Origin of the sequence: Bradyrhizobium sp. CB3481, assembly GCF_029714305.1 — a bacterium.
Taxonomy (GTDB): Bacteria; Pseudomonadota; Alphaproteobacteria; order Rhizobiales; family Xanthobacteraceae; genus Bradyrhizobium.
Map to the genome: position 1 here is coordinate 5,485,276 of NZ_CP121647.1, position 458,824 is coordinate 5,944,099.

A 458,824-nucleotide genomic window follows, 5' to 3' on the forward strand; every position below is an offset into this window, starting at 1 on the left:
GGCCGAAGCCAGTCTCCTAAGCCGAACTCCCTGTTCACGGGGAAATTTGCGGGGATGCTCGGAATTCCGGACCGAACTAACCCGCCGATTCGGTTGCGCGCTTCAGACAGCGCAATTCACAAAAAATCCGCCGGAGGAGGCCCCGGCGGATCGTCCCTGTTAGGTGCTTGTGACCGGGGCTTACGCCTTCATCGCGCCCTTCACGGCTTCCGCCGTGATCGGCAACGAGCGGATGCGCGCGCCGCAGGCGTTGAAGATGGCGTTGCCGATTGCGGGCGCGATGACGGTCACCGCCGGCTCGCCGACGCCGGTCGGCTTCTCGCCATTGGCGATGACGTTGACGGCGACTTCCGGCGTCTGGCTCATCCGCAGCGGCGTATAGGTATCGAAATTGGTCTGTTCGATACCGCCATCCTTCAGCGTCGCCTTCTCATGCATGGCGAGCGAAAGGCCCCACAGCGCCGCGCCTTCGACTTGGGCGCGGATGTTATCGGGATGCACCTGCATGCCGACGTCGGTGGCCAAGGTCAATTTCTTGACCTTGACCTCACCGGATGGCGACACCGCGACATGGGCCACGCACGCGGTCCAGCTTGCGGTGGCCCGTTCCTGCGACGAGACACAGGCGATGCCCATGCCCTCGCCCTTCGGCAACTTGGTGGTGCCGTAGCCAGCCATGCCCATTGCCGCCAGCAGCGTGTTGCGCAGCCGCTGCGCGCCACCATCGTTCTTGCCCTTGCCGTCGAGCAAGGCGATGCGGTACTGCGCGGGATCCTGGCCGGCCGCATGCGCGAGCTCGTCGATCATGCTTTCGACCGCCCAGAACGTCCAGCCCGGCGCCACCGAGCGCAATGGACCTGATGGCGTCGCGTTGTGCGCCAGCTCGTTCTTGATCGCGCGGACATTGTGATTGGGTACGGAATAGAAGAAGTCCGCACCGTTCACCGTGAACGCATCGAGCGGTCCTTTCTTGTCGACCGAGGACGACAGGAAATCGGGGATTCCCCACCGTGCGGTCGGCCAGGCTGACACCACGTCGTGATTGAGCGCGATCAGCTTGCCGTCGCCATCCAGGCCCGCCTTGACCTTCTGGAAGGTCAGCGGACGCGAATAATCCATGGTCATGTCGTTTTCGCGCGAATAGATCACCTTGACCGGCTTGCCGACGGCCTTCGCCGCCTGCACCGCGGGCACCATCATGTCGGCATCGAGCCGCCGGCCGAAGCCGCCGCCGAGCCACATCTGATGCATCACGACGAATATTGGATCGATCCCGGCCGCGCCCGCTGCGATCGCCCCGGTGCGCGTCGCGAACTGGTTGCCGGAATAGACGTGCAGGATGTCGCCCTTGAACTCGGCGGTCGCGTTCATCGGCTCCAGCGGCGCATGGATGTTGATGCTGGTGGTGTATTCGGCCTCCAGCACCTTGGCCGCGGTCCCGAAGGCCGCCGCCGTGTCGCCGTCCTTGACGAAGAACTGCCCGGAATCGCCCTGCGCCTGCAGCCGCTTGGCTTCGTCGAGCAACGATTGGCTCGACAGCTTGGCGTTCGGGCCGTTGTCATAGGTGATCTTCAGCGCGTCGGCCGCCTTGCGGGCGTTGGCATAGGTATTGGCGATTGCCACCACCCAGCCGGTCGTGCTGCCGGTCTGGTCGTCGAGCGTCAGCGCCTTGATGAAGCCCGGCACTTTCTTTGCCGCGGTATCATCGACCGATTTTACCGTGGCGCCATAGCGCACCGGTGGGGTGACGACCTTGCCGTAGACCATGCCCGGCAGCATGACGTCGATGCCGTATTTGGCCGTGCCGTTGACCTTCGGCGGAATATCGAGCTGCGGCACCGAGACACCGATCATGGCGTACTGGTCGGGCGTCTTCAGCGTGATCGCCTTGAGCTCGTCCGGCGTGAAGGTCTTGGTGATTTTCCCGCTCTTGACGATATCGGCAAACGTAATCGACTTCTTCGACTTCGGATGCGAGACGGTCGAGCCGCGCACCACTAGTTCGCCGGCCGGCACGCCCATGATGCTGCTTGCCGCTTCCGTCAATGCGATCCGCCCCGCGGCGCCCGCGCGGCTCATCGCATCGAAGTTCATCATCGTGCTCCAGCTTCCGCCGGTAATCTGCGCGCCCAGCACGGGGTCGTTGAACTTCGGATCGTTGGAGGCGAGTTGAACCCGCATGTCCTTCCAGTTCGAGCCGAGCTCCTCGGCCACGATCTGCGCCATGGTGGATGCGATGTGCTGGCCCATGTCGGCCTTGCCGCAGGTGACGGTCACGATGCCGTCAGGCGCGATCGAATACCAAACCGATGGCTCGAAATTGGAGGGCGCGGCCAATGCCTGTTCGAGGCCAGGGACCGCGGCATAGCCGAGCACGAGGCCGGTGGCGGCCGAGCCGACCAGGAACGAGCGGCGGCTGAGATCGGTAGATGCGCGTTCGGTGGGGTTCACGTGCTTATTCATGTGGCCCTCCGCTCGGTGCTGGCGTTGGAGGCAGTGCGCATTTCGGATGCGGCGCGCATGATCGCCTTCTGAATGCGCGAATAGGTCATGCAACGGCACAGATTGCCGTCCATATGCGCGATCACTTCGTCCCTGGTCGGATTGGAATTCTTGGAGAGCAGCGCTGCCGCCTGCATGATCTGGCCGGACTGGCAGTAGCCGCATTGCGGCACCTGCTCGGCGATCCACGCCTTCTGCAGCGGATGATCGCCCTTGGCGGAGAGCCCTTCGATAGTTGTGATCTTCTTGCCGACGGCGTCGCTGACCATGGTCTGGCAGGAACGGACGGCTTCACCGTTGACGTGAACCGTGCAGGCGCCGCAGAGACCTGCGCCGCAACCGAACTTCGTACCGGTCATCTGCAATTGCTCGCGGATGACCCAGAGCAGCGGCGTATCGTGTGCCGCATCCACGGAGAGATCTCTGCCGTTGATGTTTAACTTTGCCATTTGCCAAAAACCTCCTTGCGGGACGAATTCGAGGCGATTGAACTGACTACATTCCAGTGAAAACGAGCTGACAGCGTCGCAAAGCTGCTCCAACTCGCAAGGTTACGGTACCCGTCCGCCGCTGACCTGCACCGGGCCGATCAGGCAACAGGCGAAATACCTCAAACGAAGTTTACCGTCGGGAATACCGAGCGCGGCTGGCACAGGCGTACATATTGATTTCCATGCCGACCGGCAGTTCTACGATCTTTGGCGCGTTCCACTTCATCTCTTTTTCCTGGAGAGGCTGAGCTTGGCCTGCGCATCGAGCACACGCCCTCTTGCATCCTCGGCAACTCTCCAAGCCCGAATGACGCAAGTTGAAGATCTGGGAAACCACAATGTACCGGCTCGGCAGAGGAGCCCTATTGCACCTTACGGGTAATCCGAACATAGGTCCGATCAATGAAGTCCCTGACGTCCCGGCCGGCTCGCCTGAACAAGTTGCGCTCGACGGTGAGCAACCGCTCGGGCAGCGCCTTTCTGCATGTCTCGTTGATGAAAACACCGCCGACCGGTTGCTCGTCGGCTTGCGCCTTCCCTTCGGTACATGTCCACCCTTCGCTGCCGTAACGAGACCTGACCTGCGCGGCGAGTAGAAAGGCCTTCTTCCGAGCATACAGTCTTGCATTCGGATCGGTTTCGATATCGAGGCCCGACACGACGCCCTTATTGTCAATGAAGACGGTCAAAAGCACGGGATGACCCGCAATTATCGTGCCTTCCCGGCTGGTCTCACGATCGAACTCGAAGCGAATTGCTCGTACCGCATCGGGCTCGGCCGCGCACTCATGCCACGCGGACCAAGCTGGCAGCTTGGCCTTATCCCTGGCGCAACTCAGATTCGCGTAGCCGGCGTCCGATGCTATGCTAATGGGTCTGCCAACGGTGATATCGCGAACATCATATTCGGGCTTGACCTGCGCGACAGCTGCTTGCATCCCAATGACAAGAAAGATTCCAACCGACATCAGGGTGCGACGTGCCGATTTCATTTCGAGCCCTCAATCACGGTCTTGCTGGATGATGCGGCACCCGCCTTGTAAATGTCACATACGCGCGAGGTGTTTCCAAAGAAGGTCGTACATTGCCCGTAGGTCGGCTCACCCGCGCCCTTAACGTGGGCGATCACATAGTCAGCAACCGCTGCGATGTCGTTCGGTCGCAGAAACGTGCTGCCCTCGGGCGGCATGCGTTCACCGAGATCCTGCCGCGTCATGCCGTAGCACTTAGTGGTGTCATAGGCGCCTCGCACGAAGAACGGCATGCCGGTCCCGGGTCGGCCGCAGGTCACGGTCTCGATGATCTGCTCCTTGGTGAGCTCGGTCTTGCGCAGCGACAGCGCATCACCGCCATAGCCGCCACCGCCATCGCCGTGCCATTTGTGGCAGCCCATGCAATTGGCCTTGCTGAATACCGCCTTACCGGCACTGGTCGGGTCCAACACTGGTGCTTGCGTCGACTGACCATGGGCGAGGTCTGGCATCAGAAGATTCAGCGCGACGACGCTCACGAGCAGGATACTCGCCGCCGCCGGAGATGCCTTGAAAGCCATCATCACGTCTCTTTTCGAAAGTGGTAGAGGGTCCCCGTTACGGACCCTCCTTTGCGGGCGCGTCAGAGCGCGAACACATAGAGCATCGATCCCGGCTGTATCTTCTTCAGCTCGCGCGTCGAATCGATGAACCATTTGTCCCAGGCGCCGCCCAGGCCGACCAGAATGGCGATGTACTGCTTGCCATCGACCGTAAAGGTCATTGGCGGTGCGTTGACGCCGCCGCCCGTGTTGAACTCCCAAAGTTTCTTCAAGGACTTTGCGTCAAGCGCCATCACCTCGCCGGACGGCTGACCACTGAAGACGAGGTCGGGAGTCGCAAGGATACCGCCCAAATTGGGGAACGGCGTTTCCATCTTTCCGGCGATCTTGCCGGTAGTCACATCGATCGCAGTCACGCTGCCGGTGATCCTGAACGGCTGGCTCGTGCCGCCGCCGGTCCAGAACTCGCGCGGCTTCAGTTTTTCCGGCGTCGTCACCTCGACCTTGACGCGATTGCAGCTCTCGATCACCGGGATGTACCAAAGCTTCAGGTCGGGATTATAGGCCGTCGGCGGCCAATTCTTGCCGCCCATGTTGCCGGGGCAGATGTCGGTCTCCATGTTGGTGCGGCTCGGCGTTACGGATGCGACGTAGGTCTGCACGGGCTTGTTCGGATCATACTCAATCGGCTTGCCGGTCTCCGGGTCGAGTCCCTTGGTCCAAGTGACCTTTTTGACGAACGGCAGACCCCACACGAACTTGCCGGTGGTGCGATCGATGGCGTAGGCGAAGCCGTTGCGGTCCGCTTCGAGCGCGAGCTTCCGCGGGCCACTCGGTCCGGGGATGTCGACTAGCACGTTCTCTGCCACGCTGTCGTAGTCATACGGATCGTTCGGCGTGTGCTGGTAATGCCATTTGATCTTGCCGGTCGAGGCATCAAGGGCCAACGAGCTGTCGGTGTAGAGGTTGTCGCCGGGCCGATAGGCGCTGTCCCAGTCAGGCCCGGGATTACCGACGCCCCAGATGATAGTGTCGGTGGCGGGATCGTAGCTGCCGGTAACCCAGGTCGAACCGCCGCCGGAGGCGGCCGCGTTGTTGCTGTCCTTCCAGGTGTCGCTGCCCGGCTCGCCCTTGCCCGAAATTGTGTGGGTGCGCCAAACCTCCTTCTCGGTGGTGAGGTCGGTCGCGGCGATCCAGCCACGGATGCCGTACTCCGCGCCGGCAACGCCGGTGATCGCCATGTTCTTGACGATCAACGGCGCGCCGGTGATCACTTCGCCCTTGTCCGGATCGGCGACAGTACGCTGCCAGGCGACCTGGCCGGTTTCCTTGTTGGTCGCGATCAGCCGGCCGTCAAGCGTGTGGGAAATGACAAGATCACCCCATAGCGCGACGCCCCGATTGTCGACGCCGCAGCAGGCCACGGCACCAGCCCAGTCACGGTCTGTCTTCGGATCCATCTTCCAGACCAGCACGCCACGGCCATCATGGGCATCGATCTTGTAGACCGAACCCCATCCATCGGTGACGTAGAGAAAGCCGTTCTCGGCAATGGGCGTGCCTTCCAGCCCGCCATGGCTCCAGATGCCGCCACCCTCGATGCCACCGAGGTGCATGGTCCAGGCGACCTTTAGCTTGTTCACGTTATCGCGGTTGATCTCCTTCAGACTGGAGAACCGGTGAGCCGAGTAATTCTGATGATGGTGAAGCCAGTTGCCTGGCTCCTTGTGAACGTTCAGCAGCCGTTCCTGACTGACTTCATCCGCGGAGACCGGCGCTGCCGCCATGATGCCTCCCGCGGCGATTGCAACCGCAAGCAGCCGCGCTCGCGTCGATGTTCTTGCGTGATCTGACAATCGCTCCATGAGTAGTCCCCTCCTTGGTATGTTTATGGGTGATCGAACGTCCGGCAAGCGTCCGCGCGTTCGGCTAAAGAAGCCTTAGCAAGCGGGCTCACCGGTCCGCTGTCTGAGATCAGGGCGTTCGTGAAATATGCACCTCCGTTTCTTTTGTTCCGGCTTTCTGGAAAACGACGGCGCATGTGAACGTCTCGCCGTGGACAAGTTTCTGCCGAGTCTGTAGCAGCATGACGTGGTATCCATCCCGCCGGAGCTCGAGCGTCTCGTTCTCCGGGATCGGAATGGACTTAATCGTACGCATGGCGGGCGCGCCTTCGCCGCGATCGACCGTGTGCTTTTCCGAAAAATTCGCGAAAGGACAGCGGATGCGCAGGATGGCGTCAGCTTCGGCTGCATCGTTTCTGATTGTCATCAAAAGCGGCAGATCAATACCGATCTGATCGGATGCGGCAACCCGGGCATTCGTCACCTTCAGCGCGTCGCCTGCCGCAGCAAACCCCGGCGTCAGCGTCAGCCCAACTCCGACAATCAGCCGGATCGCAAAGAGCCGTAATCCGCCACCACCGCGCACAATCCGCTTGCCGCGATCGATGTCGGCGCGGGCGCGAAGTTCGTAGCGATTGGTGTCCATGAAAGACGGAATCGCCAGCAGGCCGACATTATCCAGCTTGGCAAAGAGCTGCTGTGGAACGACCAGCAGCGGCGTGCCGGCCGATGCGACGGCAAGCGCGCTCGCAATTCCAACGCAGATCGCAATCGGCGCACTGGGCCCAAGAAGGACGACGCCAATACGAAGACCCCACACAATCGTTCTTCCCAAATGTTAGATGTGATATCGCCAAACGAGGCACATTGATCACGCCGAAACACGTTGATCACGCCGAATATGCGTTTTACGCCTTGGAGGGCTTTTTTGATACACAACGACTGCCGCCGATTGACCGAAAGTATTGGCGAACAGATCACAACGCGTTAGGACGCATTTCCGATTTTCTTGTACTTTTTTACCTGACATCGCCATCTGGATAGTGCGCCGATCCATTCGCTGCGGCGTGCAATCGCTTTTGGCGTGACAATGCTCGCCCTTCTGCGAAGCCCCCTGCGCGCGATTGCCGAAAAGTCCAAGCATTCGCCCAAGCCGTCCTAACGCTGCCACGCCGTCGCTTCTACCATTTGGAACAGTAAGCCCACACGTTCGCGGCGACCGAAGCTTGCTTGAAGGTTCGCGGATGCCGAGACGATCAGGAAGCGGCAGCTCGAAAGATCAATCCAACATCATGGTCGGCAGCACCCACCTGAAGGTTCTTTGATGCAAACAGCTGACGGTTACAGCCTGGTGCTGACGGAGCAGCTTGGCACCGTGCGCCTGCTCACCATCAATCGTCCCGACAAGCTGAATGCGTTCACGCCAGCGCTGATGCGTGAGTTGGACGACGTGCTTGAAGAGATTGCGCGGGATAGCGCGACCCGGGTCGTCATGATCACCGGCGCGGGTCAAAAGGCCTTTGTGGCCGGCAACGACATCGACGGCCTAATCGAGATGGATAGCGTCGAAGCCTATCGCGACATGCAAAGGGGGCAGCGCGTCCTGTTCAGGCTATATGAATTCGCAAAGCCGACTATCGCCATGGTGAATGGCTATGCATTGGGCGGCGGCTTTGAGCTCGCGCTGGCGTGCGACTTCATCGTCGCCTCCGATACGGCGCGGTTCGGCTTTCCGGAGATTACACTCAATACCATTCCTGGCTGGGGAGGAACGCAGCTCGCGGTGAAAAAGATGGGGTTGGCACGCGCCAAGCAAATGGTGCTGACCGGGCGCCACTATACGAGCGCGGAATGCCGGGCGTTTGGTTTCATTCATGTTCTCGCTTCCGCGCCGGAGCTGAAGTCGGCAGCGCTGGCCTTTGCCGAACAGCTGTCGATGCACGATCCGTTCGCCATGGAAATCGCCAAGCGGACCGTCAACCGCGCCGGCGAAATCCCGCTGAATGCGGGACTGGATCTGGAGGCCGCGAACTACGCCGTCAACTTCGGCACCACAGCCGCCCGGGCGGGTTTGCGCGCCTTTGCCACGCGTCGCAAGCCTAACAATGCGCTCACCGACAATCCGACTTCCTCGAAATCCAAGTGATCTCATGAGCATGCCCCATGGGCTGAACAATGACCCGCGATTCCATTCGGCGTTTCGCGGAAAACCAGATCGCACCGCGATCGGAGCAGCATCCCAAGCTGCTGGAAAGCGCGGAAGGAAGACCTGCGCATGATCATCTCGTCGAACTATTCGCGCAAAGAAAGCAAAGCTGTAGGCGTCCAAATTTAGAAATAACTTCGGATCAAGAGGTTTCCATGCTCAAGGGCATCAAGGTTTTGAGTTTCACGCACTTTCTGCAGGGGCCTGCGGCTGTGCAGATGCTCGCGGACGCCGGCGCGGACGTAATTAAGATTGAGCCTCCTGGAGGCGCATTTGAACGCGGCTGGTCTGGCTTAGATGCTTTCAAGGAAGGCGTGAGTATTTTCTTTTTGCTCGGCAATCGCAACCAGCGGAGCCTGTCGCTAGATCTTCGTAACGAAAAGGCGAAGAAGATCGTATTGCACATGGTGCGCGAAGCCGACGTGCTGGTTGAGAACTACCGACCGGGCGTCCTGGAGCGGCTTGGCTTCGGCTATGCAGATATGAAGGCGGTCAACCCCCGCCTCGTTTATTGCTCCTGCTCGGGCTATGGATCGTCCGGCCCCTACTTGAAACGGCCTGGCCAGGACATGTTGCTGCAGGCGATGAGCGGGATGACCATGCTCACGGGCGGGGCCGACGCGCCGCCAACCCCGGTTGGCTCCGCAATTGTCGATCAGCACGCCGCCGCGCTGGCAGCGTTCGGCGTCGTTTCGGCGCTGCTTTCGCGTCAGCTCACCGGACGCGGCGCGCTGGTGGAGAGCAATCTTCTCAATGCCGCCCTCGATCTGCAGATTGAGCCATTTACCTATTATCTCAACAAGGGCCGGCTCTGGGCTCGCACGGATCCGCCACTGGGCAGCCGCTTCCACCCCGCTCCGTACGGGATCTATCGCACGGCGGACGGCTGGATAGCGATTTCGCTGACCCCGATATCGCAGATGGCAGCGGCACTCGACTATCCGCCGCTGGCAGCTTTCAACGACCTTAAGGATCCGATGCGTCGGCGCGACGAGATCCATCACATTATCTATGAGCGCGTGCAGACCCGTAAAACGGCGGAGTGGATACAGATCTTCGATGCCCACAACATCTGGCACGCGCCCGTGAATGACTATGAGGAGGTCGAAACCGATCCGCAGGTCGCACATAACAAGATGATCATGACGGTCGAGCACCCTCAAGCGGGCGAGGTGCGGCTCCTAGCGCACCCGGTCCGCTACGACGGCGAGGCGCCGCCGCTACGGCGATTGCCGCCGCGACAAGGCGAACATACCAGGGAAATCCTATCCGAGCTCGGCTATGCAGCGGACGAGATCGACGCATTGCGTGACGGCGGAATAGCCATCACCGAGAAGGCCGTGCCGTGATCATCGCAAAGAAGCCGGCATTCTGGCAGGTACCGAGCTTCAGCAAGTTCGACATTGGCCGAACGCACACCGTGACGCGCACGTTCAGCGAAACGGAAGTTGACGCATTCGGCTGCCTCTCAGGAGACCTCAACCCATTGCACATGAATGACGAATTCGCCTCGCATTCCCCGTTCGGCAGGCGGGTCGTGCACGGTCTGCTCACGGCGGCCCTGGTGTCGCGGACGCATAGCGGACTGACCGGACCCGGATTTGCCTATGTCGGACAGGAACTGCCATTCCTGAAATCCGGGGTTCATCGACAAGATCACGATGGAGGTCACTACTGTCTGCAAGAAGGAAGCCAAGCGATTCTGATCTTGGATACGATGGTCCGCAAACACACGGGCGAGGCGGTCCTCAGCGGACTTTCGGCTTACAGGTGTCTGAGCTTCAGATAGGTTTGGTTGCACTGCAGCAGAAATTCATCAGATGCTGGATGCTCAAAACACGGGCTGGCTTATTGCCGTCAGCGAGGCTATAAAGAATGTCTGAAATCGTTTTCAGAACTCAACGATCACTAGCCATGGCGTCCGCAGAGCCGATGGATGACGCAGAAGGACCAATTCCGGCGAGGCTAAGTCAACGACCGGCGGCAGTCCGTTCCTTCTTTTCACGGGGCCAGCCAGCGCACCGGCAACCATGTTGTTCACTGCCGGTCGTGAAGATCGAGCATTATGATTACGGCTCCGAGATCAAGTCGCTCAACATCCATTTTGCTCCCCTGGAGAAGATGAAATCGACGCTGCCCTACCCGCATCGGCACGACTTCTATCACATCGTATGGGTGACCCGCGGCACCGGCTGCCATATCATCGACTCCGTCAAATATGAGGTCCGGCCGAACAGCCTGTTCTTCATGGCCCCAGGGCAGATCCACGATTTCACGCTCTCAGAAGACGCGATCGGTCACACCATCAGCTTCAGCCCGGAATTCTTCGCTCTCAGAGTCCACAACAGGCATTCGCTCATCGACATTCCGATCTACAGTATCGAAAATTTCAACAATGCCCTTTATCTGGACGATATGCAGGCCGAGAGTCTCCGCCAGATCACGGACGCCATGATCGAAGAATACACGGCGGAGAAGACCGGGCATGAGGATGTGATCTGGTCCTATTTGCGGATCTTCCTCACGAAGACGTCGCGTATAGCCGTACCTTGCGCCATCGCCGACCTGTCGTCCCGAAACCTGCTCCTGTCACGCCGCTTCAAGAGCGCGCTAGAGAAGAATTTCGGCACCATAAACGAGACGGCGGAATATGCCAGGCTTCTGAAGGTGACCGAGCGCGCGCTGAACGAAGCCACTCGCCAAGCCCTTGGTTCAACCGCCGCCCAGCTCATTCGCGAGCGGATCATGCTGGAAGCCAAGCGACTGCTGCTGCACTCCGATATCAGCGTGGCCGAGATCGCCGATCGTCTCGGCTTCGAGGACCCGGCCTACTTCAGCCGCTGTTTCAAGAAGCACACCACCCGCTCGCCGATCGAATTCCGCCAGAGCCTCGCCACGCTAAACCTCTGATCCGATCGCTGAATAAACCAAAATGGTTGCCCTCCAACCGATCGGGCGGTCGCTACGAAGATCTCACCTAGCCTTTTGTTCTCTCGGAAAGAAGCATGCTGGACCCCACCAATAATTCGATCGAGCTCACTGCCGCGCAGCGGCGACTGTTCACCGAGATCTTGGACGTCATGGCTCGCAAAGTGGCCGAAGACGAGCCGACATTGGGCGTCGAATTTCCGCATGTCACGGCACCAGACGGCTCCTGGATTAAGCTGCCAGCTTCGCTGTCGGCTGGCTATGACGGCGAAGCCTGGAGCCACGGCAACTGGCTGTGCGGCTTCTGGGTGGGCCTGCTGTTGACTTCTTATCTGCATACCAATGAGACGAAATACCTGATCTGGGCGCGCGAACGCATGCGGCTCGTGGCTCAGCGCGCCGACGACCCCAACACCCATGATATCGGCTTCATATTTGACAGCAGCGCTATTCCCGCGCACGTGATCACCGGCGATCGCTGGTATGCAGATATCGCGATGAAGGCGGCCGGCAAGCTGCGGGCGCGGATTATCACAACGCGAAGCGGCGCGTATCTCGCCTCCTGGGGGCCGCTGGAGGACCCCCGCGGCCAATGCAGTTCAGCGATCGACACCATGGCTAATCTCTCGCTGTTGTATTGGGCTACCAATTATAGCGGCGATCGCAGCTATCGCCTGGCCGCCGAAGCGCATGCCGACATGACCGCAAAGGCTTTCATTCGCCCTGATCATTCCACCTATCATGCGATTGAGTACGACGTGGTGAGCGGCGCGCGGAAGCGCGGCTATACGTTCCAGGGAGCAGGCAACGAATCCGCCTGGGCCCGCGGTCAGAGCTGGGCGATCTACGGGTATGTCAACTCCGCGCGGGAGACCGGGCAGCGCCGATATCTGGACCTCGCCGAACAGCTTGCAAATTACCATATGAAGCGGCTCGCTGGACGCCAGATCCCGCCGTGGGACTTCGATGCGGCGGAGGCCGACGCGGAAATTAAGGACACGGCAGCAGCGGCCGTGATCTCATCCGCGTTGCTCGAACTGGGGCGGCTGCATCCCGATCGTACCGCAGCTGCAGCGTGGATTAACAAGGGATTGGCGATGCTGGAAGCGCTATGCCGCAATGAGTTTGCGCGAGAGGGGTCGCATCGCGGCTTATTGAAGAATTCCTGCTACTCGAAGCCTCACAATGAGGGTGTGCGCAGCGCGACCATGTTCGGCGACTTCTTCTTCGCCGAGGCGTTGTGCCGCGTCATGCTGCCCGGTCAGTTCCGACCTCTGAAGGCGGTGCCGACACTCGCGTGAGGTGAACTGGCGTTGCCGACGTGATCTGCCCGGCAGGTGCGACTTCCGGTTCCGAACCCGCTCGCAATCCGTCAACGACACTTTCTCGATAGTCGCACATTCAGCCGGCTTTCCACAATTAAGGCCTTTTATAACAGCCACACGGCCTGAGCTCGGCCGCCGAGTGTTCTCCAGCGGGAGCTTAAACCGCTGGCCGCCCCTAAGCCGTGCTGGTCACCAGCATGCGATAGAAGCCATTGGTAAAGTGAAGCCGGCTTTGACCCTGTCCAAAACGACCATACTTTCAACGCGCTTTATGTCTGGGTTTTCGTGTACTAGACACCGAGTGAAGTGCTCGTACTCTTCCAAATTATTTGCTGTTACTAGGAGAACGAAGTCGGTCGGTCCGGTAACATAGAATCCGCTCATCACTTCAGGCATTTTGCGGATTGCCCGCTTAAAGCTATCGATTATGTCGGTCCGATCACGCTCAAACGAAATGAGAACCAACAAGCTCAGGTTCCGTCCGATTGCTTTTGGGGAGACGATTGAAACGTCGCCTTCTATGATGCGGCCCGATCGTAGGCGTTTCAGTCGGCGCTGAACTCCGGATGCAGACAAACCGACCTTCGCGCCGAGTTCTTCACTGCTCAGGCGATTGTTGCGCTGCACGAGGTCAAGAAGACGAGCATCGATTTTGTCGAGTTGCATGGCTGGGACCATGTTTAAGAGATCGAAATCGGGAAACCTGATGAGCAGTTCGCGATCGGACGAGTTAGCAGAGTAAACGTCGGAAGCGCCTATGCGCACTCTCGCTGCGGGATCAGCTTAAAGATGTCTCGGCGCAGCCAAATTGTTTATCGATGCCGTCAAACCGAAACTCCAGTGCTCGCGGCCGGCGACGTGCGAGGGCAGACATCGACCACTGTGTCGCGCTTCTTGACCGACCACAGCAACTGCTCGGAACAATTGACCAGAATCTGCCGTCGACACGCTGGTCGATCGTGCAGTCAAGAACACGGTTCTGGCCTCCGAGGTCGAGGTCACCGCTTTCCGTGAACTGGGTGGAAGCGACCGAGAATCGGCCGCTGTAGACCGGAGACGCTGCTCTTGTCATGACATGCTTCCCACGTATCGGGAGAGGTGAGTTCGATCGATACGTCTAGATCTTTTCCGCTTCGATCAAACCATCGAGAATGTTCAGCGACTCCAGCAGATAATAGGAGCCGAAGATCGTCTCAGCATTGGTCGCGGAGTCCCGCGCGCGGGCGTCGCGTCGTTTGTTGAAGCAGGCGCCGACCAGCATGCCCTGCGGACGATCCTCCCCTGCCCCGACTGGCGTAAGATAGCCGTCAATCAGAGCTCGTGCCGTGCGCTCGCCTGCGTCCTGATATTTCGCGCGGAGATCAGCGGAGGGCGCAAGCCGCCCAAGCTTGAGCAGCGCCGAGCAAGCGATTGCCGTAGCCGCCGTATCGGTTTCGGTATTGGGAATCGCGGGATCATCGAAATCCCAGAACGCTACAAGGCCGGGCGGCACATGCGACAGCCACCAGTCGGCGCCCGCGATCAACTGCTGCATCCAGCGCTTTTCCTGCGGACAATGAGCAAGCGCGATTGCGACATAGACAAGACCCCAGGCCTGCGCCCGCCCCCAAATGCTGCCTTCGCTAAAGCCCTTGTGAGTAAAATGGCGAACGACCTCGCCGTTCGCCGAATTGAGCTCGCTCGACTGTAGGATCGAGCCATCGGTCCGCATGTGAATGTCCAGCACTCGCGTCGTATGTCGCGCGGCGATGTCGGCGAATGAAGCTTCTCCTGTCCTGTTCGCTGCCCAGAACAGAAGTGGAACCGCCTGCATAGAATCGATACTGCTGAAGGAATTGCCTACGTCCTGCGACTCCTCGGCGTCACCCCCGAGCGGAATGAGGTCTAGCCTCGTGTCGAATTGGCTTTTCAGCGATTGCGCAGCATCGAGCGCCAACGCCGCGGCATCCTTGTCCGCGCACAGGAGGTCGCCTAGTGCAACGCCGTAGTAGAACCCAAAACCCTTGAATGCAGTTTGCAGATGCGCCCGCGGCTTGAGCCGGCTGCTCCACAGCGCTGCAGCATCCAGGTATCTGGAGTTCCCCGTTCGTCGCGCAAACCACCACAACATGCCCGGCCACGCGCCGCCGGTCCAGTCGCCGTCGACCGTCGTCGTCCACTTTCCCGTCGCGGCATCGGCCCAATGCGGAAAATCAGATTGTAGGCTATCGAGCGTCTGATCGACCCGGCAGCGCATCCGCTCGATCGCCTCTCCCCATCGCGGCTTTGCTGTGCTCACCATTTCCCTCCAGTTCTCGTTCCAACCGCCTTTTCCATCTACAAACATCTGCGATCGCCCTCTGCACGGGATCGCCTAGGACGCCGCCCTGTTCGTCGCGTTACGCGTCCATCTGAGGTGATGCTTGGCTACGGCGACGAGTTCGCCAAGTTGATTGGTGACGTCCACATTGGCGAGCGTGCGGCGGCGCTCCTCGTCGATTCCGCTGATGGTACAGGTCACCGTCACTGTGTCGTTGATGTAAACGGGTTTTAGAAACCGCACGCCATCGTAGCCGAGCGATACAGGCGTTGAATCGGCGCCCGTCCGCAGGCTTTCTTCAATCATTCGGGTCGAGGCTGCTGATATGAATCCGACCATCAACGCGCCATGGGCAATACGCTTGCCGTAAATCGAATGGCTCATGAATTCGTCGTCGATGTGGTTTTGCGCGAGATCTCCGGTCAGACCCGCAAAGAGATAGATGTCGGACTCTCCGACTGTTTTCGAAAATCGAACGCAATCGCCGACCTTCGCCCGCATCGCAGTCATTGTTCTTGCCTAACCGCCGTTCGCTATTTTCAAAGTGCAGGACGCGCACATTCTAATCGCCGTTCCGTTTTATGATCGAAACACTGCAGCGCCTTGCCATCCACCCAGAACTGCACCTTGGCATGAGGGCTGACCTCGGTCTCTGGCGAAATACGCGACGCCATGATCGTGCTGTCCGCAACCTTGAGAGCGATCACCAGTTCCGAGCCAAGCTGCTCGGTAACGGTGACGACACCGCTGAAGGATGAACCCGCCTTGTCGGATGGAATGCCAAGACGGATATGCTCGGGCCGGATACCCAGAGTAACCGTTTTGGCGCCATGCTTGCGCAGGACGGCCGCCTGTTCAAGCGGCAACTCGACTTTGAAATCCTTCGCCTGCGCCGATATGACGCCGCGTTCTTCGACAAGCTCGACTTCCATAAAGTTCATGGCAGGCGCCCCAATGAAGCTCGCAACAAACCGGTTGGCGGGCCGATTGTAGATCTCCAGCGGCGTGCCGATCTGCTGAATCCAGCCGTCCTTCATGACTACAACTCGGTCGCCAAGAGTCATCGCCTCGACCTGATCATGGGTGACATAGACCGATGTGGTAGGCACGCGCTCGCGCAGCGCCTTGATCTCGATCCGCATCTGCGCACGGAGCTTGGCATCTAGGTTCGAGAGCGGTTCGTCGAATAGGAAAACTTGTGGGCGTCGAACGATACAGCGTCCAAGAGCCACACGCTGCTGCTGGCCGCCGGAAAGTTGAAATGGCTTGCGAGCCAGGAGCGGCTCCAGACCAAGCATTTGCGTCGCGCGGGTGACTTCGCTCCTGATTTCCACCTCCGGGACTTTGCGATTTCGCAACCCGAATGCCAGATTATCAAACACCGTCATGTGCTGATAAAGTGCATAGTTCTGGAACACCATCGCGATGTCACGATCCTTTGGCGGCACGTCATTGACGACTTTGTCGCCGATTCGGATAGTCCCTGCGCTGATGCTCTCCAGACCCGCGATCATGCGAAGCGTCGTCGACTTGCCACATCCGGATGGACCAACAAGCACCACGAATTCACCGTCCGCGATACTGATGTTGACCTCGTGGACAACCTGAAATGTGCCGTACTTTTTTACGATATCATGTAGAGCGATCTGCACCATAACCTTCCTCTGAGCCGCGCCTGCTACATCTGTAGCCCGCGAATGACGTATTTCTGACCAAAGCTGGTCACCAGCAGCGCTGGCATCATCGCAAGCACGGCCGTCGCGCTCATCAAATTCCATTCCGTTCCGGTCTCGGTGACGAATTGCGCCATAGTCGATGTGATGAGGGGCGTGCGTTTGCCTGAAAGGATCAGGACGAACAAAAACTCATTCCACGTCGAGAGCCAGCAAAGGATCGCCAGCGCGGCTATCCCGGGCATTGCAGCGGGTAGCGCGACGCGACAGAATGCACCCCATCGTGTGCAGCCGTCGATCAGAGCCGCATACTCCATCGACGGGTTGATGCCGTCAAAAAACCCCTTCATCAGCCATGAGAAGAAGCAGACGTGCACCGCGATGTGCGGCAGTAACAGACCGAGATACGTATCATAGATCCCAAGGCGGGTATTGACCAGATACAGCGGCAGCACCCAGGAGATGTAGGGAACGGTACGGAAGAGATAGATGGTCGCAAACCAGCTGCGCTGGATCCAGCCGCCGAAGCGCGACAGCTCCGTAATGCCAAGCGATAGAATGGTCGCTAATGTTGAAAGCACGAAGCTGTTCCAGACCGCTTCCAACATCTGGGACTGATGAAGCACTTCGACGAAATTGTTGAGCGTGAAATTGGTGCCGCGCCAGATGTAGAATACGCCCGACGCGGGACGGAGCGACGTAACGCCCAAGATCACGATCGGCCCGACGAACAGAACGAATATCGCGGCGACGCTGATCGCAAAGATAGCACGCCGCAGACTACCAAGTGCGAGCGCAATCATCGCGACACTTCCACGCTTCGGTTGACGAGCTTATAGAGGACGCCCCCAACAAATAGCATGATGATCGCGCCGACCCCGGCGGCGGCCGCGCCGCGACCGATGTCCAGATCAACAAAAGCCAGAACATAGGTGTAGACGCTGAATACTTCGGTTGATCGAGCAGGTCCGCCACCCGTCAAGATCCAGACCTGGTCGAAAGTGCGAAACGCGTCAATTGCGCGAATCAGGACACAAACAATGATCACCGGACGCAGCATTGGCAGCGTGAGGCGCCTGAAGATGCACCACGGCGTTGCGGCATCGATCCGGGCGGCCTCGAACGGTTCGGGCGGCAAGCCCTGCAATGCGGCCAACAGGATGATGGTGAACCACGGCGTCCAGATCCAGATGTCAGTCATGATGACTAGCGCAAAGCTCGGCCAGCGGTCGGAGAGCCAGGCGATATCGGGAGCGCCGACATACGAGAGGAAGGTAGTAATTACACCGAACTGATCGTTGAAAGACCACCTCATCATGGTCGCGGTGATAACAGGCGCGATCGTCAGCGGCAGCAAGATGATGGTCCGCACAACCGCACGGCCCAAGAACGAACGGTTGAGCAATGATGCCAGCGCCAGGCCGAGTGCAAGGGACACGCCAACCGAGGCGACCATCAGGAGAAACGTATTGGGCAACACGATCTTCAAGAAGACAGGATCGGTAAAGACGGCGACGTACTGCTTCAGGCCGACCCAGGTCCTTTGCGGGTTGACGAGCGACCAGTCGCGGAAGCTCGCATTCATTCCGATCAAAATCGGAATGATTTCGAAACAAGCGAGAACAATCCCAGCCGGCGCGATGAGGAAGAGCATGAAACGCTCTTTCTCATCGAATCCAAATTTCGTGGAACGAGCACTCATCAGTCGTTAGCCGCAGCGCCGGCACGAATAGCATCGGAACCGGCCTTAAGGGTAGCAGCAATGTCCTCACGCTTGCCCTTCATTGCGCGGATCAGCGTGTCCGAATAGACCTTGTGCACGGTTGCCCAATTGCGGAAATAGTAGGCAGCATGGACATGATCAGGCGTGAACAGGATCATGTGGAGCCTGCGCCAGGTCGGGTCGTTCTTTTCGAGCGTGGGCCAGACGTCGGTATTTGGCGGCGGCGCTCCGGTCTGATTCCATTGCTCGATCTGACCGTCAGAATCGCCGAGCATCGCGCCAAGCAGCTTTTTGGCCACGGCCTTGCGATCATTTTGGAGGGTTTTTGGGATTGACCAGCCCCAGACGTCGATCCAGGTGCGCAGGCCGTCGCTCATCGGGCCGACGGGAAACGGCGCAATGCCGACCCTTCCTGCTACGGATGATTTCTCGGGGTTATTGAAGGCGCCGAGGAACGTGGTGTCCGCCACCGTAAAGGCGGCATCACCAGCCTGAAAGATCGCATTTGCCTCATCGCGCGAATAGGTCGTCATGCCCGATGGGCTTATTTTCTTGCTGTTGAGAGCATCCCACCAAAATTCCGCGGTCTGCACCTGGCACGGAGAGTAAATCATCGGCTTCCAACCGTCGGCCGCAAGCTTCTTGTTGTCGCGCTCATACGCGGGCGCATAGATGTCGCAATTGTTGTTCCAGAGCGTCCACCAAAAGCTGAAGAACGTGTTGGTGTAACTCATGCCGCCGACATAGCCCCACTTTACTTTCTTTTCGGACTGCAAAGTCTGACTGATCTTGACGAGATCATCCCATGTCTTAGGCAGCTCCGCCTCGGGAACGAGGTCGGTGCGATAGAACAGAATGCCGGCCGTAGTCGTCATCGACACCGCCGTCGTCTTTCCGTCGGCAGTATGGAACGGCTCAAGCTGCCCCACCTCGACCTTGCGGGCATTGAGAACGTCGTCGAGCGGTTCAAGATACTGGGCGAGATCCTGTCCCCAGTCGTCATTATTCCAAATGATGTCGCATTGGTCGCTCGCCCCCGAGGTCAGCATCTGAGTGATCTTCGGCAAATAGACGGTATAGGAAGTTACCGTCTTCTTCAGCTTGACACCTTGCTTGTTTGCCCATTTCTCCAGGATCGCGACGTTTGCGACTTGCACTGGATGATTGATGTAACAGATGCTCAGCGCTGTTTCAGATTGCGCGGCTGTTGAAGCGAAGGCACTAAACGCGCCGCCGACAAGAAGCGCACGCGCGAGCTTATTTTCTCTTCGCATGGTTTTCCTCCTCTAGGCAAAGCGTGCTTCTGCAGAAGCTTGTTCTTGTTCACTTGAGAATGTCACAGAGCCGACGGGCCCCTGTTGTAGAGAACTAACGTTCCGTTGAATGAAAGTATTGGCGGACAGAGCGCCCCGCGTTAGGACGCCTTTCCGAATTTCTTGTACTTTCTTGCGCTACATCGGCATCGGGATGGTATGATCCGTTCGCTGCGACGCACAATCGCTGACAAGTGCGCGCATTCTGCCAGCCTCTTGCGTGCGGTTGCCGAAAGCTAAAAGTGTTCGCACAGCTGTACTAAGGTTGGCGTGCCGTCGCTTGAATTTTTGAAAGAGTAAGCCCAGACCTCCCGGCAGCCGAAGCCTGCTTCCAGTTCGCGTGGCAAGGCCATCAGGAAACCGGCAGCTCGAAAATCAAATCCAACATCATTGCTAAACGACCTGAACTACGATTGGCGATGCCGCCAACGTCACAAAGATTGTGACTGATATGATGTATATGCATCCGCCGGCATCGTTGGTCTATGACGTCCACTCGACGATCGATACGCCAAGACCACGCGTTTTGAGAAATGGATCTGCAGGAAACACTCTTGGTCGCGTTTCTGTCCACTGAAGAATACATCGCAGAAGGCTCGCGCCTGTTCATCATCAATCCTCCTGGCAAGCTGAACGCCGGCGCTGATGTGCGAGCTGGACGATACCCGACACCATATTGAGGGGTATCGTCGTAAAGCCGAACCGCGTCGTCTGCGAGGTGACGATAACGTCCCAATTTGAGCAAGACCTGCAGACGATTGCAGTGGCCGCCGTATTCGTCTCTTTATCGGAGATTGCCGGATCCTAGAAATCCAGAACGGTTACCAGGCGGGCCGGCACATGCGACAGCCACCAGTCGGTCGAAACGCAATGCCGCCTCGCCCGCAAGCGTAAGGATCAGCTGACTTCGAAAGGTCCACCACTCCGATACAGGGGCTGAAGGCCATGAGCCGTGCGAGCCATATCGCCAGATCCGAGCGCGCTGCAACGAGCGTTCACTTGCTCGTAGCGAATGTTCATCGCGCGACAAGCAGCAAGCCCCGCATCGCCCTCCGCTGGTTTCTGGCCGTAGTCGATCGTACGATACAGCGCCGAAACAAATTTCCCACGGCGTAGCCGACGTCGAATATCGTCCCCCCTCAAGCCCATTCAGGATGGCGAAGACCGCGTCGGAACGTTCGAGCCCAGCGATCTCCGCCGGTCCGACGATCGACGCTGGCCCAGGACTAACTTCGTGAAGTGGTGAAAAAACAAAAGCGCCCCAGGCGCGAAGTTGATCGCTCGGTGCAGCCAGGTAGACCGTGCCCTTCGTTGGCACGACGGGCTCGTAAATCAGAGCTCTGTAGATCGGCGATACGCGGACTAGGCAGCGTTCGCGTATCGCAGTAGACGTCGACGGCGCGCGAGGCGAGATCGGCCGCCCTGCGGTGCATCCATGCCGTGACATCCCCGCAGCGCGGCAAATGTCGCGGAAAAGACATCGCCAGATCCTATCTTCCAAATGTGCGTGGAGCGGTAGGCTGGGATCACGGACGCCCGCTGCAAGTGGTCACGGTTGCCCCACTGCCCACCATCTTCACGATACCGACTTCTGCCAAGCCACTGGTGGCGGTGGCGCAGGCGTGCGGGTTGTCGCAACCGAGACCTTAGCAAGGCATTGAATCGAAACATAAAGCTCGCGAAGAAGACGGCGGCAATACTGTAATTTTGGCTTACCGCGCCCACCGAGACGGCGTTAATTCGAGCGGGATGGAGCCCAACGATTATGATCGAGCCGCTTGCCGAGATCGCGCTCAAGAAATGTACGGCCGAAAAGGCCGGCTCAATTAGTTGGCGAAGCGGTGGTCTCGCGCGCGCTGGAGGTGACCTGCGGCAGGGCAAGCATGAAGGCATCGACCAGCCGACGCCGCCATGGCTGCGTCATCATCGAGAACTTGCCTTCGAGCAACGCCGCCTTTTCGCGGGCTCCCATGGTCTCAGTGGTTGCTTTAAGCAGCTCGGCCAGCAGCTTGTTGGTGCGCTCGCTTTCGCGCTCGAAATCGCCGCGGTAACCGCTGGCAATCATCTTCATCTCCGCGAGCTCGGCCTCCAGAGTATCGATCTGCTGCTTGAGGGCGGTGACCAGCTGCTGACCGGTCTGCGCTTGCGGCGGACGGGATATGGGGGAATGGTTGATTTCGGTGAGATCGACTTGGACGAGCGCCTTCCCATCATTGGCGCGGATACGAGGCCAGCGATGTCGCTTCACCAGGGCACGCGCAGCCTCCGGAGAAACCTTGAGCCTTTCGCCCAACTCGGCATACGACAACATCTCGACGGGCATCAGATCCGCTCCGTTTGGCCCCCGGATATGGCAGATCGTAACGATCCATGGTTAACCGGGGGTTTATTGCGGGACAGAGCTGGGCGCTTGCGCGCAACAAGAAAAAGGCGCCTATTGCGTCCTTCTGCATTCTTCGTTGGCTTTAAAGGTTTGATAGTCGGAGCGAGAGGATTGAACCTCCGCCCCCTAGTCTCCCAGGCGGGCTAAAGATTGAATTTGCTAGAGAAGTTGTGGAAACCGCTGGTACTGAGTCCCATTGTAGTCCATTGCTTTTCGTTTTAGTTGTAAACGAATTTCGATATGCCAGCACCGGGGTGCCCGCGGAGTTGTAGTGATGGTGAAGGACCTTGACGACCTCTCGCGTGTAGCAGTGATCGAAATCGACGAGTCGGCCGCAATCATAATTGAGCAGATCGATGACGAGATCACACTCTCTATCGCTAGCGTTGTGGGCGTTCATTTTCAGGTGACGGCCGAACAGGCGCTCAAGCTCTCCGAGGCCCTGGTTATTGCCGCTGAGAATGCGGCAAAATCCCGTGCATCAACCTAGGCGTAGTTCGCGCAACAAAAAAGGCGCGGAGTGATCCGCGCCCGATGTTACTTTCGATGCTGCGTCGCGATCAAAAGCTACAGAGCGTCGATTATTCTCGCCGGATAATGTGCAGGCGATCGGGAATGTCGTTCGCATCCCCTTCCGCTTTGATTATGTGGACATGCTCGGCGCGGACGTCCCGCTCATCAAGTGGCTCGATCTTGGCCAGTTCAAAATCCTGCATCCACTCTTCGTAGGATTGCCCCACGTCTGACTTGCGCCATTCCTCCGATTTTTGAAGTCGCCGCAGGTCTCCTGCTCAACGGCATCAAAGATAACGTTGTGCTCTTCGGCCGTCCCGTTATAGCAACCTAGAGCTTGTAGCAGCCGGTGCGGAAAAATGCCTTGCGCTGCATTTCGAGCGCCTGGCCAGCAGTGCAAATGCTTTCGCGAGCGGCTTGGATTTGGGCGAGATAGGCCGGATCGATTTCAGTTTGCATTAGCGCAATACCTCTCATCGGTTGATTGCAAGGCGTCCCACCTAGAAGCAAGAAAATAGGAATGCGATAGGAAGAAATAGGAAACATATATGCACTGCAACAAAAGGGCCGCGGGCGAGCCAGTGGTCGGTGAGACTGTTTGCAGTATAGGCCGGATCGGCGTCACGGGTGACATGTTCCGCCTCGTGACGATTCATCACCGCAAGGCGGCGAGCGCAAGATCCAATGGGCATCGAACAATGGCGCACTGAACGCGATTGGGAGTTGTAGACAGCTACATCGGCGCCACGACCGCATCGCCCTCAAGCATTCCCCTATCGCGGCCAAAATGCGCGAGACTGGAACAACCCAGTCAATCCTGGCGAGCGCGTGCGAATTGTCGCAGCCGCATCTCAGCAAGGTACTGAATAGAAAAGTAAAATTGGCGAAGAAGACAGCAGCAAAGCTCGAATTTTGGCTCACCGCGCCCACCCATGAGCCCGCCGCACCCCTCGCCTAATCGCGACGAAACTGGAGAGCTCGCGCCAAAGCGCAGAATGCAATTATGCAATTGCTGGCGGCGGTCGAGGACCGGCTAAAGCCGTGAATTCAACAGCAAACTGCAGAATTGACGGCTTGTTAAGGGATCTTCCAGATATTACATTTGCTTCACTTATTGCAGATGGAGGCTATCATGGCCGAAGATCTGATCCGCCTGAAGATTGAAAGTAACGATCGTGACGAGGCGCGTAAGGGAGCCGACTTCCTGGATCGCGCCGCGATACTCGAACACGGCGGTCTTTTCGTCACCCAGGCTGATGGCGAGATACTCGCGGCAGAAATGCCGCCATCCCTGCTACGTGCGATGAAAAGCACTCTCACGGCGCTGGCTGAAACAGGTGAGGTTCTCCTTCTCAGGTCAGACCCCGAAATCTCACCCGAGAAGGCGGCCGAAATCCTAGGCATCTCACGGCCATTGGTCTATCAGCGGATGGATTCGGGCAAGCTTCCTTTCCGGTTGGTCGGAAGGCACCGACGTGTTCTCGTCAATGACGTCATGATCCTGAAGCGGCTTGAGGATCGCCGGCGCGGCTTGGCGGATGCGCTTGATTTCGATCCAGACGAAGCGACAAGTCCCGCGACAAAACCGGTGACGACCAGCCATCCCTTTTCCAATCGCGCCTTCAGACCACATGATATTGATGAACTCGTTCTCGGCACCACGAACGCTCCGTACCGCCGAACTATGAGTGCGACCGATCTGGTGGCTAGCATCTCCTCGACGGATTGGCGGAATTGGATCGCACATGCCGCAACGTTCTTCACGGAAGTACGACCCGAGCTTGTTCTGGAGTTTGCTCGGCGCCACGCTATTCCCATTCAAGACCTGGCGGCTTCCTATGAATCGATGAAGTCCACAACCGGCGAAAGCAGCCCAGCATTGGAGAGCGCACTTGAGCGGGTGGCGTAAACTCCTTGGTCGAACGCTCGACGGGCTCTCGGCCCTCAAACAGCAGGGGCAGCCGGTCCCCAATTGGGTGCTGGGCGGCGGCACAGCCCTGATGCTCTACACTGACCATCGGCTGAGCCGGGACATCGATGCGTTCATCGATGACCCGCAATATCTTGCCTTGTTGTCCCCAGACACCACCGACGTATGGAGCTGCACAGATTGGGACACGACCGCCCACTATATCAAACTCAGATATCCCGAGGGAGAGATCGACTTCATCGTCAGCGGGACTCTCTCGGACCTTGACCCGGTTGAAAAAGAAATTGACCTGACGTCAATTCGAGCGGGATGGAAGCCAACGATTATGATCGAGCCACCGGCCGAGATCGCGCTCAAGAAAATGTACCATCGCTCAACGATTCTGAAGCCGCGCGACATCTTTGATATCGCCGTCGTCAAGAAGAATTATGGCGACACCCTCACCGCAAACCTGGGCGCAGTTACTTTGAAGAAGAAAGACCTTCTTCAGCGCGTCAATGGCATCCGTGTCGACTACCTCAAGGCCGACCTTGCAGAGCTCGACATCCAGCCTGGGTGGGAGCATGAGCAGGAGACTTGCCTCGAAACCGTTCGCACACTCCTGGCGCTGATTCCGGAAGCTGGCTAAGTGTCAAATCGTTCGCGCTGGCGGGGGGATTCTTGGCAGCACCTAAAATTGCGATTGTTTCGACACCTAAAGGGAAGTCGATACAGCAATCCGAAAACTTTCTCGCAGCAAAACATAATCAACTGAGTTGTCTGGAGTCCGTCGAGGACCTTGTCCTCGATGAGACCAAGCTCAGCGAAGGCGATCGGCAGGCAATCGAGCACCACATCTTGAACATTCGCGCTGCTACCGCGCGGGCGCTGTGGTCGAAAGAAATATACGTCGGCCCTTCTCTCCTGGATGAGTTCGTATTCAGCACCGCCAAACAAGGGGGCCCTGGCGTCGCGGCCCGCGTGCTGACTAACCTCGCAACCGCAGGAGCGGAAACGCCCGGATTCGTCCTTTACCCCTTGACGAGCTTCGGCATGAAAATGTCCGGCCGGTTCCAGCCCGATCCAGCTCTGAAAGACTACATCGTCTTCCGAGCCGCGGGGTTCGCCGCGAGTACACAGGTCAATTCAGTCAAGGCTGGCTATGAGCGCCTCGCCGAGATGGCACGCGCACTCGGCGTCCGAGGAAAAATAGACCGGTGGGACATCGAGCACTTTGCTCATAGCGCGACCTGGATCCGCAGCAATCCCCTTCTGCTGGTACGACTTACGTCGCATACCGGCGACATGTACGAAAACCAGTTCGTCTATAAGCTCAAAATCCGATCGGCTGCTTCAGCACTACTGATGCTTCACGCACTTTCGCTCGAAAGCCATGGCTCGATCGACAAATTTCGTTCGACCTTGCACGTCAACAATTTTCAGACTCTCGATATTCGCCATTACCTGATCGGTGAGGGATTGCCGAATGGGAAGATCTCGACCCGACGAGTCCCCATGAATGTCTCCCCTCTCGATCTCGTTAGGCTGTCAGACGTCGCAGCTACGATCTCGAGTGAGGCAATGGCGACCTCGCGGATGAAGCGTTTCGAAACTCAGATTGTGGCCGCACTGAAGACCGTCGAGCGCGGCTATTTTCAACACGTCAACCTGACAAGCAAGTCCAAAGCCCAGGCGCGCTTTTACAAGCGCCTCGTCACGGCCCTCGATTGGTTCCGACAGTCGTTCGGCTCACATGCAAACGAGTCCGAAGCCGTCGTCGCGCTCGCCGTCGCGTTCGAGACGCTGCTCACGGACAGCTATCAGCCTGGCGTTGCGGACCGCATGATCCGACGCGTAGGCATTTGCCTGAAGGGCTTTCCTAGAATAGCACAATATAAGCAGAGTGTGCGTGACGTCTATTATGCCCGAGGTAGCATCGTTCACACCGGAGAGCTCGGGCAGACTGCCAATGTCGCCAACGCGCAAGCGGCATTTACGCGCTGTTTCTGCAGCATCGCCTCGCGTATTGCTTCATGGACACCCACAGCGAACGACCCGATGAGGAACCTGTTGGGCGACACGTGAAGGAACCCACCCTGTCACCGGGGCCGGGACAGATCAAGGACGACAACGTCGACGAAATCACGCAACTCGGCTGGCATCCTTTCGCGTATCTCATCGCGCAACATTTCCGGTGTTGTTATTGACGCCTCCCGTCGGCTGGCGACCGTCTCACCCGTCCCAAACCAAAGGACCAAGTAGATGCCTTGCATCGCCGCATCGGGATGGACGCTGTAGCGCTCATGAAGCTGAGCTGACGCCGCGGTGAATAGCTCGGCATGCCACTGCCCCTTCACCTCGATCACCAGCAGCCGCCGTTGGCCCTCGACCATGGCCGCGGCAGTAATGTCGCAGCGATTGGCGTTCGCCATATGGTGCTCGATCGTTACCGACAAATTGCGGCTGGCCAGTCTACTGTGAAGATGCTCGACGATACGGTTCCGCGAATCGTTCTCATTGAGCCGCACGCCGTTTTGATAAAACACGTCGAGCGGGTTGGTCTCCGCGTTTCTTAGCCAGATCTGATAGGTTTCCAACTCCTCCAGGAGGAATGCGCGCAAATCCTCCACCGTTGCAATCCGGTTTTTGTCGAGCATGTTCACGACCGCCTCCGGCGAGGGCGGATTGAAATCCCGGAGCGCCAGCTTACGGAGCGCTGACGCTTTCAAGCTTCTCGCGTCCGTATGGAAGTCGGCGAGACGCACGTTGGACAGGATTCTGTCGAGGACCGCGACCGCTCGACTAGGCTCGTCACGGTTGATCGAGAAAATCACGTCCCGAAGAAAGCGATAAGCCGTTTCAGGACGCGGAGAACCCGTGCCCCATGAGCTGGGCAGGAAGACCTTCGGCCACACATCTACATAGATGTCCAGGATCCTGTATACTTTCTCGGCTGATAGCGTCGGCCAGCCGGCGCTTCCACCACGGTTGAGACGACCTGCGCGATGCTCGATGCCAAAAATCGTATCGCCACTGCTCTTAAGATGATCCCAGACCGCCAAAGGTGGATCGCTCAGGAAAAAGAGCGCTCTCAGGAGCCAGAACTCTCGGTCCTCAGGCCGACCGCCGCCAGCTGCTTGCACCACTTCATCGCAACGCGCTACGATCAGCTTGATGAGCTCGTCGCGGTCCGCGTGCTCGGCGCACATGTCAAAAAGACTGTCCCGAGCCTGCCGCGGCATGTTCGGATAGCGCTCGAGCCATTGGAGCGCCAATGTTCTTCGAAGCGGCTTGAATGCTGTCTTGTACCGGAGCCAGCCAACGTTCGTTCCGAGATCCGTCTGGGCGGTCAGGCTAGGCTCTATGAATTCGCGAGCAAATGCCTCGGCGTCCGCAACCGATGGCAAGATTTGCCTATCGATTTCGGCTTCAAACGCCTCTGCCTGCTCGTTGGAAACCCCGGAGTAGCCGCCGACGTCGCTCTTCACCGCCCGTAAAATATTCCGGTCTACGCCGTCTAGATTTCCCCGCCTTCGGTAGATCACCATGCAGGCAGCATGAAGAACCCGAACGATGTCAGGCCGCTCGCTTCCCGACCTCGCTGAGAGGGTCGGCACGTAGGCCTCAAGCAGCGGAAAGCAATTGAGCAACGCCCGCTCGGCCATCTGCGGGTCGTCCGGCACCTCCTCACGATCGGCCGGCTTGAGCAGATAATAATCTGCCAGCTCGCAAAGCGCGCCAAAGTGCTGACCGGCTTCAATCTGCGCTTTGTTGTCGCGATAGAACTGCCGCCGTTCCTTCTTTTGCGCTTGTTCGCGAAGCTGCCAGCGGCTCTGACGACGCAGTCTCAGTCGGCGCTCCTTCCGCAGGTTCTCGCGGTTTCCTCGCTCAAGCTTCGACCACACTGCCAACAGCAGCCGACTACTTCGCGCTTGCCGCTTCAGAATGGCGCGGCGCGCGTCAGGACCTCTCTGCTGTGCGTAGAAATTATGTGCAAGATAGAAGCCTTGCCAAAGCGCGGCACTGCCGGTTGAAAGGGCGTGCTCGCTCAGCGCGAGGAAGTCCATGAGCTTCATGCCGAGTCCCGCGTGACCGAACCCGCTCATCAGTTTGATACGGGTTTCCCACACTTGGTCGAGGTCAGCGCACTCCGAAAACGCCAAGCGATGAATGCTCTGGCGTAGCTCGTCCTCTTTCATCAGCGCCTGCACGGCAGCGCTTTCCCGCGGCGGAGGGTGGCCAGAAAAGATCAAATGCCGTGTCCACGCCCATATCCGTGCCGGATCGTACGGACCAGCCTCGATCTCGAAATAACGATCTAGAAGCCAACCGATCGTCTTGCTCGGTCCGGGCAGGCACTCGCATTCGTATGGCTGCGATTTCCCGCAAGTGCAGCGCAAATTCCGGGTCAGTTCGTTCAGCAGCCAAACGACGGAGCTGGAGCCGAGCGAAGCTACGACCTGCTTGGACAGATATGGCAGATTGAGATTGCCATCTCGATCTCTGGTACGCGGAACTCGACCACGGTTCTCGCTCTTCCCGACGCGCTCCAGAAGGTCACGGAGCGCCTCCATCCCAATTGCATCTGATCCGTGCTCGCCAGCGATCTCCAGAAGAATTCGCAGGGAGCCAGCATCGCCTATGGTGAGCAGCGCGTTGATGGTTGCGGGACGCGTCGCGATGTTTAGGCCCGAAAGAACCTGCTGAGCGCGGAGCCGGGTGTAAATGTCAACGTCGCTGTCGAGTACGAGAGCTTCCAGCTGCTCAGTCACCAGCGAAGCAACCTCCGAGTCCTGCAGTAGCTCGAGAATCAGATTGCGCAGTTCTGGATTGACGTCCCTGTCGGTGAGGACCTCCTGCACTTCACAGACCATGGCACGGTCGAAGAACCCGGCTGCGCTGAAACGCCGCCAATCATCGCTTCGTCGGAAATATGGGTCGAACTCTGAGAGCTTCTTCAACTCGGTAAGCAGCAAGCGCTTGGAGGACGCCGCAAGCTGCGATGGATCTCCGTTTGACAGAACCGCATACGGGTCGGTCCGGATACACGTCTCCTGAACGGCAAGATTACCAAGCGCGGCTATCCAGCCTACGAGCCCGCGCAGCTCGTCGCGAACCACGGAATTTGGAGCAATGATTGACATGAGGCGCCTCACTGACAGCTGCGCTGCCGGATCACCTGCTTGGGTTGCAAGATGCCTGGCCGCGCAATACTCGGCGACGATGCGATGCACCGGTTCATGGCGATCGGGCTCGGTTGCGGGTTTGAAGAGACGAGTGTTGGGAATGAAACTCAATGCAGGAGCGGGCTCACTCAAGGATTGAAGATATGGGAAATCGACGTCGCCTTCGTCGGCAACCGCGATCCCGCTCCCACCACTGAGCAACAGCTTCGCAAAAATATCGCTCGCCGCCGAGACAATAGCCCTCGTTGAGGGGCGATCCCGTTGCCACGGCGATGTATTGAGTTCGGAAGCCAACCTCTCAATCGCATTGACGAAGATCTGGTTCTTGGATGTAAAGCGTCTGCCGCCTTGCACATAGGCATCTGCAAAGAGTCTTAGGAACTGCGGATTTCCCAGTAGAGGGCTCAATTCAAACCGTGCCGCTTCACATTCAAATCGAGAAAAGTCCTCATCAGGACGATAGGATTCGAACAGCAGCCGCTGCTCCTCGGTGGAAAACGGCTTCAGGCGCACTACGGCGGGGTTCTGTCCGAAGCAGTCCTTGACGAGTTTCGTTCTCGCCCTGTCCCATTCGCTTGAGCGCGACGAGAACACAACCGTGGTCGCTTGCGTCTCTCTTGCCTTCTCGATGACGAGATCAATGGCGGCAATGTCAATCCTAGCGACCTCGTCCAGCGCATCTACTACCACCGCGGCTGCCGGCGTTTGGGGATTCCAGTGGCGAAAAAGGCTGGCCCGGTACGATCGAACTCCGAGCGTTTCTGCAAGGCTCTGCAAGAGCTCTGTCTTTCCCGCCCCTGGCTCGGCGAGAACGATGATGACCTGGTGCTGAGCAAGCAGCTCAACTTCGGACCGCGGTTTCGAGATGAAGACTGCGGGGTATGTAGTCGGGCCTCATTCAGCGACCATACAATTGCGTTACACAGCATCGTCCTTGACCGAGGTGCTCGTGCCTGGCACGGGCCGGCGGAAAACCGGCTGGTGGGTTGCCGCTTCCGCAATCGGCCCCGCGCCGGATCGCCCTCGAATCTTGCCTTTCTCCTTTAATCGAGTCCTTGCGCTGAGAATAGCGGGCAGCTGCAGGGTGGCGAGCAAACATGATCGCGCGTGCGCCAATCAGAGCTTCCCGGTCAGACGACCCGGTATGAGCTAGCGAAGAGCGTCGGTATCCCGGTTGTTGCCGTGCTCGTAGGTAAACCCGAGTGCGATGTTTCCAGACGGAACAAGGTTGTAGGTGAGATCCGACTGGAATCAAGACAGGCCGCGACCGGTGTAGTTTCCGTCGCCCAAGCGCAGCTCAAGTCGCTCGGAATGGATTGCTTTCCTTCTTGCCGAGCCCGGGCAGAAGTCGCAGGACCACCTGCGATCCAATTCGCAGTGCCTCGGTCGAGCTATTAAAGGCAAGGAACTCTCCCGTGCCCGTCACAGCCGCGATCAACTGCTGCTCCAGCGCGTTTCCTACGGATGAAGGGCGAGTGCGATGGTGGTATAGAGCAGGCCGAAAGCCTGCGCGCGCTCGAAGCCACCGCTGTCGCTAAAGCCCTTTTGAGTGAAGGGATGTCGCTGAGCCGACGGCGCCTTTGTCGCAGAGGTCCTTCAATTGCTGGGCGTCGTAGCCGAGCTCCTTCAGGATTTCTTCCGTCTGTGCCCCGAGCGGCTGCGGCGGCAAACGTATTTCCGGCACCTCGCCGTCATAACACACGGGATGGCTGACGAGGGTAATCGGCGCCCCCATCGCCCCTTTCACAACCTGGAAGCTCTTGTTGTGAATCACCTGCGGGTCGACGACGACGTCGGAATAGTCGTTGATGCGGGCATGCCAGATTCCGCCAGCCTCAAGCAGCGCAAGGCACTCCGATGTCGTGCGTTTGGCGATGTTGGCCGCAATTGCTGCCGATGCGTGGTCGCGCCGCCGATAAGCTTCGGTGTCGGGAACGCGCTGATCGGCGGGGATTGAAAGCGCATCTGCCAGCACGTCAAGCGATGCGAGCGAGATCGCGATGTGCCCGTCACTCGTAGCATAGATGCCGTAAGGTGCGCCATAATACCATCCTGCGATCGGTCCCGGCTGGCGCACGTCGTTGGGTCTTTGCCCGTTGAGATAGCAGGTGAACGACTCCATTTGGAGGTCGAGCGCTGCAGACAGTAGGCTGACATCGACCCGACACCCCTGCCCCGTGCGCGCTTTTCTCACCAATGCGCCAGGATGCCAGCCGCAAAGAGAACGGCGCCGTGATGATCAACTGCCGAAACACCCACCGCGCGGGGGCCGTGATCGCGGCTTCCCGTGATCGTAGCAAGCCCCGCCAACGCTTGAACCAAGAGGTCCTGGCCGGGTCGGTTCACGTACGGGCCGTCCGGGCCATATCCGGACGCTGCGGCATAGATGATGTCGGATTTAATATTCCTGGCGTCCTCATATCCAAGCCCAAGCTTGTCGAGCACGCCAGGCCGGAAGTTCTCGGCGATGACGTCCGATGTTGCGATCAGTTTCTTCGCAACCGGAACCGCGTCCGGCTTCTTGAGATCGAGCGTCAGACTCCGCTTGTTGCGATTGCCGGTCAGAAGCAGCATGGATTGACCATCTACCTGCTTGTCTGCCCCACCCCATTTCCGCTGGAAGGCGCCGTCTGGCGGCTCCACAGCGATCACGTCCGCGCCGAGGTCGGCGAGAAATTGCACACCCATAGGCCCCATCAGGAAGTGATTGAAGCTCAGGATTCGAACGCCCTTGAGAAGATCGACCATAACTGTTCTTGCTGCACTCCCTTTTAAATATCTCGCGTCAATGTCGGCGACATTCCGCCATCTCCGCTTTTCTGAAATCGTTTTCAGGTTAGTCACCCCGGTCGGCGGCGTCAAGCGGGTTAAGCGCTGCACATTCGGAGCATGGCCGCCGGCGCGCTCTGCTTGATGTGGCTTGGACGCGCAAATAATGTTCAATGAGAACCACGGATCTCCTGCCCACTAGCCTGAGATAGCAATCCTCCAGGTGGTTCACCTCCAATGGATGTTAACAGCCCGTTATGGGCCAATCCGAGCAGATCAGATGGACAAGAAATCGATCGGCGATCCCAAAGGCCGGTCGCAGCCCAGGGTGAAGATCGAAGATGTCGCAAGAGAGGCGAACGTGTCGCCGGCGACGGTGTCGCGGGTTCTAAATCATCCAGAAATTGTCAGGCCCGAACTGCGCGACAAAGTGATGCGCTACATCGCCAATCTCTCCTATACGCCGGACAGCGCGGCCCGGGCACTAAAATCGGGACGCATGCGGACGATCGGCGCGATTGTTCCGACGCTAGGCCTTGGAATCTTTGCTGAAGGCGTGGAGGCCCTGCAGAACCGCCTAAGCGAAAGCGGCTACACATTATTCATCGCCAATTCGCAGTATGATCAGCGCCGCGAGTTGCAGGAGATGCAGAGCCTCATCGAGCGTGGCATCGATGGCATTGTGCTGGTGGGGGGCTCGCATGGTCGAGAATTGAGAACTCTGGTAGAGCAAACTGGTGTCCCCGTCATTACGACTTACGTTTCTAAGGCGGGCGGCGGCATTCCCGCCATTGGCATCGACAACGAACGTGCCACTCGCGAAATGACTGAATTTCTTCTCAGCCTCGGACACGTTCGTTTCGGCGCAATTGCCAACATTCCGCCGTCGAATGATCGTTCGCGCGCGCGACTCGATGGCATTCAGCGGGCTCTCGCTGAAGCCGGTATCCGGCTGCAGCCAACGCAAGTCATCAGGGCCGACTACTCGCTCGCGCAAGGACGAAGCGCCCTCCGCCAACTGCTCACTGACAATCCCGACACGACCGCCGTGATCTGCACGACCGACACGCTGGCCATCGGCGCGATGTCGGAAGCCCGCAAGATGGGTTTCAGCGTGCCACAGGCGCTTTCAATTACCGGCTTTGACGACGTAGAATTGTCCGCACAGGTGGATCCGCCGCTTACGACAATTAGTGTTCCCGCCGCTGAAATTGGCCGGGGCGCAGCCGACTATCTCATCAATGCGATCGCAGGCAGGCCCGTCCCCAAGAGCGTCCTGTTGCCCTACCGGTTGGTGATGCGGTCGTCCACCGCGCCACCACGGACAGCCGGCCGCCTGCCGAGGCGACCACGATGAAGCCTCGCAAGCTAGCTGGCACGCAGGACGGCTGTTCGCGAAGACGCTTTCAATGTAAATGGCCTGATCGGTAACTTGCAAGGTGCCACCCTTGAACCCCCCAAGCCTGACCTCATTCTTTGCTCGTCTCCTCTGCCGCATGTGGTGCTCTTGGCTTTGAATAGGGCATCCAAACGAAACGCGCTGAGCAATGATTTGATCGCGGAGCTCGCGGTCTCCTTTCGCAAGACCGCGCTGGATGATGACGTCCGTTGCGTCGTTCTTACTGGGAGCGGTGCATTCTTTTCCGCCGGCGCCAATATCAAGGAAATGCAGCAACGGGGGTTCGAAGCGATCGACAATTCCGCGCGACGTTCTGGCTGGCGGGATATCGCCAATTTCCCCAAGCCACTCATAGCCGCGGTTGAGGGGATTTGCTTTGGGGGTGGTCACGAGCTCGCGCTGCTGGCCGATATCGTGATCGCCGGTGAAGGCGCCACCTTCGGGCAGCCGGAGATCAATGTTGGGATGTTGCCAGGGGATGGAGCAACCCCGCGATTGACCCGCGTGGCTGGCAAATCACTTGCGATGCTCATGATCCTGACTGGAGAACCCATCTCCGCGCGCGCAGCCCTTCAGGCTGGGGTTGTTGCCGAGGTCACGGCGGGCGGCAAGGCGCAGAGCCGCGCCCTCGAAATTGCCGAAGTTATCGCGCACAAGCCGCCGCGTTCTACGGAACTGGCTAAAGCAGCTGTACTCGCCGCCTACCAAACTACGCTTGATGTCGGTCTAGAGTTTGAACGACAAGCCATCCGGCACGCATTCACCACGGCCGATCAGCAAGAGGGAATGAACGCCCTTTTGAGAAGCGGTCGCCTAGCTATCGAGGGACCTAGAACACACAAGATCATCAGAGCTCTGCGCCGGCAAAAGCGTTCAATCTATCGCGGCCCGATACATGGCTTTTAACCAGCGGAAACAACAATTCGACTCTCTTATCCCAAAACGCGCTCCGGAGAATTTCCATCAACTCGTCGAAGATACCAGCGGAAAGCTCCGCCTAGCTTTCCCGCCGATGTTCGAGGTTGTAAGCCCGTGCCGTCTCGAGCGAGACCCCACAGTCGATGAGAGCTACATCGCAGTCCTCTTTATGGAATAGATCCAGTCTATTCTTTGACAATAGCTGATGTTCTTCAGTTAGGGGCGCGGATTTCGTTCACAGACAGACGGTTATGAACGCGGTATTAGTTGGTCGGTGCGAGATATCGGCGGGATCGACGCCGAGCGCTTCAACGGCATCGATCATCTGCAGCTGGCCTGCCCCCCTTCCCACGATCCCATCGCCTCGAAACCGGAGCGCGCGTTCCGCCTAAGATGAGAGTCGGCCGATCCTGCGGCCTGTCATCGCCCAAGCCGCCAAGCTTTCGGGACGGTCAGGTGCGTGGTCTCCTTGCAGTTGATCGGGCCATCCGCACTCACGCGCACCGCATATGGTGCACCGAAGCCAATGATCTTGTAACCATTGCCGCGACACCGCAGGCGGGTGACTCTCGCCTAGCGCCGCGCCGGCTACGGACGTTCAATTCGTGACGCGTATTTCCTTAAAGCGTGTCGCGTCTCAGCTACCGTGTCGCAGATCCAACAGCTCGGACCGCAGCCGATTGTCAAAACACTCGCATATTTCCAAACCCCTAGCGATCTGCCGGCACGAGCACGCGGCCTAAGACGGTGGCACAAACCTTGCTCAAACGGGAGAACGACGTGCTTCGCGCCGCGCCGGCGGAATACATCTGCCTTAGTGTCGGACTTAGGAAGCGGATTCTTGGTTGAACACGACACACGCAGTGTCGAATGACAACAACGATGTCGTCTTTAAGGATAAATAGCATGTCCGGTGTTGCTGGCGCTGTTCTGTTGCCTTCAAGTCATTCACAGGAGACGGTTTATGATCGGCTCAAGCACATGCTTCCGAAGCTTGCACTTCGCGGACAGGCGGGGTTTGGTCTTGCCGCCTTCATGCATGAAAAACGCGTTCAATATACAAAATCGTCTCGGCCGCCACGCGAATTTACAACGATCGACTATCATGAACAGGATGCCGATTTCAGGCCTCGCGCAGCGATTGCACACATTCGTAGTCCGTCTAGCAGAGAACACGACGAGAGCGACGTTCAGCCTGTTCACAACGATCAAGCCGGTCGCCGCCATTTGGCGATTTCTCTAGACGGGGCTTTGCTCAACGCTGATGAACTTAGGAAAGAATTGCTCGGTCAAGGGTATAGCTTCGACGGCGAAACGGATGCCGAGCTCTTGCTCAAGCTGATTGAGCGCACTTGTCAAAATGATTATTGGTGCCATGCTCTGCCGGTGAATCACGAAAGACTGTTTCGAGAGATAGATAACTGCATCGATGGCGCCGTCAGCGCACTCTTGTTGGATGGTGAAGGAAATCTCATTGCTTTCCGCAATCGATATGGTTTGCGACCTTTGGAATTCATGCAAACCAACGATGGCTTTCTGCTTTTTGCTTCGGAAAACTGTGCCTTTTCCGGCCTCCAAGGCAACGCGGAGGAAATTTTACCAGGCCACATCAAGTATGTGAACGGAAGAACAGGAGAATGGCTTGATCGCTCTGTGTGCGATGCTCGATATAACGCAAGGCTGTGCGCCTACGAAACGCTTTACCTGGGAAACCCCGAGACGTCGAGACGGCAAACTTATCTCGAAACCCGTTACAATATCGGAGCGGCTCTTGGTAAACTTATCGCGCGGAGACTGACAGCTGAAATGGGGTCCGCCCCTATCATCATTTCTTCCATGCCGCGAACCGGAGGGCCGTATGCTGACGGTCTGTTTGCATCATTAGCGGAGGAAGGCGCCGTCATCCGACGTCAGGAAGTCATCGCAACGCAATGTTCTCAACGGACGCTTTTAGGTGTCGTTGATGAGCGCATATCTCTTATTTCCCAAAAATATCGTGTCGCAGAGAAGGACGTTGCTGGCAGCACCATAATCATGGTCGATGAAGCTCTCATCCGCGGCGATACAAGTCGGGCCGTCACGAACATGCTCCTCTCCGCTGGAGCCAAGGCTGTGCATTGGGCAATCGGTTCACCGCCTATAGTGGCGCCAAATTACTACGGCATGGGTATCGATACGATAGATGAGTTGGCGTTCTGGCAAATATGGAAAACTCTGGCACCCGAACAGCGGAAGCAAAGCCTGCGTTTTCATAATATTGAACCGCAAATGCTTAGGCTCATTGAAAGCACAATTGCGGTCTCCATCAACGCTGCGGCCATCACTTATCTCCCCTTCCAAGTGCTCGTATCCTTCCTTCCGCAAGGGCATGATGGAAACGATTTGTCGCCGTTTACGTTCGAGATGCCAACTCCGGCGGGGCAAAAACGCGCGAACAGGAACTTGAACAAGTTGATCGCCGACCTTCCCTCCCAGAATCAGCCGTCGCCTGAGGTCACATGATGAAACCGACTCTAGTATTCGACTGGAACGGCACGCTGCTCGACGATGCTGAGGCGATGCTGAAAACGATCAATGCCGTTCTAGGCCGCTTCGGCCGCGCTGATATCGATATGCCAACTTTTCGGGAACGGTGCGAGCTCCCGCTTTCTGCCCTTTACCGCAGCGTCGGAATGTCGGAAAGTGAAGCCGCAATCGTGAATAGCGACGGCAGCGCTATTTTTCACGATATCTACGAACCCTTGGCAAGCAAGGCCGATCTGCGAAAAGGAGCGCGCAGCATTTTGGAAGCGGCACGTCAACAGGCGGTCTCAACGATCGTTCTCAGCAGCTATATAGTCGACCCTCTTCGCTCCCAAATCCGCAGGCTTGGAATCGACGATTGCGTCAACGAGGTTCTAGCCTTCGAAAGCCGCGCCACTCAATTCAAAAGCACGAGCAAAGGCGAACGGCTTCGCCTGTATATGCAAGCCAACAATCTCACGCCCGAGTCAACCTTCATCATCGGGGATATGCCGGTTGAAACGGATATTGCGCGCGACCTTGGCCTTATCAGCATATCCATTACCGGCGGATTTGTTTCCGAGTCGCGTTTGCAGGCTGCGCAGCCCGATTACATCATTCATGACCATCATCAGCTGCCACCGATTTTTCAAACGCACGGCTTTTTTCGGAATGCGTGATCATGAGTGAAACGTCACCTACAATCACCCCGTGCACGGCAAGGGACCGGCGGCAGGGCTCCCGAAGCGGTAGATCTTTGAAACAAAGATTCTGGCTGGAGCGCGCGAGCGCGACGCCCTAGTTTGAAGCGAGGCCTTCCATTATTGATCAGATCGAAGTTCACGAGCTGTGCAGCCCGGGTACTTCCGCCGGTATGCGGCTAAAAAGTCTTCGTCAACGCAGATACACCGTCCCGACGTATCCTTCGCTTTGGGATCGTAAAGTTGCCACGCGAGTGGACGAAGCAGGTTAATCTGCATGTTTGTGGCCCGGTGTTCAGAAGCCCGGACTGCCGAATTCGAGGTGATGGTGCGCACCGTACCGACTTGATGGCGCGCAGGGTTCCGAAATGATCGCGCGCAGCATTCCGAGCATTGTCCGCGCAGCATTCCGATTTGATCGCGCGCAGTTTCGGATGGTGTGAGGCCCGATCGTTGGGCCATTTCTCCGGCTGGAAGCAGCTGGGAGGATTGGATGCCGACGAGGAGGGTTATCATGCGCCAGGTGCGCGAGATTGTGAGGTTGAGCCTTGAGGCTGGGCTCTCGACGCGCGTGGTTGGCGAGCGCGTCGGCATCGGGCCGACGACGGTACGTGACACGCTGAAGCGGTTTGCGCGCGCGGGTCTGGCATGGCCAGTCCCGGAAGCGATAAGCGACGCCGAGTTGGAGCAACGGCTGTACGGGTTGCCTGGCGTGAAGCCGGGTCGCCGCGCAAGGTGGCCGAACCGGACTGGTCCTATTGCCCGCGAGCTCAAGCGCAAGCATGTGACCTTGCAGGTGCTGTGGGACGAGTACATTGCAGAGCATCCGGACGGGTACCGGTACAGCCGTTTCTGTGACTTGTTCCGCAACTGGGAAGGCCGGCTGCCGCTGGTGATGCGCCAGCACCACGGCGGCGGCGAGAAATTGTTTGTCGACTATGCCGGCGACACGGTGCCGGTGGTTGACCGTAAGACTGGCGAGGTGCGCGACGCGCACATCTTCGTGGCGGTCATGGGCGCATCCAGCTTGTCGTTCGCGCTGGCGACGTGGACCGAGCAGCTCGGCGACTGGATCGCGGGACATAACGCGGCCTTCAGCTTTTTTGGCGGCGCGACGCAACTGCTGGTGCCCGACAACGCCAAGGTCGCGGTGATCAAGGCCTGCCTCTATGACCCTATGGTCAACCGCAGCTACAGCGATATGGCGCAGCATTACGGCACGGCGATTTTGCCGGCACGGCCGCGTCGCGAGGCCTGCGTCGGAATCATCGAGCGCTGGCTACTGGGACGGCTGCGCAACCGAACCTTTTACAGCCTGGCCGAGCTCAACGGTGCGATTGCCGAGTGGCTGGCCAAGCTCAATGACGGGCGGGTGCTACGCCAGTATGGCCGCACACGGCGCCAGCTGTTCGAGGAAATTGACGCGCCGAATCTTAAACCGCTCCCCGGCGAGCCGTGGGTCCATGCCGAATGGCGCCGATGCCGGGTTGGGCTCGACTATCACGTCGACATCGAACGACACTACTACTCGGTGCCCTACCGCTTCGCCCGTCGCGAGGTAGAAGCGCGGATCTGTGCGCGAACGATTGAAATCTTCCTGGGGGGCGAGCGTATCGCCGTGCACATGCGCGGCAGCGGCAACGGGCGTCACACGACGATCAGCGCCCACATGCCTTCCAGCCACCGGCGCTATGGCGAGTGGACGCCGGCAAAGATCCGCAGCGAGGCAAGCCGGATCGGCCCGATGCTGCGCCTGCTGGTCGACCGGATCATCGAGGATCGGCCGCATCCCGAACAGGGCTATCGTTCGTGCCTGGGGATCATCCGACTTGAGAAGCGCTTTGGCGCCGAACGCCTCGAGGCGGCCGCGCTGCGCGCGATTGAAATCCAGGCTCGCAACTCGGGCGGCGTCGGGAAAAGCTGGCTGGGCTGTGCGCTTGGTCACAAGACCTGCCGGGACAACCATTCTGTACTTTACACCCGGCTGCCGCGGTTGTTCGAAGAACTGGACTTTGCCCGGGGCGACGGCCGACTCACTTCGCGGATGAAGAGCATCGCCTCCGTCAAGCTCCTAATTTTGGACGATTGGGGCCTCCAAGCCATCGACGCCAATGCCCGGCATCATCTGCTCGAAATCCTCGAAGACCGCTACGGCCGTCGATCAACACTCGGCACCAGCCAGCTTCCAATTGCCAAATGGCATGAGCTCATAAATGACCCAACTTACGCTGATGCAATACTTGATCGGTTGCTTCACAACGCTCACAGGCTCGAACTAAACGGTGACTCCATGCGTCGCACGCCGGTTCTTCCTCGGGCTTGATTATGTCGGCCCGATGAAGACCGGGCCTACAGCCCGCGAAGCTGACCGGCCGCTACGGCACTGTTGGGGTGCGCGTCCAGTCAGCTTCGCTCCATCGAGCGACACCAGACGTGATCTCTTCGGCGGCCGCTTGACCACGGGCGACCGATAGTGCCAATTGCCTTTAACGATCGGGGGCTTCACATGCGCGCGATCAGATTGGAATGCTGCGCGGCATCAGATTGGAATAGCTGCGCGCGATCATCGGAATCCGCAGCCCGGACGCGTGCTTCACGAGATCCCCCGCCAACATTATGCCAGCAAGAGCCGACCGAAACGACATTGGTCGACCGCTCTCACGGGCTGCGCTCAGCCGTCAGGCGCATGACAATTCCGCCGCAGATGGCCCGCTGGTGAAAGGATCGGACGGAATGTCCGATGAATTCTTTAAGTGCTTCGGACGGATGTCGAAGGTCTTAGCGACGCGCTCGACAAACCGGTACCCAGCGGCCTGTTCGTCTGAAGGATATTCCGGATCTCCTGGCTGGCCTCGGGCATGTTCAGCTCCTCAGCCAGCAGCTCGCCCGCTTCGTTTTTGATCCCCAATTCTCAGGCGGCTGAGCCAGGTTCTTGGTTTCCTCCATCCCCTTTTGGCGGGCCACACGCAGCGGCTGCTGCTCTATCGTCTTAATCACGATAGGCTGACCGTTCACAATCATTGTGATTTCGACGAGGTGGGCGCCATGATCACCTCCCGACTTCTTCTCGCTTTTCATTATTTTCGGTCCATTTGTGTGCGGGGATCCGTGCTGCCGAGTGTACGCCAGAATGACGCGCCAAAAAACGAGAGGTGCCACAACACGCAATCGAAAAGGCCTTCATTTTGCGTGTGCTTACGCAGTTTTCAGGTGGGCTCCGGTTGCAGATGTCTAGAACTCTCTCATTCACATCTCTGAACTAGCGGCTTGAGATGCGCGCGGCGCCGGCACATCATCGCGGGAGGAGCCCAAATGGGCCAAAGCGAACGCCGACCGACCGCGCCATCTCCACCAGCCCAGAAGGCCTACCCGGAAGCGCCGCACACCCTTGTTGCAACAGCACGTTTTGTATCGCTTGACAGTTGAAACCCCCGAGTCTCTTTTCCCTAAGAGAGCTGTTCGACTTGATCTGCGAGTTACAAGACAAATGGAAACGCGTTGAGTGGAGTCGTTTCTCCAAAAAAAGGGCCACTCCGAAGGAGTGGCCCAAGTAAGGGAGGAACGCCCTTTAGGGCCTCTGGGATCAGGCCGCAGCCTGTTCGATCGGTGAGAATGGCAAGCCCAGACTCTCGGCCACCGCCTTATAAGTCAGCCGACCCCGATAGACATTGAGGCCTGCGCGCAGATGCGGATTTTCGAGGACGGCTGCAAATCCCTTGTTAGCGAGAGCCAAACCAAATGGCAGAGTGGCGTTATTCAGTGCTTGGCTCGAGGTCAGCGGGACAGCTCCCGGCATATTGGCCACACAGTAATGAACGACCCCGTCTACCTCGTAAGTCGGGTCAGCGTGCGTCGTCGGACGCGATGTCTCGAAGCATCCGCCCTGATCAATAGCTACATCCACAATGACGGAGCCTTTGCGCATCGAGCTCAACATGCTCCGGCTGACAAGTTTCGGCGCACTCGCGCCCGGAACCAGTACGGCACCAATCACAACATCCGCCGCAAATACTTCCTCTTCAACAGCTTCTATCGTTGAGAACCTAGTACGAACACGCCCTTCGAACAGTTCATCCAGTTCGCGAAGCCGGGGGATCGAACGGTCGAGGACTGTGACCTCGGCACCCAAGCCCGCCGCCATTCGTGCAGCGTGCGTGCCGACAACGCCACCTCCGATTACGACGATACGAGCCGGTTGGACACCCGGCACGCCGCCGATCAGCAGCCCGCGCCCGCCCCTATACCGCTTCAGGGCCGCACCGGCCGCTTCGATCGCAAGCCTACCCGCAACCTCGCTCATCGGCGCAAGCAGCGGAAGCCCGCCATGCGCGTCAGTCACAGTTTCGTAGGCGATTGCTGTACAGCCAGACTTCATGAGGCCCTTGGCCTGCTCCGGGTCCGGGGCCAGATGCAGATAAGTGAAGAGGATCTGATTCTCCCGCAGCTGCGTCCATTCGGACGGCTGCGGCTCCTTGACCTTTACGATCATCTCGCTCGACGCGAACACCTCACGAGCAGAGTCCAGAATGGTTGCGCCCGCCTTGCGGTAATTCTCATCTGTAGCGCCTATGCCAGCACCGGCATTGGTCTCGAGCAATACGTTGTGGCCTGCGGCCACATATTCGCGGACCGCTCCAGGGGTCAGGCCCACCCGGTATTCGTGCGTCTTGATTTCCTTGGGAACGCCGACCTTCAATTGCAATCTCCTGATTTGGACGACCGCTGTTATAATCGAAAGAGCGGTGCAAACCCGCGACGCCGGTGGCCAAGTAGCGCCGAAATTCAGCGATTGTTAGTAGCATCACGCAGAATTCCATCGGAATGCCGCTCCAGCGCCGACCTCAGCACCAACGCACGGATCTTATCGAATGGGATCATCCAGCATCGCGATCGCGGCCGGCAGCGCGTGCCGCTAGAAGGATGTATCACCGTCAGGACAAGCTTTAACCTGAACCGATACTGAATTGTTCAAAACCGGCATCATCAAATGAATGCCTTCGGGAGAATTCAATAGAGGGGCCAACCAAGAAATCCCTGTAACCTACCACTGCATACTTCCTCCAGATGGATTTCATATTTCGTCGAGATGGATTAGAGGCCGCGGCGAGCTGCGCTTAGCGCTGCAGCCCCTCGGGGTGAGACGCTCTCCTGATTTCGGGTTAAAATGCTCGTCGCTTGGGTGTTTGGGTAGGGCGAACGCAAGGCGCGTCGCGCTCGCGCTGCCCACGGGAAAGCCATGCGCTCACGGCATAAAGTGTGCCGAGCACACCGAAGAAGATCGACAGCAAAATCAACAGTATCATCGGCTGCACACTTACTTTCGTTGGGAACGCGGGTCTCGCCAGATTTCCTGTCGGACACCACAAGCCCATGATTCGTTACCTGTTGAGACTCTCTACACTCTGACGCTACGTAAGGTTCAAGCCAGTCGAACAGATTCATGCAAGGGACTGCAGAAGCTGATGTTTTTCATTTCGACACGCTGTTTGCTCATTCGGGCAGCATAACCAACGAGCCCGGGATGCAGCGGTGACCTCCGCACGTTCGGGCAGCTGCGGTCGTGTTGGTCTCATAGTCTCGGTCGTCTTATCGCCGGAGTGTATGAACTCGAAAGGTGTCGTATTACGGATCGGCTAGTTCCGCGGCGTAGTTAGCGACACCACTATTTCAGCCACTGTTCCGTCGCTGGCGAGTTATGTACGACCACCAAGACAAGCCGCACTAAAACTCAACTCGAATGGCTTGAGAGGGCACCAGGGACTTCGACACGACACGCCATCCTATTTCTCAGTGAAAGACACGAAGTGAAGCCCACATTACCGTATAGTTTGATCGTGGATTGCACTTGGCCTGCCGTCTTCCTACGTGAGTGGCTATATATTGAAGTTTACAAGCATCCGGCATCTGATGACAATCTCCCAAACATGCGCCCTGATAGCTCGCTCCATCAACTGGCGAGTAGTCTTGCGGATCACAGCGACCTCGGCTTTCGCATGGCTCTTCGTGCAGCTATCCCCGGTCTCGAGGGCCCCTCGATCGGCACAAGCCGGCGCACCGCCAAGAGGAGCTCCTGTCACTCCGGCCGAGCCTGATGACCTGGATGCGGATTACAAGTTAGTTGACGCTCGCTCACCCCCTGCCGGGCATTGTCGCGTCAAGGATTCGGAACTCAGCAGTGTTCAGTTGGGTTCAAACTACGCAGATGTTGTTTACGTGTTCGGCTGCGCCGGCACCATCACTTCACGTGAGATCGTCGACGGGATCAAGTTTCACGTGCTTGCTTGGAATGATGGGCAGATCTTAGCGCTATTCGTAAACGGAAAACTTTCGATCACATCGCAGTCAGGCCTTCGGTAAACGATTCGAAGCTCTTGCAGGCTTGGCCAGCGAAATGGGGCACGATACTGAAGGCGATTTGCTAGTTTTTAGACAATTCCAACAATTCACGTCGCGAGCGTCGCTGTCGTCGAGGTGGGGACCCCAATCGGAACGTCCCTACCGCACGCGGATTGTCAGACGCTCGCAAGTGCTGAGGACGCCTTCTGCTGAGCAGAGGTGAAGAAAACGACATCCATGCGATCTCCTGATCCGCAAACGAAGCCTACGACCACCCCCAGCACTTAGCGGGCTCGAAAACGAAACTGGTCATCGCAGCTTCACCAAACGTCTCTATTAATTTCGTTGGTGGTCGAGAGTGGTTTCAGCAGACTAAAGCACTTCAGCGCGCATACTGACCCGTTAGAAAGGACAACACGTTGCATCTGTCTGGCAGGAGTACTTGTATGGTGGATTCAATGAAGCTGGGCTTTGGCCTTTGCCAAAACGCAGGGCCGGCCGGTCGACATAAGCGCTTTCGATCGGGCGACTTCGGCATCCATTCTATGAGGATGTCCCGCTGGAGTTTTTAATCATGGACAAGACTTCACCCGAGCGGCACCAGGCCTCTAACAGCCTCGTAAGCGCCGCATTTGAAAAGTCATGGCGCTTTGTCGAGACGGATCCATTGCTGGTGCATAATGCTAAGGAATTGCTGCGCGATCGACTACGAGCTAATCTGGAACTCTCACTGAGAAACGGCGAGCGAGACATATTGCATCTTGCAAATCGCGCGATTTGGAAGCTACGCACCGAATTAGGAAGATCCTAGTCTAGGACCTATACTATCGGCCTGCTCGGCCGAGCGAAGGGGAGACTTCATGCCACGCACTTCTCTCCGCGCGCTTTGGTTCCTTGGTTCCGTGTACGCCGAACTGAGCACGAAATAACTAATCATGAGGAGAAAACAGCATCGTTCTTTCATGGGCGGTGCCTTCCTCAGGTAGAGGGACCCGGAATTCGTATCATGCGGACAGCCGCAACGAAATCTCAGTGCTCGCGAAGGTCCTGCCAGGCGTTTTTATCTCCATATCCACGACGCGCATCGATGCACATCGATCTTCATAAATGTACCGCACACGCCAGAGTGGCCCTATGTCCGGTGTGAAGCGGAAATCGCCAGAGTCAAGCGCCCTCGCGATCATTCGGACAGCGTCACTGTTGCTAATTGGCAAGGCGAACGCCGCATCGACAAGTACCGCCAAGCTCATCCCATCTGCGATTAACGTACGTGCAATGTTATCTCCGTGAACACGCCGTAAGGTTGAGACGATCGCCGCTACGGCTTCTGGATCTTTCAAGGGCACGCTGCGCTAGCCTGGTTTGAGTACCGCACATGCTCCGGGTCCGGACGCCAGAGAAAGATAACTGAAGAGGATCTGGCTCTCTCGCAGCTGCGCCCCTTCCGGCCCTGCGATATTTGCGCATTACGCCAACTCCTGGTACAGGCATCTATCTCGACTATCACCCTGTGGCCAACCACCGCGCATTCGAGGACGGCTCCCGGCGAAAGGCTAACGAGGTACTCGTGCGCCTTGATTTCCTCGGGAACGCCGACCTTCATTCGCATCTCCTCACAAGACCTTGTATAATCGTAAGAGCAGTACACACTTACGAAGCAGGCGGCGAAAAGCGCGCAGGGATTTCACGAAGGAGAGCATTCGCGCGGTCTTGCGTGTCTGAACGCACTCAGCCTCACTCAGTGTTGCTGCCTCTCAAGCAACTCCTGTGCCACCCGCGTTCAAACGGAGCACTATTACCAGCGGTGATGTTTCTGGCACGACAAGTAAAGGGACCTGGGCTCTTTTCAAGAACGCTCCAGGTCTCGTCTCGGACTGACTGTCAGCGCGGACCATTTCCCTTTGGTATGTCTCCCCCGCATCAATCAATGTCTCGGCATCTGTCAGCGGCTTCGCGCTCACGTCACTCGCCGTGAGCCGCTTAGTAGAGCTGCGTGTTGCGCAGTCCGGCTGAAGCGGCGGGATCCTACGCGGCGGCCGTCCTCAAGAACACCGCATGGTGGAAAATTGTAGCGCACCGTCGGATTCTGTTTAGCTAGAAGAATCGAGATCCCCCTGCTCCGGTTGAGTAGCTCCCCGGGCTCAGTCCTCAGAAAACGCTCATTGTCGTGTTAGCTACAAGCCAAGCGCCTATGGATTGGAACGCGTGACTTTGGTATTCTTCAGCGCGTCACTGCGTGTGGCAGGTTGGGCTTAGCGGAGTCGATCATGGCACAAATCCCCCGGCGTCCTTCCGGAACTGGATTCTCAAGAATTGTTATTTTTTTCTACCGATCTGTCGCGGACATCGCTTTCATCATCGCAATCCTGTTTGCTGTCGGTTTCGCGAGCGGCCTGATCATGCCGAAGACGATTGACGTGGTTCCACACACGTGCACGGAAGCGCTTGCCGTAGACGGCCATGATGGTTCTGTTTGCCATTCAACACAGCGCCATGGCGCGCAAGCGCTTCAAAGATTGTTGGAGACAATATGTGCCGAAGCGCATTGAACGAAGTACTTATGCGCTGCTTGCGATTCTCTGCCTCAAGCTGCTGACCTGGCAGTAGCAGGCGTAGCTGCCAATTGCTGGCAGGTCGAGCAGCCCTATTTCGCGGTGACGACTGCGATAGTGTGATTCATCCGAAAGATCGTGCTCAAGGGTACGCTTTCTGATCGATCATCTCGAATTGTTGGGATCGCGAGGGCTCGACTTGCCGCCCTCGCAATTCCGCACTCGACTGTATATGCGGCATCCCATCTATCTCGACGTATTATCGTGTTCTGGTCGCACCGCCAGGACGATCGGGCATCTATTGTTTGCAACTTGGGCTTCTCAATCGCGCCCGCGAGACACTTAAACGGGTCCCCAAAGGGAGCCTGCATCAGTGCAAGTCCTATTCAAGCGCGCCAACCGGGCCTGGAGGACACTCAGACCAATCTCGGTCACATCATCCGCGGCATTGCGAGGGACGAAGGCAACGCCGTCTTGCTCGGTGAAAGTGCGCTTCTGCGCATGCTGGCAATTGGCACCGCGAGGGCGATGCCACCGGTGCGGTCGTCCGCGTCCGCCCGCCTCATTCGCTACGTCTCAGCCAATTGTTGTCCACATGCGGCCCAGTCTCTTCGGCAGACAGTTGATCAGTCTAGCTCGAAATCAGGTATTTCACGGACGACCCCTTGCGAGTGGGCCCCCAGAGAAAGCCTAAATGGCCGGTCTACAAAACCGATCGCCACCTCTTTTTTTTCATTCTTCGTCCTCCCGCGCCTGCGCTTTGGCACTTCAGGAGACTTGGCTTGCGGAGCCGAAAAAGGACCCCGGCAACGAACTTTCTCGCTCTTGCAATTGACCCAGGGCCTGCAGCAACGGCGACAAGACAGGCTGTTTCAGTTCGTCTTGGATAGGCTCCGGACCGTCTAGCGACTTCAGTGTCAGCTCGATCAACTCGATCGCGCGATGCTTGTTGTCGCTCTCGTAATAATATGAGCTACCGCCCCATAGGACAGGAACTTGGGCCCGTCGTCGCGTTGCGGCGTAGTGCCATTCTGCTCTCCAAAGCTATTGCCAAGAGTTGCCCAACCTTATGCGCGCGCTTGTCTCTGCAGGCAACGGGGCCCACGGATTTAAAGAAAGGGTGCATCGCTTGTCTTGTGCGTCTGCGTGCCTTCAGCCTTTGTTCGCGTTACTGCATCTCAACAGCAACGGCCGCGCCAGTGCCGTCAGCGCGCACTAAGCGCCTGATTGCGCTTTCAAACGCTCGACGGCGCCGCAAGGCGGTGGTGTTCTGAACCTGACGTGCTCCTGTGTCCTTGTCAGAGATTAGACACGAGTTGCGCGGTTGGGGCTGGCAGGGGAGCGCGGTTGGATTGTAAGCCGTCGAACGTAACTTACTGCCGCTTATCCCCGTCAGCGTGGATTAACGAGAGCGACGACGATCAACGAGTCGAACGTTGGCCATCACTGTTAATCACTCCGAATGAATAGGGTGCCCAATATTGCACAGGCGTTCGCATTGCCAGGCTGATGCGCGCGCCAGTGACGCCTGGTGCGTGGAGGACGACAATGAAATCAACCGCGAAAGATGCGCCCGTGCTGGATGAGCCAAAATTGATAGCCATAGGCCGTGGACGCCGAACGCGCCTATCATAATCAACCGCGATCCTTAACGCGCACTCGTACATACTGATCATTGACGATTAGCCCAGTACTGCCTACATCATCTTCTCTCAGTCCAAGCTCGGACCGAGAGGCGATCGGCATTACGTCAGCCCCCTCTGTAACCAGGCGTGTCCGGTTTAAGACGGCGATGTCAGACCCCCGACAATGCCACCCGCCATTTCAGTGGGCAGGCTGACATATAAGCGGACTTCACTCTTCTCGAGCAAGGCGCGCAACAGGTTCCGCGAGCGGCACGCCGATTGCTAGAATGAGCAGCGAAGAGCCGCCGCGGCCAGAGCAGTGGCAGCGCTGCCGTCCCAAGAGCTGTCCGATGAGACTTGCCCGATTAATCCTGATCCATGCACCCTTCATTCCGCTTATGCTCGGAAATGCAATGGCGGCGAACATCAATGTGGCGCTCGCCGCGAACTTCGCCGAAAGCGCGAAGGAGATTGCAGCGTCGTTCAAGCAGAAGACCTGGGAGGACCCCATGGTGAGTTTCCGCGCGAGTGGAGGTTTGTGCAGCCAATTCACCCAAGGCGCGTCATTTCAGATGTTCCCATCGGCCAACGGCCCCAGTGGTTCTCGTTTTCTGGTGCCAAAGAAGCTTTACATCCCGACCCCGCAGGGCCCCGTGCTGGTCAAGATTTGCGCCAACAGCAACGTGACACGCGGCTTAGTAAATTTCTTCAAAACGCCGGAAACGCACTCGCTCGTCGGGCGCAATGGCTAAGCGTTCGACGAGCGGAGTTGACGTCCATGGAGAGCTTTTCGTCAGAGATCTGGCAGTCGCTCCGGCTTACGATCGAGCTCGCGAGCTTGACGAGCCTGATCCTGCTGATCTGTGGTACGCCCCTCGCGTGGTGGCTAGCACGCTCGAAGAGCGTTTGGGCTGAGGCGGTGGCCGCGATCATCGCGCTGCCGCTGGTGCTGCCGCCGACTGTACTCGGTTTTTATCTGCTGCTCCTGTTCGGTCCGAACGGCCCGGGCGGCCTTCTCGCCTCTCTCTGGGGCCGACGCGCGCTTGCTTTCACTTTTGCGGGGATCGTGGTTGGATCGGTTTTGTGGGCGCTGCCTTTCGTGGTCCAGCCCATCCGCAACGCCTTCGTTACCATCGGCAACCGGCCACTGGAAGTTGCGGCCACTCTGCGTGCCTCTCCATTGTATGCCTTCTTTACGATCGCCCTGCCCCTCGCGCGGCCGGCTTTTCTCGCAGCCGCTGTGCTTAGCTTTGCGCATACAATCGGGGCATTCGGCCTCGTGCTGATTATAGGCGGCAACATTCCTGGACGCACCAAAGTGCTCTCGGCCTTTCTTTTCGACTATGTCCAAGCGTCGCGCTGGCGCGAAGCAAACTGGCTTGCCGGCGGCATGGTGATGTTCGCCTTTGCGGTAATCATCACCTTAACCTTTATCGAAAAATACAGCGGAAGGAGATGCACGTGAGGACAGCCACACCAGGCCGGATCGAAATTGGCTTCAAGTGTACGTCGGGTCGCTTTCCGCTCGACGCGCAGTTCAGCGTACCGGCAAAAGGTGTCATCGCGATTTTCGGACCGCAAGGATCCGGCAAAACCAGGATCGCGGGCTGTATCGCCGGCCTCGAGCGTTTGCCCGACGGTTTCTGCCAAGTCGATGGTGAGATGTGGCAGGATGAGACCTTGTTCCGGCCACCGCATCTGCGTCCCATTGGCTATGTGTTCCAAGAGGATCATCTTTTTCCGCATTTGACGGTCAAGCGCAACCTGCTTTACGGCGCGCCCAAAGCCGAACCGATGCCCATCGCCTTTGCGGATGTGCTCGAGTTGCTGGGTATCGCGCCGCTGCTGGACTGCTCGCCAGCGCATCTCTCCCGCGGTGAACGGCAGCGCGTTGCCATCGGCCGGGCGTTGCTGTCCCAGCCCAGATTGCTTGTGATGGACGAACCGGTTGCCGCGCTCGACCGCTGCGCCAAGAGCGCGGTTCTGTCATTGCTCGAGCGGCTGCATCAGAAGTTCGCGCTGCCGATGATCTATATCAGCCATGACATGGCTGATATAGAACGCCTTGCCGACCATCTCGTCATCTTGGAGCGTGGTACGGTGACCGCGGCCGGGCCGTTACATGTCTTGCAGACTGATCCTGCGCTGCCGCTTGCAGCAAGCCGCGACGCCGCTGTAAGCCTTGATGCCAAGGTCGGCGGCTATGACGGACGCTATGGCCTACTGATCCTCCACGTCACAGGTGCGCGCTTGCTGGTGCCGGCAGCCCCGCTCCCGCGCGGCGTGCACCAGCGGCTGCGCATCGCAGCCAACCACGTCAGCGTTGCACGGAAAGCGCCGCTCGCAAACTCCACCGTCAATGTCTTCCCGGCGCGGATCAAGGCGTCTTTTCCGCTCGGCCCGAGTGAAATCACGCTGCTGCTTGCGCTCGGCAGCGGGGGCTCCGGCACGGAGATTTTGGCGCGTGTTACGCGTTTCTCCTTTGATTCGCTGGGGCTTAAGAATGGAATGGACGTATTCGCGCAGGTCGACAGCGTCTCACTGCTTACGGCATCTGAACCGCCACTGCGGGCCACAACCGCTTCTACGCAGGCAGAAGATGCTGAACACGCAAGCGCCGCGGTCTGACACCAGAAGGAGGATCAAGCCCGCGATCACTAAGTTTTGGAGATTGATCTAAATCATATCGCGGCAATACTTTAACGGTCCAGACAGGACGTCGATATGCTTCCCGACCAAACCCAGGATCTTGCGGGGCAAGGCGTGCGAGTCGGCCGAATTATCCAGCGATGCTGCTGTGCCAGGTCGTGGACGAATGATGGCGCGAGCTAGCTGACGACTGCCGCGCGTCGACATTCGAGTGCGGCTACGTCTACTTTCTGATCATCACATCCGGCGACTTGATCACGGGCGACCTGGAATCGCCAAGCTTGAGCCAGTTATCGTCCATCGCCTGATTGCAATCGGCGAAAATACCGGCAGTCCCGGTACGCGCGCGATCTTGTGGGCGGTCGTGGTACTAAGTACGGCGATCACGTATTTTGTCAGATATTGCGAGCGCTGGGCTTCATCTTGTCAGTCCCCGGATTGCTTTTGCCGTCGTAACTTGACCGAAGAGGCAGCTCGGACAAATCGTTCAAGGAGTTCAACCTGCCGCCTGCAACCGGTATGACTTATTGAGCGAAAGCGTGGAGCATTCAGTCGGAACGATGGCCTTCAGATATTGTATGCTATGGATCGACTGTTGGATTCCGACAATAGAAGATCTCGAGAACGATTGGCATATGGCTTGCTTGTCTGATGGCAGAATCATCACTCCGCGCGAAGTAATCTTACGAGGACAATATGCTTGGAATTGGAAATAAGTTGCCGTCGTTCGAAATCATAGGCGTGAAGCCCGGCTTTCACGTGCAGGAAGAGGATGGGCAGAGCGCATTCGAGAGGTTGACTGAAGATAGCTTCGCCGGACAATGGAAAATCATCTTCTTTTACCCCAAAGATTTCACGTTCGTCTGCCCGACCGAGATCGCCGAGTTCGCGCGCCTGTCCAAGGATTTCGCCGATCGTGATGCGGTCGTGCTGGGTGGCTCGACCGACAACGAATTCTGCAAGCTCGCCTGGCGGCGCGAGCACAAGGATCTTCACCATCTGCCGATCTGGCAATTTTCCGATACCAATGGCACACTGATCGATGGCCTTGGGGTGCGCTCCCCTGACGGAGTCGCCTATCGCTATACATTTATCGTCGATCCCGACAATATCATCCAGCATGTCTATGCGACCAATCTGGATGTCGGCCGCAGCCCGAAGGACACACTGCGCGTGTTGGACGCGCTGCAGACCTACGAGCTATGCCCCTGTAATCGCGAGATCGGCGGCGAAACTTTGAAGGTCGCCTGAAGTATCATGTTTATCGAGCAATTAAAGGCTCAGATTCCGGATTTCGCCAAGGACGTCAGACTCAATCTGGCATCGATCGTGTCGGATGAGACTTTCTCACCGCAGAGCAAATATGGGCTGTTGCTTGCTACCGCGATCGCGACCCGCAACCCGGCCGTTATCGCCGCAATGGAGTCCGCTGCGGCCGAGGTTCTGTCGCCCGCGGCGCTTACGGCGTCGAAATCTGCAGCCTCGATAATGGCGATGAACAACGTCTACTACCGCTTCGTTCACCTCGCTTCCAATCCGGAATACAAGAGGATGCCGGCGCGGCTGCGCATGAACGTGATCGTCAACCCTGGGGTTGATAAGGCCGATTTCGAGCTATGGTCGCTTGCGATTTCCGCCATCAACGGCTGTGGTGCCTGCATGGATGCCCATGAGAAGGCACTGCAGGAAGCCGGCCTCGGCTCGGCTGCGATCCAGACCGCGGTGCGCTTTGCCGCGATCGTGCAGTCGGTTGCGGTTGCGATCGATGCGGCCGGACACGGCGTGGTCCAGGCAGCGGAGTGATCCGTCCTCTCCCCGCTCTCGGCAGGAAGGGGATGCCGGCGGGATCAAAAATCAGCTTGGTCTTGCGTGATCTGGCGCGAATCGCGGCACACCCGTCCCGCTATCAGGGATCGCGCATGATGCCATCTATACGCGCCCTCCGGATCTCTGGCAGCGCGACAACTCATCGATGCGCTTGAGCAAGATGGCATCGTACCACACTTTCGTTTGATCTCGTCGCCAGTGTTCGCGCCCTTCACAGCACGCAGCGCCCACCCGCAGCTTGACCAATCGTGACACTGAAGCGCTGAAGCGACGAGCCCTATAAAAGTCGATAGCGGAGATCCAGGCGAAAGATCGTCCGGTCACCTTGCAGACAGATCCTGCTGTCCGCTGACAAGCATGGACGCATTGCTTACTTCGTCGGCGAAGGGCCACGTAGTGCGTACCTTTTTGGTTTGCGGCACTGGTTCCTTCGCGCAAGGAATAAGACGACGGAAATATGACCCCGAGCCTCTCACCCGCTGGTTCTTGGCGCGCCTGTCAAGATTCTTCCGCCCCAGGTCAATGTTGAAATCGACGCATCGTCGCTGGACTCCTTCATTGCTGAGACAAACTGATGTGATCATGGCTAATCACGACATAACCAACATTGGAGGAGACGTTTCGGAGGAGGCCGATAACCGCCTCACCGCATTCGCGGCCGAGATCGATCGGCTGCTCGGCGCAATTCAATTCTCTTCGTCGGCCAGCTCGCCAATCAACTACATCAGTGGCTTCATTGCGCTCTACGCCACACACTTGCGGTTCCCGACTTCAGGTTGGCTTTTCACGACTTATTGGATCGTCGTGTGCGGAGCAACGCCAAAGTCTATGAATGCGATGTATCCACCGGCTTACAATTTACTCCGCCATCTTCGTGAACGGACTGGCGATCGGACCACCTATCGGCAACGCTTCGGATCGACCTGAGTAGCAACGCAGGCGGTGGCGGTGACGTAGAACATCGCCTCGCCAAGCATGGAGTGGGGTCAGTCCTGATAGCTCGATTACGGACAGCTTCAACTATCGGCTGGCTTTTGCGTTCGCTGGAGCCATTGACGTCATCGCGCTGGCGCCTTTTGGTTTTATTCGTTCGACAGACCACGCCATGCCGGTGAGCGCTTCCCATCTAATCATGTCGCCATAGAGCGATCTGGTGTCTCGTAATTGAAATTTATTACGACCGCGTCGCCATCAATATGGGACGATCCAACGCCAGCCACGAGCATCGATTTCGTCGCTCGGAATGCCGACCTGACGAGACTGCTCAAACTGCCACGAAGTCGTATTTCGGTCCTGGCGACCGTCTATTGTCACGTCGACGGCCGGCGTGCTTCTTAGATTGACGACAAGCGCCTGCGCATCGTCAGCCAAATCCAGTTCAACAAAGTCCTTTGCCGCTCGCGATACAAGGTTGGTTGGTCGGTTTCGCCACAGAGCAATGGTCCGTTTGTTTCCTCCGAACGTGGCGTTGGACCGTTTAATGAGTGCGAAAGAAGTGAGCGTCAGAACTGAAGAACCGGGATCGTCAGCCAAGTTGGTGGCGTAAAGACCCGGCCAGCGCTCCTTCATTTGCGGTCCATCCATCAGGAGCGCGAATATCAAATTCGGTCCAAGCGACCTGATCTCGGATACGACCGGATCTGCTCGTGCGAGATCCTCGCAGATAACCGCCGTGAATGCCGATTGAGACCTAAACACGTCTATGTGGAGGACGCGCTCTTCAATTTCGAGATATTCCCACCAAATGCAGTCCGTGCTGAGATCGGCCTGCAAACCGTAGGTGCGGATCTGTGTGTCGTCGAGCCTCCAACGGTGGTGCTTTCTTCTGGAATGGGTTTCGGCGATCCGGCTTCCCAACTCTTGATGCATGACGGAGAATACGACCTGATTGCCTCTGCGTCTGTTGCAATCCTCTGAAACCCCAGCAATCAAGAATTCGATGGTGGGCCATCTATCCCGAAGGTGTCGGACCAGCTCGTCGTATGTAGCCCAGTCGAGCGAATATTCGGGCAGCACCACGCCGTGCACGTCTCCGTTAGCCCGCAAAAGGAGCTCATTGACAAAGTCGATGAACGAACCGCGAGCGGCGCGATCGCTGCAATGACCGTCGCCGACCAGCTTGTCCCTTTTTGGGTAAAGCCATTTTTGCTCCACCCGAAATCTTCCCCACTTCATGTCAGCAGGGCCGTTGTGGACATCGCCTTTGAAACAACCGTCTGGTATATCGTAGGGGAACGGAATAAGCAGCACGGTCAGGCTGTCATGTCGGTCGGACGTGCTCGACCATAGCTGCTGATGCCAATAAACGTTCGGATGGCCGTGCGGGCGCAGCATAGTAAGGTTGTGACTTAGCGTTCTCATAGTACAGCCCACGTCGGTGGTGCGTCCCTTTGGAAGAACGCGAACAACGTCACGAGACGCATGGACAGCGAGGCTGTCGAACGCTACGTGGCGGCTGAGATGTCTGTCGTCGGAGCGAGAGCGGCTCGATGGGATCACGAGCTTTCTGGTTCGGTTGATAAGCAAGTACGAAGCGAGCTTATTTGCCCAGTTTGGATCAGCACCATCATCGCCGAATTTCTCGTAGCCGCAGTTAGTGCTGGCTTCATCGGCAATCACCAGCAATGCGTGAGCCGATTTCCACCATGAGAGACGTGGTCCCGTACTTTGTCCAGAAACAAGCACGTCATTTCGGCAGGCCCACAGTTCAGCCCAGAGTTCGACGATTTCCGGTTGCTTCTTGAACACATTGGAAGCCCACCGCTTACCGATTCTGCGCCAAGCGACCAGCTGCGTCTCCCTCGGCGCCTGGGTTGCGCCGGAGTAGCTTACCTTAGGCACGCCCCTTGTAGAGGCGAATGGAGCAACGATGTAGGTGTAAGCTCCCGAAGCCTCAAGCAGATGGGCAACGGCACCGAACAGCTCGGCAGGTAACGCGGGAGGATACGACCAACGCCCCATATCGGGGTTGGTGCCGTTCGGAAATAGCCTCCTCAGTTCGCTGCCAACAGTCGCTGACGCGAGGGAGTTCCTCGCGCGCGACCGGCGTCGTCCCTTCATCCCCCTGCCCCCGCGATGAGGGGCGATTGTACTAGGAGCTCTTAAGTCCCAAGATGCGGTTCAATCCCGCGATGCCCGTGTAGCCCGCTTGTTCCCAATCGCCGTTGCTGATCGTCTTTTCCCGCGTCTGCCCCGGGTACGCTGCAGCAAAGGACGAGCCCGCCCGCTCTGCGTACTTGCCGATAAGCTTAGCCGCTTCTGGATCAGACTCCAGCAACTTCAATATGTCCGGGGCGCCCTGGCCTGCGCCGAGCGCGAGAGCGAGCGATCGCATCTCGTTGCTCTTCGGGAGCGGCTTCAAACGGCGCTTCATGTTATCGTTGGAGCTACCCATGGGGAACGGCTGGACCGGAGTGTGGCGGGAAAGTGTTCACGTGACGTTAATAACAAGCCTGGATTGGCGAGGTCAACCAGGATCTCTCCGTATAGTTGCACTATCCCACAGGATCGTGACGTGGTCGTGGCGCTTGTTAGCGCCTTTTTCCCAGATGTAGGCCTAGTCGCCGTCGTTCAATGCGCGGATCACAGCATTGCTGCAGCCCAGCACGCACAATTTGGGTAATACCCATAGTCGGATTTTCCTAGAAAAACGTATTACCTATAATGTGGAGATTCTTTAAAGGTAATACCCGAATCATTTGACCTGTTTGGCGGACCGGCCCTTCGGGTACTACCTAAATCTGTTATATATTAAGGCTGGAGTTTGCGTATGAAGACTAGATCTAGAGCCGGAAGGCGGACGGAACGGAAGCCGGAGGCCAGAGTGGGTCGGCCCGCCACCGGTAAGGATCCTATGCTGTCATTCCGTGCGCCAGGAGAGCTCATTCAACAGATCGAGCGCTGGTCAAGATCCCGCGGCATGAGCAGATCGGAAGGTGTGAGAAAGTTGATTGAGCAAGCACTTGAAAACTCGTTTGCGCCGTTCTGGAGGACTCCTCCGTACGGCTAGTTCATTGGCCAAAGTTGGTGGCTCGCGCTCTGTCCGCCTAGCTCGTTTTCGGCTGGGCGTCCGAGAGACTGGGTCGTGGTCGAGTAGCTCGGCCATTTGGCTTTGCCCTCACAGATCCGGGCGAGCGGATTTCCCGCGCCCGGCTCTCCCCGAGGATAACCCGCGTCATATCCGTGCTTGCGCCCAAGTGCGAGTGATGCGTGGAGTTGGCAGACGGAAGCGTGCCGTCAGGGTCTCGAACTCCGGCCAGCCCATGCGCCGACTTTTCTGGCTGCGCCCTCTCAGACAGCGCATCCACGTCCGACGCACTTCGCGGTAGAAGCCGTTGAGCGCTGGATAATTGTACGGCCTGCCGTAGTAGCCGTAGTGTCCACGCAGAACGGCGGCGAACCACTCGCGCTGCGTGGCCAGTGACTCGTGCATGAGCCGCCAGGCGTCCTGGCGCAATGCCGTCAGCTTGCGCGTCAGGCGTTTCCCTTCCGTCTTGTGCTTCACGATGAACCGGCCGTCCCGGGTCCGCCCGCAGTAGTGGGTGAAGCCGAGGAAGGCGAAGGTTTCGGGTCGCCGCTCGCCGCGCCGCTGACGCGAGAGGGCCGCGAACCGGCCAAACTCGATCAGCCGCGTCTTGGCCTCATGGAGCGTCAGGCCGAAGCTGACCAGCCGCGCCTTGAGGGCCAATAGCATCTCCTGCGCATCTGCCTTGCTCTCGAAGCCCATGACGAGTCGAGTCGCCCGGGGGAATTTCACCCCAGGCGCTCACGGATCCGTACGTGAGCTCGCGGCTCATACGGCTCTTATCGTCCAGCCGTTGCGCCGCGTAGCACAGGCCAATGGGCGAAGAGCGTTGGATCGCGCAAAAAGGTCCTGCGGATCCAATCCTCTGCCCGCCCGCGATGTCGCTTGAGGCGCTTGTATTTAGCCATCGCCCAACGCGCGAGGCGTCGGTTCAGATAGCGCAGCGTCGGGTAAAGTGCCGACTTATAGTAACGGCCGTAGTACGTAATCCAGCCCCGAATGATGGGGTTGAACATACGCGCCAGGTCGTCGATCCACCTGTCAACTCGGCAACGAAGTTGCCACTTGCGGATTTCCTCTCGGATCGCCTTGGTCGCCGCGTTGCTTACACCGGGACTTAAGTTGACGAAGAACTTTCCCCACCGATTTTTCGATGGTCGGGCTCTGAAGGTGTAGCCCAGATAATCGAACTTCTCGTCGGGATAGTTTCCTCGTCGATCATCATCCTTGCAGTAGACAATCTTCGTCTTGGTCGGATGAAGCTCCAACCCGCATTCGGCAAAACGTCGCTCAAGCGCGCTCTTCAAGGTTTGCGCCTGGCTCTCGCTGCCACAGTGGCAGAGGATATCATCGGCAAAACGCTCGAACGGGATTTCTGGATATGTGTGACCATCCAGTGATCGAACGCATAATTCAGAAACGCCTTGCGGCGTGCCCCTGTCCGTTTCTTGCTTCTCGCCGCTCTCCAGAACACCGGCCCGCAGCCACAGCCCGATGAGCCGTAGAATGCGAGGATCGGCGATCCTGTGCGCCACCATCCGCAACAGCCACTCGTGGTCCACCGAGTCGACCGTTTGGATGCAAGTAGCGAGTTCAGAAAGTAGTAATGCGCCGGCTCGGCAGCACCATCCCGTGTAGATATCAACGGCCTCGTAGCAAAAGCCAAAAAGGGCAAAGCGTGGCGAACGAAACTATCGTGCTCCTGGATGGCAACGAAGTTGGTCTGATTGCGAGATCGCCGTAAGTCCATTCTTTTGTTCGGTCGCGCTGCGGGCCATTCTTCCGTCCGCCAGCCGATCAAACGGTCCCTTCTTCAATAATGCAGCGGTGGCTGGTACGCCCTCCTCGGAAGGTCGCGAGCTTAAGCCAGACAAAGATCGTTTGCGGTTTCCTGTATGGTGATGTCCATGAGAAGCGCCGGGCTACGTCGCTGACTCCCCGGATGCCCCTCACCCAGAGTTCGAGCTTTGCTCGTTAGATCTCCGACCACGCGATCCGTGGGTGTATCTGCCGTGAAGCAATCACACAGGCCTCGTTCAGGCCTTCACCCAAACTTGAATAGCACCCCATATCCCCCGCGCGGATAGCTCCATTCAATGTCGCCGGTGGGCTCTCCGATGACGCGGCAGGTGCCGCACTCGATGCAGCCGTCGACGGTGATCTCGACCTTGCCCTTGTCGTTAAGCTCATAGCAGCGCGCGGGGCACGCTTTCAAAAGTGCAAGTAGCTGCGGCGATGGCTCGGTGTGCGCGCGTACCTTGATGTGGGGACGACCTACGTCGACGAGATAGCGATTGTAGTACAGCTTGTCCTCGATGCGCATTGAGGGATCGACGCTCATGTTTCAACTCCTTAGGTTCGGCTTCGAGTTTAGCTGATCAGCGCCAGGCGCGGGCGAAGCGGACTGCATCGCCGAACAGACCTATCCATGACCGCGCATTCACGAAAGATTTCAACGTCACCTTTTCTTTCTCAGTCCTTGGTGTGCCGTCGACGCGCACAAAATTCTGCATTGCCCTGGAGACGAGCTGCGGATAGGTAACAAAAAAGTTTTGCGAATTGGTGTGCATCAGTCTCGGCATATCCTTGTATTTCTTCAGGTCTTTAATCACGAAGGAGTCGTCCAGCATCTTCTTGTAGAGCGCTAGATTCTCAGCGCTCATGGGAGCCCGGCGCGACCTCACCTGCGCGATTGCTTCGGCCGCGATGCGGCCCGAGGTCATCGCGAGGTTAGAGCCCTCGCGATGAATGGCGTTGTTGAGCTGCGCCGCATCGCCCACGACTATCCAGCCCTCACCATAAAGCTGCGGGATCGCCTTGTAGCCGCCCTCAGGAATCAGATGGGCGGAATATTCCTTCACCTCGGAGCCCTTGATCAGCCGCGCCACAGACGGATGTCGCTTGAAGCCATCGAGCAGCCCATAGGGCGTCTCCCCCGTACGCTGGAAGTCGGCGACGAGACAGCCGATGCCGAGCGAGATGCACTCCTTATTAGCATAGATGAAGCCCATCCCTGTCATGCCCCGGGAAATGGTGCCGGCCGCCTCGATCACGACGCCCTCGTCGCCTTCGAGATTAAAGCGTGCCTCGATGGTCTCGCGCGGCAAGAAGTGCATTTCCTTCACCGCGAGTGCCACCTTATCAGGCTTAGGCCGCTCGCGCAGACCCGCACGTGTGCCGAGCAGGCCGTTGACGCCCTCAGCCAACACTACGATATCCGCATGGACTTCGCCGTCGCCGCGATCCGTGTGCACCCCGACGACCTTGCCATTGGCATCCCGCGCGAGTCCGGTCACTGTGGTCTCGCACAGCACCGTCGCGCCGGCCTCTCGTACCTTCGAGGAGAACCATCTGTCGAACTGCGCGCGGATGATGGTGTAGCGGTTCGGCCGCTGCTCATTGAACTCGTCGGAGCAGTAGTGCAGACCGACATGGGAGCGATCGTCCATCATCCAGAACCGCTGCTCGACCAGATGACGTTCGAGTGGCGCGTCCTCACGAAAGTCCGGGATCAGCTTTTCTAGCATATCAGCATAGAGGATCGCGCCCTGCACGTTCTTCGATCCTGAATATTCGCCGCGCTCGAGCTGCAGCACTTTCATGCCGCGCTTGGCCATGGTCAGCGCCGCGGCATTGCCCGCCATGCCAGCGCCAACCACGATGGCGTCGAATCGATCTTCGATCATGGATCTCTCCTTCTGCTGCGCTAGCTCGCAATGCGGTCGCGCGAATGCGGCGACAGCCGCGCACGAAATGCGGCCGTCAGAGCGGGCAGCAAATGGATTGCATCGGCCACGATGCCAATATGGGCGAAGTCAAAAATCGGCGCCTTCTTGTCGGTGTTGATGGCGACAATCAGGTCCGCGCCTTCGACGCCGACCCGATGCTGGATCGCACCGGAAATGCCCGCGGCGATGTAGAGCTTTGGCCGTATGGTCTTGCCGGTCTGTCCGATCTGCCGGTCGGAGGTTACCCAGCCCTTCTGTACTAGTGGCCGCGAGCAGCCAAATTCGGCTCCAATCATGGCGGCGAGCTGCCGCACTAGCTGAAAATTCTCTAGCGACCCCAGACCCAAGCCGCCAGCGACAACGACATCGGCATAAGCAAGGTTGGATTTTGTCGAATCCCGGTCTGGGATGAATGACAGGACCTTGGTGACGATATCGTCTTCGACGAGAGCAAGCGGATGGATGGTGATACGAGCGGCATCGCGTGCGACGCGCTCGGGCATCGGCATGACGCGTGGGCGGACGGTTGCCATTTGTGGCCGGTAATTCAAAGTATAGATCGTGCAAAGTAGCGTGCCACCAAAGGTCGGACGCGTGGCCGCGAGCGAACCATCCGCATCAACGTCGAGCCCGGTGCAGTCGGCGGTGAGACCCGTCAGTAGCGTTGTCGCGACTGAGCCCGCGAGATCGCGACCGAGCGTGGTGGCGCCCAACAGTAGGATCTCCGGCTTATAGTTGTTGACAAGATCGGTCAGCGCCTTCGTGTAGGACTCGTTGCGATACTCCGATAGCACATTGTCGGCCACGAGATACACAACGTCAGCGCCATAGCAGAATGATTCGAGGGCGGCGCTGCGCGTCGCCTCGCCCTCCGGGCCGATTACAACTGCGGCGAGATCTACCTTCAACTTGTCGGCGAGCTTGCGGCCCGCACCCATGAGCTCCCAGGAGACGGGATGCACCTGGCCGCGCTCCTGCTCGATGAAGACCCAGACATGTTTGTAGGCCTTGAACTGCTCAGGCAATTGTTTCTTGGCTGCTGCGCGACCGCCGGCGGCAGCCGGGGGACCTTTGATGATGTTTGTCATGAGCAAAATTCCCTCAGAATCAGCGCCATCGCCTCAAGATCGGCTTCGGATTTCGCTTTGCGCTTTAAGACGATTTCGATCAGCACCTTTGCCCGGCCACTCGGGCGCTTCTACCAGCGCCGTCTTGGCAGCCGCGGCGACAGCGCAAAGATCCCTTTGACGCTCGCCCGTGATCCGCGCAGGCTGCTGCTTTTCGAGAGGTCCTCGAACGCTGGCTTCCTGGCCGCTCGATCTCACCACCGGCGCCCCTGCCGAGTCCGCGATCGACCGCCGACGACGCCGCGAATCTGGTTCGCCGATTCCAGGCTGGGTGATCACGCAGGGCAGCTCTAAGCGCAACAACTGCACGGCGAGAACGGCGCCGCGGTCCGCCTCGATGGTGCGAGGTGAGATCGAACCCAACGATTTTCAGGAGACAGGTAAGCTCCAACAGGCTGAGTTGCCTGGCTGTCTCAGACCCCACCTGAACGGTCTCGCCGTCGATGGTCTGCTTGCCGCTCAGGATCATATCGGACGTGGCAAACGCATTACCGAGTGCAGGGATTGCGGTTGCGAACGCGTATGAGCACGGTGATCTCGCCGCCAAACCTGTCACGCAATTGGAGCGCGGCTTCCATCGCGAACAGGTCATAGCGGTTGATGATGATTGGCACACCTGCCGCATTCTAGTATTGGTCACGGGGTGCACGCGGATCTGCGCGGGGTGCTTGATGCAAAAGACGCTGTGCATGCCTTCTCCAGAGGTACCGTGGACGCGCGGGTTAGCCATTGGTGGCGAGCTCTCGGTCAATCCCGGCCTCAATGGCGTCCAAGGCAATTTCGAGCGGCATTATCGCCAACGTGACCCACAAAATGATTCCGGCGCGAGCTGCGAGCAGTAGCGACAACGTCATTGGTCTTGCTCCAAATTTCATCTCGGACAGCGACATTCGGTCGATTCGGCATAAACGACGGATTTGGCCGGAGAACAGCAAGTGTTGTACCAGTTGCGGCGCCATCGAAAAGGCATGCAAAACCAAAGCTTTGAGAGAAGTTGATAAACTGACAATCAACATCGCCGACAGTTCAAGTTCGACATACGTCGGGAGCGCGATAGCGTCGCTTCTCGCGTTGCTGCATGCAGTTGATCTCGATCATGAGCAAGGCGACGCAACGCGCTGATCCGACATGGTTTGGGGCAAACCGCACTGACGTGATGCGCGAGGTTACTTTAGCGTATTCAATGGCACGAAGCCCCTGTGCTTCTTGGGCTCCGCGACCGCATCCTGCAAAACCTTGAACACCCGCTGTTCGATCGGTGACGACGCCACGAAATCGGCATAGGCCTGCTGCAGTACCGCCTTGCACCTCGCCCTCACCTCCGCTTCTGCGGCACCGGTGAATTGCTCCTTGGCGAGATATTGTCCCATGCGCTTTAAGATATGCAGGCGCGCGACGTTGACGATCTGGGGGTCGTAGTCGACACCGAGGAGAGCAAAAAATTCCTCCGCCGAGCAAGCCTTGTTGAGTCGATATAGGATGCCGGCAGCCGGTTGTGTGTCGCTCATCGAAAATCTCCTTGGGTTAGGCCCTCGGCCCGGTCGGGACCCGGGATAGGCTGGTCGGCAGGCGGCTCCCCGCCTCGCGCAGGCGGCGCTGCATATACCCAAACGCCGCCAGAAGTTCGACCGTGGAGCAAACGCCGATCGCCCGCCGAGCGGAAAAGCATCGATGGAGAATGGCCGATAAAGCGGCGATGGCTCCGGAGCGACCGCACGCGCGCGCCGGGATGCCCACGACGGTGGCGTTCGACGGGGTGCTCTCGATAGAAACTGAATGTCGCGCCACGTGCGCGTGGTATGCGAGGGTGATCCGAACTAAGATCTTTGCTCCGTCGCCGACCAACACCCAGTCCTCCGCGGTAGAGTGGCGCTTGCCTGTGCGACAATGATACTCGCTAAGCGGGATGCCGCATCCCTACCCACTTCGGCAGTCTCGCCGATCACGACACAGGCGCCACGATCGATGACCAAGCGACCGCTGGTCGCGCCGGGATGGATGTCGGTATGAGCCAGGAAGCGGCCGAACCAGGACAACAGCCGCACCGTTACTGCCAGCCGCTTCTCCAGAGGCGGCTCGCGAGCCAGTAGAAGATCACTGCATGGATGCTGCGCACGGTTCTTCACGCACACTGGGTCAGAGCACGATCGGCATGGTCCGAGCGGTGCCGGACGATGGTTTCGCAGCGGCGGCGGTCATGGGGACTCCTTGTTGGTCTTGGCCAGGAAGGCCTTAGCAACCCATATGCCACGCCACCATTCGACCTAACTCATTGAGCAGACGGCACTTTTTCACTAACCCGTTGTCGCAAACGTGACAGCGTCGCAAATTCGACGGGCCGGCTTACCTTTAGGCGCGATAGGTTCAGATCAACTCGGCTTGCGGCGCAGATGAATGATCAGATCGACACGGGAGACTTCGTGGCCCGACAGCGCCGCAGGCGCATTCGCAAGCAGCAGCTCGGCTTCGGGAATATTGAGCAGGATATCTTCTCCGTGAAGATAGTAATGCGGATGCGGTGTGGTGTTGGTGTCGAAAAACGATTGCAACCCGTCGAAAGCAATCCGGCGCAACAGGCCCGCTTGCGTTAATCGGTTCAAAATTTTGTAGACGGTAGACTGCGAGACCGGAAAGCCGGTATCGCGCGCCTCGGCAAACAGCATCTCTGCGGTGACATGCCGGATGCCCTGGCAGATAGCAACTCGCCTAAGATCACCCGCTTCGGGTCGGGCGCAGACCGGCATTGAGCAACAGATCCTTGCAGCCGACCTCGGGATCTAGCCTGCCAAAACTGGCCTTAGCCGCGTCTACTTGAACCTCGTCGAAGCCCGCCAGACCCCCGCGGTTATCATCCGGAAGGCGCACCAACAGACGATCCACGGCGCGCTCAGCTAGTCCAGCCGCCGGCAGTGACCGGGGCAGGCGCTTGCAACAGAGCGTCGCGCCGGCGCTCAGCCATCCGGCTCTGCCCGCTCTCATCGCCAAAGCAGAGGTTGAAGTCAGTACATTGCGTGCAGACCGGCATCGTGCAAATCACAAGTCCATCGTCCTCGCACAGGATGCGATAGAAGAAGCGCTTCCAGCGCATATTGTTGATGTTACGGGCAGCGAGCGGCGCGAAATGACGCCTCAACAGGCGGGCGAGTTCGCCACGATCGCGCAATCCTAGATCTTCCCACAAGTGATTTGGCTCGATGGCGCGACGCGCGATCATTGCAGCCAACCAGCGGCCGGTGTCCCCTTCGGTCGATCGTTGCGCGAACAGGAGATCACGCACCATTGCGACCTCGTCGCTCTCATCGCGTTTGCAATGCAAAAGCAGCTTCTCGTCTTCGATCCGAATCGAGGGGAAGTTCTGCTCGAGCAATGCCGCCAGCTCATCGCTGGAGAGGCCTACCTTGTCGAAAATCGGCTCCGCCTCCATCGCTGCGGCAGCCACAATGGACGCCAACACGTGGCGATCGAAATCGCTGTCGCTACTGATGTCGGCCTTTGCGGGATGGCAGCCAGTGAGCAGGTGATAAGTCGCAATTCCTGTATGCGCCCCATCGCTCGCGTCAGCCACTCTGGTGATATTCATCGGAAAGATTGTACTTCGAACATGAATTCACGACTCCATTACGGTCAAGCTGTTTTATCGGATCCCGTGCTGGAGCCAAGTCTTCGCCAGAACGCCGGCCTCCATGGAGAGGATCGGGGAGGCCGGCATTCATTCGCGCGCTCTTACGAGCCAGCGAGTTCGGCGGCGGTCTTGCCGACGATGGACTCATCGACCGGCTTCATGATGCCGTGCTCCATCAACATGTCCTCGAGTTCGTCCATGGAGATCGGGGTTGGAATGATGCCCTTGCCGCCATTGTTGTGGATCCTGGTCGCGAGATTGCGATAATGATCCGCCTGCTTAGAGTTCGACGCATATTCCAGCACGGTCATGCGGCGCAGCTCCGCGTGCTGCACGACATTGTCGCGCGGAACGAAATAGATCAGCTGGGTGCCGAGCTTCTTAGCCAGCGCCTCCGCCAGCTCCAGTTCCTTGTCGGTCTGCCGCTCGTTGCAGATCAGTCCACCGAGCCGCACGCCGCCGGAGTTGGCATATTTCAGAATGCCCTTTGAGATGTTGTTGGCGGCATACATTGCCATCATCTCCCCGGACATTACGATGTAGATTTCCTGCGCCTTGTTTTCGCGGATCGGCATCGCAAAGCCGCCGCAGACGACATCGCCGAGCACGTCATAAGAGACGTAGTCGATGTCCTCATAGGCGCCATTCTCTTCCAGGAAGTTGATCGAGGTGATGACGCCGCGACCGGCGCACCCCACACCCGGCTCCGGCCCCCCCGATTCAACGCAGCGGATGTCCTTGTAGCCGATCTTCATCACGTCCTCGATTTCGAGGTCTTCGACGCTGCCGGCGTTCGCCGCCAGGCTCAGAATCGTGTCCTGGGCTTTCGCGTGCAGGATGAGGCGGGTCGAGTCTGCTTTGGGATCGCAGCCGACGATCAAGATCTTGTGGCCCATCTCGGCTAGCGCCGCCAGCGTGTTCTGCGAGGTGGTCGACTTGCCGATGCCACCCTTGCCGTAGAATGCGATTTGTCTCAGTGAAGCCATGTTGCTCTCCATCAACCGATTGGCAAAGATTGCGCGATTTGCGCGCGAGGTTGTTTCTTTTTTCAGAAACAGGGCACACGGGTTCAAGGGGAGTGCGCGTCGGCGTGCACTCAGCCCTCACTCAGTGTTGCGGTGAGCTCATAGCAACCACCATGCCAGCGCTGCCTCTGGTGTTTAAGCTTCTGATTACGCTTTGAAATACACGACCCAACGCCAGGTGGAAGCTGTTTTGAAAGTGACAGCCGCTCGGGCGTTGTTAGAAAGCGAACAACAATCACAGCTCTCCGGCCTGCTAGGAGAGCCGCACCGTGGGCCATCTAAATACGCCCATGCGCACAACGGAAGTTGCTACGGAATGTTTGAAGGACGTCACTCGGCCGTGATTTTCAGGAGGACGAAATACAGATCGTTGATCTTTGCTTCTAAGATACGCGCCGGGTGCAGGGTTGCCTTCGCGGTCGGCACCTGTCGAGGCATGATGGAGTTTGCGGGAGAGATTTTTAATTTGGACGACGCAATTTGCTGAGTCTGCGGCTTCGAGATGGAATTGGCCACGCCGCTCCGAAAAGCCGCCCGTCTCAACCTCTACCGCAAAGATCGCGTGGTCGCAGTAAGCGTCGGCCAATTCCCCGAGAGCGTCCCGGGTGTACCTCCAGCAATTCCATTCTAGTCTGGTTGCCCGAACACTGCGCCGGCAGCCTGTCGGGCGACGTGGAAAATTGACCCCCGCATTGCCTCACTAAAAATGTTACCGGACAACTTCCCTGTCGAGTCTGGGGCGGAGCTGCCGAATCAGTTCGGTGGCGGCTATGGCAGGAAAGATCAGCATGCGCGGAAAGCGCGAGATCACATCAGCGCTGGCCGAGCGTTATCGGGCGGGCGGGCGGCCCGAGAAGGGACGGATCCTAGACGAGCTTTGCGCCGTCACGGGATGGCATCGCAAGCACGCGATCCGAGCACTGTCAGTGGACGGCGCATCGGGATCGGCCATGCCGCGGCGGCGGGGCCGGACCTACGGGGCTTCCATTCGCGTTGCACTGATTGTGCTATGGGACGCCTCTGACCGGCTCTGCAGTAAGCGGCTCGTCTCGATGATCCCGTTCTTGCTTCCGGCACTTGAACAGCACGGCAGATTGCAGCTTTCTGCCGAGGAGCGGTCGCTGGTTTTGAAGGTGAGCGCGGCGACGATCGATCGCCTGCTGAGCGATGTAAAGATCGCCGCAGCCGGAGGACGCCGACGGCGGGCGGGCTTTTCCAGTGCCGTACGGCGGCAAGTCCCGGTGCGCACATTCAATGACTGGGGATCACCTCCGCCGGGTTACTGCGAAGCGGATCTGGTCGCGCACGGCGGTATGTCCGTATCCGGCGCGTTCATTCAGACGCTAACAATGGTGGATATCGCAACGGGGTGGACCGAATGCTTTCCGCTCGTCGTGCGTGAAGCAGCTCTTGTGGTCGAGGCTCTCGAGCGCGCGCAGAACCTATTTCCCTGGCCCGTTCGCGGGCTCGATTTTGACAACGACAGCGCCTTCATGAACGACACGGTCGTATCGTGGTGCCGCTCTCACGATGTCGAAGTCACTCGTTCCAGGGCCTACAAGAAGAACGATCAGGCGTTCGTTGAACAAAAGAACGGAGCTATCGTTCGCCGCCTGGTGGGCTACGGGCGGTTTGAAGGCATTGGTGCCGCTCGCTCATTAGCTCGCCTGTTTGCGGCGGCACGGCTGCACATCAATTTCTTCCAGCCCTCATTTAAGCTGAAGGAAAAGCACCGCGAAGGTGCCAAGGTGATCAAGCGCTATCTTCCTCCCGCTACGCCGTACGAAAGAGCATTGGTCCACCCGAGGCTCAATGAGGCCTTCAAACGTCGGCTGCGGGAGATTTACCGCACGCTTGATCCGGTGGCATTGCTGGCACAGATGCGGGACGCTCAAAATGAGCTGGGCAAGCGCGTTGATCAGCGGGCTAAAGCGGGATGGGGTTAGGTTGAATCGATTTGGGATTCCCAAATCAGTGGATTTCTGATTCAGCATGCTGGCTGGATTGGAGGCCAGCATGGATGGGCAAGCCTTATTCTCTGGATCTCCGCAAGCGTGTCGTGGCCGCGATCGAGGGCGGGATGTCGCGCAATCGGGCGGCCAAACAGTTTGGGGTGGCGATCAGCACTGCCATCGGCTGGATGCAGCGGGTCGAGGAGACCGGCAGCGTTGAGCCCGGCCAGATGGGTGGGCACAAGCCGAAGGCGGTTTCGGGAGACCACGCGGTCTGGCTGTCGCGACGGATCAAGGACGGCGATTTTACCATACGCGGGCTCGTTGCCGAGCTTGCCGAGCGCGGTCTGAAGGTCGACTACCACTCGGTGTGGGACTTCGTTCATGCCGAGAAGCTCAGCTTCAAAAAAAAGCGTGGCGGCTGGCGAACGCGATCGTCCCGAGGTCGCGCGGCGGCGAGCCCAGTGGACAAAATATCAAGGTCGCGTCGAAGCTGAACGGCTGGTCTTCATCGACGAGACCTGGACCAGGACCGACATGGCGCCTCTGCGGGGATGGGCGCCGCGCGGGCGCAGACTTCACGCCAAGGTTCCCCATGGCCGCTGGAAAACCATGACCTTCCTGGCGGCCCTGCGCCATGACCGGATCGATGCGCCATGGTTCATCGAGGGGCCGATCGACGGCGGGAGCTTTCGGACCTATGTCGAGAAGGTTCTGCTGCCCGTCCTTCGACCCGGCGATATCGTCGTCTTGGACAACCTCGGCAGCCACAGGAGCAAAGCAGTTCGCCAGCTTATCCGTTCGGTCGGCGCCAAACTCTTCTTCCTGCCAAAATACTCGCCCGACCTGAACCCGATCGAACAGGTCTTTGCCAAGCTCAAGCACCTGCTCCGCAAAGCTGCCGCCCGAACCGTCGATGCGGTCTGCACCGCAATCGGCCACGCACTCGATGCCTTCACCTCCGAGGAGTGCGCCAACTACCTCAAAAATTCGGGCTATCGAACTTAATGCCATCACGCTTTAGAAAGCCAGCGATGACTGTCGCGCCGGTGCAAAGCGACTTGGCGGCCTTTGCCCGAGAGCTCGGCGATGGTTGGAAACAGGGTGAGCAGCGGGGCATTCATCGGCGCCGTTATGTTCGGCGCAAGCCTGTGCCACGTCGGCCATCGATGCTCGACCCCTACATTCCTATCATCGAGGAATGGCTCGCCGCGGCTCCGCACCTGTCCGCAGTCGATCTTCTCTCTCGGCTGGAAGCGCATGCGCCCGGTCGGTTCGGCGGCCAGCAGCGGCGTACGGTGCAGCGATTGCTGAAGAATTGGCGATCAAAGGCCGCTCGACAGCTCATCAGCAGCACAGAGATCACATTATCGGTCCAAGCTTCGTGTCTGAGTATCTAATCCCAACAGGTTCTTTCGCCGAATCACCGCAAGCCGCTCGCTCGCTACGGCGCGCTGGAGGGCGCGCTTCGCGAGCGGCTTGCTCGGACTCGCGGCAGCTGATTCAGGAGACACCAGGGTGCGCTTCGGTAACATTGTCATCTGAGGCAATATGCGGGGTCAAATCCGGACGTCGCTTGACAGGCAGCCTCGCGGTTAGTACGTAGCTCAGGCTCTCGCAGCCATGCGTCGGCCCAGGTTCGCACAGCAATCGATCGTAGCGAGACCCCGGCCGCGCGCCGTCGACAAAGCCCCTACCGCTGGCTCGGCTGCGCCCATCGACTGCTGGAGAACACCGGTCCGTCAGCTCGTCGTCAGCTTGCCTGAGTATCATTCGCAGCAGGGCCTTGGCAGCCCGAACGCTGCGACGGGACGTGAGAAAGGAAACGCGAATTATGATGTACAATCGAATCGGTAGCTCATGCACACGCGCTAGCGAAGCTGACGAACTCAGTCAGGCAGTGGATGCCGACAGCTTTGTGGAAACACTTAAGGATCTCGCGCTGCGGAGGAATCTGCCATCTGGGGAGTTGCCCGACAGAATGGGGCTCTGCTGCAGTAAGCCACATACCTCGGATGCACATTTTCAGCGTTCACACTCCTCCGACCTCAGTACATCCTCTCTCTCATCAAATCCCCGTTCGTCTTCTCCAGCGAGACCGAGCACCTCCGTCTTCCAATACAGGACGGCCGAATTGCCGGAGGCGAATGTAGACGGCATCTGCGTTGGGCTTACTGCGGAGTGGTTCACCAATCTCCACAACAGCCCGAGATCCCGAATGACTGCGCTGTTACCCGGATCGGACGGGCACGACTCGGCGGCTGAGCGGCAGCAGCGGTTTCTAGACCTCAATCGTTTTTTACGAAGCGAGGGAACAGGATCTTCTCAGGCGAACGTTGAGGCAAAAACCACCATCTTCCGTGAAGCGGGCTTGCATCCCTCCGAAAGAGACAAGGTATACAGGTTCGACGAGCCGGCGAGCTTCTCGCGCATCATGACCAAAATCACCGCCGACGGGTCGAAGTATTTGCTCAGCTTGGGTTTCGCCGAAGGTGACAGACACACAATTGCGACGTCGGCATCGAATGGAATGACCACGCTCTTCGATCCTAACTACGGAGAATTTACTGTTGAACCAGGCCAGATGGATAGGTTTTTCCAAAGCCTCACCAATCGTTACGCCAACCCCAACGGCCTGCATTTGTCGACAATCACTGCACAAAAGATGTACTGAGACGGGCCTTCAGCCCCGCGGCGATTACTGGCTTCTGTGACGGCGACGATGCGTCCTCGACACGATAGTTTATCAAGCCGCGGGCGAAAGATTCTGTGAGGCGGCATGTGGCACCGGCATCGAATCCATAGAATCGCCTCGTGTCGCCTAGAACGCGACGTCAGTTGCCGATTGCGGAGGGCGGAAACCCGACAGTCAGGTGAGATGTGGCGCTGGTGTGGGAGCCTGAGCATGCGATGGTTCGAACAAATCGCAGACTCGCAGATCCGCTAGGTCATCCAGCAGATGGCCGCTGAACAGCACTTTCTATTGCTTGAGTGTCATGCCAGAATATTGCTTTAAATAAGCGATTGGTTTTGTTCATGGAGGAGCGCGCCAGCGCCCCTCCCTCACACCTCACCATTCAAGACTAGCTCGCTAAAGCGATCGGCCACCGGCGAGTTCGATTGGCTGCCGACACCCTTTCAACCTTGACGCTGGTGCCTTGCCGCAGGCTCAATGCAGTTTGAAGCTTGCTCCGGCCGGCGACAACGATCAGCCCATGAAGCCCCCTGTTTCAAAAAGACAGATCATCTGTAGTCGGCATTGGAATGGCTCCCTCATCAGCATCCAGGTCCTTTTGATCGAGATGCTCTGCTATGAGCGCTCGCGCTGCGGGGTTGCGGAGACGCCCCGAGCGCGCATTCATCCGTAGCCACCAGCGTAACCCACGCCGCAAAGCTCTTCGAGTAACCCGATCAGCCTCGGCGCTCCGCGACGCCTTCCTCTCCTCGCGACTAGCAACCGATCAGGTTCGGCACTTCAGGCGGCCCATCTCTGGTACGGCTGCTCTCTCGCTCCTACCGGAACTTTGTCGTCTTCAGAACGGATGACCTTTGCGAACCAGCTTCTGCGATAAGCCATGTTCTCGTCAGATCGCCTTGGTCCGATGATCATCAACAAAACGGCGCGACGGATCTTGGCAATCGTCTCCACAACCAGCATCCGAACCTCGGCTTACATAACCTGATGTAAGCCACTGTGCACTCGTGTCCTGGTCGTGTCCCCAGCAGTGGTGTAGCTCGGTAGAGCAAAGCCGTCCGCACGCGCGCCCTCAAATAGCGCCGTAGCGGGCGGACGGCTTTGCGGTGGTCACCGGCAATTCGCCGGTAGGGTCGGGTTGCTGACACCAACCTGATTCGAGGAACCACCGATGACCGACGAGATGATGAACCTTCGCGCGCTCGTGGAGAAGGCCCCAGACGCTGACCTTTTGCGCGAGATGATCGGCTTTGCCGCCCAGCGGCTGATGGAGCTGGAAGTAGCCGGACTGACCGGAGCGGCCTACGGCGAGAAGAACACCGAGCGTCTGGCCCAGCGCAATGGCTACCGTGACCGGACCTGGGAGACGCGTGCCGGCGCGGTCGAGCTACGCATTCCCAAGCTGCGCAAAGGAAGCTACTTCCCGGGTTTCCTGGAGCCGCGCCGGATGGCCGAGAAGGCGCTGACCGCCGTAATCCAGGAAGCCTACGTGCAGGGCGTCTCGACCCGTTCGGTGGACGACCTCGTGCAGGCCATGGGCATGAGCGGAATCTCCAAGAGCCAGGTGAGCCGGCTCTGCGGTGAGATCGACGAGAAGGTGAAGGCCTTCCTCGCCCGCCCGATCGAGGGCGACTGGCCGTATTTGTGGATCGATGCCACCTACGTGAAGGTGCGCCAGAATGGCCGCATTGTCTCGGTGGCCGTGATCATCGCGGTGGGCGTCAACAGCGACGGGCGGCGCGAGATTCTCGGCATGGACATCGGCCCGTCCGAGGCCGAGACGTTCTGGACCGCGTTCTTGCGCAAGCTCGCGCGCCGCGGCCTGCGTGGCGTCAAGCTGGTGATCTCGGATGCCCACGAAGGCATCAAGGCTACCGTCGCCAAGGTGCTCAATGCCACCTGGCAGCGCTGCCGCGTCCACTTCATGCGGAATGTCCTGGCGCATGCCGGCAAGAGCGGAAGGCGCGTCGTCTCCGCCTTCATCGCCACCGCTTTCGCCCAGGATGACGCCGAAGCGGCCAGGATGCAGTGGCGCAAGGTCGCCGACCAGCTCCGTCCCAAGCTGCCCAAGCTCGCCGCCTTCATGGATGAAGCCGAGCCCGACGTACTCGCCTATATGAGCTTCCCGGCTCCGCACCGCGCCAAGCTGCACTCGACGGATGAGATGGACAAGCGATTTCTTCATGGCCGAAGCAACGATTGCGGAGATCGCGGTAAGTCCATTCTTTTGTTCGGTCGCGCTGCTGGCCATTCTTCCGTCCCGGCCACCGATCTCGCAGCCGACGCGCGCAGGGGCGGTCAAGGCTGGCCGCATTTGCGGCCACCGTATGGCTTGGCCTTGACCGGCCCGAGCACGACGGCACGCTGGCGTGGAACGGGACTGCGTTCCTGGCCTGGCTAGATCTTGCCGTCAGCCGCGGTTATGGTTGTCAGGCGCGGGCGACCTCGTGGCGAAGCGTGGCGCATCGGCTGCAAGCGCCACCAGGCTGCCCTATTTTGTCCTGCCGAGCTGAGGCGCCCGCGCGCCGGTTTTTGGCCGCCGTGGTTTCCATTGCGTCACCAAGCGCTCGTAGCTTTGCTCTGCCCGGGCGGCAATCAACATCTCGCGGTCGCGCAGCGCCTTGATGTTGTAGGCATAGGCTGGCCCGCGCCGGCTGCCTTTCTGTTGTGGATGCCCGGCTTGAAGCTGCATCGCGCGGGTCTTGTTGGCGACCAGCAATGGGCGCGCCCACAGGTAATCCTCGCCCTTCGTCAACAAATGCCAGCAGAGCACCGTGAGCTTGCGAGCCACAGCCACCGCGGCAATCTGATGGCCGCGCCGGGCGCGGATGCGAACGAAAAACGCATGCAGTGGACCGGGCGCCTTGGCCGCGGCCCAAGCCGCCTCAACCAGCATGGCACGCGCATGACTGCGGCCGATCTTGCTGATGCGGCCGTGGTGGGCGGCTCCCAGCCCGGACTGCCGCACCCGCGGATTCAGCCCGAAATAGCTCACCAGCTTCTGCGGGCTGTTGAACCGGCTGATGTCGCCGATCGCCGCCACGATGCCGGCGGCGACCGCCAGATTCACGCCGGTGATCGTCATCAATCGGTTGACCGCGGAATCGTCGATGGCGTTCTGCGCGATCTCGCGGTCGAGCAGGGCCAGGTCTTCCGCCAGCCGGTCAAGCTCACGGACGTGCCGATCGATCGCCGCGCGCTCATCGTCTGGCAGCTGTTGAGCGGCCAACCACGCCCGGCCGCGAGCGTTGAACAAATCGGCGTGCGGGCACTTCGGGAGCAGGTGCGCGTGCAGGATCGAATGCACCTCGTTCTTGAGCCGCGTACGGTGCCGCACGACCTGGTAGCGCCGCGCCACCAGCCTACGCTTGCGTTCAGTCTCCGCATCAGGTGTCCAGATCTGCGGCAGGTACCCGGCCGCCTGCAGACTGGCGAGCGTGCCGGCATCGATCTTGTCGGTCTTGACGTGAGCCTGGGCGATCGCCTTCACCTGCAGCGGATTAGCGATAATCACCCGTGCCACGAACGGCGCCAGCACTCGCGAGGCCGCCATGCTGTTGGCGGTCGCTTCGACCACCACCTCATCACTGGCCAGCAGGGTCTTGCCAAATCCCTCCAACGCAGTCCGCGTCATATCAATGCGGCCCGCATGTCGGAGCCTGCCGTCTTCCCAAAACACCACCTCCCCGAAGGTTCGGTGGACATCAATGCCAATTACCCGTCGCATTCGCACCTCCTCCTGCCAGATACATGACGGGAGCTGTCGGGCGACACGACAACTACGGATTCGCGCTCTCGGCGCAACCGGGCGAGTCGCAGAGGCGGCCAGCTACTAACTCGAGCTCTCGGCTCATCGTGTGTATCGGCCTGCCCGCACATCGTGCTCCCGGTGCCTCTGTTCCGATGGTCGCACCATACGCTACGATGTAGAATACCGCAGCGGAACGTTGGCACCGAGACATCTCATACCGGTTACCAATCCGATCGAGCGCCTCAACGGCGAGATCAAGCGGCGGACCGAGGTCGTCGGCATCTTCCCCAATGAAGATGCCATCGTCCGCCTGGTCGGTGCGATCCTCCTCGAGCAGAACGACGAATGGGCGGTCCAGCGCGCCCGCTACATGACACTGGAAACCATCGCGCCCTTGAGCGATGATCCCATCGTTGGCTTGCCCGCCGTGGCAGGCTGATGCCTTCCGACCCGCCGGAGTATTGGCGGTGACCTGCCGTCAGTTACACCACGCCACGGGGCACGATCCGTGTCCTGGAGCCTGATTGATGCCGATCACCCCGGAAACGGAGGGCTTATTTTATGCCGAAAACACATATCGGGCGAACGAAGTCGCAGCGAGGCTCCGACCATGTCGGGCGTCGCACCGCCCCGCAGCATCTCGGCCTCCGCCGAGCGCCGGAGCAGATTGGCCCAGCCCCATACTACAATGCGCATCACAGGAGGACACCTGTCTGGGGTGTACAGCCAGCTCAGAGCTATACGAGGCCAAACCATTGAACAATGTACGAAGTTCGACAGACAGGTGAGCTGGTTCTCATCGATCTGCCGCGCGGCAATTTGGGTGGAAGCGCGCATTGCGTCGCCTGAAATGTTCCTGAATGCTGGGCCATTGCCTCACGTAATTTGCTCCCCAGTGGATGGGACTGCGGGGGCGACAATGAGGCAACTGAGCATGGCGACTCCAAGAGAGCTGACGGCCGCTGTGGGGCAGCGCTACAGAGAGGCGAGCCGCGCGGAGAAGGCGCGAATTCTCGACGAGTGTGTGGTTGTGACCGGCTTCCATCGAAAGCATGCGATGCGCCTGCTCCGAGGCGATATCGGGCAATCCTCGGTTCGGCGCACGCGTCGCCGGATTTACGAGGAAGCTGAACGAAATGCGCTGGTTGTTCTTTGGGAGGCATCGGACCGGATTTGCGGCAAGAGACTGAAAGCGCTGCTGCCGCTCCTGATCGAATCGATGGAACGGAACGGCCACATGGGCCTGGCGCCTGAAATCCGCGCGAAGCTGCTGGCGGTGAGCGCGTCGACGATCGATCGGGCGCTGGGCAAGATCCGACAGGAGGGTGGACGCCAACGCCGGCGGCCGGTGGCGAGCGCATTGCGACGGAGCATCCCGGTACGGACGTCCGCCGACTGGAAGGATCCGGCGCCGGGCTTTGTCGACGCCGATCTGGCCGCCCACAGCGGGCCCTCGGCGCGCGGCAGTTTTATCCAGACGCTGGTGCTCACCGATATTGCGACCGGTTGGACGGAGTGTGCGCCGTTGCTGGTGCGCGAGCAAACGCTCCTGAGCACCGTGTTGACAGAACTTCGCCGACAGCTGCCGTTCTCGCTGCAGGGCATCGATACCGACAATGATACCGTGTTCATAAACGAAACGCTGAAAGCGTATTGTGAGCAGGCGAACATTGTGTTCACGCGGTGCCGACCCTACCGCAAGAACGACCAGGCGTTTGTCGAACAGAAGAACGGAGCCGTGGTCCGACGGATGGTTGGTTATCGGCGGTTTGAAGGGCTCGAGGCGGCTGCGTTGCTCGCAGAACTCTATCGCTCAGTGCGCCTGTTCGTGAACTTCTTCCAGCCGTCGTTCAAGCTGATCGCAAAACAGCGCGATGGCGCGCACGTCCGTAAATCTTATAGTGCGCCGACGACGCCGCATCAGCGGCTGGCAGCCGACCCACATACCTCCGATGCGGTTCGGGCCCGACTGCAGGAAATCTGCGTCAGCTTGGACGCGGTCGCGTTGCTGCGTGACATTCGGTCTGCGCAGCAACGTCTGGCCGACCTTGCCGACGTGAGGTCGGCGGGCGATTCGACTACTGCGGCCCCGCCAATCGACTTGTTCCTCGCCAGCTTGCGAACGGCTTGGAAAGAGGGCGCATCTCGACCGACGGACCGGCCGATCCTCAAAGCGAAGCGAGGTCGTCGTCGCCCTGATCCGCTCGTTCAGGCGACCCCACAGCTGCAGGAGTGGTTCAAGGCCGAGCCGTGCGAACCGGCGCCGAGCTCCTGACAAGGCTACAAGCGGAATATCCGGGCGCGTACCCGGATAAGCTGCTGCGAACGCTTCAGCGCCGCCTCAAATCCTGGCGCAGCGAGCAGGCAAGCGCGCCGCTGTTTGGATCGGCAGATCATGCGGAGCGGTTCGACGAGACACCGGTTGCGCGGTAACAGCGCCCGCTTCCGGTACGGGGGAGGCCGGTCGTTGCGCAACCCCGGCCAGCTCCACGACCGGCCTCCCCCGTACCGACCGTCCGTCTTCTTGGGAGCAAAATAAATGAGGCAACGATCGCGTCTTCGGGAACATTCCTCCATGAGGCAATACGCGCTTCCACCAGATTGTCGCGCTATATCGATCCTTCTCTGCAGCTACTTCAGCAGCTGGATTCATGCGATCGGCCTGCGAAGCGACTTGCATCGCACGCTGCGTCAGGTTGTAGTCTTTGTGACAAAATGTCACTTAATCGCCGTGGCACGAAGCCTTTCTGACAAGTAAACAAGGATTGGGAATGTTGCAATCGGTTATGATCATGCCGATCGAGTTCGTCACGCTGCTCGAAGACGCAGTCCGAACGGCTGCTGTCATCGCAGGCTATGGCCACGGCGAGATTCTAGTACCGCCTAATTTGCGCCCATTGCTGCGAGAATGGCTCGAGAACGAAGCTGGGTGTGTTCGGGTTGCCCGTTCAGAGCGGGACGAGAAGTTTAATCCCAGCCGGACATCGGCCCGCTGCAATACGACACGAAAGGCGGAGTGCGGACAGGAACTCTGCCTAAATAATGCGCGTGACAACGCCGCTGCTGGACGGAGTCCCGTTTTTTCACTGTACCGCGCCAGCCGGTGGGCAGGGTGCAGGTCACCGAACGTCGCGATTGTTGAAATTCCTTATGTCTTTCACCGCTTCTCGACACCTCTTTTCCTACCGCGGGGCGGAGGGATTGTTTCCCGTTGGCGGCTTCTGGCCATCGACGGGAACGGGCAATCTTCTATACGCGCTCAAAGTTGTTTCTGCCGTGATTAGCTCGCTTCGCAAGTCGACAGCAGAGTAAGAGCCACGGCGGACTTAAGGCTAGCATGGGGAGCTCCAAGTGTGGATTTCTCACGTCAGTTCAGCTGAAGTTCCAGCTATTCTGTATTGCGTGTTGTCTTCGAAGGCCTGTTCTGACGACGTTCATAGTGCCCTCGCCCAACTGACGATCGGTTCGGCAGTTCTGGGCGACTGCTGTAGACCGCACTTGATAACGAGGTTTACGCTGGAGCAGGAGCGCTCGATGCCGCTCGGCTTCATGAGCAATCGTGATGTGTTCAGTGGCGTTGGCATCGGGAGGCGATGAATGCGAACGCTAATCATTGATCATGAGGCGGGCCTTGCGCGCGCTGTACAAGAAGCGCTCTCGGACTACGGTTTCGCCGTTGATGTGACATGCACGTTAGATGAGGCCGGGGCGGCTCTTGATTGTGCCAGCTATGACATGCTCCTGCTCGAGTTGCTTTTGCCGGACGGCGACGGCCTGGATTGGCTGAAGCAGTTGAGGCGGGACGGACATTCGATGCCCACCATAATCATAAGCCGCCTCAATGATCTCAGCAGGCGGATAGCCATTTTCAATAGTGGTGCGGACCATTTCCTGCCCAAGCCCTTGTCTACTGATGAGCTGATCGCCCGCATGCGATCCGTTCTGAGGCGATCAAACCAAACGACCGCCCCGGTCATCACATTTGGAAATCTAAGTTTCGATCCGATCACCCGAGAAGTGTCAGTTGATGGTCGGCCGCTTAGGATCGCGCGCCGCGAACTGTGCATTCTTGAGCATCTGCTCAGCCGCGCCGGCCGCACTGTGCTACGCGTCTCCCTGGAGGATGGCCTCTATGCGTTTGACCACGAGGTCTCAACCAATGCCCTTGAAGTTGGGATCTACCGCTTACGCTGTCATTTGACCCAGTCGGGAGCAACAGTACGGATCAAGACAGCGCGCGGAATCGGCTACATCCTTGAACTGAATGACGCGTCATCCAGCTGATGATCGCCGACTGCAAAGCCCCGGAGAGACCCTCGGCTGGATTGGGAGAAAGAGGCGCAGCGCCGAACAGAATGGACGGATTAATTGGTCTCGCGTTAATTAGACTAACCGTTTGTTACCGATTAGCCAGTCAACACTGTGGAGAGGCGACCTGACGACAAACTGACGAACACAGAGCGCGAGCAGCGACGGAGTTTTCGTTTGTAGCGGAATGGCCGAGGCGTTCGGCGCTCCGCTGTTTCTGCCTTCCACGCCCTATAGCTATACGGTTCGGGATCAGGGCCTCTCTGCCGCACTCCAAGAATTCGGGAACAACCTCAACATCAGAGTCAATATCAGCTCCGAGGTGAAGGGCCGGATTCGGGGGCGAATGCCGGATCTGCCACCGCGCCAGTTCCTTGAACGTTTTTCCTACCTCTATAATCTTCAATGGTACTACGATGGACTTGTGCTGTACGTATCTGCTGCAAACAAGGCGCAAAGTCGTTTCCTTGTACTGAATCCGATCAGCTTCGATGCATTCAAATCGGCTCTCAATGCACTCAACATTTCCGACGAGCGCTACATCGTGAAGCCGGCACCTGGAGAAGGCCTCGTCTTCGTTTCTCGTTCAACGCGCTTTATCGCGCTCGTGGATCAAACGCTAAGCGGCCTTGTGGCGGAGGCACAGGCGCGGCCAAGCGGTGCCGTCAAAGGGACTGTTTGGATCGGCGTCTCATGCGACCCGGATCGACACACCGGTTGCGCCATAACAGCGCCGGCTTTCGGCACGGGGAAGGCCGGTCGTTGCGCAACCCCGACCAGCTCCACGACCGGCCTTCCCCACATCGACCGTCCGTCTTCTTGGGAGCAAAATAAATGAGGCAACGATCGTGTCCTCGGGAGCATTCGTCCATAAGGCAATACGCGCTTCCACCCAAATTGCCGCGCGGCAGGCACCATGACACGACCGTGTCGTTCATGAAAAAGCTGTCGTTGTCAAACTCGAGGCCACGAACGGGCTAGGGAAATAGGTTCTGCGCGCGGTCGAGAGCCTCGACCACAAGAGCTGCTTCACGCACGACGAGCGGAAGGCATTCGGTCCACCCCGTTGCGACATCCACCATTGTTAGCGTTTGAATGAACGCGCCGGATACGGACATGCCGCCATGCGCAACCAGATCCGCTTCGCAGTAACCCGGTGGAGATGTTCCCCAGTCATTGAACGTGCGCACTCGATCGTCGCCGCGCTCACCTTCAAAACCAGCGACCGCTCCTCGGCAGAAAGATTCAATCTGCCGTGCTGTTCAAGTGCCGGAAGCGAAAAACGGGATCATCGCGACGAGCCGCTTACTGCAGAGCCGGTCAGAGGCATCCCATAGCGCAATCAGTGCATCGCGAATGGAAGACCCGTAAGTCCGGCGCCGCCACCGCAGCACGGCCGATACCGATGACCCGTCCACTGACAGTGCCCAGATCGCTTGCTTGCGATGCCATCCCGTGATGGCGCAAAGCTTGTCAAGGATCCGTCCCTTCTCGCGCCGACCGCCCGCTCGATAACGCTCGGCCAGCGCTGATGTGATCTCGCGCTTTGCGCGCATGCTGATCTTCCCTGCCATAGCAGCCACCGAACGATTCGGCAGCTCCGCCCCAGACACGACAGGGAAGTTGTCCGGAAACATTTTTAGTGAGGCAATGGGCCTGGGAAGAGGACGAGTTTGGAACCTTGGTCAAGCCGCCGCAGATCCATGCTGGCCCGCCGAAGCGAGGCCAGCTATACGCCCGGGCGAAGCGGGCGAAGTGAGTAGAGCACGCTCATCCGCGTGCGCCCCCGCTTTAGGGCTACTCGCGCGGGTGCGCGATGGTCACAGCTAACTACTTGCAGGTCTGGTCTCGTCTACCATGAGTCAGTCAGCAGCCGATCCTGAGCCGAGATTAAGGCGCTCGAAGTACCAAGAAGGGTCATCGTCAGACGAGTCGGTCTCGACTCTTGCTTCACCCGAATCTGTTTCGACACTTGCTTCACTATCGGTGCCACGACTCTCAGCCTTGACAAGGTACAGCGGACCTTTGTCTGCCCGCTGCCATTCACCCCCAGCATTCCTCGTCCACTTTTCGGGATGCTGAGTAGGGTCAAGCACCCAGCGATTATCACCCATGTGGATAAAACCCATCTCCATTAGACGGGACTCCATATCTGGCAAAGCAGGACGTGACATGAGCAACGGTCGTTCGCCGTCAACGCGAAGTTGATGCTCCAGCAGAATATCGCCTGCGTTCTCAACAAGAGGATGAGTAACCCGTAGATCTACAACGGATGTGATCCTGTCCCGCCCGGGGAACTGTTGCTGGAAACGCTCTCCTCTGACTCGGCGTCCGCCTTCTGTTCTTAGAAGCCCAACAACTTTGTCGCCTAGCTGATAGCTGAAATATCGCGCCTTGTCCGTATCTTCGTCGGTGTGGCCGTAGACTCTGGCAACTTGTGCTGTGCGCTCAGCTTTTGATGACACGAATTCCGAGTAGTCCTGCGGGTTATCGGCAATGTGCTTGATATCATCACCATAAAAAGCCCTCATCTCTCTCCTGAAGGAAGACCGATCGATCTCCTCGATGGGAGGTCGGGATCGAAGGGAGTACGGCCCTGAAATTGAACCAGAATTCGACGTCGTTTCTGCAAGCCTTTCCGCAAAGCTGTCGCTATCTGCCGACTGTCTCGAATCATCAACTTGGCTAGCGCTGGTGGATTGGCTGGATGAGCCAACGATTCGGCCATACATAAATTCGCTCTCCTCTCGGCAAAGGTCGGGCACTGCTGAGCTCGTGCCGCTCAAGTCCTAGGGACCATACTAAGCGGCGTAGCTGACCGTAAGCTGACGCGCAGCTGTCGACGATCTGAGGCGCGGGTTTTGTCCCCGCCGGAGCGATACACCGAACAGCCGCACGCAACGAGCTTATTTTTCGGCGGTATCGATCGCGGCCCGGAACAGCCGAGACACGCCGTGGCCAGCAGATAGCGGCCGGTAGGCTTTCGCGGAGAAAATCAAACCCATGTTAGGGCAATAGCTTTGCCGGGCACCGTCCCGTTCGAGGAACAATGATCCGTTGCGGAGCCTTCCGCCTTCCACCCTGGCCAAGCCTAAAGAAACTCGAGCCGCAGCCCCAAGAGCCCGATATGATGCTTCCGGTTCCGAGCACCTCGGTCGACCGGCGTGCCGTGGCCTGGAGCCGACACCCACGACCATTGGGCTTTCTCATTCCCTTTGCGCTGGAGTCACTTGCGGGCTTGCTGGACGTTGAGTGCAGGCATCCGAATTTGGCCTGCTCTTGCATTTCTGTGGAATGGCGATTTCGGCGCCCAGCCCCGCCATCAAGAGTGAGTGACGTGCCCTCAGAGACCTCAATCATTTTGCTACGCGGCAAGGCCGGGACTTTCGACATTAGATCCTCCTTTTGCCGGTTGATGGCGTCCCAGGGCACTAATAGATGCCTGCGCCCCCCATTCTGATGGACCCGTCCTTCATCGCGTTCACGATGAACTCGATGTGATTGGCGGTGAGATGGCGCTGAAACGGCAGCGCCACCGAGAGATGGCGATCTTCTCCGTGACGAGAAAAACGCCATGCCTATAGCCTAGGTGAAAATATTGACGCGGCAAATGCATCAGATAACAATAGGCGGCGGCCTCGACCTGTTCGATGCGCAGATCATCGAAAATGGCGTTGCGGCTAGAGCGCGTGAAGCGCGTCGCGCGATGGACGAAATAGAGAAACCAGGTCACCTCGGTCCTATCGCGCGCGACATAGGGCGGCTTGATGCCCTCGAATGATTCCCTATGGCCATTGTAGAGCTGCTTGATGAGCCGGCGCCACTTCCAGGATTTCAAGGCGCTTCAGCTGCGCAAAGCTCAACGCGTCTGAGAACTCGCTCATGCCGGCCTAATAAGGCGCTGCGCTGCTGACGGTAACGCAGGAGCATTTATCCAGATGCGCACGATCGCGAGCACGCCATCGGCATGTCGATATCATCGGCACCACTATGCTGCCCCGGCCAGAGGTTAGGACCAGAGGCTGGGCAAAGTCGAACACACCGATATCGCCAAAATGACCGACGAGTTGGCCGTTTTTTTCGATCCGATCGCCGTGATGAAATCCTCCAGTAGCATCAGCTGGTGGCGCTCGATCGCCCGCAGCTCCGAGCATGGCGCCAGATGGCTGTTGGGATTGCCGGCAACAATCGCCCGTGTGTTGGCCGTGCTACGCTCTTCGAGCTTCGCCGGAACCGATGCTCCCGGCAATAGTCGACGTCCGCAAATACCGCTTGCGCTCGCGAGACCAATGGCATGGCCATCTCGCAAAACGAATAGCTGAGGCGATCACCTCTCGCGCCGGATCCGCGGCGAACACTGCAGCCTTTCCCGGTGGAGAGCTCGGCGAAGGTAACATCGGGAGTGGAGATCGGAATGAATACGTCCGCGTCGAGATGCTTTGCGAGTGAGGGGGGTCATCGCGGAGTACTCCTTTCCGCCAGCACGATACCCGTCGCGCGCGCCGGATCGGCCGTGATCTGGACGCAATGAGCAGAGCCATCGATCAGATACAGGTCGAAGAGTGGATAACTCCGGAACGGCGGCTCGGTCATATCGGACGCGTCACAGCACGTGCAGGCGAGCTGAGGAAAGCGGCGCCGCAACTCGGCGAACCGGCTTGCATCGGCGTCCACTGTGGCAAGCATCCGTTCGATTTTCGATAAGTTCGTCGGTGCAGAGCTCCCATAATTAGTTCCAAAGCGGCGTTATTGCCAGAACACCTGCTCGGGATCTGTGTTCAACTCGTCGATCGCTGCGGTCAGCCGCCGGTGGATGCTGTGAAATTTCCAGAGCCCCAGCGCGTGATCTTTATGAAACAGCCTCCATGTCGCGCTCATCGTGTCATGATGGATCACCGCGACATCAATCAAGCCGCCGTCTCTATCGATATTACCTGAGCAGCAGAGACTCTCGATGAGATAGCCACTCCTTACCGGCTTCACATTCGGCGAGACATAACGATAGCGTTTGCGCGAGCTCAAGGCACGCTCGATCCGCTTGCGATCGAGCTCGTTGGGATGAGCGATCAAACCGCTTACTACCTTTCCCATCACCGCGGCGTTCATCGCGAAAAGTCCCCTCAAAGCAATGGCGATTTCTTCTTCAAGGCAACCGACGACCAGCCGCTCACCGCACTCTACAACATAGATCGGCAAGTTCGCTTCGGTTTGCATGCCGACCTTCACGATCTCGCCGATCCCCCCGGCGCCGACCAAGAGCCCTTTCAGCCGGCGCATCGGGAAAGAACCATCGTTAACGAGGTCAACCGCGGCTTTGACCCGCTGCCCCTATTGGTATTTCGGAAGACGCGACGCAATCATCGCGCGATCTCTTCCGGCAACGGCAGGTCGTCGGGGTCCTTGCGCGCGTCCAGCAGATCGAGCTCCTTGCGTTTCATGCCGACGCGATTGCCGCTTTCAAGAAACTCGACGCCATAGATGTAGAATTGCTGCAGGAATGTCCCGATGGAGACGACGTAACCCACCTCGCCTTTCTTGGCCAGGATGTCGCCGATCTCTTTGCCGAAATAGGTGCCATCGTTGCGAATGGTTCGATTGGCCCGCACCTTTTCGCCAAGGCTGAAGAACGGTGGGCCTCTTAGCTCGAGCACATCATTGTCGCGGACGATGTTGCTCATGAATCACTCCCTCGCGGACTTGCAGGCCAGACCGCCGCGCGCGCCTTCTACAGCATTAGTGTTTTCATCTTTGAGACCTGCCAACTCGATACTCGCCATGCGGGTCGCCGATTCCTGGCGGACCCGCCAATCAGAGTCGCACTGCAGATCGGTTAGGGATCCGCCTATGGCCGCTGCGCGATCTCGAGCCGCGCGGAGGGGTCGGGCGTTGTTCGCCATGGTGAGCATAGTCATAGGAGGCAACCGGGTGCCGGCGCCGGCTCAAAACTGATATCGGCGGACAATCCCGAACAAACCGGCGGCTTTAACGGGGCAGGTAGAAATTGACTCAGTGCGCAGCCCACAATTCATGAACTTTTCCTCAGGCGGCGTCAGCGTGGAATTCACGAGCCTTTCTCCCTTATGCCCGCACCTGATAGCGCGGCAATGAAGGATCGAGCACACAGGTATTCTCGACCGGACAGACCGCCACGCATTGCGGCTCGTCGAAATGGCCGATGCATTCGGTGCATTTCTTAGGGTCAATCACGAACGTTCCGCCCTTTTCTGAGATTGCAACATTCGGGCATTCGAGCTCGCAAGCCGAGCAGCTCGTGCATTGCGACGCGACAATTTTGAACGGCATCGATATCTCCCTTACGCGGCCGAAATCAGCGCGCCCTGGCGGATTGACGCGTTGCCTCGTTCGAGATGCTGGATCTCACCGCTTTGCACCTTCTCGAGATATGACTTGAACCAAGCGATCGCTGATTTCTCGATGAACTCGTGCGCGTATTGATCAATCGGCTCGATGCCGACCTTGATCAGCTCGCTCTTTGGGCACCCGCCGATCTTGGCCACGAACACAGCGTGGCAGTCATTGATGGCGCGGATGATAGTCGCAAGGCTGCCCTCCTCGCTATAACCACCCTGGCAATAGGGATCGGCGCGACGGTGGCCGACGAATTTGGCACCCGATGTCGAGAGTTCGTACACCTGGAACTCCTTGGCGTGCCCAAAATGCTCGTTGATCAGGCCCGAGCCCTTGCTTGCAACGGCAACCAGAAGACGGACGTCGCTCGTCGCGCCCGCTAGGTCAGCCAGTTTCTCCTGCTTGGCCGCGACCTTCGCCATGCGTTCCTCCTCGACCTTAGCCTGATAGGCTTTGCGCCTCTCGAGATCGTAACTGACATCCATCGCCATGATCTTCTCCGTACTGAACTCTGCGCCGCGATTATCCCCAAGCAGGCCGACAGCGTCGGCACGACACTGGCGGCAATGGCGCATCATGTTCATCTCGCCTTCGCAAGCGTCCTGCAGCGCCTTCAATTCATGCGCTGTCGGGGCCCGCTGGCCCTTGAGACCGAACGCGGTGCCGTGCGCGGGCGCGGAGATCAGCGGCAAGATGTTGTGCAGGAACGCGCCGCGCGACTTCACGGCCCTGTTAACACCGACCAGGTGCTGGTCGTTGATGCCCGGAATCATGACCGAATTGATCTTGCACAGGATGCCCCGCTCCGTGAGCATCTCGAGGCTTTGCAGCTGTCGATCGTTCAGAATCTTTGCGCCTTCGATACCGGTGTGGCGCTTGTGGCTATAGAAAATCCACGGATAAATCTTGGCGCCTATTTCGGGATCGATCATGTTGATAGTTATGGTCACGTGGTCGATGTTCAAGCGGGCGATGGTGTCAATGTGATCGGGCAAGGCCAGCCCGTTGGTCGACAGACACAGCTTGATGTCCGGCGCGGCTTTGGCGACCAGCTCGAACGTCCTGAATGTTTTTTCCGGATTGGCCAGTGGATCGCCGGGGCCGGCAATGCCAAGCACGGTCATCTGCGGAATGGTGGAAGCAACGGCGAGCACTTTCTTCGCCGCCTGCTCAGGGGTGAGCTTCTCGCTCACGACGCCCGGGCGCGATTCGTTGGCGCAGTCATATTTACGATTGCAGTAATTGCACTGGATATTGCACGCCGGCGCGACCGCGACATGCATGCGGGCATAATGGTGGTGAGCCTCTTCGCTGTAACACGGATGGTTCTTCACCTTTTCCCAGATCGAGATCGGCAGGTCGCCTTGGCGGTGCTGTGATCCACAGCTCGTCTTGCCCTTGCCGCCCGAGCTGCAGCAGCCCTTGTGCTCGGTATGGGCTTGCATGATCGCGCCGACGTCAGCGCCGCCGCCCAACGAGCTTGCTTTATTACATTCAGACACATTCATTTGCCATTCTCAGTGCAGGCGGAAACTTCGAGTAAGACTTAGCAACTCGCGTGCCATTAACGATGCCTCGGGGATTTCTGCCCGATATCAGCATCTTAGCGATCCTGTTGCATGCGAGAGGACTCTTCTAGTTTGTTGCGAACGTGACAGAAGGGGCGGCGCCGACACGGGTATATGATCAGGGGCGTCAAACGACCTCGCGTCTTACAGCGCGCAAGCTCCGCTGAAAGGAGGCAAGGTCCCCTCAGGCAGAGATCAAGATTTCGACCGCGCGTGGAAGCGAAATTCCGAGCGGCGTCATGCGCTGCTCGGCCAGGAAGCGCAGCTCGTTGCGCGAGAGCGCGTCCGGCTCCACGATTGCGTAATGGCCATTGGCTGAGCGCTTGCTGATCTGCCGCGCATAGATGCGTAACAGCTGGTCGTTGAACTGACAGCCGATAAAAAGAAAGCTCCGTCCGGTCCGCCGCTGCTTGACGATTTCGGGAATTGGCGTCTGGATGTCGATCTCGGTCAGCACTTCGACATAATCTGCGTCAGAGACCAGGAAGTTCTCTGCGGGCAGCGCCCCGCCGTGCGGCTTGTAGAGGACTGTCCTCCAACTGCCAGCCGCTGCGCGATCGACCTCTTTGCCTTCTGCATCATAGAAGCGATACCAGCGGTCTTCGCCGAGGCGTGCGCGGGTGATGCCCTGCACCTCGCCCCAACCCCCATGTTTTTGAAGGGCCGCGCGCATCGCGCCGTCATACCAAGCATCGACGACGACAGGCAGGGACAGTGAGGCGAGATGATAGTGCAGCGGCGTCGGCTCGACCGGTGCGGCAAAGGCCTGCGCCATCAATGCCGTCACGGTGGATCGATGCTTATTGCTCTCGATGTACTGTGCGGACGCCCAGGGATTGCCCTTGGCCCGGCGCGGCAGCGCGACCTTACTGGCGAAAAAGGCAGCCAGTGCCTCAGGTGTCATCGGCACATCCGGCTTGGACAACTCGGCGACGCCAGGTCCGAGATAGGGAACGATGCCGCCGGCGCGCAGCCTGGCAGCGACGTCAGTGAGAATAGCCTCAGCATCGGCCGCGTTTACAAAATCGATTTGCCGGATCGCGCTCATCGCTCATCCGCGTTGTCGCCACGCTTCCTGGCATTGATGGTGATCGGCAACGGCGTGTCGCTCGCCATGTTGGGCAGATCGAGCACCCAGCCATTGGCTATTCTGATCCAACCACCCCACAGCGTCTCATGCTCGGATTCCACGATCGGCTCTTCAAGATCCTTTTTCGGCATGTAAATCGACAGGCCAGCCTCCGGAGAGCGGCGGATCATGACCTTCATGAAATCAACTCCGTGAATCGGATGGATCGCCGGTGGGATTGGCATGCTCCCGCGACATGGCGCGCAGGCGAGCTACGATGTCGGACAGAGTGCGGACGACCAGATCTATCTCTTCGACAGTAGTTTCATGCGACAGCGAAAAGCGCACCGCGCCGCGTAGGCTTCTCGCCGGCACGTTCATGGCGCGCAACACACGAGATGGCTGCATTGAGCCGGAGCTGCACGCTGATCCGAGCGAAACGGCAATGCCAGCGCGATTAAGATGATGGAGGATCGCTTCGCCTTCGAGATGCTCGAAGGCAATATTGGTTGTGTTCGGCAGCCGGCTGCTGACATCGCCGAGGACTATGCAGTGGCCGTTCTGCAACATCGCTTGCTCCAAGCGATCGCGCAACGCACCAATGCGAACGCGCCCCGACTCCAGGCGCTCTGCCGCAAGCTTCGCAGCCTTACCAAAACCGACGATGCCGGGAACGTTCTCGGTTCCGCCGCGGCGCTGTCGTTCCTGTGCTCCGCCCCAGATCAACGGCCTGAATTTTGTGCCTTTGCGCAAATACAGCGCGCCAATTCCCTTGGGTCCGTGCAGCTTGTGCGCGGACAGCGACAGCATGTCGATATCACTGATCTTCAAGTCGATCGGCACCCTGCCTACGGCCTGCACCGCATCGGTGTGAAATAGCGCGCCGGACGCGTGCGCCATCCTGGCGAGAGCTTCTACCGGAAAAATGGTTCCGGTCTCGTTGTTAGCCCACATGACCGACGCTACCGCCGTGCGTGGTCCAAGCGCCCAGCGAAAAGCCTCAACATCAAGCCGGCCACGCGAATCCACTGGGACCAGATGGGTTTTGACACGCCTGGTCGCCAACTGTTCGACCAACGCCAGGATCGCCTGGTGCTCGACGGAGGTGGTGACGATCTCGTCCCGTCCCTTTTGGGTCACAAGCGCGGAGAGAATGGCGGCGTTATTGGATTCGGTTCCGCCAGAGGTGAAGACGATCTCATGATCGTAGGCAACCCCTAACAAGGCCTTCAGGCTGCGGCGCGCCTCAATCACAGCGTCCGCGACCTTGTTCCCGAAGGCATGAGTGGAGGAGGCATTGCCGAACTGCTCGCTGAAGAACGGCAACATGGCTTCGACAACGCATGGATCTGTCCGTGTTGTCGCATTGTTGTCGAGATAAACCGACACAAGCGCCTCGTTCAATGCCGCGCTTTGGTGGCGCCAGCGATGGGGATCAGGCGAACGAATTCGCCGAGCCTTTCGACAAGCTGCGCCTGAATACGTTCCAGCGTAAAGTTTGAAAGCTTGCAGAACACACAGGCACCGGTCAGCTTGACTATGATTTTGCTTCCGGCGATCTCGACCAGCTGACAATCGCCGCCGTCGCGCTGCAGATTGGGGCGGATCTCCTCGATCGCAGCGTGAATGATTTGCTCCCGATCGCTCTCAGTCTCCGGGCGTTGCTTCCGTTGTTTGGGCTCGTCCAACATGCTTCGAGCTCTCTCTTCATCAGCCGAAGGATTTGCCGCAGGAGCAGCTCGACCTTGAGTTCGGATTTTCGAAGGTGAAGCCAGAGCCCTCCAGCGCCACCACAAAATCGACGGTCGTGCCGGCGAGTTGCTCGTGGCTGTTGTTGTCGACGAACAGTTTGACCCCGTCGTGCTCGATCACGGTGTCGTCAGGCTTCGGCTCGTCGGCCAAGCCCATCATGTATTTAAATCCGGCGCAGCCGCCGGCCTCAACCGTGATGCGCAGGCCGCTCGCCGGCTGTGCCGACGTTGAAATCGCGTGCTTGACCGCATTCACTGCGTTATTCGTCATCTTAATCATAACTCACACTTGCTTTGCCCACGTCGGTTGCATTCGAATTGGCAAGTTGCATGCCAGCGCTCACGCGGTTGAAAACGCTCATCTTTTCGAGTCGCGCCTGTTGGCTTTGTGACGCGTGTCGGGTTTCTGACATGGGTCTTTGCGGATTGCCGCGCGCTTGCGCGTTTTTTCTCATGGTTTCCGCCAATGATGCGTAGCGCACGCAGCGGCAAACAACTTGCATTGCGTGTCTCGCCGGCCGAGGTGTCCGGCGATTGTCTTAGATCGAGGAACTATTTTGCATGGCTGCAATTGAGAACACCGCGCTCGGCCGGTTGGAGAAGGAGGCGCGCTTACTCAACGCCGTATTCAAGGGCGCGACCACCAGACCGGGCCGGTTCGGCTTTCGCGGCGATATCGCACTTAAATTTCACGCCCAGGTCGCGGACGAGAAACGGCCGCCCGACTATTCGATCGAGCAGGTACTGACGATCGCCCAGGAAGGTGCAAACACCATTCCAGCCTTAGTAGGCTACCTGCACTCCTTCGCCTATCTCGCCGATGTTGCTAGGGTTTTTGACGGCGCGCTAAGTCCTGATGGCAGCTACTTCATTTTCTGCAACAACATAGACCTGTTGGCGAAATACCGAATTAAGCTCGGCGATATCACCTTCCACGTGCTGCCGTGTGATCAATCCACCGTCTGGAAGGAGATGATGTACTTGGTCGGCCTCGACAAGAACGATATCAAGAGGCTCGATGCAGGTGGCAGGCTCGATTGCCTGCTCGAGGCTGCCCAGAATGTCGGCGCGTCGTTTGACGATATCTCTTACGAAGACGGGCTGAAGAGGATGGAGCCCGTGAAGAACCGCAACGCGAACCGGCCGGTCTGAGCGCGGCTTCAGCTTTGGCCCGACGCATCGTCCTCGAGGAGCCGCACGCCGGTGAAAGCAGATGTCCCCGTCCAACACGTCAATGCATGCGCGGAAGCCCACGACCCTTGCTCAGGGCCCCCTCAGACTATCTTTTCGTATCTTGCAGCCGACGGACCGCTGCCTGCTACACGGCCTTGCGCCGGCAAGCTTCCGTCTTTGCGTGCTGACCAGGCACTGTTGCGGGCTCTTGGATCAGTGCGCTAAGGGTAGTATGCGCACCATATGGGGGTTAACCGCGTGCGACGGTGGTCAAGACACACTGGTCTGCGAAGAAGGCGCGCGAACATTGGATTGAGTGATCCTCCCTCCCTTCGTGGAGGGTGGGGCGCGGGGCCTCATCCGTAAGCGCAGCACATGGAAAGTCCCCTCCCCGGTGTTGGGTGTCGATCTCGCTTCCCTCCGTGGAGAGGTAGATAAAAGCCTCGCTAAGCCGCTTCCGCCGAGGCGGGCGCGTGAGTTTGGCAGTCGGTCGGACAGACTCGGGCACAGGCACCACAGCCGACGCAGGCGCCCTGGTCATCCATCACCATAACCTTCTTCTCGATCTCATCGTCGTCATCATCGAAATCGACAAGATCGCCCTCCTCGGTGATCCCTTTCAATGTCATTACGTTCCGACCGCAGACTTTGAAGCAGCGGCCACAGCCGATGCAGTGGTTGGCATCGATCGAGATCAGGTAATCCGGCGTCCAGTTGCGACCATCGCGCGTTTCAAATGACATTCTTGGTTCCCTTCTTTTTCCAGCGCCTTCAGATCCTCGCGCTTCCGCTCGAGTTCGGCAAAGGCATCGTGCGCCTTCTGCGCCACCGCCATAATCGAAGTCCAGTTGACGGGCAATTCCTCGGAAAGGTCGTGCAGATCCATCTTGGCCTGCGTGGCCTTAGCCGACAGCTTTTTCATTTCTGCTTTCAGCGTCTCAAGATCGCTCATGAGCTGCTCCTCAATAGTTTGCCAGGGAGGGAAATTTCCGGATCATGTTGATGCCGCTTCTGACATATTTGCCACCCGCGGCAGCCAGCTTTGACAGATCGTCGAAGCCGAAGCGATGCACATCGCGCAGCTGCTTGTTTATTACGATCAGCCGGCCTCCGATCAGTACCATGCGGCCAAAGCCTTCATGGTGCATCTTCAGCATCGGCTGAATCATGACACCCGTCGCCTTCTCGATCGACAGCGCAACTGCATCGAAGAACAGCTCCAGTCGCCAGATCGTATCCGGATCGGGATCGCCGACGACCGGCAACGCGCGCCGCTTCTCTTTGTCGAGTATGTAGGGATCGAGCAGATCGAGATCGCTCTTGCCATCCCAGGTGCCATACATATCCTGAGCGCGCCAGATCTTGACCAGCTCTTTGACGAACGGCGCATCGAGAGCGACGCTCTTTGCTTGCAGTATTTCTACTGTCGCGGTCATGTCGTCCTCATTTTTCGAAATCGAACGTGCGCTCCTGGCCCTTTGCCAGCGCCTTGCGCAGCCAGGGAGGCGGCGTACCCTTCAGCACGCTCTGCAGTTTTTCGAGTAGCGCCAGGATGTTCTCGGGCTTATTCACCTTGATCGGATGTACTTTGTTTGCCACCACCCGCGCAGCGGCGGATCCGCCGATGGCAACGACGTAGAGGATGGCGCAATCCTTGATCGCCTCGAGCTTGGGCGCAAGCTTGTCCTCGTTGCCGTCTTCCTTGAGATCTCCGTCGAATTGGAACGCTTTCAGAAATACGTGCCCATCTGGCCCAACGTCATAGATGGCAATGTTCTTGGCCCAGCCGAAATGCGCATCGACGCGCTTGAAGTCCTGGGTAGCGAATGCGACTTTCATGCGATGACCTCTCTGTTGGGCCAATAAAGCTGCGGAGGCCAGACCTGCAGGCTGGCGTCGGTGATCGCCAGGTATCCGGCGTCGGCTGGTGATTTTCCTCGCGGTCAGCGACGATGAGATTGGCGATATCGAAGATCAGATCTCGCGTGCCGCGATAACCGACGCATAGCTGGTGCCCAGCGCCTATTCGATCGAACATCGGAAATCCCGCGCGATAGAACGGAATGTTTAGCCGTGCGGCGGCCTGTCGGCCATGCGAATGGGTGATCAGAAGATCGCATGCGCACGCCTTGGCGAGTTCCTCCAGATCTTCGAGATCGCCGATCAGCACCTCCTTCGCCTTAACGCGCTGCAGTACCGGCGACTGCGTCGTCGTCACGGCCGCGGTGACCTGCGCGCCCATCTCGTGCAGCATGCTGGAGATATCGAACAACAGATCGGGCTCCGCCCCGATCGCGAGCCTCCGGCCGGCAATGTGGAAATGCGCATCCAGCATGGCGTCGGCGAGTTGGCCCCGCTGCCGGCGGTATTTTGATGGTATTGGGCGCCCGCTGATGTCGCTCAGGAACGCCATGAATTGATCGTTGGGGATAAGTCCACATAGCCGCTCGAACAGACGGAACGGCACTCCGGCCTTAGCCTTCATGGTTTCCGCAGCCCGTCGCATCTGCGCACCGATGGCAATGGTCCAGCCGGCCAGGCCCATGCTCGCCACTTCATCCACCCCGATGCCGCCGATGGTCATTGGTGTGAACTCGTTGGGGATATGCCCGTCCAGCGATCCCGCTAGATCAGGCAGGAAGGATGGCTTCAGGCCAAAATCCTCCAGAATGGTCCTGAGTTCGTCTAGATCTCCCGGCGTCAAGTGACATCCGGGTAGGACATTCACCCGCGCGCGATCGCGCTTAGCCTCGGCCGGCGGCGCCTCCACTAGCACCTCGACCATGCGCGCTACCGTCTTTTCCCAGCCGTCCTGGAATGCATCCTTGAAATCCGGCGTCGAGACATAGACCAGAGGAAACTTGGCGAGCTGAGGATGTCTCTCGCGGACCAGCTTGATGTAGGCGTCAACATCATCGCCGTTGGTTTCGGTCACCCCGGTCGAGCAGATTCCGATAATCTCCGGGTTCGTCCGATTGTAGATGTTGAGTATAGACTGCTCGACATTTTCATAGCCGCCGAGCACGATTGCCACCTCACTCATCGCAGTGCTCTGCAGCGGCACCGCCTCTTTGAAATGCCGGACGAACAGCGTCAGCCCGAAGGATGTGCAGCCTTGAGCGCCGTGCAGAATCGGCATCGCACCACGGAGCCCTAAGAAGGCGAATGCGCCGCCGATCGGCTGACTCATCTTCAGCGGATTGACCGCACAGGCCTTCTTCGGCGTGGTGACGATGGCCATGACGCCGTCCTATTCCGCGGCCTGCTGCATGGCAGGCGGCAAAGAGAGCGGCATGGCCACCAGGATGTCTTCGATCCGCCTCTTGCAGCAGCCACCGACCGCGTCGGTGTGCTGTCTGACCGCCTCGACGCTGGTCAGGCCATGCGAACGGATCGCATCCTCGATCGTCCCGAGATCGACTGCCTTGCACAGGCAGATCTTCTTCGCCCGGCGTGTCGTCTCGGCGAGTGCGTGATCGGCAGCGATCTCGCCGGCTTGTGTGTGCGTCTGCGCAATGGCCTTGAGCTGCCAATGATTGGCTGTATCGTCCCACGGCGCCGAGCGGCGCAGTTGCTCCCACATCGGATTGAACAGCGCTTTATCGATCTCCTCGACCAGTTTCACCATCCCGACGTAGCCCAGGTAGGCGTGATAGCGCTCCTGGTTGATGTCGAGCCAAGGCATCGCCGCCTTGAGCGCGACAAATTGCGACTTTCCACCCGAGAGCATGATATCCGCTTTCGCGTCCTTCATTATCTTGTACATTTCACGCGGCCTCATGTCCTCGATTATGTGGGCGTCCTGGCCCATCAGCTCCTTGATCCGTTCCTTATCCTCCTTGGTGGATTTCTTGACGCTGGTGCCGATCAGCTTGAGCCCCGCCTCCTGCAGCGCCGCCACAACGGACCAGGATTTGACACCGCCGGTGATCAGCAACGCCCGCTTCCCCGCAAGGCGAAGCTTATAGGGTTCGATCGCGCCCCAGGCCCGCGCCTCCTCGCGCGCGATCACCGCCTCCGTGCGCTCGATCAAATCTTCCGGAGCGCCGCGTTCGACCAAAAGTCGCGCAATCTCGCGCAGTGAACCGCTAGAGTCCTGGATTCCGTAAAACGAGCCTTCGAAGAACGGGATGCCGTAACGCTCCTCCATCTTGCGCGCAACATTGATCATCGCTTTCGAACACACCATCATGGCAGCGCGTGCCCGGTGCGACGAGGCGACTTCGCGATATTTGCCGTCCCCCGAGATGCAGGAGAGGATGCGGATGCCAAGCTCGTCGAACAGAGGCTTGATCTGCCAAAGCTCGCCCGACAGATTGTATTCACCGATCAGGTTGATGTCGTAAGGCGTGGTGTAGTCCGGCTCTTCGGTGCCGATGACGTGCTCAAGCAAGGCTTCGCCGGCAAGCTTGCAGCCCAGGTTTTTCGGACCTACGAAGCCGGGCGAATTGACCGGAATAACCGGCTTGCCGAACTCCTGCGAAGCCGCCTTGCAGACCACGTTGATATCGTCGCCGATCATGGCCGGAATGCAGGTCTGATAGACGAAGATCGCCGGCGGATTGTACTTCTCTAAGATCTCCCTGATTGCCTTGTAAAGCCGCTTCTCGCCGCCAAACACGATATCAGTTTCGTTCATGTCAGTGGTGAATCCCGTGCGCCAGATGCTCGCACCGGATGAAGCTGCGCCGCGGTTGTCCCAAGAATTACCCTCACAGGCGATCGGGCCGTGCACCAGATGGGCAACATCGGTAAAAGGCTGCAGCGCGATCTTGGCACCGTCGAAGGCGCAGCCGCCCGCGGCAGCGCCCGGCTGCAGCTGCTTTGTGCAGCCCTTCTTGCGCTCGGCCTCCAGCTTGTTGGCGTTCTTTGCGCAGCCCGGCTCGTTGAAGACATCCTGAATGGTAGCCGAAAGCGAACTCATGTCTATTCCCAGAATGGAGGTTTTCGTGCGCAGCTACGCCCTTCATTCGCCGGGCCCCATCGCCTGGTGAGGGTTTCGTTCTACGGCGACGGGGGTGCCGCCGTTATCAACGAATGATGTCGAAGCTGTAGTCGGTCTTGCCGGCAACGTTGGTCTTCTTGTCCATCTCGTCGAAAATCTTATCGAGAATCTTCACCAGCACGTTCATGCCGCCCTGATAGCCCCATACTGGATAGCGGTGATGGTGATGCCGGTCAAAAATCGGGAAGCCGATTCGGATCAGCGGCGTGCCAGTATCGCGCTCCAGATACTTGCCGTAGGTGTTTCCGATCAGGAAATCGACCGGTTCAGTGAACAGCAACGAGCGCATGTGCCAGAGGTCTCGCCCCGGATAGGCATGGCAGTTCTGCCCAAACGACGAGCCCGCAAACAGCGCCTGGATTTTCTCCTCCCAGGCCTTGTTGCCGTTGGTGGCGAGCACATGGGTCGGTTCCGCGCCGAGTTCGAGCAGGAAGCCAGCTAGCCCATAGCAGAGATCTGGATCGCCATAGATTGCGAATTTCTTGCCATGGATATGCGTGCTCGAATCAGCCATTGCGTCGACCAGGCGGCCGCGCTCTCGCGCCAGTTGCTCCGGGATATCCTTGCCGCTGATGCGCGACAACGCCATCAGGAACTCATCTGTTGCGGACACGCCAACCGGATGGTTGAAAGCCACGACCTCGTGGCCATGATCGGCGATGAACGGGAGTGTCTTTTCCGTGCACCACTGCTGCATCGAGATTGTCGCCTTGGCGTGAACCGCGTTCGCGGCGTCTTCCAGCGTAGTGCCGCCGTCATACATCCGGAACTCGCCGTCGTTCGGCGTATCGAAGACATCGGAATTGTCCGCGAGAATGGTGTAATGGATGCCCATCAGTTCGAAGATGCGCTTGATTTCGCGGAGATTGCCGACGGTATAGCCGTCAAAGCCGCCGATGAAGTTGATCTTCTCGTTGGGTGCACGCTCAACTTTGGGCACTGTTCCGGCCTTGCCGTCCCAGAAATGCTCCAGGATACCCTTGAGCGCATTGTCATAACCGGTAACGTGGCTGCCCACAAAGGCTGGCGTGTGCGCGAACGGCACGTCGAACTCCGCCGGAACCGAGCCTTTTTCCTTGGATGTTTTGATGAAGGCGTTGAGGTCGTCACCGATCACCTCTGCCATGCAGGTGGTGGAGACGGCGATCATCCTGGGCTTGTACATGTTGTAGCTGTTGGCGAGGCCGTCGATCATGTTGTTCAGGCCGCCGAATACCGCAGCATCTTCCGTCATCGACGAAGAGACGCAGGAGCTCGGCTCCTTGAAGTGCCGCGACAGATGGCTGCGGTAATAGGCCACGCAGCCCTGCGAGCCGTGTACGAAGGGCAGCGTGCCCTCGAAGCCAACGGAGGCGAACACCGCGCCGAGCGGCTGGCAGGCCTTGGCCGGGTTCACAGTCAGCGATTCGCGCGCAAAGTTCTTTTCGCGATATTCGGGCGTCTTCGCCCATTCGCGGATGCGTTCGACCTCCGCAGGATCGCGGGCGTTTTCGAACATCTTTTTCTTATTGACCAGCATCTGCTGGTATTCCGAACCGCGGAAAAGCTCGAAGTGATCGAGCACGTGTTCTGCATTCTGCGCCATGGAGTCCCTTTCGAAAAATTAGTGATCAATGTCAGGTCCGGCTATCACGCGGAGAGCCGGACAGGCAGGTCATTCCGCAGCCAGAAGCTTCGGCTTGGCTACGTCCTTCCAAGGCGCCTTGGTGTTCTTCCAGATCGGTGAGTTGATGGCCATGTCCATGTCGCGCGCGAAGATCGCAAACCCATCATAGCCGTGATACGGACCCGAATAGTCCCAGGAGTGCATCTGCCGGAACGGCACACCCATCTTCTGGAACACGTATTTTTCCTTGATGCCGGAGCCGACCAGGTCGGGCTGCATCTTCTCGACGAACTGCTCGAATTCATATCCGGTGACGTCGTCATAGATCAGCGTGCCGTCTTTCACATAATGCTGGGCGGTGCGCTGATAGTCGTCATTGTGGCCGAACTCGTAGCCGGTGCCCACCACCTCCATGCCGAGGTCCTCATAAGCACCGATCACATGACGCGGACGAAGACCACCGACGAACAGCATGACGGTCTTGCCTTCCAAGCGCGGGCGATATTTTGCGATGACCGCGTCTACCAGCGGCTGATATTTTGCAATCACCCGCTCGGCGCCCTCCTTGATGTTGTCATCGAAATAGCCGGCGATTTTGCGCAGCGATTCCGCGATCTTAGAGGGCCCGAAGAAGTTATATTCGCACCACGGAATGCCATACTTCTCCTCCATGTGGCGCGAGATGTAGTTCATCGACCGATAGCAGTGCAGCACATTGAGCTTCGCCTTCGGCGTTGCCTCGAGCTCGGCCAGAGAGCCGTCGCCGGACCACTGCGCGATCACGCGCAGGCCCATTTCCTCGAGTAGGATCCGGGACGACCAGGCGTCACCGCCAATATTATAGTCCCCGATGATCGCGACATCGTAGGGCGTCGACTCAAATTTCGACTTGCCGTCGGGCGTGCTCTTGTCGAATACCCAGTCCCGCACAGCGTCGTTCGCAATGTGATGCCCGAGCGATTGCGACACACCACGAAACCCCTCACATCGGACCGGTACGATAGTCTTACCGCCATATTCCTTTGACTTCACCCTGGACACCGCCTCGATATCGTCGCCGATCAGACCGATCGGGCACTCCGATTGGATGGTGATGCCGTTGTTGAGCGGGAACAGCTCCTGGATCTCGTCGATGATCTTGGCTAGCTTCTTGTCGCCCCCGAACACGATGTCCTTTTCCTGGAAATCGGAGGTGAACTGCAGCGTCACGAAGGTATCGATGCCCGTTGTGCCGACGTAATAGTTGCGCCGCGAGCCCCACGAGTACTGGCCGCAGCCGACCGGACCATGGCTGATGTGGATCATGTCTTTGATCGGTCCCCAGACCACGCCCTTCGAGCCCGCATAAGCGCAGCCACGGATCGTCATCACGCCGGGGATGGATTTTAGGTTGGACTTGACCCCACAATCGGACCTGCCTTCCTCATGCACATTGAGGTGCTTGGCGCGCCTCTTCGCGGTCTTCTCGGGATAGACCTTCAGCACTTCCTCAATAAGCTTCTTATTGCGGGCTTTGACACTCTCCGTCCTGGCGAGACTCATGCTGATATCCTTCGAAGGTTTCCTGTTGCGATGACGGCTCTAGGGCAAGGGTTTTGCAACGAACGTGCCACCAGGCCTGAGCGCAAAAATCAGCACATTTGGAAGTAGATAGCGCTTGCGCGCGGCGATATGGCTGTTGTCCCAAACCCGACATCTGAGATGTCTAAAGACGTTCTCGTTTGTTCCTGTTCAAAACAAAACATCGGCGCAGCCCACATGTGGCTTTGCACGCGCCTTTTCCGACGCAGTGCCGCGGAACAGTGCGGTACGCGCCGGGTCTGCCCGAAGCAGCACTCGACCGGACGACCAGTCCCAGGGCTGCGTGAGTCAGGTCCGGCTCACCACCACAATTTCGTGGCATGATGGCCGATTGGTGCTCACCTTTATCGGCGACGGCGATGCGCACATTGTGCGTGCCCTCGTCGCCATCCTGATCAATTCCTTCTGTAAGGTGGTGGTTAACGGAGACCGAATCGACACGGCGGCGACGATGATCTTGCGCTGCTCTGATGGCTCTCCGCCGACTCGTCCCCCTTTCGTACGCCCCCTCACGCAAGGGGCTTTCTCTTAGGCCTTGAGAACTTCCCGATCGATCTCATCGAGTCCGAAGATAGGGTCTTCTTCGGCTTCCGCGCCGAGTGCGAAGAGAGGTCCTGGCAGTCGATCTCTGGTAGTTGACGCGCGCAGCGGTCGGCTCGGGTCATGGCCAGCCCGCAAAGGCCTCCAGACAGCACTCGAGAATCCAGGAGGGCTCGTTCTTCTTTGCCAGATGATGCGGACGGTGTTTCCGATGGCCCCTTGGACGGCTTGTCAGACTCGATAAGCGTCTCGAATCCATATCGATATTCGTAGACGGTCGATCGGACGACGCTGGCCCACCGTCTCGCGTAAAGCCGGCGTTCAATCCTCCGCCCGAAGGAATACAGTAAGGATTTCCAATACGGCTACTGCGTGCCAGCTTTGCCGCATAGCCCCTCCACTTACCCTACCGACGCTCGGGGCCCGGCCACTAGGCCAATCGGGCCCCCGATCAGGAAGGCTGAAGTGTCAATCGTGGCGCGAACTCATCCGATGCCGCCTCTATGCCGGCACGCAGGTGTCGGATATCGGACAGACGGCAGCGCATTGCGGCGTGTCGAAATGCTCATCGCATTCGGTGCACTTCTTCGCATCGATCATGTACGTGTCGTTCATGAGCGTGATTGCGGCATTGGGACATTCGAACTCACATGCGCCACAGACGGTGCACTGGGAGGCGATAATCTTGTAAGCCATCACTGCATTCCTTATACAGGCGAACCGGACGGCTTCTTCCCTTTCAAGTCGCGTGCCAAGCCGCCGGATGCTGATCTATCTTGAAGATTTTCCGTTTCGCGATGTTGCCGGTACGGCGGCATGTCGCGACTCTGACAGTCAGCGTCTCAGCACGAAGCGCAGCGCCCTTCGGAAAGCATCATCCTTCACCGTCACTCACAGGATCTTTGGCGGCCTGTTCAGCATGGGCGCGACTAAGGTCGTGTTCACGACCAATTTCGACACCGTCATCGAGCGCGCCGTGGCGGGAGGTTACCGGCAACAGCCTTGCCGCGTTTAATCTGGAAGGCAGCTACGCCGCAAAGCGGGCGCTGAATAGAGGCCTTCCCAATTTCAAGCTGCCCGGTGACGTTCGCTACACGAGCATCAAAAATCTCACGGACGACCTGAAAACACAGAATGCCGAAATGGGCGATTGCCTTGTAACCGCCTGCAATCGGTTCGGCATAATCGTGGCAGGCCACAGCGGTCGGGATGAATGCGTGATGCAGCTCCTTCACCTTTTTCTCGAGGACCACAATCCATTTCCTACATGGCCTTTACTGGAGGATGCTTAAGGGACGAACGCCGCTTCGAGCCGTAACGGCGTTTGGAAGTGGCTCGCGCCAAGAGCGTCCGCGCCGAACTCATTGAGATCGACACCTTCGATGCGCTGATCACGGATCTGGAAGCAATTCCTCGACAGGAAAAAAGAGCTAATCGAGAAGATCGACCGGACCGGCTCTCAAGCCATTTCCATTCCGGGCAAGCGAGCGGGCACTAGTACCCGCTTTTCTTGGAACGTGAGTCGTGATTCAAGGTCGGGATGATACCCGAAGCAAGAGAAGTCCACCTTTCGAGGAAAGATCGCAAGGTGCTTGAGGCGTGTTGTCGCTCACCGATGACATTGCAGCGCGATTTGAAGCGGGCGCGGATAGTCCTGTTGGCGGCGGACGGGCGCAGCACCCGGTCGATCGCCAAGGAAGTTGGGGTCCAGCCGCGGATTGTCAGCCTTTGGCGGCATCGCTATGCCGACCAAGGCCTTGAAGGGCTGCCGGCAAGCAGCCTATCTATACGAAGACGACCGACAAGCGGATTCTGAAGCTGCTGGATAAGCCGCCCCCGCAAGGATTTGCGCGCTGGACCGGCCCTCTGCTGGCCGAAGCGCTCGGCGATGTTGACGTCCAATATGTCTGGCGGTTCCTGCGCAGCCACAAGATTGACCTCGCGGCTCGCAAGTCCTGGTGTGAGAGCAATGACCCGAACTTTACGGCCAAAGCCGCCGATGTCGTTGGTCTTTACGTCGCCCCGCCGGCGAAGGCGATTGTGCTCTGCGTGGACGAGAAGCCCTCGATCCAGGCTTTGGAGCGAGCGCAGGGCTATCTGAAGTTGCCCAATGGCCGCGCCTTGACCGGCCAGAGCCACGATTACAAGCGGCATGGCACCACAACATTGTTTGCCGCGCTCGAAGTCGCCACCGGAAAGATCATCGCTACGCATTCCAAACGCCGTCGCCGTGTCGAGTTTCTCGATTTCATGAACAGCCTCACCGCGGCCTTTCCGGGCCGAAAGCTTCACGTCATCCTCGACAACCTCAACACCCACAAGAAGAATGAGAACTGGCTCAAGGCCCACCCCAACGTGCAATTCCATTTCACGCCGACAAGTGCGTCCTGGCTCAACCAAGTCGAGGTATGGTTCTCAATCTTGCAGGGGCAATCGCTCAGCGGCACCTCCTTCACAAGCCTCAAGCAGCTTCAGGAACACATCGATGCCTACGTCAACGCCTACAACGACAAAGCCGAGCCCTTCGTCTGGACCAAGCAAAAGGTCCGTCAACGCCGTTTCAAAGGCCGCCGTATCACTCAGCTCTGATTCCGGGTACTAGCGATCCCATTCTCCGCTCAAATGCGCTTCCGTTGATAGAACTGCCTGACACCTGTTTTGAGCTCAAATTTACCGCTCAAGGACTGGGATGATATTCATGCCGCGGAAAAGTTGGCCCGCAATCAGAGTATCGCGACAAAAGCCCCCTCGATTTTGGCCTAGGGCGGCGAGCAGGCCCTGCGGCGAGGAAATGATCTCACCTCGCTGTCGCCATACTCTATCATGGACCGCCTCCGCGCGAACAATCTGCCCCTCAAAGGCTTGATCGAGCGAGCGATAGGCCTTTAGGTAAACGACTGTTGAGGCGGGATTGGCGCGGCGGATCGGTTCTCATTCTCGATCGGGAACATCGCAATCCGGAGCTGGCACGCGGCATTTCTCAATGTGTCGGCGGAAGTCTGCACGGCCGGATCGAGTACTGATCTCCCCGGTGAGCGCGGAACGATCCCAAACCGAACAAGTGTGGTGGGCTGAGGCGGTCAACTCGCGCGTCAGATTTTCTTCAGGTCCATCTTCCGACTACACGCTTGCCCTTCACTCACCCTTCTCACCATCAGTCTTGGTAGAGGGACTTCCTCCTCCAAGCTGTCGTATGCTCGGCACGCGAAAAAAAGGCCGCTTGAATGAACAAGCGGCCCAAGTCTAGGGAGGAAACGCCCAAGGAGGGCAGCGATAGCGCATGGCGCCACCGCACTGCAACAATATGCATTGGCAGTGCACAAAGCAAGAGGCTGACTTACAAGTCGACGTCGGAGTACACCTCTTCCTAGCTGTGCTCACAACCATTCGGGCAATTCCGAGCAGATTCGAGGCCCGGAGCCTGCGTTGAGCAAGCGCTTGGCATTGATGTTGGAAAAAGTGGCTCCTTTAGTCTGGTTGCGAAACGGCGCCTGTGAGCGCTGGTTAAAAGCACTACAAACCTTATGCCTGCCGTCACGCTGACAATGACATCTCACAAGAGATAATTCGCGCACTTGATCGAAAAAGCAAAAATCCAGCCGATGTGAGAAAGCGCTTCCTTAACCCGAAAGTTGGGACATGTTTATGCGGAATCCTTAGAGGGGCTTGAATCGCACGTAACGTCAGGCTGTACGATCTTCCTAGCAAGATCGGCGCTCCCGAGCGTTTGGCAAGACGCAAGCGGCTCGCAAATCGAGATATCCAGATGACGCTATTCCTCATCCTGCTTTCAAACTGCTTGTTTGCTTTGTGGCGTGTCGCGCCGCGCTCGCAGGGCGTTCTCGTAGGCAGCGTGAACGCTATCGTCCGCACACGCCTTATGTTCAGACAGGTTCCTGCCCCGAAGGACGCCCCATTCAGTTCCCCCGGCGGCGGTCATTCTATGAACCTTGGGAATAGGAGCTGCTGTTTTCCCGTTGAGGCACGTTACCGGCGCGGCTCTATAGAGTCTATCTATGCTTGAACTATCGAACCGGCGCGGTCTTGAATGTCCGTAATCACAACGACGAGACGGGGCTCAGCCAGGACTGGCGGACAGGCTGTTCTGCTCTGGTCCAAAGTGCCTCGTGCCGTGCGACTCTCGCCAGCAAAATCGACTGCATTCGAAAATCTCGCAACGGCGAGCGACCCGCGCCGCTGATAAGACTCATCATTGATGAAAGCGGGGCCTCCGATCATCGAGCCGTTGCGGCATGCTGTTTGCCTTCCATGGCGCGCCGAACACGGCCCGATTGCATCCAGGGCTTCGAACCAGTCCGATCGCCGCAGTTTGGGTCCTCACTTGTGGAGCGATTGAGCGAATTGGGCGAGATTGCTACACCCCGTTGCGCTCATTCGGCGTTGGTCCGCTGCTTGCAAGGGGACTATCGGTCGCGACTTCTCATGCGCCGAGACCGTAATTCAGGAGTTTAACGCGCTCGCAATTGCGTGCTTGGCTAACGCAGGGGCTGCAAGTGACGCTTAAGTCTTTGGCGCTCAATGAGCGTTACGTTAGCCCGAAAGCGGATCGAGGAGCCGTTCGGCTGGATCAAGACGATCAGCGGGCTGCGCAAGACCCGTCATCGAGGCCGAGGCTTGGTGGAGTGGTTCTTTGTATTGACCGCGACCGCCTATAACCTCGTTCGCATCCCCAAAATTCTTGCAGCGACGGGATGAATCCGTCTGGAGCATCGAAAATGACGAAAAACGGCAATCCGGCGTGCGACGCCGTTACTCATCAACCGTTGCCTCGTCGAGCACATGGAGAAATTCGCTCCCTTAATCAGCTTTTTCAGCAGCCTGCTCTCATGTTTGCTGTCAAGCGACTCGATCAAGCGGAGCCGCTTCCGGCTGAGCGCCCGGACGCTGGACTTCGAAGTGCCCACGGTAGGAGGCAGGGCCAAAGACGACGGTTGATCAAGCTCTCATGCGCGGGTTGGCTACCGCATGACCGTGGTTTCGTCTTGGGGCTGCCTCGGTCTAGGGGGCGAGCGTCGGCAATGCCGGCTCATAACAGGCCACGAGGATTCCCCACCGCGCCCTACCCCTGCCCTGGGCACCGATATGGTCGAGCAGCGCTCTTCAGGCGGCCGGCCCGGTTTGTACTTGACGGGTGATCGCCCACAGGAAGCCGACCATCTCGCGTGCAATGGCGGTGGTGACGATCACCTTGGGTTTGCCGGCCGCCGACAAGCGGCGATAGCGGGCGCACAGCCTGACCTGGGCCTTCCAGGCGATATCGCGGATAGCTTGAGGCAGGCGCTCGTTACGGTCATGGAGCTTGCGACTGACGCGGGCTTGCATGCGATAGGTCCATGCCCCTCGATCAGAGCGCGCCTGGCCAGAGCGTTGCCAGCCTTGGTGATACCGCCGCGTCGGATGTGGCGCCACTCGAATGCTCCGACGGCACGCGGCCGAGAAAGGCCATCAACTGGCGGGGATTGTCGAAGCGGGAGAAGTCGCCGACTGCCGCGCGGCAATCAGGATGACAGTGCTTCCCACCCAGATTGTCGCGCTATACGCCGACCTCGGCAACCACGGTCACGCAACGATGAAGGCGACGCCGCGCATCGCCTGCACGGCCTCAACGAATGGCGTCATCGACCATTGTGGCGCCAGCTCTTCGATCCGCTTGGTCAAGCAGTCCACACGGGCCTCCGCGTCGGTCACGGCATGAATGTAGTCCTGCAGAACGATTTGGCTCGCCGGGTGATCGAAGCGCACCGTGGTGAGCCAGCGACGATAAGCCAGAGTCCACCCCTTCTTCCCGGCATAGATGCGCCCATGCCGCAGCAGGAAGCCTTGGAGATGTTGCCGCGCCTTGCCGAGCACACGCATCGCGGTGGCGCGGGCTCTCACCAAGTCGCGCATGGCCTCATGCGCCGCATCCGGAACCCACACTGCTGTCAGCTCGCCGCTCCGGTGCAGCTTAGCCAGCATCGCCGCATCGCGCCGGTCGGTTTTTACCCGATCCCCAGCCTTCATCGGGATCAGCGAGGGGGCCACCACGATGCAATTGTGCCCAGGCCCGTCAGTTGTCGATGCAGGCCATATCCGCAGGGGCCGGCTTCGTAGCAAAAACTTACCTGCCGGTCACCCTTGCCAAGCTTCTTCGCCAGTTTGGCGATTTGGTCAGCGCGATTAGGGATGATCCCCAAGTTACGAACTTCCCCGCCGCGCATCCCTTCGGCCACCGCAACCGAAATCGTCGCCTGTGCACATCCAGCCCCACGAAAATGCTATCGTTCATCAGGCCCGCTCCCCATGCTTGAGGCTCGGCGCCGGACCATCCGGCGCAACCCTCGATAGGAGCTTGCCGCGGGACGGGCCGCCCGTCACCTCAGAGGGCGAACATAGGGTCTAGCTCTTTCGCAAAAGCGCGTGGAATAATCTTAGCCGCCGATTCCGGCTCACGTTCGACTCTCGATTGGCGTTCCGGCAGGCCGGAGCCCCCCTGACCCCCATGGAGACGTTTTTGGCAAACACTCGCCCGCCGGTACTTCTACTATCCGCAATCGATGTATCCCGCGGTATGAGTCTGTCCTGCGTGGGGACCACAGTGGACCAACGTGCGGAGCGTTCTCAGTGCAGACGCAGGATGTGCGGCCACCAGACGCCGAGCGCCGTCACCCCGATTCCGACAAGCGTCAGCAGGCCGCTCACATAAAAGAGCGCAAGCATGCCAGTTATGATGGTCGTCGAGGCCAGCACGATTCCGATCTGGAACGCCGCCGAGGCCAGCTCGAAATGGTAATACTTTGCCGCAGCCTTGTCGCGCTCGTGCTCGGCATGTTTGGCTCTTGCGGAGAGCTGCGCGGTGCCTTCGCCGGTTTCCGGCTCCGAGGCATAGCGTGCGGCGCTCTTCTCCCAGTCCTCGATCTGCTTCTGCATGGCAGCCTTGATCGCCACATCCGTTTCCGAGCGCTGGATGAGCTTGGTCAGCTCGGCCGCGGTCTGCACCACGGTGCCTCGGATCTTCTTGGCCTGGAAGAACTCCCAGTCACTGGCAGCATTGATGTGCTCATGGTTCGCTTCGGTGTGCGCGCTCTTGCCGAGTGTCTCCGAGATTGCAAGGAACAGCGCCAGCACGGCGATCAGCAGTGCGATCTTCTTGTTCTCGCCAGCAGCGTGCTCGGCATGCTCCGCATGCTTCATGCTTTCATGTGCGCTCATGATTCCCTCTTTCCTCGAGACACCGCGACTAGCCGAAACCGCTGAGTGTGCGCAAGGCAACAGTTTGTGACGGGAATGAAATTGCGCGCTCGATCGCTGGGTCCTGGGGCCGCCCGACCGTCTGCTCGGGCGAGTTTCGGTATTTCATCTTCTTTCATAAATCCGCACGGACAACTTGCTAGTTGCCATAGCTCTCCAACGTAAGAACCAAAATCGGAAAGCCAATCGGCGTGAACGTCAGAGGAGCCGTTGAGCTTGCCCCTGACTTTTTTCGATTATCGTGAGTTTGCTCTGATCATTTGATTGCGGGGTAAACCGACTCAGTCCTTCGTCAGCGCGGTTCTCGAGATCGGTCGGATTGATTTGCTTGTTGAGATTGGCCGTGAGCTTCTCGCGATCGAGCTCTCCTTCCCACCAGGCGACGATCACGCAGGCGACGCCATTGCCGCAGAGATTGGTGAGCGCCCGGCATTCGCTCATGAACTTGTCGATGCCGAGCACGATCGCCATGCCCGGCACCAACCGCGGATCAACCACGGCGAGGGTTGCAGCAAGTGTGATGAAACCAGCTCCAGTTATGCCCGAGGCGCCCTTTGACGTCAGCATGGCTACGATCAGTATGGTCAGCTGCTGGCCGAACGAAAGATTGACGCCGAGCGCCTGCGCAATGAACAGCGTCGCCAGAGTCATGTAGATGTTGGTTCCGTCGAGATTGAACGAATATCCCGTCGGCACGACGAGCCCGACCACCGATTTGGAGCAGCCAAGACGCTCGAGCTTTTCCATCAACGATGGCAGCGCGCTTTCCGAGGAGGAGGTGCCGAGCACGATCAGCAGCTCGTCTTTGATATAGGCTAGGAACTTGAAGATTGAGAAGCCCGATATCCGCGCGATAATGCCGAGCACAACGAGCACGAACAGGGCAGCCGTGACATAGAACGTCGCGATTAGCCCAATGAGGTTGAGGATCGCACCGGACCCGAATTTGCCGATGGTGTAGGCCATCGCGCCGAAAGCGCCGACCGGCGCAGCCTGCATCACGATCGAGATCACGCCGAACACGCCATGCGCGGCGTGATCGATGAAGGAGCGAATGGCTTCACCGCGTTCACCGAGGCCCATGAGCGCGAATCCGAACAGGATCGAGAACAACAGCACTTGCAGGATCTCGCCCTGAGCAAACGCGCCGACCACGGTGTCGGGAATGATGTGCAGGATGAAATCGACGGTCTTGTGCGCCTCTGCCTGCTTCGCGTAGTTGGCCACAGCTTGTGCGTTCGCCGCGGCGCTGCCAAATCCTGCGCCGGGCCGCACAAGATTGCCGACGATGAGGCCGATCACCAGAGCGAAAGTGGAGACAATCTCGAAATAAAGCAGCGCCTTGATGCCGATGCGTCCGACTTTTTTGGCGTCCTGGATGTGGGCGATGCCCGAAACCACCGTGCAGAAGATGATCGGCGCGATCACCATCTTGATCAGCTTGATGAAGCCGTCGCCGAGCGCCTTGATCCAGTCATTGGTAGCCAGATTTGGCCAGAGCCAGCCAACCAGGGCGCCGAGCACGATCGCAATCAGCACTTGAACGTAGAGGATCCGGTACCACGTTTTCGATGCGGTGGGTGCAGTCGGCGCTGTCGTTATCGCAATCGTTGCCACGTTTACTCCCCTCTTCTTTTTCTTTCTTGCATTGCCGCTTAGACCTTGCGCCGCGCATTGGTGATATGGATCTTCCAAAGATCGCGTCCTTGCGCCTTCATCAGCGATAGAGTCGCTTCAAACACCCTTCACCCGAGCCGATTCACCATCGACACGTACGCGGTATAGGTTTGGTCATCATGCATGATACAACCTGACGCTACGTGAGGTTCAAGCGATTTCAGTACTCAAGCTGAACGAGATTCTATTTAGCCCACTGCTTGGCTCTGCGCCGTTGTTGCCAATCGCGCCACAGTTCGAGCTTAGGTTGGTCGGGATAAAGATGCCGTGCGCCGGCCGCAGCATGCACAGGAAATCAGCCCAGACAACAGCGCCCGGCCGCCGCGCCCGGATTTAAGGCCGCCTAGTTTGCCGTAGGCGTTGATGGCGAGCTGCGTCTGATTGAGCTCGAACTCCGCCCAATCTATGTAGCCTTTGTGGTGGTCTTTGAGCTTCACTTCCCATTCTTCGAACGGTTTGCCATGGCCGTAGCTCTTCCTGGCCCGCCCGTCGACGATCTCCACTCTCTTCTCGCTTTTGCCGTAGACGTACACGCCGGCATAGAATGGATTCTTCAACACCGAGATCACATTGCGATACCGGATCGGCGTCCAATCGAAGCTGACCAGCTGCTTACCGTCCGACGGACGCGGGAAATGAACCTGATCGGCCCTCATCGACAGAAGCACCTGTCGCGCGCCGCCCAGTCTGCGGAATCGGGCAAAGATCTGGTGGATCGCCTCTTGAAGCCGCAGATCCGGATCGAAATTGAGCCCCATCTCGCGGTGCCAGATGTAACCGATCGGAACGCTGATGCGCAGTTCGCCACGGCGAGCCTTGGCGCGAGCCGCATCCAGCATGCGGGCCTGGATGATGCCGAGTTCAAACGCGCTGATGCTACCCTTCATCCCAAAAAGCAATCGGTCGTTGGGACGACAGGGGTCGTATATGCCGTCCAGGTCGATGACGCGGGCGTCGACCAGTCCGCAGAGCTCAAGAAGGTGGTGCCAGTCGCGGCCATTGCGGGCAAGCCGGGAAGCGTCGAACCAGAGCTCGGCCCCGACTTCCCCGGCGCAAGCCATGCCACGAGCTTCTCGAAACCTGGGGGGCCACCATGCCGCTGGCGGCGCGGCCGAGATCATCGTCGATGATCTCGATATCTCGAAATCCTCGCCCCCGCGCTTCCTCGACCAGGTCATATTGTCGGCGCTGGCTCTCGAGATGTTTTGAACCTAGGATTGGCTTGACTGCCGAACATAGACGACCGCTTTGCGCTTCAGCAAGGTGGCTGGCAGAAGGTCAGTGTTCGTCATCGTTGCCATCCCCCGTCGCGGTGCTCGCGGCCTGCAGCAGAATGTTGGCCAGATGCGCGATGATCTTGGCCCGCTCGGTCGGGGCTATCCCCCGCGTCGGAATGGTCTCGAACGCAATGCTGAGCTGGCGCGACGCGGTGGGGGACACGAGCCGGGTCGCGATCGGTCTTGGCAGATTGGTCATCTCGCTTCTCCTCGCCGATACTGGAATCGGTCGAAGAGTCTCGCCGGAAACCTCGCTCAGTGAGAAGCCAGTGCAAATCGATCAAAGCGGCCAAGGGTAACGCGCGGGGTGCCAAGCACCATCCCGGCGCAGGCTGATCGATCCAGCATCAAGGCCGGCACCGTAATCACCTCACCTGGCAGGATCGACGTGAACCAGGTCATCAGCAGCGCGCTGCTCGCGGTAATACCAACGAACGCGATGCCCAAACAACGGATGCCATCGGTAATGGATCTCGACTTCCTGCTCGATATGGGCAGAATGTTCGGGTGATGGCTGTAGGAAGAAGAAACTGGACCTTCGCTGGCTCCGATGAGGGCGGCCGGCGTGCCGCTGCCATTTACACCCTTATTGCCAGCGCCAAGCTCAACGACATTGATCCGCAAGCTTGGCTCGCCGACATACTCGCCCGCCTGCCTGATCACCCTGCCAAGCGAATTCACGAACTGCTGACCTGGAATTGGCAGCCTCGGAGCGTTGCACACGCCGCCTGAGCGCAGTCAGCCATTCGCGCCAAACAGGCTTAACCAGGGTCTTCACCGGATCCGTACAATTCGGATGTTTGCAAGGCTTGTCCTATGCTCGACGCGGGTCGCCTACATGTGCCGATCGACCACTACACTGAATTCGTTATCGGATCGAGAAAGTGGCCGTGTCAGGCCGTCGCGGACTGCATCAGGTGGGCGAGTGAATTCCGCGGAGCCTTCGCTTTGGCACGGGTTTTGGCGGGAGCATCGCGCGGCTGCCTAGCAACTTAAGAGCCGATCAAGCCGAAGCGAATACTGAAGCCATCAGGTATTGACAGAAACCGTGGACAGTTTTCCAGGCGAAGTTGCCGACATAACCGTTCTTTGAATCCGTCATCCGCAGTTCGATGCCATCCAGCACGCCGTGGTACGAAGGTCGAGGCGTTCCGGATGGGGGACTTCAATGGTGAACGTCTTCAACTCTTCTTTGCAGCCGAGGCCCTTGACGTGCTGACTGCTCGCAATCGTCTTCTGTGGAGGCAGTTCTTCCTCAGCGTGACCGAGGCTCACGCCGCTACCCACGATCGCCGCCGAAGCGAACAACACCTTCCAATAGTCGCACATTGTTTTATGCCTCCCCACCGCGAGATTGTGGTGCTTAGCTGTTTGAACCCGCCCTTTGTTGCTGGGCCAGATCGCGAACTCGCCTACCCAATGACCCTGGTCCAAGTGATCTCCTCCATTCGGCTTCAATATGAGTCCCGTTGAGCGGCGAACTGTGGTGCAACCCAGAAAGACACGGATCCGAGTTCCTTGCCAAGGCGCTCGTTCGGCCACGCGGACGCGGTCGAGCACCACAGTCGGTGGTATGATGGTCGGATGACGCTTAGTTTGCGTCGTCAGGTTTGGACGGTGCGTCTACTGTCGGAGCGCTCTCCCGCACAAGGTGATCGAGCGTTTTGTGCTTATACGTGGCGGAGCCATCGGTGAACTGAACCTCCGTCGTTACGTCCAGTTCACCATCTTCATCGAGCTTCCACGTCATCTGTGTCGTACAGTAAACATGATCCCATTTAACCTTCCAACCTCCATCATCAGCATCGCCTCCGTCATCAGCATCGGAAGGCTGCGCCTCGGCGATGCCTAAATCGCACTCCTTCGTAGGACAGTTGATCCATGCGCGAACAGAGGGGTGGTCGAGCTGCGGGCCAATATCCAGGCGGCTGATCGCTCCCTCTGGATTCGGGTTGACCCACTTACCTGCCTGATCTGGAATGGCGAAGGTGTATGGCACCGAACTTGCAGAGTTAGTCTGATCGGCAAATGCTGCCCCGACCAGCGAGAGCGTGGCAATTGCGGACAAGAGAAGCCGGCGCTTGCGCCAAGTAGTCATTTGTGTCTCCATGTGACCCGTTCTATCGGGCCAGTAAGGATTTGCACGCACTAGGCCAAATGAGCTTGAACAGAAAAATGAGCGTTTAGAAGTAGATAGAAGATGCATTGCTCACTGCTGTGCCGCAAACCCGACAGTCCCGCGTCGCCAACCCGACAATCCAGCGTCGCCAACCGCACGCGTCGGGCTACCTACGCACCGTCTTCTGATCGGAGCGCGGCTTCGTACTTTCGCAGGTGATCGCTTATTGCACCACCGACCTTAGGCCCACCAGCTTGTTAATTGGCGAGCACTGGTATCGACGACCAAGGATACCGACGTCGAGATTGGGTCGACCCGAAGACTTCCGCAATGCGCCGAGACAAGGTCGAGCTGTTGCGCTATCTGCCGCTGGCAGAAAGTGACGGGGATCTTCGGCGCAGCCTGAGGCAAGCAGCAGCCCGTCCAATTGAGGTGGGCCCTGCAAGAACGCGTTGCTTGCCCGGTCAGCAGTGGCGCTGAACGTTGCATGCTCCGCAGCGTACGACTTCCAAGATCTACCCAAGATGGTTCTGGAACGGCTAGTCTTACTGAGTCAGAGTGTCGCGGCCTTTGTCGACAGGAATCATGAGAAGACTCACTTTTCAGCATGCGGGGGCTGAGATGGGTCTGATAAATCGCTGGACGTAGCGTCGCGGATTTCGGCATAAATTGAGGGCCTTGCGAGCGTGATCGGACATGCGGGGAGCCAAACCGCTTCGCGACTACTGTACCGGGCTGATGATGCCGTGCGATCGCAAGAGCGTCGAGCCGATGGCGGCTATGACGGCTCCTGAGCGGACAGCAGCGCAACATCAGGCGTTGTTGCATTTCGTCGGTCAAGGCGACTGGTCGGACCGGCAAGTGTCGGCCAAGGTCCGTGAGTTAGTGCTGCCGGGATCGAACGCCACCGAGAGATCGAAGCTTGGATCATCGATGATACGGGCTTTCCTAAGAAGGGGCGGCATTCGGTCGGGGTTGCGCGGCAATATTGCAGTCAGTTCGGCAAGCAAGACAATTGTCAGGTTGCCGTGACGCTTTCGCTAGCGAACCATCATGCGAGCTTGCCGGTCGCCTATCGGCTATATCTACCACGGGAGTGGGTGACAGACCGTGCACATCGGCGCAAAGCTGGAGGCCCCCAAGGAAATCACCTTCAAAACGAAGCGGAGCGAGAGACGATTCCCCCCTCAGAAGCAGCCTCCACCAAATCTTCAAGGAAGCTACTATTCCCGAAAATCATCGGCCGAGGGGATCCGCCCTTGCTGAACGGCACGTTCCACATTCGATTGCGACCGTTCGGAGAAAATTGAATGCCGCTCTCGTCTCTATACTATCTCGATGCCCTTGTTGCATCAGAGCCATCTCAACTCAGGTAGCCATCGAAATTTATGACGCAGTAAGACTAGCAGTCTGCTGAAGAACTCGCTCGCCACAGAGTGGGCTTGATGATTCACTTTATCATCTCGATTCGGTGGAGGCGATCATGCGCGGCAGGTTTACGGATCAGGGCGGCCTGTTTTCGTACATCGCGCCGGGCGGCGGGCGCAATGCCGAGGCGCACTTCCACGGCCAGAAACGCTCGAACGATACCCGTGCTTCGACCACCGATCCCGATGCCAGGCTCTATCGCAAGGGTAAAGGCAAGGAGACGAAGCTGTGCTTCATCGGGCATGGGCTGATGGAGACCTCCTGCCGGTCGACGCCTGCCTGACGCAGGCCGATGGTCATGCCGAACGGGTGGCCGCGCTGCACATGATCGAGCCCTATGCCGACCGGCCGACAGACTTCGTCAACGAGCTGCGCTCGATGAATGTGACGCCACATGTTGCGCAGAACGTCAGCGGCCGCAGCTCTGCGATTGACGGGCGAACGACCCGGCACGGCGGCTACGCCGTCAGCCAACGCATCCGCAAGCGCATCGAGGAGGCATTCGGCTGGATCAAGACGGTCGCCGGGCAAGAGAAGACCAGGTTCCGTGGTCGTGAGCGCGTCGGATGGGCCTTTACCTTCGCTGCCACCGCCTACAATCTGGTGCGGCTGCCCAAGCTGATCGCGGAGACCGGCTGATGGCCAAGGTGCCCGGCTTCGCCAAGGCCTTTGCCGGCCGCTGGCGCATCGTCGAGATGGACGTCTGGGACAGCGACTTCCTCGATCTCGTCGAAGAGGCGCATCTCACCTTCCAGGGTAAATCCGATGGCGAAATCGCCTTTGGGGCCCTGAAGGGCTTCCTGGACGTGCGCTACGGCACCCGCGACGGTTCGGCGTGCGCGGAGTTCTCGTGGGAAGGGCACGACGAAAATGACCCCGCCTGCGGTCGCGGATGGGTTATGATCGGCACTGCGGACAGGCTCGTCGGCCACTTCTATATCCACAATGGCAACGATTCAGCCTTCGTTTGCGAACGCGGCTGAGTTCTTCAACAGCCTGCTCTCATGTTTGCTGTCAAGCGACTCGATCAAGCGGAGCCGCTCCCGGCTGAGCGCCCGGACGCTAGACTTCGAAGGTGCCCACGGTAGGAGGCAGGGCCAAAGACGACGGTTGATCAAGCTCGCATGCGCGGGTTGGCTACCGCATGACCGTGGTTTCGTCTTGGGGCTGCCTCGGTCTAGGGGGCGAGCGTCGACAATGCCGGCTCATAGCAGGCCACGAGGATTCCCCACCGCGCCCTGCCTCCTGCCCTCGGCACCGATATGGTCGAGCAGCGCTCTTCAGGCGGCCGGCCCGAGTTGTACTTGACGAGTGATCGCCCACAGGAAGCCGACCATCTCGCGTGCAATGGCGGTGGTGACGATCACCTTGGGTTTGCCGGCCGCCGACAAGCGGCGATAGCGGGCGCACAGCCTGACCTGGGCCTTCCAGGCCATATCGCGGATAGCATGTGGCAGGCGCTCGTTACGGTCATGGAGCTTGCGATTGACGCGGGCTTGCATGCGATAGCTCCATGCCCCCTCGATCAGAGCCCGCCTGGCCAGAGCGTTGCCGGCCTTGGTGATACCGCCGCGTCGGATGGTGGCGCCACTCGAATGCTCCGACGGCACGAGGCCGAGAAAGGCCATCAACTGGCGGGGATTGTCGAAGCGGGAGAACTCGCCGACCTCGGCAACCACGGTCACGGCAACGATGAAGGCGGCGCCGCGCATGGCCTGTACGGCCTCAACGAATGGCGTCATCGACCATTGTGGCGCCAGCTCTTCCATCCGCTTGGTCAAGCAGTCCACACGGGCCTCCGCGTCGGTCACGGCATGAATGTAGTCCTGCAGAACGATTTGGCTCGCCGGGTGATCGAAGCGCACCGTGGTGAGCCAGCGACGATAAGCCAGAGTCCCCCCTTCTTCCCGGCATAGATGCGCCCATGCCGCAGCAGGAAGCCTTGGAGATGTTGCCGCGCCTTGCCGAGCACACGCATCGCGGTGGCGCGGGCTCTCACCAAGTCGCGCATGGCCTCATGCGCCGCATCCGGAACCCACACCGCTGTCAGTTCGCCGCTCCGGTGCAGCTTGGCCAGCATCGCCGCATCGCGCCGGTCGGTTTTTACCCGATCCCCGGCCTTCATCGGGATCAGCGAGGGGGCCACCACGATGCAATTGTGCCCCAGGCCCCTCAGTTGTCGATGCACGCCATATCCGCAAGGACCGGCTTCGTAGCAAAAACTTACCTGCCGGTCACCCTTGCCAAGCTTCTTCGCCAGTTTGGCGATTTGGTCAGCGCGATTAGGGATGATCCCCAAGTTACGAACTTCCCCGCCGCGCATCCCTTCGGCCACCGCAACCGAAATCGTCGCCTGTGCACATCCAGCCCCACGAAAATGCTATCGTTCATCAGGCCCGCTCCCCATGCTTGAGGCTCGGCGCCGGACCATCCGGCGCAACCCTCGATAGGAGCTTGCCGCGGGGCGGGCCGCCCGTCACCTCAGAGGGCGAACATAGGGTCTAGACGTTCATCTCGACGATAGTGGCGTGGTGAACGATGAGCTCGAACAGCACGCTGGTCTCGGCCTCGTCCTTGGTGACGTAGGCAAAAAACGACTTCCCTGGATCATGCCGGACCACCGACGGGAGTGTTGCAGACATCCTTCGCAGGTCGGCGCCCTGATCTTTGCCCAAGTGGGTATCGCATTTCGGGTACGCGAGAAATGCATTCCCACTCTAGATTGACGTATTTGAGGCGCCTCTCTAGCGTGGTGAGTGGAATGTTGCGGGCCGTTGTCACTTGTAGAACCAGCGATTGTTCGCCTGCAAATCACCCTTCCGGAACTCGGTGCACGGCCGAAACGGCATCCCAGCGATCGCCCGATCTGGATCAAAGGTGTCGGATCGAAGCTATCGTAGCCAAGCTCGGACGTCCGTGCCGAAAACCTCGCGCTCTCGATGGGGCCGGAAAAGCCATCTTCGCTGGCAGATCTCACGAAGGGAGCAGCGACGCAAGAGTTTGAAAACCGAGGGCGCAACCAGCGCCTCAGTGCGGTGGGGTCGCCTTCACATGCGGGAACGCCTCCCGCATAGCCAATTCGCACATTGGATATTTTCAATCGCCCCAGCCGTGATGTCGCTGACCACATCGGCCCGACGCCGCTCCTCGCGAGCCTGAGCTTCTTCCTGCTCGAGCGGGCCCGATCCTGTGCGTGATCTCGAACACGACGCTGCGGCAATCGGCGACGCCGCCCTCACTGCTCGGCCGCGTCTCTGCCATCAGCATCATGAGCTACGGCACCCGCCCCGCTCGGCTCGGCGCCTTCGTCGGCGGGTTCTTTGGCGCGGAGACTTGCCTCTGGTGGCCGCGATCTCCGCCGCGCGGTCGTTGATCCTGCTGTCGCCCGCGGCCTCGCTGGCGCGGCAGCCGGAAACGATGGGTGAGACTGCGGGTTGCTATTTAGAGGGCTCGTCCGCCAAACCCCATCGTCGTCGCGAGTCAACAGGTCGAAGTGACGGGGTGAGCGCGACGCGTTAGAGCGATAGCTCGCTACGGCCGCATGAACATGAAATCCGTGGCGGGGTCGCAATTTTCGGCGACAAAGCGCAGCTCCGACTGAACGTCGGCGACGGGCCGGCTCTCGAGATATTTCGTCACCAGGAGACCGAGCAGCGCTCGGCAGACGCTGTCAGTCGTGTGGCCCGCGCCTGCCGCTTCAGCAATTGCGGCGGAGAAATGACGCGCTGCGATTTCGGTTGCTGACATCCCGTGACTCCAAATGACCCGTGGCTCCAAATGACCAGATCACGTATTGTACCCAGAAATACTTGCAGCGCATTGACCTTGGTCAAATGGATGGCCCGTTCGTCCGTCGTGGTACTGACGTCGGTCTACTGTTGGCCGTCGCGTTTTACGCCCGGCGGCCAAAACCAAAGCAGGTCGGGACTGTTGGTGCGCAGCCGCAACATCATCGCTAGACGTCTGATGCGCGCGAGAACCAGACGTCGGTCACGAAACTTTCGCAGAAGACACGGAAGTCAGCACAAGTTATCATCGATACCACGCAGGCGCCACGATGAGCGAAGCGCATTGGCAGCTTGGGGATCTGCAGCGAGGCTTTATCAGCGCTGGAGGATGGCGCCTAGATTCGGTCCAGTCCTTGGCCGGCAGCCTCGGCCTGCCTCCCGGATAGTTGGGGCTCGGCTGCTCGGCCAAACCGGCAAGCTCAGGATTGACTTCCTGATGCGATCTTTGCTTGGCGAAACTATATCCCAAGCGCCGAATGAATAGCGCAAGCGGCGCCAGCAAGTAATTTATGTCGGTTATGGAGAACAATAATCGGCAGACGCAGAGACCGACGATCAGGGTGCTTAGCTCATGAGGATCGGGAAATCCAAGGTGTGGAGGGCGGTATAGAGCCAGAGGTGATGGTTGATTTCGCCTTCATGAATCTGTGCCTGAAAGAGCGGACGAAATTTTACACGGAGTACGACCTGAAGAATAAGACGCTCGGCGCCCTTGGAAATCCGGCAATATGCCGCTATTTATACGGCATGTTGCGGTTCTCTTAAAGGAGGCTCCTGTGTCCATTGTCGAAATCCAGCAAGGAAGCTCGGCGGGCGCTCGGTCCTTGCAGGGGTCATACGCTCCCAGGCGGACCTCGCCCTAGCGGTGCGAGAGCGGCTTCCCCTGACCGCGCTGCATGGGTTGGCAAAGGGGGGACTTACCGATCAGAAAATCTAGTTGTTCATCATTCCGCAACGCACGCGCCGGCATCGCGCAGAGAAAAATCAACCGCTCACCGTGGAAGAATCCGATCGGGCAGTGCGATTGGTGCGCGTGCAGACGCTTGCCGGGGACACCTTCGACGTCGACAAGGCGAATATATGGCTCCGGCGTTCGCTAGCAGAACTTCATGGCGAGACGCCGTTGGCGGTAGCACAAACCGAAACTGGCGGACGTGTCGTCGAGACCATACTGGGCAAGATCGCGTGTGGCGCCGCCGCCTGATGCTGCTTTGGCGTTTGTCAGGTGTGCAGCATGCCAAGACTTTCGATGGTGGCTATGGCCTGCATTTTGATGGGCGCTGGAATACGGTTGGCCGGCCTATCACCTACTGCAGCACGTCCCCTGCTCTGTGCGTGCTGGAAAAGCTGATCCACATCGAGGATCCGGCCCTCATGCCCGCGCTTGTGATGGTGCGCTATGATGCGCCAAATGACCTTGGCTTCGAGACGCTCGGCGTAAGTGATTTGCCTGGCGATTGGCGATGCCAGGAAGTTTGAACCCAGCAAAGGGGCGATCAATGGCACGCCGCGGTCGCGGGGCCCCTGCTCCGCGTTCCCTCTGCCATCGTCCCTCGTGATCAGTCTCCCGACGTCAACATCTTGATCAATCACACTCACAAGGACGCGGCGCGCATCTCTGTCATCTCTGTCGAACCATTCGTTCTTGATCCGCGTCTGTTCTGAGCCGGATAGCGCTACCGACGCCAAGCTAGCTTGAATTCCTGATCAAACCACATCTCGACATCGAATCTGACGGATGTAGTGGTTCCGTAATATAATTCGAGTAATTTTGCTCCGTCCAGGACTCTAGAATTTCGAAAAGCTCGGGTTAGCCTTGGGCCTCATCGAACCAACAGTCCGTGATGCGCCACTTGTGAAGCAGAAGGCGAATGACTTGCTCACATTCGCTCTTCTTCATCTGGCGCGCTCGAGGTTTCCGTCCAGTATCGCGAACCGAGGAAGGGTGGATTTCAGACGGTGGTATGCCCCCAAGACCCAGACGCCGCTGTCCGTTCCAACCACGACAATATTGATGTGAGACTGCTCGACGAGCTTCCGCATCATCGGGCAACGCCGCACCAAAGATGCACAGAACGATGACCACGTTCGGCAAGGCCACGTTTGCGAAACTCCTCGACTTCCATCCAATTGTCTCCGATCTTGGCGAACTGCCGACGGACGACGTCCAGTTTCACATCATTTCCACTGGCCTGGCTTGCAGCCGGGATCTTCATGAACCCGGCGCTGAGCCATGTCTTGGGTGACGAGGTGCGGTCAACATCAAGTAAAAGCGTCAGCGAGATTGTTGGCGGCATTGGGCGGCAGATTTTCAACAGAGCCTACGAAAGACGAGCCCATATCTTCGCCCTGGACTATCCGGCCAGCGACTGGGATGTTGCAAACATCCTTCGCACAATAGCTGATCTTCACCCAGCTGGGTATCGCATTTGGGATCGCGAGATTGCAATCAGTTCAGATTGACGTATTTGAGGCGCGTCTCAAGCGTGATGAGTGGAATGTTGCGGCGTCGGCACTCATAGCACCAGCGATTGTTCGCCTGCAAATCACCCTTCCGGAATTCGGTCCACGGCGGCATCGCCGGCGATCGCCCTCCGGGGCGAGCGGCGATATTGACTTACGGGCCATAGGTGGCAGCGCGTCCCAGGCTGGTGTGGATACGGTGGTCAACTGCCCCCTGAAAACAGCCTTCCATGGTCCATCGATAGCCAACCACTGAATATGCACGTGAGGACGAAAAAATCGAAATCAAGCCGAGCACGTGATGGCAGGCATGCCAGCCTCGATACAAGGAAACCGCCCCGTTATGTCTAAGCTTGATCGACCTTATTCCAACCGCGGCGCCCAGCATCGCCGTGATCGCGGCAAACAGTGACAGCGACCAAACCACATTGTCGCCCTGCCCCTGCTCTTCTGCTGATCGACGACTTCGACAGGGAACCATCGTGAACATCTAGAATTAAGCCCGGCGTAGAGTCAATGTCAGCCTGGTCGAAGACTCCATTGATGGGTGAAGTTACGTGCCCTATCGGAGCGGTGTTCGCGTAGACCTTCTCGCATTGACAACGCGGAAATGGAAGTGCCCTATCTTACTTGCAACAACATCGCATGGCCGTCACATCTTTGGAGGTATTGAATGGAAGGAGAGACCTTCCTTTGGCTGATCCGGCATGCGGTTGTTGACTGCCCGGGAGGTATAATTCATCCTCCCGATGCTCCGGCCGAGCTTGGTGACTTGACGCATTTGGAAGCCGTGCGAAGGTGCTTGCCGCAGAACGATCTAAGTTATGCTAGTCCGTCTCAACGAACTCTCGATACAGCGCGTGCCCTTCGGCTTAACCCAATCCCGGTGCCTGAGTTCATGGAGCAGAACTTCGGAGATTGGACGGGCCGACGTCACGACGATCTCGCCGCTTTCGGAGGAGAAAGCTATGCGCAGTTCTGGAAGGATGCAGCTCGCTCAAGCCCACCCGGCGGCGAAAGCTTCGAAGATCAAATCGCCAGGGTCCGGCACGGGCTTGGCAAGATAACTCCCGGTTTGGCAACGCTCGTCGTCCACTCTGGCACCATTCGCGCTGCGCTCTGCGTCGCGCTCGACATCGCACCACAAGCAGCCTTGCGCTTTGTTATCCATCCGCTATCCATAACGCGAATTGATCGGCTGCGGAACGATTGGCGGGTTGTGTCCGTAAATCAGAATGTCACCTTATGAGCGATTCGGAACCTTGGCTTGCGCGAAAGTCGCCATGCCGTTGTGCAGGGCGCATGCAAGCCGCAGGATCGGCAATGCGAGTGCGGCGCCCGATCCCTCGCCGAGCCGAAGACCTAGATCGAATAGGGGCTGAACATTCAAGGCCTGGAGAACCAGGCGGTGGCCCTGCTCTGCCGATTGATGCGAGGACAAAAGAAATCGCCGACACGAAGGATTGAGACGCACCGCTGCCAATGCCGCGACGGAAACGATGAAGCCGTCGATCAGAAGCGGAAGGCGACGCTGTGCGGCGGCGATGATCGCGCCACAAATCGCCGCAATTTCCAGACCGCCGACCGCGCAAAGGATCCGCTCGGCCGCAATACTTGGCGTTGCGAGCCCATGACGAGCCAACGCGACGTCTATCAGGTGCGCCTTACGTGCGCGACCGGCAGCATCCACACCCGTTCCGCTGCCGGCCATTTGCTCGGCGCTCATGCCAAGCAGGGCCGCGGCGATTGCCGCCGAAGTCGTGGTATTGCCGATGCCCATGTCGCCAAGGATCAAAAGATCGGGTTCCGTCGTCGCAGCCCGCATAACCGCGCGCTTGCCGCAGTCAAGGGCTGAAGCCAACTCCGCGGGCTCAAGTGCCGGTTCCTCGCTAAAGTCGCGGCTCCCCCGGCGTGGCTTGTCGGTCACGACACCCTTGATCGGAACTTCCGCGAGCGTGCCCGCATCGACGATCTCGAGACTCAAGCCCAGCTCGCGTGCCAGTACCGAAATAGCGGCGCCGCCCGAGGCGAAGCTGGACATCATCGCGATCGTGACTTCCTGCGGATAGGCCGATACGCCCTGGGCGACGATCCCGTGATCGCCGGCGAAGACGATGATCGGCACGCGTTGGGCTCGCGGCTGCTCCGTTCGTTGCAGACAGGCGAGTTCGATCGCGAGATGCTCGAGCCGGCCGAGTGCGCCGTTCGGTTTGGTAAGTTCAGCCTGGCGGGCCAGCGCTGCATCGCGATGGATCGGCGAAACGTCGGGGCACTCCTGATAGACCCACTCCGGTAGCATGTTGTCCTGCCGTTGAATGTTGTCGTTACCGAGCGAGCCCGTTCGCGGGGAGCGCTACGATCCGCGCTTGAGAATGTAGCTGTCCATGATCCAGCCATGCCTTTCGCGCGCTTGTTGTCGCACGGCGACGATGCTTGGACCCACATCGGCCAGCGCACCCGACATCGTGATCTCCTCACGCATGCCGATATAGGCGCCCCACCAGATGTATAGCCCTGCCGGATCGAGCGACTGAAACGCTGCGCTGCGATCGAGCATCACGACCACCGTGTTCGTGCCGTACGGCCAACCGCCTTCGCGCAGCCGCCGTCCCGTTGTCACCAGGAAAGGCTCCCCGATGTCGTTCAGCGGCAGCGAATGTGCCGCGCAAAGCGCCTGGATTGACGTGATGCCGGGGACGACCTCGATGGCTGGCAACGGATCGAGCCTTCGCGCGATCCGCAGGCTCGAGTCATATAGCGAAGGATCTCCCCAGATCAGGAGGGCAACGCGCCCCTCACTTCCGAGATGCTGTGCAAATTCCTGCGACCAGGTCGCGGCCAGCGCAGCGTGCCATTCGTCCACGCTCTTGCGGTAATCCTCCTGGCCGGCGTCACGCACGGGCATGACGAACTCGGCGATCCGCGTCCGGTCGTTGTTAAGCACCTGTGCGCAAATCGTCCGCCGCAATTCAGCGAGATCGGATTTCGCGGCGCCCTTGCGCGGGATGAGGACGAGATCGGCGGCGTTGATCACACGCACCGCAGCAAACGTTAGCTGCTCGGGATCGCCGCAACCGATGCCTATCAGTGAGAGCGTCAGCATAACTTATGCGAAGGGCGGCCGCTGCCTGCGACCGCCCTCACTTAAACTTATGCAGCGTTGTGCAAGCGGTAGGTGACGAAGCCGTCCCCGGTCACGGTACGCATCGATTTCGCCACTGCCAGCACGGCCAGATCAGCCAGCGGCTCGATGACAACGACGACCGCGTAGGACGCGGCGAAAGACGCGATGGAAGTGAGATTCTCGGCCGCAAAGCCCGCACCATACAACGCCCAGAAAGCGACCCACATCACGATGCCAGATTGATAGGCGGTCGAAAGCGCAAGCGCCTGGCGATATTGCAGATCAACATAGGCGGTGTTGCGGGGAATAATCCGCCCGGCCAGCGCCCGGATCGCAATAAGCGGCACCAGCAGCGTGGTCACGTTCATGCCGTATTGCGGCAGATCGGCCGGTGCGAAGAACAGCCCCTGAAGCAGAAGACCAAGCGCTATCCCAAACGCGGCTGGCGCTGCGCCGAACAAGAGGAATAGCGTCGAGCCGAGAATGAAATGCACCTCCGAGACCCCGACCCGGAAATGCGGCAGGAGTTCGAAGAACGAGAAGACCAGGACCGTTGTGGCGACGGTGCGCACCGCGAATGAAACGATCCCCTGCTCGCGCACGGTTTCTGCCGCCAGCTTCAAGGCGCAGCCTCCGGCAACAGCGGCTGTCGCGTATCCCAGCACGAGTTTGGCGCCCGTAACGATACCTGGTTCGATATGCATGATCTACGTCCTTCCTTCTGCCGTCCCACCCGACGGCGTTCGTGTCAAAAACTGCAGGGCCGGTCTCCTGGCTCGCGGTTCGAAACGGGTCTCCGGCCTTCCCGAGCCTGACGGCCCAGTGGCGGATCGGAGCTCCTCACCGCTTACAGTCGCGGGAGCGGCCGGGGCTTCGGGCGCCGCAATTGGGTCCGCCCTTCCCCGTTCCCGATTATGCTCCGGAGCTTTGCGCCGCTTGGAGCACCATGCTTGTACTGTGTGCTCCTTCCGACGAGGACGCGTCAAGGGGCTCGCGAGATCGGGCGGCGGCGTCATCAAGCTCTCTCTCCCGCCAGCGCGCCGAAAAGAATCCTCGTGAAGGCTGATTGAGCACGGCATGGCCCCCGACGCCATCGCAGTTTGCCGCGTCTGTCGGCGCTGGAAATGTCCGCTTGCCAATATAGACCACGGTTGTCGATTCCTGATGGGCCAGCGGCACGCAATTGAAATTCCGCGACGCTCAGACGCCCGGCCGGCTTGAGCGTTAGGAGCTCCGCATCGCCTGGACCAGCCGAGACAAACGAAACAAAGCCGCTCACCTGTCCTCCGCAATGAGATGGAAGAACGTGCCGGTGGCGTAGCCGCGTCGCGAGCCGGTCTCCACAACGACCGCGCCGGTCGCGTCACGCACGATAGCCAGGGGTGTATCGGGCTGAGAGACAATCGTGGAGTAATGGAACTCGTGGCCGCGCAGACGCGTACCAGCCTGATGCCCAGGCATTGGCATCGCAAGCTCCGCAAGCCGATAGCCCAGATGCATGCGACGTTGGGCAAAACTCGTTTCCAGGCCGAGCAATCCCGTCATCTCGTGATGTACGTCGTTGGCGTCGGTCAGGGCGGAGCCCAGCACCATGTAGCCCCCGCATTCGCCATGCACCGGCCGCGTCTTCGCAAAGGATGTTAGCGCGCGGCGAAATCGGCGATTTGTTGCGAGTCGGCCAGCGTGCAATTCCGGATAGCCGCCCGGCAGCCAGCAGACATCGGCGCTGTCATCAGGGCCTTCATCGGCGAGCGGCGAGAAGGTCACAATCTCGGCTCCGGCTGCGCGCCAGCCCTCCAGTATGTGCGTATAGACGAACGAGAATGCGGCGTCGCGTGCGAGAGCGATGCGCTGGCCGGGCGGCCTGACGTCTAGACCGTGCGCGTCGCTTGGCGCCTTCCAGGCGCACGCCGATTGCAGCACCGCATCCAGATCGACATGCTCGGCAACGACGCGCGCGGCCTCTGCAATGAGGCCGTTGATCTCAGCCTGCTCCTCGGCCTGCACGAGACCCAAGTGCCGCTTCGGCAAGGTGATGGCGGCATGGCGGGGCAAGCCCCCGAATACCGCAATGCCGGCGCCTGACAGGGCGCGGCGCACCAGGTCTTCGTGCCGCGCGCTGGCGACGCGGTTGAGAACGACGCCGGCAAGACCCACGCCCGCGCGGAAATCGCGCAGTCCCGCAGCCATCGCCGCGGCGGTTTGCGCCTGTCCGGAGGGATCGATCACGAGTAGGACCGGCCAGTCCATCATCTCGGCGATATCGGCAGTCGCGCCGGTACCCGAGACGCCCGGTGCGGCAACGCCATCAAACAGGCCCATCGAACCTTCGGCCAGAACGAGGTCCGCATCGGCGCCGCGCGATGCGACCGATTCAATCGCCTCACGACGCATGGCCCAGCTATCGATGTTCAGCGAGGAGCGCCCCGTGGCGGCCGCGTGAAACGCCGGATCGATATAATCGGGCCCGCTCTTGAAGCACTGCACCTTTAGCCCGCGATCGCGATAGGCGCGTGCCAGTGCCAGCGTCAGCGTCGTCTTGCCGACACCGGATGCAGGCGCGGAGATGACGAGGCTCGCCGCCATCACGAGCCTTCCGGAAAGCGCGGCGTCGGCCCGAGCGGCCGATAGCGGCGGTCATAGTCGGCAGCATACAGGCGGCTTTCTGCGAAATCTTCCGAACCCAGTGTGCGACCGACCAGAATGACGGCCGTACGCTCGAGCTCGCTGCTGACAGCAGAATCCAGCGTGCCGAGCGTGGCGCGAATAATGCGCTGGTCCGGCCAGCTCGCGCGCCAAACGATCGCGACCGGGCAGTCTGCTCCATAGTACGGGGTCAGCTCATCAATCACCTTGGTAAGCAGATGGATCGAGAGATGGATTGCGAGCACCGCACCGGTCGTGGCAAAGGCGGCGAGTTTTTCGGCCTCCGGTATCGCGCTCGCCCTGCCCGGCATTCGCGTCAGCACGACGGATTGCGCGCGACCCGGCAGCGTGAGCTCGGCCGCGAGCGCCGCCGCGGCGGCGGAAAAGGCCGGCACCCCTGGCGTGATTGAATAGGGAATTTGCAGCGCAGTCAGCCGGCGCAATTGCTCGCCCATCGCCGACCAGATCGACAGATCTCCAGAATGCAGCCGTGCCACGTCCTTGCCCTCACGATGCGCGGTGACAAGCTCCGATATGATGTCGTCGAGCGATAGTGGGGCAGTGTTGACGATGCGCGCATCCGTTGGGCAATACGCGAGGACTCCCTCCGGCACGAGCGAGCCGGCATAGAGGCAGACCGGACAGGCGGCGATGAGATCGCGTCCACGCAAGGTGAGCAGATCGGCTGCGCCCGGTCCGGCGCCGATGAAGTGCACAGTCATTCGCCGTCCCCTTCCGCGATTGCTGCGCTCGCCATTCGATCTTGAGAAACGGTCCGCGTCGAAACAAGGCGCGCGCCACGGCCTGCCACGGCTAGCGCCGCGGCTTCGGCGACGGAGCCCGTGCCGAACTTCGCCCTGATGAATTCGGACTGTGTGGGCGTGATCACGCCAGCCAGGACATCGGCAGGAACGGGTCTGACCGGGACATTGAGTTCACACGCCAGCGCTTGGAGCGCAGCGGTTTCGGCCTTCTCGCTGACGGTGGCGACTGCAGCGAGACCGTCAGAACCTCCCGCAGCGTCGAGCGCTTCACGAAGCGAAGCAACCATCACGTCTCGCTTAAATCCTAAACCTGCGACCTTCACTTCACCGCACTCCATTGCACGACCGGCCGCGCCGCCTCCCAGGAGCGATAACGTCCGAGGTGACCGGCATGCGCGATCTCGACCCGCATCAGTTCGCCGCCGTGGCGTTGATGCAGGTCACAAAGCAGCGCCTCTGTCTCCAGCGTAACTGCGTGGGCAACCATCCGCGTTCCTGCCTCGATGCGCGACCAGACGGCATCGAACATCGCTGCGTCGGCCCCACCGCCGATGAAGACGGCTTGCGGCGTCTCAAGGCCTGAAAGGATCTGAGGTGCCGCTCCCTCGATCACGCTGATCCGATGCGTCAGGCCGAAGGCCGCGGCGTTGCTGCGGATGTTCGCTGCACGATCGCCCCGCGCTTCAATTGCGATCGCCGTGCCACCGCAGAGAGCCCATTCTATGGATATCGAACCGGAGCCCGCGCCGATGTCCCACAACCTTTCACCGGGCCTCGGCGCCAACGCCGAGAGCGCGAGCGCGCGCATCGGCCGTTTGGTGATCTGGCAGTCATGCACGAAGAGCGCGTCTGAAAGGCCGGAGGCGCGCGGAACTCCGTCCGGTCCAGTGGCTTCGAGCGCAATTGCCAGCGGACCGACGCCCGCATCGGCCGCGTAGCTGTCAGCTCGATACAGTATCACAAGTTCGCGCGGCCCACCGAGCGCGGCGAGACTCCACAGCGGTGACGCGCCCCAGCCGCGCGCCGTCAGCCAGCTGGCAAGATCGCCGGCTGCCCTGCCGTCGCGCACGAGACAGATGATGCGAGCTCCGCGTGCGAGATGCGGCACTAGGCGTTCGAAGGGCGCGGCATGAAGTCCGAGACAAATGACAGATTCGAGCCGCCAGCCCAGCCGCGCCGCGGCAAGAGAGAATGTCGAGGGAGCAGGATGCGCGATCCATTCGCTCCTGCTCAGCCGCCCCGCAAGGTTGCTACCGATACCGTGCCAGAACGGATCGCCCGAGGCGAGCACCGCTGTTGGACGCCCACGGCACGCCAGCACGCAGTCCGCATCGAAGGGCACCGGCCAGCGATGACCGCGGCCGTTAATGCCGGCGAGGACGAGATGCCGTTCGCTGCCGAACACGGTCTCGGCTTCCCCAAGCGCCTTTCGGCTTGCTTCCGAGAGGCCGACAAGGCCATCTTCGCCAATGCCGATAATTGTCAGCCAGGGATTATCCATGATGCGCGTCCTCATTCTGGGCGGAACGAGCGATGCTAATCTGCTTGCGGCTGCCGCCGCGCGCGCGGGGCTCGACGCGATCTATTCGTATGCCGGACGGACGCGAGCTCCGAGCGGCCAGTCGCTGCCAACCCGCATCGGCGGGTTTGGCGGCGCGAGTGGTCTTGCCGAATACATTCGTCGGGAAGGAATTACGCATCTCATCGATGCGACCCATCCCTTCGCCGCCGATATGAGCCGCAACGCGGTTGCGGCGTGCGAGGCGACCAGGACGCCCCTGATCGCGCTCGAGCGCGAGCCCTGGGCGAAAATGCCCGGAGACAATTGGATCGAGGTCTCGGATATCACTTCCGCTGTCGCGGCGTTGCCGGAGAATCCCGCGCGAGTGTTTCTTGCGATCGGTCGGCAGCATATTGAACGCTTCAGCACCAAGCCTCAGCACGTCTACACTTTGAGGTTTGTCGATCCTCCCGATAGATCGCTGCCGTTTCCGGACGCCGATCTCATCGTGTCGCGCGGACCATTCACCCTTACCGGCGAATTGGAGATGATGCGCTCGCGCGGCATCGAATGGATCGTTGCCCGTAATGCCGGGGGAACCGGCGCACGTGCCAAGATCGACGCCGCGCGCGAGTTTGGCCTTCCCGTTGTCATGCTCACGCGGCCCGAATTGCCCGTTAGGCTGCGAGTGGAAAGCGTAGCCGAAGTCATGCAATGGCTCAGTCATCGGGCGTGCCTCGGGGCATAGACCCAGGGACCGACGCGACGTGTCGCCGAATTACCGAGGATGACAAGGGTTCTCATGTCGGCCATCTCCGGCCGCGCCTCGTGCAGCATCACTGTTTCAATTCGCTCCTTAGGCGTACTGATAGCGTGCGCGAAGATCACCAGGCGTTCGCCGCAGCTCGCCTCCTTCAGAACTGAGAGCGCGCGTCCAAAGCCCTCGGGCCGGCTCACTGAGCGCGGATTGTACATCGCGATCGCGAAGTCGGCCTCTGCGGCAAGCCGCAGACGCTTCTCGATCGTCGACCACGGCTTCAGATTGTCGGAGAGATTGATCGCGCAAAAATCGTGGCCGAGCGGCGCGCCGGCGCGCGCAGCCGCAGCCAGCATCGCGGTCACGCCGGGCAATACGCGAATAGCAAGCCCCTGCCATTGCGGTGCCGCTTCGAGCGCTTCGAACACGGCGGAAGCCATCGCGAATACTCCCGGATCGCCGGAGGAAACCATAATGACGCGGCCTCCTCCCGATGCCAGCCGCAAGGCGTCCTTTGCGCGCTGCAACTCCATGCGATTGTCTGATGGATGCAGCGTCAGCCCTTCACGCGGCTCCACGCGCGCGACATAGGGTGCATAGCCCACCACGTCGGTTGCAACGGCGAGCGCGGCGGAAACTTCCGGCGTGACCAGCGCTTTATCGCCCGGCCCAAGTCCCGCGATTGTTAACGTACCAGTCATTCGGCGGCCTCCATTCGCCGCCCATGCCCATGCACTAGCACGATCGCGAAATAGGGACACTCGGTCTCATCCACATCCTTTAGCCGCACGACGCGCTCGCCCGGCATAGTGCCGCGTTCGATCAACCATGCATCGCCAAGTCGGTCAGCGGCTTGGAGGGCACGGCGCACCTTATTCAGATTGCGCCCGGTCTTCATAATGACGAGCGCATCGGAATTGCGCACGCGCCGCTCGAGCTTGTCCTCCGCCAGCGTGCCCATTAGCACCGTCATCACATCGTCGCCGAGTGCGATTGGCCGTCCGACCGAATTCCAGCAACCGGCCATGCCGGGAATGCCCGCGATCACCTCGATCTCGACTCGTCCCTGCAGACGGGCGTGGAGGTGCATGAAGGAACCATAGAAGTAAGGATCGCCCTCGCAGAGCACGACGATGTCGATGGCGCGGGCGAGCCGCGCAAGACGCTCCGCCCATTCGTCGTAAAAGGCAGCGAGGAGGCGTACATATTCCGGACTATCGAAGGCAATCTCCGTAGTGACTGGATATTCCATCGGATATTCGCAGACGTCATTTGCCAGCAGCCCATCGACAATGCGTCGAGCCTGTCCGCGGCGTCCCTTCTTGCGGAAATAAGCAATGTGCTTGGCGGCGCGGACCTCGCGATCGGCACGCACGCTCATCAACTCCGGATTGCCTGGCCCGAGGCCGCAACAGATGATGCGCCCCATGGCTATTCGCTCCGGCTTGCCAGCGCATTCACGGCGGCAACCGCTATAGCGGAGCCGCCAAGACGTCCCTCGATGGTCAGCGCCGGTGCGGGCGGGTCGGCCATCAGCGCGGCCTTTGCTTCAGCGGCGCCGATAAAGCCGACCGGACAACCAATGATCGCTGCCGGCCTTGGACAGTTGCGATCCTCCAGCATGTTGAGGAGGTGAAACAATGCGGTCGGTGCATTCCCGATGCTGACGATCGCGCCATCCAGACGCGCTCGCCACAGCTCCAGCGCTGCAGCCGAGCGGGTGTTGCACATAGATTTTGCGAGCGACGGCACCGCGGGATCGTCGAGTGTGCAGATGATGGCGTTGTCGGCCGGCAGGCGCGCGCGCGTGATTCCCTCCGCCACCATGCGCGTGTCGCAGAGGATAGGCGCGCCATTCAACAGTGCGGACCGCGCGATGCGCGCCATGCCGGGCGTGAAACGGATGTAGGATTCGAGACCCACCATGCCCGCAGCATGGATCATGCGCACGGCCACCGACTCCTCGTCGGCCGAAAAGCGCTCAAGGTCCGCCTCGGCACGGATGGTGGCGAAGGACTGACGGTAGATCGCTGCGCCATTGGTCTCATAGACGTGTGGCATCAGCGCTCTCCCGTAAGAACGGAAGGATCTGCGATCATGCGGCCGGGGCTCAGTCCACGTAAGACCGGCGCCTCTCTTGTCGAGCCGCCGCGGACGAGATCGAACCCATTTCTGGTTGCGATAAGAGTGATCGAAGCCGCGCCGGAATGGGCACAGCCTTTGGTGCAACCGGAGACGTGGAGCTGGTAATCGGCGGCAATGTGAGGCGCAAGCGCCGCCGCAAATGCGCGGGTATCGGCATGCGCATCACAGCAGGCGGGCGCACCGCTGCAGGCGACAGCGCGCAGAATCGGATCGTCGGCTTGGGTGATGAGGCCCTCGCAGCCGGGCATTTCACGCAACTCTTCCGCCAGGATCATGCGCCACGGCGTCATTCGTAATCCTGGCGCGCATCCAGCCAGATCGGAGAGCGCCGCATGTGTCACTTGCCCAAATGCGGCGCCGACCATCGCGCCTTGCGGATAGATTCGCGGACGCGGCTCGGCGATCATTCGAGCCGGCTCAACGTGGCCACGAAGCGCGTCTGGCAATTTTTCGCCAGCGCGGATGTACGCTGCCATTCGCCCTCGCCCGTCTCTGGCACCGCCGGAGGTGACGAACCATTCGGCAAGCGCGAGCGCGAACTTTATGGCGTCTCTTCGCGTGACAGGGTGACCATGCTCAGCGCCGTCGGCACGCACGATCAGCTCTCCCGCCAGGCTACGCTCGATGCGGATATCGGCGGAGGCGTTGGCAAGCGCGCGCTCCATACTGCAATCGACAGCGAAGCCGAATTTGGTCGGCAGGCCGGGCGGTCCCATCGCAAGCTCTTGCTCAAGTTCTGCTGCGAGCAAACAGGTGTCGTCACTTGCGCTCCAGAAAGGCGTGACCAGGATGTTGCGCCGCGCCTCCGACTCGGGATCCGGATCGACCAGGTGCAGCCAAGAGAGTTCCTCGATCAGCGGCCGGTGACCTTTATCGCTGATGCCCCTGATTTGCAGATTGCCCCGGCTGGTCAGATCGATCAGGCCATTGCCGTAGCGCTTGGCCAGCGCTGCAATTCCTGCCGCCTGCTTCGCATCAAGCCGGCTACGACGTGGCCGGATACGAACCAGGAGCCCATCTCCCGACCGCATCGGCCGTAAGGCACCGGGACACCAGCCCTTGATCGCAACCGCGCTCATGAGGCCTCCCGCAGCGCGGCCGCAATCGAATTGCGCCGGGTACGCCAAAGCGCAGCTTCATGCAATCGAGTGAAGCATGATTCGATCGCCACGAGCGCCGCCGGATTCTCGCGTGCCATGAAAGTGCGAACGTCCTCGCTACCAAGCGTCGCGTTATAATAGAGATCGAACAGTTGCGACGGCACGGCCTGCGCGAGATGGGCGAAGGCTGCCATGTGCTCAAGTGTCGCCGCGATCTCGGCCGCCCCTCGAAAGCCGTGGCGCATCATCCCGGCAATCCATTTCGGATTGGCGGCGCGCGAACGTACGACGCGCGATATCTCCTCGGTCAACGAGCGTGCATGCGGCTGATCTGGGCGCGTGGCATCGAGGTGATAAAGTGAAGGGGCGGCGATGCCCAGGCGCGCCGCGGCCGCCGCAGCGCCCGCCTGGTGTACGGCATAGTCTGAGGCTAATAGCAGGTCAGTTTCTGGCAGGTCTTGCGCGTGGACGAAGGCATCGGTGGAAACGAGCCTTGCCTCGATACCTGAGCGATCAGGGCGCATCGTGCCGTCGGGCGCGAACGTCCACGATGAAGCTGAAAGCCAAGCTTCGCCGGCGGCATTTTGCGAACCTTGGGTGAATACATCCGGTATCGATGCCATACCGACACCGTACTGCCCCGGCCGAGGCCCGAACACGCGCGCGGCGCGATGGCGATAGGGATTCTCGTCGCCTTCCTCGCCGCGTTCAGAAAGCGCTACGGCCGCCGCCTCGAATAGTTGCGCAAGAGATGGAAAGACATCGCGAAACAGTCCTGAAACGCGCAGCGTCACATCGATGCGCGGCCGGCCAAGCGCGGCTGGCGCGATGATCTCATAACCCGAGACCCGACCTGACCCGTGATCCCAGCGCGGCGCGATGCCTGCAAGGTGCAGGGCCATCGCAAAATCCTCGCCTGCGGTGCGCATGGTGGATGAACCCCAGAGATCAACCAGCAGCCCCTTTGGCCAATCGCCGTGATCCTGCAGGTGACGGCGCAGCAATTCCTCGGCAAGCTTGATTCCTTGCGCATGCGCCGAGGGCGTAGGCACCGCGCGGGGATCGACGGTGAACAGATTGCGCCCCGTTGGCAGCACATCGCCCCGCCCACGATGCGGCGAGCCTGCCGGGCCCGGAGCAACGCGTCGACCAAAGAGCGCGTCAAGCAGCGCACCCTTTTCCGCATCGCCGCACCCCCCGCGACCGAACACATGCAGGCCATCACCGAACTGGCTCTCCTTGAGATCGCACACGAAGCGATCGATCCGGGGAATGGCCTCCGCCGGAGCGGCCGAGGCGCCAAGGCCGAGATCCTCTTCCAGGCCCGCGGCACGCGCTTCATCGCGGATCGCTATAATCAGGCGGTGGCGGCGCGCGGGATCGAGACCATCAGCCGTAGAATACTCATCGAGGAGTTGCTCGAGCGGACGCAACCCTTTAGGCAACGCGGCCTGGGCCAGCGGCGGCGGCAAATGGCCGATCGTGACCGCACCGATGCGCCGCTTGGCCTGGGCTGCCTCACCGGGATCGTTGACGATAAAGGGATAGACCACCGGCACGTCGCCAATCAGTGCTTCCGGCCAGCAGGTAGCCGACAGCGCGACCGACTTGCCGGGCAGCCACTCCAGAGTTCCATGCGTGCCCATGTGGACGACCGCGTCGACCTCTTGCTGCCTCAGCCAGAGATAGAACGCGATATAGGCGTGGCGAGGCGTGTGCGAGAGATCGTGATACTCGGTGTCACGATTGGTGACATCCCCGCGTTCCGGCTGAACGGTGATAATCGCCTTCCCACGCTCGATCGCTGAGAAATGAAATTCGCCGTCACTGCAGGCGGGATCGTTCTCCGGCGCACCCCAGGCGCGCGCGAGATCATCCTGCAGCTGGTGCGGAAGTCTCGCCAGCTCCTCACCGTAATCAGCAACGCTAAAGGTCAATTTCTCCTGCAGGAGAGCGGCACTAAGCGCTTCTGTTGCCTTCACGTCAAAACCGGCATCGCCGAGATCGGACAATAGCGTTTCCACCGAACCAAGCGCGTCGAGCCCGACCGCATGCGCGATCTGGTGCGGACGACCCGGATAGTTCGAGAGCACAATCGCCAACCGCTTCGTGCATGCCGGCTTGTTCGCGAGCCTGTGCCAGGCCGCCACCCGATCTACCACAGCCCCGACACGTTCGTCGTCGGGCATGTGCACCAGGTGCGCGAATTGCAGATCAGGATCGCGTGCGCTCGGCGACTTGAAGCTGACCACGCCTGCCAGCAGCCGGCCGTCAACCTCCGGCAACACCACGTGCATCGCCAGATCGCCCGGCGAGAGACCGCGAAGCGATTGCGACCACTCATCGCGCCGGGCCGTCGACAATGCGACCTGGAACACCGGACAGGATGCTGCATCGAAAGGCGTCGTGCCGTCGTCGGTGACCGCAGAGAAGGCGGTTGCATTGACGATCACAGCAGGCGGGCATTGCTCGAATTGTCGTTTAAGCCAATTCGCCACACCGGCCGTTTTTAGAGAGGTGACGAACACGCCATACGCATCAAAACCCTTCTTCCGCAGGGCTGTGATCAGCGCGTCGACCGGAGCGGTATCGACTGCGGTGAGATAGGATCGATAGAAGGTGACGAGCGCACGCCGCCCCCGATCGGGGTTGTTTGGCAGCGCCACGATTGCACCACGATACGGATCGTAGAAACCGATCTCGGGAATTTCAACTTCGCCGGCGACAGGTCCCGCGTAGAGACCCGAGGCCAGCGCGAGTTGGGCGATTGCTGCCTGCGCCGCAACCGTTCCGCCCTTGTCGCACAACGCCTTCAGCCGTCCGAGCGTCGAGACGGGTAATGTCGAAAGCGCATCCAGCCGCGGATCGTGACGACCGTCCGCTGGGAGCACCGCAAGCGCGATGTCGTGGTCCTTCGCAAGTTGATGCAGGGCAGCCAGCCCATATGACCAGTAGGACTCGCCGCCGATCAAGCGCACCAAAATGCCGCGCGCATGCGACAGCGTCCGGTCGATATAGGTGTCGACCGACAGCGGATGAAGCAGCTCGGCAAGATTCGCGAGCCTCAACGGCGGCAGGCTACCACGGCCGCGACGCCAACCGGCGGCAAACGCGGCGAGATCGCTGTCTGAGAACGAGAGCACGACGAGGTCGGCCGGATCCTGCCCGAGATCCTTAGGGATCGCGGTCTCCGCAAGACCGCGGCTCTCGCGAAAGACGATGTGCATCAGATACCGAGTCCCGCCTTGATGGCCGCCTCATCGATATCGTCGCGTTCGCCGATCACAACCAGCTTCGACCGCCTTGGCCGCGTGCCCCAGGGCACGTCGAACTGATGCCCCACCCGCTCGCCGACCGATTGCAGCAGCAACCGCATCGGCTTGCCCGCGACCGCGATATATCCCTTGGCACGCAGGACGTTGTGCTCACGCGCAAGCCGCCGGATCGATTCGACCAGCGCATCCACGTCAGCAACTTCCGGGAGCTCGATGACTATCGAAGCAAAATCGTCGTGTTCGTGCTCTTCTTCGCCATCGTGATGAGAAGGTCGCGCAGCGAGATCGTCCTCAGCCGCCGCTTCGAGACCAAGGATCACACGCGTATCGACGGCACCGTTGACGACAGGCAGCATCGGCGCGCGACGCGGCGTTTCGGCAGCGATCGCCGCCCTGGCCGCTTCAAGTCCTTCCGCGCCGGCAAGGTCCGCCTTCGTGAGCAGAACGATATCCGCGCACGCGATCTGATCCTCGAACACTTCCGATAGCGGCGTCTCGTGATCGAGGTTTTGATCGGCCGAACGCTGCGCTTCCACTGCGGCAGGGTCGGGCGCAAAGCGGCCGGCCGCTACGGCCTCGGTATCCGCGAGCGCAATCACGCCGTCGACTGTGATTCGCGAGCGGATCTGCGGCCAGTCGAACGCCTTGAGCAGCGGCTTCGGCAAAGCCAGGCCCGATGTCTCGATCAGGATATGGTCAGGCCTCACGCGGCGCGAGAGTAGCTGTTCCATGGCCGGGATGAAGTCGTCGGCAACCGTGCAGCAGATGCAGCCATTGGCGAGCTCGACGATGTTTTCGGCAGGACAGCTGATCTCGGCGCAGGATTTCAGGATCTCACCGTCGACGCCCTCGCTGCCGAACTCGTTTACGAGCACCGCAAGCTTCTTGCCATTCGCATTGGTGATCAGGTGTTGGATCAGCGTCGTCTTGCCTGACCCGAGAAAGCCAGTGATGATGGTCACCGGAACCTTGGTGAGCGTATTCATTCGGCGGACTCCGGCAGGACGGCAATAGGTGGAATACGGGCAAGCGATTGCGTGCGGAAAATCTCCGGTCGGCTGCGCCATGGCACAATACCATCTGGCGCCGCCGCATAGGCCGCAGCCCCGGCGACCACATCGGGTGCGTTTGCATCGGACAAGCGACCGTACACATAGGACCAGCGCCGAAACCCGGAGAGTGCAATCGAGCAGCCTTGGCTGCAGGCCGATAGGCATTCGACCGGAGCGACGCTGACGCCCTCCGGCACGCCAGCCTCGAGGATGGCGCTGTGCAGACGCGCGCCCGGTGTGATTTCGCCTTTCCTTACGGCCTCGCCGGCACGGCAGGTGATGCAGACGTGAAGTGTGACGGTCATCGCCTCTTCTCAAGTATCTCTGGCGGAGGCGATGAGGTACGCGAACCAACGACGCACGGGTTCGCTCCCCGTCGCGGAACACCCCGTCCGCCGGTGGTCAATCGGTGCGCTGGCAGGTCTCCCGGCTTGCGGAGCAGGTTTTTCCTTCGATCTCCACCTTCCCAACCTTTAAAGGTCAGTGGCTATTGGAGATCTCTCCGGTCACGGTCGCGGGGGCGGCTGCGCTTCAGGCTCAAGCTTTGAGGCTGGAGCCCTATCGCATTCCCTCTTCGCCTGTCGTAGGACAGGAACCAACGCTACCCCACCATTTGCCCAAGCGTGCAACTTGTCAAGCCAAAGGGACGTGCAGATGACTTCCAGACCTGATGCTGCCGAGGACGAGACCGCGATCTCCGAATTCGCATTGGATGCACGCCATTCGGCGAAAATGGCGAAGAAGAAGGCCGCGCGCGACCGGATGATGGCCACCAAGAGTGGAGAGAAAGGACTCATCATCGTCCACACCGGGCCTGGCAAGGGAAAATCTTCCTCAGCTTACGGCATGATCTTGCGGTGCGTCGCGCATGGCTTTCCCTGCGCCATTGTGCAGTTCATCAAGGGTGCATGGGATACTGGCGAGCGCCGCCTGCTCACCGGGCATTTTGGCGAATTGTGCCAATTCCATGCAATGGGGGAAGGCTTTACCTGGGAAACGCAGGATCGCGCCCGCGACATTGCCGCTTCCCGCACCGCATGGGAAAAAGCCAAGCAGCTGATCGCTGATGAAAGCTTGCGCATGGTAGTTCTCGACGAGATCAACATTGCGCTTCGCTACGACTATCTGGAGATTGGGGAGATCGTTGAGTTCCTGAAGAATTCAAAGCCGCCAATGACGCATGTCGTCCTCACTGGACGCAATGCCAAGCAGGACTTGATCGACGTCGCCGACCTCGTCACGGAGATGACGCTCGTGAAGCATCCCTTCCGATCGGGCATCAAGGCCCAGCCTGGCGTTGAGTTCTGACCAGCAATCGGGATCCGATTCGATGGCGCGCGCATTGATGATCCAGGGAGCCGGTTCGGACGTGGGCAAGTCGCTCATCGTGGCCGGCCTTGCGCGCGCTGCGACCCGGCGCGGCAATCGGGTGCTGCCTTTCAAGCCGCAGAACATGTCGAACAATGCCGCGGTGACGATCGATGGCGGCGAGATTGGGCGCGCGCAGGCATTGCAGGCGCAAGCCGCAGGTGTCGAGCCGCATACAGATATGAATCCGGTCTTGCTGAAGCCGGAAACCGATGTCGGCGCCCAGATTATCGTGCACGGACGCCGCGTTGCGACGCTGCGCGCGCGTGCATACGCGGCGATGAAGCCATCGCTGATGGCGCCGGTTCTCGAGAGTTTCGCCCGTCTCAAGCATCGTGCCGATCTTGTTCTCGTCGAGGGCGCCGGCAGCCCCGCTGAAGTCAATCTGAGGAGCGCCGATATTGCCAATATGGGCTTTGCCCGCAAGGCCGACGTTCCCGTCGTCTTGGTCGGCGACATTGACCGCGGCGGTGTCATTGCGCAGCTCATCGGAATCAAGGCCGTGCTTGATTCCGAAGATGCGGCCATGATCCGCGGCTTCCTCATCAACAAGTTCCGCGGCGATCGATCACTTTTTGACGACGGCTACCGGCTGATCGAAGCCCGCACAACATGGCGGGGATGTGGGATCCTTCCCTACTTCGCCCGCGCGAGCGAACTTCCGGCCGAAGACGCGCTCGGCCTTACCGGCGCACGCAAGGTAGGCAAGTGCAAAATTGTCTTTCTCGCGCTGTCCCGGATCGCGAATTTTGACGACCTCGATCCACTGAAGCTGGAAACTGATGTCGATCTTGTGATGGTCCGGCCTGGAGAGGCAATCCCTGGCGATGCAAAGCTCGTGATCCTGCCGGGCTCGAAGTCGACACGCGGCGATCTCGCCTTCCTGCGAGCCCAAGGCTGGGACATCGATCTTCTTGCGCATCATCGTCGCGGCGGGCATGTGCTCGGCATTTGCGGCGGTTACCAGATGCTTGGACGCAGTGTGGCAGATCCGGAGGGAATCGAGGGACCTGCGGGAGAAACTCCCGGCCTCGGACTCCTCGACGTAAAAACGGTGATGACTGCACAAAAGACTCTAGCCCGGGTCACGGCAGTCCACATGGCGACGAACCGGCCGATCGAGGCTTACGAGATTCACATTGGGGATACCGACGGGCCGGATCGTGCACGGCCATTTGCTTTGATTGGCGGAGCGCCGGAAGGCGCGGTATCCAGCGACGGCCGCGTGCACGGCAGCTATCTGCACGGCCTGTTTGCCTCCGACAGTTTCCGCAAGGCGTTTCTCGCGCAACTGGACATTCCGGCCGCGGACCATCAGTACCGCGCCAGGGTGGAGAGCGCGCTCGACACGCTTGCCGACTACATCGATACCCATCTCGATGTCGAAGGCCTACTTGCGCTTGCCCGCTGAGGAGCAGCGATCAAGGCGAGACTGTGACAGAAAACCGCGCCCATTCCGTCTCGTCGCCCGGCAAGCCAAGCCGCAGCCACCCGGGCCTCTTCCCAAATATGCGCGACCATATCTGGCAACGCGCGAGCTTCTGCTGCGCGGCGCGTGCGTCGCCGGTTTCATACAGTCGGAACAGCGGCGTGCCGCCGACCAATCTCCAGCCCTGTGATTGCACTTCAGCATCGAGGCGGAGGCAATCGCGTGCCAGACGCATCGAGGTCGCGTTTGCCCAATCACGATCAAGCAAGGCGCGCCGTCCGATCACAATCGCTGCACCCGAAATCGGCCACGGGCCCACCATCGCGGCCAGCGCAGCGGCATCGGCCTCGCTGCCGAGCGCGAAACCGAGGCGCAGTCCCGCCAGTCCGTAAAATTTTCCGAACGATCGCAGGACTAACAGCCCAGGCCGTCCCGCTTCAGATGCCAGCGACAAGCCGTAAACGGCATCAGCGAAGCTCTCATCGACGACGAGGCGACCGACGCGCGGCAAGAGCGCCAGCAGTTCGCTTGGAGCAAAGCATCGGCCGTCGGGATTGTTTGGGTTGACGACCACGGCAATATCTGCTCCCGGCAGCCCTTCGAGATCAAAAACTTCGGCCACGTCCCAGGCTGCAGCGGAAAGAACCGCCGCGTATTCGTTATAGGTCGGCGCAAGAATCCGCGCCCGACCGCGCGATGAAAGACTCGGCAACAACTGGATGGCCGCTTGTACGCCACCAAGCGCCACGATTGGCGCCTTAGTAGCGTAGGCCTCTCGCGCGGCCTGATGAAGGGAATCGATATCGGATCGCGAAGGCAGCGCACTCCAGGACCTGGGTTCGACCTCACCCACCGGATAAGGCTGCCGGTTGATCCCGGTTGAGAGGTCGATCCAGTCCTGTGCGCGCCCGCCGAAGCGGTGCGCGGCAAGATCTAGATTTCCGCCATGCTCGAGCATTGCCCTCTCCGTCACGCGAAAGCCAAAATCGTAAGGGCACCGGCCAACAGAACCATGGCGCGGACGTAAAGTGTCAGTCCGCGCCGGATGTCAACGGCGCGCGGATCGCGTGCGCCTTCGTTGAGCCAGGGTTCATCGGAGATGCTTCCGTGATAGATGCGCGGCCCGCTGAGCCGCACGCCCAGCGCGCCCGCCATCGCTGCTTCCGGCCAGCCGGCATTGATTGATCGGTGGCGGTTCGCGTCACGCGCCATGCAAGACAACGAGTTCGAGGGCCACCTCGCCAGCAGCAAAAACAACAGGCCGGTGAGACGCGCCGGTATGAAATTTGCAAGATCGTCGATGCGCGCGGCAGCCCAACCGAAAGCTTCGTGACGCATCGTGCGATGGCCGATCATGGAGTCGAGCGTATTGATCGCCTTGTAACCGACGATGCCTGGCAGGCCGAACAACGCCCCCCAGAACACGGGCGCCACAATCCCGTCGGAAGCGTTCTCGGCCAAGCTCTCGATGGCCGCGCGCGCAATGCCCGCTTCATCGAGTGCTGCGGGATCGCGTCCAACGATCTGCGCGACAGCCGCGCGTGCGGCTGCGATATCGCCGGATTGCAAGGGGCGAGCAACCGCAGCCACATGATCATAGAGCGAACGCAGCGCAACCAGGGGCCACGCCAGAATTCCCAGGATCACGATGCGGTTCCATTCAAAGGCAAGCGCGACTTGGATTGCCCATCCGATGCCGGCCGAAAGACCAATCACGAAAAGAGCCCCGGCTGCGCCAGCAATCCGCCGGACTCCAGGCCGGTCGATGGTCCTGTTGAAGCTGATATCAAGGATATTGATCAGCCTGCCAAGCCAGGTGACGGGATGACCGACACGGGCGAACAGTCCATTGGGCCAGCCCATTAAGGCGTCCACCGTCATCGCCACCGCCATCGCTCCCGCAAAGCCCATGCATCGTCTCCCAAGGTGGGTCTTGATGCACAAGAATTCTGGATCAAGGCAAGCCCATTTCGCCTAATTCGCCTTTGTCTTTGCCGGAGATTGGTGATTAGTGCTGGCCCTAAGCGGAGAACGTCATGGCCATCATACTCATTACGGGCGGCGCCCGATCGGGCAAAAGCCGGCGCGCAGAAGTCCGTGCCCGCGCCTTTCCGGGGCAACCCGTCTATATTGCCACGGCAGAGGCGCTCGATGAAGAAATGAGCGAGCGAATAGCAACGCATCGGGCGCGACGAGGAAAGGAATGGATCGAGCGCGAGGTCCCCCTTGATCTCGTGCAGGCGCTCGTCGAAACCGACGGCGGCGGTGCAAGGCTGGTCGATTGTCTCACGCTCTGGCTGTCGAACCTGCTCCATGCGGAGCGCAATTGGTCGCATGAGGGTTCGCGGCTCGCCGACGTGCTCGCCCGCCAGCGCAGCCCCGTCATCATGGTCACGAACGAGGTTGGGCTCTGTATCGTGCCGGACAATGCGCTGGCGCGCGCATTTCGGGACGCGGCAGGTATCCTGAACCAGACGATTGCCTCCATTGCGGACGAGGTCGAATTCGTCGTCGCAGGATTGCCGATCAATCTGAAGTAGCACCGCGCTTGCTGGAATCGCAACGCATCGTCCAGTGCACGAGCTGACGATCCGAGGGCTGAAGACATATGTATCATTTCGAGCTCCTCAGGGGCATCGTCACTGACCTGAGAACCGCCGTTTCGTTCTCCACGATTCTGCCTTTCGGGCCAGCGAAGCCGGTCAGCGACGGCGATGTTGCCCGCGCGGGCTGGGCGTTGCCGATGGCCGGATTGCTGGTGGGCCTTGCCGGAGCGGCGGTCTATTCGATCGCGAGCGAGGTCGGATTGACGCCTGGCCCCACCGCCATGCTGGCACTGGCGGCCACGGTGCTTGTCAGCGGCGCGATGCACGAGGACGGTCTTGCCGATACCGCCGATGGGCTCGGCGGGGGGCGGACGCGCGAGCGGAAGCTCGAGATCATGCGCGACAGCCGGATTGGCACTTACGGCGCCTGCGCGCTGATTGGATCGTTTACCTTGCGATGGAGCGCGCTCGAAACGATTGCCGAGCCAAAGTCGATTGCGGCTGCTCTTTTTGTTGCACATGCGGCGGCACGCGCCGGCTTGCCTGTCTTCATGTGGCTGATCCCGCCGGCCCGATCGGATGGGCTTTCGGCCGGAGCTGGACGTCCGCCGGGACGAAGCGCGGCCGTTGCATTTGCTCTTGGGGCTCTTTCTCTGGTCTTCGGCTTCGGGGCGAGCCAGGCGATGATCGGAGTTATTTTGCTGTCACTGGCCGGGCTGATACTGGCGTGGCTTGCCGCAAGCCAGGTTGGAGGACAGACAGGTGATATATTGGGCGCATTTGAGCAGATTGGCGAGATCGCGATTTTGCTGATGGCGGCCGCCCTGCTCCATACGGAACTGCGGCTCTGATGGTCTCATTCGATGAAACCTTTCGCCGGCAACTGCGCGAGCTGTTCGTGTGGCGCCGCGACGTGCGGCGCTTTCGTACCGATCCTCTGCCGAATGATGCCATGGAGCGGCTCATTGAGATCGCGTGCCTTTCTCCTTCAGTTGGCCTTAGTCAGCCCTGGCGATTCATCATCATCGAAGACAAGGCGAAGCGCAGCGCCGTGGTGGAGGACTTCAAGACCTGCAATGCCGATGCGCTGCGTTCTTATTCAAGCGAACGTGCCGCGCGGTACGCGAGCCTGAAGCTCGCCGGCCTCGAAGAGGCGCCCGGTCATCTTGCCGTGTTCGCGGACAAAGCAACCGATCTCGGCTATGGCCTCGGGCTCGCAACGATGCCGGAGACGATCGAATATTCCGTGGCCGCGGCCATCTGCTGCATGTGGCTCGCCGCACGCGCAGAGGGCATCGGACTTGGCTGGGTATCGATCCTGAACCCGGATCGCATTCACGAGATTCTTGAAGTGCCGGAGTCCTGGAAATTCATCGGCTATCTCTGCGTGGGCTATCCTCAGGTAGAGTTTGATCGCCCCGAACTAGAACGCGCCAACTGGGAATATCGGCGAACGTCCAAGGAATTTACGATTCGACGCTAACCCATTGCGCGGCAGCAATCGGTCGAGGACAGCATCGAAGTGCTCGTCCCTCTGACCAGTTACCTGTCTTGGAAATCCCAAATCAGTAAGTCAAAACCGCCGCGCCGCGATACTAGAGCCTCCAGGTCAGGGCGTCTGGAACAACAAAGTTGAGGTGGAGCGTTTCCGAATCCTCTCAATAAGCCATCCGCAACATTGGCGTGAGCGGCGGCGAAGAACCGTGTTGTATCTCACCAATAACCTTGAAGCCGTGACGTTGGTAAAAGTGGATGTTTTCTGGATTCGAACTTTCGAGGTAGGCGGCGCTGCCCTCCTCATCACATCGTTGAAGAGCGTATTTCATCAGCAATGTGCCAAGCCCTTGTCCGACCCAAATCGGATCGGCGGCAATGAGAGGCAGATACCAATGTGGCTCAGGGGGATGATGTTCGGCCATTCCCTGCCGCAGGTCTGCCATATCTTCGGTGATCTCTGGGCGCAGGGACTCCGCCATGATTGCATCCAGAGCCTTCTCATCTTGCTGCACGCTGGGAGGCAGCCCCAGGGCCGCGGCGCGAATCCCTCGTATGCTGTGCCATGCTCGAATGCTCGTCCGTCACAGGCGTTAATGAACTGAGGCATGCTCCTAAGATATTGACTTGGATCAGGCCAACTCCAACGCATCAGTGGATCGGCGACAAAGCGCATCGTCGAGCCCGCGGTCAACTCGGGGTTGCCAATTCGATCTGCGATTGATGGCCTCCAGTTCTCGCTCAGGCGGGCGTTCGAAAAACGCAGATCGGCCACCGCATTTCTTAGGGCACCATCGCTCAAGGTACCAGTGTCCCTTCTTGCGAAGTCCTGAATGAGCGCCTCATCCTCCTCGCGGACCCCTTGCGTTCGGGCCGGCTGCTTGGCGGGATCCGCGCGAAAAGTCGTTGAATCGAACTCTTGCTGCGCAGTGGAGCCGGACGACTTTCCGCCGCTGTTTACCCCGAACGCTTTTCCCACCCCTGACTTGATGCCCGACCATAATCCGCCGCTTTTGCTGCTCTTCGCCGCAATCGTGGGCTGTGCCTCTGGCAAGCCGTAGCGCGCGCTGCCGAAAAGATCTTCGCGCAAATTGGACTGCGGCGGTACTTGGGCCGAACCTCCAAGGTAGGCGCGGGGGACATCTACGCTGTGGCGCGAGCTGCTGAACGAATCGTCTCTTATCCGAGAATATGGCGGCAACCGCATCGAACCGCCGAGGTCGGCGTGCCGGATCTGTCCAGTCTGTTCCGCAGGACTCTCACCAGGCGAACTCGAGCTTGCGCAACTCTCATCAGATGAATTGAGTTGCAAAGCCTCGATCTGCTGCTCAAAGCTTCCTTGCTGAGTAAGACCCGCCCGCTGCCGCATAGCAGCGTATTGCCATCCAATCTCCTGCATTGAATGGGTTCATTGGATCCATCATGCACTCCTTTTCAGTACAGACCCTGCGCATTTGCGGACTTACGCTGCACCTTGCGGACGCAGGTGGGCAACGACTCCTAGCGAGAGCGAGATCCGACCTTTACAGGAGCCAGCTTTCGAAAAGCTGACGAGTGCGAGGAGTTCGAGGTCGCAATGGCGATCGGACCCACTTCTTCGAAGATGCGGCCGATAGTTCGAGCGCACTGGAAAGAACGTTCCGGACAAGCCCACCGTCCGAGGCATCTGCTCGGCCGGAATCCTATAAAGGCCATTACCGCCAGAAACGTTGCCCTCAACCCGACCGGCGGTCGCGTACAGCAGCGAGGCAAAGCCTATCGACGAGGTGACGAAAAGGGTCAATTCGATCGTCCTTAGGCGGCAGGACTCCAACAGTGCTAAAGAGTTGTGTTGGTCGTGTCCCCAGCAGTGGTGTAGCTCGGTAGAGCAAAGCCGTCCGCACGCGCGCCCTCAAATAGCGCCGTAGCGGGCGGACGGCTTTGCGGTGGTCACCGGCAATTCGCCGGTAGGGTCGGGTTGCTGACACCAACCTGATTCGAGGAACCACCGATGACCGACGAGATGATGAACCTTCGCGCGCTCGTGGAGAAGGCCCCAGACGCTGACCTTTTGCGCGAGATGATCGGCTTTGCCGCCCAGCGGCTGATGGAGCTGGAAGTAGCCGGACTGACCGGAGCGGCCTACGGCGAGAAGAACACCGAGCGTCTGGCCCAGCGCAATGGCTACCGTGACCGGACCTGGGAGACGCGTGCCGGCGCGGTCGAGCTACGCATTCCCAAGCTGCGCAAAGGAAGCTACTTCCCGGGTTTCCTGGAGCCGCGCCGGATGGCCGAGAAGGCGCTGACCGCCGTAATCCAGGAAGCCTACGTGCAGGGCGTCTCGACCCGTTCGGTGGACGACCTCGTGCAGGCCATGGGCATGAGCGGAATCTCCAAGAGCCAGGTGAGCCGGCTCTGCGGTGAGATCGACGAGAAGGTGAAGGCCTTCCTCGCCCGCCCGATCGAGGGCGACTGGCCGTATTTGTGGATCGATGCCACCTACGTGAAGGTGCGCCAGAATGGCCGCATTGTCTCGGTGGCCGTGATCATCGCGGTGGGCGTCAACAGCGACGGGCGGCGCGAGATTCTCGGCATGGACATCGGCCCGTCCGAGGCCGAGACGTTCTGGACCGCGTTCTTGCGCAAGCTCGCGCGCCGCGGCCTGCGTGGCGTCAAGCTGGTGATCTCGGATGCCCACGAAGGCATCAAGGCTACCGTCGCCAAGGTGCTCAATGCCACCTGGCAGCGCTGCCGCGTCCACTTCATGCGGAATGTCCTGGCGCATGCCGGCAAGAGCGGAAGGCGCGTCGTCTCCGCCTTCATCGCCACCGCTTTCGCCCAGGATGACGCCGAAGCGGCCAGGATGCAGTGGCGCAAGGTCGCCGACCAGCTCCGTCCCAAGCTGCCCAAGCTCGCCGCCTTCATGGATGAAGCCGAGCCCGACGTACTCGCCTATATGAGCTTCCCGGCTCCGCACCGCGCCAAGCTGCACTCGACGGATGAGATGGACAAGCGATTTCTTCATGGCCGAAGCAACGATTGCGGAGATCGCGGCAAGTCCATTCTTTTGTTCGGTCGCGCCGCGGGTCCATTCTTCCGTCCCGGCCACCGATCTCGCAGCCGACGCGCGCAGGGGCGGTCAAGGCTGGCCGCACTTGCGGCCACCGTATGGCTTGGCCTTGACCGGCCCGAGCACGACGGCACACTGGCGTGGAACGGGACTGCGTTCCTGGCCTGGCTAGACCTTGCCGTCAGCCGCGATTATGGTTGTCAGGCGCGGGCGACCTCGTGGCGAAGCGTGGCGCATCGGCTGCAAGCGCCACCAGGCTGCCCTATTTTGTCCTGCCAAGCTGAGGCGCCCGCGCGCCGGTTTTTGGCCGCCGTGGCTTCCATTGCGTCACCAAGCGCTCGTAGCTTTGCTCGGCCCGGGCGGCAATCAACATCTCGCGGTCGCGCAGCGCCTTGATGTTGTAGGCATAGGCTGGCCCGCGCCGGCTGCCTTTCTGTTGTGGATGCCCGGCTTGAAGCTGCATCGCGCGGGTCTTGTTGGCGACCAGCGATGGGCCCGCCCACAGGTAATCCTCGCCCTTCGTATGCCAGCAGAGCACCGTGAGCTTGCGAGCCACGGCCACCGCGGCAATCTGATGGCCGCGTCGGGCGCGGATGCGAACGAAAAACGCATGCAGTGGACCGGGCGCCTTGGCCGCGGCCCAAGCCGCCTCAACCAGCATGGCACGCGCATGACTGCGGCCGATCTTGCTGATGCGGCCGTGGTGGGCGGCTCCCAGCCCGGACTGCCGCACCCGCGGATTCAGCCCGAAATAGCTCACCAGCTTCTGCGGGCTGTTGAACCGGCTGATGTCGCCGATCGCCGCCACGATGCCGGCGGCGACCGCCAGATTCACGCCGGTGATAGTCATCAATCGGTTGACCGCGGAATCGTCGATGGCGTCCTGCGCGATCTCGCGGTCGAGCAGGGCCAGGTCTTCCGCCAGCCGGTCAAGCTCACGGACGTGCCGATCGATCGCCGCGCGCTCATCGTCTGGCAGCTGCTGAGCGGCCAACCACGCCCGGCCGCGAGCATTGAACAGATCGGCGTGCGGGCACTTCGGGATCAGGTGTGCGTGCAGGATCGAATGCACCTCGTTCTTGAGCCGCGTACGGTGCCGCACGACCTGGTAGCGCCGCGCCACCAGCCGACGCTTGCGTTCGGTCTCCGCATCAGGCGTCCAGATCTGCGGCAGGTACCCGGCCGCCTGCAGACTGGCGAGCGTGCCGGCATCGATCTTGTCGGTCTTGACGTGAGCCTGGGCGATCGCCTTCACCTGCAGCGGATTGGCGATAATCACCCGTGCCACGAACGGCGCCAGCACTCGCGAGGCCGCCATGCTGTTGGCGGTCGCTTCGACCACCACCTCATCACTGGCCAGCAGGGTCTTGCCAAATCCCTCCAACGCAGTCCGCGTCATATCAATGCGGCCCGCATGTCGGAGCCTGCCGTCCTCCCAAAACACCACCTCCCCGAAGGTTCGGTGGACATCAATGCCAATTATCCGTCGCATTCGCACCTCCTGCCAGATACATGACGGGAGCTGCGGGCGACACGACAACTACGGATTCGCGCTCTCGGCGCAACCGGGCGAGTCGCAGAGGCGGCCAGCTACTAACTCGAGCTCTCGGCTCATCGTATGTATCGGCCTGCCCGCACATCGTGCTCCCGGTGCCTCTGTCCCGATGGTCGCACCATACGCTACGATGTAGAATACCGCAGCGGAACGTTGGCACCGAGACATCTCATACCGGTTACCAATCCGATCGAGCGCCTCAACGGCGAAATCAAGCGGCGGACCGAAGTGGTCGGCATCTTCCCCAATGAAGATGCCATCGTCCGCCTGGTCGGTGCGATCCTCCTCGAGCAGAACGACGAATGGGCGGTCCAGCGCGCCCGCTACATGACACTGGAAACCATCGCGCCCTTGAGCGATGATCCCATCGTTGGCTTGCCCGCCGTGGCAGGCTGATGCCTTCCGACCCGCCGGAGTATTGGCGGTGACCTGCCGTCAGTTACACCACGCCACGGGGCACGATCGTTGTGTTCGTCCGTTTACTCGCAATTGGCTCATTTCGCTTTGGCGAACAGGAGCACGTGACTAGCATCACCGTGATGTCGGCGGTGCAAGGCACAGCATTGCGACAGATTCGAAGCGGCGGACCGGCATCTCGCACTTTTAAGCAGCTCACAAGAGGCGACGTCGTCCGGACTTCAGTTCGAGCGATGTCTGCGGAGCAGATCGAACGGCGGCCGCTAAGTCAGCCGCCTCATCGATCTGGTTTGTCAAATTAGTGGTGATCCCGCTGATCCCTACCCGTCAATGCACCCGGATATCCACAGCCGTCGCCCGCGAGCTTTCAGGTCGAGCTCTGTCGGGAGCCTATGACGATAGCGGCGTGCTGCAGATCACGAAGGCTGGCATCACTTGGACCTAAAGGACTTCGATAGCTGCAGCTTTGGACGCCGATCACATCCGCGATGCTGCAGCCGACAAAACGGGACAAGCTGTCCACCCCCTCCCGATCACTCAAATATCCGCTCGACCAACACCTCTCCGCTCAACGTCATCTCATCTAGTGCTCGTTTGCGCAAACTGAAGCAATTTGCGCGACTTGGCGACGCGCTACGAAAAGGCGGCCAGAAACTACCTGGCCGTCGTCACAATCGAGCCTGTCATGGCTCCGACAAACACCCAGGAGCGTAGCTAAACCGCACCCTCGCTCCTGCGCAGTATCTTTTTTGCGATTACCAGACGAACTTCGCGCCGTCCGGCAGTTCGCAGACGAATTCGCCCTGGTTCACGACTTCGGTCGCCCCGGCAGCCAGCTTTGACGCCCGCACCGTGAGCTTGCCTTCGCGGCTGAGGCTGTGGCGAATGTATTCCGTCACTGCGTGTCCCGAGCTATCGACGGTTTGATGCGCATTGGCGAAGCTGATGCCGTTCTGGGCAGTCACCCTGAAGGCGCTGATAACCAGCCCCCCCTGCGTGGCTGGCCCGGGCTTGCCGCCATCGGCCGTGGTACAGCGGGTCAGGTCCAGTAGGAGCTTCACATTCTTGCCGGTCTGCAGCGCATTGAGCACCGCGGCGTATCTCGGCGAGGGCTCATCGGCCTCGGCGATCGTGCTCACGCTTGTAGCCGAAAACAAGGACAACAGGATCGACAGGGCTCTGCCACTGAACTTCATACACTCTTCTCCTCCACAAGAACCACAGATCGCGTAGGCGTCAACTTGCCCAGTGTCGCGTTTGCAAACAGCCTGGCGGATTCCGGATATCAGGCGCTTTCGCCGGGCGACACAACAACCTGTTGCAACCGAAGGCAAGTGGTTGTGAAGCCTAATCCAACGTCACAATCTCGTAGGTAAGATTTGCTGAGTGGCCTCACCACTTCTCACATCGTCGGAACAACTTGATCCAGCGGAGGCAGCTCCGAAGGGATAAACGGCAATAGTTCCCCAACCGCAAACGGGGCCGATATGATTGAGAAGGTCACAAGTTACCAGTCGCATGTGAGCGCAAGCGGAAGGTTTCGGGCGATTCTTCGATGATCGGGCATCTCGCCCGAGCTTGACCATGTGGACGCCCGGCATGGAATCTCTGCCGCTTAAAAATAGTTCGGGAAATGGGCGGGCCACGAAACTGAGCAGGACGAACAAGTCTTCCTCGGTCGAGGAACTTGCTCTCGGTCTAGTGGAAGCGAGCTTGGCGGTGCGAGATGGGTAAAGCTGCGTAAACTCCTTGAACCCGAGCTTTCCGCGGCTCCCGGTCCGCCCGACCGCTCGCCTCACTAAAAGAATCTAGCCGACATCCCTCAAGCGATTTAACTGGTTCTTCCCCACTCGTCCGCTTCTCGACACCTGCCCTTGCGAAAAAATGTACACGGAAATGACCTGTACTCGAGGGAACCGAATGAATATCGATCCAAGGAAAGCCGCAGAAGCCCACATTGAAGCTCACGATTCTTGCGGCAGCAGCACCGGGCCGACCAGCCGGACGACCTGAGCGCGCAAACCAGTACTCCCGTCGAGAATTTACCGCCCGATCAGGCGAGATGGGCAACTTTTTCAAATGCCTCCCGGATCGTTACAGGAACCTTAATGGGCATGATAAATAGCGACGGTCGTCACGGTGAGCTGAATAGGCAATGCAGGCTGCTGGCGGAGAGCGCCTTCTGTGAAGGCGCGGATACGTGCTGGATCCGACACCTTGTCACACAGCTGGCAAAGCATGCTTTCCAAGATACGAGACTTCAATACTCCCCTCTGAGAGCGCCTCCGAAATGGCATGCTCCTACCCGAAGCGGCGAGCGTCGCAGTTGAATTGAATTCCTGGAGCCACCCTCGTGCCGCCTAGGATGCACTTTACATTCTACCAAGTGCGGCGCTGTTACTGTGCGGATTGCAAAGGAGTGACTCGACGGCCACGTGGCTCGATTTCGTGAGATCACTCATATCCGTGCGAAGTTCCTCCTTCACTTTGACTGCAATCGAGTTTCGCTGAAGGACCGAGCGGAGTCTTCTCTGATCCCGAGGCAGCCTATTTGGTCAGTTGGGAGCACTCTCGGTATCGACTCGGGCCGACCACCCTCCGAACAGCCGCAGCCACTTGCGCCGCAAACCGTTCATCGTATCTTTCCATCAATCCTTTCCCGGCCTGCCAATCAGCATCGCTCAATTGTCGGCGGGCCGACTTTCCAGGACTCCTTGTTTGGTCAGGAACAATCGCGATCTGCCCGAGCCTGTATTTGGCTTTTCCGAGCGTGCATCTGACCTCGATGCCCGGTACCGCAATGACGTCATGGCAGCAAGGCGCATTCCCGCGCCTGGTTTCCGGCTGGACCCTTCGCCTCGAACAAGAAGAAATCAGTGGCCAGTTCAGGTTTCTGATGGACCAGTTCCGGCCGGCTTTCGATGGAGATAGGGCGAGCGGCGCAAGTCCTGGTCAGCATGCAGGCCAACAGTTATTGGCACGGTGAAAAGAACGCTGAAGGAAGGAAGCGGCGGAGCCGCCTTGTCGTCGCGAGCAACGTCGATCGAACCAGCCGAACCAGTATGGGCCCGGCAATTCGGGCGCGGCCGGCAGCACCGGTGGCACGCCGCCCACCTTTCCACGTGGATGCAAAGCGCGGCCAATATAGAATGGAAGCCGGCACGGCCCTCGGGGCGAATTGCTTGACAGCCTATGCGCGCCACCGGTCTGGTATCGGCGGCCGCAGTCTAGGCAAATGAAGCTGCACTACGCTCTGGCGCCAGCTTCGCGCCCGCGGCACGTCTTTCGCCAGACGTCGCTCACGCGCTCCGCGCCCGTCGTGCGGCGCGGCGGGATAAATCCGTTCCGCGCCTTGTTAGGCCAGGCGGCCTCGATCTGTGCGTTATCCAGATGAACAGTCGATCCGCAATCGCTCGATCTTCTGCGTTCCGAGCCTTCACAATGCACGTCAGAGTGCCGTTCCGCTCCTACCTTCTCTTGACGTTTGTGATGGGTGAGGTTCGCGATCTCGTCGAAGACCAGCTTGTGTCTTGGTTGACTTCGCTCGTGACGAAGACCATGCGCGCGAGACCCCGTACGTCGTCCTTTCGTCCATTCGCCGCTTGGATACGTTCCATCACATTAATCGATTTTGCCGATCTTACCTGAAGGCCCTATAACCAATCACCGACCTTGGAAGCAGCATTCAGGACTCTCGTGTGACAATCGATTCTCTCTTCAGTCACTTGCTGGCCCATTCGACCTGGGCGACCACGTGCCTTCACCAACATGGATTCCCATGGTTCCGATCGGGCCAGACGGCTCAATAGAGTCCGATTGCGAATGACAACGTCTGATTCGGATCGACCGATCGCGCTGTCGATGACATCACCCATCGCCTGAAAGCACGCCAAGAATGACCGACTCATTCCGCATTTCGGGATCGTTGGCGTTTTGCATGTCTATCACCCGCTAGCGAGAGGAGTTCTCTCTAGCCGCAAGGCGCACCGGTCGTTTCGTCTCGCATAGCGGCCCCTGGGGTGATTGGCTAGCCGCGGGGCGTGATCTGCCTTCAAACGTGAAACACTTGCATTTGTCGTGACTTGGCGAGGCCACAAGATCCACGGCATAGCAAGACCGGCCACGGATTAAGGTCAGTTGGGGAGCTTCAAATGTCGATCTCGCAAGTCTATTCAGCTACAAATCCAGCCATTCTCTCCTACGCTCTGGTTCCGATTCCGTGTTCTGGCGATGTCGGTACGGCCCTCGTCGGGTCGGTGACTGCAAGCATCGCTACGAGTGGCGGGCAGTTGGACCGTGGGTGCTGCGATGCCCTTCGATCCAATGAACGATTTCGGCCTTTCCCCGGACGCGGCATGTCGAGCTTCGCTGAAGACGCGCGCGGCGCCTATCCGCCGCTCACAGTCGCCAATCGGTTGATGATGGATCCGCTGGGATTGATCGTCGGCCGCCGTGCTCTCCTTCGTCCGTCGCGGCCTGGGACATTTGTGCCGAACCGGGCGCTTCTCGGTTTCGTCGGCCCTTGTGGTCGACCGTCAAGCGCTCAGGTTTTGACGTGGATTGACGAGAGGCAATGAAATGCGAACGCTACTGGTTGATCATGACGCGGACCTTGCGCGCGCTGCGCAAGGAGCGCTCTCGGATTGCGGTTTCGCCGTTGATGTGGCACGCACTCTGGATGAGGCGGCGACCGCTCTGGGCTACGCCAACTATGATATTCTCCTGCTTGAGTTGGCCCTACCGGATGGAAACGGCTTGGACTGGCTGAAGCGGTTGAGACGCGACGGACATTTGATGCCTGCCATCATGATGAGCAGCCTCAATGATCTCGGTAGGCGGATCGCCATTTTCGACGGTGGCGCAGACGATTTTCTGCCTAAGCCCGTGTCTACTGATGAACTCATCGCTCGGATGCGAGCCATTCTGAGGCGATCAACGCAAATGACAGCCCCCCTCGTTGCGTTTGGTAATCTAAAGTTCGATCCGATCGCCCGCCAAGTTTCAGTTGGTGGTCGGCCGCTAAGGATTGCGCGCCGCGAAGTGTGCATTCTTGAGCATCTGCTCAGACGCGCAGGCCGCGCCGTGCCACGCGCGTCGCTGGAGGATAGCCTGTATGCGTTTGACAATGAGGTCTCTACCAATGCGCTTGAAGTCGCAATCTATCGCCTGCGCGGTCATTTGAATCAGTCGGGTGCAACGCTACGGATCAAGACCGCACGCGGTATCGGCTATATCCTTGAATTGAATAGCGCGGCATCGGCCGCTTAGTCGATCAAACTTGAAAGCAATGACTACCTTGAAGATCGCTCTTGATAGTGAGGGTGGCAGCGATCGACGCTCGATTGTCGCTAGCGCCCTGTGGTCTGCCATCTATCCTTCCCTCTCCCACCTCCTATGCGCGCTTGCTTTGCTATCACCACTGACTGCCGCAGCTCAGACGACGCGGGATGCTAAAGAGGGGCCACCGCGTGCGGCTCCTAGCAGCATCAATGGGACGCTGGAGCTTTCCTCCTCGCGCGGCCAGACAATTCATCTGCCCGCGCCGGCCGCGAGCATCTTTGTTGCCGACCCAACGATCGCGGATTATCAGGCGCCGTCAAACACGACCATCTTCGTCTTTGGCAAGAAGTCCGGACGGACCAGCCTGTTCGCTTTGAACGACAATGGGGAAGCTCTGGCCGAGTTGCGTGTTGTCGTCACGCAACCGCTCGAGGATCTGCGTGCCATGCTGAAGGCCCAGGTCGGCGACTATCCCATCCAAGTCAGCTATACCCCCCGCGGCGCGATCCTTAGCGGTACGGCTCCCAATGCCGATATCGTCGCCACTGCTGTGAGGGTCACAGAGCAGTTTCTCGGTCCGGGTGCGCTGGTCGTGAATAAAATTCAGGTCGCCGGGTCGTTACAGGTCAATCTGAGCGTGCGTGTAGCGGAGGTCTCCCGCAGCGCCATGAAGGAGCTCGGCATCAACCTCTCCGCTTTGGGCCAGAATGGCACTTTCTTTTTTAGCAGCGGCAAAGGTGCTGGTTCCGGCACGGCTAGCGGTGGCGGGAGGGCAGGTATCGGCTTCAGCGCTGGCAATATCAACGTGGGCGCTGTTCTCGACGCGCTCGCCAGCGAGCACCTCGCTTCCGTACTGGCTGAACCGAACCTCACCGCAATGTCCGGTGAGTCCGCGAGCTTCCTGGCCGGCGGCGAGTTTCCAATTCCGGTCACGCAGGACAACCGACAGGTTTCAATCCAATTTCGTCATTTTGGAGTGAGCCTCGAGTTCGTCCCGACCGTTCTTAACAACAATCAAATCAATGTTCGCGTGAAGCCTGAGGTCAGCGAGATTTCGAAGGAAGGTGAGGTCAGGATGAACGGTATGGCCGTGCCTGCCCTCTCTACGAGGCGTGCGGAGACTGTTATCGAGCTTGGGAGCGGACAAAGCTTTGCAATAGGCGGGCTAATCAGGCGTAACTTCAACACGGACGTCAGTACCTTTCCTTGGTTAGGCGACGTGCCCATTCTTGGCGCGCTGTTTCGCTCTTCGTCCTTTCAAAAGCAGGAGACGGAGCTCGTTATTATTGTCACGCCTTACATCGTCCGGCCAGCATCGAACCCGAACCGAATGAGCGTCCCCACCGGCCGCATCGGACCGCCCTCAGATATGGGGCGCACTTTGACGAACACATTGGCAAGTCCGCCACGAGGCCGCGCTGCTCCGCGCACCAGTGTACCAGGTGTGACAGGCGGCGCCGGTTTCATTATGGAATGAGGATCGTCGAATGATTTTACGAGCCCTGCCCCATCTGTTCGTTCTGATGGCGAGCCTAGGCGGCTGCACAAGCACTGCTCCGATCAACACGGGGCCGGCTGAGCAAGCAACCATAGTGCAGCAGCAGAACAGTGTATTCGTGCTGCAGAGCCTTCGTGGCCTCGAGCGGGATCGACTGAGGGATTTCATTGCCGGCGCCAGTCGCGGTCGGTTTGATGCGCTCCATGTCGATATCACCGGCTCGCCCCGGCTCGCCGCGCAGGTAGCCAGCGAGGCACGCGCAATGGGCGTCGCCCCTTACAACATCCGCCTGTTCGGCCCCCACATCCACCCGCCTGTCGGCTTCGCGGTGCGAATCGAGGCCATTGTCTATGAAGCACGTCCTGCTATCTGTCCATCGCTTTCTATCATTGGTCCTTCAGTTAACGATAATTCGTTTGACCAGACGCTTGGCTGCTCAATCCGCAACAATCTGGCAGTCATGGTCAACGATCCAGGCGACCTGCTGGACAATAGAGCTGTCATGGCAACAAAAGGTGATCGTGCCGCTATTCCTGTTGCTACGTATGGGTCCATGGGGCGGCGCAACAAGAGCGATTTGGAAGATGGAATTGGCAACAGGGCGTCGCCAGAAGCCGGGTCAACGGCGGCGAGGAATATGCAGTCACCTCGATAGTGCGCGTCGGATGGCACATCATTGCTGCCATAAGCAATCCTAGACCAGGCCGGCGGAATAGAGTGCTCTCGCAACCCCTTCAAAGCACTTCGCAGGAACGGCGTTGCCCATGATGGCATTGCGGATGAGCTGACGCGCCAGGACTGGGTCCTGGACAATGCTGAGGCGCAGCAACTGCGCCTCAGCAAGCAGTCGTGAGGCCAGCTCGCCCTCACCACGGCAAACCACGATCGGCACGCCGGTTTCGGCACGAACGTAGCGCAGGCCAATCAAGATCGCCTGTCCTGTCACTATCAATGTGGCGCGGTGCACGCCAAGCGGAGGCTCGTTCGCCGTCTGCTGACGAAGGCGCCGGTGTTCTCGTTTGACCTGCGGATTGCCCTGCTGTTCCTTGGACTCGCGCTTGGCCTCGGTCTCTGTCATGCGCATGTCCTGCAAAAATAACCAGCGCTGGATAAGGAGATCGATCAATCCGGCGATCAGAAAAGCACCGGCAGCAATTTCTGTCAGCAATTTGATCTCAGTGAACACTGAACTGAGACACCCCATACCGCAGGCTGGCAAGTACACCAGCCCCTTCCAACTCGCGATAACCGTGAGTAGAAAGCTTGCGCCGAGAAAGCACACCTTAAGAAGCGACTTCGAGAGTTCAATGAGCGACCGTTTAGACGCAATTCGCTTGAGCCCCTTCATCGGATCCAAGTTCTCGAATTTCGGCCTTAAGGGCTCGAAAGAGACGGTTAATCCACCATTTGCCAGGACTCCCGCTAGAATACCAGCGGCAACACCGGCCCCGAGGAATGGACCAACGGAGGCAAAAAACAGTTCGGTCAAGCCGCCCAGCGCCTGCTGAACCGCGCTAGTGAACGGCTGATCCTGCAGTTTGTCGATTAGCCGTACCGTTTCATGCCACTTGGTCTCAATGACGCCCGCTCTTAACCACAGGCAGCCGAAACCGGCGCAAACGCTGGCTGCGCTGACCAAATCGGCGCTGCGCGGACTCTGTCCTTTCTTACGCGCATCTTTTAGCTTCTTGGGAGTGGGAGGGAGCTTCTTCTCTTCGCTCGAGCCACTCATTTAAGGAGTTTCTCGAATAACTGGAGCACGGTGTTGGACTGACTGATCTCCGATCCCATATATTCGACAAGGAAGGTGGCGTAACTTACCATGATGATGCCATACGCCAGATTCTTAATAGTGGGAGAGACATCGTTCAGTTTGATTTTCGGCGCAAACCGCCCGAGTATTATGACCGATACATCGAGCAGCAGCAGGAATGCTAACACGGGGCCAGAGACCAGTAGCGTCGTATGCATGATTTGACCGAGGAGCCCCAGAACTGCCATTGCGCCTTGCATCGTCAAACTGGGCATCAGCCGATACACGGGCCAGATCAGATAGCTGCCATAAAGGCCCGTGATCACACTCTCCAATCCCCCGGCTAGAACGAAAACCGCAATCGCAGTGATACCGAGTAAAACCGCTGTCGCCGAAGCTTGGCCGCGCGTGGCGGGATCATCGGAAGCAACAGGGTTCGTAATCCCCCGTTGGGTATCGATGATCTCACCCACTGCCTGAATGCTCCATAGCGGAATACTGAGTAAAAACCCGATGAGCAGGCCGACGAACACCTCCTTCAAACCGAGGAGCGTGATACTGATCAGCCGTGAGCCCTGATCCAGCAACTGCAAGCCGTGCCTGATCTGCAACAGGCATGGCAGCCCCATCGCAAAAGTCACGCAGCCGCGGATCAGTCCGCTAATGCGCGGCCGCGTAAATACAGGAAGGACCAGCATAATGCCAAGGGCGCGGGCTGCCGCGAGCCCGGCTGCAAGCACGAGTTCGATCGCCTCCTGGATCAGCGTTTGGATCTCGGTGGGTGACGCGAGGTTCATCTAACGTCGGCTAATACTTGCAGTCATTGCGGGAAAGTCGGTAAACGCCTGCTCTGCTTCCTTGATCAGCGCGGCGCTGAGCACAGGAGAGAATAGAGCGATCACCGCGACAACGACCAGAAGCTTCACAGTAAGTGGCAAGGTTTGATCCTGAAGCTGCGTCGCCGCCTGGATGATGCCGACGACCAAGCCAACAACGACCGCCGCGATGAGCGGTGGCAGAACCCAGATCATGAAGAGCATAAGCGACCGGCTCATGTGAGTGAGAATGCTCGCCTCATCCATACTCAGCCTCCCGGCGGTGTTGTGTAACTGAGCACCAGCCCGTGCATGAGCCGCGACCAGCCGTCGATTGAGACGAATAGAAATAGCTTAAAAGGCACTGATATCACCGTTGGCGAAACCATGGACATACCCATGGCCATCAAGATGGTCGTTACAATCAAATCGATGGTTATAAAGGGCAGATAGAGAAGAAAACCAATTTCGAAGCCACGCTTGAGTTCTGAAATCAGAAAAGATGGCACCAGGATGACCAGGTCATCCGCGGTCACGTTGCCGCGCATGTCCTCGGGCCAGACCTGTTCGGTTGAAGCCAAGAAGAACCGGCGCTGCTCGTCAACGGTGAACTTCTTGAGATACTCGCGCAGTGGCTCCTGCCCCTCCTTTGCGACGCTCACCCAATCATCGACCGTTTGGTAACGGAGGTGTGGCGCGGAAATGCGATTATAGGTCTGTTCAATCAGCGGCGCGCTAATGAAAACCGTCAGGATCAGTGCCGCGCCATATAAAACCAGGTTCGGCGGAATAGATTGAGTCCCGAGCGCGTTGCGAACGAGGAAGAGCACGACGGATACCTTTATGAACGCTGTGCTTGTTACGACAAAGAACGCCAGCAGGCCAAGGCCAGCTGTGAGCGCAAGGAGTCCAAGAATTCCCGGTTGAATGTCAGTCATTGACCGCCAACTTGCCCCGCAACCGGATGCCGAGCTCCTCGCCGATGCGTACGATGTCCCCCCGGCCGATACGGCGGCCATTGGCAAGGATATCAACCGTTCCGTCGAATGGCCGGCCAAGTTCGAATACATGTCCTTCGTTGATATTTCTCAAGGCTCCGAGTGCGACAGTCCAGCGGCCGCATTCGAAAATAACTGTGATCTCGATGTTGTCGAGATCGCTTTCAGAGGGCGGCCGGGGTTTTTCGGATTGGGTCATCATATGTACACACTCCAGGGGATGTGGTTGGTGGCGGAATGCCCCCCGCACAATCAAGCGATCCTCTGCAACATGTGCCGGGGCGCATAAAGGTCCCGCGTTGAGGATGGCTTGGCCGCGGGCGAAGTGTATTACGTCCGGCAATAGAGCGTCTCCTGCATTTGCCTTCCTTAGCAGCGCGACCGTAGCGCAGAGCGAGCCGATCTCTCCCTTAATGATGACAGGCAATTCTGGGGGAAGCTGGCGTTCCTCTCGCGGCAGCTGACTGACCAGTCCGAGTAATGCTCGAAAAGCGGATGGAACTGCACCATCGAGAGGTAAGAACAGGAACAGGCGCGCTTTACCCTTGAACGGGCCGTAGGTGATTTCGAGCTCCAGATAAGGACCCCGAGCCCTTGCTTCGCTCAAACAGATCAGCTGCAAGCTTTGTTGTGTCAGACTCTCTAGCTGATCGAGCAGCGGATCGAGTGCAAATTCGACGAGTAGCGAACGAGTTGGTTCGGAAGGTAGGCCAAGTCCGCTCTGCACCGTCGCGATCAGCCCTTGTACAAACGGATCTGGCAACGACAAAATGATCGTTTCATTTCCGATGGCCCAAACGCAGTCGAACATCGGTACGGCACACGGCTCCGGGTCCCAGACAAGCCGTTCCATCCGCACGAATAGGGACTTGTTGCTGAGACGGCTTTGCAGAGGCTTACGGGCAGCAGCGATCTCGTTGACCCAGGAGACGACAGCACGGGACAGGGTCAGCGCCGGTTTAAATCCCGATTGTTCGCCCGCCGGCATGGTCACAGGCCCATCTACAAGATGAGGCGCTTTCGCTAGCATAGGAGAGGAAGCCATCGGGTTCAGTCGCTAGCCGTGTGGGTACGCGAACCACTGCGATACCTAAGCAAAACCTCATCATCGGCCTCTATCTCGGCTTCCGCCTCCGATTGGGCATCACTCGCGCGCTGAACGTCGCCTTCAATTTGCTGCCATTTGTGACTAGCCGCCGAACACTTGGTCAAAATGGTCCGCGCCTCGAAGACCGCCGTCTCGGCCTGCTCTTGAGCGGCGCACGCTTCCTCAAGCGTTCGGCGTGCTCCTGCGAGCTCAGCCTTGAGACGTTCAGTGACGATGTGACAGCGACGATCGAGCTCTTCGACAGATAGCGAATCAAACAATGCCAGCTCTCGGTAAAGCTCCACTTCGAGCGCTGCTCGATTTTTCTCGGCCGTTGCAAGATGCTGGACAGCTTGTTCCACCGCTTGGACCGCGATGCGGCGCTTGACCTCCATGTTGGATACCTCACGAAGGGCGCTCCGCTGTCTCGTATCCTTCACTAGCCGTAATTTAGAGGCATGGACGCGATTCACGCGGTCAGACCTGACATCCATGTGACCGTCTCCTCAAAGCCTGACACCTCGTCTCCGCTCTGACGCAGGAATTTCCGCAACTCCTCGATCGAATTGATCGCCCGGTCTGTCAGAGGATCACTGCCTTGCTTATATTCGCCAACCTTCACCAAGAACTCGGCCTCGGTGTAGCGCGAGAGCAGATCACGGAAGAAGGAAGCCGCCTTGCGATGCGACGCAGAGACGACCGCGTTCATCACTCGGCTGCGGCTTGACAACACGTCAATGGCGGGAAAATGCTCGCGCGCTGCCAAAAGGCGTGAGAGAACAACGTGACCATCAAGAATGCCTCGCGACTCTTCGGCAATTGGATCACCCGAGCCGTCGCCTTCGACAAGCACGGTATAGAAGGCCGTGATTGAGCCCCGCTCTCCCATGCCGGCACGCTCCAACAGGCCAGGAAGCATCGCAAAAACGGACGGCGGAAAGCCGCGCCGCGTCGGCGGCTCTCCTGCCGCAAGGCCGATTTCGCGCATGGCGCGGCTAAAGCGGGTTAACGAGTCCATCATCAGGACAACGCGAAGTCCTTCATCACGAAAATATTCGGCGAGTGATGTGGCCATGTGAGCACATTGCGCTCGTTCCATTGCCGAGCGGTCGGAGGTCTCAACGACAACGACGGTGCGGCGAAGCGCTGCCTCACCAAGGTGCTGCTCGATGAATTCCCGCACTTCACGACCGCGCTCGCCGATCAACGCGACCACGGTGGCATCGGCAGCCGCGCCTTTTACGATCTGCGACAGGAGCGTCGACTTACCGCACCCTGGGTCTCCGTAGATGCCGATGCGCTGCCCCTCGCCACATGTCAGAAGCCCATCCAAGACACGGACGCCGAGTGGGAATGGTCGCTCGATACCGCGCCTTGTCATTGGGTTGGGAGCCTTACCGCGCAGCGGACGAGTTTGAACGGCGTTGATTGGACCCTTTCCATCGATCGGACGGCCGAAGCTGTCGATCACTCGGCCAAGCAAATCGGGGCCGACCGAAACTTCATGCATTCGCCCGGTCGCGACCACTTCTGCTCGGCTGGATAAGCCCGCCATGTCACCAATAGGAGTGAGCAATACTCCATCTTGCAATAGGCCGATCACCTCGGCCTCGAGCGCCCATCCGGTGCGGGGATCCTGCAACCGGCAAAGCTCCCCTATACGCGCCTCTGGCAGGACGGCATGGAGCAAGGTGCCTACCGCCCGTGTGATCCGCCCTCGTACAGCACGCGTGTCTATCTGCTTTGCTGTAGATTTCAGAGACGATAGCGCGGCGTGCAGATTCCTCTCTCCGGCCCTATTGATCGCTGATGTGGTCATGGTTCCTCTTTCTAAGGCAAACCCAGGCCAAGGCGCAGAGCCCGGAGCTGCGCGGCAACTCCAAGGTCGACATTGCCAAATTCGCTCCACAACACGCACTGCTCCGTCGTTAGAGCCGGATCCGGATCAATCCGCACCTTCGGCCGGCCCTCCTGTCCATCGCAGGCGGCGAACTCGCGCGCCAGCGCATCGGCTTTCAGAGGAGAGACGTGAAGGCACACTTCCGCGCTACCATATTTTTGCTCGACCGCATGACGAACGGTCCACACCAACATATCGCCAGGATCAAATGCGCCCAGCAGATCGCTCACGATCTCCATGACGAGGTGCGGCAACTCCTGTTCCAGAATGGCTTTTCGCTGCGCGATTTCGGAAGCGGCCTGCGCAATCAGCCGAGACATTTCCTCGGCGCCGCTCTTGAAGCCATCCGCACGGCCGCGCGCTCGCTCCCGCTCATAAGCTGTTCGTCCCCAGCGGCGAACGCGTTGCAGATGCCGCTCGGCAGCCGCGCGCGCTTCTACGGCATCGCACCAGATCCCGAGCTCGGCAGCCGGTATGACTGGCCCGAGCGGACGCATCTGGGGGGCCACCGGCAGCGCTGGGTCATCAGCCGTCATGCCGTGGCGCCTCCCTGGACAGATGGGCTATTATCAGGGAAAGCAATGGCCTCGCGGCATTGCGGTGTTCGGCCGCTGGATTCTCGGCAGCAGTGCCCATGGGCAAGCGTAGCAGCACGCGCGCGCGGTCAAGTGCCGGGGCTTCGTCGAGCCAGGCACCCAGGCAAGCATGGCCATCGTGTTCAATCTTTTGCGAAAGTTGCTCCGGATCAGCAGTAGCGGTGATTGCGACCGCGCTCGCCAAATTCCGGATACCGAAAGCGTGCGCTTCTGCCCCGATGCGTCCGAGCAGAATTGCGAGATGTTGCTTTGAAACGAGCTTTAGGAGCGAGCGAGCATGCCAGATACTGCCGGCAAGCAAAGCAGCCCTACTCGGATCATGGCCGAGCAGAAGATCGTTTCCCCAGTTACTGCTGTCGGAGTCCATTTCATTACCGAGCAGCATTTCGGCTAGTCTTACCTGCAGCCTCGGGCTCTTCTGTAGCCGGACCAAAGTCTGAGCGGACAACCGCGCGTCAAGATAAGCAGCAAATCGGGTCAGATGGGTCGAGGCAGCAAGCTCGCGCAGGCCCTCAAAGGAGGATTCGGACCAAGTATGAGATTTGACGGATGGTAGCGATATGGGCATTTGCACACCCCTATGCCTTCTCGGAGGCTATCTTTTTACCGGGAGCTTGGATAGCGGACGTGTTCGAACGGATGCCCAGCCTGGCTAGCGCGTGCGACGGCTGGGCGTGCTGACGCATACGAGAGCCCAGGAATAAGTAACATAGAAGGCCCAGCGCCGCGCCGGCCACACCGATACCGGCCGCAAGTAGCGGGGCTGAAGTGGATTTGGTCGACTGAGCGGACGCGGCTGGCGGGACCGGCTGTTCAAGCGGAGCCCGCTCAACCGGTACAAAGACCACCGACACCTTGTCATAGGACAGACCCTCGATGCTGTTGGCGACCAGCAGCTTGATCTGCGGTAGCAGGACCGAGAGCTTTGCGTTGGAGTTATGTCGAATGAACACCGACGCTGAGGACGGCGTTGTGTCCTTGCGCAAAAGATCATTTTTCGGCAAAACGACGTGGACACGCGCAGATATGACGCCATCGATATCGCTAATCGTGCGCGACAATTCTTCGCTCAGGGCGTAAACGTAGCGGGCCCGCTCCTCAGTCGGCGAAGCAACCAGGCCCGATCCTTTGAACACCTCGCCTAGGTTCTTGAAAGGCGGGCGGGGCAGCCCTTCCAGATTTAGCAGCTCGATCGAAAAGGCTAGCTGCCTCTCCTCGACTTGGATCGTGCTTGTCCCGTCCTTGGCAGTAACACGGATCGCATCGACGCCCCTGCTAAGCAGGAGCGCGAGCATCTCATTGGCCTCGCGCTCCTGCACTTTCGTGTAAAGATCGGCCTTGCAGCCAATCAGGAGGAGGAGAAGCGGCAGCACGGCAATAACACACAACCACTGACCTGATAGGCGGGCATGGCCGCTTTGTCCGTAGATAGAACCAGTCATCAACGAACTCAGCCGGCCGATAGCAATTTGTTCAAAGATGAGCTGACGGCGCTGGTACTCTTCGATACGAGCGAAACCTCGACGACACCTTTGTAAACGTCCTGCAGACTCGCAACCAGCGTGTCGAAGTCGAGCACCCCTTCCGGCTTGCCCGCGGGGCTCGTCCCGACTAGCTGCGACCGCGAAAGCGGCTGAGCGGCCGGCCTAGGTTGAGCGGTCTTCGAAATAGCGGCCACACCACCGCCCGTTGCCGAAGGAACGGGATTGCTCCGATGCATCGAAGAGAGCGCCTGGAGCACGCGCTCGCCAGGCGGGATCGCCTGCACCGTTGCACGCTGAACCTCCGACACCGCAGGAACGGACGCTGCCCTATCTGCGACTGAGGAGGCAGCGTCTAATGTCGAAGCGACATGCAGAAGAGTTTGCTGAAACTGGCTCTGCTCGCCGATGGCCGCTGGCTGGTACAGCCCGGACAGACCTTCGGCAGGGTTCAGAGAGATCTTTGTAGCGCCTAGCATGATCGAAGCTGTCATTGGTTTGGCGCCGATGAGACACGCCGTCGTTAAGAATTGAATTGATCGGTCCACACCGTAGAGAGGCGAGCTGACCGCAAGCTGACGAACACGAGAGCCATAAGCCCTTTTAAAGATCACGTTTTGGCTTCCAATTTGGGGCGAAGTGTTAATAGTTGTGCTCAGGCCGAAGGGACTTGGGAATGCTAAGCCGACGCACGATCGTGAAGATTTTAAACCGAGTTGCGGGCGCAGGAGTTTTCCTTTCAACCGGGATCGTCACGGCGTTTGGTGCTCCGCTCGCGCTGCCTTCGGCACCTTATAGCTACACGGTTCTGGATCAGGACCTGTCGGCCGCACTGCTGGAATTCGGCAACAACCTCAATATCAGGGTGAACGTCAGCACCGAGGTGAAGGGCCGGATTCGCGGGCGCATGCCAGATCTGCCACCGCGCGAGTTCCTCGACCGTTTGACCAGTCTCTACAATCTTCAATGGTACTACGACGGGCTCGTGCTGTATGTATCTGCTGCAAACGAGGCGCAAAGTCGTCTGCTTTTGTTGAAGCCGATCAGCTTCGATGCATTCAAAGCGGCCCTCGACGCGCTCAACATCTCCGACGAGCGCTATGTTGTGAGACCGGCACCGGGAGATGGCCTCGTCCTTGTTTCTGGTCCACCACGCTTCATCGCGCTCGTGGACCAAACGCTCAACGGCCTGGTGGCGGAGGCGCAGGCGCGGCCACACACCACCGCCGAGAAGCAGCCGCGGGAATCGGTACTGAAGTTGTTTCGTGGCTCCTCGGCCACGGTCATTCGTGATGGACGACCGGAAGGCTCCTATTCTTCCGACGTGCCGCAACGGGACAGCGTCGTGCGCGAGCCGGGGCAAGGCGAGAGATGACACTGAAAATGCGCGGCAGCTTCCGGCGACAATTCGGCTAATTGTAATCCTTCTGACGCTCGTCAGCTCCTCGAAAGCTAACTCTCCTGCCGCCTACGGCTGAGCTGGTGCCGAATCTAGATGTCCGCTCGGCGGATTAAGAGGCTATATTCTCAAAAGGAGAGGAGAGCTGTATGGATTTCAACCCAATCGACGGAGTCGGGTCGCCCTGGTCCCCAGGGTCCAACGCCTCGACTTAAGCGGATCATGATCTATTTAGTCGATTCATGAATGAAGCCGAGCCATCATCGTCTGCCCGCCTGAGGAGACGGTACATGATTTCTTATGGGCCGTACCGAGTTGTTCAGCTATGAGGATAGAGACGAACGCGCGGTCCTCTGCCGGTTGCTTGCCGGCCCTATAGGGACACCTCCGATGAGAATATGCATTGGGCGGTCCGCGGATGGCCAGGCTTCATCCATGTGCCCAACATGGGAGTGATAGTTGAACGAACGTCGCGAGGCCCGGCCCCAGCTCGGCCGTGTAGGGCTCACGTTGAGTGAGAAACGTGTGATTGGGACGAAGTGGGTCGGCAGAAGCCCTATCTTATCAAGTATGTCGATCAAGACGTCCGAGGCCCGTCGGGAGTGTTTCCAGTCCGAGTCGACAAGAGCCCCGATGCCGTACCTCGTGATGGATCGGCAATAATGGGTCGACACTGCTCTCCTCTTGACGATACAGGCCCTGCGCAAGTCTGTGGAGTTACGCTCCAGGGTATGGGCGGCGGAGGTTTCAGCGAGAACGAACCAAGCCTGATTCTGTAAGGCTCGCTATCGAAGCTGACGAGTGTCACAAGGAGCTAATGGCGACCGTATTGGTTTCCTCCGGAGGGTGCGGCGCCGGTCGTCTGCTGAAGAAAAGCTGGTGATGGTCGAAGACAAGGAGCCGCTCTGACCTGGAAAACCGCTTTGGAGTGAAACGGCACCGCTTCCGTGATACTTGGCTTTCATCTTCCGTGCCACCGATGCAAGCTTTCGGACTTTGCAGCTGAAAAGCTTGCAATTTTGATCGCGGCCTCGACCTGAGCGTAGACCTTTTTCCAATCGTTCGTTTCGATGTGCGGGTAGTCTGTGTATATCGACGCGCGCCGTTTCCATGCTTAGCCTTCGGCGCGGATCGCGCGAGCCTCCCTTTGATTGAGGCGGCGGACGCGGCGGCCGGGAGCTCGCTCCTTCCAGCTATCAGGCGGGTTCCGCGCTTCAGCATCTTCCGAGCGCCTCAGCCCAGGCCGACGCTCCCTCTTGGCGGCCACTGCCGAGAGCTGCCGTCCTGCAGGAGCTATTCTGATCAAACAGGCTTTTCGGTGGCGCCCTACTAGCGTCCACCGAGACCGCCTTGCCCGCCTGCACACTCTTCTCGACCAGCATTTAGCTTTTCTTCTGCAGACCACCGACGCCGCACCTGACGGAAGCATCGAGGCGGTCTCCAATGGCCCATCATCAAGCGCTCTGAGCCTCGTCAGCTTCTCGAAAGCTAACGTTGCTAGCATGAGAAGAGTGGATTATCTACAGGCCGGTTACGAACATGAACGCAGGTGCACCCGATATCGGAGCAACGGGAAGCAATAACGGGGCGAATTTTGACGGAACCGAGGGGGCCGATGACGCCAACTCGCAGGTCGCGCAACAGCGCAAAGCTTTCGAAACGGCGCTTGGCATGATCGCAATGCGAATTTTGAACGATGCGCAGGCCGATCTAGACTCTGTCATGGACGACACAGAAGAGGATGTTTGAATCGGGTCATTGAGTCGGGAACAACGAGCGGAAAACGGCATATCCAACAACGGTGAGACGAGAGGAAGGAGGGCGCTTGTCCGCAGCTGGAGAATCCGTAGCTCAATGGTGCGTGGTCGTTCAGATTAAGAGGGTCCTTACGGTTCTTGTCGCTCCTCCGGGCCAGGGAATGTCAGATATTTTGTGTAAGAGGCCTCTGTGAAGGTTGAATCGCAGTCGTTTCTTGCATCAGCCGGACATTGCCATCGATCTGATGGTGGCTAACAATGGCCGGGCAGCAAGCTCTGTCAAGGCCGCAGCCGCCGCAGGCGGGGGCCGCAGGTCCGCCTTTACAGAGCTTGCTGATCGGCCAAACTCGTGCCGCCGGATGAGACGGCTGATCGACACTTTGGTCATCGCGCTGATCCCGGAAAACGCGAGCCGAACTGAATGGCGAACTGACCCATGGCGGCAGTCCACTCGACGCCTCGCCGCCACCTCAATCCGGCGTTCTTGATGGCGAGATAAAGCAGCTTCAACGCCGCGTCGTCGTTGGGAAAGCTGCCGCGGGTCTTGATGATCTTGCGCAAGCTACGGTGCAGCGCCTCGACCGCGTTGGTGGTGTAGATCATCTTGCGGACGCCAGGAGCGAACGCGAAGAACGGCACGACCTGTTCCCAGGCGCGGCGCCAAGCCTGGCCGATCGCCGGATAGCGCTTGCCCCATTCGTCCTCGAACTCCTCGAGCCGGACCAGCGCCATGTCGGCATTCTCGGCCCGGTAGATTGCCTTGATGGCAGGCAGGATCGCCTTGCGATCCTTCCAGGCTACAAACGCCAGGCTGTTGCGGATCAGGTGCACGATGGGGTTGTTGAAGAAGTCTGCAGACGTTGATTCACTGGTCCCGCCGGTTCTCTTTGATTCGCGAGGTGGGCAGGATGCTCGGCCGGAAAGAGCGCGATCAGCTGGAGCTGTTCATCACTGGTTCGTTGCGACAGCTCGTTCCAGACGACCACATCCTCGCTCGTGTCGATCGCGTGTTGGACCTCTCGTGGCTACGTGACGATGTCACCGATCTCTACTGCACAGATATCGGACGCCCGGGGGATCGACCCCGAAGTGGCTGTTCGGCTCATGGTTGCCGGCTTTCTGCTGGGAATCATCCATGATCGACGGCTGCTACGCGAGGCGCAGGTCAATCTCGCGATCCGTTGGTTCGTCGGCTACGGTTTGCACGAGGTGCTACCCGACCACTCGTCGCTGACGCGCATTCGCCAGCGCTGGGGTGCCGAGCGCTTTCGCAACATCTTCAAACGCACCGTGACGGCGTGCATAGCAGCCAAGATTGTGGCCGGCGAGATCATCCATATCGATGCATCGCTGATCCGTGTATAGCGCGACAATCTGGGTGGGGAGCGCTTCCACCCAAATTGCCGCGCGGCATCCGTGCGAATGTGAGCTGGGACGCTTTGGCCGTACGCCATGTTGCCGACGTAGATGCGGCGAATCCATCCGAGTTCGGATGGGAAGACCGTCAGAGCGGCAAATACAAAAAGATCTGCACGACCGACCCCGATGCGACTATGGCGACGAACGGTCGTAACCGTCATCTCGAACTCTCCTATAAACAACATACGGCTGTCGATGATCTGAAGGGCGTCGTTGTCGACGTCGAGGTGACGACCGGCGAACAGAACGAAGGCATGGCCCTAGAAGCTCAGCTCGATGCCATCGCCTTGACAACCGGTGTCGCTATTAAGACGGCGACCATGGATGCAGGCTACGCCTATGCTAAGGTTTTTCGGGCGTTGGAGGACCGCCAGATCGATGCCGTTGTACCAGCCAAGGCCGAACGGCAACCTAGCAAGGTCATACCGACGCGGCGCTTTAGGCTCGATGCCAAGCACAACCTGGTGCGCTGTCCAACCGGCAAGATCCTGCGGCCCAAAGGCAAGCTGCAACGGGACTCTTTCCAACACTTCCATGCGAGTGGCAAAGACTGTTCGGCCTGTTCCCTGCGGCCGCATTGCGTGAGCCCCTCCCGCCACGCTCGTGTGGTCGTGTTCAATGTCAACCACCCGTCGTTACTGAGAGCGCTGCGCAAGAGGCTCAGATGGGGGGAGCATGAACGCCATCTCTATCGGCGTCATCGTTGGCGGGTCGAGGGCGTCCATGGCGAAGCCAAGACTTGGCACGGTCTCCGTCGCGCCATACGCCGTGGCAGAGACAACATGCGTATCCAGGCTTTCCTGACCGCCGCTGCTATCAATCTGAAGCGGTTGGCCGCAGCCGCTTTAGCCATTTTGCTCGTGTTCGCTCCTCACGCTAACGATCGGCCGTTTAAGGATCGCCTCGACCTGAGGCCTCCCAACGGCGCGACTGTCATCTTGCAAGAACGCGAGTCAATCGAAGATACGGGCTTCTTCAACGACCCCACGATGCAGGTCTGTACCACGGTCTGCGGATAGACCGAGGCGATTGCCTCGGGAAAGCCCTTGAGTCCATCGACCACCGCGATCAGGATATCGTTGACGCCGCGCGTCTTCAGGTCGTTGATGACCTTGAGCCAGAATTTGGCGCCTTCGGTCTGCTCGATCCACAGGCCCAGAACCTCCTTCTCGCCGTCCGGATTGAGCGCCAGCGCGACATAGACGGCCTTGTTCTTGACCATGCCTTCATCGCGAATCTTGACCCGCAGCGCGTCGAAAAACACCACCGGATAGACCGGGTCGAGCGGACGGGTTTGCCATTCCCGGACTTCGTCGAGAACCGCGTCGGTCACCCGGCTGATCAAATCCGGCGAGACCTCGGCCCCATAAAGTTCGGATAGATGCCCCTGGATCTCGCGCACCGTCATGCCGCGCGCGTAGAGGCTCAGGATTTTGTCGTCGAAGCCGTCGAAACGGGTCTGGCCCTTGGCGATCAATAGCGGCTCAAAGCTGCCGGCCCGGTCGCGTGGCACGGCTATGTCGATCTCGCCGTCCTCGGTCAGGATTGTCTTCGCGCTGGTCCCGTTACGGCTGTTGCCGCTGCCGCGGCCGGCCGGGTCCCCCTTCTCGTAGCCAAGATGATCGCTCAGCTCCGCACCAAGCGCCCGTTCAATCAGCGCCTTCTTCAGCTGCTTGAAAAGCCCGTCCGCACCTGTGAGATCTTCAGGCTTCTCATAGTTAGCAAGCAGTTGATCCAGTAGTTCAGGTGTAATCGTCGTGTCGATCGCCATGTGAGTCTCCTCGGTAAGGTAAACTCACAGAAACCTGCTTACACATTCTTTCTGACACCCTCCCGGGCCACTCCGGTCAGCCGTATCTCGGTAGCCCAGTCTGGCTCACATATGACCGAATTCGCCTCGCTTCACGCAATCGCGCATTTACAAACTTGGGTGTCTTATACGGGTAGAGACCGAACAGGGTCTTCCCATCCTCTCTTGACCGTAACACCATGGATCGCGCGTTCGTGCCGCGTGGTGTTCGCCGCCACGGCCCACCGGCCGCGAAAACGCGTCCCTCTTGTCAATCGACTTTACAACGGAACTTCTGGCAGAAGTCTAGTGCAACTCGATTTGAAGTTGGACCAGCTCTCGCTGTGGAGACGCCCCCACTCATCCAGTTGTGCCTTCGTTGCAGACCGGCAGAGATAGACAGCCAAATCATCGAAAACATGAGAGCGCCCATAATGCACGGATACCCTCAAGCGAGGCGCTCGTTGAGGAGCATGGGAAAGCGGGCGACAGCACCCGCTCCCGTTCTTGTGAACCGTGCTCAGGTCGGCCTCATGCGGCGGCCCGCTCATTGACGTCAATGCTCGCCTGGTTGACCTGTGATCCGGATCTATCGACCCACCCTTGACCTTGCTCATATATCGTCTGTGCACCATCCGACGTCAGCTGATCGAGGGTTCGGCCAGCATTCGACTGCGTCACCTTCAGATTGTTCGCACCGTCCTTCTTGTCACCGAGCCCCTCGACAACCATGGCGTTGTCGCCATTCGTGATGGTGAGCTTGGACGAAATGGTTTTGCCCTTGCCGTAGTCGACCGTATCCACAGTGATCTTCGTGCCATCATCGAGTTGCAGGGTCATGCCTTTTTTGAAATCAAAATCGTCCTTGCCGTCTCCATTAGCATCGACATGAGGATCGCCATGGATCTTCGTGACATGACCGGTTTCATTGTTGCGGGCAGCCCAGGTGCCGTCCTTCTCGTCCGCCGTGATTGTATACTTATCGCCAAGGTTTATCGTTGCCTCGCCGTCGTGGACCTCATGCGACCAGACCGGATTGGTTTTCGGTGGCGGGCTCTGGTTCACCGCAACTGGGGTCATCGACGCAGGCGGGGGAGGAGGAACGAAAACTGGAGTGTAGTAGTAGTAGTACGATGGAGTAGCGAGCGGCGGAGGAGTGTACTGGGACTGCGAGCCGTTGCCCGGCGCGCGCCCCTCTTCACCAGCATCGATACTCGCCTGGTCCACCTCGCGCCCGGCGCCGTCGACCCAACCCTGACCTTGCTCATAGATCGTTTGTGAACCATCGGGTGTCAGCTCATCGAGAGCGAGACCAGCGTTGGACTGCGTCACCTTCAGATTGTTGGCACCATCCTTGTCGTCACCGAGTCCCTCGACAACCATGGCGTTGCTGCCATTCGTGATGGTGAGCTTCGACGAAATGCTCTTGCCGTTGCCGTAATCGGCCGTATCGACGGTGATCTTCGTGCCATCGTCGAGTTGCAGGGTCATTCCTTTCTTGAAATCGAAGTCGTCCTTGCCGTCTCCATTAGCATCGACATGAGGATCGCCGTGGATCTTCGTGACATGGCCGGTCTGGTTCTCGCGGACAGTCCAGGTGCCGTCCTTCTCGTCCGCCGTGATTGTATACTTATCGCCGAGATTGATCGTGGCCTTGCCATCATGGACCTCATGTGTCCACACCGGATCAATTGAGGACGACGAGCTCTGTTTCTGGGCGACAGACGCGAACTGGGGAGGCGGCGGCGGGGCGAGAAGGGTCGGAGCAACGTAGGCCGGACTGAGTACGGCGGGAGCGACGACGGCCGGACTATTTACTGGCAGGTACTGGTAGGGCCCTACCGGGACGCCGGGCGCCCCAGCGTACTGCCCTAATACCACGTTGAACATTGGAACGGCGGGCGCGCGTTCAGGCACTGGCCCGACCGTCTGATTGAAACCGTCCACCACGGGAAGATACGGCATTTTCATTCACTCCTATTGCATTGATGGGAAGCGACAGACTGCGAGGACCACCTGCACAATCAACTGGGCACGTTGCGCCGAGGCCCTTAAAGCCAATCCCATGTCACGACGAGCAGCAGGCTTGTTGCATGTGACAACAGCCTTGATCGGCGGACCACTTCTCTTACCCCTTGGCCCATGGCAATTCGGGCCTCTCACGTCGAGCGTATCCCAGTCGCAGGAAGTGTATCCGGAGTACCTGTCGAAAAGCTGACGATAGGATAATCGCCCACCAGCACATCAGCTTACGTATGTGGCGTGAATGTTGGGAGCATGCTATCGCGACGAACCGCTCCTCATGATGGGCCTCGGAAAATCGGCCGAGCCTCTTGCGTGAATGCTCGAGGCGGTCTTTAGGTGCCTTGGCCGGCCTATTCGGAACAAACACCTCTTCGAGAGTAGTTTCGCTCGAATGTTGCGATGAGACCTGCCCGATTAATCCTGATCACGCCGGGCACTTGCACACGAACGCCACACCCTCGTCTATCCGCTTGATTGCTCGATGGCTAATAGGCGCTACACCGTCCGCTTGCGTATTTTGACCGACAAATATTGACATACGCCGCGGCGGCGAAATCTCAACGACAGTTGGGACGGCGTTACGACGCACTAGGCAATCGAGCTTGCAGCCAAGCTGCTCGGAGGCATGTTCGTTTGGGCTGACAGCTGGCGGAGCGCTCCAGCAACCACTCGCAGCACTTGACCTTTGCACTGCAACACCTGCGGTGTCGCGCGCGCCAAAATTGGTCAAAAATGGACGGAGAGTACGGAGTACCGACACATTCTCCGCGAGAGAACAATCGGGGTCACCTCGACTCACCCGCGGCGTTTGTGAGACTCGTCAGCTTCTCGAAAGGTAATCCTCCTATGATGAGAGCGCTGACCTCTAGGCGACGAGTCGTCTATTGAGCCTAGCAGATGAACACAGGAGAATGCGATGATTGGAGAAATGATCGGAAGCGCGGCTGGTGGATGGCTAGGTGGACCACCGGGAGCGGCGATTGGTGCCGCTGCCGGTGGGGTGCTCGACCACGCCTTCGAGACGGTTATTCACAAATTGCAACATGAGAAGGCTGATTCTGACAACGTCGCCAAGGACAATGGCCCTGCTGCAGGCAGCAACCCGCAATGCAAACACGGCAATGGCGAGTTGTCGCTCTCGAATGGCGCACCAGGCGCGCATGTCATGATTTCATTTCCTGCCGTCGTCGCGCCAGCTGGTTAGGCGTGAGGCAGGTGATCAGTAGCAGTAACTTCCAAACTGAAAGGTGACTCGAAATGGTTTTTCCCATTGGCGGTTCCCCCGCTGGACCTGAAGGCGCGGCGAATCCGCAAACCGGTGCTATAGGGGCTGGCGATTTCGCAGCGCAGCTCGCCGAGCTGGAGCGTGTCAGCAAAGAAGCTCAGGCCAACAGCATCGTGATGCGCAGAATTACGACCGAGCTCTCGTCCGAAAAGAAGGTTGCCGACGAGCGCGTTAGTTAGCGCTGCAAGAGAGGGCTCACGGCCGCTCTTTTGGCGTGCTGGACGCTCTCTAAAGACCGACGAACTCGGAGCCAGCCGTACGGCAATGCCGTACGGCTTCTCTCGTTGCTCAGGAGAATCTCCGTGAATGAACCAGCCTCCGTTCATTTCGAAGTGCTATCAGGGCAGTATTCTGGGCTGACCGGTGAAGCGCCCGTCGGAACGAGCCTTATCGGAAGCAGCCTCGATGCCGATATCGTCTTCGTCGAGCAGGGGCTCGAACCCAATCACTTCCGCCTCACCCCCTTGCACGATTCGATGGAGATCGAGGTCCTTGCAGCCGGAGTTAGCATAGAGGGAAACGGGGATATTGCCGTAGGCAAGCGGGTCGTTATTTCCCTTCCTGCCGTTGTTCATGCGGGCACAATGTCCATTCGCTGCACACAGGATTCGGCCAAGGGATCAATCGGCCTGTGGCGTGTCTCGATAAGGGCAGTCGCCTTAGTCTTGTTGAGCTCTGTCGGGATCGCGACGCTTGCAATCAGCTTCACCTTTGGCGGGAGTATCGGTGCACTGAGCCCCGATGCGCTTCCTAGCGCCGTACTTCCACCCAAGTTGACGCTCAACGGTCCTGATGATCGCCCCCTCCATGCAGCTGCCGAACTGCTGCAAGAGGAGCTTAATAAAGCGGGAATTCTCACTATCAAAATCAGTCCTGGGCCAGGTGTGGTCAGCGCCGAGGGCACCGTTACACCTGCGTTAGTCAGTAGATGGCAGGAGGTTCAGCAATGGTTCGATCAGCATACGAAAGGGTCGCTGACACTCGTAAACGGTGTGATTGTGAAGGAGGATAAGCTGCCCTCCTCAATTGCTGTCCAGGCGGTGTGGCGCGGAGCCGACCCCTATCTTCTTATTGGTGGCCAAAAGTACTTCGTGGGCGCGCTGTTGAATGATGGATGGACGGTCGATCGAATCGAGGCGAGACGCGTACTGCTCAGTCGGAATGGGCGGCTTGCTGCTCTCCCCTATTAGAGCTCCAGCGCCGCATGAAAGGAGAACGTCATGACCAAGCTGCCCCAGCATCCTGTCGGAGTTGGCACCTCTTCGCAAAGGCTCAACACCCACGACCATGAGCCAACGAACAAGCCGGCCCTCCCTCAAGTCCACAATTTAGAAATCGATGGCACTGATGGCGGTCGCGAGAAGTGGTACGGGTCGATTTGGCCTGATACCGAGACGCCTGATCTGCCAATCGAAGCCGCACTTGAGGTCAACGATGTCGATGCCGTCTCGCGTGTCAGTCTCAACGAGGGGCGCGTTCGAATAGCCGAGATCGACCCCCGCGCGGCACTCGCTTCATTTTATGGCCGCAATCTCGCAACCGGCCTGCTCTCCTTCGTGACACCACGCCTGCGTGATCCGGACGTGCTGCGAGCAGAGAAACATGGTGTTCTTCTGGAGCGCTTGGCCGATAGGCTATGGGCCGGACCGGAGGATCCGGTGGCGCGTGAGGGGATCGACGCCCTGCGGCAGGAGCTCCGGCGGCTCATCCTGCTCCGGCAGAACCAAAACAGTTTGATCAAGGGCTAGCATGGTCGACCCGGGCGGAGCGCAGTTCGCCAGTCCACCCCCGCCCGCCGATCTCTCCAAAACGGGCGATGTCTTGCCAATCTCCGGGCAGGAGCGCGATTTGGTCTGCGCAATATCCTTCGTCCACCTTGCGTGTGGACAGAGCGCACGAGCTCTCGCTCTGTTGCGGCTCATTGCCCATGACGATTCGCAAGACGTCGACCTGCTTCGCATCCTCACCTATGCTCTCATCTCGGCCGGCTTTGGCAATGAAGCACTTACGGTGCTAGATAGACTCGACACCCTTGATGACGACCCCTCTTCGCGTCTGCCTTTGACGCTTCTGCGCAGTCACGCACTACGACGGGCCGGCCGTATGGACGAGGCGCGGGCAGTCTTCCAATACTATGTGTCCATGCGTGGCAGGACAGCCCTAACGCAACAACAGTAAGAAGGGTCTCCATGGCAAACCTTCTTCGTAAGCTTATCGTGCGCGCGCCATTCCACCCGGATTTCATGGTCGCGTTCATGTTGATTCTGGCAATCGGAATGATGATCATGCCGATCCCTATCGTCATGATCGATATGCTAATCGGCTTCAATCTGGGTTTTGCCGTATTGTTGCTGATGGTTGCACTCTATCTCAGTACGCCACTGGATTTCTCGTCCTTGCCCGGTGTCATCCTGATCTCTACCGTCTTTCGTCTGGCGCTGACCATCGCGACAACGCGGCTGATCCTCGCTGAAGCAGACGCCGGCAGCATCATTCACACGTTCGGTGAGTTCGTGATCTCAGGGAACATCGCAGTCGGCGTAGTTATATTTCTGATCGTGACCATGGTGCAGTTCATGGTTCTCGCGAAGGGCGCCGAGCGCGTTGCTGAAGTCTCGGCACGATTCACTCTTGACGCTCTGCCGGGCAAGCAGATGGCTATCGACGCGGAACTACGCAACGGTCATATCGATCAGCACGAAGCACGCAGCCGGCGAGCCTCACTGGAGCGAGAAAGCCAACTTCATGGTGCGATGGATGGCGCTATGAAGTTCGTGAAAGGCGATGCCATTGCCGGACTCATAGTCATCTGCATCAACATGCTAGGAGGAATCAGCATCGGACTGCTCTCCAAGGGCATGTCCGTCGATGAGGCGTTGCATCAATATACGCTGCTCACCATCGGCGATGCGTTGATTTCTCAGATTCCGGCGCTCCTGCTGTCGGTTACGGCCGCAACCATCGTCACACGTGTAAATGGGTCCTCCAAGCTCAAGCTTGGTGGCGATATCATCAATCAACTCACGGCCAGTACCCAGGCATTGCGGCTGGCAGCCGGTGTCTTACTTCTCATGGGGCTTATACCTGGTTTCCCCTTGCCCCCGTTTCTGATGCTGGCCGCACTTTTTGCCGGGGCAAGCTATGTCAAAGGCGGTGTGCAAGGCGCGAACACGGGCTCCAAGGCGGGCACCAACGTCAGTGCTCCGATCCCAAATCCAGCGCAAGCTCAAAAGCAAACCATACCTGCGGAGGCGCTTCCGGTCGCGCTATTCTTTGCACCGAACCTGGTAAATGCGATTGACAGAGAGGAAGTTGAGCAGCACATCGCTCGCATTTCGGCACTGGTCGCAGCCGATCTTGGCATCACGATTCCCCGCATTCCAGTCCAGGTCGATCAACTTTTGGCCCAGTCCGAGTTCAGGCTTGATGTGGAAGGGGTACCGGTTGAACGGGATCGCGTCGACCCGACGCAGCTCGCGCTCACCGACGACCGAGCGAACATTGAATTGAGCGGCATACCGTATCGGCAGGATCCAAACACCAACCGGATCTGGATCGAACTGAGCCATGCACCGGCTCTCAAAGCGGCCGGCATCGGGCATCACCGTCCGAGCGAAATCATCGCCCTGCGCGTCAGTTCCGTACTGACGCGCTATGCGCAGCGCTTGGTGGGCATTCAAGAGACGCGACAATTGCTCGCCCGGATGGAGCAGGAATATGCTGATCTGGTGAAGGAAGTGCTACGCACGACTCCAGTTCCCCGGATCGCCGATGTCCTGCGTCGCCTTCTCGACGAGGGCATCCCGATTCGTAACACCCGACTGGTCTTGGAAGCGTTCGCCGAATGGAGCGAACGCGAGCAAAACGCTGTCCTGCTCACCGAACATGTCCGCTCCGGCCTAAGACGGCAAATCTGCTATCGCTATGCCAACGCTCACCGTGTTCTGCCCGCCTTCATCATCGAACGTGAAACTGAGGATGTGATTCGCAGTGCGGTGCGAGAGACCGCCGTCGGGCCGTACCTCGTGCTGGAGGACCGGCATAGCGAGATATTGCTGTCGCAACTGCGTCAGATTCATTCAGGCATCCCACCAGGTCAGAGCCAGCCCGTCATCCTGAGTTCGCTAGATATCCGGCGCTTTGTCCGCGGGTTTCTCACCCGCAACGGGATCGATCTTCCTGTTCTGTCCTATCAGGATCTCGCCTCCGATTTCACGGTCCAGCCGGTGGGGTCGCTCAAGCTTACAGGCCCCAAGGAAAAACCTCCGGCAGGAGAACAACGCAACCTGCTTGCCGCAGCCGGCTAACAGAGCACAGCAGTCGATCGTGAGATGGACGGCATGAATTCACCTGCAACAACATTCGCTGCTCGATTGTATGCGTTCCATCTGACCTCGGGGTTAACTCTCCTCGCTTTATTCGCCATTCTTGTGGTTGGAGGTTGCGCCAGCTTGGATCACCAAGCCATCTCAGTACAAGAGACGCCGCGGCGAGAGTTGCTGGGCGCCAAGGACATCGATCCTGCTATGCGCGAGCGCCTTGCGCACGCACTCCTCCGGGCTGCTGACGAGGAAAGTTTGCGCGAGGCTCTGAAGCAAAAGCCAGACAATGTAGATGCGGCAATCTCGCTTGCGCAGGCCCTTCTGGCACAGAAACGCGCGGGTGAGGCACTTGAGGTAGCCGACAAGATCTTGCTTATAGTTCCTGGTGATTTGCGTGCCCTGAACGCAAAAGGGGTGGTCCTCGACGCCGAGGGGCGTCATGACGAGGCACAAGCGTTATATCGGGAGGCTCTCGCAGCGGCCCCTGGCAATCAGATGTTGCGCAACAATCTCGGCCTATCGCTCGCCCTTGCTGGGAAAGCCGAGAGGGGGAATTCCAGCCTCCAACAGCTTTCGCGCGAATGACGTGCGCTGGCAGGACTAGCATAGGCTTACCTCGTGCAGTTTTCGCACACGTAGCAGCTTGCGCTCATGCTCTGGTGGGATCAGGTGATACGCTTGCAAGGCCTGCTTAGCCTAAGTATCAAGGATGGCTGCCATTTCTTCGACATGTGCATCGATTCGCTTGAGGACTTGCTCGGGCACGACATCGCGTTCTGGAAGAATCGACCACTTTTCACGCACGGTCGCCGCCGTCTCGGCGACGGCTGTCAGAACGGCCCCTTCCGGAAGACGGCTGCGGTTTGCGAAATTGCGCCAGCGTTCTGGAGTTAACGCCTTGAACGACTTTTCGCCGGCGAGGCTAAGGGCCAGCCCGTCTTTCGGGATGTAGGGAATTGTTGAAAGCACATCGTAGACTGGCGACAGCGTTGGTGTCCGACCGTCTCCAGGATAGAGCAGCGACCAATTCTTGAGATGCATATCGCCATTTCCGGTGATCGCGGTAAGTGCGAGACGCCGAACAAACTCGATTGCTGAATCGAAGGAGACGCCGCTGGTCAGCGCGGCGGCGATATTGTGATACGCCGCGCCGGTGTATTTCTCGGACGGATAGCGGCCGAAGACCTGCGCGAAATCCTCCATATGCACGCGCACGCCGTCAGCAATGCGGTCAAAGCGGCGGACAAGCAGCACCTTGCCCATGGACGTGGTCTTGAATTCTTCCGGAATGCCGGCGAACTCTGTCTTGTCGACAAGTTCACGTGCCGGCACTTCCATCCCCAACGCCTCTGCCAAGGCTAGAATGGCGAATTCGTTTTCCGAGAGCCCGATATGCGTGAGGGAGGGAAATTTCGCGATATACTGCCCTTGCTCATCGTCGACGGCGAGCGAGATCCCCCCTTCCTTTCTGGTATTTTTCATAACGGAGAGCTTCATTTGGACGCCGGCGAGCGAAAAGCGCGCCTTCTTACCCTCGGCCTCTGGGTTGGCTGGAACGTGGATGTCGTCAGTTGGTACAGCGCGTACGGCCCCCCGGCAGGTTGGTCCCTAGCGCGGCCAAAAGATCGAAGTCGTTTCCAGGTCTTACCGACGCCGCGTGGTGCTTTTCCATCGCCTCGCGCAGCTTCTCTTCGGGCAGCAGGTTCGCAAAGAACGGCGGCAGCGCGCCGCGGATCGGTTTGGGATCCCTGCGGAGGCTGCCATCCGCTGAGCGAAGTGATAGACTGAAGATCGGCGGGTTATTCAGGGTCCGGTAAGCGGGCGAAAGGTTGAATGCGTTATAGTCACCCGGCGTTCGGACGAGGGTGCCGATGGCAAGGCCATTCAATGAGATATCAAGGGATTGAATACGTTCAGCTGCGAGGACAGCGCGATTCATGATCCTTCCTCCTCTTGGGCGTCTGACGTGAACGCGGGACGATCATCATCCTCGGCAGCGGGTTGCAGCATCGACTGAATGGCGGGCACCATCGCCTGCGGGATCAACATCATTTCCATGCCGAGGGCGCGGGCGACGTTAACGAGTGTGGTTGCACGGGCGGCGGCGGTGCCTGTTTCAATGTCGCGATAGCGGGGTCTGCTAATGTTCGCCCGATGGGCGATCTGCTCCTGGGACAGTCCGGCGGCTAGGCGTGCTTTTCGAAAGTGCAGACCGAGCTCCTTGAGCAGCGGATCAGGGGCGGAGGTCATGATATGTACTCAGATCATTGTTCGTTTATACGATACGTAAACAGATCATCGCCTCAGGCCGAGAAGAATCGTAGTCAGCTCGTTTTTATAAAAAATGATACGTAAACGTATCCATGCCGTCGGAATTTAGAAAGGTGGCTTGGGTAGTACTACCCGAGCTCGGATCTCGGATAGCGCTTTCGCGCCAGCGCGCCGGTATTCCTGCCGAGGCATGAGTCGGCTGGAACATGGGCAGCTGCTGCATGAAGGGTCCAAAAAGGTCGCATATCCAAGCTGGGCGGAGGCGGCGAAATGCGTTTCGCAGTGACCTAATCGTGCCAGAGCCCGACTTGTCCCCCCGCCGCGCGACAGGATTCGGCGTCATTCCGCCAAGCGCCACGCCAAACACGCGAGCGGGAGAGCCCTTCAGTCGCATGCCTCGCCACTTCTTCTACGCTAAGAATGGCCTCACGCGAGATCAAAGAGATCGGAGAGGAGTTAGCGCTACTGCGCGGGAGATCGAGAACGCCCGACGCTGAACGCAAGAATGCGCAGCAAAGTTTCCGCGGAAACTAAGGAAGGGCCAGAAGCTTACCGCTAACGCCACATGGTCGGAGTGCTGATCAATGCCGTCCTGCCAACCTGTTTGAGGGCATCGACGCACGTCTTTCCTCCAGTGGCGACTTCCAGTACTTTGGAGGCGACGTGTGTACGGGCGCCGGCCTCATGAAGCGAAACGTCCTTGCAAACTTCATTCAGAACCGCCTGCAGAAGTGCGGTGGATTCGGAGTCGAACATTCGGCGATCTCCCCCAACTCAATCGAAAAACGATAACGGAACACGCGTGTTCCGGGATTTAAGCACGTTACGCTCGGCCCAGAAATGCCCTTGCGATTCAGCTTCCTTTAGGACTGCAAAAAAAGATTATTCTCGAAGTTGTACTTGGGTGCCTCCCCCGGCGAATAACGCACAGCGCGAACGCGCGTCCCGGGTTAGCCCGTGAGCATATCGCAGTAGGGGCCGACCAGGGACCCACCCTATAGATATCGATCTACTCTCCGCTTCGCAAAACAGCTGAACGGCAGCGGACCAGCGACTTGCAGATCCAGTCCGCCGCATCACATTCGAAGGCCCCACTGCGCGGGCGCCGCGGAAGAAACGCGGTAATAGCCGTAATCGCCCGTCACGCTAAGTGCCGCTGCCGCGATCTCGTGCGCGACCTCGGCGGCAGGATCTTGAACTCGGCCAGCCGAAAAGGCTTCGCGCGTCGGCAAGCCCTGAGATTTGCGGTATTCGGTTTTCAGCTGATGTCTTGCAAAAGCGGCCTTGAGATTAGTTCGTAACTGGCCTTCGTACCTTCGCTTGATACCGTTGTATGCACGGTGGCGTAAACGCCGAAATGATTTCACTTTCGCTATAACTATACCCCCGGAAGGCGCCAATACTTAATCAAACGGCAGAGGCAATGGCGATTATAAATCTCACGAGTGGACCGAGTTCGATCTCACTTATGGCTGCACGTCCAAAAATGAGTTTGGCGACGTCTGTTCGGTTCTTAGGAGTTCGTAGATCTGCCGGTAGTCCAGCGACTGCTTCATCAAAAATTGCTCCCAAAACCGAGAGCTGTTCTGAATCGTATACGCAGCCGTGTTGCCCTATGACTCGCGCCACTCCATCCCCTGTGATCTCGCTGTCCGATAGCTCCTCGCGCTCCGGGAACCCAAGTCTTGCCGCTATCAACTCACTTGTAAATTCGCTGAGCGCTTGCGCCTCCTTAAGCGCGTTTCTGCCTTCGCAGATCAGTCTGATAACCTCTTCGACTTGCAGCTCGATGCAATGCTTGAGGTGCTGGATACGCGCCTTGCAGCGATGAGAATGCGTAGCAGGTTCTAGAGGCTGCGGTCCAGTGAAGTTCGGATGTGGGCCAGTTTTAACCTGGATTAAAAAGAAAAAATTGATGAGAGTCTGTAGAGGAACGGCGAGAAATCGAAGTGGGAGTGCATAAAAAGCGTTCCTCCAATACCCTCGTTTCAGGCGCTCTATTCGCCCTTGTTTTCTAGAATCGTACACTGTCATAGTCATGGCTACCTCATGCATTCTGGCATACGAATTTCGGAGTCGATGCACGCCAGCTGCTCGCTGCCGTGCATCATCAGCTTCTGTGTTGAGACATGCCGGGCCGTCTAGCGCGCAGGTCTGACGGGAGAGCCTTCAGCACTCGACAATCAATTCCCATGATCTGCTATTTCTCAGTTGTCTGTCGGCCCGCGCTTTGATTACCAGCACTCGATATGATCGGTAAAATCGATTGTTCTGATAGAATTCATTTACGTTTTGGATACAGATCCGTTTGCTGGGACTCTGGGTCGATAACATGGAAGCACTCGCACGAACCCACGAAGGGTCGAAGCATCTAGTTGGCGTATCGAGCACCACAGCCTCAACAACTCGCAGCTAGTACCCTCTCTGCCGGTCGTAATTCCTAAGCGACCTGCACGCTGCATCGCGTTCCGAAGGAATGCGAAGAAGCAGAGTGCTGCCTGCGCGCTCAGCAGATCCGAGGCAATTGTTCGCCCGACAGCCAATCGAGGATTCGTCCTCCGCCAAAGCTGGTCGATATCTGTACAAACTGATGATCGTCTGCCACAGCAAGGCCGATGTCCGCGGCATCGCACCCGAGCGGATGCGCTTTCATCGCCGCAAGCACGGCATCGGCCATATCGGTCGCGACGATAGCAACGAGTTTGCCCTCATTTGCGACATGAAGCGGATCAAGCCCAAGAAGCTCGCAGGCGGCGGCCACACCTGGCTTCACCGGAATGGCTTCTTCCTGCAGACGAAAACCGAGCCCCGATTGATGCGCAATTTCGTTAAGTGTCGCAGCAAGACCGCCACGGGTAGGATCGCGCATCGCACGGATACCGCCGCCGCCTGCCGCGACCATTTCGGCCACGAGATCATGCAGCGCTGCGGAGTCCGAAACGATGTTAGTCTCGAAAGCGAGATTCTGACGCTGCGACATGATCGCCACACCATGATCGCCGAGGCTACCGGACACCAGCACACGGTCGCCGACCCTCGCCTTCTCGGCGGAGAGATCGAGCCCATCAGGTAAAACCCCGACCCCACTTGTGCAGATGAACAGACCATCCGCTTTGCCGCTTTCGACAACTTTGGTATCGCCGGTGATGATGTACACGCCGGCCGCGCGTGCCGCCTCCCCCATCGAATCCGCGATCATCTTCAGATCCGAAAAGCGAAACCCCTCCTCGATGATGAAACTTGCCGACAGATAGAGCGGCCGCGCGCCCGCCATCGCGACATCGTTGACGGTTCCGTGTACTGCGAGTGAGCCGATATTGCCGCCGGGAAAAAACAACGGTGAAACCACATAGCCGTCGGTCGTCATCACCATCCTGCCGGCGCTAACATCGAAGGCCGACTGGTCGTTGCCGCGGGCGAGCCATTCATTGCCGAATGCTTCGTGGAACAGCCTAGAGATTAGCTGCGCCATGGCGCGCCCGCCGGAGCCGTGGGACAGATCGACGCATCCGTTCCTGATGTCGAGCTTGCGCTGATAGGTTTTCACTCTCATGATCTCCGCCTCAACTGAGGACCGCGAAAGCGGCCATAACTCCAATGCGCCGCGCAGGCGCCTTCCGCCGAGACCATACAGGATCCCACCGGGCTTTCGGGCGTGCAGACGGTTCCGAATAGCTTGCAGTCGGCCGGCTTCTTCACGCCACGTAGAATCGCGCCGCACTCGCACGCGGGATTATCGGCGACGCGTAGTTCGCGCATAGCGAAATGCACTTCGGCGTCAAAATTAGCGTAAGCCTGCTTCAGCTTCAGCCCGCCATAAGGTACTAACCCGAGCCCTCGCCATTCGAACTGATCACGCAGTTCGAATACATCCGACACCGCTTTCTTGGCGAGCAGATTGCCTTCCCGCATCACCGCACGACCGTACTGGTTCTCCACCTCGTGACGGCGTTGGTTCACCTGCCGCACCAGCATCAGGATCGCCTGCATCACATCGAGCACTTCAAATCCCGCGATCACGACGGGCTTGCCGAATTGTTCCGCGAAGGACTCGTAAGCCTCTGTGCCAATGATGGTGCTGACGTGCCCCGGCCCGACGAAGCCGTCGATTTCGATCCGCCCGATATTGCGGATATCAGGGCTCTCAAGAAGGTTGTGCATCGCCGATGGCGTCAGCACGTGATTGCAGAACACGCTGAAATTTTGAAGATGTTTCTTCTCAGCATCCTGAATCGATACGGCCGTCGGGGGTGTCGTGGCCTCAAATCCGATAGCAAAGAAGACGGCTTTGCGGTCGGGCGTCTGTTCGGCGATTCGGATCGCATCGGTCGTAGAATAGACGATGCGAATGTCCGCGCCCCGCGCCTTAGCACGCAGCAAGGATTGTCCTTGCGAGCCTGGCACACGCATCAAGTCCCCATAGACGCAGAGAATGACCTCATCCCGCTCGGCAAGCATGATCGCCATATCGATTCGTCCTGGAGGCAGAACACAGATCGGACAACCCGGGCCATGAATCATGCGTAGGTTATCCGGCAGCATGCCTTCCAAGCCATAACGGGAGATAGCATGCGTATGTCCACCGCAGAACTCCATAAAGCGGTAGGTTCGTTGCGGATCAGTCTCCGCGGCAATCGCGCGCGCGAGTCCCTCGGCGATGATCTTGTTGCGAAATTCGTCGGCATACTTCATGACTGCAGCTCCTGTCGCTCACCGCTCAGCTCCTGCAGCAGCTCCAGCGTGCGTCTGGCTTCTGCGGAATCGATTTTGGTAAGGGCATGGCCGACATGGATAAGGACGTAATCCCCTACGGCGAGATCTTCGATGAGTGCTGTCGATATTTCCTTGCCGACTCCATCGATAGATACGATGGCCATGTGATCGGGAAGAATTTTTTTGACCTCAGCTGGTATCGAGAGACACATATCAGGCTGTTCCTTTCAAGTCGGCCGGCCGTTCAGCAATCTGCAGGGCGGCGATCCAGGCTTGTCCGAGGCTCAAGCCACCATCATTGGTCGGGGTCTGCCGCGGTAGCAACGGAGTAAGGCCGGCCGCGATGCAGCCCTGCTGGATTTCATCCGCAAGCACCGCATTCAGGAAGCAGCCGCCGCTTAAGCTGACGGCGGTAATTCCGGTCGCGCGTGCAGCACGCATAATCCAATCCACGCAAGCAGCCGAGAACGTGCCATGAAACAGCTCGGCTCCCGCGGTGGCACCGACCTTGTCTGCTAGCAAATGCTCGAATAGCGGACGAAACGACAGCACGCTTCCATCGATCATCCAGCCCTCTTTGAGCACCGCGGTCCGGCGGACACGCGCCTCGAGCTTCATCGCGGCTTCGCCCTCGTAGCTCTGCAACGTCGCGACCCCAAGCAGCGCCGCCGCTGCGTCGAAATGGCGGCCAGCGCTGGTCGATCTCGGCACGTCGGGTTGATGGAGCAACGCTATCAGACGCTCCGCCTGCGGCTGCGCTCCGAAGCGCTCTCTAATTTCGCCTTCCCGTCCCAACGAATGCAATATTGCGCTGGCAATGCGCCAAGGCTCGCGGGCTGCACGATCTCCGCCTGGCATCTGAAGGGGCGCGAGATGCCCGATGCGCTTAAACGCATCGTGTTCGCACAGTAGCAGCTCTCCACCCCAGTTGCCGCCATCGGAGCCATAGCCGTAGCCATCGAGCACAATTGCCAAGGCGGGTCCTTCAACGCCATGCTCCGCCATCACGGCGGCAGCATGCGCATGGTGGTGCTGGACAGCAATCCGCTCACGGCCGCTTGCTTCGGCAAAGCGTGTCGACGCCATATTCGGATGAAGATCATGGGCAATGACGACTGGTTCGACGTCGAGAATCGATGTGAGATGCCGAATCGTCTCCTCGAAGAAGCGGATTCCCTCAACCGTATCAAGATCCCCGATGTGCTGCGAAACGAACGCTTCGTTGCCCCGCGTGATCGTAATAGTCGATTTCAGCGCGCCGCCCAGGGCAAGCACAGGCGGCACGGCCCTCGCAAGGCTGATTGGTTCGGGAACATAGCCGCGGGCGCGACGGATCAATTGTCGCCGTCCCGCTACCACCGACACGACGGAATCGTCGGCACGCGTGATGATATTGCGGTCATGGATCACGATCAGGTCGGCGATACCGGCGAGGCGCTTCGTCGCCTGCGCGTTGTCGATCAGGAGCGGTTCGCCGCCGGCATTGGCACTTGTGGCGACGGTGACCGGACCTTCACCATCAAGCAATGCCCCCGTAGAACGAAGCGCATGGAAGACGAGGTGATGCAGCGGTGCCACCGGCAGCATTATCCCGATGCGCGTCAGGCCCGGCGCAATTGAAGGAGCCAACTTGTTGTGCGACTTCAGCAGAACGATCGGCCGGGCTGCGGATTCGAGCAGCGCAAGCTCCGCGGCGTTCGCCTCCGCGATCTCGCTGACCTGCTCCACGCAACCGACCATGACCGCGAACGGCTTCTGGTCACGCTGCTTTCTACTGCGCAAGCGTTGTACAGCGTCATGGTCGCGGGCATTGCAGAGCAGCTGGTAACCGCCGAGCCCTTTAATCGCGACGATTTTACCGCCGGCTATCGCCGCGGCGATGTCGTTAATCCGGTGATTCAACTGAGGTCCGCATGTCGGGCACGCAATCGCCTCGGCATGAAACCTGCGGCTGGCCGGATCGGCATATTCGGCTGCGCAAGTCTCACACATCGCAAACGCCTTCATCGCGGTATTGCGGCGATCGTAGGGAAGCCGCTCGACGATGGTATAGCGCGGGCCGCAATGGGTGCAGTTGATAAAGGGATAGAGGTAATAGCGGCTACTCGGGTCGAACAACTCATCAAGGCATTGCGGGCATGTCGCGGCATCGGCGACGATTCGTGTCGAGATCTTGCCTTGTTCGCTGGCGCAGATCGAAAAGTCTTTCTCCGCAAGCGCACGAACTTCCTGGACGCAGATATAGTCAATCCGCGCCAATGGAAGTTTTTCGAGCGGCAACGCGGTGACAAAATCGGACGTCCGGTCGCCCTCGACCTCGATGATCACGCCGTCGGGATCGTTGGCGACGAAGCCAGCCAAGCGATAGCGGGTGGCGAGACCATACACATATGGACGAAAGCCGACACCCTGCACGGCGCCACTGACGCGCAAGCGCAGCCTCGTTCCATAGCGGGTAATGGCCTCGTCGCTCTGGCTCATCGCGTTGCCGCCTCGACAATGGGACGCCTTTGATGTGCTGCCTGCTTGCCGCCAATCCAGGCGTAGAACGCGGCAAACCCTTCGCCGGTACGCGCCGAAACCGTAAGTACCTCGATCTTCGGGTTCACGCGCCTTGCATACGCGACGGTCTGGGCCAGGTCGAATTCGAGCACCGGCGCCAAGTCGATCTTGTTGATGAGCATCAGCGCGGATGCCGCAAACATGTCAGGATATTTGAGCGGCTTGTCTTCACCTTCTGTGGTCGAGAATACCACGATCTTGCAGGCCTCGCCGAGATCGAACGTCGCGGGGCATACCAGATTGCCGACATTTTCGATGAATAGAATGCCACCTTTGAGCGGCGGCAAGCGGCGATAGGCCTCTTCGACCATCGTGGCGTCAAGATGGCAACCGTTGCCTGTATTGATCTGGATCGCGGTAACGCCGGTCGCGCGAATGCGGTCAGCATCATTCGATGTCTGTTGGTCACCCACCACGACTCCGACCGGGCGGTTCTCCTTGAGCTCGGAGACGGTGCGAACGAGCAGCGAGGTCTTGCCCGCGCCGGGACTGGAGACGAGATTGAACACAAGCAGCTCGTCGGCAAGGAAGCGTGTGCGGTTGTCGGCTGCGATCGTGTTGTTCTTGGCGAGGATGTCACGCTCGATCCGAATGATGCGGTCGCTGTTCTTAGCCATGATATTCAATCCAGCGGGGTCGAAGCCGCAATTCACAAGCCCGTCTCGGGCATGCGCATGATCATGGCTACGGCCAAGACGGTGGTGATGGTCATGGTGATGGTGATGATGTGCGCCGTGTCCGCCATGCCCATGATCATGGTGGTGATCGCAACGATCATGCGGATGATCATGATGATAGTCCTGAGCTTGTCCGCCCTGCGCATTAGCGGAAGGCAGCCCTTTGCTGCAGCCACATACGATACACATCAGTCGACCTCCAGCTCCTTCACGCGCATCTCTTCGCCTGCGGTCACATGAAGCTGATAGCTGCCGCAGCAGGGACACGGCTCATAGCGTTGCGCGATCTCAACACTCCTTGAACAGCCCATGCACCAGGCGATACCCGGCAATTTCTCGACCTTGAGGACCGCGCCATTGGCGACGGTCCGCGCCGCAACGGCCTCGAAGCAGAATCTCATCGCTTCGGGAGCGGCATGGCTCAACGCGCCGATCTCCAGACAAACGGTCCTCACCTTGGAGAACGACCGCCGACGGGCCTCCTGCTCGACGATCTCGATGATTCCCTCACAAAGCGCCATTTCGTGCATCGGCAACCTCGCGAAAATTTAGCCGGAACCCGACACACGGATCGAACGATCCGACTATGGCTCGCACCGCATCTTGTCCCTCTCTGCTCGTCAGCGCCGCCCCCAGCAGGCTGCGGATAACCGGTCCGCGCGCGTGAAAATTCCACTCGGTCGGCGCAAGGAACTCGAAACGCGAAATCTCCCCTTCACGATCAAGCTCAACCGCGTGATAGAGTCGTCCCCTGGCACATTCAACCGCGGCCGCACCTCGGCACGCCGCCAGCGTGTAGCTTTCGAGGATCCCAACCTCCGCTGTCTCGGCAGTTGCACTGGCCTGCAGCCACGCGGATAACCGGGCGACTTCCGCGGTTCTCGCCTTGAGCCGCTCGGCCGCACTCGACCGGCTTGGCGGGAGCTGATCGCGCACCACCCGGCGCGCCCACACGCCTGTCTCGGGAATACGGCCGTCCAGCTCGGGGGCATTAGAGAATCCCGCATCATCCGCAAGCAACCGTTCAGTCACCTTGTGGTCGTCAGCAACGGACAAGAACGAATGCTCCGCCGCGTTTGGCTTCAGTACGTCTTTATCGAGAGTCGCCAAGCGAAGCGCGAGCGGGCTACCCGGCGTCGGGGCACCATCTTCGTCCGCTATTCCGAGAGCAGCCAGCGCAGGCCTCATCCGCGCCATCGCCTCACATCGAACCTGGTCGCAGCCGCTCTCCGCGATGCCGATAAGCACAGATGCCCCCTGCACCGCAGCGCGGATGGCCCCGGCGCTGGCGATATCGCCCGCGAGGTGCCCGAAAAACAGCCCCCGCAGCAATTCCGTCAGCCGCTCTATAACGACCAGGATGATTCGATGTCGCCTCGTGGCAAGGCTGACGTCGCCCCGGCGCGCCGCCGCAACGGCGGACAGGAATGCGACTTGGTGCGCAGTCGCGCACAACGAGAAGAGCTTCGGCAATACGTTGAGCAGCGAAGTGGCCGGCTTGCCCGCAAACAGTCGAGCCAGTGGCGGCCGGGCCCGCGGCTGGATCTCGATGCCGGCAATTTTTCCGCCCGCGAGCAATACCGTGATATCGATCTCGTTGGGTAAGGCGAGGCTCATGCGCGCCCCTCCGTCAGTAAACCCCGCAAGAAATGCCGGCGATCGATCGAACTGATATGTGACGTATCGGGCCCATGTGAAGCCGCTCTGTCGGCCGAAGACAAAAGCGCCGCGAGTGCTGCTCCGGCCGTGGCGCGCACGGTCGCCATGTCCTCGAACTCAAACATCGGCGAGAACAGTGAGCAGCTCGCAATTGGCCCCACGAGCGCAATCTCGCTGACGGCGAATTCGATGTCGCCAGCCGGAAATCGGACGCTTAGGTGGGGGTCCCTTGCCGGAGACGCTTGCGAAGCGTCGCCGGGCGCCAGCATGACCACGTTCATGAACCAGGGCGTCACCATGATACCAACGACCCTCCCTCATGCGCACGAAAGCCGATGGCTTCGACGCTCAGGGTCTTATTGAAGGTCGGCAGGTCGCGCACGGCGCGATTGGCGATATCTCGATAGACTGCGGCGAGCATCTTGCCCCACGCTGACGGATCGGCGTGCACGCTCGTGTGGGGATGCTGATCGCGGTCAGACGTCATCTTCAACCGCCATGAACTTCGATTTGGGCGCATCGCAATTCGGACAACGCCAATCGTTGGGCAAAGCGGCGAAGGGCGTTCCTGGGGCAATCTGCGCCGCCTCATCGCCATCAGCCGGGTCATACACGATCCAGCAGATGCCGCACTCCAGGCGCACGCCATCTGCAAGATCCTGCCGGATGCCAAGGTTCTCGAACTTCGTCATTTGAAGTAGGCCTCGATGATTTCCTGCAGGCGTTCGACGGAATCTTCGAAATCCTCGTCGGCAGCCATCGCAACCGTCGGCACGCCGCCGACCTCCAGCGTATCCAGGATGATGGTGTCAGTGGCACTGAAGAACTGCACCGACCAGACGTTTCGGATGCCAGTCGCCATCACCCGGCAAGTGCCGTAGCCGCGCGAGGTGAGCTGGATCGGCCCGTTGCCGACGCTTTGCTGCAGAAACGCCATGTCGACCGGGCTCATCGGCAGCAGGGTGAAATTGATGATCTGAGAGCGCAGTCCCGGCCGCCAGGCCAGCGCACGTTCGCGGATTTCCGCGAGCACCGGCAGCACGTTCATGACACCGTCCGGTGCCGCGCCAATCGTGAGAGCGCTCGACGTCAGATCGCTTGCGGCGCGCTTCACAACTTCCGGGATCGCGCCGACCTCGATATAGTCGTGAGCGGCGTCGGTCTCGAGGCGGATTCGCCAGATTCCGGCGAGCACCGATTCCTGGATTTGCGCCAGCGAGCCACCCGGCAGGGCAATGACGCCGGCGACTTCGCCCTCGCCCAGCATGTCGTCGATCAGCTTGCGCTCGAGATCATTGAGGTTGCCCAGCCGGAACAGTTGCGTGGGCTCGTCGCTCTTCTGGCTGGCGATGGCGCTAGCGATGTTCGACAAGAGCTCAATAGCGTTCGGACAGTTCTTCGCTAGTTCGGCGCTATCGAGCGAGGCCAGTTTGGCGAGCGGAACGGCGGCCGTCAGGCCGCCATGCGCTGGGGCGAGGCTTCCTGCGCCGACTGGAAATCTATGGTTCTGCTGCATTGCCACACCCGTCAGCGCAGATGCTCGGGCAATTGCGATTCGCGGTCGACCAGGTCCGCAAAGAAGCGGACGTAATCCTGGCCATTAAGGGCCGCGCCAAGGCCTTCGAGGGCATCTGCGATCAGGCGCGCCTCGTCATCGTCCAACAGCCGTATCGCCGTATCGATATAGACAAGCACCTTGGCACCGACCGGCGGCTCCGAGAGCAGCAGCACGGAGACGCGCCGCCGCTCATTGCCATATTCGCAGAGCGCGGAGACGCCGTCGGTTTCGACAATTGTCATCGGTAGACCAAGGCACATGTCAATCCAGCGGCGGCTAGGCCGGCCGCGCCCTCATTTCGTAGCTCAGATGATCGATGTCATTGGCGAGCAAGCGTTCCGACGCCGGCAGGGGTGTGGTGCGCAATTGTGGCGGCGATCCCCACTCTGTGAGAAGCTCGCATGCCAACTCGATTGCAGATGCAATCTGAGTACGCACAGGATCAGTCAGCGGTCCACCCCAATCCTCTAGGTTCAGCGGCTGACAGCCGATTAGCGCGAGCTGGCCAGGACAGCGGCCGAGCAGGTCTGCGGCACTCAAGACCTCCTGGAATCCCGTCTGATGCAGGCTCATCTTCTTGGCACCGGTGAATTTCGGTACCTCCTCGTCGCGGACGAGCTTCAATTCCCCGGGATCAAGGTCATAGTCGATTGCGTCAAACACAATCAGGCAATCGGCGTCCTCGAGATAGTTCACAAGGTAGAGCCCCCGTGTGCCGCCATCCAGAATGGTGACGTTGTCGGAAACGGCGTAGCGGCGATGGAATTCCTCCACCACCCGCACCCCAAAACCCTCATCGGCCCACAGAATGTTGCCGATGCCAAGCACCAGGATACGCTTGATCGTCTCCTCCACGGTCGGCATCGGCACTCCTCCATCAATCACGGAATTCACGCCCGCCCGAGATCATCGAGGAGATACTGCCCTGGCGCGACATGATATCCTCACGGATGGCTGAATAGATGTGAACGAGCACAAACGTCACGATCATCCAAAGCCCGAGGTGATGCCAGGTGTGAACGTCCTGGCTGTTCGGCCAGATCGAAAATACCCAACCAAACAGCTTATATTGCCAGCTGTTGTTGCCGGCTCCTTGCGCATACAGTGCAAAGCCGGTGCCGATCATGAAGGCGATCGTGAGGGTGAACATGGAAAACATCGCGAGCTGGGCGAGCGGATTGTGCCCGACATATTTCTTGGGCTTGGCCTTCACGAAAGCGTACCAGCACATCTCGTGCCATAAGTCGGCCCAGAAGTTCTTGCGCCAGAACGGCACGTAAAAGATCTGCCTGGCATGGGGGCTGCCCATGAACATCCAATAGATGCGCAAGAGGAAGCCGATCGTGAGCACGTAACCTACGGAGAAATGCGCAAAGCGGACGTAGCCGAACAGGTAATTATCGGTGGCCTCTCCCGACATGGTCGGTGTCCCAGCGCCGATAAAGTACCCTGTTACGCCTAGCACCAGAATTGCTGCCGCATTGACCCAATGCCACAGCCGCACCGGCGCTTCGTAGACGTAGACATCACTCTCGACGCTGAAATCGCTCCTCGCCGCATCGACGACGACGGTGAGTACGGGCTGGTTCTTGTCCAGCATGGCCACCTCGCTACCGAACTTTGGCCGAAGCCATTTCCTGACCGTCCGAACTCATCACATGGGTCGCGCACGCCAGGCATGGATCGAAGGAATGAATGGTGCGCAGAATCTCCAACGGCTTCTCCGGGTCGGCCATCGGCGTATCCAACAGGGAGGCCTCGAAGGCGCCTATATTGCCCTTGGGATCGCGCGGCGAGCCATTCCAGGTGGTCGGTACGACACACTGGTAGTTTTCGATCTTGGCGTCCTTTATCTTGATCCAGTGCGCGAGCGCGCCGCGCGGTGCCTCGGTGAAGCCGTAGCCCTTGGCTTCCTTCGGCCAGTTCTCCGGCTTCCACTTGTCGACATTGGCGGTCGAGGTTTCGCCGGACTTGATGCGTGCCACCAGCTTGTCCTGGAAATAGCGCATCTGGCGCGCGGCCCACTCGCATTCCAGCGCGCGCGCCGCGGTGCGGCCGAGTGTCGAGAACAGCGCGGTGATCGGAAGTCCCAGCGTCTTGAGCAGCTTCTCGGTCGGCTCCTTGAACTCCGGCTTTTTCTGGGCATAGCCGACGATGTAGCGGGCCAGCGGCCCGACCTCGACGGCATTGCCACGCCAGCGCGGCGCCTTGATCCAAGAATATTTGCCGCCTTCGTCGAACTCCTTGACGTCGGTCTTGGTGCCCTTGGCCTTGGGGCCAAGCACGTAATTCGGCTCGGTGACGCCGTCCCAAGGATGCAATCCCTTGGACTCGTCGGCATATTTGTACCAGGAGTGGGTGACGAATTCTTGGATCTGCTCGGGATCGCCATGATCAATCGGCAGCACCTCATTGAGGTTGCCATTGATGATCACGCCGCGCGGCAGCTTCAGGCTTTTCGCCGAATAATTGTTGGCGTTCTCGGGGATATCGCCATAGGACATCACGCTCTTGCCGGACAGGCCGCCGCCATAGAGCCACTCCTTATAGAACGAGCCGATCGCAACGATATCGGGTAGATAGACCTGCTCGGTGAACTCGATGCAGCGATCGACAATCGAGGAAACGAGGTTCAGCCGCTCCATGTTGATGGCGCCGACCGCACCGGTGCCGTCGACATTGATGGCGCAGGGCACGCCCCCGACCAGCCAGTTCGGATGCGGGTTCTTGCCGCCATAAATGGTGTGGATCTTGACGATCTCCTTCTGGAAGTCGAGCGCTTCCAGATAATGGGCGACGGCCATCAGGTTCGCTTCCGGCGGCAGCTTATACGCGGCGTGTCCCCAATAGCCGTTCTTGAAAGGACCGAGCTGGCCGGACTCGACGAATTTCGTGAGCCGTACCTGCAGGTTCTTGAAATAGCCGGGCGACGACAGCGGCCAGGACGAGACCGATTGTGCCAGCGTCGCGGTCGCCTTGGGATCGGCCTTGAGCGCCGAGAACACGTCGACCCAATCCAACGCGTGCAGGTGATAGAAGTGCACGAGGTGGTCGTGCACCTGCAGGCAGAGCTGCATAATGTTGCGGATCGAGTTGGCGTTCTCGGGGATAGTGATGCCGAGCGCATTCTCAACCGCGCGTACCGAGGTGAGCGCGTGCGTGCCAGTGCAGACGCCACAGATTCGTTCGGTGAACGCTCAGGCGTCGCGCGGATCGCGGCCCTTCAAGATTGTCTCGATGCCGCGCCACATCGTGCCCGTGGAAACTGCATTACGGATCACATTGTCGGAGTCGACATTGACCTCGACGCGCATGTGACCTTCGATCCGGGTCAGCGGATCGACGACGATGCGCTTGCCGGAATTGTCGAGCTTGAACCCGTTGGGTGTCTGGAGGCCCATCGTCATCTTCCCCAGAATTTGACTAGTGGTCTTCGCGGCATCTTACCGCTTGCTGGCGAGGCGCTTCACCGCGGTCAGGGCCGCATGCGCGGCCACCGCCGCGCCAACGGCGCCGGCCGCCGCCATGCCGATCTGGTCGGCATTCTTCTCAATGCCGAACTGCTTGACGTTGGTGAGACGGTCGTAGAACGAGCCCTTGTCCCAGAAACCGTCCTCAGAGCAGCCGATGCAGCCATGGCCTGATTGGATCGGGAAAGACACCCCATCGTTCCAGCGCACCGTCGAGCAAGCATTGTAGGTGGTTGGGCCTTTGCACCCCATCTTGTAGAGGCAATAGCCTTTCCGCGCGGCTTCATCGTCCCATTTTTCAACGAACTGGCCAGCGTCGAAATGCGGCCGCCGGTAGCATTTGTCGTGGATGCGCTGCGAGTAGAACATTTTCGGCCGACCCTGGCTGTCGAGTTCGGGCAGCTTGCCGAAAGTAGTGATGAAGGTGACGACGGCGGTCATGACTTCCGCAATCGGCGGACAGCCCGGCACCTTGATGATCGGCTTATTGGTGATCACCTTGTCGATGGGCGTCGCCTGCGTAGGATTGGGTTTCGCGGCCTGCACGCAGCCCCAGGAAGCGCAGGCGCCCCAAGCAATGATCGCCATCGCGTTCTCGGCCATCATCTTCAGCTTGTCGAGGAACGGCTTGCCGCCGTCGATGCAGAACATTCCACCTTCGTTGAGTGGCGGATTGCCTTCAACCGCGAGCACATACTTGCCCTTGTGCTTGGCGCGGGTTTCTTCGAGAATAGCCTCCGCCTGGTGCCCGGCGGCAGCCATGATAGTGTCGTCATAGTCAAGCGAGATCATAGATAGCACGGTATCCTTCACCAAAGGATGCGCGGAGCGGATGAAGCTTTCCGAGCAGCAGGTGCATTCAAGGCCGTGCATCCAGATGACCGGCACGCGTGGCTTGGTCTCGAGCGCATCGGCAATGCGGCTCGCCGCGAGCGAGCCGAGCCCAAGACTCGCGGCGGTCAGGCTGCAGAATTTTTGAAAGCTCCGACGCGTGATGCCCTGCCGCCTGATCACGCTGTAATACGTTTCCGTCGCCGCGCCCATGACGCCTCCCGTGCGATCCGTTTGGCTGTGACGAATTGCTGACGTCCTTTAGCAAAAAGCAGGCCAGCACCACACGTGCAAAAGTCACCTTGATGGATTCCAAGCCGTTGCGGAGTGGTGGCAGCGCCAATCTTGCCGTTCACAGCGCCACGTCAGCAAAGGCCCTGCTGAATGTGAGATCTATCGGCGTGAAGCGGGCAGCCGGCCTCTATTGCCGACGCTGGACCAACAACCGCATCGTCGCTTGGCAGATAGAGTCCTGAACCTCCCATTCTGTCGCCGCAGCCCACCTTCCCTCGCGCGTAAGCCGCCCACAATTTGGGCCAGTAGTGCAGCAGAACGCCCGCGATTTTTAGGGCCCAATGTCGCGTTCGCGAACAGCTTGGCGGGTTCCAGACATGAGGCGCGTTTGCTTTGCGACAGAGGCAGATTGATCGAGGTTCTGGCTAATGCCGAAGTCGCCAATAGCCGATACAGTTAGAGCCAAGTTTGATCGACGCTCGCCACATACAAGATGGTAGCCAAGATGGTAGCGATCACGTGCTGCTCCCGCGCCACGCAGCATCAATACGCTCATTGCAACCGTACTTGGATCGGCGCGATATTTCTGGTGTTTCGAGAGCATTCCAGTTACCTAACCGCGTTAGACGAAGAGACGGACGATACTGTCGATCGCGGCGTGCCACAGCGATCCGACACGCCCGAATGCGCGCGAACTACTACCCTTAACGGGCAAGACCTTAGCAGCCGAAGGAATGGTATGCGCAATTGGCTGGGTCGAGTTTGGCCGCGCCACTTTTCGACACCGGGAGAGCGCTGGCCACCGTTCCAGGCGGCCTTGAGCACTGCAGCTATGTGGAGGACGTGTTTCTTTAAATTTCCAGCGTGGCCGTATTGTTCGTCGGCTTCCTCGCTAAAGCTCGACCAAACGGCCTCCAACCTCGCTTGACACGATCGAGGCGATGTCAGAATCGCCACGTGACATAGCCTTTACCCCAAACGGTCGTCGCTGGCATGGGATCTTGGTCGGGTTTCCAAGCAAGGTAAGCAAGACTTTATTGTCCTTTTGGTGCTTGGGTTTAGCTTAGGGTTTTGTCTGGCCTATCCGCGTCGGAATCAAAGATTACATAGATATAGGCCCTCCGATTTCAATCATCTGCGATCGCCCGCCAGGCTGCCCCGTCCAGGTCTTCGTACTGACCGTTGTTGAGCGACCAGAGAAAGCCAAACAGGCCGACAAGCCCTAGCGCCAGCGCCAGTGGAACGAGAATGACCAGTACTTCCACTACAGTGTCCTGGAGGCGTTGCGCGCACGGAGCGCATTGAACATAACCAACGTCGAGGAGCCTAACATTGCTGCGGCCGCGATCAGCGGCGTGACAAGTCCAGCGATCGCAATCGGGACGGCAACGAGGTTGTAGCCGACGGCAAGCCAGAGGTTCTGCCGCATCAAGTGCAAGGATTTGCGCGCAAAATCCACTGCGACCAGCACCGGAATCAGCGGTTTGCCGAGGAACACCAGATCGGCCGCAGACCGGTTCAAATGCGCGGCACTGACCGGCGACATGGACACATCTGCGGCGGCGAGCGAGGGCGCATCGTTCATTCCGTCCCCGACCATCAGGACGTTGAGACCTCTCTGTTTCAGTTCCTCGATCCGCGCGACTTTGTCAGCCGGCGCGCCACGCGTTGATCTTAAGCGTGCTGGCAGCGGCGTGGACGGCCGCTTCACGGTCGCCCGAGAGGATTTCGACTTCTATGCCGCGCTCTTGGAGTCCGGCGACGACTGCTAGTGCATCCGGACGCAGGGCCTGCCGAACAAGTATTTTTCCTCGCCTCGGCTAAAAGCGACGATCGAAGCTTCAGGATCGACCCGCTCCTTTACCAAGCATTCTGCGCCGCAGAATGATGGTTTGCCCAGCCTGATCTCAACATCCCCGATCTTTCTGCGCACCCCCCGTCCTGGCTCTTCGATCGCGCCGACCAGCGGCGATTTTGCGCGCGCCGTTTGCGCGACGACCGCGGCGACGGGATGATGGCTCGATAAAGCAAGCTGGCCGGCGAGCGCTAACATATCCGCTGGGATGTCAGCTATGTTGGTCATCTCGGGTTCTGGCAGCGTGAGCGTGCCTGTCTTATCGAAGATGACATGGTCGATCTCCGCCAGCCGCTCAATCGCGTCGCCCGCGTTGAGCAGGACACCTGCCTTGAATAAGGCGCCCGACGCTACCGTCTGAACCGTTGGGATTGCCAGCCCCAATGCGCAAGGGCAGGTAATGATGAGAACGGCGACGCCGGTGACGGTGGCATCATGCCAGCTGGCGCCTGACAAAACCCAGCCCAGGACTGTCAGAAGCGCTGTCGCATGGACCACCGGTGCATAGAGCCGGGAGGCGCGATCCGCGAGCCGCGTATAGCGCTACCGCGCGGCAAGTGCGTTGTCGAGCAGCCGGGTAATCTCCGAAAGCAGCGTGGCCTCGGAAGCCGCTGACACCCGCACCCGCAGGGTTCCGGAAATATTCAGCGACCCGGCGTAGATCAAGTTGCCTTCGCCGATCGTCACGTGCATCGTTTCGCCAGTGATCAGGCTCTGGTCGAGTTCGGACTGCCCCTCTACGACCGTGCCGTCGACTGCGCAGCGCTCGCCTGCCCGCAACAGCACGATGTCGCCGGGTGCAATCGCGGCGGCCGGCACCTTACGAACTTCATCGGTTCCAACGAACTTGTTGGCAGTTTCCGCCTTTAATGCGGCGAGATTGGTGACGACAGCCCGAGTCCTCCGCCTCATGTTCTGGTCGAGATAGCGCCCGACCAGCAGGAAGGTGAGCAGCATGATTGCCGCATCGAAATAGGCGTGTTCGGCATGATTGATGGTCTCGATCACGCTCATGCCCAGCGCAAGGATGACACCGATCGAAATCGGGACATCCATGTTCACACTGCCCACCTTCAGTGCGCGAAAAGCGGAGCGGAAAAATGGCTGACCCGCATAGGCGGCGGCCGGCAGTACGATGAGCGCGGAGAGCCAGTGAAAGAAATCGCGCTGTTCGGACAGCATGTCGCTGACATTGCCCGACCAGACCGGGATCGACAGCATCATCACGTTCATAGCGGCGAACGCCGCGACCCCGAGACAACGCAATAGGAAGCGCGTCTGCTCGGCCTCCGCATTCTCGGCGCTCGCCTTCTCGAATGGATAGGCCTTGTAGCCGAGCTCGGCCAAGCAATCGATAAAGCGGGACGGATCAAGCCGGCCGTCTTTCCACTCCAGCGCCACGCGGCTGTCGGTCAGGTTAACACGGGCGTGCGTAACGTCGGGCAGCGCCGATAGCCCGCGCTCTATTTTCGCGACGTAGCCCGCGCAATTGGCCCCCTCGACCGCGAGGTCAATATGCGCGAGCCCCGAAACAGGGTGCTTGATATAATGCGAGAGGTCCCGTGTCCCCTTCATGATGCAGCCTCAATTCAACAGAACGCGGTTCTTCGACAGGAACATGCGCTGCCCGGTCTGACCGCCTTCCAGCACTAGATCCCATTGCCCGGGGGCGATCCCATCAAAACGGGCGCGATAGATGCCATTACCGATTTCTTTAAGTGTCACCGCGAGATCGGCGCGCTTGTCGGTCGGCCGTTCGAGACGGGCTGCGAATGTCAGGCCGGTTATCGGCCGATCCGCCTTGCCGCGCGCCTCGACCTGCAACACGGCCGCCCCCTCGGCATCGCGCTGAATTTGAGCGTCGACCTTCCATTTTCGCGCGTCCTGGTCGCGCGCGGCTAAGATCTCCTTCTCATAACCGAGGCTCGCTCTGTATGCGCTGTCCACCTCCGTGCCGGGAATCGTTGCGATTGCAAGCTGCATCATGGTAACGTTGACGCCGATTACGACGCCGAAGAATGCGACCAGCATGAGAAGCACGACACCCCCGGTGAGCGGTCGTTGCGAAATGCGCGCCGGCATTGGTTACTCCCGACAACTTTAGGGCGCGACAAAATTGTCGGTGGCCGACGCAACCGCGCCGAGCCCGACGTCGGTGACATGGAAGTGAACCGGAATCGATCCCTCTCGGGTGTTCACTTCAGGCGCGGTAACGAGCAGGCGTAATTCGGTTGTCTGGTCGCGTCCGATCACGACCTCGGGGCGGTCCGGCGTCACCGAATCCGCACCCACCAAATGCACAGCCGCATTGACGGGACCATCGACATCGATCGCTACGACGCGATCGAAGCCACTCTTGTTGAGCAGGCGCATGGTGTAGGCGTTGCGGATCGAGCCGTCGCTGAGCTTCACCGCAACCGGGTTCCGGTCGTGCAGCACATTGATCTCTAGTAATGAGCGTGTGGTCAGTGTGTACAACATGATGCCTCCGATCAAGGCGATGAATAGGCCGTAGATGATTGTGCGCGGCCGGACGATTCGGCTGATCGGTAGGCGACCTTGCTGGCGGCGCAGGATGTTGATTTCGTTATCGTAGCCGATCAGGCGCGTTGGCCGGCCAATCTTCTTCATCACCGCGTCGCAGGCATCGATGCACAGGCCGCACTGTATGCACTCCAGCTGCGGGCCTTTGCGGATATCCACCCCAGTCGGACAGACGGCGACGCATTGATAACAGTCGACGCAATCGCCAACATGTTCGCCGAGGGCGCGCAATTCGGCTGCCTTCTTCAGCGAAGTGCGCTTCTCGCCGCGGTCGTAGCGATAGGCGACGTTGAGCGCCCATTCGTCGGTGAGCGAGGCCTGGATGCGCGGCCAGGGACACATATAGGTGCAGACCTGCTCGCGCATGTGGCCGGCCAGGAGATAGGTCGTGGCGGTCAGAATTCCGATCCAGAGGTACGCGACCATCGCCCCCTGGAAGGCTGCGAGATCCCTCACAAGATTCGGCGCATCGCTGAAATAAAGCACCCAGGCGCCGCCGGTCCAGCAGGCGATCATGAGCCACATCGCGTACTTCAGAATAACTTCGCAAATGCGCCCGAGAGTCCACGGATGAGCCGCCGAGTCCTTCTTCATGCGCGCGCGGCGGTCGCCTTCGATCCAACGCTCGACGGCATAGAACAGATCGGTCCACATCGTTTGCGGGCAGAGATAGCCGCACCAGATGCGGCCGCCAATGGAATTCATCAGGAACAGGGTCACCGCCGCGAGGATCAGTAGGCCGGTGAAGTAGTACACCTCCTGTGGCCAGAGCTCGATGGAGAAGAAATAGAATCGCCCGTTCGAGAAATCGATCAGCGCCGCTTGGTCGGGCGCACCCGGACCTCGATTCCAGCGCACGAATGGGAGGAAGTAATAGACGCCGAGGCACACGGCCATCAGCGCCCATTTGATCCGGCGGAAAGTCCCCGAAACACTTTGTGGATAAACCTTCTTACGGGCAGCATAGAGCGGCCCGCGGTCGTATTGCAGCTCTTCGGGTGTCACGGGCTTATTCATGCTGTTTCGCGATGTCGAACGTAGCAATTGAGCCTGCGGCGCGATCGTTTCAGTTCAATGGATCCCTGCTTTTGTCGCGCCGAGTAACATTATTTGCCTCCACCAAGCGAGTGCACGTAGGCCGCCATCGCCTTCAACGTGAGTGGATCGAGCCGGCCATCCCACGCAGGCATCACGCCGGCGCGACCGTTGGTGATGGTCTCGACGAGAGTAGCCTCCTCCGAACCGTACAACCATATCTTGTCAGTGAGATCAGGCGCGCCGACCTCTTGGTTGCCTTTGGCATTCTCGCCGTGACAGGCCACGCAATTTTCCGCGAAGATCTTAGCGCCCTCAGCCGCACTATAGTCCGCCCGCGTCGGCAGGCCCGAGAGCGAGCGCACGTAGTTGGCAACTGTGACGATCTGTTCGGGGTTCAACATGCCGTCCTTCCCGAAGGCAACCATTTCTCCCTGATGGCCATTGTCGTTGCCGGAGCGTGCGCCGAAACGGATCGTTTGCATGATTTGTTCGAGGCTGCCGCCCCACAGCCAGTCGTCGTCGTTCAAGTTCGGGTAGCCCTTCGAGCCGGTCGCACCCGTGCCGTGGCACGGCGCGCAATTATCGCCGAAGGCCGTCTTGCCGCGGGCCCGCGCTAACGCAAGCAGGGCCCGGTCCTTTTCGATGTCGCTAAGGGAAGCTGCGGCCATGGCGGCCATCTTCTCGCCGCGCATCTTTTTGAGCTTGGCAAGCTCCACTGCGACATCGGCGCGGGATGAGTAATGGAGGATACCAGTCGTGTTCCCAGTGAGTAGCGGCCAGGCCGGATAGACGATCCAATAGCCGATCGCCCAGATTATCGTGAGATAGAAAGTCACAACCCACCAGCGCGGCAGCGGTGTGTTCAATTCCTTAATGCCGTCCCACTGATGGCCCGTGGTCGCAGTTCCCGAGACGCTATCGATTTTGATGTGATCGGTCATGGTTCAATCCCGCCGCAGCGGCATGCGCGCTGCCTTATCAAAGGCAGCCTTGTTGCGAGGCCAAAGAGCGTAGGTCACGATAAAAGCGAAGATCGTGACGAAGATCGGGGTCCAGAACGTTGTCACGAGATCAGATGCAACGTTCTGGATCGTGATGATGGCTCTCATCATCTAACCTCAACGGAGGTTGGCTTTTTCGTTGTAGAGCTTGAAGTCTACAAGCGTGCCGAGCATCTGCAGGTAAGCGATTAACGCGTCCATCTCCGTCGGTGCGCCCCCATTGCCATCGAAATTGCGCGCGATCGCCTTTGGATAGCGCGCGGCAAAGGCGTCAGCCTCCGGGCTGTCCGGGTCGGCTTGAGCCTTCAGGTCGGCAGCCGCTTTCGCAATCTGCTCATCGGTGTAGGGCACGCCCACAGCGCGCAGCGTACGCAGGTTATCGGCAGTCGTCATGGTATCGATTTCGGTTTTAGCCAGGAATGCATAGCCCGGCATCACTGATTGCGGGACGATCGAGCGGGGATCAGTAAGATGGCGCACGTGCCATTCGTCGGAATACTTTGCACCGGCCCGAGCGAGGTCAGGCCCGGTGCGCTTCGATCCCCACTGGAACGGATGGTCGTACATGCTCTCGGCCGCGAGCGAGAAGTGACCATAGCGCTCTACCTCGTCACGTAATGGGCGGATCATCTGAGAGTGGCAGAGGTAACAGCCCTCGCGCACGTAGATGTTGCGTCCCGTAAGTTCGAGCGGCGTGTAGGGTCGCACCCCATCGACCGCCTCGATCGTGCTCTTCAAGTAGAATAGCGGAGTGATCTCGACCAGGCCGCCGATCGCGATCATCGCGAGAATGCCACCGATCAAGATGATCGAGTTCTTCTCGAAAACATGATGTCGCGCCCAGAAAGACATTGACGAGCTCCTCATTCGGCCGCCTGAAGAGCGACTGACGACTGCACGTCGGCCTCAGGGACCCGCACCGTCATCCAGAGATTATAAGCCATAATCAGTGAGCCGATCAGGAAGAGCGCTCCGCCAGCGGCGCGGATGATGTAGAAGGGGTGCATCGCTTCGACGCTCTCGATGAAGGAATATTCGAGGAAGCCGAGCGATGTGTAGGACCGCCACATCAGCCCCTGCAGGATTCCGGACACCCACATCGCTGAGATGTAAAGCACGATGCCTAGCGTCGCGATCCAGAAGTGCCAGTTGACGAGCCTTAGGCTGTACAGGCCCTTGCGATTCCAGATCCAGGGCACGAGGCAATACAGCGCGCCGAAGGAGATGAAGCCGACCCAGCCCAACGCGCCAGAGTGGACGTGCCCGATGGTCCAGTCGGTGTAGTGGTTGAGCGAGTTGACCACTTTGACCGACATCATCGGCCCTTCGAAGGTCGACATGCCGTAGAAAGCGACCGATACGACGAGCATGCGCAGCACGGGATCGGTGCGGAGCTTGTCCCAGGCGCCCGACAGCGTCATCAGGCCGTTGATCATGCCGCCCCAGGAGGGCATCCACAGCATGATCGAGAACGTCATGCCGAGCGTCTGCGCCCAGTCCGGCAGCGCCGTGTAGTGCAGATGGTGCGGACCGGCCCAGATGTAGAGGAAGATCAGCGCCCAAAAGTGAATGATCGACAGCCGATAGGAATAGACCGGCCGCTCAGCGCGTTTCGGAATGAAGTAGTACATGATCGCGAGAAAGCCGGCGGTTAGCAAGAAGCCGACCGCGTTGTGGCCGTACCACCACTGGAACATCGCGTCCTGAACGCCGCCCCAAACGATGTAGGATTTTGAGCCGAACACCGACACCGGCAGCGCGGCATTATTGCCGAGATGCAGTACCGCGATGGTGACGATGAAAGCTAGATAGAACCAGTTGGCGACGAAGATGTGCGGCTCCTTGCGCTTGATGATCGTCACCAGAAAAACAAGGAAATAGGTTACCCAGACGATGGTCAACCAAAGATCCGAGTACCACTCGGGCTCCGCATACTCCTTGCTCTGCGTAACTCCGTGTAGGTAACCAGTGCCGGCGATGAGAATGAAAAAATTGTAGCCGAGCACCACGAACCAGGGTGCAAGATCGCCGGCGAGTCGCGTGCGGCAGGTCTTCTGCACCACATAGAAGGAGGAAGCGATCAGCACGTTGCCGCCAAACGCGAAGATCACGGCCGAAGTGTGCAGTGGCCGCAAACGACCAAAGCTCGTCCAGGGCAGATCAAAATTGAGTGCGGGCCAGGCAAGCTGTGAAGCGATCAGAAGGCCGACCGCGAAACCCGTAATTCCCCAAAACATGGCCATTGTAGCTGCAAACTTTACTGGGCCTAGATTGTAGTTGGGCCATCCATCAACCTCCTGCGCCGGCAGCGCCGCTGGACGATCGAAGTAGCGGTTGAGGATAGCGAATGCGGCGCCGGCGCTTGCGATAAGACCAAGCGATGCGTGGAAGGCGAAGGGCCCATCCAACGCTTTGGCCGCGGCAAGAAGGCACAGATAGGCAATCACCACGAAAAACAACGTTAACCCGGCTTCGCCATGGGTCATCGATTTGGTCATTTGAGATGGCATTGTCGCATTCTCTTTGCGGAGGCATCTGCCCGGCAACCCGGCTTCGGCTTTGGTTCGGTGCGGGCCCGAGCCCAGACCAAGTGCTTCAGCGAGCGATTTCAGATGGCGTGTCGCCTTCGGGCATTCGACGTTGGCTGTTGGGATGTCGCCCCGTGAAAGTCGACCCAGGCCAGGGCAGTGGCGAAAATCACGAAAACTGACACCACTCATAGGGAAACAAGTCTCGAATCGACAGGCATAGCGACCTCCTGTTGCAGCTGTTAGGCGCCGTGGGAGCACCGTTGCAAAGCGCGCAGCACGTCGCTGCGCGAAATGATCCCGGCAAGACGTTGACCCGTCTCGATCACTGGCATGCTTCTGATCCGATGATTGACTATGAGCTCAAGCACCCTCGTCAATTTCGTCTCTCTTCCAACATAAATGAACTCCGGCGTCATCACGTCTATAGCCGTCAAGTTCATCAGATCATCATGGCGCGGCATGATGCGAGCGGGGGTGAAGACAAAGCGCGACAGGACATCCAACTTTGAAACCACGCCGATGACTTGCGAGCGATCTTCAACGGGATAGGTGTTGAAATCATCCCTTTGGAAGAGATCACAAAGCTCACGCAAAGTGAGGTCGCGCGTGACGACTTTCGGCGTGCTGGTCATGTGATCTGCAACAATTTGTTCGAGGAAGCTGTGCAAGGCTCGTCCTCTCTCCCAGCTGCACCAATTCAATTACGCTCCCCTGGAGAGCTGCCGCCATAAGTAAGATTTCGGCGTGATTGATGCGGCAGCTATGGCGCGGGGAAGCGCGCGATGATCGCTCAAATCGATCTGAACATGTTCATAGCTCTCGCACAGGCAACGCATCCCGTAAGAACGCTGACGCACGTAGGTGACAATGCGGCAGCTCACATCCGAGAACAGCTTTCCGGTGGCGTATACGATCACGTGCGCAAGGTCAGCCATCGAGGACGTGACGGAGAACTCATCATAAATTGGCAGGTCGATACTCAAAGATACCCCTGATCCCTTGCGGCGCGCTTTCCACGCGGTTCATCGCGTTGCAGGATTTGGACCACCGCAGCGATACGGGTTTTCATCGGGGATTTTTTTTCTGCGCAATGTCTCGTTCGCAACAAGTTGACGGATTTGAGACAAGCAGGGTGTTTGCTTTCGGACAGAAAGCCCGTGCTGCACGTTTCGGCTAACGCAATATGAGCTGAACGGCCTGGCAATTGGTCCAGCTCCTGCTCCAGTCAGTTCTGGCGCACGGTTGCATCCATCGGCAGGATCTTCGGCGAACTATGACATCCAATCGGCGACCTGACGTGCCGCAGGGCCGTCGGTTGTCTAATTGAGCTGGAGCAATGTGTTCTGCTTCCGTCTCGCTAGCCTGATACGGCTGACTCGAACGAAAACGGCATGCGAAGTGAGCTTGCGAACCGCTATGGACAGGAGCGCCTACCGAGCTACACGAGCTATCCGAGCACGCCACACTTTTCTCCTGCCGTCGATCGCAAGACCTATGTCGATTGGCTGCGTGCCATCCCCGCCTTCCCTGCGGCATCCCTCTATCTGCACGTTCCGTTCTGCCAGTCGATGTGCTGGTACTGCGGCTGTCATACCTAGGCGTCAACGCGTTCCGAGTCCATCGCCGATTATCTGGCGGCGGTTCGTTGCGAGATTCAACTTGTGACCAACATGCTTCAGGATCGCTTGCGCTTGGCGCACATCCACTTCGGTGGTGGGACGCCAACAATCATGTCGCCCGAGCTCTTTGCCTATCTCGTCGGTGCGATGCGCAGCTTCTTTCTCGTGCTTCCGGATGTCGAGATTGCCGTTGAGGTCGATCCGCGCACTTTGACGGAGCCGATGACAAAAACGATGGCTCATTACGGAGTCACGCGCGCCAGCCTAGGTGTCCAGAGCTTCGATCCGTTGGTGCAAAGTTCGATCAATCGAATTCAAACATTTGAACAGACCGCAGCCGCGGTGCGCCGCCTCCGGCAGGCCGGCTTTATCGGCATCAATTTTGTCTGGTCTATGGCCTGCCGCACCAGAGCATCGATTCCTGTCTCGAGACGGTCGAGAAGTGCGTTGAACTCCGGCCTGATCGCCTCGCAGCCTTCGGTTATGCTCACGTGCCGACCTTCAAAAGGCATCAGCGCAGGATTACCGAGAACACGCTGCCCGACAGCGTCGAACGTCAATCGCAGTCGGAAGCGATTTCGGATGCGCTGCAGTGCGCGGGCTACGTTCGGATCGGCTTGGACCATTTCGCGCTTCGCAGCGACCCGCTCGCGGTCGCCCAGCGCGAAGGACGGTTGCGTAGGAATTTCCAAGGATATACTGATCATCAGGAGAACGTGATGAACGGCCTTGGCGCAAGCGCGATCGAACGGCTGCCGCAAGGTTTTGTTCAGAACGCCGTGCCGACCCGCGACTATCTTCAGTGCGTCGCCGCAGGACATTTCGCAACCGTCAAGGGCTACGCCTTCGACGCCGACGACCGCTTTCGCGCAGAGATTATCGAACGCATCATGTGCGATCTCGCCGTCGATCTATCGCTAGTCTCCCATGATCATGGCAAGACTCTTGAGGAGGTAATCATCGACCGCGAACGATTCGCACGATCGCGGGCCAACGGAGTGATCATGGTCGAGGCGAACCGGCTGCGTATAGCTGAGCAATGCCGATTCCTGATGCGGAGCGTGGCCTCCACGTTCGATGCGCATTTGGCGAATCGGGTCGGGATATATAGCCGAGCTCTTTAGGTAGACACCAAAATCGCGGCGCGTAGCAGCTGGGGGGCGCTGCGCTGCGACCCCACCCGTTCAAAGCCTATCTTTTCAAAGACTTTGCGGGTGGCCTGATCGCCCCCCGGTCAGCGTCATGAACTCGATCAGTTTCCGTGCATAGAGGAAGGAGGCTTCCCGTGAGATGGCGAGCGCTATCAGGATATAGCCTGACAGGGGCCCCGGCGTGTGGGCACGAAAGAAGGTATCCAGCGCCCGGCTATCTCCGTTAGAGGTGAATGCAGGAAGGCGCAAAAAAGCAGAAGCCTGAATACCTGCGGCAAGAGCAGCAGCCATTGCAGCCGCTGCGTTGTACCATCCCTCCTTCCTTAGCGCCCCAGCCATCCCATCGCGCGCTTGATAGCTGATCGGAGGAGCCGGTATTTTAAGAGCGACGCCGGAATCCCGGTAATCGCGCTCAGAACGGCGAAAACTCCTGCGATCCACTGCCAGATACCAGCCACCTCGCAGGTCATCCGCCCTCCTCGCTTACGGCTTCTCAATGCCCTTTCGCGCTTGGTGATCGTTTGCCTGAATGTGAATGTTAACCCCGCCATCGCCCGTAAACGCCTCAACTCGATCCTCGCATTTGGGATATCGATACCCGGCGACATGCTCTTGCCTGCGTGCTCCGCGTAACGACCTGTCCTGCCGTGTTCGCCCTTTTGAGTATTTAGGCCAATCGAGCGCGAGCCCGCGCATACTAGCCAATGCACCAAATCAATTCCATTCACTGAGCACGTTGCGACTGTGCACCCATAGATCATCCAGGCTGATAGCCACACAGAGAACCGACCGACGCGCTATGAAGACGTCCAGTTCGTTCGCTACTTTAGCTCCGCTAGCGATACGGCAAGATGTCGTCGCCGCGACAGAGCTGCGTACTTTCGAAGCATCAATGTCCCACAGGCGCATGCGCGTGCCGTGAATTTCGAGCGTGTGCACTCGATGACCTTAGCGCGCCCGGTGAGATTATCGGCATTCGCAGGCCGCGCTCGACGTTTATTCGCTCTATCGCGCTCATCACCTGTTGTTGCTTACCGAGTTGCAGAAGCGCGCTGCCGCCACCGATTGACCTGAAAGTGCTCCCCGTTATCCGGCGGGCTCACGGTCGCAAGCATGTTGATACCTGCGTTGGTAGCAGTAAGCGAAGCGTATGGGTTCACCCGGGTGGTTCTCTGACTTTATCCACCGCTTTTCGATGCGCGCTCTGGTTGCCCCGATGTCTCTCGCGATTGTATCGAGAGCAAAGCGGCGTGCGGCTGTGGCAGATTGGTCGACGGCTCGCCTTATCGCGTTGCGCATACCACGCGTAGAAAGCTCGGATGTACACCTTTCGAGCTGGATGTTGTCTAGATTGACGTTAAGTATCGCCATTGGCGTTATCCCCAACAGCATATTGTTAGTTGCGAAAGCTACGCACGGTTGCTAACGGCAGCGGCTCTAACACTGTGGAGCATGGAAATTGAAGCCAGCGAAGAAAAAGAAGACGACGCCCCAACGCCGTGAATGGACTGCGGCAGACGTACGGAGCTTGAAGAAGCATTCGAAGACTCGCACGCCAGTCGCGAGGGTCTCTAAGGAACTCAAGCGCACTATCGGTGCGGTGCGCGTCAAAGCCTCTCAACTCGGAATCGGGGTGGGCCATCAGCGGTGATCGCCAACGCGCGGATAGCGCGGCGCGTCGTTAGCCTTCATGATTTTCGATGCGGTGTTGTCCCGCCGACGTGCGGTCCGCGCAAGCACGAACTCGCCTAACCTGGGTTGTTCTCGCGCGTTGCGCATGGCATCAAACCGATAACGGCGAACACGAGGATGCGATCAAGGCTGCGCACCGTCGACAGCCGGTGTGCGATCACGATGAGCCGATATTTCTGAAAAGATTTCTCCTTTCTGATCTAGTCGCGGTAGGGACGAGGATTGCTCCTCGCCCCCCGCACAGATCCCGGCGTGCGCTGCTAACGCACCGGGCTCCTCCCTCGGGTCAGACGCCGTGCGATGAGCGATTTGGTCACGCTCGTTGCCCGACGCGCAGCCATCATTCGGATCGACGCGGCATGTCGGCTCAGTGTCCGAACCGCGGCCGCCTAACGGCTGTTCCCCTTGGGTGAGTTTGAGGTGCGCCCCCGCATCAGCCGCTCCATCGCCTGCTGGATCAGCGCTTCCGATTCCGAATCGAGGCTCGAAGTTGCCTCATCCAGGATCAGCACCGGTGCATCTGTTAGGAAAGCGCGCGCCAGGGCCACGCGCTGCCGCTCGCCGCCGGACAGCTTAACGCCACGCTCGCCAACGAGCGTGGCGTACCCCTTCGGAAGCCGCAGGATGAAGTCGTGCGCATTGGCAAGCCGCGCCGCCTGCTCGATCGCCGCCATGCTGGCGCCGGGCCGGCCGTAGGCGATGTTCTCGGCGAGCGAGCGGTGAAACAGGATCGGCTCCAGCTGCACGATTGCGATCTGGCTCCGCAGCGATTGCTGTGTCGCCTGCGCAATATCCTGGCCGTCGATCACGATCCGGCCATCGGAGATATCGTAGAGCCGCTGCACCAGTTTGACGAACGTGGTCCTGCCCGAGCCGGACCGGCCGACCAGGCCGACGCGCTCGCCCGCGAGAATGTCGACCGACAGCCCGTCATAGAGCGGCATGCGGTGACCGCCGTAGAGAAACGTCACGTTCTCGGAGGTGATGCGACCGCCCTCGATATTGATCGGCTTCGCGTCAGGCACGTCAACGATGCCGAGCGGCTCGCCATGAATGGTGACCAGTTCCTGCATCTCGTTCACTGTACGCTGCAGGTTGTTGATGTGCATGCCGAGGTCACGCAAATAGGCGTGGATGACGTAGTAGCTCGTCAGCACATACGTAACGTCGCCCGGCGAGGCGCGCCCGGCAATCCACAACAGGATCGCGCAGCCGATCACCGATCCACGGAAGGGCAGGAGCATCACGAGCTGCGCCATGCTGGTTGCGTTGTAGCGCAGCCACGTGCGCCGCACCCGCGTCCCCAGCGGTTCACGACACCGAGCGTCCTCGCGCGCTGCGGCGCCGAACGATTTTACCACCGCGTTGCAGGTGAGCGCGTTAGCCAGCGTGCCGCCAACCTTGGTGTCCCAGGCGTTGGAGCCTTGTGCGGCGGGCGCGACATAGCGGATCGAGAGTCCGATGATTAGCGCGACATAGACCATCGCGCCGACTGCGATCACGCCACCCAACGCGGGCCAATTTAGTCCGAGCAGGATCATCGAGCCGACCAGCACCGCCAGCGACGGCAACAGGGCCATCAGGATGGTATCATTGAGCAGGTCGAGCGCCCACATGCCACGCGTGATCTTGCGCACGGTCGAACCGGCGAAGGAGTTGGCGTGCCAATCGGTTGAGAAGCGCTGCACGCGCACGAACGCCTCGCGTGCGACATCCGACATCATCTTGAGATTGAACGGCACGACGGCCTGCAGACCTACAAGACGCAGGATGATTGATCAGGCCGAGCGCGATGGTGCCGACGAAGGCAACCAGCGCCGCATGGTCGGAAGGGCCTGACGTCAGCGCGCCGACCAGATCGCCCGGGTACACCGGCATGAACAAGTCGGCCAGAGTTGCGTCGAGAAAACCGACGATCACGATGGCCGCGCGGAAGGGCTGCTGCAACCAGTGGCGGAAGAAGAATGGGATCACCACGCGGATCGCGGTGGGACGTTTGTCATCTAGAGCAGTCATCGCGCAATCCGGTCGCGCTCACAGCGCAAGCCGACTCCATCTGCGTTGACGCGCGGCGTCGCAAAGGCGCGACGGAGCGCCGGTATTCGACCAGTGCCCTTCGCCCGACGAAGCGCTCGATGCCAGGAGTCCAAGTCGCCTAGGCTTGATCGATAGCTTCCTGCCGAAGCCTGGCATTCTCAAGCAAGGTGAGCAGCTCACCCCTTCTATCACCGGGCTCATTCCGCTGCTCGTGCGATGGCGTTGAGCTATCAACTTGGCCGACGGTTCTCGCTGTCTGCGGTCTTGAGCGGCCTGGCGACATTTCTCAGGATCTTGTCGCGGCACTTGGCGAGCATCTCCTTCGTGTACGCATCGCCAAAGCGATCCAGAATGAATGTGCCGCCATAGCCCCACTCATCGGCAACGCCGCTGGTGAGGCCGTCTAGGATTGCGCCGATCTCGGAGAGGCGATCGGAATAGCGGGCGCGGATAACGTTGACCGCGTTTGTCGAGTGAGCTGCCTCGTCGGCGATCAGCTCCCCCAGGCAACGATGGAATCTGTTGTCCCCAAGTCCACGATAAAAATCCTTGTCCGCAGCATAGGCGTGGCAAGTACATGTTTCGTCAAACGCCAGCACAACGATCAGAGAAAATTCGTCTCGTAGGCACTCATTGACCGCGCTAAAATCATGTAGCCGACCGTCCAACCTCTCCCAAAGATCCTTTTCGGATCCATCAGCTACGAGCTCCATGATTTGGATCAAACCATTTGGTGTGACGCTCCTCGTCCGCGGCGCAAGCATTAAAGAGCGCCGCACTTTCCTCGGTGGCGATCAAGTTACGGATGGACGACTCCTTTTCCAATTGCCTTGCGTCATATTCGGTATACAAATCTATCCACAATTTATTCCAACGTGCGCGCAGAGTTGATGGCTCAGCGGCGAACATAGCCGGCGTCAGACGATCGAACAATTCAGTGGGGCTCCATTTGCGTCGAATTAGCGTGATCATCCCGCTCCCCTAGACAAGCCCACAGAAAGGCCGGATATTGGTATTGATCGCGGTCAACACGCTCACAACTAGTCTCGGCGTCTCCGAGTTGGCTGTGCCAGCCGAACAACTGCTAGAGCGATGATCAATGAGGCCGGGCCACGGCACATACTGAATCGCCACTCGCAAAGATGTCGGCAATCCGCGCTTGGTTGCTCCGCCTTCGGCGCTGTTCGGAAGCCATGACATTTCAAGGCGCGTCACCCCGGCTCTGTGATAGAATTACGCACTGTGTCCATTCTAAGCCTAACGGTGAAAAACCAAACGCAGACTCGCAAACATTCCGTGGAGAAAAGTGAGTGAACAACGACGATTACGATTAAAGCTGAGCCGGAATTGTGGCCCGCTTATGAGGACACGCCTCTAGCCGTTCGGGAGTTAGAAGAATATCGACGTAGACACCAACAATTTCAGAGCATGTGGCCAATGCAGCGTCCACTGCAAAGTTGCTCCACGCTGTGTTGGTGGCAACAATAGCAATCTGATCACCGGGCCGGCTGTCAAATAGTCCCTTCGCATAAAGACGAAGCTCAAAATACTGACTGACTTTATTCAGGTCAGGGGGAGCGTACATCGCAGAGAATCCACGATAGATACCACAAGATGCCGAGCCCTCGACATCAGATTGCCAGAGCTGCCTGTCCGCAGCGACGTAGAAGACACTGTTCGCGTTGGCTCTCGGTTGGTTCGGATACTGCAGGTTCGTGTAGCTGCTGTTGTTGAAACCGGCGCCTGCCCGCAACCAGGTCTCGGGCACACCCGGAGCAGCTTTGTTCTGATAGCCAGTTTCATCAAGCAGAAGAATGCCCGCGTTGGACGTGCTCCAGTTTAAAACCGGTCGGATTTTCAGTTATTTGCGCAGATTGACCGTCCGGACTGAGTGAGCGCTGGATTGAAACTTTGTTATAGAAGCGATCATCAAAATCGTACTTCAGGTTGAGAGCTGGCGTTGGCGCCGGATTGTTGCTCATACCCGCTTGGTATAGGATGTTCGACGAGGGCCCAAAACGTTTGCTCCCGCGTTCCCTCCGACCACTGTACCTGCAAACTCATTTTGATTTCTGAGATAACCCATTTTGAGTTCGAGTTTTTTGCCGAAAAACGTCTGATAGTAGGCAATTGTATTGATTCCCACTCTATCGGGTCCTCCGGCCTTCCACGTCCAGTATTGCTGCTCGGCTCCCAAGATGATCTGACCATCGGGAATTCCAAAGCGGCTGAGGTGCTGAGGTCGTAGGTCACAACCATGAAATTTGTGGTATTAAATGTCGTATCCTGGCCAATATATAGCTGATTGGCGATGGTGCTTCTGGCTGCACTCGGCAGTTGATTGTGTACGAAGGTATTTTGTGTCCAGCCAATATAACCAATCCCGACGTCTGCCAGCGCAGATCTAATGATCTATCGTGTCGGCAGAACCAGGTATATTGAGCCACATGCCTTTTCGCGAAGGTTCTCGAATTTCGCAAATGGGTCGGTCCTCTTTTGAGTTCTGTTCTTAGCAACTTCATCACTTCATCCGCAGTGTCGTATGCTGCAGCAGGTGAATCGGTAGTTTGCGTTAGCGCCGAGCTACCGACGTGATGCGCGGCTCGTCTGACCAGGCGGCGTCGAAGTTTCGTGGCCTGATCGGTCTTCTTTTGAATTCTTCGTTCAGCGATCTCATCTGGAGTTTCGCTTTTTGCAGTAGGCACGTTGGCAGCTTGTGACAGCGCCGAACCGCCCACGAGACTCGCTGCTAGGGACAGTATGATAGCAAGCACTCTTTGCTTCGGAGCTGGTTGAAAACTGAACACTGGTGCAGCAGCCGAGGATATCCGAATCGATATCGCCGCGACAACCCGACCACGCATAGCGAGCCCCGCTTCCCTATTGCTAAGTTTGAGGATTGCGGTCCGGCCTGATTGGCACGGACTGACGCACAAGCTTTGGCGACTGAAGCGGCCCGCGTGAGACTTACAGCCACCAGCTCCGTCTGTCCGAGCGACACCCGCTCAGGCGATTCCGAGCCTCGTCTCCGGCGCGATTACCGGACGCCATGGCATAGCCGGTAGCGTATAGGTCGAGCGCCCTATAGGAGCCATGCTATATCGGCAGTTCCAACGCAGTTCTGCTGCCCCGCGTCGACGTCGATAGCGGCGGCCGGCCTTATTCGGCGCGTTCGCTCGGCGAGACACTGGCGACGGGCGGGCGGAGCTTCGCTGTCCTTGCCACCAATACACCAGTAACGACCCGCCAATTCCACAATAGGGCTTAGGATTTCGCTCATAGAGGGCGCCCTCGTCGAAGAAGATATCTCCTTCGAGAAGATAGCAGTCGCCGGAAAGCAAGGCGTCGCGTGTCCGCCACGACGCGTTGGCTCCCCGAAGCTTCGTCGGCATCGACGCTAACCGAGAGGCGAGGCAATTTACAGGACCGATGACCAGAGACTTTTGAAGCCTGCACGCTCGGCGATCGCGCCAGAAGGTCCATTATGGGCTTCCATGAGATTGGAGAGATCGCTGTTGGAGTAGACGTAAGCGCTTAGCCGGAACCCTTGCTTCGGGATCGGTATCGTTGTGCGAAAGAAGCCTCCGGGCTTGGACGGAGGTTTGGGATGGGATTGGACAGCAAAAAGGACGTCCATTTGGACGGCTCAACGACGGGGTCGGTGAGCCGGCTGGAGGTTCTTGAAGGACCATCGGGGCGCCGCGTACGTTCGGAAGCTGAGAGAGCTCGGATCGTCGCCGAGAGTTTGTTACCCGGTGCCCAGGTGTCCGAGGTGGCGCGCAAGCACGGAGCGACGCGCTGGCAGATCTACGATTGGCGACGGCGGTTTCGACAGCGAGGCATGTTGCCGCCGTGCGAGGCATCGGAGCCGACATTCGCGCCGCTGGTCGTGGAAGGTGCGTTGGAGGAGCGTCAGGTTCCGGCGATCAAGCTTGAGATCGCGATCGGCGATGTCGTGCTGCGGACGGATATGGCCATTGATGCCGAGCAGTTGTCCCGAGTGATCCGCGCGGTGCGAGCGTCACGATGATCGCGGCTGGTGCGGATCTGAAGATTTACGTTGCAACGCGGCCGATCGATTTCCGCTGTGGCCATGATGGGCTTGCGACGAAGGTGCAGGAGATGCTTCGTCTCGACCCGTTCAGCGGCGCGGCCTTCGTGTTCCGATCGAAACGAGCTGACCGGATCAAGATTTTGGTCTGGGATCGAACGGGCCTGGTGTTGGTGCACAAACGTCTCGAAGGTTGCAAGTTCGTTTGGCCAACGATCGCAGACGGCGTGATGCGGATGTCGCCGGCGATGTTCGCGGCCTTGTTCGAGGGGCTGGATTGGAGGTTGGTCCGTCCGGAAGAAGCACGCCGCCCGCAGGCGGCGGGATAACTGCGGCAGAATGACTCGGAAGCTATTTTGAACGTGGCACGCGCGGCGGCGATATGCTCGAAATAGCGCATGAGCATCGCAGCGCTGCGCGACGAAAACGAACGCCTGAAGGCGCTTTTGGCGCAAACGCAGGCGGCCTTGAGCGAGCATCAGGGCGCGCTGGCGGCGTCGGAGGAAGCCCGACGTCGGCTGGAGGTCATTCTCGGCGAATTGCGACGCGACAGGTTCGGCGCGAAATCCGAGAAGCTGCGACCAGATCAATATCACTTGCCGCTCGAAGACGTGGAGATCGCGCAAGGCATCCTGGATGCCGCACAGGAGAAAGCCGAGAAGGTCATCCAGGGCCGATCGCGAAACGCGACGGATCAAAGCTCTCATCGCAATCGCGGCTGCTTGCCTGCCCATTTGCCGCGGGTGGAGCGGATCATCGAGCCTGCGAGCACGCTCTGCCCGTGCGGTTGCGGCGCCATGACGAAGATCGGCGAGGACGTCAGCAAACGGCTCGACGTGATCCCGGCGCAATGGCGCGTGCTGGTCACACGCCGCCCGAAATACATCTGCCGCCGCTGCTCGGGCCCTGTCGTGCAGGCGCACGCACCGGAGCATGTCGTGCCGGGTGGACTACCGACCGAAGCGGCGATTGCGCACGTGATCGTCTCCAAGTTTGGCGACCATACGCCGTTTTACCGTCAGGCCGAGATCTATGCGCGCCAGGGGATCCGGCTTGATCGGGCGACCCTGGGCAATTGGTCCGGCCGCGCCTGCTTCCATCTCCAACCCGTTGCCGACCACATGCGCCGCCATCTGGCAGCGGCGGATCGTCTGTTCATGGACGAAACCACGGCGCCGGTGCTCGATCCCGGGCGTGGTCAAACGAAGAAGGGCTACTTCTGGGCGATCGTCTCCGACGACCGCGGTCACAGCGGCCCAAGTCCGCCGATCGTGCTGTTCCGATATGCCCCCGGTCGCAGCGGCGCCTTCGCTGAGCAGTTCCTGGACGGCTTTGACGGACGCTTCCTGCAATGCGATGCCTATGACGGTTATGACCGGCTCAGCGAAGTCGCTCGACCGCAAGGGCCGTGGACGCTCGTGCATTGCTGGAGCCATTTGCGCCGGCGCTTCGTCAAATTGGCCCGCAACAGCAAATCGCCGATCGCCGAGGCCGCCGTTCGGCACATCGCACAGCTTTACGCCATCGAAGCCATGGTACGCGTTCATCGCCGGACATCAGGCTGGCCGCGCGTAAGGAGCACTCGCTGCCCATCGTCGAGGCGTTGAAGCCGTGGTTCGAGAAGCAGCTGTCGATGATCTCCAGCGGCTCGACGCTCGCCGAGGACATCCGTTACGCGCTCAATCATTGGCAAGGGCTGACCCGCTTCCTCGAAGACGGCCGCCTCGAGCTCGACACCAACCCGGTCGAGAACGCCATCCGGCCAGTTTGCCTGACCAGGAAAAATGCGCTCTTCGCCGGTCATGAAATCGGGGCAGAAAACTGGGCCTTGCTCGCGTCGATCGTCGCCACCTGCAAGCTCAACGACGTCAACCCGGCTGCCTACATCGCCGAAACACTCGAGGCGATCATCGACGGCCATCCTCATAGCAGGATCGAAGACCTCATGCCGTGGCGATTCCGCAAATCGTCAAGCAGCCCCAATAATGGTCCCGGCTAAGCGCTTACGAGTAGACTTGAAGCTGCAGGCGACGAGTCAGCACATCCATGAGGTCCGTTGGATCTATATTGCGTCCCGACTTCCTTCGTGTGACCCGCGCGGCGTTCATTGACCCACGATTGCCATGTATCCGTTATCTCCATCAATTACGAAGGTTGGTAGTTGACTGTGGCGCAAGCCGTTGCGATGCAGGGATCGCGGTTGCTACGTGCGCACAGGGCAAGTACGTCCCAGCATCTAGACGAGCTCTCGCCGGCCCGCCCGGTGCAAACCGGGCGAGAATGTCAGTCGCTGGTGAGCGTTGCAGCCGCTCAGCTTGGTTAACGTTCCCACCTCTTGCCGAAATCCAGTCGGACCGCGACCTTGCTGATCTCTATCAGCGAATGTCGCCGCTTTTCCAAACGGCGCTGTCGCATCTCCGACGTATGTCGCAATTCGTCAATGCGCTCAACACGCTGGAAGCCGGCTGCAATTCTCTCAAGCCCTTGGCTCAACGCCGGGATTTTGTGAACGCCAGGAGTGGTACGGCAATTGCTGTTCTCATCTCAATTACCCGCAACTTCAGGAGTAGCGCATGTATAATGTCCTCTGCGCCAAGCAGGTTCGCGACTCCGTGCAAATCCGCCTGCAGCCCATCAGCAATAGCCTCAAGCCTCAGAACTCCGATGATCATCACTCCATTCGATTGGGAGCTCACCCTAGGGCGCTGAAGCTGGGAGACGTTCGTTGGCAAGATCACCGTGCTCCCCATACGGTCTCCAGACGCCGGGGACTTCTTACGCTGGGCGCAGACCTTCCGAGCCGATCGCGCTGTGCTGCTCGACGATCTCTCTTTGCCGTCGGCTCGCTGGCGACCAGCAATGCGCTGGCGAGCGCGATGCGCAAGAATCAGCAGAGAACGTTGTCGGTCTGATCCCATCTTCGCTGACAACCTGACCATCGATCGCAAGCTGAGGGGGCCCTCGGACCTTGAGCAGTGCGTGGAGACAGTCGATCGCTCTTCGTGTTGCTTATGTCTATCGGAGAGCCTCGTGCATGCTCTCGTCTCATCTACGCGCACTTAAAGTGAAGGCTATGACACCGCCATGGATGCAATCTTCGATTCCAGACCAACGCTCGACCAGCCAGATGATGACCCACACCTTTGGCTTGAGGCGATCGATAGTCCTGAGGTTCTGGCTTGGGTCGACGCTCGCAATGCCGAGACGCTGTCCCGATATGGGGGTGCAGCTTTTATGCGCGACCGGGACATCGTGCTCGACTTGCTTGATCGACCAGACCGCATCCCAACAGTCCAACGTTACGGCGACCTTGTCTACAACTATTGGACGGATGCGGAACACCCCCGTGGGTTGTGGCGCCGGACAACAGAGGCCGGGTACCGCACGGGTACACCGACGTGGCAGGTGCTCCTGGACCTGGATGCTCTGGCTTGGACGGAAGGTGAGGACTGGGTATGGGCGGGAGCCACGATCCTCCCGCGAACTCATGATCGTGCGCTCCTGCGCTTGAGCCGGGGCGGAAGCGACGCCAGCGTCTTGCGCGAGTTCGATCTGTGCAATGTTGCCTTTGTTGAGGACGGTTTCACCTTACCCGAAGCCAAAGGCGAAGCGGTCTGGCTCGACCGTGACACGCTGCTGCTATCGAGCGCGTTCGGACCGAATATGGCAACGCGCTCCGGCTATGCACGCACCGTGCGGCTATGGCCGCGCGGGTGTAACCCACTGGATGCGGCCGTGCTGTTCGAAACCGAACCTGCAAACTTGAGCGTCGGGGGATGGGCCGACCATCAGACAGGGACAGAGCGACTGACGTTCGTGGAGTGCACGAGTTTCTTTGATGCGACGATCCACCTCGGCGATCGTTCGGGCCCGCGCGCGCGCCTCGACCTACCCTCGCATGTTAATGTGAACCTCCATCAGAACTGGCTCTCCCTGCGTCTGCGGCAGCCCTGGACAATTGACGCGAGCAGATACCAACCCGATACGGTCCTCGTCATCGCTTTGACGGACTTTCTCGCGGGCGGGCGTAACTTCACCGTCCTGTGGAAACCGGGCGAACGACAAGCGCTCCAATATGTATTTTGGTCGGCTGGCCGGCTGATACTCTACATTCTGAACGATTTACGCCCGATGCACCTGGTTTGCGAGTTGCAGGAAGACGGCTGGGCGCAGTGGACCTTGCCTGGCCTGCCCGCACTTGGCAGCGTCGATATCTGGCCTCTCGATGGCTACTCGGAGGAAGCTGACGGGACGCTGCTCGCGACGGCACATGATCCCTTGACCCCGCCGACGCTCTTTAAATTCCCTCCCGCGCTCAGCGCACCGTGCGTGCTACGTCAGTCGCCCACCCTCTTTGACGTGCGGGGTTTGCGCGTCTCTCGTCATGAGGCAATCTCGGCGGATGGGACCCGCGTGCCCTACGTCCAAGTCGGGCCAGCGACCCTCGCCGGCGACGCTCCCGTCCATCTCACCGCGTATGGCGGTTTCCGTCACACACTGCTGCCCACTTATCAGCCAGTGCTCGGTAGACTTTGGTTGGAGCGAGGCGGCACCTGCGTGACCGCCAACATTAGAGGCGGCGGTGAATTCGGCACCAGCTGGCATGACGCCGGGCGCCGAGAGGGCAAGGCACGTGCGCATGATGATTTGGCGGCGGTCGCTGCCGACTTGGTGGCACGCGGGGTAACACGGCCTGACAGGATTGCGGCCCAAGGCGGGTCGAACGGGGGCCTGCTCATCGCCAACATGCTAACGCGCCATCCGGAGCACTTCGGTGCGTTATTCTGCACGGTTCCGCTGATCGATATGCGACGCTACGCCAAACTCCTGGCCGGGGCGAGTTGGATCGCGGAATTTGGCGATCCAGACAATGTTGAAGATTGGTCGTTCCTCAGTGAAATCTCCGCCTATCATACGGTGCAAGCAGGTCGCCCGTACCCGCCGATCCTACTTGCCACAACACGTCGAGACGACCGCGTGCATCCCGGGCACGCGCGCAAAATGGCTGAAAAGCTACGTAGGCTTGGCTGCGATGTCTCCTTTTATGAGTCAGACGCCGGCGGACACGGCTACGGCAAGGACAACGAGCAGAACGCCTCTTTCATAGCACTCGGATTAACCTTTCTACGTCGCGCCATCGGATGGGACAGCCTGTAGCCTACGCTGGTTGATTGTCCATGATTGAGAACACCTGATGAGTTTCGGAGCAAATACAAACGCCGACCCGAGAGGCTTCTGAGCAGGCCCAAGCTGCGGCCTTGGCTAGTTAGTTGCTAACCGGTACAAGGCCCCATCTCGCCATCCCTCGGGCTCACCTGCCATACAAGCTGGGCTGAGCTGATCCGAGGTGGAGCGATGGCGATGCCATGCTTGATGCCAAGCCCGTCGTCGCGTCAAGGTGCTCACCGGGAGCGTGAGCGGGCGAGGATGGACTTACCGGAGAGCCTTGAGAAGGGTGTGAACATCCGCAACGTGGCGCGGCGCAGTGGCGCTGCCCGCTGGCTGCTTACGGTGTATCGACACTATAATTCCAGCGGCCGTCGGGGCTGTGCCCCAGTACTGGATACCAACCGCTACGCACGCGCCCGCTGATCACTGCAGAGTGGGAGCTCATATCGGTACCTAATATCGTTCGCCATAGAAGCAAGGAGTACCCGAATGTCCGATAGACCCAATATCGATCCGTATCCGCTCAGCCCTTATGTCGCCTGGGCGGGCAACCGCAATAAGGATGCGATTCTAAAAACGTTCGAAGAACTCTTTCCTACTAAGGGCGCCGCTCTTGAAGTAGCGACTGGTGCCGGATTGCATATCAATTACTTCGCACCATGTTTTCCGGAACGTTCGGTTTCAGCCTTCCGATTACGATCAAAGCGTTTTCGAGACCATCAAAAGGAACCGCATCGAAGACGATAACAATAACGTTGCTGATCCCGTTCTGATCGATCTCACCGCGCCGGCGACCTGGCCGGATTCCGATGAGCGGCTCTACGACGTCATCTTCGTTATCAACATCTTCCATGTTGCCCCCGTCTCGATCGCGACGGCATCGCTGCGCTTGGCGCAAAGCTCCTGAAACCATGTGGCTTCATCACAATCTATGGTCCCTTTAAAGTTGACGGGAAATACACCACGCCATCGAACGAGGCATTCGACAGAGAGATCCGGGCGGCCGCCGTGCCCGAATGGGGTCTCAAAGACGTGCGGGATCTTGAAAGAGAGACCGGGAAGCATGGGCTGGCGCTCAAACGGCAATTGGATTTGCCGGCCAGTAACCTCATTCTGATTTTTGGTAGATCCTGAACGGCGGCTCAGCCTCTCCAGTGTTGTGGCGCGGCGAGTCCCGCCACTTCGTACTGGTGGCGCCTTCTAGACCTACCGAGCGCCAGACGCTTGGCGATGAATGACTACCGCCGAGAGTTCGCGACGAACATGGGGCGCGCCAGGTCCAGACTTCGGCCGTCAGATTCGGTGTTGGTGCTTCAACCGAACTGGGAGCGGCGCCAGCTCGCCGCTTAGCGCGGTGATCAGCGGGCGCGCGTAGCGGATCCAATATTGGCGCAAGGCTTCGACGGTCGCCGGGATATCGAGGTTGGGCGTCACGCAGAAAGTCCTTAGTTTCGCGACGCTCGTGGCGGTTCGAGCAGCGGACGGGCCTGATCGTCGCGACAGTGCAGCAGGATCACCGGATGGCCAGCAGCAGGCCGTTTTTGACGTTGTTGACTGCCGCGCGACAATCAAAGTGACAGTGGAGCGTCAATCAGGATGAGAGAGCTTCGCCGGGCTCGTGACGCAGGGAGGGCGTAGCCCGACCGGAGTTACGAGCCCGGCGACGGCGCGATCCACAGAGGACCGCGCCGTCTGGTGATCGCGGCTGGCTGGTTATGCAAGTGGTTCTTCCGCCAAGAGGAATCACTCGTTTGCCAGGCCAACACGTCACAGATCACCAGATGAGGCTCTACATGAAGTACCGTCAGACCGATACCCCGCCCGTGGCCGCCGCCAAGGCCTCGTTCAGCACCTCGACCGCTTATCGGATCGAGAAGGATATTCGCCTTCCATCGCAGAAGAAGGACGCCCGCAGTCGTCGCCGGCCGGACCCGTTGGCCGGTGTGTTTGAGACAGAAGTGGTGCCAATGCTCAAGGCCGCCCCCGGCGTGCGGCCGGTAGCGATCTTCGAGGAGATGTTACGGCGCCATCCTGAGCTCGGAGCTGGAATCCGCCGCACGCTGGAGCGCCGGGTCCGCGCCTGGCGGGCGATCCACGGCGAGGAGCAAGAGGTCATCTTCCGCCAGACCCACGAAGTGGGTCAGGTCGGCCTATCCGACTTCACCGACGTGGGCGAGCTTGGGGTCACCATCGCGGGCATGCCGCTCGATCATCGCCTCTATCACTTCCGGTTGGCCTATTGCGGATTTGAGCACGCCCATGTCGTGCTCGGTGGCGAGAGCTTCGTCGCTTTGGCCGAAGGGCTGCAGAATGCCCTGTGGTCGCTCGGTGGGGCACCGCGGGAGCATCGGACCGACAGCCTGTCGGCCGCCTTCTGCAATCTCGATCGTAATGCGAGGGACGATCTGACCCGGCGGTACGAGGACCTCTGCGCCCATTACGGCATGCGGCCTTCCCGCAACAATCGCGGCATCGCCCACGAGAACGGGGCGATCGAGAGCTCGCATGGCCATCTCAAACGGACGATCGCCGATGCGCTGCTGTTGCGCGGCACTGCCGACTTCGACGATCTCGCCGCCTATCGCGGCTTCATCGACGAGATCGTTAGCCGCCGCAATGCCCGCAACGCCAAGCGGATCGACCACGAGCGCGCCACCCTGCAGGCGTTGCCAGATCGCCGTACCTCGGACTACGAGGAGGTGATTGTCCGCGTGACGTCAAGTGGCGGCTTCACCTTGCGCAAGGTATTCTATACCGTGCCGTCACGCCTGATCGGTCACCAGCTGCGGGTGCGCCTTTACGACGATCGTCTCGACGTATTCGTCGGCGGCACCCATCTCGTCACCCTGCCGCGTGGGCGGCCGCATCCCAACGGCAAGCACGACCAGGTCGTCGATTATCGGCACGTGATCCATTCCTTGCGGCGCAAGCCAATGGCGCTGCTCAATCTCGTCTACCGTGATCGGCTGTTCCCGCGCGATGCCTATCGCCGAACCTTCGATCGCTTGCGCGAACGATTGCCGGACAGGAAAGCTTGCCGGCTCATGGTCGAACTGCTCGCGCTGGCGCACGAGCGCGGCTGCGAGGCCGAACTCGCCGGTCAGCTCGCCGCCGACCTCGACGCCGGCCAACTGCCCGACCTCGGACGGCTGCGCGCCCACTTCGCGCCCGATCCTGCCTGCGTGCCGCAGGTCATGGTGCAGCTTGCCCCGCCTGCCAGCTATGAGTGCCTCATCGGCGCCGGCCAGATCGGAGACGCCGCATGAACACGGCCAACACCGTCGACACCGCCCGCCTCAATCTGTTGCTCAACGAGCTGCGGCTACCCGCCATCAAGGTGCTATGGCCACAGTTCGCCGAACAGTCCGACAAGGAGGGTTGGCCGGCGGCCCGCTTCCTCGCCGCCATCGCCGAGCACGAGATCGCCGAACGCGGCCGCCGTCGCGTCGAGCGCCATCTCGTCGAGGCGCGGCTGCCCGCCGGAAAGACCTTCGACAACTTCGACTTCGAGGCTGTGCCGATGATCTCCAAGGCGCAGGTGAGCGCGCTCGCCGCTGGCGATGGTTGGCTCGGCAAGGGCGCCAATCTGCTGCTGTTCGGTCCGCCCGGCGGCGGCAAGAGTCACTTGGCAGCAGCCATCGGCTTGGCCCTCATAGAGAACGGATGGCGCGTCCTCTTCACCCGCACCACCGATCTCGTCCAGAAGCTCCAGGTGGCGCGGCGCGAGCTCAACCTCGAGGCCGCCATCAACCGCCTCGATCGCTTCGATCTCTTGATCCTCGATGACCTTGCCTACGTCACCAAGGACCAGGCCGAGACCAGCGTGCTGTTCGAACTCATCAGCGCGCGCTACGAGCGGCGCTCGATGCTGATCACCGCCAATCAGCCCTTCGGCGAATGGAATAGGGTCTTCCCGGATCCCGCCATGACGCTCGCCGCCATCGATCGTCTCGTTCACCACGCCACCATCGTCGAGATGAACGTCGAGAGCTATCGCAGGCGCACCGCGCTCGAACGAAAACGCGGTCCAGGACGACCGCCCTCGCACGCGACACCAAAAACACTCGCTGATTGACGCTCCGCGACAATCAGAGCCAACAAAACTCTTGCGCGCGACAATCATCGCGGCAATCATCACCTCGCCGCGACACCGACTCGCCATCCTGATTGTCGCGCGCTTCCCACCCAGATTGTCGCGCTATAGTTGACGTTCAGCAACGGCGCCCACGCCGATATCCTGAGCCGCATCGTGGTGTAGAAACCTGGTCATCAGGGTCGCGCATCGATATTGCCACTGGGTTTGCGCCGGTGCATCGGCGCGAACTGGCTAGGCGTGGTACGATCTTGCTGATGACCAGCGCCATACCGCTGCCGTCCCACGCCAGAACCTTCACTCCGTCTATGCGCTTGCTGCGGAAGACGAAGAGGTCGCCGCAATTCGGGTTTGCGCGCAGCGCTTCGCTCACTACAGACGGCGGTATGCGCCTACTGGCGAAAGTCGACCGGCTGTGCCGGCAGCACCAACTTGAGGTCGGAGTGCAATCACTGGGTGCCCCGAAGCGGCGACAGCACCGTCGAAAGCGTCGCCAGCTCCACTCCCGGTTCGCCCCGGATGCGCGCCCCATTCGGCTGGATCTCGTTCACCCCGCATGCTTCGCCGGCGGCGCGGCGATCTCCAAAGGCCTCGTCTGTGCTGACGAAATCTGTTGTCGCTAGCTCTCCTGCCACCGCCCTCGGCACCAATTTGGATCGGCAAGAAGCTCGGCGCTTTGCCGGCTACCGCCACCGCAACCGGCCGTCGCCACATCGTAAGCAGCCGCGGGCAACGCCATTGCGCAGCGCCACCTCGGAACTGTGTTCGTAGCCTCCCCAAAGCTCTCTCGGCCACTCTGGCCTTCTCGGTCGTCCACCGTCGTCGCCGGCATTGCCCGTGATCACCTCGATACGACGATAGGAATTCACCTTCCTGCCTGGCATCAAGCATGGCATTGCCATCGCTGCACCGCCACTGACTGCTCATGCTAGGCTGTATCACAAGCGATACTGGCCGTGGCGAGGTGGCGACCTCATGCCCTTACGAAAGGCCAATCGTACGGCTTTGGAGGTTGCCTCGACCGCGAACTGAGGCAGCGATGAAGCTACTCGTCTTTAGTTAGTCCGGTCGGACCCTAACGCGAGGCGACGAGGCGGTGTTAGCGCTGATTTTCATGTCGGCGGTAGCAACTCGCACCAAGGTGCCTTTTGGGCGTCATGGCAGTTCGATTCCGCTCAGCTTTCGATGCAACGGGCGCTCAGTAAACCGATGCTTCTTCTGATTTGAGAGCTGGCACTACACCGTGGTAAGCCGAGGGCAAACCAATCTGGCGGATACTGCAAAAGCAGCGAACGGGCGGACAAGAGCAGTGTCGCATCGGCCGGATCTTGGTTAAATTGCGAACGCGCTAGGCGGCTTTCGCGGGCGGCTGCTTCGTAGCCTTTATGCGCATTACGCTGCATCGACCGTCGATGCTGACGGGCACCTCGCCATCGACGGTGGCTCGACGAACGACGCGATGCTGGTCGCCGTAATCATTGACCGCATAATGCTGCGTGGCGCGGTTGTCCCAGATTGCGACATCGCCCTCCTTCCAACTCCAGCGCACCGTGTTTTCGGGCGCTGTGATATGAGACTGGAACAGATCGAACAACCTCTGGCCGTCATATTTTGAGATACCAACAAAGCGCTGCACCACATCGCCGAGCACCAGCGTGCGTTCTCCAGTTTCCGGGTGAACACGCACGACGGGATGCTCGGTCTCATAGATCGTTCTGGTGAAGACCTCTTCAAAATGCTTCTTGTCGGCCTCGCTGGCGCGGGCCATTACGGCATAGTCGAAGGCATTGCTGTGAACGGCCCAGAGCTCGTCGGCAAGCCGTTGCAGCGGCCCCGGCAGGTCGAGATAAGCGGCCGCCGTGTTTGCCCAAACCGTGTCGCCACCAGATAATGGCATCACAACGCCTCGCAGCACTGCGAGCTTGGGATAGGCATCGACAAAGGTTCCATCGCTGTGCCACAGGTCGGCCCGGCTAGCGGCGCGGGCGGAATCAAGCTCGATGACCGACGCCGTTCCCTTCATGGCACCGAGCGTCGGATGCGGCACAAGCTTTCCGAAATGAAGAGCAAAGCGCTCCCGCTCGGCGTCGTCGAGATGGCCCTGGTCCCGAAAGAAGATGACCTTGTGCTTGAGCAGCAGTCGGTTGATCTCGGCAATGGTCTGACCCGGCAAATCCCCCGATAGCTTGATATTCTTTATTTGAGCGCCGATGCGCGCTGCGCATTCGACGATGTCGGCACACGGAACGACACTATCGATCAAGGCCGTTTTGCTCATGGTGGTATTCTCCAAATTGTCGTTTTGTTCGTAGACCAATCTATTCAGCTGCAACACGAATTGGTGAACGCCAGAGGTCGACCGCACAATGGGTTTCAACAAAATCCACGACGATTGGCCCGTGCGCTCTTCACGCGATATCGGCCAGGGGACGTGTGAGACGTGCGCGACGGTCATTAACCTGTGATTGCCATGGGTCTGTCATCTCCATCAATTGCTAACGTTGGTAGTTGACGGAATGCAGACTTTTACTTGCCACTACGGGAGTGATGCAGGAATTGCAGCCAAGAACACATGGTCGGCGGCGGTTAGCCGGCCAACACATCGGCGGTAAAAGAAACCTTCGCAGACCTCCGAAACACGGTCTAAGTTTCTGCGTGCTCTTAAGTTTAGCTATGAATTTTTCCAAGACAAAAGACGAGCGCCTATTGGCGTTTTACGAAAATGTTCGCCAGCAAGCAATCTTAGATGCCGGAGAAGCCGCTATCGCTTCGCTGGCGAAAACGTCCGCGCCTATCGGAACGGCTGCGCGAAAAAATGGATAGCCGGCGGCTCAAATTCACACCGGTAGATTGGCCAGAAGGCCTCGTCGATGATCGACGTGGGTTTATGTGTTTCCTGAGGATTTTCAGCCCGGACTCGCCCAGCAGTGACGGTCAGTATGTAAAATTGGCGAATGCCCGACAACATCTACAAATTGGTCGAACAAAATGGGCCCGAGCGGTTCAAAGTGATTGCCGACGCGAAACCGCAACGGCATTGCTCGCGTCACTTTTTTGGCCTCGTCGTAAGCGGCAAGCTGAGGCCGTCAGGCGGCGTGGTTCCATGGCATAAGCGCGTGTCTGCAGCAATGTTGCGATGGTCGCCCAAGTTCGTCCGCCGCCGTCGCTGCCCGCGAAGAGGCTATTCTTTGTCGTAATTGTTTGTGGTCTGATGGCGCGTTCGACGATGTTGGAGTCGAGCTCGATGCGACCATCGGCCAGGAAGCGTTCGAAGATGGCACGGCGCGAGACGGCGTAGCGGATCGCCTCGGCCAGTTTTGATTTGCCGGAGATCCGTCGCAAGATCTGCTGCCAGAGATCGAAGAGATCTGCGACGACTGCCGCAGAGGCTTGCTGGCGCGCGGCAACGGCGTGCGTCGGGGGCTTTGACGCGCACCGTCTTCTCGATCTGCCAGAGCTTTGCCATCCGCTCGACCGTCGTCGTTGTCACGCTCGAGCTCCCTGCAACATGCAGCCGTAGAACTTGCGTCTGCTGTGTGACCAGCAGCCAGCCAATGTGATGCCATCAGCTCTTCCGGCTCAATGAGCCTTGGTGATACCGCCGCGTCGGATGGTGGCGCCACTCGAGTGCTCCGACGGCACGAGGCCGAGAACCCTCAACGAATGGCGTCATCGACCATTGTGGCGCCAGCTCTTCCATCCGCTTGGTCAAGCAGTCCACACCGGCCTCCGCGTCGGTCACGGCATGAATGTAGTCCTGCAGAACGATGTGGCTCGCCGGGTGATCGAAGCGCACCGTGGTGAGCCAGCGACGATAAGCCAGAGTCCACCCCTTCTTCCCGGCATAGATGCGCCCATGCCGCAGCAGGAAGCCTTGGAGATGTCGCCGCGCCTTGCCGAGCACACGCATCGCGGTGGCGCGGGCTCTCACCAAGTCGCGCATGGCCTCATGCGCCGCATCCGGAACCCACACTGCTGTCAGCTCGCCGCTCCGGTGCAGCTTGGCCAGCATTGCCGCATCGCGCTGGTCGGTTTTTACCCAGCGTTCATCGGGATCAGCGAGGGGGCCACCACGATGCAATTGTGCCCCAGGCCCGTCAGTTGTCGATGCAGGCCATATCCGCAGGGTCCGGCTTCGTAACAAAAAACTTACCTGCCGGTCATTCTTGCCAAGCTTCTTCGCCAGCTTGGCGATTTGGTCAGCGCGATTATGGATGATCCCCAAGTTACGAACTTCCCCGCCGCGCATCCCTTCGGCCACCGCAACCGAAATCGTCGCCTTGTGCACATCCAGCCCCACGAAAATGCTATCGTTCATCAGGCCCGCTCCCCATGCTCTGAGGCTCGGCGCCGGACCATCCGGCGCAACCCTCGATAGGAGCTTGCCGCCGGGCGGGCCGCCCGTCACCTCAGAGGGCGAACATAGGGTGTAGGGCCGACGACTCTGCATGAAGCGGTGGGCTCTGCCAGGCGTTCGCAGTACACAGGTCTAATCGATCCGGTCACGTGTCAAGGTTTTTCGCGATTGCAAGGGATCATGGCGTAGGTATGGGCATGATCGGCACATGCCTGCCTCGCACGCGCCAAGTGGGCGACTGAGCAAGAGCGTCTGCTTTCGTTGCGGCGGCTCTAAATAGAACAAATGGTCGAACAAAGCTTGAGCTAACAAAGAAGCTTCTCCCCGCACGCGCGTGGGCACGTTCGAGCACCACGTGGTGCCAAATTAGAAGAGTACTGGCCCCCTGGACTTTATCGGCGGCGGGGCTTTATACCTTCTTGGCGCCCCATCTAGCCATCACGGTAGGTGGATCACCCTCAAGATGTCAGGTCTAGATTAGCGCGCATGTTCCCAGCCTTTGGAATCTTCCAAAGGCAGCTTGCCACTGCGCCGGGAGCACCCACCAAAGAGCTTAGCCGTAGACCCACGCCGCTGGGGCCATCCGGCAACCCAGTCACGATCCGGCCCGTTGTGCGACGCCATGAAGAACAAAGGCCATCATATGACTCGATCTTTCCGGGATATCGTTGTGACGACAATTACCACCATCTCGCTAGTGGCTCTCCTGCTGTACATCGCGTTCGGCCCACCAGTCTGAACGACGCAGGCCCATTCAGAAAGGTCCCGGCGCGAGGCTTGGGGGCTGGTTGCGCCAGAGCCGCTACACAGAGCGCCTTCCGAACGCCGAATCAATTTACCGGAATAAATGGTGCGAGGTCCCTAGCGCTCACGATTGCCCTACAATTTTGATCTCCCGCACAACGAGCGTCTCGATCTGTTCGTAATCTGTTCTTGAATTGGCTTGTCTAATTCACGATCAGATGGACTCGGAGGGTCTGGTGCAACGACAACCGTTATGGATCGCAACCATCCGGTCATCGCTTCCTTGCAATCCGTCCCCGCCAGCGGTTGCCGCCATTCGGCCATCGCTGCCCTGCAAACCTCTTCCTTGAGGAATCGCGATCATAGCCATTGTTCACGCACCGACCGCAGCCCCGGTCAGAATCAAGATCCTGCCCGACATCAGGCCCTTCATCGCCAGTGCGCAGGTTGAGGCCGATCGGCTGCAGGATGAGTTCAACGAGTTGATCCAGCCAAATATTTGTTGACCAGCTGCGCATCATGATCGGACGCGATCTCTCCCGTTTCGATCATGGGCCCCGTCATCTGATCGACACCCATAGCACGGCGGCTCGCCAGCCGTTTCAAATTGGTGATCGATATTATTGATCGCGAGAAGCCGACCTTTCATCAGCTCGTGCAACGCCTGGCGCACGCGGCCACTGAGTGATTGCCAGTCCGCCGGAGAAGATCGCCGACAACGTCCAAACCTGGTTCGAGAACGGCGCAGCCGACGGCTTCAAGGCCATGTCGCCTTGGCTGCCCGGCGGCCTCGATATCTTTGCCGAGTCGATGAGAAACACGCTGAGGATCCCCCTGCTCCATCGCCCTCTTGTCGAAGCGGCGATGGTTGGATCGCAAGGTGTCGAGTCCTGCGCAGTGCCGCCGAGCGAGCGAGCACATAGACGAACCAGACCGTGAAGTTCGTGTAAAATCGGTACATTCAGCTCGCTCATGAGCCGAAGAGCTTCGTTCGAAACGGACGCGGCATGCACCGGATCGAGGTCGCCCAAGGTACCCGCCTGCAAGAACCCGCAATATCTTTTGTGCAATATCGATCAATATAACGCATGGGCGAGCATCGGAATATGAACTGCGCGAGCATGTTGCAATAGCAAATGCGAGCGGGCGTGCTGAACTCCTGACGGGAGCACGCGAAGATCGTACGTGCGCAGCTGCGGATAAGCTGCGCACCAGAAGCTGCGCTTCCCTAGGACGACGACCTGTGATTCACGTACCTCCGCGACCAAAGCGTCATCATCCACAGCAGGATGGACGGGCGCGAGAAATACGACACAGGCGAAAGAAAGACCTCTTGAACGACAATCCGCGTGGTGAAATCCGTCGAAAGAGGACGCTTCAAGGCTGGATTTAGGCATCAGCCTGGGGCCAATTGCATCAAAATGTTAGGATCGTTGAAGATAATGATGCGATTAAACGCATTAAGCGGCAAAACGGCACCCTCTACAAGGAGAAGACCGAGGATTGGCAGCCAAAGATGCCTGAGGACGACGTTACTCCGGCCCATGCACCCCAGCATTCTTATCTATCCCCTTCACCTCATCGATCTGAGGAACCTGCGGTAGTTTTGTCGAAGATCTGTTGCTGGGCTCACGTACGAAATCCAACTTGTCAAGCTGGCCGGTCGACAAGTTAGGTGAAGGCGATGAACTGCAATCAAGGTTGTGGTTTGTGCGAAGACCAGTCAGCGCAACGACAAGAGGAAGGGAGATCACCACCGCAATCAGGCCGTACTCGATGGAGGTCGCACCACTCTTGTCCAGCCGAAAACGCAGAAAAGGAAATGATTTCATTTCAATGCCATTTTCCCGCGAGTCTCGGTCCGGCTTGTCATTCTGGCTCTTCTAATTCGGTCCACGCTCAGCCCTTTCCACTATGCTGCGTAAAGTTATGAGAGCTGCACAACCAGCGCTTTGAGGCGTTCAACGTCTTGCTTGCAGCGCCTCAATTCGCGCTGCTCATGTGCGTCTTCGATGCTTCGGGGCTGGCGTCTGTCATGACGCGGCAAGTATACCCGATTCTGGTCGGCCACACTCCGATGAACATAGTACGAAACGGACGAAAATTCTCGTTTCTCGCCTGAGTGTGTCAGCTCGGCTGCTCGTGAGCATTGACCAACCCAAATGTTGGTTTTGGCATAATGACTGGGCCAAAAGCCGATTCCGTTTGTCCGCGCCAGCCCCTCATTGTGAGCTTATGCTCTAGCCAACCTAAGACGCGATCGTCGAAAGACACGAAATCTTCAATCTCCCCAGCGACGGTCCGGATCATAGGCGGTATAGCCAATTCCATGTCGATGCGCGCTTCCAGGCAGTCAGATTGAAGTTTGATCGCCTCCGACACGCTGGTGATGGCGCGCCCTCCGGCGACCACGAGAACTGGGCATGTCAACCGTCGCACCAATCGGGAGCGACGCGCTGACATTTCGTCGTCGTCCACCATATCTGCGGTCCTCGTCATCCAGCGGACAGATGCCATAGTCCTCGCCCAGTTCCAAATGCCGCCGTCGCAAACCGCCGCAGCAACGCGGCTATCAGACGCAGCGAAGTCGGTCGCGAGAGCGGCCGATAATCCTTCTCCGTAGACGCCGATCCGGCCGGCATCAATCTCAGCCCGAACTGACAAGTAATCCAAACAGCAAGACAGCAATGTTTCCGATGGGATATCCGAGCTATTTGAGACGTCGTCGTAAGAGACGATCAGAACCGCCATGCCGCGACCAATCACCGCGGGCAACAGTCTCCCGAGCAGCGTCGCTCCTGCTTCTTGTTCTCTGGCGATACAAATGATCGCCGGCGCGGATAATTCGGGATTTCCGGCGGGCAAATAGTGGGCTAGAAGTTCAGCTTGATCGCAGCACGCAATTCGCACCCGCTCAAGCTTCTGCTGCAGAGACAATCCTAACTTCTGTATAGTGACGTCGACTTTCGCCGAAATGTCTCCACTTTTTGGATCGTCTTCATCAACTAGGTGCTTGGCAACTTCAAAGGCCGTTAGCGCACAAAGCCAGGCCTCGGTCGCCTCTTCGAAGGCCTTTTTCTTGATATTTAGCTCAGCAAGAAGGCACCGAGCATCTCCAATCTCTGTCCATGTTGCGGCCCAGTTCTGCCGACCTATCGCGCCGCTGATGAGGTCAGCCGATAGATTGCCCAAGAACGTCGCGGCGCTTTGCCGTACGGACACAAGATCGCTCCTCACCTGAGGCCAAGCAGCGCTCTCCATTTTCATGAATATCCTCCCCAAACTGTTTCAGCTCGAAAGTGATCGCTTAAACATTACGGAAGAGATCACCGCCTCGCTCCCGATGACTGCCGACCTCGGAGGCCTGTCTCGGAGGCCGGTTGATGAATTGCCCCAGAGAACCAACTCGTCTCAAGACAATGAGCTTAAGAGGTGAACGTCTTAGCTCATTGGCTCTTTACGGACCGAGACGAGGCGTAAGCACCTGAGACAAGCTTGTAACAACAGCATGCCTTTTGCTCGAGGGACTTGCGTTCATCGATCTGCAAAACGCCGCGCATCTTGCGGATCAGCCCCTGTTCTTCGAATCGGATTAGCGTCTCCGTTACGCCGGCGCGGCGCAGTCCTAAGACGGACGAAAGGTAGTCATGAGTAACTGGCAGCACACGAGCTTCAACAGCATCACTCGCCAAACAAAGCCAGCTCGCGAGCCTCTGCTCGAGATCGTGCCGAACCCCGCACAATCCTGTCTGAACGCACTGAAATGTCAGCGCTTGAACGTACTCGAAGAGATGCTCTCGGATCTTGGGACGCTCCTTTATCACCCGACGCAAATCCTCGACGCGGATCCTGTGCGCGCTTCCGGGAAAGATCACCACAGATTCATGCGTCGAAAGGTGTCCTCCCCACAAAAACGAAGCGCCGACCACACCTCGATATCCTATGACTGCCATTTCAAGCATGCTTCCCGCCGCGACGACCCTGAGCGAGACGAGGCCCGACTCTATGAAATAGACGTGCTCGACATGCCTTTTCGGCTCTTGCAGAACCATACGTCCCTTCAGGACGATCGGCTCAAGGCACTCCCCTATTGCCGCGACGTCTTGCAGAGAAAGACTCGCCAGAATAGCATTTTTGACAAAGGATCCTTCCTTAGGACGCCCCGCAAAAGGCCGGTGAAGCACCGGATGTGTGCCGGACACTCGCTTGAGAGCTGCATCGGTGGAGCAATCAAACGCTTCTAGGACTGCGGGCAGGTGGTCAGCCATGGCCCCTCTCCTGGCATGCCGTTTGGTGACCCGCCCGGCGATTGTCACAAAAAATTGACTGCTACTTTAACAGCAATGTCATCTTGATTACTGCGTTAAGCCCTGTGCTGACGCTCGAATCCCGCGCCCGTGCGCTTTTTGTCGGCGCATTTCACTGGACGCTGGGATACAGCAGCACTCGCCTATCAGCGTCAGGTCACCGCGCCGCGGCACGACTAGGGCCTCCAGCTGTTCCATCTGCATGTGCTTGCTCACACTCAAGGATGACTAGAAATCAGTAGCCCCGCCCCCGTCTCTGCCGCCTAAGACGAGGGCGGGGTCCGCCCCCCTGCTCTGAAAGCGTAGCTACGCTGCGCCTGAGACTCACGGGATGTCCGAGTGTTTGGCCCTCGTCGCGCTTTACCACGTCGCGTAAGGCGAGTTCAGATAGCCGCACAACCAGCTCTTTGAGGCGCGCATTCTCTTGCTTGTAGCGCTCCAGCTCGCGTTCGTTTGTCATTGCCGATGCTTCATAGAGATTCGTACTTGCCGTCATTGCTCATGTAGAACCTGTCCGATTGATAACGCTCCGAGAAACAGTGTACGCAGCGAACGAACACATCGCTTCTCGCCTGGGTGTGCCATCTCGGCTTCAGGTTTGAGCGTTTCGTACAATAGATCTTGCGCGCCTCCTCACACTTCGGCTGCAAGGATTGAGACACCTGCATCAATAATTGGTCAGCTCTCGGAAGGAGTCTAACCCGAACAGCAAGCCAACTTTAAGCGATCCAGTACGAGCCGACTTTCTTCTGTGGTTTCAGTTAAATTGGTGAAGGTGAGCCGTTCCAACAGATTGACAACAGGTTTGCGTGGCAGCGCGGCGACTTCTGGTTGAAGGAAAAAGGACCTGCAGCGCTTCATACGGCGGCATTGGCCAAGGTCCGTGAGTTAGTGCTGCCGGGCATCGAACGCTGCGGGCCGATCGAAGCGTGGATCATCGATGATACGGGCTTTCCCAAGAAGGGGCGGCATTCGGTCGGCGTTGCGCGGCAATATTGCGGCCAGTTGGGCAAGCAAGACAATTGTCAGGTGGCCGTATCTCTTTCGCTTGCGAACCATCATGCGAGCTTGCCGGTGGCCTATCGGCTCTATCTCCCGAAGGAGTGGGTGACGGACCGTGCACGTCGGCGCAAAGCCGGAGTTCCGAAGGAAATCACCTTCAGGACCAAGCCGGAAATTGCACTTGATCACTTGCGCTGCGCCTGTGCGGTGGGCATGCCGCGCGGTGTGGTACTGATGGACGCCGGCTACGGCACCGACACCGCTCTGCGTGGGAGTATTACCGAATTGGGCCTGAGCTATGTGGCCGGCATCTTGCCACAAACCTCGGTATGGGCGCCCGGAACTGGACCGCGGCCAGCAAAGAAATGGTCGGGGAACGGACGACCTCGAAAGCTGCTACGGCGGAATAGCAAACACCGACCGATTTCGGTCAAGGAGCTTGCGATTGTTCTGCCAACGCATGCTTGGCACAAGATCACGTGGCGTGAGGGTACGGCAGAACCGTTGTCTTCGCGTTTTGCCCGTGTGCGCGTCCGTCCGGCACATCGAGATTACTGGCTCGCCGAAAGCCGGCCCGAGGAATGGCTGCTGATCGAGTGGCCAGAGGGCGAGACAGCACCAACCAAATATTGGTTTTCAACGCTTGCGGCCAACATTGGATTTCGTCAGCTGGTCGATATTGCCAAGCTGCGCTGGCGCATCGAGCGCGACTACCACGAACTCAAACAGTTGGCCTTGGTCACTTCGAGGGGCGAAGCTGGCGTGGCTTCCACGACCACGCAACGTTGTGCATCTACGGATTTCTAGTCTCCGAGCGAGAGACGATTCCCCCCTCAGAAACAGCCGCCACCAAGCTCTTCAAGGAAGCTGCTATTCCCGAAACCTATCGGCCGAGGGGATCCGCCATTGCGGCCTGAACGGCACGTTCCGAATTCGATTGCGACCGTCCGACGAAGATTGAGCCGCTGCGCTCGTCGTCACACTATCTCGATGCCCTTATTGCATCAGGGTAATCTCAAGTCAAAGTGGCTATCGAAATTTATGACGCAGTAAGACTAGTACGCGCTCAACGAAATTCGTCACGCCGAAAGGTGCGGCGAAAAAGCGTGTTAACGGAAAATGATTACTATGTTCTTGTCCGATCTCACTAGCTCACAAGGATGCTCGGCTCTTTCAGTTCTCCCATAATAGTCGAAGCTTCCTTTGCTTTCACTAGCGTAACGAGCGAAGACCGTGATTGAATGAATTGACGCAGAGCTTTCTTCCGCCTGGTCAAGATGTCAAAGCCGCCGCATTGCCGTGGGGATCGGAACCTTAGACCGGATGTTCGCCGGTTGGTCTCAAAGCACGCCAAGCGGACCAACTTGCGACGGCGGGACAGGATGAATAGCGAGCGGGCATGGCGATGATGGATGAGCCTCGCCAGAAACGTAACTTGATTCCGTTGAAAAAGGCGTTGGAGCGGGGCGGCTTCGGCCGAACCAAGGCTTACAAGCTGATCAAGAAGGGGAAGATTATCGCCTACAAAATGGAGGGCCAGACCATGGTCGATGCCGATTCCATCGACGCTTATCACATGTCCCTTCCGCGCATTAAGCCGAGCACATGACGGAAGGCGCAAACTAGGCTAGTTTGCGCAGTTTTCAAGGATTGCCGTGATCGGCACAATCTTTCTTGGATCTGCAAAGCTATCGATCCGGTCAGCCCGATGCTGCATCAGCTTCGTGCGCGAGCCGATCAGGGCAAGCGGTCCGTGGCGTTTATAAATCGCCTTCACCGAATCACTTTCGAGATGCGCCAGCTACAGTTCAATGACATCGCCTTCCCACACCTTGGCGTCCTTGATCTCCTCGTGGTGGCAAAGGGTCGAAAACGTCAGGCGGAAACCATGAGCGCAATGTTCGGTCTTGGTGTCGATGCCGAGAGCGCGCAGCCGACTACAGAGCGTTCTGTTGGACAGCGGTGCATCTTCGGCGCAAGCGAAAACATAGCGTCGATTGCCGGTGACCTTCTGCACGCCTCGCAGGATAGTAATGGCTTTTCCACAATGATTTGGGCCAATCACTCCATGCGAACTGCAATAGCGGAAATGCGGCACGTCTGCGGCCGCATTATCGCCGAGGAAGGCATCGCGGGCATTAGCCGCATATCGAAGGAGACGATCGCAGACTAATTCGCGATTCAAGAGGCGCAAGCGATAAGCATCCTTGTCAAGGTTCCAGGCAGGGATGAGGAGAGCTATTCGCAAAGAATCGTATGATGCCATCCCCGCAGCACTCTCAGGATATTTGAGGACGTCCGGAACGTTCGGATCGTGGTAGTGCTGAGCCTCGCACGAATGCTGCTCGCTCCGAACACGTTGCATAACTTAGCATCGGAGCTGGCACCGCAGACATGCCAAGAGCTCAAATCAGATTGAGGCGAATTGCTTTCAGGACGGCCACGGTCCTGCTCGTCGTCTCGAGCTTTCGCATAGCGTTCTTAATGTGAAAATTGATCGTATTCTCGCTGATCTCCAGTATCTGTGCGATTGCCCATGACGATTTTCCTTTTGCCGCCCAACGCAGGCACTCTTTTTCGCGATCGGACAGCTTAACTTCGCTGTCGCCGCTGCTATTATCTAACATGCGGTGCTCCATGAGTTCCGACAACATAGGATAAGACAGCAAGCCTTGTGCCATTTGCGTCGCTCGCGAGATTCAGGCGTGAGGACACGCGCTTGGGAGAATTGGCAATCGATTGTGTCGCGTAGCGAGTCAAGCAATTGCGACACACGTCGGAAACGCGACATCGTCGTTTCAGTAACTGCTGCAGATCAAGAAGAGCGCAAGCTTAAAGCGGAATGCGTTTTGTTCCCCTCAACTGCGGCGAGGACAAGAAGGTGAGCGGCCGCATCGTCATGAGGACCGAAGCTCCGTAGCGAAATCGCGCTGACAATAGTTCGCTCCGTCATGAGTAAGTCTATATCACTTGTCATCTCGATCAGAGCAATGAAGTGCTACGTCGACGAGACCTTAACAACTGTCGAACAGTGCTTCTTTGCATTTTCGGCACCAGCGATCGAGCATCTTGTTGTTGTCAGGGCTCTGTCCGGAGTCCCGCGGCGCGGCTGGTCCACTACCAACGCCTATCGCTAATGGACGTCCAGATGAAAGACGCAGGCCACCTATCGGTCGTTCCGTAGAACACCTGCAGCAGCAAGGCGCTCAGCAACTGCTCCGGCGGTATCGGAGGCGTCCCTTGCCGGCGTAGAGTCTCCCAAGGCTGCGGTTACAAATCACTTAAAACATCCTGGACAAGTTCCCGGACGTTCCGCAGCGGATGGTTTGCTGGCACCCCCTTATCCGGCGCGATGTACGAAAACAGGCCGCCCTGATCCGTAAACCTGCCGCGCATGATCGCCTCCACCGAATCGAGATGATAAAGTGAATCATCAAGCCCACTCTGTGGCGAGCGAGTTCTTCAGCAGACTGCTCTCATGTTTGCTGTCAAGCGACTCGATCAAGCGGAGCCGCTCCCGGTTCAGCGCCCGGGCGCTAGACTTCGAAGGTGCCCACGGTAGGAGGCAGGGCCAAAGACGACGGTTGATCAAGCTCGCATGCGCGGGTTGGCTACCGCATGACCGTGGTTTCGTCTTGGGGCTGCCTCGGTCTAGGGGGCGAGCGTCGGCAATGCCGGCTCATAACAGGCCACGAGGATTCCCCACCGCGCCCTACCTCCTGCCCTCGGCACCGATATGGTCCAGCAGCGCTCTTCAGGCGGCCGGCCCGGTTTGTACTTGACGGGTGATCGCCCACAGGAAGCCGACTATCTCGCGTGCAATGGCGGTGGTGACGATCACCTTGGGTTTGCCGGCCGCCGACAAGCGGCGATAGCGGGCGCACAGCCTGACCTGGGCCTTCCAGGCGATATCGCGGATAGCTTGAGGCAGGCGCTCGTTACGGTCATGGAGCTTGCGACTGACGCGGGCTTGCATGCGATAGGTCCATGCCCCCTCGATCAGAGCGCGCCTGGCCAGAGCGTTGCCGGCCTTGGTGATACCGCCGCGTCGGATGGTGGCGCCGCTCGAATGCTCCGACGGCACGAGGCCGAGAAAGGCCATCAACTGGCGGGGATTGTCGAAGCGGGAGAAGTCGCCGACCTCGGCAACCACCATCACGGCGACGATGAAGGCGACGCCGCGCATGGCCTGCACGGCCTCAACGAATGGCGTCATCGACCATTGTGGCGCCAGCTCTTCGATCCGCTTGGTCAAGCAGTCCACACGGGCCTCCGCGTCGGTCACGGCATGAATGTAGTCCTGCAGAACGATTTGGCTCGCCGAGTGATCGAAGCGCACCGTGGTGAGCCAGCGACGATAAGCCAGAGTCCACCCCTTCTTCCCGGCATAGATGCGCCCATGCCGCAGCAGGAAGCCTTGGAGATGTTGCCGCGCCTTGCCGAGCACACGCATCGCGGTGGCGCGGGCTCTCACCAAGTCGCGCATGGCCTCATGCGCCGCATCCGGAACCCACACTCCTGTCAGCTCGCCGCTCCGGTGCAGCTTGGCCAGCATCGCCGCATCGCGCCGGTCGGTTTTAACCCGATCCCCGGCCTTCATCGGGATCAGCGAGGGGGCCACCACGATGCAATTGTGCCCCAGGCCCGTCAGTTGTCGATGCAGGCCATATCCGCAGGGGCCGGCTTCGTAGCAAAAACTTACCTGCCGGTCACCCTTGCCAAGCTTCTTCGCCAGCTTGGCGATTTGGTCAGCGCGATTAGGGATGATCCCCAAGTTACGAACTTCCCCGCCGCGCATCCCTTCGGCCACCGCAACCGAAATCGTCGCCTTGTGCACATCCAGCCCCACGAAAATGCTATCGTTCATCAGGCCCGCTCCCCATGCTTGAGGCTCGGCGCCGGCCCATCCGGCGCAACCCTCGATAGGAGCTTGCCGCGGGGCGGGCCGCCCGTCACCTCAGAGGGCGAACATAGGGTCTAGTACCCGCTTTTCTTGGAACGCGAGTCGTGATTCAAGGTCGGGATGATACCCGAAGCAAGAGAAGTCCACCTTTCGAGGAAAGATCGCAAGGTGCTTGAGGCGTGTTGTCGCTCACCGATAACATTGCAGCGCGATTTGAAGCGGGCGCGGATAGTCCTGTTGGCGGCGGACGGGCGCAGCACCCGGTCGATCGCCAAGGAAGTTGGGGTCAAGCCGCGGATTGTCAGCCTTTGGCAGCATCGCTATGCCGACCAAGGCCTTGAAGGGCTGCAAAGACAAGCCGCGGCCCGGCAAGCCGCCTATCTATACGAAGACGACCGACAAGCGGATTCTGAAGCTGCTGGATAAGCCGCCCCCGCAAGGATTTGCGCGCTGGACCGGCCCTCTGCTGGCCGAAGCGCTCGGCGATGTTGACGTCGAATATGTCTGGCGGTTCCTGCGCAGCCACAAGATTGACCTCGCGGCTCGCAAGTCCTGGTGTGAGAGCAATGACCCGAACTTTACGGCCAAAGCCGCCGATGTCGTTGGCCTTTACGTCGCCCCGCCGGCGAAGGCGATTGTGCTCTGCGTGGACGAGAAGCCCTCGATCCAGGCTTTGGAGCGAGCGCAGGGCTATCTGAAGGTGCCCAATGGCCGCGCCTTGACCGGCCAGAGCCACGATTACAAGCGGCATGGCACCACAACATTGTTTGCCGCGCTCGAAGTCGCCACCGGAAAGATCATCGCTACGCATTCCAAACGCCGTCGCCGTGTCGAGTTTCTCGATTTCATGAACAGCCTCTCCGCGGCCTTTCCGGGCCGAAAGCTTCACGTCATCCTCGACAACCTCAACCACCCACAAGAAGAACGAGAACTGGCTCAAGGCCCACCCTAACGTGCAATTCCATTTCACGCCGACAAGTGCGTCCTGGCTCAACCAGGTCGAGGTATGGTTCTCAATCTTGCAGGGGCATTCGCTCAGCGGCACCTCCTTCACAAGCCTCAAGCAGCTTCAGGAACACATCGATGCCTACGTCAACGCCTACAACGACAAAGCCGAGCCCTTCGTCTGGACCAAGCAAAAGGTCCGTCAACGCCGTTTCAAAGGCCGCCGTATCACTCAGCTCTGATTCCGGGTACTAGCTAGGGCAACAGCCGCGCCGCGCTCGCGCTCATCCCTATCGGAAGAGCAATCAAAATGTGATGGCAAATGGGGTAAGCAAACCGGCAGTGGCCGCTTCTCGAGGCCGTATACATGACCGCTCCCCGATCCATTCGCCGAAACACAAAAGCCCTTGCCGAGAAGGGGCCGTCCATATCATGGACATCCCGCGTTCGGTTTGATGATGAGGATAAATCGGCTGGCCTGCAATAGCGTCCAGAGGTCGGATGTATCGATGAGCCGACATGCGCCGCAAAGGGGAATGTCAGATGAAGCCGCGAGTGGAGGGAGAGATAGTCGTCCGACTGCGGCTTCTCGAGCAAAGGCGGCCTCATTCGCGGGAAATCATCGTTGAAAAGCGACAATCCGGAGATAAACATCGAACAATATGATGGAGTATCCCTATTTGGCGATGGAACGCAGCGAGAACTGGACGGCGTCCCCGAAGTTGCCGGAGTAGAAAATGGCTACCGAAGACAATGAAGTTCCCATCAACGCGATCCGGGTGTTCGTGACAATCGCCCGCGAAGGAAGCGTAACGCGCGCGGCTGGCGCATTGGGAGCGACACAGAGCTCGGTCAGCCGCTACCTCGCCGTGCTCGAAGACTATCTAGGTGCTGACCTGATGGAGCGACGCGGGAGGAGGAGCGAATTGACGGAGTTCGGAAGACTTTTTGCGAACACAGTCGCCGAACCTATAGATACAGTATACTTCACCGCCAAGAGAATGCGCCGGCGGAATCGTCCGGACGCCAACCGGATCGTGGTCCGCACGTCGCTTTCGACATTCGCGTACTCCCTTCTGATTCCGAATCTTCAAGCATTTTCCGCTGAGATGGGCGGTGTAACCGTAGATGTGATTAGTTCGCTGTCCCTGCCGACGTCCTCCGAGAATTTCGACGTCTTGATTACACGCGACCTTTCCGTCATCGAACCGGCCGACAATTGGGAAATCTACAACGAGCAACTCGTCTGTGTAGGCTCTCCAAATCACGTAGATGGCAAAGGCCTCTCTATTATTCGTTCGATGCCAATTCTGAACGTTACATCGCGGCCCGACGTACTGCCCACATGGCTGAGGGCGATGAACCTGACCTCAAAGGACATAAAGTCGGGGGCGCGATATGATCACAATTACCTTGCTCTGCCGGCGGTCATGACAGGAAAATGGCTTCTGGTGGCGCCCGAAATTATTGTGAGCGATCTAGTCCGTGGGGGCGTTCTGCATGTGATACCAGGATCGCGTACTCCCAGCGGCATGCAATATCGGGCTTATGCGGTCGACCGCAGTGACAATCCCGAAATCGCTCGTGCTTTTTGCCGGTGGCTAGCTCGACTCTGCAAAAAGGCGGCGATTCCGGAAGCCGCCTAACATCGCATTAGGCTATCTAAATGCACAAGAAATTCGATCTGTACATTTGATTTTGCACGCAATGGGTGAAATACTGCGGCAGCGATTGCCATTCGAATTGGGCAGCAAAGAATGCTGCAACTAGCCTCAATGCCAACCTCTTGTTCTTATATATTCATCCGTCGACCTACCATTTCTTACCAAAGCAGCACCGTATTCGGGACTGACCGGCGTCTTGGTGGCAGTTTCGGCTACTGAAAGAGGCCCCCCACTTACCATACCCATCAGCCTGAACACTCTGGCTCCTACAGCGCCGGGAGATCTGATTCACACGAAAGAAACGGTTATCTTCGTTATATCAGGCGCGCGGCGGCGGGCAGAGTACGTCCCCCACAAGTACGTCCCCCAATCGGGGCAAAGTAGGCCCCTCCTCGGCGCCGCTGGCGCCGAGCCAAAACAAAAGGATCGCGGCCAGTTCGGCCGCTCCTCCGCCAACATAGCACAACGAATGAATCATAAATCAAGTCCGAGACGTACAGTGACGGGCGTGGGTGCAGAGACCGATAAGGATGAGCCGGCGCCGAGCGATGTAAGATCCTACCGGGTGCTCAGCGTGGACGGCGGCGGGATGCGCGGCATCTATACCGCGGCTTTCCTGGACCGCCTCGTCACCCAGTTCGCCCGCACGCGCGGCGCGGAATGTCTCGATCTGGGCAAAGGGTTCGATCTCATTACCGGGACGAGCACCGGGGCGATCGTCGCGAGTGCGCTCGCGGTCGGGCTCCCTATGGCAGAGATCGTCAACCTGTACCGCTGCCACGGGCGCCAGATCTTTTCCCACCGGATCAAGGGCACGCTCAGCGCGATCTGGCGCATGTTCGTCGGAGGCCGCTACGTGCGTCGGGGCGACGCCGTGTTGCACGCGGCGCTAACCGAGGTGCTCAAGGAGACGACAATGCTCGACGTCTTCAACAAGCGAGGCATCTCGCTTTCCATTCCAGCCGTCTTAATGAGCAGCCATCGCTCGTGGGTCTTCAAGAAGACGCCCGCGAGCGGAGTGCGTGACGATCACTACAAGCTGGTCGACGTGTGCATGGCTTCCAGCGCCGCTCCAATCTTCCGATCTCTGGCGGCTGTCAAAGATCCCAACGGGGATCACGGCATCATGCAGGTTTTTGCGGACGGCGGCCTGTGGGCGAACAATCCCATCATGGTCGGGCTGGTCGACGCTCTGCAATGCGCTCCGAAGGACGCGCCGATCGAGATCTTCTCGCTGGGTACCTGCTCGCGTCCAGAAGGCGAACTCATTCAGCCCTGGAAGGTGCATCGCTCGATCCTGGGCTGGAAGATGGGCCGAAGCCGCGGGTCTCAGCATCACAGCCCAGGAATTCGCGTTCGACAACATGGCCCGCTTTCTCGGCAACCAGCTCACCGAACTAGGACGTCCGGTCCGGAGGTTGCGCTTTCCTAACAAGGACGTACCTGCGGAGATGATGAAGTTCCTAGCGCTGGATGACGCCCGTCCAGAAGCTATGAACCGGTTGATCCAGCAGGCGAGCAATGATGCGGACCTCGCAAAGAGTGCCTGCGATGACCCCAACAACCCGGAAGGACAGATGGTGAAAACCATGATGATGGGCCTTCCCGAAATGCCGAAGACCGGCGTGAAGATGGAGACGATGACGTGAAGGACTGCAACGAACAGGTGACCAGCTTCGAGCGCGCGGAAGTACGGATGTCCGAGGACGACCGCGCCGACATCTACGGCAAGGCCAAAACCAACCGCAACCGGCTCAAGTCGGGCCTGGAGCGCAACGACAGTCCGAAGGCGATCGGGTCGCGCACGCAAGGCTCCTACGCGATGCGGACCATGATCCAGAACGACCGCGGCGACTACGACGTCGACGACGGCGTCTATTTCAAGCGCGACAGGTTGAAGAACGAGAACGGCGAGGACAAGTCCGCGCCGGACGCGAGGAAGATGGTAAGCGACGCGCTTCAGGACGACCGCTTCGCCGATCAACCCGAACCCCGGGACAACTGCGTGCGGGTCTACTACAAAAAAGAGGGCTATCACGTCGACGTGCCCGTCTACCGCGAGAACCGCATCAAGGATCCCTTCACCGGCGAAGAGAAAAAATCCTACGAGATCGCCGCTGGCGAGAAGTGGAGGACGTCAGACCCTCTCGCCAATACGAAATGGTTCAAGGACGAGAACAAGAATAGGTCGCCGGACGCCACGGCCAACGGCAACGACGGACAGTTCGTGCGGATCGTCCGCCTCGTCAAGGCGTTCGCCCGCAGTCGTTCCGGCTGGTCGAGCAAGATCTCGAGCGGGTTCGCGATTTCAAAGCTCGTCTCGGACCACTTCGTCCAGTCCGACGGACGCGACGACTACGCGTTCCGGCAAACGATGAAGAACATCAGCGCCAGGTTGGCCTGGAACGATGCCATCCGGCATCCCGTCTTGAACGAAAATATCGCGGGATCCGGCGAGAGAAGACGAAATTCCTCAAGGAGAAGATCGACGAGAACCTGAAGCATCTCGACGTGCTCGACAAATCGGACTGCACGCACGAAAAGGCGATGAAGGCGTGGGACAATCTGTTCTGCACCGACTGGTTCTCCAAGCAGCCCGACCCTTCCAAGAAAGCGCAGGTCGAGAAGGCCAGCGGACCTGCGGTGATCAAGCAGGGCGAGAGCCGTTACGCGTCGAACGAGAACCGCCACGCGTGAGCCTCCCTCTGACGTTCGATACGCATCGGCAACGACGGTTCTTTCATCGGGAGGCCGGTGGTCAGCTTTTCGCGCGAGTTCGGGGACGCCACTGGGAGATCACCACCGCGACCGGGCCGCGCACGAGAGATCGGCGAAGCCGGTTTTCCTTTTGGCCGCATCGCGCTTCCGAACAGAACGAAATATTCGAGCACCATGCCTTGGGTCTGGACTTCGTCGGCGACTGGCACACCCATCCGGAGGACACGCCAAATCCTTCTCCCCACGACTTAACGAGCATAGCCGAGGTGGTCCGCCGATCCACTCATCATCTGCCAGGATTTCTGCTCTTGGTTGTGGGTCGCAGACCGTTCCCTGACGGGCTCTGGGCCTCATTCCATTCCGTAGACGGCACTTGGTCCGAAGCTAAGACCTGGCACGCCTTGCCGGTACCTCACGCGAAGCAATGAAGGCTCGGAGTAGTCATGCCGGCCTCGGCGTTGGACTCTGAACGGACTTTTCGTTTCCTGCGCCAGTCAAAATTGCTGCACGTCGACTCTTCATTCGTCACGACTCAATCAGCTACTAGAGAAAAAGGCTTCCTGCAGCGCAAACCCTCCACAAGCGATGCCCGGGTTTACATATGTCGCTGACGGACAAGACTTATAAATATCTGCGATCCTCACAGCAGAGCAGGAGACACTCAATAAGTTTCGTTTTTGGTCAATTCGGAGTTCTCGAATCGACCGAGTTCGCTAGCGGCAGGACGACTGGAAAAAAATGTCAGGCCACGGGAACGAAAGCGGTGCGCGTGAGCACGACCATCATGACGAACCACACCACGAGCGAGGGGCATCGTCACGCGCACGATAAACATCAGCATCATCGGTGCCCTCCCGAGCCATGCAAGTGGTTACTGGATAACCGCCTACAGTTAAGCCTCACTCAACCCAAACTCAGGGGAGCGAGAACCTTGGCCAACTGTTTTGAGATCGATTTTCTGGACATTGAAGCGAAAAGCAGCAGCGACGCTATTTTGCGTCAGCTATGAGTTGAACGGTCAGACCTAAATCGAAGTCGTTAATGGCGACTATCAGTCAACCGGAGAGAAGGTCGTCAACTTCATAAAGAAGTACTATGGTAATCCGAAACGGATCGACCACGTGGTCGCAACACAACGATGGCGATCACGCCGGAGGTTTGCAACAAGTTCTGGACGATTTTGCGGTCGGCGCGCTTTGGATGGTGCGACCTTTGGACCTATGCAGCAGAGCTTCTACCCCGGTTCAAGCGCTTCACAACAGTCGATGGATTGGAGAAAACCCTTAAGGAAGTTTACTCAAATCTCGCAAGCCTTGAAGACATTGCTATTCGCAAGAAGAGTCCAAGAACTACGAATGGAACGTGAACAAGGATCAGAAGATGGTCGGCATCGAAGACCTGAAACCTGGCCGCAATGCAGGTCTTAGTTACCCGGCAGAAGCAAGAAAGGACGCAACTCAGTTAGCTACCATACCCGTGTGAAGGTATCGGCACCCTTCAGTTTTTGCGGTTGGCCATTTCCGTCGACATAAAACAATGTCCAGGACGTGGGCATTTGAGAACCCTTGGTCCTCCCGACCCAGCGCGTGAAGGAATTGCATTGAGCAAATGTTACAACGAAATACAATCCGTTTGGTTTAACGGCGCCGGATGCAGGATATGGAATGCCCTGGCATTGGAAGCCCTGAGCATGATTCGTAAAAGTGCCTTTTATGCTCCGGTTGTTGGAGGACCATATAAACAACTCCGAGCCACGCTCATTCTTCCAATACGACGGAGCCGGTAGCCCCTGTGCCAAGACCTCGCCGGAGAGCGACAAGAGCTGAGCGATCAGGAAAAGTCCTAGAAAATTTTTCATGATGAGAACCCAAACAACAAGTTTCGCTAAAAGTAGTAGCAGATCTTTTACAGTGAGTCTCGTTCAGCTTGGTTATGCTAGACCTTTCGAACAGACTACAACACACAATGAGCGGCGCGACAAGCGCCAGGTCTCTTCCGCATCTCGCGCGAATTCGGAGGGTGTGAATCGTTAGAACAACAAACCGCGTCGCAAAGCCTCGGCGACGCAGTGGGCGATAGATGCTGCGCCGAGCTTGCGGCGGGCGTTCTCAAGATGAAACACGACAGTGCGCGGCCCAATCTGGACCAGCACCGCGATATCCGCGACCGTTTTTCCCTGCGCGGTCCATGCAAGGCATTGACGCTCGCGCTGAGTGAGTTCGCTTCCGGCAAGTTTACCGATAGAGGGTACGTCAGGTCTGACGGCGACATGAAAATGCAGCCCGGCGATCTGTACGAGGTCCTTCCAGTCGGCCCCGAGCCGCTCCGGGCGAACATCGCGGTCGTCCGTCGCCAGCGTGAAGGCAGCCATCCGTCCAAATCCGCCCCTGATCGGCACAGTGATGCCTGATTTAATGCCGAAGGTCGCCGCTTCATCGAAGAACAGGCGCTGCTCTCGGTTTCCGACTGGAGCTGAGCCCTCGCCTCCCCAACTGAACAAGGCGTGCTCGGCACGCGCGCGGCGCACCACAGGATCGAGTTGCTGGTATCCAAGCTGGAAGTACCGGCTGGTCCAGGATTTGGGATAGGACGAGATCAAGGTCGGCGTGTCGCCGGTCAGCCGCAGATAGGCAAAGCGCTGGAAGCCGAGGCTCTGCGTTAGCCGCGTTGCGACGCGCTCGAATTCAACCGCATTGCTTGCGGTTTGGATTGCATCGATGAATTCCTGAAAAATGCTTTCGACCGGGCTCATTTCGATTTCTACCCTCTTGAACGAAATATCCGTGCTTTCCAATGACGTCACCGCGCATTTGGCGAACAACCTGTCCGGCCTCGCGCGACCTCCCGACCTACAGATACGCCCGCGCGGCCGCGCAGGACGCGCACAGGAAGACCCTGCCCGTCCGCCAACGCACCTAGTTGGAAATGCCGTGCCCCCTATCCTTAAGCCGAACTCGTAATGTGCCGCCCCAGTATCGTTGGGAAGCAATAGGCCGGTGACAAACTTCAATTAATGTGATGGACCGTTCTGATTTAGCGATGGATTTATTCGCTCTGCAGGCCGTTGGGTGCCACTTACCGGCCATTACCTGATCAAGACGCGCGAAATCTTAAGCCCCCGATACGATATTGGCCGAGCCTGGAGCCAAAGGAATATGTCTGCACGCAACGTACAGAACGCGTCTTTATGCCGTCGCTGTATTCGTGACGGCTCGCTTTTGTCCGAATCGTACTAACCAATTTGATCTGCATTCTCAGAGGGCATTGTCCTATTTTTGATTCGCGCTAAGGGGAAATAGGAAAATGATGGAAACCCTGACATACGATGCTGCCGGATGTGCTTAGCTTAGCAACAGCGGTCAACAGTCGCTCAACCGAGAGCCATGCTTCCAGCGATTCATGTGGAAGATGACTTTCATCAATGGACAGCTTTCGGCAATTCCAGGCCAATGTACTTGGCATCACGGGGCCACAGTGGACGATCTTGATGGCCTTGGCACACACGGACAGAGAAAACGGTGTCCCGCCCCACGTGGTGTCAAAAATGATGGGCGTCGAACTCTTCATTCGTTACGACCCAATCAAAGATACTGGAGAAAAAGGCTTCCTGCGGCGCAACCCCTCCATAAGCGATGCTCCGGTCGTACAGATGTCGCTGACGGACAAGACTTACAAGCATCTCGCGATGCCTCGCAGCACAACAGGAAGCATTCAATGAATTCGTTTTTGTTGAATTCGGTGTTCGCGAATTGACCGAGTTCGCTAGCGGCAGGACCACTGGAGGAAAAATGTCAGGCCACGGGAAGGAAAGCGGTGAGCGTGAGCACCACCATCATGACGAACCGCACCACGAGCACGAGCGGCAGCCACCACGCAGGTACAAACTGCGGATCGTCAGCCATCGGCGGCGGCTGCCGGCGCGCTTGCCGGCGCCAAGTGAACACTTGTTGTGGGGTCAGCCCATGTCCCCGGGCAATCTCGGAAACGACCGCGCCCGGGACCAGCGTCTCCTCCACAATCCGTCGTCCTTGGAGAACCAACGACGGCGTCCCGTCTCCGTGATCACATCCAGCCGGCGCGCCGTCACGTCTGACTTAAGCGTATGGTCAAGCATAGACACAAGCCGATCCCTTCAAAGAGATCGTGAAACTCGCCTATCCCATGTGCCGCGAAAAGGTGGGAGCGGAACGACGCTTACGATTGAAGACCGATAGCGCGCGTTAAGCGCATCGGGCAATTACGACATAGGTCGGATATGCGGCAAGGCCGATAGCACCAACCGCGGCATTAGTTGATTTTAGATCAAAAAGACCGCGATCTAAAACGAGATCCGCTTTACTTGGCTTATCTGCGGCGAGAGCGGGACGCTTCTGCCATTGTGGGCGGCCACAGCATTCACGAGCGACCGAACCACTCACCCGGATTTGCACCGGTCGATGCTTCGCATCGCCAGGAGCGAGTCGAGATGTCGGGATGGTACTCGATGCCGAGCAGAGCAAAGAAGCCCTGAGTTTGCCGACTATCGAACGGGTGCTTTATTGATTTCCGTCAGCAGCTATGGAAGCTCTTGTGACTGTCCGCGCCTACCCCCCCAAAATCCGCACGGTGCTATCCCGACCTGCTCAATATGCGCCCTGGTCACCTATCAACCGTAACAATTGATCTAGCAGGCTGTTGAAAAAGGCGCTCGCCGCCGACCGGCGACCGTGATTCATTGGCTCCGACGAGATTCGGAGATGGTGCGTGCGCGGCGGCGACAATCGAACGGGCGAGCTGTTCAGCTACGTTGACCTGGAGGCGCGGGTGCGGCGTGATCATCCGCTACGAGCGATCCGGACGATTGTGAACGAGGCACTGTCGGCGCTGGAGCTCGAGTTTGCCCCGCTCTATTCGCCGATTGGGCGGCCGTCGATCCCGCCGGAGAAGCTGCTGCGGGCGATGCTGTTGCAGGCGTTTTATTCGATCCGCTCGGAGCGGCTTTTGATGGAGCGGCTGGAATACGACCTGTTGTTCCGCTGGTTCGTCGGAATCGGCGTCGACGACACGGTGTGGGACCATTCGGTGTTCTCGAAGAACCGCGACCGGCTGCTGGAAGGCGACATCGCGGCCAAGTTCCTGGCGGCGGTGCTGGCGCAGCCCAAGGTGAAGAGGCTTCTGTCGAGCGATCACTTCTCCGTCGACGGCACGCTGATCGAAGCCTGGGCCTCGATGAAGAGCGTCAAACCCAAGGACGGCTCGGGCGAGCCGCCAGCGCCGGGCGGCGGGCGCAATGCCGAGGCGGACTTCCACGGCCAGACACGCTCGAACGACACCCATGCTTCGACCACAGATCCGGACGCCAGGCTCTACCGCAAGGGCAAAGGCAAGGAGACGAAGCTGTGCTTCATCGGGCACGGGCTGATGGAGAACCGCCACGGCCTGCTGGTCGACGCCTGCCTGACGCAGGCCGACGGGCATGCCGAACGGGTGGCCGCGCTGCACATGATCGAGCCCTATGCCGACCGACCGACAGCGATCACGCTTGGCGCCGACAAAGCCTACGACGCAGAAGACTTCGTCAACGAGCTGCGCTCGATGAACGTGACGCCGCATGTTGCGCAGAACATCAGCGGCCGTAGCTCTACGATTGACGGACGGACGACCCGGCACGGCGGCTATGCCGTCAGCCAGCGCATCCGCAAGCGCATCGAGGAGGCATTCGGCTGGATCAAGACGGTCGCCGGGCAAGAGAAGACCAGGTTCCGTGGTCGTGAGCGCGTCGGATGGGCCTTTACCTTCGCTGCCACCGCCTACAATCTGGTGCGGCTGCCCAAGCTGATCGCGGAGACCGGCTGATGGCCAAGGTGCCCGGCTTCGCCAAGGCCTTTGCCGGCCGCTGGCGCATCGTCGAGATGGACGTCTGGGACAGCGACTTCCTCGATCTCGTCGAAGAGGCGCATCTCACCTTCCAGGGTAAATCCGATGGCGAAATCGCCTTTGGGGCTCTCAAGGGCTTCCTGGACGTGCGCTACGACACCCGCGACGGATCGGCCTGCGCCGAGTTCTCATGGGAAGGGCACGACGAGAATGATCCGTCCTGCGGTCGCGGATGGGCTATGATCGGCACTGCGGGCAGGCTCGTCGGCCACTTCTACATACACGATGGCGACGATTCAGCCTTCGTTTGCGAACGCGACTGAGTTCTTCAACAGCCTGCTAGATGACGACGGATGTCACATGTCGATTGAGCCGCGCAATTGCCCCGATCGACTTGCCTCGATCAAAGAACTGGCGGAGCCTCTTGAACGTCCGACCGGTCAAACGCACCTACACGGAATCGGCATGCAACCACAGTCTGTTCTCGCCAAACGCCCCGACCGATGCGCTGGCTCATCGCTTGCAGAAATGCTGCGCGATGGGATCTGCTCCAATCGCTGCGTCTCCTTCCTCATGGATGCTCACGATGCGCTCTCCGGCGCGATAGGCAGACGTGCGGAAAAGGGACGTCGGCGTCAGGCCTAGCAATTGCCTGCTGTCTTGGCTACCGAGATGCCAACCAAGCCTCATGGAGCCAACTCGCGCGGTCGTCGAGCGGTTCGTGGCCTCGAGCGAACGCCTGCTCGCGTCGACGGTGATGCCGCCTCGGCAATTCCACAATGTACCCTGCTGGCACGAGAACGCCAGTGCGACGCTGCTGGCGTCGCGCACGAAGGCGGTTGTCGGCCATGGTCGAGCGAGCTAGTCGTCAAGACTCGTATGATGCGATCCCCACAGCACTCCCAGGACTTGAGGTCGCCTCGCGAAAGCTCCAGTCGTGGTACCCGAGCTCACCTCGGTGCGAATGCTGCTCGCTCCGAACATGTTCCACTACTTTTGCGGATCTGGAACGAGACCGAGACGGCCTTGAGGATACCCTGGACGCGGGTCCTCACGCCGATCTTTTGCCGGGCATTCTTAATATGAAAATTGATCGTATGCTCACTGATGCGCAGTTCCTTCCCGATCGACCAAGACGATCTCCCCTCTGCCGCAAACCGCAAGCATTCCGTTTCGCGCTCGGATAACTTAACGTCATCTTCGGGGCACAGCGATGGATCGGCACTCATGTTTTGAGGACAAATGCTTGATAGAGGGCGGCCGATCGATTTGTGTCCCCTTAGCGTCGACGCATTGCGACATACGTCGGAAACGCAACGTCCCGTTTGCTGCATCTGGTACATTGGTTGATATCGATCAAGAAAGGCGCGGCCTAGAACGGACTCCGTTTTGCTCTCTTCATCTGCGGCGACAGCGCGGTAGGTAACTGAACAGCATCCGCAGCGCTCACGGGGAGATCAAAGCCCCTTATCGCGATACGTCCTGGAAGATGCGTCGCACAGTCATGAGCAACTCGCGAACTCGAATTGTCTGTACTCGTCCGGTGACGTCTTCAGCGGGCGGATACGATCGTCTCGACGCTGACCAGAGCAAAGGCTGCTGGTTCGTAGGATTTCCGGTTGCCGAATGGATGCGCCTCTTTGATTTTCTGCCATCCAGATCCACCGTCCTATGATTGTTAGGCTTAACCCCGCAGCATAGCTGCTAGCCAACAATTTGCGGCTCGGTCAACTGCCAAGTCTAGTCATTGATCTAAATGGCAGACGCATGTCACCTATCGATTGAGCCGAGCGAATGCCCGGTCGACTTGCCTCGATCAAGAACTGGCGGAGCAAGCCCTGAATGTCCGGCCGGTCAAACGCACCTACAAGGAAGCGCCATGCAATCACAGTCTGTTCTCGCCAACCGCCGCGATCGATGTGCTGGCTCGTCATCGGCAGAAATGCTGCGCGGTGAGATCTGCTCCAATCGCGACCTCGCCTTCCTCATGGAAGCTCACGATGCGCTCTCCGGCGCGATCGCCAAGCGCGCAGGATTTAAAGGTCTATGGGCATCGGGTCTATCAATCGCCTGCTCTCTTGGGTACCGAGATGCCAACGAAGCATCATGGACCCAACTCGTCGACGCGGTCGAGCGGATCGTCGACTCGACCAAACTGCCCGTGCTCGTTGACGGTGATGGCGGCTTCGGAAATTTCAACAATGCACGCCTGCTGGCACGGAAACTCCGCGAGCGCGGCGCTGCCGGCCTCGCGCTTGAGGACAGCTGTTTTCCGAAGATGAACTCGCTCGTTGGGGATCGGCATCCGCTCGCCGATATAGATGAATTCTCCGGACGTCTGCAGGCAGTGAAGGATACAGTGGCGGAAGACTTGGTCCTCGTGGCTCGGATCGAAGCCCTGATCGCCGGCCATGGAATGGACGAAGCATTGTTACGCGCTAGCGCTTACGCCGCGGCGGGAGCCGACGCGATCCTCATTCACTCGCGTAAGAGCACGGCGGATGAGATACTCTCGTTCGCGAGTTCCTGGCAGAATCGTCTACCGGTCGTGATCGTTCCAACGAAATACTACCGAACGCCGGCCTCGGAATACCGTAACGCTGGCATCTCCACCGTGATCTGGGCCAATCACTCCATGCGAGCTGCGATCGCGGCAATGCGGCACGTCTGCGGCCGCATTATCGCTGAGGAAGGCATTGCCGGCATTGAGCCAGATGTCGCCACGCTCGACGAGGTCTTCGATTTGTTGAGATACGACGAACTCGCCAGCGCGGAAGCGCGATACCTGCACTCTCCTCACCTACGGCAATAGGTTCTCATCCACACAACTCAATACTCAGTCTGACTGGCTTACCATGCGCGGTCGTTCCCTGTTGTCAGGCTCTCCACTGCAAGCTCGAAAGGAGCATTCGTGTGCCCTCGTTACATGGAGGTATCGTCAAAACACGCAACAGCCCCTACGCAGCCGCACTGTGCAACCCTGCCGGAACTTGGCTCGCGGACCGACGAACAGCCACGAGCTCATTCTCGTTCGGAGAACGACTGGCGAGGACCATCATTGGTCTCCTTCGAGTCGTGGAATCGCATTTCCATGAATTCCGGCAGACTTCACGCGCTATAACAGCCATAAACGACGGAGGCTGCTCGACCAAGGCTTCAACGCGCGGGAATGAAGGCTCGATACACCGTGGCGATTAAGCCGAATGAAATGGCCAACGTTCCCAAGAAAGCCGTCATTCTCGCGGCCGGTCTGGGCTCCCGTCTCCGTCCGCTGACCGATCTACGCCCGAAGCCGCTGGTCAAGGTCAACGGAACTCCGATCCTTCACAACGCTCTGCGCAACCTAGAGTCCGTCGGCGTCGAGGAGGTGACGATCGTCGTTGGTTACCGGAAGGACGCCATTCAATATGCCTGTGGCAGCCGCTTTGGCGAGCTTGAAATCAAGTATGTCGAGTCGACCGTCTTCGACCGTACGGGCAGCGCCTATTCCCTATGGCTGGCGCGGGACGCGCTTCTTTCCGGAGACTGCTTTCTTCTCGAGGGCGACGTTTTCTTCGAGGAGGATGCGTTGCGCTACCTGTTGTTCGGAGAGGCGACCGATGTGGCTGCAGTCGTCCCCTTCAATGCATTGATGCAAGGGTCGGCGGTTCTATTGTCGGATCGCGGCTTCATCTCAGGTTTCCGCATGAAGCACACCTCAGCAAAGCTTACCGCGGATGGTCCAAGACTATTCAAGACGCTGAACCTGCTACGGTTCTCGGCGATGACCCTCAGGGCAATGATCGTTCCAGCTCTTGATGATATCATCGGCTCCGGAGCTACGCAGGCCTGTACCGAGGAGCTTTTCGCCTATCTGGTGGAAAGGCGTGGCCTACAGCTCGCCACGGCGCGTTGCGACGATCTCAGGTGGTACGAAATCGACAGCACCGAAGATTTGCGCATCGCGGAGCGCATCTTCGCAAGGGCGAAAGACTTCGGCGTGCCGAATGAGCTGCGGAATAGGTGACGTTCCAATGGTTGAATTCCTTTGGGACCAGGCGAACGCCATAACAACCGCAGGTGTTATTTTCGTGCTTACTTGTCGATCTCTCTAAGCCCTTGAGCTGGCTCGGTGCAAATGATGCGCGATGCGGAGCTTAGAGGCATACTCTATCTTGCCTGCTCGAGCCTGATGTTCGTTACAATGTCTTCGCTCATCAAGAGCGTCACGCTCACAATCCCGCCCTCGGAGGTTTCCGTTCGGCGTAGCGTGTTGTCGATCCCATTTTTTTACTTATTCTGCCGAGAAGCCGCACATCCAATCTGCGATTCTTCTTGACCAAGGCGTATTTTGGTAGATCTCTCTGCGGACACGCGAATTCTGCAATATTCGTTCTTTGCACATCAAAACTTCCATTAGCTGCTGTTTCCGCTATCTTTTACACGTCCCCTATCTGGTCATTGCTATTATCCGCATTCATCTTGAAGGAGCGGCAAGGCGTCACGCCAATCATCGGGCTGACCTTTGGCTTCCTGGGCATGCTTGCCATAGTCCAACCGAGCGTCAGCAACATGACGGTTTGGATTGTCGTCGGCCTAGTTGGCGCGGCCCTCGCCAGTGGGTCGGCGATGATGGTCAAACGCATCTCTGGCATGGAGACGCCTGAGCGGATAGCGCTAGGTTTCTTGCTCTGGAGCTCTGCAATGGCCTGCCCCTGGCACTTCCTCGAAGGATATGGCCAGCGCCAGGCGTCTGGCCTTTGCTGTTCCTTATCGGTGCTTTGGGGATGCTGGTGCAGGTCGCCCTGACGAGGGCTTACGCTCTGGCGCGTCTGGGCCGCGGCGCTCAAGTCGACTTTATCAACTTACCGGCAAGTCTGACAATTGGTTGGGCGTGGTTTGCCGAATTTCCCACACCGCTGATGTGGCTTGGTGTTGGTCTTATTTTATTGGGCTCCTCTATTGCTCTGGCAGAGAGACGATTTGGTAGTTGAATATCAGCGGAGGTCCGCTCAAGAGAAACTCCAACAACAACCGCCAGTTAGCCAGAACCGACTGGCTGAATAGCAACTAACACTCAATGGCCCCCCCTACCATAAAACAGGCTACGCTAGCGTGGTGCGCGCGAGCGCAGCGTGTCTAGAGATCGTCGCCGAGGCACTTCAATAGATAGGGCACCAGTTGCCCCGTTCACTGGATTGTTTGGCCTCGAATTTCCAGACCTTTTTTGAGCGCACAAAAAATGCAGATCGGGCGGCTCATTGTTTGGATCAAGACACATAAACACTCCCCACGCGCCTGATTGTCGCGTCGACATCATCCGACCGTGCCTATCTCTTCTTCAGCACAGTACGTCTAGATCTGCTGCATCCTGGAGCCGCCCCGACGAAACGCCTGATTGGACCTGAAAGCGTCGCGACGCTCAAGCCACGTCGCGGTGGCACCTTCGGACCGGATTTCCAATTGGAGAAAACAGGCCAACCGTCAACGACGGACCTTCGTGGGCTATCGCAAAATGGCTCGCGCAACGCATGACCCAATTTCCCTAGAACGCTCTTAGCAGCCGAGGGGTTCAGAAACCAAGAATCTTAGGGATTAGAGCTCGGCGCGGAGCCTCGAGAACGCGCAAATGATTGCAAATCATCGAACTCGAAGCAGCGCGATGAACTCAGGGCGCATGGGCTTTTTAGCATCAACGATCGAACATCTTGTTGTTGCGACGGCTTAGCCACGGTTGCCGCTCCAATCGCGTAGCCATTGGCAACAATTTGCGCTGCGGTCAACTACCAACGTTAGCAATTGATCTAGACGACAGAAGCGTGTCACTCATTGATTGATGAACGTCGGGTTAGTCTCAACTCACCTGCAGGTGTTCGTGATGCAACATCAACCACAATCTACTTGCCAAGGGCCCTGATCGACGCGCTGACACATCGTTCGCAGAAGCGCTGCGCTCATCCGCAAGTGATCTGGGCTGCATTGTCGGCAAGGAGATCGCCTGCCGACCAAGCAGTTCGGATCAATTTCCCAAACTCGATAATCAGCTCGGGAGCAGCGCACATGTTGGCTCAACGGATGTCTTTGCTTTCAGGTTCGGGCACTGGCGCCGCCCGTGAGGCGGCTAAGGCAGCTGCCGCGACTGGCCGTAAGATCATCGATCTAGCGGCCGGCGAAGTCATCGTTGAGCCACCATCATCGATACGGGAAGGAGCAATTGCCGCCATCAATGCCGGAACGAACCGCTATACCGATTCTATCGGCCTGAGGCCGCTTCGCAAGGGCATTGCCGAAAAGCTGTCGGCGGAAACAGGAATCGGCTGGAATACGGATGACATTGTTGTCACTGCGGGCGCAAAGCAGGGATTGCTCGACGCTGCCTTGGCGGTACTCAATCCGGGTGATGAGGCTATTGTCATCAGCCCCTGCTGGCCGACATTCGCATCCCAAGTTCTGCTCGCCGGCGCAAAGCCCGTCTTCGTTAATGCCAGACCCCCGACTTATATTCCCGATATCACCGCAATCCGCGCCGCTGTCACACCGCGCACGAAGGCTATCATCATAAACTCGCCGAACAATCCTACCGGCGCAGTTTATGATCGAGCGACTCTTCAAGATATCGGCGATCTCGCAATCAACTATCAACTCTGGATCATTTCCGACGAATGCTACTCCAGTTTCGTTTTCACCGGTGCGCGCCATGAATCGATCGTTATGGCGCATCCCGGCGTACGTTCGCGGACGATCCTGGTCAATGCCTTTTCCAAGGAGCTAGCGATCACCGGTTGGCGCCTAGGTTATTTCGCAGCTCCTCCGGAGATCGTTTCCGCAGCCAAGAAGCTGCAGAGTCATACGACCTCGAATGCCAATGTGGTCGCGCAGCACGCGGTCCTACACCACCTTCAAGTCAATGACGGCAGCTTTGAACGAGAACTGCATCAACGCCTGATCGTGGCTCGCAACGCTGGTCTTCGCATTCTCTCTGGTCTGCACGACGTGGCTACGCCGTGCGTAAAAGGCTCATTCTTCTACTATCTCGATCTGAGTAGACTTATCTCCGCTCTGCCGGCTGCAAGTCCCGTGCGATCCGCGGACGATATTGCGCGATTGCTCCTGGAGGAAGCCGATGTGGGGTCGGTTGCCGGTAGCACCTTTGGCGACGTAAACGGCCTGCGTCTCTGCTTTGGCGTTCCGCTCGACCTGCTGGAATCCGGGCTAAAACGCGTCCTCAAGACTCTGAACAGCCTGAAGACCAGGCAAGCGGCAGTCTGAACCTCACCAGGAGATTTTGAAATGCTCAATGGTACACGGGCCGTGATCCTCGCTGCAGGAATGGGCTCAAGACTGCGCCCCTACACGGAATTCGTTCCGAAACCCTTGGTAGGGGTGAACGGAATCCCGATGCTGCACAACGCGCTGCATCAGCTCTCCGAGCTCGGGATTGGCGAAGCAACAATCGTTGTAGGCTACCGCAAGGAAGCCATCGAACAGTCCTGCGGTCACCGGTTCGAGAATGTCGATATCAAATATGTCCACAATCCCATTTTCGATCGGACCGGTAGCGCCTATTCGCTATGGCTAGCCCGACATAGAATGCTTGCTGGCGACACCATCTTTCTCGAAGGCGATGTGTTCTTCGAGCGCGAAGTCCTAGACAGGACCCTTCGATCCATCTCACCGACAAAGCAGAGCGTGGCGGCTGTTGCGGCGTTCAACGTATCAATGAGCGGCTCGGCGGTCGAGCTTGCAGAGGACGGTTCTGTGGCCACCTTCATCATGAATCAGACGCCCGTCAACGCGCAAGCTCGGGGCCTTTTCAAGACGATCAACCTGACGCGCTTTTCGGCAAACGCGTTGCGCAAACAGCTGGTGCCGGCACTGCACCGGGCTGTGGAGAGCGGGCACCATAAGGCCTATGTCGAGCAGATCCTCGCGCCTCTTGTCGAGACTCGAGAGCTGCAGCTTTCGGCCGCGGATTGCAGCGATACCCGCTGGTTCGAGATTGATAACGAAGATGATCTGCGCTTGGCGGAGGAGATTTTTGCACTTCCGACGGGCGGCGCACATCGCACGGCAACTTCCATCTCGCTGCCAGCAGGAGCAAGGCGATGATCTGGTATCTGCGTGACTACGCGAATGCCATCACGGCCCTCGCCTATCTGTTTGCCGTTATCGGCCTGTTCCTGGCCCTCAACGGCAAGATCGAGCTCGGCGTCGCAGCAATGCTTTGGACCTGGTTTCTGGACCATTGGGACGGACATGTGGCGCGCAAGACGAGCCACCTTCGTCGTCCGGGTGCCACAGAGTTCGGAAAATGCTTCGATGGCTTTGCCGACTTCGTCCATGGCGTCGTTTTCCCAGCTGCGGTCGTCATTCTGGTGGGCCACGGCTCAGTGCTGTCGCTGGTCGCGGGCTTGCTTCTGGTTTTGGCAGGTGCGATCCGGCTCAGCCATTTCGAGAGTGTTGGCCTTACTGCTGACGTCCGGTTCACAGGAATCCCAGTTTCCTACGACACTCCACTCATCGCGATATTGATCCTCGTACGCCCGTTTGTTCCATGCACAGCATTTCCCGACATGGTCGCCATCGCGTTTATCGTATTGGCAGTTCTTCACGTGAACACGGCGATCAAGGTTCCACCAATTCGCGGGAGAGCGATACCAGTCGCGACAGGCTTTGCCGTCATCGCTTCAATCGCCTTGGCCCTGCTCATCGAGCCCGCTCTATCGCGCCAAGGACTGCAACTAAACTGCCACCAATAGTTGCCCTGGAGGAATTGATCATGGATGCGATAGCGCTCTCAAACCTCAGCACAAAAGAGACTGCAGATAGAGCGATCTCCCCTGACGGTGTGATCCGGCTCGCACTGAATCATCCGCCTCCGGTTCCTGATGTCTTTAATCCGATAGTGTCTGAGGCCCTGAACCGCGTTCTGGCCAAGAGTCCGCCGGCCGAACTAATGGCGACCCATCGCTGGATGGGGACCGAAGAGGACAGACAGCAAGGTGCGGTTTTTGTGGCGCGGCGCCTTGGCGAAATCCCAGATCCCGATCGAGTAATTGTTACCCACAGCACTCAAACAGCAATTCACATGCTTCTTCCAAGTATCGCTGGCAACGGGCGGACGCTTGCTGTCGAACAGTTGAGCTATCCGCCAGTTCGGTCATTCGCAGGCCGCTATGGCATCCGGGTCGTAGACGTCCCAATCGACGGGGATGGAATCAATCCCGATGCATTTGAACAGGTTTGTCGACGAGAGAGAGTTGCCGCCCTATATCTGCTGTCGACATTTCAGAATCCGACCACGGCCACAATGTCCATCGTCCGGAGGAAAGAGATTGCTGCGATCGCACGCCGGCACCAAGTCCAACTTATTGAAGATGATGTTTATAGCTTACTGGCCGCGTCACCGCTTCCACCCATCTCAGCTTTCGTGCCGGAGCTTTCCTGGTATTTGCTCGGAACGGCAAAGAGCTTTTCAGCGGGTCTAAAGCTGGCATTCGTCGTCGCGCCGAATGGCACTGAAGCCGCGCGGGCTTTCTGGCCCGGCGTTCGGGCAACATACTGGATGGCGTCCCCCGTGAGCGCAGCTCTTATGGCTGAACTGATTTCGAGTGGCGAGGACCTAAAAATACTTGCCGCCGTAAAAGTCGAACTCGCGGCGCGTCATCAGCTTGTCGTAAGCGGGCTCAGGGGGACGCCGCTCGCCAGTGACCCAGGTTGCCTTCACGTTTGGATACCGCTGAAAGGCGTATCAAGCAGCGGGATCGCCGCTGAAATTCTTGAGCACGGTGTTCAGGTTGCAATCAGTGCCTCCTATGCCCGTGACGGCTGGATACCACCAGAAGGAATCAGAATTGGCATCGGGAACCCTGAGACGCGCTCGGTCCTAGAACAAGCGATTTCGAGAATTCGCCGCGCCCTCTCCTAGTGGTGCAATGAACATCGCAACCATGGAGAGAAGAAAATGATGTTAGAACCGATAGCCGGCGTCTTTCAGGACAGAGTGGCTAATTTGGAGGTAGAGGTTCGGCTCATCTCTTTGGAAGATGGCGAGGAATTGAGGCGAAGTGTACTCCGGCCAGGAGAAAAGAACTGGCGCTTCCCGTTTTCCCCAACGTCTGACTTCTTTCATATGGGGGCCTTTTACGCCAACCGGCTGGTTTCGGTCGTCTCGTTTTTGATAGAGTCATCAGACAACGCCTTCGTGGGACGCGGTGAAAGCTGGCGGCTTCGCGGCATGGCCACCAAGCCCGAAATGCAGAACCGCGGTGTTGGTGGGCAGTTGCTCGAACAAGGATTCGCCGAAGTCAACAGGCGGAAAGGTGCCTCTGTGTGGTGCTATGCCAGAACGTCTGCCGCCCGGTTCTATCAAGATCATGGATTCCAACCCTATGGAGAGATCTTCGACATTCCTGGGGCTGGTCTACATGCTCTTCACATCAAGCAACTTGAACCGATCGCGCTCAGTGACAAGGTTTGCCCTAAATCGCGGAGCGCATGAATTCGTTGAGGCGGTCGTTATGCCTGTTTTCCTTTCGTGCGTCCCTTTGATGCAGGCAGATATCTACAATGGGGTTCGAGAGATGACGCAAGTTTCGACAGGAATCAGTGAAGAGTTTCCAAATTGGGCGATCTATACCGGCGCGGCGGGTCGCTACCAGGCCACGAGACCGGACTATCCGAATGCTGCCGCGAACTGGATGTTGGAAGCACTTCCGCCTTCACGGGAGCCCAGGCTCGCCATTGATGTCGGCTGCGGCACAGGCATATTCACCCGCCGCATCGCTGGCGCTCTCCGGGAAGCTGATAGAATATTGGGGATCGAACCGAATGATGATATGCGGCATCAGGCGATCCGCGCATCGGCATTGTATCCGAATATCGAATTTGTAGCTGGTTGTTCTGAAGCCCTGCCAGTTAGCAATAACGCGGCTGTTCTGGCTAGCGCCGCATCAGCAGCCCATTGGTTCGACCTGCCAAAGTTTTATGACGAAGTCGCGAGAGTGCTGTCCTCCGACGGTGTCATTGCAATAGTGCAAAACAAACGGCGCTGGTGGGACAGCCCATTCCTCGACGCTTATGAGGAGTTTCACGAGGAGTTTGTACCAGGCTATCGTAGGGGTACGTTTCCTGATCGGTTTGGCGGCTTTGTGGAAGAGACATTTGCAACCGATCTCGCGCGACACAGCGATTTCCAGGGCGTTCGCCAAGCGTCCTGGAAGTGGAACAGGACTCTTTCGAAATCAGAATTTGAATCGTTGAGCCTCTCTACCAGTCACACAAGGAGAGCTCTTGCGAACAGCGGTGAAGGCGCGGTTTTGAAGGCATTGCGCGATATTCTCGACCTCTTTGGCAGCACTGACGGTTGGCTAGATGTTCCATATGTCACCGAGATCACGTTGGCGAAGCGCTTGCCTTATTGATCACGGAATGCGCTCCGATTCATGCTGAGAGGCTACACGTCGGGGCCGCTGATTGCGACAGGGTCCATTGGTGCCTGGCAAGAGCCTTTGTCTGACCCTTACGCGGAGCTTAAACTTCAGTCCGGAGGGTCACTAATGAGCCAGAAAAGTCGAATTAGCACAGATATTGATTTTGAGGTTGATGGCATAGCACACGGGTACCTGCACGTGCCCCATTCGACGACGGAGTCTGCCTACGGCTGGATTCCAGTGCCAATCACTGTGGTCAAGAATGGCGATGGTCCAAGTGTTCTTCTGATGGCAGGCAATCACGGCGACGAATATGAGGGGCAAGTTTTGCTCATGAATCTTCTGCGCAATGTCTCTCCTCGACAGGTTTGCGGGCGGCTCATCATTCTACCAGGCGTTAATGCACCCGCGGTAATGGCTGGTCAGAGGGTCTCGCCAATCGATGGAGGAAACCTCAACCGTCTCTTTCCTGGAAATGCAGACGGTACGCCGACCCAGATGATTGCTCACTACATAGATACTGTCCTGCTACCAATGGTTCGTTACTGCTTTGATTTCCACTCTGGGGGCTATTCTTTGGAGTACATCCCCGCCGCCCACCTTGTCGCACCAGCGGAGCCAGCGCTTCGGAAAGAAGCTCTCGGGTTCCTCGAAGCATTCGCGATGCCCAACAGCATTTTAATTGAGGGCCTTACGGGAGATGAACAGCTTTTGCTTGGATCCTGTCGGAAGCATAGTGTGTGCCATATGTCGACGGAGTTAGGTGGCGCAGCGGCCTTTTCGGTTGAGGCCTATAGAGCCGCTGAACGCGGCCTGCCCCGCTTGTTGCGCCATGCCGGCGTCCTCGTAGGCGACGATAGCGGCGAGCCCGCACCACCAACGCAATTCTATCTTAGGCAACCTGCACACGATTTGCTCTATGCGACGGAAGCTGGTGTCTTCGAGGCATTTGCTAAGCTTGGTGATGCAGTAAAGGAAGGAGATATAGCAGGGCGGATTCATTTCCCGGAAGTGCCCTGGCGTGTTCCTGAAACGATCACCTTCGAAAAAGGAGGCACGATTCTCGCCCGGCGTGCTCCGGCCAAAACGAAAATAGGTGACTGTGTGTTCGCGCTTGGCACCCCACGTGACGGTTCCCTCGGCCAAGGACGTGACGAGCAGCCTTAATTCGCGCGGCCGATGGGATGCCGTTTCAAACCTATTTGGTTTCTGGTTCCTCCCATGCCCGAGAGTGCCTCTTGCTAACGTAGAGCGCGTTGCCCTTCTTGATCACATGAATGCTCGAATGATCAAACGCATCCCGCAGAAACTCCGGGCAATCACTGGTGACATTCCGTCTCAGGCTCATCTCCAAACCACATTTAATGAGGCCGATCGGGAACAGGCGTTCAGCGAACGAAGAGTGCCCCTCGAAAGGTTGCACGCCCGCATCTGGAGAGTAATAGAATGGACTCGGAACACACCGCACGAGAGTGCAGGCCTTGGAGCAATTTCGACGGACTGGGACACCTTTACCACTTCCGCCCGGAATACCCGCCACGCGTTGCAAAACAACTCCGGAGTATGTTGTCCAGCTCTGTCGGCGGAAACATTATCGAAGTGGGAGCTGGAACAGGACTCTTTACCCGAAGCTTGGCAGCTGTTTTCGGTTCTAGCTTCAGGGTGCTCGCACTTGAACCGAACGACGATATGCGACGGCACGCCGAAACTTCCACGCCTGGTCAAATGCCGATCACCTATGCAAATGGCGTCGCCGAGAGCCTTCCGGCCGAGGACGCCTCAGTCCAACTGATCGCAGCCGCCAGCGCTATCCACCGATTTGATCGCCCTCTCTTTTTTCAAGAGGTCCGCCGCGTTCTTCAAAAGAACGGCGTGCTCGCGCTCATTCAATATCAGCCGTATGACAGGGGAAGCTCTTTCGCGGATCGTTTTTTGTCGATCATCGAGAGAGCCCTTCCGAGCTACGACCGTCACCGGAGCTCCAAGCCTGAGGGGGGCTACTTCGAGTTTGACATTTTAGCTGATTTACAGGCCGAGGGTGCCCTGGAGGATGTCCGGCGCGATACGTTTCTCTTTAGTGAAATCATCGATTGGGAAAGGTTCAAAAACCAAGCGCTCTCCTTCACAACCATCCAAAAGGCAATTGGCAACAAGGGCAAGAAAGCAATCTTATCAGAGCTCAGCGAGCTCTTTGATCGCTCGCAAAGCGCAGAGAAATGCGTCGACATGCCCTTCGAAGTTGAAGTTATTACTGCGCGGCGGGTGTAGCCATTTCGCGAAAGTACGCTCATCGGATGTGGCGCAGACGAGATTCACAGCACACCCAGTTCGGGCGCACTGCTTCTTGGAGGAAGCGCTAAAGAAATGACAAACGACCTGCGGCTAGGGATTCTCTATAAACGAGCTCTGACAATTTCAGTGCCCTCAACCAGCGAGCGAATTTTCCCAAAAGCCAATGCTCTTGGCAGGAACCACATGCCACAGTCGGAGGAAGGGTGCAGCCGTTCGGCAGGAACAACATTTAAAGCATCGTCGATCCGACGCGCGATGTGCTCCGGCCTTTCAATCTCTTTGCAGGCAAGATCTAGTAGTCCAAGCACAATATGCTTTTGGCCGCAGTAACGCAACAAAGAAGGCTCGTGCTTCGGTTGTTCATACTCCAAACTTATCGCTGTGATTGGGCACTCCGAAAGAATCTCCAGGGCTTCGGGATAAGTCGGGCTCTTACTCTTCTCTTGGTGAACTAGCGCATAACCGTAGCAGACATGCGTCGTTACGGGAACAGAGATGCCTTGAACAAGCTCCTCCAAGGCTTTCATTCCATATTTGCGAGCGGTGCTTAGACTACCATGAAAATGAGGCTCATCCACCTGAAGGAGGTCAGCTCCAGCGGCTTGCAATGCCTTCATTTCTTGGTTGAGAGCTCGTGCAAGTTCATACAACAACGTTTCCTCGTCGTTATAGAAATGATCACTTACTTGCTGTGCGAGCGTCAACGGTCCAACGACGGTGACCTTCACCGGCCGTGTTGTGTGAAGTTTGGCAAACTGAAGTTCATCAACGGTGACCGAGCTGGTCCACTTGATTTCTGAAATTATCCGGGGTTTGATGGCGGAATGTGAAAGATATTCGTTGATCTCGGGCGCATCGGCACGTTCTGAAGAGATTTCGATTGGCGATGCTAGTTTGCGGACAGGAATTGTGTTGTCGATCCCGCTTAACGAAGAAAGGAAGTGCCGGTCGTAAGCAGCACGTTGTGCTTCCCCATCGGTGACTAAATCCAATCCGGCTCTTTCCTGCTCGTAAAGTGCCAGCAGCGCTGCGTCGCGCTTGGCCTCTGCCAGCACCTCTGGCTCAGGACGCCACCAACTACCGTCCAAGGCCCGCATTTTTGGGTGACGGGCTAACCAATGCGGCTTTGTGTAGCTGCCCACGATTTGGGTCGTCAGGGGATGAAGTGGCATTGGTGTCCAAGGCTCTGTTCAAAAGGCATATAAGCTGGTTGATATTCTGAGCTGGGTTCTATTGAGCATTCCGAGCCGCAGAGGGCAATCCTCTGCGGCTCTTACCGAATCGTGAGGACTAGAAGAACGGGATTGCTACGGGCAAATGACAAATATCGAATAATTCGATCTTGCCACCCGGATAATGCGATTACTCGCAGCTCCAGTTTCGATAATGAGCTAGTTTAAGAGAGGAAGCGCTGTTTCCGATGCGATGCGCTCCTTCGATCCCGAACAAACGAGGGCTGGGCGGCAATTCATCTCGTCATCCTTAGTTGGTTCAGCCGCCATCGCGCTGCTCTGGAAAACATCTGCCCTCGAAGGCGGTCAAGTAAGGAGATCTCAGGCCTTACTCAGGCGCAATTTGATTTTTGGGAAAGGGCTGGCTGCCCCTATGCCGTTGCTGACCGTCACCTCCTAGCCGGATGCGCTCCCCATCTGACATCGCGGGATGAACTTGACGAGCGACGATCTCGTGCTCGGCACGCGCGACGACCGTCAGTATCTTGCCTTCCGGCAGCGGCAACCCGCAAATGCTGCTGATTTCTTTGCGAAAAGCAATCGGCGGCGAGGGCTTGAAGCGCTTGGACGGTTTTTTGGACGGGTCGCCGCAAAAGGCAAGGAGAAAGTGACTGAGCCAAGGCGCGAGCCGTGGCAGATGGCGTACGGCGCATGATAAGCGACCCGCTGGATCGAGGAGAGCCGGCATGTTGTGCCAGAGCCCCGACCAAGATAGCCGGATCACCAGAGTTGAGCTGAGCCACCGCCGTGAGTTGATTTATTCACCTCCGGTTAGCCCGGCTCGATCATCGTAACGTTGTGACCGCGGCGCCTCAGCTCGAATCGTGAACGCCCTGACGAACCCTCGTCGATGTCGCCGATATGCATTGACCTTGGCTATTGTGTCCTTTTGGCGGCCACGAGCGCGCCGACAGCTTCGGGTCCCAGCGAAACGCCCCGCACGTGTTCCCTGAACACGCGAGGAAAGGCGTTACCGGCGACGGATTGGCTAGGGGAGCAGGTCCCTCACGTCCTTCGACATTGCGGCGAGTGTCTTATCGACATCAGTTTGTCTGATGGCCACATCGCGGAGATGGTTGCGAAGGAGTTCGAAAATTCGCGCCGCGTTGTTGCCGGGGAACGTGTACCAGCCGGTCACCCGTGGCAGCGCTTCGATGGCGGCTCGCTGGTTCGGGTGTTCGCGATAGAACTCACCTAGATACGCCGGCTCACGGATGGCGATCATATTGACCGGAGTGGTGCCGGTCATTTTCGCCAGCAAAGTCTGCATCTGCGGGTTACTCAAGAACTTCATGTATTCCCAAGCGATTTTCTGCTTTTGCGGATCACGGGTTAACATCATCATAGCGCGTCCGCCGATGGGAATTCGCCCTCTGTCGGACAAGAGAGGCCAGCGCATGGTTTGGATTTCGAAGCGCCCCTTGGCTTCTTCTTCGAATGGTGCGAGCTGGGTGTTCGCCTGGGTGATAATACCGATTTGACCGGCTGTGAACGCTTGGAAGGCCTGGTCCTGGGTCATGTCGACCATGCCGGTCTGACCGAAGTGGCGGATGATGTCGAGCGCACGCCGGCCTTCCGGTCCGTCAAAGGTGATGGCGCGGTCGTCCTCGCTCATCAGCCGGCCGCCCTGGCTGGTGATCATTGCCTGGAAGGTCCAATTGCCGCTGCCGTTGTAGTCGAAGAAGCCCCCGATGATCTTGTCGTCGAGGTCATGGATCTTGCCTGCTAGGGCGAGAATGCCATCCCAGTCATTTGGAAGGTGATCGGGATCTCCGCCCGCGCGGCGCACCAAGTCCTTGTTGAAGAAGAGCGTCGGAGTAGCACTCTCAAACGGCAAGGCGTAGACCTTGTCTGCTAATTTGCAGGCATCCATCGAAGCGGCGGTCAAGCCCAAGGAATTCCAGTCCGTTTCGCTATCGATGAAATCGTTCAAAGGAATCGCCAGCTTGCGGCGCATTAAGATGGCAATTTGATCGTAGCTCTGTAGTGAGATGTCTTGGATCTCTCCAGCGACCGCCAATCGAAGCGTGCGCGCCAAATGTTCGCGATGGGTCGCGACCGGAGTCATGTAAATGACGCTCACGCCTGGGTGATCGTGCTCAAATCGCCGGCCAGCCTCTTCGAGAAAGGCTTTGTAGTTGGTGTTCGAAAACGAAACGGTCAGAACCTTGGGATTGCCTGCGCCGGTCGGGAGTGACGTCAGGCTAAGAGCAACCGCTAGGCCGGCAATGAACACGCTGGAGATAACCAGCCAGGAAGCGATTGGATTTTTCATCGCTTGATCACCTCTCTTCTTGATCGTCGCCCAGGAAGGGCGCAGCTACAGTTTTGCTGATGGTTCGAAATCGCCAACAACTGCTTTGATGGGCGAGTGGCAAGGCGCTTGCGCGATGGTGGCCGTGCTGCTGAAGTTCGATGCCCTGCAGCGCCGACGGGTCCAACGCCGATTGATAAAATCCGCTTACTTATCGACTGAATTGGGATCGTCCCTGATGGCCAGGAGCATAATTTCGACGAGTGTTTCACCGAAAAGTTGCGCGCCTACGCAAGTTCGCTGAGGCCAATGGCGCGAATCTTCGCCGATCCAGGTGCACCAAGCTTCGTCGAATGCCGATTTGTGGTTGAGGTCTGACAGGTAGACCGTCGCGGAAAGTATTCGCTTCTTGTTGCTGCCAAGTTGCGCCAGAAGATGATCAAGCTTTGAGAAAATGTCGGCGGATTGTTCCGAAATGCTCGGGGGTTTTCGATCCGGGATGGTGGCCACCCAAACGAAATCACCATACGCCGTCCCTGCGTTCCTGCCGGTTGCCTTTCCACGAAGCCGTTCGATTCCAGATGCTTGCTCAGACATGAGAGACTTCCATTGTACAGTTTATGGACATCGGCACTGCGATGCCTCCGCGCTTCGTCGATGTCGATGATCAGTTTAAGATAACTGTCGACCTGGACGGTGTTGACAGGGACGTCACCGTCTCAGTTTTCGGCCATTCCGCTTTCAACGTAGCTGGTGTCGCCTACCGTCACTCGTCGAAGAACCTGCTTATAGCTGCCCAGTCGCGCCTCGAAGATTTCTCCGCGGACGGAGAGCTCCGGAGGCGATGCAGGCCGTAGCAGCTCGTCAAGCACCCGTCCGCCCATAGTCTTCGGCGCGTCAATGCCAAGCAGATGAAGGATGGTCGGTGCCACATCGCAAATCCCCGAGGATAAAGTAGACGCAGATCCAACGTCCGGAAAAGCCGATCCTCCCACTATGCCCACCGCTGCCAGTTCCTTCGGATGCAGCCCGCCGTGAAGGCCTAGACCGGGAGCGCGATCATTGTCATAGAAGGTACCGCCTACGAGGCCGAAGGGGTCGACCGTATCGTCGGCGCGGAAGGAAAAGGCGACGTCCGGCGCACGCACATGATCCGCAAAAACGAGGTTGTTTGAGAGGCTCCCGGGCGCGATCCCGTTGATTTCGTCCTTCCCACTCGTGAACACTGGTCCGCACCATGGCTCAGACGTAATGGTCGCAACCAACCGGGTAATCTTCGCCTCATTTGGATCGGCCAAATAGAGCGCTCCGACCTGGCCTGGCACAAGCACCACCTCACCATCGGGAGCAGGCGCGTCGCTGGGATTGAAGCCACCTGCGCGCAGACTATCGGCCACCGACACGCGCGTATGGCCGGTGATATGGCCGTGGTCCGAGATCGCGAAAATCTGAACGCCGGCCTGCCTTCCCTCCGCTTCCCACCAGTCGAGCACACGGCCGAACTGTCGATCGCAATGGGTGATAATTGAACGCGTCGCCTCCGCGCCTGTACCATGGAAATGCGAGGTGACGTCCGGCTCTCCGTACGAAAGGATCGTGATATCAGGCCGGTATTGCGGCCAAACAACGTCCAGGAAAGCAGAAGTAATCCAGTGTTGCCCAACGTGGTCTGGCTCGTTCTTCGGAGGCGTCGGAGGCAGGGGACCGATTTGCGCCTCGATGGCGGCGAGCACATCGTCCGGGGTGCATGCCTCGCGAAAATGACCGGACAGGCGAACGTGGCCGAAGTCCTCTGCCTTATGGTGGAAGAGCCGAGTTGTACCAGGAGTGTTGGTTGCAAGCACGGCGAGGCTACGGCCGGCCGCCGCCATGATCTCGCCGAGCGACGGAGCCGAATAGAGACGGCCACCGCTTTCGAGATCGAGGCGACGCAATAACACGGCGTCGGAGGTATCGATGAAGCGCGGCGCAGTGACAGAGCGGTCAAGGTATTTATTACCGACCATGCCGTGACAGCCCGTGGTTGCGCCCGTGACGAGGCTTGGAAAGGCCGAGCGCGTCTCGCTCGGATAGACCGTACGATGGTTGGCGAGCGTCACCCCGACGGTTTTCAGGCGGCAGAGGTTGGGCATCAGTTCAGGACTGACGAGATCGGGGCGCAGGCCGTCGAAGCTGACGATGAGGAAGCGGAAAGACATGGGGTCAAGCTCTTCGAGCCATTTTGGCGATCAGCCGCCGACGGTTCAGCCCGGGCGCGACTGGCCGCAGTCGGCCGAGGAAGGAAAAGCGCTGTGGCGAATAAGGCGCGAGCTCGAAGGGTGGTGGGCGATTGTCGATGAGATCTGCGACAGCGCGGGCAGTATTGGGCGACGACGCTACCCCGATGTGCCCATGGCCGAATGCATGGATGACGTTTGAAAGCCGGCTGGCCCGCCCGATAACCGGCAGATAATCCGGAGTTGACGGTCGCGAGCCCATCCAGAAGCGGAATCCGTTGGGATTGCGGGTAAGCCGATAGGCTCCGATGGTGAAACTTTTGAGAACCTCCGCATGCCGCCAATCGGCGGGTTCGTTCACGTGGGAGAATTCGACGTGTCCAGTAATCCTGAGACCAAAGCGCGACGGCGTGGTGGTCATCCGACCATCCATCAGCAACACACGGCTCGTGGGCAACGGATCCATGTCGGAGATCTCAACGTGGTAGCCCCGCTCCGCTTCGAGACTGACCCGGTCGCCCGCCGCCGCCGCCAGCGCCTTGGAGTGGATGCCGGCCGAGATCACCACTTCATCGCAGACCACGTTGCCGGCGTCTGTCACGACAGCGGCGGCGCGGTCGCCCTCGGAACGGAAGCCAAGCGCCCGAGCTCGCTTGACCTCGACTCCGAGGCTTACGGCGCGCCGCACCAGCGCGGCGACATAAAGACCCGGCTTGACGCAGTTATAGCCGTCGAGAACAACGCCGAAATTATAGCGTGGATCGAGCGTCGGTTCGCGACGGCGGATCTCCTCGGTGCTGAGTTCGGTCCAGGTGCAGCCGGTCAGGCGGCGCAGGTGCCAGGCCATTCCCTCTGCCTCGAAATCGGCACGGCTGCGATAGACTTGGAGCTGACCTTTGCGTTCTATCAAGTCCGATACGCCGGCCTCGGCCGCCAATTCGTCGTGGCGTAAATGGCAATCGGCCACGAGGGGGTGAAGCGCTCGGGCGGTCTTTTCGACCTTTTGAACCGAGAAGCCGGCAACGAGAAAGCGGATGAGCCAAGGCGCGAGCCGGGGCAGATGGCGCCAGCGGATGGTGAGCGGGCCAATCGGATTGAGGAGATACCCTGGCAGTTTGCGCCAGAGCCCCGGCAGCGAGTGCGGGACTACCAGGCTCGGACTGAGCCAGCCGCCGTTGCCGTAACTTGCGGCGTGCTCACCGCCTGGTTGGCCGGGCTCGATGATCGTAACCCTGTGCCCGCGGCGTGCCAATTCGAGCGCCGTGACGGCGCCAACGATACCTGCGCCAATGATGGCGATGTGTTTGGTGTTTGCCATATGTTGCTTGTGATGGTGATGGCTATATTCGTTGCTGCAATGCGTAAGGCAGGCCGGCGATGGTGGCCCGTAATGGAAAAGCAAGGTGCTCAGCTTTGCCGTTTCGCGAGCCAAAGCCTCGATCTCTGCCCAATCGCCTGCTTGAATAGCGGCGACAGGCTTGACCCGATTCGGGCCAATGCAGGCGACGCAGGGTAGCGACAAGTATTCTCTTGCATTTTCGCGCGTGATCACTCCCGACGGGCAGAATGAGAGCCGCGGTATTGCGGCGCTGATTGAATTGAGTGCAGGAACACCGCCGGACGCCTCCTCCGCGAAGTTTCAGCGTGTCCTCCCCCTTCTCCAGCAACGCCATCGCCTCGCTCATCGTGGAAGCACCCAGAAGGAACGGTAGTTCCTCGGCCTTGCAAGCTGAGATCAACTGTCCGGTGGTGCCAGGGGACACGCCGAACATTGCGCCTGCCGGTTTGGCCGAGCGTAGATTCTGAGGGGTCACCAATGTACCAGGGCCAATCACGCAACGAGGGACGTCGAGCATTGCCCGAATAACGTCGAGCGCGACTGGCGTACGAAGGGGCACCTCGATTACGACCAGACCGCCCGCCATCAGAGCTTCGGCCAGCGGTCGAGCATAAGCTACATTTTCGACAACAAGCGCAGGAACAACTGGGGCCAATGTACAGATTTCGCTTATGCGCGTGGATTTTGACTGCATCTCGGAGCTTCGTTGGGATTTGTGGAGTTATTGTACCCGGGCCAACAAGCGCTGCACGGCGTGGACTTTAGCCTCTGTCGCGGCGCGCGCTTCGGAGTAGTAAGAAAAGCCTGCCGTAAATTGCGCGCGATGATCAGCTTCATGATGGATTTGCGATACTAGCACGTACCCTGTGCGGCTCTTCACTTGACGGCTCCCCGCGTTAGTCCTTCGACGAACCATTTTTGTGCAGCGAGGAAGGCAATGACGAGTGGTAAAACAACGAGTGTCGCTGCGGCCATGAGTGGGCCGTAGTCATTGCCGGCTTCTTCGTTCTTAAAAGCAATGATGCCGAGCGGGGGGGGCATCAGGTTCTCGGACCGCAGGGCGATCAGGGGCCAGAAGAGACCATTCCAGTGGCTGACGACCGAAAAGATCGAGAAGGCGATAATGGATGGAAGCGCCATCGGCAGCATAATCCTCCAGACGATCGCGAGTTCGGAGAGCCCGTCGAGGCGAGCGGCATGAACTACGTCATCCGGAATGGTCTTGAAGAACTGGCGGAACAAAAAGATGCCGAATGGCGAGACGACATAGGGGAAGACCAGCGCCGCATATGTGTTGAGGATGCCGAGGTGGTAAGCAAGGATGAAGAGCGGCAGTGAGAGTACTTGGTATGGCAGCAGCAGGCTGATGAGCACCATGCCGAAGAGCAGGTCGCGGCCGGGAAACCGCAGCTTCGCCAGAGCATAAGCACAGGGCCCGCAGACGGTGATCTGTACCGCCAGGATCAGCGCACAGACGATCAGGCCGTTGCCCATGTAGCGCAACAACGGTGCATTTGTCAGCGCCTTCGTATAGTTCTCGAACCCGTAGAATTGGGTAGGCCAGAAGGAAAAGGACGCGCGGAAGATCTCGCCCGGCGGCTTGATTGACAGCGACACCATCCACACGAAAGGGACGAGAATGAGCGCTCCGGTGACCAGCAGCACGGCATGTCGAAGAATGGCTGCGGACAGCGATAGGCGGTTGGTAGAACTTGTGGTGCTCATTGATAATGCACCTTCCTGTCCATAAGCCGAGCCTGAACGAGTGTGAGCGTCACGATGATGGCGAGAAAGACGACGGCAACGGCAGCGCCATATCCGGCGCGCAGATACTCAAAGCTCTCCCGATAGAGAGTATAGAGCAGCACTTCGGAGGCGTGGCCGGGGCCGCCCTGGGTCAGGATCTGGATCGTGTCGAACGCTTCAAAAGCCCTCAGGGCCACGACGATGATGACGAACATCAAGACTGGCCCGAGCATCGGCAATGTGACGGTGCGCATCCGGTCAAACCAAAGGTCGGCAGCATCGACATCGGCAGCATCGTATAGGTCCTGCGGGATGCTCTTAAGACCGGCTAGAAACAAGACCATGGCATAGCCGAGGTTCTGCCAGATGCCGATGACGGCGAGCACCGGGAGAGTAGTATTCTCGTCGCGCAGCCAGTTGGCGGTCGGCAGACCTATGGCGGACAGTATCTGATTGACAAGGCCGATCGTGGGATGCAGCAGCGCCTCCCAAGCGATGGCCATGGCCGTCAGCGTGGCCATAAAGGGCAGAAAGTGAATGGCGCGGTAGAAGGCGCGCAAGCTCTGTCCGCGCTCTATGAGGAGCGCGATCAGGAGGCCGAAAACAACTGTGCTTGGCACGACGATCAGAACGTAGATAACCGTGTTGACGAGCGAGGCCCTGAAGCCCGCGTCGGCGAAAATCTCGCGGAAGTTGGCGAGGCCGACGAACCAGAGAGAACGGGCCCCGAACTGCCAGTCGGTGAGCGCGATGACGAATACGCCGATCACCGGCAGGAAGAAAAGGCAGAGCAGTAGGAAAACGGCAGGCCCTGCCAGGGTCCAGGCCGCCAGCGCTTCCATAAAGGCACGCCCGCGGGCCGGTGAAGCGGCGGGAGATGAAAATGTTCGAACGTCACCGGTCACGGACGGCTCGTCGGAGGCGGTGGAAAGACCAAGAGGTTCGCTCATCGAGCGATCTCCCGGATATTCGTCACCGATACCCCGCCGGATTGCACCTCGCGGCGCAAACGCCGACCGTCACGGGTAAAGAGAAGCATGCGGTCCGACCTGACGCCGACATGCAAGGTCTGGCCGGGAGCAATATGAGGAGCACGTTCGGCGAGCAGCCGTGCGATCAACGGATGCTCGACGCCCGCCAGGTCGAGATGGACGAAGAGATCGGAGCCCATATGCTCGATCATGCGCACGGAACCGGTCAATGTGCCCTGCCCGCCGTGGTCCGCGAGATGAAACGCCTCTGGGCGAATACCGAGAGCGAGATGCGCGCCGGCGAATGCATCGACCGCAATCGTGAGGGTCGATCCAGCTACATCGATCAGGCCGCGTTCGCGCACGATGCCCTCAAGTATATTGATCTTGGGTGAACCGATGAATTCTGCGACTCGCCGGTCGTCCGGATAGGCATAGATGTTCTGCGGTGGACCGACCTGCAATAACTCACCGTCGAGCATCACCGCCACCCGATCCGACAGGGTCATGGCCTCGGCCTGGTCATGCGTGACATAGACGAAGGTTACCCCGAGCCGCTGGTGCAGCTCCTTGATCTCGGCCCGCATTTGCACACGCAGCTTGGCGTCGAGGTTGGACAGCGGTTCGTCCATCAGAAAGACAGCTGGATGGCGCACCATCGCCCGGCCGACGGCTACGCGCTGGCGTTGGCCGCCAGAGAGCTGCCCCGGTTTGCGGGCCAGCAGGTGGCCGATGCCGAGGGACTTGGCCGTGCGGGTGACTTCCGCGTCGATCTCGGCAGCAACCCGCGCCGTTCCGGGGAGCAGGCGACCGAGAAAAGGAAGCCTTTGGACGGCCGAAAGCCTGCGCATACGAAGCGGTAGCGCCATGTTCGAGGCGACCGTCATATGCGGATAGAGCGCGTAGGACTGAAAGACCATGGCGACGTCTCGCCACTTCGGCCGCACTCCATCCACGACCCGTTCGCCGATCGACACCGATCCCGAGTCCTGTACCTCAAGCCCGGCCAGGATACGCAACAGGGTCGACTTCCCACACCCCGATGGCCCCAACAGGGTCAGGAACTCACCATCCGCTATCGACAGCGACACACGACGCAAGACAGTCGTCGGGCCGTAATTCTTATCGATGCCATCAATGAATACGGCTGCCATAGACGTTACTTCTACATCTTTCGTGAAAGCGCTTCGGAGCACGGCAATCGGATCGCCAATCTTGTTTGGAGGTGTCCGCTGACGTGCAGGACCTTAGAAGCTCGAATTGCTACAGTCGGATGACGTCCATCGAATAATTAGCTGCCAAGGTTGCGCGCACGCGATAATGTGTGGCGCCCGGGGGAAAATGATCTCGGAAGAACAAGCTCTTTGGTGAATACGGCTTTGGTGGAGATCGCCCTATCCACATTTATCGCCGCTTATAGCCCGCTTTCTGCGATCCTCGCATAAGAAGCCGGCTTCGACACCTATGAGCCTGCGGCCTCGAGCCGCGGCAATTTACGGCCTGCCGAGCATGAACCTAATCTCGATGACAGAGTTCTCGGCGTGCTGCTCGCCGGACGCGCGACGCTGCCGAACGTCGTTGATAGCGATAGCGGCTATGGGAACAGCATAAATGTCACCGGGGGCGCCGGGGAATACGAGCGGCCCCGCGCCAGCACCGTTGTTATCGAGCACACGACGCTTGCGAAGTGACGAGTTGCTCCTTCGCGGCGGCTACCAGGAACTGTAGCGCACTAGCCGCTGCCGCCATGAGACGGTACTGGATTCTCTCATGTAGCAGGCACCAAAGCCCTGATCGCAAGCCTCGACGAACTCTACAGGCTGCATCGCGCGCAAGTGCATGTGGAGGCTAGCGCCGACATGGTCCCTTATCCCTTGGATACCTCCAAGGCTCGAAAGTTTTCCGCGCACCTGGACCGGATCGGTACCGCTGGGGATCGTGCCGGATGCCGATCTCGAGTCGAGAACTGCTTCTGTCATTCAGGACATCTTCCGGCGGCGGACGAGCGGTCAAAGATGGTCTATGATAATTCCGTATGATGATCGATGGCGAGTACGGCCTGCTCGCCCAGGGATACAATCTCGGGTCTCTCCTGAAATCAATCGTGATGTTTGCCGACGCCGAATCCAGCTTTCAAAAATTACGCCGGTTCCGGAGACCGCTGGCATAGCATCAGGCCATCGCAGGACCTCAAAATGAAATTGCACGCGCTGGCATTTTAGAAATAGAGCTCTCAAGTCGACGTCAAAGGAACATGGGTATTCTCTAGCAGACAGCGTGTTACGGCCAGCCATATCGAGCTATTTGATGAAGGCCAGCGTGCCGCAACGCGCGCGATTGTTCGTTCGCCGAGTTTCAACGGCGAGAAGCGACTTGTAACGCCGGCGGGATGCCTTCACGAGACCTCTCATCGACGATTCCCTTGCTCTTCGTTGTCAATGACGCCCTCTCGTAAGAGAGCGTTTAAGGCGCCTACTCATGCGACAGGCTCAAGCGCTAGAAGTGAACACGTACCATACCCTGAACACGGTCAGCTGTTCCACCCACGACTCCATTCGCTCCTGGGACCAACAGCGTGCGCGACCCGTATTGATACTCAACACCGAGGTCAACTGATGGCACAGGGCTGTAGATCAGGTTGACACTTGCGGCCCACAAGCTGCTGTTGATCGCACTCGCTGTTGTCGTGAATCGGGTGACATAGTTGGGATAGCTGAGGCTGGCAACCGAAACAAAGGCATTGCTCTGGAGGTTCGGAAGGAACTGATACTGCAGGCCAACAAAACCAGCCATCACTGTCACCGCATCGATTTGAGCTGTTTGAGCGGTTACGCCGGGCAATCCAAAGTTCGTCACGGCACCAAATCCACTACTGACGCTCGCCAGATAACGACCAATACCGGACCCATAGTTTGCTGTTGCCACGAGTGTCAGGCGATTCTCCAAAAATTTGATCGCTCCGGTCGCGCCGATAGCATAGCCGCGAGTAGACGCGTCATATCGTTGAGCAGGAAGCGCAGCGCCATTATTGATCTCGATGTTCCGCACCATTCCTCGGAGAGCAAAAAACCCGCTGTCTCCACGCCACAGAATTCGCGCTGTGACATCTGGAGTTCCACTCAGACTAAATCCCGCCCCGCCGTTAGAATCCGGATAGCTCGTTCCAGTGGTGCTTGTGACGTCGTTATACGTGTTCTCCAAGCCAACACTAAGCGTGGTCGGCCCAAAGCTTTTACTGTATTGAATTGCACTTTGGCGGGTGCAAGTGGTTGCCGGGATGGTCCAATCAGAGACGGTCTTTAACGGGATAAGTGGGCAATCGGCGTAGAGCGAGTAGGCTTGCCCCGCAAGCACCAACCCCCAACCATCGGTCCTGCCAAATTCTCCGAAGGCTTGCTTGAGCCTCATCGTAAAACTGGACGTAGCCGACTGTGTCGTAGGATCAGTCAACTGCCCCCCAAAATCGACCTGAAACAAGGTACGGACGCCTCCAAAGCTTTCGCTAATCGGCGTTCTCGACTCAAGAAACGCTTGAGAATAGCGAGCGCCAAAACTGGCATCTCCTGGCGTCTTGGCGCCCAGCGCCCCACTAGATAGCGGGATGGATGGAACTGAAATTGTATCGGATCGGTTGCGCGGCCCGAGATCACCGTAACCAAAGAGCTTAAGTTGGCCATAAACCTTGATGGACGTGTTGGTGCCGGGAATACGGATACTCCCAGGAAAACTTCCTTGCAGTGGATCTACTCCATTCTGGGCTGCTTGCGCCTTCGCACGAGCGGCTTCAGCCTGCAGTTTCGCCTCCTCCGCGCGTGCTCTCGCTTCCTCCGCCTCCTTCTGCGCCGCTCTCGCTGCCTTAGCGGCTGCACGGTCGGCGCGCGATCCCGCTTGCTCGGTCGCCTCAAGTGATTGGACGCGAGCCTGCAGACGTTTCAGCTCTTGCTTGAGATCGTCCAAAGACTCGGCCTGAGCTAGAGAAAGTGAGGACGAAAATGCCCCAACAACTAAGGCGCTGGTAGCGATCCATCGCGATACTATCGACCTCCCGGACGGCCAAGGGCACACAAGCTTATCCTGGATCCACACCGATCCAACCGAATTCTTTTGCACTGAAGTCCCCCACAAAGTACGCAAACATAGACCCCTATGTTTTTCACGTAGGAAAACAGAAATCGTAGATGTCAGGGTTAGGACGTAACGGGTCGTGTTCAGCTGAGGAACGAGGACGCGTTGCATGAAGGCAGCCGTTGGATGGGCGTGACCGGCGCCAGCCCTGCTCCTGGTTGCGGTGGCAACGCGCGGCTATCGCTCGTTAAAAAACGAACGTGTTCAGGCCTGATGTCGACTTGAAGCTCTTGCGGACCCCACGACGTCACGCGCGCAGATGGCACAACTGTCCGTCCCGTACGAAGTCGGCTCGTACGACTAGCAATCTTTGCGCTCTCCATTCGAAGCCGACAAATCGCTCCGGTCGCTTCAGGTTGCACAACACGATGCGGAAGTAAGCCAACGCACTTAGGCGGAAATGCCATGCCCTGTCCTTAGGCGGAAACTCGTTTCGGGCAGACGCAATATCGTTGGGAAGCAATAGGCGGGTGACAGACATCAGCTAATGTGATGGATCATTCCGGTTTAGCGATAGATCGGAATAGGCTCCGTTCGCTCCGACTTTCTGGCAGAAGGGTTGATCGCGTTTCGATCATTATAGGGGCAAGGCCGTCGCACCAGCTCGGACGAGCGTACCCAGTGGAAAAGGGGAACGCCTCGCCAATAAGCGGATGGCCGCCCAACGCGGCGCGACTTATCAAATGCTTCGGCAAATGTCTCCGCGAGCCGACGATATCGCGCACCTTGTCGACGAACAGCGGATCGCTCGACAGCTTGAATGTCTGACTACGGTTCGGCTGCACGCCGAACGCCGCCGACATTGGGCGGATCGTGGTGTGGGAAACGCCAGTTTCCGCAGCCATCGAGCGGATCGACCAGTGCGTCGCGCCGACCGGCCTCGTGCGCTACGTCCGCTCGATGACGGCTACGACCTGATCGTTGTTGATTGTGCGATGTCGACCAGGGCGGGCCTCGTCAAGCAGGCCATCGCAGCGATCGTTCAAAAATCGGCGGCGCCACTTGCCACCGGCGTGTTCATGGATGCTGATTTCGGCAGCCACGGACTTGCTTGGCAAGCCATCCGTCCACCGCTCGCAGCATCGCGCGGCATCGCTCAGATAGCGACCGGGCAACACGATGACTACGAACTTGCCTCTCTCTAAGTACACTCGCTCCTGCGGACTCAGCACACACGGCGCGACGGGTCGGCCTCTCACACCTGTAGTCGCAACAAGCGCCCTCCTCCATCGACTTTCGAGCTGTCATATATGTGACGCACTTGCGTTCCAGATGGCTAGGCTACGCGCGCACGTAACAATCTTTTTGGCGGCTGTTTGCGAAGCGCGCCAAATCGTTCAAACACGCGCTGCTCGGGAATAACCAAAAATCCGTCGTCAAGGCCGACGAGATCTTTTGTCAATCCGGAGATCACCGCAGCGAGGCGGCGGCCTAATACGTCCGCACATTGAGGAAGATCGAGAGGCTAAGCCGTTCTGCCGCGCCTAAAGAGCAGATCATGCAGATTGCGCTCACCAATGACGCCGTTTGTATGCGACATCACACTCACTCAGCTAACACGCTTGATGTGAATCTCTCGCCCAGCGTGCGGATTTGATCAAGGCACTACGCCCACGAGCTTGCCTACCCACGGATGTCCGCCGAATGCCAACAGACGAAAGAGAGGAACCATTCAAAAACTGACGTCGGAACGTCCCGCAGCCGGATTATCGAACATGGTCGGCGCGTGGGTTCGCCTAGGATTAACTGGGAAGAAATTCTGAACACCCTTTTTCAAGCTCTCGATTTCCAACGCTCGGGATCTCTGTATCCTTATGGCGCAGCTAAAACGAAGCATTTCTTAGCACTTTGATCCAGTTCACCCACGAACGGGCGCATCCATCGCGGTGAACGCGTGGACTCACCAAGCGCCGAACAGGTTATTACAAGAGCTCAACCACGGGCTGCGTCAATCTTTCGCTCCGTCCAACTACCATCATTAGTAGTTTACCCAGAATCAGAACCGTAGCATCGATTGATCGGATATCGCTGGCGAATTGTCACTTCCAAGAAGCTAGGCATGCAACGTCGACCACAAGCTGTTCAAGCAACGGCAAACTGCGCTGATTGGGTCTTTAGACGTATCGGCGTCGAACCGATCATCAATTGTACAGGCACTCGAACGAACTACGGCGGCAGCAATCCCAGCTCGAGGGTCATGGACGCGATGGCGGCCGCTTCACGGCATTTTGTTGATCTAGATGAGCTCGCCGAAGGAGCAGGTGCCTATATCGCCAAGCTAACTGGCGCGCAGTGGGGGATTGTTTCTGCTGGCAGCACGGCCGCTCTCGCGCTCGCGACCGCCGCTTGCATTGCGGGGAATGACCCCGAAGCGATGCTACGCTTGCCTGACACAGGCGACATTTCATCCGACGTAATTGTCATCAAATCACACAGATTTCCATACGACACTGCCATCCGCCACGTTGGAGGCACTCTTGTCGAGGTTGGAGATCAGCGCGAGCTGAGAAATGCACTGTCAAATAGGCCCGCAATGATATGCGTTCTTGGACGTGCAGAGCCTGCCGGATTTGTCCGACTAGAGAGACTTCGCGACCTAGCTCCGAATGTCCCGATAGTTGTCGATGCAGCGAGCCTAGCACCTACAAACCCGGACCTATGGCTCGCGCGCGGCGCCGACCTCGTTATCTACTCTGGGGGTAAATGCATTCGAGGTCCGCAATCAACCGGTTTTCTCATTGGACGGAAAGATTTGTGTCGTGCGGCTTGGTTAAATGGGTCACCTCACCATGCCATCGGCCGAGGAATGAAGGTCGGAAAGGAGGAGATTGTGGGTGCAGTCACCGCGCTGGAAGACTGGTTTTCAAATCCGTCACCTGACTTTGACCAGCACGATCGGATTCTCAAGACAATTCTCGAGCAGTTGCACGATACTCCCGTCATCGCGCAAATCAGCACCCCCGATGGAGCGATTTCTCCCAGACTACATCTGTTGTGGCATAGTGAAGTCGAAGTGACGGGGAGGCAGATTCGCGAATTTGCGTTTGATCGGCACCGTGTGAAGCTGCAAGATTTCTGGACAACCGACTCCTCATTGTCCATTGACCCTTTAAACATCCAGTCAACAGCTGAGGCCAAGCTAGTAGGTCTTTCCATTGCAGAAGCCTTTCGGATCGTACCCTTGACCTCCATCGATAGCCGAAGGTTCCTAGAAGCTCAAAGTGATTTATCTGGAACATGGCAAGTAGACATCACCTATCTGGTTGTGCAGGCACGGCATACTCTCGAAATAACACAACTACGAGACGGGACAATAAAGGGGCTTCATCACGGACGATTTGGATCTGCAGCAATATTCGGAGGTATATCGGGGGCGGCGGTGTCACTTTCTTCGAAAATGGAAAACCATCCGATGAATATTTACTTTCAGTTTGATGGGGATGTTCAAGGCAATTCACTTGTGGGAGCAGTTACCGTCGGGGCCGCCGCGGACGAATACGCAGGTCCAACCTTCTGCTCTCAATTTGGTAGGGGCACCTGGACAGCCTTTCGTGCTTGAAAAAGCATAGAGCGATTACGGGGAATTCCGAGATACGACGGCAACGAAACCTGCATACCGAATGTGTTACGCTCGAGGCCCTTCAGTGAACACATTATGCGGATCTGAAAGATGTGGCGTGGCGCGAAACGTAGCTGGCGAAGACGCCGATCTGGCAGTTCGTAATCTTGCCTGCCGAACCGGTGTATTGCCGCGCCACGCCGCACGATGCCTTGCCTTACTTGAGAAAACCGGTCTCGTCGATGACGAGGACCGCATCGTCGTCCGCCAAATGCTCGATGACATAGTCGCGAACGATATCGCGCAAAGCATCCGCGTCCCAATCGCGCCGACCCAGGATCGCTTGCTGCCGCCATGGACCGGGATCGCCAGCCACCTCCGCGCGCATCCAACCTCTCTTGCGTTGCTCTTCGCCGAGCAGGCCTTCCAGAAAAAGGCCCGCGTTCCTCGCAACACGCTCTTGCCCAAACAACGGCCGTATCCGCTTCTTCACTTCACGAAGCGACGCGGCCCATAACGCAAGCGTTTCTTCGATCGACGCTGCCTGCGTCCACGATCTTCGAATCATGGTCGCCCATGGATTCAGAAAACTCCACAAAAGGCAACTGTGATGCTAGTAAACATCCTTACTGACACCCTCGCCGACGCCGGGCTCTACTGCCTCCCTACGTCACGAGCCCGATCTCTCATCCCCTTTGACGTTCCACTGTCGCCTTGAGTGCGGGCTCTGAGTCGGGTTTGCAGTCGCTCCCGATTAGGGCGGAGATTGTCGAGGTTCAGCAAGTCTGATCCTTCCGCCAATCGCCCAGCCAGCGTCCGGGTGCCATCCACCATAAAAACCCCGCAATCGTGATTGTTCGTTTGCTGGCGCATGGTAGCAGTTTTAAAAAAGCGGAGGCCGAGCACTGCTGCCAACCTCTTTGCAGGCTCATGATTGATTGGGCGGGCGGAGTCGTAGTGACAGGCAATCGGCCTTGCCCGATTGCGGCGATCAACCAATAGCAGTGACCAATGAGAGCCGCCAAAATTATTGGCTTCGCTGGCATTGCTCACTGGCAGGAACACGAAATCGGCGTTGTCCTCGCCATGTCGATTACGGACTATGTGAAGAAAGTCGCGTTGCGCCTGACTACGGGTCGCCAGACTCAGCTGAAGCGCTATGGCCGGATCCACGAGGCGCGTCCGTCTCGCGAAATCCAAATTGGTCCGCCGCAACTCCCGCCGCAGGAGCTCGTAGTCTCTCTCGATGTGGTCGTCCGTCAGCCACTCGGTATCGCCGAGCACCGCTCCGGTGCGAGCGTCGGACGAGGTGCCCACACCCAAAGCCCCGATGTGAGCATCGGATGACGACGCCCACCCTTGCGACCGCTCCGGCGGAACAGCCCAACCTTCCTCGGACAGCTTTTTTCTCCTGCTCAGCTCTTGTTCCGCCGAACCATCGATGCGGAGGGTGTTGTCGCGATAGAGATCCCGATTGGATTTGGGCTCGGCGCCCAGGTACTGTCGAAGCCGATTGAAACTCACGGCGGCTGGTCCCGCGCTGGCGGCGCACTCCTTGAAATCTCTGTACAATGACCGCTGCTGCTGATCACTACCAGTGAGCCGGCTGACTATGCTCTCCCTCGCCTCTCTTTGAAGCCAATCACTAAACCTACGTAGTTCGGAAGCCTGGCGTGAGACGTTGAGCTTCTGTCGGCGAGTCGCATTGGGTCCAAGTTCGTCGAGGGCTTCTTTTAGCATGCCATCAATGACGCCGCCATCCTCGGGATAAGGATAGTGGGTTTGGCGCCCCATCAGTCGGGGCCCAGCACCCACCCCTTGGAGCCCCTCACCCCCGAGCCGCCGAAGGTGAGATATTGCCGTGTCGAGACGGCGACGGCGATCCCCACCCTCTGCGCTGTACGTGTCAATGTCGGCGGCTAGTGATTCTGGATCGTGATAAACGCGAGTAGCCAGCGGAGCGTTGCCCCCTTCTCGGAGCCAACGGGCAAATGCCCTAAGGGCCTGCACATTAGACTTAACGGTAGGCGCAGGAACCCTTCCGTCCGCTCGCCCCCTGCTACCATCGGGAACAATTCTGTACGCTTTGACGGCTTCCTCGAACCGGCGGATGAGCTGCTCGTCTTCAGAATGCATCGGTTGAGCTTGCGCATCAACCCACGCGGGGGCGGATATGGGACCTCCGGCCCAAAAATGCCGGAGTGTGTCCAACGCACCACCCAAATAAGTCCGGGTATCTGCCTTCGCCACTTTCAACAAGCCATCCTTATATGCCTCCAGCAGATCAGGGTGGCCAAGCAGGTCTTTCAGCGTCACGCCGTTGGGTTGAATAAATTCGCTGAACCTTTTGAGAGCTCTCTCGTAGTTCGCAATGGTCCTCGGCCTACGGTTCGCGCCGGCCAACGCTAACTTGAACTGTTCAATGAGTTCCAGGTCCGCATCGGAGGGGCGAGCGCGCTTCGCGAAATCCATGCGAAGCTCGGAATAGACCACCTCGGAGGCCCAGCCGCCGGACGACTTTTCTCGACGGTCCCCTCCCAAGACTTTGCCGAGCCCCGATTTAACCCGAGAAAATAGTCCACGGCTTTTACTATCCTTCGTCCGCGTCGCAGGCTGCGCCTCCGATTGTCCAGTGTAGCGCATGCTACTGAATGCCCTATCTCGCAGGTCAGACTGCGATGGCGCGGTAGCTGAGCCAGCAAGCTGTGCGCGAGGAATGTCGACACTATACCGCGTACTGCTGAACCGATTGTCCTGCAGGCTAAATTCCGGCGACATCCACATCGAATTGTCGATGTCCGCGCGAACCGGTCGAGTCTCGGACGAACTCAGCCCGACGGAGCTCTCCTCGGATGAGCTGAGTTGCAAATGGCTCAGCTGCTGCTGAAAGCTATCTTGATCCGCCGGCGTGCTGTCCCAGCCTCGCGTCGCACGCTGCAGCTCTTGCTGCTCAGCGTACCAGGGTATCCAGTCGTTCGGATCGCTGCAGTTCGGCTCCGCACCAACCTCCCTACTATCTTGATCCGGCGTGTTGTCCCAGTCCTGCGTCGCACGCTCCAGCTCTTGCTGCTCGGTGTACGGAGCCGTCCAATAATTCGGATCCCAGCAGTTCCATTCCACGCGACTCTCCCTGGATGCGGATGGCCCTTCATAGCTGATCTCGTGCTAAGACGCCATAGCGTTGTCCACGCGCAGCGTCATGTCCGCAGCCATGTCAATGAATCGCCGATCCCTTCGCGCCCGACGCCCGTCGGCGTGCGGCTACCGAGTGCCTGATGAAGGCGACGACCGTTGTACAAGGCTTGAGAACGCCCACGGGGCCGTTTGATGTGAGGTTTTGTACCGGCTTCACCCTTGGGCAGGCCGCGAGGTTTTCGTCCATGCTGTGATCGACAGCCGCCACGTCAGCACCGCCCGGCTCGCCAGTCCATCACGGCCACCGGATAGAGGAAGTGATGTCCGCGCACCAGACCTGGTTCGGCCGCTCGATGGCAAGCCCTCGCAGCAGATAGGCGAAGATCTTGTATCCGGGCGCCGGCTTACTCGTGCGGGGCTTCGGCCCGAGCGCCGCAATCCCCATGATGCGCATCAGTCGCTGGCTGCGCTTGCGACTGCAGCATCGCCGTCATCCGCAGCGAGCCGAGGAACGGCCAAGCCGTGAACAGCTCGTCGATCCGGCGCATCAGGGCCAGATCGGCCACCGTCGTTTGCGGGAGGCGGGGGTCGGTAGACGCCCGACCGCGCAACGCCGAGCAGCTGGCACTGGCGGCGAACCGACAGGTCGGAATGGTTGCGGTCAACGAGCGCGCGACGGTCCGGGGCGCTCATCTTCCGGACCTCTTCGCCAAAAATCCCGCTCGATAATGAAGTGCCCAATCTTGGCATGCAACTTCTCGATCTCGCGCTCGGGATCCGCCGCCCTCTTGATATCTGCACGGCCAGAATTTGTGCGATGGAAGCGACTTAGCGCTTTGGCCGGTGGCCACCGGCCAAAGCGCGTGGCGATGTCGCCCGTTCCCCTTCCGGCTACAACTGTCGGTGAGCTTCGGGATGTTCGCCATGTCACGCACGACCGAACAGTCGCTTGAGTTCCGATCGCATGGACAAGGCAGGTTACCGTGAAGAAGACGAGTTGCGAAGGCCAGCTTGATGTCTGCATCGACCCCGGGCACCGGCTTGCGAGCTTCAATAACGATCCGGCGGGGATTGCTGAACTGGCCGCGTTCTGCCGTGAACACGCCGTCACGCTGGTGGTGATGGAGGCCAGTGGCGGTTACGAGCGACGGGCCTTCGTCGAGCTGTGCGAGCAAGGTCTTAGTCGTACTGCGTCACAAATCATGATGGCGCATGGGCGGAACCGCTCTTCTCCCCAGCGCTGGCGGATGCGCGTCAGGCTTGAATGGTGCGGTAGCTGCTCATCCGGCTATAACCGGCAAACCAGCGAATAGCGATATTGACCTGAGCCTCGCGCATCAGCTTGCGATCGTGCAAGATGCCGGTGAGCAGACCGGCGATCATCAGCCGCAGCGCCGCTTCGGGATCGATGCCGGGCCGGCCGTCGTTCGCGCAATAACAATCGGTGACCTCTTCCCTTAGCCAAGACAGGTCAACACGATCGATCCGCGCCAGCACGTGCTCATCTGGGACGAACTGTTTGAGCGAGCCAGTGATGAAGAGCTCCAGCTGATCCCGCTCCTTGTGCCCCAGCATCTCGTTTGCTCCGCCGATCGCGAATCGCCGACGAGAACGGAATCAGTCAATTGTAGCTTTTTCAACAGCCCGATGCAGCAGCGCTGCTCGCGCGTTTTCGGCCAGACCTCGCCAGCGGCCTTCCAGAACCCGAGTGCGCCATCGGCGATGGCGAGCCGCGGCCGCACGTCGAGGCCGCGCCGCTTCAGATCGAGCAGCAAATCGCGCCAGTCGTGCGCACTGTCGCGGGCGCCATCGGTGAAGCCAACCAGTTCCTTGCGGCCTTCCGGCGTCGCTCCGATCAGCACCAGGGTGCACTGCTTTTCGTCTTCAAGGCGTGCTTCGAGATGGATGCCATCGGCCCAAATATAGACGTAGCGCTTGGCCGACAGATCGCGCTTCTGCAATGCGGCGTGCTCGTCGAGCCAGCCGTCCTTCAGACGGCCGATGGTGGATGCCGACAACCGGCAGCATCCTTGCCGAGCAGCGCCGCCAGCGCCTCGGAGAAGTCGCCGGTGGAAATCCCTTTCACGTAAAGGATCGGCAGCAGCGTCTCGATCGATTTCGAGCGGCGCATGTAGGGCGGCAAGATCGACCGAGAGAACCTGATGCGGTCAGGGGCGGCGGCCTCGCGATCGCGTACACGCGGCTGGCGAACGGCGACCCGACCGATCCCGGTCATCACCTCGCGTTCCGGCAGATGACCGTGGCGCACGACGCGCTGGTGGCCGTCCGCGGTCTTCAAATCGGCATGCTTGCCGAGAAAATCCGCGACCTCGGCCTCGACCGCTTGTGCCAACAGAGCACGCCCCCCATTGCGCAAGATTTCGGTGAGTTGATCGTCAAAGATTCCTGGCTGAATCAGATGGATAACGTTACTGGACACGGCATATCGCTCATTCGCTGGAGAAGTGGAGGCGTCAAGCACCCTCACGATATGCCGCCCTCCCGATTCCCGCCGTCACCAACTTTCCGCGATAGCTCAGGAGAGTGGTATGGAATCGGGCTATAACGATCCGAACTATTGGATGCGCTGGTACGCGAGCAACAGGAGCTGCTGCATATTTCAGTGATGGTGAGCAGTGATTTCGCGCGATCATGAGCGCTGAATTCAGACGATCGTGAGCAACCCGCTCCGGCCGAGGCGGTGATAGAGTCAGCGTTCTGGCTGCTCGTCAAGGGTGATGGTTTTGGCGGTGCGTCTTCGCATGCTTTCGCCAGCAAGCTGGAGGCGGTGAGCGTTATGGACGAGGCGATCGAGCAGCGCGGTGGCGACGGCGCGGTCCCGCCTACGTCGTCGTCGCGCTGCCGGACGGCCGGCGGCGGGCGGTTCGGATCGCGTCGACCGATCTTGCCGAGACGCCGATCACCTCCCACCCGAACGCGGCCGATCTGCCGCGCATCAGTGCACGGACGCTGATCCCATTGATGCAACATTTTGAGCGCGAGTCTGAGACGTAAGCGCAGCTCCGCGCAGCTCTGCGGCCCTATTTATCGGTGCTTGACGCCTATTTTGAGCACGTGACGCGACGCCGCGGCTTCCAAATTTCGGACAAGGCGTTGACGGCGGCCTCGAGCGCCTTGCTGTCGATGACCTTGGGATCGAAGTGTTCGGGCCCGCAGAGGCGCATGTGTTCGTGCTCCGGATGGGCGGGGTCGCCGATGGCATCGAGGTATTCGGCATAGCCTGGCGCGCCGCCGACGTGTTCCGGAGGACGTCGACGACCATGGAAGCAGTTCGACCGGTCGCGCCGCAGGCCAGCCATTAACGAATTTCGCGAGGACGTCGGAGAACCAGTGCTCGGCGCTGACGCTATTGAGTTTACAGGTTTATGCCGCCCGCCGAACTATGCCGAGCGGGTCCGGTATGGCACGTCGTTGTCACGCTGGCACCGTCGATCGCGTGCATGGTTGCCCCATTCCATTCGGCATAGTCTGGTCGTTCAGAGCGCCTCTAGGAAGGCGAGAAGGCGGTCGTTCGGCTGGAAGCGGGTTCGCTTGCCGCGCTCGTGGGGCTTAAGCTTCGCCAGGGCACTTCCTTGAGGGCGAGGTGGGCGTGCAGGTACGTCTGCGTCGTCTCGACCGATTATTCATGACCGAGCCACAGCGCGATCACGGAGCAGTCGACGCCGGCTTGCAGCAGTTCCATCGCAGCGCTGTGCCTCAGCACGTGCGGCGACACGCTCTTGGCCTTCAAAGACGGGCAACTCTTGTGAGCGACACGAACATGCTTCCCAGCAGCGACTGGACGCTGTCGGCACTGAGCCGCGGAGCGCACACCGAGCGAGTGTGGTCAGCGGAGTGGTCCGCTCCTTCCGCCCTTTACCGACGCATCGTACGTGTGCGCCAGACCCGAGGTGGACGGCATCCCGATCAAGGCCAGTCAGCTCGGAGAGGCGTAAGCCCGTCTGGGCCGCGACCAGCAGCAAGCTGCGATCGCGGCGGCCAAGCTACGCTTATCGTGGCGTTTGCTCGTAACCGGTATGAGCTCCCACGTCCGTAGTGATCAGCGGGCGCGTGGGTAGCGGATCGGCGTCCAGTATTGGCGCAGCACCTCGACGGCCGCTGGAATGTCGCGGTGGGCGTTGCGCGGAAAGTGCTCGGTCTCGCGGCCGCTTCGTGGCGATCCGAGCAGCGGACGGGCCTGACCATCGCGACAGTGCAGCAGGATGGGCCGCAGCAGGCCGTGATTGACGTTGCTGGCGTCCAGCAATAGCGCCCACGCCGACAACCTGAGCCGCATCGCGGCGTAGAAGCCCTGGCACCACGGACGCGGATCGATATCGCCATTGGCTTCACGCCGGTGCATCGGCGCGAACTGGCGAGGCGTGGTCGAAAGGATCTGGCTGATCTCGTTATGACGCAGCGCGACGGCGGAAATCGCTGCGAACTCCGGGGTGCCGCCGTGGTTGAAGGCATCGGCATCGATGGCGAGCAGCGGGCAGATCCAGTCGAGCGGGCTCATCGACACCGGTCCAGCCACGATCGCGGCGATGTAGCCGTCGAGCATGGCAATGCTGGTGGCGGCAGGATGCCGATCGAGGCCAGCCTGCAGCCACCGCTCGAGTTCCTCAAGCGGCATCGCGGCTGCCGCCATCGACGGCGCTGCCTTATGGCGACGCGCGCTCATGCCACGGCCTGTGCGGTGCACTGGCGCGCCGCCTTCCAGTTCCAGGCGAGCAGCTCGTGCAGCTGATGGCTCTTGGTTCGCCCCGACACGATGCGCTCCAGCACGTCAGTCAGATAGGCCTGAGGATCAAGTTCATGGAGCTTTGCCGTGTTCACGAGCGATGCCAGGATCGCCCAGCTCTCGGCACCGCCCTCGCTGCCACTGAACAATGGGTTGCGTCTTCCCATGGCAATCGGGCGCATGGAACGCTCGACCGTGTTGGAATCGACCTCAACGCGGCCGTCGCGGAGAAACAGCGTCAGCCCATCCCAGTGATTGAGCGCATAGTTGATCGCCTCTGTCAGCTTCGACTGGGAGAAGAGCTGGCCCACCATCTCGGTCAGTCGCGCCTTGAGCGCCGCCATCAATGGTGCGGTCCTGGTGCGACGGGTGGCCAGCCGCTGCACGGCACTGCTGCCGCGGATCTCGGCCTCGATGGCGTAGACCGCCTGCAGGCGTTCGATCACCTCGCGCGCGAACGGCGACTGGGTCGTCTTGTAGACCTCGACGAATTTGCGTCGGGCATGGGCGAGACAAAAGGCGAGCTGGATCGCGCCGCCATGACCGCGGGCGAGCGCCTTGTAGGCGGCATAACCGTCCACCTGCAGAATGCCGGAAAAGCCCGTCAATTGTCCGGCGATCTCCTCGGTGCCGCGGCCGTCGGCGAACACGTAGGCAACCGCCGGCGGCGCAGGCCTGCCCCATGGCCGGTCATCCATCGCATGCGCCCAGAACTGGCAGATGCGGGGGCGATGTCGCCCGGGATCGAGCACCGGCATCGGGGGGTGAGTAGGCCGGGGGATTTCACCCCCGGCACCGGGTCACCGGAGGCGGTCGCCCGCCCCCGGTTCCCACAGAACGTGGCGTGCGGATTTCCCGCACCGACGCTCTTCGACAGTTGGTTCACAGCACTGCAAGCGCTTGCAGCTCCCGATAAGGGAGGCGCAGCTTTGGCTTCAGCAACGGTGTCCGTTGTTTGATTTGGTTGAAGGCGTCCCAAGTGAGGCGTCGGCCTGCCCAGCTGCGGCTGCGCAGCATTCCGCGCCAGTAACGCTCCACGGCCCGATAAACTTTTACGAGACTCCGGAGATTTCCAGCGACGCCGTAATAGGCATAGTGGCCGCGCAGGACGACGTTGATTTCACCGACCTGGTCACTGATCTTGTAATGCCGTATTCGCCGCATCAGCTCCTGCAGAGACATAAGGCTGCGCTTTAGCCGAGATTTCTCGGTGCGCATCCCAACCTTGAAGTTGCCTTTTTGGTTTCGCGTGCAATAGAGCGTCAGACCCAGAAAGTAGATTGTTTCCGGGCGGTTTCTGCCGCGTTTGCCCGCGTGCCTTTGCGCGAACCGACCAAACTCGACCAACTTGGTCTTGGTCGGCTCTAGAGTGAGGCCGAACTTCCCCAGCCGAAGACGCAAGGCCTCCTGTACGCGGATGGCGTCCGATCGATATTGGAAGCAGATCACAAAGTCGTCGATATAGCGCACCAGTCGGGCTTCGCCCCGCAACCGACCCTTCACCACGCGTTCGAACCAGAGGTCGAGAACGTAATGAAGGTAGAGGTTGCTCAAAAGTACACTGATCGATCCGCCTTGTGGCGTTCCTTGTTCGCTCGGGTGCACCGCTCCGTCTTCCAAGACGCCCGCTTTCAACCAGCGCCGGATCAAGCTGATCAGGCGCGGATCACCGAGAAGTCAGCGAGCCGATGGGTCTGGTGCTCGTACTTGTATCCAAACCCCTTGCGCATGCTCAGGTACTTATCGAGTGCGGCGCCCAGATGGGTCAGCGGCCGCCTCCCGGCCGTCAGCACATAACCGCCGCCGCCTGATCGGCCGCGCCGTCACCAAAATTTAGCGATAGCTCATTTTCCCCGAAACATTTTTTCACCTGGGCGGCCAACACGGTGCTTACTTCTGAGGCGAGCGGAGTATCGCCGCAAGAGATTATGGATGCTGTGACGGAGATCGGTGGATCTATGATGAAAAGCCTCAGATCTTCATGGCCCGGACTCTGCGAGATGAGGCCCTTCGGAGTGATCGTATTGGCAACACCATCCTTGACCATGCAGAGCGCACTGGCCAACGTATCGACTTCCGTGTCGCAGTTGAGAATCAGGCCGGCTTCTTGAAACGTCCGGTCCAGTGCGCAGCGAACTGCGTCGGGCCGTATCGGCAGCACAAAACGAAGCTCAGCCAACGCTTCGAGCGAAACGGAAGGGGCAGACATTTCTGCAACGGGAGGCCGGACTAGGTAAAGTGGCTTTTGAAACACCTGCTGGCGAGCAAAGCCTTGGATGGGCTCACCTTCGAACATGACACAAAGATCGAGCGAGCGTGATGCAATGCGCAACTTCATGCTAAGATCGTCAGCGGTAACTACACGGAGCTGCACATTTGGGAGCATCGTCCGGCACGCTTCGATAACCGCGGAGGACCACGACACCGGGAGCGCCGAGGACATGCCGAGCCTTACCAAACCTTCGGGTTCTCCCCGCATAGAGCGCAGGGCATCGCGCACCTGATCCACCTGCTGAAGGATCGAAACGGCATAACGATAGAAGGTTTCGCCCTCGCGTGTCGGGTGCGTGCCGCGTGAGCTGCGCTGCAGAAGCACGACGCCAAGCTCGGCTTCAAGCTCAGTCATTGACTGGCTCAGCGCCGGCTGCGCAACGTGCATTGTACGGGCAGCCCGGGACAAGCCACCAGCATCCACGATGCCGACGAAATACCGGAAGTGCCGAAGTTGCAGGAAGTTAGATGACATCAATCGCTCCCAAAGTCACTGTGGCCGTTTTGAGGGGTGTTAGTCGGCATGTGGTGTGGGTTGCCGGTAATAATTCATATCCAGACATCCTCGGATCGACCCGCAGTGCTAACACTTAGAACCACGTTGCGATCTACGAACAAGTTCGGATGCACGCAATGGCTGCGAACACTGGAACCAACCCATACCGCTCAGACTATGTTGCGGATTACACCGTTGAGCGCCTCGTGAATCGTTTTAATGATGGTCGAATTCAAGTTCAACAGCGTAGTATGTCTGCTCATTGCGAGCTGAAGCTTAAGCTGATCCATGGCGTCGTCCGGATTCATGCTTACAATGCTACTTTTCAGTTGGCGCTCTGATTCAGCGACGGATCTCTCAATAGAGCTACCTACGACCCCGAAGTCCATTTCATGTCTCCTATTCAAAGACTACTTATCGATGGTGCCGTAGCCATGTTTCATCGATAACTTCTGCTGCGGCATCTATAGCATCGAGCAACGTCTGCAACGCTTCGAACTGGCGCCTTGTGACACCGCTATCCGCGACCCGGTTTAGAGATTGTCGCCAGCTCTGAAGCTCCGTATTGATGGCAGATCTGTTGGTTCCATCCACGTCAATCATCAACTGCCTCTGCAGGTCAAATGCGACACTATCGTCCGTCACTGTTGGCGTCCTCCGCTATCCATTCCGGCTCGTTTGAATAGAGAAAGCGCACGTCAGATGCACTGATACGCAGGACGAGTCCGTCGCGATCAATCGCAACGATCTTTCCGAGCTGATCGATGCTATCTCCAACGTTCTGGCGCCTTCCATTCTCAAGCACGATGAAACGAGTGCGGCCGAGATGCACACCTCGCACCGTCGGCAACGTCACTAGCTTGCACTGCGATTCGAGCCGGATGTGGGGCGCGAACTTTTCTTTGAACCGAGCAGAAAGGTTTTGCCATTCGTTGTATCCAGCTGAACTCAGCGCGCCCGACACTTTTACCACCTCGTCGTTCGTCGTGATGAGGATTGAGCCGCGCAATTCCGCTGATGCCGCCCCCTCGAGAAAGGCTCGAGCGCGGTCTGGTGTTGCCACTGCATCATTAATTTTGGGCGCACCCGGGATATCCTGCTGCAGCCTGCGACGGGCCGCGTCGACGTCCTTACCGCTACGGCCATATCCGGTTATGGATATTTCTCCGCCACCTTCCACGCGAACATGAGCCTCGATATTAAACGCGTGTAACACCGTAGCTGCAAGGTCGACGAGCTTTGCGTCAGACAACGTAGTTGCGGTCGGTCGTTTGGACGCGACGTCAGCCGCCATCTCGGGGCCACGCAAGGCCACTTCCAGATTGGTATTCTCTCCAGACCGCAAGCCGCCGCTGATAATCTTATCGTCAGGAACCGTGACATTGGCGTCGGGCGCGACGCTCAAGGTGGGAAGGATATCCCTCGCCGCCTTACGCGGCTCCGTACCTGGAAGGGCGGTTAAGGTGAACGGGCGAAGCCTCTCAGTCCCTACCCAGGCCCCACATATGATGATCAGGACACCACAAACCATCGCCCCCACCCGCGTTGGCGACAGTACCAAGCGCGTGGTGAGACGTATTCGTCCAGCGCCTAGGCACAACGGTTCTGGGGGAGCGGAAGGGAAATACTTCGCATCCACTCCTTCGAGCTCAACTACGGAGTGCACGTCTGGAAAGCTGCACCCGACCGGACCAAGACTAAAAATCGTCCGTCCGACCCGAACCGGAGTGAGCGGGTCGACGATCTTCGGGCTGTTTGTCGGGCATTGCCTGCCGCCGATCAGCACGCCCGGCGCCAGCGCAGTGACCTGAAGCCTTCCAGCCCCGATGGCGATACGAATATGTGACCCAACGAGTTCCGGATCCCCGAAGGTTAGGTCATCAGTTTCATTGCAGCCGACGAGCCAAGTTCCCTCGCCCAGGCATGTCTCGGCGCCGGCATTTGGCCCGGACAGCACACGTAAGGCCAGCTTTGCCTGATCACCCGTCAGAACATCATCTTTCATCTTGGCGTTTGTCACTGCAGCGAAATCCACCCCAATGGCTGCAGGGAAACGCCCTGTGTCAGCTCGGCATAGGAGATCACTGCGAGTCGATGCAAGTCAACCTCAATAAGTGTGCGCAAGTATCGGCGGATCTCCATTTCGGTAAGCAGCACCGGCGTGTGCGGTTGCTTTTCAAGCGGGCCGATCGCCGCTCGTATTTTGTTGATAATCTGATCGGGACGATTGAGGGCGAGATAGCCGCCTGCGGAAGACTGCCGAATGGCATTGCGCAGCGTCTCCTCCAGGTCTGGGGCCAACAGGTAGGCCGGCAACAGATTCGTCCCGATACAGTACTGGAAGCAGATCTGCCTCTTGAGCGCACGGCGCACATGCTCGGTCAGTCGGATTGTGTCTTTCTCGGTCTGCCCCCATTTGGCCAATGCGTCGAGGATGGTGCGCATGTTTCGTATTGAAACGTCCTCCGAAATTAGTAGTCGAAGGACCTCCGAGATCTTCTGCAGAGGAACCAAGCGCAGCGCCTCCTTTACGAGCTCCGGAAACGATTCCTCCATTTGTTTCAAAAGAATTTTCGTTTCCTCGACGCCGATAAATTCATCGGCATGCCTGCGCATGACGTAACCAGTATGGTAGGCAAGAATATGAGCTGAATCCAAAAAGGGAATCCCTGCACCTCGCAGCAACTCAAGATGCGCGACGTCGACCCAGACGGTCTCGATATCAGGCAAGAAGGACGTGCCCAGAACATATGGAATGTCCAGAATTTCGAGATTTTCGGGAGTATCGCGCGCCAGAATATGGCCCGACCGCAATCCTCCATCACCACACGGAAGTTCATTTACCCTGATGATATACCCTTCCCTCTTGCAGCTGCCGCTGAGCCGCACACTGATCTCTGGGAGAGGGACACCGAGATCAAGCACGAGCGCCTGCCGCGTGGCGGCCAACGCCTTACTCAGCACATCACGTTGGATCATCGCCTGAGTATCGTGACCAATGTCGATCATCAGAGGTGTGGTAAACGCGATGCCATTGGCGCCCGCGCCGCTCCTCTCGGCGGGTTCGTCCGGACGCGTCGAGAGCTCCCTAGAGGCGCGCAGCCGACTTCGCAGCAGCAACCAGCCACCACCTCCAATTGCTCCTGCCAAGACTATGAAGATAATCGTGGGAAACCCAGGTACAAAGGAGAACAGGATAAGGACGAATGAGCCGACAATCAGTGCAAGGGGTTGTCCCCTCACTTCGTTGCCCATCGCATTACCGAGATCTACGTCGCTGTCCCGGTTACTGACCCTGGTGACGATAAAGCCTGCCGTCATCGCATTGAAGAGGGCGGGTATCTGACTGACAAGTCCATCCCCAATAGTCAGCATTGCATAGCGCTCCAGCGCATCGTTCAATGCCATTCCCTTTTGAACAACGCCAATCGTGATCCCGCCGATGATGTTGACCACGATACTGAGCAAGCCGGCGATGGCGTCGCCTGTGAGGAACTTCATGGCGCCGCCCGTCGCGCCGTACAACTGACTCTCGCGCTGGATTTCTATACGTCGCCTACCCGCCTCTTGCGTGTTGATGCTGCCAGCACGCAAGTCGGCTTCGACACTCATTTGCTTCCCCGGCATCGAATCAAGGGAGAAGCGTGCGGCGATATCGGCGACGCGCTCAGAACCTTTGGTAATGACGACAAATTGCACAATGGTGATGATCAGGAAGGTGACTGCACCTACAACGAGATTTCCAGCCAGCACAAAGTGGCCGAAAGTCTTGATGATTTGGCCGGCGTCCGCATTCAGCAAGATGGTGCGCGTTGCCGCAATGCCAAGCGACAGCCGAAAGAGCGCTATCAGCAAAAGCACCGATGGGAACGACGTGAAGTCAAGGGGTGACCTGATATAGATCGCCACCATAAGCAGGAGCATTGACATTCCCAGATTTACAGCCTGCAGCACGTCGATGAAAACTGGAGGAAGTGGGATGATCATCATAAAGACAATCGCAATCAGCAACACTACCAGAACAATATCATTGCGGCCGCTCGCAAAGATCAGGAGTTTTTCGAATGACTTCATACCCCCCCACCGCGCGGCTTGCCCTGCAGGACAGGTTCGGCGTCACTGATATAGCTAGCTGCTGATCGTCTCAGCCCTGGGGCCGAGCCGCCCGCACGCCTTAACTGACGCCGAACGTTTGAAATTATCCCGCTTCGTCCTACGGACGCGCCAGAAGCGCCACCAACGCTAATGCACCCCTCCGACAATTCCGTCAGCCGGAGCCGTGAAACAGAAGACTTCATGATGCTGCCAAGACTTGATAACAGCGAGGCTCGCTGGATTCGCGGAATACAACGCCCCACCAAAAAAAACACCAGGTGAGACGGCGCCACAACCTAAGCATCGAGCCCCGAAGCGACGCATTTCTCAGGCGCCCGCCCAAATTGGGCGGGCGTTCTCACGCCGGATGATTCGAGGTTGATCACCTCGGAGACTACGCCACCCTCAATTCCAACCAACCCCGCGACGGGACCTCTCCTACCTGCGTGACTAATACAACTTCACTTGTCAGCCCAAATAGGCACTCATTATAATGCAGTGTAAGGTGCTTATGGGCGCAAGAGAGTCGCAGTATCTGCGCGAATCCGAAGGCATGTCCCCTCGCCAGATGAAGGCTGCAATTAGCATTACAGTTGTTGCGCCAGGAGACCGGCAAGGAGTAGGTGGTGGGAGTCCACTGCGATGAAGGAGTAGCGATCTACATCGGCCCCGAGCCGTGCGCGGGCGTCCGCGAGGATGTCGGCGAAGCGTCGGCAGGGGAGCGCATAGGCCAGCCATCGAGCCGCCAAAGAATGTTTTCCCGAGAGCGGACGCTGTCAACTGGGCGGAAGGCAACACGAAGGGGTCCGATATCGCGAGCATCCCGACGTCTCGGCGTGGTCGCAGACCCCGGTATGTGCAGAAGCTTCTTGTACGGAGCCGGGAGCTCTCTTGGTCGGCCAGATGCTCATGGAAGCAGTGTGGTCCGCGGCGGGAAGGCGAGGAGCTGTAGCCGCGGATGAACGACCAGGAGAAGTCTGACTCCGCCATAGTAGCTATGAAGTCGCCGAACAAAGCCGGACGTACGGTGGCGGAGGCGATGGAGCGAAGGGCGGGGACCAAGGGAAACGCGAGACAGCAAAGCACACTCCGGACACAGGGCCGGGATCGTGTGATCCAAGAGTTCGATCGCGTACGGCAAGCCGCAAGGCAGAGGAAGGAGCGGTTCACAGCGCTTCTCCACCATGTTAATACCGACACGCTCCGGATGGCTTTCTACGCGCTCAAGCGCAAAGCAGCCCCGGCGTGGATGGTGTGACATGGCAGGACTTCGAGACAGACCTGGAGCCTCGGCTTGCGGATCTGCACCGACGGATCCACGGAGGAGCGTATCGTCCCCAACCGTCACGTCGGACGTATATTCCGAAGGCGGACGGCCGGGAGCGAGCGCTGGCGATCGCTGCTTTGGAAGACAAAATCGTCCAAGGCGCGGCCGTCATGGTGCTCAACGCCATTTACGAAGGCGACTTCGTCGGTTTCTCCTATGGGTTTCGACCCGGTAGGGGACAACATAATGGGTTGGACGCGCTTGCGGTAGCGATCACCCACGCGGAAGGTGAACTGGATGTTGACCCCGACGTGCAGAACTTTTTCGGAAGTGTGAACCAAGACTGGCTGGTCCGGTTTTTGGAACACCGCATCGGCGACAAGCGCATCATCCGCCTGATTCGTAAATGGCTGAAGGCGGGCATTCTCGAAGACGGGGTCGCTACCGTGGACGACAGAGGCACGGGGCAAGGATCGGTGATTTCGCCGCTGCTCGCCAACGTTTACCTGCACTACACGTTCGATCTTTGGGCCGAACGCTGGCGACGGCAAGAGGCCCATGGCGGATCGTGCGCTATGCCGATGATCTGGTGGTCGGCTTCGAGCATGAGGACGATGCTCGCCGTTTCGTTGATGCAATGCGTGAACGGTTTGAAGCATTCGCGTTGACACTCCACTCAGACAAGACCCGCCTGATTGAGTGCAGCCGCCGCGCGGCGGCCAATCGTAACGGGCGCGGGCTTGGCAAACCGAGACCTTCATGTTTTTGGGCTTCACCCACATCTGCGGGAGGAAACTTCCTGCTCGAACGGAAGACCCGCCGCGATCGTCTGCGGAGGAAGCTTCAGGATATCAAGGAAGAGCTGCGGCGTCGGACGCACCAACCGATCCTCGTCCAGGGTGCATGGCTGAGACAGGTCGTCAACGGCCACTTCGCCTACTACGCGGTTCCAACAAATTGGCGGGCGCTCTCAGGTTTCCGCTACGATGTGACCGATCTCTGGCGTCGAACGCTTCGGCGGCGAAGCCAACGAGACGGCTTCACGTGGGAATGTCAGATATTTTGTGTAAGAGGCCTCTGTGAAGGTTGAATCGCAGTCGTTTCTTGCATCAGCCGGACATTGCCATCGATCTGATGGTGGCTAACAATGGCCGGGCAGCAAGCTCTGTCAAGGCCGCAGCCGCCGCAGGCGGGGGCCGCAGGTCCGCCTTTACAGAGCTTGCTGATCGGCCAAACTCGTGCCGCCGGATGAGACGGCTGATCGACACTTTGGTCATCGCGCTGATCCCGGAAAACGCGAGCCGAACTGAATGGCGAACTGACCCATGGCGGCAGTCCACTCGACGCCTCGCCGCCACCTCAATCCGGCGTTCTTGATGGCGAGATAAAGCAGCTTCAACGCCGCGTCGTCGTTGGGAAAGCTGCCGCGGGTCTTGATGATCTTGCGCAAGCTACGGTGCAGCGCCTCGACCGCGTTGGTAACCGGTATGAGATGTCTCGGTGCCAACGTTCCGCTGCGGTATTCTACATCGTAGCGTATGGTGCGACCATCGGGACAGAGGCACCGGGAGCACGATGTGCGGGCAGGCCGATACATACGATGAGCCGAGAGCTCGAGTTAGTAGCTGGCCGCCTCTGCGACTCGCCCGGTTGCGCCGAGAGCGCGAATCCGTAGTTGTCGTGTCGCCCGCAGCTCCCGTCATGTATCTGGCAGGAGGTGCGAATGCGACGGATAATTGGCATTGATGTCCACCGAACCTTCGGGGAGGTGGTGTTTTGGGAGGACGGCAGGCTCCGACATGCGGGCCGCATTGATATGACGCGGACTGCGTTGGAGGGATTTGGCAAGACCCTGCTGGCCAGTGATGAGGTGGTGGTCGAAGCGACCGCCAACAGCATGGCGGCCTCGCGAGTGCTGGCGCCGTTCGTGGCACGGGTGATTATCGCCAATCCGCTGCAGGTGAAGGCGATCGCCCAGGCTCACGTCAAGACCGACAAGATCGATGCCGGCACGCTCGCCAGTCTGCAGGCGGCCGGGTACCTGCCGCAGATCTGGACGCCTGATGCGGAGACCGAACGCAAGCGTCGGCTGGTGGCGCGGCGCTACCAGGTCGTGCGGCACCGTACGCGGCTCAAGAACGAGGTGCATTCGATCCTGCACGCACACCTGATCCCGAAGTGCCCGCACGCCGATCTGTTCAATGCTCGCGGCCGGGCGTGGTTGGCCGCTCAGCAGCTGCCAGACGATGAGCGCGCGGCGATCGATCGGCACGTCCGTGAGCTTGACCGGCTGGCGGAAGACCTGGCCCTGCTCGACCGCGAGATCGCGCAGAACGCCATAGACGATTCCGCGGTCAACCGATTGATGACGATCACCGGCGTGAATCTGGCGGTCGCCGCCGGCATCGTGGCGGCGATCGGCAACATCAGCCGGTTCAACAGCCCGCAGAAGCTGGTGAGTTATTTTGGGCTGAATCCGCGGGTGCGGCAGTCCGGGCTGGGAGCCGCCCACCACGGCCGCATCAGCAAGATCGGCCGCAGTCATGCGCGTGCCATGCTGGTCGAGGCGGCTTGGGCCGCGGCCAAGGCGCCCGGTCCACTGCATGCGTTTTTCGTCCGCATCCGCGCCCGGCGCGGTCATCAGATCGCCGCGGTGGCCGTGGCTCGCAAGCTCACTGTGCTTTGCTGGCATTTGTTGACGAAGGGCGAGGATTACCTGTGGGCGGGCCCATCGCTGGTCGCCAACAAGACCCGCGCGATGCAGCTTCAAGCCGGACATCCACAACAGAAAGGCAGCCGGCGCGGGCCAGCCTATGCCTACAATATCAAGGCGCTACGCGACCGCGAGATGTTGATTGCCGCCCAGGCCGAGCAAAGCTACGAGCGCTTGGTGACGCAATGGAAGCCACGGCGGCCAAAAACCGGCGCGCGGGCGCCTCAGCTTGGCAGGACAAAATAGGGCAGCCTGGTGGCGCTTGCAGCCGATGCGCCACGCTTCGCCACGAGGTCGCCCGCGCCTGACAACCATAATCGCGGCTGACGGCAAGGTCTAGCCAGGCCAGGAACGCAGTCCCGTTCCACGCCAGTGTGCCGTCGTGCTCGGGCCGGTCAAGGCCAAGCCATACGGTGGCCGCAAATGCGGCCAGCCTTGACCGCCCCTGCGCGCGTCGGCTGCGAGATCGGTGGCCGGGACGGAAGAATGGACCCGCGGCGCGACCGAACAAAAGAATGGACGTACGGCGATCTCCGCAATCGTTGCTTCGGCCATGAAGAAATCGCTTGTCCATCTCATCCGTGGTGTAGATCATCTTGCGGACGCCAGGAGCGAACGCGAAGAACGGCACGACCTGTTCCCAGGCGCGGCGCCAAGCCTGGCCGATCGCCGGATAGCGCTTGCCCCATTCGTCCTCGAACTCCTCGAGCCGGACCAGCGCCATATCGGCATTCTCGGCCCGGTAGATTGCCTTGATGGCAGGCAGGATCGCCTTGCGATCCTTCCAGGCTACAAACGCCAGGCTGTTGCGGATCAGGTGCACGATGGGGTTGTTGAAGAAGTCTGCAGACGTTGATTCACTGGTCCCGCCGGTTCTCTTTGATTCGCGAGGTGGGCAGGATGCTAGGCCGGAAAGAGCGCGATCAGCTGGAGCTGTTCATCACTGGTTCGTTGCGACAGCTCGTTCCAGACGACCACATCCTCGCTCGTGTCGATCGCGTGTTGGACCTCTCGTGGCTGCGTGACGAGGTCACCGATCTCTACTGCACAGATACCGGACGCCCGGGGATCGACCCCGAAGTGGCTGTTCGGCTCATGGTTGCCGGCTTTCTGCTGGGAATCATCCATGACCGACGGCTGCTACGCGAGGCGCAGGTCAATCTCGCGATCCGTTGGTTCGTCGGCTACGGTTTGCACGAGGTGCTACCCGACCACTCGTCGCTGACGCGCATTCGCCAGCGCTGGGGTGCCGAGCGCTTTCGCAACATCTTCAAACGCACCGTGAAGGCGTGCATAGCAGCCAAGATTGTGGCCGGCGAGATCATCCATATCGATGCATCGCTGATCCGTGCGAATGTGAGCTGGGACGCTTTGGCCGTACGCCATGTTGCCGACGTAGAGGCGGCGAATCCATCCGAGTTCGGATGGGAAGACCGTCAGAGCGGCAAATACAAAAAGATCTGCACGACCGACCCCGATGCGACTATGGCGACGAACGGTCGTAACCGTCATCTCGAACCCTCCTATAAACAACATACGGCTGTCGATGATCTGAAGGGCGTCGTTGTCGACGTCGAGGTGACGACCGGCGAACAGAACGAAGGCATGGCCCTAGAAGCTCAGCTCGATGCCATCGCCTTGACAACCGGTGTCGCTATTAAGACGGCGACCATGGATGCAGGCTACGCCTATGCTAAGGTTTTCCGGGCGTTGGAGGACCGCCAGATCGATGCCGTTGTACCAGCCAAGGCCGAACGGCAACCTGGCAAGGTCATACCGACGCGGCGCTTGAGGCTCGATGCCAAGCACAACCTGGTGCGCTGTCCAACCGGCAAGATCCTGCGGCCCAAAGGCAAGCTGCAACGGGGCTCTTTCCAACACTTCCATGCGAGTGGCAAAGACTGTTCGGCCTGTCCCCTGCGGCCGCATTGCGTGAGCCCCTCCCGCCACGCTCGTGTGGTCGTGTTCAATGTCAACCACCCGTCGTTACTGAGAGAGCGCGGCGCAAGAGGCTCAGATGGGGGGAGCATGAACGCCATCTCTATCGGCGTCATCGTTGGCGGGTCGAGGGCGTCCATGGCGAAGCCAAGACTTGGCACGGTCTCCGTCGCGCCATACGCCGTGGCAGAGACAACATGCGTATCCAGGCTTTCCTGACCGCCGCTGCTATCAATCTGAAGCGGTTGGCCGCAGCCGCTTTAGCCATTTTGCTCGTGTTCGCTCCTCACGTTAACGATCGGCCGTTTAAGGATCGCCTCGACCTGAGGCCTCCCAACGGCGCGACTGTCATCTTGCAAGAACGCGAGTCAATCGAAGATACGGGCTTCTTCAACGACCCCACGATGCAGGTCTGTACCACGGTCTGCGGATAGACCGAGGCGATTGCCTCGGGAAAGCCCTTGAGTCCATCGACCACCGCGATCAGGATATCGTTGACGCCGCGCGTCTTCAGGTCGTTGATGACCTTGAGCCAGAATTTGGCGCCTTCGGTCTGCTCGATCCACAGGCCCAGAACCTCCTTCTCGCCGTCCGGATTGAGCGCCAGCGCGACATAGACGGCCTTGTTCTTGACCATGCCTTCATCGCGAATCTTGACCCGCAGCGCGTCGAAAAACACCACCGGATAGACCGGGTCGAGCGGACGGGTTTGCCATTCCCGGACTTCGTCGAGAACCGCGTCGGTCACCCGGCTGATCAAATCCGGCGAGACCTCGGCCCCATAAAGTTCGGATAGATGCCCCTGGATCTCGCGCACCGTCATGCCGCGCGCGTAGAGGCTCAGGATTTTGTCGTCGAAGCCGTCGAAACGGGTCTGGCCCTTGGCGATCAATAGCGGCTCAAAGCTGCCGGCCCGGTCGCGTGGCACGGCTATGTCGATCTCGCCGTCCTCGGTCAGGATTGTCTTCGCGCTGGTCCCGTTACGGCTGTTGCCGCTGCCGCGGCCGGCCGGGTCCCCTTCTCGTAGCCAAGATGATCGCTCAGCTCCGCACCAAGCGCCCGTTCAATCAGCGCCTTCTTCAGCTGCTTGAAAAGCCCGTCCGCACCTGTGAGATCTTCAGGCTTCTCATAGTTAGCAAGCAGTTGATCCAGTAGTTCAGGTGTAATCGTCGTGTCGGTCGTCATGTGAGTCTCCTCGGTAAGGTAAACTCACAGAAACCTGGCTTACACATTCTTTCTGACACCCTCCTTCACGTGGGACCGCATGACGAAGTTGGCGGAGGAATGGCTCCCTCGACCCTGTATCCTTCATCCCTGGCCACAACAGCGCTTCGCCGTCACATACTCCACGTAAGAGCCGGATGCCTTAATTGGGCTCGTCCGGATCCGTGCGGGGGGCGCTCAGCAATGAGCGTCCCTACCGCGAACATCTTCCTGAAAGTTCTGAATCCGTGGGCGGCCATGATTCGGGATCTGATGATTGGTAGGTGCGTCGGTTGAAGATACGCTGACGCTGTGGGCTTCGTCGGAGAGGCCAAGCAACGCATCCGTCCGCTGTTTACGCAGGAGCGGGTCGCGGCCTCGGCGGGGCAGTTTCTCGATGGACTGTTGTCCACGCACAAGACGACGGCCCGCTGGGGTGGAGAGACGTAGAGGCCAACGACGTCGCGCACCTTGGCTACAAAATCCGGGTCGGTCGAGAGCTTGAATGTCTCCATCCGATGAGGCTGCAACCCGAACGCTCGCCAGATGCGCTGCACGCTTCATACCGACAGTCCGCTTTCCTTGGCCATGCCGCGCGAGCTCCAATGGGTCGCATCCTTCGTAAGGCTTTCCAGGGTTTTTGGTGGCTTCGATGCGTGCATCATCGATCGTCCGAGGCGCCCCGCTCCTTGGCTCGTCACGCAGGCCATCCATGCGGTCCCGCACAAAGCGGCGACGCCACTTGCCAACCGTCATCTCGACCACACCGAGCTTCGCCGCCACGTCCTTGTTCTGGTGGCCTTCCGCGCAGGTCAGGACAATCCGGGCTCTTAAAGCCAGCGCTTGGGCCGTCTTGCGACCGCCTGCCAACGCCGTCAGCTCAGCTCGCTCCTCGTCGTTTAGGATCAGGGGTGCCAATCGCGCCATCGAATGCTCCATCGCTCTGCCACGAACAACAATGGCACAGCGATGCGACTCTGATGCGAATCTAATGATGCGAACTTGTGATCACTACTTTGGCAGAATCTGTTTGCGCCATTGGTTTTCAAGGATTTGTTTTCGGCAGTATGGACGCTGTGGAGGCGGTGGCCGAAGGATGAGATTGACGATGGCGTGACGTATGGCGGGCATGGTTGGTTGAGGCGGCGGCCCGTTCATTCTTTTTTTCCGCCCCGGGTATGCGAGGCGACGATGTTGCAGGAAGGCGTAGGCAGTCATTGTCATCAGGGCGTGGCGATGAAGACCTTGCCATGATCGTCCTTCGAAGTGATCAAGTCCAAGCTCCTCCTTTAACTGCTGATGCGCCTGCTCACAAATCCACCGTGCCTTGATGGTGGCGGCCAGCGTGCGCAGATCGATCGCCGCCGGAAGATTGGCGAGATAGTATTTCTTCTCCCGGAGGCACGTTGCTCGCCAATGAGCCAGGCTTCATCGCCTGGCAGATGCTGCTGACCTTTATCCCATATCCGCTGCGGAGGGCCGTCGGCGGTCCGGACACGGAGAGCGGCAAATTGGGCTTTGAGCCGACCTTTCGTCCCGCTACGCCAACTCACAGTTTTCCATTTTGCGCTGGCCAGCATTTGTTCTGCCGCAATCGATAAGATATCGGGCACGTGATGCTTTCGTAGTTTCCCGCGGACTTTGGTATTCGGCCAAATGAGCTTCACATCGACCGGATACACTTTCAGGTGCCGAGGGATGCCGATAGCCCAGGCCAGCCGGCGTGCCGTGAGCCCTTGTCGAAACGGTGCGCTGAAGCCGTATCCGGCATCCGTCAGCACACATCCAAAGCGCACGTTTGCCTGCCATCGCGCGGTCAATCTCGGCCAAAGCAATCTCCGGCTTGGACCGTGGCGTTCGGTGTTCGACTGGCACCCGAGCACGCTTCAAACGAGACATGTCGCTTGTCCAACTGTCAGGCAGAAAGAGACGTAACCGACCATCACTGGCACTTCGCGGCGCGCAAGGGTTGAAGACACCAGCGTTTGGCAATTTGCCGTTTACCGAGAGCCGATGCGTATTGAGCCGCAACACCGACCGAGCGCTCACATTTCTTCGGCAGTGAGGTGTCGTCAATAACCAGCACCGCATCCTTGCCGTCCACAAGTCGGTCCGCCTGGTTGAGCAGCTCTGTCTCAGCGGCGTCGCGTCCCAGACACCGTCCGCAATCAAATGGTGCAGCTGGTCGTAGTTGCTCGTGGCGAGGCGCTCCGCCATCGGCTGAACGCGCTTGCGATCGCCAGGACCGATCAATCCCGCAACATACAGCGGACACATCCGCTGCCGGGTCTTATGATCCAGCCCGTCCAAGAACGGCAACAGCCAGGGTTGGAGCTCGACTTCCCATTCCGCCATGGTCAGCCCTCCGAGAGCCGACCACCCATGAATCATCGAAAAATCGATTTGGGAATCTTGAGGGTTCTGTGAGGTCGCGTGGCAGGCGCGAGCCGCGCGCTCTGTCGTGCGTGCGACCTCATAGAAGCTGGATTGAACGAAGCTGCGGAGTTGTGGGCGCTATGGGAATAGTGCAGCGGGTGCGGCTGCTGGGAAGGCGCGCCTGTGGTCGCCGTGCGTCGGCGAGACATTCATCGGATGTAAGCAGCCCCATTGATCAGGCCAAGGGCGCGATCCAGGGAGGGATTTGCTGCGTTGGGAGGCGTGGCCGGACGATTGGCGGGGTGTTCGGCGACGAACGCGGCCACGGCAACCTCGGACGTTGCCACCGCGAAGGTGATCACAGAAGGGGTGGATGGTGCAGGCGCTGGTCATGACGTATCACAACGAAACGGCTGGTCGCGCGCGCAGGCTCGCGGGACGACATCGACGCGCCGCATGGTGCCGCCACAATGTGGGCAGACGGGGATCTCGCATTTGACGAGGGGATCGCCGCCGGCTTCTCGCTCGGTCGGCGCGTTGCGGACAGCAAGGAGTTGACGGCAGAGGGCGATTTTATCGTTACGTCCGCCATTGGCGAGGAAGCCATAGTGGCGGATGCGGTGGAAGCCATCCGGCAGCGTGTGCAGGAGAAAGCGACGCATGAACTCGTCGGCATCAAGCGTCATGACTTTGGTTTTGCGGTTCTGCCGATAGTCCTTCCAGAAAAAGCTCACCTTGCCATCGGCGAGCGAGATCAGCCGACTGTTGGCGATGGCGACGCGATGCGTATAGCGGCCGAGATAAGCCAGCACCTGTTCGGGCCCGCCGAATGGCGGCTTGGCATAGACGACCCAGTCGGTCCGTCGGAGCTGAGCGAGGCGCGCGGCGAATGCGGCGGGATCGGCGAGGTGCGCGAGATCGCCAAAGAAGCCCAACTGGCCAGCCGCGAAGGCAGCTTGCAGCTCTTGCAGAAACAGGCGGCGGAACAGCCGGGAGAGGACGCGCACTGGCAGGAAGAAGCCGGGCCGGCAAGCGACCCAGCGCGTGCCGTCGAGCGAGGGTCCACCGCCGGGCACGACGCAGTGGATGTGCGGATGGTGTTGCAGGGTCTGGCCCCAGGTATGGAGGACGGCGGTCACGCCGAGCTGAGCGCCGAGATGCTTGGGGTCGGCCGCGATGGTGGCGAGCGGCTCGGCCGCGCAGCGGAACAGGATGGCATAGACGACGGCCTTGTTCTGGAAGGCGATCTCTCTGGCGGGGGCCGGCATGGTGAAGACGACGTGGAAATACGGTACGGGAAGGAGTTCGGCTTGCCGTTCGGCGAGCCATTGCGCGCGCGCCGCGCCCTGGCACTTCGGACTGTGCCGATTGCGACAGCTAATGGGCGGCGCCCATTACCTGCCTTATGGGCAAAGCCGGTAATAGGGAGTTGGCGGCAATTTGATCGCGCTCCTGCACCAATCACCGCCAACGCCGCTCTCCATTACGAGATACGCCTCAGGAGTTCGATCAGCTGGTCGGTGGGCTGGAAGACGCCGCGCCGCAGGTGGGGCGGCACGATCGCCTCCATCGCATCGAGCTTCTCGGTCGGATCGCCGCGCGTGTAGACCTCGGTGGTCGTCAGCGTAGCGTGGCCCAGCCACAGCGACACCTTCCGGATGTCCGCGGTCGCTTGCAGGACGACCATCGCGCAGGTGTGCCTGAGCACGTGGGGCGAGACGCGTTTCCTGGCGAGACCGGGCTGCTTGCGAGCCGCAGTCGCGGCGTGCTGCCTGAGCAGATAGGCACCGCCCCATCGGCTCAGCGGCTCACCGCGGGCGTTGACGAACACCTCGGGTGCCGCGACCTGCCCGCGGATGGCCAGCCACGCGCGCAGTGCAGTGACCGCCGGCTTCAATAATGGCAGCGTCCGCTCCCGCCGTCCCTTGCCGAGCACGCGGATGCTCATCGAAGGCAGGTCGATGTCATCGACCTTGAGGCCCGTCAGCTTGGAGACGCGCAGCCCTGCGCAGCTGGCCACGTGCAGCATTGCGCGATCACGGATGCCATCGCGTGTCGCCGGATCGGGAGCGTCGAGCACGGCTTGGAGCTCTTCGCGCAAAAGGTGGGGCACCAGGCGCGTGTCAGTTTTCTTGAACGGGATCGCCAGTACACGGCGGATCTGGTCGAGCGCTGCCGGCTGCCGGTACTCGAGGAAGCGAAAGAACGACTTGATCGCCGCCAGGCGAACGTTGCGCGTCACGGCCGCGTTTTTGCGCTCGTCCTCGAGATGCTCGAGGAAGGCGCTGACGAGCGCGGCGGCATCGATCTGCTCGAGCTTCAGCGCCGATGGTCTGACCTTGAGCCGGTCGGCGGCGAACACGAACAGCAGCTGATCTTCGTCTGAGCCGGGCCCGCGACGTGCCAGATATCGTTGCAAGCCGGCGGCCGTCGTGTCGTGCAGCGGCATCAGTCGCGTCTTGCGGAACTTGGTCTCGCGGATCAACAGACCCTCGCGGGTCAAGTCCGCGATCGTCAGCTTCAGCGCTTCGGAGATCCTGAGGCCGGTGGATGAGAGCAGCGCTATCAAGGTCGCTTGCGTGTGCGGGCGCAAGCCGCGCATTGGCCGAAGCCGCAGCGCAGCTTCGACCAGCCGACTGATCTCGTCTGTCGTGTAGATGTGCGGCGTGCGACGCTTCTTACGGGCGCCGAAGTAATTTGCTGGCGGTAGCTCGTGCCCGACGTCCTCCACCCGGACATGGCGTACGAAGCGACAGACGGCTCTTAGCCGTGCATCGCGTTGCGCGACGGATGGTCCGAGCGCGGCCCAGTCGATTGCTGTTTTTGTTGCGACGTACGTTTGTCCGCGCTCGGCCGCGAACGCGGCAAAGCTCTTTAGCAGATACTCCGCGGTCGACATCGCGAAGCCCGTGGTGCGGCGGAGCGCGAGATAGGTCTCGATGGCGTCGCGCATCAGAGTGCCTCCGGCCAGGGCTGAGCAACCTGCTTCAGCAGCGCGACGTCGGCCTTTGCGTAATAGGCCGTCGTGTCGACGCCGCGATGCCGAAGGACGAGGCCGATCTTGTCGAGCGGCACGCCTTGACGCAGCATCTCGGTCGCCGCAGTGTGCCGCAGAACGTGGGCCCCTTTGACCGGCGGCACGATGTCGGCCCGCTTCATGATACGCTTCACCACCGACGACATGGCGTCGCCTCGCCGGAATGGCCGCATGGCGCGATTGTGCGTAGGAACAAGACATCGTTCCGGCGGGTAGACGGCTGGCATTCGAGATAGGCGGCGATCGCATCCCCGACTTCTTGTGGTAGCGGCAGCCGGACTTCGTAGCGCGACTTGCCGCAGACCCGCAGCGATCCCGTTTGCCACTCGATATCGGTGAGACGCAGTTGCGCCACGTCACCGGCCCGCAGGCCGAGGCGCACCAACAAAAGTACGATCGCACGATCACGCCGGCGCGCACCAGCGTCGCCGTCACAGGCAGCGATCAGCCGGTCGACCTGCTCGGTCGATAGATACCGGGGCATGTCGGCAAGCTGCCAATGAGCGTAGGCCGGAACGGCGCCGTCGAGACCTGCCTGACAACGGCCTGCGACTGCGAGATACCGCAGCAAAGCCCGCAGGCTCGTCGTAATCTTCTCGATCGTTCCACGCCCGCTATTGCTCGCCCGCTCCAGTAAGTAACTGCGGATATCCTTCGGCCTCCAGCCGGCCGGATCAGATCGAAGCTCCATCATCAGGCCCGCGGCGTCGCGGGCGTAGAGCCTGATACGGTGGCATCGGATGCGCCGCGATGCTTGCGCAGCCACGTCTTGAAGTCGGCGACCAACAGCTGCGGCTCGGCGGGTGCTGCCGTCACGGCCGCGGACCGGCAAAGGCCGAGCTCGACGAGGTGACGACGAAAGAGCCTGGCACCGTAGATGGTGTGGTGGTTGCGCCGGCCCCCTTTGGCGCGTGGACACCGGCAAGTGCGCAGGTGCTCGCCGAACGCGGCGAGATCAATGTCCGTCAGGCCCGCGCCTTGCTCGGCCATGACATGGCCGATGTGAGCCGCCGCTCGCAAAAAGCGTACCGCTGTGTCGGGGCCATAACCCTGCTGCTCCAGCGCCGCTGCAAACCCGTCAAGGTAAGGCCCGCTCGGCCCACTGCGCAGATGTCCCAGCATCTTCGCTGCCGAGAAGTACGTCTCCAACATGTCCGTCTCCGTATGTGACCGGCCATCAGTGGCCGACCCAACGGGGCCGCACGGGTGACTTGTAATGGAGAGCTCGGGAGCGGCAATACACAGGAAAATACGGTGATCGCGATTGCCAGCTCCCCATTACCGGCTTTGCCCATAAGGCAGGAGTTGTAGGCTATGCGGGTCGCACCGCAGTCGTCGCATTGCTCGACATGGCCACCGAGCACGGCTGTCCGACACGCGGTGATGGCGCCCATCACGCGTCGCTCGACGCGGCCGAGGTGACCGGCACGCGCCTGCCGAAACGCTTCGCCGTGGCGGCGGAAGATATCCGCCACTTCCAGAACCGGAGCCATCAGGTCCGCTCAGCCGGGCGGCACGACCTCCAGGCGAAGCCGGTCAAGCGGACTTGGCGTATTGCTGATGGTCTTTGTGGCGACTTGGGTATAGCGCGCCGTGCTGGCCAGACTGGCATGGCCGAGCAGCACCTGGATGATGCGCACGTCGGCCCCGTTCTCCAGGAGATGGGTCGCGAATGTGTGCCGCAGCGTATGCACTGTCACCGACTTGCTCAAGCCGGCCGCCGCACAGGCTGAACGGCAGGCGGCGTGCAGCACGTTGGGGACGAGCGGACGCTCGTCGTCGCGGCCGGGAAACAGCCATCTTTTTGGCCGAGTGAGCCGCCAATACGTCCGCAGAATCCTCAAAAGCTGCGGCGAGAGCATAACATAACGGTCCTTGCCGCCCTTGCCGTGCTCGACCCGGATCAACATCCGTTGGCTACCAATGTCGACCACCTTCAAGAGGACCACTTCCGATACGCGCAAGGCTGCGGCATAGACGGTGGTCAGTGCGGTACGGCTCTTGAGGCTTGGGATTGCTTCCAGGAAGCGCACGACCTCGTCGGCGCTCAGCACGACCGGCAGTTTGCGCGGTTTACGCGCATAGGCGATGCGCTCCGGAACGGTGTCGTGACCAAGCGTCACACCGTAGAAGAACCGCAGTGCGCAGACGATCTGGTTCAGCGCCGGCCAGGACATCCCCGTTACAACCAGATGAACCTGGAAGGCGCGGATATCTCCAGGTCGAGGCTGTCGGGAGAACGACCGAAATATCGGCTCAACTTCGCTACGGCGTCGAGGTAGGATTGCTGCGTCGCCGGTGACAGATTGCGGACCGTCATGTCCTCGATCATGCGGCGGCGAAGTGGGCTGATCTCAGCCATCGGAAAACCTCCTGTCGAAAGGGTTGGGCTTCGAAAACCCACAATCCTCTCAGACAGGAGGCAATCCTTGCTATGCCTCCCTACATGCCGCGCCAGCGGCTTCGTTCAATCCTAAAAGCGACAAACTCAACAATCTGCCAAAGTAGTGCTCGGCCATTTTTCAGCGGCCTACTCCTCCCCCGCCGTCGAGCTATCAAAGGCCCGCAGCAAGTGTTCGCATTTATCGAATTGCTTATATGCTTCACGCACGGCGTTGTACGCGTCCTCGCAGGCCTGCCGGGCAGGGTCGGCTACCGCCAATGCCTTCTCAATACACCCTTCGAGCAGCTGTTGGTGCTCGTGCAGTGCGATTATCTTCTCCTTCAACCTTACAAGCTCGTTAAGGCTGACAGTTTCTCCGATCAGCGACTGGTATAGTACGCCTTCCAGACGACGACGGTGTTGCTGCCATTTACGAAGGTTTGTCCGAGCGACGTCGACGGCAGCGACAGCGTTGTCGAGAGCTGATTCCCGCACGCGTAAGACATCTCGGGCACGGTAACACCGCAATTTCCTCAGCTCGAGGAGTTGAGATATTGCTTTGGATCTCATGCCAGGCACGCAGCAAGCTCGCGAAGCGTAGAGTCGAAACCGATCTGCTCGGATGTCGGCTGTCGCAGGAAGCTGCGTATATGCTCGATTTTGGCGGTCGCCGCATCGGCGAGTGGATCGGTTTCTTTCTTGTACTCGCCGAAGCGGATCAACGGTTCTATTTCTTGGTACTTAGCCATCAGTTCCCGGAGCGTCCGTGCCAACTGTTTATGCTGCGGGGCCGCGATAACGCTCATAACCCGGCTGACACTCGCCAGAATGTCGATAGCAGGATAGTGATTCGACATCGCCAGGGTGCGTGAGAGCACAATGTGACCATCAAGAATGGAGCGTGTTTCATCCGCGATCGGTTCAGCCATATCATCGCCCTCGACGAGCACGGTATAAAAGGCTGTTATCGATCCGCGATCGTTGTTTCCGGCACGCTCCAGGAGCTGCGGCAGAGCCGCGAGGACTGATGGTGGAAAACCGCGCCGGGTGGCTGGCTCACCCGCCGCCAGACCGATCTCCCTCTGCGCCCGCGCAAAGCGGGTCACCGAATCCATAACAAGCAACACACGCTTACCTTGATCGCGAAACCATTCAGCAATTGCCGTGGCCACATAGGCCGCCTTCACCCGCTCCATGGCGGGACGGTCGGATGTCGCAACGACAAAAACTGAGTTCGGTCCTTGTCCTGCGCGAAAATTGTATTCAACGAACTCCTGCACCTCTCGTCCTCGCTCGCCGACCAGTGCTATCACCGTCAGGTCAACCGCGGCGCCGCGCACCAGCATCGACAGCAGCGTACTCTTGCCGGCGCCCGCCGCGGCAAAAATGCCCGTGCGCTGTCCCTCCCCGCATGTCAAAAGACCGTCGATCGCACGTACGCCGACCGGAAGAACGTTACCTATGTTACGTCGGGTCAAGGGATCCGGTGCATTGCTGTGGACCGGCACGTGCGCTTCCGCAATCAACGGGCCACGAGTAGATGTGTCGAGCGGGCGGCCAAGACCGTCAAGTACCCGACCAAGCAGGTTCCAGCCCGCTGGCACCAGCAGAGGCTTTCTCATCGGAATCACCTCCGTGAGAGTAGAGAGCCCCTGCATTTCCCCAAGCGGCGTCAGAATCGCGACATCGCGTTCAACACCCACAACCTCGGCGGTCAATCGATGGTCCTCTTCAGGATTGCGGAGGGCACACAGTTCACCGATTCGAGCTCCAGGTACCGTCGCACGAATGAGTGTTCCGACGATCTGAAGGATTCGGCCGCGGAAATGCAGTGTTTGCGTCTGCACGATTGCTCCGCTCGCACGCTGAAAGACGCGATCAATGTCTTGCTCCGAAAGGCCAATCGGGGCGAGCGACGGCGGCGAGGGAGCTGGCAGGGTCATCCCGTTACGAAGCCTTCTAGACTGTTGCGCAGGGCGCTTTCAATTGACCTTAATTGGCTCTCGATCGTAGCGTCGACCAGTCCAGCATCGGTCTCGAGGATGCACCCGGCATCTTTGATGCACGGGTCAGAAATTACTTCGACAACAGCGGATGATGTGGCGACCGAGACTATCTCGTCCAGCCGTCTGCGAACTGTTTCAACAAGGGAAGGTGCCACGCGCAGTCGGACGAAGGGGGCATGGCCGACGAACTCAAAACCGCGCAAAGCGAGCTGCACCGTCCCGTCATCCGGTGCGATCGTATCAAGGATCCGACGTGCGATCTGCAGTCCCATGTCGACGATCCGGTCTTTGCTTTGCTCCACGATGCGCAGCGGCTCGATTGCGAGTGCGATCAAACGCTCTTGCATTTTCGCCTGCGCTGCTTGCAGCCCGGCCTCGTTGGCTGCCGTCTCGATCTTGCTTGCGGACTCGCGCGCCGCCTCAACGAGGGCCTCTGCCTCGCGCCGCGCCTGATTGAGCACCTGCTCTGCATCCAGCAGCGCCTGCGCGCTCGCAGCCGGCAGGATTCGTCCTGGACCGAGAATGTTGACGCTCCCCGACGTCAGTTGAACCAGTGCGACCATGTCGGCATCGTTTTGCGGATCAGGCGCCGCATTGCACGAAAGGCATCCTCGCCGACACTGTCGTCGCGGCAAGCGTCCGCAGCCGCCATCCAGATCGACGCAGGACGGCGCAACCGCAGTCGGGCTTGCATTGGTTCCGGAACACCACCCATTGCAAGGCCGAACATCGCCGCTCCGCAGCGAAGCAATGCAGCAGGTTCGGTCGGCAGCTCGGAAGTGCCGACCGCCGACATCAGTTCGACGGTTGGACGCGGCAGCAGCGCGGCCTGAAAAGCGAATGCAAAGGCTTCTTCTCCGAGCAAGCTGCGAGCTACCACAAGGTCGACCTGCCGAACAAGGCCGACGAGACTGGGCATACCTGCCCAGGCCGCGGCAAAGCCAACAAGGCGCACGGCATCCGACGCGGGAAGCAATGCGAGTCGGACTCGGGCGGCATGGCCAGCCGAAATAATAGCAGATGCCGCATCGTTTCGATCGTGAAGCAGCCAGCTTCCAAGCTTGACACGGATGAATGGATCGACCTGCGCGACTCCCAGCGGCAGCCATTCGGGCCAATTTCTAGCCATGGTCTCATCGAGGTCGGCGGCAGGATCGGCTATGCAGCGCATCATCGCTCCCGCCCACGGCGCATCAAGCCACTCATCCAAAATGGCTGCTGACCCTGTCGCGACCATAGCTGCCGCGCCCGTTTCCGTTGACATCATGACCTCGCAATGGTGGTGGCGCGGCCAACTCGCTTCCGCCATAAGAAGTAGGCCAACACTGCACTGCAGATTACCGACCCTATTCCGCCGATGAGTCCGATCAAGAGATTGGACGGGTCGCTACATTCGCTGGCTCGCGTGCCCGCGTCGAGCCGCCGCAGTTCGGTGTTCTGCGGCGCCTCGACAAGCATAACCTCGACCTGATCGTAGACCAAGTTCCTGAAGGTGCTTGCAACCAGGTTCTTGATTTTCGGCACGATCTGATCGATGCCAGCAGCAGCGTTGTGACGGACAAGCACAGCAGCAGCCGAGACGACGGGCGGCATGCCGTCGTATCCCTTATCTGGTTTGTTCCAGCGCACATGGACGCGAGCAGCAACCACACCGTCAATACTTTCGAGCGTCCGCGACAGCTCCTGGCTGGTGCCAACAATAAAACGCACCAGTTCCCCTGTCGGCGACGAGATCATGCCCTCCTGTTTAAAGAGGTCACCAAGGTCGGAAACGCGGTCGCGAGGCAACCCGGCGCTAGCCAATACATCCATGGCGCGGGGCACATCCTTTTCTGAAACCATTAGCGAGGCGCCGCCGCTGTTGTTCGTCGTCCGCTCGGCAGCAACGCAAGACCGCATGAGCAACGCCAGCATTTCGTTGGCCTCACGCTCTGAACGATTGCTATAAAGCTCAATCCTCGACGCGCAGCCCACCGTCGTGAATAACACGAGAAGCATCACCGTCCACCTCAGCACCAATCGCCACTCTCGCACAACTGTCTTTCATTGGCTCTTTAAGAAAGTATCGATAGTTTGCGCAGCCTTTCCAACCACCTTCGTTGCAATATCGTACTGCAGGGTTACCGCTGATAGCGCGAGCTGCGCGTTCAGCCATTCAGCCGAACGGATTTCCCCAGAGCTCGCATGTTGCGCAGCCATGCTCACGACCCTCATGGAATCATTGAAGGCGACGCTCAACTTCTCCATCTCACTGAGGATGCCGTCAGATATGCGAGCATGCCCAGCGCCCCGCAGCTCCTCAGTCAGTTCGCCGCCAGCGATCGCTGGCGGCTCGTCGACTCCCGGCGACAATATCGGACGCTCGAACGCGACGCGAAACGCCTCGACGGAGTCACTCGAGACCTTCGACACCGCCGAAGTTTCCGTAACCAATATGGCCGACATTGGCAGGATGCTATTCACACCGCTCATTAGGTGCACCTCATGCAGTATGAGCCCGAGTATTATTGTCTAACGCTGTAAGGAGCCCCTCGAGCGCAGGATCGCCACGAGGAAGTCGCCTCAGCACCGCATCCCGCTCGGTTAAGCGCCCAGCAAGACCGAGAGCCAGCGCGAGAAACGCCAGGCCATATGCATCATTGGCGCGGGAAAGAGGACGGAGACGCTCGACTGCTGCCTCAACGTCGCCCGCCATCAGATCCGTCAACGCGCAAGCAATGACGCACTCCCGACTGCCTGGGGCGAGCACATCAAGCCCCTTCGCAATCCGCCTCGCCCGCACGGCATCATTCGTGACACAAGCCAAGAAGGTCGCCTCGGCCAGACGCCGGTGACGGGCGCGACTTTCCGGTGTCGCAGGCGCAGGAAAAAGAGACATATATTCCGAATTGCGCTCGCCACTGAAAACCATGCCACACCCACCGATAATCTAGCTCTGTCCAACCGCCCACCCCGCCCGCGGAAAGGTGCGAGATTCTCGACGGGCGGCCCGCTCACTTGCACATCCCGCGGTACTATCGTCACCTAATCCAAAGAGGATGACCATAGCGGCAAGCATTCCGATACGAGGTTGTGCGGATTGGCATACCGCTACCAACAACCTACCTTTACGGCTGTCTAGCTCGCCAACCCGTTCGATGCAAATATACTACAGAAATGGAGTCATACCGACTGCATATGGACGGTTACTGCTTGCGCCAGATGAACCAGTTACCAAAAGCTGCTGCGGCGACTGCGCTACGCCCGTCTGCATCATCAGGCTGCCATTGAACACGTCGATTACCGCGCCGCGCGTGGCCTCGATCGCGGGAAAGCTCGCCGAAAGGCAGCTGGATCGACGCACACAACGATCTGATCATTACCGGTCCAACCGGCGTCGGCAAAGTGGCTCGCCTCGGCCTTGGGCCACAAGGGCTGCCGCGATGACGCACTCCGTCCTCTATCAGAGAGTACCGAAGCTCCTCGGTGATCTTCAATTGGGCCGCGGCGATGGCCGCTATGGTCGGCTCTTCTGCGCCCCGGCCGGCGTCCCGCTCCTCATCCTCGACTTATGTGCAGTGCACAGTGATGTGGAGGCGATGTTGATATCCCCATTGTTAACAGCCTCTTCGACCGCTCCAACTCAAGCGGTAGCGTGCTCCCAAGTCCAAAGGGGACAGCCATGCTCGAACACTTATTCCGGAAGGTTCACACGTGTTACGCGGGATCGCGCAATGGCGCTTTGTTGGAAGATTTCGCCACTTGGCTCATGTCGACTGGGTACGCCCGCCCCACAGCCTGTCGTCAGTGCTAAGGCTAAAGGAAGCTCTCGACCGGATGGGCTCAGCGGCGGTTGATTGGGACACCGGCGTTGAGAGATTTTGTCGCAAGCATTTGCCCCCACGTCATGTATGGACGGCCCCCTCTCGGCAAGGGCTTTTTTAGTGCTTCGGCAACGGATCGGGGAGCGGTCATGTATACGGCCTCTGAATGCGGCCATTGACCGCGGGCCCTGATGGAGATCGCGGATCGAATTCCAATCATTGCGGCGCGCTATGACGCGCGATGACGTGTCTGAGCTGCTGCCGGTTTGATGGACACCGGCTTAAGCTAATCCCACCTTGCGCTCGAACTCAACCGGGCTGAGATAACCGATGGTCGAGTGCCTGCGGGTCGTGTTGTACAACAACGTTTGAGAACGCCCACAGGACCGTTCTTGCGAAGTACTATATCGGCATCATCCTTGGTTTGGTCGCCGAGTTTGCGTTCATGGGACCGTCTCCAAGGCTGATGATGTCGTTTTTCGTTGCACTCTGGACGGGTCGCAAGCAGATCGTTGGCTGGAAGTTCCAGCATGGATGTTCGACCGGACGGCGTGCCCTGACGCTGAGCTTTTGACAGCTCAGCCGTTTGTTAGCATCGATGCAATTGCCGCGCTTTCTGCGCTTCTCGATCTGGCGTTGAAGGCTCGAACGCCATCAGCTGCCCTGGTTTCTGGCGCATCCAAAGGCTCTCACGACCAGAATCGGGGAGCGACTCATGTCACGCCAGACAGCAATGCCAGGGAGCGGATACCGACACAATCAAAAACCGCGGTCGCAGCAGCAGATGGATCTGTTCGGGAGCGGCCTGTTGAACAGCGCCATCGGCGCGCCGGCATGGTCGGAGCTGCCGGCAGAAGCGCGGGCGGCCCTCACGAGCCTGATGACGCAATTGATCCTCGACTACGCTGCGGCGACGGCAACGCCGCGCGCGAAGGAGGTCGGTCATGATCTCTGACAAAGTCAGGCCTCATCATCTCGCGCGCAAGGCAATTCTTTACGTGCGTCAATCCTCAGCGCATCAGGTGTTGCACAATCGCGAGAGCAGCGCGTTGCAATACGCTATGCGAGACCGGCTGACGGCGTTCGGGTGGTCCGAGATCGAAGTGATCGATGATGATCTCGGTCGGTCAGCCGCCGGCGGGGTACAACGCGCAGGCTTCGAGCGAATGGTGGCGGAGGTCTGTCTCGGTAAGGTTGGCGCGGTTTGCGCCCGCGAGGTCTCGCGCTTCGCTCGCAACAGCCGGGATTGGCAGCAACTCATCGAGATGTGCCGTGTGGTCGATACCGTTCTGGTCGATCAGGAGACCATCTATGCGCCAAGGCACGGCAACGACCGCCTGTTGCTCGGGCTCAAGGGCAGCCTCAACGAGTACGAGCTGGATCTGTTGCGCCAGCGCTCGCTCTCGGCCCGCTACGAGAAGGCGCGCCGGGGCGAGTTGGTTGTGGCAGCGCCGGTGGGCTTCGTGAAGTCCGGCGACCGTTATGAGAAGGATCCGGATCGGCGTGTCCAGGAAGCGATCAAGCTGGTGTTCGACAAGGTCGAGGAGCTGGGCAGCGCGCGACAGGCGCTCTGCTGGCTCCACGAGTACAATCTCGATCTGCCGGTGAAGCAGACCAACGGCGACACGGCCTGGCGGCGACCGAGCTACTCCGCCATCCACCGGATCATTGAGAACCCGGTCTACGGCGGCGCCTATGCCTATGGTAAGACGGCTGTGGCGGCGGGATACGGCGCCGAGGGCGTGAGCGTGAAGATCCGCCGCAAGGCGCGGAACGAATGGTTGGCGCTAAAGCCCAACACCCACGATGGGTACGTGAGCTGGGAGAGGTTCGAGGCGATCCGCACCATGGTTAGCAGCAACGTTCCCACCGGTCGGCATCACGGCGCGCCCAAGCACGGTGACGCGCTGCTGGCCGGTCTGATCCGCTGCAAGCGCTGCGGTCGCAAGCTCACACTCCGGTACTCCGGCATGAAGCACCATATCCCGCGCTACAGCTGCAGCCGCGCCTGGATGGACAATGGCAGGCCCTCACTGCATCGGCTTCGGCAGACTGCGCGTCGATGATGCAATCGAGGAAGCACTGCTTGGGATCGTCGGTCCGGGCGCTATCGCCGCTGCGACCGCTGCCGCCAACGAGGCCAGCGAACGGCGGGATCAGGTGCGCGAGGCTCTCAGTCGCGACCTCGAAGCGGCGCGCTATGCCGTCGACCGGGCCTTCCGGCAATACGATGCCGCTGATCCCGCGAACCGGCTGGTGGCGGGCGAGCTTGAAGCGCGCTGGAACAGGGCGCTTGCTCACGCGGCGGAGGTCGAGGGCAAGATCGCCATGCATGAGGCGGCGACGCCCACCCCCATTGCTGATCCAGCGTCGCTCGGCGTTCTGGCCTCGAACCTCAAAACGGTCTGGGATGCGCCGACGACGGATGCGCGCCTCAAGAAGCGGATTGTGCGCACCCTCATCCATGAGGTCGTGGCCGATATCGACGATGCGGCCTCCGAGATTGTCCTCATCATCCACTGGGTCGGCGGCGTTCACAGCGAGATACGCCTGCCCAAGCGCCGGCGCGGGCAGCGTAACAGCACCTCCGCCAGCATCATCGAAGCTGTGCGCCAACTGGTGCTGATCGCCAATGACGATCTGATCGCCGGCCTCCTCAACCGCAACGGCCTCAAGACCGGTAACGGTCATCGCTGGACGCGCGAGCGTGTCACCTCGATGCGCTCGAACTATCACATCCCGGTGTTCAAGCCCGCCGAGGACGGGATCGAGCCCTGGCTAAACCTGAGCAACGCGGCAAAGCTCCTAAAGATTGCGCCCAAGACGCTCCGGCTCGCCGCTGGAGCCGGCGAGATCGCAGCCATCCATCCGCTCTCGGACGGCCCATGGATCTTCGCCCGCACCGAGCTGATAACAACTGCTGCTCAATCTATCGCCGAACGAGCGCGACAGAACCCAAGATACCCCACAAAATCGCATCCCAATCAGCAAACTCTCTTCAGAGTAAGCCGCTGTTCGATGGGATGCACGAATGGGTGACCACCGAACTGCGCCACACTCTCGCGCTCCTCCGAGGTTCGCGAGCCGATCGACTACATGCTCAAGCGCTGGGCCGACTTCGCCCGCTTCCTTGATGATGGCAGAATCTGCCTGACCAACAACGCTGCGGAAAGAGCGCTGCGCGGTATCGCTCTCGGAAGACGTAATTGGACCTTTGCCGTTTCTCAGCGCGGGGCAGACCGGGCCGTTGTCATGATGACGCTTCTCACCACCGCACGCCTCAACGACGTCGACCCGCAAGCCTGGCTCGCCGATGTTCCGGCCCGTATCGCCGATCTGCCTGCCTCGCGCCTGGACGAGCTGCTTTCTTGGAAATGGAAACGGCTACGCGCGGTCGAAAAACCCTTCGATCAGCGTCCCATCGCAACCTGAACGTCTCAACATGCCAGCGACCATCATAACCGAGACCGTCTATGCCCGCGCGCAATCGTTGAGCGGCCGTCCTCGGACGCGTACGGACCGCCCAGCGTCTGACTAATCTGATCTCGCTCTTTTGCATCCTGAGTTGGCGGGTGTTCTGGATGACGATGCTCAACCGTTCCGCCCCAGACGCGCCGCCAACCCTCGCGTTGACTGCGACTGAAATCGGCGTGCTCGATCGCCTCGTCAACGACAAACCAAAACCAAGACCGAAAACGCTCTCGCACTATCTGATCAAGATCGCCCGGCTCGGCGGCTATCTCGCTCGCGCCACCGATCCGCCGCCGGGCAAAACCGTCATGTGGCGCGAGCTGTCACGCCTCACCGACATCGCGCTGGGCGCCATGGTCGGAGAAGAATTTGTGGGTAATTGAAAGCTTCACCGGACGGATACGTGAAATATGCCGGCTGTCGCTCCGCACACCGTCAGGATCGGTACGCAACCGGGACTCACCATACGGAAGATTCAGCCCCCCGCGGGGGACGCGTCCGCGCCCCGGCCGGCGACCGGCTATGCTGCGAACTGCCCGCCCCATCGGGCGCTCCCGCCATCGTGTTTAGCTGCTGCTGAAGCCCGTTGAACCGCCTTCCCGGCTCGTCTCATCTTCTTGGATTGATGGGGACAACCAGCAGCAGAACCGCCTTGTTGGGCATGCCATCGGTGGCAAGTGAAGTTATGAGTTCGCGCGCGGCACGCACGCCTTCGGACGGTCCATCGATGACGATTCCTCGTTGTCCGCGCAGAGGCGCTAAATGCACGCGCGTATCGACGTACGGTCGGATTACGTCGATCACGTTGGTTGGATCGGCATGGCGGAGGTGGATGGTCTGAAAATCACGCCGTCCAGCGGCAAGATCAGTCAAGCGCGCCACCCTAACTCTCTGGTCGACTGCCGCCAGTCCGTAGCCATGCTTCGCCAGCGCTTCGTCCAGGAGTCGCGGGACCTCGCTCGCCGGGACCTTGCCAGACGTCCGAAGCGTCATCTTTCCCCCCACAACTGGATCAATCATAATGGGCATCGCCAGAACATCGCTCGCAATGTGCTCCACAACCGTCCGAATATCGGCTTTGATGTAGTTGAGTTGCACGCGTGTGCTATCGGAGATGACCGGCAGCCGCTTGACGCTAGTGATCGGCTGGGCCGCCGGCCCTTTCAGCAGTTCAAAGGTAGCTGCCGGCGTTACCGGCTCCTCGCGCGAGTGTTCGGAGCCTGCACATCCGGTCAAGATTAGACAAAAGAGCGTCAGTAACGTTGGCCGCAACGGATAAGAGAGACGCTCTTGCTGAGAGTACATTGATTTTCCGCCGAATAAGTGGATGGGTTTAAGCAATTTTTAGCTCGATCTCGATCGGGGCGATATATCCGGTGGCGGAATGCAGCCTTATTCGATTGTAGAACCTTCGATGAAGCGAAAATATCCCTCGCCGCCTCGGCGCGGGTTCGGTATCGGCGATGACGGACATGCTCGGTCTTCAGGGTGTGGAAGAAGCTCTCCATTGGGCCATTGTCGTAGCGATCGGCTTTGCGGCTCATGGAAGCGGTGATGCCGGCAGCCGCGAGCGCGTTGCGACGGCGTCGTCTGCGTCGTGGGGCGCCACGCCGCCGATATCGGCTCCTGCCGGAACTTATCTACCCAACGCCGCAGCACGGAGTCGCGCAGACCGAGCTCCTTGGCCACAGACGTGATCAAGCGGCCACTCGACACCTCCAGCTCAGCGGCCTGCCGCTTGTACTCCTCGGTAAACGATCGGCGTTGACGTCCTTCCATTTGACACCTCTTGGCTCATCGAGCCTACTACAGGTGTCCACTCATTTGCGCCTGCGCGGGTGCAGCGATCATCTGAAGTTCCTGAGCAACGACTCTTCTGGCTCCGTACCACTCACTGGTTCTCTTTTAGCGCATATTGCCGATGATAGTCTCGTTTGTCCTCTGATCTTTCGAAATGACGTTTGACATCAGTTCAGTACCCTGATGGAGCTTATCCATAAGCGCTTGCAAATAAATCAGATCCATTTGCCCTTCACTGTTGGCGCTATCAACCCGTGCCTTAATATTGTTAATGGCGGCCTCGAACTCCAATTGCATACCCAGCTTGTCGCGCTTATTATTCTCGATCGGGATGCCGTTCTCCACCATCCATTCAAAAATGTCGCGCCTGTTGCCGTGCCAATCAGTGAAGGCGCCATAGGGGGCCGACTTCTTTGGATTGGTCGGTTTATTGGCACGCAGGGTCTCAAGTGCGCTATTCATGTCTTTGAGAACATTGTTCCGCGCCGCCATATGCTCCTCTTCAGACTGCATCTGGGTCTTGTAGATGCCGTGGCGCTCCTTCAGGATCAGCATCAGAGTCACGCACCAGGATAGCTCAAGCTCCTGGAAGGTGTCTGCACTCGACACAGACAAATAGTGTTGGATTCCTGCAACGTGATTGATCATCCCACTCATCCTTCTAAAACAGTTCCAGACGATGCCATGCGCTCATGCCATGTTGATTATTCTGCTTCTCGTCTCGCTTTCGGCGCTACGGATTTCAGCAAGCTTGCCCATAACGTCATGAAACACTGCCTGATAATAGTCCGAGAACTGCTTTTCGTCGTCCACCTGGGCCTTCGACCTGGTGCTATCCGCGTTCTGCTTGATCTGCTCCTCCTGATAGTGGGTGGCCCCCAAAGTCGCGCCAGCCGCCACGAGCTTGAAGGTTTCCGTTGTGATCGCGTTCATGCCATTCCATTTCATGTTCTCCTGCTGGGCAGCTGTTTGTGCTTGAGCAACGCGCGTAAATTGGAGTGAGTCCATACCTTCGGGCGGCCGGGCGTCAGCCTCGAGCGAGGCGTTAGGTGCATTACCTTCACCCGACGACCAGCCCCCCTCCCGAGGGGGAGACTCGATCTTGCCATCCTGGAGCTGCGTGTTGCCGTCCCACTCTGCGATGCCTTGCGCTTTACCACTCGCGTTTTGCAAGAGCTGCAGCTCGCCTTCCGCCGCTTCGAGGCGCCGCAATTGACCCGCACGGTCATTCAGTACTTCCGGCTCCAATTCGCACCTCGGAGGCGTCCTCTGGATCTTGATCTTAAACAGTTCATCGAATCGCGCTTGAGCCTGGCTAGCCCCTTTGAGGCTTATAGCGCCACCGGCCATTGTGCCGCCCGAGGTGAGTATCGACCCAAACAACTGACACAGTCCCGAATCGCGAAGCGCCTTGGCGGCCGCGTCCTGCGCAGCGATATCGGCACCGAGCGCAGCCCACTTCCCCTCTCTTGCCGCTTTGAAACACTCCCTGTTGAGCCGAACAATGAGCCTGGCGATTGCCGATATGTCGGTCCCCGTCGCAAAGTCCTTCAGCTTAGGTTGAACGCTCGAAAGCTTCTCATAAATTGCAAAGTCGGGGAGCGCCGAGAGGCCTGCCGACTCCCGCGCGCCATCCGCAACCTGCCCAAATGGAACCTGCCTCTCAGGCGCGGTTCCAGCGCAGGAGGGTGCAGAGATCGGAATCAACGGAGTTTGGGGACTCGCGGCGGTGTCCAACGGATCAACGCGGGTAACACCTACCTGTTCAATAACAACCAACATAGCTGGGTTCCTTACGCGAGAGGGGAGGGCTTGGAGCTACTGTTAGCCGAAGTGGCGGCTGAGTTTCGCGTTGAGATCAATCTGGCGTTCGACGGCCTCGACAGCCTTCTCTGTGGTCTCCTTTCTGTCGAGGAGCAGCTGCTTGATGAAATCCATGCCGTCGTCTTGAAGCTGCTTGTACCAGGCAATGCGCTCCCCTGTGTCCAGCGCTTTCGCCTGAGCGTCCGTTGCCTTCTTCTGCTGAACCCCACTCGTGATGCCAGCACAACCCTCTGCCAGCGAAGCAACTGCTTGGCCGGCTTGAGCGGCAGTTGAGACGCTCTGACTGATCCGAACAATTGTGGCGGGGTTCGACGTTCCCTCAGCGAGCGCAGATGCGGCTTGAGTAATGACCTTCGAGATCATGGCTCCTAATGAGCCAGGGTTGCTCGCGAGGGAGGCAAGTCCACGTAGGGTAGAGGCGCCCCTCTCACCGAGGTGCCTCAACATCGCGGCGCCGCTCAATCCATTCGCAGATGCATTGGCGGCAAACCCTGCGCCTCCCGCCAGCACGGAGACCGCGAATACAATGCCGATCGAGATGCCCATGGCCACCCTGTTCGCCTCGGCGGAGTCCATCCCGCAATGCTCCATGAGACTCGTAGCCATCGCCTCAGTCATCTTATCGACGACTCCCGTTTCACTGAGTACCGCCACTCCGCCAGTAACTGCTGCCGCCACCGCAGCCAGAGCTCCGCCAGTGCCAACGGCAGCCACGACCGACAGTCCGACCGCGAGCCATCCGAGGAGCTTCATCGCGCCAGAACTCTGCTCCGACCGCGCCAATGATTTCGCCGCGTCTCGGATGTTTTCCGCTACTCGTTCGTGCAACTGCCTTTGTTGCGCTTCACAGGCCCGGATATCCGCCATTCCGCCCGCGACCAATCCGTCGGTCATCTTGATCTTCAGCGCCAGCAACGTGGTAAGAAGATCGGCCGAATCGAACACACGAGCTACTGGTAAGCTCGGGATCAAACCTGACTGGAATGCCTCTCCGGAGACCAGCGGCGGCAAATTGTTAGGATCCGCCGTATACAAGTTGAGTGAAGGCTCCGTGGCGGAGCGATCAAACGGAAGCAGCGCCCCCACTTCGCGTACTGTTTCGCTGATTGCACCCGTGTTCAAACTATGCATTGTCGAAAGTCTCTCGAGCTTGCAGCCGGTCAAGCATTATTCGCGCGCGCCGAGCGAACGTGGCATGCTCAGGTTTTCCAGCACTCCGCGCCAAGACATCGCCGAACGCGCCAATGGCCGCTGTGGGCCGTTTGAGCTTGAGAAAACATTCTGCAGCGCGAAGCGGTATCTGCGGATCCTGGCTATTTAGCACCCCTGCCAAGCTATAGGCGCGCACTGCGACTTCCGCGCGCCCAAGCACCTGACTAGCGCCGGCCAGACCAAGCCAGAATCGTGCATCGGTGTGACGGTGTAAGCACAGGAAACGAAAGAAGCTCAGCGCGTGCTCGTACTTGCCGCAACGGTAGTAGCGGTGGCCAAATACATACAGCGCCTCAAGCTCGTCATCCGTGATGCCGACGACGTCAGCCAGTTCAGCGCGCCCCGCCATGAGGTCGACGGCGAGTTGCGCCAGCCCACCAGCTTCAATCGCATCAGCCGCGCCAGCGTGCTTGTCACACCTGAGCCGCCCGGTCATATCAAATGCTCCCCAGCGCTGGACACATGCATCGAAATCAATATCGAGTTGCGCTCAGACCCAAAGTATCGCAGAGCGCTGCCAGCTCGCGCTCACAAGCCTCTCGAAAGTCTTCATCGCCGCCTTCCCATGCAGCAATTAGGGCGGCGCTGACGGCCTCATCGTCCAACAGACGAGCCAACCGATCTCGTTGTTCGCCGAACTCCCTCAAGAGACGGTCCATCTGCTCGGTTGTTTGTCGCGCCTTTTGCATTGCTTCGTCCAGATCCACCTTCCCGCTCCTTAGCCATATGTCGAAACAAGCATAGCGGGCTCACCATCGAACGCTGCATGCGCACGCAGCCTCGATGTACAGCCAACTACCTGCTGAATCGGGCGCGCCCACGTCTGGCTATGGGGAGTAGCCCGCCCCTTCTCCGGTGAGGCGCTGCGTAAGTGATAGATCCCACGCCTCAGATGAACGCTTGTACGCGTCACCCCTGAGATCGCCTCTGAAACTACTTCGTCTATGTTGAGAGAAAAAGTAGTTTATTCATATGGAAACATAGGCGGGCACGATGGGGCGGCGCGTCTGGACGCGAGTGCAGCCAAGTGCGGTTCGGTGAAGGCCCGCGTCGGACGGCGGCAGCGCGGTCTTCTCCGGCGTCTCGACAAGAATAGCCTGCGCCAGCATTTCGTGGGGATGTCCCGCTTGATGTTGAAGATCAGGGAAGCGGACGTTGCGTGACGATCATGCTAGCATTACAGGTGCAATTTTTGTTTGAGATGGGGCTTGCGCGCGTTGGCCTGATGAGCCCTGCGCCAGGATGACCATGCGAGGATGTGGGCGTGCGAGATGCGCCGCTGGGCAGGCTTCATGGCGATGCCGCGGATCTCTTGGATCGGCCAGCGGATCAAGAACGATGCTTCGATCGAGGCCGCGTTCGGGTTTTTTTGAGCAATGGCTCAGTGCTGGCTCGATGGAGCGCCGTTTCAGCAAGGAAGTTATCCAGCGCAGGATTTTCATCATCTTCCCTCCAGCTAGCAGATAGACCAACCGGCGCCGAACGCGCGCCATCCCGAATCTCCCGGTGAACCACAGCCTCCGCGCTCGCGCTTAGCGAGCCTTCAAGCTTGAGGCCAATCCCCAAGGACGCACCGGAAGCGCTGTTTCTCTGTGCCTACGAGCGCTATGCGAGCGAATATCTGAGCGCTCTTCAAAAGCCCCTGAGCTCCGGGGCTTTGTGGAAGCGCCTCACGGCGTTCCTCGACTTGACGATAAAGAACTTCCGTTCCGGCTCCCCGCCCAGCGGATGCCCGACTACGCGGGGATTAATGGAATTGGGATCGGTCGAAGGTGACGGGTTGGACGAGCACGCGCCAATCTTCACGGACTAGCTTAGCTAGTACCCGGAATCAGAGCTGAGTGATACGGCGGCCTTTGAAACGGCGTTGACGGACCTTTTGCTTGGTCCAGACGAAGGGCTCGGCTTTGTCGTTGTAGGCGTTGACGTAGGCATCGATGTGTTCCTGAAGCTGCTTGAGGCTTGTGAAGGAGGTGCCGCTGAGCGATTGCCCCTGCAAGATTGAGAACCATACCTCGACCTGGTTGAGCCAGGACGCACTTGTCGGCGTGAAATGGAATTGCACGTTGGGGTGGGCCTTGAGCCAGTTCTCATTCTTCTTGTGGGTGTTGAGGTTGTCGAGGATGGCGTGAAGCTTTCGGCCCGGAAAGGCCGCGGTGAGGCTGTTCATGAAATCGAGAAACTCGACACGGCGACGGCGTTTGGAATGCGTAGCGATGATCTTTCCGGTGGCGACTTCGAGCGCGGCAAACAATGTTGTGGTGCCATGCCGCTTGTAATCGTGGCTCTGGCCGGTCAAGGCGCGGCCATTGGGCACCTTCAGATAGCCCTGCGCTCGCTCCAAAGCCTGGATCGAGGGCTTCTCGTCCACGCAGAGCACAATAGCTTCGCCGGCGGGGCGACGTAAAGGCCAACGACATCGGCGGCTTTGGCCGTAAAGTTCGGGTCATTGCTCTCACACCAGGACCTGCGAGCCGCGAGGTCAATCTTGTGGCTGCGCAGGAACCGCCAGACATATTGGACGTCAACATCGCCGAGCGCTTCGGCCAGCAGAGGGCCGGTCCAGCGCGCAAATCCTTGCGGGGGCGGCTTATCCAGCAGCTTCAGAATCCGCTTGTCGGTCGTCTTCGTATAGATAGGCTGCTTGCCGGGCCGCGGCTTGTCTTGCAGCCCTTCAAGGCCTTGGTCGGCATAGCGATGCCGCCAAAGGCTGACAATCCGCGGCTGGACCCCAACTTCCTTGGCGATCGACCGGGTGCTGCGCCCGTCCGCCGCCAACGGGACTATCCGCGCCCGCTTCAAATCGCGCTGCAATGTTATCGGTGAGCGACAACACGCCTCAAGCACCTTGCGATCTTTCCTCGAAAGGTGGACTTCTCTTGCTTCGGGTATCATCCCGACCTTGAATCACGACTCACGTTCCAAGAAAAGCGGGTAGTAGTCTTACTGCGTCACAATCATGATGGCGCATGGCCCTCGATTTGGATTGCGCAACACGGACATCTTCGTAGACGCCTAACCGATGTGCTCGCGAGGCGCCGCCGCATTGTAGCGATCGAATTCGGCATGTGACGCTCGGTTCTGATGGGGAGCGCCACGAGGCTTTTGAATTTTGGAAGCGCAAATTCTTTGACGAACGCGGGCCGACGAGGTCGTGAGGGGGGGAATCGTCTCCGTTTCGGAGATCAGAAATCCGTAGGCGGCGATGCATAAACGTGGCGTGGTGATGGAAGCCGCGCCAACCGCGCCCTTCATAATGCCCGAGGCCGACCTCCTGCTTGAGCTCTTGATCGTCGCGTTCGATGCGCCATCTGAGCTTGGCCAAATCGACCAGGGCGCGGAAGGAGATGTTTCCAGGCAGCGTCGAGAGCCAGTATTTCGTCGGCTCCGATTCGTCATCAGGCCATTCGATCAACAGCCATTCTTCGGCATGCGGCTCGCTTAGCCAGTAATCGCGATGAGCGGGGCGGACCCGGAGCCGCGCAAAGCGCGACGTCAAGGAGTCAGCGCTGCCTTCCCGCCAATTGACATTCCGCCAAGCTTGTTTCGGTAGACCGAGAGCAAGTTCCTTGACCGAGCAAGGCTTATGACTTGCCGTCCCGGCGCATCAATTTCGTCGGCCGCCCATTGCCCGACCATTTCTTAGGCGGCAGCGGTCCCATGCCGGGCGGCCACGCGGACTTGTTCAGCAACATGCCCGCAACATAGCGCAATTGCAACGCCGTCACTTCCTTACGCAGCGTCGTATCCGCGCCATATCCGGCATACATAGTACCACGCCACGCTCAATGTCTGCTTCACAGGCCGATCGGATTTGCTCCAGCGCGATCTCGGGCTTGGTCTTAAAAGATAACATCCTTGGGCACACCGGCCTTCTCTCGACGTTCCTCTCCTCGGCCCAGCTCTGGGGCAAGTACAAACGATAGGCGATTGGCAAGCTCGCATGGTGATTGGCAACCGACAGCGAAACCGCCACTTGGCAATTGTCTTGCTTGCCAAGTTGCCCGCAATATTGACGCGCCACCCCGACTGAATGCCGCCCCTTCTTGGGAAAGCCAGTGTCATCGATGATCCAAGCTTCAATCGGGCCGTGCCGCTCCATCTTCGGCTGCACCATCTCCCGGACCTTGGCCAAGACCTTCTGGTCCGAGCATCCGCCCATGCCCACGAAATGAAACAGCGATTTATGCTGAGCTGCTGTGCGCTCCGGAGATGTGATCGCCGCCATCGGCTCTACGCTCTTGCGCTCACCAGGCAACATCAGGCCAACACAGTAATGGCGTAGCGGCTTCGCCGATCCGCATGCCCGATGCGCTCACCAGCCCGTCCACATAAGCCGCAAATCGCGCTTCACTTCCATCTTTGCTTCGGCTACCCATTTTAAAATCCTCTTGCCTGAGGCCTCTGGGTAGCTGATTCACCCTCAAATGCGCCCGCGACTTCTGACTGAGTAAGCCTAAGGGTCGCGTTGGTAAATCCACGCACATCCGATAGATGCCGTCTGTAGCGATCAAGAAGAGATGAGAACGGGTCTGGTGTTGAATTCTCTGAAGAGCAGCCGCCTCGCGGCGAGAAACGGTTCAACGGCGCATCGGGTGCCCTGCAATGATGGGGCGGACGGCCCCCGAACGGCATCGATGTGCCAGACTGGCGATGTGAGTCGAACCAGACAAAGGGGACCGTCCATGACGAAGATTAGCACGATTGGGTTGGATTTGGCCAAGAACGTGTTTCAGGTTCACGGGATTGATGCATCGGGAACAGTTGCGGTGAGGCGGCAGCTCAAGCGGGCAGCCGTGGAGAAGTTCTTTGCGGGGTTCGCGCCGTGCCTGGTTGGCATGGAGGCTTGCGGGAGCGCGCATCATTGGGCCCGCGTGATCAGGCGCTATGGCCATGAGGTGCGACTGATGCCGCCGGCCTATGTGAAGCCCTACATCAAGCGCAACAAGAACGACGGGCGGGATGCGGAAGGTGTCTGCGAGGCAGTGAGCCGGCCGACGATGCGCTTTGTTCCGGCGAAGAGCATTGAGCAACAGGCCACGCTGGCGGTTCATGGCACACGCCTTGCTGGTACGCCAGCGGACGATGGTGGCAAACGCCTTGCGGGCAGCGCTGGGCGAACTCGGGATCGTGGCCGCGCAAGGACATCAGGGACTGAGCGAGCTGATGGCCAAGCTCGAGGAGCCGAGCGAACAGATCCCGGAGATGATGCGGTGTGCTCTGTTGATGCTGGCCCGACACTGGCAGGCGCTCGATGCCGATGAGCGCGTGCTTGAACGGCAGATCGCGAAGGCGGCCCGGTGCGATCGGGACGCGCGCCGGCTGATGGAAGTCCCAGGTGTCGGTCCGATCATCGCCAGCACAGTGTTGGCCAAAGTGCCCGATGCGAAGGTGTTTCGGTCCGGTCGGGACTTCGCGGCCTGGATCGGGCTCACCGGCAAGGACCACGGTACTGGCGGCAAGCATCGCTCAGGACGAATATCCAAACAGGGAGACCGCGTGTTGCGAGCGCTGCTGATCAGCGGAGCCAGCTCGCATCTGCGGCAACAGAAGAGGCGTGGTGTTACCGATCCGTGGCTGCGCGATCTTTTGGCGCGGCGGCCTTACAAGGTCGCCATGGTGGCCTTCGCCGCCAAGACCGCCCGCATCCTCTGGGCCATGCTGAGCAAAGGAGAAGCTTACCGAGACCGCGCGAGCGCGCCGGCTGCTGCCTGACTGAGGGGCGACAGCCGCCGCGCTCGCGCTCATTCCTATCGGAAGGGCACTCAAGGTGTGATGGCAAATGGTCAGGAAACCGGGATCGGGAATGTCCGAAATTTTGTGTAGCGATTTCTGTGAAGGTTGAAGTTGGTATTTGAGATATTGACTGGTGGCATCGACGGCATGGCCGACCACTTTGCTTGGCCGGACCGAGCGGTCAAGCCCCGAAGCCGCGCAGCGGCGCGCCGCAGGCGCGGGGCTTGACGGCGAAGGTTCGGACCAAGCGATCATCGTCGGCGCCGTGATGTCGATTGTGCTCATCAGCGGGCGGTTCCTGGAAACCGCGCACCGAAGTGGATGGCGAACTGCCCCATGGCGGCGGTCCATTCGACCGGCCGCCGCCAATGAACGCCGGCGTTCTTGATGGCGAGATACAAGAGCTTGAGTGCCGCCTCGTCGGTCGGGAAGCTGCCGCGGGTCTTGATGATCTTGCGCAAGCTTCGGTGCAGCGCCTCAACCGCATTGGTAACCGGTATGAGATGTCTCGGTGCCAACGTTCCGCTGCGGTATTCTACATCGTAGCGTATGGTGCGACCATCGGGACAGAGGCACCGGGAGCACGATGTGCGGGCAGGCCGATACACACGATGAGCCGAGAGCTCGAGTTAGTAGCTGGCCGCCTCTGCGACTCGCCCGGTTGCGCCGAGAGCGCGAATCCGTAGTTGTCGTGTCGCCCGACAGCTCCCGTCATGTATCTGGCAGGAGGAGGTGCGAATGCGACGGGTAATTGGCATTGATGTCCACCGAACCTTCGGGGAGGTGGTGTTTTGGGAAGACGGCAGGCTCCGACATGCGGGCCGCATTGATATGACGCGGACTGCGTTGGAGGGATTTGGCAAGACCCTGCTGGCCAGTGATGAGGTGGTGGTCGAAGCGACCGCCAACAGCATGGCGGCCTCGCGAGTGCTGGCGCCGTTCGTGGCACGGGTGATTATCGCCAATCCGCTGCAGGTGAAGGCGATCGCCCAGGCTCACGTCAAGACCGACAAGATCGATGCCGGCACGCTCGCCAGTCTGCAGGCGGCCGGGTACCTGCCGCAGATCTGGACACCTGATGCGGAGACTGAACGCAAGCGTAGGCTGGTGGCGCGGCGCTACCAGGTCGTGCGGCACCGTACGCGGCTCAAGAACGAGGTGCATTCGATCCTGCACGCGCACCTGCTCCCGAAGTGCCCGCACGCCGATTTGTTCAACGCTCGCGGCCGGGCGTGGTTGGCCGCTCAACAGCTGCCAGACGATGAGCGCGCGGCGATCGATCGGCACGTCCGTGAGCTTGACCGGCTGGCGGAAGACCTGGCCCTGCTCGACCGCGAGATCGCGCAGGACGCCATCGACGATTCCGCGGTCAACCGATTGATGACGATCACCGGCGTGAATCTGGCGGTCGCCGCCGGCATCGTGGCGGCGATCGGCGACATCAGCCGGTTCAACAGCCCGCAGAAGCTGGTGAGCTATTTCGGGCTGAATCCGCGGGTGCGGCAGTCCGGGCTGGGAGCCGCCCACCACGGCCGCATCAGCAAGATCGGCCGCAGTCATGCGCGTGCCATGCTGGTTGAGGCGGCTTGGGCCGCGGCAAAGGCGCCCGGTCCACTGCATGCGTTTTTCGTTCGCATCCGCGCCCGACGCGGCCATCAGATTGCCGCGGTCGCCGTGGCTCGCAAGCTCACGGTGCTCTGCTGGCATACGAAGGGCGAGGATTACCTGTGGGCGGGCCCATCGCTGGTCGCCAACAAGACCCGCGCGATGCAGCTTCAAGCCGGGCATCCACAACAGAAAGGCAGCCGGCGCGGGCCAGCCTATGCCTACAACATCAAGGCGCTGCGCGACCGCGAGATGTTGATTGCCGCCCGGGCAGAGCAAAGCTACGAGCGCTTGGTGACGCAATGGAAACCACGGCGGCCAAAAACCGGCGCGCGGGCGCCTCAGCTCGGCAGGACAAAATAGGGCAGCCTGGTGGCGCTTGCAGCCGATGCGCCACGCTTCGCCACGAGGTCGCCCGCGCCTGACAACCATAACCGCGGCTGACGGCAAGGTCTAGCCAGGCCAGGAACGCAGTCCCGTTCCACGCCAGCGTGCCGTCGTGCTCGGGCCGGTCAAGGCCAAGCCATACGGTGGCCGCAAATGCGGCCAGCCTTGACCGCCCCTGCGCGCGGCGGCTGCGAGATCGGTGGCCGGGACGGAAGAATGGCCCGCAGCGCGACCGAACAAAAGAATGGACGTACGGCGATCTCCGCAATCGTTGCTTCGGCCATGAAGAAATCGCTTGTCCATCTCATCCGTCGTGTAGATCATCTTGCGGACGCCAGGAGCTAACGCGAAGAACGGCACGACGTGTTCCCAGGCGCGGCGCCAGGCCTGGCCGATCGCCGGATAGCGCTTGCCCCATTCGTCCTCGAACTCCTCGAGCCGGACCAGCGCCATGTCGGCATTCTCGGCCCGGTAGATTGCCTTGATGGCAGGCAGGATCGCCTTGCGATCCTTCCAGGCTACAAACGCCAGGCTATTGCGGATCAGGTGCACGATGGGGTTGTTGAAGAAGTCTGCAGACGTTGATTCACTGGTCCCGCCGGTTCTCTTTGATTCGCGAGGTGGGCAGGATGCTAGGCCGGAAAGAGCGCGATCAGCTGGAGCTGTTCATCACTGGTTCGTTGCGACAGCTCGTTCCAGACGACCACATCCTCGCTCGTGTCGATCGCGTGTTGGACCTCTCGTGGCTGCGTGACGAGGTCACCGATCTCTACTGCACAGATACCGGACGCCCGGGGATCGACCCCGAAGTGGCTGTTCGGCTCATGGTTGCCGGCTTTCTGCTGGGAATCATCCATGACCGACGGCTGCTACGCGAGGCGCAGGTCAATCTCGCGATCCGTTGGTTCGTCGGCTACGGTTTGCACGAGGTGCTACCCGACCACTCGTCGCTGACGCGCATTCGCCAGCGCTGGGGTGCCGAGCGCTTTCGCAACATCTTCAAACGCACCGTGAAGGCGTGCATAGCAGCCAAGATTGTGGCCGGCGAGATCATCCATATCGATGCATCGCTGATCCGTGCGAATGTGAGCTGGGACGCTTTGGCCGTACGCCATGTTGCCGACGTAGAGGCGGCGAATCCATCCGAGTTCGGATGGGAAGACCGTCAGAGCGGCAAATACAAAAAGATCTGCACGACCGACCCCGATGCGACTATGGCGACGAACGGTCGTAACCGTCATCTCGAACCCTCCTATAAACAACATACGGCTGTCGATGATCTGAAGGGCGTCGTTGTCGACGTCGAGGTGACGACCGGCGAACAGAACGAAGGCATGGCCCTAGAAGCTCAGCTCGATGCCATCGCCTTGACAACCGGTGTCGCTATTAAGACGGCGACCATGGATGCAGGCTACGCCTATGCTAAGGTTTTTCGGGCGTTGGAGGACCGCCAGATCGATGCCGTTGTACCAGCCAAGGCCGAACGGCAACCTGGCAAGGTCATACCGACGCGGCGCTTTAGGCTCGATGCCAAGCACAACCTGGTGCGCTGTCCAACCGGCAAGATCCTGCGGCCCAAAGGCAAGCTGCAACGGGACTCTTTCCAACACTTCCATGCGAGTGGCAAAGACTGTTCGGCCTGTCCCCTGCGGCCGCATTGCGTGAGCCCCTCCCGCCACGCTCGTGTGGTCGTGTTCAATGTCAACCACCCGTCGTTACTGAGAGCGCGGCGCAAGAGGCTCAGATGGGGGGAGCATGAACGCCATCTCTATCGGCGTCATCGTTGGCGGGTCGAGGGCGTCCATGGCGAAGCCAAGACTTGGCACGGTCTCCGTCGCGCCATACGCCGTGGCAGAGACAACATGCGTATCCAGGCTTTCCTGACCGCCGCTGCTATCAATCTGAAGCGGTTGGCCGCAGCCGCTTTAGCCATTTTGCTCGTGTTCGCTCCTCACGCTAACGATCGGCCGTTTAAGGATCGCCTCGACCTGAGGCCTCCCAACGGCGCGACTGTCATCTTGCAAGAACGCGAGTCAATCGAAGATACGGGCTTCTTCAACGACCCCACGATGCAGGTCTGCACCACGGTCTGCGGATAGACCGAGGCGATCGCCTCGGGAAAGCCCTTGAGCCCATCGACCACCGCGATCAGGATGTCGTTGACGCCGCGCGTTTTGAGCTCGTTGACGACCCGCAGCCAGAACTTGGCGCCTTCGGTCTGCTCGATCCAGAGCCCGAGCACGTCCTTCTCGCCGCCGCTGTTGTAGGCGAGCGCGACATAGACGGCCTTCTTGACCAGTCCCTCGTCGCGGATTTTGACCCGCAGCGCGTCGAAAAACACGATCGGGTACACGGCATCGAGCGGCCGGCTCTGCCATTCCCGGACCTCCTCGAGGACCGCGTCGGTCACCCGGCTGATCAGGTCGGGTGAGACCTCGGCACCGTACAGCTCGGCCAGGTGGCCCTGGATCTCCCGCACTGTCATGCCGCGGGGCGTACAGGCTCAGGATTTTGTCGTCGAAGCCATCGAACCGGGTCTGGCCTTTGGCGATCAGCTGCGGCTCGAAGCTACCGGCGCGATCGCGCGGCACGGCAATCTCGATCTCGCCGCCTCGGTCAGGATCGTCTTCGAACTCGTCCCGTTGCGATTGTTGCCAGTGCCCCGGCCGCCAGGATCACCCTTCTCGTAGCCCAGATGCTCGGTCAGTTCGGCCCCAAGCGCTCGCTCGATCAAGGCTTTCTTAAGCTGTTTGAACAACCCGTTCTCGCCCGTCAGGTCTTCGGGCTTGCTGTAGTTCGCCAGAAGCTGGTCCAGCAGTTCAGGAGTGATCGTCGAATCAGTCGGCATGTGAGTCTCCCCTCAAAGGTAAACTCACAGAAACCTACTTACACATCGTTCCGGACACCCTCCGGGGCTTCACCCCGCGCAGGCATCGGCAAGTCCAACTCCAGTTGGTATGGCGGTCGCGATGCGGTCATGAGACGTCCGATCTACTTGCCCTTTCCTTCAACCCCTCATCGGGGACCGTTCGGGCCTTCAGCCGGCGAGCCGACCTATTACGCCCTCTGCTGACTTCTGCATCGCGGTCAGGACACCTTGCGGCGTCCTCAGTCCCGAAGGACACGATGCAGATCTCTCGGAGTAAGTCCGACAGCCTTCATCGCACACCCGCTGGATTTACAACTCTGGCCATTGATGGAGATGGACTTCGCGAATGCCTGCCCGCTCGTCCGACCAGTGCTGCCTCATATCCGATTTCTGTTCGTCGGGTCGCGACTTTGCTCCACGCTTCCTTCGGACGGTACCTCGCGGTTCCGCCCTTGCGCTTCCGCTAGTGCTTCACCTCCATCAGGTTACAGGGGACTTTCACCCCCAAGCTGTCGGACATGTCCGACACACAGGCGGGCCTGCGGCCCCCGCCTGCGGCGGCTACGGCCTTGACAGAGCTTGCTGCCCGGCCACTGTTAGCCACCATGGGATCGACGACAATGTCCGCCTGATGCAAGAAACGACTGCAATTCAACCTTCACAGAGGCCTCTTACACAAAACATTCCCGCCGACAAATCGACGAACCGGCGCGACACCGCCGACTTGGAACGGCTGTCGCCTGACTGCGCGGGGACGTCGCGCTCCGGCAACCGAACCGCGCGGCCGAACCGGCGCATCGAGACGTTCAGCAGCATCAGGTTCATCGCCCGTTTGCCGAGCCAATCCTCCGTCCGCGCGGCATCCCAGCTCGGCAAGCTCATCTCGCCACCGCCCCGTCGGCGCACGCGAGGCCGCTCAACCTCGATCATTCCGCCGTGGAAGCCCAACCGACCAGTCGTCCGCCCCGCGATGGCCGTCCTTCTGTTCCGACCGCACATGGCACGGTCCCACAGAGGCGCTCGATGTCCTCCTCCATCATCCCAGCCAGCGTGGCAATGCCCGCCGTCAGGCAAAATCGCTCAAAGCTTTCCCCAACTGTTTCCCAGGCCGACTCCACCATCGCCGTCGCGTCACTGGCATCTTTCGTGATAACCTTCTTCATGGCGTTGCTTTCCTTTCGTGGATTCGACACCCCGAGCCTAACAGCTCAAGGCAAGCAACGCCGCTCCTCCTATTCAACATCGTTCAGGACATTCCCTCGCACCTCCTGCCAGGCACATGACGACGGGAGCTGCGGGCGACCCAACAACTACGGATTCGCGCTCTCGGCGCAACCGGGCGAGTCGCAGAGGCGACCAGCTACTAACTCGAGCTCTCGGCTCGTCGTGTCTATCGGCCTGCCCGCACCTCCGTGCTCCCGGTGGCTCTGTCCCGATGGTCGCACCATACGCTACGATGTAGAATGCCGCAGCGGAACGTTGGCACCGAGATATCTCATACCGGTTACCAATCCCATTGAGAGCACCTTCGCTACCGTGCGCCACCGCACAATTCGATCGAAGGGCTGCCTGTCCAACAGGACGGCGCTCGCGATGGTCTTCAAACTGCTTGAGGCCGCGCAGAAAAGCTGGCGTCGTCTCGATGGCCACACCAGTTGCCAAAACTCGTTCTCGGTGTGACATTCAACGATGGGATCGAGGTGATCGCCAAACCGACTGACCGTCAGCCCATAACCCCCGCCGCCTGACCGGCCACGCCATCACCAAATTTAGGGATAGCTCGCCCATAAGCATCATGCACTGCTTCATAGTGAACATCTATTTGTGCTGGACATAGTGAACGTGTATTTCTCACGTAGAGGAGGAGAGGGGTCGCGCCCAATTTGGCGTTCACATCCGCCTCAACGCCTTGCATACCAAAGCGGCGGGCAATTTCGTACTCGAGCATTAGGCGGCCAGGGGCCAGTTACGGGCGCTGACCTGATGTGCGTGGTCTCGAGGTGAATCCTAGCTTGGTTCTGGAGACGATAGAGCATCTATTTGATCGAGGGAGAGCAGTGTGGACCCTGCGTATAACGACTTCTTTCGGTACCCTGCCTTTGAAGAGCGGCGGTGGGCAATGCACGATTCGGGCGACATGACTGCAGAACAAGCGAGCCTTGATCAGCATCTGGGCGGGTTGGCTCTCGGCTCCTCCGATGAGGGTGCCGGTAGGTCGCGTGATCCTCATTCCGCAGAGGCGCGCGGAAGATTCCAGTGCGCTGATGTCGGAGGATCGATGCGGATGCCCCAATCGGACCGGGAGGCGAGTTGGTTCAGCAGCGCTCGCCACAGCGTGGACCTTCCTGGTGCTCACCTCGTTGGAGCAGAGGAGTTGAGCTCTGACGGGCATTCCGGCAGCTCGCGCGACACTTCGCCGCTCGAGAGGCGGCCCGCAATCCAGATCAACGATTGCAAAAAGCGTGGACTATTGTCGCGCATGGGATCAGGGATTGCCAAGGCGCTCGGGGTAAGTCGTGGCAAAGAATCCTCCTACGGTTCGGTGTCGCAGGTGGTGAGTTCAGAGCTTCGCATGGATTTTGTCATCAGCGCTCCCGCGGTATCCGCCGAAGATGAGGCCCTCCTTGTCCGCCTCCGGGCAGCGCTGCCATATCCGCGCAAAACCATTAACAACTACATGTGGGCGTTGCGCGGCTTCTGCCGTTGGCTTCAGCTTCCGCCCAGAAATATGACGCTGCAGGGCCTGCTTGATGATCGTGCTCGATTGAATACCGTTGCGAAGGAGTATGCGAAGAGTTGCCCCAGGATTTTTCCTTCTGCATTGCAGGCATTTCTGAGTTTCGAGGACGGCAGGCGGCCCCTGTCTGAGGAAGACGTAGCCCTGCTTCAGAGCTTTTCCGAGGTCCTGCCCAAGAAAGCCGTTGCTCAGCAGACGTCCGATTTGCGCCGCTTCTGCCGTTGGCTTCAGCGTGAACCCAGAAGGTTGACACTGCAGAGCCTGCTTGATGATCCTGTTCGATTGAGGGCTTATTTAAAAGATTTTGTTGACAACGGGCCTGGCGATCACAATTCGCTTTCCGCAGTGGAAGCATTATGGAAGTTCCACTGCGGAATGCCGATTGGGCGGCGCAAGCGGCGCGACGTGGCTGCCGAACATGCGATGACTTTGAGCGATCCCCGCCCGCAGCTGGCCGACAAGGCCGTGCCTGCTCGGTCGGCAGACGCCTACCCTGGCATTATCTCTCTGGTTGATCTACCGTCCTCACCTGAGGAGCGGGGTGGTGATGCTTCGCTCGATGTTCGCAGCGGGCCGCCGCCTCTCGGCGCCGAGGAGTGGCTGAGCGATCGACACATCTGGGCGGATTACGGCCTCATGGAGCAGGAGTTGCAGAGGCGCAATCCGGATCTGGCCGCGCGGACGCGGTTCGCGGATCCCCTCACGGTTCTTCAGCTGCGCTCGCGCTCTACCCAGACTGTCGCATTCCATCGCATTGTCAATGGTCCGAACGACAACGATACCGCCGACTTCCTGTTGCTGTCATTGAACGATGCCCCTGTTGAGGGCCCTAATCGCGGCGGCGGCACCCATTGGTCGCTGCTGTTCGTTGATCGCCGCGATCGGCTCATGCCGGTTGCCTATCACTACGACTCCTACGGGGGATACAACAACCGACATGCAGCAGAGCTCGCAAAAGAGCTGGGCGCTCGCCTCGAATTTCGCAGGATGGCTCAGCAGCAGAACACTTATGATTGCGGCGTCTACCTGGTGGATGGCACGCGGGAGCTGGTCAGACAATTGGCGCAAGGGTACGAGCCAGCCGCGATAGACCTCGAAAACTTCCCCGTCAGTCGGGAGAACCTCCAACTGCGATTGAGCACCGCTCGCCGTGTTGGGCGCGCGGAGGATGCAGCGGCTCGATCGGGTCCCTCAACAACTGGCGTCGATCCGACGGAGTTTTGGCGAGATGTGGATCGAGCCGGTCAGCCTTCTGGCGATAGTTGGACTACAGCGAAGTTTTGGGCTCCGCCCGTCCAATCGCCAGCGCCAAGCGTCAACCAGCCAGAAAGCTTCAATTCGGAGCAGTTTTGGCGAGATGTGGATCGAGCCGGTCAGCCTTCTGGCGATAGTTGGACTACAGCGAACTTTTGGGCTCCGCCCGTCCAATCGCCAGCGCCAAGCGTCAACCAGCCAGAAAGCTTCAATTCGGAGCAGTTTTGGCGAGATGTGGATCGAGCCGGTCAGCCTTCTGGCGATAGTTGGACTACAGCGAACTTTTGGGCTCCGCCCGTCCAATCGCCAGCGCCAAGCGTCAACCAGCCAGAAAGCTTCAATTCGGAGCAGTTTTGGCGAGATGTGGATCGAGCCGGTCAGCCTTCTGGCGATAGTTGGACTACAGCGAACTTTTGGGCTCCGCCCGTCCAATCGCCAGCGCCAAGCGTCAACCAGCCAAGCCCACCAGCGTGGAATCAAGATCTCGGCGCCTCGATCTTTGGCCCGACATACTCTGCGCCGACGGACTTAGGACAATTCGTCCCTCCGGGCTGGCAACACGGCAACCAACAAGCGCCGGAGGACCTCATGCGAGGAATGCATTGGTACGGTATGCTGCCGAGCGCGCAGCGAGCCGAGACAAGCATCCGCATCCTTGGCGTGCCCTACAGGGCCATGTTGGGACCCTCAGGCCGGCAGAACGACGTTCTCCTCTTCCTCAATTGAGGCCCCCCATGTTAGGTTGCGAAGACCTTGTTCAGCACGGGGTGCAACGGGGCGTGCCACGTGCGGTTCTGTAAAACGGGTGGGTGAGCAATGCGAACTCGACGCTCCTCACCATCGACGAGGGCTGGCTTGTCCTCGACGATCCGGGGTTCGCCCAGCAGCTTCGCGAATGGCTGAAGACATTCAGGAAGAAATGCCTCCGTCGTCTTCGCCATGCAATCGCTCTCCGACATCGAGGGTAGCAACATCGCACCCGCGATCGTCGAAAGCTGCCCGACGCGCATCTTCCTGCCGAACGAGCGCGCTATCGACTCCTGCTCATCATTGTATGGAGGATTGCCATGCCCAAGACGTAAGCGCGAAGCCGATCTTTCAATTACCCCTAATTTTTGCCTCGATCGCGGCTCCGAGTTCGATGTCGGTTAGCCGCGACAGTCCACGCCAGATCACGGTATTTCCTGGAGGCGGATCGTTGGCTCGCGCCAAGTATCCTCCGAGCCGCGCGATCTTGACGACATAGTGCGAGAGCGTGCTTCCTCGACAGTGATCGCCACCCCTGTCTTTCACCAATGATCAAGGAGCCTGATTTCGAGATCATTCAGCGCCGTCTGCGGTGCGGCATTCGGCGAGGAACGATTGAGCATCGTCATCCAGAAGACGCGCCAACTCACAATGCAGTAAACTGCGATCAGATTGACCAAACGCTCAGCGGTTCGCAATTTAGAATCCTCCGCCTTGCAGCCCAATTTGAGGATCTTATGGAAGACTTCGACCTTCCACCTCAACGCGTACCATTCGATCTTCTCGATGGCGTCCTTGCGCGATTGGACCGGGAGGTCGGTGAGGAGCTTCCACTCGATCTTCTTTCGCCGCTTCGGCGTCCCCCGCTCTTGAGCATGGATCACGGTCAGAGTGAGTGCGGGATATTTCTTCTGCTTGCCGATCGGCGGCAGAATTCGAAGCTTGCGGAAACGAATTTCGAGCAGCGCTTCATCCGGATCGCCTTTGTCGTCCTTGAGGTTGATCCGATGTAGGCCTTTGACCGTAACCTCGTCCATTTCGTCGGCAATTGTATAATTGCCGTCCCCCGCAAGCCGATCAACACAGGTTCGCACCAGGAAATGCGTTCCAACCTCCTCGGCCAGGCAAAACAGCTCATAGATGTCGCTCTCGCGATCACCAATATGAACGCATCGTCCAGGGGCGGCGAGAAGGTCGGTCGATTACTATAATTCTCCAGCAGCGGATGCTCTCCTTCTGCTCGATCGGAACCCGTGTCGGATTAATCTTTCGCTTCAGCGCCGTCGTCCCCTTGAACTTCTTGTGTGTCCAGAACTTGATGCCGCCAGTCCGAAGGGAAGCCCCTCGGTCGTCACGGCGAGGCTCGAATGCATCAGGATGCCGCGCTGCGTGCGCCCTGCCGTCTTACCGGTAAAGCCAATCAGATCTGGCTTCTCGCGCTTGAAGCTGAACTCCGTCGCGTTATGGAGGATGAGGATCGGTCCCTCGGTCGCCGTTGCGCGCCTGCGCGTCGCCTCGAAATGACCCCAAAGAATATCCGCCTCGTTGACCCGTTCGTTGGAGAAGAAGCGATAGCCCGCCTTCGTGTTGGCCCAGTCCTGACAAACCAGCGGGATGCTCTGCCCCATGTCGCTCCCGACTTGTGCGAGCAATTTGCAGAACCGCCGGCCAAGCCGCTCATCCTTAAACTCGCATCCTGCAGCTTCCCGATCAACCCACGTCTCGACCCCGCGGGTCACTTCAAATTCCTCCCGGTGCGGTCAGTCAAATTCCTCCAAGGCAGGACAAGTTGCTTGTTAGTTTGCCTTTGTTTCACGGGCAAGAGTTTCGGCGGCCTCTTTGAGCCGATAGCTGCATCCGTCGAACTCAAGCAGATGGCAATGATGCATCAGGCGATCGAGGATCGTCGTACTCATGGTGTTGTCCCCCAGGTATGTCCCCCAATCCTGCACGACGCGATTGGAGGTGACGATGACGCTGCGGTGCAGTTTGTATCGCTGATGGATCAGGGTCTGCAGCAATGCGCCGGCGTCGTCAGGGATTGCGGATTCCGATGATCGCGCGCAGCTATTCCAATCTGATGCCGCGCAGCATTCCAATCTGATCGCGCGCATGTGAAGCCCCCGATCGTTAAAGGCAATTGGTACTATCGGTCGCCCGTGGTCAAGCGGCCGCCGAAGAGATCACGTCTGGTGTCGCTCGATGGAGCGAAGCTGACTGGACGCGCACCCCCAACAGTGCCGTAGCGGCCGGTCAGCTTCGCGGGCTGTAGTCCCTGGTCTTCATCGGGCCGACGATGTAATCAAGCCCGAGGAAGAACCGGCGTGCGACGCATGGAGTCACCGTTTAGTTCCAGCCTGTGAGCGTTGTGAAGCAACCGATCAAGTATGGCATCAGCGTAAGTTGGGTCATTTATGAGCTCATGCCATTTGGCAATTGGAAGCTGGCTGGTGACGAGTGTTGATCGACGGCCGTAGCGGTCTTCGAGGATTTCGAGCAGATGATGCCGGGCATTGGCGTCGATGGCCTGGAGGCCCCAATCGTCCAAAATTAGGAGCTCGACGGCGGCGATGCTCTTCATCCGCGAAGTGAGTCGACCGTCGCCCCGGGCAAGGTCCAGTTCTTCGAACAACGGCGGCAGCCGGGTGTAAAGTACAGAATGGTTGTCCCGGCAGGCCTTGTGACCAAGCGCACAGCCCAGCCAGCTTTTCCCGACGCCGGGTTGGCCCGACAATGGCACAATTCTCATGGTTTTTGATCCAGTCTCCCTTGAGCAGCATGTCGAACAAGCGGCGGTCGAGCCTACGGCGTGCGCGGTAGTCGATATCCTCGGGCACGGCATGATGACGCAGCTTTGCCTTGCGGAGACGAAGCGCCAGGCGCCGGTTGTTACGCCAGGTCGCTTCACGATCCAGCAGCAACGCCAACCATTCGGCGTGAGCGAGACCATGGACCTCCTCGTTGTCGGCAAGGTTCTTAAAGGCCTCGGCCATACCGGTAAGGCCGAGCTGGGTAAGCAAGTGGAGTGTAGGGTGTGTCAGCATTTTCTTCCCTTTTAGTGGTAATAGTCCGAGCCTCTGATGTTGGTGTGTAGGATCGGCTCGCGCTCGGGGGACGCGGGCGTTACAACGCGATCAAGCTCCTTCTCGAGGATCGATTTGACGCTCGGGTAGTTGCGAGTCCGGATTTCAATCGCGCGCAGCGCGGCCGCCTCGAGGCGTTCGGCGCCAAAGTGCTTCTCAAGTCGGATGATCCCCAGGCACGAACGATAGCCCTGTTCGGGATGCGGCCGATCCTCGATGATCCGGTCGACCAGCAGGCGCAGCATCGGGCCGATCCGGCTTGCCTCCTGCGGATCTTTGCCGGCGTCCACTCGCCATAGCGCCGGTGGCTGGAAGGCATGTGGGCGCTGATCGTCGTGTGATGCCCGTTGCCGCTGCCGCGCATGTGCACGGCGATACGCTCGCCCCCCAGGAAGATTTCAATCGTTCGCGCACAGATCCGCGCTTCTACCTCGCGACGGGCGAAGCGGTAGGGCACCGAGTAGTAGTGTCGTTCGATCTCGACGTGATAGTCGAGCCCAACCCGGCATCGGCGCCATTCGGCATGGACCCACGGCTCGCCGGGGAGCGGTTTAAGATTCGGCGCGTCAATTTCCTCGAACAGCTGGCGCCGTGTGCGGCCATACTGGCGTAGCACCCGCCCGTCATTGAGCTTGGCCAGCCACTCGGCAATCGCACCGTTGAGCTCGGCAAGGCCGTAAAAGGTTCGGTTGCGCAGCCGTCCCAGTAGCCAGCGCTCGATGATTCCGACGCCGGCCTCAACCTTCGCCTTGGCAAAAGTTGTCGACTGCAGGTCATGCGGGTACGACCCAGCAAAAGGTGCGGATCACGCATCCCTTCCATCCGCTTTGCGGTCGCAAGTTCGAGCTGATCTGTCGGCGCCGTCATTGGGGCGAAGACCGGGTGGTCTATGAGGGTCAGAACGGTCGACTTTGCACGATCGCGAGCGCATGGACCGATATCGATCCACCCGATGAGTTCCGGCTGATCGCTGCGGGTAGAGCAGCCTTTTGCGCGGTTGACCTGTTGGCGCTTTGTGACGCGCTGGATCAACTCGCGGAGAGCATGGGCACCCGCGATGCGTAAAGATAAATACGCCGCATATGTAAAGACAATAACGCCATGCTGTCGACGCGGCGCAGTGTATTTCCACCAAAATAGAGGCGGCAAATCTTCATATTGCGTCAACATCTCCGTTGACACCCCAACATGTAGAGGTGTATTTATATTTACGTAAGATTGAGGCCGAGCATGGCCAGGGCGAAGAAGCGGGATTCGAAGAGCGAGGCGCTGGCGCAAGACGGCGTCCTCAATTCAAATCCGGAAGCTGTCCGCGACCCCTCGTTCGTCAGCAACCCATTCTTCGATGCGAAGGACCTGGTGCAGGTGCGCTACGAGATGGTGCGACGTCACCAGGTCGACGGCATTGCGATCAGCGAGGCCGCCGAGACATTCGGCGTGACGCGCCCGACCTTCTACAAGGCGCAGAGCGCCCTGCAAACCTCCGGGCTTGCCGGCCTGTTGCCGAACCGGCGAGGCCCCAAAGGCGGCCACAAGGTCTCCGCCGAGGTCGTTGCGTTCGTCGCAGCTCTCAAAGCTGCAAGACCCGAACTGACGACGTCGCACTGCCTAGATGCGATCGAGGCGCGGTTCGGCGTCAAGGTGCACCGACGCAGCCTGGAGCGGGCGCTGGCGCGCAAAAAACGACTCAATCCAGCTTGATCGCCGCGCCTGCGGACGCAGCGGACAGCTACGAGAAGCTACGCGCCGCCGCATTGCGTGCCGAGTTCACGGCCTGCCCGGGTCTCACCATTCTTCGTCGACGGGGATTGGCAGCGTGGATCCGAGCACGCGGGCAGGAGGTCAATACCGAGGCGGCCTGCCACGACCATCGGCTCGCGCACTCGGCCCCAGACAATCCGTCGCCCGCAACAAGCGACGTCACGCGCCTCATCGCTGGCATCCTCGTCGCCATCGCAATGGAGCCCTTCCATGCCTGAGCTTAAAGTCACTGCCGACCATCTCAAGCGCGACGCTTACCTCTATGTCCGCCAATCGACCCTTCGCCAGGTCGCCGAGCACGGCGAGAGCACCGAGCGCCAATATGGGTTGCGGGATCGAGCAGTTGTGGCCGGCTGGCCGGTCGAGCGCGTTCACGTCATCGATCGCGATCTCGGCAAGTCCGGATCAAGTACGACAGCACGCGATGGCTTCCAGCAACTGGTGAGCGAGGTGGCGCTCGGCAAGGCTGGTATTGTCATGGGGCTGGAGGTCTCGCGCCTTGCGCGCAACTCGGCCGACTGGCACCGGCTCATCGAACTTTGCGCATTGACGGCGACGCTCATCCTTGACGAAGACGGTATCTACGATCCAGCCAGCTTCAACGATCGCCTCTTGCTCGGCCTCAAAGGTACGATGAGCGAGGCCGAGCTGCACATCCTTAAAGCACGCATGCGTGGTGGTCAGCTCAACAAGGCCCGTCGCGGCGAGCTCGAGATGTGCCCTCCGGTTGGGCTGGTTTACCGGAACGATCGAACGATCGGCCTCGATCCCGACCTCCAGGTGCAGAACGCAATCCGTCTCGTGTTCGATGCCTTCGAGCAGACCGGAAGTGCGATGCAGACAGTCCGCTTCTTCCGGGAGCAAGGTTTGCTGTTCCCGCGACGACTCCGGACAGGACCGAACAAGGGTGATCTCCTGTGGGCGGCGCCGCACCATGCGCGCGTTCTGCAGGTGCTCCACAATCCGCGCTACGCCGGCGCTTTTGCGTATGGCCGAACGCGTATACGGCACCGGCCCGATGGTGGCACCAGTGTCGTCAAGGTTGCCAGGGCCGATTGGCAGTTCGTTATGCCGGGGATGCACCAGGGCTACATCGACTGGGAACGCTTCGAGGCCAACCAGCGGCGGCTCGCCGACAACGCTCGTGCCTTCGGTGGCGAGCGGCGGTCGGGACCGGCGCGCGAGGGACCGGCGCTTCTCCAAGGTCGCGTGGTCTGTGGCCTGTGTGGCGAACGCATGGGTGTGCGCTACAGCCAGGAGCACGGCAGCACCGTCCCAACCTATCTGTGCCAGGCGAACGCGGTACGCCGCGCGGGATGGACCTGCCAAACGGTTCCCGGGAAGATCGTCGATGCGGGGATCGCAGACCTGATGATCGAGCTGATGACGCCGATGACGCTGGCCGTCACCCTCGAGGTGCAGCGCGAGCTCGAGACGCGCGCCGCAGAGACCGATGCAGCGCGTCGCCAGCATGTCGAGCGGATGCGCTATGAAGCCGAGCTTGCGCGTCGACGCTACATGAAGGTCGATCCCGACAACCGACTCGTCGCCGATTCACTCGAGGCCGAATGGAACGACAAGCTGCGCCGCCATGCCCATGCCGCCGAAGACTACAAGCGCCGAAGCAAACAGCAGGCTGCGGCACTCAGCGCAGAAGCCCAGCGACGCATCCTTGACCTCGCCGAGCAGCTTCCGCGGATCTGGCAAGATCCGCGAGTTGAGTCCCGCGAGCGCAAGCGCATCGTGCGTCTGCTCATCGACGACGTAACCTTAATCAAGTCGCAAACTATCACGGCCCATGTGCGCCTGTCCGGCGGCGCCACGCGTACCTTGGTGCTCGACCGGCCGCTACCCATCGCCCAGATCCGCAAGTTCAAACCTGAACTCGTCGCCGAGGTTGATCGTCTTCTTGATCATCATTGCGATCGCGAAGTCGCCGAGATTCTCAATAAGCACGGATGGCGTACATGGGAGGCAAAGGCGTTCAATCTGAAGAAGGTTGCCTTCATTCGCTGCGCCTACAAACTTGCGAGCCGATATGAGCGGCTGCGTCGGCGTGGTATGCTCACGACGCGCGAGATCGCCACCAAGTTCTGCGTCTCCGAGACAGCCGTACACACGTGGGGTCGCCAGGGGCTCATCTCAAAATGCTATACCGACAGCCTGAACCGTGGCCTGTGGGAGATCCCTCCTGGCATGACGATCCGCAAGGGCTGCGGTGGGCGCGGCGCGCGCCCGGCGCAACTCACCGCATCACCGCGCCATCACAGGAATGAGGTGCAGTATGAAGCGCTCGCCTTATCTCTCGGGCGACGCGGCCGTGCCGGCAAAATCGCCGTGCCGTAATGCTGCGCCATATCGCTGTAGCTGCGGTTGACCATAGGGTCATAGAGGCAGGCCTTGATCACCGCGACCTTGGCGTTGTCGGGCACCAGCAGTTGCGTCGCGCCGCCAAAAAAGAAGGCCGCGTTATGTCCCGCGATCCAGTCGCCGAGCTGCTCGGTCCACGTCGCCAGCGCGAACGACAAGCTGGATGCGCCCATGACCGCCACGAAGATGTGCGCGTCGCGCACCTCGCCAGTCTTACGGTCAACCACCGGCACCGTGTCGCCGGCATAGTCGACAAACAATTTCTCGCCGCCGCCGTGGTGCTGGCGCATCACCAGCGGCAGCCGGCCTTCCCAGTTGCGGAACAAGTCACAGAAACGGCTGTACCGGTACCCGTCCGGATGCTCTGCAATGTACTCGTCCCACAGCACCTGCAAGGTCACATGCTTGCGCTTGAGCTCGCGGGCAATAACGGACCAGTCCGGTTCGGCCACCTTGCGGCGACCCGGCTTCACGCCAGGCAACCCGTACAGCCGTTGCTCCAACTCGGCGTCGCTTATCGCTTCCGGGACTGGCCATGCCAGACCCGCGCGCGCAAACCGCTTCAGCGTGTCACGTACCGTCGTCGGCCCGATGCCGACGCGCTCGCCAACCACGCGCGTCGAGAGCCCAGCCTCAAGGCTCAACCTCACAATCTCGCGCACCTGGCGCATGATAACCCTCCTCGTCGGCATCCAATCCTCCCAACTGCTTCCAGCCGGAGAAATGGCCCAACGATCGGGCCTCACACCATCCGAAACTGCGCGCGATCAAATCGGAATGCTGCGCGGACAATGCTCGGAATGCTGCGCGCGATCATTTCGGAACCCTGCGCGCCATCAAGTCGGTACGTCGCGCACCATCACCTCGGAATCGGCAAGGGATGGCGCGTGCGAGGAACAGATCGTCCAGCACGAGGAGATCGCAGTCGATGATGGTTCTCAGGCGCACCTCGCGTTGCGCCGGGGAGTTCAGGGCATAGCGGTGGAAGAAGTCGTCGGTCTCAAGATACTGGACCTTGTGGTTTTGCAGGATCGCCTGATAGGCAATCGCCTTGGCGATGTGGGATTTCCCGGTGCCAGGCGGACCAGCGTCATAATGCCGGGTGTCTGGGATCTGATGTGGAGATCCTTTACCCGTTCCATCCGCGATGCGGAGCGTCAGTCGTGGTTATCGCCTGCAAGCGGATTGGGGGTGATACGCATTTTGTTATCAGACAACCTGACGCCACGTTGACGCTGCTGCCGGCATGGATGGCGGCTCCCGCCGCCGCGTCCTCCATCTCAAAGCTGATCCGCGGCTTCCGGTGGATCGTCTACTGGAGGCGCGTCTTCTTGTCGACGCGCCCTTAGCCTCCTCTTCCAGCGAATCGTCCCATTCGCGAGGAGGTGGTCATGGCGGATGGATCACGTCGTCAGGGGATCTGTTCGAGAGCCCTCCGACATACACCAGCATTCCAATCGAAACCCATCAGCAAATGCTGGAGCTCTTAAAGGAGCTTCTGACCGAAGCGCTCACCGACAGCGCAGTCGAGGCACACGACGTGAACCGGGAGGACAGCGATGAGCAAGATCACGCCTGAGCACCTTGCTCGCCACGCCGTCGTCTACATTCGTCAGTCGACGGCCGACCAGGTTATCAACAACCGCGAGAGCCAGCGCCGCCAGTACGGCTTGGCCGACCGTGCGCGGCAGCTGGGCTGGAGCGAGGTGGTCGTAATCGACGACGATCTCGGTCGCTCGGGTGGCGGCACCGCGCGTCCCGGGTTCGAGAAGCTGCTCGCCGCCATTTGCGAAGGGCGAGTTGGCGCTGTGGTCTCGATTGAGGCCTCTCGGCTGGCCCGCAACGGCAGGGATTGGCATACGCTCCTGGAGTTCTGCGGGCTCATTGGAACACTGATCGTCGATGAGGATGGCGTCTACGATCCGCGCCACCCCAACGATCGCCTTCTGCTCGGCATGAAGGGCACGATGAGCGAGATGGAGCTGTCTATCTTTCGGCAACGCTCGCTTGAAGCCTTGAAGCAGAAGGCACGTAGGGGTGAGCTCTTCCTCAACGTCGCCATCGGCTATCTCAAGGTCTCCCACGATCGGATCGAGAAGGACCCTGATCGGCGCATTCAGGAGGCGCTCGTACTCGTGTTCACCAAGTTTGCCGAGATGCAGACACTGCGCCAGGTCCACCTCTGGTTACGGCAGGAGCGAATCACTTTGCCCGCGGTCGGCCATGGCCCCGAGGGCCGCCACGTCGAATGGAAGTTACCAGTATACAATACGATCCACCACATCCTGACCAATCCCGCCTATGCTGGCGCCTATGTCTTCGGGCGCTCGGGCAGTCGGGTGACGATCGAGGCCGGCCGCAAGAGGATCGTGCGGGGCTTCCGGCGCGAGCGCAACGACTGGGAGGTTTTGATCAAGGACCACCATGAGGGCTACATTACGTGGGCGGAGTTCGAGAGGAATCAGCGCCTGATCACCGACAACGCCAACGGAAAAAGCTTCATGAATCGTGGCTCGGTCCGCCGCGGCGAAGGCCTTCTCGCGGGGCTTCTTCGTTGCGGCCACTGCGGCCGCAAACTTCACGTTGCCTACAGCGGCACGCACAGTACTGTCGGGCGCTATCATTGCCGCGGTAGCCAGATCAACCATGGTGGAGACCCGTGCATCTCATTCGGCGGTCTGCGCGCGGATCGCGCGATCAGCGCGGAGGTCATCGCGCGGCTGCAGCCGCTGGGTGTACAGGCGGCACTGGCGGCCATGGAAGCGCGCGGGCGTGAACACGCCGACAAGCTGCGTCAGCTCGAGTTGACTCTGGAGCAGGCACGCTACGAGGCAACTCGCGCTCATCGGCGATACGAGGCTGTCGATCCGGACAATCGCCTTGTTGCCGGCGAGCTGGAGCGGCGCTGGAACGAACGCCTGGTCGCTGTCCGCGAGCTTGAGGGCGAGCGCGAGACGTTGTTGGCTACGCCGGAGATGACGTTGAGCGACATCGATCGCGATCGGTTACTTGCGCTTGGTGCCGATCTCGAGAGAGCTTGGGAAAGTCCGGGTGCAACAGCTGCGACGCGCAAGAGGATCATCCGAAGCTTGATCCATGAGATCGTTGTGCGCATCCACGACGAGGTGCTGGACTTGATTGTCCACTGGCATGGTGGCGATCACACGGCATTGCAGGTGAGGAAGAACCGCACCGGCGAGCACCGCTGGAGCACCGCAGCAGATGTGGTCGATCTCGTTCGTGTCCTCGCGCGTCAGATGCCCGATAGCACCATCGCCGCGGTTCTCAACCGCGCCAGTAAGTCGACGGGGCGGGGCAACAGTTGGACCCGTGTCCGCGTTCGCAGCCTGCGCAATCAACACGCCATTGCGGCCTACCGAGAGGGCGAGCGCGCCGAGCGTGGAGAGGTCACTTTGGACGAAGCTGCAACTGCGTTGAAAGTCAGTCCTTCGACGGTTCGCCGTCTGATCGAAGAACAGAGCTTGCCTGCCCAGCAGCTGTGCAAAGGCGCACCGTGGATGATCAAAGCGGTTGATCTGGAACATCCCGATGTCAAGCGCGCCGCGCATGCGCGGCGGTTCCGGCGGCCATCGTCTGGCGATCCGGGTCAAAAAGAACTTCAACTCTAAGGGGGTAGCGAGATGCGTAGTATGAATCTGACTCGGGTTTGCCGACGAGCAGCGCGTTCTCGCCGGCAGCAATGAACGCTAGGGTGTGGAGCTGGAAGCAAGTTTGGCGCGGCAATTTGGGATTAAAGGACCAGTCGAACTCGGCGAGCGTCAGCTTTTCATCGAGCCCGGATTGCTGGTATCGCCGCTCGATAAGACGGGATTGGCGGCGATCCAGTTCGTCCTGCAAGATCAAGGAGAAGGTCTCGAGGAAGGGTTGGTTGGCGCCCTGCGCCTGCAGCACGCGCGTCTGCAGCGTGTCGCGGACGCCCGACAGGCGCAACTGTCGCAGGCAACGCTCAATTTCCGGCATGGTCATCATGTAGTTGAGTCTCCAGTTTGAGGTGAGAAGGCGCAGCGGGAGCGCTTGTGGCGCCGGAGCTGGTCGGGGTTGTGCAGGCGACACGAGCGCGGGTTACAGGGGCGCGGTCGTTGTGAGCCTCGGCCTGCCGGTCATTGTCGTTGGCGTCGCGCCGCACCGCGCGGCTGAATAGATCACCGTATTCGGCGGGGGCGCGGATCAGCGGATGATCCTGAATGAGCTGCGATGTCGGTGGTGGCGTCGTTTCAATCTGCGCGAATGCCTGTTCAAACAGCCGCTCGACGGTCGCGCGCACGTGCTTGTAACGGTAGATGCGGTTGTCGATGGCGTGCGCACAAGCCTGTTCGACCAACCGTGCCGGATACTTCCGGCTCAGCCCGACAATGCCCCACATCGCGCGTTGTCCAACGCGCCCTTCGGTGTCGAACATCTGCTGGCACAGCGCCTTGGTCTGCGGGCCGATGCGGCCGGCGCTCGACAGCAGCAAGGCTGTTTGCCGCGACGGATTGAACGGCCGCTCGTTGGTCGGCAGGACGACAGAACCGGATGCGCCATCCGGGGATGAACGCGCAGCAGCGCATGGGTGTGGCGATCGCGGATCTCGATCGTCGAGGCGTAGATCCGCACCACGACCTGGCTGCCGATGGGCGCAGGCCGCGCGGCGTAATAGCTGCTATCAACACGCACGGTGGTATCGTCGCAGACGGTCCGAACAACCTCGGTGAAGATGCGGAAGGCAGCCACTGGCAACGGCCGCAGGTGCGGCTTCTCCTCCTGGAACATCGCCTCGACCTGACGGCGCGTGCTGCCGTGGATGCGTTTGGAAGCCCAGTTCTCCTCCCAGTGCCTCAATAACTCATTCTGTGCCTCCAGCGTCTCGAAGCGCCGTCCGGCCAGCGCGGTGCCCTGGGTATGTTGAATCGCGTTCTCGACGCTCCCCTTCCGGTTGGGATCGGCCACACGCGCGGGATCGGCGACCACGGCGTAATCAGCCAGCATCGCGCTGTAAATCGGGTTGAGCTGGGGCTCGTACAAATCCGGCTTGAGGACGCCTTCTTTCAGGTTGTCGAGCACGACATAGCTGGGGACCCCGCCAAAATACCGGAACGCTTTCTTCGTGAAGCTGCGCCCAGACCTGCTGGCTGGATTGCCAGACCACCAGCCGGAAGCTCCGCCGCGAGTAGCGCAGCGTCATCACGAACAGGCGGGGACGACGGTAACGCCCACTCTTCGGATCAACCGTCGGCGCGCCCTCGCCATAGTCGACCTGAGCTTCCTCGCCGGGGAGGAACTCAAGGCGATCAAACTGCTCAGGATCGGCGTGCCGCGACGTGCGCACAAACCGCTTGACGCTCTGATAGGTGGACGGAAAGCCAAATCGATCAACCAGGTCCTGGTAAATCGCCTGCGCATTCCGCTTCAGGCGGACCTGTTCTTCGATCCATGCCCGATGCGGTTCGCAGGCCGAGCGGGCCTGGCTGCCGGTGACCGTCGCACCCGACCCCCTAAAAGCCGGTGGTCGGGGTGGAGGAATTTGGCCGTCCACGCTCACCGGGCCGGTGGTCACCTCCCCGGGGGAATTTGCCTCCGCACCAGCCCACAGCGCCCGGTAACGCCGGATCGTCTTGCGATCGACCCCCGTCAGCCTGTGGATCTCGAGCCTGTGGATCTCGCGCTGGCTGGCGTTGCGATCAAGGAGCGTAAATACCGTGCTTTGCAGGTGTGGCTTCAAGACGTTCAACTCCTCGGTCCCCTTGCTGGCTAAAGGGACCGAAAATAAACGTCCTGCCTGACCGGCTACCGCTGTTCAGCGCCGCCGACGACGATCATCAGGTGGGGGAGCTTCAAGTGACCATACCCGGGGGATTTTGACCGACCCACGGGGGTTTCGATACCGGTCGTCAATCGCTGAGCACGCGTCTCCGCGCGTTCCTTCACCAAGCCCATCGAGCACCCCACCCCTCCGAATCAGGTGCTCAACAACGAATCACAACAGATTCTTCCGATTCAAGTTTTTGCCCGCGGCGCGTCGTCCAAATCCGATGCCAAATGTGGATAATTGAAAGCTGTTCGATGGGATGCACGAATGGGTGACCACCGAACGCGCCACACTCTCGCGCTCCTCCGAGGTTCGCGAGCCGATCGACTACATGCTCAAGCGCTGGGCTGACTTCGCCCGCTTCCTTGATGATGTCAGAATCTGCCTGACCAACAACGCTGCGGAAAGAGCGCTGCGCGGTATCGCTCTCGGAAGACGCAATTGGACCTTTGCCGGTTCTCAGCGCGGGGCAGACCGCGCCGCTGTCATGATGACGCTTCTCACCACCGCACGCCTCAACGACGTCGACCCGCAAGCCTGGCTCGCCGATGTTCCGGCCCGTATCGCCGATCTGCCTGCCTCGCGCCTGGACGAGCTGCTTCCTTGGGAATGGAAACGGCTACGCGCGGTCGAAAAACCCTCCGATCAGCGTCCCATCGCAGGCCAGCGACCATCATAACCGAGACCGTCTATGCGCGCGCGTAGTCGTTGCGCGGCCGTCCTCGGACGCGTACTCTTCAAACTGCTTGAGGCCACGCAGAAAAGCTGGCGTCGTCTCGATGGTCACAACCAGTTGCCAAAACTCGTTCTCCGTGTGACATTCAACGATGGGATCGAGGTCATCGCCAAACCGACTGACCGTCAGCCCACAACCGCCGCCGCCTGACCGGCCGCGCCGTCACCAAAATTTAGCGATAGCTCGTGCCATTACTGAAATCGCTGTCCGCGAATTACCGAAATCGGTGTTCGGGATTTGCCGAAACACGCACATAGCTCCCCGCGCAATTGATATGGCCGGTATCACGGCCCATGGGCAGTCTGAGGCGCCAGCTCTCCAACCGCCCGCAGAACCGCTGCGACCGGTTCAATCAAGTGCGACGGAATACATTCGTCGACCAGGCCGTCCTCTAAGAGCGCGCGTGCCAGCGGAACGCTTCGCATCACGGGGACCCCGGCAGCGGCCGCAGCATCGATCATTCGCCGTGCTACGAGATCAGTACCGATGGCGTCAATCAGTGGTAGGGGAGTGTGCTGCCGATCGTAATAAATCGCTATTGCAATGTGCGTTGGATTGGTGATCAAGACGGTCGCCCTGCGCGATTGGGCAATTTGGGCAAGAACTTTCTTACGTTCAGCTTTGATCAAAGGGTCTCCTTCATCTTCCTTAAGTTCTCGCTTAACCTCATCTCGCGACATCCTGTTGTTCCTCGCGAACTGCCATCGCTGGAACGCCAAGTCCGCCATTGCCAACACAAGGAAGCTCAAACCCGCACAACTCGCGACGTAGATTAACAGGCGACCTGTGAGCCAACGTAGACAGGACATACCGCAACCCGGAACCGAGATCAGCGCACCTACGCGTTCGCGGAGAACAAACATTAGAACGAGGCCGAGTATCAGCACCTTAACGACCGACTTAGCCAGTTCGACAAGGCTCTGCAGCGACAATATCCTTTTGATGTTCTGACTTGGATTTAGCCTCTTGAGCGACGGCACGACTGCCGCGGGGAAGAATAGAACTCCGTTCTGCAGGAGATTGGCTCCGACGCCGATGATCAGCACGACGCCTAGGAACGGTGCGACTATACTCTGCGCTTCATGAATATAAGACTTGAGGAGCTGCCGGCTGACAACTGCGAAATCTTCTTTGAGATGAGAAACAGGCAACAAGACCGCTGCCTCAAGTCGGTCTATCAAGTCAGGCAGTGAAGCAAAGAACAGGACGAAGAACCCAAGGGTCACTAAGGCTGATACAAAGTCCCTGCTCTGCGGGACCTGGCCTATCCTGCGCAAGTCGCGCAGCCTCTTGGGACTGGGCTTTTGGGTCTTTTCACCTGCCAAAACAGTCACTCGGCGATGCGGCTCAGAAACGCGGCCGCTGGTAGCATGTGAGTGTCGGCACACGTCAAAATAATTGTGAGCGAAAGCATCAGCAGCAGAAGAGCAACCATACTCTTGACTGATGTAGCGACATAAAAGACTTGCAATTGGGGCGCGAATCGACTGATCAAAGCCAAACCTAATTCGCTGAGGAACATGCCGACGACGGCTGGGCCGGCGAGAAGCAATGTTAGCACCATCACGACATCTGCCAGACTGAGAACCGCTCGGACGAATTCTGAACCGAGTGTAGGATAAAAACTCCACAGAGGCCAGACGTCATGGGAGCGATAGAATGCTTCCAAGAGTTTGGAGAACCCGCCGGTGACGAACAGCCATGTGGCGTAAAGCTCGCCTAGGAACGTCCCGAGCAACGACGCTTGATTGCCGCTTGCCTCATTAAGTAGGCTTGCCATCGTGGCACCCCGCTGGTCGTCAATGAACGTGCCGGATGCCTCCACGCCCCACATGGTCGCGGCAACCGGAAGGCCAAGCACAAGCCCGACCAGGAGTTCCTTGAGTCCCAGGCCCAGGATCGGCGTCAAACGCGTGATGTCCAGGTCCGCGGGCTTTGTTGCCCAAGCCCGAACCATGACGGGGAACGCCAAGGCGATGACCACACCGCCGCGCGCCATTCCCGTCACCATGCTACGTCCCAAAATAGGGACGGCCAGCATCATGCCCGTTATGCGCGCGGTCGCGAGCAAAAGAACAACGAGGGAAGTATGCAAGTCAGCCGAATCGGCAGGCAACATCAACTAGGCACACAAAATGATGGAGAGTGGGCTCCCTGCCACGCTCGCGTAGATCTCGCGTTAGGAGGACGGGCAAGCGCGCATAGCCTCAAGCCCTAGACTTACAAGCTACTGATCTTGTCGAGCATTTGCACCGTATACCTGCTAAGCTCCTCGAACCAGCTCGCGGTAGCCACCAGCATGAGGCTCACGCATATCAACTTCACTGCGAAGGGAAGCGTCTGCTCTTGAACTTGAGTCGCGGCCTGCACCATGCTGACAATTAGCCCAACTATCGTGCCCACCAGGACTGCCGGCATCGACAGGATAACTGTCAGTTTGAGCGCTTCAATGGCGAGGTTGGTGAGTGTGGCCGAATTCATCACGCGGGTCCCACGTAGGACAAGGCGAGACCGTGAATTAAGCGCTGCCACCCGTTCACGGAAACGAACAGGAACAGCTTGAATGGCAAGGATATCGGCATAGGTGAAACCATCATCATGCCCATCGCTAGAAGAATGTTAGAAATGATGAGATCAATGACGATGAAGGGCAAGAACAACAAGAAGCCAATTTTGAATGCGTCTTCCAGTTCGGACGTCATGAAGGCTGGTACTAGGATCAAAAAATCCGTGTCGGTCACGATAGCAGAATCATCCTTGCTCCACAATTGCCGAGTCGAGTTGACGAAGTCTAGGCGTTCCTCTTGTGTCGTCTTCTTAATGAGGAATTCACGAATCGGCTCAGCAGCTACGACGATCGTTTGGCCCAGGTCTCGGAAACTTTGGTAGGCGAGCGGCTTGTCTTGCAGTGCCTCATACACACGCTTGGCCACTGGTTGCATGATGTAGACCGAGAGCAAGATGGCGATTGCATTCAGCGCCATGTTAGGCGGGATGTTCTGAAGTCCGAGGGCGTTGCGAACCAGCCCTAAAACGACGATGAGCTTCACGTAAGAAGTTACTGCAATTACAACGAAGGGGATCATCGCAACGGCCCCCATCACGACGATCAGCGTAACAGGATCGGGTAATCTGGTCATCATTCGGCTCGTGATAAGCGTATGTCCAACAAGCGCACACCTGTCCGCTCGGCGATGCGCACCAGTTCACCGGTTGCGACCACCTGACCATTGACGCGCAAACAAACGTTAGCGGTTGCGTCAAAACCGAGATCCAGGACCTGGCCGACAGCAAGTTCACGAAGCTCCCTGAGCGGCATGGTGAGGCGTCCCACATCCACATTAACGGACAGAGTGATGCTATCGAAGCTTTCAGGGGGGAGCGGCTCTGGTTGGTCCATCAAACGATCCACTGCAGAAAGGACGGTAAGCCGGCAATTCCGGATTGAGGCGCGAAACCGAGTACTTCCAGAGAGGTCCATAAGGACGGTCATCGCGCCATCTTGGTCCACTGAAGGATCATCCAGCAGGATCACGTCGCCCTCGGCGAGCTGCTGCAGCTCCGCCAACGTAAGGCCGATACGGGCGATTCGCATATCCAGAATGAGCGGAAGGTCATCGACGGTGGCGCGCACCACTGGCAAAGCAGAGCAGCAGTCGGCGATCCATTGCAGTCCGTCAGCATCAAACTCCACCAGGCCGAGAACATCGTTCGGACGCTCTACTCGAAGAATCTGAATGGCGCAGGGAAACGACTCCGTGACGTCGGCCAAGGACCAGATCGGTCGATGACCGCACCAGTGCTGCACCTGCACCGCGAGATCCCGGAGCACAACGTCGAGCAGTATTTCCCGCAGGCTGGCGTCCAGAGGCAGCGCTGTGATGTTTGGCCAATGCTTGACCGCACTCGGCGGACAGACGGTCCGATCAATCGCGACGTGAATACGGTGACCACGTGCGCGCATGAGAACCCACAAGTGATCGGATGGAAGGCGTCGCACTGCGGAACCGAGCATGACGGCTTTCACGTCCATGCCAGCAAGTCCGAAAGTAACCGGCAGACGGGCAGCAAGCTGCGATGCGGCGACAGCCTCACGTGGCTCGTAGCTGGGAAGATCGATCATGAGCTCTTCTCAGCTTCATAGTGGAGTATTGGTCTAACCCGCGTGATAGCAAGGTTACTGTCTTGCTCCTCCGAGCTTGAATTGTGGGAAACCGCCGCAATGATGGCGCGCATTCCGAGCCGATCGGACAACTCGCGCGCGAAGGCATGGCCGCCTAACTGGAGGATAGGCCAAAGCCGTTCCGAGTCGATGCAAACGTTTACGGTATCATCTCTGCAACTGACGGACACACGCGCGTCTCCGAACAAAGCACCCTTCAGCACGATATGCACGGAGGTGTCGCCCTCATAGTCGCCGTTAATTGAAAAGCGCGCAAGTATCACCTCGGCCAACTCGGCCAGTTCGACCGATCGCGACTGACCTTGGGCTGCCGACGGATGCTCTACAGGAGCCAGCATGGCACGCACGGGCGAAACAGCAAGCAAGGGAGAGGAGGCGGCACTCCCGCTTTCTTCCAAATCACGCTGATCATTGCCGAGACTCTTACAGCCGGGCCCCTCCTCAAATGCCTCGCAACCGTCCAGCGTTGCCCGCTCAAGCGCTCGCGAGAAGCGCGCGCCATCTTCAATAAGCACGGGCGCCGTAGCTACAGTCGCTAACGCGACAGAGCGGTTACCTGGCGCGGTGACGGACATCGCAACACCTCTTAATAGCGCGAGCGCTCACGGAGCTAGGGTATTGGCTCGATTGATCGAGGCCAAATTCGCACCGAAGCGAGCTGAACGAAAGCGAAGAACGTCGTACCGAGCTTGTCGTAGTGGGTGGCGACGCGCCGAAACTGCTCAGCTTCCTGAAGAAGCGCTCAACGTGCCTGCGCTCGCGATAGACGCCCCTCTCCCATCGGAACCTTTTCTTCCGGTCGGATTTGTTGGCAATGTTGGGGGCCGAGCCCTGATCGAGGATGCGGGCACGAAGACGATCGGCATCATAGCCGTTGTCGGCGAAGACAGCGCGCGCATTGAGCCCGTCGAGCATGGCCCCGGCGCACGTCAGGTCGCGAGCCTCACTGGGGGCGATCAGGAGAAATACTGGGCTGACCTTTCGCGTCGAGGCACGCGTACAGTTTGGTGGTGAGGCCGCCTCGGCTTCGGCCCACACAACGATCTCCACTCTTTTTTCACGCCGGACGCACGCTGATGGACGCACACGATCGAACTGCCGACCATCTGCACCTCGCCGTCGCGCGCATTGACGACCGCACCCATCAGCCGGTCCCACATCCCGGACTTGCGCCAGCCATTGAAGCGGTTGTAAGCGGTCGCACAAGGCCTGTATCATTCGGGGAGATCGCGCCACGGCGCTCCCGCGCGCAGCACCCAGAAGATGCCGTTGAGAACGCGACGGCTGTTGCCCGGCTTGCGGCATCGACGGCCGCTCGGGAGAAGAGCCTCGACAAAACTCCACTCGAAATCCGTCAGGACGTAGCGCCTGATCCCAGCCCCGATGCTTGGCAAGCTGAATCATTGCTCGCCCTGATCCGCTAGACGAATTTGAGTACACAACGCACCTCCATTGAGATTGAAAGAAGAAATTGGAGCACCGTGACCACACGCGTGTTTAAGAGCGCAGCAAGCCATCGCAATTCAGAGTTAGATCGACCTGCCGAGCCACATTCACGCGATTGAACGAAGAAACGCTCACCGCGGCCCTCTAGGATCTGCTTAGGGCCGATCAGAGGCAAATACAATTTCGATATCGGGCAAGCTGTTGATGTTATGGTAACGGTCACATGCGTTGCGGCTTTCCTCCGGGTGTGAACCGATCTGGTCATCGGGTTGGCCGGTTGGACGACAGGAGCGACGCCAGCTGACGCAGAGCCTTCGCATAACGCAGCGTCAGATACCGGCGCAGTTGTCAGCGGAAGGCATTTTGGATGCGCTGGCGTGGCGCGCGGTGTAATGCCCTCGGGCTCTTGGCGAAAAAGCCGGCGCGGCTTGTGACCGTCGCCCTTGCCAACAAGCTGGCTCGGATCATCTGGGCAATGATGAGAACCGGAGAATGCTTCCGCACCGAGATGTTCGCCAAACCCTGAGCGTCAGTTTCGGCCAGCCGCATCCAAATCAAAGAGTTCCAAGCTTGGTAAGTGCAAGAAAGGCATGATGAAAGACAACGGTCGCCACCGAAAACCAGGAAAACCCGACCAGTCGTGTGAGCTCTAAAGCTCGCATCCTTGATGTGACCCCTTGGTTGTCGGACAGGGCCCGCGGAGATATGATCCGCGCTAAAGGCCGGACATACGATCGCAGCCGTCCAAGTCGTTCGAAGTGCCAAATTGTGCTTGCCATCAGAGGCCGTCCACATACGATGACTGGGGCCCCGATCGGCTCTCAGCCAACCAGCGGCGCGACCTTATGGAAATTGTTGAAGACCGCTACGGTGCCGGCTCGACGCTGATAACCAGCCAGCTACCGGTCGAGGCATGGCACGACGTTACGCTGACGCCATCCTCGATCGTCTCGTGCACAACGCCTACCGCCTTGAGCTCGACGGTCCGTCAATGCGCGATCCGAAGATGTCCAGGTCGGACACCGCGGGACCGGTCGCGGAAATGGCGGATGCGACGGCCGCAAAATCGGCGAAGGCCGTCAAGAAATGACAACCGTCACCGCCGCCCGCCCGCCCGCGGCGCTCCGTCTGACTCGCGGCGGTCACTCCGCGCCGCGCTCGGGCTCCACCTGAAGCTTGACCGAAACCACGAATACTGAGATCAAAACCTGCATCCAACGGCGCCATCTCGCTCATGCGCCGCCCTGGTCGTCATCGACCGGATCAAGTGGTCGCCATGCGTCGGAATCCATGGTCGCCTTCACCGGAATGCGCACTCGAGCAGCCGCTCTCGCGCCCGCGCAGATCCGCTCCCAAGAGCAGCGCCAGCGCGGATACAAGCTCTATTCCATCCATGCGCCCGAGGTCGAATGCATCGGCAAGGGCAAGGCTTCGGCGCCTTGTGAATTGGCGTCAAGGCTTCGATCGTGACCACCAACGCCCGCGCCCCGGGCGGCCAGTTCGTGCTGAACGCCAGGGCACTGCCGGGGAACCCGTATGACGGCACACGCTCGGCGACATCATCGAGGATAAAGAGAAGCTCACCGGCTGCGCGATCGAGCGGGCCTATGTCGAGAAGGGCTATCGCGGCCATACAACGGAAAACCCGCGCTGCGTCTTCATCTCCGGCCAGAAGCGTGGGGAGTTCGGCGTCATTAAACGCGAGCTCCGTCGCCGATCAGCCATCGAGCCCGTAATCGAGCACATGAAGACCGACGGGCACCTCGGCCGCTGTTATCTCAGAAGGGCCGCGACGGCGATGCCGCCAATGTCATCCTCACCGCCGCCGGCCACAATCTCCGCCTCGTCCTCGCTGGCTGGGGCTTCTGTTGCGCCTCATCCTGCTCGCCCTAGACTAAGACTAGGACGAGCATTCGCTCTCCGGCCCCGATTCAGATGGGCTTCTTAACGGACGACGAGGTAATCGAGCGGACATTGCGTACAACGCCGCCCGACGCGACGCACTGGTCAATCCGCTCGATGGTGCGGAAACTGGGTTTTCTCACACTACGATCCGCCGAATGGGGACGGCGTTCGGCTTGCAGCCGCACCGCAGCCAGACATTTAAACTGTCGAGCGATCCGCTATTCGTCAACAAGCTGCGCGACATTGTCGGGCTTTACCTGTCCCCACCGAACCGAGCCGTTGTTCTGAGCGTCGATGAGAAGAGTCAGATACAGGCACTCGATCGCGAGCAACCGGTCTTGCCGATGTGCCTGGGGTACCGGAACGTCGCACGCACAGCTACGTGCGACATGGTACGACCACGCTTTTTGCCGCGCTCGATGTCGCTTCCGGGTTTGTCATCGGCAAATGCTACAAGCGCCATCGGGCGGTCGAGTTCTTGAAGTTACTCAGAGAGGTCGACCCTCAAATCCCTGAGGGACTCGCTCTCCATATCGTCATGGACAATTACGCCACTCACAAGACATCCAAGATCAAAGCGTGGCTCGCTCGCCGGCCGCACTATCATGTCCACTTCACGCCAACTTCCGCGTCATGGATCAACCAGGTCGAGCGCTGGTTCGCTGAACTCACCAGAAAGCAAATCCAGCGAGGTGTTCACACCTCCGTCAGGCAGCTCGAGGCCGACATCCGGACCTTCATCGAACTGCACAATAACAACCCGAAGCCCTTCAAATGGACCAAATCCGCAGACCAGATCTTGGCTTCTGTCAAACGCTTCTGTCACAAAGCTCAGCAGACTTTATGTGGCGAACTTTAGATTCACGTGACTAGCACTACAGTTGCAAGTTTTTCCTGAGATGGGCTCTGCGCGCGTTGGCCTGATGAGCCCTGCGCCACAACGACCAAGCGAGCAAGTGTGCATGCGAGATGCGTCGTTGGCCAAGCTTCATGGCGATGCGCCTGATTTCCTGGATCGGCCAGCGGATCAAGAACGATGCTTCGCTCGAGGCCGCGATCGTGTTTTTTTGGGCGCGGTGTTGGCCCGAGAACGGATGACGGCCATGATGGCGAAGGCAAGAATGACGAGTGAGACATGACGATGCCAGCCATGCCAGGAGCGGGTTTCGTTGTGATCAAGACCGAGCTCGTTCTTGGTCGTTTCGAAGCTGTCCTCGATGGCCCAGCGATGGCCCTCCACTAACACCAGCTTCTGGAGGACGTGCCCTTGGGCACCACGTGGAGTAAAACGCCAAGCTGCCATCGGCAATGGTGCGGCGGATCAGAAGGCCTCGTGTCCATTCCCTGGCAAGGTCATCATTGTATTCACTACCGTCGAGATCGGCCAACTCGACATAGGCCCAGTCGTGCCAGCGCGGACCTTTGGTCCCTTCGCCGGAGCACAGGCGGCGCCAGGCCTGCTTGGGAAGGCTTTGCGCGATCGCCGAGGCGGTGCCGCTGACAGGCTGCTGCTTGCCCCAAGAGCGGAACACATGGTTGGACGCAACACCCAAAACATAGCCTTTGCCTGCGTTGCGCAGCAAGGTCTCGATCTCTCCCGTGCCATACACGCTGTCCGCCGCCACGAACGAGAACGGCACCTTTGCGGCGATCGCGCGAGCGATCATTTGACGTGCGATCTTGGGCTTCGTCGCAAAGCCCACATCGCTCGGGACATGCGCTGCCTTCAGGCGAGCGGATTTATCCGTCCATTCCTTTGGCAGGTAGAGCGCCCGGTCGATGAAGGCATGGCCATGCCGACACATAGGAGGCGAACACGCCGATCTGGCAATTGGTGATCTTGCCCGCCGAGCCAGTGTACTGGCGTGCGACCCCACACGACGCCTTGCCCTGTTTCAAAAAGCCGGTCTCATCGATGCCCAGAACCGCGTCCTCATCGCCAAGCGTCTCCAGCGCCTACCCACGGACAATGTCGCGCAGCGCGTCGGCGTCCCACTGGCCCCGGCCCAAGATCGCCTGCTGGCGCCACGGGCCTGGATCGCCGGCCGCCTCAGCCCGCATCCAACCCGTCTTGCGTGGCTCATTGCCCAACAGTCCGTCGAGAAACTGCCCCGCCGAGGCCGCGACCCGCTCCTGCGTAAACAGCGGACGAATGCGTTGCTTGGCATCTCGCAACGACGAAGCCCACAGCGTCAGCGTATCTTCAACCGACGCACCACCAATCATCAGATCCCGAATCATGGTCGCCCATGGATTCAGAACTTTCAGGAAGATGCAACTGTAGTGCTAGTTAAAATCCTTTGGCATGATGGGATCGGTCTGTCGCTTTATACCAAGCGCCTGGACCGTGGAAAGTTTCATCTGGCGTTCGGCATCGAATGGCGCAGTGTCGATCTCAGCGGCGCAGATGAATTGATTGGAGAAATCTACAGCTGACTTGGCGGCCGCAGAGCGCGGGCGGACAAGAAATTTGCGGTTGCTGGCATTTGGGGGTCACAACGCATGCAATCTGTGATTCACTGCTTCGCAATGGATGTTGAGCGCGAGCGATTCCGGATGACATTGCGGCCTTGAAAGAGGCCTTCGTCGTCGAGTGCACGAAGGCGTTGGAGATCGCGGCAGAACTCGCGATCGCCCGCGCACAGGCTTCGGAAGACAGCGCACCTGATTGCCCAGCAGCAGCTACGGATCGCCAATCTCGAGCGCCAGATCTACGGCCAGCGATCGGAGCGATCATCGCGCCTGATCGACCAGTTGGCGCTGACGTCGAAGAGTTGGAAGCCGACGCCACGACGACCTAGCGGCGGAACGGGTGGTCGCCAAGACGACGACAATGCGTGGCCGCCATAACCGTTCCTTGGCTGCTAGAGTGCGAAACATCGGCGCAGGCGACAAGATTGCCACACCTCGAACAGATTGTACTTGACCTTGTCCGCGCGCCGCCGGCAAGTGCTGAAAAGTCTTCCGGAGTTTGTCCATCCGTGCCCATGTTCGGGGTGTCGTCTTCAGAATCGGTCTTGCCCTCGAACGCATTAGCGTCCCCGAACTTTTTTCCTACCTCACGTTCCGGGCCATCCGGGTCTGCAAGGAAGCTATGTCCCGGCGAAGAAACTCAAATATCACAACTTTCGAAGACTTCATTCAGAAATACGATAAACTGATTGGTGAGCCTGTTTGAGGGCGAGTATAAGCCCTTGAAAAGATTCCTCAGTTCAAGGTTCGCAGGTATTCTATCTTGTCCCTCGTTGCAGAACGGCTCAGCGTAGTCCGCCCCTCTGAAACCAAGGCCATGACGGCGCGTGCCGCTGAACTGCGCGATCAGGGCGTCGATGTGATCACGCTAAGTGCGGGCGAACCGAATTTCGACACGCCGTCCGTTGTCCGCGAAGCCGGTATTCGGGCAATCCGCGACGGGCGGACGAAATACACGCCCGTAGCCGGGATCAAGCCGCTACGGGAGGCGATCCGCGAGAGCTTCAGCCGCGACCACGGGCTCGATTACGACGTCGACCAGATCACGGTGGGCTGTGGCGCCAAGCAGGTCGTTTTCAACGCGCTCTTCGCCAGCCTCGATTCGGGCGACGAAGTGGTGATCCCGACGCCGTGCTGGGTCTCCTATCCCGACATGGTGGCGCTCGCCGGCGGCAAGGCGGTTCTCGTCGCCTGCGATGAATTTCATGGTTTCAAACTGCGGCCCGAAGCTTTAGAGGCCGCGATCACGCCGCGCACCAAGTGGCTCATGCTTAATTCGCCGTCCAATCCGACCGGGGCGGTCTATAGCCGAGATGAGTTGCTCAGGCTCGCCGTCGTGCTGCGGCATCATGCCCGTGTTCATGTGCTCTCCGACGACATCTATGAAAAGCTCATCTATGGCGCCGGATTCGCTACCATGGCTGCGGTCGCGCCAGACCTCTATGAGCGCACGCTGACGGTCAACGGCGTGTCAAAGGCTGACGCGATGACTGGCTGGCGCGTGGGTTACGGCGCGGGGCCTCTTGCATTAATTAAGGCCATGAACCTGATCCAAAGCCAGATCTCGTCTCATACCAGCTCTATTTCGCAATATGCGGCCATCGAGGCGCTATCCGGCGGCCGGCACTATATCGAGGAATTCGCGAGCGCCTTTCTGCAGCGGCGGGACCTCGTCGTAGCCAAGCTGAATAAGGCCGAGGGGCTTGCGTGCCGCGTGCCGGATGGTGCTTTCTACGTTTTCCCGTCCTGTGCAGGCGTTATTGGCAAGCGAACGCCGGACGGCAAGCTGATCGAAAGTGACAACGATTTTGCCATGTATCTGCTTAACGGCTTTGGCGTGGCCGTCGTGCCCGGCAGCGGCTTTATGGCCTCGCCCTATATCCGCATTTCTTACGCTTCGTCGATCGAGGACCTTACTCGCGCCTGCGACCGCATCATCGCCGCCTGCGCCGCCTTGTCGTGAAAGATTTCCTGATGTCCCCTGCCAAACGCCTCCGCGCCCGCATGGCCGAGAAGCGCCTTCTCCACATCATGGCTGCTCATAGTCCGCTTTCGGCGAGGCTCGCAGGAGAAGCCGGATTCGACGGTGTGTGGGCTTCCGGTTTCGAACTTTCGGCCCTTTACGGACTGCCGGACATGAGCCTGATCTCGATGACACAGCATCTAGACATGCTGCGGGCGATCGCCGAACACACCTCTCTGCCGATTATCGCCGATATCGATACAGGCTATGGTAATGCCATCAACGTCATCCACGCCATCCGACAATACCAGCGCGCCGGCGCGGCAGCAGTTGTCATTGAGGACAAGACCTTTCCGAAGGTCACGAGCCTCATCATCGGCGGCCGTCAGGAACTACTTCGGGTGGAGGAGTTTCAGGGCAAACTTAGAGCTTCGATTGCGACGCGGACCGATCCCGATTTTCTAGTCATCGCCCGCACAGAAGCGTTGATCGCGGGACTTGGTGAAGAAGAAGCTCTAAAGCGAGCGGCGGCATATGAAGCCGCGGGCGCTGACATGATCCTCATCCACTCTAAGCAGAAGACGCCAGACGAAGTGGAAAGCTTCGTGCGCGCTTGGAACGGCAAGGCGCCGATAGTGATCATACCGACGGCCTATCCGGAAATGAACGAGCACCGCATTAAAGCACTCGGTAAGATCGCTGTCGTCATATACGGCAATCACGCGATCCGCGCATCGGTCACCGCAATGAAAGATGTTTTCGCGCGAATTATGAAGGATCGCGGCGTCCACAACATCAACCAAGACATCGTCTCAGTCGAGGAATTGTTCCGTCTGCAGCAGATGGATCAGGTCAAGGTTGACGAGCAGCTTTTCCTCGCATGAGCTTGGCGCCGGTAATAGCAGGACAAGCGATGTGGAAGCGAGGTGAGCAATTTCGGCATAGACGTTGCAGGTCTGTTCCGTAGGCGATCACCTTGGGGCTTGAGAAATTCGACATTCGTCGCCTTCGGCGGTCGGCTCGTGTGGCGCTTGGCGAAGACGGTCTCGTCGGCGCTGAGCGGGCCGGGCCAACGGATTTCGCCGATCATGCGCGGCGCGCGGATGTGCTGCCAATTGCCGTCTTGGGCACGGTCGGCGCGGGTTTGCGAGAAATCTCTGATCTCTTGTACCGCGGTAGCACCGAGCGTCTCGATGTCGACGCCAGCCAGGCGGCTCTAGAAGTAAGTGGTCGTATGCAGGTCGCTGGGCCTCGCCGTCAATCACCAAGTCGAGGCCGGCGCGTTCTAGGTCATAGAGTGGCGGCGGGCGGGCAGCATCGCGGCGGGCCGCGTCTAGGTGGCGCGACCCGCCACGCCCTGCCGTCGACGCTTGACCGTTTGGTGCAGTCGAACAGCCATTCGGCATGGAATAGCTGCCGAAAATCTAGGTGGTGAGCGGCGCGAGCATGGCACGTCTCCTTTCTCTCGGATTGCAAAGGGCTTTTGTCTTCGTTGAGGCAGCGCAGTCTCAGTGCGGCAGAGCGCGGGCGTCACGGACTATCGCGCGGAGCAGCACATTCCGATCGGCCTGCTCGATACCTGGCAGAAGCGCATTTCCTCAGCTTCACAAGCCGCGATCAATTGGTCGGTCGTGCCATAGGAACACGTCGAAAACTCCCCCTGCTGCTTTGGCCGACCGCCCGTCTGGAGGGGTCACCAATGTACCAGCCCCGATCAGGCAATCAGGGATGTCGAACATCACACGAATGACATCGAGCGCGGCTGGCGTACGAAGGGTTACCTGGATTGCGATCAGACCACCCGCCACGAGAACTTCGGCCAGTGGTCGAGCATGTCTTACATCTTCGACGATAAGCGCGGGAGAACCGAGGCCAAAGGTACGGATTTCGCTTATGCTCGTGGATTTGAATGTCATTTCGGATGGAGTTATCACTACTGCGGCAGCAGAGCCCGCACCGCTTGGGACATGGTCTTCAGCGTTTGGCCGGGCGTGGCTCTTAAGGTGGCCACTTGGCGCAGCTGGTCGATCATCAGGTCCCTGATCTGAACCGTATTAGCTCCTGGATAGCTGTACCAACCCACGAGCTGTCGGCTTCGCGCCAATCCCGCCTGATGATTGGGATTTTGGGCGTAGAAGTCGCCGAGGAATTTGGCGCCCTTCACCACTTCCGGATCGACGGGGATCGCCCCAGTTGACTTCACCACCAGGGTCTGGATTTCGGGACCGGACATAAACCGCAGGAAAGCCCAGGCCGCTGCCCGCCGCTCGGGATCCTTGGTGAAAATGACGCCCGTGCGTCCGCCGGCCGGCACGCGACCGTCGGAAGCGGTGAGCGGCCACGGGACGGTGGCAATCGCGAAGCGGCCCGCAGCCTGTTTCTCCAGCCCTGTCAGCACATTGTTGGAGGTGGCGAGCACCCCGATTGTCCCCGCGCCGAACGCCTGCAGCGCTTGGGCCTGGGTCATGTCAACCATGCCGGCCTCGCCGAAGCCACGTAGGACCTCCATCGCCGCCATGCCCACGGGCCCGTCGAAGGCAACGTCGCGCCCGTCGGGCGTCGCCATCTGCCCGCCTTGCGCGGTGATCAGCGCCTGGAAGGTCCAATCTCCGCCGCCTAGATCGAAGAACCCGCCGACGAGGCCATCACCGAGCGCGGTGATGCGCTTGGCCAAATCGAGCAGACCTGGCCAGTCTTCGGGCAGCGCCTTGGGGTTGGCGCCAGCGCGCTCGGCCAGCGCGAGGTTGACTATACACACCGGCACTGAGATCTGGAACGGCACGCCGTACAGCCGCCCGTCAACCTCGCCGAGGCGCCGGATGGCCGAATCGGCCTTGGCGCTTGCCCAGCCCGTGTCGGTGGCGGCCAGATTGTCAAGCGGCTGCGCGATGCCGTCACTGACGAGCCGGAGCACGTGGTTGTTGGCGGGAAACGAGACGTCCGGCAGGCCGCCGGTAACTGCCTGGAGTAGCGTGCGCTTCAACAGTTCATTGCTGTTGAACGGTGTGGGCTTCTGAAAGGATATGGTCGCGGTTCCGTGCTCGGCGAAGATCTCGGCGGCGCGCGCCATCAGCGCATCAAAGGCGCTGGTCGCATAGGAAGACTGCAGCTTGATCGACGACTGCGCGCGCAAGGATGTTGCTGCCAACAGGGCCGGGAAAGCCAGGAAAGCTTTTAGTAAATTGCGGCGTCGGGTGATCAGGCTCATGATGGGCTCTCTGGATTTCGGAAATTGGTAGGTGATTTTCGAAGTTCTTCACTTGACCGCCCCACACCGTTAGTTCCTCGACGAAACATTTCTGTGCGGCAAGAAAGACGACGACGAGACGCAGCACGACGAGAGTGGGCGCGGCCATAAGCAGCCCGTAACCATCGCTGCCCTCTTCGTTCTTGAAGGCCAGGATGCCGAGCGGCAGCATCAGCAACTGATCGCGCACCGCGATCAGCGGCCAGAAACGATCGTTCCAGGGACTGACCACCGAGAAGATCGAAGCGCCAGCGGCACTATTATCTTCCAGACCATAACCCGTTAAGAATTCACCATCCTGTATCAACAGCGAAACACCGCGCAGAACGGACGGCGGGCCGTAATTCTTTCTGATACTGTCAAACAATGCGGATGTCATAACCGTGACTTCCATCATGAAATCTTTGCGGAGCACGGCAATCAGATTGCCTACCCCATATGGACGTGCTCGCGGCGTCCCTTAGAGACTCCAATTACTACAGGTGGATGATTATCATCGAATTATTCGATGTTCGCTTACGTAAGTGCGATGAATAAGATCTATGGCTGAATCCTGGGGATCGCTCTTGTAAGTAAGATAGACGACTTGGAAGATCGGTGACCGCCATCTCGTAGGAGAACTATCTCGGCCAAGGCCGTGCAGCAACAGCGAATGACTGAATTCGGTCGGCACCCGCCCGCCGACACTCGTACCGCGGCTATCAGGTCGACCGCAGCACCAACCCTGACGTGCGCCTTCCGCCGTCGGTTGGTGCGCGCCTGCAGGAAAACCGCGCCCGGCGACGTACTTGTCGCAACTTTCGATCGTTCAATACAAAAATACGATGGCCGGATTTGGTGTGTCCGTCGGAGAGCGGTAGGTTTCGCCGAAAATTCTGCTTTGAACTTCGCAGGTACTCTATTTTGTCGCTAGTTGCAGAACGGCTCCACGTCGTCCGCCCCTCTGAAATCAAAGCCGCGGCCGTCCGCGCAGCCGAACTGCGCGATCGCGACGCGCCTGGGCCGGATCGGTGCCGCTGGTGATCGTACCGAACGTGTACGCCGATCTCGACTCCGGACGGGTGAAGGCACTCGGCAACGTTCGCATGATGATCTACGGCAACTATGGCATCCGCGCTTTCTGAACCTGCGATGCAGGATACCTTCCGCCGCATCATCGCCGACGGCAGCGACTTACTCGCTCCAATATACAGGTGGCACGGAGGTGCGGATCCTCATGAAAAGGAAATGAAATGTCTCTGATCCAGCGCTCCGAGAATCTTTGGGAATTTCGGGATACTTGTAACGTCTACGTTTTGAAAAGTGGCATGGAGTGCCTGCTAATCGATACTGGATCCGGGGCTATTATGCAGCATCTCGCCGCTATCGGTGTCGAGCGAGTCGAGTGGGTTCTACATACCCATCACCACAGGGATCAGTGCTGGGGAACGCCTATTGTTCAGAAGGCCGGGGCAAGAATCGCCGTGCCGGAATACGAACGCCACCTGTTCGACAATGCGGAGGCTTATTGGGAGGCTCGGCGCATCTATGACAACTACAACGATAGCAACACGTTCTTCTCGCTCGGGGAGAATCTTCTGGTTGATGCCGTTCTCGAAGACTACGGCACTTTTGTCTGGAAGGAGTACGAGTTCCACGTTCTGCCGGCAAAGGGCCATACATACGGCATGGTCAGTCTGATCGCAGATGTGGATGGCAAGAAAGTCGCCTTTACAGGCGATTTGATGACAAGCGGCGGAAAACTCTATCAGCTTCATGCAATGGAGTATCACTATGGCGATCTACTTGGCATTGAGTTTACAATGCAATCGATCCTCGCTTTAAAGAAGGAGCACGTCGAGACTGCCTATCCATCACATGGGGCTTCGATCACTGAGGTGAAGGCGGATATTGAAAGGCTTGAATCGAGGCTTGAGAAACTTGCTCGTATAGGCAGGCTTGCTACGTCGGGCAGGCGTAGCCCTTGGAAGGACTGGCAGACTATCCGTGAGAGCAGGCTGCAGCCGATTACGGAACATCTACTATGGGCCGGACCATACACGTGCTCTAATTTCTATATTCTGCTGAGTGGAAGTGGCCACGCCATGCTGATTGACTACGGGTTGGCCTCTGCGGGGCATCTCCATGCGTCCGCCGATCACGATGGATTGCAGGTCCTGCGTTTCGTCCAGCATCACATCGATCAGCTGCGGGGCGATTATGGAGTGCGCGATATTGAGCTTGTCATTCCCACACACATTCATGACGACCATACCTGCGGAATACCGTTCCTGCAACGACATTTCGGCACGCAGTGCTGGGCTCTCGATTGTGTCGCCGAGGTCATTGCCAACCCCGCTGCGTGGGCAAGCACGCCGTGCTGCTTCCACAAACCGATTGAAGTGCAACGGATCCTCCATGATGGTGAGGCATTTCACTGGAGAGGATTTGATTTTGAGGTTCATCACGCCCCAGGTCAAACCGAATACCACGCGATTGTGTTGGGGAATATCGATGGCAAACGAATCATGTTTGGAGGGGACAATCTGTTTCTCTTCAATCCTGAAGCCGACGGTATTGATCGCGAGATCGCCATCCAGTCTACCGTGATGCGCAACAGCTTTCAGTTGGAGATGCATCGCCACTGCGCGAATGTGATACGGGCGACAATGCCTGATCTCGTATGCCCCGGGCACGGAGAGCTGATCACTATGAATCACCCGAGGATCGCCGAATACACGGACTACATCGATCGTAAGGAGGCAGCCTTTCGCGATATCGTAGGTGAACCCGCAAACACTTTCATCGATCTATTCTGGGCGCGAATGCTGCCATATCTGTCGGAAGCCCGCCCGAACAGCGAGGTCACATACACGATCAGGATTCGTAATAACTTGGAACGCACGGCTGTCTACAGCGCTCGCCTCCTAACGGCATTTGGGTGGTCATCGCATCAAAAGCTCGAAAGCATCACGCTTCAACCGGGGGAGCAAGGCGAAATAGTGCTTGGGGCGACTGCACCGTCTCAGGCGGATGCGCGGCGAAGGCTTATGACCGCCGAGATTCTGATCGACGATGTATCGCAAGGGCCTGTCTGTGAAGCTCTGGTCTCAACCTTGCCAGATGAGGAGATCCTTTCGAAAGTAGTTTTGTTGTCGAGGCTCACGTGATTTCAAACGGTTTGTGGACTTGCCGGGAGCTTGTGATGTGGACCCTCCGGCCAGGGCGAACCACATAGTTCTGCGGCCGGATACCCCGAGGTGAAGGATTCCGAATGGTGCCCAGTAGCGAAGCGTCCCAATGCGTCGGAGCGCGGGTAAAGTCTTGCATTGGGTGAGCGCAGAACTGACCGCTGGCTGCACATCAATCAGATCGCTAGCCAATCGAATCGCGAGTACTCAAGTACGGCACGAGCAGAGATGACTTCCGGGAGTTTCGTTTTCACACGCTGCTTACTCGTCTGCCGGGTCACCGCTCGAAGCCATATGGATGGGCATTGCACCTCGACCTTTCGGTCGGCTCTGGTCGAGTTGCAACGAGATGCTTGCAGGTGCGCTCACTATGTCCCAACGTCGAAATTGATGAGAGCACCGAGACCCTCACTTCGCACTAAAAGAGTGCTCTGCTGGCTCGAGCAATGCTGGATTGGTGGGAATGCATCTTTATTTTTCTGAGGCCGCAGACGGCCCTTCTGAAGGGGCAGGCGGAAGGAGTAATTCAACTTGGCCGCGAAGCAGTTGGTGCAAGTTTCAGCAATGTTGGCGACTTTGACGGCCGCGCGAATCTGAGAGCGGAAGAGCTCGGCGGCCACGGCGAGTTCTTTGCTCGCGTTGGCACCGAGAGCCGCATATAGGTGCTGGCGCATTTCTCTTGTTGGTATGAGAGCGAGATCATCGATCCAATGTGTGCCGGCGGCCCGAGAGAAGCATCGGTCGGTGATCCACTAGAAACCGCCACAGCTGGGTGGGCAGAATGTCGCCGTCAACAAGGAGGGCTGGTCGTAATGCCGCACGCACCAAATCCCGAGCGTGCGGCAGACACCGTTTTGGCATTTGTCGACGCGGTCGAGATAACCTCGTCCAATCCGCGGTTACCAGCGCTTTCGGTCCTCCCGATTGGAAGCGGTATCGGCTATTAGCTGCGACTGTCGCGGGCTCCGAGAACGTGAGCTCTGTCTGGCTCCTTGACCGCCGAACATATGGGCACGGGGGAGACCCGGATTTCAGGTATCCGAACCCGATGAACGCGCCAGGGGCGACACGTTCGTTACGGTCGGGCCGCTCGTTAGCATGATGTTAGAACGCCGTTCCCTTGGAGGCAATCCGGCTTCCTCCCGAAGGTGGGTGCGACTATGGTCGACTGGGAAATTGAATCGATTCGCGTCCCTTCGAAGCGCGTGGAGTAGTTCCTAACGGGTCGGTCGTCGATGAATTCGTTGCAATAAGTTGTCGTGCCAAGGGCACAGCGCACTGCAAATAATCGTGTCTGGTTGGCTAGCGATCCGCGTTCGAGACAGTTTCGTTGCGCATGATGCTGACATATCTGCACATACCAGCGCCGTCTACGCCGAGGTCGAAGGTGATCCGAGCTTTTGCGACGGCCGACGCCGTTAGGCGATCTCATGCGCAGATCGAGGGGAATAGCTTACGTAGATAACCTGGCTCCAAGGGTGGATAGAGCTCGCCACTCACACGCTCCCCGTCATCGCCTGCGTCACCGGTTTCACCAATTCGGCGATAGTGACGAACTCATACCGGTTCACCCGTCTCACCTAGAGCGCGAGCATTGATGGGGAGAGGCCTTGACTGTTCTTAGGATACAACTACCGCAGCCAGTTCTTATCGAAGGCTTCGTGCTCGATCAGCGGTTCAAAATCGAGGCCCGTGGTGAACGGCTCGAAGCCGATGTCGTGATGCTGGTCGAGCCCGCGTCATAGTTCTCAAACTGCAGAACATCGCCGATGCACATGCGGCTAAACGAGCGCGTAGCGGCAACAGCTCGCAGGGCATCGTTATTTTTGACTGCGGGGGCCATTCCATGCCGATACCATAGCGTGCTCCTGCCCGGATTATTGATGCAAGTAGGTGGGCAGCACTCTGCAGGCGCAACGGCGAATGACAGCCCGTCGATACGGTATCGTCGCCATAGGACTTATTAAAATCGGTAAGTTCGATTGCTGGGATGAACATCCACGTAGACTGAAAGAAGCTCCTCGGCGAAGGATCGCTAAGTTACTAGCCTCTTGGTCCAGAGTAAGCCGTCACACCATATGTGTTCAACGCGTCCCCACTGGCAGGCCGCTGCCGCATCCGGGAAGAACCCGCGCCCATGGCGGTTGGCACTCGTATTGCACAGCAGCGGAATGCCCGTGAGTTTTTCGTATTCGACGAGAAGCTCAGCCACCTTATGCTGAGAGGTTCTGGAAATAGTCTGCAATCGGGCAGACCCGTCGACATGCACAACCGCGGGGATTTTCTCCCGCCATTCGGCCCGTGTCTGATGATCGAAGAGCATGTAAGGATCCGGCGTTCCCGGGCTGAAAATATCCGGCGCACGATCCTCTAGACATATTGGCGCTACTGGCCGAAAGTGTTCGCGGAGTTTGATGTCGTTGAGATAATCTTTCATTCGCGACGATGTGGCGGCTGCTAGAATGCTTCTGCCACCCAGCGCCCGTGGTCCAAGCTCGGCACGCCCGGTAAGGAATATCACGGGCTTGTCGCCGGCGAGGATGGTCGCAAGTTCACGCATATCACACGGCGTGGCCCCCCATTCGGGCGGCACTTCGCTGCCCAGCAGTCTCGGGCCACTGTAGACCGACCATTCCAGCGACACGAAACCTTTGTCCGCCGCCAGTGCAGAGCAAGCGGCACCGATTGCCGAACCACTATCGTTCGGAAATGGCGGCACCCAGACAGCATCGAACAGGCCGGTAGCACGTACTGCGCTATTCCATTTGATATTGAGACCGCAGCCGCCGGCTATACACAAGTTGCGCGATCCCGGAAAACGCGAATGGCGTCGCGAAGCAATCGCAATCTCCCGCAGGAGGAGACGCTCGACGAATACATGAAACGATGCAAGTACATCTTCGGGCCGCTTGGACCTCAAGCTGAGCCTACTGGCGTCGAAGAAGTCGTTCATAGCCGCACGTGCAGACTCTGCGTTATTGATGTCCGCACGGTAACTTCGGGCAAGCTGCGCATCGCTCGCCATGCGCTCCTCGTACAGCTCCTGAAACAGCGCCACGATATTTTCGTCAACAGTCCCGAGCGCAATGTAAGCCATCATCTTGCCGGCAACACCCGGGTCAAAAATGGTGGGGTTCGCCTGCTTATACGGTCCGAAGCGATGGCCCGCGACACCATAGGCATGGCCTCTCATCGGGAAGAGGCATTCAAGGAACCGCGCGCCGCGCCGTTCTATGGAAAATAGACGTGGAAACATACCGCCGTCCCACACCAAGCACAAGGCGGGTTGTCCGGCGCTGGCAAAGGGGCTGGTGCAATATGCGGACGCCACATGCCCTGTAACGTGGGGATAGCTTTTATAAGGGAAGAGCCTGTCGTCGAGCATTAGGCCAAAGCCATCGCGCGAAGTGAGCACACCTTCGGCGTGGGTTTCAAGATACGGCGCCGCTTTGAGCGTGATAGGAGCCGCACCACTGAGGACCTGAAATTGCGATTCGACCTCCCCGTGCCAGCCGTCGATGACGAACTGATCAACGTCCCGCGGATATAGACCATGTTCAGCCAAAGCGACAACAATTGCGTCGAGGTTGTCAATAGCTTGGTACCGCGGATTGTTGCTCCGCTTCTCCTGCTCGACACAAAAGACAAGGCGTCCGTCCTCGACAAGAGCGATTGCTCCGTCATGCGTCAGTTTCATACCGCAAATGCGCATAGTGCCTCCATGTCTAGCGCGGGCAACTCGATCGAATCGAGGATCGACCCTGCCCCTGAAAGCGTGCGAGCAAGTAGTCTTCGTTGATCGACCCCACTTTGGTGTCTGCCTCGGACACCTATGTGTCGGGAGGGTGTTCGGCGGACGCGCAACGCGTGCACGCGCCCTTGCACCGGTCCTCTTACGCAACTCATCACGCTCGAGGGTGGTTCAAGGAAGCCCCGTCCCCACTCTGTGTCGGAGCATTCTCTTGTTTGAGCTGGGTGTCATGCGCACCGCAACTCACTGTGAGAGCACGCTCGCACGACGGCGAGATGATGGCCCTCGCACATCCCGCTCAGCTGACCTATAGGCTGCAATTCCATTCGGAACCGATCCTTACACAATAACGCTTATGAAATTCCTGCGAGTCGCAGAGGCTTTCTGAGCGTGCCCCCGGTAATGGATTTCAGTCTGTTCCAAGGGCGCCTAGGCTATGGCTTGGTAGACGAGACTGGCAGGGAAGACGAAGCCACATCGCCTCGCCATGTGTGGGTCAGTCTGGCTGCAGATTACTGCAAGCAGCGAGCGCGCGCGTAGCAGCAGCGTCCGCATCCGACAGCTCTCCTTCAGATTTGCGAACGCGCTAGATGACATTCGCGGGCGGCTGCTTGATGAGCTTGACACGCGTTACACTGCACCGGCCGTCGACGCTGACGGGGACCTCGCCCTCGATGGCCGCGCGACGAACGACGCGACGCTGGTCGCCGTAATCCTTGGCCGCATAATGCACCGTGGCGCGGTTATCCCAGATAGCGACATCGCCCTGCTTCCAGTTCCAGCGTACAGTGTTTTCCGGCGCGGTGATATGAGACTCGAATAAATCGAATAGCCTCTGGCCGTCATACTTCGGGACATCAACAAAATGTTTCACATAAGAGCCGAGCACCAGCGTGCGCTCGCCTGTCTTGGGGTGGACACGTACGACGGGATGCTCGGTTTCGACCCTCGCTCTGGTCAGGATCTCGCCATAAAGCTTCTTATCGGCTTCGCTAGGGCAGGCCATTACGGCGAAGTCGAACAGGTTGCTATGAACAGCCCAGAGGTCGTTGGCAAGCCGTTGCAGCGGCGGCGGCAAGTCGAGATATGCGGCCGCGGTGTTTGACCACACCGTGTCGCCGCCGACTGGTGGGATCACAACTCCTCGCAGCACCGCAATCTTGGGATAGGCATCCAGGCAGGACGAATCGATGTGCCAATTGTCAGTCCGGATACCTCCACGTGCGGAATCAATCTCGAGGATCGACATCGTTCCCTTGGTAGTACCGAGCACCAGAGGCGGCACAGGCTTTCCAAAACGAAGAGCAAAGCGCTCCTGCTCGGCGTCGTCGAGATGATCCTGGTCGCGGAAGAAGATAACCTTGTGCTCAAGCAGCAGACGGTTGATCGCAGCGATGGTCTGGTCCGACAAATCGCTCGACAGTTTGAAATTCCTGACTTCGGCGCCGATGCGCGCCGCACGTTTGACGACATCTGTGCGCGGAATGACATTATCGATCAACGCCATTTCACTCATGGCGCCATTCTCCTATGTCGCGTTTTTTCGCCTGACAAGGCAATTCAGCTGTTGCACGAAACGCATTGATGGCGTTGTAACTGATCGATCGAACATGAAATTCGGCTATCGTGTGTCGCCAGCCTCTTGAGCGTCTTACTGAATGTCGCACGGATGATCGACCTCCGAAATCTGCACTCAGAATAGAAACGTGATCGCGCTGAGTGAGAGCAGTTGCCTGTAAGAATGCCATTCAGGAGCCCAGACAACGCAGCCCACATTCTTGATAACCGAAACTCTTTCTTGTGCTGACAACGAACGTCTCTGCTGCCCCAAGCAGCCGCGGGATCGATGATCGCGGACGGATTTATTCTTAGCAGACGGGCGACAACTCGAATTTGCCAGCACTTCCAAAATTTTCCAACGTATAGCCTTTGGTCGGGCATCAAGGTCAGCGCCTCTCGCTGGCTCGTGGTCGATCGTTATGGCTTGCTTCATATCGTCTCTGTTCGCTGGCGGCTGGTGTTACATGTCTCCATTGCCTGCGCACCTACCTTTCTCGGTGGGTTGATCTCACTTGATCCTAGGTCGGCGCGACGTCACAGCTGGAAAATAGTCTTGATGCCGAACTCATAAGGCTGACGCCCCTGCCCTTGCTGATGGCTCTCGACTTCGGGCACGAAGGAAAGACCGTGCATCCGCGCTGGCCCTGCTCTTGGGACCGGATCTGCGCGCGAAAGACGCTGGTTGAATACAGCCTAAAGCTTGCCCTGGCCTTCGTCTTCGAGCTGATGTCCAAGATACCACCGTCGATGGCGAGCAGATCTTCACCTTCACGCGACGGCCGCCAAACCAGCGGAAGAGCGTTCGAAACGACGAATGTCATCAACCGACTGCACGAAGAGTTTAAGTGGCGTATCGCGCAGACCTGCTGCCGTCGTTCTGCGATAATGTTCTGGCCTTTATAGCGTCGGAACAAATAACTGGAATTCCACGGCTGGAAGACCTTCCGCACTGCGGTCAATCAGCCGATTGACGTCGCGGCATGAGGCGAGAACATCATGTTCCCTGTGACTCCATCACGTCCAATTTCCTGGCCACGGCGTCGTCAATCAAGGAATGTACTTCGCCCGGGCATGGGGACCGAGCCCGACCAGTATGAGATCTTCTCTCATGCCTTCTGACATTCTCAGCTTCTGCCTCGATCTGAACTTCAGACACGACCACGGCAGACACGGACCCGGCCCGACAGGTTCCGGCAAGGCGGGAGGCTGCCTCATCCAGCATCGAGAGCCGAAATATGGGGACGGCTTCGGTTCGTGCATCACCGGATCATGCGCAGGCAAGCGCACGATTCTCGACATTCTTCAGGAGGGAAATCTGCGTCGGGCATTGCACGCAGCCGCTGTTCGCCTGGTATTTCGAGAGCTGGCGAGGTTCGCCAAGCAGTATCCAGGTCGAATCCTGGCGATCGGATGTCGGCGGCTGTGAGAAGTTTTTTGGGCAGTTGCCGCCGTGCCTAGTTGGAATGGATCCCTGCGGCAACGCGCATCATTGGGTCCGAGTGATCAGGTGCTATGGCTATGAGGCGCGGCTGATGCCGTCGGCTTATGTGAAGCCCTACGTCAAGCTCAACAAGACCGACGGCCGAGATGCAGAAGTGGTTTGCGAGGCGGTGAGCGGGCCGACGTGCGCTTTGTTCCAGTGAAGAGCATCGAGCAACAGGCAAATGCTGGCGGTTCATAATACGCGTACCACCTTGCTGGTATGGCAGCGGACGATGGCGGCGAACTTCTTGCGGGCAGCGCTGAGTGAAACTTGGGATCTGGCACCGCAAGGATGTGAGGGGCTGTGCGAGCTGACGGCGTTACCGACCCAGGCTGCGCGATCTGCCGGCGCGAAGGCGCTACTAGTCTTACTGTGTCATAAATTTCGATAGCCACTTTGACTTGAGATTACCCTGATGCAACAAGGGCATCGAGATAGTGTGACGACGAGCGCAGCGCTCAATCTTCGTCGGACGGTCGCAATCGAATTCGGAACGTGCCGTTCAGGCCGCAATGGCGGATCCCCTCGGCCGATAGGTTTCGGGAATAGCAGCTTCCTTGAAGAGCTTGGTGGCGGCTGTTTCTGAGGGGGGAATCGTCTCTCGCTCGGAGACTAGAATCCGTAGGCGGCAATGCACAACGTTGCGTGGTGGTGGAAGCCACGCCAGCTTCGCCCCTCGAAGTGACCAAGGCCAACCTCCTGTTTGAGTTCGTGGTAGTCGCGCTCGATGCGCCAGCGCAGCTTGGCAATATCGACCAGCTGACGAAATCCAATGTTGGCCGCAAGCGTTGAAAACCAATATTTGGTTGGTGCTGCCTCGCCCTCTGGCCATTCGATCAGCAGCCATTCCTCGGGCCGGCTTTCGGCGAGCCAGTAATCTCGATGTGCCGGACGGACGCGCACACGGGCAAAACGCGAAGACAACGGTTCTGCCGTACCCTCACGCCACGTGATCTTGTGCCAAGCATGCGTTGGCAGAACGATCGCAAGCTCCTTGACCGAAATCGGTCGGTGTTTGCTATTACGCCGTAGCAGCTTTGGAGGTCGTCCTTTCCCCGACCATTTCTTCGCTGGCCGCGGTCCAGTTCCGGGCGCCCATACCGAGGTTTGTGGCAAGATGACGGCCACATAGCTCAGGCCCAATTCGGTAATACTCCCACGCAGAGCGGTGTCGGTGCCGTAGCCGCCGTCCATCAGTACCACACCGCGCGGCATGCCCACCGCACAGGCCCAGCGCAAGTGATCAAGTGCAATTTCCGGCTTGGTCCTGAAGGTGATTTCCTTGGGAACTCCGGCTTTGCGCCGACGTGCACGGTCCGTCACCCACTCCTTTGGGAGATAGAGCCGATAGGCCACCGGCAAGCTCGCATGATGGTTCGCAAGCGAAAGAGATACGGCCACCTGACAATTGTCTTGCTTGCCCAACTGGCCGCAATATTGCCGCGCAACGCCGACCGAATGCCGCCCCTTCTTGGGAAAGCCCGTATCATCGATGATCCACGCTTCGATCGGCCCGCAGCGTTCGATGCCCGGCAGCACTAACTCACGGACCTTGGCCAACACTTGCTGGTCCGACCAGTCACCTTGACCGACAAAATGCAACAACGACTGATGTTGCGCTGCTGTCCGCTCAGGAGCCGTGATCGCCGCCATCGGCTCGACACTCTTGCGATCGCAAGGCATCATCAGACCGGTGCAATAATCGCGAAGCGGTTTGGCTCGGCCCGCGTGCCCGATCACGCTCGCAAGGCCCTCAACATATGCCGAAAACCGCGACGCTACCCCCCCCCCCGATTTGGTCAGACCCATCTCAGCCTCTCCACGCTGAAAAGTGAGTCTTCTCAAATATATGATTCCTGTCGACAAAGGCCGCGACACTCTGACTCAGTAAGACTAGGTCTCCGTTTCCGGGCTCGTACCCATCATTCTTTTCGACACTCCTAAAATTTGTAGGACATCTGAAGGAACGTACCAAGCCGTTCGGCGCGGATCGGGAGGTTTGCGGCGGCATCGGACTGCCAATGAGCCTAGTGAGGATATCGGTAGCCCACATCGACCAGAAGCGGCCGCCGACGCCGACGGTGAAGCGCTCGGTCACGTCATAGGTCAGCACGGCTTCGAGCTGCATGCCGTGCCCGGTGCCGCTTTCCGGAACCGCGCTTGCCGCTGATGGTGGGTATCGAGCCCGGAAACGGAGACGTAGGGCAAATAGGCCATATCGGCCGTGAGCCTGAGCCCGGGAGCAATCGTGATCATGCCGTTCACGCCGATGCGCAGGGAATGCCAGTCTTCGGATTGCGATAGTGCAAGCTCGGTGGTCGGCTCTGGAGAGGCGCAAGCCGCCAAGCCGGGATAGCAATCTGGGCGCATCCATAGGCGTCCTTGCGATCGCGATAGAAATTATAGCCTGCGAACGCCCCTAGTGCCGCGCCCGCATCTCCGGCAGGGTGGATCCGATGTCCAGTGGCGTAGGAAATCGTTGGCTTGACCCTGCCCTGGTATGTGTTGGAGTACCCCATGGGGGAGGCAAGCCAATCCTCATCGTTCATATGACCAGATGTCAGCCTGCCACCGCCGGCGAAGCCTTTCAGGAACACCTCGGCCGGACTATCGACCCGGCCGAACACCTCGCCAGAGTGCCCGTGCTCACATAGGTAAGGCGTGAATTCCGCGCGGTATCCAGCCAATGATTGGTGCGCCGGAGATCGTTGTGAAACCGACCGCTGCTGTACCCGTAGCGCGTACCGAGGTCCGCCGACCACCCCGCCAACGGCGCCGTCGGTGACGCGACGGGCTGGTTGTCCCAACCGCGCGATGCGCACCAGGGCGATAGTTTACGCCCAGTTTGAAGACATGGCTGTCCTGCCGGACTCTCGTCGACAGGCTGGGGGTCTTGACCAGGCCCTTGATCGAGCGGCACCGTCTGACGAGCGCTGGGCGGCGTCGCAACCTCGCCGCTTTCAAAATTGGCATAGTCGTATTCCAGCTTCATCGACCAGGCCGGTGCCAGAGAGTGCTCGACACCGAGGCCGATTGTCCATCCCCGCTGCACAGCAAGGCGTCCGGCCATTGCAAAAGTTTGGTCGGCATCGAAGACGACTTGCCAGAAACGCGGCGCCGCCTTTCAGTAGGCCAGCGAGTGACCGGCAGGCCCGAAGGTCTGGCCGAACCGGCCGGTAATGGTGCCCATCGCATCCTGCCGGATGCGGGGCCGGAATAAGCAAGGCAGGTGTTGGTGCCGTCGGCGTCGACAGCGGACAGGTTGGCTTGGAGCCCGAACACCCATGGTGATCCGGCATGCTGCAAGTTGTAGCCAAGCTGGCCGCCGATGAGGGCCTTCGGTGCACGGATGTCATCGTCATAGATCGACGGCCCGTAGGGATCAGCGACATGGGTGATGCCGGAGCCTCCGCCAAAATAGAAGCCTCTCGAGGTCCACGGCACCAGTGGCGCCTTCACCGGCAAACTTGCAATATCGGCCGAAAAGCATTCGTCCCGTTCAACGCCGTGAGACGGCTGGCTAGCACCAGGTAACGCATCTGCAAACGACTCGACTCCTTGTCTTTGTACTCAACACATTCGCGGCCAGATTCCCCGAACCATTGCGAGGTGACCTTTTCGATCACCGCGCCCAGCAGGTCGATCGAGAAGCCATATTGGATTGCTTTTCTCGGCTGGTGCACCAGCGGCACTTCGTGATGCGCCAATGCCTATTGGCAGCAAGACGTCGAAGCGGCGCGCGCAGCGTTGCAGTGGGCATCAGGTCGGAAGCTGCCGCGTAACCGGCCATAGTAGTGGAGCTCCCGCAATCACGCGGCATCGCTGAGATCGGTCTCGCGCCCGGCACGTTCTTGCGCAAACGCGCATTGACCCGAATTACCTCAAAGCCGCGTTGCTCCAGGATCTCATAGGCGGGAATCCAATAAACCCCGGTAGATTGCATTGCGACACTCGTCACACTGCACGCCTTGAACCAGTCCGCCAGACGATGCAGGTCTTGCGCAAATGTGCCTAAAGAGCGCACAGCCTCTTCGGTGTACGGGGTTCACCGCGATGTGCATCTTTGATCCAATGTCGATAGCGGCAGCCCCGATGTTGAGCGGCTTCAGTTCTGGTCAGTTGCCGATCGTTCTTTTACGCATAGCAATCCTGCGGTCATTGATGGCGGGAGGGTCCGGGCTATGCTACTGGTCATCTTCCTAATCGGGATCGCCGCCAGGGCGACGTCACCACTCTCAAGTTCGCATGCACCCATGGACCATGTTTTTTAAAGCGGATTGTGCCTCCCATGATCGAGCGGCGGCTACCCTCCCAGTCCGAGGATAGCACAAGCCTGTTTCTAGTCCGCGCAGGCGCACCACGGCGCTAAACAGTTTTTTAAAATGTTGCGCTCCATGCGCAGCCGTTCGTTCTCCTGGCGCGCCGCCGGGCGATCTCCGAAGCCTGGTCCGCCGGCATCGGCGGCTGCGTGGTGGGCGCCAAGCCGCCGATGCCGGCTCCTGCTGGAACTTGTTCACCCAGCGTCGCAGCACCGAGTTGCGCAGACGGAGCTCCTTGGCAGCAGCCCCGAGCGATCGACCGCTCGATACCGCCAGTTCAACGGTGTTTGTAGTCCTCTGTGGACGATCGACGTTGACGTTCTGACATTCGATACCTTCAGGGCTCTCTGAGCCTACGACCGATGTCGACTCATTCGGAGGAGGTTCAGTTCAACGCAATGCAGGAAGCTTTTGTGAGGGGGATGCCATCCACAAGCACTCAAGCACGGCTCAGGGCACTCTATTCCTCCGACTGGAGCCGAAGCGGGCCCCACCGCACTCGCTCCGAGACCGCCCTATCATGTCTGCCTATGTCTTCATAGTGACAAAGTATTTTTCACATTGCGCGGCCTCAGGTAGTGATCCGTGCAAGAGATCATCTGCGATTCGGGGATGCCACCGACCTATTATAGGCAGGCGCTGCAGCCAAGGGGAATTGGCGCGGCAAGCAATTTGCCCTTGGCGTAGATCCTTAGATCCAAGTCTGTTGTGCTGCGGGACGGTTATTCGACATAGAGCGACTAGGTGGAACGTGGACCTCGACGAAACGATGCAGATTGCGAGTCCACGAGCGAAAGTCGCTGAGCTGTGACTCGTCGAGGACGACTATGAAATCATTCGCGGGTGCTGCAGCTTGTGCTGCATGATAGCGCTTATGAGTTGTCCACGTCGAACCCGCCTATCACAATTCAACCGCAGTCTTTAACGCGAAGCGTGCATGGGTGGCATTAGACCCCGACACCGCCTTAATCAGCCGCGAGCAGTCGTTCAAGCCAAGACAAGCGCTGATTGGAATTACGTCAGCCCTGCATTTTGTAATACGAGCGTGTCTGGTTGAAGACGGTGATGTCGGAACCCGACAGCGCCACCCCAGAAGGCACGCTGAAGTCTAAAGTGCTTCACTCTCTCAAGCACTTTGCGAATCAGATACCGCGAGCGGCACGCAAATTGCTAGGATGAGCAGCGAAGAGACCCCGCGGCCACAGCAGTGGCAGCGCTTCCGCCCAGGAGCTATCATATGAGACTCGTCCGATTAATCCTGATCAATGCAACCCTGATTCCTCGTATGCTCGGAGATGTAAAGGCTGCAAACATCAAAGTGGCGGTCGCCGCGAACTTCAACGAGCCGGCGAAGGAGATTGCAGCGTCGCTCAAGGAAAAGGCCGAATTGAGCTTTGGCGCAAGTGGACTGTTGCTTAGCCAGCTCACCCAAGGCGTGTCATTTCAAATGTTCCTCTCGGCCGACGGCGCCAGTCGTTCGCGTCGTCTGGTGACGAGGGAGCTTTTGGTCCCGATTCTGCAGGGCAGCGTGCTGGTCAAGATTTGCGCCCCCACAGCCAAATGACACATGCCTTCGCCAGGCTTTCTTCAAAACGCCGGAAACTCATTCGGTCGTCGCGCGCGATGGTCGACGCGCATGCGGAGCCTTTCGGCTTGGATCTGGCACTCGCTTGGACTGAGGCGATGGCCACGATCATCGCGCTGCTGCTAACCGTATTCAGTTTTTATCTGCTGGTGGCCCGAACGGCCCCGGGGGCCTTCTCGCCTCTCTCGGAGGCGGACGCACACTCTCTGCGGTCGTCCTGCCCCTGGCGACAGTTTTTTTTCACAGCCGCCGTGTTTAGCTTGGATATTTCAGTGATGGTGAGCAGCGATTTCGCCCGATCATGAGCGGCGGAGACGATCGTGAGCAGCCCGCTGCGGGGTAAGACCGTCGATGGTGTCGCCTGCGAAATCCACGAAAATCTGTTCGAGGCGGTGCGGCGGCGTCTCACCTCTGCCGGCGGCTTCCAAGATCTTCAAGGCGACATGTATGGGGGCACCGGTCTCGTACCGGGACACTCTCTTGCAAACCTCGTCTATAACCGCGCGTGGGAGCGCGGTGGTAGCGGTATCCAATCGAGATCTCACCCATCCTCTATAAGGAAGATAGACGTATCGCGCGTCCTCAATCCAAATGGGTTATCAGGCGGAAATAAGACTGCCGCCTAGAGTGGCTCTGCACGGTGATTTGAGGGGTTGCGTCGTGTGTCCTCAGATTAGCTCTGGCAGGGACTTTGGAATCAACGCTCTACCACAAAGAGCGGGGAACGGCACGCACACGAGCCGTGCGCTTCGCGCCGCCGCAGAAAACATCAGTGCCGTTTGACGGTGTCCGATGCGCGATAATGTTGAATGTGCGACATGGCCGGCGCGGGTGACCGCTTGTATCTAAAGGCTTTTTCGCGCGCGCGCGCGTGGCACGCATTGTGCGATAGCCTTAGGCGCGAGCGCGTAAGACGAACGATGGTCCCGAGAAGACGGACAAGCTCTCGATCGGATCGTCGGAGGGAATGGAGAAAACGATGCAGAGTAATCCATCGTGACGTCATTTCTCGCCGACAATGACTTGCAATGGAGCTATCAAAGAGCCATGCCGATCCCAGCAGCTGACGAAATGTCAAACACACTGCCCGGCCCAAGTACGAGCCATCCTATTGCAACAGGTGAGGCGAACAACTACGAGTGTCGGCTTTTTTCGAAGTCCTCCTCACAACGAAGTGCAGAGACCAAATTGACGCTGATCCAGCGACTGATCGACGCGATCAATGACAATGCCGCGGCAAAACTCGACTTAACCCAGCTCTGTGAAACCAGATCAGCGACGCGGGGAGCATGCAATATTTGGAAGTATCTTCGATGGCTAGGTCGAGGCGCCCCAATCCTTGGTGTTGGCTTGAGCTTATTGTGCCATGCCCAACCGGCATCTGCACTAGAAGCTGTTTGTATGCGCAATCATACGGCGGAAAACGAGGCGTATTTTTTCGTCGATGATGCTCATGGAAACCGTCTCGGGCCGGTCGGACCGATTCCCATTGGCAAGACTGTATGCGTCGACCTGCGCGGCCATCTAGCCGAGGGAACAGTTTATGGAGTCCGGTTTGCCCCTCGTCTGAAAGACGTGCACGTGCGGCCCGCCTTGCACCCCCAAGTCGCCGCCTTTCAATTCGCTCGAGCATCTCTACAATCGGACGCCCCCGAGCCTTATCTACAATGGTTCGGGTACAACGCCGAATTTCAAATGTGAATTGGAGACGAAGCGATGACTCTTGCCGCGGCCCACGCGCATTCGCCTTGGTGCTAGAGTGTCTGCCGAGCGCTTTGCGATCGGCAAGGACTTCTTCGAGCGCATCTTGGCACTGAATCCTCCGCAACGTGATGAGGACTACAAGTTTATGTGCTATGAGCCCGTTGCTCAGTATTATTATGAGAGCGGCGAGAAGGATCGCACGAGCGAGCTTGTCGAGCTGGCAATACCGGCGTCGGAAAGTGGTTGGAGGATTTCGATGACGAGCTAAAGCAGGCGGTGAGACAGGATTTGCTCCCGCCCTTGCTACAGGCCCAGGCCAACTACAAGGGTGAGAAGGTTTGTCATGGCGACTGATGTGCGAATCCGCAAAAACATCCCCCAGGAGCACAAAGAAGAAGTGTAATCGGAATTGGTGTCCTGGCCAGTTCGTCGATTTCGCTGACCGCTAGGTAAAACCCTTGCAGACAAGGGCTGACCGTTTCCAGCAGGTCCGGAGCGGGCCTCCCGTGAACTTTTATAGATCGTTGTTGCCAACATGCCCCACGTTCAGAGATTAGAGTTCCGCCAGTCGCACTCGCTGGTAATGACGCCGCAATTGATACAGGCGATCAAGCTGCTGCAATTGTCGAATCTCAATTTGTCGGCCTTCGTCGAGGAGGAACTGGAGCGCAATCCGCTGCTGGAACGGGCTAGCGACGGGCCCGAACCGCCGGTCGCGGGCGAGCCGGCCGCCGAGAGCGCCGACTTCGCCGATTCCGGCGATGGCGAGGATGGCGGCAGCGATGCCTCCGACATGAGCGCGGGCCCGGGAGAGGGTTTTGAGTCCGGCCAGGAGGAGTGGCTGAACCGCGACCTCGGCAGCCGCGCCGAGATCGAGCAGACGCTCGATACCCCGCTCGACAATGTATTTTCCGAAGAGCCCGCGGAGGCGGCGCCGCGCGCCGCGTACACCGAATGGGGCGGGGGCGCCTCCAACGACGACGATTACAATTTGGAAGCCTTCGTCGCCGCCGAGGTCACGCTTGCCAGTCATCTTGGCGAACAGCTCGCCGTCGCCTTCAGTGCGCCGGCAGAGCGCATGATCGGGCAGTATCTTATCGACCTCGTCGACGATGATGGCTACCTGCCGCCGGATCTCGGCCAGGCCGCCGAGCGCCTCGGCGCCTCGCAGGCTGACGTCGATGCCGTGCTCGCAGTGTTGCATAAATTTGATCCGCCCGGCGTCTGCGCGCGGAACTTAAGCGAGTGCCTCGCGATTCAGCTTCGCGAACTCAACTGTTACGACCCCGCCATGCAGGCGCTGGTGGAAAATCTCGATCCGCTTGCGAAGCGCGACATTGCTGGCTTGCGCAAATTGTGCGGCGTCGATGATGAAGACATCACGGACATGATCGGCGAGATCCGCCGCCTCAATCCGAAGCCCGGCCTGCGTTTCGGCTCGGCGCGCACCCAGACCATGGTGCCCGATGTCTATGTGCGGCCCGGTCCCAATGGCGGCTGGCATGTCGAGCTCAACAGCGACACTCTGCCGCGGGTGCTGGTCAATCAGGTCTATTACACCGAATTGTCGAAGACGATCCGCAAGGACGGCGACAAATCCTATTTCAGCGACTGCCTGCAGAACGCCACCTGGCTGGTGCGCGCGCATGATCAGCGCGCCCGCACAATTCTCAAGGTGGCCACCGAAATCGTCCGTCAGCAGGACGGCTTCTTCACCCACGGCGTGGCGCATTTGCGGCCGCTCAATCTGAAAGCAGTGGCGGACGCCATCCAGATGCACGAATCGACGGTGTCGCGCGTCACCGCCAACAAATATATGGCGACCAACCGTGGCACGTTCGAGCTGAAATATTTCTTCACCGCCTCGATTGCGTCGGCCGACGGCGGCGAAGCGCATTCGGCGGAGGCGGTGCGTCACCACATCAAGCAGCTGATCGATGCGGAGGCGCCGAGTGCGATCCTTTCCGACGATACCATCGTGGAACGATTGCGCGCATCCGGCATTGATATTGCCCGCCGCACGGTCGCAAAATACCGCGAGGCCATGCGCATTCCTTCCTCGGTGCAGCGCCGCCGCGATAAGCAAAGCATGCTTGGCAATGCCCTTTTAGCACCTGCTTCTTCCCCGGACCGGTCCTTCGATGCTCCCTCCGACTGACTGCGTTCGCGTCGAATGGCGATTGATCCATGCGGATTCCGCCACTCGGGGGCGCAATCAACACGGCAGAAGCGCGAGCCGGGAGAACCACGTTGTAGTCGCTTTTGAACTTGCCGCCAGGGGCTAACGCCGGCTCGGCTCATGCTCGCCATACTCATCTCTGTCGTGAACGCGATGAGCGAAAAACGTCACCCCGAACTCCTTGCTGGAGTTGCGCGGGTGCTCTTTTTCCTGCTGCCGCTTGCCTTCGTCATGATGATTATCGCCGGCCTGTTCCTCATGCGGTCGGTCGCAGCACAAACCCGGGTAACGCCGGCGGCCTGACCCGTCGGCCATATCGCTGATTGTCATAGGATTCGCGTTTCTGAAGCGCGCCGAACCCGTGCGAGGCAGCGCCGCAAGTAGTACATCCGCCGAGTGTCGGGTCGGAACGTGAAGTCTTGGTTGAACACGAAACACCAGCATCGAATTGACGACGACAACAATCGTCGACGTTCAGCCTGTTCATCATCACAAGTCGCTTTGCGCACGGCAATTTCCCTGGAACGGCGCCAATCGTCGAGCCAGAACAGCAGCGCCAGTTCGCGATAGAACGCCACGATCAGCGTTTCGTCCTGCGGATCGCGGCCGGTGCGGGCGCTGGTGTCGCGCAGGCTCGGGTGGATGCGCTGCAGGATGTACTGGCCGCCCCTGACCGCTTCCACGGCATGCTCGTCGGCGAACCCGGTCAGGGAACGCCCCCACTCCAGCACCTGCTGCAGCGCGCGTTCGGTCTGGATCCTGGCGCCGCTCCTGCTCCCTCGGCCAGGACGCGCCGCCCCCAACGAAGCGCCAGCCGCAACCCGGCGAGTTCGGCCACGCGCACGACCCGGGTGGGGCAATACAGTTCCTTCGATCACAGCGGGTCTGCGGCAATGCATGCGCCGCATGGCGGGCGAGCATCCACTCCAGCGCACGCGCTACCGCCTGCGCGATGCGCCGGCGCCCTGTCGGCTCTTCGCTCCCGTCCATCATGTGCAACGCGAACAGCGCATAAGCGGTTTCCTCGAATGTGGGCGCGCGGCCGGCGCCCCAGCCGCCGTCGTCGCGCTGAGCCTGCAGCAGCGCCGCCAGCGCGCGCTCGTCGCGACACTGGGGCTTGCCTTGCGCCAGCGCAGGGACCGCATGCGCGGTGGGATACAGCCATGAAACGTGCCATTTTTCGTTGTCCCATAGACCGTGCGGGTTGCGATTGGCCTCAACGTAGGCGCTGGTGCCGGCGGCGGGCTTTCCCAACAGTCGCAACGCATGCAGGGCATGGATGTTGGTCGACACCGAGGCATTGCGCTCGCCGGGGAAGGTGACGAACAGCTCGCCGATTTCGAAATGGCGCAACGCATCGACCACCGGTCGCGGCCTGCAAGGCGCAGGACGCACAACGCAACGGCGGTGTCGTCCGCATCGGCCGCGAAGTGCAAGGCCGGGCCCAGACCGCGCACGCCCGGGCGGGCGTCGGGCTGCGCGACGATCACGCGCACCGCCTCGGCGAGCGCGCGATACGCGAACAGCCCGGCCAGATGCAGGTTACAGCGACCAGCATGGCTCGGACACATTGATCGGCCAGACGTTGGGAACGACACCTTCGATGCCGCTTCGCATCGCCCGCGCTGCCGCCTGCAGATACGCGTCGGCGCGCCCGACCTGCGGCGTGCTCCCCTGTGTCACGGCGTGCGCACGCCACCGCCCCCAGCTTGACCAGGCACGCGTGCCGCAACGGCAACAGCGCCGGGTGGCGCGGAAGCGCCACGCCGCCGAGCAAGGATGCACTCTGCGACGTTTGCGTGGCCAAGCCGCATGGCGGCTGCCGGCGGAGAGCCTTCCATCAGCAACAATTGGCTGTATCGTTGACGCGTTGTGCGCAGTTCGAACCGCGCGATCAACTTGTTGAGGGCGCCGCTCCAGCTTGTGCGGGAGCGCCTCGGCTGCTCTACAATCGCAATGATTCTAAACATCTTTTGGCATTTGTTTTCGCTCATGCACGACACCGAAGAACTGGCTCTTGCCGAACGTGTCCGATAGGAGAGGTCCTCCAGGGCGACATCTTCTGGTCTCCGCTGTTATTTGGAGAGGCACCAAAGCAACGCCACGTGTTTACGCTCCCTGCCACCACGACTTCGGCCGAAAACCCGCGATCGAATTGGCGGTCGGACGAGCGGGTAGCGAATGAACCGGGCCTGGATTGGCTCCACGCTTCTGTAGGATCCATGGAGAGATCATGCGGGTCGTAATTTGCGGCGCCGGTGTAATCGGCGCCTGTACAGCCTATTTCCTCAGTCGCCGCGGGATCGAGGTCGTCGTCGTGGAACGGACCGAGGTGGCCGCGGCAGCTTCCGGCAAGGCCGGCGGGTTTCTGGCCCTCAACTGGTGCGCCGGCACCCCGATTGGCGCACTGGCGCGGCGAAGCTTCCAGTTTCATGCCGCCCTGCCCCGAGAGATCGCCGGTGATTGGGCCTATCAGCGCATGGCCGCCTATAGCGGGTTTGTCGTCCCCGAGCGTGACGCTCGTCGTCACGCGCCGGCCAAACTCGATTGGCTCTCCGAGGAGGTACTTATCGCGCATCGTCTCGGCACGCCGGAAACCACGGCGATTGTTCACCCGCGCAAATTCACGTCCGCGATCATGAGCGCGGCGCAGAGTCACGGTGCCGAACTGCGCCTGGGACAGGTCACAGGGTTGGTCCGAACTGCGGATGGATCGAGGGTAAGAGGCGTTGACGTCAATGGCGCCCCCATCGAGGCGGATGCCGTCGTGATCGCAATGGGGCCGTGGTCGATGCTTGCCGCCCCGTGGGTGCATCTGCCCGCCGTCTTCGGACAGAGAAGCCCGAGCCTGGTTTACAAAACCGGCACCGATGTTCCGGCGGAGGCCCTCTTCCTCGATTATCACGAGGAGAGCGGTGCGGTCGTGACGGTCGAGGTCTTCCCGCGGGCGGACGGGAGCACCCTTGTCACCGCCTTCTCCGATCAGATTCCGCTCCCGCTCGACCCCGCCAGTGTCACGCCGGAGCCGAGCGAGATCGATCGCCTTCAGGCGATCTCCGGGCGGCTATCACCTGTGTTCCGGGCGGAACGGCTTATCGCGCGGCAAGCCTGCTTCCGCCCGGTCACACTCGATGGTCTGCCGCTGATCGGCAAAGTGCTGCAGAGCGAAGGCGTCTACGCCAGCGGCCATAGCGTCTGGGGTATTCTCAACGCCCCGGCAACGGGCGAAGCCCTGGCAGAGCTGATTGCCGGCGGCATCTCGCATAGTACGGATCTGACGCCGTTCGATCCGGTTCGGCTGCGGCCAAATCGGCGCAGCGATGGATTTGTTCAGTGAGGCTTATCTTGGGCGTTAGAGAAATCGGGGCGAGTCAGGGGACGGCTCCAGTAAGTCCCCCAGCCAATTCGATCCTTTATTTACAAGAACTTGCCGAGCGCGCTGAACTTGAGCACGTTCAAATGCCAACGGCCTCACGCACGATGTCCATTGCCTAGGTGAAAAGTTGAGAGGCGGCTGGCTTTCATCCAGCAACCGCTTGAGTTCGGCATTGGTCGGACATCGCATCTTCTTGCGCTCAGATGCCGGAGCGCTCAGGAGCCGCTCAGCAATCCTCCTGGCAGCACCGCCCGTTGCGCCGATTGGCAAGAAGAACGAACCATTTCGGCGGGCTATTTCGAACTCGGCCGTAGCCCAAAGGGCGGAGGCGGACTGGCGCGACGGCAAACGGGTTTCAACCGAACCGCAATCTTCCTAAGTCCTCCTGAACTTCTCAGCTACTCCATCTAGCGTCGAGAATACCGGCTCGACGGCATAGCCCGCCAAGAACGATAAAGCGGCAGACGACAAATTAAGCTCATTGTTGAACCCACCGAGACCGATGATCAGCCCGGCGAGACTTCCCAACGCAATGCGGACGACATGTCTGATAGGAGACGAAGATGCGAACGTCGAGTCCTTGATTTTCTCTGACGTCAGTCGGAGGACATAGGTCCCCGCACCGACCGCTCCCAACAAAAGCGGAACGAGCGCATTATAAAAAGCGTTAACAGAGCCACCTTTTGCTGCGCCTCACGAACTTCCCGACGCGTTCGATAGTAGTTTTGAACATTGTCGAAGCCTTTGTCCAGAAGGGGAAGTCGCGACAGGTCGCCCTCGTCGTAGTGAATGGAGCTAAAGCGGGTGATCTTGGAAATCGCATTGACCTTGGAATGAAGCTGATCTGATATCCAGTACAGGGTTTGGAGCTTTGTTCGCAATTCGTCGATCTTTTTTCTCGTTTCTTTGCTAATACGGCTTATCGTCGAGGTTGACCATCAAGGATTCGGCTTCGATTTGCTGGCTATCGAGATCACCCATGAGGTCCGAGATATGCGAGCTGATCTGAGGAGCGAGAACGTCGCCCTCTACCATAAGTTCATCGATCTCCTCGCTGAGCTTGCCCGAGGTATCAGCGATGAAATCCAAACCCCACTGCGCCCGCCACTAGGACCAGCAAAAGGATCAAATACCTTCGGGCGTGAATCTGTGCCCGTGATCGCCCGGCAGTCCACCAGTCCCACCAGCCATTTTGGGGAGCTGCAGCTAACTGGACCATCGGCACCGTATCCATGGAGACTGCTTTTATGAGGTCACAAAGCTTGCTGTACGCCGTCCAAAACTGGATTGAGATTGCAGGCGACCACTAATTCTGCTCGGCAGCATCCCACGCTGTTACTAATGGCGAGACAACATCATCTGGAGTTGTCTTAGGACTCTCGGCCGCAAACTTCAGAAGAACAGCCGAGTTATGCAACGCGTCCCGCTCGCTATCTTGCAATTTATTAGTAGGGCCCCGCCGACGCTGCGATGGCCGCCAACGTTGAGCCTACAATCTCAATCAAGGGACCGTCCTGAAAAGAATATGAGATGTGACCGAAACAAAGATTTCCGACCGCAAGGCAAAATGGTCCACGGCAAAAACGTATGCCGAATTATATACATCTCTAAGCTGCCGTCTAGATGAAGCCATGCCATTGGTCGCATGATACCGTCTGATAAGATCGCTGAACGTCCGCTTCTCAAGCCTGTGCCACAACCCTACAAGGGGGCTTGCACCGTTGCCGGGCGCATCGAGCATCATCAGAGACTCTGCGGCCCCCTGCGGTGGGCCGCACATAACTGTGTGTACGGAAAACCTTCCTCCGAGTTGATGGCGTGATGGAATCGCCTAAGCTGCTGGAATGATCGGGCTATTCTGTTTCGCTCTGGCCCTCCTGGGGTCACCTTTCAAGTCGAAGCTGCGGCTCGAAGCGGAGAACGCGGTGCTTCGCGTGGGCATCGATCCGGGCGTCGTCAACTTGCAAGATCGCGCGACTTATCCGGTCGGCCGCTGGCCATTGCGCCGGCATGTTCGCCAGCCGCGCCGCGACATCGCGCGCTGGCTTTCGTTGAGGTGGCGGCGTTTCAGATCAGTCGATTGCTTCCCGTCGGCGCAGTGATGCGGCGATTGATCCCCTGCAGGTGTAGGCTCGACTCCGGCGGGGCCGTCCCCACGGGGATCGGGACTCAATTCTGTCTGGGCGATCCTAAACCTTGGGACGCGGGCAATGAGCGACCTTTGGCTGCGGACCCTGATCACCGTGTCAATGCTGCCAATGCTGAATGGCGGCGGTGGTGGTCGGGCAGCGCTAGTCCAGCGCTGCGCGAAGAGGGACACAATGAGCGTGGTCTGATGATTTCCCAAACCCTAGCTTAGCTAGTTCGCGCAGTTTTCCAGGATTGCCTTGATCGCCACAATCTTTTTTGGATCGGCGAAGCTATCGATCCGGTCAGCCCAATGCTGCATCAGCTTCGTGCGCGAGCCGATCAGGGCTAGAGGTCCATGCCGTTTGTAGATCGCCTTCACCGAGTCACTTTCGAGATGCGCCAGCTGCAGCTCGATGACGTCGCCATCCCACACCTTGGCTTCCGTGATCTCCTCGTGGTGGCAAAGGGTCGAAAACGTCGTGCGGAAACCATGAGCGCAATGTTCGGTCTTGGTGTCGATGCCGAGCGCGCGCAGCCGACTACAGAGCGTTCTGTTGGACAGCGGTGCATCTTCGGCGCAAGCGAAAACATAGCGTCGATTGCCGGTGACCTTCTGCACGCCTCGCAGGATAGTAATGGCTTGCCGCGACAGCGGCACGACATGCTCCCAGCCGGTTTTCATTTTGGCCCCGGGAATGGTCCAGCGCTCGGCATTCCAATCGACCTCAGTCCATTCCATGTTGTTGATGATGCCAGGGCGAGGGATCGTCAGTGCATTGAGCCGAAGGGCATCACCAACCATATCGTTAAATCTGGCCTTCTCCCATGTCGACATAATCAGCCTGAAGAGGCGCACCACATCCTGCGGCTCGGTGACGCCGGGTCGCGGCGTCGAGACGTTGACCGTGAGTTGCTTCTTGCAGGCACGGAATGGATTGTAGCCATCACCCTCGAGGTCGGCATAGTCGCAGACCTGTTGACCGATGCTGTGGACTCGATCACGGGTCTCCAATCTGCCTTCAGCTTGCATCGACCGGAAGAATGCGAGCACGTCAGGGCGTTTGATATCCTTCCGATGAAGTTTGCCAAAACGATCCTTCAAATAACCGGCCCATCTTTCGAGCAGCGCGACGGTATCGGGACTGCGCACAGTGACAAGCCTGCCGCGCTTGATCTTCTCGGCTTTCTTCTCTGCCAGCCATTCATCGATCCATACGCCGAAAGGGCGTTCAGCCGCCTGACGATGCCTTGCGAATTGCTTTTCGCTGGAGGGATCGACCGGCGGGTCTTGGGCGAGCAGGGCCTTTGCGGCGTCACGCTTCTGACGGGCCGTGGCGAGCGAGAAGGTGCCGTCGTTGCCATTGCCGTAAGGCCCTATGGAGTAGGTCTTCTGTCGGCCGTGAAAGCGATAGGCCATCTGCCAGAGCTTTGAAGCGGCCTTGCCCGGTCTGTTTGGATCCGCCTTGATGAAGAGATAGAGGCCGCCACCTGTCACGTCTGAAATCTTGGTAGCCGTCCAAGCCCCGTTCTCGAATTTCGGTCTGGCGGCACGACAGTCGACATCGGTCCTGATCTGCTCGGGGGTGGAGTGCTCGCCAGCCTGTTTGCGTGCCATCTGCTTGTCTTTCAGTTCGGAAAATCGGAATTACGCCGTGAACGTTTGTTCTTCCGATACCAACAGATACCAACAGATACCAACAAAAATACCAACAAAGTCGGCGACTGGATGCGAATGAGAACAAACAGTGACGAACAGGAATGTACGCGAAACGCCCTATTTTTCAAGGGTTTCTGAGGGAGGCGCAAACACCATAGAACGTTTTAGGACGGGCCCGAACACCCTGCTTTCTTACGTCCGAGGTAATCGAAACGGGTCACCGGCTGGCTCATCTTGAGGGCACAGGAGATGACCCATGCTGATGCTTATGCTCTTCCGCCTCGCCGCCACCGCGATCCCCGTCGTGATCAATCTGGCCACCCGGGTCGTGGCACGCTCTCTGAACATGCCCGAACCCCTGGTGCACGACACCGGCGTCTTCGTGTTCGTGCAGGTGCAGACGATCGAGAACCGCATCGGCAAGGCGCTCTGCCCCGTGCGGCTGATGCGTCGGCTGCGGTCGCTGCTGCAACGCTGATCCCGTCCCGCAGCATGATCCCGAAAAGTGGGTACCGGTTTTCGGAAAGAGATCATGCTCATTTCAAGCCCCCAGCCAAGGAGAACTGTCATGATCCGCCCATCCACCTTCCTGAGCCGTGCCCTGCTCGCCGACGCCATCTTCAGCGGCGTCGCGGCGGTTGCCCTCACCCTCGGCGCCGGCGCGCTGGCGCCGTTCCTCAATCTGCCGGACGTCTTGCTCCGCGAAACCGGCCTGTTCCTGATCGCCTATACCGCGCTGGTCGGCTGGCTCGCCATGCGGTCGACGGTGGCGAAGGCGCTGGTGCTACTCGTGATCGTCGGTAACGCCGCGTGGACTCTCGGCAGCATCGCGCTGTTGTTCTCGGGTGCGGTGTCGCCGAACCCGCTCGGTCAGGTGTTCATCGTGGCGCAGGCGATCGCCACCGGCGTGTTTGCGGAGCTGCAGTATATCGGCATGCGCAAGAGTGGTGAGACGGTGACGGCGTAAGTTCTGTCATTATTGCGAAGTGAAGCAATCCATGGCGCCACACGCCACAATGGATTGCTTCCATCTTCGTTCGTAGAGCCTTGGCATACAGTTGTCGCGATCAAATGTCGTAAGGCCCCTTCAAGCAGCAGATATCGGCGACCGACTGTGAACTGGATAACAATCCTTCACAACGTCTGCGGATAATAATATCCGCGACGACTTAAGATTTTTTCCGCCGCAGCCAAAGACGGCAGCCGTCAAAGACCGCTCTTGCATCGTCAGTCCGATTCTGCCCGCCACCGGGAAACGCTTGGGGGATCCAATGGCTATTAAAGACGAAATCAAATGGTTCAAAGAGCAGTTCGCCGCGGATGTCATCCCCGCCCTGGCCGGCACGCCGATATCTTTCGATCTGGTCAGCGCGATCGCGTTCCAGGAATCCGGCGAATTGTGGAGCAAGCTGCGCCTGCATCTGCCGCGCGAGGAGATTTTGCGGCTCTCGGTCGGCGACACCCTCGATGATCCGAATCGCAGCGCATTCCCGAAGAACAAGGAAGCGCTGATCGCGGTTCAGCGAGGTCAGGCGATGTTCGAGCTGGCCCATCGGCTATTAGTGGAGATGGCCGATGCCACCGGCATCGAAGCCTATCAGGCCGTGGCGCAGAGGCCGCACAAGTTCGTGCACGGCTACGGCATTTTCCAATATGACCTGCAATTCTTTCGCCGCGATCCGGATTTCTTCCTGGAGCAGCGTTGGAAGAGCATCGACGCCTGTGTCGACAAGATGATGACTGAGCTGAAACGAGGACTGGACCAGCTCGGCTTCAGCGACAAGGCGTCACTCACCGATCGGGAGTCGGCCTTTGTCGCGATCGTCTACAACACCGGTTTCGGCAATTTCAGGGAAAGCCGCGAACTGCAGCAGGGTCACCATGACGGGACGCATTTCTACGGCGAGAACATCGATCGCTATCTGAAAATCGCGCACACAATCCCGACGCCATCGGTCGGCGCGAGGCCCACGCCGCCCGCCATGGCGCCCCTTCCATCAGCCGGGCGGTCGATCGTCGCCATCGCCAAGGCCGAGTTCGACCGCTTCCATGGCATCGACGAGGGCGACGAACCGCTGCGCAGCCGCATTGCCGATTATTATGAAGCGGGCGGCGGCAGCCGGAACCTGGACCCCACGCTGAATGAGAATGCCTGGTCGGCAGCCTTCGTTTCATTCTGCGTCAAGCAGTCCGGCGCGACACCAGACCAGTTCAAGTTCAATCTCAGCCATAGCGTTTTCGTTCGCGCGGCCATTGCCAACGGCGATGCCGACCGCGGCGTCTTCCGCGGACACCGCGTTACCGAGTACGCGCCCAGGCTCGGCGACCTGGTTCACCACAATCGGGACGGCGGAACGCTCAGCTTCGACTTTGCCCGCGCCAACACCGGCTATCCGTCGCACAGTGCCATTGTGGTCGATTTCGAAGTGCGCAACGGCGTGCGTCATGCCGTGACGATCGGCGGCAATGAGGGCCTTTCAGGCGGCACGGGGACCGTCGGCATGAAGCGCTTCCCGCTCGACGCAAACGGCTTCCTCAATCAATCGGCCATCGGCGTCAAGCTCATTTGCGTGGTCGAAAACCAACTTGCAGCTGGCGTCGTGACACCGGCGATGCCGCTAGGTCCCCACGTCGTTTCCGTACGCACTGATCTGAAGCTGCGCGGCGGCCCTGGCCCCACCTTCCCGGTCATCGCGCCGCTCCTCAACGGAACGCCGCTGAATGTTCTCGAGTTCGAAGACAATCCGACCGGCCGTTGGGCGCTCGTCGATCTCGAGGGTGACGGAATCAAGGACGGCTTCGTATTCGCAAAGTTCATCGTGCCGGTCACCTCGTGACAGGATGTCTTTCGATCAGCTGGGCAACATCAGGGTGCGTCCCCGAGAAGGCTGCTCGGCGTGCGTGGCCAGCTATGTTCTCCGAATTATCGGAAAGCTTTGTCGCTTCCTCCCCAGAATGATGGAGGAAGCGCCTCAGCTCAAAACCACCGCGGCGATCATCCCGGCAAACGTCAATACCAGCCCGATAACCAGCATCGGCACCAGGCTGCTGCCGGAATACGGGTTAGCCTGCTCCTTGCTGGTGACGACATGTGCACGATAGGCCATTAGACTGCTCCTGGCTGGTTGCGTCGAAATCGATCCCCCTTGCCCAGCATGACGCCGTGGAAACCGGCGATGCCGAGTTCAAGGCTTTGCGCAATGCGCCGCGCCCGCTCGACAAAATGCGCTTCGGCTTCACCCGGACAGATCTCGCGGGCGGTTTCTTCGAACAGCGCGAGCCAGCGGTCGAAATGACCGCCGTCGACCGGCAGCGGAAGGTGCTTGGCCATCGGGGTGCCGTGATAGCGGCCCGTCATCAGCGCGACTGAGGACCAGAACGCGCACATCTGCGCCAGATGCGGCTCCCAGTCCTTGATGCGCGTCTCGAAGACCGGCCCCAGCACGGCATCCTCACGGACCTTGGCATAGAAGCCGCGCACCAGGCGCTCGATCATCGCCTCATCGATGCCCGTCCGCTCCATGATGTCGGCGGTCAACTGCTCTCGACGCGCCGGCCCTGCCACAATCGCTTCCATTACCAAGCCTGCCCTTAAATAGGTATTTCAAATACCTATTTAGACGGCTATAGATGAATTGCAAGCTGATCTTTTGAAAGGCTCTCATGCGCCTGACGTCATTCACGGATTTCGCCTTGCGCGCCTTGATGCGGCTGGCTGGCGAGCCCGACCGCTGGTTCGCAACCAACGAGATCGCAGCGGAGTTCGGCATATCCCGCAATCATCTCGCCAAGGTGGTGCGCGACCTTGCCGACAGTGGCTTCATCTCGACCCAGCGCGGCGTCGGCGGCGGTTTCATGCTGGCCCGCCCGGCCCAATCGATCACCATTGGCGAAGTGGTCCGCGCGCTGGAAGGGCCGCCGCTGGTCGAATGCTTCCGCGAGGACGGCGGCAGTTGCGCGCTGAAGCCGCGCTGCCGGCTGAAGGCGAAGCTCGCTGCCGCGCGCGAGGCCTTCATGCGCGAGCTCGATGCGACCACATTGGCGGAATGCGCCTACCCCGCGCCGGCCAAGCGCAGCCCTGCCCACGCATGAGGGGCGAACGAACCATCAGGTGCGATGCATGAAACCGATCGAATTCGAAAACGGCACTGTGCAGATCGACGCGGCCATCGTCGCCGAAGGCCTCGGCCTGACGCCGTCCCTGCTACGGCAGGAGATGCGCGCCGGCAGGATCACGAGCTTGGCCGAGCGCGGAATGGATGCGGATAGCGGCCGGCATCGCCTGACCTTCTTTTCCGAATATCGGCGGTTTCGCGTCGTGGTCGACGCAACAGGCGCGATCATTCAGCGCTCGGCGGTAGATTTCGGCGATGCACGTCTGCCGAGATCGGTGCATAAGCCCGGCGGATGAGGCCTAGGCCTGAAGGGAGGGCGCCGCGGCCGGCCGTTTCCGCCCCGCCGGCTTCTTTCCGGCAACCCTGGCCCGGCTGCCGCCGTTCAGCGATTTGCCGTTCAACGCGTGGCCATTGAGCTTCTTCTTCGTCTTCCGCACGGCCTTCGCCGTCAACTTCTCTTTCAGCTTCGCTTCCGCTTTGGCGAGCTTCTCGGCCTTCTTCAGCGCCTTGCGCTCTTCCTTGGCCTTCAGCTTCGCCTTCTCTGCGCGGGCCTCGGCGCGCTTCTTCTTGCGCTTGTTCTCGCAGGCGTCGCATTTGCAGCCGATCGGCTTCAGATAGGCTTTGAAGTAATCGGTGCCGTAGTCGTAGTTGATCTCCTCGCCCGGCTCGATGTTCTTGATGGCGCGGATGAACACCTTGCGCTTGCGTGGGCGAACGTCGGATTCCGCGTTGGGCCTGCAGGCGTGGTTGATGTAGCGGGCGATGTTCTCGCGGACCGAGCCGTCGATGGTCCAGCGGTTGGTGAGCTCGAACAGATATTTGTTCTCGATCTCGTCCTCTTCCTTTTTCTTCGAATCCAGCAGCGGCCCGAAGTAGCGGATGATCTTGGTGCCCTTCTTGATCGGCTTGGTGGCAAAGAGGCCAAGTCCGGTACGGGATCGCCCGACACGATAGGGCTTGTTCGAAGGAATGGACGGCATGACGACTGGATGACTACGCGTTCGGTAAAGGACGGAAATGCGAAGCCGACCTTCTAGGACGATTCCGCGGCAAAGTCAGGTGTTTCGTACCTTTGCCATGAACCTTCCCCAGATTGCGCACGTCTGATCCCTGGAAGTTCCATGCGAGACGTGCAGATGAAACGCGTAACCCACCGGCAGCCCGGCGCGCCGGCCGCTGCGGCCCTGTTTGCCGCTGCAATTTGCCTGATTTCACCGGCTGGCGCCCAAACATTCAGCAGCAGCTACACCTCGACCGCGCCGAAGGACTGCCGCACCATCGGCAAGCCCGGGGACAATGCCAGCGTGGCGCAGGTCTGCCCCGGCAAAGCGGAGCTGGTGGTGGTAGTCAGCGAGGACGATCTGCGCCAGACCGTCTCGGTGGGGCCGAGCCGCGCCGCCGCCGCCAAGGAGCCGGCCGCGGAGACCTGGTTTGCCCCCTTCAATTCCACCGCCAACACCGTCGAATGGCGGGCGGTGGACGGCAAGCCGTTCGCGATCATTCAGCGCTGGATGATCTCCGACAGCGAGCAACCAGACAAAGCCGGAACCCCCGTCTCGAAGCCGATGCTCGCGGTGACCCGGCTGCCGCCGGGGCCGGTATGCCATGTCGCCTATATCGACGGCCAGGCCAACCGCAACGCCAACGAGCTGGCCCGCCAGGCCGCGGACGAATTCGCCCGCGATTTCAAGTGCGGCAAGGACGAAGTGAAGGTGATCGGCGAGCGCGGCCGCGCGGTGGACATGGCCAAGCCGCGATGAGATATAGTCCGGCACTTTATCGCCGTATTAACGTCAAAGCTTCAGGCTTGAGTTGCCGGGCATTGTGAATCCAGGCTTTAGCCGCGTCGTCAAAGGGGGGCAGTGGTGCACATAAAACTCATTGCTCTGTTGTTGGCCTGCGGCGCCCTCTCCGGCTGCTGCGCCTCCGGCACCGGCTGCTCGACGACACCGACCGTCGGCGCGCCGATTGCCTGGGATGGGCTGGGCGAAGCGCCGACGGCAGATGGCGATCAGGCCGCGCCGGCCAAGCCGAAGCGACGGACCGCGCGCAATCGCGATCGCGAGATCATTCTCGGCCCGCTGAATGATGTCCCGTCCAAGGAAGCGTCGACCAGATCGGACGCCAGGGCGCGATACGATGAGTGGACGCGGCTACCCAATGAGGATCCGGAAGCCGATGCGAGGCTGAAGCGGCAAATCAAGATTTGCCAGAATTGCTGAGCGGCAAGTCGCGGCCAGTTCTGCGAGCATCTGCCGGGCGACCGGCCCCCACTTACTGCCCTTCTCCTCACGTAGCCTTGCTCCTAGGCGGCTGGCGGTCGCGGCACGGTCGAGCGCAGCATCGCGTCGAGGAGCTGCTCGACCCCGGTGCCGTCGGGCAGCCGATGCAAGATGTCCTTTAGCCGCCCGTCGAGCAGCAGCATGGTGAAGCCGTGCACCAGCGACCAGGCGCGAGCGATCGCCGCCGCCTGGTCGAGCGAGAGCGCCTCCAGGGCTTCGCCGGTCAGCTTCTCGTTGCGGCTAAGGCTGACCGCGGTCGCCAGCCCCTCGAACGAGGCGGTCGCCGCCTCATGCAGCGATGGCCGCGTCATGTCGAGCCGCTCGGTCCGGAACATCAGCCCGTACATGCCAGGGCGCGCTCGCGCATAGGCGACATAGGCCTTGGCGCGCGCCATCGCCTTCATCAGCGGCAGCGTTTCGGTATTGCCCGCTGCGATCATCGCTTCGTTGAAGCGGCGAAAACCGATAGCGGCAAGCTCGCTCAACAGCCCCGTGAGATCGCCGAAATGATGCGTCGGCGCCGCGTGCGAGACGCCGGCCTCGCGCGCCACCGCCCGCAGCGTCAGGCCAGGCAGCCCTTCGCGCTCCAGCACGCGCTCGGCCGCAGCCAGCAAAGCGTCGTGCAGATCGCCATGGTGATAAGGAGTCTCGCCCGCCGGGCGCCGCCGCCGGGCGGCCGGCCTTTCGGCCGCGGCTCTTGCCGGCTTGCGCCTTACGGCGGGACGGCTCGCTCTTGATGTTCTTGTCATCGATTCCTTATAGCTGCAATTTTTACAGTGTAAAGATTTTGCTTGACGGCGCCTCGCAACATCCCTACTGATATCTTTACGATGTAAAGATAAGATCGGAGGAGACGCGAGATGCTCGAGCAGGTAAAGACCGAGACAGCACGGACCAATCTGGCGCCGATCCCGATGGAATGTGACGCGCCGCATCTCAAGGTATCAGGCGAGTTGCCGCGCGAGCTCAACGGCACGCTCTACCGCAACGGCCCCAACCCGCAGTTCGATGCGCCGGGCGCTCATTGGTTCGTCGGCGACGGCATGCTGCACGCCTTTCATCTGGAGAATGGCCGCGCCAGCTACCGCAATCGCTGGGTCCGCACCCCGAAATGGCTGGCCGAGCATGACGCCGGCCGCGCCCTGTTCGGCGGATTCGGCCGCAAGCTGCCGGGTGCGCCCGCCGGCATTACCGACGACGGCGGCGTCGCCAACACCAACATCATCTTCCATGCCGGCAAGCTTTTGGCGCTGGAGGAAGGCCATCTGCCGACCGAGATCGAGCCCGGCACGCTCGAGCGAACAGGCTATTGCGACTACAACGGCGCCATCAAGGGGCCCTTCACCGCGCATCCCAAGATCGATCCGGCGACCGGCGAGATGGTATTCTTCGGCTACAATGCCAAAGGCCCTCTCACACCCGCCCTCTCCTTCGGGTCGGTCAATGCCGCTGGCGTCGTGACGCGGTTCGACCGCTTCGAGGCGCCCTATGCCAGCATGGTGCATGACTTCATCGTCACCGAAAATCATCTGCTGTTTCCGATCCTGCCCATTGCCGGCAGCATGGAGCGGGCGATGCGCGGTGGACCGCCCTACGCCTGGGAGCCGGAGAAAGGCGCCTATGTCGGCGTCATGAAGCGCAACGGCCCGGCGAAGGATCTGGTCTGGTTCCGCGCCGAGAACTGCTACGTCTTCCACGTCATGAATGCGTGGGAAGAAGGCAGCCGCATCATTGCCGACGTGATGCAGTTCGAGGAAGCGCCGCTGTTCCCCCACCCCGACGGCTCGAAGACCGATCCGCAGAAATCGCGGGCGCGATATTGCCGCTGGACCTTCGATCTATCAGGCAATACCGACCGCTTCACGCAAACCTATCTCGACGATATCACCGGTGAATTTCCGCGCATCGACGATCGCCGTGCCGGCCTTTCGAACAGCCATGGCTGGTATGCCTGCGCCAATCCTGACCTGCCGATGTTCGGCGCGCTAAGCGGCATCGTCCATGTCGACGGCAAGGGCAAGCGCCTCGGCCACTACCTGCTACCTGCCGGCGATACGATTTCCGAGCCGGTGTTCGTGGAGCGCGGCCCTGATGCCGCAGAAGGTGACGGCTGGCTGCTGGCAGCCGTCTGGCGCGCGCGGGAGAACCGCAGCGATCTGGCGGTGTTCAACGCACAGGACGTCGAAGCCGGTCCGGTCGCGCTGGTGCATCTCGGCCACCGTGTGCCGGATGGCTTTCACGGCAACTGGGTGAGCGCGGAATAAGGCGCACGTCATTCCGGGATGGTCCGCAGGACCAGACCTCAGGTGCGCAATTGCGCACCGGGGAATCTCGAGATTCCGGGTCGATACTGACGCATCGCCCCGGAATTACGTCGTTGAATGCACAGAGCTTTTGGCGGTCATATCCCACATTTTGACACTGTAAAGATTTTCCTTGACGGCGACAGCCCGCGGCCCTACGGTATCTTTACGATGTAAAGATTAGCTCCGAGAGCCTGCCATGACCATCTTCCTGATCCTCGCCCCCTTCGGCTCGTTTGCCCTGCTGATGCTGGTGACCTCGGCCAAGATCGGCCTTTTCGTAGCGGCCGCGATCTGTCTTGCCGTCATCGGCATCGATGTCTATCGCGGCCGCTCGATCAAGCTGCTTGGCGCGGGCTCTGCCGTCATGTTCACCGCACTCGGAACTTACGTCGCATTGGTCGATCCGAAACTCAGCCATTCGGCCGTCAAGCTGATCGTCGATATCGGCGTGCTCGCGATCTCGCTCATCTCGCTGATCATCCGCAAGCCGTTCATCCTGCAATATGCGCTTGAAGAGGTTGATGCCGAGACGGCCAAGCAGCCCGGTTTTCTGAAGGCGGTCTATCTCATCACCTGGGCCTGGAACGCGGCGTTCGTCCTGATGATCATCGGTAACATGCTGACGATCTACGTGTCGGGCCTGCCGCTATGGTCCAGCCTGGTGATCGCCTTCGCTGCACGTAACAGTGCTGCCTATTTCACGGCTTGGTATCCACAATATCGCAAGGCGAAGTATGGTACGCCGCCTGCGAACGCCCTTCCCGGCACCCACTGACCTAAGACCACCCGTCACAACACGATCAGCAGAGAGCATCACGATGAAGGACGTATTCGCCAGACTGGGCGCCGATTTTTTCTCCACCATCGTGTTCATCGCGATCTATCTCGCGACCGACAACGTCCTGCTGGCGACGGGCGTCGCGATTGCGGGCGCGATAGGCCAGGTGATCTACTCGCGCCTCAAGGGCAAGGAGCTCGGGTACATGACATGGGCGAGCCTTGCGCTCGTCATCGTGCTCGGCAGCGCGACGCTATTGACCCACGATCCGCGCTTCGTGCTGGCAAAACCTGCGATCGGGCATTTCGCGATCGGCGCCATCATGCTCAAGCGCGGCTGGATGCTGCGCTACATGCCGCCGATCGTGTCGCAGACCATTCCGGAATACGTCACCTTCGCAGGCTATGCCTGGGCCGCCCTATGCTTCGTGCTGGCCGCCGGCACCATCGGCATCGCGATGATCGGCGACATGAAGCTGTGGACGTTCTATGTGACGGTCGTGCTGGTCGGCGCCAAGATCGCCGCCTTTGCGATTCAATACGTCGCGTTTCGTATTTTGGTCGGCAGCCGGCTTCGCGCTGCCGCCCAGCGCGCCTGAAAAATACGCGGCAAAAGGACGCTTGAGGCGGTTGGGCTTGTGTGGCGAGATAGGCTATACCGCCGATCGAGTTTTGGCGGATCTCGCAAGCCATTCCGGTTTGCCGGGAAAATGTCGGGAGACAAAGATGGCCGTGGACGGAAACTGGAATATCACCATGAGCACGCCGATGGGTGAGCGCAAGGCGACGCTGTCGCTGAAGAGCGCCGGCGGCGCGCTCACGGGCACGCAGGGCGCCGACGGCAATTCCGGCGAGATTTTTGACGGCACCGTCAACGGCGACGACGTTGCCTGGAAGATTTCCATCACCAACCCGATGCCGCTCACCCTGGAGTTCACCGGCAAGGTTTCCGGCGACAGCATGTCCGGCGAAATGGGGATTGGCCCGATGGGCAGCTTCCCGTTCACGGGATCGCGGGCCTGATGGATCGGGAGACTCCGCGTCTCCTCCTTCTCTCATCCATGCACAAGACGATTTTCGCTAAGATCGCCGCCCTCGTCTCACTGGCGGGTGCGGCGATTGCGCAAGCGCCGGCGGGCGAACCGGCCTGGCGCAAGAGCGCGCTTCCCCTGGTGCCACCGGATCACGTCGCAGGCGAAGCCTATCGCACCGATGAAGCCGCGATGACCGGCTATCTCGCGGTCTATCCCGCCAATGCAAACGATCCGAAATCGCCGGCAAGCGTATTCGCGCCGCGGCAGGTGCTCGTCGTCAGGCTGATGCGCGAGGATGGTGCACTGCGCGCCGCATCGGCGGAATTGCAGCCGCGTACAGATCCGACGCGCGGCAATCGCGACACCACCATGACCGATCCGGACGGCGAGGAACGCGAGTACGACAGGCAGGACGCCGAACTCGCGGCTGGCCGTGCGAAGCTGCCCGCGGGTACCGAGCCCTGTAGCCTCGGCGCATGGTCGGAGGACCGCGATCCCAAGGGCCTGAACGTGCGCGCCGAGCCTTCGGTGAAGGCACGCGTGGTTGGCACGCTGCCGCCGCCCTACCGGCTGAAGATGGGCGGCGCCGAGAACACGCCCGAAGGCGGCTGGCTGACCGAATTCCGAATCATCGGCTTCAAGGAGGGCTGGTTCCTGATCGAGGGTGCCAAGCCGCCGGGCAAGGAATATGAGGACGAAAACAGATACCCGCGCAACGCGCCAAAACCCTATTCGGGACGCGGCTGGGTCGCCGCCAACAAGGTTGGCGCCAGCTACGCCAATGGCGGCACGCGCATGGGCGGGTTATTCCAGGCCCCGTTCGTCGATGCACAGTGGACGCCCGCGGGACGCAAGCTCGGCGGCACGCTGGATACCGATGGCGGCCCGAAACGCATCCTCGCCTGCAGCGGCCACTGGGGACTGGTGGAAAGCCACGACGGCGTGCGCGGCTGGTGGCGCGCGCTGTGCAACAACCAGGTCACGAACTGCAGTTGAGCTGACCGTTTCGGCCGGTGCAATGCCGTCAGAACCAGATCCGCATCGGCAAGCCGTGCGCATCCGGCAGCGGCGATCCCACGCTGCCTGCAGGTTCGCGCGCGGCAATCGCCATCGCGCAGGCGTCCAGGACATCGTCACGCTTGGCACCACTTCCAATCCGCGTTGCGGTGAGCCACCGGTCGATGTCGCGAAATCCGCTTCGCTTGAGCAATTTCCGCCGAAGGCTATCTCCCTCCACGGACTTCTTCGGCGGCAAGGGCTTGTTGTCGTTCAATCGCAGAAATACCAGCTCCGGATGGGCCTCACGAATATCGTGGGCGCGATTGGCCTGCACGAACGTATCGACTTCCATGATCTTCGGCCCGAGATGCCAGAGCTGACGCGATACGCGCTTCTGGCCACGCTGCAAGGCACCGCGATTGGCACGGTCCGGATCGGAAAAATCGGTCCACAGCCAGCGCCGTGCGCCGGTGAACACACGCGAAGAATGCGGCCGTAGTCGCTCGCGGGCGAGGAGGTCACAGGCCCGCTCGCCGTCATCGGTCATGCCGATAGGAATGTCGATCGCGGCGCGGTCAAAGCCGACGGACAGCGCATCGGCAATGTCGCAACAAAATCTGATCTCGTGAAGGTCGCCGTCGAGCAGCACGGCGACCCAGCCTCTGCTGAAGCCGTCGAGGCCAAGCGCCCTCACCCCAGGTTCAATTCCTTGAAGAAGTCATTGCCCTTGTCGTCGATGATGATGAAGGCCGGGAAATCCACCACCTCGATACGCCAGATCGCTTCCATGCCGAGCTCGGGATATTCGACGACCTCGACCTTCTTGATGCAGTGCTCGGCGAGGTTAGCCGCCGCGCCGCCGATCGAACCGAGATAGAAGCCGCCGTGCTTCTTGCAGGCTTCGCGCACCGCGACTGCACGGTTACCCTTCGCGACCATCACCATCGAGCCGCCGGCGGCCTGGAACTGGTTGACGAATGAATCCATCCGCCCCGCGGTGGTCGGACCGAACGCGCCGGAGGCATAGCCGTCGGGCGTCTTGGCGGGACCGGCGTAATAGACCGGATGGTTCTTGAAATACTCCGGCAGCGGCTCGCCCTTCTCCAGCCGCTCGCGCAACTTGGCGTGGGCGGAATCGCGCGCCACGATCATGGTGCCAGTCATCGAGACGCGGGTCTTGATCGGATAATTCGACAACGTCGCCAGAATTTCCTTCATCGGCTTGTTGAGGTCGATCTTGACCACCTCGCCGCCAAGTGACTGCTCGACTTCAGGCAGATACTGCGCCGGATTATGCTCGAGCTCCTCGAGATAGACGCCGTCCTTGGTGATCTTGCCAAGCACCTGGCGGTCCGCCGAACAGGAGACGCCAAGCCCGATCGGGAGCGAGGCGCCGTGGCGCGGCATCCGGATCACGCGCACGTCGTGGCAGAAATATTTTCCGCCGAACTGCGCGCCGACGCCGAGCGACTGCGTCATCTTGAGAATTTCCTGCTCCATCTCCAGATCGCGGAACGCGTTGCCGTCGGCCGAGCCCTGGGTCGGCAGCGCATCGAGATAGCGTGCGGACGCCAGCTTCACCGTCTTCATGCACAGTTCGGCCGAGGTGCCGCCGATCACGATCGCAAGGTGATATGGCGGGCATGCCGCGGTGCCGAGCGTCAGCACCTTCTCCTTCAAAAACGCCAGCAGGCGGTCTTTGGTCAAAACCGATGGCGTTGCCTGGAACAGAAAACTCTTGTTGGCGCTTCCGCCGCCCTTGGCCATGAACATGAACTTGTAGGCGTCGTCGCCCTCGGCGTAGATCTCGCACTGCGCCGGCATGTTATTGGCGGTGTTCTTTTCCTCGTACATCGAGAGCGGCGCCACCTGCGAATAGCGCAGGTTACGGCGCAGGTAAGCATCGCGCGCGCCTTCCGAGAGCGCAGCCTCGTCGTCGCCGTCAGTGATGACGTTGCAGCCCTTCTTGCCCATGATGATCGCGGTGCCGGTATCCTGGCACATCGGCAGCACGCCACCGGCGGCAATGTTGGCGTTCTTCAGGAAGTCAAAAGCGACGAACTTGTCGTTGTCGCTGGCCTCCTTGTCTTCCAGGATCGAGCGGAGCTGCTTCAGATGGCCCGGCCGCAGGTAATGATTGATGTCGCCGAAGGCAGCTTCCGACAGCGCCCGCAGCGCCTCGCGCGAGACCACCAGCATGTCCTTGCCGAGCACCTTCTCGACCCGCACGCCCTCGGTCGTGATCTTCTTGTAGGGCGTGGTATCAGGCCCCAGCGGAAACAGCGGCGTGTGCTTGTAGGGCGGAACGGGCTTCTGGTCGGGAAAAGCAGTCGGGGCGTTCATGTCAATATCTCGGGTTGGAGCCGGCAGCGGCCGGAATGGTGCCGCGGAGATAGACCCGTTCTAAGCATTTTTCGACCAAAAGGAAGGTTTGCTTGCCGGCCAGATGCGGCCGAATCCGGCAATTTAACCTGCCAATCGGCGATTGAACCCGTGCGGGCCATCTTCAGACAAACCCGAGATTTCCGATGGCCCGCGAACAGACTTGCTGATGCAATGAACTCGACCACCACAATGCCCGATGCGGCTCCCGCCCCGATCCGTCCGCCGCGGCTGCTCGGGCTTTATCTGCTCTTGATCATCGTTGCTGCGATCGAAACCTTCGAGGGGCTGTCGGACGCGCCGACGTTGTTCGGCGATATGTCGAAAATTCCGGGCCCCGGCCTCGGCGGCGCGATCATCAAGGCATATATCGCCAGCCATCCCGTGCTGGCGCTGGCGGCGTTGATCTTCGCTACCGTCGGCCGGCTGCGCTTTGCGATCATGGCGCTGGCCGCACTCGCGCTGATGAACTGGCTGAACTACATGCCCTCGGTGGTGCTGCATGGGCTCGATTTCGGCGGCCTCTCCGCCTTCCAGACCCCGGTCCAGATCATCGCGTTTCCGCTGATGGCCGCCTGCGCCATCGCGCTCGCCGCACGCGGCGAGCGGCTGGGACTTGCCACTATGCTGGCCAGCATCCCCACTTTGTTCAATGTGGCGGCCGTGATCGCCTTTGGCATCAGCGTCTTCCTCTACGGTTTCTGACAAGCAAGTTGACTTCCGCGCGCGCTACTTGCAGGAACATCGGCGCGCGGGCCTTGTAGCGCATGGGGGCATTCAAAATGGCTTTGGCATCACGACTTGGGGGATCGACCCTGCTTGCCGCTGTTCTGGCGCTGGCCGCTACGGTCGGCGCCTCGCCGGCGCGTGCCGATCGCTGCGACGATAGTGCCAGGGAGTTGGCCAACCAAATCGACAGGCTGAAGGTCAACTTCAAGGCCGCCAACACGGTCTATCTAACGCACCCGCTCGCCAAGGAATTGTCGGTCGCTTGCCGGGGCGACAAGTTTGCCATCGAGCTCTACGCCAAGGGCGACCGCAAGCCGAAGCCGGAATTCATCTCGCTGGTCGGCGCCATGGCCGCGCTCGTCTTTTCGGTGACCAAGGACGACACCACGACTGGCGCGTCGCGCTGCCTCAAGCGCATGGGCCTCCTCCGCGGCGACAAGGTCAACATGCGTTTCCGCCGGCTGACCCTGGAGTGCCAGCGCAACAAGACCGAGGCCTGGATTGCGGTCACCCGCGGCAAGGATGAATAGATTCAAATCAATCGCATTCTAACGATTCTGCGAGCCGCCCATTCACCATTGGACGGGGTTTGGCAGCATCGGCGCCGATCGCTGGGCCGGATTCACCAATCATTGGTTTGAAGGAGGCAGTGTCGGAGGCAACCAAAAGGATGCTTCTGATGAATATCTCTGCTGTCCCACCAACAGTGGTGGTCAAAGCACCCGAAGTGCCGGTGTTCAAGGCCCCCGAGCCCGACGTCCAGAACGGCGCGCCCGCCGACGGCACCCGCAAGCCGCAGCCGACGCAAGTCGCGCCCCTGCCGCCCGGACAGGGAACACGGGTCGACCAGCTGGCGTAAACAGCTGACGTTCGGGGCCGGGACGAACCAGCGCCGCAAGCTTGCCGAATCGCGCGATCACGTCGCCATGGGGGTGTTCCGCGAGAACTCCTTCGCCGCTATGCTGACTATGCGGCGCACATACGCTATCGTCTGCTGCCAGGCCTTTGATGAAACAACGAGCTTGGTGAGATAACGAAAGCGATATCGCGATGCCCGAAAGCAAGACCTACACCGGAGGCTGCCATTGCGGCCAGGTGCGTTTCGAATGCACCACCGATCTCGCCATGGTCACCGCCTGCAACTGCTCGATCTGCACCAAGAAGGGCCTGCACTTCACCTTCCTCGATCCGAAAAGCTTTCACCTCCGCGCCGGCGAGGAGAACTTGAAGGAATACCTGTTCAACAAGCACGCCATCCACCACCAGCTCTGCGTCGATTGCGGGGTCGACGTCTTCGCACGCGGCAAGAAGCCCGACGGCAGCGACGTGGTCGCGCTGAATGTGAGCTGCATTGACGGCATTGAGTTGTCGAAGCTGACGATGACGCCGATCGATGGGCGGAGTTTGTGACCGCGGAGCGGTCATTCCGGGGCGCGCGTTTGCGCGAACCCGGAATCTCGAGATTCCGGGTCTGGTCCTACGGACCATCCCGGAATGACGGTGCTAACCATCCAGCGTCTTGTACTTCCGGAAAATCCCCTCCTCGTTGAACGGGATCCTTCGCTCGCTCGCCAGATATGCCTTGATGTTCGGCCGCGCCGCGACGCGGTCGCGCAGGGCGACAAGGCCGGGAATCTTGCGCTCGAAAGCCTTCATGCGCTTCGGGAAAGCGTAGCGCAGCCCCTCGACGATCTGAAATAGCGATAGGTCGACGTAAGTGAGGCGGCGCCCGGTCACATAAGTCCCGCCATTGGCCTTCAGCAGATCCTCGAAATAGCCCAGATATTTCGGCACGCGCGATTTCCAGAATTCGTCGGTGCGTTTCTTGGCCGGCGCCTTCTGGTCTTCGTAATAGAGCGAGGGCCCGAGCGGGTGATGGGTGTCGTGAATTTCGAGCACCAGATCAGCGATCGTGAGCTGCAGCTGATGCACCCACAATTTGCCGGCCTCCGACTTCGGCGCCAGGCCGTGGCGCGATCCCAGATAAAGCAGAATGTTGGCGGTCTGCCCGATGACGAGCTTGCCGTCCTTGAGGAATGGCGGCGCGAACGGCGGCGTCCCCTTCTGCGCTTCCATCATGCGCGTCATCGCGGCCATGCCGTTGCCACGGCGCGCCACGTCGGCATATCGGGCGCCCGCCTCTTCGAGCGCGAGGCGGACATATTCGCCGCGGCCCTGAATCATTGGCCAGTAATAGAGCTCGTAACGCATCGATCACACCTCCGCTGCCGGTTCGACCGATATAACAAACCATCGCGAGGTCTGTTCGTCACGCGCAGCGGCACTGTTATGCGCGCATAGAAAGAGGCCGCCTGCCGGCGGCCTCGATCCACACTTGCAGCGCCGTGGGCGGCTTCTCCCACAACGGGCGCTCAATTCGCCGCGAAGCAATAAAGCAGCCCGTCGCCGCCGGTGCTCTTCAGGTCGGCCTGGGAGCACCCGCCATCCGGACCGCGCGAGGGGTGGGAGGAATTCCAGGACTTCGACGCATCGTCATCGCGCAGGCCCATGCGATCGGAATGGCCGACCATCGCCGAGCCCTGGGTCGAGCTCGTCCAGTTCTTGCAGGTACGATCCTCGCCGGCCGCAAACGCTGAGCCGTCCGCCTGCGATCCCGTCAGCACGTCGTGGCGGTTGGGCGTATCGCCGCGGCCGTTGATGACCTCGCCCTTCTCGCTGAGCGCGGTCTGCTTGGTGAGGCCGTTGGCGCCGTGCAGTTCGGCGACATCTTTGGCGATCACCTGGCCCTTGGCGTTCTTCCACGGCCCCTTACCGATGCGGTCGCGCGCATTGACGGCCGGCTGGCCGTCGGCGGCCTGCGTTGAGAGATAGGCCCGCCAGGTCTTGCCCCCTGCTCCCGCCGCCTGTGCCAGCGTCTGGCAGTGATTGTCGGCCCCGGCGAGCCCGCCGAGATTGCCGCCATTGCCGATGCCATTGCTGGTTAGGAAGAAGCTGGTGTCGGCAGATTGCGCCTGCGCGGGCGATGCAGACAGCGCTATGGCGGCAATCATCATGCTGGCCGGCGCGACCATCCTGGCAAGATTCTTCATCTGGTTTCTCCCGTTGGTTTTTGTTCGTTGTCATCAACCCGACATGACGGTCATTATTCCGGTCGCGGTGACCTCATCGTGAAATCGATCGACGAAGAACCCTTCTCGTGCCCCCAAAAGAAAAAGGCGCCGCGGAATGAACCGCAGCGCCTTCATCGTCGTGTATGGGATCGATCAGCTGGTCTGCTGGATCGCCGAGAGTTCCCAATCGGCGCCGCGCCGGCGGGCGAAGGTCCAGACCTCGGTGGCCTCGATCGGGGTTTCGCTGCCGGCGACCAGACGGCCGGTGGTGCGTTCCAGGGTCTTGTCGACCAGCGAGAACCGCATCGCCACGCTGGCATAATCGGTTTCGCCCTCGCGCCAGGCTTCCGCGAGGTCGCCCTGCAGCAGCTTGACGTTGGACACCTTGTTGACGTCGTTGCGGGCCTTGTTCTCCTCGAGATCCTTGGAGAAGTAGGACACCATCTCGGGCGTCGCGAGCGTGTGCAGCTTCGCAATGTCCTCATTCGACCATGCAGTCTGGATCTCGCCAAGCAGCCGCTCGAAGGCCTCATAGTCAGCCGGCTGAATTTCCAGGGCCGGCTGGCTCGATCCGATCCCGAAGCCGCTCAGTCCGGAGCGGAAGCTGGTCTGCGCGCCCTGGCCTTCGGCGGGCGCGCCGGCATAGGCGGAGGCCGGGGTATGGCGGCGCTGCCACCAGGACATCGCCAGCCGTACCACGATGACGATCAGCGCGATCTGCAACAACAGGCCGATGATCGACGACAGGCCGCCTAGGCCGGAGAACAGACCGCCGCCGAACAGCATGCCGAGCAGGCCGGCGCCGAGGAAGCCGGCAGCAAGGCCGCCGAGCATGCCCATGCCGGGCCGGTTGAAGAAGCCGCCCCTATTGGGCGCGCCAGCCGCAGGCGTGCCCATCCCGGGGTTACCCGGCTGGGTAAAGGTGCGGTTCATCGGCTGCGCCGTGCCCGGCGCGGTGGTCGTGCTGGGGGGCGCCGAATAGGTCCGCGATCCCCGCGAACCCGAGCTGCCACCGCCGCCAACGCGGGCGTCAGCCGCCTCGATCGAAATCGCCAACGGGAGCGCCACGGACAGGATGATGGCCAGTGTCCGGATAATTCCGCGCGTGCCTTGCGAGAAATTCATGTGCTTTTTCCTTAGGTCCCCTGGATGGGGAAGCGCCCCTAACATGGGCACGGCTGCCTAAAAGTGAAGCCATTATCGGGAACCGCGGCTGCGGCCCTCAGTCGCGGGGATGTGACGATTTGGCAGGGAGTTAGCGGTAGTTCCGGAGATGGCAGGCGAGCCTGGAGGCGCGCCGCGGTGATGCCCCGACACAAAATCTCGAAAACAACCCCATGCACAGTACAGAGCCCGGGCGCCAAGTGCGTCCCCGTTCACGACGCCGTCATCGTCTCCTTCACCTTCTCGACCAGCGCGCTGAGCGCGAAGGGCTTGGGCAGGAAGGCGAACTGCTCGTTCTCCGGCAGGCTCTTGTCGAAGGCCTCTTCGGCATAGCCGGAGACGAAGATGATCTTGAGGCTAGGGTTGAGTTTGCGCATTTCGCGCAGCATCGTCGGGCCGTCCATTTCCGGCATGACGACGTCGGAGACGACGAGATCGACCGCGCCTTCCTTTTCGTCGAGGGCTTCCATCGCCTCGATGCCGTTGGAGGCCTCGATCACGCTGTAGCCGCGCGAGCGAAGGCCGCGCGCATTGAGCGAGCGCAGGCCGTCCTCGTCTTCCACCAGCAGGATAGTTCCCTGCCCGGTCAGATCGGGCCGCGGTTTCGACGGCTCAGCCGCCCCTTCCTTGGCCGCCTGCGGCTCCGGCTGCGCTTCCAGCTCGGGCCGGTGACGCGGCAGGAAGATGCGGAAGGTGGTGCCTTCGCCGGGCGTGGAATCGACATAGACGAAGCCGCCGGTCTGCTTGACGATGCCGTACACCGTGGAGAGCCCGAGGCCGGTGCCCTTGCCGACTTCCTTGGTCGAGAAGAACGGCTCGAAGATCTTGTCGACGATATCGGCCGGGATGCCGGTGCCGGTGTCGGAAATGTCGATCCGCACATAGTCGGCGGCCGGCATGCCCTTGTGCGAGAGCTGCGCGGCCTCTTCCGCCGTCACGTTGCCGGTCCTCACCGTCAGCTTGCCGCCATCGGGCATCGCATCGCGCGCGTTGACCGCGAGATTGACCACCACCTGCTCGAACTGCGAGACGTCGACCTTGACCGGCCAGAGGTCGCGGCCATGCACGAGATCGAGCTTGACCTTCTCGCCGATCAACCGGCGCAGCAGCATGGTGAGATCAGAAAGCGCGTCGCCGAGGTCGAGCACCTGCGGCCGCAGCGTCTGGCGCCGCGAGAACGCCAGCAGTTGCCGCACCAGCGTCGCCGCGCGGGTCGCGTTCTGCTTGATCTGCATGATGTCCTGGAACGACGGATCGGTCGGCTTATGCGCGTTCAGCAGGAAATCGTTCGCCATCATGATGGCTGACAGCACGTTGTTGAAGTCGTGCGCGATGCCGCCGGCGAGCTGGCCGACCATGTCCATCTTCTGCGACTGGTTGATCTGGTTCTCCAGCGTGCGCCGCTCGGAGGTCTCCAGCAGATAGACGATGGCGGCTTCGGTGTCGCGCTCGTCCTCCTCAACCGCGGTGACGAAGAACTGCCCCCAGCGCTCCTTGGCGCCGTCGAGCATGACCTCCACCGGGGCGATGTCGCCCTGCCCTTCGGCGGCCTGGTTGATCGCCGCGATCAGAAGGCCGCGATCGCGTGCGTTCACCGTGCGGAAGATCGACTTGTTGGCCGCACCGTCCGGGCTGAGGCTCTGCGCGAGCTTGGCGAAGCGTGCATTGGCGCGCACCACGTTGCCGCCGCTGTCCACCGTCGCAATCGCCATCGGCGTGTGATCGAAGAAGCGCATGAAGCGGACTTCGGCGGCGCGTTCCGGATCGGAATGCTCGTCGCGCGCGCGGCTGATCACCAGCGTGCGCGACGAACCCGGCGCGCCGTCGGCGCCGAAGGCGAGCTTGTGATAGAGCCGCACCGGCATGGTCTTGCCGCCGCGCATGCGCAGGTCGATGTCGAACACTTCGGTCTTGACCTCGCCCGGCACCGCCACGATCGAGGTGAGCAGCGCCGCGCCATCGCCGGAGACGATATCGGTGAGCTTGAGCCCGCCCGAGCCGATCTCGGCAAGATCATAATCGAGCCAGTTCGCCAGCGTGGCGTTGACATAGATGACATCGCCGGCCGGATTGACCGAGAAGAAGCCGCACGGCGCATGGTCGAGATATTCGATCGCGTGCTGCAATTCCCTGAATACGTCTTCCTGGCGCTCGCGGTCGCGCGTGATGTCGGCGATCGACCATACCGCGTATTTCGCCTCGCGCTTGCTCTGGCCGAGCGGGCGAACGCGCATTCGGAGCCAACGGCCCTGCGCGCCATCGGAGCCGGCAATGCGGACCTCCTCCTGCTGCCGCTTGCCCTCGCGCGCCGCCTTGAGAAGGCGGAAGACGGCCTCCGAGACGTCGGGGTTGCCGATGAAGACGCGCTCGACCGGTCGCACGTCCTGCGGGCTCACAGCGCCCGTCAGCGCCAGATAGGCGGCGTTGGAATAGACCACATGCCCCCTCGGATCGGTCACCGCCAGCCCGTCATGGGCATGGTCGGCGATGCGGCCCATCACCGGGTCGTCGGCGGCGCGGTCGGTGAAGCGGACGATACCGGCGGCAAAGGCGAACAGGTTGAACAGCCCGACCATGGCGAGCAGCGCCAGCACGCCGAGAATATAGGGTTGGGCCTGGGCGCGGCCGATCGTCATCAGCGCGACCGCCACCGCCACGATCCCGGCCGCCACCAGCAGCACCAGCACGATGCTACCGCTCCGCCGCGCCGGCTCATGGGCCGCGAAGGGCTCGGTCGGCGAATGGCTGTCGGTTTCGACGGTCATGAAAGAGGCGCTGCCTTCCGGCATGGAGGGTGACGCGCCGATTTGCGCGCTCTCCCTGAGTGCCTGAATCGGACCCGCAAACGCAAGTCCGTCAGGCAGCAATTTGACATTTTGAAGGTATTTCAAGGGGATTTCCAGAAGTTCCCTCATATTCACCGTCCGGAAAAGCCGCTCTTGAGCCGCATCACGTAACCGATGATCTCCGCGACCGCATGGTAGTGCTCGACCGGAATCTCCTCGTCGATATCGACGGTGGCATAGAGCGCCCGCGCCAGAGGCACATTCTCCACGATCGGGATGTCGTGCTTCTTGGCGACCTCCCTGATCTTGAACGCGACATTGTCGACGCCCTTGGCGACGCAGACCGGCGCCGCCATGCCGCGATCGTAGGATAGCGCCACCGAATAGTGGGTCGGGTTGGTGATGACCACGCTGGCGTTGGGGACCGCGGCCATCATGCGCTTCTTCATCCGCTGGACCCGCAGCTGCCTGATACGGCCCTTGATGTGGGGATCGCCTTCGGACTGCTTGAACTCGTCCTTGATCTCCTGCAGCGACATTCTCTGCCGCTGGTACCATTGCCGATACTGGAAGAAGTAATCGGCGATCGCGACCGCGGCCAGCATCGCCGCCACCGCGCCCATCAATTGCAGGGTCAGGTTGGTGGTGACCCCGAGGATCGCCGACGGATCGAACATCAGGAACGATTCCAGCCGGTGCCGTTCGGGCCACAGCACCGCCATCATGACAGCGCCGAGCGCGATCAGCTTGAACAGCCCCTTGAAGAAATTCGCGATCGCCTGCTTGCCGAAGATGCGCTTGAGCCCGGCGCCGGGAGAGACCTTGCTGAACTTCGGCTTCAGCGATTCCGAGGACCACACCAGGCGGTGCTGGATCATGTTGCCGGCGATCGCGGCCAGCGCCAGCATCAACAGCGGCACGCCGATCGCGCCGAGCACGGCATAACCCAGCGTGTTGCCGAGCGCGAGCAGCGCAGCGCCATCGACACGCAGCTGGCCAGCATTGGCGATCAGGTTGCGCAGCGGCATCAGGATGCCGCCACCGATCGACCCCGAAAATGTCGACAGGATCAGCGTCCCGCCCGCGATGATGAACCAGGTGTTGACCTCCTGGCTCTTGGCGACATCGCCCTTGGCAAGCGCGTCATCGAGACGTTTTTGCGTAGGGTCTTCTGTTTTGTCGTCGGTATCCTCAGCCATCGCGGCGCCCTAGCGTTTTGTGAGCCTGATCTCCGCGCAAACGCGCTCCGCGTTTGTCGCAAGGGAAAAGCGGAGCCCGCTTTTTTGGATCACGCTCTATTTCAGCGGCGTCAGCTCGTGCAGCACGCCGATGACGTAGTTGAGATAAGTCGTCATCATCCCCGCCAGAACGAGCGCGAAGATCAGAAAGCCCGCCAGGATCGAGAGCGGCACACCGACGAAATAGACCTGCATCGCGGGCATCAGCCGCGCCAGCACGCCAAGCCCGATATTGAATACGAGACCGAACACCAGAAACGGCGCCGAGAGCTGCATGCCGATCTTGAAAGCGGTGGCGAAGGCGCGCGTGGCCAGCGCCGCCACGTCGCCGCTCGGCATCAATTGGCCCGGCGAGAAGATCCGGTAGCTCTCGTTGAGGGCGGCGATGACCAGGTGATGGGTGTCGGTGGCAAACAGCAGCGTCATGCCGAGAATCGACAGGAAGTTGCCGATCAGGACGCCCTGCTGCCCTTGCGTCGGATCGACGGCCGTGACGAAGCCGAGGCCGAGTTGCTGCGCAATCACCGAGCCGGCCACGGAGAGCGCCGCCAGCGTCACCCGCGCGGTGGCGCCGAGCACGATGCCGATGGCGATCTCGTGCACCAGGAGCACGCCGAGCGCAGCCATCGAAGTGAGGTCGACCTGGTAGGCTGTGCGATGCAGCGGCAGAATGATCAGCGTCAGGAGAAGCGCGATTCCGAGCTTGACGCGTACCGGGATGTTGCTCTCGCCAAACCCCGGCAGCAGCATCACCATCGCCCCCACGCGGGCGAACACCAGCATGAAGGTCGCGGCAAGTGCGGGCAGTAGCGATATGTCGACGCGCATTCATGCACAATGCATCAACCGCCTATGATTCGCGACGATATCCGCATCATGTGACCGTGCAGCGAATCCGCCATGAACGGCAGCGCTAATAGCAACGTGACGAAGATCGCGAGAATCTTCGGCACGAAGATCAGCGTCTGCTCCTGGATCTGCGTCAGCGCCTGGAACAGCGACACCACGACACCGACCACGAGGCCGATCACCATCAAGGGCGATGACACCACCACGATGGTCCAGATCGCATCGCGCGCCACGTCGAGGGTTTCGGCACCGGTCATGTTGGGTTCTCTCTCGCGTTCACTTTCACCGTCATTCCGGGATGGTGAGCAAGCACCAGACCCGGAATCTCGAGATCCCGGGTTCGCTTCGCGCCCCGGGATGACGTCCCCGCAGGGGACGTCAAATCGGCATCTTCATGATGTCTTCGTAGGACTGGATCACGCGGTCGCGCACGGACACCAGCGTAGAGACCGCGACGTCGGTCTCCGCCACCGCCGTGACGACGTCCATGACGTTGGCCTTGCCGGCGGTCATCGCCATGGTCTGGGCGTCGGACTTCTTGCCGGCGTCCAGCACGCTGCCGACTGCGTCCTTGAGCAGCGCGCTGAAGGATGGGCCGCCGGTGGACTGGGTGCCCTTCTCGGCGCCGCCGGATTCCATGATGCGCGAAAGCGCGGCGTAGGCATTTGCTGCAACGGTGGGTGAAGCCATTTTCTATGGTTCCTGTTCAGGCCTTGAGGATGTCGAGGGTGCGTTGAATCATGCGGCGCGTGGCGCTGATGATGTTGAGGTTGGCCTCGTAGGACCGCTGCGCCTCGCGCATGTCGGTCATTTCGACCAGCGGATTGACGTTCGGATATTTGACGTTGCCGGCCGCGTCCGCCGCCGGATTGCTCGGCTCATGCTTGACGCGAAACGCCGACTGGTCGGGCCTGACCTTGCCGAGCGTCACCACGCGCGCATCCAGCGTGCGGTCGAGTGCGGACGAAAATGTCGGCACCTTGCGGCGATAGGGATCTCCGCCCGCGGTCGGCGCGGTGGAATCCGCATTGGCGATGTTTTCCGAGATCACCCGCATCCGCCCCGCCTGCGCACGCAGGCCCGAGGTCGCGATGCTCATCGAGCGGGCGAAATCGCTTGATTCATCTGCCATGAGCCGGTTCTCCTAATCGCGCCGTATCAGCGCTTTCCGATCGCGGTTTTGAGCAGGCCGAGGCTGCGGGTGTAGAGCGAGGTGGCGGCCGCGTAGTCCATCTGGTTGGCCGAGACCTTCAGCATCTGGTCTTCCAGATTGACCGAGTTGCCCGCGGGCTTGGTCAGAAAGCCGCTTCGGCCGCCGTCCCCCCTGAAGCTCGGCGCGCCGCCAGTGGCGCCGATATGGGTGACGCTGGTGCGCATCATGGCGAGCGAGCCCATCGTGCCGCCGACGTTCGCGCCCTTGTTGTCGAACTTCGGCTCGACGAGGTCGCTCGGCTTGAAATTCGGGGTGTTGGCATTGGATACGTTTTCGGCGAGCACGCGCTGGCGTTCCTGGTGCCACTGCATCTTGGTGCGCAGCGCCGACAGGATCGGAAGATCGTTGATGGCCATAGCGGGCGGCTCCCGTTAACCTCTGGCTGGTTCCGCGAGGTAGGCAGAATTTGCCCGGTGTATGGTTAACGGCTGGTTAAAGTCGCGCGTGGCGGCTCAATTGCCCCTAAGAAGGGCAAAACCAGCGCATTTTCGCCACGAAAACTGCGTTAACCAGCAGCCGCCAACGCAACTTTGGGCGCTCAGAAGTCGTTTTGGATGATGCGATTCTTGGTCTATTAATTAACCGGGCGGCGGGCACCGCCGCGGGGAATTAAGAAATAAGGCTGATCTCGGGCGTGATTCGCCGTATGCGGATCGCGCAGGGCATGATCCGGCGGGCGGAAATGGGCCTTTCCGCGGGGAACAGGCTCGGACAGGAATAGCTAGGACCGTACTCGAGAGAACGGCCGTGGCCGGGGACTAAAGAATGCAGACACTGACATTCCTCTTCGCATTCATCGCCGTTCTGGCGCTGATCGGCGTGGCCGCCTGGCTGGTTCGCCGCTTCGCCAACAACCGCCTCGGCGCCAACACGCAGCGTGGACGCATGCCGCGCCTTGCCGTGATCGATGCCGCTGCCGTGGACGGCCGCCGCCGCCTCGTGCTGGTACGGCGCGACAATGTCGAGCATCTCCTGATGATCGGCGGCCCGAGCGACATCGTGGTCGAACCCAACATCGTGCGCGCGATGCCCAACCGCGAACAGATGGCGCCCCGCCCGGCGGTCGGCGAACAGCCGCCGCGCATCGCGCCGCTGCCGGACGCCGCCTGGAGCGACGAGGCTGCAAGAGAGACCGCCAGAGAGGCCGCGCGGGCCGATTTGCGACCAGCGGCCGAGGCGTTCGATCATCACGCCGAACCGCAGATGCCGGAGCCCCCGCCACGCCCGGCCCGGCCCGCCTTTGCCGACGAGCTGCGCCGCCCCGCCCCGCCGTCGATGCCGGAGCGTCGCAGCGATCCATTGACGGGCTTCACGCCGGAATCGATCGGCGGTCGCCCCGAAGGCGCGCCGCCGCGCCTGCCCCGCGGCGAACCGCTGATGCCGCGCCCGCAGCGTGAGGCGCCCAAGGGGCCGCGCGAGGCTCCGCTGATCCGTGAGGCGCCCCCGATTCGTGAAGTATCGCCCGTTCGTGAGGCATTGCCAGTTCGTGAGGCGCCGGCCGTCCGCGCGCCCGAGCGCGCCGCAGCACCACCGCCTCCGCCTCCGGCTGCAGCACCACCGCCACCGGCTCCGCCGGCGCCGTCGAGCGCCGACCAGAATCTCGCCGAGATGGCGCAGCGCCTGGAAGCGGCCCTGCGCCGGCCGGCCGAGCCGGTCGCGCCGCCGGTTGCGCCGCCAGTTGCGCCGGAAACGCCGCCTGCCCGTACCTCGCGCAGCGAACCCCCTGCGCCTGCGCCTACCCCTGCTCCCGCGCCTGCGCCGCAGAAGAGCGGCTTCGAGAATCTCGAAGACGAGATGGCATCACTCTTGGGCCGGCCGAAGAATCCTTCGTGAGGCCGGCGACTTCTCCGCGTAGAGTTTTATTTTCCTTAATCCTGATCGCCGCCGGATCGCTCGCCGATCCGGCGCTGGCGCAGGATATCAGCATCAACCTCGGCCAGGGCGGCGGCGGCGTCACCGAGCGCGCGATCCAATTGATTGCGCTGCTGACGGTGCTGTCGATCGCCCCGTCGATCCTGATCATGATGACGTCGTTCACGCGGATCGTCGTCGTCCTGTCGCTATTGCGCACCGCGCTGGGCACCGCGACCGCGCCACCCAACTCGGTGATCATTGCGCTTGCGATGTTCCTGACCGCGTTCGTGATGGGCCCTGTCCTGCAACGCTCCTACGACGACGGCATCAAGCCGCTGGTCGCCAACGAGATCGGCGTCGAGGAAGCGCTGCAGAAGGCTTCCGTGCCGCTCCGCGGCTTCATGCAGAAGAACGTCCGTGAAAAGGACCTGAAACTGTTCATGGACCTCTCCGGCGAGCCGCCGCCGGCGACGCCCGAAGACCTCTCGCTGCGGATCCTGGTCCCGGCCTTCATGATTTCGGAATTGAAGCGGGCCTTCGAGATCGGCTTCCTGCTGTTCCTCCCCTTCCTGATCATCGACCTCGTGGTCGCGTCCGTCCTGATGTCGATGGGTATGATGATGCTACCACCGGTGGTGGTATCGCTCCCGTTCAAGTTGATCTTCTTCGTACTTGTCGATGGGTGGTCGTTGGTGGCGGGCAGCTTGGTACAGAGCTACGGCGGTAGTTAGAAACCGGTCATCCGACCGACGGAGGAAAATGGGTCAATATTGTTTACGTATTTGCCGCGGAATCTGCCAGCGAATTTAAGGTCAGATTAGTTCCTTCGTGCACAATGGATGCCAGGGAACGACTTTACGTAGCAAACGCATCACCGGGTCAAACGATGGCAGGGCAGCCAATCGGCGATATGGACGTCGAATACGCAACGACGATTGCCGACCGTGCTATTCGGTTGATGTCGCAGCAATCCGTTCCTGCCACGCCGACCAATTTTGCTGTGTGGTTCGAATATGCCCTCGGCGGTTCGCTGGCGCTGCGAAAGACCATCGACATTCTGATCGCGGGCAAGCGCAAATTCGACGCAGCAACCAACCACGAGCTCTACGTCACCTATGTGGCGCAGGCCGGTACCGATCCGTTTGGCGACCTTCCCGATCAATTGAGCGGGCTGATCGAGACCGCGCAGCAGTTCCTCAATACCGCCGTCAGCGACAACCAGAGCCACATCAAGGCGCTGGACGAAGTGTCTTCCGAAGCCGAAGGAAGCAGCGACCCCCGGACAATCATTGCAAAGCTGGTTGATGAATTGTCAAAGGCGACATCCCGGGCCGCCCAGCTCGAGGCCAACTTCGCGGCCACTTCCGAGGAACTGGACAGTATCCGTGACTCGCTGAAGGCGGCCGAGCAGCGCTCCAACACCGATGCACTGACCGGGCTCGCCAACCGGCACTCCATGGACGAGTTCCTCCGCCTCGCCCAGATTGCGGCGATGGAAAAGGACGAGGCGCTCAGCGTCTTCCTGATCGACATCGATCACTTCAAGAAATTCAACGACGATTACGGCCATCAGGTCGGCGACCAGGTGCTACGGCTGGTGGCCAAGGTGCTGCAGGAAGGCGTTCGCGAAGTCGATCTGGCAGCCCGCTATGGCGGCGAGGAATTGATCGCGGTGCTTCCCGGCGCCGATCTCGAAGCCTGCACGTCGGTGGCTGAGCGCATTCGCCGCCGCATTGCCGAGGCGAAGCTGACCCGCCGCGCAACCGGCAAGGAAATCGGCAGCATCACGGTTTCAATCGGGGTCGCGCAATTCCGCCTCGCCGAATCAGCGGAGGCCATGATCGAGCGCTGCGACCGCGGGCTCTATCAAGCGAAGCGGCTCGGCCGTAACCGCACGGTGACGGAAACCGAGCTCGAGCCCGAGGCCGGCGCGGCCTAAAGCGCGATGAGGATGAGATTGAGTTGAATCGTCATCGCGCTCTTTGTTTGAGCATGATCTTTTCGGAAAACCGCTGCACACTTTTCCGGATCATGCTCTAGGGACTCATCCGCTCCGATTGCGTCGGAGCAGCGTCATTTCACCATCCCTTTTTATCTCGCAGGCCGACGCGCCCACGCGCGAAAAAGCTGTTCTTGATCGAAATTCCACCAAAGAATCAGCGGCAATCCCGCTTGCCGTGGAACTAATGCCGCAATCGCGGCTTATCGTAGACGGTCTTAAGCCGGGGAGTAATCCATGAAAATCGCAGGGATGATTTTGGCTGCCACGGCAGCTCTCAGCATCGCCGGTACGTCGGCTCTCGCCCAGCAGACGCGAACCGGAATGGTGACCAGAATAGACCGGATCAGCAACACCATCACGATCAAGGACGTGCCCGAAGGCACGGTCGGGGCCAACACTGGTGCAGCGGCGGAAGAATTCAAGGTCCAAGATGGCGCGCGGCTCAACGCAGTGCACGCCGGCGACAGGGTCAGCTTCGCCGTGAGCGACAGCGCGGGGACCAAAACCATTACGAAGCTCGACAGGGCCGAAGCCGTCACGAAGATCGACAAGAAGTGAGGCGATGCCGAAGCGATATCCCGTGATGATTCGCTTGGCCTAAAACAGCCCTAAAACAGCGAGGCCCGGAGAGCTCTGAGCAAAATGACGAAACTCATTTTGCTTCGGGAGTCCGGGCCTCGTAACCGGAACTGCCCATCCGGAGGAGCTGCTCGGTACGGATATCACTTTAGAGCAATCCGGCCGGCTCGCCTTGATCTGCAGCAAACGCAAAGACCGGAAGAAACCGGGTCTCTCTCTGATGTGGAGCACGCGTCAGCGCGGCGGGGCCCGCTCCAGCGAGGCACGGATTTCTGCAGCCGCCTTGTCGTAGTAGTCGTTCAGCTTTTGAAATCGTTGTTGCAGCGCCCAAAGTGTCAGCGCACGTTTGGCCGGCCCTTCTCGATCGATGTTGAATCTGTCGGCCGGTGATGGACGGGACGCGGTGGCCTGCGATGCCGTCCATATCGATGTGTCTTGACCGTTGTTGGAAGACATTCTGCACGCCCCGCAAACTGCAATCCGACCGGAATCGATCCGGTGGAATTTCCACATGACCCCGCGCTAACGTTGCCAGCTTGCACTCCGCAGTGTGTTGTTTGGATGCCCGGCCAGGGCCGATTTGGTGGCAAAAGATGGATGTGCATGGCGAAATAATCAGGAAAACCTAGTATTCTTACGGACTCGATCTCCACGATTAAGTTGCAATCGAGGGCCAGCTTCGCTGACATAATTTGTTGCTTCAGCGATTGTCCGAATGGCCGCACCGCATCCAGAATCCGTCCTGCCGCCGCGCTGCGAAATTTGCGGGATCGGCACCGTCAGGATCGGGAAGCTGCCCCGAATCGGATTGCGGCCGCTCGTCTACGTCTACAAATGCGACGCCTGCAACCAGATCACCTCGGTCGAGCCGGACCGGCTCGAAGAGACGTCTCGCCGCCGCCCGGCATCGACCCGGCGGCCGCGGCACCCGTCAAGATAGACCGCTTATAAAAACGCGATTGCTCTGCGTCCGGCCGGGTTTCTTCCCCGCCGTGCCGCATGTATAGCTTCGGCCAAATTTCTCATAAAGAACAGGCAGGGACATGTCCGAGGGCTTCATTGACGAACTGCGCAACGTGCTGGGCGGCGCGGTCCTGTCCGGCGATGATATCGACGCGCGCTATCATCACGATCTCGCCGGTAATCCGGCGCCGAAGCCACGCGCGGTCGTCCGTCCGAAGACGACGGAGGATGTCTCGGTCTTGCTGCGGCTCTGCCATCGCGAAGGCGTCCCTGTTACGACCCAGGGCGGCATGACCGGTCTGGTCCGTGGTGGAATGCCGAATGCGAACGAAATCGTGCTATCGATGGAGCGCATGAACAACGTGGAAGAGGTCGATGCCTCCGGCGGCGTCGCCATCGTGCAGGCCGGCACGCCGCTGCAGAAGCTGCAGGAGCGGGTCGAGCAGGACGGGCTGATGTTTCCGCTCGACCTCGGCGCGCGCGGCAGTTGCACCATCGGCGGCAACATCTCGACCAACGCCGGCGGCAACCGCGTCATCCGTTACGGCATGACGCGTGAGCTGATCCTCGGCCTCGAAGTCGTCACGGCCGACGGCACCGTGCTCAGGGGCCTGCGCAAATATATCAAGAACAACACCGGCATCGATTTGAAGCATCTCTTCATCGGCAGCGAAGGCATCCTTGGCGTCGTGACGCGCGCCGCGCTGCGCATCTTTCCGGCGCCGGCGGAGCGACAGGTGGCACTGTGCGCTCTGCCCTCGTTCGGCCAGGTCATGGCCTTCCTGAAGCTGGCGCGAAAATCGCTCGGCGGCGACCTGACCGCGTTCGAGGCGATGTGGAATGCCTACTATCGCCACACCGTCGAGCGTGTGAAGGGAGTGGTCGGCCCATTGCCGACCCACCATCCCTTCTATGTGCTGCTGGAGGCCTCCGGAAGCGACGCAGAACGCATGCGGGAGGTCCTCGAGAAGATGCTCGAGGCGGCGATGGAGGATGGCGTGATCCTCGACGCCACGATTTCGACCTCGAACGCGTCGGTGGCCGCGATCTGGCGCATCCGCGATTCCAGCGTCGAGCTCGGTCGCAGCTTTCCATTCGCGGCACGGATGGGGTTCGATGTCAGCGTGGCCATCGACAGGATGGAGGAATATGCCGATACGCTTGATGCACGCGTCAAGGCGATCGATCCGCAAGCCTTCACCATCGTGATGGGACATGTCGGCGACGGCAATCTGCATCCGAGCGTGTATCACGAACATACGCCGGACAAGCACGACGAGTTCGAGAAGTTGGTCTACGACCTCACGGGCGAATTCGGCGGCTCGATCTCGGCCGAACACGGTATCGGCATTTCGAGGCGGCCTTACTTGAAAATGAGTCGCACCGAGGAGGAAATCGAAACCATGCGGGCGCTCAAGCGCGCGCTGGACCCGAAAAACATTCTGAACCCCGGGCGGATCTTCACGGTGTGAACTTTGCGCGGCCAAGCCGGTGGCCGCGCGCCTCACTCCTTGAAGCTATACTGCTTGCTGAGGTGGTCGCCGATCTGGACCAGCATGGCGACGCATTCGGGATAGCCCGGCTTGGCGATCGTGGCCTCCGCAGCGCTGGCGCGGAATTCCCAGCTATCGCCGTCGCGGAGCACCGAGATCTCGATGCCGTCGGGACACTCGAGATGCACCTTCAGCTCGGCCCGCGCCATCGCGATGAGTTCGGCTTCGGTCTTGGCAGGCTTGCTCATCGTGGCGACATCCTCCGGCAGGTTGTTTGCCCGGAGGTTGCCGCTATGGGGCGCATCTGTCGAGGGGTAGAGGATCGACGCGCCAGCTCCGTTCCGGTCCGCGATCCCGCAGCGCCTACGCCATGCCTATTGCGCCGCGGTTGCCGGCCTCGTTTCGGCGATGACCCGCAGCGTGGCGGCATTGTCCATACCGGCTCCCGGACCGGCTGGGATCGGATCGGTCAATGGCAGCGGCTTCTGAACGTGCTTGGTGAAGATGCGGACGACCTGGCCTTTGACGTGCGGCGCCTTCTGGAAGATTTCGGAAGCGATGCTTTCGACGGCATCCCGCAGCGCCAAAAACTGCGCCTGCCTCGCCATGCTCTCCGTGCCCTTTACGCCGCCGAGTTCGTCCAATGCAGCGTCGCTGATCTGGCACTCTACCGTGTCGGCGTTGTTCAGCATGGTGAAGCGAAACGCCAGGCGCTCGTTGTCGTGTCCTATGATTCGGTCTCGGGTCAGCGGCATGGGACGGCGAGCTAGCGACGATTGAGGTTGACGCCGAGGCGGCGCTGCCATCGTCCCTACTGCGTCAACTCGTCAAAAGTTGGCCGAACCTGCGGCCGAATTCGCTACCTGTGTATTACTTGGCGCGTTTCGTCAGATCGATCTGCCGGACCCTGGCAATCGCCGGCAAGGCGCCGGTGTGGATCGGCTCGGACAGCGGCGCGCGGGCACTGGCGCCCTCCGGGAAGCGGTTCTTCATTTCGCGGATGAAGCCGTCGAGCGTGTCGACGCTGGCGGCCATCTTGGCGATCTCCAGGAATTCGGCACTGTTGGACGCGGCCGGCTTGCTGGCGGTATCGAACGCCAACCGGTCGGCCTCGCCGGTCATCAGCGGCGCGTACTTCTCCCGGAAGCGGGCCAGGCCAAGCGCATCCTCGGCCAGCGCATAGCCAACCACGGCCCGGAGCACGTCGCTCTTCTCGGCGGCATTGAGCGGTTTGAAATCCCGCCAGCGGTCGCCGTAGTACAGCTCGATCTGCTCGGACGCCTCCCGCCACTGCCGCGATGCCCAGTAGATGTCGGACCGCAGCCGGATCGCCTCGCGGCCATTGATGTTGGAGATGATATCGAGCGCGAGGTCATGGCGGCCGACATCGCTCTGGGCGCGCGACTCCAGCAGCAGCCGCTGCTGCCGCAGTTCGCCGGAGAGATCGGAAATCCGCGTCATGCGCAGGGCGGTGATCGCCCGGTCAGGCTTGCGTGCGGTCAGATAGACCATGGCAAGGCGCGCGGCGACCTGCGCGCGCGCGGCGCCCTCGAGGCGCTTGTCGACCTGATATTGCAGCAACTCCGCCGCCTGGTCGAGCAGGTCGATCGAGGCAAGCCGGTCCGCCAGGCGCCGGATCATCTCGTCGCCACGCCGGCCGATCGGCGTCAATTCGCGGTATTCGTAGAACATGGCGAGCGCGTCGACCGGCTTGAGGTCGTCGCCCTTCGCCCCGAGATAGAGATCCGCGAACAACGCGGATGCGGTATCCTGGGCCTGCCGCGATAGATCGGAATTGGGCTGCAGCTTGGTGGCGGTCTTGGCGGCGGCCAGCGCGTCGGCATAGCGCCCGGTTTCGGCATAGAGCTGGGTCAGCTTGTTCAGCACCTTCAGCTCGATCGCGTCGCCACGCCAGAGGACCGACAACGCTTCGAGCTCGCTGATCAGCTCGGGCTGGCCGAGCTCGCCGCGCTTGTGCCGCAGCAGCGCCAGCAGCCGCCGCGCCTCCGCCGACGCCTCCCGGTCGGGCGACTGGGCAGCGAACCTGTAGGCATCGAGCGCGTCCTTGTCGTGTCCGAGCGCTTCGGCGAGACGACCGCGCAGCACCGCGATCTCCGGCTTCATCGCGGCGGGGATGCCGATCACCTCGAGTTCGCTGCGCCGCCGCGAAGCCCCGCCATAATCCTTTACCTCGAGCGAGGCCCGCATCGCGTCGGCCGTGACGACCCGCTGCAGCTCGAGCGGCAGCGCGGCGATCGAGAATTCGGCGTTCTTGAACTTTTCGCGCGCGTCCGCCCATTTTTCCTGACGGGCAAAAGCAAAACCCTTCCACAGCTGGGAATCGTAGCCGTTGCCGATCGCCGGATCAGCGAGCACCTTCAGCGCGCGCTCGGGATGGCCGATCAGGATGCTGGCCACCGCATGCACCATCAGCACGGCGGAATCCTCGTTCCCCTGGGTCTCTGAGAGGATGAGGTTGGTCACCCCCCTCGCCTCCTGATACATGCCGCGCGACATGTAGAAATTGGCGAGGTCGGCACGAGCCTGGGTCTTCTGCTCCGGTCCCGCAATGGCCGCGGCCTTGATCAAGGCGTCCAGCCGGGGAAGAAATTTCTCGTCGCGGTTCTTGCGCCATTCATTGGCGTCGAACAACGGTCGCACCGCTGCGGTGGCGCGTTCGGCCGCGACGTCGGCGGACGACAGCGTCAATCCGCCGGGCCGGCCGAGCATCACCTTGTCGGAGCCGACTTGGGCACTGATATCGTCGGAATTCGGATGCACGGCCACGCCATGCACGGATTCCAGCAGCGACAACTCGACGAAATCCTGCCGCTTGATGAGGCCCCGCGTCGGGGGCGGCGCCGTGACGATCAGCAGCGTATCGCCGGCGTCGGGATCGACCAGCCGGTGCATCGCGCCGGGATTGGCGAGCGGCACGGTGACGCTGGCAAGCGCGGGATCGGCAATGTTCCGCAGCACGGTCAGCGGCAGCGGCATCGCCTGCCCGCGGTCGGCGAATGTCAGCGTCCACTCGGTGCCATTGGCGCGGCCTTCGCTTTCGAGCGAGGGGATCTGCGGCCGGTTGAGCCGGATACGGATGGCCTGGCCCTTTTCCAGCGGCAACCGGGTGACATCGCCGATGATGGCGCCGCCCTTGGTCCGGATCGGGTCGATATCGACCGGCTTGGTATCGTCGAACACCAGCCACACCGTATCGGCACGGCGGAATAGCGCAGCCGGAGTGGGCGCGGCGAAGTTGAATGTCACGCGCAGCCCGTCACTATCGCGCCTCGCCTCGACCGTGGCGGCCTTGGCCGTGCCGCTTTCCGAGGGTGGATTCGATGCGGCCGGGGCTGGCTTCTTCGGCGGCTCGACCGGCGTTGACGCCGGCTTGGGTGCCGCAGGCTTCGGCGCCTCCGCGGCGTCGGCCGGGACCTGTTCGGCGGGCGGCACGGCCTTTGCCGCGACGGCAGGCGCCGGTGACTTTTCCGGTACGGCCGCCATCTTCTCACTCGCCGGAGCACCGCTGTTATCCGCCGGCGTCGCCCTTTCGGCGGCAGGCGTTGCGGCCGCGGCCGGCGCGTCGGCGACCTGCGCGGGCTTGATCTCGATCTTGGCCTGTTCGGCGATCATCTCCGAGGTGGCGGGCGGGATCTCCGCCGGCTGTTGCGGCGGCGGCGATTCCTTCACTGGCTTGTCGCGCGAAACGCGTGAGGCCAGCCCCGGCCTGGCCGGTGCAGCCGGCTTGGCGGCAGGCTGCACCTCGGTCAAAGCAGCCGGCTTCTCCGCCTGCTGGAAGGCGACGTCGATCACGTAGTTCTTTTCCTCGCGGAAAGAATGCACGTCGACCTCGCCGATCAAGAGGATATCGACGGCGGACGAATCGACGTCGGCCCGCTGGCTGATCGAGGCGACGTTCGGCGGCGCCGCCACCTTCGCATCGGCCAGATCGAAATTGAGCACACTGTTGAACTGCAGCGTCAGCTTCTGCTCGTTCAGGACCGACGACACATTGACGCCGTCGGGCATCTCGAACACGAAGCGCACGAATGTCGGCTGCACCGAGGCGCGAACCCGCACCGGCGGCCGCTTCTTGGCGGACGCGACCGCAAGTTGGGCGCGAAGCGCGCGCTCGGCGGCGCGCGCCCGCTCGGCGAGTTCGCGCACGACCGCCGACGGAAGCGGCGGCGGCGGTCCGGTCCAGCTATCGGGCAGGAAGTCGACGAATATCCGCTCGCCCGCGGTCATGGTGTTGACGGTTGCCCGCCGCGCCAGCGACAGGCGGATCGCGGTGCCGTCGGGATCGCGCCGCGCCGAGCCGACATAATCGGGGACGGCGTCCGATAATTTGTCGACCGGAATATCCACTGGACGCTTGAAGCGGATGATGATGATCGAACCGGCGGTCATGACCTCGGATTCGACGTCCTCGGCCAGCTTCATCACCAGCCGCGCAAAGCCGCCGCCGGCGGTAAACGTCGCCTCCCCGCGGACCGGGTCGTCAGCCCGGCAGGGCTGCGAAAACGCCGGGACAGCGAGCAGCAGCACCAAGGCAAGCGGCCGGCCAAGGCAAAGGTAACGGGCAAGGCAACGGCAAAGCCGGGCCGCCCGCGCCAAAGCACGGCCCTGCGACCCAGTTCCAGCGGCAGCCCGTTGCCCCATCCAGGAAATCTCGCGGCCTCAATGAGTTCTGCGGCGAAGTTCTCTCGCCTGCGGCTTTGAATCTTGGATGGGCCGACTTAAGGTTTTGTTAACGCCAACTTATTGATTTCGTTAGAAGGCGCGATTGGGCACCGGCCGTCGCCGCAAGCCGGCATTTCCGCTCCACCGACGGCCCGGAATGCGCTCCCTTTCGGGACTATCCAGCCTTCGTTTCGCCGCTGCCGCAATTGCCATCGTGTCGCCACGTGGCAGGATCAGAATCATTCTCGCCAGTTGAATGGAACCAACATCCGTCGTCCCGTTTTAGGAAGATCATAGACCCGGGCTAAGCGCCGGCAGTCGATCAACCAGCGCCCCCGAGTCCGCAAACCTGCCTCAGGCAGCCAATTCGGAGTGCGTGAAAATGGCAACCCAGATCGTGATGGATCGTACCGGCGACACCCGTCATACCTTCGACGTCCATGATCGCATGGAGGTCGAGAAGGCCGAGCGGCGGTTCAAGGAATTGACCGGCGCAGGCTTTACGGCGGCGGTGCGATCGGGGCCCGGCGAGCAACGGGTTATCCGCTCCTTCGACCCGACAGCAGAAGAAACACTGTTTTATCCGCGCCTCGTCGGCGGCTGACGGTCGTGACCCAGCAGATCGCCCTCGCGATATGCTCGTTCATCCTGGCCTTGCTTGGCACCGTGCTGCTATCGGCGCTTTCGCTGGTGGTGGCACGATCCAGCTCAAACAGCCGATCGTTCCGCTTTGAGACCGAGGCACGAGCGCTGGCGCTGCTCAAGAGCTGGCTCTCGCCGAAGCAACGTGCCAGCTACGAGCGCTTCAGATATTTCGATGTCATCGGCAGCGATACCGGGACGCGTTATCGGATACATCACGGCACGCAGACGAATATCGAGGAGCTCAACGGTACGGGTCACCATGTCTGCAAATGGTGCTTCGTTCCGGATGGCGATCTCGTCGCGGGCGATGTCATGCTGGCGCAGAAGGTCGCGCTCGAAACCAACGAGCGCGGCGCCCTTTCGGTAGCCCATCGCTCGTTCGTGTCGACGGGACCGCGCAGGTTCTGACGCGCGCGTCAGTTGGGGTCAATTGGCTCGGTCAATTAGCCTCAGCATAATTAGCCTTGGCTAATTGCACCCGGCTCAATTCGGCCTGGGCTGCAGGATTTTGCCTTCGATTTTCGGCAGCTCGGCCATGGGCGCCGACTTGTCGCCGCCGGCGCGGCGGGCCAGTTCGACCGTCAGCCGCTCGGCGGCTTCCGGCTGCATCAGGCCCAGAATGTCCGACATCTTCCGCGGCGCGATCTGCGATGCGATTTCATAGAGCACGGACATTTCCAGCCGGTCGAACACCTTGGCGGCGTCCTTCGGCTTCATGCCTTCGTACATCGTGATGATGCTTTTGAAGCGGGCGGCGTCCTGTTCGGCCTTCTGCCCGGTCGCGGTCGATATCCGCGTTTCGGTCGCCTTCATTTCCTCGACGCGGCCCTCGATGCGCTTCTCGGCGGATTTCAACAGGCTTTCGCGAATTTCGATTTCGCGCGCGCGCTGCTCCAGTTCCTGGCGCCGCGCCTGCAGCCGCTCCAGGATGGCGCGCTCCGACGGCGAGACCGCTTGCGGGTTCTGTTCGGGAAACACCACGACACCCTCCGGCTTCGGTGCCTCGGTGGCGGGCGCGGCCGGCTTCGGCGCTTCTTCCTTCTTGACCGATCCAGTGACGTCGGCTGCATCGGACTTCACGGGATCAGGCTTGGCGCCGCCGGGATAACCGAGATTGTCCTGCGCCCAGGAGCGCTTGGGGGGCGAGCTGATCTGATAATCGAACACGTATCCGCCGTCGATCACGAGGCCGGCGACCTTCAGCACAGCGAGGCCGAAGATCGCGACCAGCACGACCGGAATGACACGGATGTCGCGAACCGATTTCATGCGGCGACACTGGCCCTTCGGCGCTCGGAGAAGGCTTCAGCCGCCGCGGCGACCGCCCTGGCGGAAGAAACCTTGGGGGCCGCAACCGGAGCCGCTTGCGCGACGGGTTCAGCCTCCTGCGAGGGCCGCGCCGCGATCGCGATCTTCGACAGGCGGCGAATGACGCCATCGCCTTCGGCGAGCATGTTCTTCAAATGCCCAGCCATCTGCGTTGCCGCCGTGAGCTGGCTGCCGAGATTCTCGTTGACGTCGCGCACGGTGTGCTTGAGGCCGCCGATCGCCCGCTCGGCGATTTCGGTCGCGGTGATCAATTCGGCGATCGTGGCCTTCAGCGAATGCTCGTCCGCCTTCAGCCGCTGCAGCCGCTTGTTGAGCAGCATGCAATAGCCGATCGTGAGCATCAGCAGCACCGCCACCAGACTCTCGATTACAATGCCAAGGGAATGACTCATTGTGCCTCCATCAACTTGGTCTGTTCATCGGCCTTCTCGAACATCGCGAAGGTCGTATTCGGCTTGCGCAGCGGCTTGGTGACGCGGATGGCAACGCGGTCGCCGACCCGGCCCATCCGCCCTTCGGTCAGCGTGACGTCGCCGCAGCGGACCGAAACCAGCGCGTCGGGACGCATCTCCAAAGGCAGGGTGTCGCCGACCTTCAGCTTCATCAGATGCTTGAGCGGAATGTCGGCCTCATACAGCACGGCATCGACCGAGATTTCGGCCTGGGCCACTTCGGTCGCGAAATGCCCTTCCCAGATCGGATCGCGGCCGAACTTTTCGCCCATGAACATCTGGAGCAGAACCGGGCGGATCGGCTCGATCGTCGCATAGGGCAGCAGCAATTCAATATTGCCGCCGCGGTCTTCCATGTCGATGCGCAGTCGCACCAGGATCGCAGCGTTGGCGGGCCGCGAGATCGCGGCGAAGCGCGGATTGGTCTCCAAGCGGTCGATCGAGAAGGTCACCGGCGACAGCGGCCGGAACGCCTGCTCGGCATCGGCCAGCACCACTTCGACCAGCCGCTTGACCAGGTTGGTCTCGATCGTGGTGTAAGGCCGACCCTCGATGCGCAGCGAGGTCTGGCCGCGCCGGCCGCCGAGCAGCACGTCGATCATCGAATAGATCAGGCTGGAATCGACCATCGCCAGACCGAAATTCTCCCACTCCTCGGCCTTGAACACGCTGAGCACGGCCGGCAGCGGAATCGAATTCATGTAGTCGCCGAAGCGGACCGAGGTGATGCGGTCGAGCGAGACTTCGACGTTGTCGGAGGTGAAGTTGCGCAGGCTCGTGGTCATCAGCCGCACCAGGCGGTCGAACACGATTTCGAGCATCGGCAGACGCTCGTAGGACACCATCGCGGAATCGATGATGGCGCGAATGCCGGAATTGTCGTCGAGATTGACATCGCCGACGGAGAAGCCGAGCAGATTGTCGATTTCTTCCTGGGATAGAACCCGCTCGCCGGAATTCTTGTTGCCGAACTCGCGGCCGCCATCCTCGACCATGGCGGCCCATTGCAGCGCCATGCTCTCGGAAAGTTCGTTGGCGGCAGCTTCTTCCGCGGCCGCCGCGGGATCTTCGGAATCGAGCGATGCCTCCCATTGGGCGGCTATCGCATCCTGGTCCATCTGGTCGTTGCCGGCCATGATCCTAAGCCCGTCCCGTCACTGAACCATGATTTCTTTGAACAGCACGGCGCTCACCTGCTGCGGCGCCACCGCTGAATTGACCCGCTTGGTCAGCTCTTCCTTCAGCCGGAACAGCCCGGCCGAACCGTTGATGTCGGAGGGGCGCAGCTCGCGCAGATAGGTCTGGAACAGGTCGGTGACGCGCGGCAGGTTCGGCTTGATGCCCTCGACCTGCTTCTCGTCCTTGATCTCGAGCACGACCTTGACGCGGAGATATTGCACGCGCTCGCCGGGGGCGCCGACCAGGTTGACCATCATGTCGGGCACTTCGACGTAGGACGGCGGCTTCGGCGGCGGCGCCTCGGCGTGCTTCACCTCGCCATGGCCGCGCATCAGGAAGAACCAGCCGGCGCCAGCGCCAAGGATGACGACGAACCCGGCGACCGCAATGATAAGCTTGAGCTTGCCCTTCTTCGACGGTGCGGCCTCTGCGCCGTCTGCGCCTTCCGCCTGCTCGTTCTCAGCCATTGCCCCGCCCGCTTCGAATCCGAAAAACGAACGCGGTTGCCACCAGCCCGGGTAACGATGCCCCCACAACGCGAAACAAAAGCCGCCAGCGCACACGCGCTCTCTACATGTGCAACGCTAGGGTAATAATGGTTAACGGAACCTTTCCATTGGCGTCCAACTGGGAAAAATCTGCCGGGCAAACATGGTCAACAAGACCTTTCTGCCGCCCGCCTGAAAGCCCGAAAAACACCTAACCCCTTTAAAAACCATAGCTTCCCGACTTGGCACGGCTTTCGCTGAGAAGACGGCGTGACCGGCCGGCTTGGGAGAGCCCAAAGGTTACGACGGATCCGGACCTTGGGCTTGGGAGAGCCTGTTTTCGGATCGATCAAAGGGGAGATCCACCGATGGAGAACATGCTTCTCGTCGGACTATCGCGGCAGATGACGCTGGAACGGCAGTTGGATGTCGTCGCCAACAACGTCGCGAACATCAACACGACGGGCTTCAAGGCCGACCGGTCGCTGTTTGAGGAATATCTGCGCTCGCCGGCGCATGAAGACAATTTCGTGCGCGCCGACCGCCGCGTCTCGTTCGTGAATGACCGCGCTACCTTCCACGATTTCGCCGCCGGCCCGAGCGAGCAGACCAAGAACCCGCTCGATATCGCGATCGACGGCAAGGCCTTCCTGGCGGTGCAGACCGCGGCTGGCGAGCGCTACACCCGCGACGGCGGCCTGCACATCAACAACCAGGGCCAGCTCGTGACCGCGAGCGGCGATCCGGTGCTGGGGACCTCCGGCCCGATCGTGTTCCAGCCGACCGACAAGGCGATCAACATCGCCGCCGACGGCAACATCACCGTCGTCGAGGGCACTGGCCGCACCGACTCGGTCCGCGGCAAGCTGCGGCTGGTCTCCTTTGCCGATCCGCAGAAGCTCGTGAAGGAAGGCGGCAACCTCTACTCCGCGGGCCAGGGCATCGCCCCGCAGCCCGACATCACCTCGCGGGTGAACCAGGGCTACATCGAGAAGTCGAACGTCAACTCCGTCCATGAAATGAGCCGCCTGATCGAGATCACGCGCACCTACACGCAGATCTCGGCAATGCTGCAACAGCAGCACGACCTGCACCGAACCGCGGTCGAGAAACTCGCCGACGTTCCGGCATAACGCTTAAGGCACAGATCGATGCGCGCACTCTACACAGCAGCGACCGGCATGGCGGCACAGGAACTCAACGTTCAGGTGATCTCCAACAACATCGCCAATATGCGCACCACCGGCTACAAGAAGCAGCGTGCGGCGTTTCAGGACCTGATCTACGACCACGTGCGCCGCGTCGGCGCGCAGGCGTCCGACCAGGGCACCATCCTGCCGGTCGGCGTCGATGTCGGCGGCGGCGTCAAGACCGTCGGCACGCCGCGCCTGATGAGCCAGGGCACGCTGTCGCCGACCGGCAACGATCTCGACATTGCGATCCGCGGCGAAGGCTTCTTCAAGATCCAGATGCCCGACGGCACCTATGCCTACACCCGCGACGGCTCGTTCATGATGGACGCGCAGGGCCGTGTCGTCACCGCCCAGGGCAATCCGGTGCAGCCGACGATGACGATCCCGCAGAATTCCTCGCAGATCACCATCAACGCGCAAGGCCAGCTCACGGTGATGCTGCCGGGCTCGACCACGCCGACGCTGGTCGGCCAGATCGGGCTGACGCGCTTCATCAACAAGGCCGGCCTCAACCCGATCGGCGACAATTTATTCACGGATACTCCGGCCTCCGGCACGCCACAGGACGGCGTCGCCAATACCGACGGTTTCGGCGACATGCAGCAGGGCAACCTCGAACAGGCCAATGTCGAGGTGGTGACCGAAATCTCCGATCTGATCGCCGCCCAGCGCGCCTATGAGATGAATGCAAAGGTCGTCAGCGCCGCCGACCAGATGCTGCAATCCACCTCCAACATGTTCCGCTGAGCCCTGATCATGATCGCCCGCGCCCTCCTCCTGGCCGCCGTCCTCACCGCCGCATCGAGCGCGGCTGCGTTCGCACAGACCCAGGACAGATTTGCGAACGACAGCTTTACGAACGGCAGCTTTGCGAACCGCAACGTGATCGCCGTCCCGGTGCTGCGCGCCAATGTGCAGGTATCCGGCGAGCTGGTGCGGATCGGCGACGTGATCGACAATGCCGGCAACGCCGCACAGATCGCGATCTATCGCGCGCCGGATTTGGGCACCACGGGCACGCTGCCGGTGGCGCAGGTGCTGAACACCCTTCGCGCCCACCGCGTGATCGGCGTCGATACCCGCGATCTCAAGGAAATTTCAGTGACGCGTCTTGCCCGCACGCTCGAAGGCAAGAGCATCGAGCAGCAGGTCGCCCAGGCGCTGGAGCGCCGCAACGGCCTTGGCGATGCCGCCAACCTGTCGCTGACCTTCGACCGCGACCCCGGCGACATCAGGCTGGACGCGGGTTTCAGCGGTGCCGTACAGCCCACCATCGTGCGTTACGACAATCGCAACGGCCGCTTCGACATCACCCTCGAGATCGCCAACGACAATGGCGGCGCCGCCGCCAAGCTGCGCTTCACCGGAACGGCGATCGAGACCGTCGAGGCCGCGGTGCTGGCGCGCAACGTCGAGCGCAACGAGATCCTGAAATCGTCCGACGTGGTGGTCGAGCGCCGCCCGAAGTCGGAGGTCGGCGCCGATGCCGCCGTGCGCGACCGCGCCGTCGGCATGCAGGCCCGCCGCCAGCTCCGCGCCGGCCAGGCGATCAAGACCGCCGATCTCGCCAAGCCCGATCTGGTGCAGCGCGACCAGAACGTCACGTTGATCTACGAGGCGCCCGGAATCTATCTCACCATGCGCGGCAAGGCGCTGGACAACGGCACCGAAGGCGATGCCGTCAGCGTCATGAACCTGCAGTCGAAGCGCACGGTGACCGGCACCGTGACCGGCCGCGGCCAGGTGTCGATCACGCCGCCGGTGTCCCGCCTGCCGCAGACCAGCGATGCCACTTCCTCGCTCGGCACGGCACAAGCTGCGCCCATCGCCGTCGCCACCGTCAGTTCGCCAGTCGCTTCAAAAGCCGAGTAATGTAAATGTCAGTCCTCCGTTTCAACCGCATCGTTCTTACCGGCGCCGTGCTGTCGCTGGCCGCGCTCGCGGGCGGTTGCTCCTCGATCGATCGTTTGTCGCAGATCGGCGAAAAGCCGAAGCTGACCGAGATCGAGAATCCGACCACGCAGCCCGGCTACAAGCCGGTGCAGATGCCGATGCCGAAGCCGGAGCAGGCTTCCTACAATGCCAATTCGCTGTGGCGGAACGGCAGCCGCGCCTTCTTCAAGGACCAGCGCGCCGCCCGCATCGGCGATCTCCTGACCGTGACCGTCAACATCACCGACAAGGCCAACCTCTCGAACGAGACCCAGCGCAGCCGCACCGCCAAGGAAGATTCCGGGGTCACCGATTTCCTCGGTGCGCAAACCATCACGCAAGCCCACAAGATCCTGCCCGGCAAGATCCTGACCACGGATTCGACGTCGTCGAGCGACGGCAAGGGCTCGGTCAACCGGCAGGAGTCGCTGACAACCAACGTCGCCGCCGTCGTGACGCAGGTGCTGCCGAATGGCAATCTCGTGGTCGAGGGCAAGCAGGAGATCCGCGTCAACTTCGAAATCCGCGAGCTGATCGTCGCCGGCATTGTCCGCCCCGAGGATATCCAGAGCGACAACACCATCGATTCCTCCAAGATCGCGCAGGCCCGCATCGCCTATGGCGGCCGCGGCCAGATCACCGACGTGCAGCAGCCCCGCTATGGTCAGCAGGTGATGGACGTGCTGCTGCCGTTCTAGTTTTTTAAGAGCTCCCACATCTCGTTGCGAACCTAGGCGCGACGGAGATGTTCTACGCGGCCCTCGTCAGCTCCCCTGGCGAGGGCCGCAGTCGTTTTCGCCGCGCGCAAACCTTACGGTCAAGACGTAACAGTGGAACCTGACGCGCGCGGGAGCCGCCTGCGTCAATCCGCAGCGCTCTCTCCGGAACGTTTTCGCCGCGCCTCTCGTTTTTCTTTCATTCACTCCACTGGAGGAAAACATGTCTCTAGAAGCAAATGAAACCGGCAATCTGATCGGCAGTGACAAGGTCGAGGGAACTGCGGTCTATGGCGCCGACCGCAACAAGATCGGCTCGATCGAGCGCGTGATGATCGACAAGAAGAGCGGCAGGGTGTCCTACGCCGTTTTGTCCTTCGGCGGCTTTCTCGGCATCGGCGACGACCACTATCCGCTGCCCTGGCAATCGCTGAAATACGATACGTCGCTCGGCGGCTACGTCACCGGCGTGACCGAAAGCCAGCTCAAGGGCGCCCCGCATTACCGCAACGACAACGCCTGGAACTGGAGCGACCCGACCAGGACCCGCGCCGTCAATGACTATTACGGCGTCGCGATCTGATCGCGCTGAAGCCTTACTGCCGAAAGGCCCGCCGCCCCGGCGGGCCTTTCGCATGGCTCGTCGCGATCGCAAATCGCCGTCCCTGTTCACCGTCAACCGCGAACCATTCCTGCCGCTTTGCGTTGAGAGGTCTGCGGGAGGTAGAGAATGGGAAAATTCTTCTTGGTCGTTATTGCCGTAAGCGTCGCCGTTTTGCTGGCCATGAGCGCCTACGTCATCAGCCTGTAATGCGATCCGGCTTGCCGATCCGCCCGGCTGGGTTGCGTAGATCGGCCGCGTCCTCGCAGCCAACGTTGCAAAAGGACCCCGGCGCCTCCCGGGGAACGATTGCGCCGGCGGCTGACGAGGTTACCGCGTGCCTGCGGAGACGGTCGCACAGGCTTCTCGATCCATGATCGTTGCTGTGCGCGCGTCACTTCTTCATGGTTCCGCCCGGAGTTGTGGCATCGCCCTTCTTGTCGGTGGCGCCCGCCGTTCCTGCACCTTGCGTGCTGGCATCTTTTGGCGATGGCCTGGAGGCGCCGGTGGTAGCGCCTGCGCCGTTCTTCTTCGCAGCTCCGTTCATGTCCTCGCCCGCGGGCGTCTTCGAAGCCGGCCCGCTCTGCCGCGGACCGCCACCCTGCGCGAGCACCGCGGTGCTGGCGAGTGCGAGGGCGGCTGCGAATGAAATGGATTTCATCTTCATCGTCGTTTCCGATCTGGTGCTCGCCCCACCAGTCAATTGCTGTTGCTCGCATGCGTTCCAGCAGTTCCTGTCCGGCAGTTCCTGGGCCGGAGAGGTCATCGCGATCGCTGTGGACGCTCGACGTCAGGCGACGCATGCGAGACGTGGTGCATGCGCCAAGTGCGGAAGTCTGCCGCAACACGTTATGTTCTTGCGTAAGCAACGGCGTGCAGGCTGGCCGCCCCGATACATCCACGAAAGGTTTTGGCGACAGCATGTAGCCGGCTACTACGATGGTCGAACTTGACTCGTTGCTGGCAAGCCGGCGAGGCACCTTCGAGCCGACCTGATTTTCGATTAACCATTATTTCGCCGGCGCCGGCGGCGAGAGCACCGTCCGAGCCGCCAATTCCATTGTCTGGAGAGCACCGATCGATCTCGGCCGGCCAGCCATGACTACCGAGTGGTTACCGCCGTTGCACACAGACTGCGGTTGCCGCGAGACCCCTGGCGGCCTACGCCCTCTTTCTTTTTTGAGGGAACTGTTTAGCATGGCCTGGGCTGAGCGAGCCGCGGGGACGCGCAAGACACCACTCGCCAGCAAGGGCAGGCGATCGGGTATTCCAGAGACAACGCGATGGACGCGGTAGGTCGCGGCATACTGGATGCCCCGCAGATGAGGGCTATGGGTATCTCTCGTGAGGCAATGGTTCTGCTTGTCGCGGTTCTCGTCGCGACCACGCCTGCATGTGCTGCCGAATCGTGCAACAAGCCGGCATCGCGCACCAGAATCGCCGAGACGCTCAAGCTCGCCTCGGAGCAGCGGCCGGTCAATATCACCTTTCGTACCCACGCCGATGGCGTGAAACTGTCACAGAGTCTGAAGTCGAAATATCCCGACGACATGACGATCATCCTGCAGCAGGACTTCGAACAGCTCAACATCAAGGACGATCGCTTCGAGGTACTGCTGCGCTTCATGGGCAATCGGGAACGGCTGACCGTGCCCTTCAATGCCATCAAGGCGTTCTGGGACAAGTCCGAGCTGAAGTGCTCCGATAGCTGAAGTTTCAGTCTGGTGTCGCCCGCCGAATCAGCGCGCAAAGCCCTGTCATGCGCGCGATCGGATGTTCAACGAACAGGCGGCAGGACGCGAGCGCGCCCTTCAGTGTGGCCGGCGGCGCCGACGGTTTCAGTTGCGCAGCCAGAACCGCACCATGTGCATAACCAAGCGCGCGGGTTGAAAGCGTGAGTGCATTGAGGCGGCCCTGATGCTGCAGCGGCGCCAGCATGGTGCGCACCAGCGCCAGATAGGCCGGCCAGTAGGCGAGATGCCGGTACATGCTTGCGATCAGTTGCGGTTCATCGTCTTCGCCGAAAGAATTCAGTTCGCCGACCAGGGCCGCCACTTCCGGATCGAGCGCGTCCATCGGCGGCAATTCCGGAATCCTTGAGCCAGGCGGATTTGGCGCGGCGTCGGCGGCCGCTACCGCAGGGACCTTGCGAGGCTCGTAATGCGCCAGTAGCGCGGACAGCACGACGAGCGCGAGCGCGTTGGTATGTTGATAGCTGTCCAGCACGCCGCGAATGAGTGCGCATTCGGCGTCGTCCACGCCGGCGGCCAGCAAGGTATCGGTGGAGAAGCCGGGCCAGTGCGGCAGCGCGATCGTCCGCCTGACGGCTTCGGCATGCAATGGCGCATCGCCGAGATACAGCGCGCGCACCGTCGACCATGTCCATTCCAGCGCGCCCGGCATCGTCGCGAGGTTGCGCCAGATCAGGTTGACCACACTGGTGCCGAGCACCTTGCGGATATCGGCATAGATGTCGGCGATTTCGCCTCTCGCCTGGGATTCGAGAACCGACGGAACGCTCTCGGCCATCACGATCGCTTCATGTGAATTTGGCTTCCACAGCGCCCAGGCCGTCGAGCTCCATCCTCACGGTGTCGCCCGCCCCAAGCCAGACGGTCTTCACCAGACTGCCGGTGAGAACAATCTGCCCGGCATGCAGCCCCTTGCCCTCGTCGGCCAAGTGATTGGCAAGCCAGGCCAGCGCATTGTGCGGATGGCCGAGCACGTCGGCGCCAGTGCCCTGGCCGGCCTCCTTGCCGTTGACGATGGCACGTCCCCTCACCGTGAGCAGGTCCGGCGCCTTGGTGCGCGGCACCGCCTTGCCGAGCACGCAGCCAGCAGCGAAGAAATCATCGGCAACCAGCGTCGGCGCGCCCATCGTCTCCCATTTGACGTAGCGGTCGTCGACGATCTCGATCGCGGGGTGATAGGCCTCGATCGCCTCCATCATCCACTCGGCGGTGAACGGGGCCTCCGACGGCGCGAGGCTGCGTGCCAGCCGCACCGCGATCTCGCATTCGACACCGACACGGACGTAGTCGGCGTGGCGCAGCCGGGCGCCGCTGTCGTGAACGCCCTTGGCAAACACGCCGCCGGCGCAGGGATGGGGGATGTCGAGATATTCCTGCATCACCGCGCTGGTGCAGCCGATCTTGTAGCCGACCAGGTTGCCCGTCTGCGGCAGCAAGAGATCGTGGACCGCGCGCTGGATGCGATAGCCTTCCGCCTCGTCGCCGGGGGCGACGTCAGCCGGAAGCGAAGCCAGCGGCGTATGGTTGCGGCGGGCAGTAGCGATGGTCTGTGCGGCCGCAAGAATGTTGTCCATCAGCGGCGGCTTTCTCGTTTGCACCCAGCAAGCGCTATGCCGACACATTAAGAACGGGGCGCCTAAGCCATTGAAGAATAAAGAACCAAGCCCGAATAAGCGAGTCGCCTTTTACTTTAAGAATGGACCGAGTGGCGCCTGTTTACATCAGCAATGAGTCGGTCTTCGTAAGTCGCTGAAAATACTCGATCTGTTGCTCTTCGTCAGAGCACTTTTTTCGGTAAACGGCGCCTCATTTTCGCAGGGTTGGCTTCACTGGCGTCTCGGGAGGCGCGGCCGAGATCGCGAATGTCACCCACGTAGTCCACGTCTTGGCGCGGTTTTCGGTCTCGAGATCCTTGTAGCCCTTGATGTTGAGGTAGCCCTGATACTCCTTCGAGATCGGGATGATGAATCCGATCTGCGGTCCGAGGCCGATGGCCCGTCCCCGGAAGCTGCCGAGCGTTGCACCGGGCCCAGAGTCGTCGGTGATCTGCTGGAAGTAGTACCCGACCAGGCCGACGTGCACGTTCTTGCTGATGAACTGCGAGGCCCCCCAGTCGAGATGGAAGTCAATGCCGTTCTGGTATTGAAGATAGGGGTTGATGGTACTGTAGGTCAGCCCTCCGACGACCGAGAATTCATGACCGGTCTTTTGGTCGAGATAGGTGTATCCGACGCCGGCGTCGATGCCGCCGAACCCGAAGCTCAGGTTCGCGAGCCGGTTGAGATCGTAGGTGCCGCTCGGGATGTTACCGACGACGTAGATCATCTCGTTGTGGACGCCCTGATTCCACTTCAGGGTGCCCTGGTAGAGGACGTCCGAGACCGTCGTGCGGTTGTCCGTCGCGACGCCGGAGATGGTATTTCCCGCCGGCCCCGTCAGCGTAGATCCGATGGCGGCCCCTACGTTGCCAGGCGCGGTCAGGAAGCTGATTGCCGCCTGGCCGCCAAGCACCGGCGTCGGAGAGGTGTAGGTGATGCCGACCGCGAGCGCATCAGCCCTGGCGTTCAACCCGGTGACCACGCTGCCGCGCCCGCCGTTGCTGGTGATGAAGTTCTGCGTCGCACCTGCGTTGGCCTGCAGATGCAGGTAGATGGTCGAATAGGCCCAGCCGGGCACTACCGGCGCAGCCGCCAAACTGCCGAAGGCCCCTGGGAGCCAGAAGCTCACGCCACCGGCATCCGCGCGGGCGTCTGGCGCCTGCAGAGAAACCGCCGCCGTGAACGCTGACGCCACCAGAACTGCCTTCATCATGGGCTCCTCCTACGGCTCAGAATGGGTTCACGTAGTTGAGGATCGCCACCTGCCGCAGCAGCACGCGGCGGATCACATGGCTGACCTTTACCTGATCGGTGAAGATGGCGGCCGTGCCGGTCGCGCCTGCCGGAAGCCGATCGGCAAACGCGGCGTCGTCCAGCCTGACGCGGACCACGAAGGGGGCGGCAGTAAATTCCTTGGGCGTGACCGCCTGGCCGGAAACCTGGGCTTGACCGGTCGCGATCGCCTGAAGGACGCCCTCGACCCTACCGGTATAGACATGCCCCGGCATGAACTTGAAGGTGACCTCGACTTCCTGGCCGGGAGCTATGTAGCGGGCGTCGATCTGGGCGATTTCGACGCCAATCAGCGTGTTTGAAGTGTCGATGAAGGCCATAGCCGGCGACAGCGGCAGGTTGGCGACCCGCGCGCCTTTCCGCAGCGCGACGTTGGTGACGTAGCCGTCGGCCGGCGCGCGGATCGTGGTCTTGTCGAGATTCCATTGCGCGTTCTGAAGCTGCGCCTTGAGCTGGTCGACTTCGGACTGCCGCTGCTCGACGTCAAAACCGCGGCCGGCGTCGCGTTCGTAAAGATTGGTCATCTGCGCCAGCCGCGTGCTGGACAGCTTGAGCTGCGCCTCGATCGCCTTGACCTGCGCGTCGTAGGGGGTCGGATCGATCTTGAACAGCACGTCGCCTGCCTTCAGCGGCGTGTTGGCAGCCACGGGAACGTCCGTCACCTCGCCCGCGACGTCGGGAACGATTGCGACCGCGTTGCGGGCCACGATGGCGGGTCCTTGCGGCGCGCCCCAGCCCATCGGAATGAATAGGCCGAGGTTTAGCAGCAACAGCACGATCAGGGGCGAAGCCTTCCAGAACGCGTTGAAGCGGATGATACCGAGCCAGACCAGGGAGAAGAGCAGCGCCACGTAGAGCGCCATCAGGGCGACCATCATGGCGCACGCTCCTCAAGGCGGCGCGCAGGCACGTCGACGTAGGCCCATATCAGTGCGACCGGCCACAGCGCGAAGCCGAAGAGCAGCGTGATCCAGCCGGCCACGGCAACGGCCTGCGGCCAGGGATGGCCGCGCCGGCGCGCGACGTGGCCCGGCAGCGACCCCATCAGCCAGATCACCAGCACGATCACCGCAACCAGAATGAGCAGTACGATCCAGGCGAAGATGTCATAGCCGCTCATGGCGGTTGCTCCGAGGCATCAGTTGCTTTGGGTGGCCTCGAAATTTCTCTGCATCTTCTCGACGATCTGGTCGATCGAGAAGCTCGACGGCCGTTGACTCGGCGGAAATTCCTTGAAGGTCGCGAGGAATTTCCCCACGAGCGGCTGCGAGGCTATGAAGACGCCGGCCGAGTTTCTTATGATCCAATCGTAGTAGGAGTTCGAAGTGATGTCGGCGCGCTCGTAGGGATCCGAGCGCAGGTCGAACACCTTCGGCAGCCGCAATTTCGTGAACGGTTCGGCCCAGATGCGCATCGTGCCCGGGGCGCGCTGCTCCTCGAAGACGACTTTCCAATTTTCGTAGCGCACGTTGACGAGGTCGCCGTCGTCATTGAAGTAGAAGAATTCCTTGCGAGCGCTACGCGGCTCTTGGCCGGTGAGATGAGCGAGTTGGCTGTACCCGTCCAAATGGACCTTGAAGGTCTTGCCGACCGCCTGGTAGCCGTCGAGGAGCTTTGTCTTGATGTTGGGCTCGCCTGCCGCCGCAAGGAGCGTCGGAAACCAGTCGAGTCCGCTGACGATTTCGTTCGAGATCGACCCCGCCTGAACGTGACCCGGCCAGCGGATCATGCAGGGGACGCGGAAAGCACCTTCCCAGTTGGTATTCTTCTCGCTGCGGAACGGTGTCGTCGCTGCATCCGGCCAGGAATTCTGATGCGGGCCGTTGTCCGTCGTGTAGAGCACGATGGTATCGTCGGCTATGCCGAGATCGTCGAGCACCTTGAGGATCGTCCCAACGGTCCTGTCGTGCTCGATCATCCCGTCGTTGTATTCCGTGCGGGCGGTGAGACCTGGCTGGTCCCGGTGCTCTTCGCGCACATGTGTGAAGAGGTGCATGCGCGTCGAGTTGTACCAGCAGAAGAAAGGCGTGTTCGCCTGCGACTGCCGCCTGATGAAGTCGATGGCGGCCGCCGACGTCTCGTCGTCGATCGTCTCCATACGCTTTTTGGTGAGCGGGCCGGTATCCTCGATGGTCTGCTTGCCGATGCGCCCCCAGCGCGGTTCCTCGGTCGGATCGTCGCGGTCGGTCGCCTTGCAGCGCAAGACGCCGCGGGGTCCGAGCGCCGCCCGAAACTGTGCGTCGCGCGGATAAGTGCGCTGCTCGGGTTCTTCCTCCGCGTTGAGGTGATAGAGGTTGCCGAAGAACTCGTCGAAGCCGTGCACTGTCGGAAGGTATTCGTTGCGATCGCCGAGATGGTTCTTGCCGAACTGCCCGGTGGCGTAGCCCAGCGGCTTGAGGGCTTGGGCGATGGTGATGTCCCGCGCCTGCAGGCCGACCGTGTCGCCAGGCTTGCCGACCTTGGACAAGCCGGTGCGCAGCGTGCACTGGCCGGTGATGAACGAGGATCTGCCTGCCGTGCAGCTCTGCTCGGCGTAGTAGTCGGTGAACATCATACCTTCTTTGGCGATCCGGTCGATATTCGGAGTACGATAACCCATCAAGCCGAACGAGTAGGCGCTGACGTTGGTTTGGCCGATGTCGTCGCCAAAGATCACCAGGATGTTGGGTTTTCGCCCCGAAGCCGCCGTTGGCGCGGCCTTCTGCGCCTGCGCCAATGCGTCGGATAGGAGAGCCGCGGCTGCGATCAGGCTCGAAGTGCCGAGCAGCAGGTTGCGGCGGTCGATAGGCTGACGAGCTGTTTGCGCAGTCTTCTTGTCTTCCGCTTCGGCGCTCATGCGACTCTCCGTTAACGGGTTTGACGTTCCTCATCAGGTTTCGTAAGCGGGTAGAATGGGTTGCGTCGGACGCAGCGGAATCCAACGTGGCTGGTCGAAGTATCGATCGGCTCGGCATGCCGCGCGGCGGGCCGATAGCGGCGGCAATAGTTCGGTGCGCAGAGGTGCGAGCCGCCTTTCAGAACTTTCCGCGGGATCCTGATCTGGGGTTGACATGGATCAAAGCTCGCCGCCTCGGGCCCACCGCGCGGGTTAGAAGGAACGCAACAGGCCTTCTTCGCGTCGGCTTCGTGCTTGCCCGACCACCAGTCAGACGTCCATTCCCACACATTTCCGATCATGTCGTGGACCCCGTAGCCATTCGGCGGGAAAGCCGTCACTGGCGAGGTCCGTTCGAAGCCGTCTTCTGCGAGATTCCGGACGGGAAAGTCGCCCTGCCAAGTATTGGCCATGTGTTTGCCGCCCGGAGCGAGCGTGCTGCCCCATGCGAACTCCTCGCCGTCGAGACCTCCCCGCGCCACGAATTCCCATTCGGCCTCCGTCGGCAGGTCCTTGCCGGCCCACCTCGCATAAGCGATCGCATCGTCATATGAGACGTGCACCACCGGGTAGTCGTCGAGATCCTTGATGTTGCTTTTGGGGCCGGACGGCCGCCGCCAGTTGGCGCCCTTCATGAAGGTCCACCACTGGCTCCAGTCGCGCAGGTCGGAGATGCTCGGAGGCGGCGCGAAGACCAGGGAGCCGGCGTAGATCATCTCGGGCAGCGCGCCAGGGTAATGCTTCGGATCGGGCACGATCTGGGCCGTCGTCACGTAGCCTGTCGCGTTGACGAAAGCCTTGAACTGTCTGTTCGTCACGGGCGTGCGGTCGATCCAGAAACCGTCGACGCTTACGCGATGGCTCGGGGCTTCCTCGGGATAGTGATGATCTGACCCCATGCTAAACGTGCCGCCGGGAATCCAGACCATCTCCGCCGCAGAGGGCTCGGTCTCCAGCTGATCGAGGATGGAGTGCGACACGGCAACGCCCCCGGCAATGACGCTATTGCGGGCAGTAGTCCCAGAAGCCCTGGGTGCGCGACGGATCGGTATAGAACCAGCACATGCCGGGCGCCGGCGCGGTACCGGCCCACGCTGCAGCATTCGCGGCGGTCACGAAGCCGATGGCGGCGCCCGCGGCGATGGCTCCGCCCACGGGCCAACGATACCAGCCGGGACGAGCCCACCGTACGCCCCCACCGTGATAGCCGGGGCGCACGACGGTCGTCCGTCGGACTGCCACGTTGCCGCGCGGCCCGACCACGGCGGTGCGGCCGCGATAGGCGGCTCCTCGTGGGCCGACCACCGCCCCTCCGCGGTGGACCACGGCGCCGCCGCGCGGCCCGACGACGGCGCGCCCGCCACGGGCCATGGCGCGAACAGGTTGGACGAGAGGAGATGTGTCGGAGAACGATGCCGGAGCGACAGGAGGCAGCGGCGCCGAGGCTGCTTGATCGGGCGTGAGGGTTATCGTGGTGAACAGAAGAACGAAACCGGGAAGAGCGAGGCAGAAACCGGACTTGACTGTCATTTCACTTCCTCCTCGGCGGCCACTCTTATGGGGGCGGTCTCGCCGATTACTGATCGATATTTATCTCCATTGTGGTCGTTGGGTCGGGCCCCTCCGTCACGCGTAAAACGGGTGAAGCGACGGAAGATCGACCGTTTGAGGCTAGAGCTACTCTTTGGTCATGGCAAGCGGCTTAGCTGTCGCGGGTCGCCGAGGCCTCTTTGGATGGATCGAAAGATGCAGGAACTCGGTTCCGTCCGACAGCGGGGTTCTAGGAGGGCAGCGTCCGACTGCGTTCACCGGAGGGAAACGAGCTCGTCGAATTCACGAAGACCTTCGTTCGAGAGACGGCGGGTTCCTTCAAGGATTTCGTCGAGAGCATAAAGAAAGCCGTGAGCTCGCGTTCCGCGAGCGGTGCTTGATGCGGCGGCGTCTCGCCTGGCACCGTCACCGTTGAAATAGATCAACAGGCGATCTTCGGCTTTGACGCCCAGATTGATCGTCATGTCCGCCCTGATCACTCAACCGGAATCGCCGCAAAACCTTCGCGTTCGGAGGAAGCGCATCGCGTTGCGGAAGAGTATTTGGGCGATCTGAAGGAGGTCCAGCGCGAGCCGCGGCCCCGGCTGCTTCAGTGAAGTGCTCGCACGAAATAACGCTCCGACTGAGCTCGAAGTCCATCGGGATGCGGGCGCACGAAACCCCGCCGCGCAAAGAGCGAAATTCTTCCCAACCAAGCGTGTCCATGCGGCATGCGGCAGAGTGCTTATTCTACCCCGCAGGCGATCAGCGGTTGAACATCTATGAAAGCATCAACCGACTCGTTCTTATTGCGCTTCCGACTCTTCTTTCGAAGGCCCATAGCGCTGACCGTCCGCGGTCAGTCGCCAGGCATTGCCCTACTCGTCGCGATAAACCTTCTCGCGCTTCTCGTGACGTTCCTGCGCTTCCACCGACAGCGTTGCAATGGGGCGGGCCTCCAGCCGCTTGAGCGAGATCGGCTCGCCGGTCTCCTCGCAGTAGCCGTAGGTATTGTCCTCAATGCGTTGCAGCGCGGCGTCGATCTTGGAGATCAACTTGCGCTGGCGGTCACGGGCGCGCAGTTCGATGGCGCGATCGGTTTCGGAAGAGGCGCGATCAGCCAGATCGGGATGATTGACGTTCTCTTCCTGAAGAGTCTGCAGAGTGATTTTCGATTCCCTCAGAATCTCGTCCTTCCACGCCAGGAGCTTGGCGCGAAAATAATCGCGCTGGCGCTCGTTCATGAAAGGCTCTTTTTCGGAGGGTCGATAGTTCTTCAACTTTTCCAAGGCCAGCCCATCTTCACGTGCAAGGCGGGGCGGAAAATTGTCCGTCCGCGCGGGCCTTATATAGCGGCGGGTTGTGACAGACAATATCGGCCCTCCCCTTGGGGGTAGCTCCCCCAAGGCCTTGCACAGGCAAAGTTATTGGGCAGCCCGTCGGTCTAGTAGCCGACCGTAAAGCGCTGGCGGATATGGGCCGGGCGCTCGATCTCGTCGGCGAGTGCAACTGCGAAGTCCTCGAAGGAAATCGAGCTTTTGCCGTCGGCAGCGGTCAAAAGCTGGTCGGTCCCGATACGGAACTTTCCGGTCCGTTCGCCGGCCACGAACAGGGCCGAGGGCGACAGGAAGGTCCAGTTCAGTTCCTTCTCGGCCCGAAGCAGGTCGAGGAACGCGGCGCCCGCCTCGGCTTCCGCCTTGTATGCCACGGGAAACCCCGGGGTGGTCACCAGCCGGACACCGGGTGCCACGTCAAGGCTGCCGGCACCGCCGACGACGAGGTACCTGCCAACCTTCGATTCCCTGGCGGCGGCGATCAGCTTGAGCGGATCGCTGGCCAGAAAGCGGACCGAGCTGATGGCGGCGTCATGGCCGGCCAGCAGCCGGGCCAGCCCGGCCTGGTCGGCAACATCGCCCTTGACCGGAGTGACGCCCGCCTCGGCGGCGACCTTTTCGGGATTGCGGACGATGGCGGTCACGCTATGGCCGCGGCGGACGAGCTCGGCAGAGATGCGCGAGCCGGCGTTGCCGGACGCGCCGATGACGGCGATTTTCATGAAAGTCTCCCTTGCGATAACCGGATGTGGTATCCAATGGTGACTAGATAGCGAAAGGGATGTAAGTGTGAAGAGAGCACTTTTGGGTCACCTGATTACGCCGGAGTAACCGCCTCGTGAAAGCCGCCAATTCGAAAATACCGAACGCCTATTCGGCCGATTGCCCGACCCGCCAGATTCTCGATCGCGTCGGCGACAAATGGGCGGTGTTGATCCTGCTTCTCGTGCGCGACGAGCCGATGCGTTTCAATGCGTTACGCCGCGCCATTGAAGGGATCTCGCAGAAGATGCTGAGCCAGGTTCTCAAATCGCTTGAACGCGACGGGCTGATCAAGCGCCGCGTCATCGCGACCGTGCCTGTTACGGTGGAGTATTCGATCACGCCGCTCGGCGCGACACTCGCGGACGCCGTCGATCCGTTGCGGGATTGGGCGGAGAAGAACCTGAAGGAAGTGCTGAACGCGCAGCGCCGCTACGATGCGGCGCGCAAGGACATAGCGGCGTGAGTCCATCCACCGCTGTCATTCCCCGCTTTAAGCGGGGCATCCAGTACGCCGCGGCCTTTCCGCCAGAAAACAGGCTTCTCTGGAATACTGGGTTGCCCGGTCAAGCCGGGCAACGACAGTCGGATGTAGCCCTAGAACCGCTGCCCGGCCTTCGCCAGTTCGACCTCGACGCGAAGCTCGATCTCGGAGAGCACGGCATCGAGGCCGGGATCGCCGGAGGAGGCCTTCAAATTCGCAGCCGCGTCGCGTAGCCGGTTCACCGTCGAGGCATCGAGATTGCCGGACAGCAATCCCATCTTGAGTTCGTCGAGCACGTCGAGCGCGCCCCTGCCCCGCGCCACCGAACGCTTGCGGCGCTCGGTCGGATCTTCGACGCCCTGCAGGGCGAGCAGCGCATCGATGTTGCCGGCGGCTTTGGGCGCAGCAGCCGAGCGCGTCTCTTCGGGCGCGGCCGGCGTTTCCGGCAGCGAGAAGCCGGTCGAACTGGTTCGCCGCGTATGGCTCGCAGGCGATCCAAGCGTCGTGCCGTTCGGTCCGTAGATGCGCATCGTGGTGATCTCACCGTGAGAGTCGCAGGACCTTCGCCCTCTTATGGTTAACGACGCGTAAACAGCCCGGCAAAATCTGCCGACGTACGGCAGTTTCGCCCATCGTGGTGAAGCCGAGCAGCATCGGCGGCCCCGCGAACATTCAGCAATATCAAGCTATTGCCCAAGAGACGCGGCGTGGCACGGCGTTCGCATAGTTAATGGTGGACCGCCGTCATGGGAGTGGCGCCGCGGTCCGGCGGAAATACCTCGAGGGGAGCACGGGATGCGCAGCATCCGTTCGGCAAAACTGATTTGGGTGGCCTGCGCTGCGCTGCTCGCGCTGGCGCTATCGCCTTCGTCCGCGGGCGCGACGTCGCGGATCAAGGACCTCGCCAATATCGAAGGCGTGCGACAGAACCAGCTGATCGGCTATGGCCTCGTGGTCGGCCTCAACGGCACCGGCGACACCCTGAACAACATCCCCTTCACCAAGCAATCGCTGCAGGCGATGCTGGAGCGCATGGGCGTCAACATCCGCGGCGCCACCATCCGCACCGGCAACGTCGCCGCCGTCATGGTGACCGGCAACCTGCCCGCCTTCGGCACTCAGGGCACGCGGATGGACGTCACGGTATCCGCGCTTGGCGATGCCAAGAACCTGCAGGGCGGCACCCTGCTCGTCACCCCCCTGCTCGGCGCCGACGGCAACGTCTATGCGGTCGCCCAGGGCTCGCTGGCGATCTCCGGCTTCCAGGCCGAAGGCGAAGCCGCCAAGATCGTGCGCGGCGTGCCGACGGTCGGCCGCATCGCCAACGGCGCCATCATCGAGCGTGAGATCGAGTTCGCGCTCAATCGCCTGCCCAATGTTCGCCTGGCCCTGCGTAACGCCGACTTCACCACCGCCAAGCGCATTGCCGCCGCTGTCAACGACTTCCTCGGCGTCAAGACCGCCGAGCCGATCGATCCCTCCACGGTGCAGCTTTCGATTCCGGCCGAGTTCAAGGGCAACGTCGTTGCTTTCCTGACCGAGATCGAGCAGTTGCAGGTCGACCCGGATCTCGCCGCCAAGATAGTGATCGACGAACGCTCCGGCATCATCGTGATGGGCCGCGACGTCCGCGTGGCCACCGTGGCCGTGGCCCAGGGTAATCTCACCGTGACGATTTCGGAAAGCCCGCAAGTGAGCCAGCCCAACCCGCTGTCGCGCGGCCGGACCGTGGTGACGCCGCGCACCGGCGTCAGCGTCAGCGAGGACGGCAAGAAATTCGCGGTCGTCAAGGATGGCGTCTCGTTGCAGCAGCTCGTCGACGGCCTCAACGGGCTCGGCATCGGCCCGCGCGACCTGATCGGCATCCTGCAGGCGATCAAGGCCGCCGGCGCGATCCAGGCCGACATCGAGGTGATGTGATGAACGCCGTCGCCAATTCCTACAACAAGACCTCGTTGATCAACGGCCGCAAGGACCTGCAGCTGGCCGATGCGCTGACCAAGATTTCGCCCGAGGCGCAGAAGAAGACGCGCGCCAAGGCCGAGGAGTTCGAGGCGATGTTCCTCAACTCGATGTTTTCCCAGATGACCACCGGCGTTAAAGGCGAAGGACCGTTCGGCGACACGCCCGGCACCGGCGTCTGGCGCTCGATGCTGACGGACGAATACTCGAAGTCGTTCGCCAAGTCCGGCGGCATCGGCATTTCCAACGACGTCTTCCGCACCCTGATCCTGCAGCAAGCCAACCGCGCCGGCTGATCAAAAGGAATCCCGACATGAATCCGCGTCCCCAGACCAGCCCCGCCCCGGCGCCCGCGCCAGCAAGAGCGATCTCCACGCCGGCCGACGCGCGCAAGCTCGCCGAGAGCCTGATGGAGGTGATGGACGCCCTGCTCGGCACCATCGAGCGCGAAACCGAACTGGTTCGCGCCGGCAAGCTGCGCGAGGCGATGCGGCTGGAAGAGCAGAAGGGCGAGCTGTCACGCCGCTACATGATCACGGTCGAAAATCTCAAGAACGCGCAAAAATATTTGTCGCAGGTGTCGCCGGAATTGCTTGCCACGCTGCGCCGCCATCACGACACCTTCCGCGCGATGCTGCAGATCAATCTCACGGTGCTCGCGACCGCGCACGCCGTATCCGAAGGCATCGTGCGTGGCGTTAATGCCGAGATCCAGCGCAAGAACATCCCGAGCACCTATACGGCTTCGGGGCAACGCGCCGCACCGGGTCCGCGCAACATGACCCCGCTCTCGGTCAGCCGCTCGCTGTAACCACCGATCTTCGATATCTACAATTTTCACTAAATTTGCGCGCTCGCGTCAGAGCGAGATTTAGCGTGTTCCCTAACATCGCGTTGAGATGTAGGGGGCTATATTGCAACCCACGAGGGGTTGGGATTTGACTCGCAGCAAGCCTGGAGGCTGCCATGAGTACAGATTTCAACATCAAACCGGTGGGGGCACCGGTTGCCGCGCCGATCGTTCAGCATGTGAGCGAGGCGGCTCAACATGCGGTCGCAACCGAACTGCCGGCGAGCAAGAGCGTCGCGGCAGTCGACGCCGGCGCGCGCGCCAACACCGATTCCGCCGCAGTCCGCGTCTCCATTTCAAATCCCGCGGTGTCCAACCAGGTCGTGATCGATCGTGACGCCCGTGCCGTCGTTTATCAAGTTGTCGACGTCAAGACGAGCCAGGTGGTGAAGCAGTTTCCCGAAGAAGCCGTGCTACGCCGCCGCGCCTATTTCCACACCCTCGACCTCACCAAGGACGCGCCGCAGCGTCTTCGCGCCACCGACCGCAAGGCTTAATCGCTCGGTTCTGAATTGGCATCAGGCTCGGCTAACGCGGTTCGGGATCACGATGCGTTGGCTTACGAACGCTTCGCATAGGCCTGATCGAGATAGGTCTGTCCGCTGGCGCCATCGGTGACAACGTTCTTGATCAGCGCCTTATTGTTCCCCGTGAGCGTGAACTTGGTGTCGCCGACCCGGAACGCGTTGTCCTTGATCAGCACTTCCTGATATTTGTTGGTGCCGCCGCTCTGGTATTGCACCTTGGCGCGGAATCCCGTGACGTTCGAGACCGTGATCTTGAACGTCTTCTGGTCCGCATATTTTCCTGTCCAGCTACCTTCATAGAGCTTGGGATCGACCGCCACGTATGGAGTCTTGGACGGGACGGCCATTCCCGCCGTTTTGTAGTTGGCTGAGATGATGTTCCAGAGGTCAGCCATCTTGGCACGCTCGAACGAACCGGTTAGCCGCGACCCGAGAGACCAGCGGCGAGATTGCAGTTGATGTCGATCAGCGACTTCAGCTTGGCAGGGTCCGGATTCAACTGCATGTCGACCGTCTGCTTCATCACGAACACGCCGATGTTGGCGATGTTCTGCCGCACCTCGATCGACTGGGGATTCTCGTCCGCCTGCGCCGCGCTCATGAAGATCGACCAAAGCCGGCGATTGAATAGCAGCGCGTTCTCCATCGCCTTGCCGGGGCCCTGCCAGTTGTTCTGAACTTCCTGGAGCTGTCGTGCGGCCTTCAGCAGCGCCTGCGCTTCGATTTCACGGGGGGACGACGTCGTTTGCGATGTACGCGCGTAGGCCTGGGCTGCATTAGACATTCACGAACCTCGATGGAAGCGGTTTTGCAGGACCGCGGGGAATTCGAAAAACTGCCCAACTTTCATACAGGTAGTGCCTTTAAATATGGTTAGCAGGCGTTACTGATTGTGTCGTTTAGCCGGCAAAATCCATACTTTCCTCAGCATGCGGCGACCAGGTTCGGATGGACTTAAGATCGAACACCAAATTCTCTGCTTCGGCTTTTTTCTTCATGTCGGCGCTTTTACTTTCGAGCTTGCGCGAAATTCATGCTGCAAGAAAAAAGGCGGCGAGGTTTTCCTCGCCGCCTTGATCATTGAAATTGCCGTCGCGCTTAGCGGAGCAGCTGCAGCACGCTCTGCTGGCTCTGGTTGGCCAGCGCCAGCGCGGACACCGCGATCGACTGGCGGGTCGACAGCGCCTGGCTGTTCGCCGCTTCCTCGTTGGTGTCGGCCAGCGTCAGGTTCGACGAGCCGGTCTGCAGCACGTTGATCAGGTTCTTCGAGAAGTCCTGACGGATCTGCACGATCGACAGGTTCGAACCGAAGGCCGAAGCCTGCGAGCGCAGCGTGGACGATGCGCCGTTCAACGCCGTCACGATGTCGTTGATCGCAGCGTTGTCCTTGAAGGCGCCCGTGCTCAGGACGTCGAGGCCGAGGCCGGCCGGGTTGAAGTTCACGCCCTGGATGCTCAGCGTGGACTTGCCGGTTTCGTTGAACGTCAGCTTCAGAGTGTCACCGCCGAGCAGGTTGATGCCGTTGAAGGACGCATCCTGCGAGGTGGTAGTGATCTGATTGATGATGTTGTTGTACTGAATGACCAGGTTGTCTCGGGTCAACTTGGCCGATGGATCAACGATCGGAGCCGGAGCCGTGGTGCCGGCAGCGAACGCCTGGCTGGCGCCAACCGCGGAACCGGTGATCGCACCGATCGTGGCAGAAGCCGCTTCGTTCGTCGTGGTGATCGTCAGCTTGCCGGACACGAAAGTGGCCTGCAGGTTGTTGGCGGCAAGGGC

The 458,824-nt window shown here is 59.7% G+C and carries 386 protein-coding genes, 88 pseudogenes and 2 riboswitches (1 of these 476 cut by a window edge); of the genes and pseudogenes, 185 read left to right on the top strand and 289 right to left on the bottom strand.

What is annotated here, in order from left to right:
- Window positions 1-180: 180 nt before the first annotated feature.
- From QA643_RS26740 to QA643_RS26770, 7 genes are all read right to left on the bottom strand, one after another.
- Entirely contained in the window at window positions 181-2,463 is a 2,283-nt protein-coding gene (locus tag QA643_RS26740; protein WP_283028750.1) for a molybdopterin cofactor-binding domain-containing protein, read from the bottom strand.
- A complete protein-coding gene (locus tag QA643_RS26745; RefSeq protein ID WP_283028751.1) occupies window positions 2,460-2,951 on the bottom strand; it encodes a (2Fe-2S)-binding protein in 492 nt (163 codons plus the stop codon). Before QA643_RS26745 ends, QA643_RS26740 begins: the two co-directional genes overlap by 4 nt.
- 172 nt (window positions 2,952-3,123) lie before the next feature.
- Window positions 3,124-3,219, bottom strand: a complete 96-nt coding sequence (gene pqqA / locus QA643_RS26750; protein WP_283028752.1) for a pyrroloquinoline quinone precursor peptide PqqA — start codon at window positions 3,217-3,219, stop codon at window positions 3,124-3,126.
- A gap of 136 nt (window positions 3,220-3,355) precedes the next feature.
- The gene (locus QA643_RS26755) at window positions 3,356-3,985 is read right to left on the bottom strand and encodes a hypothetical protein (RefSeq protein WP_283028753.1); all 630 of its coding nucleotides are present in this window, start codon (window positions 3,983-3,985) and stop codon (window positions 3,356-3,358) included.
- The gene (locus QA643_RS26760; protein WP_283034941.1) at window positions 3,982-4,476 is read right to left on the bottom strand and encodes a c-type cytochrome; all 495 of its coding nucleotides are present in this window, start codon (window positions 4,474-4,476) and stop codon (window positions 3,982-3,984) included. The genes QA643_RS26755 and QA643_RS26760 overlap by 4 nt, the downstream gene beginning before the upstream one ends.
- Before the next feature lie 131 nt (window positions 4,477-4,607).
- Window positions 4,608-6,383: a PQQ-dependent dehydrogenase, methanol/ethanol family gene (locus QA643_RS26765; protein ID WP_283034942.1), complete on the bottom strand. Its 1,776-nt coding sequence runs from the start codon at window positions 6,381-6,383 to the stop codon at window positions 4,608-4,610.
- Window positions 6,384-6,501: 118 nt separating this feature from the next.
- On the bottom strand, window positions 6,502-7,191 hold the full coding sequence (locus tag QA643_RS26770; protein WP_283028754.1) for a copper chaperone PCu(A)C: 690 nt from the start codon (window positions 7,189-7,191) through the stop codon (window positions 6,502-6,504).
- Window positions 7,192-7,695: 504 nt separating this feature from the next.
- Here QA643_RS26770 and QA643_RS26775 point away from each other — a divergent pair.
- The 5 genes from QA643_RS26775 to QA643_RS26795 all read left to right on the top strand — a co-directional run bounded on the left by QA643_RS26775 (window position 7,696) and on the right by QA643_RS26795 (window position 12,806).
- Window positions 7,696-8,517 carry an enoyl-CoA hydratase/isomerase family protein gene (locus tag QA643_RS26775; protein WP_283028755.1) on the top strand — a complete coding sequence of 274 codons (822 nt, stop codon included), beginning with the start codon at window positions 7,696-7,698 and terminating at the stop codon, window positions 8,515-8,517.
- Between the two features lie 29 nt (window positions 8,518-8,546).
- Window positions 8,547-9,926 (top strand): CaiB/BaiF CoA-transferase family protein, encoded by a 1,380-nt coding sequence (locus QA643_RS26780; protein WP_283028756.1) that lies wholly within the window; start codon window positions 8,547-8,549, stop codon window positions 9,924-9,926.
- Complete coding sequence (locus QA643_RS26785; protein WP_283028757.1) at window positions 9,923-10,366, top strand: MaoC/PaaZ C-terminal domain-containing protein; 444 nt, start codon at window positions 9,923-9,925, stop codon at window positions 10,364-10,366. Before QA643_RS26780 ends, QA643_RS26785 begins: the two co-directional genes overlap by 4 nt.
- Window positions 10,367-10,452: 86 nt before the next feature.
- Window positions 10,453-11,487 carry a helix-turn-helix domain-containing protein gene (locus QA643_RS26790; RefSeq protein WP_283028758.1) on the top strand — a complete coding sequence of 345 codons (1,035 nt, stop codon included), beginning with the start codon at window positions 10,453-10,455 and terminating at the stop codon, window positions 11,485-11,487.
- A gap of 182 nt (window positions 11,488-11,669) precedes the next feature.
- Window positions 11,670-12,806, top strand: a complete 1,137-nt coding sequence (locus tag QA643_RS26795; RefSeq protein WP_283028759.1) for a glycosyl hydrolase — start codon at window positions 11,670-11,672, stop codon at window positions 12,804-12,806.
- Between the two features lie 213 nt (window positions 12,807-13,019).
- Here QA643_RS26795 and QA643_RS26800 read toward each other — a convergent pair whose 3' ends face one another.
- The 7 genes from QA643_RS26800 to QA643_RS26830 form a co-directional block, all read right to left on the bottom strand.
- The gene (locus QA643_RS26800) at window positions 13,020-13,496 is read right to left on the bottom strand and encodes an Lrp/AsnC family transcriptional regulator (protein WP_283028760.1); all 477 of its coding nucleotides are present in this window, start codon (window positions 13,494-13,496) and stop codon (window positions 13,020-13,022) included.
- A gap of 451 nt (window positions 13,497-13,947) precedes the next feature.
- Window positions 13,948-15,108 carry a hypothetical protein gene (locus QA643_RS26805; protein ID WP_283028761.1) on the bottom strand — a complete coding sequence of 387 codons (1,161 nt, stop codon included), beginning with the start codon at window positions 15,106-15,108 and terminating at the stop codon, window positions 13,948-13,950.
- 75 nt (window positions 15,109-15,183) lie between these two features.
- Window positions 15,184-15,639 (bottom strand): MaoC/PaaZ C-terminal domain-containing protein, encoded by a 456-nt coding sequence (locus tag QA643_RS26810; RefSeq protein ID WP_283028762.1) that lies wholly within the window; start codon window positions 15,637-15,639, stop codon window positions 15,184-15,186.
- A 29-nt stretch (window positions 15,640-15,668) separates the two neighbouring features.
- Window positions 15,669-16,784, bottom strand: coding sequence for a sn-glycerol-3-phosphate ABC transporter ATP-binding protein UgpC (gene ugpC, locus QA643_RS26815; RefSeq protein ID WP_283028763.1), 1,116 nt, complete (start codon window positions 16,782-16,784; stop codon window positions 15,669-15,671).
- Window positions 16,785-16,807: 23 nt separating this feature from the next.
- On the bottom strand, window positions 16,808-17,605 hold the full coding sequence (locus tag QA643_RS26820; protein ID WP_283028764.1) for a carbohydrate ABC transporter permease: 798 nt from the start codon (window positions 17,603-17,605) through the stop codon (window positions 16,808-16,810).
- On the bottom strand, window positions 17,602-18,456 hold the full coding sequence (locus QA643_RS26825) for a sugar ABC transporter permease (RefSeq protein WP_283028765.1): 855 nt from the start codon (window positions 18,454-18,456) through the stop codon (window positions 17,602-17,604). The genes QA643_RS26820 and QA643_RS26825 overlap by 4 nt, the downstream gene beginning before the upstream one ends.
- A gap of 47 nt (window positions 18,457-18,503) precedes the next feature.
- Window positions 18,504-19,799, bottom strand: a complete 1,296-nt coding sequence (locus tag QA643_RS26830) for an extracellular solute-binding protein (RefSeq protein ID WP_283028766.1) — start codon at window positions 19,797-19,799, stop codon at window positions 18,504-18,506.
- A 593-nt stretch (window positions 19,800-20,392) separates the two neighbouring features.
- Here QA643_RS26830 and QA643_RS26835 point away from each other — a divergent pair.
- Window positions 20,393-20,518, top strand: coding sequence for a hypothetical protein (locus tag QA643_RS26835; protein ID WP_283028767.1), 126 nt, complete (start codon window positions 20,393-20,395; stop codon window positions 20,516-20,518).
- 1,142 nt (window positions 20,519-21,660) lie between these two features.
- Here the strand turns inward: QA643_RS26835 and QA643_RS26840 are convergent.
- Window positions 21,661-22,161 (bottom strand): hypothetical protein, encoded by a 501-nt coding sequence (locus QA643_RS26840; protein ID WP_283028768.1) that lies wholly within the window; start codon window positions 22,159-22,161, stop codon window positions 21,661-21,663.
- 334 nt (window positions 22,162-22,495) lie between these two features.
- Between QA643_RS26840 and QA643_RS26845 the strand changes: the two genes are divergently transcribed.
- Entirely contained in the window at window positions 22,496-22,711 is a 216-nt protein-coding gene (locus QA643_RS26845) for a hypothetical protein (protein ID WP_283028769.1), read from the top strand.
- Window positions 22,712-22,802: 91 nt separating this feature from the next.
- Here QA643_RS26845 and QA643_RS26850 read toward each other — a convergent pair whose 3' ends face one another.
- Window positions 22,803-22,937 (bottom strand): hypothetical protein, encoded by a 135-nt coding sequence (locus tag QA643_RS26850; RefSeq protein WP_283028770.1) that lies wholly within the window; start codon window positions 22,935-22,937, stop codon window positions 22,803-22,805.
- 127 nt (window positions 22,938-23,064) lie between these two features.
- On the bottom strand, window positions 23,065-23,280 hold the full coding sequence (locus QA643_RS26855; protein WP_283028771.1) for a hypothetical protein: 216 nt from the start codon (window positions 23,278-23,280) through the stop codon (window positions 23,065-23,067).
- 586 nt (window positions 23,281-23,866) lie between these two features.
- Here QA643_RS26855 and QA643_RS26860 point away from each other — a divergent pair.
- From QA643_RS26860 to QA643_RS26870, 3 genes are read left to right on the top strand one after another with little or no spacing between them, the layout of a single operon-like run.
- Window positions 23,867-24,643 carry a helix-turn-helix domain-containing protein gene (locus tag QA643_RS26860; RefSeq protein ID WP_283028772.1) on the top strand — a complete coding sequence of 259 codons (777 nt, stop codon included), beginning with the start codon at window positions 23,867-23,869 and terminating at the stop codon, window positions 24,641-24,643.
- A complete protein-coding gene (locus QA643_RS26865; protein ID WP_283028773.1) occupies window positions 24,627-25,292 on the top strand; it encodes a nucleotidyl transferase AbiEii/AbiGii toxin family protein in 666 nt (221 codons plus the stop codon). Before QA643_RS26860 ends, QA643_RS26865 begins: the two co-directional genes overlap by 17 nt.
- Window positions 25,293-25,324: 32 nt before the next feature.
- Entirely contained in the window at window positions 25,325-26,728 is a 1,404-nt protein-coding gene (locus tag QA643_RS26870) for a HEPN domain-containing protein (protein ID WP_283028774.1), read from the top strand.
- Window positions 26,729-26,742: 14 nt separating this feature from the next.
- Here QA643_RS26870 and QA643_RS26875 read toward each other — a convergent pair whose 3' ends face one another.
- Window positions 26,743-30,606 carry a hypothetical protein gene (locus QA643_RS26875; protein WP_283028775.1) on the bottom strand — a complete coding sequence of 1,288 codons (3,864 nt, stop codon included), beginning with the start codon at window positions 30,604-30,606 and terminating at the stop codon, window positions 26,743-26,745.
- 757 nt (window positions 30,607-31,363) lie between these two features.
- Window positions 31,364-32,577 (bottom strand): annotated as a pseudogene (locus tag QA643_RS26880) (CaiB/BaiF CoA-transferase family protein).
- 301 nt (window positions 32,578-32,878) lie between these two features.
- On the opposite strand from QA643_RS26880, the gene QA643_RS26885 reads away from it, so the two are divergent.
- From QA643_RS26885 to QA643_RS26910, 6 genes and pseudogenes are all read left to right on the top strand, one after another.
- Entirely contained in the window at window positions 32,879-33,955 is a 1,077-nt protein-coding gene (locus tag QA643_RS26885) for a LacI family DNA-binding transcriptional regulator (protein WP_283028776.1), read from the top strand.
- 75 nt (window positions 33,956-34,030) lie between these two features.
- Window positions 34,031-34,903, top strand: coding sequence for an enoyl-CoA hydratase-related protein (locus QA643_RS26890; RefSeq protein WP_283028777.1), 873 nt, complete (start codon window positions 34,031-34,033; stop codon window positions 34,901-34,903).
- Window positions 34,904-35,821: 918 nt separating this feature from the next.
- Window positions 35,822-37,417, top strand: coding sequence for a class II glutamine amidotransferase (locus tag QA643_RS26895; RefSeq protein WP_283028778.1), 1,596 nt, complete (start codon window positions 35,822-35,824; stop codon window positions 37,415-37,417).
- Entirely contained in the window at window positions 37,414-38,097 is a 684-nt protein-coding gene (locus tag QA643_RS26900; RefSeq protein WP_283028779.1) for an HAD hydrolase-like protein, read from the top strand. The genes QA643_RS26895 and QA643_RS26900 overlap by 4 nt, the downstream gene beginning before the upstream one ends.
- Window positions 38,098-38,632: 535 nt before the next feature.
- Window positions 38,633-40,030 (top strand): annotated as a pseudogene (gene istA / locus QA643_RS26905) (IS21 family transposase); the annotation flags it as partial.
- Window positions 40,025-40,441: pseudogene (locus QA643_RS26910) on the top strand (ATP-binding protein); the annotation flags it as partial. The pseudogenes istA (QA643_RS26905) and QA643_RS26910, both read left to right, overlap by 6 nt.
- Before the next feature lie 539 nt (window positions 40,442-40,980).
- On the opposite strand, the gene QA643_RS26915 reads toward QA643_RS26910, so the two are convergent.
- Both QA643_RS26915 and ald read right to left on the bottom strand, forming a co-directional pair.
- A complete protein-coding gene (locus QA643_RS26915) occupies window positions 40,981-41,196 on the bottom strand; it encodes a DUF2604 domain-containing protein (RefSeq protein ID WP_283028780.1) in 216 nt (71 codons plus the stop codon).
- Window positions 41,197-41,701: 505 nt separating this feature from the next.
- The gene (gene ald / locus QA643_RS26920; protein WP_283028781.1) at window positions 41,702-42,814 is read right to left on the bottom strand and encodes an alanine dehydrogenase; all 1,113 of its coding nucleotides are present in this window, start codon (window positions 42,812-42,814) and stop codon (window positions 41,702-41,704) included.
- Between the two features lie 2,214 nt (window positions 42,815-45,028).
- Between ald and QA643_RS26925 the strand changes: the two genes are divergently transcribed.
- From QA643_RS26925 to QA643_RS26960, 8 genes are all read left to right on the top strand, one after another.
- Complete coding sequence (locus QA643_RS26925; RefSeq protein WP_283028782.1) at window positions 45,029-45,265, top strand: hypothetical protein; 237 nt, start codon at window positions 45,029-45,031, stop codon at window positions 45,263-45,265.
- A gap of 1,456 nt (window positions 45,266-46,721) precedes the next feature.
- Entirely contained in the window at window positions 46,722-47,003 is a 282-nt protein-coding gene (locus tag QA643_RS26930) for a hypothetical protein (protein ID WP_283028783.1), read from the top strand.
- A 1,915-nt stretch (window positions 47,004-48,918) separates the two neighbouring features.
- Window positions 48,919-49,383 carry a hypothetical protein gene (locus QA643_RS26935; RefSeq protein WP_283028784.1) on the top strand — a complete coding sequence of 155 codons (465 nt, stop codon included), beginning with the start codon at window positions 48,919-48,921 and terminating at the stop codon, window positions 49,381-49,383.
- 26 nt (window positions 49,384-49,409) lie between these two features.
- A complete protein-coding gene (gene modB / locus QA643_RS26940) occupies window positions 49,410-50,096 on the top strand; it encodes a molybdate ABC transporter permease subunit (RefSeq protein ID WP_283028785.1) in 687 nt (228 codons plus the stop codon).
- Entirely contained in the window at window positions 50,093-51,259 is a 1,167-nt protein-coding gene (gene modC, locus QA643_RS26945) for a molybdenum ABC transporter ATP-binding protein (RefSeq protein ID WP_283028786.1), read from the top strand. The genes modB and modC overlap by 4 nt, the downstream gene beginning before the upstream one ends.
- A gap of 717 nt (window positions 51,260-51,976) precedes the next feature.
- Window positions 51,977-52,531: a peroxiredoxin gene (locus QA643_RS26950; RefSeq protein WP_283028787.1), complete on the top strand. Its 555-nt coding sequence runs from the start codon at window positions 51,977-51,979 to the stop codon at window positions 52,529-52,531.
- A gap of 6 nt (window positions 52,532-52,537) precedes the next feature.
- On the top strand, window positions 52,538-53,083 hold the full coding sequence (locus tag QA643_RS26955; RefSeq protein ID WP_283028788.1) for a carboxymuconolactone decarboxylase family protein: 546 nt from the start codon (window positions 52,538-52,540) through the stop codon (window positions 53,081-53,083).
- A 606-nt stretch (window positions 53,084-53,689) separates the two neighbouring features.
- Window positions 53,690-54,034 carry a hypothetical protein gene (locus tag QA643_RS26960; protein WP_283028789.1) on the top strand — a complete coding sequence of 115 codons (345 nt, stop codon included), beginning with the start codon at window positions 53,690-53,692 and terminating at the stop codon, window positions 54,032-54,034.
- A gap of 264 nt (window positions 54,035-54,298) precedes the next feature.
- Here the strand turns inward: QA643_RS26960 and QA643_RS26965 are convergent, their stop codons facing one another.
- From QA643_RS26965 to QA643_RS27025, 13 genes are all read right to left on the bottom strand, one after another.
- Complete coding sequence (locus QA643_RS26965) at window positions 54,299-56,167, bottom strand: hypothetical protein (protein WP_283028790.1); 1,869 nt, start codon at window positions 56,165-56,167, stop codon at window positions 54,299-54,301.
- A gap of 31 nt (window positions 56,168-56,198) precedes the next feature.
- A complete protein-coding gene (locus QA643_RS26970; RefSeq protein WP_283028791.1) occupies window positions 56,199-56,480 on the bottom strand; it encodes a hypothetical protein in 282 nt (93 codons plus the stop codon).
- An 801-nt stretch (window positions 56,481-57,281) separates the two neighbouring features.
- Window positions 57,282-57,833 carry a maturase gene (locus tag QA643_RS26975; protein WP_283028792.1) on the bottom strand — a complete coding sequence of 184 codons (552 nt, stop codon included), beginning with the start codon at window positions 57,831-57,833 and terminating at the stop codon, window positions 57,282-57,284.
- A gap of 77 nt (window positions 57,834-57,910) precedes the next feature.
- Entirely contained in the window at window positions 57,911-58,669 is a 759-nt protein-coding gene (locus QA643_RS26980) for a group II intron maturase-specific domain-containing protein (protein WP_283034943.1), read from the bottom strand.
- A gap of 506 nt (window positions 58,670-59,175) precedes the next feature.
- Window positions 59,176-59,472 carry a ferredoxin family protein gene (locus QA643_RS26985; RefSeq protein WP_283028793.1) on the bottom strand — a complete coding sequence of 99 codons (297 nt, stop codon included), beginning with the start codon at window positions 59,470-59,472 and terminating at the stop codon, window positions 59,176-59,178.
- A 37-nt stretch (window positions 59,473-59,509) separates the two neighbouring features.
- Window positions 59,510-60,817, bottom strand: a complete 1,308-nt coding sequence (locus QA643_RS26990) for an FAD-dependent monooxygenase (RefSeq protein ID WP_283028794.1) — start codon at window positions 60,815-60,817, stop codon at window positions 59,510-59,512.
- A gap of 20 nt (window positions 60,818-60,837) precedes the next feature.
- The gene (locus QA643_RS26995; RefSeq protein WP_283028795.1) at window positions 60,838-61,947 is read right to left on the bottom strand and encodes an electron transfer flavoprotein subunit alpha/FixB family protein; all 1,110 of its coding nucleotides are present in this window, start codon (window positions 61,945-61,947) and stop codon (window positions 60,838-60,840) included.
- Between the two features lie 761 nt (window positions 61,948-62,708).
- Entirely contained in the window at window positions 62,709-63,002 is a 294-nt protein-coding gene (locus QA643_RS27000; protein WP_283028796.1) for a hypothetical protein, read from the bottom strand.
- Window positions 63,003-63,152: 150 nt separating this feature from the next.
- Entirely contained in the window at window positions 63,153-63,494 is a 342-nt protein-coding gene (gene nifW, locus QA643_RS27005; protein ID WP_283028797.1) for a nitrogenase stabilizing/protective protein NifW, read from the bottom strand.
- 861 nt (window positions 63,495-64,355) lie between these two features.
- The gene (locus QA643_RS27010) at window positions 64,356-64,730 is read right to left on the bottom strand and encodes a transcriptional repressor (protein ID WP_283028798.1); all 375 of its coding nucleotides are present in this window, start codon (window positions 64,728-64,730) and stop codon (window positions 64,356-64,358) included.
- Window positions 64,731-64,873: 143 nt separating this feature from the next.
- Window positions 64,874-65,566 carry a nitrogen fixation protein NifQ gene (locus QA643_RS27015; RefSeq protein WP_283028799.1) on the bottom strand — a complete coding sequence of 231 codons (693 nt, stop codon included), beginning with the start codon at window positions 65,564-65,566 and terminating at the stop codon, window positions 64,874-64,876.
- Window positions 65,567-65,709: 143 nt separating this feature from the next.
- Window positions 65,710-66,594: a nitrogenase iron protein gene (gene nifH / locus QA643_RS27020; RefSeq protein WP_283028800.1), complete on the bottom strand. Its 885-nt coding sequence runs from the start codon at window positions 66,592-66,594 to the stop codon at window positions 65,710-65,712.
- 369 nt (window positions 66,595-66,963) lie between these two features.
- Window positions 66,964-67,149 carry a hypothetical protein gene (locus tag QA643_RS27025; protein ID WP_283028801.1) on the bottom strand — a complete coding sequence of 62 codons (186 nt, stop codon included), beginning with the start codon at window positions 67,147-67,149 and terminating at the stop codon, window positions 66,964-66,966.
- Between the two features lie 254 nt (window positions 67,150-67,403).
- Here QA643_RS27025 and QA643_RS27030 point away from each other — a divergent pair, with 254 nt between their 5' ends.
- From QA643_RS27030 to QA643_RS27050, 5 genes and pseudogenes are all read left to right on the top strand, one after another.
- On the top strand, window positions 67,404-68,579 hold the full coding sequence (locus QA643_RS27030; protein WP_283028802.1) for a transposase family protein: 1,176 nt from the start codon (window positions 67,404-67,406) through the stop codon (window positions 68,577-68,579).
- Between the two features lie 74 nt (window positions 68,580-68,653).
- Window positions 68,654-69,593 (top strand): IS630 family transposase gene (locus QA643_RS27035; RefSeq protein WP_283028803.1). Its coding sequence is split into 2 segments (ribosomal slippage): window positions 68,654-69,000 and window positions 68,999-69,593, totalling 942 coding nucleotides; the frame shifts between segments, so codons are not numbered across the junction.
- A 26-nt stretch (window positions 69,594-69,619) separates the two neighbouring features.
- Window positions 69,620-69,985, top strand: coding sequence for a hypothetical protein (locus QA643_RS27040; RefSeq protein ID WP_283028804.1), 366 nt, complete (start codon window positions 69,620-69,622; stop codon window positions 69,983-69,985).
- A 581-nt stretch (window positions 69,986-70,566) separates the two neighbouring features.
- A complete protein-coding gene (locus QA643_RS27045; protein WP_283034944.1) occupies window positions 70,567-71,259 on the top strand; it encodes a YopT-type cysteine protease domain-containing protein in 693 nt (230 codons plus the stop codon).
- Between the two features lie 1,192 nt (window positions 71,260-72,451).
- A pseudogene (locus QA643_RS27050) lies at window positions 72,452-73,453 on the top strand (IS256 family transposase); the annotation flags it as partial.
- A 318-nt stretch (window positions 73,454-73,771) separates the two neighbouring features.
- Here the strand turns inward: QA643_RS27050 and QA643_RS27055 are convergent.
- Window positions 73,772-74,989 carry an IS110 family transposase gene (locus QA643_RS27055; RefSeq protein WP_283034945.1) on the bottom strand — a complete coding sequence of 406 codons (1,218 nt, stop codon included), beginning with the start codon at window positions 74,987-74,989 and terminating at the stop codon, window positions 73,772-73,774.
- A gap of 265 nt (window positions 74,990-75,254) precedes the next feature.
- Between QA643_RS27055 and QA643_RS27060 the strand changes: the two are divergent.
- The 4 genes and pseudogenes from QA643_RS27060 to QA643_RS27075 form a co-directional block, all read left to right on the top strand.
- Window positions 75,255-75,470 (top strand): annotated as a pseudogene (locus QA643_RS27060) (transposase); the annotation flags it as partial.
- 480 nt (window positions 75,471-75,950) lie between these two features.
- A pseudogene (locus QA643_RS27065) lies at window positions 75,951-77,464 on the top strand (ISNCY family transposase).
- A gap of 1,164 nt (window positions 77,465-78,628) precedes the next feature.
- Window positions 78,629-79,315 carry a response regulator transcription factor gene (locus tag QA643_RS27070; RefSeq protein WP_283028805.1) on the top strand — a complete coding sequence of 229 codons (687 nt, stop codon included), beginning with the start codon at window positions 78,629-78,631 and terminating at the stop codon, window positions 79,313-79,315.
- A 211-nt stretch (window positions 79,316-79,526) separates the two neighbouring features.
- Window positions 79,527-80,177 (top strand): nodulation protein NolW, encoded by a 651-nt coding sequence (locus QA643_RS27075; RefSeq protein WP_283028806.1) that lies wholly within the window; start codon window positions 79,527-79,529, stop codon window positions 80,175-80,177.
- Between the two features lie 139 nt (window positions 80,178-80,316).
- On the opposite strand, the gene QA643_RS27080 is transcribed toward QA643_RS27075, so the two are convergent.
- The 16 genes and pseudogenes from QA643_RS27080 to QA643_RS27155 all read right to left on the bottom strand — a co-directional run bounded on the left by QA643_RS27080 (window position 80,317) and on the right by QA643_RS27155 (window position 90,599).
- Window positions 80,317-80,529 carry a hypothetical protein gene (locus QA643_RS27080; protein ID WP_283028807.1) on the bottom strand — a complete coding sequence of 71 codons (213 nt, stop codon included), beginning with the start codon at window positions 80,527-80,529 and terminating at the stop codon, window positions 80,317-80,319.
- 72 nt (window positions 80,530-80,601) lie between these two features.
- On the bottom strand, window positions 80,602-80,895 hold the full coding sequence (locus QA643_RS27085) for a hypothetical protein (RefSeq protein ID WP_283028808.1): 294 nt from the start codon (window positions 80,893-80,895) through the stop codon (window positions 80,602-80,604).
- Between the two features lie 306 nt (window positions 80,896-81,201).
- The gene (locus QA643_RS27090) at window positions 81,202-82,071 is read right to left on the bottom strand and encodes a host specificity protein (RefSeq protein ID WP_283028809.1); all 870 of its coding nucleotides are present in this window, start codon (window positions 82,069-82,071) and stop codon (window positions 81,202-81,204) included.
- Window positions 82,072-82,820: 749 nt separating this feature from the next.
- The gene (locus tag QA643_RS27095; RefSeq protein WP_283028810.1) at window positions 82,821-83,177 is read right to left on the bottom strand and encodes a hypothetical protein; all 357 of its coding nucleotides are present in this window, start codon (window positions 83,175-83,177) and stop codon (window positions 82,821-82,823) included.
- Window positions 83,178-83,794: 617 nt separating this feature from the next.
- Entirely contained in the window at window positions 83,795-84,025 is a 231-nt protein-coding gene (locus tag QA643_RS27100; RefSeq protein WP_283028811.1) for a DUF6129 family protein, read from the bottom strand.
- Between the two features lie 60 nt (window positions 84,026-84,085).
- Window positions 84,086-84,445: a hypothetical protein gene (locus tag QA643_RS27105; RefSeq protein ID WP_283034946.1), complete on the bottom strand. Its 360-nt coding sequence runs from the start codon at window positions 84,443-84,445 to the stop codon at window positions 84,086-84,088.
- Between the two features lie 27 nt (window positions 84,446-84,472).
- Window positions 84,473-84,700 (bottom strand): annotated as a pseudogene (locus tag QA643_RS27110) (nitrogen fixation protein NifZ); the annotation flags it as partial.
- Window positions 84,697-85,017, bottom strand: a complete 321-nt coding sequence (locus tag QA643_RS27115) for a nitrogen fixation protein NifZ (RefSeq protein WP_283028812.1) — start codon at window positions 85,015-85,017, stop codon at window positions 84,697-84,699. The pseudogene QA643_RS27110 and the gene QA643_RS27115, both read right to left, overlap by 4 nt.
- Before the next feature lie 400 nt (window positions 85,018-85,417).
- On the bottom strand, window positions 85,418-85,642 hold the full coding sequence (locus tag QA643_RS27120; protein WP_283028813.1) for a 4Fe-4S binding protein: 225 nt from the start codon (window positions 85,640-85,642) through the stop codon (window positions 85,418-85,420).
- A gap of 11 nt (window positions 85,643-85,653) precedes the next feature.
- Window positions 85,654-87,216 (bottom strand): nitrogenase cofactor biosynthesis protein NifB, encoded by a 1,563-nt coding sequence (nifB, locus tag QA643_RS27125; RefSeq protein ID WP_283028814.1) that lies wholly within the window; start codon window positions 87,214-87,216, stop codon window positions 85,654-85,656.
- A 244-nt stretch (window positions 87,217-87,460) separates the two neighbouring features.
- Window positions 87,461-88,324 (bottom strand): SIR2 family protein, encoded by an 864-nt coding sequence (locus QA643_RS27130; protein WP_283028815.1) that lies wholly within the window; start codon window positions 88,322-88,324, stop codon window positions 87,461-87,463.
- Complete coding sequence (nifT, locus tag QA643_RS27135) at window positions 88,321-88,545, bottom strand: putative nitrogen fixation protein NifT (protein ID WP_283028816.1); 225 nt, start codon at window positions 88,543-88,545, stop codon at window positions 88,321-88,323. Before nifT ends, QA643_RS27130 begins: the two co-directional genes overlap by 4 nt.
- Before the next feature lie 4 nt (window positions 88,546-88,549).
- Complete coding sequence (locus tag QA643_RS27140; protein WP_283034947.1) at window positions 88,550-89,674, bottom strand: aminotransferase class V-fold PLP-dependent enzyme; 1,125 nt, start codon at window positions 89,672-89,674, stop codon at window positions 88,550-88,552.
- Between the two features lie 71 nt (window positions 89,675-89,745).
- Window positions 89,746-90,036: a NifU family protein gene (locus QA643_RS27145; protein WP_283028817.1), complete on the bottom strand. Its 291-nt coding sequence runs from the start codon at window positions 90,034-90,036 to the stop codon at window positions 89,746-89,748.
- A gap of 19 nt (window positions 90,037-90,055) precedes the next feature.
- Window positions 90,056-90,376 (bottom strand): iron-sulfur cluster assembly accessory protein, encoded by a 321-nt coding sequence (locus QA643_RS27150; protein ID WP_283028818.1) that lies wholly within the window; start codon window positions 90,374-90,376, stop codon window positions 90,056-90,058.
- A complete protein-coding gene (locus tag QA643_RS27155) occupies window positions 90,369-90,599 on the bottom strand; it encodes a hypothetical protein (protein WP_283028819.1) in 231 nt (76 codons plus the stop codon). The genes QA643_RS27150 and QA643_RS27155 overlap by 8 nt, the downstream gene beginning before the upstream one ends.
- A gap of 58 nt (window positions 90,600-90,657) precedes the next feature.
- Here QA643_RS27155 and QA643_RS27160 point away from each other — a divergent pair, with 58 nt between their 5' ends.
- Window positions 90,658-91,248 carry a hypothetical protein gene (locus QA643_RS27160; protein WP_283028820.1) on the top strand — a complete coding sequence of 197 codons (591 nt, stop codon included), beginning with the start codon at window positions 90,658-90,660 and terminating at the stop codon, window positions 91,246-91,248.
- A gap of 467 nt (window positions 91,249-91,715) precedes the next feature.
- Here QA643_RS27160 and fdxB read toward each other — a convergent pair whose 3' ends face one another.
- The 10 genes and pseudogenes from fdxB to QA643_RS27215 all read right to left on the bottom strand — a co-directional run bounded on the left by fdxB (window position 91,716) and on the right by QA643_RS27215 (window position 101,254).
- Window positions 91,716-92,012: a ferredoxin III, nif-specific gene (gene fdxB / locus QA643_RS27165; RefSeq protein WP_283028821.1), complete on the bottom strand. Its 297-nt coding sequence runs from the start codon at window positions 92,010-92,012 to the stop codon at window positions 91,716-91,718.
- Between the two features lie 17 nt (window positions 92,013-92,029).
- Window positions 92,030-92,221 (bottom strand): annotated as a pseudogene (locus QA643_RS27170) (CCE_0567 family metalloprotein); the annotation flags it as partial.
- Window positions 92,222-92,231: 10 nt separating this feature from the next.
- On the bottom strand, window positions 92,232-92,705 hold the full coding sequence (locus tag QA643_RS27175) for a NifX-associated nitrogen fixation protein (RefSeq protein ID WP_283028822.1): 474 nt from the start codon (window positions 92,703-92,705) through the stop codon (window positions 92,232-92,234).
- Between the two features lie 7 nt (window positions 92,706-92,712).
- Complete coding sequence (gene nifX / locus QA643_RS27180) at window positions 92,713-93,108, bottom strand: nitrogen fixation protein NifX (RefSeq protein ID WP_283028823.1); 396 nt, start codon at window positions 93,106-93,108, stop codon at window positions 92,713-92,715.
- A gap of 52 nt (window positions 93,109-93,160) precedes the next feature.
- Window positions 93,161-94,510 (bottom strand): annotated as a pseudogene (nifN, locus tag QA643_RS27185) (nitrogenase iron-molybdenum cofactor biosynthesis protein NifN); the annotation flags it as partial.
- Window positions 94,511-94,519: 9 nt separating this feature from the next.
- Window positions 94,520-96,193: a nitrogenase iron-molybdenum cofactor biosynthesis protein NifE gene (gene nifE / locus QA643_RS27190; RefSeq protein WP_283028824.1), complete on the bottom strand. Its 1,674-nt coding sequence runs from the start codon at window positions 96,191-96,193 to the stop codon at window positions 94,520-94,522.
- A gap of 106 nt (window positions 96,194-96,299) precedes the next feature.
- Entirely contained in the window at window positions 96,300-97,859 is a 1,560-nt protein-coding gene (gene nifK, locus QA643_RS27195; protein WP_283028825.1) for a nitrogenase molybdenum-iron protein subunit beta, read from the bottom strand.
- Window positions 97,860-97,928: 69 nt separating this feature from the next.
- On the bottom strand, window positions 97,929-99,422 hold the full coding sequence (nifD, locus tag QA643_RS27200) for a nitrogenase molybdenum-iron protein alpha chain (protein WP_283028826.1): 1,494 nt from the start codon (window positions 99,420-99,422) through the stop codon (window positions 97,929-97,931).
- A gap of 1,080 nt (window positions 99,423-100,502) precedes the next feature.
- Window positions 100,503-100,697 (bottom strand): 4Fe-4S dicluster domain-containing protein, encoded by a 195-nt coding sequence (locus QA643_RS27210; protein WP_283028828.1) that lies wholly within the window; start codon window positions 100,695-100,697, stop codon window positions 100,503-100,505.
- A gap of 266 nt (window positions 100,698-100,963) precedes the next feature.
- Entirely contained in the window at window positions 100,964-101,254 is a 291-nt protein-coding gene (locus QA643_RS27215) for a hypothetical protein (protein ID WP_283028829.1), read from the bottom strand.
- A 287-nt stretch (window positions 101,255-101,541) separates the two neighbouring features.
- Here QA643_RS27215 and QA643_RS27220 point away from each other — a divergent pair.
- Window positions 101,542-102,590, top strand: a pseudogene (locus QA643_RS27220) (IS630 family transposase).
- A gap of 1,968 nt (window positions 102,591-104,558) precedes the next feature.
- Window positions 104,559-104,717 (top strand): annotated as a pseudogene (locus QA643_RS27225) (transposase); the annotation flags it as partial.
- A gap of 405 nt (window positions 104,718-105,122) precedes the next feature.
- Here the strand turns inward: QA643_RS27225 and QA643_RS27230 are convergent.
- The 4 genes and pseudogenes from QA643_RS27230 to QA643_RS27245 all read right to left on the bottom strand — a co-directional run bounded on the left by QA643_RS27230 (window position 105,123) and on the right by QA643_RS27245 (window position 109,990).
- Window positions 105,123-106,290: pseudogene (locus tag QA643_RS27230) on the bottom strand (IS110 family transposase).
- Window positions 106,291-106,622: 332 nt separating this feature from the next.
- Window positions 106,623-107,213, bottom strand: a complete 591-nt coding sequence (locus tag QA643_RS27235; RefSeq protein ID WP_283028830.1) for a DUF4337 domain-containing protein — start codon at window positions 107,211-107,213, stop codon at window positions 106,623-106,625.
- Between the two features lie 342 nt (window positions 107,214-107,555).
- Window positions 107,556-108,869: pseudogene (locus QA643_RS27240) on the bottom strand (dicarboxylate/amino acid:cation symporter); the annotation flags it as partial.
- 302 nt (window positions 108,870-109,171) lie between these two features.
- A complete protein-coding gene (locus tag QA643_RS27245; protein WP_283028831.1) occupies window positions 109,172-109,990 on the bottom strand; it encodes a recombinase family protein in 819 nt (272 codons plus the stop codon).
- On the opposite strand from QA643_RS27245, the gene QA643_RS27250 reads away from it, so the two are divergent.
- Window positions 109,989-110,138, top strand: coding sequence for a hypothetical protein (locus tag QA643_RS27250; protein ID WP_283028832.1), 150 nt, complete (start codon window positions 109,989-109,991; stop codon window positions 110,136-110,138). The genes QA643_RS27245 and QA643_RS27250 overlap by 2 nt on opposite strands.
- A gap of 69 nt (window positions 110,139-110,207) precedes the next feature.
- Here QA643_RS27250 and QA643_RS27255 read toward each other — a convergent pair whose 3' ends face one another.
- On the bottom strand, window positions 110,208-110,405 hold the full coding sequence (locus QA643_RS27255) for a hypothetical protein (RefSeq protein ID WP_283028833.1): 198 nt from the start codon (window positions 110,403-110,405) through the stop codon (window positions 110,208-110,210).
- A gap of 302 nt (window positions 110,406-110,707) precedes the next feature.
- Here QA643_RS27255 and QA643_RS27260 point away from each other — a divergent pair.
- Window positions 110,708-110,938: pseudogene (locus QA643_RS27260) on the top strand (transposase domain-containing protein); the annotation flags it as partial.
- A 366-nt stretch (window positions 110,939-111,304) separates the two neighbouring features.
- Here the strand turns inward: QA643_RS27260 and QA643_RS27265 are convergent.
- Together QA643_RS27265 and QA643_RS27270 are read right to left on the bottom strand one after the other, a co-directional pair.
- Window positions 111,305-111,640 carry a hypothetical protein gene (locus tag QA643_RS27265; RefSeq protein WP_283028834.1) on the bottom strand — a complete coding sequence of 112 codons (336 nt, stop codon included), beginning with the start codon at window positions 111,638-111,640 and terminating at the stop codon, window positions 111,305-111,307.
- Window positions 111,641-111,797: 157 nt separating this feature from the next.
- Complete coding sequence (locus tag QA643_RS27270; protein ID WP_283028716.1) at window positions 111,798-112,304, bottom strand: hypothetical protein; 507 nt, start codon at window positions 112,302-112,304, stop codon at window positions 111,798-111,800.
- A 689-nt stretch (window positions 112,305-112,993) separates the two neighbouring features.
- On the opposite strand from QA643_RS27270, the pseudogene QA643_RS27275 reads away from it, so the two are divergent.
- The 3 genes and pseudogenes from QA643_RS27275 to QA643_RS27285 form a co-directional block, all read left to right on the top strand.
- A pseudogene (locus QA643_RS27275) lies at window positions 112,994-113,467 on the top strand (transposase); the annotation flags it as partial.
- Between the two features lie 392 nt (window positions 113,468-113,859).
- A pseudogene (locus QA643_RS27280) lies at window positions 113,860-114,392 on the top strand (transposase); the annotation flags it as partial.
- Window positions 114,392-114,736 (top strand): hypothetical protein, encoded by a 345-nt coding sequence (locus QA643_RS27285; RefSeq protein ID WP_283028835.1) that lies wholly within the window; start codon window positions 114,392-114,394, stop codon window positions 114,734-114,736. The pseudogene QA643_RS27280 and the gene QA643_RS27285, both read left to right, overlap by 1 nt.
- 297 nt (window positions 114,737-115,033) lie before the next feature.
- On the opposite strand, the pseudogene QA643_RS27290 reads toward QA643_RS27285, so the two are convergent.
- Together QA643_RS27290 and QA643_RS27295 are read right to left on the bottom strand one after the other, a co-directional pair.
- Window positions 115,034-116,144: pseudogene (locus QA643_RS27290) on the bottom strand (IS110 family transposase).
- A gap of 110 nt (window positions 116,145-116,254) precedes the next feature.
- Window positions 116,255-116,395: a hypothetical protein gene (locus QA643_RS27295; protein ID WP_283028836.1), complete on the bottom strand. Its 141-nt coding sequence runs from the start codon at window positions 116,393-116,395 to the stop codon at window positions 116,255-116,257.
- Window positions 116,396-116,946: 551 nt separating this feature from the next.
- Between QA643_RS27295 and QA643_RS38765 the strand changes: the two genes are divergently transcribed.
- Window positions 116,947-117,126: a hypothetical protein gene (locus QA643_RS38765; RefSeq protein WP_349253230.1), complete on the top strand. Its 180-nt coding sequence runs from the start codon at window positions 116,947-116,949 to the stop codon at window positions 117,124-117,126.
- 158 nt (window positions 117,127-117,284) lie between these two features.
- On the opposite strand, the gene QA643_RS27305 is transcribed toward QA643_RS38765, so the two are convergent.
- Window positions 117,285-117,500: a hypothetical protein gene (locus QA643_RS27305; protein ID WP_283028837.1), complete on the bottom strand. Its 216-nt coding sequence runs from the start codon at window positions 117,498-117,500 to the stop codon at window positions 117,285-117,287.
- Between the two features lie 978 nt (window positions 117,501-118,478).
- Here QA643_RS27305 and QA643_RS27310 point away from each other — a divergent pair.
- The 4 genes and pseudogenes from QA643_RS27310 (at window position 118,479) to QA643_RS27325 (ending at window position 121,253) form a co-directional block, all read left to right on the top strand.
- Window positions 118,479-118,745 carry an antitoxin Xre/MbcA/ParS toxin-binding domain-containing protein gene (locus tag QA643_RS27310; protein ID WP_283028838.1) on the top strand — a complete coding sequence of 89 codons (267 nt, stop codon included), beginning with the start codon at window positions 118,479-118,481 and terminating at the stop codon, window positions 118,743-118,745.
- A pseudogene (locus QA643_RS38770) lies at window positions 118,745-119,206 on the top strand (RES family NAD+ phosphorylase). Before QA643_RS27310 ends, QA643_RS38770 begins: the two are co-directional and overlap by 1 nt.
- A gap of 549 nt (window positions 119,207-119,755) precedes the next feature.
- The gene (locus QA643_RS27320; RefSeq protein WP_283028840.1) at window positions 119,756-120,004 is read left to right on the top strand and encodes a hypothetical protein; all 249 of its coding nucleotides are present in this window, start codon (window positions 119,756-119,758) and stop codon (window positions 120,002-120,004) included.
- Window positions 120,005-120,677: 673 nt separating this feature from the next.
- Window positions 120,678-121,253 carry a histidine phosphatase family protein gene (locus QA643_RS27325; protein ID WP_283028841.1) on the top strand — a complete coding sequence of 192 codons (576 nt, stop codon included), beginning with the start codon at window positions 120,678-120,680 and terminating at the stop codon, window positions 121,251-121,253.
- Here the strand turns inward: QA643_RS27325 and cobT are convergent.
- The 7 genes from cobT to cbiT all read right to left on the bottom strand — a co-directional run bounded on the left by cobT (window position 121,248) and on the right by cbiT (window position 128,039).
- Complete coding sequence (gene cobT / locus QA643_RS27330; RefSeq protein WP_283028842.1) at window positions 121,248-122,303, bottom strand: nicotinate-nucleotide--dimethylbenzimidazole phosphoribosyltransferase; 1,056 nt, start codon at window positions 122,301-122,303, stop codon at window positions 121,248-121,250. The two genes, QA643_RS27325 and cobT, sit on opposite strands and share 6 nt — an antisense overlap.
- Window positions 122,304-122,357: 54 nt before the next feature.
- Window positions 122,358-123,107, bottom strand: coding sequence for a precorrin-6A synthase (deacetylating) (cobF, locus tag QA643_RS27335; protein WP_283028843.1), 750 nt, complete (start codon window positions 123,105-123,107; stop codon window positions 122,358-122,360).
- Between the two features lie 47 nt (window positions 123,108-123,154).
- The gene (locus QA643_RS27340) at window positions 123,155-123,832 is read right to left on the bottom strand and encodes an energy-coupling factor ABC transporter permease (RefSeq protein WP_283028844.1); all 678 of its coding nucleotides are present in this window, start codon (window positions 123,830-123,832) and stop codon (window positions 123,155-123,157) included.
- A 39-nt stretch (window positions 123,833-123,871) separates the two neighbouring features.
- Window positions 123,872-124,092: riboswitch (cobalamin riboswitch) on the bottom strand.
- 311 nt (window positions 124,093-124,403) lie between these two features.
- Window positions 124,404-125,714 carry a cobyrinate a,c-diamide synthase gene (locus tag QA643_RS27345; RefSeq protein WP_283028845.1) on the bottom strand — a complete coding sequence of 437 codons (1,311 nt, stop codon included), beginning with the start codon at window positions 125,712-125,714 and terminating at the stop codon, window positions 124,404-124,406.
- Window positions 125,714-126,496: a precorrin-4 C(11)-methyltransferase gene (cobM, locus tag QA643_RS27350; RefSeq protein ID WP_283028846.1), complete on the bottom strand. Its 783-nt coding sequence runs from the start codon at window positions 126,494-126,496 to the stop codon at window positions 125,714-125,716. The genes QA643_RS27345 and cobM overlap by 1 nt, the downstream gene beginning before the upstream one ends.
- Window positions 126,493-126,861, bottom strand: a complete 369-nt coding sequence (locus QA643_RS27355; protein WP_283028847.1) for a cobalamin biosynthesis protein — start codon at window positions 126,859-126,861, stop codon at window positions 126,493-126,495. Before QA643_RS27355 ends, cobM begins: the two co-directional genes overlap by 4 nt.
- Window positions 126,858-128,039: a precorrin-6Y C5,15-methyltransferase (decarboxylating) subunit CbiT gene (gene cbiT / locus QA643_RS27360; RefSeq protein ID WP_283028848.1), complete on the bottom strand. Its 1,182-nt coding sequence runs from the start codon at window positions 128,037-128,039 to the stop codon at window positions 126,858-126,860. The genes QA643_RS27355 and cbiT overlap by 4 nt, the downstream gene beginning before the upstream one ends.
- Between cbiT and QA643_RS27365 the strand changes: the two genes are divergently transcribed.
- Entirely contained in the window at window positions 128,038-128,787 is a 750-nt protein-coding gene (locus QA643_RS27365; protein WP_283028849.1) for a cobalt-precorrin-6A reductase, read from the top strand. The two genes, cbiT and QA643_RS27365, sit on opposite strands and share 2 nt — an antisense overlap.
- Here QA643_RS27365 and cobJ read toward each other — a convergent pair.
- The 7 genes from cobJ to QA643_RS27400 are packed head-to-tail and all read right to left on the bottom strand — an operon-like array spanning window position 128,763 to window position 136,673.
- Complete coding sequence (gene cobJ, locus QA643_RS27370) at window positions 128,763-129,497, bottom strand: precorrin-3B C(17)-methyltransferase (RefSeq protein WP_283028850.1); 735 nt, start codon at window positions 129,495-129,497, stop codon at window positions 128,763-128,765. The two genes, QA643_RS27365 and cobJ, sit on opposite strands and share 25 nt — an antisense overlap.
- A complete protein-coding gene (locus QA643_RS27375; protein ID WP_283028851.1) occupies window positions 129,494-130,225 on the bottom strand; it encodes a precorrin-2 C(20)-methyltransferase in 732 nt (243 codons plus the stop codon). Before QA643_RS27375 ends, cobJ begins: the two co-directional genes overlap by 4 nt.
- 2 nt (window positions 130,226-130,227) lie before the next feature.
- Window positions 130,228-130,857, bottom strand: coding sequence for a precorrin-8X methylmutase (locus QA643_RS27380; RefSeq protein WP_283028852.1), 630 nt, complete (start codon window positions 130,855-130,857; stop codon window positions 130,228-130,230).
- Entirely contained in the window at window positions 130,857-132,020 is a 1,164-nt protein-coding gene (gene cobG, locus QA643_RS27385; protein ID WP_283028853.1) for a precorrin-3B synthase, read from the bottom strand. The genes QA643_RS27380 and cobG overlap by 1 nt, the downstream gene beginning before the upstream one ends.
- On the bottom strand, window positions 132,017-135,268 hold the full coding sequence (gene cobN / locus QA643_RS27390; RefSeq protein WP_283028854.1) for a cobaltochelatase subunit CobN: 3,252 nt from the start codon (window positions 135,266-135,268) through the stop codon (window positions 132,017-132,019). Before cobN ends, cobG begins: the two co-directional genes overlap by 4 nt.
- A complete protein-coding gene (gene cobW, locus QA643_RS27395) occupies window positions 135,268-136,302 on the bottom strand; it encodes a cobalamin biosynthesis protein CobW (RefSeq protein WP_283028855.1) in 1,035 nt (344 codons plus the stop codon). Before cobW ends, cobN begins: the two co-directional genes overlap by 1 nt.
- Window positions 136,299-136,673, bottom strand: a complete 375-nt coding sequence (locus QA643_RS27400; protein WP_283028856.1) for a DUF1636 domain-containing protein — start codon at window positions 136,671-136,673, stop codon at window positions 136,299-136,301. The genes cobW and QA643_RS27400 overlap by 4 nt, the downstream gene beginning before the upstream one ends.
- A gap of 93 nt (window positions 136,674-136,766) precedes the next feature.
- A riboswitch (cobalamin riboswitch) is annotated at window positions 136,767-136,983 on the bottom strand.
- Between the two features lie 39 nt (window positions 136,984-137,022).
- Between QA643_RS27400 and cobO the strand changes: the two genes are divergently transcribed.
- Together cobO and QA643_RS27410 are read left to right on the top strand one after the other, a co-directional pair.
- Window positions 137,023-137,676 (top strand): cob(I)yrinic acid a,c-diamide adenosyltransferase, encoded by a 654-nt coding sequence (gene cobO, locus QA643_RS27405; RefSeq protein WP_283028857.1) that lies wholly within the window; start codon window positions 137,023-137,025, stop codon window positions 137,674-137,676.
- Window positions 137,677-137,698: 22 nt separating this feature from the next.
- On the top strand, window positions 137,699-139,147 hold the full coding sequence (locus QA643_RS27410; protein ID WP_283028858.1) for a cobyric acid synthase: 1,449 nt from the start codon (window positions 137,699-137,701) through the stop codon (window positions 139,145-139,147).
- A gap of 10 nt (window positions 139,148-139,157) precedes the next feature.
- Here the strand turns inward: QA643_RS27410 and cobD are convergent, their stop codons facing one another.
- Both cobD and cbiB read right to left on the bottom strand, forming a co-directional pair.
- The gene (gene cobD, locus QA643_RS27415; protein WP_283028859.1) at window positions 139,158-140,123 is read right to left on the bottom strand and encodes a threonine-phosphate decarboxylase CobD; all 966 of its coding nucleotides are present in this window, start codon (window positions 140,121-140,123) and stop codon (window positions 139,158-139,160) included.
- Between the two features lie 11 nt (window positions 140,124-140,134).
- Window positions 140,135-141,076 (bottom strand): adenosylcobinamide-phosphate synthase CbiB, encoded by a 942-nt coding sequence (gene cbiB, locus QA643_RS27420; RefSeq protein WP_283028860.1) that lies wholly within the window; start codon window positions 141,074-141,076, stop codon window positions 140,135-140,137.
- A gap of 125 nt (window positions 141,077-141,201) precedes the next feature.
- Here cbiB and cobU point away from each other — a divergent pair, with 125 nt between their 5' ends.
- The 3 genes from cobU to bluB all read left to right on the top strand — a co-directional run bounded on the left by cobU (window position 141,202) and on the right by bluB (window position 143,194).
- On the top strand, window positions 141,202-141,705 hold the full coding sequence (gene cobU, locus QA643_RS27425) for a bifunctional adenosylcobinamide kinase/adenosylcobinamide-phosphate guanylyltransferase (RefSeq protein ID WP_283028861.1): 504 nt from the start codon (window positions 141,202-141,204) through the stop codon (window positions 141,703-141,705).
- A gap of 68 nt (window positions 141,706-141,773) precedes the next feature.
- A complete protein-coding gene (gene cobS / locus QA643_RS27430; RefSeq protein WP_283028862.1) occupies window positions 141,774-142,562 on the top strand; it encodes an adenosylcobinamide-GDP ribazoletransferase in 789 nt (262 codons plus the stop codon).
- Complete coding sequence (gene bluB, locus QA643_RS27435; protein ID WP_283028863.1) at window positions 142,562-143,194, top strand: 5,6-dimethylbenzimidazole synthase; 633 nt, start codon at window positions 142,562-142,564, stop codon at window positions 143,192-143,194. The genes cobS and bluB overlap by 1 nt, the downstream gene beginning before the upstream one ends.
- A gap of 175 nt (window positions 143,195-143,369) precedes the next feature.
- Here the strand turns inward: bluB and QA643_RS27440 are convergent, their stop codons facing one another.
- Window positions 143,370-143,687, bottom strand: a complete 318-nt coding sequence (locus tag QA643_RS27440; protein ID WP_283028864.1) for a GNAT family N-acetyltransferase — start codon at window positions 143,685-143,687, stop codon at window positions 143,370-143,372.
- Between the two features lie 1,508 nt (window positions 143,688-145,195).
- Between QA643_RS27440 and QA643_RS27445 the strand changes: the two are divergent.
- Window positions 145,196-146,197: pseudogene (locus QA643_RS27445) on the top strand (IS256 family transposase); the annotation flags it as partial.
- Window positions 146,198-146,516: 319 nt separating this feature from the next.
- On the opposite strand, the gene QA643_RS27450 reads toward QA643_RS27445, so the two are convergent.
- On the bottom strand, window positions 146,517-147,728 hold the full coding sequence (locus QA643_RS27450; protein WP_283034948.1) for an IS110 family transposase: 1,212 nt from the start codon (window positions 147,726-147,728) through the stop codon (window positions 146,517-146,519).
- 261 nt (window positions 147,729-147,989) lie between these two features.
- Here QA643_RS27450 and QA643_RS27455 point away from each other — a divergent pair.
- Window positions 147,990-148,205, top strand: a pseudogene (locus tag QA643_RS27455) (transposase); the annotation flags it as partial.
- Between the two features lie 776 nt (window positions 148,206-148,981).
- Here the strand turns inward: QA643_RS27455 and QA643_RS27460 are convergent.
- Window positions 148,982-149,422, bottom strand: a complete 441-nt coding sequence (locus QA643_RS27460) for a VirK family protein (protein WP_283028865.1) — start codon at window positions 149,420-149,422, stop codon at window positions 148,982-148,984.
- A gap of 3,382 nt (window positions 149,423-152,804) precedes the next feature.
- On the opposite strand from QA643_RS27460, the gene QA643_RS27465 reads away from it, so the two are divergent.
- The 3 genes from QA643_RS27465 to QA643_RS27475 are packed head-to-tail and all read left to right on the top strand — an operon-like array spanning window position 152,805 to window position 155,659.
- Window positions 152,805-153,494, top strand: coding sequence for a response regulator transcription factor (locus QA643_RS27465; RefSeq protein ID WP_283028866.1), 690 nt, complete (start codon window positions 152,805-152,807; stop codon window positions 153,492-153,494).
- A 19-nt stretch (window positions 153,495-153,513) separates the two neighbouring features.
- A complete protein-coding gene (locus QA643_RS27470) occupies window positions 153,514-154,983 on the top strand; it encodes a type II and III secretion system protein family protein (RefSeq protein WP_283028867.1) in 1,470 nt (489 codons plus the stop codon).
- 10 nt (window positions 154,984-154,993) lie between these two features.
- A complete protein-coding gene (locus QA643_RS27475) occupies window positions 154,994-155,659 on the top strand; it encodes a CpaD family pilus assembly lipoprotein (protein WP_283028868.1) in 666 nt (221 codons plus the stop codon).
- Window positions 155,660-155,698: 39 nt separating this feature from the next.
- Here the strand turns inward: QA643_RS27475 and QA643_RS27480 are convergent, their stop codons facing one another.
- The 11 genes from QA643_RS27480 to QA643_RS27530 all read right to left on the bottom strand — a co-directional run bounded on the left by QA643_RS27480 (window position 155,699) and on the right by QA643_RS27530 (window position 164,128).
- On the bottom strand, window positions 155,699-156,736 hold the full coding sequence (locus QA643_RS27480) for an EscU/YscU/HrcU family type III secretion system export apparatus switch protein (protein WP_283028869.1): 1,038 nt from the start codon (window positions 156,734-156,736) through the stop codon (window positions 155,699-155,701).
- Window positions 156,733-157,554: a type III secretion system export apparatus subunit SctT gene (gene sctT, locus QA643_RS27485; RefSeq protein ID WP_283028870.1), complete on the bottom strand. Its 822-nt coding sequence runs from the start codon at window positions 157,552-157,554 to the stop codon at window positions 156,733-156,735. Before sctT (QA643_RS27485) ends, QA643_RS27480 begins: the two co-directional genes overlap by 4 nt.
- Window positions 157,555-157,839, bottom strand: coding sequence for a flagellar biosynthetic protein FliQ (locus QA643_RS27490; protein WP_283028872.1), 285 nt, complete (start codon window positions 157,837-157,839; stop codon window positions 157,555-157,557).
- 2 nt (window positions 157,840-157,841) lie between these two features.
- Window positions 157,842-158,510 carry a type III secretion system export apparatus subunit SctR gene (sctR, locus tag QA643_RS27495; protein ID WP_283028873.1) on the bottom strand — a complete coding sequence of 223 codons (669 nt, stop codon included), beginning with the start codon at window positions 158,508-158,510 and terminating at the stop codon, window positions 157,842-157,844.
- The gene (gene sctQ, locus QA643_RS27500) at window positions 158,503-159,558 is read right to left on the bottom strand and encodes a type III secretion system cytoplasmic ring protein SctQ (protein ID WP_283034949.1); all 1,056 of its coding nucleotides are present in this window, start codon (window positions 159,556-159,558) and stop codon (window positions 158,503-158,505) included. Before sctQ ends, sctR (QA643_RS27495) begins: the two co-directional genes overlap by 8 nt.
- A gap of 62 nt (window positions 159,559-159,620) precedes the next feature.
- Window positions 159,621-160,052 (bottom strand): hypothetical protein, encoded by a 432-nt coding sequence (locus QA643_RS27505; RefSeq protein WP_349253231.1) that lies wholly within the window; start codon window positions 160,050-160,052, stop codon window positions 159,621-159,623.
- A gap of 74 nt (window positions 160,053-160,126) precedes the next feature.
- The gene (sctN, locus tag QA643_RS27510; protein WP_283028875.1) at window positions 160,127-161,476 is read right to left on the bottom strand and encodes a type III secretion system ATPase SctN; all 1,350 of its coding nucleotides are present in this window, start codon (window positions 161,474-161,476) and stop codon (window positions 160,127-160,129) included.
- An 11-nt stretch (window positions 161,477-161,487) separates the two neighbouring features.
- Window positions 161,488-162,093 carry a type III secretion system stator protein SctL gene (sctL, locus tag QA643_RS27515; RefSeq protein WP_283028876.1) on the bottom strand — a complete coding sequence of 202 codons (606 nt, stop codon included), beginning with the start codon at window positions 162,091-162,093 and terminating at the stop codon, window positions 161,488-161,490.
- Window positions 162,083-162,538 carry a nodulation protein NolU gene (locus QA643_RS27520; RefSeq protein WP_349253232.1) on the bottom strand — a complete coding sequence of 152 codons (456 nt, stop codon included), beginning with the start codon at window positions 162,536-162,538 and terminating at the stop codon, window positions 162,083-162,085. Before QA643_RS27520 ends, sctL begins: the two co-directional genes overlap by 11 nt.
- A 193-nt stretch (window positions 162,539-162,731) precedes the next feature.
- The gene (gene sctJ, locus QA643_RS27525; protein WP_283028878.1) at window positions 162,732-163,595 is read right to left on the bottom strand and encodes a type III secretion inner membrane ring lipoprotein SctJ; all 864 of its coding nucleotides are present in this window, start codon (window positions 163,593-163,595) and stop codon (window positions 162,732-162,734) included.
- A gap of 8 nt (window positions 163,596-163,603) precedes the next feature.
- Window positions 163,604-164,128: a nodulation protein NolB gene (locus QA643_RS27530; protein ID WP_283028879.1), complete on the bottom strand. Its 525-nt coding sequence runs from the start codon at window positions 164,126-164,128 to the stop codon at window positions 163,604-163,606.
- 182 nt (window positions 164,129-164,310) lie between these two features.
- Here QA643_RS27530 and QA643_RS27535 point away from each other — a divergent pair, with 182 nt between their 5' ends.
- A complete protein-coding gene (locus tag QA643_RS27535; protein ID WP_283028880.1) occupies window positions 164,311-165,009 on the top strand; it encodes a secretin N-terminal domain-containing protein in 699 nt (232 codons plus the stop codon).
- A 1,563-nt stretch (window positions 165,010-166,572) separates the two neighbouring features.
- Complete coding sequence (locus tag QA643_RS27540; protein WP_283028881.1) at window positions 166,573-166,782, top strand: hypothetical protein; 210 nt, start codon at window positions 166,573-166,575, stop codon at window positions 166,780-166,782.
- A gap of 488 nt (window positions 166,783-167,270) precedes the next feature.
- Here the strand turns inward: QA643_RS27540 and QA643_RS27545 are convergent.
- Window positions 167,271-167,624: pseudogene (locus tag QA643_RS27545) on the bottom strand (transposase); the annotation flags it as partial.
- Window positions 167,625-167,698: 74 nt separating this feature from the next.
- On the opposite strand from QA643_RS27545, the pseudogene QA643_RS27550 reads away from it, so the two are divergent.
- Window positions 167,699-169,051 (top strand): annotated as a pseudogene (locus QA643_RS27550) (IS1182 family transposase); the annotation flags it as partial.
- A gap of 143 nt (window positions 169,052-169,194) precedes the next feature.
- Here the strand turns inward: QA643_RS27550 and QA643_RS27555 are convergent.
- Together QA643_RS27555 and QA643_RS27560 are read right to left on the bottom strand one after the other, a co-directional pair.
- Window positions 169,195-169,980: pseudogene (locus QA643_RS27555) on the bottom strand (IS256 family transposase); the annotation flags it as partial.
- Between the two features lie 549 nt (window positions 169,981-170,529).
- Window positions 170,530-171,963 carry a DUF1521 domain-containing protein gene (locus tag QA643_RS27560; RefSeq protein ID WP_283028882.1) on the bottom strand — a complete coding sequence of 478 codons (1,434 nt, stop codon included), beginning with the start codon at window positions 171,961-171,963 and terminating at the stop codon, window positions 170,530-170,532.
- Between the two features lie 976 nt (window positions 171,964-172,939).
- Between QA643_RS27560 and QA643_RS27565 the strand changes: the two genes are divergently transcribed.
- From QA643_RS27565 to QA643_RS27590, 6 genes are all read left to right on the top strand, one after another.
- Entirely contained in the window at window positions 172,940-173,227 is a 288-nt protein-coding gene (locus QA643_RS27565) for a hypothetical protein (RefSeq protein ID WP_283028883.1), read from the top strand.
- 53 nt (window positions 173,228-173,280) lie between these two features.
- Window positions 173,281-173,487: a hypothetical protein gene (locus QA643_RS27570; protein WP_283028884.1), complete on the top strand. Its 207-nt coding sequence runs from the start codon at window positions 173,281-173,283 to the stop codon at window positions 173,485-173,487.
- 123 nt (window positions 173,488-173,610) lie between these two features.
- Entirely contained in the window at window positions 173,611-174,498 is an 888-nt protein-coding gene (locus QA643_RS27575) for a hypothetical protein (RefSeq protein WP_283028885.1), read from the top strand.
- Between the two features lie 30 nt (window positions 174,499-174,528).
- Window positions 174,529-175,056 carry a hypothetical protein gene (locus QA643_RS27580; protein WP_283028886.1) on the top strand — a complete coding sequence of 176 codons (528 nt, stop codon included), beginning with the start codon at window positions 174,529-174,531 and terminating at the stop codon, window positions 175,054-175,056.
- A 441-nt stretch (window positions 175,057-175,497) separates the two neighbouring features.
- Window positions 175,498-177,615 (top strand): type III secretion system export apparatus subunit SctV, encoded by a 2,118-nt coding sequence (gene sctV, locus QA643_RS27585; protein ID WP_283028887.1) that lies wholly within the window; start codon window positions 175,498-175,500, stop codon window positions 177,613-177,615.
- A 33-nt stretch (window positions 177,616-177,648) separates the two neighbouring features.
- The gene (locus QA643_RS27590) at window positions 177,649-178,215 is read left to right on the top strand and encodes a tetratricopeptide repeat protein (protein ID WP_283028888.1); all 567 of its coding nucleotides are present in this window, start codon (window positions 177,649-177,651) and stop codon (window positions 178,213-178,215) included.
- Between the two features lie 111 nt (window positions 178,216-178,326).
- Here the strand turns inward: QA643_RS27590 and QA643_RS27595 are convergent.
- From QA643_RS27595 to QA643_RS27685, 20 genes and pseudogenes are all read right to left on the bottom strand, one after another.
- Window positions 178,327-179,569: pseudogene (locus tag QA643_RS27595) on the bottom strand (HipA domain-containing protein).
- Window positions 179,566-179,880: a helix-turn-helix transcriptional regulator gene (locus QA643_RS27600; protein ID WP_283028889.1), complete on the bottom strand. Its 315-nt coding sequence runs from the start codon at window positions 179,878-179,880 to the stop codon at window positions 179,566-179,568. Before QA643_RS27600 ends, QA643_RS27595 begins: the two are co-directional and overlap by 4 nt.
- Before the next feature lie 576 nt (window positions 179,881-180,456).
- Window positions 180,457-180,657: a hypothetical protein gene (locus tag QA643_RS27605; protein ID WP_283028890.1), complete on the bottom strand. Its 201-nt coding sequence runs from the start codon at window positions 180,655-180,657 to the stop codon at window positions 180,457-180,459.
- Between the two features lie 651 nt (window positions 180,658-181,308).
- Complete coding sequence (locus QA643_RS27610; protein WP_283028891.1) at window positions 181,309-181,941, bottom strand: hypothetical protein; 633 nt, start codon at window positions 181,939-181,941, stop codon at window positions 181,309-181,311.
- 466 nt (window positions 181,942-182,407) lie between these two features.
- On the bottom strand, window positions 182,408-183,454 hold the full coding sequence (gene hypE, locus QA643_RS27615) for a hydrogenase expression/formation protein HypE (RefSeq protein WP_283034950.1): 1,047 nt from the start codon (window positions 183,452-183,454) through the stop codon (window positions 182,408-182,410).
- A complete protein-coding gene (gene hypD / locus QA643_RS27620; protein ID WP_283028892.1) occupies window positions 183,451-184,593 on the bottom strand; it encodes a hydrogenase formation protein HypD in 1,143 nt (380 codons plus the stop codon). Before hypD ends, hypE begins: the two co-directional genes overlap by 4 nt.
- Window positions 184,590-184,826, bottom strand: a complete 237-nt coding sequence (locus QA643_RS27625; RefSeq protein ID WP_283028893.1) for a HypC/HybG/HupF family hydrogenase formation chaperone — start codon at window positions 184,824-184,826, stop codon at window positions 184,590-184,592. The genes hypD and QA643_RS27625 overlap by 4 nt, the downstream gene beginning before the upstream one ends.
- A 1-nt stretch (window position 184,827) precedes the next feature.
- Window positions 184,828-187,095: a carbamoyltransferase HypF gene (hypF, locus tag QA643_RS27630; RefSeq protein WP_283028894.1), complete on the bottom strand. Its 2,268-nt coding sequence runs from the start codon at window positions 187,093-187,095 to the stop codon at window positions 184,828-184,830.
- A complete protein-coding gene (hypB, locus tag QA643_RS27635; RefSeq protein ID WP_283034951.1) occupies window positions 187,092-188,042 on the bottom strand; it encodes a hydrogenase nickel incorporation protein HypB in 951 nt (316 codons plus the stop codon). Before hypB ends, hypF begins: the two co-directional genes overlap by 4 nt.
- On the bottom strand, window positions 188,042-188,383 hold the full coding sequence (gene hypA / locus QA643_RS27640; protein ID WP_283028895.1) for a hydrogenase maturation nickel metallochaperone HypA: 342 nt from the start codon (window positions 188,381-188,383) through the stop codon (window positions 188,042-188,044). The genes hypB and hypA overlap by 1 nt, the downstream gene beginning before the upstream one ends.
- Window positions 188,361-189,470, bottom strand: coding sequence for a nickel-dependent hydrogenase large subunit (locus tag QA643_RS27645; RefSeq protein WP_283028896.1), 1,110 nt, complete (start codon window positions 189,468-189,470; stop codon window positions 188,361-188,363). Before QA643_RS27645 ends, hypA begins: the two co-directional genes overlap by 23 nt.
- Entirely contained in the window at window positions 189,467-189,811 is a 345-nt protein-coding gene (gene hybE / locus QA643_RS38775) for a [NiFe]-hydrogenase assembly chaperone HybE (protein WP_349253233.1), read from the bottom strand. Before hybE (QA643_RS38775) ends, QA643_RS27645 begins: the two co-directional genes overlap by 4 nt.
- Window positions 189,805-189,999 (bottom strand): [NiFe]-hydrogenase assembly chaperone HybE, encoded by a 195-nt coding sequence (gene hybE, locus QA643_RS38780; RefSeq protein ID WP_349253234.1) that lies wholly within the window; start codon window positions 189,997-189,999, stop codon window positions 189,805-189,807. The genes hybE (QA643_RS38775) and hybE (QA643_RS38780) overlap by 7 nt, the downstream gene beginning before the upstream one ends.
- The gene (locus QA643_RS27655; protein WP_283028897.1) at window positions 189,989-190,204 is read right to left on the bottom strand and encodes a rubredoxin; all 216 of its coding nucleotides are present in this window, start codon (window positions 190,202-190,204) and stop codon (window positions 189,989-189,991) included. Before QA643_RS27655 ends, hybE (QA643_RS38780) begins: the two co-directional genes overlap by 11 nt.
- Window positions 190,201-191,028: a hydrogenase expression/formation protein gene (locus QA643_RS27660; RefSeq protein WP_283028898.1), complete on the bottom strand. Its 828-nt coding sequence runs from the start codon at window positions 191,026-191,028 to the stop codon at window positions 190,201-190,203. Before QA643_RS27660 ends, QA643_RS27655 begins: the two co-directional genes overlap by 4 nt.
- Window positions 191,029-191,039: 11 nt before the next feature.
- A complete protein-coding gene (locus QA643_RS27665; RefSeq protein ID WP_283028899.1) occupies window positions 191,040-191,330 on the bottom strand; it encodes a HypC/HybG/HupF family hydrogenase formation chaperone in 291 nt (96 codons plus the stop codon).
- A gap of 16 nt (window positions 191,331-191,346) precedes the next feature.
- Window positions 191,347-191,934, bottom strand: coding sequence for a HyaD/HybD family hydrogenase maturation endopeptidase (locus QA643_RS27670; RefSeq protein WP_283028900.1), 588 nt, complete (start codon window positions 191,932-191,934; stop codon window positions 191,347-191,349).
- Window positions 191,935-191,947: 13 nt separating this feature from the next.
- Window positions 191,948-192,670, bottom strand: a complete 723-nt coding sequence (cybH, locus tag QA643_RS27675) for a Ni/Fe-hydrogenase, b-type cytochrome subunit (protein WP_283034952.1) — start codon at window positions 192,668-192,670, stop codon at window positions 191,948-191,950.
- A gap of 10 nt (window positions 192,671-192,680) precedes the next feature.
- Window positions 192,681-194,471 (bottom strand): annotated as a pseudogene (locus QA643_RS27680) (nickel-dependent hydrogenase large subunit).
- 42 nt (window positions 194,472-194,513) lie between these two features.
- A complete protein-coding gene (locus tag QA643_RS27685; protein WP_283028901.1) occupies window positions 194,514-195,584 on the bottom strand; it encodes a hydrogenase small subunit in 1,071 nt (356 codons plus the stop codon).
- Window positions 195,585-195,619: 35 nt separating this feature from the next.
- Between QA643_RS27685 and QA643_RS27690 the strand changes: the two genes are divergently transcribed.
- Window positions 195,620-195,847, top strand: a complete 228-nt coding sequence (locus tag QA643_RS27690; protein ID WP_283028902.1) for a hypothetical protein — start codon at window positions 195,620-195,622, stop codon at window positions 195,845-195,847.
- 89 nt (window positions 195,848-195,936) lie between these two features.
- Here the strand turns inward: QA643_RS27690 and QA643_RS27695 are convergent, their stop codons facing one another.
- The 11 genes and pseudogenes from QA643_RS27695 to QA643_RS27745 form a co-directional block, all read right to left on the bottom strand.
- Window positions 195,937-196,209 (bottom strand): hypothetical protein, encoded by a 273-nt coding sequence (locus QA643_RS27695; protein WP_283028903.1) that lies wholly within the window; start codon window positions 196,207-196,209, stop codon window positions 195,937-195,939.
- 523 nt (window positions 196,210-196,732) lie between these two features.
- Window positions 196,733-196,870 (bottom strand): cbb3-type cytochrome oxidase assembly protein CcoS, encoded by a 138-nt coding sequence (gene ccoS / locus QA643_RS27700; protein ID WP_283028904.1) that lies wholly within the window; start codon window positions 196,868-196,870, stop codon window positions 196,733-196,735.
- Window positions 196,870-199,035: pseudogene (locus tag QA643_RS27705) on the bottom strand (heavy metal translocating P-type ATPase). The gene ccoS and the pseudogene QA643_RS27705 overlap by 1 nt, the downstream one beginning before the upstream one ends.
- A 9-nt stretch (window positions 199,036-199,044) precedes the next feature.
- Window positions 199,045-199,542, bottom strand: coding sequence for a FixH family protein (locus QA643_RS27710; protein ID WP_283028905.1), 498 nt, complete (start codon window positions 199,540-199,542; stop codon window positions 199,045-199,047).
- An 18-nt stretch (window positions 199,543-199,560) separates the two neighbouring features.
- Complete coding sequence (gene ccoG, locus QA643_RS27715; protein WP_283028906.1) at window positions 199,561-201,021, bottom strand: cytochrome c oxidase accessory protein CcoG; 1,461 nt, start codon at window positions 201,019-201,021, stop codon at window positions 199,561-199,563.
- Window positions 201,022-201,110: 89 nt separating this feature from the next.
- Window positions 201,111-201,983: a cytochrome-c oxidase, cbb3-type subunit III gene (gene ccoP / locus QA643_RS27720; protein WP_283028907.1), complete on the bottom strand. Its 873-nt coding sequence runs from the start codon at window positions 201,981-201,983 to the stop codon at window positions 201,111-201,113.
- Between the two features lie 3 nt (window positions 201,984-201,986).
- Entirely contained in the window at window positions 201,987-202,151 is a 165-nt protein-coding gene (locus QA643_RS27725; RefSeq protein ID WP_283028908.1) for a cbb3-type cytochrome c oxidase subunit 3, read from the bottom strand.
- A gap of 9 nt (window positions 202,152-202,160) precedes the next feature.
- On the bottom strand, window positions 202,161-202,895 hold the full coding sequence (gene ccoO, locus QA643_RS27730) for a cytochrome-c oxidase, cbb3-type subunit II (RefSeq protein ID WP_283028909.1): 735 nt from the start codon (window positions 202,893-202,895) through the stop codon (window positions 202,161-202,163).
- 11 nt (window positions 202,896-202,906) lie between these two features.
- Entirely contained in the window at window positions 202,907-204,529 is a 1,623-nt protein-coding gene (gene ccoN, locus QA643_RS27735) for a cytochrome-c oxidase, cbb3-type subunit I (protein WP_283034953.1), read from the bottom strand.
- Between the two features lie 284 nt (window positions 204,530-204,813).
- Complete coding sequence (locus QA643_RS27740; protein WP_283028910.1) at window positions 204,814-205,242, bottom strand: CBS domain-containing protein; 429 nt, start codon at window positions 205,240-205,242, stop codon at window positions 204,814-204,816.
- A 33-nt stretch (window positions 205,243-205,275) separates the two neighbouring features.
- On the bottom strand, window positions 205,276-205,557 hold the full coding sequence (locus tag QA643_RS27745) for a hypothetical protein (protein WP_283028911.1): 282 nt from the start codon (window positions 205,555-205,557) through the stop codon (window positions 205,276-205,278).
- A gap of 408 nt (window positions 205,558-205,965) precedes the next feature.
- On the opposite strand from QA643_RS27745, the gene QA643_RS27750 reads away from it, so the two are divergent.
- Window positions 205,966-206,172, top strand: a complete 207-nt coding sequence (locus tag QA643_RS27750; RefSeq protein ID WP_283028912.1) for a hypothetical protein — start codon at window positions 205,966-205,968, stop codon at window positions 206,170-206,172.
- 21 nt (window positions 206,173-206,193) lie between these two features.
- Window positions 206,194-207,317: pseudogene (locus QA643_RS27755) on the top strand (radical SAM protein).
- A gap of 75 nt (window positions 207,318-207,392) precedes the next feature.
- Here QA643_RS27755 and QA643_RS27760 read toward each other — a convergent pair.
- The 6 genes and pseudogenes from QA643_RS27760 to QA643_RS27785 all read right to left on the bottom strand — a co-directional run bounded on the left by QA643_RS27760 (window position 207,393) and on the right by QA643_RS27785 (window position 213,055).
- Entirely contained in the window at window positions 207,393-207,635 is a 243-nt protein-coding gene (locus tag QA643_RS27760; protein ID WP_283028913.1) for a hypothetical protein, read from the bottom strand.
- A 1,817-nt stretch (window positions 207,636-209,452) separates the two neighbouring features.
- Window positions 209,453-211,052 (bottom strand): annotated as a pseudogene (locus tag QA643_RS27765) (ABC transporter ATP-binding protein); the annotation flags it as partial.
- A gap of 251 nt (window positions 211,053-211,303) precedes the next feature.
- Window positions 211,304-211,786, bottom strand: a complete 483-nt coding sequence (locus tag QA643_RS27770) for a hypothetical protein (protein ID WP_283028914.1) — start codon at window positions 211,784-211,786, stop codon at window positions 211,304-211,306.
- Entirely contained in the window at window positions 211,770-212,045 is a 276-nt protein-coding gene (locus QA643_RS27775; protein WP_283028915.1) for a hypothetical protein, read from the bottom strand. Before QA643_RS27775 ends, QA643_RS27770 begins: the two co-directional genes overlap by 17 nt.
- Window positions 212,046-212,403: 358 nt before the next feature.
- On the bottom strand, window positions 212,404-212,934 hold the full coding sequence (locus QA643_RS27780; RefSeq protein ID WP_349253299.1) for a carbohydrate porin: 531 nt from the start codon (window positions 212,932-212,934) through the stop codon (window positions 212,404-212,406).
- On the bottom strand, window positions 212,876-213,055 hold the full coding sequence (locus QA643_RS27785; RefSeq protein ID WP_283028917.1) for a hypothetical protein: 180 nt from the start codon (window positions 213,053-213,055) through the stop codon (window positions 212,876-212,878). Before QA643_RS27785 ends, QA643_RS27780 begins: the two co-directional genes overlap by 59 nt.
- Window positions 213,056-214,680: 1,625 nt before the next feature.
- Here QA643_RS27785 and QA643_RS27795 point away from each other — a divergent pair.
- From QA643_RS27795 to istB (QA643_RS27825), 10 genes and pseudogenes are all read left to right on the top strand, one after another.
- Entirely contained in the window at window positions 214,681-215,103 is a 423-nt protein-coding gene (locus tag QA643_RS27795) for a transposase (protein WP_283028918.1), read from the top strand.
- On the top strand, window positions 215,100-215,453 hold the full coding sequence (gene tnpB / locus QA643_RS27800; protein WP_126261795.1) for an IS66 family insertion sequence element accessory protein TnpB: 354 nt from the start codon (window positions 215,100-215,102) through the stop codon (window positions 215,451-215,453). Before QA643_RS27795 ends, tnpB (QA643_RS27800) begins: the two co-directional genes overlap by 4 nt.
- Window positions 215,454-215,522: 69 nt before the next feature.
- Window positions 215,523-216,883: pseudogene (locus tag QA643_RS27805) on the top strand (IS66 family transposase); the annotation flags it as partial.
- A 69-nt stretch (window positions 216,884-216,952) separates the two neighbouring features.
- Entirely contained in the window at window positions 216,953-217,123 is a 171-nt protein-coding gene (locus tag QA643_RS38785) for a transposase domain-containing protein (RefSeq protein ID WP_349253300.1), read from the top strand.
- 1,085 nt (window positions 217,124-218,208) lie between these two features.
- Complete coding sequence (locus QA643_RS27810) at window positions 218,209-220,281, top strand: prolyl oligopeptidase family serine peptidase (protein WP_283028919.1); 2,073 nt, start codon at window positions 218,209-218,211, stop codon at window positions 220,279-220,281.
- 501 nt (window positions 220,282-220,782) lie between these two features.
- On the top strand, window positions 220,783-221,040 hold the full coding sequence (locus QA643_RS38790; RefSeq protein WP_349253235.1) for a DUF938 domain-containing protein: 258 nt from the start codon (window positions 220,783-220,785) through the stop codon (window positions 221,038-221,040).
- Window positions 220,922-221,200 carry a DUF938 domain-containing protein gene (locus tag QA643_RS38795; protein ID WP_349253236.1) on the top strand — a complete coding sequence of 93 codons (279 nt, stop codon included), beginning with the start codon at window positions 220,922-220,924 and terminating at the stop codon, window positions 221,198-221,200. The genes QA643_RS38790 and QA643_RS38795 overlap by 119 nt, the downstream gene beginning before the upstream one ends.
- A gap of 20 nt (window positions 221,201-221,220) precedes the next feature.
- Window positions 221,221-221,427, top strand: a complete 207-nt coding sequence (locus QA643_RS38800) for a DUF938 domain-containing protein (protein WP_349253301.1) — start codon at window positions 221,221-221,223, stop codon at window positions 221,425-221,427.
- A 581-nt stretch (window positions 221,428-222,008) separates the two neighbouring features.
- Window positions 222,009-223,559 carry an IS21 family transposase gene (gene istA, locus QA643_RS27820; protein WP_283028920.1) on the top strand — a complete coding sequence of 517 codons (1,551 nt, stop codon included), beginning with the start codon at window positions 222,009-222,011 and terminating at the stop codon, window positions 223,557-223,559.
- Complete coding sequence (istB, locus tag QA643_RS27825) at window positions 223,556-224,368, top strand: IS21-like element ISBj11 family helper ATPase IstB (protein WP_283028921.1); 813 nt, start codon at window positions 223,556-223,558, stop codon at window positions 224,366-224,368. The genes istA (QA643_RS27820) and istB (QA643_RS27825) overlap by 4 nt, the downstream gene beginning before the upstream one ends.
- Before the next feature lie 1,366 nt (window positions 224,369-225,734).
- Here the strand turns inward: istB (QA643_RS27825) and QA643_RS27830 are convergent.
- The 8 genes and pseudogenes from QA643_RS27830 to QA643_RS27865 all read right to left on the bottom strand — a co-directional run bounded on the left by QA643_RS27830 (window position 225,735) and on the right by QA643_RS27865 (window position 233,755).
- Window positions 225,735-226,664 carry a TauD/TfdA family dioxygenase gene (locus QA643_RS27830; RefSeq protein ID WP_283028922.1) on the bottom strand — a complete coding sequence of 310 codons (930 nt, stop codon included), beginning with the start codon at window positions 226,662-226,664 and terminating at the stop codon, window positions 225,735-225,737.
- Window positions 226,665-227,389: 725 nt separating this feature from the next.
- A pseudogene (locus QA643_RS27835) lies at window positions 227,390-227,953 on the bottom strand (transposase); the annotation flags it as partial.
- On the bottom strand, window positions 227,952-228,836 hold the full coding sequence (locus QA643_RS38805; RefSeq protein WP_349253237.1) for a transposase: 885 nt from the start codon (window positions 228,834-228,836) through the stop codon (window positions 227,952-227,954). The pseudogene QA643_RS27835 and the gene QA643_RS38805, both read right to left, overlap by 2 nt.
- Window positions 228,837-229,759: 923 nt before the next feature.
- On the bottom strand, window positions 229,760-230,008 hold the full coding sequence (locus QA643_RS27845) for a hypothetical protein (RefSeq protein ID WP_283028923.1): 249 nt from the start codon (window positions 230,006-230,008) through the stop codon (window positions 229,760-229,762).
- A gap of 99 nt (window positions 230,009-230,107) precedes the next feature.
- Entirely contained in the window at window positions 230,108-230,518 is a 411-nt protein-coding gene (locus QA643_RS27850; RefSeq protein ID WP_283028924.1) for a hypothetical protein, read from the bottom strand.
- A 501-nt stretch (window positions 230,519-231,019) separates the two neighbouring features.
- Window positions 231,020-231,319 (bottom strand): Flp family type IVb pilin, encoded by a 300-nt coding sequence (locus tag QA643_RS27855; protein ID WP_283028925.1) that lies wholly within the window; start codon window positions 231,317-231,319, stop codon window positions 231,020-231,022.
- A gap of 295 nt (window positions 231,320-231,614) precedes the next feature.
- Complete coding sequence (locus QA643_RS27860; protein ID WP_283028926.1) at window positions 231,615-232,754, bottom strand: hypothetical protein; 1,140 nt, start codon at window positions 232,752-232,754, stop codon at window positions 231,615-231,617.
- A gap of 179 nt (window positions 232,755-232,933) precedes the next feature.
- Window positions 232,934-233,755 carry a Crp/Fnr family transcriptional regulator gene (locus QA643_RS27865; RefSeq protein ID WP_283028927.1) on the bottom strand — a complete coding sequence of 274 codons (822 nt, stop codon included), beginning with the start codon at window positions 233,753-233,755 and terminating at the stop codon, window positions 232,934-232,936.
- A gap of 903 nt (window positions 233,756-234,658) precedes the next feature.
- Here QA643_RS27865 and QA643_RS27870 point away from each other — a divergent pair.
- Window positions 234,659-235,713 (top strand): annotated as a pseudogene (locus QA643_RS27870) (IS701 family transposase); the annotation flags it as partial.
- Window positions 235,714-236,195: 482 nt separating this feature from the next.
- Complete coding sequence (locus QA643_RS27875; protein ID WP_283028928.1) at window positions 236,196-236,405, top strand: hypothetical protein; 210 nt, start codon at window positions 236,196-236,198, stop codon at window positions 236,403-236,405.
- An 18-nt stretch (window positions 236,406-236,423) separates the two neighbouring features.
- Here QA643_RS27875 and QA643_RS27880 read toward each other — a convergent pair whose 3' ends face one another.
- Window positions 236,424-236,573 (bottom strand): hypothetical protein, encoded by a 150-nt coding sequence (locus QA643_RS27880; RefSeq protein ID WP_283035104.1) that lies wholly within the window; start codon window positions 236,571-236,573, stop codon window positions 236,424-236,426.
- Between the two features lie 258 nt (window positions 236,574-236,831).
- Between QA643_RS27880 and QA643_RS27885 the strand changes: the two are divergent.
- Window positions 236,832-236,936: pseudogene (locus tag QA643_RS27885) on the top strand (phosphoenolpyruvate phosphomutase); the annotation flags it as partial.
- A 265-nt stretch (window positions 236,937-237,201) separates the two neighbouring features.
- Here the strand turns inward: QA643_RS27885 and QA643_RS27890 are convergent.
- Together QA643_RS27890 and QA643_RS27895 are read right to left on the bottom strand one after the other, a co-directional pair.
- Window positions 237,202-237,396 (bottom strand): annotated as a pseudogene (locus QA643_RS27890) (helix-turn-helix transcriptional regulator); the annotation flags it as partial.
- A 1,154-nt stretch (window positions 237,397-238,550) separates the two neighbouring features.
- A complete protein-coding gene (locus QA643_RS27895; protein WP_283028929.1) occupies window positions 238,551-239,663 on the bottom strand; it encodes an IS110 family transposase in 1,113 nt (370 codons plus the stop codon).
- A 156-nt stretch (window positions 239,664-239,819) separates the two neighbouring features.
- Between QA643_RS27895 and QA643_RS27900 the strand changes: the two are divergent.
- The 6 genes and pseudogenes from QA643_RS27900 (at window position 239,820) to QA643_RS27925 (ending at window position 245,005) form a co-directional block, all read left to right on the top strand.
- Window positions 239,820-240,886, top strand: a pseudogene (locus tag QA643_RS27900) (IS630 family transposase).
- A 495-nt stretch (window positions 240,887-241,381) separates the two neighbouring features.
- Entirely contained in the window at window positions 241,382-242,290 is a 909-nt protein-coding gene (locus QA643_RS27905) for a LysR family transcriptional regulator (RefSeq protein WP_283028930.1), read from the top strand.
- A 517-nt stretch (window positions 242,291-242,807) separates the two neighbouring features.
- Window positions 242,808-243,740, top strand: coding sequence for a patatin-like phospholipase family protein (locus tag QA643_RS27910; RefSeq protein ID WP_283028931.1), 933 nt, complete (start codon window positions 242,808-242,810; stop codon window positions 243,738-243,740).
- A 19-nt stretch (window positions 243,741-243,759) separates the two neighbouring features.
- Window positions 243,760-243,957, top strand: coding sequence for a hypothetical protein (locus QA643_RS27915; protein WP_283028932.1), 198 nt, complete (start codon window positions 243,760-243,762; stop codon window positions 243,955-243,957).
- Complete coding sequence (locus QA643_RS27920) at window positions 243,954-244,808, top strand: nucleotidyltransferase (protein WP_283028933.1); 855 nt, start codon at window positions 243,954-243,956, stop codon at window positions 244,806-244,808. Before QA643_RS27915 ends, QA643_RS27920 begins: the two co-directional genes overlap by 4 nt.
- A gap of 11 nt (window positions 244,809-244,819) precedes the next feature.
- Window positions 244,820-245,005, top strand: a complete 186-nt coding sequence (locus tag QA643_RS27925; protein ID WP_283028934.1) for a hypothetical protein — start codon at window positions 244,820-244,822, stop codon at window positions 245,003-245,005.
- Between the two features lie 682 nt (window positions 245,006-245,687).
- On the opposite strand, the gene QA643_RS27930 is transcribed toward QA643_RS27925, so the two are convergent.
- From QA643_RS27930 to QA643_RS27940, 3 genes are all read right to left on the bottom strand, one after another.
- Window positions 245,688-245,870: a hypothetical protein gene (locus QA643_RS27930; protein WP_283028935.1), complete on the bottom strand. Its 183-nt coding sequence runs from the start codon at window positions 245,868-245,870 to the stop codon at window positions 245,688-245,690.
- A gap of 621 nt (window positions 245,871-246,491) precedes the next feature.
- Complete coding sequence (locus tag QA643_RS27935) at window positions 246,492-246,884, bottom strand: avidin/streptavidin family protein (RefSeq protein WP_283028936.1); 393 nt, start codon at window positions 246,882-246,884, stop codon at window positions 246,492-246,494.
- Between the two features lie 171 nt (window positions 246,885-247,055).
- Window positions 247,056-248,036: an autoinducer binding domain-containing protein gene (locus tag QA643_RS27940; protein ID WP_283028937.1), complete on the bottom strand. Its 981-nt coding sequence runs from the start codon at window positions 248,034-248,036 to the stop codon at window positions 247,056-247,058.
- Window positions 248,037-248,447: 411 nt separating this feature from the next.
- Between QA643_RS27940 and QA643_RS27945 the strand changes: the two genes are divergently transcribed.
- On the top strand, window positions 248,448-248,744 hold the full coding sequence (locus QA643_RS27945; RefSeq protein WP_283028938.1) for a helix-turn-helix domain-containing protein: 297 nt from the start codon (window positions 248,448-248,450) through the stop codon (window positions 248,742-248,744).
- Between the two features lie 73 nt (window positions 248,745-248,817).
- On the opposite strand, the gene QA643_RS27950 is transcribed toward QA643_RS27945, so the two are convergent.
- Window positions 248,818-249,042, bottom strand: a complete 225-nt coding sequence (locus QA643_RS27950; RefSeq protein ID WP_283028939.1) for a transposase — start codon at window positions 249,040-249,042, stop codon at window positions 248,818-248,820.
- A 727-nt stretch (window positions 249,043-249,769) separates the two neighbouring features.
- On the opposite strand from QA643_RS27950, the gene QA643_RS27955 reads away from it, so the two are divergent.
- Together QA643_RS27955 and QA643_RS27960 are read left to right on the top strand one after the other, a co-directional pair.
- Window positions 249,770-250,861: an IS5 family transposase gene (locus tag QA643_RS27955; RefSeq protein ID WP_283028657.1), complete on the top strand. Its 1,092-nt coding sequence runs from the start codon at window positions 249,770-249,772 to the stop codon at window positions 250,859-250,861.
- Complete coding sequence (locus tag QA643_RS27960; RefSeq protein WP_283028636.1) at window positions 250,861-251,205, top strand: hypothetical protein; 345 nt, start codon at window positions 250,861-250,863, stop codon at window positions 251,203-251,205. The genes QA643_RS27955 and QA643_RS27960 overlap by 1 nt, the downstream gene beginning before the upstream one ends.
- Window positions 251,206-251,832: 627 nt before the next feature.
- Here QA643_RS27960 and QA643_RS27965 read toward each other — a convergent pair.
- Complete coding sequence (locus QA643_RS27965; RefSeq protein ID WP_349253238.1) at window positions 251,833-252,225, bottom strand: helix-turn-helix transcriptional regulator; 393 nt, start codon at window positions 252,223-252,225, stop codon at window positions 251,833-251,835.
- Window positions 252,226-252,824: 599 nt separating this feature from the next.
- Between QA643_RS27965 and aepX the strand changes: the two genes are divergently transcribed.
- The 11 genes from aepX (at window position 252,825) to QA643_RS28020 (ending at window position 264,561) form a co-directional block, all read left to right on the top strand.
- Complete coding sequence (aepX, locus tag QA643_RS27970; protein ID WP_283028940.1) at window positions 252,825-253,694, top strand: phosphoenolpyruvate mutase; 870 nt, start codon at window positions 252,825-252,827, stop codon at window positions 253,692-253,694.
- Between the two features lie 396 nt (window positions 253,695-254,090).
- The gene (locus QA643_RS27975) at window positions 254,091-254,888 is read left to right on the top strand and encodes a phosphocholine cytidylyltransferase family protein (RefSeq protein ID WP_283034956.1); all 798 of its coding nucleotides are present in this window, start codon (window positions 254,091-254,093) and stop codon (window positions 254,886-254,888) included.
- A gap of 733 nt (window positions 254,889-255,621) precedes the next feature.
- Window positions 255,622-255,855 carry a hypothetical protein gene (locus QA643_RS27980; RefSeq protein WP_283028941.1) on the top strand — a complete coding sequence of 78 codons (234 nt, stop codon included), beginning with the start codon at window positions 255,622-255,624 and terminating at the stop codon, window positions 255,853-255,855.
- A gap of 1,066 nt (window positions 255,856-256,921) precedes the next feature.
- A complete protein-coding gene (locus tag QA643_RS27985) occupies window positions 256,922-258,130 on the top strand; it encodes an aminotransferase class I/II-fold pyridoxal phosphate-dependent enzyme (RefSeq protein ID WP_283028942.1) in 1,209 nt (402 codons plus the stop codon).
- Between the two features lie 21 nt (window positions 258,131-258,151).
- Entirely contained in the window at window positions 258,152-258,970 is an 819-nt protein-coding gene (locus QA643_RS27990) for a phosphocholine cytidylyltransferase family protein (RefSeq protein WP_283028943.1), read from the top strand.
- On the top strand, window positions 258,967-259,620 hold the full coding sequence (locus QA643_RS27995) for a CDP-alcohol phosphatidyltransferase family protein (protein ID WP_283028944.1): 654 nt from the start codon (window positions 258,967-258,969) through the stop codon (window positions 259,618-259,620). Before QA643_RS27990 ends, QA643_RS27995 begins: the two co-directional genes overlap by 4 nt.
- A 20-nt stretch (window positions 259,621-259,640) precedes the next feature.
- Window positions 259,641-260,789 carry a PLP-dependent aminotransferase family protein gene (locus QA643_RS28000; protein ID WP_283028945.1) on the top strand — a complete coding sequence of 383 codons (1,149 nt, stop codon included), beginning with the start codon at window positions 259,641-259,643 and terminating at the stop codon, window positions 260,787-260,789.
- Between the two features lie 36 nt (window positions 260,790-260,825).
- Complete coding sequence (locus QA643_RS28005) at window positions 260,826-261,362, top strand: GNAT family N-acetyltransferase (protein WP_283028946.1); 537 nt, start codon at window positions 260,826-260,828, stop codon at window positions 261,360-261,362.
- A gap of 49 nt (window positions 261,363-261,411) precedes the next feature.
- On the top strand, window positions 261,412-262,284 hold the full coding sequence (locus QA643_RS28010; RefSeq protein ID WP_283028947.1) for a class I SAM-dependent methyltransferase: 873 nt from the start codon (window positions 261,412-261,414) through the stop codon (window positions 262,282-262,284).
- Window positions 262,285-262,419: 135 nt separating this feature from the next.
- A complete protein-coding gene (locus QA643_RS28015) occupies window positions 262,420-263,460 on the top strand; it encodes a succinylglutamate desuccinylase/aspartoacylase family protein (RefSeq protein ID WP_283028948.1) in 1,041 nt (346 codons plus the stop codon).
- A gap of 279 nt (window positions 263,461-263,739) precedes the next feature.
- Entirely contained in the window at window positions 263,740-264,561 is an 822-nt protein-coding gene (locus QA643_RS28020; RefSeq protein WP_283028949.1) for a class I SAM-dependent methyltransferase, read from the top strand.
- 125 nt (window positions 264,562-264,686) lie between these two features.
- On the opposite strand, the gene QA643_RS28025 is transcribed toward QA643_RS28020, so the two are convergent.
- A complete protein-coding gene (locus tag QA643_RS28025) occupies window positions 264,687-265,640 on the bottom strand; it encodes a hypothetical protein (protein WP_283028950.1) in 954 nt (317 codons plus the stop codon).
- 613 nt (window positions 265,641-266,253) lie between these two features.
- Here QA643_RS28025 and QA643_RS28030 point away from each other — a divergent pair.
- Window positions 266,254-266,472 carry a hypothetical protein gene (locus QA643_RS28030; RefSeq protein WP_283028951.1) on the top strand — a complete coding sequence of 73 codons (219 nt, stop codon included), beginning with the start codon at window positions 266,254-266,256 and terminating at the stop codon, window positions 266,470-266,472.
- A 333-nt stretch (window positions 266,473-266,805) separates the two neighbouring features.
- Here QA643_RS28030 and QA643_RS28035 read toward each other — a convergent pair whose 3' ends face one another.
- The 9 genes and pseudogenes from QA643_RS28035 to QA643_RS28075 form a co-directional block, all read right to left on the bottom strand.
- Window positions 266,806-268,092 (bottom strand): extracellular solute-binding protein, encoded by a 1,287-nt coding sequence (locus QA643_RS28035; protein ID WP_283028952.1) that lies wholly within the window; start codon window positions 268,090-268,092, stop codon window positions 266,806-266,808.
- A 186-nt stretch (window positions 268,093-268,278) separates the two neighbouring features.
- On the bottom strand, window positions 268,279-268,668 hold the full coding sequence (locus QA643_RS28040; protein ID WP_283028953.1) for a Rid family hydrolase: 390 nt from the start codon (window positions 268,666-268,668) through the stop codon (window positions 268,279-268,281).
- 122 nt (window positions 268,669-268,790) lie between these two features.
- Window positions 268,791-270,269, bottom strand: coding sequence for an alkaline phosphatase family protein (locus tag QA643_RS28045; RefSeq protein ID WP_283028954.1), 1,479 nt, complete (start codon window positions 270,267-270,269; stop codon window positions 268,791-268,793).
- Window positions 270,270-270,273: 4 nt separating this feature from the next.
- The gene (locus QA643_RS28050) at window positions 270,274-271,809 is read right to left on the bottom strand and encodes an FAD-dependent oxidoreductase (RefSeq protein ID WP_349253239.1); all 1,536 of its coding nucleotides are present in this window, start codon (window positions 271,807-271,809) and stop codon (window positions 270,274-270,276) included.
- A gap of 693 nt (window positions 271,810-272,502) precedes the next feature.
- Complete coding sequence (locus QA643_RS28055) at window positions 272,503-273,351, bottom strand: carbohydrate ABC transporter permease (RefSeq protein ID WP_283028955.1); 849 nt, start codon at window positions 273,349-273,351, stop codon at window positions 272,503-272,505.
- Complete coding sequence (locus QA643_RS28060) at window positions 273,348-274,214, bottom strand: sugar ABC transporter permease (RefSeq protein ID WP_283034957.1); 867 nt, start codon at window positions 274,212-274,214, stop codon at window positions 273,348-273,350. Before QA643_RS28060 ends, QA643_RS28055 begins: the two co-directional genes overlap by 4 nt.
- 104 nt (window positions 274,215-274,318) lie before the next feature.
- On the bottom strand, window positions 274,319-275,497 hold the full coding sequence (locus tag QA643_RS28065; protein WP_283028956.1) for an ABC transporter ATP-binding protein: 1,179 nt from the start codon (window positions 275,495-275,497) through the stop codon (window positions 274,319-274,321).
- Between the two features lie 1,342 nt (window positions 275,498-276,839).
- Window positions 276,840-278,300 (bottom strand): porin, encoded by a 1,461-nt coding sequence (locus QA643_RS28070; RefSeq protein WP_283028957.1) that lies wholly within the window; start codon window positions 278,298-278,300, stop codon window positions 276,840-276,842.
- A gap of 875 nt (window positions 278,301-279,175) precedes the next feature.
- A pseudogene (locus QA643_RS28075) lies at window positions 279,176-279,667 on the bottom strand (helix-turn-helix domain-containing protein); the annotation flags it as partial.
- Between the two features lie 860 nt (window positions 279,668-280,527).
- Here QA643_RS28075 and QA643_RS28080 point away from each other — a divergent pair.
- On the top strand, window positions 280,528-282,027 hold the full coding sequence (locus QA643_RS28080) for a hypothetical protein (RefSeq protein ID WP_283028958.1): 1,500 nt from the start codon (window positions 280,528-280,530) through the stop codon (window positions 282,025-282,027).
- A 124-nt stretch (window positions 282,028-282,151) separates the two neighbouring features.
- Here the strand turns inward: QA643_RS28080 and QA643_RS28085 are convergent.
- The 4 genes and pseudogenes from QA643_RS28085 to QA643_RS28100 all read right to left on the bottom strand — a co-directional run.
- Window positions 282,152-282,595: pseudogene (locus QA643_RS28085) on the bottom strand (transposase); the annotation flags it as partial.
- Between the two features lie 86 nt (window positions 282,596-282,681).
- Window positions 282,682-285,147 carry a Ulp1 family isopeptidase gene (locus QA643_RS28090; RefSeq protein ID WP_283028959.1) on the bottom strand — a complete coding sequence of 822 codons (2,466 nt, stop codon included), beginning with the start codon at window positions 285,145-285,147 and terminating at the stop codon, window positions 282,682-282,684.
- 264 nt (window positions 285,148-285,411) lie between these two features.
- Window positions 285,412-285,640, bottom strand: a pseudogene (locus QA643_RS28095) (IS3 family transposase); the annotation flags it as partial.
- Entirely contained in the window at window positions 285,567-285,728 is a 162-nt protein-coding gene (locus tag QA643_RS28100; RefSeq protein ID WP_283035105.1) for a hypothetical protein, read from the bottom strand. The pseudogene QA643_RS28095 and the gene QA643_RS28100, both read right to left, overlap by 74 nt.
- 456 nt (window positions 285,729-286,184) lie before the next feature.
- On the opposite strand from QA643_RS28100, the pseudogene QA643_RS28105 reads away from it, so the two are divergent.
- Window positions 286,185-286,310, top strand: a pseudogene (locus QA643_RS28105) (IS110 family transposase); the annotation flags it as partial.
- 68 nt (window positions 286,311-286,378) lie between these two features.
- Here QA643_RS28105 and QA643_RS28110 read toward each other — a convergent pair.
- The 10 genes and pseudogenes from QA643_RS28110 to QA643_RS28155 all read right to left on the bottom strand — a co-directional run.
- Window positions 286,379-286,737 (bottom strand): annotated as a pseudogene (locus QA643_RS28110) (transposase); the annotation flags it as partial.
- A gap of 77 nt (window positions 286,738-286,814) precedes the next feature.
- Window positions 286,815-287,650, bottom strand: a pseudogene (locus tag QA643_RS28115) (IS256 family transposase); the annotation flags it as partial.
- A gap of 222 nt (window positions 287,651-287,872) precedes the next feature.
- Window positions 287,873-287,992: pseudogene (locus QA643_RS28120) on the bottom strand (ATP-binding protein); the annotation flags it as partial.
- A 232-nt stretch (window positions 287,993-288,224) separates the two neighbouring features.
- Window positions 288,225-288,482 carry a plasmid pRiA4b ORF-3 family protein gene (locus QA643_RS28125; RefSeq protein WP_283028960.1) on the bottom strand — a complete coding sequence of 86 codons (258 nt, stop codon included), beginning with the start codon at window positions 288,480-288,482 and terminating at the stop codon, window positions 288,225-288,227.
- 320 nt (window positions 288,483-288,802) lie between these two features.
- Window positions 288,803-288,865 carry a hypothetical protein gene (locus QA643_RS28130; protein WP_283034958.1) on the bottom strand — a complete coding sequence of 21 codons (63 nt, stop codon included), beginning with the start codon at window positions 288,863-288,865 and terminating at the stop codon, window positions 288,803-288,805.
- A 181-nt stretch (window positions 288,866-289,046) separates the two neighbouring features.
- Window positions 289,047-289,145 (bottom strand): annotated as a pseudogene (locus QA643_RS28135) (integrase); the annotation flags it as partial.
- Window positions 289,146-289,222: 77 nt separating this feature from the next.
- Complete coding sequence (locus QA643_RS28140) at window positions 289,223-289,813, bottom strand: UPF0149 family protein (RefSeq protein ID WP_283028962.1); 591 nt, start codon at window positions 289,811-289,813, stop codon at window positions 289,223-289,225.
- 29 nt (window positions 289,814-289,842) lie between these two features.
- A pseudogene (locus tag QA643_RS28145) lies at window positions 289,843-290,664 on the bottom strand (IS66 family transposase); the annotation flags it as partial.
- A gap of 124 nt (window positions 290,665-290,788) precedes the next feature.
- The gene (locus tag QA643_RS28150; protein WP_283028963.1) at window positions 290,789-291,541 is read right to left on the bottom strand and encodes a reverse transcriptase domain-containing protein; all 753 of its coding nucleotides are present in this window, start codon (window positions 291,539-291,541) and stop codon (window positions 290,789-290,791) included.
- 151 nt (window positions 291,542-291,692) lie between these two features.
- On the bottom strand, window positions 291,693-292,652 hold the full coding sequence (locus tag QA643_RS28155) for a LysR family transcriptional regulator (RefSeq protein WP_283028964.1): 960 nt from the start codon (window positions 292,650-292,652) through the stop codon (window positions 291,693-291,695).
- 158 nt (window positions 292,653-292,810) lie between these two features.
- Here QA643_RS28155 and QA643_RS28160 point away from each other — a divergent pair, with 158 nt between their 5' ends.
- Complete coding sequence (locus QA643_RS28160) at window positions 292,811-293,014, top strand: hypothetical protein (RefSeq protein WP_283028965.1); 204 nt, start codon at window positions 292,811-292,813, stop codon at window positions 293,012-293,014.
- Window positions 293,015-293,304: 290 nt separating this feature from the next.
- Here QA643_RS28160 and QA643_RS28165 read toward each other — a convergent pair whose 3' ends face one another.
- Both QA643_RS28165 and sctV (QA643_RS28170) read right to left on the bottom strand, forming a co-directional pair.
- Entirely contained in the window at window positions 293,305-294,708 is a 1,404-nt protein-coding gene (locus QA643_RS28165; RefSeq protein WP_283028966.1) for an FHA domain-containing protein, read from the bottom strand.
- The gene (gene sctV, locus QA643_RS28170; protein WP_283028967.1) at window positions 294,690-296,747 is read right to left on the bottom strand and encodes a type III secretion system export apparatus subunit SctV; all 2,058 of its coding nucleotides are present in this window, start codon (window positions 296,745-296,747) and stop codon (window positions 294,690-294,692) included. The genes QA643_RS28165 and sctV (QA643_RS28170) overlap by 19 nt, the downstream gene beginning before the upstream one ends.
- 1,266 nt (window positions 296,748-298,013) lie before the next feature.
- Between sctV (QA643_RS28170) and QA643_RS28175 the strand changes: the two genes are divergently transcribed.
- Window positions 298,014-298,703 carry a reverse transcriptase domain-containing protein gene (locus QA643_RS28175; RefSeq protein WP_283028968.1) on the top strand — a complete coding sequence of 230 codons (690 nt, stop codon included), beginning with the start codon at window positions 298,014-298,016 and terminating at the stop codon, window positions 298,701-298,703.
- A gap of 605 nt (window positions 298,704-299,308) precedes the next feature.
- On the opposite strand, the pseudogene QA643_RS28180 reads toward QA643_RS28175, so the two are convergent.
- A pseudogene (locus QA643_RS28180) lies at window positions 299,309-299,515 on the bottom strand (transposase); the annotation flags it as partial.
- A gap of 261 nt (window positions 299,516-299,776) precedes the next feature.
- Here QA643_RS28180 and QA643_RS28185 point away from each other — a divergent pair.
- A complete protein-coding gene (locus QA643_RS28185; RefSeq protein ID WP_283034959.1) occupies window positions 299,777-300,994 on the top strand; it encodes an IS110 family transposase in 1,218 nt (405 codons plus the stop codon).
- Between the two features lie 322 nt (window positions 300,995-301,316).
- Here the strand turns inward: QA643_RS28185 and QA643_RS28190 are convergent.
- Window positions 301,317-301,574, bottom strand: a pseudogene (locus QA643_RS28190) (transposase); the annotation flags it as partial.
- Between the two features lie 74 nt (window positions 301,575-301,648).
- Between QA643_RS28190 and QA643_RS28195 the strand changes: the two are divergent.
- A pseudogene (locus tag QA643_RS28195) lies at window positions 301,649-302,943 on the top strand (IS1182 family transposase); the annotation flags it as partial.
- Between the two features lie 143 nt (window positions 302,944-303,086).
- On the opposite strand, the pseudogene QA643_RS28200 reads toward QA643_RS28195, so the two are convergent.
- A pseudogene (locus tag QA643_RS28200) lies at window positions 303,087-303,871 on the bottom strand (IS256 family transposase); the annotation flags it as partial.
- A 295-nt stretch (window positions 303,872-304,166) separates the two neighbouring features.
- Between QA643_RS28200 and QA643_RS28205 the strand changes: the two are divergent.
- A pseudogene (locus tag QA643_RS28205) lies at window positions 304,167-304,297 on the top strand (IS701 family transposase); the annotation flags it as partial.
- Here the strand turns inward: QA643_RS28205 and QA643_RS28210 are convergent.
- The 15 genes and pseudogenes from QA643_RS28210 to QA643_RS28280 form a co-directional block, all read right to left on the bottom strand.
- Window positions 304,297-304,816, bottom strand: a pseudogene (locus QA643_RS28210) (IS630 family transposase); the annotation flags it as partial. The pseudogenes QA643_RS28205 and QA643_RS28210 overlap by 1 nt on opposite strands.
- Before the next feature lie 118 nt (window positions 304,817-304,934).
- A pseudogene (locus QA643_RS28215) lies at window positions 304,935-306,280 on the bottom strand (IS701 family transposase).
- 374 nt (window positions 306,281-306,654) lie between these two features.
- A pseudogene (locus QA643_RS28220) lies at window positions 306,655-307,644 on the bottom strand (IS91 family transposase); the annotation flags it as partial.
- Between the two features lie 104 nt (window positions 307,645-307,748).
- Window positions 307,749-309,218, bottom strand: coding sequence for a tyrosine-type recombinase/integrase (locus tag QA643_RS28225; RefSeq protein WP_283028969.1), 1,470 nt, complete (start codon window positions 309,216-309,218; stop codon window positions 307,749-307,751).
- Window positions 309,218-309,448: a tyrosine-type recombinase/integrase gene (locus QA643_RS28230; RefSeq protein ID WP_283028970.1), complete on the bottom strand. Its 231-nt coding sequence runs from the start codon at window positions 309,446-309,448 to the stop codon at window positions 309,218-309,220. The genes QA643_RS28225 and QA643_RS28230 overlap by 1 nt, the downstream gene beginning before the upstream one ends.
- On the bottom strand, window positions 309,433-309,996 hold the full coding sequence (locus QA643_RS28235) for a tyrosine-type recombinase/integrase (RefSeq protein WP_283028971.1): 564 nt from the start codon (window positions 309,994-309,996) through the stop codon (window positions 309,433-309,435). The genes QA643_RS28230 and QA643_RS28235 overlap by 16 nt, the downstream gene beginning before the upstream one ends.
- Window positions 309,996-310,454 carry a hypothetical protein gene (locus QA643_RS28240; RefSeq protein WP_283035106.1) on the bottom strand — a complete coding sequence of 153 codons (459 nt, stop codon included), beginning with the start codon at window positions 310,452-310,454 and terminating at the stop codon, window positions 309,996-309,998. The genes QA643_RS28235 and QA643_RS28240 overlap by 1 nt, the downstream gene beginning before the upstream one ends.
- Before the next feature lie 146 nt (window positions 310,455-310,600).
- Window positions 310,601-310,795 (bottom strand): annotated as a pseudogene (locus QA643_RS28245) (transposase zinc-binding domain-containing protein); the annotation flags it as partial.
- A gap of 9 nt (window positions 310,796-310,804) precedes the next feature.
- Window positions 310,805-311,664 (bottom strand): annotated as a pseudogene (locus QA643_RS28250) (site-specific integrase).
- A gap of 168 nt (window positions 311,665-311,832) precedes the next feature.
- Window positions 311,833-312,180, bottom strand: coding sequence for a YscO family type III secretion system apparatus protein (locus QA643_RS28255; RefSeq protein WP_283028972.1), 348 nt, complete (start codon window positions 312,178-312,180; stop codon window positions 311,833-311,835).
- A 71-nt stretch (window positions 312,181-312,251) separates the two neighbouring features.
- Window positions 312,252-313,628 (bottom strand): type III secretion system ATPase SctN, encoded by a 1,377-nt coding sequence (gene sctN, locus QA643_RS28260; RefSeq protein WP_283028973.1) that lies wholly within the window; start codon window positions 313,626-313,628, stop codon window positions 312,252-312,254.
- Window positions 313,625-314,254 (bottom strand): FliH/SctL family protein, encoded by a 630-nt coding sequence (locus QA643_RS28265; RefSeq protein ID WP_283028974.1) that lies wholly within the window; start codon window positions 314,252-314,254, stop codon window positions 313,625-313,627. The genes sctN (QA643_RS28260) and QA643_RS28265 overlap by 4 nt, the downstream gene beginning before the upstream one ends.
- Window positions 314,233-314,955 carry a hypothetical protein gene (locus QA643_RS28270; protein ID WP_283028975.1) on the bottom strand — a complete coding sequence of 241 codons (723 nt, stop codon included), beginning with the start codon at window positions 314,953-314,955 and terminating at the stop codon, window positions 314,233-314,235. The genes QA643_RS28265 and QA643_RS28270 overlap by 22 nt, the downstream gene beginning before the upstream one ends.
- On the bottom strand, window positions 314,955-315,689 hold the full coding sequence (gene sctJ, locus QA643_RS28275; RefSeq protein WP_283028976.1) for a type III secretion inner membrane ring lipoprotein SctJ: 735 nt from the start codon (window positions 315,687-315,689) through the stop codon (window positions 314,955-314,957). Before sctJ (QA643_RS28275) ends, QA643_RS28270 begins: the two co-directional genes overlap by 1 nt.
- Before the next feature lie 45 nt (window positions 315,690-315,734).
- Window positions 315,735-316,163, bottom strand: a complete 429-nt coding sequence (locus QA643_RS28280) for an EscI/YscI/HrpB family type III secretion system inner rod protein (protein ID WP_283028977.1) — start codon at window positions 316,161-316,163, stop codon at window positions 315,735-315,737.
- A 733-nt stretch (window positions 316,164-316,896) separates the two neighbouring features.
- On the opposite strand from QA643_RS28280, the pseudogene QA643_RS28285 reads away from it, so the two are divergent.
- The 6 genes and pseudogenes from QA643_RS28285 to QA643_RS28310 form a co-directional block, all read left to right on the top strand.
- Window positions 316,897-317,200 (top strand): annotated as a pseudogene (locus QA643_RS28285) (ATP-binding protein); the annotation flags it as partial.
- Window positions 317,201-318,278: 1,078 nt separating this feature from the next.
- Window positions 318,279-318,449 carry a hypothetical protein gene (locus QA643_RS28290; protein ID WP_283028978.1) on the top strand — a complete coding sequence of 57 codons (171 nt, stop codon included), beginning with the start codon at window positions 318,279-318,281 and terminating at the stop codon, window positions 318,447-318,449.
- A complete protein-coding gene (locus tag QA643_RS28295; RefSeq protein ID WP_283028979.1) occupies window positions 318,439-319,560 on the top strand; it encodes a recombinase family protein in 1,122 nt (373 codons plus the stop codon). The genes QA643_RS28290 and QA643_RS28295 overlap by 11 nt, the downstream gene beginning before the upstream one ends.
- A 94-nt stretch (window positions 319,561-319,654) precedes the next feature.
- Window positions 319,655-320,533 (top strand): hypothetical protein, encoded by an 879-nt coding sequence (locus QA643_RS28300; protein WP_283028980.1) that lies wholly within the window; start codon window positions 319,655-319,657, stop codon window positions 320,531-320,533.
- Window positions 320,494-320,926 (top strand): annotated as a pseudogene (locus QA643_RS28305) (transposase); the annotation flags it as partial. The gene QA643_RS28300 and the pseudogene QA643_RS28305, both read left to right, overlap by 40 nt.
- A 149-nt stretch (window positions 320,927-321,075) precedes the next feature.
- Window positions 321,076-321,348, top strand: coding sequence for a hypothetical protein (locus QA643_RS28310; protein ID WP_283028981.1), 273 nt, complete (start codon window positions 321,076-321,078; stop codon window positions 321,346-321,348).
- A 226-nt stretch (window positions 321,349-321,574) separates the two neighbouring features.
- Here QA643_RS28310 and QA643_RS28315 read toward each other — a convergent pair whose 3' ends face one another.
- From QA643_RS28315 to QA643_RS28365, 11 genes and pseudogenes are all read right to left on the bottom strand, one after another.
- Window positions 321,575-322,306 carry a hypothetical protein gene (locus QA643_RS28315; protein WP_283035107.1) on the bottom strand — a complete coding sequence of 244 codons (732 nt, stop codon included), beginning with the start codon at window positions 322,304-322,306 and terminating at the stop codon, window positions 321,575-321,577.
- Window positions 322,299-322,545, bottom strand: a pseudogene (locus tag QA643_RS28320) (integrase core domain-containing protein); the annotation flags it as partial. The pseudogene QA643_RS28320 and the gene QA643_RS28315, both read right to left, overlap by 8 nt.
- 82 nt (window positions 322,546-322,627) lie before the next feature.
- Window positions 322,628-322,744, bottom strand: a pseudogene (locus tag QA643_RS28325) (transposase); the annotation flags it as partial.
- A 126-nt stretch (window positions 322,745-322,870) separates the two neighbouring features.
- The gene (locus QA643_RS28330) at window positions 322,871-323,413 is read right to left on the bottom strand and encodes a hypothetical protein (RefSeq protein ID WP_283028982.1); all 543 of its coding nucleotides are present in this window, start codon (window positions 323,411-323,413) and stop codon (window positions 322,871-322,873) included.
- 42 nt (window positions 323,414-323,455) lie between these two features.
- On the bottom strand, window positions 323,456-324,547 hold the full coding sequence (locus tag QA643_RS28335; RefSeq protein ID WP_283028983.1) for a hypothetical protein: 1,092 nt from the start codon (window positions 324,545-324,547) through the stop codon (window positions 323,456-323,458).
- 42 nt (window positions 324,548-324,589) lie between these two features.
- Complete coding sequence (gene sctE, locus QA643_RS28340; protein WP_283028984.1) at window positions 324,590-325,753, bottom strand: type III secretion system translocon subunit SctE; 1,164 nt, start codon at window positions 325,751-325,753, stop codon at window positions 324,590-324,592.
- Window positions 325,713-326,237: a SycD/LcrH family type III secretion system chaperone gene (locus QA643_RS28345; RefSeq protein WP_283028985.1), complete on the bottom strand. Its 525-nt coding sequence runs from the start codon at window positions 326,235-326,237 to the stop codon at window positions 325,713-325,715. Before QA643_RS28345 ends, sctE begins: the two co-directional genes overlap by 41 nt.
- Before the next feature lie 37 nt (window positions 326,238-326,274).
- On the bottom strand, window positions 326,275-326,508 hold the full coding sequence (locus tag QA643_RS28350) for a hypothetical protein (protein ID WP_283028986.1): 234 nt from the start codon (window positions 326,506-326,508) through the stop codon (window positions 326,275-326,277).
- A 459-nt stretch (window positions 326,509-326,967) separates the two neighbouring features.
- On the bottom strand, window positions 326,968-327,246 hold the full coding sequence (locus QA643_RS28355; RefSeq protein ID WP_283028987.1) for a hypothetical protein: 279 nt from the start codon (window positions 327,244-327,246) through the stop codon (window positions 326,968-326,970).
- 386 nt (window positions 327,247-327,632) lie between these two features.
- Window positions 327,633-328,696 (bottom strand): annotated as a pseudogene (locus QA643_RS28360) (IS630 family transposase).
- 120 nt (window positions 328,697-328,816) lie between these two features.
- Window positions 328,817-330,180, bottom strand: a pseudogene (locus QA643_RS28365) (IS701 family transposase).
- 306 nt (window positions 330,181-330,486) lie between these two features.
- Here QA643_RS28365 and QA643_RS28370 point away from each other — a divergent pair.
- Window positions 330,487-331,516, top strand: a pseudogene (locus QA643_RS28370) (IS110 family transposase).
- Window positions 331,517-331,821: 305 nt separating this feature from the next.
- On the opposite strand, the pseudogene QA643_RS28375 reads toward QA643_RS28370, so the two are convergent.
- Window positions 331,822-332,028, bottom strand: a pseudogene (locus QA643_RS28375) (transposase); the annotation flags it as partial.
- 265 nt (window positions 332,029-332,293) lie between these two features.
- Between QA643_RS28375 and QA643_RS28380 the strand changes: the two are divergent.
- Complete coding sequence (locus QA643_RS28380; protein ID WP_283034960.1) at window positions 332,294-333,505, top strand: IS110 family transposase; 1,212 nt, start codon at window positions 332,294-332,296, stop codon at window positions 333,503-333,505.
- A 321-nt stretch (window positions 333,506-333,826) separates the two neighbouring features.
- Here QA643_RS28380 and QA643_RS28385 read toward each other — a convergent pair.
- Window positions 333,827-334,084: pseudogene (locus tag QA643_RS28385) on the bottom strand (transposase); the annotation flags it as partial.
- 74 nt (window positions 334,085-334,158) lie between these two features.
- Between QA643_RS28385 and QA643_RS28390 the strand changes: the two are divergent.
- Window positions 334,159-335,451, top strand: a pseudogene (locus tag QA643_RS28390) (IS1182 family transposase); the annotation flags it as partial.
- Between the two features lie 131 nt (window positions 335,452-335,582).
- Here the strand turns inward: QA643_RS28390 and QA643_RS28395 are convergent.
- Together QA643_RS28395 and QA643_RS28400 are read right to left on the bottom strand one after the other, a co-directional pair.
- Window positions 335,583-336,377 (bottom strand): annotated as a pseudogene (locus tag QA643_RS28395) (IS256 family transposase); the annotation flags it as partial.
- Window positions 336,378-337,085: 708 nt separating this feature from the next.
- Window positions 337,086-337,561 (bottom strand): annotated as a pseudogene (locus tag QA643_RS28400) (IS256 family transposase); the annotation flags it as partial.
- 343 nt (window positions 337,562-337,904) lie between these two features.
- On the opposite strand from QA643_RS28400, the pseudogene QA643_RS28405 reads away from it, so the two are divergent.
- The 3 genes and pseudogenes from QA643_RS28405 to QA643_RS28415 all read left to right on the top strand — a co-directional run.
- Window positions 337,905-338,146: pseudogene (locus tag QA643_RS28405) on the top strand (IS256 family transposase); the annotation flags it as partial.
- A gap of 530 nt (window positions 338,147-338,676) precedes the next feature.
- Complete coding sequence (locus QA643_RS28410; RefSeq protein ID WP_283028988.1) at window positions 338,677-341,115, top strand: Ulp1 family isopeptidase; 2,439 nt, start codon at window positions 338,677-338,679, stop codon at window positions 341,113-341,115.
- A 101-nt stretch (window positions 341,116-341,216) separates the two neighbouring features.
- Window positions 341,217-341,445 (top strand): annotated as a pseudogene (locus QA643_RS28415) (TraM recognition domain-containing protein); the annotation flags it as partial.
- A 233-nt stretch (window positions 341,446-341,678) separates the two neighbouring features.
- Here QA643_RS28415 and QA643_RS28420 read toward each other — a convergent pair.
- The 5 genes and pseudogenes from QA643_RS28420 to QA643_RS28440 all read right to left on the bottom strand — a co-directional run.
- On the bottom strand, window positions 341,679-342,299 hold the full coding sequence (locus QA643_RS28420) for an IS4 family transposase (protein ID WP_349253302.1): 621 nt from the start codon (window positions 342,297-342,299) through the stop codon (window positions 341,679-341,681).
- 111 nt (window positions 342,300-342,410) lie between these two features.
- Window positions 342,411-342,875 carry a transposase gene (locus QA643_RS28425; protein WP_283028989.1) on the bottom strand — a complete coding sequence of 155 codons (465 nt, stop codon included), beginning with the start codon at window positions 342,873-342,875 and terminating at the stop codon, window positions 342,411-342,413.
- 57 nt (window positions 342,876-342,932) lie between these two features.
- A pseudogene (locus QA643_RS28430) lies at window positions 342,933-343,181 on the bottom strand (ATP-binding protein); the annotation flags it as partial.
- A 257-nt stretch (window positions 343,182-343,438) separates the two neighbouring features.
- Window positions 343,439-344,180, bottom strand: a pseudogene (gene istB, locus QA643_RS28435) (IS21-like element helper ATPase IstB).
- A gap of 11 nt (window positions 344,181-344,191) precedes the next feature.
- Window positions 344,192-344,970, bottom strand: a pseudogene (locus QA643_RS28440) (IS21 family transposase); the annotation flags it as partial.
- 47 nt (window positions 344,971-345,017) lie between these two features.
- On the opposite strand from QA643_RS28440, the gene QA643_RS28445 reads away from it, so the two are divergent.
- The 4 genes from QA643_RS28445 (at window position 345,018) to QA643_RS28460 (ending at window position 348,326) form a co-directional block, all read left to right on the top strand.
- Window positions 345,018-345,284, top strand: a complete 267-nt coding sequence (locus QA643_RS28445; RefSeq protein WP_283028990.1) for a DUF5372 family protein — start codon at window positions 345,018-345,020, stop codon at window positions 345,282-345,284.
- A gap of 165 nt (window positions 345,285-345,449) precedes the next feature.
- Window positions 345,450-345,920, top strand: a complete 471-nt coding sequence (locus QA643_RS28450) for a helix-turn-helix domain-containing protein (RefSeq protein WP_283028991.1) — start codon at window positions 345,450-345,452, stop codon at window positions 345,918-345,920.
- A complete protein-coding gene (locus QA643_RS28455; RefSeq protein WP_283028992.1) occupies window positions 345,917-346,198 on the top strand; it encodes a hypothetical protein in 282 nt (93 codons plus the stop codon). The genes QA643_RS28450 and QA643_RS28455 overlap by 4 nt, the downstream gene beginning before the upstream one ends.
- The gene (locus QA643_RS28460; RefSeq protein WP_283028993.1) at window positions 346,191-348,326 is read left to right on the top strand and encodes a recombinase family protein; all 2,136 of its coding nucleotides are present in this window, start codon (window positions 346,191-346,193) and stop codon (window positions 348,324-348,326) included. The genes QA643_RS28455 and QA643_RS28460 overlap by 8 nt, the downstream gene beginning before the upstream one ends.
- Here QA643_RS28460 and istA (QA643_RS28465) read toward each other — a convergent pair.
- Window positions 348,275-349,021: pseudogene (gene istA / locus QA643_RS28465) on the bottom strand (IS21 family transposase); the annotation flags it as partial. The gene QA643_RS28460 and the pseudogene istA (QA643_RS28465) sit on opposite strands and share 52 nt — an antisense overlap.
- 205 nt (window positions 349,022-349,226) lie before the next feature.
- Window positions 349,227-349,430 (bottom strand): annotated as a pseudogene (locus tag QA643_RS28470) (ATP-binding protein); the annotation flags it as partial.
- A gap of 479 nt (window positions 349,431-349,909) precedes the next feature.
- On the opposite strand from QA643_RS28470, the gene QA643_RS28475 reads away from it, so the two are divergent.
- Window positions 349,910-351,979, top strand: coding sequence for a recombinase family protein (locus QA643_RS28475; protein ID WP_283028994.1), 2,070 nt, complete (start codon window positions 349,910-349,912; stop codon window positions 351,977-351,979).
- A 34-nt stretch (window positions 351,980-352,013) separates the two neighbouring features.
- Here the strand turns inward: QA643_RS28475 and istB (QA643_RS28480) are convergent.
- Both istB (QA643_RS28480) and istA (QA643_RS28485) read right to left on the bottom strand, forming a co-directional pair.
- A pseudogene (gene istB, locus QA643_RS28480) lies at window positions 352,014-352,340 on the bottom strand (IS21-like element IS1631 family helper ATPase IstB); the annotation flags it as partial.
- Window positions 352,318-354,081 (bottom strand): annotated as a pseudogene (istA, locus tag QA643_RS28485) (IS21 family transposase). The pseudogenes istA (QA643_RS28485) and istB (QA643_RS28480), both read right to left, overlap by 23 nt.
- A gap of 325 nt (window positions 354,082-354,406) precedes the next feature.
- On the opposite strand from istA (QA643_RS28485), the pseudogene QA643_RS28490 reads away from it, so the two are divergent.
- Window positions 354,407-354,838: pseudogene (locus QA643_RS28490) on the top strand (transposase); the annotation flags it as partial.
- A 54-nt stretch (window positions 354,839-354,892) separates the two neighbouring features.
- Window positions 354,893-355,045: pseudogene (locus tag QA643_RS28495) on the top strand (IS256 family transposase); the annotation flags it as partial.
- Window positions 355,046-355,179: 134 nt separating this feature from the next.
- Here QA643_RS28495 and QA643_RS28500 read toward each other — a convergent pair.
- The 7 genes and pseudogenes from QA643_RS28500 to QA643_RS28530 all read right to left on the bottom strand — a co-directional run bounded on the left by QA643_RS28500 (window position 355,180) and on the right by QA643_RS28530 (window position 360,451).
- On the bottom strand, window positions 355,180-356,229 hold the full coding sequence (locus tag QA643_RS28500) for an EscU/YscU/HrcU family type III secretion system export apparatus switch protein (protein ID WP_283028995.1): 1,050 nt from the start codon (window positions 356,227-356,229) through the stop codon (window positions 355,180-355,182).
- Window positions 356,226-356,939, bottom strand: coding sequence for a type III secretion system export apparatus subunit SctT (sctT, locus tag QA643_RS28505; protein ID WP_283028996.1), 714 nt, complete (start codon window positions 356,937-356,939; stop codon window positions 356,226-356,228). Before sctT (QA643_RS28505) ends, QA643_RS28500 begins: the two co-directional genes overlap by 4 nt.
- Before the next feature lie 176 nt (window positions 356,940-357,115).
- Complete coding sequence (sctS, locus tag QA643_RS28510; protein ID WP_283028997.1) at window positions 357,116-357,376, bottom strand: type III secretion system export apparatus subunit SctS; 261 nt, start codon at window positions 357,374-357,376, stop codon at window positions 357,116-357,118.
- Window positions 357,376-358,035 (bottom strand): type III secretion system export apparatus subunit SctR, encoded by a 660-nt coding sequence (sctR, locus tag QA643_RS28515; RefSeq protein WP_283028998.1) that lies wholly within the window; start codon window positions 358,033-358,035, stop codon window positions 357,376-357,378. The genes sctS and sctR (QA643_RS28515) overlap by 1 nt, the downstream gene beginning before the upstream one ends.
- Window positions 358,035-359,018: a FliM/FliN family flagellar motor switch protein gene (locus QA643_RS28520; protein ID WP_283028999.1), complete on the bottom strand. Its 984-nt coding sequence runs from the start codon at window positions 359,016-359,018 to the stop codon at window positions 358,035-358,037. The genes sctR (QA643_RS28515) and QA643_RS28520 overlap by 1 nt, the downstream gene beginning before the upstream one ends.
- Window positions 359,015-359,653, bottom strand: coding sequence for a hypothetical protein (locus QA643_RS28525; RefSeq protein ID WP_283029000.1), 639 nt, complete (start codon window positions 359,651-359,653; stop codon window positions 359,015-359,017). Before QA643_RS28525 ends, QA643_RS28520 begins: the two co-directional genes overlap by 4 nt.
- Before the next feature lie 35 nt (window positions 359,654-359,688).
- A pseudogene (locus tag QA643_RS28530) lies at window positions 359,689-360,451 on the bottom strand (IS5 family transposase).
- A gap of 473 nt (window positions 360,452-360,924) precedes the next feature.
- On the opposite strand from QA643_RS28530, the pseudogene QA643_RS28535 reads away from it, so the two are divergent.
- The 4 pseudogenes from QA643_RS28535 to QA643_RS28550 all read left to right on the top strand — a co-directional run.
- A pseudogene (locus tag QA643_RS28535) lies at window positions 360,925-361,050 on the top strand (IS110 family transposase); the annotation flags it as partial.
- A 271-nt stretch (window positions 361,051-361,321) separates the two neighbouring features.
- A pseudogene (locus QA643_RS28540) lies at window positions 361,322-361,614 on the top strand (ATP-binding protein); the annotation flags it as partial.
- Window positions 361,615-361,865: 251 nt separating this feature from the next.
- Window positions 361,866-362,378 (top strand): annotated as a pseudogene (locus QA643_RS28545) (IS5/IS1182 family transposase); the annotation flags it as partial.
- 102 nt (window positions 362,379-362,480) lie between these two features.
- Window positions 362,481-363,288: pseudogene (locus tag QA643_RS28550) on the top strand (IS630 family transposase); the annotation flags it as partial.
- 168 nt (window positions 363,289-363,456) lie between these two features.
- Here QA643_RS28550 and QA643_RS28555 read toward each other — a convergent pair.
- A pseudogene (locus QA643_RS28555) lies at window positions 363,457-364,670 on the bottom strand (IS701 family transposase).
- Between the two features lie 42 nt (window positions 364,671-364,712).
- Between QA643_RS28555 and tnpB (QA643_RS28560) the strand changes: the two are divergent.
- From tnpB (QA643_RS28560) to QA643_RS28575, 4 genes and pseudogenes are all read left to right on the top strand, one after another.
- Complete coding sequence (gene tnpB / locus QA643_RS28560) at window positions 364,713-364,865, top strand: IS66 family insertion sequence element accessory protein TnpB (RefSeq protein ID WP_283029001.1); 153 nt, start codon at window positions 364,713-364,715, stop codon at window positions 364,863-364,865.
- Between the two features lie 113 nt (window positions 364,866-364,978).
- Window positions 364,979-365,271: pseudogene (locus tag QA643_RS28565) on the top strand (IS66 family transposase); the annotation flags it as partial.
- Between the two features lie 393 nt (window positions 365,272-365,664).
- Window positions 365,665-366,864 (top strand): pyridoxal phosphate-dependent aminotransferase, encoded by a 1,200-nt coding sequence (locus QA643_RS28570; protein ID WP_283029002.1) that lies wholly within the window; start codon window positions 365,665-365,667, stop codon window positions 366,862-366,864.
- Window positions 366,865-366,875: 11 nt separating this feature from the next.
- Window positions 366,876-367,748: a phosphonopyruvate hydrolase gene (locus QA643_RS28575; RefSeq protein ID WP_283029003.1), complete on the top strand. Its 873-nt coding sequence runs from the start codon at window positions 366,876-366,878 to the stop codon at window positions 367,746-367,748.
- Window positions 367,749-368,468: 720 nt separating this feature from the next.
- Here the strand turns inward: QA643_RS28575 and QA643_RS28580 are convergent.
- Genes QA643_RS28580 through QA643_RS28590 form a run of 3 tightly spaced genes read right to left on the bottom strand, consistent with a single transcriptional unit; the run spans window position 368,469 to window position 370,508 of the window.
- Window positions 368,469-368,780 carry a hypothetical protein gene (locus QA643_RS28580; protein ID WP_283029004.1) on the bottom strand — a complete coding sequence of 104 codons (312 nt, stop codon included), beginning with the start codon at window positions 368,778-368,780 and terminating at the stop codon, window positions 368,469-368,471.
- A gap of 17 nt (window positions 368,781-368,797) precedes the next feature.
- A complete protein-coding gene (locus QA643_RS28585; RefSeq protein ID WP_283034962.1) occupies window positions 368,798-369,934 on the bottom strand; it encodes an extracellular solute-binding protein in 1,137 nt (378 codons plus the stop codon).
- A 7-nt stretch (window positions 369,935-369,941) separates the two neighbouring features.
- The gene (locus QA643_RS28590; protein ID WP_283029005.1) at window positions 369,942-370,508 is read right to left on the bottom strand and encodes a hypothetical protein; all 567 of its coding nucleotides are present in this window, start codon (window positions 370,506-370,508) and stop codon (window positions 369,942-369,944) included.
- Between the two features lie 835 nt (window positions 370,509-371,343).
- Between QA643_RS28590 and QA643_RS28595 the strand changes: the two genes are divergently transcribed.
- The 3 genes from QA643_RS28595 to QA643_RS28605 all read left to right on the top strand — a co-directional run bounded on the left by QA643_RS28595 (window position 371,344) and on the right by QA643_RS28605 (window position 375,026).
- The gene (locus QA643_RS28595; protein ID WP_283029006.1) at window positions 371,344-373,260 is read left to right on the top strand and encodes an MBL fold metallo-hydrolase; all 1,917 of its coding nucleotides are present in this window, start codon (window positions 371,344-371,346) and stop codon (window positions 373,258-373,260) included.
- Window positions 373,261-373,727: 467 nt separating this feature from the next.
- Window positions 373,728-373,943: a hypothetical protein gene (locus QA643_RS28600; RefSeq protein WP_283029007.1), complete on the top strand. Its 216-nt coding sequence runs from the start codon at window positions 373,728-373,730 to the stop codon at window positions 373,941-373,943.
- Window positions 373,944-374,891: 948 nt separating this feature from the next.
- Window positions 374,892-375,026 (top strand): hypothetical protein, encoded by a 135-nt coding sequence (locus tag QA643_RS28605; protein WP_283029008.1) that lies wholly within the window; start codon window positions 374,892-374,894, stop codon window positions 375,024-375,026.
- A 290-nt stretch (window positions 375,027-375,316) separates the two neighbouring features.
- Here the strand turns inward: QA643_RS28605 and nodU are convergent, their stop codons facing one another.
- Window positions 375,317-376,993, bottom strand: coding sequence for a nodulation protein NodU (nodU, locus tag QA643_RS28610; protein ID WP_283029009.1), 1,677 nt, complete (start codon window positions 376,991-376,993; stop codon window positions 375,317-375,319).
- A gap of 625 nt (window positions 376,994-377,618) precedes the next feature.
- Window positions 377,619-378,548, bottom strand: a complete 930-nt coding sequence (locus tag QA643_RS28615) for a TauD/TfdA family dioxygenase (protein WP_283029010.1) — start codon at window positions 378,546-378,548, stop codon at window positions 377,619-377,621.
- Window positions 378,549-379,700: 1,152 nt separating this feature from the next.
- Between QA643_RS28615 and QA643_RS28620 the strand changes: the two genes are divergently transcribed.
- Window positions 379,701-380,018, top strand: coding sequence for a hypothetical protein (locus QA643_RS28620; protein ID WP_283035108.1), 318 nt, complete (start codon window positions 379,701-379,703; stop codon window positions 380,016-380,018).
- A 1-nt stretch (window position 380,019) separates the two neighbouring features.
- Window positions 380,020-380,271: pseudogene (locus QA643_RS28625) on the top strand (IS110 family transposase); the annotation flags it as partial.
- A 306-nt stretch (window positions 380,272-380,577) separates the two neighbouring features.
- Here QA643_RS28625 and QA643_RS28630 read toward each other — a convergent pair.
- The 5 genes and pseudogenes from QA643_RS28630 to QA643_RS28650 all read right to left on the bottom strand — a co-directional run.
- Window positions 380,578-381,884, bottom strand: a pseudogene (locus QA643_RS28630) (IS701 family transposase).
- Between the two features lie 297 nt (window positions 381,885-382,181).
- Window positions 382,182-382,445, bottom strand: coding sequence for a hypothetical protein (locus tag QA643_RS28635; protein WP_283029011.1), 264 nt, complete (start codon window positions 382,443-382,445; stop codon window positions 382,182-382,184).
- 618 nt (window positions 382,446-383,063) lie between these two features.
- Complete coding sequence (locus QA643_RS28640) at window positions 383,064-383,534, bottom strand: hypothetical protein (protein WP_283029012.1); 471 nt, start codon at window positions 383,532-383,534, stop codon at window positions 383,064-383,066.
- Window positions 383,531-383,782: a hypothetical protein gene (locus tag QA643_RS28645; RefSeq protein WP_283029013.1), complete on the bottom strand. Its 252-nt coding sequence runs from the start codon at window positions 383,780-383,782 to the stop codon at window positions 383,531-383,533. Before QA643_RS28645 ends, QA643_RS28640 begins: the two co-directional genes overlap by 4 nt.
- A 108-nt stretch (window positions 383,783-383,890) precedes the next feature.
- Window positions 383,891-384,024, bottom strand: a pseudogene (locus tag QA643_RS28650) (IS110 family transposase); the annotation flags it as partial.
- Between the two features lie 1,607 nt (window positions 384,025-385,631).
- Here QA643_RS28650 and QA643_RS28655 point away from each other — a divergent pair.
- Both QA643_RS28655 and QA643_RS28660 read left to right on the top strand, forming a co-directional pair.
- Window positions 385,632-385,958, top strand: coding sequence for a substrate-binding domain-containing protein (locus tag QA643_RS28655; RefSeq protein ID WP_283029014.1), 327 nt, complete (start codon window positions 385,632-385,634; stop codon window positions 385,956-385,958).
- A gap of 119 nt (window positions 385,959-386,077) precedes the next feature.
- Window positions 386,078-386,284, top strand: a complete 207-nt coding sequence (locus QA643_RS28660; RefSeq protein ID WP_283035109.1) for a hypothetical protein — start codon at window positions 386,078-386,080, stop codon at window positions 386,282-386,284.
- Here QA643_RS28660 and QA643_RS28665 read toward each other — a convergent pair.
- Entirely contained in the window at window positions 386,279-386,512 is a 234-nt protein-coding gene (locus QA643_RS28665; RefSeq protein ID WP_283029015.1) for a hypothetical protein, read from the bottom strand. The genes QA643_RS28660 and QA643_RS28665 overlap by 6 nt on opposite strands.
- 655 nt (window positions 386,513-387,167) lie before the next feature.
- On the opposite strand from QA643_RS28665, the gene QA643_RS28670 reads away from it, so the two are divergent.
- From QA643_RS28670 to QA643_RS28685, 4 genes are all read left to right on the top strand, one after another.
- Window positions 387,168-387,680: a hypothetical protein gene (locus QA643_RS28670; RefSeq protein WP_283029016.1), complete on the top strand. Its 513-nt coding sequence runs from the start codon at window positions 387,168-387,170 to the stop codon at window positions 387,678-387,680.
- A gap of 58 nt (window positions 387,681-387,738) precedes the next feature.
- The gene (locus tag QA643_RS28675) at window positions 387,739-387,951 is read left to right on the top strand and encodes a hypothetical protein (protein ID WP_283029017.1); all 213 of its coding nucleotides are present in this window, start codon (window positions 387,739-387,741) and stop codon (window positions 387,949-387,951) included.
- Window positions 387,952-388,218: 267 nt separating this feature from the next.
- Complete coding sequence (gene rpoN / locus QA643_RS28680) at window positions 388,219-389,841, top strand: RNA polymerase factor sigma-54 (protein ID WP_283029018.1); 1,623 nt, start codon at window positions 388,219-388,221, stop codon at window positions 389,839-389,841.
- A 141-nt stretch (window positions 389,842-389,982) separates the two neighbouring features.
- Window positions 389,983-390,165 carry a hypothetical protein gene (locus QA643_RS28685; protein WP_283029019.1) on the top strand — a complete coding sequence of 61 codons (183 nt, stop codon included), beginning with the start codon at window positions 389,983-389,985 and terminating at the stop codon, window positions 390,163-390,165.
- 230 nt (window positions 390,166-390,395) lie between these two features.
- On the opposite strand, the pseudogene QA643_RS28690 reads toward QA643_RS28685, so the two are convergent.
- Window positions 390,396-390,620: pseudogene (locus QA643_RS28690) on the bottom strand (hypothetical protein); the annotation flags it as partial.
- A pseudogene (locus tag QA643_RS28695) lies at window positions 390,569-391,651 on the bottom strand (prenyltransferase/squalene oxidase repeat-containing protein); the annotation flags it as partial. The pseudogenes QA643_RS28695 and QA643_RS28690, both read right to left, overlap by 52 nt.
- Before the next feature lie 444 nt (window positions 391,652-392,095).
- Here QA643_RS28695 and QA643_RS28700 point away from each other — a divergent pair.
- Window positions 392,096-393,199, top strand: a complete 1,104-nt coding sequence (locus QA643_RS28700; protein WP_283029020.1) for an FAD-dependent oxidoreductase — start codon at window positions 392,096-392,098, stop codon at window positions 393,197-393,199.
- Between the two features lie 15 nt (window positions 393,200-393,214).
- On the opposite strand, the gene QA643_RS28705 is transcribed toward QA643_RS28700, so the two are convergent.
- Both QA643_RS28705 and QA643_RS28710 read right to left on the bottom strand, forming a co-directional pair.
- Entirely contained in the window at window positions 393,215-393,586 is a 372-nt protein-coding gene (locus QA643_RS28705; protein WP_349253240.1) for a hypothetical protein, read from the bottom strand.
- A 561-nt stretch (window positions 393,587-394,147) separates the two neighbouring features.
- Window positions 394,148-394,327 carry a hypothetical protein gene (locus QA643_RS28710; protein WP_283029021.1) on the bottom strand — a complete coding sequence of 60 codons (180 nt, stop codon included), beginning with the start codon at window positions 394,325-394,327 and terminating at the stop codon, window positions 394,148-394,150.
- A gap of 755 nt (window positions 394,328-395,082) precedes the next feature.
- Here QA643_RS28710 and QA643_RS28715 point away from each other — a divergent pair.
- Window positions 395,083-395,340: a hypothetical protein gene (locus tag QA643_RS28715; protein ID WP_283029022.1), complete on the top strand. Its 258-nt coding sequence runs from the start codon at window positions 395,083-395,085 to the stop codon at window positions 395,338-395,340.
- A 257-nt stretch (window positions 395,341-395,597) separates the two neighbouring features.
- Here the strand turns inward: QA643_RS28715 and QA643_RS28720 are convergent, their stop codons facing one another.
- Window positions 395,598-396,983: a tyrosine-type recombinase/integrase gene (locus tag QA643_RS28720; RefSeq protein ID WP_283029023.1), complete on the bottom strand. Its 1,386-nt coding sequence runs from the start codon at window positions 396,981-396,983 to the stop codon at window positions 395,598-395,600.
- 298 nt (window positions 396,984-397,281) lie between these two features.
- On the opposite strand from QA643_RS28720, the gene QA643_RS28725 reads away from it, so the two are divergent.
- From QA643_RS28725 to QA643_RS28735, 3 genes are all read left to right on the top strand, one after another.
- Window positions 397,282-397,503, top strand: a complete 222-nt coding sequence (locus tag QA643_RS28725; protein WP_283029024.1) for a hypothetical protein — start codon at window positions 397,282-397,284, stop codon at window positions 397,501-397,503.
- Between the two features lie 90 nt (window positions 397,504-397,593).
- On the top strand, window positions 397,594-397,992 hold the full coding sequence (locus tag QA643_RS28730) for a hypothetical protein (protein ID WP_283029025.1): 399 nt from the start codon (window positions 397,594-397,596) through the stop codon (window positions 397,990-397,992).
- Window positions 397,993-398,296: 304 nt separating this feature from the next.
- Window positions 398,297-399,862 (top strand): DUF2272 domain-containing protein, encoded by a 1,566-nt coding sequence (locus QA643_RS28735; RefSeq protein WP_283029026.1) that lies wholly within the window; start codon window positions 398,297-398,299, stop codon window positions 399,860-399,862.
- 135 nt (window positions 399,863-399,997) lie between these two features.
- Here QA643_RS28735 and QA643_RS28740 read toward each other — a convergent pair whose 3' ends face one another.
- Window positions 399,998-400,132 carry a hypothetical protein gene (locus tag QA643_RS28740; RefSeq protein ID WP_283029027.1) on the bottom strand — a complete coding sequence of 45 codons (135 nt, stop codon included), beginning with the start codon at window positions 400,130-400,132 and terminating at the stop codon, window positions 399,998-400,000.
- Window positions 400,132-400,602, bottom strand: coding sequence for a group III truncated hemoglobin (locus QA643_RS28745; protein WP_283029028.1), 471 nt, complete (start codon window positions 400,600-400,602; stop codon window positions 400,132-400,134). The genes QA643_RS28740 and QA643_RS28745 overlap by 1 nt, the downstream gene beginning before the upstream one ends.
- Before the next feature lie 86 nt (window positions 400,603-400,688).
- Between QA643_RS28745 and QA643_RS28750 the strand changes: the two genes are divergently transcribed.
- The gene (locus tag QA643_RS28750; protein ID WP_283029029.1) at window positions 400,689-401,117 is read left to right on the top strand and encodes an Rrf2 family transcriptional regulator; all 429 of its coding nucleotides are present in this window, start codon (window positions 400,689-400,691) and stop codon (window positions 401,115-401,117) included.
- Between the two features lie 28 nt (window positions 401,118-401,145).
- Window positions 401,146-401,436 (top strand): DUF6522 family protein, encoded by a 291-nt coding sequence (locus QA643_RS28755; protein ID WP_283029030.1) that lies wholly within the window; start codon window positions 401,146-401,148, stop codon window positions 401,434-401,436.
- 3 nt (window positions 401,437-401,439) lie between these two features.
- On the opposite strand, the gene QA643_RS28760 is transcribed toward QA643_RS28755, so the two are convergent.
- Window positions 401,440-402,120, bottom strand: coding sequence for an SET domain-containing protein-lysine N-methyltransferase (locus QA643_RS28760; protein ID WP_283029031.1), 681 nt, complete (start codon window positions 402,118-402,120; stop codon window positions 401,440-401,442).
- A gap of 141 nt (window positions 402,121-402,261) precedes the next feature.
- Here QA643_RS28760 and QA643_RS28765 point away from each other — a divergent pair, with 141 nt between their 5' ends.
- Window positions 402,262-402,900: a hypothetical protein gene (locus QA643_RS28765; protein ID WP_283029032.1), complete on the top strand. Its 639-nt coding sequence runs from the start codon at window positions 402,262-402,264 to the stop codon at window positions 402,898-402,900.
- 105 nt (window positions 402,901-403,005) lie between these two features.
- Entirely contained in the window at window positions 403,006-403,362 is a 357-nt protein-coding gene (locus QA643_RS28770) for a hypothetical protein (protein WP_283029033.1), read from the top strand.
- Window positions 403,363-403,445: 83 nt separating this feature from the next.
- On the opposite strand, the gene QA643_RS28775 is transcribed toward QA643_RS28770, so the two are convergent.
- Window positions 403,446-404,171, bottom strand: a complete 726-nt coding sequence (locus tag QA643_RS28775) for a TetR/AcrR family transcriptional regulator (protein ID WP_283029034.1) — start codon at window positions 404,169-404,171, stop codon at window positions 403,446-403,448.
- Between the two features lie 111 nt (window positions 404,172-404,282).
- Between QA643_RS28775 and QA643_RS28780 the strand changes: the two genes are divergently transcribed.
- The 5 genes from QA643_RS28780 to QA643_RS28800 all read left to right on the top strand — a co-directional run bounded on the left by QA643_RS28780 (window position 404,283) and on the right by QA643_RS28800 (window position 408,535).
- Complete coding sequence (locus QA643_RS28780; protein WP_283029035.1) at window positions 404,283-405,686, top strand: carotenoid oxygenase family protein; 1,404 nt, start codon at window positions 404,283-404,285, stop codon at window positions 405,684-405,686.
- Between the two features lie 238 nt (window positions 405,687-405,924).
- Window positions 405,925-406,503 (top strand): hypothetical protein, encoded by a 579-nt coding sequence (locus tag QA643_RS28785; RefSeq protein ID WP_283029036.1) that lies wholly within the window; start codon window positions 405,925-405,927, stop codon window positions 406,501-406,503.
- Between the two features lie 43 nt (window positions 406,504-406,546).
- A complete protein-coding gene (locus tag QA643_RS28790; RefSeq protein ID WP_283029037.1) occupies window positions 406,547-407,104 on the top strand; it encodes a septation protein IspZ in 558 nt (185 codons plus the stop codon).
- 127 nt (window positions 407,105-407,231) lie between these two features.
- A complete protein-coding gene (locus QA643_RS28795; protein WP_283029038.1) occupies window positions 407,232-407,528 on the top strand; it encodes a hypothetical protein in 297 nt (98 codons plus the stop codon).
- A gap of 38 nt (window positions 407,529-407,566) precedes the next feature.
- Complete coding sequence (locus QA643_RS28800; protein WP_283029039.1) at window positions 407,567-408,535, top strand: SH3 domain-containing protein; 969 nt, start codon at window positions 407,567-407,569, stop codon at window positions 408,533-408,535.
- A gap of 28 nt (window positions 408,536-408,563) precedes the next feature.
- Here QA643_RS28800 and QA643_RS28805 read toward each other — a convergent pair whose 3' ends face one another.
- Together QA643_RS28805 and QA643_RS28810 are read right to left on the bottom strand one after the other, a co-directional pair.
- Window positions 408,564-409,232 carry a DUF429 domain-containing protein gene (locus QA643_RS28805; protein WP_283029040.1) on the bottom strand — a complete coding sequence of 223 codons (669 nt, stop codon included), beginning with the start codon at window positions 409,230-409,232 and terminating at the stop codon, window positions 408,564-408,566.
- Window positions 409,229-410,881 carry a fumarate hydratase gene (locus QA643_RS28810; RefSeq protein ID WP_283029041.1) on the bottom strand — a complete coding sequence of 551 codons (1,653 nt, stop codon included), beginning with the start codon at window positions 410,879-410,881 and terminating at the stop codon, window positions 409,229-409,231. The genes QA643_RS28805 and QA643_RS28810 overlap by 4 nt, the downstream gene beginning before the upstream one ends.
- Before the next feature lie 213 nt (window positions 410,882-411,094).
- Between QA643_RS28810 and QA643_RS28815 the strand changes: the two genes are divergently transcribed.
- The 4 genes from QA643_RS28815 to QA643_RS28830 all read left to right on the top strand — a co-directional run bounded on the left by QA643_RS28815 (window position 411,095) and on the right by QA643_RS28830 (window position 413,059).
- Window positions 411,095-411,625: a hypothetical protein gene (locus QA643_RS28815; protein ID WP_283029042.1), complete on the top strand. Its 531-nt coding sequence runs from the start codon at window positions 411,095-411,097 to the stop codon at window positions 411,623-411,625.
- A gap of 77 nt (window positions 411,626-411,702) precedes the next feature.
- On the top strand, window positions 411,703-412,179 hold the full coding sequence (locus QA643_RS28820) for a hypothetical protein (protein WP_283029043.1): 477 nt from the start codon (window positions 411,703-411,705) through the stop codon (window positions 412,177-412,179).
- A 149-nt stretch (window positions 412,180-412,328) separates the two neighbouring features.
- On the top strand, window positions 412,329-412,508 hold the full coding sequence (locus QA643_RS28825) for a hypothetical protein (RefSeq protein ID WP_283029044.1): 180 nt from the start codon (window positions 412,329-412,331) through the stop codon (window positions 412,506-412,508).
- 191 nt (window positions 412,509-412,699) lie between these two features.
- Window positions 412,700-413,059, top strand: coding sequence for a GFA family protein (locus QA643_RS28830; protein WP_283029045.1), 360 nt, complete (start codon window positions 412,700-412,702; stop codon window positions 413,057-413,059).
- Window positions 413,060-413,152: 93 nt separating this feature from the next.
- Here QA643_RS28830 and QA643_RS28835 read toward each other — a convergent pair whose 3' ends face one another.
- From QA643_RS28835 to flgB, 10 genes are all read right to left on the bottom strand, one after another.
- On the bottom strand, window positions 413,153-413,860 hold the full coding sequence (locus QA643_RS28835; RefSeq protein WP_283029046.1) for a glutathione S-transferase: 708 nt from the start codon (window positions 413,858-413,860) through the stop codon (window positions 413,153-413,155).
- 161 nt (window positions 413,861-414,021) lie between these two features.
- Window positions 414,022-414,681, bottom strand: a complete 660-nt coding sequence (locus QA643_RS28840) for a lectin (RefSeq protein WP_283034964.1) — start codon at window positions 414,679-414,681, stop codon at window positions 414,022-414,024.
- A 192-nt stretch (window positions 414,682-414,873) separates the two neighbouring features.
- On the bottom strand, window positions 414,874-415,845 hold the full coding sequence (locus QA643_RS28845; protein WP_283029047.1) for a TIM44-like domain-containing protein: 972 nt from the start codon (window positions 415,843-415,845) through the stop codon (window positions 414,874-414,876).
- Between the two features lie 251 nt (window positions 415,846-416,096).
- Entirely contained in the window at window positions 416,097-418,649 is a 2,553-nt protein-coding gene (locus tag QA643_RS28850) for a cell cycle histidine kinase CckA (RefSeq protein WP_283029048.1), read from the bottom strand.
- Window positions 418,650-418,801: 152 nt separating this feature from the next.
- Entirely contained in the window at window positions 418,802-419,869 is a 1,068-nt protein-coding gene (gene flhB, locus QA643_RS28855) for a flagellar biosynthesis protein FlhB (RefSeq protein ID WP_283029049.1), read from the bottom strand.
- Between the two features lie 96 nt (window positions 419,870-419,965).
- Window positions 419,966-420,736 carry a flagellar biosynthetic protein FliR gene (gene fliR, locus QA643_RS28860; protein ID WP_283029050.1) on the bottom strand — a complete coding sequence of 257 codons (771 nt, stop codon included), beginning with the start codon at window positions 420,734-420,736 and terminating at the stop codon, window positions 419,966-419,968.
- Window positions 420,737-420,750: 14 nt separating this feature from the next.
- The gene (fliQ, locus tag QA643_RS28865) at window positions 420,751-421,014 is read right to left on the bottom strand and encodes a flagellar biosynthesis protein FliQ (protein ID WP_057860162.1); all 264 of its coding nucleotides are present in this window, start codon (window positions 421,012-421,014) and stop codon (window positions 420,751-420,753) included.
- A 121-nt stretch (window positions 421,015-421,135) separates the two neighbouring features.
- Window positions 421,136-421,447, bottom strand: a complete 312-nt coding sequence (gene fliE / locus QA643_RS28870; protein ID WP_283029051.1) for a flagellar hook-basal body complex protein FliE — start codon at window positions 421,445-421,447, stop codon at window positions 421,136-421,138.
- 16 nt (window positions 421,448-421,463) lie between these two features.
- Window positions 421,464-421,889 carry a flagellar basal body rod protein FlgC gene (gene flgC / locus QA643_RS28875; RefSeq protein ID WP_283029052.1) on the bottom strand — a complete coding sequence of 142 codons (426 nt, stop codon included), beginning with the start codon at window positions 421,887-421,889 and terminating at the stop codon, window positions 421,464-421,466.
- Window positions 421,890-421,915: 26 nt separating this feature from the next.
- On the bottom strand, window positions 421,916-422,326 hold the full coding sequence (gene flgB, locus QA643_RS28880) for a flagellar basal body rod protein FlgB (protein ID WP_283029053.1): 411 nt from the start codon (window positions 422,324-422,326) through the stop codon (window positions 421,916-421,918).
- Between the two features lie 409 nt (window positions 422,327-422,735).
- Here flgB and QA643_RS28885 point away from each other — a divergent pair, with 409 nt between their 5' ends.
- From QA643_RS28885 to QA643_RS28900, 4 genes are all read left to right on the top strand, one after another.
- Window positions 422,736-423,803, top strand: coding sequence for a flagellar biosynthetic protein FliO (locus tag QA643_RS28885; protein WP_283029054.1), 1,068 nt, complete (start codon window positions 422,736-422,738; stop codon window positions 423,801-423,803).
- Complete coding sequence (gene fliP, locus QA643_RS28890; RefSeq protein WP_283029055.1) at window positions 423,800-424,555, top strand: flagellar type III secretion system pore protein FliP; 756 nt, start codon at window positions 423,800-423,802, stop codon at window positions 424,553-424,555. Before QA643_RS28885 ends, fliP begins: the two co-directional genes overlap by 4 nt.
- A gap of 227 nt (window positions 424,556-424,782) precedes the next feature.
- A complete protein-coding gene (locus QA643_RS28895) occupies window positions 424,783-425,763 on the top strand; it encodes a GGDEF domain-containing protein (protein ID WP_283034965.1) in 981 nt (326 codons plus the stop codon).
- Between the two features lie 297 nt (window positions 425,764-426,060).
- Window positions 426,061-426,384 carry a copper-binding protein gene (locus QA643_RS28900; RefSeq protein ID WP_283029056.1) on the top strand — a complete coding sequence of 108 codons (324 nt, stop codon included), beginning with the start codon at window positions 426,061-426,063 and terminating at the stop codon, window positions 426,382-426,384.
- Between the two features lie 255 nt (window positions 426,385-426,639).
- Here QA643_RS28900 and QA643_RS28905 read toward each other — a convergent pair whose 3' ends face one another.
- Window positions 426,640-426,861 carry a hypothetical protein gene (locus QA643_RS28905; protein WP_283029057.1) on the bottom strand — a complete coding sequence of 74 codons (222 nt, stop codon included), beginning with the start codon at window positions 426,859-426,861 and terminating at the stop codon, window positions 426,640-426,642.
- A 259-nt stretch (window positions 426,862-427,120) separates the two neighbouring features.
- On the opposite strand from QA643_RS28905, the gene QA643_RS28910 reads away from it, so the two are divergent.
- On the top strand, window positions 427,121-427,345 hold the full coding sequence (locus QA643_RS28910; protein ID WP_283029058.1) for a hypothetical protein: 225 nt from the start codon (window positions 427,121-427,123) through the stop codon (window positions 427,343-427,345).
- Window positions 427,346-427,448: 103 nt separating this feature from the next.
- The gene (locus QA643_RS28915) at window positions 427,449-428,840 is read left to right on the top strand and encodes an FAD-binding oxidoreductase (protein WP_283029059.1); all 1,392 of its coding nucleotides are present in this window, start codon (window positions 427,449-427,451) and stop codon (window positions 428,838-428,840) included.
- 32 nt (window positions 428,841-428,872) lie between these two features.
- Here QA643_RS28915 and QA643_RS28920 read toward each other — a convergent pair whose 3' ends face one another.
- From QA643_RS28920 to QA643_RS28930, 3 genes are all read right to left on the bottom strand, one after another.
- Window positions 428,873-429,109 (bottom strand): hypothetical protein, encoded by a 237-nt coding sequence (locus tag QA643_RS28920; protein ID WP_283029060.1) that lies wholly within the window; start codon window positions 429,107-429,109, stop codon window positions 428,873-428,875.
- Window positions 429,110-429,235: 126 nt separating this feature from the next.
- A complete protein-coding gene (locus QA643_RS28925; protein ID WP_283029061.1) occupies window positions 429,236-429,616 on the bottom strand; it encodes a DUF1488 family protein in 381 nt (126 codons plus the stop codon).
- Window positions 429,617-429,731: 115 nt separating this feature from the next.
- A complete protein-coding gene (locus tag QA643_RS28930) occupies window positions 429,732-433,523 on the bottom strand; it encodes a tetratricopeptide repeat protein (protein WP_283029062.1) in 3,792 nt (1,263 codons plus the stop codon).
- 403 nt (window positions 433,524-433,926) lie between these two features.
- Here QA643_RS28930 and QA643_RS28935 point away from each other — a divergent pair, with 403 nt between their 5' ends.
- Together QA643_RS28935 and QA643_RS28940 are read left to right on the top strand one after the other, a co-directional pair.
- Window positions 433,927-434,148, top strand: coding sequence for a hypothetical protein (locus QA643_RS28935; protein WP_283029063.1), 222 nt, complete (start codon window positions 433,927-433,929; stop codon window positions 434,146-434,148).
- A gap of 5 nt (window positions 434,149-434,153) precedes the next feature.
- Window positions 434,154-434,597 (top strand): hypothetical protein, encoded by a 444-nt coding sequence (locus QA643_RS28940; RefSeq protein WP_283029064.1) that lies wholly within the window; start codon window positions 434,154-434,156, stop codon window positions 434,595-434,597.
- 75 nt (window positions 434,598-434,672) lie between these two features.
- On the opposite strand, the gene QA643_RS28945 is transcribed toward QA643_RS28940, so the two are convergent.
- From QA643_RS28945 to fliL, 4 genes are read right to left on the bottom strand one after another with little or no spacing between them, the layout of a single operon-like run.
- A complete protein-coding gene (locus QA643_RS28945; RefSeq protein ID WP_283029065.1) occupies window positions 434,673-435,458 on the bottom strand; it encodes a flagellar protein FlbB in 786 nt (261 codons plus the stop codon).
- The gene (locus QA643_RS28950) at window positions 435,455-435,910 is read right to left on the bottom strand and encodes a DUF6468 domain-containing protein (RefSeq protein WP_283029066.1); all 456 of its coding nucleotides are present in this window, start codon (window positions 435,908-435,910) and stop codon (window positions 435,455-435,457) included. The genes QA643_RS28945 and QA643_RS28950 overlap by 4 nt, the downstream gene beginning before the upstream one ends.
- Window positions 435,907-437,106 carry a flagellar motor switch protein FliM gene (gene fliM, locus QA643_RS28955; RefSeq protein WP_283029067.1) on the bottom strand — a complete coding sequence of 400 codons (1,200 nt, stop codon included), beginning with the start codon at window positions 437,104-437,106 and terminating at the stop codon, window positions 435,907-435,909. Before fliM ends, QA643_RS28950 begins: the two co-directional genes overlap by 4 nt.
- Before the next feature lie 18 nt (window positions 437,107-437,124).
- Window positions 437,125-437,616, bottom strand: coding sequence for a flagellar basal body-associated protein FliL (gene fliL / locus QA643_RS28960; protein ID WP_283029068.1), 492 nt, complete (start codon window positions 437,614-437,616; stop codon window positions 437,125-437,127).
- 389 nt (window positions 437,617-438,005) lie between these two features.
- Here fliL and flgF point away from each other — a divergent pair, with 389 nt between their 5' ends.
- The 5 genes from flgF (at window position 438,006) to QA643_RS28985 (ending at window position 442,061) form a co-directional block, all read left to right on the top strand.
- Window positions 438,006-438,770: a flagellar basal-body rod protein FlgF gene (gene flgF / locus QA643_RS28965; RefSeq protein ID WP_283029069.1), complete on the top strand. Its 765-nt coding sequence runs from the start codon at window positions 438,006-438,008 to the stop codon at window positions 438,768-438,770.
- 18 nt (window positions 438,771-438,788) lie between these two features.
- A complete protein-coding gene (gene flgG, locus QA643_RS28970; protein WP_283029070.1) occupies window positions 438,789-439,577 on the top strand; it encodes a flagellar basal-body rod protein FlgG in 789 nt (262 codons plus the stop codon).
- Between the two features lie 9 nt (window positions 439,578-439,586).
- Window positions 439,587-440,702: a flagellar basal body P-ring formation chaperone FlgA gene (gene flgA, locus QA643_RS28975; RefSeq protein WP_283029071.1), complete on the top strand. Its 1,116-nt coding sequence runs from the start codon at window positions 439,587-439,589 to the stop codon at window positions 440,700-440,702.
- Window positions 440,703-440,707: 5 nt separating this feature from the next.
- Entirely contained in the window at window positions 440,708-441,460 is a 753-nt protein-coding gene (gene flgH, locus QA643_RS28980; RefSeq protein WP_283029072.1) for a flagellar basal body L-ring protein FlgH, read from the top strand.
- Window positions 441,461-441,701: 241 nt separating this feature from the next.
- Window positions 441,702-442,061: a PRC-barrel domain-containing protein gene (locus QA643_RS28985; RefSeq protein WP_283029073.1), complete on the top strand. Its 360-nt coding sequence runs from the start codon at window positions 441,702-441,704 to the stop codon at window positions 442,059-442,061.
- A 412-nt stretch (window positions 442,062-442,473) separates the two neighbouring features.
- Here the strand turns inward: QA643_RS28985 and QA643_RS28990 are convergent, their stop codons facing one another.
- Window positions 442,474-442,746 (bottom strand): hypothetical protein, encoded by a 273-nt coding sequence (locus tag QA643_RS28990; protein ID WP_283029074.1) that lies wholly within the window; start codon window positions 442,744-442,746, stop codon window positions 442,474-442,476.
- Between the two features lie 685 nt (window positions 442,747-443,431).
- Here QA643_RS28990 and QA643_RS28995 point away from each other — a divergent pair.
- Window positions 443,432-443,791, top strand: a complete 360-nt coding sequence (locus QA643_RS28995) for a ClpXP protease specificity-enhancing factor SspB (RefSeq protein WP_283029075.1) — start codon at window positions 443,432-443,434, stop codon at window positions 443,789-443,791.
- A gap of 4 nt (window positions 443,792-443,795) precedes the next feature.
- On the opposite strand, the gene QA643_RS29000 is transcribed toward QA643_RS28995, so the two are convergent.
- From QA643_RS29000 to QA643_RS29050, 11 genes are all read right to left on the bottom strand, one after another.
- Window positions 443,796-444,608 carry a hypothetical protein gene (locus tag QA643_RS29000; RefSeq protein WP_283029076.1) on the bottom strand — a complete coding sequence of 271 codons (813 nt, stop codon included), beginning with the start codon at window positions 444,606-444,608 and terminating at the stop codon, window positions 443,796-443,798.
- Between the two features lie 10 nt (window positions 444,609-444,618).
- Window positions 444,619-445,404, bottom strand: coding sequence for a fumarylacetoacetate hydrolase family protein (locus QA643_RS29005; RefSeq protein WP_283029077.1), 786 nt, complete (start codon window positions 445,402-445,404; stop codon window positions 444,619-444,621).
- Window positions 445,405-445,636: 232 nt separating this feature from the next.
- Window positions 445,637-446,641: a transporter gene (locus QA643_RS29010; RefSeq protein WP_283029078.1), complete on the bottom strand. Its 1,005-nt coding sequence runs from the start codon at window positions 446,639-446,641 to the stop codon at window positions 445,637-445,639.
- Window positions 446,642-446,657: 16 nt separating this feature from the next.
- A complete protein-coding gene (locus tag QA643_RS29015; RefSeq protein WP_283029079.1) occupies window positions 446,658-447,599 on the bottom strand; it encodes an efflux RND transporter periplasmic adaptor subunit in 942 nt (313 codons plus the stop codon).
- Window positions 447,596-447,841, bottom strand: coding sequence for a DUF3302 domain-containing protein (locus QA643_RS29020; protein ID WP_283029080.1), 246 nt, complete (start codon window positions 447,839-447,841; stop codon window positions 447,596-447,598). Before QA643_RS29020 ends, QA643_RS29015 begins: the two co-directional genes overlap by 4 nt.
- Window positions 447,842-447,859: 18 nt before the next feature.
- A complete protein-coding gene (locus tag QA643_RS29025) occupies window positions 447,860-449,557 on the bottom strand; it encodes an arylsulfatase (RefSeq protein ID WP_283029082.1) in 1,698 nt (565 codons plus the stop codon).
- An 11-nt stretch (window positions 449,558-449,568) separates the two neighbouring features.
- Window positions 449,569-450,525 (bottom strand): formylglycine-generating enzyme family protein, encoded by a 957-nt coding sequence (locus QA643_RS29030; protein WP_283034966.1) that lies wholly within the window; start codon window positions 450,523-450,525, stop codon window positions 449,569-449,571.
- A 73-nt stretch (window positions 450,526-450,598) separates the two neighbouring features.
- The gene (locus QA643_RS29035; protein ID WP_283029083.1) at window positions 450,599-451,126 is read right to left on the bottom strand and encodes a hypothetical protein; all 528 of its coding nucleotides are present in this window, start codon (window positions 451,124-451,126) and stop codon (window positions 450,599-450,601) included.
- Between the two features lie 275 nt (window positions 451,127-451,401).
- On the bottom strand, window positions 451,402-451,611 hold the full coding sequence (locus tag QA643_RS29040; RefSeq protein ID WP_283029084.1) for a hypothetical protein: 210 nt from the start codon (window positions 451,609-451,611) through the stop codon (window positions 451,402-451,404).
- A 393-nt stretch (window positions 451,612-452,004) separates the two neighbouring features.
- Complete coding sequence (dksA, locus tag QA643_RS29045) at window positions 452,005-452,370, bottom strand: RNA polymerase-binding protein DksA (protein WP_171707889.1); 366 nt, start codon at window positions 452,368-452,370, stop codon at window positions 452,005-452,007.
- A gap of 200 nt (window positions 452,371-452,570) precedes the next feature.
- Window positions 452,571-453,182: an NAD(P)-dependent oxidoreductase gene (locus tag QA643_RS29050; RefSeq protein ID WP_283029085.1), complete on the bottom strand. Its 612-nt coding sequence runs from the start codon at window positions 453,180-453,182 to the stop codon at window positions 452,571-452,573.
- Window positions 453,183-453,298: 116 nt separating this feature from the next.
- Between QA643_RS29050 and QA643_RS29055 the strand changes: the two genes are divergently transcribed.
- The gene (locus QA643_RS29055) at window positions 453,299-453,688 is read left to right on the top strand and encodes a helix-turn-helix domain-containing protein (RefSeq protein ID WP_283029086.1); all 390 of its coding nucleotides are present in this window, start codon (window positions 453,299-453,301) and stop codon (window positions 453,686-453,688) included.
- Between the two features lie 131 nt (window positions 453,689-453,819).
- On the opposite strand, the gene QA643_RS29060 is transcribed toward QA643_RS29055, so the two are convergent.
- Window positions 453,820-454,236, bottom strand: coding sequence for a flagellar assembly protein FliX (locus QA643_RS29060; protein ID WP_283029087.1), 417 nt, complete (start codon window positions 454,234-454,236; stop codon window positions 453,820-453,822).
- A 265-nt stretch (window positions 454,237-454,501) separates the two neighbouring features.
- Here QA643_RS29060 and QA643_RS29065 point away from each other — a divergent pair, with 265 nt between their 5' ends.
- From QA643_RS29065 to QA643_RS29080, 4 genes are all read left to right on the top strand, one after another.
- Window positions 454,502-455,626 (top strand): flagellar basal body P-ring protein FlgI, encoded by a 1,125-nt coding sequence (locus QA643_RS29065; protein WP_283029088.1) that lies wholly within the window; start codon window positions 454,502-454,504, stop codon window positions 455,624-455,626.
- Window positions 455,626-455,964, top strand: a complete 339-nt coding sequence (gene flgJ, locus QA643_RS29070; RefSeq protein ID WP_283029089.1) for a flagellar assembly peptidoglycan hydrolase FlgJ — start codon at window positions 455,626-455,628, stop codon at window positions 455,962-455,964. The genes QA643_RS29065 and flgJ overlap by 1 nt, the downstream gene beginning before the upstream one ends.
- 17 nt (window positions 455,965-455,981) lie before the next feature.
- Window positions 455,982-456,479: a hypothetical protein gene (locus tag QA643_RS29075; protein ID WP_283029090.1), complete on the top strand. Its 498-nt coding sequence runs from the start codon at window positions 455,982-455,984 to the stop codon at window positions 456,477-456,479.
- A gap of 155 nt (window positions 456,480-456,634) precedes the next feature.
- Window positions 456,635-457,015, top strand: coding sequence for a hypothetical protein (locus tag QA643_RS29080; protein ID WP_283029091.1), 381 nt, complete (start codon window positions 456,635-456,637; stop codon window positions 457,013-457,015).
- Window positions 457,016-457,077: 62 nt separating this feature from the next.
- Here QA643_RS29080 and QA643_RS29085 read toward each other — a convergent pair whose 3' ends face one another.
- The 3 genes from QA643_RS29085 to QA643_RS29095 form a co-directional block, all read right to left on the bottom strand.
- Entirely contained in the window at window positions 457,078-457,440 is a 363-nt protein-coding gene (locus QA643_RS29085; protein ID WP_283029092.1) for a hypothetical protein, read from the bottom strand.
- A 23-nt stretch (window positions 457,441-457,463) separates the two neighbouring features.
- A complete protein-coding gene (gene flaF / locus QA643_RS29090) occupies window positions 457,464-457,829 on the bottom strand; it encodes a flagellar biosynthesis regulator FlaF (RefSeq protein WP_283029093.1) in 366 nt (121 codons plus the stop codon).
- Window positions 457,830-458,143: 314 nt separating this feature from the next.
- On the bottom strand, window positions 458,144-458,824 hold the 3' end of the coding sequence (locus tag QA643_RS29095; RefSeq protein WP_283029094.1) for a flagellin. 1,344 nt of this gene lie beyond the right edge of the window; the window shows 681 of its 2,025 coding nt (coding positions 1,345-2,025); its start codon lies beyond the right edge, outside the window; the stop codon is at window positions 458,144-458,146.

What these genes read in the sequence shown, in the direction of transcription:
- QA643_RS26855 (WP_283028771.1), bottom strand. Translation starts at nt 23,280, where the DNA reads ATGTTTCCTATTTCTTCCTATCGCATTCCTATTTTCTTGCTTCTAGGT.
- QA643_RS27855 (WP_283028925.1), bottom strand. Translation starts at nt 231,319, where the DNA reads ATGAAATCATTTCCTTTTCTGCGTTTTCGGCTGGACAAGAGTGGTGCG.
- sctR (WP_283028873.1), bottom strand. Translation starts at nt 158,510, where the DNA reads ATGACTGACATTCAACCGGGAATTCTTGGACTCCTTGCGCTCACAGCT.
- ugpC (WP_283028763.1), bottom strand. Translation starts at nt 16,784, where the DNA reads ATGGTGCAGATCGCTCTACATGATATCGTAAAAAAGTACGGCACATTT.
- QA643_RS26745 (WP_283028751.1), bottom strand. Translation starts at nt 2,951, where the DNA reads ATGGCAAAGTTAAACATCAACGGCAGAGATCTCTCCGTGGATGCGGCA.
- QA643_RS27040 (WP_283028804.1), top strand. Translation starts at nt 69,620, where the DNA reads ATGACTGTCGCGCCGGTGCAAAGCGACTTGGCGGCCTTTGCCCGAGAG.
- QA643_RS27985 (WP_283028942.1), top strand. Translation starts at nt 256,922, where the DNA reads ATGTTGGCTCAACGGATGTCTTTGCTTTCAGGTTCGGGCACTGGCGCC.
- QA643_RS26840 (WP_283028768.1), bottom strand. Translation starts at nt 22,161, where the DNA reads ATGCCCGTCGAGATGTTGTCGTATGCCGAGTTGGGCGAAAGGCTCAAG.
- flgA (WP_283029071.1), top strand. Translation starts at nt 439,587, where the DNA reads ATGATCGCCCGCGCCCTCCTCCTGGCCGCCGTCCTCACCGCCGCATCG.
- sctS (WP_283028997.1), bottom strand. Translation starts at nt 357,376, where the DNA reads ATGAATTCGGCCACACTCACCAACCTCGCCATTGAAGCGCTCAAACTG.
- QA643_RS28475 (WP_283028994.1), top strand. Translation starts at nt 349,910, where the DNA reads ATGAGCAAGATCACGCCTGAGCACCTTGCTCGCCACGCCGTCGTCTAC.
- QA643_RS28290 (WP_283028978.1), top strand. Translation starts at nt 318,279, where the DNA reads ATGGATCTGTTCGGGAGCGGCCTGTTGAACAGCGCCATCGGCGCGCCG.
- QA643_RS26980 (WP_283034943.1), bottom strand. Translation starts at nt 58,669, where the DNA reads ATGGTGGCGCACAGGATCGCCGATCCTCGCATTCTACGGCTCATCGGG.
- fliE (WP_283029051.1), bottom strand. Translation starts at nt 421,447, where the DNA reads ATGGCTTCACCCACCGTTGCAGCAAATGCCTACGCCGCGCTTTCGCGC.
- QA643_RS28080 (WP_283028958.1), top strand. Translation starts at nt 280,528, where the DNA reads ATGCAACGTCGACCACAAGCTGTTCAAGCAACGGCAAACTGCGCTGAT.
- QA643_RS26965 (WP_283028790.1), bottom strand. Translation starts at nt 56,167, where the DNA reads ATGAAGGGACGACGCCGGTCGCGCGCGAGGAACTCCCTCGCGTCAGCG.
- sctV (WP_283028967.1), bottom strand. Translation starts at nt 296,747, where the DNA reads ATGAAGTCATTCGAAAAACTCCTGATCTTTGCGAGCGGCCGCAATGAT.
- QA643_RS27320 (WP_283028840.1), top strand. Translation starts at nt 119,756, where the DNA reads ATGAACCCGGCGCTGAGCCATGTCTTGGGTGACGAGGTGCGGTCAACA.
- QA643_RS26885 (WP_283028776.1), top strand. Translation starts at nt 32,879, where the DNA reads ATGGACAAGAAATCGATCGGCGATCCCAAAGGCCGGTCGCAGCCCAGG.
- QA643_RS26900 (WP_283028779.1), top strand. Translation starts at nt 37,414, where the DNA reads ATGATGAAACCGACTCTAGTATTCGACTGGAACGGCACGCTGCTCGAC.
- QA643_RS28005 (WP_283028946.1), top strand. Translation starts at nt 260,826, where the DNA reads ATGATGTTAGAACCGATAGCCGGCGTCTTTCAGGACAGAGTGGCTAAT.
- QA643_RS28065 (WP_283028956.1), bottom strand. Translation starts at nt 275,497, where the DNA reads ATGGCAGCCGTATTCATTGATGGCATCGATAAGAATTACGGCCCGACG.
- QA643_RS28815 (WP_283029042.1), top strand. Translation starts at nt 411,095, where the DNA reads ATGAACTCGACCACCACAATGCCCGATGCGGCTCCCGCCCCGATCCGT.
- QA643_RS27995 (WP_283028944.1), top strand. Translation starts at nt 258,967, where the DNA reads ATGATCTGGTATCTGCGTGACTACGCGAATGCCATCACGGCCCTCGCC.
- QA643_RS27710 (WP_283028905.1), bottom strand. Translation starts at nt 199,542, where the DNA reads ATGCCGGCGCGCATTTCGCAACGACCGCTCACCGGGGGTGTCGTGCTT.
- cobM (WP_283028846.1), bottom strand. Translation starts at nt 126,496, where the DNA reads ATGACTGTGCACTTCATCGGCGCCGGACCGGGCGCAGCCGATCTGCTC.
- QA643_RS27270 (WP_283028716.1), bottom strand. Translation starts at nt 112,304, where the DNA reads ATGACTACTTGGCGCAAGCGCCGGCTTCTCTTGTCCGCAATTGCCACG.
- hybE (WP_349253233.1), bottom strand. Translation starts at nt 189,811, where the DNA reads ATGGTGACGCCCTGGTTCATGAACGTGGTCATGCTGGCGCCCGGCGAC.
- cobG (WP_283028853.1), bottom strand. Translation starts at nt 132,020, where the DNA reads ATGAGCGCGGTTGCGATCAAGGGCTGGTGTCCCGGTGCCTTACGGCCG.
- flgJ (WP_283029089.1), top strand. Translation starts at nt 455,626, where the DNA reads ATGAACGCCGTCGCCAATTCCTACAACAAGACCTCGTTGATCAACGGC.
- QA643_RS28895 (WP_283034965.1), top strand. Translation starts at nt 424,783, where the DNA reads ATGTCGCAGCAATCCGTTCCTGCCACGCCGACCAATTTTGCTGTGTGG.
- QA643_RS28020 (WP_283028949.1), top strand. Translation starts at nt 263,740, where the DNA reads ATGGACTCGGAACACACCGCACGAGAGTGCAGGCCTTGGAGCAATTTC.
- QA643_RS28265 (WP_283028974.1), bottom strand. Translation starts at nt 314,254, where the DNA reads ATGGTCGCACTGGTTCAACTGACGTCGGGGAGCGTCAACATTCTCGGT.
- QA643_RS27105 (WP_283034946.1), bottom strand. Translation starts at nt 84,445, where the DNA reads ATGAACGCCGCGGTGATGGGAAAGGTAGTAAGCGGTTTGATCGCTCAT.
- QA643_RS28685 (WP_283029019.1), top strand. Translation starts at nt 389,983, where the DNA reads ATGCTCGCCATACTCATCTCTGTCGTGAACGCGATGAGCGAAAAACGT.
- QA643_RS27965 (WP_349253238.1), bottom strand. Translation starts at nt 252,225, where the DNA reads ATGTACCAGATGCAGCAAACGGGACGTTGCGTTTCCGACGTATGTCGC.
- sctT (WP_283028870.1), bottom strand. Translation starts at nt 157,554, where the DNA reads ATGAACCTCGCGTCACCCACCGAGATCCAAACGCTGATCCAGGAGGCG.
- QA643_RS26800 (WP_283028760.1), bottom strand. Translation starts at nt 13,496, where the DNA reads ATGCAACTCGACAAAATCGATGCTCGTCTTCTTGACCTCGTGCAGCGC.
- QA643_RS28035 (WP_283028952.1), bottom strand. Translation starts at nt 268,092, where the DNA reads ATGAAAAATCCAATCGCTTCCTGGCTGGTTATCTCCAGCGTGTTCATT.
- ccoP (WP_283028907.1), bottom strand. Translation starts at nt 201,983, where the DNA reads ATGACCGATCACATCAAAATCGATAGCGTCTCGGGAACTGCGACCACG.
- cbiT (WP_283028848.1), bottom strand. Translation starts at nt 128,039, where the DNA reads ATGGATAATCCCTGGCTGACAATTATCGGCATTGGCGAAGATGGCCTT.
- sctJ (WP_283028976.1), bottom strand. Translation starts at nt 315,689, where the DNA reads ATGCTTCTCGTGTTATTCACGACGGTGGGCTGCGCGTCGAGGATTGAG.
- cobS (WP_283028862.1), top strand. Translation starts at nt 141,774, where the DNA reads ATGTATCATTTCGAGCTCCTCAGGGGCATCGTCACTGACCTGAGAACC.
- cobJ (WP_283028850.1), bottom strand. Translation starts at nt 129,497, where the DNA reads ATGACTGGTACGTTAACAATCGCGGGACTTGGGCCGGGCGATAAAGCG.
- QA643_RS27470 (WP_283028867.1), top strand. Translation starts at nt 153,514, where the DNA reads ATGACTACCTTGAAGATCGCTCTTGATAGTGAGGGTGGCAGCGATCGA.
- QA643_RS28045 (WP_283028954.1), bottom strand. Translation starts at nt 270,269, where the DNA reads ATGTCTTTCCGCTTCCTCATCGTCAGCTTCGACGGCCTGCGCCCCGAT.
- QA643_RS28000 (WP_283028945.1), top strand. Translation starts at nt 259,641, where the DNA reads ATGGATGCGATAGCGCTCTCAAACCTCAGCACAAAAGAGACTGCAGAT.
- QA643_RS26755 (WP_283028753.1), bottom strand. Translation starts at nt 3,985, where the DNA reads ATGAAATCGGCACGTCGCACCCTGATGTCGGTTGGAATCTTTCTTGTC.
- sctT (WP_283028996.1), bottom strand. Translation starts at nt 356,939, where the DNA reads ATGATGCTGGCCGTCCCTATTTTGGGACGTAGCATGGTGACGGGAATG.
- ccoN (WP_283034953.1), bottom strand. Translation starts at nt 204,529, where the DNA reads ATGACCCATGGCGAAGCCGGGTTAACGTTGTTTTTCGTGGTGATTGCC.
- nifB (WP_283028814.1), bottom strand. Translation starts at nt 87,216, where the DNA reads ATGAATGTGTCTGAATGTAATAAAGCAAGCTCGTTGGGCGGCGGCGCT.
- QA643_RS27130 (WP_283028815.1), bottom strand. Translation starts at nt 88,324, where the DNA reads ATGAGCGCGATCCGGCAAATCGATTTTGTAAACGCGGCCGATGCTGAG.
- QA643_RS26780 (WP_283028756.1), top strand. Translation starts at nt 8,547, where the DNA reads ATGACCCGCGATTCCATTCGGCGTTTCGCGGAAAACCAGATCGCACCG.
- hypD (WP_283028892.1), bottom strand. Translation starts at nt 184,593, where the DNA reads ATGAAGTATGCCGACGAATTTCGCAACAAGATCATCGCCGAGGGACTC.
- QA643_RS27625 (WP_283028893.1), bottom strand. Translation starts at nt 184,826, where the DNA reads ATGTGTCTCTCGATACCAGCTGAGGTCAAAAAAATTCTTCCCGATCAC.
- ccoG (WP_283028906.1), bottom strand. Translation starts at nt 201,021, where the DNA reads ATGAATAAGCCCGTGACACCCGAAGAGCTGCAATACGACCGCGGGCCG.
- QA643_RS29000 (WP_283029076.1), bottom strand. Translation starts at nt 444,608, where the DNA reads ATGGCCGAGAGCGTTCCGTCGGTTCTCGAATCCCAGGCGAGAGGCGAA.
- QA643_RS28345 (WP_283028985.1), bottom strand. Translation starts at nt 326,237, where the DNA reads ATGACCGGGCGGCTCAGGTGTGACAAGCACGCTGGCGCGGCTGATGCG.
- sctL (WP_283028876.1), bottom strand. Translation starts at nt 162,093, where the DNA reads ATGACGGCTGATGACCCAGCGCTGCCGGTGGCCCCCCAGATGCGTCCG.
- QA643_RS27480 (WP_283028869.1), bottom strand. Translation starts at nt 156,736, where the DNA reads ATGAGTGGCTCGAGCGAAGAGAAGAAGCTCCCTCCCACTCCCAAGAAG.
- QA643_RS27465 (WP_283028866.1), top strand. Translation starts at nt 152,805, where the DNA reads ATGCGAACGCTACTGGTTGATCATGACGCGGACCTTGCGCGCGCTGCG.
- QA643_RS28460 (WP_283028993.1), top strand. Translation starts at nt 346,191, where the DNA reads ATGCCTGAGCTTAAAGTCACTGCCGACCATCTCAAGCGCGACGCTTAC.
- QA643_RS26845 (WP_283028769.1), top strand. Translation starts at nt 22,496, where the DNA reads ATGGTGAAGGACCTTGACGACCTCTCGCGTGTAGCAGTGATCGAAATC.
- QA643_RS28235 (WP_283028971.1), bottom strand. Translation starts at nt 309,996, where the DNA reads ATGATGGAGCTTCGATCTGATCCGGCCGGCTGGAGGCCGAAGGATATC.
- QA643_RS26820 (WP_283028764.1), bottom strand. Translation starts at nt 17,605, where the DNA reads ATGATTGCGCTCGCACTTGGTAGTCTGCGGCGTGCTATCTTTGCGATC.
- QA643_RS27030 (WP_283028802.1), top strand. Translation starts at nt 67,404, where the DNA reads ATGGCAGGAAAGATCAGCATGCGCGGAAAGCGCGAGATCACATCAGCG.
- cybH (WP_283034952.1), bottom strand. Translation starts at nt 192,670, where the DNA reads ATGCTGGACAAGAACCAGCCCGTACTCACCGTCGTCGTCGATGCGGCG.
- QA643_RS28725 (WP_283029024.1), top strand. Translation starts at nt 397,282, where the DNA reads ATGCTGATGCTTATGCTCTTCCGCCTCGCCGCCACCGCGATCCCCGTC.
- QA643_RS28910 (WP_283029058.1), top strand. Translation starts at nt 427,121, where the DNA reads ATGGCCGCACCGCATCCAGAATCCGTCCTGCCGCCGCGCTGCGAAATT.
- QA643_RS27530 (WP_283028879.1), bottom strand. Translation starts at nt 164,128, where the DNA reads ATGACAGCTTCGATCATGCTAGGCGCTACAAAGATCTCTCTGAACCCT.
- QA643_RS27810 (WP_283028919.1), top strand. Translation starts at nt 218,209, where the DNA reads ATGGATGCAATCTTCGATTCCAGACCAACGCTCGACCAGCCAGATGAT.
- QA643_RS28230 (WP_283028970.1), bottom strand. Translation starts at nt 309,448, where the DNA reads ATGTCGTCGGTGGTGAAGCGTATCATGAAGCGGGCCGACATCGTGCCG.
- QA643_RS27770 (WP_283028914.1), bottom strand. Translation starts at nt 211,786, where the DNA reads ATGGAGCTCGTAGCTGATGGATCCGAAAAGGATCTTTGGGAGAGGTTG.
- QA643_RS27665 (WP_283028899.1), bottom strand. Translation starts at nt 191,330, where the DNA reads ATGTGCCTTGGTCTACCGATGACAATTGTCGAAACCGACGGCGTCTCC.
- hybE (WP_349253234.1), bottom strand. Translation starts at nt 189,999, where the DNA reads ATGACGTCTGACCGCGATCAGCATCCCCACACGAGCGTGCACGCCGAT.
- QA643_RS26995 (WP_283028795.1), bottom strand. Translation starts at nt 61,947, where the DNA reads ATGACAAACATCATCAAAGGTCCCCCGGCTGCCGCCGGCGGTCGCGCA.
- QA643_RS28055 (WP_283028955.1), bottom strand. Translation starts at nt 273,351, where the DNA reads ATGAGCACCACAAGTTCTACCAACCGCCTATCGCTGTCCGCAGCCATT.
- nifH (WP_283028800.1), bottom strand. Translation starts at nt 66,594, where the DNA reads ATGGCTTCACTGAGACAAATCGCATTCTACGGCAAGGGTGGCATCGGC.
- QA643_RS29025 (WP_283029082.1), bottom strand. Translation starts at nt 449,557, where the DNA reads ATGAGCGCCGAAGCGGAAGACAAGAAGACTGCGCAAACAGCTCGTCAG.
- QA643_RS27210 (WP_283028828.1), bottom strand. Translation starts at nt 100,697, where the DNA reads ATGGCTTACAAGATTATCGCCTCCCAGTGCACCGTCTGTGGCGCATGT.
- nifW (WP_283028797.1), bottom strand. Translation starts at nt 63,494, where the DNA reads ATGAGCGACACACAACCGGCTGCCGGCATCCTATATCGACTCAACAAG.
- QA643_RS28825 (WP_283029044.1), top strand. Translation starts at nt 412,329, where the DNA reads ATGAATATCTCTGCTGTCCCACCAACAGTGGTGGTCAAAGCACCCGAA.
- QA643_RS27140 (WP_283034947.1), bottom strand. Translation starts at nt 89,674, where the DNA reads ATGTTGCCGTTCTTCAGCGAGCAGTTCGGCAATGCCTCCTCCACTCAT.
- QA643_RS29020 (WP_283029080.1), bottom strand. Translation starts at nt 447,841, where the DNA reads ATGAGCGGCTATGACATCTTCGCCTGGATCGTACTGCTCATTCTGGTT.
- QA643_RS28585 (WP_283034962.1), bottom strand. Translation starts at nt 369,934, where the DNA reads ATGGCGCGCGCCGCCGAGATCTTCGCCGAGCACGGAACCGCGACCATA.
- QA643_RS28335 (WP_283028983.1), bottom strand. Translation starts at nt 324,547, where the DNA reads ATGTTGGTTGTTATTGAACAGGTAGGTGTTACCCGCGTTGATCCGTTG.
- QA643_RS26760 (WP_283034941.1), bottom strand. Translation starts at nt 4,476, where the DNA reads ATGCCAGACCTCGCCCATGGTCAGTCGACGCAAGCACCAGTGTTGGAC.
- QA643_RS27075 (WP_283028806.1), top strand. Translation starts at nt 79,527, where the DNA reads ATGGCCGAGGCGTTCGGCGCTCCGCTGTTTCTGCCTTCCACGCCCTAT.
- QA643_RS28925 (WP_283029061.1), bottom strand. Translation starts at nt 429,616, where the DNA reads ATGCCGCTGACCCGAGACCGAATCATAGGACACGACAACGAGCGCCTG.
- QA643_RS27145 (WP_283028817.1), bottom strand. Translation starts at nt 90,036, where the DNA reads ATGTTGGACGAGCCCAAACAACGGAAGCAACGCCCGGAGACTGAGAGC.
- QA643_RS27235 (WP_283028830.1), bottom strand. Translation starts at nt 107,213, where the DNA reads ATGAGCGCACATGAAAGCATGAAGCATGCGGAGCATGCCGAGCACGCT.
- QA643_RS27750 (WP_283028912.1), top strand. Translation starts at nt 205,966, where the DNA reads ATGCGAAGTGAGCTTGCGAACCGCTATGGACAGGAGCGCCTACCGAGC.
- QA643_RS28780 (WP_283029035.1), top strand. Translation starts at nt 404,283, where the DNA reads ATGCTCGAGCAGGTAAAGACCGAGACAGCACGGACCAATCTGGCGCCG.
- dksA (WP_171707889.1), bottom strand. Translation starts at nt 452,370, where the DNA reads ATGAACGAGCGCCAGCGCGATTATTTTCGCGCCAAGCTCCTGGCGTGG.
- flhB (WP_283029049.1), bottom strand. Translation starts at nt 419,869, where the DNA reads ATGGCTGAGGATACCGACGACAAAACAGAAGACCCTACGCAAAAACGT.
- sctJ (WP_283028878.1), bottom strand. Translation starts at nt 163,595, where the DNA reads ATGACTGGTTCTATCTACGGACAAAGCGGCCATGCCCGCCTATCAGGT.
- bluB (WP_283028863.1), top strand. Translation starts at nt 142,562, where the DNA reads ATGGTCTCATTCGATGAAACCTTTCGCCGGCAACTGCGCGAGCTGTTC.
- QA643_RS27660 (WP_283028898.1), bottom strand. Translation starts at nt 191,028, where the DNA reads ATGCAGCAGAACCATAGATTTCCAGTCGGCGCAGGAAGCCTCGCCCCA.
- QA643_RS27695 (WP_283028903.1), bottom strand. Translation starts at nt 196,209, where the DNA reads ATGCTCTCGAAACACCAGAAATATCGCGCCGATCCAAGTACGGTTGCA.
- QA643_RS28915 (WP_283029059.1), top strand. Translation starts at nt 427,449, where the DNA reads ATGTCCGAGGGCTTCATTGACGAACTGCGCAACGTGCTGGGCGGCGCG.
- QA643_RS27725 (WP_283028908.1), bottom strand. Translation starts at nt 202,151, where the DNA reads ATGAGAGCCATCATCACGATCCAGAACGTTGCATCTGATCTCGTGACA.
- QA643_RS26850 (WP_283028770.1), bottom strand. Translation starts at nt 22,937, where the DNA reads ATGCAGGATTTTGAACTGGCCAAGATCGAGCCACTTGATGAGCGGGAC.
- QA643_RS27905 (WP_283028930.1), top strand. Translation starts at nt 241,382, where the DNA reads ATGGCTACCGAAGACAATGAAGTTCCCATCAACGCGATCCGGGTGTTC.
- QA643_RS28015 (WP_283028948.1), top strand. Translation starts at nt 262,420, where the DNA reads ATGAGCCAGAAAAGTCGAATTAGCACAGATATTGATTTTGAGGTTGAT.
- QA643_RS27645 (WP_283028896.1), bottom strand. Translation starts at nt 189,470, where the DNA reads ATGAGCCTCGCCTTACCCAACGAGATCGATATCACGGTATTGCTCGCG.
- QA643_RS28310 (WP_283028981.1), top strand. Translation starts at nt 321,076, where the DNA reads ATGACGATGCTCAACCGTTCCGCCCCAGACGCGCCGCCAACCCTCGCG.
- QA643_RS27655 (WP_283028897.1), bottom strand. Translation starts at nt 190,204, where the DNA reads ATGACGAAGTTCGAGAACCTTGGCATCCGGCAGGATCTTGCAGATGGC.
- QA643_RS28785 (WP_283029036.1), top strand. Translation starts at nt 405,925, where the DNA reads ATGACCATCTTCCTGATCCTCGCCCCCTTCGGCTCGTTTGCCCTGCTG.
- QA643_RS27960 (WP_283028636.1), top strand. Translation starts at nt 250,861, where the DNA reads ATGGCCAAGGTGCCCGGCTTCGCCAAGGCCTTTGCCGGCCGCTGGCGC.
- QA643_RS28450 (WP_283028991.1), top strand. Translation starts at nt 345,450, where the DNA reads ATGGCCAGGGCGAAGAAGCGGGATTCGAAGAGCGAGGCGCTGGCGCAA.
- QA643_RS26990 (WP_283028794.1), bottom strand. Translation starts at nt 60,817, where the DNA reads ATGATCGAAGATCGATTCGACGCCATCGTGGTTGGCGCTGGCATGGCG.
- QA643_RS28845 (WP_283029047.1), bottom strand. Translation starts at nt 415,845, where the DNA reads ATGAATTTCTCGCAAGGCACGCGCGGAATTATCCGGACACTGGCCATC.
- QA643_RS27175 (WP_283028822.1), bottom strand. Translation starts at nt 92,705, where the DNA reads ATGACCGCGACAGTAGAAATACTGCAAGCAAAGAGCGTCGCTCTCGAT.
- QA643_RS28930 (WP_283029062.1), bottom strand. Translation starts at nt 433,523, where the DNA reads ATGGGGCAACGGGCTGCCGCTGGAACTGGGTCGCAGGGCCGTGCTTTG.
- QA643_RS29060 (WP_283029087.1), bottom strand. Translation starts at nt 454,236, where the DNA reads ATGCGCATCTACGGACCGAACGGCACGACGCTTGGATCGCCTGCGAGC.
- QA643_RS27400 (WP_283028856.1), bottom strand. Translation starts at nt 136,673, where the DNA reads ATGACCGTCACACTTCACGTCTGCATCACCTGCCGTGCCGGCGAGGCC.
- QA643_RS27915 (WP_283028932.1), top strand. Translation starts at nt 243,760, where the DNA reads ATGATGAAGTTCCTAGCGCTGGATGACGCCCGTCCAGAAGCTATGAAC.
- QA643_RS29050 (WP_283029085.1), bottom strand. Translation starts at nt 453,182, where the DNA reads ATGAAAATCGCCGTCATCGGCGCGTCCGGCAACGCCGGCTCGCGCATC.
- QA643_RS28410 (WP_283028988.1), top strand. Translation starts at nt 338,677, where the DNA reads ATGCGGATGCCCCAATCGGACCGGGAGGCGAGTTGGTTCAGCAGCGCT.
- QA643_RS28140 (WP_283028962.1), bottom strand. Translation starts at nt 289,813, where the DNA reads ATGGCGGCAGCCGCGATGCCGCTTGAGGAACTCGAGCGGTGGCTGCAG.
- QA643_RS27380 (WP_283028852.1), bottom strand. Translation starts at nt 130,857, where the DNA reads ATGCCACACGTCTATGAGACCAATGGCGCAGCGATCTACCGTCAGTCC.
- QA643_RS28595 (WP_283029006.1), top strand. Translation starts at nt 371,344, where the DNA reads ATGTCTCTGATCCAGCGCTCCGAGAATCTTTGGGAATTTCGGGATACT.
- QA643_RS28775 (WP_283029034.1), bottom strand. Translation starts at nt 404,171, where the DNA reads ATGACAAGAACATCAAGAGCGAGCCGTCCCGCCGTAAGGCGCAAGCCG.
- cbiB (WP_283028860.1), bottom strand. Translation starts at nt 141,076, where the DNA reads ATGGGCTTTGCGGGAGCGATGGCGGTGGCGATGACGGTGGACGCCTTA.
- QA643_RS28760 (WP_283029031.1), bottom strand. Translation starts at nt 402,120, where the DNA reads ATGCCGTCCATTCCTTCGAACAAGCCCTATCGTGTCGGGCGATCCCGT.
- QA643_RS27155 (WP_283028819.1), bottom strand. Translation starts at nt 90,599, where the DNA reads ATGCAAGTTGTTTGCCGCTGCGTGCGCTACGCATCATTGGCGGAAACC.
- QA643_RS28935 (WP_283029063.1), top strand. Translation starts at nt 433,927, where the DNA reads ATGGCAACCCAGATCGTGATGGATCGTACCGGCGACACCCGTCATACC.
- cobN (WP_283028854.1), bottom strand. Translation starts at nt 135,268, where the DNA reads ATGCACATCGTCTTTCGCGAGAGCCGCGGTCTTGCGGAGACCGCGATC.
- QA643_RS28740 (WP_283029027.1), bottom strand. Translation starts at nt 400,132, where the DNA reads ATGGCCTATCGTGCACATGTCGTCACCAGCAAGGAGCAGGCTAACCCG.
- QA643_RS27250 (WP_283028832.1), top strand. Translation starts at nt 109,989, where the DNA reads ATGCCACGAGCTTCTCGAAACCTGGGGGGCCACCATGCCGCTGGCGGC.
- QA643_RS26935 (WP_283028784.1), top strand. Translation starts at nt 48,919, where the DNA reads ATGAGCAGCGAAGAGCCGCCGCGGCCAGAGCAGTGGCAGCGCTGCCGT.
- QA643_RS28160 (WP_283028965.1), top strand. Translation starts at nt 292,811, where the DNA reads ATGGCTGCGAACACTGGAACCAACCCATACCGCTCAGACTATGTTGCG.
- QA643_RS28520 (WP_283028999.1), bottom strand. Translation starts at nt 359,018, where the DNA reads ATGATCGATCTTCCCAGCTACGAGCCACGTGAGGCTGTCGCCGCATCG.
- QA643_RS28990 (WP_283029074.1), bottom strand. Translation starts at nt 442,746, where the DNA reads ATGAAGATGAAATCCATTTCATTCGCAGCCGCCCTCGCACTCGCCAGC.
- hypF (WP_283028894.1), bottom strand. Translation starts at nt 187,095, where the DNA reads ATGAGCCAGAGCGACGAGGCCATTACCCGCTATGGAACGAGGCTGCGC.
- QA643_RS28270 (WP_283028975.1), bottom strand. Translation starts at nt 314,955, where the DNA reads ATGTCAACGGAAACGGGCGCGGCAGCTATGGTCGCGACAGGGTCAGCA.
- QA643_RS27795 (WP_283028918.1), top strand. Translation starts at nt 214,681, where the DNA reads ATGGGATTGGACAGCAAAAAGGACGTCCATTTGGACGGCTCAACGACG.
- QA643_RS28885 (WP_283029054.1), top strand. Translation starts at nt 422,736, where the DNA reads ATGCAGACACTGACATTCCTCTTCGCATTCATCGCCGTTCTGGCGCTG.
- QA643_RS28225 (WP_283028969.1), bottom strand. Translation starts at nt 309,218, where the DNA reads ATGCGCGACGCCATCGAGACCTATCTCGCGCTCCGCCGCACCACGGGC.
- QA643_RS27895 (WP_283028929.1), bottom strand. Translation starts at nt 239,663, where the DNA reads ATGAACGATAGCATTTTCGTGGGGCTGGATGTGCACAAGGCGACGATT.
- QA643_RS26810 (WP_283028762.1), bottom strand. Translation starts at nt 15,639, where the DNA reads ATGACTGCGATGCGGGCGAAGGTCGGCGATTGCGTTCGATTTTCGAAA.
- QA643_RS27935 (WP_283028936.1), bottom strand. Translation starts at nt 246,884, where the DNA reads ATGAAAAATTTTCTAGGACTTTTCCTGATCGCTCAGCTCTTGTCGCTC.
- fliM (WP_283029067.1), bottom strand. Translation starts at nt 437,106, where the DNA reads ATGGCCGGCAACGACCAGATGGACCAGGATGCGATAGCCGCCCAATGG.
- QA643_RS26830 (WP_283028766.1), bottom strand. Translation starts at nt 19,799, where the DNA reads ATGCGAAGAGAAAATAAGCTCGCGCGTGCGCTTCTTGTCGGCGGCGCG.
- cobD (WP_283028859.1), bottom strand. Translation starts at nt 140,123, where the DNA reads ATGCTCGAGCATGGCGGAAATCTAGATCTTGCCGCGCACCGCTTCGGC.
- QA643_RS27830 (WP_283028922.1), bottom strand. Translation starts at nt 226,664, where the DNA reads ATGAGCAAAACGGCCTTGATCGATAGTGTCGTTCCGTGTGCCGACATC.
- QA643_RS27610 (WP_283028891.1), bottom strand. Translation starts at nt 181,941, where the DNA reads ATGACTATGACAGTGTACGATTCTAGAAAACAAGGGCGAATAGAGCGC.
- sctN (WP_283028973.1), bottom strand. Translation starts at nt 313,628, where the DNA reads ATGACCCTGCCAGCTCCCTCGCCGCCGTCGCTCGCCCCGATTGGCCTT.
- QA643_RS28590 (WP_283029005.1), bottom strand. Translation starts at nt 370,508, where the DNA reads ATGATGGAAGTCACGGTTATGACATCCGCATTGTTTGACAGTATCAGA.
- QA643_RS29040 (WP_283029084.1), bottom strand. Translation starts at nt 451,611, where the DNA reads ATGACGATCAATCTGGGCGTCAAAGCCGAAGATCGCCTGTTGATCTAT.
- QA643_RS28830 (WP_283029045.1), top strand. Translation starts at nt 412,700, where the DNA reads ATGCCCGAAAGCAAGACCTACACCGGAGGCTGCCATTGCGGCCAGGTG.
- QA643_RS29080 (WP_283029091.1), top strand. Translation starts at nt 456,635, where the DNA reads ATGAGTACAGATTTCAACATCAAACCGGTGGGGGCACCGGTTGCCGCG.
- QA643_RS27045 (WP_283034944.1), top strand. Translation starts at nt 70,567, where the DNA reads ATGGGGCTCTGCTGCAGTAAGCCACATACCTCGGATGCACATTTTCAG.
- QA643_RS27565 (WP_283028883.1), top strand. Translation starts at nt 172,940, where the DNA reads ATGATTGGAGAAATGATCGGAAGCGCGGCTGGTGGATGGCTAGGTGGA.
- QA643_RS26975 (WP_283028792.1), bottom strand. Translation starts at nt 57,833, where the DNA reads ATGGGCTTCGAGAGCAAGGCAGATGCGCAGGAGATGCTATTGGCCCTC.
- QA643_RS28125 (WP_283028960.1), bottom strand. Translation starts at nt 288,482, where the DNA reads ATGGCTGGCCTGCGGCGCGACCGGTCGAACTGCTTCCATGGTCGTCGA.
- QA643_RS27410 (WP_283028858.1), top strand. Translation starts at nt 137,699, where the DNA reads ATGGCGCGCGCATTGATGATCCAGGGAGCCGGTTCGGACGTGGGCAAG.
- QA643_RS28905 (WP_283029057.1), bottom strand. Translation starts at nt 426,861, where the DNA reads ATGTCTTCCAACAACGGTCAAGACACATCGATATGGACGGCATCGCAG.
- QA643_RS28765 (WP_283029032.1), top strand. Translation starts at nt 402,262, where the DNA reads ATGCGAGACGTGCAGATGAAACGCGTAACCCACCGGCAGCCCGGCGCG.
- QA643_RS26960 (WP_283028789.1), top strand. Translation starts at nt 53,690, where the DNA reads ATGGCTAATCACGACATAACCAACATTGGAGGAGACGTTTCGGAGGAG.
- QA643_RS28790 (WP_283029037.1), top strand. Translation starts at nt 406,547, where the DNA reads ATGAAGGACGTATTCGCCAGACTGGGCGCCGATTTTTTCTCCACCATC.
- QA643_RS28750 (WP_283029029.1), top strand. Translation starts at nt 400,689, where the DNA reads ATGCGCCTGACGTCATTCACGGATTTCGCCTTGCGCGCCTTGATGCGG.
- QA643_RS28355 (WP_283028987.1), bottom strand. Translation starts at nt 327,246, where the DNA reads ATGATGAAAATCCTGCGCTGGATAACTTCCTTGCTGAAACGGCGCTCC.
- QA643_RS26955 (WP_283028788.1), top strand. Translation starts at nt 52,538, where the DNA reads ATGTTTATCGAGCAATTAAAGGCTCAGATTCCGGATTTCGCCAAGGAC.
- QA643_RS27590 (WP_283028888.1), top strand. Translation starts at nt 177,649, where the DNA reads ATGAATTCACCTGCAACAACATTCGCTGCTCGATTGTATGCGTTCCAT.
- istA (WP_283028920.1), top strand. Translation starts at nt 222,009, where the DNA reads ATGCAAGTGGTTCTTCCGCCAAGAGGAATCACTCGTTTGCCAGGCCAA.
- QA643_RS27580 (WP_283028886.1), top strand. Translation starts at nt 174,529, where the DNA reads ATGACCAAGCTGCCCCAGCATCCTGTCGGAGTTGGCACCTCTTCGCAA.
- fliQ (WP_057860162.1), bottom strand. Translation starts at nt 421,014, where the DNA reads ATGACCGGTGCCGAAACCCTCGACGTGGCGCGCGATGCGATCTGGACC.
- QA643_RS29010 (WP_283029078.1), bottom strand. Translation starts at nt 446,641, where the DNA reads ATGATGAAGGCAGTTCTGGTGGCGTCAGCGTTCACGGCGGCGGTTTCT.
- QA643_RS28835 (WP_283029046.1), bottom strand. Translation starts at nt 413,860, where the DNA reads ATGCGTTACGAGCTCTATTACTGGCCAATGATTCAGGGCCGCGGCGAA.
- QA643_RS28060 (WP_283034957.1), bottom strand. Translation starts at nt 274,214, where the DNA reads ATGGAAGCGCTGGCGGCCTGGACCCTGGCAGGGCCTGCCGTTTTCCTA.
- flgF (WP_283029069.1), top strand. Translation starts at nt 438,006, where the DNA reads ATGGAGAACATGCTTCTCGTCGGACTATCGCGGCAGATGACGCTGGAA.
- ccoO (WP_283028909.1), bottom strand. Translation starts at nt 202,895, where the DNA reads ATGTCTTTCTGGGCGCGACATCATGTTTTCGAGAAGAACTCGATCATC.
- QA643_RS28715 (WP_283029022.1), top strand. Translation starts at nt 395,083, where the DNA reads ATGATCGGGCTATTCTGTTTCGCTCTGGCCCTCCTGGGGTCACCTTTC.
- hypA (WP_283028895.1), bottom strand. Translation starts at nt 188,383, where the DNA reads ATGCACGAAATGGCGCTTTGTGAGGGAATCATCGAGATCGTCGAGCAG.
- hypE (WP_283034950.1), bottom strand. Translation starts at nt 183,454, where the DNA reads ATGAGAGTGAAAACCTATCAGCGCAAGCTCGACATCAGGAACGGATGC.
- tnpB (WP_126261795.1), top strand. Translation starts at nt 215,100, where the DNA reads ATGATCGCGGCTGGTGCGGATCTGAAGATTTACGTTGCAACGCGGCCG.
- QA643_RS28525 (WP_283029000.1), bottom strand. Translation starts at nt 359,653, where the DNA reads ATGTCCGTCACCGCGCCAGGTAACCGCTCTGTCGCGTTAGCGACTGTA.
- QA643_RS27090 (WP_283028809.1), bottom strand. Translation starts at nt 82,071, where the DNA reads ATGTATGGCCGAATCGTTGGCTCATCCAGCCAATCCACCAGCGCTAGC.
- QA643_RS27860 (WP_283028926.1), bottom strand. Translation starts at nt 232,754, where the DNA reads ATGAAAATGGAGAGCGCTGCTTGGCCTCAGGTGAGGAGCGATCTTGTG.
- istB (WP_283028921.1), top strand. Translation starts at nt 223,556, where the DNA reads ATGAACACGGCCAACACCGTCGACACCGCCCGCCTCAATCTGTTGCTC.
- hypB (WP_283034951.1), bottom strand. Translation starts at nt 188,042, where the DNA reads ATGTGTATCGTATGTGGCTGCAGCAAAGGGCTGCCTTCCGCTAATGCG.
- QA643_RS29035 (WP_283029083.1), bottom strand. Translation starts at nt 451,126, where the DNA reads ATGACAGTCAAGTCCGGTTTCTGCCTCGCTCTTCCCGGTTTCGTTCTT.
- QA643_RS29065 (WP_283029088.1), top strand. Translation starts at nt 454,502, where the DNA reads ATGCGCAGCATCCGTTCGGCAAAACTGATTTGGGTGGCCTGCGCTGCG.
- sctQ (WP_283034949.1), bottom strand. Translation starts at nt 159,558, where the DNA reads ATGCCGGCGGGCGAACAATCGGGATTTAAACCGGCGCTGACCCTGTCC.
- QA643_RS27015 (WP_283028799.1), bottom strand. Translation starts at nt 65,566, where the DNA reads ATGAATATCACCAGAGTGGCTGACGCGAGCGATGGGGCGCATACAGGA.
- QA643_RS26790 (WP_283028758.1), top strand. Translation starts at nt 10,453, where the DNA reads ATGTCTGAAATCGTTTTCAGAACTCAACGATCACTAGCCATGGCGTCC.
- QA643_RS27305 (WP_283028837.1), bottom strand. Translation starts at nt 117,500, where the DNA reads ATGTCAGCAACCGAAATCGCAGCGCGTCATTTCTCCGCCGCAATTGCT.
- cobF (WP_283028843.1), bottom strand. Translation starts at nt 123,107, where the DNA reads ATGCTGACGCTCTCACTGATAGGCATCGGTTGCGGCGATCCCGAGCAG.
- fdxB (WP_283028821.1), bottom strand. Translation starts at nt 92,012, where the DNA reads ATGTCATTTGAAACGCGCGATGGTCGCAACTGGACGCCGGATTACCTG.
- QA643_RS28575 (WP_283029003.1), top strand. Translation starts at nt 366,876, where the DNA reads ATGTCCCCTGCCAAACGCCTCCGCGCCCGCATGGCCGAGAAGCGCCTT.
- QA643_RS27440 (WP_283028864.1), bottom strand. Translation starts at nt 143,687, where the DNA reads ATGGCGGAGTCCCTGCGCCCAGAGATCACCGAAGATATGGCAGACCTG.
- QA643_RS28735 (WP_283029026.1), top strand. Translation starts at nt 398,297, where the DNA reads ATGGCTATTAAAGACGAAATCAAATGGTTCAAAGAGCAGTTCGCCGCG.
- QA643_RS27490 (WP_283028872.1), bottom strand. Translation starts at nt 157,839, where the DNA reads ATGGATGAGGCGAGCATTCTCACTCACATGAGCCGGTCGCTTATGCTC.
- QA643_RS27365 (WP_283028849.1), top strand. Translation starts at nt 128,038, where the DNA reads ATGATGCGCGTCCTCATTCTGGGCGGAACGAGCGATGCTAATCTGCTT.
- fliL (WP_283029068.1), bottom strand. Translation starts at nt 437,616, where the DNA reads ATGGCTGAGAACGAGCAGGCGGAAGGCGCAGACGGCGCAGAGGCCGCA.
- flgB (WP_283029053.1), bottom strand. Translation starts at nt 422,326, where the DNA reads ATGGCCATCAACGATCTTCCGATCCTGTCGGCGCTGCGCACCAAGATG.
- QA643_RS28985 (WP_283029073.1), top strand. Translation starts at nt 441,702, where the DNA reads ATGTCTCTAGAAGCAAATGAAACCGGCAATCTGATCGGCAGTGACAAG.
- QA643_RS28155 (WP_283028964.1), bottom strand. Translation starts at nt 292,652, where the DNA reads ATGTCATCTAACTTCCTGCAACTTCGGCACTTCCGGTATTTCGTCGGC.
- QA643_RS27875 (WP_283028928.1), top strand. Translation starts at nt 236,196, where the DNA reads ATGGCGATGATGGATGAGCCTCGCCAGAAACGTAACTTGATTCCGTTG.
- nifD (WP_283028826.1), bottom strand. Translation starts at nt 99,422, where the DNA reads ATGAGTCTCGCCAGGACGGAGAGTGTCAAAGCCCGCAATAAGAAGCTT.
- QA643_RS26930 (WP_283028783.1), top strand. Translation starts at nt 46,722, where the DNA reads ATGGCACAAATCCCCCGGCGTCCTTCCGGAACTGGATTCTCAAGAATT.
- QA643_RS27540 (WP_283028881.1), top strand. Translation starts at nt 166,573, where the DNA reads ATGAACGCAGGTGCACCCGATATCGGAGCAACGGGAAGCAATAACGGG.
- QA643_RS27785 (WP_283028917.1), bottom strand. Translation starts at nt 213,055, where the DNA reads ATGAGCAACAATCCGGCGCCAACGCCAGCTCTCAACCTGAAGTACGAT.
- QA643_RS28240 (WP_283035106.1), bottom strand. Translation starts at nt 310,454, where the DNA reads ATGTTGGAGACGTACTTCTCGGCAGCGAAGATGCTGGGACATCTGCGC.
- cobO (WP_283028857.1), top strand. Translation starts at nt 137,023, where the DNA reads ATGACTTCCAGACCTGATGCTGCCGAGGACGAGACCGCGATCTCCGAA.
- QA643_RS27010 (WP_283028798.1), bottom strand. Translation starts at nt 64,730, where the DNA reads ATGCCGGTCTGCGCCCGACCCGAAGCGGGTGATCTTAGGCGAGTTGCT.
- QA643_RS28330 (WP_283028982.1), bottom strand. Translation starts at nt 323,413, where the DNA reads ATGATCAATCACGTTGCAGGAATCCAACACTATTTGTCTGTGTCGAGT.
- QA643_RS27100 (WP_283028811.1), bottom strand. Translation starts at nt 84,025, where the DNA reads ATGCTTGCCACAGTGGACGCCGATGCAAGCCGGTTCGCCGAGTTGCGG.
- QA643_RS26825 (WP_283028765.1), bottom strand. Translation starts at nt 18,456, where the DNA reads ATGCTCTTCCTCATCGCGCCGGCTGGGATTGTTCTCGCTTGTTTCGAA.
- QA643_RS28600 (WP_283029007.1), top strand. Translation starts at nt 373,728, where the DNA reads ATGCTGGATTGGTGGGAATGCATCTTTATTTTTCTGAGGCCGCAGACG.
- sctV (WP_283028887.1), top strand. Translation starts at nt 175,498, where the DNA reads ATGGCAAACCTTCTTCGTAAGCTTATCGTGCGCGCGCCATTCCACCCG.
- QA643_RS27670 (WP_283028900.1), bottom strand. Translation starts at nt 191,934, where the DNA reads ATGCCGACCGTGGAGGAGACGATCAAGCGTATCCTGGTGCTTGGCATC.
- QA643_RS27930 (WP_283028935.1), bottom strand. Translation starts at nt 245,870, where the DNA reads ATGATGCTGATGTTTATCGTGCGCGTGACGATGCCCCTCGCTCGTGGT.
- QA643_RS28945 (WP_283029065.1), bottom strand. Translation starts at nt 435,458, where the DNA reads ATGAAATCGGTTCGCGACATCCGTGTCATTCCGGTCGTGCTGGTCGCG.
- QA643_RS28040 (WP_283028953.1), bottom strand. Translation starts at nt 268,668, where the DNA reads ATGTCTGAGCAAGCATCTGGAATCGAACGGCTTCGTGGAAAGGCAACC.
- QA643_RS27945 (WP_283028938.1), top strand. Translation starts at nt 248,448, where the DNA reads ATGGACAGCTTTCGGCAATTCCAGGCCAATGTACTTGGCATCACGGGG.
- nodU (WP_283029009.1), bottom strand. Translation starts at nt 376,993, where the DNA reads ATGCGCATTTGCGGTATGAAACTGACGCATGACGGAGCAATCGCTCTT.
- QA643_RS28620 (WP_283035108.1), top strand. Translation starts at nt 379,701, where the DNA reads ATGCCTTCTGACATTCTCAGCTTCTGCCTCGATCTGAACTTCAGACAC.
- QA643_RS27295 (WP_283028836.1), bottom strand. Translation starts at nt 116,395, where the DNA reads ATGTCTGCAACACTCCCGTCGGTGGTCCGGCATGATCCAGGGAAGTCG.
- QA643_RS27460 (WP_283028865.1), bottom strand. Translation starts at nt 149,422, where the DNA reads ATGAAGTTCAGTGGCAGAGCCCTGTCGATCCTGTTGTCCTTGTTTTCG.
- QA643_RS28795 (WP_283029038.1), top strand. Translation starts at nt 407,232, where the DNA reads ATGGCCGTGGACGGAAACTGGAATATCACCATGAGCACGCCGATGGGT.
- QA643_RS28635 (WP_283029011.1), bottom strand. Translation starts at nt 382,445, where the DNA reads ATGCGCCCAGATTGCTATCCCGGCTTGGCGGCTTGCGCCTCTCCAGAG.
- QA643_RS27375 (WP_283028851.1), bottom strand. Translation starts at nt 130,225, where the DNA reads ATGGGGCGCATCATCTGTTGCGGCCTCGGGCCAGGCAATCCGGAGTTG.
- QA643_RS27070 (WP_283028805.1), top strand. Translation starts at nt 78,629, where the DNA reads ATGCGAACGCTAATCATTGATCATGAGGCGGGCCTTGCGCGCGCTGTA.
- QA643_RS28280 (WP_283028977.1), bottom strand. Translation starts at nt 316,163, where the DNA reads ATGAGCGGTGTGAATAGCATCCTGCCAATGTCGGCCATATTGGTTACG.
- QA643_RS28800 (WP_283029039.1), top strand. Translation starts at nt 407,567, where the DNA reads ATGCACAAGACGATTTTCGCTAAGATCGCCGCCCTCGTCTCACTGGCG.
- cobT (WP_283028842.1), bottom strand. Translation starts at nt 122,303, where the DNA reads ATGCTACCGGAGTGGGTCTATCAGGAGTGCCCCGACGTTTCGCCGATC.
- pqqA (WP_283028752.1), bottom strand. Translation starts at nt 3,219, where the DNA reads ATGAAGTGGAACGCGCCAAAGATCGTAGAACTGCCGGTCGGCATGGAA.
- QA643_RS28820 (WP_283029043.1), top strand. Translation starts at nt 411,703, where the DNA reads ATGGCTTTGGCATCACGACTTGGGGGATCGACCCTGCTTGCCGCTGTT.
- flgC (WP_283029052.1), bottom strand. Translation starts at nt 421,889, where the DNA reads ATGGCAGATGAATCAAGCGATTTCGCCCGCTCGATGAGCATCGCGACC.
- QA643_RS27520 (WP_349253232.1), bottom strand. Translation starts at nt 162,538, where the DNA reads ATGCTGCTCGGTAATGAAATGGACTCCGACAGCAGTAACTGGGGAAAC.
- QA643_RS29075 (WP_283029090.1), top strand. Translation starts at nt 455,982, where the DNA reads ATGAATCCGCGTCCCCAGACCAGCCCCGCCCCGGCGCCCGCGCCAGCA.
- QA643_RS28295 (WP_283028979.1), top strand. Translation starts at nt 318,439, where the DNA reads ATGATCTCTGACAAAGTCAGGCCTCATCATCTCGCGCGCAAGGCAATT.
- QA643_RS27570 (WP_283028884.1), top strand. Translation starts at nt 173,281, where the DNA reads ATGGTTTTTCCCATTGGCGGTTCCCCCGCTGGACCTGAAGGCGCGGCG.
- QA643_RS28850 (WP_283029048.1), bottom strand. Translation starts at nt 418,649, where the DNA reads ATGACCGTCGAAACCGACAGCCATTCGCCGACCGAGCCCTTCGCGGCC.
- QA643_RS26970 (WP_283028791.1), bottom strand. Translation starts at nt 56,480, where the DNA reads ATGAAGCGCCGTTTGAAGCCGCTCCCGAAGAGCAACGAGATGCGATCG.
- QA643_RS27345 (WP_283028845.1), bottom strand. Translation starts at nt 125,714, where the DNA reads ATGGCGGCGAGCCTCGTCATCTCCGCGCCTGCATCCGGTGTCGGCAAG.
- QA643_RS27560 (WP_283028882.1), bottom strand. Translation starts at nt 171,963, where the DNA reads ATGCCGTATCTTCCCGTGGTGGACGGTTTCAATCAGACGGTCGGGCCA.
- nifX (WP_283028823.1), bottom strand. Translation starts at nt 93,108, where the DNA reads ATGAAAGTCGCATTCGCTACCCAGGACTTCAAGCGCGTCGATGCGCAT.
- QA643_RS28720 (WP_283029023.1), bottom strand. Translation starts at nt 396,983, where the DNA reads ATGGCACGCAAACAGGCTGGCGAGCACTCCACCCCCGAGCAGATCAGG.
- QA643_RS27475 (WP_283028868.1), top strand. Translation starts at nt 154,994, where the DNA reads ATGATTTTACGAGCCCTGCCCCATCTGTTCGTTCTGATGGCGAGCCTA.
- QA643_RS28615 (WP_283029010.1), bottom strand. Translation starts at nt 378,548, where the DNA reads ATGAGTGAAATGGCGTTGATCGATAATGTCATTCCGCGCACAGATGTC.
- QA643_RS27845 (WP_283028923.1), bottom strand. Translation starts at nt 230,008, where the DNA reads ATGATGCGCAGCTGGTCAACAAATATTTGGCTGGATCAACTCGTTGAA.
- QA643_RS27505 (WP_349253231.1), bottom strand. Translation starts at nt 160,052, where the DNA reads ATGGAGGTCAAGCGCCGCATCGCGGTCCAAGCGGTGGAACAAGCTGTC.
- cobU (WP_283028861.1), top strand. Translation starts at nt 141,202, where the DNA reads ATGGCCATCATACTCATTACGGGCGGCGCCCGATCGGGCAAAAGCCGG.
- QA643_RS27600 (WP_283028889.1), bottom strand. Translation starts at nt 179,880, where the DNA reads ATGACCTCCGCCCCTGATCCGCTGCTCAAGGAGCTCGGTCTGCACTTT.
- QA643_RS27990 (WP_283028943.1), top strand. Translation starts at nt 258,152, where the DNA reads ATGCTCAATGGTACACGGGCCGTGATCCTCGCTGCAGGAATGGGCTCA.
- fliR (WP_283029050.1), bottom strand. Translation starts at nt 420,736, where the DNA reads ATGCGCGTCGACATATCGCTACTGCCCGCACTTGCCGCGACCTTCATG.
- flaF (WP_283029093.1), bottom strand. Translation starts at nt 457,829, where the DNA reads ATGTCTAATGCAGCCCAGGCCTACGCGCGTACATCGCAAACGACGTCG.
- aepX (WP_283028940.1), top strand. Translation starts at nt 252,825, where the DNA reads ATGCTGCGCGGTGAGATCTGCTCCAATCGCGACCTCGCCTTCCTCATG.
- QA643_RS26740 (WP_283028750.1), bottom strand. Translation starts at nt 2,463, where the DNA reads ATGAATAAGCACGTGAACCCCACCGAACGCGCATCTACCGATCTCAGC.
- QA643_RS28700 (WP_283029020.1), top strand. Translation starts at nt 392,096, where the DNA reads ATGCGGGTCGTAATTTGCGGCGCCGGTGTAATCGGCGCCTGTACAGCC.
- cobW (WP_283028855.1), bottom strand. Translation starts at nt 136,302, where the DNA reads ATGAATACGCTCACCAAGGTTCCGGTGACCATCATCACTGGCTTTCTC.
- QA643_RS26895 (WP_283028778.1), top strand. Translation starts at nt 35,822, where the DNA reads ATGTCCGGTGTTGCTGGCGCTGTTCTGTTGCCTTCAAGTCATTCACAG.
- QA643_RS27865 (WP_283028927.1), bottom strand. Translation starts at nt 233,755, where the DNA reads ATGGCTGACCACCTGCCCGCAGTCCTAGAAGCGTTTGATTGCTCCACC.
- sctN (WP_283028875.1), bottom strand. Translation starts at nt 161,476, where the DNA reads ATGACCACATCAGCGATCAATAGGGCCGGAGAGAGGAATCTGCACGCC.
- QA643_RS27285 (WP_283028835.1), top strand. Translation starts at nt 114,392, where the DNA reads ATGGCCAAGGTGCCCGGCTTCGCCAAGGCCTTTGCCGGCCGCTGGCGC.
- QA643_RS27685 (WP_283028901.1), bottom strand. Translation starts at nt 195,584, where the DNA reads ATGGGCGCGGCGACGGAAACGTATTACAGCGTGATCAGGCGGCAGGGC.
- QA643_RS29005 (WP_283029077.1), bottom strand. Translation starts at nt 445,404, where the DNA reads ATGGACAACATTCTTGCGGCCGCACAGACCATCGCTACTGCCCGCCGC.
- QA643_RS27150 (WP_283028818.1), bottom strand. Translation starts at nt 90,376, where the DNA reads ATGATTAAGATGACGAATAACGCAGTGAATGCGGTCAAGCACGCGATT.
- QA643_RS38805 (WP_349253237.1), bottom strand. Translation starts at nt 228,836, where the DNA reads ATGCAGAGTCGTCGGCCCTACACCCTATGTTCGCCCTCTGAGGTGACG.
- QA643_RS28660 (WP_283035109.1), top strand. Translation starts at nt 386,078, where the DNA reads ATGGCCACGATCATCGCGCTGCTGCTAACCGTATTCAGTTTTTATCTG.
- QA643_RS27255 (WP_283028833.1), bottom strand. Translation starts at nt 110,405, where the DNA reads ATGACCAATCTGCCAAGACCGATCGCGACCCGGCTCGTGTCCCCCACC.
- QA643_RS26985 (WP_283028793.1), bottom strand. Translation starts at nt 59,472, where the DNA reads ATGAGCGTCGATCCCTCAATGCGCATCGAGGACAAGCTGTACTACAAT.
- QA643_RS27120 (WP_283028813.1), bottom strand. Translation starts at nt 85,642, where the DNA reads ATGCCGTTCAAAATTGTCGCGTCGCAATGCACGAGCTGCTCGGCTTGC.
- QA643_RS28950 (WP_283029066.1), bottom strand. Translation starts at nt 435,910, where the DNA reads ATGAGTCATTCCCTTGGCATTGTAATCGAGAGTCTGGTGGCGGTGCTG.
- QA643_RS27085 (WP_283028808.1), bottom strand. Translation starts at nt 80,895, where the DNA reads ATGCGCGCAAAGCGCGAGATCACATCAGCGCTGGCCGAGCGTTATCGA.
- QA643_RS27115 (WP_283028812.1), bottom strand. Translation starts at nt 85,017, where the DNA reads ATGAGCAACATCGTCCGCGACAATGATGTGCTCGAGCTAAGAGGCCCA.
- QA643_RS27535 (WP_283028880.1), top strand. Translation starts at nt 164,311, where the DNA reads ATGCTAAGCCGACGCACGATCGTGAAGATTTTAAACCGAGTTGCGGGC.
- QA643_RS29015 (WP_283029079.1), bottom strand. Translation starts at nt 447,599, where the DNA reads ATGATGGTCGCCCTGATGGCGCTCTACGTGGCGCTGCTCTTCTCCCTG.
- QA643_RS28810 (WP_283029041.1), bottom strand. Translation starts at nt 410,881, where the DNA reads ATGAACGCCCCGACTGCTTTTCCCGACCAGAAGCCCGTTCCGCCCTAC.
- flgG (WP_283029070.1), top strand. Translation starts at nt 438,789, where the DNA reads ATGCGCGCACTCTACACAGCAGCGACCGGCATGGCGGCACAGGAACTC.
- QA643_RS28730 (WP_283029025.1), top strand. Translation starts at nt 397,594, where the DNA reads ATGATCCGCCCATCCACCTTCCTGAGCCGTGCCCTGCTCGCCGACGCC.
- QA643_RS27605 (WP_283028890.1), bottom strand. Translation starts at nt 180,657, where the DNA reads ATGTTCGACTCCGAATCCACCGCACTTCTGCAGGCGGTTCTGAATGAA.
- QA643_RS28580 (WP_283029004.1), bottom strand. Translation starts at nt 368,780, where the DNA reads ATGACATTCAAATCCACGAGCATAAGCGAAATCCGTACCTTTGGCCTC.
- QA643_RS28920 (WP_283029060.1), bottom strand. Translation starts at nt 429,109, where the DNA reads ATGAGCAAGCCTGCCAAGACCGAAGCCGAACTCATCGCGATGGCGCGG.
- QA643_RS26860 (WP_283028772.1), top strand. Translation starts at nt 23,867, where the DNA reads ATGGCCGAAGATCTGATCCGCCTGAAGATTGAAAGTAACGATCGTGAC.
- QA643_RS26775 (WP_283028755.1), top strand. Translation starts at nt 7,696, where the DNA reads ATGCAAACAGCTGACGGTTACAGCCTGGTGCTGACGGAGCAGCTTGGC.
- QA643_RS28745 (WP_283029028.1), bottom strand. Translation starts at nt 400,602, where the DNA reads ATGGAAGCGATTGTGGCAGGGCCGGCGCGTCGAGAGCAGTTGACCGCC.
- nifE (WP_283028824.1), bottom strand. Translation starts at nt 96,193, where the DNA reads ATGAGTTCGCTTTCGGCTACCATTCAGGATGTCTTCAACGAGCCGGGC.
- sctR (WP_283028998.1), bottom strand. Translation starts at nt 358,035, where the DNA reads ATGACCAGATTACCCGATCCTGTTACGCTGATCGTCGTGATGGGGGCC.
- QA643_RS26950 (WP_283028787.1), top strand. Translation starts at nt 51,977, where the DNA reads ATGCTTGGAATTGGAAATAAGTTGCCGTCGTTCGAAATCATAGGCGTG.
- QA643_RS29085 (WP_283029092.1), bottom strand. Translation starts at nt 457,440, where the DNA reads ATGGCTGACCTCTGGAACATCATCTCAGCCAACTACAAAACGGCGGGA.
- QA643_RS28900 (WP_283029056.1), top strand. Translation starts at nt 426,061, where the DNA reads ATGAAAATCGCAGGGATGATTTTGGCTGCCACGGCAGCTCTCAGCATC.
- QA643_RS27000 (WP_283028796.1), bottom strand. Translation starts at nt 63,002, where the DNA reads ATGTTGATTGTCAGTTTATCAACTTCTCTCAAAGCTTTGGTTTTGCAT.
- QA643_RS27340 (WP_283028844.1), bottom strand. Translation starts at nt 123,832, where the DNA reads ATGCATATCGAACCAGGTATCGTTACGGGCGCCAAACTCGTGCTGGGA.
- nifK (WP_283028825.1), bottom strand. Translation starts at nt 97,859, where the DNA reads ATGGCGCAGAATGCAGAACACGTGCTCGATCACTTCGAGCTTTTCCGC.
- QA643_RS26915 (WP_283028780.1), bottom strand. Translation starts at nt 41,196, where the DNA reads ATGAAAAGCGAGAAGAAGTCGGGAGGTGATCATGGCGCCCACCTCGTC.
- QA643_RS28655 (WP_283029014.1), top strand. Translation starts at nt 385,632, where the DNA reads ATGAGACTCGTCCGATTAATCCTGATCAATGCAACCCTGATTCCTCGT.
- QA643_RS28010 (WP_283028947.1), top strand. Translation starts at nt 261,412, where the DNA reads ATGCAGGCAGATATCTACAATGGGGTTCGAGAGATGACGCAAGTTTCG.
- QA643_RS27160 (WP_283028820.1), top strand. Translation starts at nt 90,658, where the DNA reads ATGGCTGCAATTGAGAACACCGCGCTCGGCCGGTTGGAGAAGGAGGCG.
- QA643_RS27325 (WP_283028841.1), top strand. Translation starts at nt 120,678, where the DNA reads ATGGAAGGAGAGACCTTCCTTTGGCTGATCCGGCATGCGGTTGTTGAC.
- flgH (WP_283029072.1), top strand. Translation starts at nt 440,708, where the DNA reads ATGTCAGTCCTCCGTTTCAACCGCATCGTTCTTACCGGCGCCGTGCTG.
- QA643_RS27245 (WP_283028831.1), bottom strand. Translation starts at nt 109,990, where the DNA reads ATGGCTTGCGCCGGGGAAGTCGGGGCCGAGCTCTGGTTCGACGCTTCC.
- nifT (WP_283028816.1), bottom strand. Translation starts at nt 88,545, where the DNA reads ATGAAGGTCATGATCCGCCGCTCTCCGGAGGCTGGCCTGTCGATTTAC.
- modB (WP_283028785.1), top strand. Translation starts at nt 49,410, where the DNA reads ATGGAGAGCTTTTCGTCAGAGATCTGGCAGTCGCTCCGGCTTACGATC.
- QA643_RS27975 (WP_283034956.1), top strand. Translation starts at nt 254,091, where the DNA reads ATGGCCAACGTTCCCAAGAAAGCCGTCATTCTCGCGGCCGGTCTGGGC.
- QA643_RS38790 (WP_349253235.1), top strand. Translation starts at nt 220,783, where the DNA reads ATGTCCGATAGACCCAATATCGATCCGTATCCGCTCAGCCCTTATGTC.
- QA643_RS26925 (WP_283028782.1), top strand. Translation starts at nt 45,029, where the DNA reads ATGGACAAGACTTCACCCGAGCGGCACCAGGCCTCTAACAGCCTCGTA.
- QA643_RS29030 (WP_283034966.1), bottom strand. Translation starts at nt 450,525, where the DNA reads ATGGTCTGGATTCCCGGCGGCACGTTTAGCATGGGGTCAGATCATCAC.
- QA643_RS27775 (WP_283028915.1), bottom strand. Translation starts at nt 212,045, where the DNA reads ATGATCACGCTAATTCGACGCAAATGGAGCCCCACTGAATTGTTCGAT.
- QA643_RS27760 (WP_283028913.1), bottom strand. Translation starts at nt 207,635, where the DNA reads ATGGCTGCTGCTCTTGCCGCAGGTATTCAGGCTTCTGCTTTTTTGCGC.
- QA643_RS28755 (WP_283029030.1), top strand. Translation starts at nt 401,146, where the DNA reads ATGAAACCGATCGAATTCGAAAACGGCACTGTGCAGATCGACGCGGCC.
- QA643_RS28995 (WP_283029075.1), top strand. Translation starts at nt 443,432, where the DNA reads ATGGTTCTGCTTGTCGCGGTTCTCGTCGCGACCACGCCTGCATGTGCT.
- rpoN (WP_283029018.1), top strand. Translation starts at nt 388,219, where the DNA reads ATGCCCCACGTTCAGAGATTAGAGTTCCGCCAGTCGCACTCGCTGGTA.
- QA643_RS28840 (WP_283034964.1), bottom strand. Translation starts at nt 414,681, where the DNA reads ATGGTCGCGCCGGCCAGCATGATGATTGCCGCCATAGCGCTGTCTGCA.